This is a genomic window from Nostoc sp. DSM 114160 (assembly GCF_053470305.1).
In genome coordinates this window covers 519,045-980,417 of the sequence record NZ_JBPFGO010000003.1, presented here as the reverse complement: position 1 = coordinate 980,417, position 461,373 = coordinate 519,045, and the positions used below count along the sequence as shown (strand labels likewise).

Genomic DNA, 461,373 nt, shown 5'->3' with positions numbered 1-461,373 from the left:
GACCAAATTGAAAATAATGATAATTGCCTAAGTATTGCCAGTGTTTGAGAAATGGTAATCAAACACAGTATTGGCATCAGCTTTAATTTAAATTTTTCTGAGTTTGTCAAACAACAAATAATTATGAAATAGCTTATTCTTACTCATGATTCCTAAGTTTTGCGTTGGTTTACCCAGCGTGCCGCCTCAATAGCAGATGTGAACCGCATAGACACTCTAAAAACCTGCACTTCTCCCGTATTTGGATTTATTACTTTAAGGAACTGCTTAGGCTGGACATTAATTCCTTCAACGACACGTAACAACTTGTATTCTTCCCAAGAGTCAATTTCGACTGCCTTCATTTTTTCAAATATCTTTGTCCAGGCGAGATCGTCGAGTTGACGCTTGCGTTGTAGGGTTATTTTACCGTGATGTGCATTCAGGCTATACCCATCTGTAAAGGCTACGGCAGATGTATTTTCACCGTGGAGATGGTTGTTGCTATCAATATTAATTGTGGTGCAATGGTTGGAAATAATCGCGATATTTTGAAAGAAGAAAGTCCAGCCGCAATTTTTAACAAAATCTTCTAAAATGAATAGTTGGTTTTCAAATTGCTGGTAGTTGAAACTCTGAATACAAAAGTCAAAATAACTGCATCCTGCAATTAAAATTTCCGGTTTCCGACAAGAAGAGAATATATTTTTAATCAACTGGCTATTGCGTTTACCAAAATGTTCCTCTAAAACATCTCCCCATTGTATTTCTAACTGTTCTTGGAGTAATTTGGCATATTCTTTTGCTAGATGATTGTCAAACAAAGAATGTAAATTTGTTTGTAAATCAACGGGTAATCGCGTGAGCAAATATGATTGCAACTTACTGTAGATTTTACTCCAGTGGTAACTATCTATAGCATCACCCAGAATTGTCTGAGATTCGACTTTGAGCAAATTCCAGATGTACTCGAACCCAGCGTTAGGGCTATCAACGATAATTATTTCAGGTTCAGTGAGTTCGAGTGCAGTATATATTGCTCGAACTGCATCCGTAGCCTGTTGTTGGTTGATGGGTTCGGTAGATAGTCCAATGTGTTGCCATTTTTCTCGACATCGGGATATGAATGCACGTTGTTCTGGTGTCAGGTAGTCGGCGGACATAGCAGGTATGCGAAATAGTGGCTATCTTGTATTAAAGCAGATTATTTGATTTGGTTAATGAATCGAAAAGTGCTGTATGTATACAATCCCTTAGACTGCCTACCTTCATCGGCGGAATTACCAGACGTTCTAGTTACGTTTTCTGGGAAGAAGAAGGGATTGTGCCCATTTTAGCTTTAGAGGTGGTTTCTCAAACCTACAATAGCGAATATGAACAAAAGAAAATAGATTATGCCCAATTAGGCATTTTATATTACGTCATTTATGCACCAACGCGGCTACGTCGTAAGCGTCAACGTTTAGAAGTTTATCGCTTAGTTGAAGGTAAGTATACTTTACAACTCGGCGATCGAATTTGGATGCCAGAAATTGGTTTAGGGATTGGACGAGAACAGGGTACTTATCAAGGAAGAACACGAGAATGGCTATTTTGGTATGACCAAGATGGTAATAGATACCAAACTCCAGAAGAGATAAACGCACAACAGCAACAACAGCTAGAACAAACTCAGCAGCAGTTTCAAGAACTTTTAACCAAATTACAACAACAAGGAATTGACCCAAATTTACTATAGACCCTCTTGCAAAAATATATTTTTGCACTCTCAGGGTAAAGGGAAAAGGGTAAAGGGAAAGGATTTTGAGTTTCTTTACCCTTTTCCCCTTCACCTTTACCCCGACAAATGCCAAGAAGTCTTATGAAATATCCTTGGCTTAAACTTTCCCACAGCCAGAGGTAGTTAATTATTTGAGGTGTATTTGCAAACAATTAACTACGATTATCTATCTGAGCGCGTTGCAAACTTCCAGAGAAGTCAACATAAACACTTTTCCACTCTGTGAAAACATCCATTGCAGTAGTTCCAGCTTCGCGGTGTCCGTTACCGGTTTGTTTCACACCACCAAAAGGTAAGTGTACCTCTGCACCAATAGTCGGGCCGTTAATATAGGTGATACCTGCTTCAATGTCGCGCATGGCAGTAAAAGCCCGATTGATATCGCGCGTATAAACTGAAGAAGAAAGACCATAATTGCTATCGTTGAGAATTGCGATCGCATCCTCAAAGGAGCTAACCTCAATTAATGCCACCACTGGCCCAAATATCTCTTCACGAGCAACTCGCATATCAGGAGTTACATCATCCAAAATAGTTGGTTGAAAGAAGTAACCGTTTTTTAATGAGCCTTCACTAGCGATTTCCCCACCAATTAAAACCTTTGCTCCTTCCTCACGAGCGATATCCAAATACTTCCTCACCTGTTTGAGTTGCTTTTCATTGACTATCGGGCCAATATCTGTATCAGAGTCAGTGCCAGCACCCAAGCGTAACTTACTGGTACGCTCATAAAGCATAGCGGTAAATTTTTCCTTGATATCACGATGCAAAATCAGCCGACTAGTAGCCGTACACCGTTGCCCAGTTGTGCCAAACGCTCCCCACACTGCCCCATCGAGAGCAAGTTCTAAATCGGCATCTTCCATCACCACTTGAGCATTTTTACCACCCATTTCCAAACAGACACGCTTGTGAGTGCGTCCGCAAGTCGCGCCGACAAAAGCACCCGTTTCTGAAGAACCAGTAAAGGATACTAAATCAACATTGGGATGCTCAACTAAAGCTTTCCCCGCCTCTTCTCCCACACCATGCACCAAGTTAATTACTCCTGGTGGTAAACCTGCTTGTTGAAAAATCTCAATCAATTTAGTTGCACAGGCGGAGGTATCTTCGGCAGGTTTGAGAATAACTGTATTGCCACATACCAAGGCTGGCATAGCTTTCCAGCAAGGAATTGCCACCGGGAAATTCCAGGGAGTAATTAAGGCACAGACTCCGATGGGCATCCGTACAGTCATGGCAAATTTATTGGACATTTCCGAAGGTGTGGTTTGCCCAAATAGTCGCCGTCCTTCGCCAGCACTGTAAAAGGCGCAGTCAATACCTTCTTGGACATCTCCCCTAGCTTCCGTCAAGGGTTTACCCATTTCCCGACTGATTAATTGGGCAAGTTCTTCTTTATGCTGGAGTAATATTTCCCCAACGCGAAAAATGTATTCTGCCCTCGCTGGGGCCGGAACTTTGCGCCAACTGCGGTAGGCTTGACGGGCGGCGGCTACCGCTGTATCTACATCCTGAACTTGAGAACGGGGAAATGTGGCTACGACTTCGGTTTTGTCAGCAGGGTTGCGACTTTCTAGGGTTGCTTCTCCTACAGCACTCAACCATTGACCGTCTATATAATTACGGCAAGATAGCGGAGTTGTCATTTGGAAAATCTCCGATGATCCACTGAAACTTGTGTATTAAGTTTGCTTGCTTTCTAGGTTATCCTCAAGTTTAGGAAATTGGCGCGATCGGTAAATATCGATATAAAAATTAAGGCACGAACGCCAACACCCCGACAGGAGAACCAGAACCACCACGTAATCTTAGAGGTGCGATCGCTAGAGTAGTACCTTTCGGTGGCAGTTGATCCAAATTTGTTAGATTCTCCAACACAATGCGCGGTTGTTCTAAAACTAGGCGGTTAATCGCAAAACTGTTATCCTGTCCGGGGTCTACACCATGAGTATCAATTCCTACCCCAACTATTTGCCGTTCATCAAGCAAAAATTGAGTGGCATCGCTGCCAAATCCCGGAAAGTGGGGAATCCCTTGAGCATCATGATTGAGGAATGCACTTTTATCCGACCACTTTTTTTGCCAACCAGTATTCAATATAACTACACAACCAGGAGAAATTTCACCGTATTCTTTTTCCCAAGCTAAAACATCAGCAATAGTCAAAGCATAATCAGGATTAACTGCTGTGGCTTGGCAAACGTTTATAACTACCGCAGGTACAACTAAAGACTGGGCTGGATATTGGTCAATTCCCACAGCAGAACTATGAAAACTATTAGGGGCGTTGATATGGGTAGCGCTATGTTCCCCCAAGGAGAAACGCCGCAAGTAATAACCATCATTATTGAGTTCAGCCACAGTTTCAAATTCTACTGTGGGATCTCCAGACCATTGGGGAATATCTATGTCAATTACATGACTTAGGTGGATAACGCGTGTATAGGTGATACTATTTTGACTTTGGGGTTGTATCATCCCAGCCTTCTATTTTATTTGTACTCAGAGATTTTTCTGTTCGGTGCGTAGTGGCGTGGCAAGGCTAAAATAGTGCATAAAATTTAGCTCTTGTGGGGTGGGCATCTTGCCCGCCCGGACGGGTAAGGACACCCGTCCCACAAGAAAATTTATTGCAACATTTAAGGCTTGCCACGCCAGTAGGTGCAGTTCATTATGTACATTAGACCTCTTGCAAAAATATGTTTTTGCACTCTTAGGGAAAAGGTTTTGGTTAAAGGGAAAGGATTTTGAGTTTCTTTACCCTTTTACGCTTGCCCTTTACCCCGACAAATGCCAAGAAGTCTATTGTCTGGATTGGCTATGCCTACGCAAAGATAGTACTACCATTACAACGTTTTTCAAACCTAATTTCCTATATTAGAATAAATAATCCCCTCAATTCCTGTAAATTTTAGGTTATTGAGGGGGTTAAAATGTTGCAGCAAAAAGTGAGTTGATCTTAGTTAACAACTATTAGGTTAAGCTTTGATTAAGTTTAGATTAAGATTACACATATCGAGAAATTAAATATGCGTTATCCAGAACCCTTCTAGAGACGTAACAGTGCTACATCTCTACATTTTTTCACTTTTATCTCTATTGCGTGATATCTAGGTTGAGGGTTCTTGCTTTAGTGGAATCATTACAACAAACTCGGCTCCTTCTCCTGGTGCTGAAATACAATGGATCTTTCCACCGTGTTTTTGGACTACAATTTGGTAGCTAATTGATAATCCCATACCTGTACCTTTACCCACAGGTTTTGTCGTGAAGAAGGGATCAAATAGGCGTTTGCGTACTTCCTCACTCATCCCAGGGCCATTGTCAGCAATGCTAATGATTACATAGTCTTTTTGGATGAGGCTGCGAATATGAATTTGTGGCAAAGTCATTTGTTCAGTGTTGTTTGCTAATGACATAGGCGCAACTCTTGGAGACGCTACACAAACGCCTTTTTGCGGGGTATGACTATTGATATAGGCGCTTCGCCTTCCCACAGAGTATGACTCTTCTAAAGCATCGATCGCATTTGTCAACACATTCATAAACACCTGATTCATCTGTCCGGCGTGACAGACTACTGGTGGTAGATTGCCGTAGTCTCGAATTACTTGGATTTCGGGATGTCCTGGTTTGGCTTTGAGGCGATTTTGCAATAGCAGTAAAGTGCTATCCATCCCTTCATGAATATCCACTGCTTTTGTACCATCTTCATCAAGGCGAGAAAAATTGCGTAAAGATAGGACAATCTGCCGAATGCGTTCGGCTCCCATCTTCATCGACTCCAGAATTTTGGGTAAATCTTGCTTGAGAAATTCCAAATCAATGGTATTAATTTGTCGATCGATCTCTGGTGTTGGTGGGCAGTAGCTTTGTTGATAAAGTTCTACTAAGTGCAGCAAATCCTTAGTATATTCACTGGCGTGGCTAATATTGCCGTAGATGAAATTGACGGGATTATTGATTTCGTGGGCAATACCTGCAACCAATTGTCCTAAACTGGACATTTTTTCAGTTTGAATTAGTTGCGTTTGAGTTTGTTGAAGTTCTAGCAGTGCTGCTTCTAGTTGCTGGGCTTTGTCTTGGGCAGTTTGGGCGGTAATGCGACTTTGGTTGTAAAGTTTAGCTTGGTCAATGGCGATCGCTAGTTGAACTGTAACTGCTTGTAGTAATTCTACTTCGTTGTTCAGCCAAGGACGAAAGCCACTACAATAACCACAGCTAAATGCACCAATTTCACCAGATTGGGTGTGTACAGGCAGCGCCATAAAAGCAGTAAAACCAAAATCCTGCAAAAATTGCTCTGCTATGGAATCGCCCACAGTCTCAGTATCATCAACGCGGATGATTTCTCCGTTCAAGGTTTTGGCTGCAATTAGTTTGATTTCGGCATGAGTTGCTTCTTGTTGGTTAAGTAGACACGGTAAAAAGGAACTTTTCGCCTCATAGACTCTTTCCCAGTATGGTACATCAGCGTCTTGCCGATACCAAAAGAAGACGCAGCGATCGATCTGGAATAAGTTGCGAATCTCCTGCACTGCGGTTTCCACAATGTAATTGAGATCCAAAGAAGCTCGAATTTGGCTAGAAAGACGATTGAGGAGTGCTTCTCGTTGGGCGCTTTCTCTGAGTGCAATTTCTGCTTCTTTACGGTCAGTGGTGTCATAGCAAATACCAACGAAGTACAAAATATTGCCATTAGCGTCTTTAATAGCAGATGAGTTGCTTGTATGCCATCGCCAATTACCATTTTTGTGTTGGACTCGATATTCGATTGGTTTTTGTTTTTCGCTTGTTGTCAAAATTCTTTGAAAATAATCGACACAAATATGCACATCGTCAGGATGTATAAAAGGAATAAAAGATTTGCCTTCAACCTCTGCAATTTCATGCCCAAAGATTTCAGTCCAATTAGGAGAAACGTAGGAAAATATCCCTTCAAGTGTCAGCGCAAAAATAACGTTGTTGGCATTTTCTACAATGCTGCGGAACTTGGCATCACTTTCTATTAAAGCTGCTTGGATGTTGTCGCTGGTGTCGCGAACAAGAACTATAATTTGCTGGTCTGGTAATGGTAATAACCTAGCTGCAAAATTCTTGTTTTCTCCTGGTTGCGGTAAGGTATATTCAAAACTGACTTCATATTGAGTTTCAAGTACTTGATTTATTGCTTGATGGAAGCGATCGCCTACAGCAGTCGGTAAGCATTCGTGCAAACTCTTGCCCTGACAATCTTCTGGTGAAATATACAGACTCTCCATCAACCCTTGCTTGTAATCCAGAATACTTCCAGCAGCATCAATGCGAAAGTAGGAATCAGGAAGTACTTGCAAAATCGCGGCAAATTCTGAGGTTTTTTGGCGTAACTCTGCTTCAATTGCTTGGCGTTTGCTAATTTCGGCTTGCAGTTGCTCTAATGCTTTTGCTAATTCTGTTGCTCGTTCTTCTTCAGTAATTTTACGTAGGTAACGAGAGGAATTTGTCGATAGCGAGCAGCTTTCTGTTAGGGAAGGTTGACCGATCCCGATCGGCACTTCTGTTAGATCGATACAATAACCGATGTAACCGACAAAGCTACCATCTGCCGCAAATCGTGGCGCGGCTGTATCTAAAATCCAGCGATATTCACCATCAGCTCGACGCAGGCGATATTGCCTCTGGAAGGAATCATACGTCACAAATGCTCTCAGGTATATATCTTCACATCGCTGTCTATCTTCTGGATGGACGCTGCCAGTCCAAATATTGCCTATTTCCTCTGCTCGCGCAGATGCAGACGCGGCTTTTGTGAGATGTGTTCCAGTAAATTTCAGCCAATTAGAATTGAAGTAACAGTAAAGTGCATTACATCGAGACATCCAAATCATCAGAGGAGCAATATCCGCCTGCTGGCAGAATCCTTTTTCATCCTGTTGTATCTCTTCCTCTTCAACTATGATTTGCTTAACGTAGCTCTGCACCTTTTTAGAAAACACTTTTGCCTGCCTGCTCTGCCTAAATTATTAAGGTAATGTGCTGAAAATACAATTTCTTAATACATGGATATAATCTTGTTTATGCCAACCTGCTAACGATCTTAATACTTTATTTATTTTTCTATATGCAGTAATTCCTCTTTTAGTGTAAATAAATTGAAAAAATGCTGAAGTTATCATTAAGATTAACTTCAGCATTTTGTGTGAAATTTAAACTATATATATCAGAGAGCTTGTTTTACTTTGTTTCTTTTTTGAAGTACTGAGAAATTCATCTTAGCTATGTAATTGCATTGCTGAAAAACCTGATTTAGCTTCACTAAAACTATATGATTCTCTGCAAGGCATTTACGCTTCTAAATCAAGTTTGATTTTAGAGATACCAAGCAGTTCTGGGGATTAGAAAACTTTATGAACCTCAGTCAAACTGCGGTGACTAATGCTGCTAAAACACGCATTTTTTATGACCAGCTTATCCCATCATCAACTCTTAGATTTTCGTCAACACAATCCCGACTCCGGCATTATCGATCTTAAGGCTTTCTATGGTGGTTTTCGATATGTCCGTGAAATTTCAAAAATGCTTCCTGAAATGCCCGATCCTATTTTATTAACCCAGATTTTGCCAAAATTACTTCTTTAGGACGTATTCATTCCGTTTCTACGGGCGTTGAATTCTTGTAAATTGGCTAAGGTATTGTATCTAATAACAGCATTTTGGCTGAAAGGATCGCCCACACAAAAGTTATAAAAACTTTTTTAACTAATTGACACAGACAAAAAGCTATGGGATAGTTCTACTAAACTACGGTAAACCGACCAAGATTTAGTAGTAAATAATCATAAATCTGATTAAAGACTTTCAAAAACTGAAGGGTTAATTGTCCGAAGTGTAAAAAAGTCTGATAATTCGCTTTTTGCAGAAGCGGGGGTGAGGTTGCACAAATTTGAGACTGTGCGACTAATTTGTTCTGTCTAGTAACCTATCTGATTCACTCAGGTAAGTTTTTTGGTGTCTATCAAGGTGAAAATACAAATGACAAATATCTTTGCAAAGACAATAGCGATCGCAACAAGTGCTGCTTTTATATCAGTGGCTTCCCTAATACTAACAGTACCTGCTCATGCTCAGACAGCACCATTCACCCAATTTTCGTTTAAAACTAATGTCACAGCTACTCCGACTAACGACCCCTACATCTAGTTTACTCAACGATCCCACAAGGGATATCCGGTTGGATTCAGTAGAATTTAGTGGAAGAACGATTAGTAGCTTTGAAGTTGTCACCAAAGCAAAGATTCTCCGAAATGATACATACATTCTTCCAGATGGAAATGTATTCGGTGTACTGAATTCAGGAAGAGGCCCTAATACTCCTGATGACACCCTGCTTTTTGAAGGCCCCTCAAAACCAAATCCAACTGCTCAAGACATTGTTGACAGTTTGGGAAACTTAAATCTAAATAGCATTCTGGTGACGCGAGAAAATGCAGATACAGACAGCATTGAAGTCTCCTTCGCCAATCCCGTGAATACCTTCCTCTTTTGGGAGCGTGGTGGAACAGCAGGTGGTTCAGTTGCAGGCGATAGCGATTTATTGGTGGAAGCTTTGGGTGAAAATAATGAAGTTATAGCGACTTACAAAATTTTGAGGCAAAACTACAGCAAAGCCGACTATAACATCAGTACTCAGGTCTTCCCCATCCTTAACAATGGGCCTTTCAATATTGGCTCTATAGGCATTAGTTTAAATGGAATCACTACTCAAACACTGCGATTAACTAGCTCTAACAATAATGGGCTTATTCCTGGTATTCCTAACGACAATGGGCCAGATTTCAAAGTTATAGCCGCAACGGTTAAAGTTGTTCCCGAATCCTCTACTATTATGGGCGCACTGTTAATGGGTGGTTTAGGGATCATCTTCAAGCGTAAGAGAACAGTTATGAGCTGATATAACAAGCAGTTTTTAAACTGTTAGCCAAAATAACATAACTCCAAAGACCTCTATCACTTAGTACAACTAAGGAGAGGTCTTATTATTTGGTAAAAATCTATACCTGTTAGTCTCCCAATGAGTAGACCTCTTGGCACTTGTGCTTTTTGCACTCTTGGGGAAAAGGTTTTGGTGAAAGGGGAAGGGGACTTTTGCAGAACCTTTTCCCCCTTCCCCTTTTCCCGACAAATGCCAAGAAGTCTAGTGTTTGCTAGACATTAGTTTTGGATTTGAGCAAGAGTCAGAATAACCACTTGATTGAATCCCCAGATTATTTTATTTTTGCCAAATTGGGATGCTCCCAAGTCCTGGCGACTAGAAATCGCGGCTACACGAAACTTTACCCACCTCCATTGGTTTAAAAATTTTTGCTTAGGCGGATTTGGCTTGTGTAGTAGTGAATTATATTCTAATACCCTTGGGTTAGCACCAAAAACCTTGTATAGGACTCCTATTTGATTGCGTGAAAAAAACTCAGTACACATTTATTCCTTCTTCCCTATTCCCTGTTCCCTCTTCCCTATTCCCTGCCTACGCAAATAATTTCTTTGAATCAAAGCGGATTCCTATATATAAAGGACTTACGTAAAAATTGTCTAAAACTCTTATGCCTTAAATCATGTGTATAAAAGGGTTGAATACCCACATATTTACTAAGCGGTCTTCAATAATTTAGTGGTATAAAAGCCAACTTCACTCATTCGCGAACCTTGATTTTGAAGAATGTATTCTTTTTTATTTTTCCTAACAAAATCCAATGTTTCAAAATTGTCTTGACTATGCAAAATGCTTCATCCCAAAATCACAAATTAAATGAGAGAAATGCTAAATGTGATATCAACTGGTTGTAACAATGCCTGGTAATCGCATTTTATATGTTATAAAGCTCACAGAAATTAATGTTAGGCGGAAACTACTTTATGGAACCAGATAAACTGGGCCGTTTTAAGGAGTACGGCGAATTCATTCTCCGAAAGATAGATTCTGTGCCCCAGTACCCTTCTAAACAAGAAGATTGGGTTCCAGCTAGTCTTGATGACTGTCTTCTGCGTTTGCGATCGGCTGCCCAGAAAACTGTAGGCCTGGCAACTTCGCCTGTCAAAATTGGTGTGATGGGAGAATTTAGTAGTGGAAAAACCTTACTTTTAGGCAGTCTAATTGGATATGCAGATGCTTTACCAGTCAGTGAAAACCCCACTACAGGTAATGTTACCGCCATACATATTATTCCGCAAGACGATTTTACAACGACGCAATTAAGCAACTTTACGGTAGAGTATCTTTCCCATGAGGGAGTACACGAGTGTCTCCGCTTCATGCTAGGGGAAGCCAATAAACGAACCACAGCAGCAGGGCTTCCTCCGATACCAGTATCGAAACTCAACTCTGGCACAGATATTATTGGCTGGTGTGAAGAAGCATGGAATAGCAGTAACAATTTAGAGTTGCGTTATTTACTCCGGGAGTTGGTATTATTCCTGCGGGCTTATCAAGCTTATGGGGAAGTTATGTGTGGTGGGCACTACCAAATTGATGCGGTGACTGCCCGCGAGGGGCTACAGCTAGTCGAGCAGCCAATGGCAATCCAAACTCTGAAATTCGAGGATCTACCCCCAGCGCACATCAGATTACCGAGTCCACCCCAGAGGCTACCAACAAAGTTATTGCAAAACAGTTTCCCACTGATCCGCCGCGTCGATATTGATGTGAAAATCTCACGGGAAATTTGGGATTTTGCAGATGCAGCTAAATTTATTCTCATCGACTTTCCGGGATTGGGGGCTGCTAATTCTGGGGCTAGGGATACCTTTTTGTCATTGCGGGAATTGGCAGAAGTACAGACAATTTTGGTATTGCTAAATGGTAAATCTCCCGGAAGCGATCGCGCCAATAAAATCTTCACCATGATGCAGCAGCAGCGACCGGGACAAGACCTGAAAGATTTAATTCTCGTTGGTGTGGGTCGTTTCGATCAACTCCCTCTAGATAGCGAGGGTGGCGAAAGAGAACTTGACCATCTGATTGAAGATAGCCATTTAGAAGAGGAAACGGTTCTCCAAAAACTCAAAGTTCTGCAAACTACCATTGACGGTGCAGCAGCATTTACAACCCAAAAAGACCGCATCGTTTTACTGTCGCCACTATTGGGATTAGCTGAATTGGCAAAACGTTCTAGTAAAGTCAAAGCTGGTTCGCCAGACTTTTTAGCTAACTTGGACTATCCTGATTACCTAGACAGGTCTAAACGGCTACAAGAGAAATGGGAGCTATTAAGTAAAAATTTGATAGAATCTAACACTCGTAGCTATTTGGGCAGACAATTGGGTTACTTTAGTCAAGATGGCGGACTTAGTAAGCTGCGGGAATTGATTCAAACTCACGTAGCTACTCATGGTCTGAAGCAACTGTATGAAGATACCAAAAGAGCTGCTGATGTGGTAAGTCAGCAACAAGATCGCTTGAAAGACATCATAGATGAAATTCACGAGCAAGGTATCCCCACAGGCGATAGTCCCGCTTTTATCGAATTGCGTTTTTTGATCGAAAGCTTAGATAAAATCTACAGAAATTTTCAAAAAGATATCGGGAAAGAACCACTCAAAGATCGGCGCGGTGTTGTTGTCAGCGATGTAGTGAAAGACGAACTCACCTTTAGAATCCTCAATTGGAACCAGTGGACTTTACTCTTCAACAAAGCCAATAATGGAGCGATCGCTCTGGCAGAATCTAAAGGTGCAGCTGGGAAATTATTCGATCGGGGAAACCGCGTAAATACTTCCCTTCCGACTAAGAGCGATGATTTTTATCCAGTATTTGAGAAAACCGTTAAAGAAGTAGAAGATTTTGCCCGCGATCGCATCCAGCAAGCCGTGGTAGATTTGTTGAACCAATTATCAAATTATATAGCCCCAGAACGCGAACAATTACAGGCATTTTTCCACCCAGAAATGGAACAAGAAATTGAAGAAAAATTTGGTTTTGAAGATGCCGATCTCTTTTACAAATTATTACTAGGATGCGATCCTAACGAATGGAAAGAAGCAATCGTCTCGGAAATCAGTAGTAAAGATAAAACTGTTGCGCCCGAAATTATCTTTCCCTTAGCACGTCAAGACGATAAACACAATGTTGGTCAAATCTTTGATTGGGCACCAGAGAAAAGCCAAGGTTTACCCAGATCGAGCAATCACCAACTTTTAGTACTGCGACTGCGAGATGAAATTACAGCTAGCGCCAGCCTCCATCTTGTGCAGTATGTTAGCGAAGTTAATCAGCAAATTAATGCCGAACTAGAAGGTATTTTGGATCAAATTATTCCTAGTTTGCAAAACCTTTCCAAAAAAGAAAATTTGCTAAGATATTTGGCGGCTGGAGAATTACCATCTGAAATCCAAATTCCGACTTGGTTGCAGATTATTTCCGAACTTGCTGCTGTTTCTTATTTAGATGATTTGAGATGACGCGCTCGCGTCAAGATATGAGGATGTATTTATGAGGCGTGATGCGATTTTTTATACAATTTTCAAGCGTGTCCCAGGATTGTTTTTCGAGTTAGTAGAACAGCCACCGCCTGAAGCTGCTAGCTATCGCTTTGAATCAGTTGAAGTTAAAGAACCAACATTTCGGATTGATGGGGTATTTTTACCTCCACCGGATGCAACATCTCAGATAATCTTTTTTGCTGAGGTACAATTCCAAAAGGATGAGTTACTGTACCATCGCTTTTTCTCAGAATCCATGCTGTATATGTATCGTAACGCGTCACTTTACGATGACTGGTACGGGGTAATTATTTTACAGTCTCGCAGCTTGGAACCAGAAAAAACCACTATTCACAGATCGTTACTGAACAGTTCTCAAGTACAACGGATTTATTTAGATGAGTTAGGTAATCCTGATGAGTACAAAGTAGGTATTAGTTTGATGCAGTTGACTATTGCCTCAGAGACTCAAATGGTTCAGGATGCGAAACGTTTAATTGAGCGGGTGCAACAAGAGCAGATAACTGTCTTGGCTAAGAAGGAGATAATAGATGTAATCACAACGATTGCAGTTTATAAATTCGCAAACTTAAGTCGTGAAGAGGTAGAGGCAATGTTAGGAGTTAAGTTAGAAGAAACTAGAGTTTATCAAGAAGCTAAACAAGAGGGGATAGAACTAGGATTAGAACTAGGACGAGAACAAGGAATACAACTAGGACGAGAGCAAGGAATACAACAAGGATTACAGCAAGCAAGACTTGAACTTGTACCTCAGTTCTTAGCTCGTGGTATGTCGATAGAAGAGGTTGCCCAATTACTTAATTTAACCATTGAACAAGTAAGACTTGCATCTGAGTAATCACAACGATCGCAGTTTATAAATTCGCAAACTTAAGTCGTGAAGAGGTAGAGGCAATGTTAGGAGTTAAGTTAGAAGAAACTAGAGTTTATCAAGAAGCTAAACAAGAGGGGATAGAACTAGGAGTACAACGAGGACGAGAACAAGTAAAACTTGAACTTGTACCTCAGTTCTTAGCTCGTGGTATATCAATGGAAGAGGTTGCCCAATTACTTAATTTAACTATCGAACAAGTAAGACTTGCAAGTGAGCAAGAATCTTCAACATAAACTTAGTAAATGATGGAATTTTCATAGCGATGCCTACGCTTTTATATGAAAAGGTGTAGGCATCGCCCTAGATAAAAAAGCGATCGTTCAACAGAATTATTTGATACTATAATGAACCCTTTTAAACTGAATAACTATACCGATCGCGAACCAAGCGAGAAACAACAAAAAAGATTTCCGGGATGGTTTGCTTTAGATTTTGGTACATCGAATTCGACAGTCACACTTTTCGATCCTATTGAAGTACCGATCGCAGAAATTTTACCTAAAGAGCAAGAAATGCGGTTGCGCGATCGCTTATCACAATGGCTGAGTTCTCCCGCCTCAGTAGCTTTACCGGATGTTAGCACTGATGATTGGGCAAAGTTTATCATAGAAATTAGCAAAAATTTAGAGATAGAACCCAGCCGATTGAGCGAAGTATTTGAAAGTGATAATAAAGAGCGATTTTTGGAAGCAATTCGCCAAATTGAACTTTCTTTAGGAAACAGCGAGAGATTCCGCCGTGCTGTCAGCAAAAAACTTTACCAAATCTATCATGAGGTGTTCCGCGTCCCTACCTTAGAGTCGCAAAATCTGATCCCAGTTGTGCTGGATATCGATCGCCGCGATACGGAAATTCCCAGCGAGGCGGAAATTTCACACTTAGAGGATTTAAAACTGCGGATGGGTAGGGAAGCTAGAGATAACAGAAAAAAAGCGATCGCTCAAGGTACAAGCGGTTCTTTAAAGGAAATTATCAGCAGATTTCACCATTCACCCAAACGCTATTTTGGCCAAGAGCGATCGTTTTCAGTTATTTTGGATGGCGAAGAAGAAACAATTACCGCCAACCAGTTAATCCAATCTGCTTGGGCGCATTTAATCGAGTTAACTGAAGATTATCGCCAACACGCACGACGCAGATTTTCGGAAGGAGATTTTTTAACAGCAGTTGTCACCTACCCAACAGTCGCCCCACCAGTTGTTCGTAAAGAAGTTAGAGAATTAGTTGAGCAGTTGGGAATCGATGATGTGCAAACTGCTTATGATGAAGCCGTTTCTGTGGCAATATTCTTTTTATGGCGAGAATTTGGCGGTAATCTCAACATTGGGATCGAGTCATTCAAAACCCGTTGTCGCCAAGTAGGAAATAAATGGTCACAAAATGTCCTCGTCTTGGATATTGGTGGGGGAACCACAGACTTAGCTTTAATTGAACTGACTCTAGAAGATAAAACCCCAGCCTTTGCCGATTATGAAGACCGGGGTTTAGGAGGACGTTACTATAAACTTACTCCCAAACTATTAGGTTCATCCGGTCATTTACAATTAGGCGGGGAGTTAATTACACTGCGAATTTTCAGATTATTAAAAGTTGCGATCGCCGATTTTTTGTTAACAGCAGTCACAATAGGCGAGCTTGAAAACGAAAAGCTAGAAGATTTAATTAACTCCGAGTTAAACGAGCGCTTCTTAGAACAAGGCAAATTTAAAACTGGCAGTCTTTTAAAATGTCTAGATAAAGAGAATCCAGAAGGCGATATTGCTTACAAAGATGCCTTAGATACAGCCGAGAAAGTCTTGCCGACTCGTTGGCAACAAGCACCTCAACGTCTGCAATCCTTTTATATTCTCTGGGATTATGCAGAAGCCGCAAAACTGAAACTTGGACAAAAGCCACCAACAGAGAATTCTCTATTAACCTTCACACTTTCTGAGCAGCAAATTTCCGAATTGCTTACCCAAAGCGCTGTTAAATTACAAGTCAAAGATCCCAATAACATCTGCGTCACCTTAGATAACCAGCAATTTGAACGAGCTGCCGCTTCGGGAATTAAAGAAGCGATCGGAATTGCCAAAGGATTGATGGAAAGTCGTTTGCGTGCCGACAATCTTACCAAAGATTCTTGGAATTCCCAAAAAGTTGATTGGTTAATTTTGTCTGGGAAAACTTGTAATTTAGACGTAGTGCAGCGTCAAATCTACCAAGAATTTAGTAAATCTCCATATTTTGTTTGGAATCCAGAACGGATTACTTTTGTGTTGGAATTTACCAAGCTAGCCACCTCCGCTGGTGCTTGCTATGCCGAAAAGTTACGAAGATTGAGATTCGACCCTGAAGAGTCTAAAAGCTTGTTGCGTAAGGGAGCCAACCAGCTAGAAATTGATGTCAAAAATCTATTTTATTATTTACCCTGCAACTTCAAACGCAAAACCCAAAGCAACGATTTACTAACTATATTCAAAGCTGGACAAGAACTCTATCAACTCGCACCTTGGGAAACTGTTGCTAAAGTTCGTACTCATTGGCAAGGCATACAATTAACTAATATTATCTACCGTCAAGATTACGAAGAGGGAGATTTACGACTATGGGGAAGCTTTGACGGCAAAAACCTGATGAATCAACTGGAAATGCCAGAAGTAGAATTTCTGAAAAAAATCAAAGTCCAGTTTGAGATTGACCAAACCCTCGAATTTAACGTATTGCTTTGTCAAGGAAATCCCCATTATTTGATTGACATTTCTGGTATTGATTTAGAATCAGTAGTTTCAGAAACTTCAGCGCTATTTGCTGATGGTAAATTGAATTGGAATATTGCTGTAGAACGCTTCAATAAAGATTTAAATGATGGCGATATTGCCGTCAATGTGATTGAGTCAGCAACTGTCGATCAACCAGATGCCTATCATCTTGTATTTGAAGTCGGAAATGATGGTAGTAAAACGTTTCACAAATTTCATTATTTGCGCGATGGGGTGACGCAACCAGGAATTGGGTTAATTAGTAATCCCTTACCTCCATTCCCACAAACTGGCCAGCACACCTTCTATGTTTATCAAACAGATGCCGAAACCAACAGCAAAAAATGGATAAGAATTGGCGCACTCAGCAAACCAGATGTAACCACAGATTACCCTTGCCAATATCGTGTAACTCTCGACGATCGAGGTATTCTAAGGATGCACGCTGGTGAAGTGCCTTACTGGACATCATCAAATCAAGAATGCTTGAAAGAAGAAGGATGTGTTTATCGTGCTGAATTAGAATTGCAACCTAATGAAGTTGATAAAGAACGCGATCCCTTTTGCGGCATACATTAACTCTTGCATTAAACCTTTGCGTTCCTCTGCGTTAACCTTTGCGTTCCTCTGCGTTGAAAAAAATTAATATTTTTAAATGCAAAGGGGCGCAGAGGTTTGCCAAGTTTTATTCGCTACGAAAATATTTGGAGGTGAGATTCATGCAGCACTTGCGTCAATTATTAGAGATAGAAAACTCGGAGTTAGCCCGGTTACTGCGGTTTAGTTTGTATGGACTAGAGGCTAGTTTAAATCAGGCTCGCGCAGAATTACCACTAGATCCAGGAGCTAAAATATGTGATGATGTGCTGCAAGAACTTCATAACCTTTTACAACCTGAACCACCACAGCAAAATACTGGTTGGGAAGATGCGCCAGATGAGTTAAAACTAAGTCATCTTCGAGAAGCTTTCGATTCCGACTCAGAACTTAGTTATTATCTGGGTAATTCCCAACTGCAAAGTCAAACAGACTCAGACTTGTGGAATGAGATTCAACGCAAACTGCTGCGAATACCAGAGGATTTAGCTGCAACTTGGCAACAGCGCACCTTAGATTTAGCTCAAGAAGTTGGTGCGATCGCAGATAATTCTAATCTTTTTCAACTTCCCTTTATCCGCGACGAAATTATCTACCCCGGTCTTAGTGGAACTGTTCAAACTCAAGGATTAAGTTTGTATCAACAACCACTTTCAAATCATCTAGTTACTCAAGGTAATGCATCTGATTTACCAGCAGCATTCCTATTTTTATATATGAATTTTATCGAAATAGACCCAGATTTACATCACGCTTTAAAGAGCGTTTTTAGCTTCGATGTCGTTTCCTTACACTCTAAACCCGAACAGCGCGATCGATATATTGATGCTTTAAGCGATCGCTTCCAACGCACCCAAAAAGCTGAGAAAAATACCGATCCCCTGTCAATTCTCCGTGCTTGGATTGACATGGACGAAGCGATACATTCCCTAGTATTCGTACCACCGGCTGAACGCTATTCTTGGTGGGGAAAGCTACAACATGAATCACGACGCATCCTGAAGAAAGTCGCTGATGAAGCTATTAATGCAGGTAATGAAGTGCGAATTCGCCAATTATCGGGGCTTTATGCAGATATCTGTGCTTTATCCAAGGATGACTTACAACTAGACTGTGGTGGTATTCCTGGCGAAGTCTTAACTTCTCTTCGAGTGTATGCGCGAATTAATCAAGAAGAATCTCCAGGGCGTGTAATATTTCGCTCATCACGGTAGTTGCTGGTGAGTTTTCTAATTCTTGAGATTACGAGGCAAGGCAGACAATTTTACTAATCCCCGTCTTGCCTCATAATCTAATGAAGCTAAAAACGTTTAAATTTAGAGAATACCCCAGAAGTGTAAAATCCCTTGACCAGAAAACACTTCAAGTGCAACAGCAGATAAAAAGCCAATCATTGCAAAACGACCGTTCCAGTTTTCGCTCTGAGGAGTGAAGCCCCAGCGCAAAGCATTAGGATCTTCTGAAACCGAAGGCGTAGTCTTCTTAACGTCTGCCATAAATAATACTCCGAGCTTTTATGTTGTAACAGTTATAACTGCCTGTAAAGTAATGTAACAGGTTTTTACAAAATTGCAACATAAATTCTAGATAAAATTCATGAGCAAATATTACGGGTACGTAATTTTATCTTGGACGTGAATATCTCCAATTTGAGGAAATGATATCCCGCCAAATCGGCGATCGTATGTGTTGTAAACTAGAAACCCGGTAATAATTGCTGCGATAACTAAAATTCCACTTAAGCCGTGAAGAATTCGCAACAATAAAGGTTGATAAGGTGCAGAACGGGTCATAACAATAATCCTAAGTAGCTTATTTCAGAAAATTGTAAGCATTCAGGAGTAAATTAACTCTTGCTTGGTTATTTCTATGCTTTAATAGCCAATACTGAACTATGGCAAAGACAAATATTAATAAAAATTTGAATGTATGGCAGAAGTTCTCCATTTTACAGGATTTATCAAAGGAGTGACCTATAAAACTTACTTGGATGATAATTTAAGTAGGATTAATTTAGATGTATTTGATGTCAATCAAGAAAGGGGTTATGGATTAATAAAGTCACCTACAACTGAAATTGCTTATTCAAAATGGGTATCACCTAAGAGAACCAGAAGTTATCCATTTGCCAGAATTTATAATACATATAATTCCTCAAAAGTTATAACTATTATTCCGGTGATTAAAGATGAGGGCAAAGATGGAGATATAGATAAAATTCAATACTCTACAATTTCTTGGATGAATTTGCTTAACATCTATATAGTACTTGCTTATTACGAAACAGCAAAAAAAAGTACTAAAAAAGGGCAAGTTAATAAGAACAAATTGAGTAATCAAAAATTTGCTAATGATTTTGTTAAATTTCAAATTAATGAAATATTAGTATATCGACAAAGCGCACTACATTGGAACAAGAATCTATTTGAAGAAAGATTTACACAAACTTTTGAAAAAGCTCTAGATTCTTATGATTCTATTTTTCATCAAACTGGAGTAATAATTCACTCACGAGAAGGATCAGAGAAATATTTACATAAAATCAGAGAAGAGTTTGAGGAATTTAAGAATATTTCTCTTAAAGGTTCTCAGAGTGCTAGTAAGAGAGAAGCGCTGACTTCTCATAAGCTAGAATATTTAGTGGATGGATTAAAAGCAACTTTTAGTATTGAAAACTATCTTGGCGGAATTTACTATTTGACTCCTGATGAGATAATATTCGAGAACAACATATATATTATACAAGAGTCAAAAAATACTTCAACAGCATCTTTGCCAAAGCTCCCTGATATTCAAGATGGTTTATTCAAGCTAATTTTATTTTCTAATTTAGATTCTTTAATATTGAATGATCGGGAAGTATTCTTTGTTACAAAGCTCAAGCTTACAGGTAACAATGTTATCGGTTCTATTGTCTTTCCAGATGCATCACTAGAAGAACTAGAATATTTTCTAGAAGTTAATATTAAGATTTTTAATACCAATCAAAAACTAATTATCAAAAAATTGGCTTTAGAAGCTCAAAATAATCAGAGACTTAAAATAGAAGTATCCAGTAATTTTTCAACATTATAATTCTTGGTTATGATTAAAAGTCCTTTACGATATCCTGGTGGAAAGTCAAAAGCAATAAATCAGATAGCTGAATACTTACCAGAGAGCTTTTCGGAATTTCGAGAGCCTTTTGTAGGTGGTGGTTCTGTATTTATTTATCTAAGACAAAAGTTTCCTCATATTAAAATTTGGATTAATGATTTAAACCGTGAGCTTTTCTTATTCTGGAAGTTGGCCCAATCTGATATAGTTCAGTTAGTTAAAGAAGTTCGGCATATTAAAGTTAAATATAGAGATGGTAAATTACTGTTTACAGAATTAGCTAGTGTAGATGTCAATAGTTTATCTGATTTAGAAAGAGCAGTTCGGTTTTTCGTACTCAATAGAATTACTTTTTCAGGAACTGTAGAATCAGGCGGTTTTTCCCAAGAAGCTTTCCATAAAAGATTTACTGATTCTTCAATAGAACGATTAGAAAAGTTAGAAGGTATTTTATCAGAAAATGTCCAAATTACTAATTTGGATTACAGCCACCTATTAAAGCCAGAAGGAGAAGATGTATTTTTATTTTTAGATCCACCATATTTTAGCGCTAAAAAATCAAAGCTATATGGTAAAGATGGTGACTTGCACACCTCTTTTGAAGATCGGAGATTTGCTGAATTTTTGCAACAATGTCATCATCGCTGGCTAATTACCTATGACGACTCATCGCAAATTAGAGAAAATTTTCAATGGGCTAATATCTCAGCATGGGAATTGCAGTATGGCATGAATAACTATAAGCAGAGTGGTGCAGCGAAAGGAAAAGAGTTATTCATTACTAACTACAAAGTTAAACTTGATTTGGAAAAAAAATCACAAGTTCAGAATCTTGCTAATCCAGGTTTGCAATTAAGCCTTGAGATTTAAACCTAACTTTGATAGCTTCCAATTTTCCGGTAGGATAACCCCATAGCTCTCAATATAGCTACAACATACAAATCTTAGCTATGATAACTCCCCCAATCCCTGCTCAAGAATCCTCTGCTAGCTGGTATGTGCTGCTGCAACAATTAATAGATGGACAATCTTTATCGCGTACTCAATCTGCTGAATTGATGCAAGGTTGGCTCAGTGAAGCGGTTCCCCCAGAGTTATCAGGAGCAATTTTAACAGCGCTGAACTTTAGAGGCATTTCTGCTGACGAGTTGACTGGAATGGCTGAAGTATTACAATCTCAATGTTCGCCACTCAGCACTCAGCACTCACCACTCGCTACTGTAATAGATACCTGTGGCACTGGTGGAGATGGTTCATCAACCTTTAATATTTCTACAGCAGTTGCATTTGTCGCCGCTGCATCTGGCGTATCAGTCGCTAAACACGGCAATCGTTCAGCATCAAGTCTCACGGGAAGTGCAGATGTATTGGAAGCCTTGGGTGTAAACTTAAGTGCCTCTGGTGAAAAAGTACAAGCCGCACTACAAGAAGTCGGGATCACCTTCTTGTTTGCTCCTGGTTGGCATCCAGCACTCAAGGCGGTTGCGTCATTACGGCGGACTTTGAAAGTGCGAACAATTTTTAATTTGCTCGGGCCGTTAGTAAATCCCTTGCGTCCAACTGGGCAAGTGGTGGGTTTATTTACTCCCAAACTTTTGGCAACTGTTGCCGAAGCTTTACAGAATTTGGGCAAAGAAAAGGCGATTGTGCTGCACGGGCGAGAAAAACTTGATGAGGCGGGGTTAGGAGATGAAACTGACTTGGCGGTTTTATCCAACGGCGAAGTACAGTTAACTACTATTAATCCCCTAGATTTGGATTTAACGCCTGCTCCCATAGGTATGCTTCGGGGTGGAGATGTCCAAGAAAATGCGGAGATTCTCAAGGCTGTACTCCAAGGTAAGGGAACTCAGGCGCAACAAGATGCAGTAGCTTTAAATGCATCGTTGGCGCTGCAAGTAGCGGGTACGATCGCCTTTCTCGATCACGCCGAGGGTATTAAAATCGCTAAGGATATCCTACAAAGTGGGGCTGCTTGGACGAAGTTGGAGGAGTTAGTGAAGTTTCTGGGGAATTGATTTGCGATCGCAATTGCGGGCGAAACTCTATCACATTACGCTTAATGGTGACATCGTAGTTACCAAAAAAGTCATGTCCTAGAAGTCCAGTTTCTAGTTCCGCACCTGCGATCGCTACTGGTATTTTATTCACTATTACCCCGCCAACTGCCATCGAATTAACATAGCCCACGGGAAATTCTACAGCTCTGGAACTTGCGGTGTTTGCCTTAGCTTTTCCCACTGTGACGATTCCCAAAGCATTAGCCATCTCTTGGGTGATGACAGTGCCACTTGCTCCCGTATCCACAATCATCTCAAATTGTTGCTGGCCGTTAAAGGTAACTTCTACAATTGGCGTACCACCAATTCGTCTTTTTATCGGCGCTGTAAATACTGCTTCATCGGGAATCACCACTGCTGATGAAGGCAAAGCTGGCTCTGGTGATAACGGTTTTGTTTCTCGTGGAGGTAAAGTGAACTTTGGTGTGGTTTCTCTTTGAGGAACAACGACGACTATTTTATGAGGTTCTCTAACTGCAACAGGGCGAGGATTAGCTTGCTGCTGGGCATATTTAACTTGGCGGCGATATTCTGTAATTTTGGTTTGAGCGATCGCAAATTCTGGGCTTTGTCGTCGTATTTTTTTCATCAGCGCGATCGCATCCTGATACTGACTCGCCACCAATTTCCAATCATCTGGAGATTGAGCCGATTGGCTGATACTCCAAGCGCCAACAGCTTTGTCTCGTCCCATCTCAAAAAGACTTGGTTCACTTTCAAACGGATCTAGCGGCTGCGCTTTTGGGGTAGCTGCTGGTCTTACTGGTTCAACGCTAGGCTGGACTGGTGCTAGATCCCCAATTGGCGTAGGTTGCTCGTCGCCACCAGTAGCGGTGTTCAGTTTGTCTTCACTACAGGCAACGCACAAAACCGCTAGAGTGCTTGATACAAAAATTAGGGTTGCACGGGATAAAAAAGACTGAAGCATAATTAATTTTAACTGCCCAAGCTTTGCCAAATCCACTCCCGCTACTTTAATTCCCTTTTAATTTTAATTAACTATCTTAAAAACTCCCAATTGCTCAACTCATGGGATAATTAACAATCGCAGTATTAAGGAATAGAAAATAGGGAGCAGGGAACAAGGAGAAGAGTTTTCCCCTCTGCCCCCCGCACCCCGCCCCTGTGCCTCTTTTCAATGCCCAATCCCCAATCCTATCACCTATGCCCCTGACTGACTCAATACCAGCTTTACTTGTCCTAGCAGATGGAACCACTTATCGCGGTTGGTCTTTCGGTGCGACGGGAACCGCGATCGGAGAAGTGGTGTTCAACACTGGCATGACCGGCTATCAAGAAGTCCTGACCGATCCTAGTTACCGCGGTCAGATAGTGATTTTTACCTATCCTGAACTGGGGAATACTGGCGTCAATCTGGAAGATGAAGAATCAGATGGGCCCCAAGTGCGGGGTGCGATCGCGCGGAATATTTGTCACCGTCCGAGTAACTGGCGATCGACACAATCTTTACCTGACTACCTCAAACAAAACCAAATACCAGGGATATACGGCATTGATACCCGCGCTCTCACCCGCAAAATTCGGATGTTCGGAGCGATGAACGGTGGTATTTCTACTACTATTCTTGATGAAGCGGAATTGCTAGAGCAGGTACTAGCAGCCCCCAACATGGCAGGATTAAATCTGGTTGCTGAAGTCACCACCTCAACGGCTTATGAATGGTCCGATCCCACAATTCCAACTTGGGAATTTAACTCTGAAACTGCGGAAAATCTTGGGGAAGCCTTTACCGTTGTTGCCCTTGACTTTGGCGTTAAGCGCAATATTTTACGTCGCTTAGTCAGTTATGGTTGCCGGGTAATTGTTGTACCTGCTGATACACCACCAGAAGAAATTCTCAAATACAATCCAGATGGTGTGTTTCTTTCTAATGGGCCTGGCGACCCTGCTACCGTCACTGAAGGGATTGCAACTGCCAAAGCACTCCTGTTAAGTGAAAAACCCATCTTTGGTATTTGTATGGGACACCAAATTTTAGGTCATGCACTAGGGGCAGAAACCTATAAACTCAAATTTGGTCATCGTGGTTTGAATCAACCTGCCGGTTTACAACAACGAGTAGAAATTACTAGTCAAAACCATAGTTTTGCTATTGATCCAGATTCTTTACCTACGACAGTTGTAGAAATCAGCCACCTAAACTTAAATGATCGCACCATTGCCGGGGTACGGCACAAATCTCTACCTGTGTTCTCCGTACAGTATCATCCAGAAGCTAGTCCTGGCCCCCACGATGCTGATTACTTGTTTGAGCAATTTGTTCAAGCCATGCGAACAGCACGTCAAGCCGTGGCAGAGGTGAGGTAAAAATAGGGAATGGGGAATGGGAAATGGAGAACTTGTACTGAGCGCAGTCGAAGTATGGGGCATAGGAAATAGGGAGCAGGGAGAAGAGTTTTCCCCTCTGCCCCCCGCACCCCGCCCCTCTGCCTCTTTTCAATGCCCAATCCCCTATTCCAGCAGATTGTAGACAACTTGCTCAAAAACCATCTATACTTGAGCGTTCACTTTAACTCATGAGGAGGGAATTATTGCTGAGCCACTGAATCTAACCGTTAGCCTGAGAGGCACTCGTGAAGTCCGGGATAACTGTCAGCTATTCCGCCTCACAGGTTTGTTAGATGCTTTTTCCGAGCCGACATTTCGCAAGACACTTGGCAGCAAGATAGACGAGGGTCCTAAGCACATTATTTTGGATCTCTCGCAAATTGACTTTGTTGATAGCTCTGGCTTGGGTGCTCTGGTGCAGCTAGCCAAGCAGGCTCAAACTGCTGATGGCACTTTGCAAATTGTCACGAATGCCCGCGTAACTCAAACGGTCAAGCTTGTTCGCCTAGAGAAGTTTCTCTCCCTGCAAAAATCAGTTGAAGACGCTCTAGAAAACGTCAAGTAGTCTTGATTGCTCGATCTGAGAGTTAAATTTAGCTATCTAGATTCAAAATCGGATAGCTTAATTTTTAAAACTTCTGGCAGAAAACCTCTCTCCTTGTGGGAGAGGCATAAAGCCAGTTGAGCTATTATGTTTAAAGTTGAGTAATAACTAAAGATATAAAGACCCAATTTATTAGGTGTGTATTGGGTATGTAATCGTTGGCTAGAATATTGGATAAATAATCAAGTCTGAGATATTTGTTGTAAGAAATACAAAGCCAGCAGATTTGTTTATAGATAGACTTGACTTGATGCTGTATAGTTAAAAGTTGTCGTTTACTCAGTAAGTATGGCAGATGCTACCAAGTAGAAGGGTGAATTTGATGTTAAAATTTTACCCTATCTGAGGCGCGAACCACAACAAGTAGGCGAAATTTGGTTTATAGATGTTGACATCAGGGTGATTTTAAATGCCAACTCTCAATCAAAAAGATGAAATTAGGAAGTAATTTTGATAGTATTGATGATGCTAAGTATACTATCACGGCATACTTCAGAAAAATCAGTCTTTGCAAAGAATGCCTGCCAAATGTAGCCCGTCAAGGAATGATTTATTTGTGAAGTCACAGGAGGAAGAGCTATTAGATGGACAAGATGAAACTCCCAAACAGAGCTTGTCTTGGACTGAAGCACTCTTGGCAACCACAGGGCCATTCCAACAGATTTCCCTCTCACAAGTGCAACAAATTTCTCCTAGTGCTTTAGCATATTTGGGGGATGCAATTTATGAGTTGTATGTTAGAATGTTCTATCTGCTGCCATTGCAGCGGTCAGGAATTTACCATCGTCTGGTAGTGGAGCAGGTAAGAGCAGAAACACAAGCGCTACATTTGCGATCGCTGATTCCTCATCTCAGGGATACCGAATTAGAAATTGTCCGACGGGGTAGAAACGCCGCAACAGGACGCCCTAAGCGGCTTAATCCCGAAATTTATCAACAGGCAACTAGTCTAGAAACTTTAATAGGCTACTTATATATCACCGATTACCAACGTCTAACCGAACTGTTGCAAATACTTCATCTAGAAAAAGAGTAAAAACTCAATTTCGCAGTAGCCACAGCACTAGATTAGATTCAAAAAATTGAGGTAATCGGAACAATCAACCATACACTATATCCATAATTCAAATGCAGGATAAACCCAAAAAAATCTTGACTTCTAGCGAACCAAATCGGGGACAACCCGTAAAAATTAAAGGTAAACGTGTTGTTACTAATCCGGTTCGCAATCCCAGGAAAATAGATAACAACCCAATCTCTGGTGCGAATCCGACTCGCAATCCCAAGAAAATAGATAGCAATCCAATCTCTGGTGCGAATCCGACTCGCAAGCCCAGGAAAATAGATAGCAACCCAATCTCTGGTGCGAATCCAACTCACAATCCCAGAAAAGTAGATGGCAACACCATCTCTGTTGTTAATCCGAATCGCAATCCCAGGAAAATAGATACCAACCCCAGTTATAGCAACTCCCGACAAAGAAATAGCAACTTTTCCCAGCCGTCTGTATCTACACCGACAGAAGAAGATAACGATCTCATCTACGGTCGTCATCCAGTATTGAGTGCATTGCAAAATCAGCGCAATCTCAACCGTCTATGGATTACTACCCGTCTGCGGTACGATCCCAGCTTTCACCATTTTCTCTTGCAAGCAAAGGAAAATGGCACAGTTATTGATGAGGTTGAACCCAAACGTTTAGACTATCTTACCAACGGGGCTAATCACCAAGGTGTGGCAGCACAAGTTGCTCCCTACGCTTACATCGAATTGCCCGATCTAATTGAGCAGTGCAAATCTGTAACCGATGCTGTAATTGTCGTAGCTGACGGAATTACCGATCCCCACAACTTAGGAGCAATAATTCGTACTGCCGAAGCAATAGGCGCTCAAGGATTAGTAATTCCCCAAAGAAGGGCATCTGGGATCACTTCCACGGTCATGAAAGTGGCAGCAGGCGCTTTAGAGAATTTTGCTGTAGCTAGAGTTGTCAACCTCAGCCGTTCCTTAGAAGAATTAAAAGAAGCTGGCTTTTGGATTTACGGCACAGCTGCAAGTGGCAGCGAACCTTTGCATACAGTCAATTTTACTGGACCAATCGTTTTGGTAATCGGCTCAGAAGGTGAAGGTTTGGGTATGTTGACTCAACGCTCCTGTGATTTTTTAGTATCGATTCCTCTACAGGGTAAGACTCCCAGCCTGAATGCTTCTGTAGCCGCAGGTATGGCGCTTTATGAGATTTATCGCCAGCGATCGCTAAATACGCTGCACTTAGATAAATTGCAAAAAATCTCTTTGAAAAAATAACAGTAACAGAGTATAAAGAAATGTAAAAGATAATAAAGCAGCATATCGTTTAACACCCTGTAGACGTTTATAAATCGGCTAAAACCATGAAAACCATTTGGCATAACCTTAAGGAAGTGTTAATTAACACGTTCGACTACATCGGCTTGGCTTGGTGGGTAGAGATTGTGACGCACAATCCCCGTTGCACGTATTACTTCGGGCCATTTCTAAGTTCTTCTGATGCAAGATTAGCAAGCAAAGGATACATAGAAGATTTGGAGCTTGAAGGAGCGCAGGGAATTGTTGTGAATGTCAAGCGCTGTAAACCTAGTAACTTAACAATTGCTGACGACTTGGGGGAAAGATTTGACCGCAAAGTACAGCCTGCCTTTGGCGGTCAAATTTAAGTTAGGCCAGAGAATGAAAAGGATGCTCTGATGCGGGGACGCAAAGATATGGAGACACAGAAAATCCTTTTACCGGGGGTTATTGCGTCTTTTTCGCTCATCGCGTCACCACATCTTCTCTCTCCATTTCTTCTTCGTTGTCAATAGTCAAAATTTTTTAAATATTTGGACTATTGACTACCAACTACCTGCGGATGTTCTTTCAGCCAATGGTCAATATCATTTAGTACCTGCTGAGGAACTTCCCACGGAAAAAGATGAGCGGTGTTGGGATAGCACTGCCACTGAGAATTTTGGAGATGTCGAGCAGTTTCTAAGCTGGAATCAGATGTGATGTGGCGGTCTTTTTCACCAGCAAGTACTAGACTAGGACATTGTATTTGTTCTAAATCTAGAAGCCGATTGTATCCTGATTGAATTGCACTATAAAGGGCGCGAGTAGCAGCTGGAGAAGTTTGCAAATAAGCTGGTACTGCTTCCTTGGCGATGTAATTGTAACTGGTAGATGTATGTTGTTGGATTAGGTAGCGGAAAAGCGATCGCTTACCAAAAGTTTCAATATTCCATTGCCAACTCGGTTTTATATAGTTCAATAGGGCAGCAATGCCAGTATATAAATTATCCTGCCAAGTAATAGGAGGATGACTGCCACGGGGTTTTGCAGCTGTCGCCACCAAAATCAGCCCAGTAACGCGCTCTGGCAAACGTAATGCCATCTCCATTGCCAAAATGCCCCCAAGTGACCATCCCAATACCAGGCACTTTTCAATCTGCAAACGGTCTAGCAGCGCTTCTAAATCAGTCAAATGGTCATTCATGTCAAAATTGCCGTTGTAGCGACTTTTGCCGTATCCGCGTAAATCAGGGGCAAAAGTTTTGTAGCGTTTTGATAAATGATTGGTAAAGACAGAAAGACTACGACCAGTACCAGGATGACCATGTAAGCCCAGAATGGGGAATCCTTGACCTTGGGTGTAAACATTGAGACGTGCAGCAGTTGGGGTGTGGCGATCGCTCATTACTCGCCCTTCTCCTGTCTACAGAACAAATCTTCTAAAATGCGTTGACTTTCAGTTTTCAAGCCTTTAATCTCAGTCACAACTTATTTCCGTTCAAAATCGCTTCAAAGTTACGTACCTATTCAGTTTAGGTTGTGAACCTACAAGCTAGACAATGTTTTAGTCTTGTATTTGAAGGGTGATTAGTCTTTCTCTTACAAGCCCTGTCTGTTCAGAGCAGGGTTTGTGACAGTAGTTCTATCTTATTCTTCTAATTGTGTCATAGGCTTGAAATCCTTCTGCCCAGCCAGCAACTACCCAGAATGACAAATTATGTTTACCTGTAGCGATCGCACAAGCTGAAGTTCTACTGGCTCAACGTTGAGATGGGTTGCGACCAGTGTAAGAAGTATTTCGAGATTCAGGGCTTGTAACCGCAAATCCATCTTCTGATTCATATCGTCTACTATCTCCTCATGCTACGGTCGGACAAACAGGAGAGTGTGATGGCTGCGTTTCGACCTACGCGACGACACTTTATTCAAGTATTTGGCGGGGCAAGTGTCCTAACTCTCTTTGGCTGCAATCGAGGGGAGCAAGAAATGGTGACACTATATACCTTTGGCGACTCAATTTTAGATTGCGGACGATATAACGAGTTTGGGGTTCATCCAGGGCAACTCCTCGTCCAGAATGACGATCGCCTGTTTCCCGAATTTCAAGGTCAGGATCTAACATCACGCGGGCCTGCTCAACTGCAACATCGTGCGCGTGATGGTGCAACGGTTGATGGGTTGTCTTCTCAGGCTCACCAATTGCGGGTGCAAGGAAAGGCGATTGCACTAATCACTATCGGTGGTAACGATCTCCTGGGGGGATTAATTCAAGATACTGGTGCAGGAATTGCAACTTTTGCTAATACTTTGGACACATTTGTACAGCAGTTGCCAATTCGCCCCGTTGTCCTTGGTAATGTGTACGATCCTACCTTTGGAGATGACAGACGCAACTTTGTAGGGGTTGAGTCGGCGATCGCCCGCAAGAACCTCCAGCGCATGAACACTGCAATTCAAGAAATCGCTAATCGCTATGGGCAATTTGTCGATCTCCACGCCCATTTCCTAAAGGGCGATCCATCCTGGTTCACAGCGACGATCGAGCCAAGCCTGTTGGGTGCATCCGAAGTGCGACGGGCTTTTCTCCCCTATGTTGTCGGTAAATAAAGATATTTTTTCTTGTGGCAATATAGAGTTGAGCGTTACCAACCCAATCCTTAATCACAAACTACTAGTGCCGACTGCATCGATCGCAGCTTCCAGGGCGATCGCCACATGAGTCCAATGAGTCCCACCCTGGCAATAAACCACATACGGCTCACGCATTGGCCCATCTGCTGATAATTCCAAAGTACTCCCTTCAATAAATGTCCCCCCAGCCATGACCACCTGGCTCTCATACCCCGGCATATCATCTGGAACGGGGTCTAAGTAGGAACCGATGGGAGAATGCTGTTGTATAGCTTTACAGAAAGCAATTAGCTTTTCGGCAGAACCGAGTTTAATTGCTTGAATTACATCTCCACGGGGAGCCAAGGGAGCCGGATTGACTGGATAACCGAGTCGATCAAATACATAACCAGTAAGATAAGTCCCTTTTATTGCCTCTCCGACTATTTGCGGCGCTAGAAATAAACCTTGGAACAGCAAGCGATTTTGGTCAAAAGTAGCACCGCCATAACTACCGATACCGGGAGCCGTGAGGCGACAGGCGGATGCTTCCACTAAATCAGCGCGACCTGCGACATAACCGCCAGCACTGACAATAGTGCCACCAGGATTTTTAATCAATGACCCCGCCATTAAATCAGCACCTACATCTGTGGGTTCCTTGGTTTCAATGAATTCGCCATAGCAGTTATCCACAAAGCAAACGGTATTCGGGTTTTGCTGTTTGACTAAGTGAACGATTTTTTCAATATCGGCAATTGATAAACTAGGACGCCAAGAATAGCCACAAGAGCGCTGAATTAAGACTAAACGAGTGTTTTCAGCCACACTAGTAGTTAAAGCTTGCCAATCTATAGTTCCTTCTGGGGTTAGCTCCAATTGGCGGTAATTTATGCCAAACTCGATCAGGGAACCTTGACCTTGACCCCGTAAACCAATGACTTCTTCAAGCGTATCGTAGGGAGAACCGACCACTGCTAACATTTCATCTCCAGGACGGAGAACACCAAACAAAGCACAGGCGATCGCATGAGTTCCCGAAACGAACTGAACCCGCACAGCCGCAGCTTCAGCACCCATAACTTCGGCAAAAACTTTATCTAAAGTTTCTCGTCCTAAATCATCATGACCATAACCACTTACACCAGCAAAGTGGTGTGCGCCTACACGGTGATTACGAAAAGCATCCAGCACTCGTTTTAGATTATGCTTGACCTGAGCGTCAATTCCAGAAAAAATTTCTAATAGTGCATGTTCTGCTTGCCGCAGCTGTTCTAAGCTGTTCATCAGTTCCTCTTTCAAAAAAAATTAATTTATAGATATGCGGATTTTAAGATCGCGCAGACTAGGCTGGAAAATTCAAATTCAGGTTACTGCATGACAATTGCTACTTCAACCAAACCTCAAGTTAACTGGGTCAATACCCTGTTTTTCATTGGACTGCACATCGGCGCTTTATTTGCCTTTGTTCCTGGTAACTTTAGCTGGACAGCAGTTGGTGTGGGTTTCTTGCTGTACTGGATAACAGGTGGTTTAGGAGTTACTCTCGGATTTCACCGCCTTGTTACTCATCGCAGTTTTCAAACTCCCAAGTGGCTAGAGTATCTTCTGGTTTTCTTTGGGACACTCTCGTGTCAAGGAGGCCCAATTGAATGGGTCGGGACACATCGCATTCATCATTTAAACTCTGATACTGATGCCGATCCCCATGATTCTAATAAAGGCTTCTGGTGGAGCCACATGGATTGGCTGATTCACTATTGTCCCGCTCACGCTGATGTTCCTCGTTTCACCAAAGACATTGCCGAAGACCCAGTTTATCAGTTTTTAGAAAAATATTTCATCTCGATCCAGGTTGCTCTAGGTGTATTGCTTTTGCTTCTAGGTGGCTGGTCGTTTGTTGTCTGGGGAATTTTTGTGCGCATTGTCTGGGTTTACCACTGCACTTGGTTGGTGAACAGCGCTACTCATAAATTTGGCTATCAAAGCTATGATTCTGGTGATAAATCGACTAATTGCTGGTGGGTAGCCGTACTAGTTTTCGGTGAAGGCTGGCATAATAACCATCATGCTTTTCAATACTCAGCTCGTCATGGGCTGAAATGGTGGGAAGTCGATTTAACTTGGATGACAGTTCAATTGCTGCAAGCAGTTGGTCTGGCGACTAATGTGAAATTGGCCCCAACAAAAGTTAGTTAGGAGAGACGCGATTAATCGCGTCTGTACAGGAGTTAGGAGAGACGCGATTAATCGCGTCTGTACAGGACTTAGGAGTTACGTGATGCCATCAATTTTTCTCAAACCATAATTTTGGAAACTACAAATCTTTATGGGACAAGGAGCGTTTATAATTCACATCTGGTGTGAGTTAAAAATCTAAACTCCTAACTCATCACTTCTAACTCCTCACTTTTTACTCCTAACTTTTTAAAAAGCTATTTACTGGTGCGCTTGTGTCGGTTAGGTTGCTATAATCCGAAGCGCTAATGTGAAGAATTTTTGCGGCAAGTTACTTTTTAGTGACTTGGTGGAGGAGTTTGTTGTTTTTTAGGTGTCCATGACTACATCAATAATTAATAGCCAGAAACTAAGTGACGAGCCTAGTAATTCCGACTTTCGGCTCAAAGATATTGTCAAAACCCTGCCACGGGAATGTTTTCAGCAGAACCGTCGCAAAGCTTGGACACAAGTAATACTCAGTGTCTTGGCGGTCGCCTTGGGCTATTACAGCCTGGCGATCGCTCCTTGGTTTCTCTTGCCCCTTGCTTGGATTTTTACGGGCACTGCTTTAACAGGTTTTTTTGTAATTGGCCATGATTGCGGTCACAGGGTCTTTTGCCAAACGTCGTTGGGTGAATGATTTGGTAGGGCATTTCTTCATGATGCCGTTAATTTACCCCTTTCATAGTTGGCGCATTAAGCATAATTACCACCATACTCATACTAATAAGCTGGATGAGGACAATGCTTGGCATCCAATCAGACCAGAAGTGTTTGAAGATTGGGATAAAACCCGACAGTCTGCTTTTGAACTGTTCATGCGTAAACGCTTCTGGTGGGTAGGTTCCATTGGACATTGGGCTGTAGTGCATTTTGATTGGCGGAACTTCAAAACGAAAGACCAATCGAGTATCAAGCTGTCTGTGGCTGTAGTAGTTGTGTTTGCTGCGATCGCTTTCCCGCTTTTGGTCGCCACAACTGGTATCTGGGGCTTTGTCAAGTTTTGGCTAGTGCCCTGGATGATTTACCATTTTTGGATGAGTACTTTTACTATTGTTCACCACACTGCCGCAGATGTTCCTTTTACGACAGCGAACAAGTGGAACGAAGCTCTAGCACAGCTATTTGGCACTATTCATTGTGATTATCCGCGTTGGGTAGAAATCCTGTGCCACGATATCAATGTTCATGTCCCTCATCATATTTCCACTGCGATTCCTTCTTATAATTTGCGGTTAGCTTACAGCAGCATCAAAGAAAATTGGCAGCCTTATCTACATGATGAGTGTCAGTTTTCTTGGTCTTTAATGAAACAGATTACAGACCAGTGTCAACTATACACAACTGATGTTGGCTATAAAACTTTCAACGAATATTATACAGAGCAATAAATAGCGCTGTGATTTAGACTTACGCTCTTGAACTCAACGAGAGCGTCTATCATGCTGTGTTTAAATAGAATTTGGCAACTTTTTACTAACTAAAAGTTGTTAGCTAAATTGCCAAAATTTATCTTTTTTGATGTTAGCGATCGCTAGTTTTGTGGGCATCCTAAAGGTGAGATTATCTTGTCTCAAATCAAGTTCCGATTTATATCCAACAAAAGAATCCAGTGCTATCAAATCTCGTCACGTTCAATAATCCTACTGGCTACGAAACGTCTGAGGATTCCACCAAATTACCTTTCACTCTTCAAGATTTAAAAGCTGCAATCCCTGCTGAATGCTTTCAGCCCAATGTAACAAAATCACTTTTTTACTTTTTTCGTGACATCCTAATTATCGGTCTGCTTTATGCCGTAGCTAATTACCTGGATTCTTGGCTTTTCTTTCCGATTTTCTGGCTAATGCAAGGAACGATGTTTTGGGCTTTGTTTGTAGTCGGGCATGACTGCGGACACCAATCTTTTTCTAAGCATAAATGGCTCAATGATTTGATTGGACATCTTTCTCACACACCAATACTTGTTCCTTATCATGGTTGGCGGATCAGCCACCGAACCCATCACAAAAATACTGGCAATCTCGATAATGATGAAAGCTGGTATCCTGTGACGGAATCAGAATACAAAGAGATGCCTTTAGCCCAAAAGATAGTCCGATATTATATTTTTCTCTTGGCTTATCCTGTGTATCTGTTTAAGCGTTCTCCTAATAAAGAAGGCTCTCACTTTTTGCCCAGCAGTCCGCTTTTCAAAGCATCAGAAAAATGGGATGTCATCACTAGTACTGTACTTTTGATTGGCATGGTAGGTTTGCTCGGTTTCCTCACATACCAATGGGGTTGGATGTGGTTGCTGAAATATTATGCTGTGCCCTACCTTGTATTCATAATTTGGCTAGATTTGGTGACATTTTTGCACCACACTGAGCCAGAGCTTCCCTGGTATCGGGGAGAAGATTGGACTTTCCTCAAAGGCGCAATTTCTAGTATTGACCGTGATTATGGTTTGGTTAATCATATCCATCACGATATTGGTACTCATGTTGCTCACCATATATTCCTTAACATCCCTCACTACAATTTGCTGAAGGCAACTGAGGCAATAAAACCAGTCATGGGTGAGTATTTCCACAAATCGGAAGAACCTATTTGGAAGTCATTATGGCGTTCATGTGTCAGCTGCCATTTTGTACCTGATAGTGGTAGTAAGGTTTACTACACATCCAACCAGAAGTTAGCTAAAGACTAGAGCTAATTTCAAAATCCCTCTCCCAAGCTTGGGAGAGGGGCGTTGCATAATTGCGGGATGATTTTACTAGTTTTGTGGGATGGGCCGAAAAGCCCGTCCCTTGTATTTCCGGGCGGGCTTTTCGGCCCACCCCACAAGAATCATCCCTTGATTCAGCAACGCCGGGAGAGGGATTTAGGGTGAAAGCTCATTGATTTATGCAAGAAGTTTAATAAACATAAGCCGCCTTGTTTTTGATGTTGTTCACCATGATGGTTACAGCCACCCTAATGATTAACGTGAGTTCGACAAGCCCTTTTGTGACCTCTCCCCCAACCCCTCTCCGACACGGAGAGGGGAGCCAAAACCCGTGGGAGAGGGAGGTTGGGAGGAAGAGGTTCATCGAACTCACGTTAATGATTATGGTGATGATGACCATGACCGTGGGAGCAGTTTTGCAAATCTTGCTTCATCAACTTGTCGCTGATTTCTTGCAAGGATTCATCCACAGCTTGTAAGCCAATCCAAGTATCAATCTTTTGGACATCAAATCCTACCTCACGGCGTTCGCCTACTTCTAACAAAGGACGGCGAATTAAAAGTGGCTCTTTCAGCATCAACGTCAAGGCGGTTTGGGCATCGATTTTTTCAGGAACCACCTCACCAGATTTTACCTTAGGGGCGGAAGGATTAAACCATTCGGCTACGGGGCGATCGCCAAAAAAAGAACGCAACCGCTCAACTGTCCAAGGTTCTGTTAGCAAATTCTGTGGTATCACTTCATGACCGGCAGCTGTGAGCAAAACTTTTTGCTTAATACCACCTTTACAGCCTGGTTTGCTATAGAAAATTACTCTTGCCATTTAACTACCTCTTAGTAGAATACGATTCGTTTGTGTCTCGTTCCCAGTTTCCGACTGAGAATGCTGTCCTAAAGGCGGAGCCTCTGTTGCTGGCGGCAGCAGCCCAATTGAAGTGCATTTCCCAGAGGCTGGAAACGAGATATGAAAAGGCTTTCAGCTTAATTTGACACCAATGATGGCTGTGTGTGCCTACTGCGTGATGCTAAAAGTTTTTAGCACTATACTTAATCGGATCAAACTCAAATCTCTCATTGGGATCGGTTTCACCGTAGATATTAAAAGTCACAGTTGGTTCATCACCCACTGCTTCTACACAGTGAATTGCATCGGGAGTAAAGCTAATAATATCTCCTGGAAATAGAGTTAGCTCTCCCGTGGGTTCAATTTTGTCCTGAAATTCTGGGCTATGACTGCGTTGCCAAAAAGTATTTTTTTCCTGACCTTTTAACACCGCCACGATTCCCCATGTCCCATGATTATGAATGTTCGATCGGGTTCCCGGTGCAAATGTTACTGTTTGCACAGTTAAGGGAAAACCTAATTCATCGTATAGGAGTAAAACAGAGGTTCCTGTTTTGGGTGAAGGCTCTAAAGTTTGACTTCGTACCCAGTAGGAATTTACTATCAAGCGCCTTACGAGCATCCGAATTTCTGGCAGAAAACTGACTCGATCGTCTCCATTATTGAGAACATCTTCCACCTCAGTTAAAAACCGGTAAAGGCGGTAATTTTCTCTCAATAAATCCCAGGCTCTTACAGATTTACAAGCTTGATGCTGACCATCTCCCGTTAGTAACCAATCCTTACCTTTCATAACTTTTAAATTGATAACGGAGAAGATTGGATGATAATGATCGGAGAGACGTTAGGAATATTGTTTGCAGGAATTTTAGTCGGTATGGTAATTGCAGGAATAATAGAGTTACTATTACTAGCTGCTCCCAAAATAGAGTAAGAGGAATATGATGTAGATAACCAGTTGTTCATGATTGTTCACCAAAAGGGCATTGGGCATTGGGAATGGGGCATTGGGCATTGGGAATGGGGCAGAGGGGAAAGAGGTAATACCATTTCACGAAATGCTTGATACAAATGATTTGTCTCTAACTCTTTCCTCCTGTCCCCTGCCCCTTGTACCCCTGCTTCTTCATCATTCCCCACTCTTTCACACATCGTTTTGTAGAGAAGCACATTGACTAATTAATCATCTTCTTCTGCTGGACGTGTCAAAATATCCAGAAGAATTCCGGCACCAAAATCATGCTTTTCATCTATCTCTTTGACTTTGGTGCTGATTTCTTTTGCTTCTTCAATTTCTCCTAACTTTGCTAGTACTAATCCAGAAGCAGCATAAGCATTTAAGTACAATCGAATTTGTGGTTCTTCTTTGCGACTGACTAATATCGGCTTAAGTTGCTCCCAGTCATCAGGAAAGTTTTCTATTTCTTTAATTTTATCTAATAATTTGATTGTTGTTTGTAGTGCCAGAGAATAATTATTTTTATAATAGAAAAATCTATATGCTGCTACCAATACATCTGTATTTTCACCAGTTTTTGCTAAAGCTTGTTGAATATATTTTTCTGATTGTGATGTATTCTCCCAGTTTTGTGCAGCTAAAACTAATAAGTTTTTAATGTCTTCTGGAACCTGGAACCATGAGAATTGGTTTGTATTAGCTTGCATAATAAATTTCTGGAGAGTTAGGAGTTAGGAGTTAGGAGTTATACCATTTTAGATTTTAGATTTTAGATTTTAGATTTTGGATTGTGAAACATCCATTGGATAAGTGTCTCAGTTTTCCATCTGTCTAATCATTTCTCAAATTGGTATTAGAAGTTGTGAATTACGAGTTAGAAGTTATAAATTCTTAACTCTTGACTTCTGGCTCCTCACTCCTAACTTTTGTTAAAACAAAGTGAGAATGTACACTAAGGTGAATAATACAATCCAAATAATGTCTACGAAGTGCCAGTAAATTTCTGTCATTTCGATGAAAGTATGATTGGTTGCAGAATATTCACCGGGAAGACGCGATCGCCACAATGCACGTAATATCAATAACAGTCCTGCAAAAACGTGCAAACCGTGGAACCCAGTCATGATATAAAAGCAGTTGGCGAAGACGTTGGTAGTCAGTCCGTATCCTAATGTTGAATACTCATAAACCTGACCACCTAAGAAAATTGCTCCCATGATTGCAGTAATTGCATACCACAATTGCATTCCCTTGACGTTATTCTTTTTAATCGCCGTATCACCGAAGTGAATCACGAAACTACTAGACACCAGAATAATGGTGTTAATTGTCGGCACAAGTAGTTCTACTTCGCTTCCTTCTGGAGGCCAAACGGCTGTACTGCTCCGAAAAAACAAATAAGTGGCAAAAAATCCCCCAAACATCAGGGATTCAGAGGCGAGGAACGTCAAAAGTCCCCAAACTCTTAAATCTGGATGTTCTTCGTGTCCTGCACTGTGTTCTTCGCTTGTGGTTGTAGCTATAGTCATAGATTTTTTGACAATACCGATCTACTCTGTCTGTTGTGGAAGCTTGAATAAAGAATGAAGTCTGAAGTGGCAAAATTTCCATTCTTTATCCAAAATTCTTGTTTAACGTGAGTTCGACAGACCCTCTCCCGGACAGCCTCCCTCTCCCACGGAGAAAGGGAGGAGCAACGAGGAGAATTAGGGTTTTGGCTCCCCTCTCCGTGTCGGAGAGGGGCTGGGGGAGAAATCAAAATAGCACTCGTTGAACTCATGTTTGTTTAACGTGAGTTCGATGAACCTCTCCCGGACAGCCTCCCTCTCCCACGGAGAAAGGGAGGAGCAACGAGGAGAATTAGGGTTTTGGCTCCCCTCTCCGTGTCGGAGAGGGGCTGGGGGAGAGGTCAAAATAGCACTCGTCGAACTCACGCTTGTTTAGCCAAACTCTTGACTTGTTCAGGAATTTTGAAAATTCCGAGTTTCGTGTTCTGAATTCGGGCGGCCGTTTATTGAATTCGGGCGGCCGTTTCTTGAATTCGGGCGGCCGTTTATTGAATTCGGGCGGCCGTTTCTTGAATTCGGGCGGCCGTTTCTTGAATTCGGGCGGCCGTTTGTTGAATTCGGGCGGCCGTTTATTGAATTCGGGCGTCCGTTTGTTGAATTCGGGCGATCGTTTATTGAATTCGGGCGTCCGTTTTCTGAATTCGGGCGTTCGTTTAGGGACTTCCAGAAAATAAATTATCCAATTTACTCAGATCGTATTTTTCTTTCTCCCCCTGCCCCCTGCTCCCGTTCGGCTACGCTCACGGCAAGCCTGCCCCCCTGCCTACACCAAGATCGGATATTTTATTTAGTTGGAAGTCCCTTATTGAATTCGGGCGTTCGTGTTCCAAGCTTGGAGTTTCGAGTTTTTAAATCTAATGACTAGAAGTTTTAGTGGCTTTGAGTGCGATCGCATCACTCACTCTACGAACTAAGCACTAGCTTCTGGCGTTGCTGATGACTGTAATTCAGTTCTATGCTCTTGACCGTAGTCATAAGGGCCATGAGTGACAACCGGCAACACTTCCCAGTTTTCAATTGCAGGTGGTGAGCTTGTTGTCCATTCTAAGGTCAAACCTTGCCAAGGATTATCACCAGCCAAAGGCCCTTTCAGCCAACTGTAGATTATGTTGATGGTGAAAGGAATTACCGATATCGCCAAAACAAATGAACCAAAGGTACAAATTTGATTGAGGTCGATAAATTGGGGGTCATACATTGCCACTCTTCGCGGCATTCCCTTTAAGCCCAACTCGTGCATGGGTAAAAAGGTCAGATTAGTACCGATGAAAGTCAGGGCAAAGTGAATGCGTGCCAAGTTTTCATTCAGCATTCGTCCGGTCATTTTGGGGAACCAGTGATAAATGCCGGCGTAGATGCCAAACACGGAACCGCCAAACAGAACGTAATGGAAATGTCCGACTACATAATATGTGTCGTGGACGTGAACATCAAAGGGGGCTGTTCCCATCGTCACACCACTTAAGCCGCCCATGACAAACATGGACAACAAGCCAATGGCGAAAAGCATCGCACCTGTGAAGCGGATTTTACCACCCCAAAGGGTAGCAACCCAGGCAAAAATCTTCACGCCAGTGGGAACTGCAACGATAAGAGTGGAGATGGTAAAGAACATCCGCATCCAACCGGGTGTGCCACTGGTAAACATGTGGTGTACCCAGACGAACAAACCGACAACGCAGATGGCTACACTAGAGTAAGCGATCGCTTTATAACCAAAGATTGGTTTGCGGGAGTGAACTGGAATTACCTCGGACATAATGCCGAAGATGGGCAGAATCATTAAATATACTGCCGGGTGAGAATAAAACCAGAACAAGTGTTGATAAATTACAACGTTACCACCTGCATCTGGTTTAAAGAAGGATGTGCCAAAGTTGAGGTCAAACAACAGCAGCACTAAACCGGCTGCTAATACAGGTGTGGAGAGAAGCGCCAGCAGAGAGGTTGCCAAGATTGCCCAGCAAAATAGGGGTACTTGATCCCATTTCATGCTAGGAACCTTCATCATCAAAATGGTGATTACAAAGTTCAGCGAACCCAAAATTGAAGAAGTTCCCACCAAAACGATCGCAAGTATCCACATACTTTGAGCAATTGGTGCTGTCACTAAGCTCAAAGGTGGGTAAGCTGTCCAACCAGATTGGGAACCGCCGAAAATGAAACTACCTAAAATGAGCGCACCTGCTGGGGGATTTAACCAAAAGGCGATCGCGTTTAGCTTCGGGAAAGCCATATCCCTGGCACCAACCATCAATGGCACCAAATAGTTACCAAATCCCCCAATGGCGCTAGGAACAATCCACAGGAAGATCATAATCGTCCCGTGATTGGTCATGAAAGCGTTATACAGATTGGGGTCGAGTACGTCTGCATCTGGTGTTGCTAATTCGACACGGAGAGCAACAGCCATCAGTCCGCCGATGAGATAAAACACAAACGCCGTCACCAGGTATTGGATACCAATAACCTTGTGGTCAACATTAAATGTAAAATAGTCCTGCCATTTCCACGCCTTCGGATGCGAAGTGTGGCCAGTCACCATTTCCGGTTTCTTTTCGTCTGGTGGAGTATTCCGGGGAAATTCTACCTGTGTCATATTTTTGTCCTTTGTCCTACCCTGCGGGAAGCCGCAGAAGCGTCTATGTCATTTGTCCTTTGTCCGTTGTCATTTGTCACTTGTACTGAGCGAAGCCGTTGGCGTGGTCACTGAGCGAAGTCGAAGTGCAGCCTCTCGTAGAGAAGTATTTGTCATTTGTCCGTTGTCATTTGTCCGTTACCAATAACTAATGACCAATGACTAATAACTAATGACCAATGACCAATGACTAATGACCAATGACCAATGACTCTAGAGTTGCTGCACTAATTCCCATCTCATGGGTGTGGGGTGCGAGAAACTCTGATGTTGATAAGTCGGCTGGATTAACAGCAACGACTTGATTTAGGTTTTGTCGTTGAGCAAGCTGATTTTCTGTCCGCCAGCTATCATATTCTTCTGGCGTGTGGACAATTACCTGTGTCCGCATTGAACCGTGATAACCACCGCACAACTCAGCACAAACTACGGGATATGTACCTGGTTTGGTGGCGACAAATCGCAGTTCGGTAGGGATACCGGGAAGTGCATCTTGTTTCAAGCGGAAGTTTGGCACCCAGAATGAGTGAATTACATCTTGTGCTGAAAGGTTGAGTTGCACATCAGCACCAACGGGTATGTGTAATTCCCCAGAGGTAATGCCACTATCAGGGTAGCTAAATAACCAGGCATACTGTATGCCTTTGACATCAACAACTAAATCGGCTGGTTTGTTTAAGGTTTTAGGAGACGCGCCAATACCAATTGTTGGGGCTATTGCTGGGGCAGTTGTTGCTTCAGAAGCATCGCTGAGTGTAGCAGCGATTGCAGTTCCCGACTTATGAGCAACATGAGCAGCTGAATGAGGATGACCAGCAGGCTCAAAACCGCCCATTCGGTTAAAAACATCTACGCTGTAGATGCCCAAACCGAGGACAATTACTGTAGGAATTGCTGTCCAAAAGATTTCTAAGGGAACGTTGCCTTCGATTGGCAAACCATCGGTATCATCACCGCGACGGCGACGAAACTTGACCAAAAAAACTATAATTGTTCCTTCTACCACCAAGAAGAGTGCGATCGCAATGGTAAACATGACGTTGAAAAAACCGTCTACCAAAGGCGCTTGTAACGATGCCTGCACCGGCATGAGTGTGTGGTTGTGACCGATCCAAATACTGATTGCTGTAACTACTATCCCAGCAACCAGAGTCCATAGTGAAACAGGAACTTGTTGCATACATGCTACCTGTGTAAACAGTCTTTTGAGGTGTTATTTTCTGAGTTTAGGTTTTAGGGGAGAGGTTATAGGTTACAGGTTATAGGAATTCATCTATTCCCTGTAACCTGCACCCTATTCCCTTGTTCTTTCCCCATTCTCTATTTCCTTTTCACTTATTAACTTTCTAACGTGTAGCCATAAAAAATGGGGGAAACTTCCAGATTTTTTCCATATCTTTCCCCCAAAAAATGACAAATTATAGTTGAACTCATACCACAAAGTTAGCGCCCTGCTTTCACAAAAGCTAGTTGTTCTAAGAGGGCACTGTTAGACCTAATATTGATTAGGCTATATTAGCAGCAAGTTTAAATTTGTTAATAGCTAACATTTTGCGATTTACGGATTTGTTTACTATGAACTTTTTATTAGTTCCAGTAAATATTTAGTATTCCCCTCAAGTTACCTTGCCTAGCGCATTTGCGCTTTATTCAAACAGTGCCTCCTGTGACGAACAACAATTTTGACTAACTCCAAAAACCTTAATTATTTAAAGCAACGTGGGTGTAGCAGTTCTTTGGACAAATCCGCGAACAAGCTTCACAACCAATACAGTTGTCTGGAGAAGTAACTGCCATTACTTTCCGTTCAATTTCATCATCATCTTCATCTTCCACAAATTCACCTTCTTCATTGAGTGCCTTCAAACCAAGCACATTGTATCCGCATACCTTAATGCATCTGCCACAGCCGATACATTTGTCCTTGTCGATTTCCTGAGCAAATTTTGGTGTCCATGCCTTACCGCCAAATGTCAAACCTGTTAGTTGTGCCATGAATAAATCCTCAGCAATTTTGCTTGTCAATCTGTTTGTGCATTAATCATCATATTATCCTAGTCTTTTATTGTTTTATATTCAAAATTTACTTTTATCACATTAACTTTCGATGACTTTGAACACAATGCTCAATTTTTTTTTATGTCAATTTATAGATAAAATTTATTGCAAATGATTCTTATGAATATTTAGTATTCTTCGTTTATATGCTCTACATGGAAATGCATTGAATTTCTGACTCAATGTCTGACTAGAGGCAGTAATCAGCCAACGATCGGCAATTTTCATACAGAGGATAAGTAAAAAGTCGAGGATTTGAAACCTATACGAGTAAAGCCTCATGTATATGTGGTTTATACCTGCCGATTTAACTATTATTTACAGCAAATGCAACTATATCTCTAAGAGTAATGATATTTTTTTTTCAAATATTTATAGACTTGGGCAAACAAATTTATATAAACAGTATATAAATATACCAAAATAAATGTTCGCTATTGACATTTTGATATATGCAATATGTATTTTAGAAAGCAACAATTTTCCAGTTATTTTGATTTAAATATTTAAATAAATGATGACAAAGGAATATTTTGATTTCATCTGAATACACAAAATTAATTTATAAAGGAACTGTAAAGTTGATGGCAGAATACGATCGTGCCTTAAATATTAAAATTATTAACAAATCAGAGTAAGCTCAAGTATAGGAGGCTCGAAGATTGACGAAAAACATTTTGTGTAAGATTTTATCGTCAAAACTAAAATGTTCATCAAGTACTAAATTAAATAAACGTAAAGATTTTTTCTAGGCTCAATCCGAACAAATTAATTATTTTGCTCATGAAATGTATAGTTAATCAGAAGTTTTATTAGGCTATTTTTTAAACTTTAAATAGCTTGCAGTTAGATGCGAATTTAACAAGTGGATGTGGAAATGGAATGTGGTGAGAAAAAATTATTCTCACTAGAAATATTGTGTGGTAGCGAGTCATGAATAAACAGGACTCATCCAGGGGAGACCTGAGCCAGACATCTCAACGATTAGAGTGGGAAAAGAGCCAAATGCCTTATACAATTCCTAACAACAGTTGCGTTGGATGTGACAACTGCCGCCCCCAATGTCCTACGGGTGCAATCAGAATAGAAGACAATGAATACTGGGTCGATCCTGGTCTTTGTAATAATTGTGAGGGCTATTATTCACAACCGCAATGTGTAATAGCTTGTCCAACTAATTCTCCGATTCCTTGGCAGGCGAAAAAGGGAAGATGCAAAGTTGAACCGAGAGATGCTAGCAGCTTAGACTTATTTTCTAATGGCAAGAATAATCCATTTGCTTCAGCGATCGCAATTTGGGAAGCTTGTAATGTATTAGCGCAGCGCACATCCTTACCCTGGGAAACCGATGAAGAAGGGTACATCAGTTATAGCCGACAAGTTAATCAAGGGCGAGGTGCGATCGCTTTTCATATCCAAGATCCCTTGAAAGTGAACGACAAGGCTACAGACATAGCAGCAATTGAGGGGCTTGACATCAGAGCCGCTTGCATACATCTAATTTTTGCAGCTTATGCTACAGCTTTAGAGCAACCTTGGGAGCAAGAATTTGCGATCGATGAGCGACAAATCGAGAAATATTTGGGGATGGAGAAACGCAAAGACTTGAGCAAAGCTGCCAAGCTAGCTTTAATGAAAAATATCGTTCAGCAAGCTTGCTCCCTGATTATCTCCATTGACTGGCCCCAACAAGGTCGAATTAACGGATTCTCTCTTGTCGGCAGCCGCTTATGGCACTTAGTAGATATTCAGCACCACTTCCAGGAAGATAATCTCGGATGCAAATATCTGATCGGGCTAACTTTTAAAGTCAAAGCAGGCTTATGGGCGCAATATTTCTTAAACAAACAAGCATGTAAAGAGCGAACCGCATTCTATCAATACGGCAGTCTCCCCAAAACACTGCTAACCACAGTCATGAGTATTTGGCAGCAACATGAAGGCGCAGTTCGACTAATGCTGTGGTTGCTGTTTAAAACCAAAATGGGTAAAGAACAACGCATCACCATTCCTACCCTGCTGCGTATTGCTTACGGTGAAGAAAAAGTCGCCCTTGCATCCAGACAACGGGAAGAACGCAAACGTCTGCTGCGAACCTTTGAAAGCGATTTAGAAATTCTCAATCACTATGGAATGAAACCGCTTTTCGATCCAGTTACTTACCCACCAGAAATTCAACCTTTGTGGGCGAAATTAATCGATCTTCCCGAAGATCCAGATGAAGCATTAGAATTTTGGACTAATGACGGTGGTGCTGAAACTCGCCTCACAGACACAGGCCCCCGTGGTAAATGGAATCTGCTCATGAATGCGCGGATTTTGGCTTTTGAACTCCCGCCAGAATGGGAACAGCAAATCTCAGAATCGGAAAAAAAGAAAACAAGAACTGCTAAAGCCAAAAAGAAACCCAAAGCTACAAACGATTTGCTAGGCGAACAGATTTTGCAAGCGCGAAAAAATTTGAATCTTTCCCAAAGAGAATTGGCAAAACTCACAGGTAAAAGCCAAAGCTGGATTCGAGATATCGAGAATGGTCGTTTAAAAGCCAAATTAGAAGACCAAATACTGTTACGAAAAGTCTTAAATATGGCTTCATCTTAATTGAGAATTTAAACGCAAATAGGCGCAGAGGAACACAGAGATTTTATTAAGAATTTGTGCAGCGTTATAGTAAATACAGCAATACTTTGCGTACCTCTGCGCTTCCCTTAGCGCCCCTCTGCGTTTAAAAACTCTCTCTCTACTTCTGTGTACTATAACTCATCACCTTACTAGAAGTAATCCAAAAACTACCGACAGCATATTTAGTAACTACCAACTCTCGTGTCGCATTGCATGAACTTTTCAGTTGTTGAGTCTTCGTTTCATCTTTCACAAGTTTAGCCTGGTAAGTATAAAGAGAACCACAAGGTTGTTCAAAACTAATTTCAGCTAAAATAGTATTATTGTCTAAACTTTGCTCTAAAATTTTGCCTGCAACTTTGTAATTAAACCAATCCCATCCTTTATAGAGAATTAGCTCTCTTTCCAAAACTTGAAGTGCAGCAGGCAGAATTCCCCAGCCTCGATAGACTTGATGTAAACATTGAATATCACCAGTACGAGTCAAAATCGATCTAAAAGAATCTCGATCGAGACGACCGTAGTATCTTCCTTCTGGCAAGTCTATAACTGTTGGTGCAAACCGATGTCCACCAAAGTGCGATGATTTCCAAATTCGCACATTCTCTAAGCGCAAATCAGCATTACTCGCTGTTATTTGGAAATAAAAAGGAGCGCCATATCTCGCACAACACTTATCATGGCTGCCGTGGGTACAAACTAAAATATCTCTAGTTTTACTAGTTTCTACTTCCAAATTAGAATCGATACCCCATATCCATTTTTGGACAACTCCTGCTACTTGCTCAATATTTGCTAGCTGAAACTCCTGCTTATGGTATCCATTACTTAGCCCCTCTTCTTTTTGATAAATCAAAAGCGTAGTGTGATTTACCTTGTGTGATAAATCATTAGCAATTAGGAGGAATCTAATCGGCAGTTTCGCACGCTTCACTTCTTCTATCAAAATCCTCAAATTCTGAGGCACCCACTTGGAGTTAAAGGCTTCTGATGTCCAAGGTAAAGGACACTCAACTAAAATATAAGTTTGATAATTGGTGGCACTACCAATAACATCTTCTCCTACTTGCCGCGAATCATCAGAACAAAAAAAAGTATTCATCTCGCTGTACTCATTAGCATATTTTATGGACAAAAGGTATTACAAAATACAATTGTGTTCTTAGCTACAATATCCTTGGTTCAAGGAGATAAAAAAGAACAATATTCATTTCCCAGTTAAAACTAGGTAGCCACTTTATAACATCATTATCGATTGAGGTCTTCCCGGTTAATAAATTCTCCACAATAAAGATAAATAGTGTCAAGAGATATTTTTCCGTATGAGTGGCGTTAATTTTGTATCTAGTTTTATTGTTATTTGGTATTTAATAAATTTTCATTAGCGGAAACTCAGTTTTTCTGAACTTGGTCTCTTTGGCAAAATCAAATATATTAAACCTAGTACATAGACGCAAAGCGACTGGGAGAGTTACCGACGATTAACTTGCTTACAATCTTGATGTAGCTGATACTACAATCAAAAATGTTCCTAGTAGCAATCTAGTTGTTTAAAGTTTTGCTGAAATTATCTACATAGCTAATTACATATCCTGTTTTTACATATAAAGATATAATTCTGTATCGATTATCTGACAAATATATTCCTAAAGGGAGATGCGGAAACATTTAATAAACAGCGCTCGCTTTGGTAAGCCAATACTGTTTTCAGACTTCTTCCCCACTATCTGCTTTCAATTTATCTATCGAATTATCCATATTGCAAATAATTCTCAATAGCTTGAGAAAATAAAAAAAGTCAAACTAGGGGTAAATGCTTTACTTCCCCTTACTCCACCTGCGATAAGTTAATAATTAAAAGTAGTGACTAATTATTAGCACTGTCACTGACATTAACATTAACAAATTTGGTATTTAGCGTTTTACCTAATCTAACTTCCCGAAGTTTGTGTCAGGGTTTGATGATAGGCATCTGCTTTGACTGTAACTGAAGTCAATAAGAAATGCAAGTTTTTAAGATTCTTTATGACTTCTTTACAGTTTGTTGCCTCTAGGACATTGCTTAAATCAAGGTGAACAGGCATTTCATAGTAAGATAACCTACTACAACAAGCATTGATAGTTTCAATATAATAGATAAAGTTTTGCAATTGTGACAAATTGTTGCTAGTAAAGGCGCACTTACTAGTCCAAATATCTGTAGCTATGGCGATCGCATATTTCTACTTTCACGCAGAATTGAATCATTTTTTACCACGGCATCACAAACAGGTAAGAATCTCTCATGTGTTTGAGGAAAAAGCCTCTATTAAGGACATGATTGAGTCGTTGGGTGTCCCTCATCCAGAGGTAGATTCGATAAATGTTAATGGTGAATATGTAAATTTTTCTTACATAGTTTCTGATGGAGACACTATCAATGTTTATCCAATTTCAGCTAGGAATGTTATTATACCAAGCGTTTCTCTTCTGCCAAAACCACTCAGTATTGTCCGTTTTGTTGTAGATATTCATTTAGGGAAGCTGGCGACATCTTTACGACTTTTAGGTTTTGATACTTTATACCGCAATGACTACGAGGACGATAAATTAGCCCAAATATCGTACACTCAAGCGCGGATTCTCTTGACTCGTGATAAAGGTCTATTGATGCGTAGTTTGGTAACGTATGGGTATTACGTTAGAAACACTAACCCCGAACAACAAATCCTAGAAGTACTGCAACGCTTCGACTTGTTTGAATTAATCTCACCATTTAAACGGTGTTTGCGTTGCAATGGATTATTAGAACCTGTAGATAAGCAATCCATTATTGAACAAGTGCCAGAAAAGGTGCGATCGCAGATTGATGAATTCCAGCGTTGCCAAGACTGCGATCGCATTTATTGGAAAGGTTCGCATTATGAACGATTACAACAGTTTATTGATGGAGTACTCAACTCACAAAAACGTGAGTAACTATTTACCCAGCTGAAATATTCCCACTGATTATTTGACTACCCCCGATTCTGGGATCTTCATCTTCGCGATTCAAATCATCAGGAGTGGGATTTTGCTTACTCTCTCCACTCACTTCTTCTGGTTCAATGGGATCTGCCTCTTGAGTATCAATATCAAGAGAGTCAGGAGGTTCTTTGGCATGAGAGAAATCGATAAGTGGATTGGGTTGCTCAGTAGTCATAAGTTGCTAAATAATAGTGTAGTTTTTTCTAGTGTTAAATGTATCTTGAGTGCAAACATCTTTCTGAAGAAAGAAACTACTAGTACGCCAAGGTAACGCAAGCGGGGTAAAGGGGAAGGGAGAAAGGGGAAAGAAAGGTTTTTTATCCCTTACCCTTTTCCCTTTAACCTTTACCCAACCTCCACCTAACAATTTTGGGTTGACAGACTACTACGTTGTGTGATGGTGTAATAAAAGGTGAGTGAATGACATTAATTTTAGCTCTCGATTTTGGCGGAACCAAGCTGGCAGCAGCAACAGCTAATATCGGTTCGAGAAAGTGGTTGCGTTATGAACGTCGTCTCTCGCCAGTAGGTGCAGATGCTAGCACTGACTTGGAAATGATGCGATCGCTCATTTACTCTTTGCTGCAAGACACAAAACCTGCTGCGATCGGTATTAGCTTTGGCGGCCCGGTTGATGCTTCTACGGGGACGGTGCGATTATCTCATCATGTGGCTGGATGGGAAAATGTTCCTCTCAAAGCCTTATTGGAAGAAGAGTTTGGCGTTTCTGTTTGTGTAGACAACGATGCCAATATTGCGGCTTTGGGCGAACACCGTTTTGGTGCGGGACAGGGATACGATAGCCTATTTTACATCACTGTCAGCACTGGCGTGGGTGGCGGTTGGATACTTAACGGCCAGCCTTGGCGGGGTGCTGGTGGGATGGCTGGCGAAATTGGACATATCGTTGTCGATCCGGCTGGGCCACTTTGTTTGTGTGGGAAGCGAGGATGTGTAGAACGTTTGGCTTCGGGGCCTTATATGGCGCAAAATGCTAAGGAAATTTTGGAAAAGGAACCGCAGAGGCGCAAAGTACTTAGAGATGGAGAGATTTTGAGGAGTTTGGTGGGGGGTAATTTAACGTTGCTGACGGGACAGTTGGTAAGTGAGGCGGCGGCGGCTGGTGATGGTTTGGCGAAGGAAGTTTTACACAAGGCTGCTTGGGCGATGGGTGTGGGTATTGGCAATGTAGCAAATTTGATGAATCCGCAGCGCTTTGTGTTGGGGGGCGGTGTGACGAAAGCGGGGGAGGATTTTTGGCGGGTGGTGCGTCAGGTGGCGCGGGAGACGGCTTTGCCGGAAGTTGATTTTGAAATTGTGCCGGCGGTGCTGGGAGATGATGCGCCTTTATGGGGGGCGGTAGCGATCGCTTCTATGATAATCCCGAATTTGTAAGTGATATCATGTCCGCCTAATTAGTTATAATTCGCGTATCTGTGCAAAAACCAGGAAATCCTCTTTCCCCCTGCTCCCTTGCGGTCTTAATGATAAGTCTTTAACCAGACATGATATGAGTGAGGCGTGGGGCGCGTGCAAACAGAATTAGTTATTTTTGATTGTGATGGAGTGTTGGTAGACAGCGAAGAATTAGGCAATCGTGTTCTTGTGAAATTTGTCGCTGAGTTTGGACTTGCAATCAAACTTGAAGAAGCTATTTTGTTATTTAAGGGTTGCAAAATGGCTGATTGTGTTACTGTCATTGAGCATAGACTTGGAAAAAAGCTGCCGCAAGATTTTGTAACTCAGCTTCGTACCCGTACTGCTGAGACATTTGAGCGTGAACTACGTCCTGTAGAAGGAATAGAAGCAGCTTTAGACAAGATTAATCTACCTATTTGCGTTGCTTCCAGTGGCCCACCGGAAAAAATTAGGTTAGCTTTGCGTGTAACTAACCTACTGCCTCGATTTGAAGGACGTATCTTTAGCTCATATCAAATTGGAAGTTGGAAACCAGCACCTGACTTATTCTTATATGCGGCTAAAAATATGGGAATTCAAGCTGCATCTTGCACTGTTGTAGAAGATAGCGTTTTGGGTGTACGTGCGGGTGTTGCTGCCGGAATGAGAGTTTTAGGTTACACCGAGCAAAGTGAGGCTCATCTACTTGAGGCATCTGGAGCGCGTGTTTTTTATTCCATGCACCAACTGCCTTCTTTGTTGTCACATCATTAAACTTAATAATTATGAGTCTAATGTAAAAATTAACATTCTGAGCTATATAAAATATTTTCTCTCATTTAAATCTGCTATTACTGTTGAATGCCTTGACGAAACTCTCTAATAGCTTCCAAGGGGGACGATAACAAAGCACAACGATTAAGTAGGGATAAATCTAATTCTGCTAAAAACTCACTTTTAACAACTTTCTCATATTCTTGCTCTCGTAAGTAGTAAACTTCAATTGTGCCATCTTCCCAACACCAAACTTCCGGGACTTGCATTAATTTGTACTTCTGTAACTTTATGGGACTACCACTAGTAATCACTACTTCAATGCACAAGTCTGGTACAGGTTTGTTCGTTCCAAAGCAATAAGATAAATCTGCTTGATATTCAACTATCTTGGGAATAATCTGACTAAAACTACCACTGGGAAAAAATTCAATGCCTTTGACTTCAAAATAAATAATCAGCAGTGCAGCAATTAAACACTTAATCGCCTCATGAGGCTTACCAAGAGTCACTATTTCTAAGACTCCATCACAATAAAATAAGCGCACTCCTGAGACATTTTCAAAGCTAGCTTGAATTGCTTTAAACTGTTCCCAACTTAAACAATGTCGAAAGAAGTGTTGTTCTTCTGGTAAGTTAACAGCATTTTCTAACGTTTGAGTCATAATATTTTTACTCTCTCAGTTAGTAATCACAAAATTTATCTTATTTCCATTTTAAGTCAAAACCAAATTATCCCGATGAATCACGGTTTCTGCACCGGCATAGCCTAAAATTGCGGAAATTTCCCGCGAATGACGCCCAGAAATCTTTTGCAATTCATCGCTGTTATAATTCACAAGTCCTCTAGCAATTTCGTTACCATTCGTGTCACATAATTGCACAGCATCTTGTGTGCGAAACTCTCCTTCTACCGCCTTAATTCCAGCTGCTAATAACGATCTTCCTGCTAGAGAAATTGCCGCGATCGCACCTTCATCTAAATACAATTTACCCGCAGGTACAAGTCCGTAAGCTATCCAACGTTTACGCGCCGAAGTTGGTTCGGGTTGCGGTTCAAAATGCGTCCCAATCAGTTCGCCTTGGATAATTTTTTCGATATTCCGAGGAAATCGCCCTTGGGTAATTACGGTACGGACTCCCGCTGCGATCGCAATTCTCGCAGCCGAAATCTTTGTCACCATACCGCCAGTACCCCACTGAGAACCTTGGGAACCTGTTTGTATTTGTAATTGAGTTAATTCTTTAATGCTACTCACTAAAGCGATCGGCCGCGCATCTGGTACGGAACGCGGATCGGCTGAGTATAGCCGATCGACATCGGTGAGCAAAAATAGCCAATCTGCTTCTACTAAGCTGGCAACCAATGCCGAAAGGGTGTCATTATCACCAAATTTTAGTTCGTCTATGACTACGGTATCATTTTCATTAACTACAGGGATAACTCCCAGTCCTAATAGTTCTTGAAAAGTATTGTAGGCGTTGAGATAGCGGCTGCGCTGTACCAAGTCACTGCGAGTCAGTAATACTTGAGCGATCGCCTGTTGCAAGGTAGTAAATAAATCATCATATATCCGAATTAACCTACCTTGTCCAACTGCTGCTACAGCCTGTTTGAGTGCGATCGCTTTCGGACGTTCAGTTAAACCCAATCGCGCACAACCCACGCCGACAGCGCCAGAAGAAACCAAAATCACCCGATGTCCTTGGCGTCTTAAATGGCAAAGTGTTTCCGCCAAAGTAGCAATGGTAGAAAGTGCTAATTGTCCCGTTTCTGGTTGAGTTAAGCTGGAAGTACCGATTTTGATAACAATTGTTTTAGCCATTGGTCATTAGTCATTAATCATTGGTTATTAGTCATTGGTCATTAGTCATTGGTCATTAGTAACTGACGAATGACAAAGGACAAATGACAAAGGACAAATGACTAAAACAATTGTAAAGCGCCAATCCCTCTATAGTGAAGGTTGACGCTTTACGGAAGTATATTTACTTATTATGAGTTAGGATCTTTTTTGGCTGACCCCATGTTATTAATACTTATGATCCCCGATTTTTTGCTTCCAGTATGATTCCTTAACCATTTCTTTAGATTTACTTTCCTGACGATTTCTCAAGTTTTGTGAATCTTGGTTTTCTTGAGGGTAATAGAGGCTCCCAAAATTTCAGATATCCAAACTTCAAAGTTGCGGACGGGATGAGAGCGCAGAGCCGTGTCGGCATGAACAATTGGTTCGACTAAAATGGTAAACATTCCCAGGCGATTACCTGCGATGACATCGGTAAACAAGCGATCGCCTACCATCCCCACTTGATGCACCGGTAGATCCATTCCCCTCAGTGCGGCTCTAATTTTGCGTCGGGAAGGCTTGGCTGCACCCAAGTAGTAAGGTAAGTTGAGCGATCGCGCAATTCCACCAATTCGCGCTTCACTCAGGTTGTTACTCACTAAGCACAGTGCAGTACAGGTACGGATTTGCTCTACCCACTCTCGTAGTTCTGGGGAAGCTATTCCGACTGCAAAGGGTACTAAAGTTTCATCTACATCCAATACTAGCCCTTTAAGCCCGTATTTTTGGATAATATCTGGTGTTAGGTTCAACACTGAACCCTCTAAAATCAAATCAGGCTGTAAAAGATTGTTCCAGACCATAGTCAACAGTCAAATGTAGATAGCTAAGACAAATGAGCATAACCCAATATAGTTTAGTTAGTCGAACTCCATCCTGGAATGTCTCCCTGAACATTTTGAGATAAAATCCTTAAAATCTTATCTATTTTTTTGATGTAATAATTACTCAAATCAATAAATATATTTAGGAATCCGATTTGATTAATGAACATATTTGCGTGGGGAGGGAACTCTTAACAGGGAACAGGGAACAGGGAAAAGGGATTTAGAGATGTACTGAGTTTTTTCATAAATCAAATATGAGTCCTATTGTTTTCTTCTAACTTCAAAAACTTCCAAATATCGCCTTTTGTTAACGCACCATCAATTTTTCTAATTTCATTTCCTTCTTGTTGATTAAACAGAAGTGCTGCCAACATTGCGGCTGCACATCGACCTAATCCACCTTTAATATTTTCATTTTTGGCTTCAATAATAATCACCACTGGCACATTAATTGTTAGCTGCTCTTTAGAACGAGTCACGATCGAGTCACAGTATCCATTCACACCTTTTTCTGCATCTACATTAAAATATGTTCCCGAAAATAAGCTAATTGGATAACTCGCTCTGCGTCTTATCTCCAACAATATCGGAGTGATAATCATTTCTGAACGAACTTTTTCAGTATTAATTGCTAAAGCTAGTTCTGTAGTTTCTTCTAAAAAATTTTTGAGTTTCTCACTTGCCTGTAAAGGTTGTATGTCAGCACATAAATCAGTTTATTCATCAATGCGGATGCTGAATGACTTTTTAAATTTACTTAATGTAAAATCGCTATAAGTCATTTTCAGCACCTCATACCACTTTTAGATTTAGATAATGGAATTGAAAATCACGACCAAAATGCTTGTTCCATAATTTTAAACAATACTAATTGTCCCAATTTAGTGTCAATGTTTCATCGCTTCCACATTTTATAGGACATGGTAAAAGGTTTAGGTAGATTTTGATTACAATGAAAATTCCCAATTAAAAATTCAAAATGAAAATATTGCATTTTGAATTTTTAATCTTATTCCACTTCATTAAAAAGATGCTCTTCTAACAGAGGTTGCACTTTCCGAAACTCCTCTGGAGAAAGTAATTCTGGCTCACCTGTTTTTGTTATCCGTGCAAAAAACAACAGAGGATCTAGGGGTGTATAAATTGCATACTCCTGATCTTCTTCATAAAAGCTAGCAAGTAGCTGTAATTGTTCAGGCTCTAAATCTGCCTCTTCGTCTTCGATTTCTAAGGTGAAGAGTTCTGATTCTTCAACTGGTGGTAAATCACCTGCAACTGTCAAAGCATAAGCTGTGTTCTTCAGTACCAAGTTCTGCTCAGATAGTACAGCTTGGGCATTAGCAAAAATTTGCTCAATGATCGTGTCATCTTCTACCAGAACCGCTTCTTCTTCCTCACCATCACCTTCCCAAGAAAAAATTTCTACAGGTGAGTCTACAGGAAGAAGCAAAACGTATTCTTGTCCATCTACCTCTAGGGAATGCTCTATATAACAGTCGAGCGATCGCCCTTTGTCATCGGTTAAAGTGATGGAACCCGCATGAGCGTTATCATTTTCTTCAGGAAATGGAGAGGAAAACATAGCCGAAATGTAGAAATTTAATAAATACCAGCAAGTTTGAAAATCGCTTAACTATAGTGAATGACATATTATGATGTCAAACAAATAGCTTTATACGTAGATACAACTGCTGGCTAATCGTTTTCAGAATATCATGTTAAAAGGTATCAATATTCAATAGCCGCAATTGAGCTGCGAGAGTTGGCACGTTTAAGATCCAGCCATTGTTGCAAAATTAAAGCGGCTGCCTTGCGGTCAATTAAACCTTTATGGCGTGATGGGGAGCGGTTTTCAGCTATCAGCAGTTGCTCTGCTTGAAATGAAGTTAATCGCTCATCCATATATTCCACAGGCAAGTTTAGTGCTTTAGCAAGTCTTTTAGTAAATTTCTGAACTTGACGAGCCTGAAATCCTAGTGAGCCATCCATTGAATAAGGTAAGCCCATAACTAGAATTTGCACCTCACGTTCATTAACGATTTGTCGGATTTGCTCGATATCCCGTTCAAAAGATGTGCGTTCAATTGTAGCGATCCCCGTGGCAATTAAACCCGTGCGATCGCATCCAGCCACACCAATCCGCTTGCGACCAAAATCTAGTCCCAACGCTGAAATAAAAGGTTTTGGTTGCTCTTGGGATATCACACTAATTCTCCTGCTGTCCATCTGCTGATTCAGTAATCGGCGATGTTTCTATGCTAGGGTTTTTTACCGGAAAGTTAATCGGTTCTGGCTTGATTGGCAGTGGTTTATCTGAGGATGGCAGTTTCCCTGGTTGTATCCATGACATCCCACCTGGTATAGGTTTACGAGTTGGTTGTAAACCTTGCAGCATATCAGTCCATTGGATTCCTTCTAAGGAGACGAATTTTGACTCTCGTAGCTTGTGCCACACAGAGCGAGACATCACTAATGTATGTTCTATGCGTTTTGCTCCAATTCGCTCCAAATATTCTTCTCGCTCTGCCTGATAGTCTGAGGAGGCTAGTTGTAACCCTTGCTGAGGAAAATCTTGGGCAATACGAGCCAGTTGAGATAGTAATTCTGGATAAAGCCAGGTGTAAGCAGGATGAACTGTCAGCGTTGCAGCATGGGGAACTTCACCTTTGCGATCGAGTTGCACCTGAAAATAGCCGATCGCAGCTTTGCGTTGCGGTTCAAATACGTAACCACTGACTACTTCTGTTTTGGTCAGCCATTGCTTTACTGCATCAGTTAAAGCGCCAAACAAACTGGTTTTAAAGTCGCGGGTATTGCGGTCAAAAACCTGACGTACCAAAGGTGGCATCGATGCCGTATCCAGTTGATATAGCAACTGGGCATCAGCATTACTTATAGGTAAGAGGTTGGGCAAGTCTGGCTCTGCTTGTGCCAATTCAGCCAGTAATTCTGACCCAATTTCCCAGTATGTCATTTCTGCTAGACGCTGGAATCCATTTTGTCGATATAATGCCAGCGCCTCTATGTCATTGATATTAACTTCCAGTAACCAAGTCCGAGCTTCCAGAATCGATTCAAAGCAATGACGCAAAAGTGGCGAACCAATTCCTTGTTTATCAACACCACGCTCTAGCAACACTCGATCGATCCGCCAAGTGCTACGTGTGCGGTTAAAGGGTGACACTTGAATCATTCCTAAAAGTGTCCGCCCTTGCTCTGCAACAAAAGCACAAAGGCGATACTGTAGCGGGTTAGGAAACCAACTTAAAAATTTGAGTAATCCATACCAACGACGCAGCCTTTGCATCTGGCTGATGGCAAAACCTGCTCCCTTCGGAGTAAGGGCTGCTAATGACTCTTGAGTTATGCGCTCAATTCCGTCCAGATCCCGATATTGGACTGGTCGGATAATAACGCTGAGGTTTCTGGGAAGTAATGAAGTCATTTTTATTCGAGCCGCCATTTAGCCTTAACTAACTGCTCTTCAAAGGAAGGAACTGCTGCAATAATCTTAACTAGTTTCTGCTCTCTACTATTGTGCCAAAAGGGTGATTTTAGTAACTTAATACTTAAAAAGCAGAAAAAGCAGACCTTGTGAGAACACCATTGGCATTGACCCAACAACATCTGCCCTTATTTTATTTGAATTTTGATTAAAATTTGTATATATTTTATAACCCTTGCCGAGAAACTAGCTTTTCAAAGTTGGCTTGGGTTTGATGGAGTAATTGGTGGCGACTATCTACCAGTGTTTGCTTCAGCGTTGGAACAAGATTACGAGCTTGCAGAGTCATGTGAAGTTGCAAGTTGGCAACATATTCACTGAAATCTTGATTCATTTCATCTGCGCCCGCATCCGTTAATAAATTTGATTCCATTGCCACTGTGTTCTCCTGTGTTAATCCTGTGCTGTCTCTCTTCATGACCAAAAACTATCACGTTGTTTGGACTAACTTCTTAATTTGCAATGAAGTTTAACGCTTCTTAGGGATAACATGTCCCTTAAAATCTTAAACCAACGCCACCTTGTACGGAAATAGCTGTACCACTGCTATCTCGGTAGGCATCAAAAGCAATAATAGCATTGCCAAAAAGGACAGTATTGCTATTTGGGATCATATAATCAATACCCGGTTGTAAGGCAAAACTAATTTTGTCACCTACAGGAGAAGAATCACCACCACCAGCTAAAACTAATCCCGCACCCAAGTAGGCATCAGCTTGCCAGTTGAGGGGTAAATCGTAAGAAACCGTTGGTACAACAGCCGTATTACTACCAATTAACACTTGAGCGCGGAGTGAAATTGGTGCTTCCAAAAGCTTGTAGCGCCCCGCTATCACTCCCCCCAATTGGATACCATCGGTAAAACCAACAGTGGGGCCGATACCAATATAACTGCCATAAGCTACTTGAGCTTGTGCTGGTTTCGTACTCGCCAGACTCAAGATCAAACCAGCCCCTAAAACTGAAACCAAAGATGGAATATATTTCATAACCAACTCCTCACACCAATTTGTCATTAGTCATTTGTCACTTGTACTGAGTTTCGACTGCGCTCAACTACCGCGAAGTCGTTGGCGCAGCCTCTCGTAGAGAAGTATTTGTCATTGGGCATGGGGCATGGGGCATTGGCATAGGTTATTCTCCTTGTCCCCTTGTTTTTTTGTCCTTGATTTCCCTCATCTTCCCCTGCTCCCTGCTCCCTGCCCCTCTGCTCCTCTGCCTCCCTCTCATTCTACGGGCAACGGGGATGAATGCCTCCTTGAGTACAAATGTATGCTAATTGCTTGGCATCTAAATTTTTGGCTTGAGAAAAATCAACCCCTTGGACTACGGCAGATACTGAGCCTAAATCTGGGGTTTGGACAAATTGATCTGCTGGATCTTGTTTGCTAGGAGCGAGAATTGCTCCTTTAAAATCTGCTCCAGCAACGTTTGCCCCTCGTAAATCTGCAAGACTCAGGTCAGCATTTTGCAAGTTAACGTTTTCCATTTGGGCAGAACGTAAAACAGCACCAGTTAAACGAGTAGCGCTGAAGTTAGCATTGCTGAGATTAGCACGATCCAAATAAGCTCCTGATAAATCTGCCCCTTGCCAATCAGTGTTAATTAAGTTGGCAAAAGATAATTGCGTGCCGATCGCAGTGGCGCGACCTAAACGCGCTGCATACAGATTGGCTTCGTTCAATTTGGCATCGCCTAAATCAGCTCCAGTCAAGCTAGCTTTTTCTAAAACTGCGTTTCGCAGATCGGCTCCTACTAGTTGAGTGCTGTTGAGTTTAGCATCATATAGACGCGCATTGGATAAGTTGGCTCTGTTAAGAGTGGCACGACTCAAATCGATGCGGTTCATCAAGACGCGACTGAGGTTAGCATCAGTAAGATTAGCTTGCTGCAACTGAGCTTGGCTTAAATCAGCCATTACATCGTCGTAGGTATCCCAGCGTCCATCTTCACCTACACTCCGAAAGCGGGTACCCTTAAAGCTGGCTTGGTTAAGATTTGCAGATTTAAACTTAACTCCTGATAAATCAAGATTGTCCAGTACCAAGTTGAAGAAAGAACCTCCGGAAGTACCGCTTTGACCTAATTGGGTTCTACTAAGGTCAACACCGTCGATTTTTTTACCGCTATAAACAGAGAGAATCTTGTTGATTGTTCGTTGGTTTCTTTGTAACCGACCCTTGGCGTAATTCCCGCTCTTTGGTTGCAGTGCTACCTACAGATTCCAGTTCGCTCACCAAAAACTGATTCTTATTTTTGAGTTCTGGGATGGCTTGGGGCCCGACAGTTGTTAAAGCTTGTTGAATTGTATCCAGAAGGCTGGGGTCAGTTTCGCTAACTAATAAATCCGCCAGAAATTTAATGGATTGTGGGTCATTAAGACCACCCATAGCCAGAATTGCACTTTGGCGTTGCTCATTAGTTGCCCCAGAGTTGGGAGTCAATTGTTTGACAAGTTCGAGGAATTGTTGGCTGTTGATTTGCTTGGTTGCTCGTTGGGATTGTTGAATTTGGATATAAACTTGAGTACCGATTAAAGTTGCCAGCACAGCAGTCATACTCGTTAGCCCTACCCCAAACAAAGTCAGATTGGGATTTTGCTGTATTCGCCGCCACAAATTATGCGATTGGCTGGTTCGATCTGCCGCTAATTCTTCTCCCTCTTGCCATTCTGCTGCTTCTTCATTACCGTCAGCAGACTGAGCTTGTTTGTTGCTAGCTAAAACTGCATCAATTGTATAAGTACCTGCGAGTCGATCGTGGAGTGCGCGACGCCCCCGACGCGACGGTAAGCCAATCCCTTCACCCACAATCATTAATAAAGACAAAAATGTGAATAATCCTAAATTGGGAAAAGCAAAGCTGTAGCGCCACAGCAGATAGGCAATGGAAATGGGTACAGTCCAACGCCCAACTCCTTCTCTGATCGCAACTGCCCCCAATCCGGGCGGCTTCCCTTGCTCGTTGACAACCCGCACTTTTAACCAACGTTTAGGAATTGTGCTACCAGTCTTAGCTAATAAATACAATTGCCACCACGAGAGAGTTACAGGCGCTAACAAGGCGATTGTCCACAAAATATTAGTCGGCCATGCTACGTTACGGATGCCATAGCTCACAGGTAGAGCTAGGGGTCTGGCGATCGCTCTTTCTGTGACTACCAGCACGGGGTTAAGCGGTACTCGGTTCAGATCGCTTCTAGAATTGGCATAGACACCAAGGCCGAAGGGAATCAACCCACTAGTCACCACTAGTGTAATTTCAGCCGCCCAAGCAGCAAAACGCCTACTTCCTAGTAGCAGCGAATTGGCTCTTTCCGATTTTTTTGACTGACCAGATTGATTACTAGTTCTTCTGACAATTGGTGACGTCATCGTATAATTTCCTTTGATATTATTTCTACGCCGCGATCGGCACAATTAAAATAGACTAAGCTCGTCAGCAAAAAGAAAAGCATATTGAAATAGGATTTAGGAGTTATGCAGCAGAATTCAGGAGTCTGAATAAGCTGCGCTAACAGAAATCAAATAGGCTTTATACCTAGTTTTGACACTTAGCTTGTGTACTTCAACTTCCTGGAAATCCTCTGTAAGTCAGAAGCCGTTTTTATTTCGGCTCCTGACTTTCATAACTTTGGGCAGAGTGCAAAGTAAATGCATATCAACTTATTGCTTACGTTGAAAGCTACCAGACACAAAAAATTTGTATCCAACATACACTAACACTGCCAAAAGTGCCAGACTGATTATAGATGCAACTAGTTTAAAAACTGCTTGCAGCATCGCCAAGCCTACTAGCACCGTCACACCTGAAACTACCAGCTTTTTTGCCCCAGATAAGCTGTTGAACCAAATCTGAAATCGCTCTAGTTGCAAGTTGAAGCTGGCAAAAATAGACTGAGGCGTTTGTTTTTGTTCTTGTGAAACCACCCCAGGCGGGGAATTAATCTCTGCCTCTAGCTGATTGAGACGACGCTGTAAGTCTTCTTCTGGTTGAGGATTCATCAATCTTTCCTAACTCATTAGCATACTTATTCAACAATAGACTAACCAAATTCTATTTTTGGTGGTTGTCTTTGTGATTTTAGCTAATGTCTGTGGATGCAAGACCTTTCAGGCATCAATTGTAGAGACGTTGCAATGCAACCTCTCTACATACACCTATCAAATCTTCACAAATAATCCTTAACTGACTAGTATTACTTTATACGGCAGCTTTTGGAACCAAGAGGAATTGCTGTCGTCTATATAAATCGGACTGTATAACAATATTGCTCTAAAAAAAATCTGGAGCATTCATTAAAATGAAGACTCTGAGGCTACTTGCAATTATTCCCACAGCTTTGGCGATGAGTTTGGCTTTCACTGAGGCTAATTTGGCACAGACACCAACAATTCAAATTGGTCGGAATTTCCAACCAGATCCACTGGTTTTGAAGGGAAAGTCTGGGGGAACTGTCAAAAGTAATTGTGGCAATATTACCACTGAACCTAGTCAAGTTATCCAAGTTACAGAGTCACTACCTTATTTACGATTAACAGTAGAGAGTCAAGGAAAGCCAACACTCCTGATCGACGGGCCTGGAGGGCGCTTTTGTGTATTAGCAGATAGTTACTCTGGAGGTAAGTCAGAACTTTCTGGTTATTGGCAGGCAGGAAAATACTCGCTGTATGTGGGCGAACTATCCCAGCAACAGTATACTTACAACCTCTCAATCTCACAAAAAAATAAATAGTCATTAGTCATTTATACTTTGCTAATGACTAACGATCCTTGACTATTCTTCCAGTGATTTAGCGGGAACTTCGACAGCAGTGACATCAATTGTGCCTTCTGGTGTGAAGCGCTGAAAATGACTATTTTGCACTAACAGTAATTCCTTACAATTAGGACATTGCAACTGAGTGTTATTTAAACCTGTAAATTCATATCCACAAACGGGACATCGATCGGCAACCAAGTTGCGTTGCAGCCACCAACGAAAGCCAAAAAAAGCCACAATAGGTGCTAACAACAGTAACCCGAAAATAATTAGCAGTGAATTAACTAACCAACCCAAGCCCACTGATGCCAGCAGCCAAAAAACTGCCAGCAGGGTGAGCCAAGGGCGGAGATTTAAAAGATTCAATTGAAATGACTTAAAGCTCATTTTTAATAAATTTCGTCCTGCTCTCCTTCTAGGATAGCGATTTTAGTCATTAGTTATGAGTTATCGATCGTTTGTCATTTGGACTCAAATGGACTTTATTACTGAGGATAGCAGCATTTTGTGTAAGTGCTGTTGAAAGGCATTGATGCCAAACAGAGCGATCGCCTGTTCTCTTAGCCACTCTCCATCACATCGCTGGTCATTCCCTTGAAGCATTTCTATACAAGCTGCTGCTACAGCATCAGGATTGCGGTGTGGAACTCGCCATCCCAGTTTACCATCTTGCAAGGGGTCAGCGGAGCCATCATCGTCACCAGATAACACCGGCACTCCACAAGCCATTGCTTCTAGATAAACTATGCCAAAGCCTTCTTGCGACGGCATAATATAGGCGTCAGCAAGCCGATAATGTTCCATTAATTCTTCTGTGGCAACGAAACCAGCAAACACGACGCGATCGCTCACACCTAAATATGCAGCAAGTTTAGCCAATCGCGGTTGGTCATCGCCGCGACCAATTACCAAATATTTCACTTCTGGGAAAACTTCAGCGATTTGTGGTAATGCCCGAATGGTGACATCTACACCCTTGTAAATATCTCCTGACCATAACCGCGCTACTGTCATTAACACTTTCGCGCCAGTTAAGCCATACTTCTGGATTAATTCTGGTTGTTTGGAGCCAGGAGTAAATTTATCCGCATCAATTGCACAAGGCAGCATCTGTACCATGTTTGGGTTTAGACTATTGGCAACACAAGCGCGATCGCGGCTGTAGCGACTAATTGTCCAAATTCTCTCTGCTGATACCAGGGCACGACGTTCCTGATTTTTCAACGGTTCCCAGACTTCTTTGCCGTAAGTTAGCACGGTGTAAGGAATCCCCAAGGGCTGGCAAAGTGTTTGGATTAATACTGCTAAGTTAATGTGACCGCAGAAAACCTGCTGCGGACGGCTCTGCAACAGACATTTCAGTAAAGCTGCTGCCATTTGCAATCTCCCCAAATAGGGAGACTGATTTTTAAAGTAATGAAATTTTAAGTTCTCGTCTTCAAACGGATTTAAGCTATCAGCGCTATCTCGCAGCAAAAATACTTCTGCTTTGTAGTCTTGACCCAATCCCAAATAGGCGCGAAAAATATCTTTTATATACGATTGAATACCACCTTCGTGAGCAAAAATTTCTAAAAACACGAAGACATGGTTAGTTTGTTTATTAACTTTATTACCTAAATTCAGGTTTTTTGTCACTGTAGTGATGTGCATTTTAAATTATTTATACTCGCGGTAAGGGCGCGATGGCACCGCTTTGTAACCGCTCTAAATCTGTTTTTACCATTTTTTCTAAAAGTTCCTCAAAGCTTACTTGGGGTTCCCAGCCGAGGTTTCTTTTAGCTTTACTGGGGTTAGCTACTAGTTGAAAATGCTCATCTTGTCGCAAAAAGTTAGTATTTAAAACTACATACTGCTTCCAATCCAAGCCGACAGACTCAAAGGCTGTGGCAACTAAATCTCTCACACTGTGTAGTTTACCAGTGCCAATCACATATTCTTCTGGCCGATCAATTTGCAACATTAGCCACATTGCCTCTACATAATCACCTGCAAAGCCCCAATCACGTTTGGCATCCAGATTACCCATTTCTAAGGTGTTAGTTAAACCCAATTTAATTGATGCAGCTGCCAAAGAAACTTTGCGTGTGACAAACTGAGGTGCGCGTAGAGGAGACTCGTGATTATATAAAATTCCGCTACAGGCAAATAGTCCATAGCGCTGTCTATGATGCACCATCGTCCAGTGAGCGTGCATTTTAGCCGCAGCATAAGGATTTTTGGGACGAAAAGCGGTTTCCTCATCTTGAGGCGAGAGGAATACATCGCCAAACATTTCTGAACTGCTGGCTTGATAAAATCTCGTAGACAAACCAACTTTTCGTACTGCTTCCAAGAGCCTAGTAGCTGTACCAGTTATTAAATCCAAAGTTCCCAATGGGGGTCGTTCCAAGAGTCGGGTACAAAACTGGGAGCCGCCAAATTGTAAATTTCTTGGGGACGCAGTTGTTCAACTGCGGTCAACAGTGCTGCACTATCCCTCAAGTCAACTGTAAAAATTTCTACTTGATTTGCCAGTATTCCCAGTTTTGTCAAATTAGGTTGTCGATGTGGGGATACTAATCCGACAACTCGATAACCACGGTTGAGGAGCAAATGGCTGAGATAGTAGCCATCTTGACCAGTAATTCCTGTAATTAGGGCTGTCTTAGTCATAATATTTTGTTCCCCTATTGTGTCTATCTCTTTAATCACGAAATGGCACTTGTTGGAGAACAAACATTAATACTCTCAACACTGCTGACAAATCTTAACAAAGCAGCTAGTGTAGCTCGAATGCTATTTTTACTATATTCACTAGTTCTTTTTATACAAAAGCTTTACTGAAAACTTTACAAAAAAATCATAATAACGATCGGTAATTTCACGTAAAAAATATATTTCTCCAATTTAAATAACATTGAAAAAGAAGTATACTTTTATCAATCAAATAACAATGTATTTTAACAAAAACCGCTTCTGTTTGAAAGTTTGTAGCTCAAATTGAGGCAAAGTCTTCATTAGCTTGATGACGGCTATATGGAAGTTTTATTTGTTTGCCTCCTATTACAAGAGAGTATTGTAGAGAAGAAAAACCCTCGTTTTTTGTCGAGACTCCTTCCCTACGCCCCACTTTGCTCACAAGCCAAAATTGACATCAGAATTATTCTTTCTTTTAGCCTTGACTTCACTGTTACTTTTGTGCTTCTACAGAGTACTTGACAATGAGTAGGCAATTTCTACCATCCGCACCACGTTCGTATACAACCTTGTCAGCCAACCGCCGGAGGAGAAACCATCCATACCCACCTACTTGCAGAGTACCTGGGGCTGGCTCTGCGATCGCATCAGGATTGAAAGGTTTTCCATAATCCCAAATTCTAATCTCTAGTCGGTCAATCCACAGATAAACGTTAATCTCAATGGTTGTTTCTGGCGGTAAAGCATGATGAGCATGACGAACAGCATTGGTAAAGCCTTCTGCTAATGCTAAATTGAGGCGATCGAGTTGGGTTTTTGACCAGCCAAGTTGAGACAAGTGTTGCAGACAAAATTGCTCAAACCATTCTTGCACTTGGTTTAAGAGCCTGAGTTCGCTCTTAACCGTCAGATGGTCTTGCTGCACTATACTAAGCATTAACTGTGAGTTGAATATAAGTAAACCCAAGTTGCTAGTTATTAAATTCTGCGCTGTTCGCAAAATTTCTCTGACATAAAAAAATCTAAATTGATATATTCTATGTACCAAAATACAAAACATGAATGATTTTGGCATTGACGAGGGTTGTAACTAGCAACTTACGTTAAGTAAGTCAGAAATGTTTGTATTTGTTGACTTTTGATGATTTGAGATTTGGGAATAGCTTTTCTATCCAAAACTGCAAATCCCAGAAGCAATCTGAACGATTGAAGAAGAATACAGAATAAAGAATTCAGAATGGGCTAAACCTTAGCTATCCGCTAACAGAAGGAAATCAGTGAGGGATACACTGCGGGATTTGGCTACAAATCCAACACTATCTTGTTGAGCACTAAAAAAAGCATATTTTAGTGGGGAACTTAAACCCATTTATGCAGACACTATCTATAAGACGCTATGCATAACTTGCTTTCCTGTAAGATACACGGATTCACTTTGGGTGGCGTTATCCGCTTTTTCGTTCACGTTTTAATTCTGTTAGCTCTCTTCGGGGCGTTTAGCCCATTCTGGCTTCTGAATTCTGAATTCTTTACTGTTAAAATTGACGCCTGTTGATTGTTTTCAAAAGCACATCTGCATCTGCTCTTGAAACTCACAGGCGTCAAAGAACTTTGTGGTGACTAATTTAGAATAGTCCCAAGGTCAAAGATTTATCCAATGGCAAAGCAGCACCAATACCCAGCCACAAGGTGACAAGGGTACCAAAGAGGAATACTGTGGTTGCGACTGGACGACGGAAGGGGTTTTGGAACTTATTCACGTTCTCAATAAAGGGAACGAGGATTAGACCTACTGGTACAGAACCCATTGCTAACACTCCTAAAAGTTTGTTAGGAAGCGATCGCAAAATTTGGAAGACTGGATACAAGTACCACTCTGGCAAAATTTCCAATGGTGTGGCAAAAGGATTTGCTGGTTCACCTGTCATTGCGGGATCTAGCACGGCTAGAGCCACAATCGCAGCGAAGGAACCCATGATCACAATTGGAAAGACGTAAAGTAAGTCATTTGGCCAAGCGGGTTCACCATAGTAGTTGTGACCCCATGCCTTTAGCGAGTTTGGCTCTTAACTGAGGATCGCTCAGGTCAGGTTTTTTTTGTGTTGACATTTTGAAATGTGCTCTCCTGCTTAAGTTAAATTAAAGCATTTGTGAAAGCTATCAGCTACTAGGCAACCAAAAGGCAGGAAACAGCGTTTCTATATCTACAGTCATCCGCCTGAAGTTTTCTATAGCTTTACGCTCCAGATACAAGTATTGGTTTTTTGGAACTTATGTGCAATTAATTTCTTGTGTTTCATAAGTTTAAAACAAACAACTCGATCTGAAAACTGACAAATGTTGCCTTTCACTAATAGCTGAGATTACAAAGGCCCGGAAATGCCTTGCTTGCGGATCATTAAGAAGTGAAACAGCATGAATACTGCAATCAACCAAGGCAGTACAAATGTGTGTGCGCTGTAGTAACGAGTTAGTGTTGCTTGACCAACACTGGAACCACCGCGCAATAGGTCGGAAATCAGAACTCCAACCACAGGAATTGCTTCTGGTACGCCGCTAACGATTTTCACAGCCCAGTAGCCAACTTGATCCCAAGGTAGAGAATAGCCGGTAACTCCGAAGGAAACGGTAATCACAGCAAGGATCACACCACTTACCCAGGTCAATTCGCGGGGCTTTTTGAAACCACCAGTGAGATAAACCCGGAAGACGTGCAAAATCATCATCAACACCATCATGCTGGCAGACCAGCGATGGATGGAGCGAATTAGCCAACCGAAGTTTACGTCAGTCATGATGTACTGGACTGAGGAAAAAGCTTCAGTAACTGTTGGTCTGTAGTAGAACGTCATGGCAAATCCAGTAGCAAACTGGATGAGAAAACAAACCAAGGTAATTCCACCCAGGCAGTAAAAGATGTTGACGTGGGGAGGGACGTACTTGCTAGTAACGTCTTCGGCGAGTGCCTGAATTTCCAGGCGTTCCTCAAACCAGTCGTAAACGTTAGCCATACAATCTCAAGTTCCTAAAAGTCGGTTGCGGTTGATAAATCCCGAAGTTCTGAATCGGCAGAAGCCTTCGCTCAGACTTCTCTCCCAATTAACAATTTTGGGATTTTAGTAAAGAGGAGTTTTTTTTCTTTGCTTTTTAGCTTTCAGTGTGCTAAGAGACTTCAGAAACTTTACACTCTGTAAAGATGGAATATATTGCGATCTCTTTACGCCCCTACACACAAAATGGTGGACACAAAGTAGATTTTATCCTTTGGTGAGTGGATACGATGCATCAGTTGACTGAACAACTTGATGAGAAAAATGCACCACTTCTATAAAAAAAGTAACATAATCGAGAGATAGATTTCATCAACAACAGAGGAAGTGGGCATTATCTAGGCAATTTGGGTTGAGGTGGAATTGATAATGGGGTTCATGAATAAACAAGTCTTTCGGGTTGGATTTTCATTGTTAATGGCGGTTTGCTTGGCGTTGGGTACGCTCACTCAGCCATCGCTGGCTTTGACTGGAGAACAAAAGCTGGTTTCGGAAGTTTGGCGAATTGTTAATCGTACTTATCTAGATGAGACATTTAATCATCAAAACTGGGCGGCTGTGCGGCAAAAGGTTCTGGAAAAACCACTGCCAGATTCAAATGCCAGTTATGAGGCAATTGGGAAGATGCTCAAGAGCCTCGACGATCCTTTTACCCGCTTTTTAGATCCAGAACAGTACCGCAGCTTGCAGGTCAATACTTCTGGGGAGCTGACTGGGGTAGGATTGCAAATTGCCTTGAATTCTGAGAATGGGAAGTTAGAAGTAGTGGCTCCCATCGCCGGTTCACCGGCAGATAAAGCGGGGATTCGACCACGCGATCGCATTCTCAAAATTGAAGGTGTTTCCACAGAAAATCTCACCCTTGATGAAGCTGCTACCAGAATGCGCGGGCCCAGTGGCAGCCTTGTGACTCTCGTAATCGAACGGGACGGAGAAGCAGAAACGGAAATTAGACTGACACGCGATCGCATTGCCCTTAACCCTGTGGTTTCAGATTTGCGTGTTTCTGCTGAGGGTACACCCATTGGCTACCTACGTCTTACACAATTTAATGCCAACGCTTCAACAGAGTTGGCACACGCTATTTCTAGTCTAGAAAAAAAAGGCGCTGCTGCCTACATTCTAGATTTACGAAATAATCCTGGGGGATTATTGCAATCAGGAATTGAAATTGCCCGTCTCTGGTTAGATTCTGGCACTATTGTTTACACTGTTAACCGACAAGGTATTCAAGGTAGTTTTGAAGCCTTTGGGCCAGCCCTGACGAAAGATCCTCTGGTGATTTTGGTAAATCAAGGAACTGCCAGTGCCAGTGAGATTCTTGCTGGCGCACTCCAAGATAACGGTCGTGCCCAGTTGGTAGGCGAAACTACCTTTGGCAAGGGATTAATTCAATCCTTGTTTGAATTATCAGATGGTTCGGGTTTAGCAGTCACAATTGCTAAGTATGAAACTCCTGAACACCGGGATATTAACAAACTAGGTATTAAGCCAGATAAAGTTATTTCCCAACCAGCCATTAACCGCGAAGAAATTGGTACTGAAGCGGATCTGCAATATCAAGCCGCTGTGGAACTTTTGAAGAAAAACTCTGTGGTAGCTGCTGGAAAAGCGTAAAAAGTTTGGAGTTAGGAATTTGCCTTCCTGGGGTCGCAATCCAATACTTTTCGGGTAAAGCATTTTTAACTCGGAATCGGGTTTGGGGAAAAGGGTACTGGGTTTGGGTTAAAGGTTTTTTCTTTCCCTTTTCCCTCGCCCCTTATCCCCTTCTTGGGGCCCCACCTTCCCCTTTTCCCCAAAACCTGAGAAGTATTGGGGTCGCAATCTTGTCAGTCCTTTTTCGTTTATGCCAACAATGGTAGCTGAATCACAAATTCAGTTCCTTCGCCAAGTTTAGAATTCACTTGGATCGCTTTGCCATGTTTTTCTAGAATAATTTGACTAAAAATTATACTGGAATTTCAATGATAAATTCTGTTCCCTGACCCAGAACTGAGTTAAAATGCAATTTTCCGTTGTGGGTTTCTTCGACGATTTGTCGAGCGATCGCAAGTCCTAATCCTGTGCCTTTACCGACAGCTTTTGTCGTAAATAAATGGTCAAACATTTTTTGTTTTACTTCTTCCTCTATACCCTTACCATTATCAGCAATTGTAATTTTAACTAAATTATTTTCTACTGTAGTGGTAATTGTAATGCTGTTTGGATTTGCTTTAATTTCGTCAAAGCTTCGACCAATATTCGATTCCTCCAAGGCATCAATAGCATTTGCTAATAGATTCATAAATACTTGATTTAGTTGTCCAGGGAAACACTCAATTTGAGGTAAAGTGGCGTATTCAGTTATCACTTCAATTGCTGGACGTTGCTCGTTAGCCTTGAGACGATGTTTCAAAATTAAAATCGTGCTATCGATGCCTTGGTGAATATTAAATGGTACTTTATAATCTTTATCGGCACGCGAGAAAGTTCGTAAACTGGTGCTGATATTTTTCAGGCGATCGCACGCCATCGACATGGCATCAATCATCTTAGGCAAGTCTTCTAAGCTATAATCCAAGTCGATTTCTTCGGCATGGTCTTTGATTTCATCACTTGCATTGAGTAAGCTTGATTGATAAAGTTTTAAGTGTTCAATTACATCAGTAAGGGTAGGTTTAGCTTGTTTGAGACTGGCAGCAATAAAACCGAGAGGATTATTCATTTCGTGAGCGACACCAGCAACTAAATTCCCTAGTGCAGACATTTTCTCACTTTGCACCATTTGTAATTGGGTGTTTTGCAAATCGGTTAGCGCTTGTTCTAAGTCAAATGATTTTTGCTGCAAGGCAAGTTCAGCAAGTTTGCGTTCGGCTTCAAGCCGCGCCCTTTCGCTAATATCTCGCATCACAACTACTGCACCGAGTTTGTTACCTGAAGCATCGAAGATTGCTTGTCCGCTAGCTAACAAAATTCTGCTAGAACCATGCTTCGGCGCAATTACCATTTCCGCATTTTCGACGATTTCTCCTTGCAAGGCGCGAAATAAAGGAATTTCCGTGGTTGATAGAGGTGTTTGACCATCAGGTTGATAGAGATCGAAGTGTTCTGCCCATTGTTCTGCTGGTAATGATTCTACTGGTACACCATGAAATTCACGAGTTGCTTTGTTAAATAGAGTCAATTTGCCACTTGCATCGCAAACAACAATTCCATCGGTAATATTGTGAATGATGGCATTCAAAAACTCTCGTTCTTTGGCTAGAGATAGTTCAGCCTCTTTGCCATTGCTAATATCAATTACTACCCCATCCCAAATGATTGCCCCATCGGCTTGTCGCTCTGGCCGAGAAGCAGATTGAATCCATTTTACGGTTCCTGAAGGCAAGATAATCCGCCATTCTTCCTCAAATGGTGTAAGATTTTCAGCTGAGTAGGCGAGCGCTTGGGCAAGAGCCGGGCGATCGTCAGGATGATTCATAGCGTAAAGGCTATGCGTCCCTGCCATTACCAACTCTGGCTCTAACTCATATAAGTCGAGACAGCCAGAACTAACGTAGGGTGTTGAAGTTGAACCATCCACCTCCAGACGAAATTGGTACACCATGCCAGGAATATTATTTGCCAAATTTTGGAAGCGGATTTCACTAGCCTGCAATTTTGCTAGAGATTGTGCCAACTGTTGCGCATAGTTCTGAGAGTTTTGGTAAATTCGGGCATTTTCCAGAGAAATTGCGGCTTGGGCACAAAGTAAGTTCAGCAGTTCGACGCGATCGCTTGTAAAGGCTCCGGTTGCCAAATTATTTTCCAGGTACAATATGCCCAACAACTTACCCTGATTCAAAATTGGGCTACACAAGATACTCTTGGGTTGCTGTTGTTGAATATACGGGTCATTGATTAATTGCGGATGCACCGTAGCATCAGTAATTACTGCTGGTTGTAAATTGCGTTTGACGTTATTAATTAAGCCAACTGGTACATCAACTGAGTCTTCAACAGGCTGTGGGTTGAATAACATCGGGTAAAAATCCACTTTGGCAGCTTGGTTCTGTAGACTGCTCAAGGAAAGTTGTGCTAAAGCCTGAACTAGCAACCGCTCTGATTGCAAAAGCATGAATACACATTTATCGGCTCCAGCATTTTCAATGACGATATGCAGCAAAGCTGAAAGCAGTTTTTCGAGTTCGATTTCCCGAGAAAGAGTTTGGGAAGCTTTGAGAATGGTAGCTAAATCTAAAGCAACAGAGACGCTGCTACTATTGGAAGTGGCGGAACTGGTGGAGGTGAGACTCTCCAAGGTGAAGATAGTTTCGTTAGTTGAGAGGGGAGAACGGGTTTGCTCTAAGATGGGGGCGAGGAGTTGGGGATAGCGTCGTTCCAAGTCAGCGACTTTGGCTTTAGCGCCCCAACGAGCATAGCCATAGTAGGCTTGGGTCATATATGACTGAGCAATGCGCTCTTTGTGCCAATTGAGGTAGAATTTAGCTGCCAGTTCATTGGCTAGTGCTTCTTCTTGGGTATAGCCGTGTTCTTTAGCTAGAGTTATGGCGCGATCGTACAAATCTATTGCCTCTGATTTCTGCCCTAAGACTCGGTATCGGTCGGCTTCAACTAAATAAAATTTGTGCAGGTAATTTTCTGGAGCATGGGTCAGCCCACTTTTGCATTTTTTCCTGATTTTTAGCCACCCGTTGCAGAATGTTTTGCTGTTGTGCCTCACAAACCTGAGAATAGATTGCCAGATGGGCTAGAGAATCATAGGTGTAGCAGAGCGGAACTATGAATAAGCCTGTAGCACCACCCGTATAGTTTTCGGCGGCGATCGCCGCTGACACCGCCAACTCAAACTTGCCAAACATGTAACACAGACCAAGTTGGTTGGCATAGAAATAATACAGCGCAGTTTGATCGCCCGAACGCTCGAGAGCTGGCACAATTTCCTCTCGATTAAAGGCATTTCCAGTCAGCTGCCAAGGTTCAGCAGAATCGCCAAGCATATTCAAAATTGGTTGCTGAAAAACGGTCAGATGGCTGGTAAGACCTTCTTGGTTGAGCTGCCCAAGCTGATCTCGGAAGGCAGCGCTCTCTCGGTTGAGATCGCTTAATTCTCTGCCTATAAACCAACAATATGAGATGTAAATGAATCCGCAAATAGCAGCCGATTCTAAATCTCCCGTTTCTAATCCAACTTCATAGCCTTCCCGGAGAAACGGTAAGGAGTTCTTGAGCGGCTCTTTCCAATGCCACACGCAACAGTAAATTCCGACATAGACTCTGGATTTCAGTTCTTTGGCATTGAAATGTTCCAGCAACAAGTGTGCTAATTGTGCAAACTCATACCCAAAGTCAATCTCTCCCGTCATCCCACAAAGTATCATTCCATAGTAGCCATAGCCAATTGCCGAAAATGAGCTATTGCCATATTGAACGGATAAATTCACCTGTTCGACGACAATAAACGGTAACAGCGCTGGAGTGACAACAAAAGCAGCAGAAGTAACAGCGGCGAGAATCCGTACAACTGCTAACTTGTTAGGGTCTGACATTTGGGGCAAATTGATTAAATCCAGCGGTTGCCTTCCAGCCAAAATCGATTTAGTCGTCTCGAATGCTTTAGCAATATCTGATTGACTGGGTTGTTTGGGAAAACTCGTTCCTAGACGCTCTACAATCTTCAGAGCAATCTCCACTGCCTCTATAAATTGATGTTGGGCTTGAGCAGCTTGAATTTGAACTTCATAGACCTTGACCGTATCCAACAGATTTCTAGAGTGTTCTATTATGACTGCGGCCAATTGTGTCATCTGTTCAAAGTTGCCGCTCAGGTAAGCGGCTTCAGTGGCAGCTTCATAGAGGGCTAAGGTTAACTCATACTGCGTTTGCCACATATCTTCAGCTAACAAAGCGATGCCTGTAGTGCAATACTCAGATGCGGCTGTATAGGCAGTTGTGGCTCTGGCTTTTTGTCCAGCTTTCAGATTGAGGTGGGCGAGTTCTATTTGCTTAGATAGCTCGACAATTAGGGATTTGCCGATATTAAGTTGGTTAACGATTTCAAATAATTTTTCGTCTTGTTTGCTAACAGGTGTATGAGTCAGTAATAGTTGCCCAATTGTGAGGTGAGCGATCTGTTTTTGTTCGTCTGGAATCAGGAAATAAGCAGCTTGCTGGACGCGATCGTGCAAGAATTTGTAAACCGTCATTTGTCCTTTGTCACTTGTCATTTGCAAATGACCGATCGCCAATGAGGAATTCTGATAAAATTTGTAAATTTCATTGGTAGGAATGATAAATCCTTCTTGCAATGCTTTCCACAAGTCTGAAGCGGTTTCTGCTTGCGACTTTTCATAAACGATCGCTAACGTCGCCAAATCGAACTGATTGCCGATACAGGCTGCCAGTTTCAGAACATCTTGAGTGATGTTGGGCAATTTTTGAAGTTGTTGTGCCATAAATTCCACCACATCATCAGTTAGAGCAAGCGATCGCACTTGTGCTACATCACACTGCCAAAAACCTGCCTCCCAATTAAAGCTAATCAGCCCATCCTCATGTAGCGCTTTCAAAAACTGAGTTGTGAAAAAGGGATTGCCTTTGGCTTTTTGATAAACCAACTCTGTCAATGGCAGTGCCTGTTTTGTTGCACAACTAAGCGAGTCGGCGATCAAATGGTTCACATCTGCTTGACTCAAGGGAGCTAGGTTCAAGGTTTTGATGCTAGAAGAAGTTTTTTCAATTTCATCTAGCGTCAACATCAGTGGATGAGCCGCAAACACCTCGTTATTGCGGTATGCGCCAATAATGAATAGATGGCTGCAATCGCTTTGAGCCATCAACAACTTCAGCAAATTCAGCGATGCCGAATCTGCCCACTGCAAGTCATCCAGAAATATTACCAACGGATGCTCTCTGGTCGCGAACACCTGAATGAACTTTTGGAACAGCAGATTGAAACGGTGTTGTGCCGCACCGCCTGATAGTTCAGCGATCTCCGGCTGTTTGCCGATCAGCTGCTCCAGTTCAGGAATCACCTCGATCAGGATTTGCCCGTTCTCTCCAACTGCCGCTAAAATCTTGCTCTGCCATTGCTCCAGTTGAGTATCGCTTTCTTTAAGCAACTGTCCCATCAAATCGCGAAAGGCTTGTACAAAAGCAGACAGAGGAATGTTGCGGTTGAACTGGTCGTATTTGCCCTTGATGAAGTAGCCGTTCCAGCGCACAATCGGTTTATGCACTTCATTGACGACTGCGGTTTTGCCAATACCAGAAAAACCTGCCACTAGCATCAGTTGAGAGCCACCATTGGCCACATCACCAAATGCTTCTAATAAGGTCTTTACCTCCGATTCCCGCCCGTAGAGTTTTTCGGGTATGAGAAAGCGATCGCTAATATCTCGCTGTCCTAAATCAAACCAGGTGTGTTTGCCTGTTTCTCGCCACTGTTCTAAGCAGGTAACAACGTCATGTTTAAGTCCTAGCGCGCTTTGATAGCGGTCTTCAGCGTTCTTCGCCATCAGTTTGCGGACAATTTCGCCCAGCATCAAGGGCAATTTGGGGTTGAAATCGCACAGGGAGGGTGGAAGTTTCGCAATGTGGTAATGCACCAACTCCATCGGTTCATAGGACTCAAAGGGCAATTTTCCACTCAGTAATTCAAAGAAAGTCACGCCTAAAGAATAGAAGTCACTGCGGTAGTCAATGCCTCTGTTCATCCGTCCGGTTTGCTCTGGCGACAGATAGGCTAGCGTTCCCTCTAGTCCATTGAGGCTCTGAAGTTCCTGGGTTTCTCGTGGTAAGAGCGAGGCAATACTAAAGTCAATCAGCTTGATTTGGTTCGTGTCAGGGTGAATCAAGATGTTGGCTGGCTTGATGTCTTTGTGAATGACGCGCTGTTGATGTAACTGGTGTAAAGTGTCTAGTAGTTGCAAAGCAATGGGTAAGAATTGCTCTAATGTCAGTGTTTTTCCTTGAGTATATTGCCGCAGCGAAACACCACCAAAGTCTTCCATGACTAGGGCATAGCCATTATGATGGGCTTCTAGGCTGTAGGGTTTAATAATGCCAGGAATATCTAGGTTTTTAGCGATCGCATATTGGTTGCGAAACTGGACTAATTCGCTAAAAGTTGGGTATTTTCGTTTTAAGAGTTTGATGACAACTGGTAGGCGATCGCATTCTCGAATTGCCCGATACACTTGAGTACGAGAACCTGAATAAAGTTGCTCAATGATTTGGCAGCCAGCAGTCCTTAAAGTTCCATCAACTTTTGCGCTCATAAATTTTTACGAAAATCTCTTTATACTAGTGTTATAATTCCCGCTACCATAAATTGGGTAACAACCATTAGAAAAGTTACATTGGTATAGGGCACTGGAGCCAAGAGTAGGAATGCAAACACCTTTATGTAGGTGTGGGGAACGCATTTTGATGATTTCCCAAAGTAGTATCAAAACTCCGTTAAAGAGTTTTTGACCTGACAAAGAAAGGCATGAGGCAACATTAAAAAAGTATTAAGAAACTTCCAAATAAAAATATCTCAAAACTGACGCCAAACTTCTTTCTATTTCTTCTCTTTTTGTGTTCTCTGCGCTTGGAGTGGTAGCCTGCGGCTTCGCCTTTGGCGTTCTCGTAGAGTAGCCGCTTTTCTACGAACGCGAACGGCGTGTCGCAGACAGACGCTTTGCATAGCTTGCTTCTTTGTAAGAGTATGCGTCTACGTTTATTTGGATAATTTAGAGCTAATTTGTAAACTCAAGTAAAGTACTTGTCTTGCAAGGATTTCAGGAATTTGAGTCAAAAAAATACTTATTCGCTGAAACTCAGACCTAGTAACGAGTTGAGTATCCTTCAGATTTTCTTTACGAATCAGCTCTTATTTTTTGGAAATTCCTAATTTAGTTGGTAAGTGGAAATATCTAACGCGCGCGATCGCATTTTTCAGTAACTATGTGCTACTCCCATAAATCATATTGACTGCGCTATTTTAGTTTGGTTTAAGCTCAAAGATTTAGCTTATAAAACTGGTCAAACAATTTATCAAATTATTTATCTTTGCAATTAAAAGGCAAGACGTTATCATTATCGCCTAGTTGTTTGGTGCGCAGCACAACATAGCCGCGCCATTGCTTGTGACACTTGCGTAAGTCCTGTTAAAAATCAAATAGTTTTCCTAATTTTTACTATTTGAATTTAGATTTAATTTGGTGGTAATTCTAAACTCATTTCACCCAACAATCCCTTACGAAAATCTGTTAAAAGTTGCCTTGCTGTTCGCTCTACATCACCTTTGTAACGATGCTCTGCCAAGGCGTGTAAATAGGTATCTCCGGTGTCTGATGTGGAATCGAGTTGGTAACGAGATTGTAATGGTTTTTTTGGTAATAAATCTCCTGCTACAGCTTCTAAATAGTTGAGTAAATCCACTAAGGCTGCTGCTACTAGCTGGTTATCGTAAGATGCTTCACCGATATCATCACAAATAGCTAATTTCAAGGCTGCGTCTTGGTCTTCTAATCTTAAAGGGATGACACCAGGAGCATCTAGCAATTCTAATTGTTCGGAAATTCGCACCCAGCGTAGTTGACGAGTTACCCCAGGACGAGCTGCACTTTCCACAACTCGCTTTCCCAATAAGCGGTTAATTAAAGCTGATTTACCGACATTGGGAAAACCAATCACCACAGCCCGCACTGGACGGGGTAACATCCCGCGATCGCTTCTTCTTTGATTGAGTTCTACCCCAGCAGCTTGCGCTGCCCGCGCTACTTCTGCTATACCTTTACCATGTTGAGCGTTGGTAAAATAAGGGACTTCTCCTTGACGTTTAAACCAATCGATCCACAGCGATCGCATTTGTGGTGTAATCATATCTACTCGGTTAAGTATCAATACCCGTTTTTTACCTTCTACCCACTCACCTATTTGGGGATGGTGAGTTGCTAAGGGAATCCGAGCATCTCGTACCTCAAACACCACATCTACACGCTTTAGCTGTTCTTTGAGCTTCTTTTCAGCTTTCGCAATGTGACCTGGATACCATTGAATCAGGTTTAATTTATAGTTTTGAGTTATAGCCATTTGTTATTTGTCCTTTGTTATTTGTTCTTTGTCATTTGTCCCTACCCTGCGGGAAGCCGCTGGCGCGTCTATGTCCTTTGCAAATGACCAATGACAAATGACTAATGACTCCTTTTAGCAGCTTGATGTAAAATCAGACGATTGCCATCAGGGTCATAGGCATATATTTCTCTGCCGTGGGAAGCAATGGAAATGTCTCCTGGTGGAGGATAGCCCAAAGCAGTTAGGTGAGCGATCGCATCTTCTAAGTTACTCACCTCTAAACACAAACTTATCTTACTTTTGGCGCTCGCTTCAAATTCCGATTCGTTTGTGTTCTTTGGTTTAAAAATACCTAAACGCATACTAACTAAATTAAACTCAGCATAAACATTGGGAATCAAAATAACTGGCTTTTGCTCCAGCAATTTGGTATAGAAATTCACTAACTTCTCAAAATTAACCGATGCTATAGTGACAAATGCGTTAGTGTACTGAAAAACCATATTGGTTTTAAGTTAGTTGATTTTTTTGCTGAAGAAGTGCGATCGCCAATCAAAAAAGATTTTCACTTTTCTAAAGTTCTTACACTCAGCACTTGCGGCGGTGTCGAATCTGGTTTGAGCTTTCAAGGAAGCGTCGATGGTTTCAGCGAATTTGAGTAGAAATAAAATCAAGATAATCAGTTATCTATGCAAAAATCTGCTGTAAATTTAAAACAAAACCAGGGATAACATCTTCACCCGATAAACTTGTAGGAGATTGTAAAACTTCCGGTACAAGATTTGGGCGATAAATTATTACTTGTTTCTCTTTAGGATTAATTAACCAACCCAGTTGTAAGCCATTTGCTAAATATTCTGTCATTTTGGCTTTAGTATCTTCTACATCATCAGTTTCAGAGACTAATTCCACTGCAAAATCAGGACACAAAGGGAGAAATTTCTTTCTTTGTTCTGGGGTAAGAGCATCCCATCTTTCTATCCTTATCCAAGAAGCATCAGGTGAACGAGTTGCCCCATTTGGCAATTTAAACCCAGTAGAAGAATCAAAAGCTTTTCCGAGTTTATTCTGTCTGTTCCAAACTCCTAAATCAAGATACAGTTCAAAATTACGGTTTCCCGTTTCTCCCCCAGTAGGTGACATGATAATTAATTCCCCTTCCGCAGTTAACTCTAGTCGTAATTCTTTATTCACAGCGACAATCTGTGCAAATTCCTCATCAGTAAATTGCAGATTAGCAGGTAATTGTAAGGTTAAAGCAGTCATAATTAATTGCGCTCCACAAAAATCCTAGTTGCATCATACCCATTTGCTGCTAATAGGAAAGATTTAGCATCTACTTCTACTTTAGGAATTCGCCCAACAAATGCGACGGTGTTTGATTTTTTAAAAAGTTCGGGGTAGAGATAGGGGTGAGAGACTGAATCAGTTAAGAAAAATTGTAACAAAGCACAACCCAACAAAGCCCCGGAAATGTTGGGTTAGCCTTCCCTTCGGGACGCTACGCGTAGCTTGCTTCCACGAAGTGGTATGGGCAGCAAGCTACGTTCCTTAATCCAACCTACACAGTTTAAAGTTTTTGGCTAATTTTTTTATTCCAGACTATCCATTCCCATTCTGTCTCATATGGTAAATTAGGTTTATCCCATGAGAGAAAATGACCTCTCGATTTTCTGGTTAGTCTGTAAAGGTAACGAGCGCGGAGGGATTTGAACCCCCGACCCACAGAACCGGAATCTGTTGCTCTATCCACTGAGCCACGCGCCCTCATTCTTCAATATTATAGCACGTCTGCGATCGAATTCGCAGCTTTAAAGATAATTAGCTGGGTCTACGGGTGTACCATTGCGACGAACTTCAAAGTGGAGGTGGGGGCCAGTTGAGAAACCTGTGGAACCGACAGCTGCGATCGCTTGTCCGCGTTCAACTGCTTGTCCCTCAGAAACATATAACTCGCTAGTATGCCCGTAGAGTGTAGTTATGCCATTGCCGTGGTCGATAATTACCGCTCTGCCATAACCACCATACCAGCCAGCAAAAATTACTCTTCCTGAATCGGCTGCTCGAATTTTACTGCCATAGCTAGCGGCAAAATCTAAGCCGGCATGAAAGCGACGATAGCCAAGAATTGGGTGTATCCGCCAGCCGAAAGGACTGCTAGTAGAAGCATCGCTAGGATATGCCATTATACCAGTTCCTCGAATGATGATACCTGTTCGGCTGTTGGTTTTTCCTTGGGCTTCTGCTACCTTTTGTTGAATCAAAACTTCCAGATTTTTGGATTCTCTTTCTAGCTGATTTTGCGCAGCTTCTAAGGCGAGGCGATCGCTATTTAGGCGTTGAATCAATTCTGATTGTGATTGCGCCTGGGTTTGATAATCGGCTTTTTGTGCCAAGAGTTGCTCGCGAATTAAGCCAATTTCGTTTTTTTGCTGTTCTACTTCCGTTTTTTGTTTATCAATCGAGTTTGCTTGGGTGTTGAGTTTTAGCAAAATTTTCTGGTCTGCTTGAAACACTAACTTCAACTGATGACGACGGCTGAAAAAGTCGCTGATATTTTCACTTTCGAGCAAAACTGCCCATCCCGCAAAAGCAGGCGATCGCTGGAGATAACGCAATCGTGCTACTGTTGCGATTTGCCGCTCCTGATATGAACGTTCTGCCACATCTAAATCAGCTTCTAACTGCTGGAGGCGTTGGCTAGCAAGTTGTAATCGTGATTCGCTCTCTTGAAGATAGCTATCTGTAGTTTGCAGATTTTGGTTTAAACCAGTGAGGTGTTTTTGGGCCTCTTGTTGGAGATTAGTTAAGCGATCGCGCTCTCCAACTACACCCTGACGCTGCTGGTTCATTTGTTGCTGCTGTTGTCGCAGAGTATCAATAGACTCTGTAGACGTTGCATCGGCTGGAATTAATGCCAAACAAATCCACAAAATACAGCAAAATGCAATAGATAAACAGCAATAAATCTGCTTTTTTTCTAGAAATCGCCCTCTCATAGTGCGAACCTAACTAAAACGATGCTTTCAAACACTATGAGGATTATTCCCAAAATCTGATTCACTCACTCCAACGCATTATTAAATTGGCCTGCCAAGTTGTAACACAAGGATTCTAAGTATGTCAGCATTGAGCAGGTTTATTAGCGGGTGAGATGTATGAACGCACGTATAGCAATTCTCTTAATTACCTTGGTTTTTCCAGGTTTGGCAGTGGTGGGAGTATCGTTGTATTGGTTTAATCTCGATTATGCAGCACTGATTAAAGCCGAAAAGTATGTGGAAAACCTGGTAGAGGTCGGAAAAGTAAATGATAGACAGTTAGAGTATGCCTATCATCGCACCTACATTCATCGCATCAACGTATTTGCCGATGGTACTTGGGGATTGCTAGGAGGTGTAATTACAGCGCTAGGTATACATGGATTAGTCACTATTAAAAAATAGATCGGGGAGACAAGGGAAATAATCAATGCTCCATGCCCCATGCCCAATGCCCATTAATTACGATTAGCTTTCCAATTTGCCAAATCAGCTAAAGAGCGATCGCGGTAACGTCCATAACGCTCTGGTTTACTTTTGATTTTCATTCCTAAATCGGGAAAAATCCCAAAGTTAGGCGGCATTGGTTGGAAATGTTTGGGCGAAGCGGAACTAATAAATTCTAATAATGCACCGATCATGGTTGTTGGTGGTAAAACCAAAGCTTCTTTACCCAAGGCTAACCGCGCGGCATTAATTCCCGCCAAGCAACCACCCGCAGCCGCCGCAGTGTAACCTTCAGTACCAATCAATTGCCCAGCGGCTAACAATGTCGGACGCTCTTTAAATTGCAAGGTAGGATGCATTAACTGGGGAGCATTAATAAAAGTGTTGCGGTGCATCACTCCCAACCTGACAAACTCTGCTTTTTCTAAACTGGGAATTAATTGAAAGATTCGCTTTTGTTCGCCCCAACGCAGATTTGTTTGAAATCCTACCATGTTCCATAGTTGACCGGCTTTATCTTCTTGTCGTAACTGCACCACAGCATAAGGGCGTTCTCCTGTGCGAGTATCTGACAATCCCACTGGCTTTAAGGGGCCGTAGCGCATGGTATCTTCCCCGCGCTGGGCTAGTTCTTCTATGGGCAAACAGGCTTCAAAAAATTTCGCCGTTTCTCGTTCAAAACCCTTGAGTTCTGTTTGTTCAGCTTTACAGAGTTCTTCCCGAAAGTGCAAGTACTGCTCTTTATTCATTGGGCAGTTAAGATAAGCGGCTTCACCTTTGTCATAACGTGATGCCATAAAAGCAATGTCACGATTAATCGATTCTCCGACGATAATCGGACTGGCTGCATCAAAAAAGCTGAGGTATTCCATCCCGGTAAAGCGGCGCAAATCTTCTGCTAAATCGGGACTAGTTAAAGGCCCGGTTGCCAAAACCACAATTCCTTCAGGAATTGCAGACACTTCACCCCGACGGAATTCAACTAAAGGATGACTCGCTAAAGTTTCAGTTAAATCTTGGCCAAATTGTCCCCTGTCTACAGCTAGCGCCCCACCAGCAGGTACGGCGTGTTCATCAGCTTTTGAGATCACAATCGAACCGAGTTGGCGTAACTCTTCATGCAATAATCCCGCCGCGCGATCGCTTGCCATTGCCCCAAAGGAATTACTACACACTAATTCTGCTAAATGTTCTGTATGATGAGCCGGACTAAATCGCTTTGGACGCATTTCATGCAGAATTACTGGCACTCCAGCTTGCGCTATTTGCCAAGCTGCTTCTGTCCCAGCTAGTCCACCTCCAATTACTTCTATCGGTTGTGTTTCCATAGTTAAATTTTAATTCCTATATTATAAGTATCCTTCAGCATTACAGAAGTAAAATTAAATCAAAAATGATGTTAAACCACAACAAGTGCAAATAAAGTATTGGGCCAATTGTAACGTTGAGACTACACTTTCAAGGTTTTTTACAATCGTTTTTGCCATAATATGAAAAGCCACCGCCAGCGTTGGGCTAAACATTTTTCAACTGGCACACTGCTAAAAAGTGCGTTAGCGTAGCTTACCGTAGGTATCGCGTCCTCAGCCCTTGCCTAATTGGATTAATCAAAAAAATAGCAAAATTAGTCATAAAACTAGGATATTTTGGATAAAACCTTGATTTATCCTTTTTTTAGATGATACATTAAGTACATATTCAATGATTAGTTAAAATGGCGTAATTAAGACGTGGTTTATGACTAAAAACAAAATCAAAGATAACGTCGTTTTCAATCTAGCTCCAGTTATGTTTATTGAAGAAGTAATAGATGATGAGGAATTGAAAAGTGTATACGGTGGCGCAACGCCTCCTGTTTCGCGACTAACTCCTGAAATTCTTGCTGCTCTTGCAAAGCGCGGTATTATATTGCCTAACGATCCTAATAACCCAGATTTATTAACAGAAGAGGCGTTGTCTGCTTTAAAAGAAATTTTGCCTAATGAGACGTAGTAGATACAATTTCCCTTACCCTTTAACCTTTCTCCAATAGATATCTTTCAAAATTTACTTTTGCAAGATGTCGGGGAAAGGTTAAAGGTTAAAGGTTAAAGGGTAAGTGGAAATTAATTCTATCCCTTTCCCCTTGACCCCTTCCCCTTTCCCCTACAATGCTAAGAAGTTCAATATCTTAGCATTTGTTACTTTTGCGAGATGTCTAATCAACCCAACAGATGAACAAACACAAGCTTGTCTGAAAGAAAAGCGATCGCTATCCCCAAAAAAAATTAACATTAACCTTAGAAGTGTTAATTTTTCATCACATAAACTCATGGGTTACTACATCGCTCCCCGCTTTTTGGACAAACTTGCTGTCCACATTACCAAAAACTTCCTGAAGCTTCCTGGCGTGCGAGTTCCCGTGATACTGGGTATTCATGGACGCAAAGGAGAAGGCAAAACATTTCAATGTCAATTAGTCTTCGAGAAAATGGGTATCGAAGTTACTAACATATCTGGTGGCGAATTGGAAAGTCCAGATGCGGGAGATCCAGCGCGGTTGATTCGGTTGCGCTATCGGGAAACAGCAGAACTGATCAAAGTACGCGGCAAAATGTGCGTACTGATGATTAACGATTTAGATGCCGGTGCAGGACGTTTTGATGAAGGGACTCAATATACTGTAAACACGCAGTTGGTGAATGCCACACTGATGAATATTGCTGATAATCCCACAGATGTGCAGTTGCCAGGAAGCTATGATTCCACACCTTTACATCGTGTGCCGATTATTGTCACAGGTAATGATTTTTCTACCCTCTATGCACCGTTAATTCGGGATGGACGGATGGAGAAATTCTACTGGGAACCAAATAGGGACGATAAAGTGGGAATTGTCAAGGGGATTTTTGAACAGGATGGACTGTCACAGAAGGAAGTTGAACAGCTAGTTGATACTTTTGTCAATCAGTCCATTGACTTTTTTAGCGCTTTGCGATCGCGCATTTATGACGAACAAATCCGCAACTACATCCACAAAGTAGGTTTTGAGCAGATATCCTTGAGTGTGGTTAACAGCGCTAAAGGGCCGCCAGAATTTCAAAAGCCAGATTTCAGGCTGTCTCACTTAATCGAGTCTGGTAACTTCCTGGTTGGCGAACAAAAACGGGTGGAAAATTCCCATTTGGTTGATGATTACAATCGTCTCAATCGAGGTAGAAATTCTCAATCAGCACCACCTACTGTTGTAACACCAATTAAACCAATTACTCAGCCAGCAAATGGCCCAACCCAAGAAGTAAAAACTAATGGATTTCAGAAACAGGAAGCATCAAATTCACATTTGACCCTAGACACACAAGCTCAAATTAGACAATTATTATCTCAAGGTTACAAAATTAGTATTGAACACGTAGATGAGCGCCGCTTCCGCACAGGTTCTTGGCAAACTTGTGTTCATAGCCACATTGATGCTGAGACTGATGCAATCTCAAATTTGGAGGCAACTCTGGCAGAATATAGCGGTGAGTATGTGCGCTTAGTAGGTATCGATCCTAAAGCCAAGCGGCGGGTGGTAGAGACAATTATTCAGCGTCCCAATGGGAACAATTAGGGGCAGATACAGCAAAATCTGGGTGTTTAACGACCAAACGTCACCGGACGCAGACAACCTTGGCAACTCAACCGACCAACTTGTGGCGTTCCGGTGCAGCAACTTGTTAGGCGACGCTTTGATAGCGCACCTAGCGAGAACATCGTCGGGCATTTTTACACAGCCGCACGCTGCGCGTACAAAAAGCATCCAGCAATCATTTCTAGTAAGGACTCGAGGCAGGTTCTCCCGCGCCGTTAGTCCAAATGTCGTCTGGCAGCGATCGGGTCACGGTGACAAACCCGATCGTGGTCAGGATACGTGATTGTGTCTACTTCCGCTCGAGTGCCGACTATCAGGCATTGCGTTGCCTTGGAGCTACGATTCTCAAGAAAGTGGCCTATCGGCACTCCTGCTTGAAAAGTTGCGGCGTCGCCAGGACGTAGTACAGTCTTTGCGTCTCCTTCGATGAGCACGATCTCGCCTTCGAGGACATAGACCATTTCATCCTCAGCACTATGCCAATGTTTGATCGACGAACGAGAGCCAGGCTGCAAGACTTCGATGAACGCGCCGAACTGGGTAAGTCCTCCTGCTTCGCTGATCCAGAGCATACGATTTGGTTTATGCGCGGTGTGAGAGGGACTTTCCTCCACGATGAGACTATCAGGAGTGATAACAGTCATATCGGTACCTCTGGTAATTCTGGAGCAATAGGCTTCTTGGCATTTGTCGGGAAAAGGGGAAAGGGGAAAAAGGTTCTGCAAAAGTCCCTTTCCCCTTTAACCTTTACCCTTTTCCCCCTCTTGCAAAAAGCACTTTTGCAAGAGGTCTAATAGGTATTCCATTGTGTCTAGGGCACGAATCGACGCAAAACTTCGTTCGTGTCCCTAAATGAAGCGTTACTTTCAATTCGGTTAAGGCAAGAGACGCGATGAATCGCTGTTTCTACAAAGTCAATTTTAAATCATTTGCGAACAACAAGAAAACCTTAAATCCATAAGAAGTTGGGGATTTAAGGTTGTAAATTCGATTCGCCAGGGTTGTTGTCAATTCTTAAACAACTGGAAACAATATGTTTCCTTAATTTGAAAGCTAAATTTTTCCCTTTTACCAACAAGTATTGGCTGAAGCTGAGGTCATCGTTCTTAAATCGCTTGTAAATGCGGCTGTGTATTGATAAGGTGATGAACCAGAGCAATTCATGGAATTTGTATTAGTGCCACGAGGAGTCCACCATGACTGAGCTTTCACAGTTAAATTTGTGCCATTCCATGATAGAGAATTGACAAGTAAAGAATTAGTTTGTCCATTGTCTGGCTTTTTAGAAGATAAAAATGTGGCATAATCAACCTGGCCATTAGCTGGATTAATCCGGGCTATCACTGCGGCTTTTGGCCCGCCTCCATTACCATAGCTAGACAACCACCGACCACTGGCAAAACGGCTAAAATTGTTACCTGTCTGACTGCCTGTAGAAGAGTAAATGCCATATAAAACATCACTTCCATTCCAATACAATCCGTAACCTGTACCATCATCACCTGTGGTTTCGTAATCATCACGACACCATGCTTTTATCCCATTATTAAAGCGGATAGTTATAGGGTTTTTGTTATTTGAGAATTGCTGATAACCAATGTAAATTCTTGCTGTTCCATTAGCTACTTTGGGGCCATTTTTAGCTGCAATTGTCGCTTCACTATCATTGCAACTGAATGTCACAGGTTCACCGACCGATGTATTTATGGTTTCAGCTAAAACTGGAGCAGTTTTTTGTGTGAGAACTAAGTCACCTACTAAAATTACAGACAAAGAAATGCCCGCAAAATACTTGTGTAATTTGCCAGAATAAATCATGTTATGAATCTGCCGAGACAAGGAACGGAAAACACCGTATCACTATAAACTCTAATCAGTATTTAGACAAGCAAAATGCTTGAAAACACTATGCAGCAGGAGTCTCAGTATTCTAAAATATTAAATATAACTACAAAATGCCCGATCTAATATGCATGATGATGCATGATAGTAGCTGTATATAATTATTATTTATCAAAGACCGTTAGTAAATATAAAAAATTGCAATATGTTATGCTTTACCATAAACAATTGCAATAATTGAGAAAATAATTTTAATCAGCCAAGTGCCTTTGTTCTTTCCGTAGATCCCTTGTAAGAACATTGCTTTTCCTGCTGTTTCATGCTTTTATCTGGGCTGTATTAGGTAGTTTTAGTATTTTTATCTGATGCTTCTCCACCAGCAGCTTTCAAGCGGCTCAATCTGCTTTTGCGAATCCGTTCACTATCGCGAACCCCACCCGCCATTTCATATTCGCTGCTATCTTTGCCATATTTAAAAGCAACTCCTCTGACCATCTTATCTGTAAGATTACTTAGGGTTTTCTCCATCGCATCAATTTTAGTTTTAGAAGAATCAATTACAGTTAAGGCAGTGTTATAAGCATCAAGCATGGTTCTTAGCTGTTCAATTGCTTGATTCAAGTTTTGCAAATCGCAATCATCACCAAAACTCATATTTGAATCAATTGCTTTTAGTCCAGCGGATCTCAACTCAGCTTTTTCGAGAACACGGGATGTACGTTTTTTACGAGACATCAATATATTCCTTAGAGAGGTTTCTAAAGCTACTTTGGCTTACTAAAGCTGTTTTTTGGTTCAGTAAAATTAGTGATAATTATATTTGTTAAAAAAATTCCAACCAATTTGGGTAATTCCTCTATATTTCCAGTTTTTACCTGTTTTTCTTGGTAATTGCTTTAATATTGATGAGGAAGATTGCAATGTTAATGAGGAAAGTTGCAATGTTGATGAGGAAGATTGCAATGTTGATGAGGAACATTGCAATATTTATGAAGAACGTTGCAATGTTGATGAGGAACATTGCAATATTTATGATTAAGATTGTAATCTTGATGAAGAATATTGCAATTTTGATGCGAATACAACCGATAGAATCTAGAAGTACAAAGTGCAAAATTCAGATACAACGTTTGCAGTCAGTACAAGGGACTTCCAAATAAAAAAATAGACCTCTTGCAAAAATCCTTGAATCACCCCTCCCCAAACCTCCCCGTATGTGTTGGGGAGGGGGCAAGATTTTAATACCAATTTGAAAAAATAATGCGACAAATAGACCATTTGTAGAGACGCGATTTATCGCGTCTTTACCCAAGGATGTGTTGCAATCATTAATTGAATTGGTATAAGTTTCCCTCCTTTATAAGGGCTACCGTGTATACACAAGTAAAATTACCCCCCTTAATCCCCCCGATATATTGGGGGGAAACTAGAAAATTCAGTTCCCTCCCCAATATATCGGGGAGGGTTAGGGTGGGGTAAAACCAGGTGAGTAAACTATTTCAGACTTGTGTATATACCGTAGCTTTATAAGGGGGAGGGAAGAGTAACGAGTAAGGAGGGTTTTTGCTCCCCTCTCCTGGTAGGAGAGGGGCTGGGGGAGAGGTCAAAATAGCACTCGTCAAACTTACGTTAATTTAATTCTTGGATGTCCCCAAGCAAAGTGCCGCTAGTAGAAATAGTTAATCAACAAGTTTGGGCTAGAGATATAGAAGATTTAGGAATAACGCGGTGTGCAACTTTATCTCAAACCTAACCCCCAGCCCCTTCCCTAAGAGGGAAGGGGAGTAAGATTCAAAGCCTCTATGCGCTTGCCTAACGGCAGGCTAACGCCAACGGGGAGAGGAATGGAAGTGGGGTTCTAAAAATAAGTCGCATATCGGCGTGGAATAGCAAAAAAACGCCGTCAACGACAAATATAATATAGCGATCGCATTCTGATATCAAAAACAATTTCAGTATTTTCTAAATTTTCCTGAAATTTAATTTTTTAAGTAAGCTTTTGCACTTTGCGGATTAAGCTTGCAATATGGGCAAAACCCAAAAAAAAGGGATAAGCCCAAAAGCTTATCCCTCAAAAAATCAACTAATCAATGTATCAAGTTCCACTTGTCCAAGAATTGATGTACTCAATTTGATCGGGTGTGAGGCTATCAATGGTGATACCAATAGCCTGCAACTTTAACCGAGCAATTTCTTGATCGACTTCAACCGGAATTGAGTGCAAACCAGGTTGCAACTTACCTTTATTCTTCACCAGGTATTCACAAGCCAAAGCTTGGTTTGCAAAACTCATATCCATTACCGCGCTGGGGTGTCCTTCAGCCGCAGCTAGGTTAATCAAGCGTCCTTGTCCGAGAACGACAACTGATTTACCATTTTTCAATTTATACTCTTCGGTGAAAGGACGAACTTCTTTGATTTCTTTAGCTTGTGCAGCCAAGTATTTTAAATCAAGTTCCAAGTCAAAGTGACCGGAGTTACAAACGATCGCACCATCTTTCATGACATCGAAGTGTTCGCCACGAACGACGTGCTTGTTACCTGTGACAGTGATAAATATATCACCTTGAGGTGCAGCTTCAGCCATTGGCAGGACGCGGAAGCCATCCATTACGGCTTCAATTGCCTTGATGGGGTCGATTTCGGTGACGATGACGTTAGCACCCATCCCGCGGGCGCGGAGGGCTGTACCTTTACCACACCAGCCATAACCGACAACAACAACATTCTTCCCAGCCAACAAAATATTGGTGGCGCGGATAATGCCATCTAGGGTTGATTGCCCAGTACCATAGCGATTATCAAAGAAGTGCTTGGTGTCCGCGTCGTTAACGTTAACTGCGGGGAAGGTGAGAACGCCTTCTCTAAACATGGCACGTAACCGGACAATACCAGTGGTGGTTTCTTCGGTGCTACCAATCAAATCAGCAATTTGGTGTTGGCGTTCTTGTACCAAAGTTGCAACTACATCGCTACCGTCATCAACAATAATGTTAGGGCGATGATCTAAAGCTATTTGGACGTGGCGGTTATAAGTTGCGTTATCTTCGCCTTTTTGAGCAAAGACGGGAATTTCATGATCGACGACGAGGCTAGCTGCTACGTCATCTTGGGTTGATAGGGGATTGCTAGCAATTAAAAGCGCATCTGCACCACCGGCTTTCAAAGCGATCGCCAAATGTGCTGTTTCGGTTGTAATGTGGGCACAAGCTACAAGGCGTAAACCAGCGAAGGGCTTTTCGTTCGCAAAGCGATCGCGGATTTGCTTCAAAACTGGCATTTCGCGTCCAGCCCATTCAATGCGCTGTCTTCCCAAGGCAGCTAGGCCGAGGTCTTTAACCTCGTGCTTTAATCGGGGAGAAGTTGCGGTCATCAAAAGTTACCTCAAAAAATTAAAAAAGCTACGTAAGTTTTACGCACTCTACTAGGTTATTCTACTACTGGCGATTTTTGCTTGGATGAAAGCAAATTACTAGTCAAGAATCCTCAAAACTAGCTTGACGTTTGATCGCCGGAATGTCAACTTCCTCTTCAGCTTCTTCCTTTTTGTTTTATCTTTGGTAAGAGTAAGACTCTTTTAGGTCTGACATACTGATTTTTGTCATCTGTCTAAAGATAGAAGGCAAAGAAAAAACATCAAATTTTCATCAACTCAAGGGAAAACTTCAACTTTAGATAGGTACATCTACCCAAAGGAATTAAGCAGGATAGTTAAAGTAGTAATTGATAGATTTTACTCAAGGAGGTGTTTGAGTGCGCTTTAAATTTTTGGCGTTGGCTTTGCCCGCCGTAGGCATCGCCAGTTCAATGGCCATAGGCGTTGTATCTGTGCCAAAAGCCACAGCCCAGATACCTTTGTTACCGCAACTGCAAGCTCCCAGCAGTATTAGTAATGATTCAGATAACAGAGTTGTTTCCGGCTGGATTTATTTAGATGGTCGTCGGTTATTTCAAATAGCGGCAACAAGAACCAACTTTCCTGAGCGTTCAGAAGATATTCAAAAGAAGTTGGAGAAAATTGGTCAAAATTACTTTCAATCACCAGCAAACACACCAGTTAAGGTAGATGTTCGCAAAGTAAACGAATTACCAGTAATTTATGTCAACGGTCAATATCTGATGACCGTTACTTCTGAAGATGCGGGACTGCGACAGGTAGATGTATCGACATCGGCAAATCAAGTCGCCGAATCATTACAAGAAGACTTGCAACAAGCCAAGCAAGAAAGGCAAATTCAATCTTTAATCGACCAGGGTAAAATTGCTGGTGGTATCGGACTAGCAATGATTGTCATGAGTTGGGGGGTATATAGCTGGCAGCGGCGTTCCCAAAAGAATTTAGAAAACTCCATTGCCTCCCAACCCCAAAGGGAACTCTTCAACTACTCAAAACCAGCAGATCAAGCAATTACAACACAACTAAATCAACGACAACAGCAACATCTCCAAGAAGCCAAAAGACGATTATTTCAGCTCAGTCAAGCCGGAATTTGGGCAGGTGGAAGCTTCTTTATTTTGGGTCTATTTCCCTATACACGAGGTTTTCAAGTAGCAATTCTCACAGCCGCCCAATTTCCTGTGCGATTAGGTGTTGTATGCTTGGCAACCTATGTAGCAATTCGTTTGACCTACGCCCTGATTGACCGCTTCGCCTCCACACTGATTAGTAGTAGTGCTTTCCTCACCCCAGAAAGTTCTGCACGGTTGCAACTGCGTGTTTCCACATTTTCTGGTGTAACTAAAAGTATCACTACTGTTATCTGGGTAGGAGTAGGTTTCTTGATCGCGCTGGTATCCTTGGGGATAGATATCGTTCCCTTACTAGCAGGTGCGAGTTTAGTTGGTGTTGCATTGTCTTTGGCATCGCAAAACTTAATTAAAGATGCGATTAACGGTTTTTTGATCATTTTAGAAGACCAGTATGCTTTAGGCGATGTGATTAATGTGGGAAGCGTGGGAGGCTTAGTAGAAAATCTGAATCTGCGGATGACCCAAGTGCGGGATTCTGAAGGGCGCTTGATTACAATTCCCAATGGTGAAATTAAAGTTGTTGCCAATCTTTCTAGTCGTTGGTCGCGAGCCGATTTAACAATTCCCATCGCCTACCAAGCGGATACAGAAGAGGCTTTGAACTTGATTGCAACTATTGCTGATAAAATGAATCAAGAAATGCAATGGCAGAGTCAAATATTGGAACCGCCGCAAGTTTTGGGAATAGATCAATTTGGCGATCGCGGTTTGATTATTCGTGTCTGGATTAAAACACTGCCCCTCAAACAATGGGATGTGGCACGAGAATTTCGCCGCCGCCTCAAAGTTGCCCTAGACGAAGCGGGAATTTCCATCTCTGTACCTCAACAAGCAATTTGGGTCAATGACGAGCAATCGTTAAATTTTTCGAGTAATGGCAAAGATAATTAGAAATTTAGATTCATTACCGCATTTTTCTGTTGATGAGACTAAATTCTAACTCTCTTGCGATCGAGCTAGATTAAACCTGTCTTGAAAATAAGGCAGGGGGCAGGGGGCAGGGAGCAGAGAGCAGGGCTACGGTGTACACACAAGTCGAATTACCCCCCTTAATCCCCCCTTATTAAGGGGGGAAATAAGAAATCTTGTTCCCTCCCCTTTACAAGCGATGCCCTGAGCTTGTCGAAGGGGGGAGGGTTAGGGTGGGGTAAAACTGACGCTAAAACCTTAGTTAATCGCTCTGCCTCTAATGATACATTGAGTCATCAGCATAAATGTATGCATTCCTATACTGACTATAGGAAAAAGAAAATATCTAACATTAAGCCTTAATAAATCCTTATATTAATAAAAAGCTACTACGTTCCTAACCAGTCTGAAACAATTCCATTATTGCTTGATTTATGTTTGTCAATACCTTCATCAGGCGACCAGTGCTGACGACGGTCTGCACGTTCATTATCTTGCTGCTGGGAAGCATCTGTATACCGATTCTTCCCATTTCTCAGCTACCAGACCTTGCCCCAGTGCAAATCAACGTTAGCTCCAACAATATTGGTGCAGATGCTCAAACAACAGAAAATACTGTCACCAACATTATTGAGCGACAAATTAATGGTGTTAAAGATGTATCTTATATATCTTCTAATACGGGTAATGATGGTTCTAGCAATATAACCGTCTCGTTTCCAACTAATGTCAATAGCGATATTGCTCAAGTAAACGTTCAAAATAAAGAAGCACTGGCTTCACCTCAATTACCTGATACCGTCGCACGAACAGGTGTAACTGTTGAAACAGCATCGAGCAGTTTGCTGCTGGGTCTATGGGTTTTACTCAGAAAATAATGAGTATGACAACATTTTCATCAGTAACTATGTCGATTTGTATATTTTCGATCAGATCAAACGGCTTCCTGGTGTGGGAAGTGCCAGGGTATTTGGAGAACGCAAATATGCTATGCGTCTCTGGCTCGATCCCAACAAGCTTGCCCAACATCAACTAACCCCTCAAGATGTAACAACTGCCCTGCAACAACAAAATATTCAAGTGGGTGCAGGGGCGATTGGTAAGGAACCAGCACCAGATAATCAAAGCTTTGAATTTGCTTTACGGGCAACCAGTCGATTTAAAGATGCGGCTGAATTTGAAGATATGGTGCTGAAGGTGACTCCAGCTGGCACTAATAGCACCAGTAATAGCACTAGTAATAGCGCTACTAATAGCACCAATAGCATTTTAGTTAAAGTCAGAGATGTTGGTCGAGTCGAACTAGGAGCAGAGAACTATCTGGCTGATGCCAAATTCACTATTCCAGGAAATGCTCCCAAAGCAGCCGTGGGTTTGGGGATATATCAACTTCCCGGTAGTAATGCTCTGAACGTTGCTCATGCTGTTGAAGAACAGATCAAAATATTAGAGAAAAGTTTTCCACCAGGACTCAAAGCCGAGTTGGCATTTGATACCACTCCGTTTGTAGAAATTTCTTTAGAAGAAGTTCTACACACTCTGGTTGAGGCAATTGTCCTAGTGGTCTTGGTAATTTTTGTCTTTTTACAAGACTGGCGTACCACGATCATTCCGACTGTGGCGATCCCCGTTTCCTTGATTGGGACGTGTGCGGCTCTGTTGGTTTTAGGATTTCAAATTAATACACTCACCTTATTTGGTTTTGTTCTCGCGATCGGGATCGTCGTGGATGATGCCATTATTGTGGTGGAGGCAGTTGCAGTCAAACTAGAACAGGGTATGAGACCCTTTCAGGCGGCTGTCGAAGCCATGAAGGAGTTAACTGGGGCAATCATTGCCACTTCACTTGTACTCATGGCGGTATTTATTCCAGTTGCTTTCATTCCAGGCACTACTGGGATTGTTTACAAACAATTTGCCTTAACCGTTGCTTGCTCCATTGGCATTTCCACCTTCAATGCCTTAACCTTCTCTCCGAGTATGGCAGCCATTCTCATGCGCCCTGCTCAGACTCCACGCGGCCCTTTGGGGTGGTTTTTTACCCGATTTAATCGAGGATTTAGCTGGTTCACGCGGCGATATGTCAGGTTTGTTAGCTACCTTACCCATATCAAGCCGATTGTAATTGGCGTTTTTCTCACTGGTTTATTAGCAACAGTTTTGATGTACAGAGCAGTACCTACCGGATTTATTCCAGAGGAAGATCAAGGTTACTTCTTTGTCATTGTCCAGGGGCCTGACGGGGTTTCTTTGAAATATACCGAATCTGTGATGAACAAGGTAGTCAAAGAAGTGACATCGGCTCCCGAAGTTAAAGCTAGTTTTATGATCAGTGGCTTTGGTTTCGATGGTAATGCTTCTAATTTAGGTATTGCCTTTGCTAACCTGAAACCCTGGAAAGAGAGAGCTGAACAATCTCAATCTGTTTATGGCATACTTCAAAGACTGAACGCAAAGCTATCTGCAATTACAGAAGCCAGAGCGATCGCAGTCAATGCTCCTCCAGTGAGAGGATTAAGTACTACGGGTGGTTTTGAGTTTATCGTTCAAGACAAAACTGGCAGTGCGCCGATTGAAAACCTAATTGATGCTGCTCAAAAATTGATTGGGGCAGCACGTAAAAGCCCTGTTATCCAAGGAGTCTTCACTCAGTTCACCGCAGATACTCCCCAATTTGACATTCAGGTAAACCGCAACCAAGCCAAAGCTCTCAATGTTGAAATTAACGACATCTTTGGAGCATTGCAAACTTATCTGGGGTCGCAATATGTGAATAACTTTGTGCAGGGACAGCGACAGTATCGGGTATATGTCCAAGCAGATGGAGTATTCCGTTCTAATCCAGAGGATATTGGCAAGCTGTATGTTCGCTCTGCTGGTGGGGCGATGATTCCGTTGAGCAGTTTGGTGAAAATTACTCCCTTTGTGGGGCCGAAAACCATCGCCCATTACAACTTGTACAGGTCAATCAAAGTACAGGGCGCTCCGGCTCCCGGTGCTAGTTCTGGGCAGGCGATTAAAGCAATGGAGCAACTAGCAGCAGAAAATTTACCTCAAGGATTTGGTTATGAGTGGACAGGCACTTATCTCCAAGAAAAGACATCTGGGGGAGCTACGGGCTTGATTTTTGCCTTAGCGATCGTTATTGTCTTTCTGGTGCTGGCAGCTCAATATGAAAGCTACGTTGACCCGATTATCATTTTGCTGACAGTTCCTTTGGCAGTTTTGGGAGCAATGACAGCGATTTGGCTGCGTTCCAATATTTTCATGGTAGGTAGCCTCTTCCCAAAAGTGGTCGATGATATCTATTGCCAGGTAGGTTTGGTAACTTTGATTGGTCTAGCTGCGAAAAACGCAATTCTAGTTGTGGAATTTGCCAATCAACTGCACGAGCAGGGCATGAGCTACACAAGGGCGGCGGTGAAAGCGGGACAAGAACGTTTGCGACCGATCTTAATGACATCCTTTGCCGCACTGTTAGGATTTTTGCCTCTAGTGATTTCTCAAGGGGCTGGAGCCAGCAGCCGTTGGTCTTTAGGAACAGCGCTGTTTGGCGGGCTGATGCTTTCGACATTCTTGAGTTTGTTCTTAGTGCCAATTCTCTATATTTTGGTTAAGAGCTTGGCTCAGGCTATATTACCTCGGAAGCGAGGAGGTTCAAATCCTCCAGATTCACCAAATGGAGCTTCCGGAACTAGACATGAAGTTCTACCTGCTGGCTCAAGTCAGCCAGAGACGCAACTTAGGTCTCAGGAGGATGGGATAAGCTCTTAAGTCTGCTAAGAGGCAGGGGGCAGGGAGCAGGGAGCAGGGGGCAGGGAGCAGGGGGGCTGGGGGGAAAAGACCTTTTACTGTTGCCGTGAATCAGAGCGGAACATAGGTTTGAGTACATCCACTTCTTATAAGTTATAAGTGGTTCTCGTACTTTACGGGAAGCTAGTGCAACAGGTGGGGTTAATCCCTTTTCTGTTTTGTCTTGTCTCCCCTGCTCCCCTGCCCCCTGCCCCAGAAAGGGGCAGGTTTTTTTGATTAGACAAATTTTTGGGATTTTAAAACCAAAACCATTGTCTGAGAACTTAAAACTACGTTCAATAATTGAGAACATTCTCAACTATTTATCGAAAGCCTAAAAGCCTGCCCTTGAAAGGCCCCCTGCCCCCCGCCCCCTGCCTCCTGCCCCCTTGCTTCTTCTCAACTATGCAGTTTAAAAGCGTATCAGCTTATCCACAACATCCTCTAACTCTGATACCATTTTCTGTAATTTCCTGCTTGCTAAAAAATTAGCCGAATAGAATTAAGTACTTAGATAAGGAAGAGTGAAATGGGACTTAGCGAGGGACTTTTGAACCCGACCAAAAAGGCTATGGTCGTAGATGATTGTTGCAACATGATTGAAAGACAGCTTGCATCCAAGTCAGGCATGAGCGGCATCGCTTTGAAAACTGCCTTTGCTGCTTTGAAAGGGATTAAGCCAGGGTATATTCCCTATGTCGTTGAGCAAATATTACCGCAATGCTTTACAGCTCTCGATCCCATCTGGAGTAGAGGCGTAGAGAAAGGCGATCCAGTTGAATATCTGAGTACGAATCGCTCTGATACAGCAGACGCGCTACTGAGTGTTACCGATGCGAGAGTCAAGAACTCAACCCGCCAAATTGTGCGAGGAACCTATGAAAAACTTCGCGGTTCAGCCAAAAAGCACGTAGAAGAAGCAGTGCCAGATTTAGCTAATATAATCAATAATTACACTAAGGTCTGAGCCAAAGGTTAGAGACGCGATTAATCGCGTCTTCTAGAAAAGTGGGAAGCGCAGATGCAAAGTAGCTTTTCACCAGATATCGCCTCAAAACTTCACCAACTCCAAATCAAGTCGCGCCCGTAGGATGGCTCTAAGGCTTTTTGACTAGTATAATATTGCACAGCTTTGTTAATGAATCGAGTGCGATCGCCTACCCTTTTAGTACCCTTTTAGTATTTAAGCATTTGCACCCAGAATAGAAGAGTCATACTGCTGGAGTAAATCTTCTGGATCGTTGTAAATTGCGATCGCTCCCGACAGTTGTTCATCGCTAAAGCCACCGCAACGCAAAGCAATTACACTTACCCCTGCTTTGGCGGCAGACTCAATATCATAGGGCGAATCTCCTAGCATCACGACTTTTTCTGGTGTTATTTGCCCTTTGTTCAAGGCAGCTTCTACAATGTCAGGAGCAGGTTTAGATGCTTCTGCATCATCGGATGTAGTTACTTCCGTTAGCAAATCATCTACTTGGGCAATTTTCAGCATGATCTCAAGTTCTTCAGAACTGGCTGAACTAGCGACAACCAGATGCAATCCCGATTTTTGCATCTTTAATATTAAGTTTCTGCTACCAGCAGCAGCAGTGATTTGCGGTATATATTTGTCAAATAATAGTTTTTTGCGTAGTTGAGCGATCGCTTTGCCAGTTCCTTCTTCACCATTTAATTCTGGCACTACTTTAGGAATTAGTTGATCTCCACCCATACCCATAAGTGGTCTAACTTTTTCAAATGGCACTTCCAAGTCATAAGCTGCAAATGCCTCTATCCAGGAATTTGCATGAACATCATTACTGATAACCAGCGTGCCATCAATATCTAAAATTACCCCTTCTAATGCCATGAAAAACCTCAACTGACATTTTGTTTTATTGCTGATGATGGCATAGTAAATCAGTTGACTTCATCATCCCAACAGAAGAGAAAGGGGTAAGAGTTGAGATGGCGATCGCTTATAATTACAGCAGATTGCAAGTAAGTGAAGTACAAGCAGGACTGATTCATCAAACATAAAGAGCTTCCTTCTAACTCCTGCCCCCTGCCTCTTCCCTCCTGCCCCCTGCCCCCTGCCCCCTGCCCCCTACCCCCTGCCTCCTGCCTCCTAAACGAATCCTTGAGGTCAAGATGGTACAAACACCCGCCACTCCAGAAACCGAAACCCTATTGATTGAGTTGCCTAAGTCCATTGGGCTGTATGTTACTCAAGAACAGTTTGCTGCTTTAGCCGCAGCCAACCGAGACTTGAGACTGGAAAGAACCGCACAAGGAGAATTAATAGTGAACCCACCAACAGGCTGGGAAACTGGAGAGCGAAATTGCAGTATTTCTGGCGAATTGTATTTGTGGTGGCGTAATGCAGGCGAACCCGGTAAGGTCTTTGACTCTTCTACAGGCTTCATTTTAACCAATGGTGCAACTCGCTCCCCCGATGCCTCCTGGGTGAGTGGAAAACGATGGCAGGCGCTGACTTCGGCACAAAAAGGAACGTTTGCTAATATCTGCCCCGATTTTGTAGTTGAGTTATAGCAATCGTCAGGTTGGTTAGGACACTAAACTCAGAACATGCTCCATCGCCGCTCGCAAGGTAGGGAAGTACTCGAGTTGCTTGCGGATACGACTTTTTAGCCAAGACCAGCACCGCTCAATTTTATTTAAATCAGGAGAGTAAGGTGGCAAGTACCAGACTTCACAACCAGCAGCCTGCACCAATTGGTCAATGCGTCCACCTTTGTGAAAGGTAGCGTTGTCAATCACCAACTTCTGCCCTGGTTTTATAGCAATCGCCATTACGGTTAGGACGCTAGATGTAACGTGAGTTCGACGGTTGGAAAACGCCGAAAAGCTTGCTAGATATGAAACATGAGAAACTGAGCAGGGATTGCGAACGCTAAGATTAATTGAACGTGAGTTCGACAAGACCTTTTTTGACCTCTCCCCCAACCCCTCTTGGACACGGAGAGGGGAGCCAAAACCGTAATTTCTCGTTGCTCCTCCCTTGCTTGACCCGTGGGAGAGGGAGGTTGTCCGGGAGAGGTTCATCGAACTCATGTCGAATCACTACCAGTCCTCGAATTACCCCACCCTAACCCTCCCCGTATGTATTGGGGAGGGAACAAGATTCCTGTTTCGCCCCAATACATCGCGGGGATTAAGGGGGGTAATTTGACTTATGTATACACCGTAGGCAAGCGAGGAGGACAGTAAAAACGTAGCTTTGGCTCTTTGCTTTAAAATCAATGACAAGTGTCTATTCTACAAAAAATGTCTACAATTTTAACTTCTCACCGCGAATCGAATAATCTAACAACTCCATCGGGTGAATAACTGACATCTTTTTACCTTGCAACTGCAAATGTTTCGTAATTTGCAAAGTACACCCCGGATTAGCAGAAGCAATTAACTCAGCACCAGTATTCAATAAATTCTCTACTTTTTGCCGACCCAATTCTTCAGAAACTTCTGGTTGCAGCATATTATAAACTCCGGCACTGCCACAACATAAAGCTGCATCTATTGGTTCTCTCAACTTCACCCCTGGAATTTGTCGCAACACCTGACGCGGTTGGACGCTAATCTTTTGTCCGTGCAATAAATGACAAGCATCTTGATAAACTAAATTCAATGGTTTATCAGTCAACGGTGAAAGTTTCGCTGTTAACCCAACAGTTGCCAAAAATTCTTGAGCATCTCTAACTTTAGCGGCAAAATCCTTTGCCTTTTCCCGATATTCTGGGTCATCTTCTAAAATATGACCGTACTCTTTTAAAGTATGACCGCAACCAGCAGCATTGATAATTACGAAATCTACATCTGTTTTGGCAAAACTATCAATCATCTGTCTTGCTAAAGCTTTCGCTTGTTCTGTTTGTCCTTGGTGTTCGGGAAGCGCCGCACAACAACCTTGAGATTTGGGAATCACAACTTCACAACCATTCGCTGTTAAAACGCGCACTGTCGCTTCATTCACAGGTGAGAAAAACAGCCGTTGAACGCAACCCAAAATTACCCCGACTCGATACCGCTTTTCACCTTTAGCAGGAATCACAGTAGGCAAATTATCTTGAAAAGATTTGAGAGTAATTTCTGGCAGAATTGATTCCATTGCTGCTAAACGGGGCGATATTTTATTCAGTAAACCCGTAGCCCGAAATAACTTAGCAAATCCTAATTTTTGATAAGCTAACAACGGAACTAATAAAACCCGTAAAAGATTGGGATAGGGAAACAGAGAAAATATCAATTGGCGAAAAAATCGATCTGGTAAACTGCGGGGATAATTTCGTTCAACTTGATGACGAGTTGCAGCAATTAACTTGTCATACTGCACACCAGAAGGACAAGTGCTCACACAAGCAAGACACCCCAAACAAGAATCAAAATGTTCTACTGTTGCGGTATTGAGAGCAATTTCACCCTCATTAATTGCATCCATTAAATAGACGCGTCCTCTAGGAGAATCCATCTCCTTACCCAGCACCCGATAACTAGGACAAGTCGAAAGACAAAATCCACAATGTACACAACTATCAATTAACTTCGGATCGGGTGGATGACTCTCATCAAAGCCCTTCAAATTCTTTAAACTAGCCGTATTATTAACAGAATTTTTTGAAACTTGCATATATTCTCTTTTTCCCCTCTCTATCTCAGCGTTCTCTGTGTCTTAGCGGTTCTTTTCTTAAATTCCACCCACAAACCGACCAGGACTTAAAATATGCTTACTATCAAACTGTTCCTTAATACGGCGCATTAACGGTAAAGCATTACCCGTATAACCCCAAACATCTATTTGTTCTTTAACCGCAACTGGTGCTGACAGAATTGTTAAAAAACCACTACTCGCTTGAGTGGGATTGCTTCTAGCAAAGCCTAAGCGATCGCGGATTTTCAAAACTTGATTTTTACTCTCTAATTGTAACAAACCTAAACCACTACTAATATGAATTAAACCCAACTCCACTTGAGTCAAAATCCCCACAGCAGCAGTAGGTAATACTCCTATTTTGCAGCTAATTACCGATTCTGTAGCAGTAGTATGTATTCGTTCTTGCAATCTCTGCCATAGATTAGCTTCATCACTATCGGTAAAAATTGCCCCATTTAACCCTAACTTTTGTCCAACTTCCAAAACTCGGTTTGATTGTTCCTTAACACTCTCACTAATACTTTGAAACCGAGCAATTAATCCCAGTCCTTCACCCAATCCTAAACTAGACACCAATTTAGTTGATAGCAAATCAGCCTGAACTGGTGTTAACGCCGAACCTCGAAGGATATCAGCCGCTTGAGATACAGCCTCAGCTTTCCCAGTTAGTACCACCGTCCCCGATGCCTCGGCTAGCGGATACAGGCGAAAAGTTAATTGACTAATAAAGCCTAATGTGCCATAAGACCCGGTAAGCAACTTCATCAAGTCATATCCGGCAACATTTTTAACTACTCTTCCCCCAGCTTTGGCGATTTCTCCATCAGCACGGACAAATGTAATACCTAGTAACTGGTCGCGTACACTGCCATAACGTTGCCGCAGAGAACCTGTATCACCTGTGGCAACAATACCGCCAATGGTTGCTGACTCTGGTGCTGTGGGGTCAAGAGCAAGAAATTGCCGCGATTTTGCCAAAAGTGCTTGCAAATCGGAGAACTTCATCCCAGCTTCGACTGTGACAGTCAAATCACCAACAGCGTGTTCAATCAGTTGGTTGATGCGTTCTGTACTAACTACAACATCAATGCTTTTTGCTAAACCACTCCAGCTAAGTTTACTGCCACTACCACAGGGAAGCACGCGCCAGTTATTGGCGTGAGCCGCGGTCATGACTGCGGCTAGCTGTTCTTGGCTGCGGGGATAGACAATACAACTGGGTGAATTTCCAGAAGCTATAGCTTGTTGGATACGTTTTTGCTGACTGAATTCGATATTTTCCCAAAGGCAAATAGCATTTTCTTCACCGACGATAGATGCAAGTTCAGAAGCGCAGACGCCTTGCGGCTTGTCGTTAGACATCGCTTTCATTGAGTTTATTTTTTTACGCCCTACTTCTAATTTACTGGCTAACCTGACCAAAAAAGTGCTGCCCATCCCCGCCCGAAAATAAATTTTCCGGCTTTTAGGTTAAGTCTACTGAAGTAGACTGGAGATTTTTGGTCGATATTTAGTCATCTTCAGATGACTTGAGCTATGAGGCGGGAATTTCAATTCCCGACGGACAAGGGGTTTGGCGTTAAGTTGACACTAATGAGCAATGCTGTGTCCTGACGACAAATGTGGTTCAAATACATGAAAACTGCTGTAAATAGAGAAAGTAGTAGATGAGTAAATTTCACTCATCTACTATAGGTAGAGTTAGGAGACAATTTGCATATATACAATATATTTTATAGAAAAGATAATAAATTATAGCGGTGTTAGTTTAATAGACTATAAAAGTTGGCAGATAAGTATGAGCGCGATCTATAAATAATTTGAAGATTGCAATAAAAGTGTCATTTATGAAATTCTGAAAGTAAAGTTATGTGGCTCTGATTAACTTTAAAAAAAAGTAACAGATGGGTAAAATTTACCCTTCTGCTACAAGCAAACGGAGGTATAAACTTAATTATTTAATTGGCATGAACCAATTCTTGAGGCGCTGCGGCATCATATTCTACAGCTTTCACAAATTCCTTAAGAACGTCTTTGAGTCTTTGGTCAATTTCCTCATCTAACAAGACGCTGTTATCGGGTTGGCGTTGAATTTGTTTGTCTACTGCATAAACTGTAGCGAGGATATGCCGCGCTCCTAATTCAGATAACACAGGTTTTAGAGCATATTCAATTGCTAATAAATGAGCGATGGTTCCACCCAAAGCAATTGGTAACACGGGTTTACCTGTTAATGATTTTTGTGGCAGCAAATCTAGAAATGTTTTTAGCACTCCTGTGTAAGCAGCTTTGTAGATTGGGGTGGCAATAATCACACCATCTGCCTTTGCTAATAAAGCTTTTGGCTGTTCTAAAGCAGGGCTGTCGTATCGTCCAAAAACTAAATCTTCAGCAGGTAAATCTCGAACTGAAATAATATCTACATGCAAGCCTTCTTGTTGTAAAAGCTGGGCAGTATATTCGACAACACCATAGGTTCTAGATGGATGTGTTGGACTACCTGCGATCGCTAAAATATTTGTCATTCAATTAAACTCCTATGCATTAATCGGAATGGGGAATGGGAAATAACCAATGCCCAATACCCTAAACTTTACTAGGATATGGATGTGGCTTTCTCCTGATGTTGCTGCTTAGGGAAATCTTCATTTGCCACAATCTCGCCGAATGGACTTAAGACGTGTTGCTTCTCCACTGCGGGTAAATTATCTAATGGCAAATGGGGAAATAGAAGTTCTGCAACTCGATAAGCTTCTTCTAGGTGGGGATAGCCAGAGAGGATAAAGGACTCAATACCTAAATCAGCATATTCTAATATCCTGGCAGCTACGGTTTGAGGATCGCCGACTAAGGCTGTTCCCGCACCACCCCGCACCAAACCGACTCCCGCCCACAGGTTCGGGCTAATCTCTAAGGCCTCACGATTACCGTAGTGTAATTGAGTCATTCGCTGTTGTCCAACTGAATCCATTCGGGCATAAGCTTTTTGGGCTTTGGCGATCGCCTCATCATCCACATACTTAATCAATTGATTCGCTGCATCCCAAGCTTCACTCTCAGTTTCGCGCACAATCACATGTAGGCGAATTCCAAACCGCAAAGTCCGGCCTTGTATTTCTGCAAGTCTGCGAACTACTGCAATCTTCTCGGCTACTTGCGCTGGTGGTTCGCCCCAAGTTAGATAGACATCTATGTGCTTGGCAGCAATTTTTTGAGCAACAGGAGAGGAACCGCCAAACCACAAGGGCGGATATGGCTTTTGAATAGGTGGAAACAGCAGTTTCCCATCCTGAATGTTAAGATAGTCGCCTTGGAGATTGGCTTGTTCGCCACTAGCGATCGCTCGCCATACTGTCAAAAATTCATCTGTTAATTCATAGCGGCGATCGTGATCCAAATGCAAGCCATCTCCCGCTAACTCCACGGGATCGCCACCGGTCACGACATTAATCAGCAAGCGTCCCCCAGAGAGGCGATCGAAAGTCGCCGCCATCCGCGCCGCTACTCCAGGTGATACCAAGCCGGGACGAATCGCTACTAAAAAACGCATCTGTCGCGTCAGTGATACCAAGGTTGACGCTACAATCCAAGCATCTTCGCAAGAGCGGCCTGTAGGCAGCAATGCCCCTGTATAACCAAGGTCATCCACCGCTTGGGCAATCTGCCGCAGATAAGGAAAGCTTACTGCCCTTCCACCTGTAGCAGTTGCAAGGTAACGTCCGTCGCCGTGGGTTGGGATGAACCATAGTAGCTGCATGAGTCTTGTCCTTTTAAACTACGGTAATTCGATAGAACTACCGTGCTTTGTTTATAGTTTTTAGAGTATCACATATTCCATTTAAGTAAGCAAGAAGTTTTCATAAAACTCCGGTATTCCTATCAAAACAATGTATATTAAGCAATGTCCAAAAAACTAGCGTTGGGTATTGGCATTAGGCAGAGAGGCAGAGGGGCAGAAGTTCTAAAATGCTTGAATTTTGAATTTTGAATACTTCGAAAGGAATTTGCTCAAGCACTAAATATAGTTACTGTAGTCAAAACAAATCTTAAAACTAATGCTCGTAGTCATGTAATTCTATTTTCTAGTGACCTAAAGTTTTCATATGAGAAGATAATCGACTACTACAAACTCCGTTTCCACTCTCGTGTTTAATTTTCGTGATGCCAAGCAGTTCTGGGGATTGGAAGATTTTATGAACCTGGGACAAACTGCTGTGACTAATGCTGCTAAAACACGCATTCTTCATGGTTAATTTATCCCACCATCTTCTCGCTGATTTTCGTCACCACAATCCCGGTTCCAGCATTATTGACCTTAAGGTTCACTACCGTGGTTTTCGATATGTTAATGAAATCTTAAAAATGCTTCCGGAAATGCCTGAGCCTATTTTATTAAATCAGATTTTTGCCAAGCTTACTTCTTTGGGACGTATTCATGCCGTTTCTACGGGCTTTAAAGCCTCGTAAATTGGCAATGGTATTGAAATTGAACTGAATTTATAGCAGTGATATGGCGCGAATTTTATACTATGCACAGCGTTCACCTTACGCTCGGAAAGTGAGAATTGTCCTGGCAGAGAAACAGCTACCTTACGAACCTAAAGAAATAGACATTAACAATAAATCAAGAGAATTTCTGAGTTTATCTCCCATTGGGAAAGTTCCAGTATTGGTAGATGAAAATGGTCTCGTTTTTTGGGATTCAACGCTGATTGTGGAGTATCTAGACGAAACTTATCCTGAGCCGAGTTTCTATCCAGGTTCGCGCGTCGAGCGTTTGTGCTGTCGTCAGGGGGAAGAGTTAGCAGATAATTTGATAGATAATGTTGTGGGATTGTGGTACGAAACCCGTAAAGGAAATCAAGCCGATTTTGCCACCCAAGCTAAATATCAGTCCAGCATTAATCGCCTTTTAGGTGTTTTTGAGCAAAAGTTGACTAACTCAGCCTACCTATTCAATGAAACTATGAGTGCTGTTGATGTTGCAGCTATATCAGGGTTGGGTTACTACAGCCTCAGATTTGGCCATAATTGGCAGCAAGACTATCCTAAATTGAGCCAATGGTTTGAGCTATTACATCAACGTAAGTCGATTGACTCTACCATGCCAAAAGCATAAGGCAATTTAGCTGACTTTAATCACTTGAGTTTTTACAAGACATTGTAGCTATTATATTCACCTATTCAATAGAAAGGGTAACTAATGATGACCGAACGAGAATTTCCGAACTGGGAAACGCTCTATCAAGAACAGGCCGTTGAAACCATGCCTTGGTTCAACCCTAGCTTAGATCCAGATGTCGAAGAAGCGCTCCTTACCCTTGAGGTGAGCAATGGTTCAGTGCTGGATTTGGGAACAGGGCCCGGAACTCAGGCGCTTGCCCTAGCCGAACGAGGATTTCAGACGATGGGAACAGATTTGTCAGAGGGGGCCATTCGTCAGGCGGCAGCAAAGGCAAACCAAAAGGGATTAGAAATTTCGTTTCAACAAGATGATATTCTCAACAGTCGTTTGCAACAATCTTTCGATTTGATTCTCGACAGAGGATGCTTCCATGTTCTGCCACCCCAAAGCTATGGTACTTACGTCCAAACAGTCGCAAGCTTATTAAAGCCTAAGTGCTACCTGTTACTGAAATGCTTCTCTCAAGAGGAAACAAGAGAACAAGGGCCTTACCGCTTTAGCCCAGAGGAGATTGGGCAGATATTCAAAGAACGATTTCATCTGCGTTTGGCTAAACAAACGGTCTATCATGGGATAATCGATCCCCTTCCCAAAGCACTCTTTTGCATCTTAGAAAAGTATTGATTTTTTTGCACAAATTTATCAGCTTCACTGAGAACGAGCAGCGATCGCCTTACTCGACTATTTAAAATTTTAGGCAGACACAAAACTCTACCCTTGCATCCCAAACCGCTGGATCGTCTCGGTCAACGCCACCGCTTCACTTAAAGCGCGTGTACACAATCTCACCAGACATTGCAATCACAATTCGCTGTTTCTTCGCCCACTCAAACCAAGCAATCGCAGTAGATTTGGCCTGTTGTGCTTCCGCTTTCTTCCCCTCCTTACAAGCAGCCACAAACACAGCTTCCGGTGATTTTATCCCAATCCTCGTTCGCAACGCCTCCTTCAAAATCAGCGATCGCACTCTGGTACTGCAATGAAGGGCAATTGCGTTGCTCATCCCACTTCACCCAATACTAATCGGGTTTTGGGGAAAATGGCAAAGAAAAAACTTTCAACCTAGACCCAGTAACCTTTTTCCCAAACCCAATTCCGAGTTAAAAATGCACAAAGCGAGCAGCATTGCCATAGCAATTCATGAGTGTCCATCTGTAATCTCTACAAAAATTTTTCAACAATGATTTCGTCTATATATCTGCTGTTAATTTTGGCTTGTCTTTTCGCTGTACCAATAATTCCAAAACCAAGCTTTTGGTAAGTAGCTAATGCCGCCATATTATCTGCACGAATATAAGTAAGCAGTTTTTCGTACCCACGCTGACGCGCAAGCTCAAACGTAGCATTAAATAAACTTGTACCTACTTTTTGGCGTCGATATGACAGATCAACATAAGTTCCTAGCACTCCCACACGATCAAAGGCATGGGTGTAGTTAGCAAATGCTTCCATACTTTGAAATCCTACAACCTTTTGCTCGTGATAACACAGAGCTACATGGAATACTCCACGTATTGGAAAGTGTAAAATATAATCACGTTCAGCCTCGACAGTCAAGGGTGTATCAAACGCTGTGTATACTCCAGCCTCAATAATTGGATTCAAAATGCTGACAATAGCTTCAGCATCGTTAAGTTCAACTTCTCTAACCAATAAATCCACGTTCAATTACCTTTTAGCATTAACTCTTAAAGTTAATCAATACTCCGTCTGCAATTGCAATTCCCCCCTGGGGAAATTTAGCTAGCAGTTTCTTGATCGTTATCACAAGTGCCGGATCATAATCTCTGCATTTCCGCAAGAAGTCAAAGCCCGGATTCTGCCCCGAATTCGCCGCAACCTTGAGTTTCTGCATACGCCCCGGTCGCAGATTTGACCTCGCTACAATCGCCTCATGCGAACATTTTTCAGAATTTGGTACAGATACGGCGAAATAAATACCTTCATGAACTGTTTTGACTTCTACACCCGAAACTGAATTTTCAGTTATCAACTCAGCAGAGGGGCGACTCGGTTCTATTTTCTGAGCTGCGCTCGTTTCCTTGGAAGAAAATAAGTAACTGCCGCGTTAACAGAAGAAGTTTGTATGCTGAACAGCTTACAAGTACTATATAAGAACAATATCTCAAAATCCCTAATATTCTTCAAAGATTATAATCGAGCATCTATGAAAAGCACGCTCACTGTTAAACTCTGGTTTGGGATATCACGTAATACAGCATTATTATTTATTTGCTGGATGCTGATCGCAGCTTGTAGTAAAAGTAGCAACGTTAGATTAACTCCAGCAAATAATTCCGCAGTAGTAACAAGTGCAGCTAATACTGTTCCTATTGGGATCGCTTTTGCTCAAACCAGTAATGTAGCACTACTAGGTCAAGAGGGAACTGATGGAGTTAAAATTGCCCAGAAGTATTTTAATAACAAAGATGGGATTAATGGTAAACCAATCGAGTTAATATTTCAAGATACTGGTGGCGATGAGGTTGGAGCAATTAATGCCTTTGGCAGTTTAATTAATCAAAATAAGGTTGTTGGTATTATTGGCCCTACTCTGTCACAACAGGCATTTAGTGCTGACCCGATAGCAGAACGCAATCAGGTTCCAGTGATTGGTGCATCAAATACTGCTAAAGGCATTCCTGAGATTGGTGATTATATCGCTCGTGTTTCTTCATCTGTTGCAGTCGTCGCTCCTTACGCAGTCAAAGCAGCGCTTAAACAAAATCCTCAAATCAAAAGGGTGGCTGTGTTCTATGCACAAAATGATGCCTTTAATAAATCGGAAACCGAAATTTTTCAAAAAACAGTGAAAGATTTAGGATTAAATTTAGTCACAGTCCAAAAGTTTCAAACTACAGATACCGACTTTCAAGCGCAAGCCAGTAGTGCTATTAATTTAAAACCAGATTTAATAATTATATCTGGATTAGCTGTGGATGGAGGTAATTTAGTCAAACAAGTACGGGAACTTGGTTATCGAGGCTTAATTATTGGCGGAAATGGATTTAATACTTCTCATATATTTTCAGTTTGCAGGATGCTTTGTGATGGTGTAATTATTGCTCAAGCTTATAGTCCTGAATACAAAAATGAAATTAACACTGCTTTTCGTAAAGCTTATGTTGAGCAATATCATCGAGAGCCACCCCAAGTTAGCGCACAAGCTTTTGCTGCTTTACAAGTATATGTAGAAGCATTGCAATCTTTAGACAAAAAAAGTAGAATTAAGAATTTAACTTTACCTGAGTTGCGTCAAGAGTTGAACAAGGAATTACTGAGATTAACTTATCAAACTCCTTTAGGTGAAATTGCTTTTACACCAGAAGGTGATGTAGTTCAAAAACAGTTTTATGTCGCCCAATTAAAGATGGAAGCAAACGGTATTAATGGTAAATTTGCTTTTTTAAATATAAAGTAATTGACTGTGATTGCTCAAGCGCAGAAATTCACTACAGCCGTAATAGCTCCTGATTGTTTACGATGAAGTTTTACTGTCAATTTTTAAGCTTTGTTTGAGCCTTGCTACTTCCTCTTGCAACGCCTTAATAATTTCTACCAACTGTTCCTTTGACAATTGGTTTAGTTCTTCTTCTGGAATGGCTTTTACTGTCTTTTGGCTCATGACAGTGATGCTCTCGCACTCTTGTCTCCTTTGTCAACTAGGTTCCACCTGAATCCTTACCAAGAATATTCAACACACTATTCGCTACACAGAACTATCGAGCGATCGCTTCCAAAATTTCTGGCTCGACTGAACCTAAAATCAATGCTTTCAACCTGGTTTCTTTACAAAACTTTACAACGTGTCCCATTTTGCACGGTATCCGTATCTCGGCGGCCACCCTCAAGGACAAACTTATCAAATTGCGGAACGTTTACATCAGGGCGCTCGCTTATTTGAAGAATCGTGACTGCAAATTAGATGTGTTTGCTTTGTGTTCTAGTGGAGTCAACGCAAATCTACATATTGACCTAAATCTTTATCCCTGAGAACTTGTCCCATTTTCTGATACTCCCGACGCAGCGCTCGAATTAAATGTACCATCTCAATTACTCCCCCATCATCTGCTGCTAAAAAAGCTGCTGTCAGCGCAATATAGCGAATATTAGCCCCTGTAATCTCAAAATTTTGTGCCAATAATTCTAAATCAAGATTGGGGCTACAGGGAGCATTTTTTGGGAAAATTTTCTGCCAAATTAGGTGACGATTTTTTGTATCTGGTAAGAGAAACTCAATAATAAATCGGAGTCGCCGCTCAAAAGCTTCGTCTATATTGCTACGGAGATTTGTAGTTAAAATTGCAATACCTTCATACTCTTCCATTTTTTGCAACAGATAACCTACTTCGATATTTGCGTAGCGATCGCGGGCATCTTGCACCTCAGAACGTTTGCCAAACAAGGCATCAGCTTCATCAAAAAAAAGGATGGCATTAGAATTGGTTGCAGCAGTAAAAATGCGATTGATATTTTTCTCCGTCTCGCCGATGTATTTACTAACTATTTGAGATAAATCAATTTTGTAAAGGTCTAATTGCAGTTGATGGGCAATCACCTCTGCTGCCATAGTTTTACCTGTACCGGAAGATCCAGAAAACAGAACATTTAGACCTTTTCCTAAAGATAATTTATCTGCAAAACCCCATTTTTGATGTACTAAATTGCGGTATTCTGCTTCTTTGCAAATATCTTGTAGTTGTGTTATTTGGTTGGAGTGCAATACAATATCATCCCAGGTATATTTCGGTTCGATTTTACGGGCGAGAGTTGCTAAATCGTGACCCGATTGAGCGCGAGCTGCACTACATAAGTTTAAAAATGACGGTAATGGTTTTTCTTTAATTGAGTCAATTTGTTGCCAACGGGCAGTATTATAGGCAGTGGCGACAGCATCGGCAATTTGGTCTGGGGTCAGAAGAAAGCGATCGCACAACACATCTAACTCTCTATCTTCAAGAGTTATATGGGCTGCTTTTAGGTGAATTTGCCAACATTCTCGGCGTTGACTAGATTCGGGAATTGTAAAAGGAACTGTAATTAATCCGATTGCACCCGTCGCTGTGGGTATCCAATTTTGCACTCCTGAGAGAATAGTAATACCTATATTTTTTTCTAATTGTCTGAGAAAGGATTGATAAAGAATTTGATGCTCTTGAAGGTAGAGAATATCGAAGTTATCGATATACAGCAAACGATTAAAAAACCAGGCTTCTCGCCATAAAAGTTGCAGTTTTTCCTCAAAGTTGGCTTTATCTTCTACCATCTTTGCTATATCGGCAACTAACAAGGGAACTTCCAAAGCTTTAGCAAGAATTTGGGCGGTGCGGTGTTTACCTGTGCGTAGGCGCAGCCCGCCGCAGGCATCATTTCCTTGAAAATAGAGTAGTTGGGGTTGTTGTTTCTGCCAGTCTTCTCTCAACAAAGCTTCTAGTGCTGTCTGTACATCTGCCTTGAGATATAAAGTATCGAAATATATGCTTGGTTCTAGTAGTTGACAACAGGAAATGAGTCGGGAATCTAACCCCGGTTGATGTAATAGCAACCTCACCACTTGGGAATCGAGTATTAGACGATGAGAAAGAAGTGTAGATTGCTGCTGATGAGGTTCTGGACAGAGATGGAGCAGACGATGGTAAATTAGGGGTGAGTTAGTAGTAAAATGCTTACGTCGTGATAGCTTTTCAGGAACGCTAGAACAGAGCAAGTTTAAGACCATATCTACTGTAGGTCTTTTGTTGCTCATATCATCTTGGAGATAAGCATAAACCTTTTCATAGTGACGATCTAATTCTGGTGCAAGAGCGATCGCTAGTATATCCAAGTCAAAAGCAGATAAGCTAAAAGTTTTTTGCAACCATGCTAAGAGCGAATCAGACCGAATTGTAATTGATGCTTGCTCTGATAATATTTCGGTTTTTTGTAACCATGAAACCTCTAATTCTCCTCCGGGTTTTTGGTTTGATTGCACAGTAGAAATAGCTGTTTGAATCAGCCAATCTAATCGCAGTAGTAGAGGTTGCAACCCATTTAAATCGGGAGTAATTTCTGTTTCTGGAAACATGGGTCTAGTAAATGTTTTTTCTCCTGCTGCTATCGAATTCACGGCTGATAATTGGAATGACATAGAGAAGTGGAACAGACTTAACTAGTGATGGCTAGGGTATGCGTAACTGTTAGACTGCATTGCGATATGTTGGGTTAGTGTCATATCTGTTAGCACACCCTACAAAAGGGGCGATCGCACTACTAGTTAGTTCTCTTTTGGAGTATATTTGCCATTCTTTGCTCGTTCCTGTTCTTTGACGATCGCTTCCTTCGCCTTTTTTACAAGTTCTTGTTGTATAGCTACTTCTTCGTCCGTCAGTCCTAAAGGATTTTCTACAAAATTATCAACTTCATAATAGAATGATGAGTCATCTGGGTTGTCTGTATTTTCCTGTTGGTTGTTTTCCTTTTTATGATAATCATGCCAACGTGTTATTTTGGCATAACCGATAATATCTTGAATAGCGATGTCTCCTGTGGCGATTTCAGGGAATGGATTATCTTGTTTGGTAAATGTCGCATATCCGTCTTTAACAATAACTGCATAAACATATGCTGTCATCTTGAATGATTCATGTTGGACACGATTATTTTCTTTTGTATGTGTTCTATTTTTATTTGCTAAAGGGAACTTGACACAAGCATGCAAGCTAGTTGCTACACTCACAGTCGATAAAAGTTCATTATCCTTAATACCCTTTCGGAAAGCTGGGCCTTTATCACTTAACCATTGGTTTAAAGGATTCCACTGTTGATCTAATGCATATCGTTTTTGGAAGAATGGGGCAGTGATGGGACGCGTAATTCCTCCCCAACCTCCTTGATTTCTACTCTGAAGAACTTTGGACGAATCGCCATCCGTAGTGTGGAATCCCACTCCTAAAGTTTGTGATTTTAACCAAGGTCTACTACTAAAAAGAACATCTCCTTGAGAGTCCAGCATGTTCTGATCTATTTGGTGTATAGCCATAGAAGAAGCAGGTTTTTGATTTTTCACTTCTAACTGCATGATATTTTCAATAGGTTGCTTCTGCCAGCTTGTATCTAAGCCTTTCTCGATCATGCGGTTTAATAGTTCCTTCTTCGTCTGGTCAGGAATCTCCTCTTGTGCTGGTACAAGTTTTGGTTCATCTTGGCTATCATCTACTTTCCATACATCAGACCAAATTTTTTGAGCAGTTTCGGAATCTGCTTTACAAACTTCTGCAAAAAGATAATTTGCTACATATTCAAATGTACCTTCCTTAGCACCTCCAGATTCTTCGTTAAATAGTTCTGGTTTTGGTTTTGTAAGTTCTGCTATCTTACTTTTCTTTTTGGATTTTGCAACTTCCTCTGGATCTAGTTCTACGGGTTTTGGTGCTGGCCTACGCCAATATAGCTTCTTTCCCTGGTCTGATAGTTCGTCGTCGAATTCGTAAGTGTATTCTTCATTGTCTTGTGGTTCAGCTTCGTTATCTTCCAGCTCGAATAAAACTCCAAGAAACCTATCTTTCTTAACTTGTTTCATTCTTTGAACTAAGTTTCCAGCGCATTGGTTGATCGATTCGTCACCTTGCTGTTTCACATGGGTCAATTCATGAGCAATCAACTCCTGTCCCCCTTGACTCTCTGGCTGATATTCCCCTTGCCGAAAGAATACATCTTGACCTGTGGTAAACGCCTTCGCCTGAATCGATTGATTCAACTGGTCTGCCTGAGCATCTGTATGCACGCGCACGCCACTAAAATCTGCCCCCATCGCCTGTCCCATCGACTGTTGCAGACTGTCATCTAAAGTTTGTCCACTTCCCCTTGCACTATTAATGGCTGATTCCAAATCTGTTGATGCTTCACCCCCAGAAATAGCTTCTTGACGCTGCACCATTTCTGGTAACTGTTTCCGTTGCAATTTTTCTTGTACCAGTGTTGAATCTGCCTTTGGTAGTGCATTCGTTTGTGGTGTGTTAATCTGCTGCACCACATCCTTGGCTACTCGATCCGCTTCTTGTTCATACTTATCCCCCGCTTCCCCTATTGTCAGCTTCGCCTGTATTGGTACTCCAACTTGACCAGAATTACCCCAAAGCTGGGCAGAAATCCCTTGGAATTCAGGTATCCACGGCGTTTGCTTTCCCGCCAAAATCTCTCGTGTTGACCCTTGTACCGATCGCACTCTCTAACTCCTGTCTCTCATCCCCACTCACGCTATTTGGATCTTGTTGCACTCTCTGTACAACTGAAGACAACGATCCAGATCCATAACTGTGACTAGGGGCAATCTCTTTACTTATTGGCGTTGACGGCAGCGAGGGTGAAGCTTTTTGAGATATTTGTTTTCGGTACATAGTTTATCTCCGGTATTCGGTTAGGGATTGCTATAAAAAATAATGATTAGACATACTTAAGTATTTATGCGAATCATAAAATATGTGTATTTATTATGTATAGTAGTAGTAGTAGAATAAATTATTACATTAGTATTATAAAACACGGAGCAAAGCTCAACCCAGTATTGAGCGCCACAGCAAGATTCTGCAACGTTAAGTTCCTTATTCTAAATTTAATCAATCGATTTTAGCAGACTTTTCCTAAATTGCAATTTTTGCAAATATTACTAATAGTTACAAGAATATTGACAATAACTCATGTATATTTTATTCATAAAGCTAGTAACTGGTTGTATTATTTTCAACTATCAGTTATTTTCTTTCATCAGCTTTCAAAATGAACAGTGTCATAAAACGAACATTGTTTAGATTATGTTAGATGGTCTAGACACTACCTTAGAATTGCTACTGAAGCGAGAACTTCCACCTGATGTTCCTTCAGGAGACACAGAGGTATTTATCAGTTTTGTTACGCCTTACCAAGGAGCAATTAAACAAAAACCAGCGATTAATTTATTTCTTTATGATGTGCAGGAAAATCTAGAGTTACGCAGCAGTGCTTGGTCAGTGGAACGCCAAACTAATGGCAGAGCAATTAGAAAACGTCCCCCAGCTAGGGTAGATTGTTCATATCTAATTACTGCTTGGCCACAAAATGAAGAGGATATCCAGACAGAACATCAGCTTTTAGGAGCAGTGATGAAGGTATTGCTGCGACATCGAAAACTCCCCGAAACCTTGATTGCAGATAACTTAGAAGCACAAGAACTTCCTTTAAGACTAATTAGTTTACGTCCCAGTAACTTACAAAGTTTTGGTGAATTTTGGCAAGCAATGGGGGGAAAAGAAGGAACTAGACCCAAGGTTGTCTTGCATTGTACTGTCACCATCTCCGTTCCTGTGGATGAAGCAGGTGAAGAAGCGGGACTGGTGGGAGTTCATCAACCAAACTCTTAGTTTCAGGAGTAGCGATGCTCGAACTATCTATAGTTAACCAACAAATAGCGATCGCAGGTAAAGTTTTGCAAGGAGAAACCCAAAAGAATATTTCTGGTGCAATAGTTGCAATTATTGAGATGCCAGAAAAATTCCGAGCTATTTTATCTCTAAAAGCACTGCAATACGGTTCAAAATGGGAAAAAATGCCTGAGCGACCTGACCGCAAAATTACCAGCAATGATGGTTATTTTTACTTTACTAATTTACCCTCTGGAGAATATCTTTTAGAAGCATCGTTACCTACCAGCTTAACTCGATACAACGAAGTTAGAACAAAAGTTCAAGTATCTTCCCCTATCAATGGCAAAATTTCCACAACGATGGCGGATATTGTGCTTTTACCTACGGGAATTAAAGGAAAAATTACTGATGCAAATGACCCAAAAAAGTTGATTACAAATGCCAAAGTACAGATTCAAGATAGCGAAGATGCTACCATTAGCGACCGACAAGGTAATTATCGATTAATCGGATTAGAATCACCGAAATTAGGTCAGCGTAACATCACCGTGATTGTCTCTGCAACAGGTTATCAACAAGTTTACCAGTCACTCAATATTCAGCGCGGTCAAGTAATTGCAGAGCAGAATTTTGCTCTAAAATCCAAATAAATACTAACTATTTTTAAGATAAGTAAATAGGCACAATAATCAACTATATTATGACGAAAAACAAACTAAACTAAAACCCTATTACCTCTTGCCTCTTGCCTATTTGCCTATTACCTCTTGCCTATTTGCCTTATCCCAGCAATTTACTCCGACTTCTTTATATCAAGGAGCTAAAGAAATGCCAACTTATCTTTCCCCAGGTGTTTATGTCGAAGAAATAGCTTCCGGTTCTGCTCCAATTGTCGGAGTTGGAACCAGTATTGCTGCTTTTATTGGCACGATTAAAGCCAATGCTTGGTCATCAACTAATATTAACAACACCTCAATTAAGTCTGTAGGTAGCCCTACAAATCCAGTTGAAATTGGTGAAGGTCAAGGTGGAAACCAAAAAAATTATTCCTTATTATCAGGAGATTATCCACTAGTAACCACAGTAGGGACTTATGCCTTCTTCGTTGGTGGCAGTCCTGTTAATTTAGATGATACAAACCCTATTATCAATAACGATGCCGAAAAATCTGCAACTGTAAAATTTAAAGATGCGATTACTTCAGGGGAGAAAATTACCGGATATTACCAAGTTCAACTACCTGTAATAGTAATTCCCAGCGATGCTAACATCGCTCAAGAAGGGGAAATTAAATTAATCACAAACTTTAGTGAATTTAAGAAATTATTTGGTGATTTTTTACCACCTACAGGCGATACCCAAGGGCAAAACACCTTAGCTCATGCAGTTTATGGTTTTTTCAGAAATGGTGGAACTCGTTGTTATGTCACCTGGATATCTGAAGAAAATAAACTTGCTGGTGTTTTAGATGCGTTTGAAGCTATTGATGAAATCACTATTATTGCTGCACCAGGAAATTTAGCCTTTAGAGATGATATTAAAGATCATGCGGAAAAACTAGGCGATCGCATTGCGATTCTCGATAGTTTAGATACCATTGACTTGAGCAGCACAGGAGTTGTAAATACCCTTAAACCCTTCAACTCTGCCTATGCAGCCTTGTATTTCCCGTGGATTCAAGTTTTCGATCCTGCAAGTAATAGCAATATTTATATTCCCCCAAGCGGTCATATTGCAGGAGTTTATGCAAGGGTTGATGGACAAAGGGGAGTACACAAAGCCCCTGCCAATGAAACTATTTTGGGAGCCTTAGATTTAAAATATAATCTCAGCAAAGCCAAACAAGATGGGCTTAATCCCGATGGAATTAACGTTATTCGCAAATTAAACGGGAATATCCGCGTTTGGGGTGCGCGTACCTTGGGCGGAGATGCAAATACAGAGTTCAAATACGTCAATATTCGTCGGCACTTTAGTTACCTGCGAGATTCCATTGATAAAGGGACTCAATGGACAGTTTTTGAACCCAATACCCCTGAACTCTGGGCAAAAATCCGCCGCAATATTAGTGCTTTTTTATTGATAGAGTGGCGCAAAGGTGCATTATTTGGCACAACTCCCCAAGAAGCTTTTTATGTGAAATGTGATGCCGAAACCAACCCCCCAGAAGTGCGTGATTTGGGTCAAGTTGTCACAGAAATTGGCCTAGCAGTGGTGAAGCCGGCAGAATTCGTGATTTTCCGTCTGAGTCAGTGGACTGAGACGGGAACGTAGGGGATGGGGGATAGGGGATAGGCAATAGGCAAATAGGCAAATAGGGAATAGGTAGGAGGTAATCTCAAGGAAACAAGTTTCATAGGCAAGCCAAGTATGAAAGTGGTTTTTTCCCCACTCCCCACTGAATTACGAATTACGAACTATAGGACTTCATACAACTTAAAAAGCCTCCTTCCCTATTGCCTATTGCCTATTGCCTATTGCCTCCCCACCCAAGTAAGTTCAAAAATCAAAGCGGACTGCCATATACTCAAATGCCGACTTTAGAGCCAAAAATACCAGGTATCTCTTTAAACTATGTCGTTCCTACTCCAGAACCTGAGTTACTGACAGGTGTTCCGGTATTCTTTGGCCTGGTTACAGAGGAAGTGAAAGAACCAAAAAAGCTAACCTTAGCGACGCATTTTCAGCAGTATTTTGGTCAAGCCAAAGGGTATTTAGCAGATGCAATCAAAGGATTTTTTGAAAATGGAGGTCGTCTTTGTTATGTTATAGCCTTATCTGACAATACTATTGAGGCTCTCCAAGAAGGTTTAGAGACAAGCGAAGTCTTAGAAAATGTTGATTTGATTTGTGTTCCCGACATCATGCTTGGTTCAGATGGGGAAGTTATGCAGATGCAGCAAGCTATTTTAAAACATTGCGAACAGATGGGCGATCGCTTTGCCATTCTTGATGCTTTGAATGATGTAGGAAAACTAAATGAGCAACGCAAACGAATTTCTAGCCAAAACGGAGCATTATATGCACCTTGGCTAAAAGTAGAATTTCGCGTCGATCCTATTCCTCCCTGTGGTCATATTGCGGGAATCTATGCAAGTTGCGATCGCACAGTCGGGGTACATAGCGCACCTGCTAATATTCCACTTTCAGGGGTATTGGATCTTAGTTTTTCCCTAACTCCCACAGATCAAGAACAGCTGAATCCAAAAAATGAAGCGGGAGTCAATTGTATTCGTAGCTTCCAAGGACGAGGTATGCGAGTGTGGGGAGTACGTACCCTCAGTCCAATCGCTGAATGGCAATATGTCAATGTACGTCGTTTATTTCTCACCTTTGGACGCTGGGTATATCGCAATTTAGCAGATACAGTGTTTGAACCAAATGCTTTTCCTTTATGGGTGCGACTGCAAAGGGAATTAAGCATTTATTGTGAATCTTTATGGCGACAAGGCGCTATCCAAGGTGCTTTGCCCCAAGAGGCATTCTATGTCAAATGTGATGCTGAAACGAATCCCCCTGAAAATCGAGAAATGGGACAAGTAATAGCAGAAATAGGTTTAGCTCCCACTATTCCGGGGGAATTTATTCAACTTTTAGTTGTTCAAAGTAGTAATGGAATTTCGCTGATATGAAGGCAATAGGCAATAGGCAATAGGCAACAGAAAAAATTGGAAAAAGGAGGTAGATATGTGTTGAGTGTTTCAAAAATTTAATGGGAATTATATAGGACTCATATTTGATTGTGTGAAAAAACCCCATACAACTCAAAAAGACTTCTTGCCTATTGCCCGTTGCCTATTGCCTATTGCCTATTGCCTATTGCCTATTACCCATTGCCTTCCTACCCAAGTAAGTTCAAAAATCAAAGCAGATTCCTATATAACTGATAACTCTTAATTCAAATTTATTGCAGGAGGTTCTATTATGCCCACGATTTCTAATTCCCACGACCCATACAGTGGTTATAATTTCTGGGTGGAATGGGATGGTATTGTTCATGCTGGGTTTCGTGAATGTAGCGGTTTGACAGCGACTCGTAAAGCAGGAACTTATCGAGAAGGAACAGATAAAGCATTAAGCCAACGTCAAATTCCCGGTCTTAATACTTATGGTAACATTACCCTAAAGCGAGGAGTTAGTGACAATAAAGAACTGTGGGAATGGCACAAAAAGTTACAGAATGGCGAGACAGATCGACGCAATCTTTCTATTATTTTGGCTAACGATCAAGGAGAAGAAAAGATTCGTTGGAATTTAGAAAATAGCTGGCCTACTATCTGGAATGCTCCAAGTTTTAATGCTACCTCAGACGAAGTAGCGATAGAAACTCTCGAACTAGTTCATGAAGGTATTACCATTGGTTAATATTTACTTTCAGTAAAATCATGCAGCAAACCGAATTTCCTTTTATCTTGCCTCAAGGATATCTCGACTCGGAAGGTAACACTCACCGCGAAGGCATTATGCGCCTTTCAACTGCCTATGATGAAATTGCCCCCATCCGAGATCCAAGGGTGCAGAAAAATCCTGGTTATTTGGTGATTATTCTCTTAGCAAGGACGATAGTCCAACTAGGAACATTAGACCAAATTAATACCAAAATAATTGAGGGTTTATTCTCAGGAGATTTAGTTTATTTACAGGATTTTTATCAAAGGATTAACCAAAACGGTCATAGTCGTCTGCGGGTAGCTTGTCCCCACTGTGATGGAGAGTTTGAAGTAGAAACTATTCCCGTGGGGGAGTAGTTTGCTACCCCACAGAACGACTGCTGGAGGAGGTAGCTTACCTTGCCTACAATTTTCATTGGTCTTACGAACAGATTATGGCAATGGAACACCGAGAACGTCAGCAATGGGTGGCGCAGGTAGTACAAATTAATCAGCGACTTAGCGATTGAACAGAAAATAAATGAATCCCAAACTTATCGCATTAAATGCAGCTTTAGCCGCAGGTTCAACAGCCAGTTTATTGGGACACGATCCCTACATGGCTTATAACTTTGCTGTGGAAATTGGAGGAGTTGTTGTTGGTGGTTTTAGCGAAGTTAGCGGTTTAAGTAGTGAAATTGAGTTGGAATCTTATCAGGAAGGAGGCTTAAACGATTTTGTTCATAAATTTCCCAAACATACTACTTATCCCAATTTAGTTTTGAGTCGAGGATTAGTAAATATTGATTTGTTTTATATTTGGTATAAAGCAACTAGCCAAGGGTGGATTGAGCAGTTAAACGGTACGATTCTCTTACTTAACGATCGGCAAATTACGGTGATGTGGTGGACGTTTAAAAAAGCGTATCCCGTCAAGTGGCAAGGGCCAACTTTTAACGCTAGTAGCGACGAAATTGCTGTAGAAAAAATTGAATTAGTGCATCAAGGAATTTCTAAGTTATAGCATCATGGCAAATTTATCCAATTGGCAAGATTCAATCGATGAGAGGTTGGTAAATCGCCTGCATTGTCCTTTACGTCAACCGGGAATGATGAAAATGGCGATGAGTCAGCGCATTATTAATCGTTGCGATCGTTTTTTAAATCGTTTACCTCTTTTGACTCAACAAATGCAACGTTGGGGTAATACTAATAGCCTATCATCTGAGTCAATACCCATTGTTTATGCACAGCCTGTTTCATTAGCACAAGACCAAAAAGTAGAGAATAGAGTACATAATTTGCCAACTGTATCCCAAGTTGAACCTTCTGCTAATATAATTCAAAGAAAATTAGATCCTTCTCAATCTCTAGCAGCTAAAACAGTTAATAATACTATCCCTTTCCAAAATATCACAGAATTCTCAAACTCGGATGTTGCGGATGAAACAGCCAAATCTTTAACTTTAGAAACACAAAGTAATAAAACCTCTATATCTTCATCTGAAGTTCCGGTAGTTTCGGCAAAACCAATTGCTGAACAATTACCAAAAATAGCAGAAATGACGTTAGGAAATTCGACAGACTCGCAAACATCTCCACCTAATAGCGCTGAATCAAATCCTAATCACCCATCTCAACCGATTGTAGATGTCGATTCTATCTTTTCACCAAAAATTCCCGTAGTTTTGTCACAATCTATAACCGAACAATTGCCAAAAACAGCAGAAATGACGTTAGCAGATTTGACAGACTTGCAAGCATCTTCGCCTAATAGCGCTGAATCAAATCTCAATCACCCATCTCAACCGATTATAGATGTTGCCTCTATCATTTCATCAGAAATTTCCGTAGTTTTGCCACAACCCATTGCTGAACAATCGCCAAATACTGGAGAAATAGAGTCATCACAAGAATTTACCAGCTTTACTGATACAACCCTACCTATTATTCAAGCAAAACTCCAGAATTATTCCAGATCGCGGTCATCTCTTCCTATTGTTAATGATTTAAATAATTTAGCTGACCAACAACAAACGCAAGCAGATAATTACGCAGGCAATTTAAGCTCAATTAAGCACCAATCAAAACAACTTCCCATTGTCACTGCTCAAGCTAATTTGACTCAACAAGAAATATCATTTGCTATCAATTCGGTAAGTTATCAAAATCAACCTGCAACGTTAGTCAACACACAACCTGTTACTGTTTCTACCTCACAAAATAATCAAACTAATCACAAGCAAAATATATCTTCTCTTCCCCTTGTCTCTGTAACTTCTGCAAGTAACCCATCCTTAAAAGCTCAATCTCTGCTTTTACCCGGAGCTAAAAATACCTCATCATCAAAAAGTAATAGTCAACAATCAAACCGCAATTCGATATCAAATACTGATTCTTTATCACCTCCTATAACTTTTGCTAGTCCTGTATCACCAATAGCAACTCAATCCAATATTGACGTTGATGCTATAGCGAGTCAAGTTGAACGCAAACTAATGCGACGGCTAGTCGTTGAAAGTGAACGCAGAGGAAAAAATCAATGGCACTAGAGAAATTAACTATCAAAGCCGAAAAAAATAATCCAGGAGACTTTGCTGATAAATTTAAAGTTCTTTTTAACCCTAATCAAGTGGAAGTTGTTAAAACAGGCTGGTCGATGGGAGACTATGGCCCAGTTGCATCTAAAGAATTAACTCAACTCAGTCTTGATTTGTTCTTTGACACCACGTTGATGGGATTTCCCCCAGAAAATGTCCAAAACTATACCCGCAAAATTTTTAGTTTGACTCAGCCTCGTATTGGCAAAAACCCTAAACGTCCCCCTCGTTGTCAATTGATTTGGGGAACTATATCAGGTAAAGATAGCTTGTTATTACCTGATGGTTTTTTAGAAAGTGTCACCAAAAAACTTACTCATTTTCTCGAAGATGGTACGCCTGTCAGAGCAACTTTAAGCTGTAAATTTAAGGAGTGGAAAGAACCGAAAAAAAAGGCAAAGATTGCTAATCCCATTGATGATCCTGTGAGAATCGTTAAACGAGGAGAAACTTTAAGTAGTATTGCTACTGAAGAATATGGCGATCCTGCTTTATGGCGTGTAATTGCGGTAGAAAATCGCTTAAACAATCCTCGGATGTTAAATCCTGGAACTGTGCTGACGATTCCTCCTTTGCGAATTACTAGCCTGACTCAGAGGAGTTAAATCATGCCAAATGATGCTTCCTTATTAAATCCTAATGTCAAAATTTTGGTTCAAGACGAACCCTTAGCCGCAGAAATAGAAGCTGATTTAGTATCAGTTTTGGTATCTGAGGATTTGGAAGCTCCTAGTATGTTTGAACTGCGATTGATTACTTGGGACTTATTAAAACAAGAAATGACATGGGTAGATAACAAAGTATTTGATGTTGGTAATAAAGTAGAAATTCAGATGGGATATGAACAAGAAATAAAAACTCTCATGGTGGGAGAAATTACAGGATTAGAACCAGAATATAGCCAGGATGTAGCACCTATATTAGTGGTGCGTGGTCATGATTTACGCCATCGTTTGTTGCGAGGAAGCCACACAAAATCCTTCCTAAAAATTAAGGATAGTGAAATTGTCAGTCAAATTGCTAGAACTAGGGGAATTACAGCAAAAGTTACTGATAGTAAAGTGAAGTTAGAATATATCTTGCAGCACAATCAAACAGATTGGGAGTTTTTAAAAGAGAGAGCTAAACGCATTGGTTATGAAATTGCAGTAGAGCAAAAAACTCTCTATTTTCGTCCCCATCAGAATGCTAAAGGTAAAGCTTTGACTCTAACTTATGGAGAAGATTTACAAGAATTTTTACCACGCTTAAGTACTATGAATCAGGTACAACAGTTAGAGGTAAAAGGTTGGATTTATCAAGAAAAAGAGAAAAAAGAAGTATCAGGTAAAGCAGGAGTAGGAAAAGAAGGTGGCACAATGGGAGGTTCAACTTCTGGAACGAAAGCAGTCAAAAAAGCCTTTGGTGAATCGAGCTATACGATAGTAAATCAACCTGTATTAAGTAAAGAAGAAGCTGATAGTATGGCATTGGGGCAGTTTCAAGATATGGCGATCGCTTACATTACTGGTGAAGGAACTTGTCAAGGTAATCCCAATTTACGCGCCGGAAAAGTGGTTGAAATTCTTGGGCTTGGTCAAAGGTTTAGTGGACTTTATTATATTAAAACTGCCGAACATAGTTATTTAGTAAACCAAGGTTATAAAACTTCATTTACGGTAGGGAGAAATGCTACATGAACGGACTAGATGTTTTATTATCAAACAACCAAAATCATCATTTTTACGGCGTAACTGTTGGTGTAGTCACTAATAACAAAGATCCAAATAAATTAGGAAGAGTCAAAGTAAAATTTCCTTGGCTATCTTCAGAAGAAGAAAGTTACTGGGCTAGAGTGGTAACTCTCATGGCAGGAAATGACCGTGGTATTTATTTTTTGCCTGAAGTTAATGATGAAGTATTGGTTGCTTTTGAACAAGGTGATATGAATTTTCCTTACATTCTTGGTGCTGTATGGAATGGAAAAGATAAACCACCAATAACAAATGAAGATGGGAAAAATAATCAACGAGTCATTAAATCTCGAAGCGGTCATATGATTGTTTTAGATGATACTAAAGAGCAAGAAAAAATTATTATTCAAGACAAGACTGGTAAAAATAAAATTGTGATTAATTCTAAAGATAACAAGATGAATATTCAAGTTGAAAAAGATTTAACTATTGAGACCAAAGGAAAAGTTATCTTAAAAAGTAGCGATGATGATATCTCGATTGAATGTAAAAACTTGCAAATAAAAACTCAACAAAATTATCAATTAGAAGTAGGTGCAAATTGTACAATCAAAGCTAAATCTAAATATAAATTGGAAGCGCAATCTGGCTTAGGAATCAAATGTGCAGCCGGAGTGAAAATAAATGATGGTTCATTGGAAGTGATGTAATGGAGATTGATTTTTTAGGTGTGGGATGGGCTTTACCTGTCCAACTTGATAAAAATGCTCAAATTGAGGTGGCGCGCTATGAAGATGTTGTGCGTCAATCAATTTGGATGATTCTCAGTACTGCCAAAGGAGAACGGATAATGCGTCCTGATTTTGGCTGTGATATTCACGAAAAAGTATTTTCTCCTAATAGTTTGGGAACAGTTGGACAAATTGTTAGTGATGTGAAAGATGCTTTAATTGAATGGGAACCTCGCATTGATGTTTTAGATGTGGATACAATTCCCGATCCTCACCAACCAAATGTAATTTTAATTCAAATAAATTATCAAATTCGGACAACAAATAATATTTTTAATTTAGTTTATCCTTTTTATTTGCAGTAATTGTATATGCCTTCTTTACCTCCCAAAATTGACCAGCGTACCTATGAAGAAATTGTTGAGCAAACCGAGAAGTTAGTAGAACAATCTACCGGCTGGAAAGCTGCATCTGGAAATAAAACTGATGCGGGTGGGGCATTAATTCGCATCTTTGGGCGGATGGTAAAATTAGTCAGCGATCGCATCAACCAAGTTCCAGAGAAAAATTTTCTGGCTTTCCTTGATTTAATTGGGGGAGAACTCAAACCTCCTCAACCTGCTAAAGTCCCTTTAACCTTTTATTTGGCACAAGGAAGCCTTACAGATGGGTTAGTTCCCGCTCATACTCAAGTTTCAGCGCCACCAGCAGAGGGTACAGACGCAGAAATCGTGTTTGAAACGGATCGAGAATTGGTTGTCACAACAACGCAATTACAAGCAGTATTCCTGCGCGAACCCAATCAAGATAAGTATAGCGATCTCTCTGAGATCCTTTCCGAGGAGCGCACTTTGGCAGGAACAGGACAACAAGATGCAGCTTTTTTAGCTTTGGAAGGCGATCGCTCTATTACCCATTCTCTTTACATAACTTGTCCCGAAATTTTTACTTTACCAGACTTAAAGGATCTGCAACTAATTATTACTACCAATAATACGATTGAAAGTGTTAATCAATTACAAATACCGCTTAACTGGTCTTATTGGGATAGCTCTCAATGGCAAACCATTGAAACTCCTAGCCAAAGTCAGAACAATAATCAATCTACTATTACTTTTACTTTTGCAAATTTACCTATTCCGGCTCCTTATGAGCTTCAAGGAAAAACAGCAAGATGGTTACAAGCCAATTTAAATAATATATTTTCTTTAATCGAAAATTTACCTCAAGTTACTAATATTCAAGGTGTTATCAATATAAAGCAAGCTAACTTAATTCCTGAAATTTGCTTATTTAACACTACTCCTTTAGACCTTACCAAAGATTTTTATCCCTTTGGCGAACAGCCGGAACTTAATGATACATTTTATATAGCTTTAAACGATACATTTGTGAAGCCAAATGTAACTATTATTATTGATATAATTTTAACTCATCAGCCTGTAAATATAAATAATTTAAAAATTGTCTGGGAAATTGGTAACGGTCAAATATGGCAAGAAATAGCAGATAAAAATAACCAACTAAAATGGATAGAAAAATCATCAGCAATTCAGTTTACTGAAAAAGATACTATCCAGGCGAAGTTACAATTTCCCAATGCAGAAAATATACCTTCTCCTAGCACTGTAAATGGAGAAACTCGTTATTGGGTTCGCGCTCGGATTACTCAAGGTCATTATGGTAAAGCCGCAGATGAGCGCCTGTATCCTGTTTATGATGACTTAGCAGTTCTGCGAAAGGAATTCAAACAAGGAGCCAACGAAATTGAAGTTGATACTTTAGATTTATTTAACACTGGCGATACAATTCGTGTTCTTCCTTATACTGAGGGATTTCCAGAAGAAAATAAAATTACACAAATCATTAAAGATAATAATAGGCTGAAGCTAGAAACCGGAGTTTTAAACACTACTTTAGGGGTTGGGACGCGAATCATGCGTAAGTTAATTATCACGGAGACGATTCCTCCGACTTACGATCCACCTCTGATTAAGTCATTAAAATTAACCTACGAATTTACCCTTACAGAAAAAGTTATTTATTTTGCTGAAAATGATTTTACATATTCTCATCCAGAAAATTCGAGTACACAATCTTTTCAACCTTTTACACCTACCATAGATCGAGAACCTACCCTCTATTTCGGATTTGATAAATCATTTGATAATAAAACAGTTACTCTTTATGCACAGTTTGATACCCCATTACCTAATGAATTATCAGCTGACATTACAGCAAATACCGTCCTTGCATTAACAGTAAATACTGGAGAGAAAACGCTGCAAATAGCCGATGTAACTGGTTGGCAAACAGGCGATCGCCTACAAATTCAGAACCCACTCAACGCCAAACAATACGATAATTATACTATTAGTAATATTAGTAAAAATTTAGTTACCACTAATCAACCTCTACAACAAGATTATCCTCAGAATACCCCAGTGATTCGTTCGCAGCAACCCCAATTAGTTTGGGAATATTCTAGTACTCTGGGTTGGCAACCATTAGGAGTAGAGGACGAAACTCAAGCATTTTCTCAACCAGGTTTAATTAGATTTATTGCTCCCGCAGACTTTAGCCCAGGAGAAAACTTTGGCAAAGAACTATATTGGTTGCGAGTGCGTTGGGTATCAGGTAATTTTCGGGTTAAACCTCGTCTACGTCGCTTGTTAACTAATACTACATGGGCAGTTCAGGCAATTAGTCTCCAAGAAGAAGTATTAGGTTCAAGTAACTACGATCCAAATCAGGTTTTCATTGCCAATAATATTCCCATTTTGATGGGACAGCAGTTAGAAATTCAAGAAGCACAAATTCCCCTAAACATAGAATCTGATCGCATCAAGGTAATTAAAGATAATTTGGGAGAAATTGATGAAGTTTGGGTACTTTGGCAAGAAGTAGCAGATTTTTACGATTCTAGTGCCAGCGATCGCCATTACACTTTAGATCGGCAAACAGGCGAAATTCGCTTTGGAAACGGACAAGCCGGGATGATCCCCCCCAGAGGACGCAATAATATTCGCCTATCTTTTTATCGCACTGGAGGAGGTAAACAGGGAAACGTCACTGCACAAACCATTAGCCAACTGAAAACTACCATTCCCTACATCGATCGGGTAATTAACCTGGAAGCAGCAGCAGGTGGGGCGCAACAGGAAACTTTGGATCGTCTGAAAGAACGAGTACCAAAGCAACTACGTCACCGCGATCGCGCTGTCACTCTTGAGGATATAGCAGATTTAGCTTACGAAGCTTCTACAGATGTAGCTAGAGTCAAAGTAGTTACACCAGATTTGCTGACGGCTGATTTTAGCCCTTTGAATGAAAAACTTTGGCTCGATCCGACTAAACCAAATGTGCTATTTGAAGATAGCCTCCGAGAAAAGTTGCAGACAATTAATGCTACCGAAGCAGAAAACTTTGAAAAAATGATGCGGGAAATTAACCGCCGTGCAGGGCAAGTTAAGCTAATAATTCTGCCCTACAGTAGCGATCGCCAACCAACCCCTAGTTTAGCTTTACTAGAGCAAGTCGAAACCTACATTCGTTCCCGTTGTGCGGGGACAGTAGATTTAGTGGTTACAGCCCCAAAATGGCGAGAAGTAACTGTGACTGCAACTATCACTCCTGTGTTGCTCGAAGACGCAGACATGGTGAGAAACAGCGTTAGACAACACTTAGAAGCCTTTCTCCATCCCTTAACTGGAGGAACAGGGGAGGGGTGGCAATTTGGACGCTACCCGCAAAAATCGGATTTTTACGCCATTATTCAATCCATTACGGGAGTAGATCATGTTAATTCCCTAGAGGTGGAGCTACCTGCAACAGAAAGCAAGTTATTACTAAGTGCTGATTCTTTAATTTATTCTGGCAATCATAACGTCAAGGTAGAAGGGAATAGGGGATAGGGAAGAGGCAATAGGCAATAGGCAATAGGGAATGGGTAATAGGCAATAGGCAATAGGCAATAGGCAATAGGGAATGGGTAATAGGGAATGGGTAATAGGCAATAGGTTAGGTTGGTGAATATAAGGAGTAAAAAATGTCAGGGATTCGGGATTTTAAAGACTTAATAATTTGGCAAAAAGGTATGGAAATTGCTGAAAAATGTTATTTATTAACGAAAAATTTTCCTAGAGATGAACTTTTCGGAATGATTCAACAAATAAGAAGAGCATCTGTTTCTATTCCAGCCAATATTGCGGAAGGCTATGGCAGAAGATCGCCTGGTGATTATGCGAGATTTTTAAACATCAGTCAAGGCTCAATTAATGAATTACAAACTCATCTTATTCTCTCTTCCAGAGTAGGGTTATGCACTGTAAAAGATATAGAATTGATTCTCCAACATCTTCAAGAAGAAACTAAAATGATTATTTCCCTTCTCAAAAATTTAAAAAATTAAAAACTATTCTTTACCCCTATTCTTTTTATTACCTATTACCTATTACCTATTACCTATTACCTATTTGCCTATTGCCTATTGCCTATTGCCCATTGCCTATTCCCTATTTCCCCATCCCCCATTCCTCTAATCATGACTCTACCCTTACCCAATCTCGACGATCGCAGCTATGCCAACTTACTAGAAGAGGCAATTTCTCAGATTCCGCTTGAATACCCAGAATGGACAGATCATAATCCTACAGATACAGGAATTATCCTGATTGAATTATTCGCATGGTTAACAGAAATGGTTCTCTACCGAGTTAATCAAATTCCTGATGAGAATTATGCTAGTTTTTTGAGTTTACTTAAAGGAGAAGAATGGAACTTACCCATTAATATTTCTACCCAGGAACGACAAAACATTTTACAATCAGAAATTCAAAAGACTTTATTAGAAGTACGCAAAATTTATCGTGCCGTTACTCCAGAAGATTTTGAAAAATTGGTACTTATCGATTGGAATAAATCACAAGATGCTGATAATTTAAAAATTGCTAGGGTTAAATGTTTAACACAATGTAATTTAGAGTCAACATCTGATAATTTTGCTAAAGGACATATTAGTTTAGTAGTTGTTCCTGAAGATAACGAAATAACTCAAGTAAATAAATATGAACCTTTATTTAGATTTCTTGAAGATCGCAGACTATTAACTACCCGCCTGCATATCTTAGAACCTGAGTATGTATCCATATCTATAGAAGCAGAATTAGTGCTTCAGGATGGCGCACAAGCAGAAGCAGTTAAAACACAGGCAGAAGAGGAAGTCAAAATGTTTTTTGAACCTCTGCGATCGCAAAAATATTGGCAGGGAAAAGGATGGCCTTTTGGTCGGAGTGTTTATCTATCGGAATTATATAAATTATTAGATGACTTAGAAGGTGTAGATTATGTTGAAAACCTGCAAATTAAAGATAAGAATAATAACTCTAAATCTGAAATTAATTTAGCAGATAATCAGTTAGTTAAAATCAATCTCACAGACAGTAAATTTACAATATTGGTAGAAGTTGGTAATGAACGTAAAAAAATCTGAATCTATTAGTACATATCATCAATATTTACCAGCAATTCTCCAAAAAGATGTTTTTATTGCTCAGTTGTTGCTGTCATTTGAAAAAATTCTCAGTGGATTAAGTGAAACTCCGAATCAAGAGCAAATTATTACAGCCAAGACTCAAAATATACCAGGATTAGAAGAAATTATTGATAATATTCATGTTTATTTCAATCCTCAACATACTCCAAAGGAATTTTTACCTTGGTTAGCGGGTTGGGTAGCCTTGAGTTTACGAGACGATTGGGAAGTAGAGGTCAAAAAAGCATTTATTCAACAAATTGTTCACCTATACGGTTTACGAGGAACAAAAGCAGGATTAATCGAAATTTTGAGTGTTTATTTAAAAAATTCAGGATTTGGAGAAAAGGTTGAAGTCTTCGATCAATTTGATAATTTACCGAATTATTTTCAAGTTCAACTAACTCTCAAAGACCGCGATCCTGATAAGTATTGGCGACAAGCTAAAATTGCTAAAGCAATTATCGATAGAGAAAAGCCTGCACAGACATTTTATTCCTTAAAAATCCTTGTCCCAACGATGCAGCTAACTCAGCGATCGCACGTTGCTTATCCTTTCAAATTGTTTGCATCTCCAAATAATCAAACCTTTGCCATAGAAGTCACAATTACTCCTAACAACATTAATAGTATTCCCATTAATCAATTAGCGAACCAGTTAGCTATTCAGATTCAAGGAAACTCGGAATTAATTACCCCTTACTCACCAGAAATAATTATCAATAATCAATCATTTTCAATTAAACAAAATTTAAATTATCAGCATTTACAAGAAAATTTAGCAGGTTTCAATGTTATATTATCAAACCGAACCGATAAACAGTTCGTGGGCAATTTAACTATTAAGCTATATTTTTTAATTAATGAAGTTGAATATAACAATACACTCCTAGAACAACCTGTAAATCTATCACCAGTCCTAAAAATTTGTCATCAAAATGATAAAAGAGAAATTATTGCAGGAAATACAATTTTTTACCAAAATAGTCAGCCGCAACAATCGGGAATGAAGCTGACAGAATCTATATGGACTAAACCCTATAGTTTTCTACTGTTTGATCCACCGAAAGTTCAAGAGTTACAACCTAATATAACTGCAATTATTGAAAAATTAGACTTTGAAGCAATTGTAGAAATTACCCAACCAAATACAATCAACTCAGATTTACTAAATCAAATCACAGTTCGCCTTCAAGATGATGTTTCAGGATTTTATTTATTAACACCAGAAACTCTTAGAGAAAATAATACAATTAGAATTCAGCGTACCCTCTACTACCAAGAGTTTATGCAAACTATAGATAAATTTACAGTGACAATGAAAAATCTCAATAATCTTGATATTGCTGGTAAAGTCACTGTTCAAGCTTCCTTAAATATTAATCAGCGTTTATCTACTTATAAAATACTAGAGCAAACCTTTAACCTCACAGCCGTCTCTCCCTATAATATTTTACAAATTTGCCGTAAAAACGAGGAAGGTAAAATTGTTTTTGGTAACACCATTCTAGGAACAAATAGTCAATCATTGAACTAAATTCAGGATCAAACATGGCTAAAATTACTGATTTCACTAACTTTGGTAATGAACGTCCTAACTATTTTGCAGGGCAATACCTGCTAGAAGATGACTTTGAAATTCAACATAAATATCTTAGCGATCGCCAACGCTATCATAATCAAAGTCTTCATATTTCAGGAATTATTGAAGGGTTAGAAGTTGCAGTTATTCAGGATACAAAATCTGTTCAAATAAAATCGGGTTCGGCTATCAATAGTAGCGGCGATTTAATTATTTTAAAAGAAAATATTACATTTTCCGACTTCAAAAATCTTACTGACGGTGTACTCTACATCCAATATGCTCAAGGTAAACAAGTTCAACAGCAAAAAGATGTACCAGATAGCTATACTCGTTGGATTGAAAAACCTATTTTGGGATTTTCAACTACAATTCCTGAAAATAGCGTCAATCTGGGAAAACTAACAATAGCTCAAAATACCATTACTCTTGATGCTAACGTTCGGGAATATTCTGGTTTATCCTTACCAAATTCTAATAGTAAAGCTTTAACTCTTCGCTCTGGAGGAAATGCCACTCCAAACTTAGCAGTTTTGACAGGTAGCTTAAAAATTGATGGGGATTTAACAGTAACTGGGACAATCTCAGGAACAATAGATACAAAAAATATTACTTCTGGAATATTAAATGTTGACAGAATTGCTAATTTATCGACTGATAAAATCACTTCTGGAACATTAAATGTTGACAGAATCCCTAATTTATCGACTGATAAAATCACTTCTGGAACATTAAATGTTGACAGAATCCCTAATTTATCGACTGATAAAATCACTTCTGGAACATTAAATGTTGAGAGAATTCCTAATTTATCAACTGATAAAATCACTTCTGGAACATTAAATGTTGACAGAATTCCTAATTTATCAGCAAATAAAATCACCTCTGGAACAATTGTTGGCGATTTAACTGTTAATGGTAATATTACAGGTAAAAACTTATCCATTTCAGCAGACGGTAGTAAGCGTGGTGCATTATTTCTGGCTTCAATAGGAGACTATAACCACGTACTGTATAATAACCTGTCTAACATAGATAATGAAGGAGTGTGGGATGGAGCCAAGTGGAATGTCTTTAACGGATTAAATATCCGAGTAGGAAGTGGTAGCTCTAAAAGTACAGCTTTGTATATAAATAATACTGGCAATGTTGCCATTGGCATCAATAATCCAGGTGACTACAAATTAAATGTGCAAGGTAATCAGTTGCTTCAAGGTAGTCTGACTATTCAGGAAGGTAAAGTTAGTCTTGATGGCAGTCAACAAATTATTTTTTCAGATAATGGAACTACAAACCAACTGAAATTACAACTTTGGAGCGGATATGGTCTCGGTATTAATGGTTCTACTTTATTCTATACAGCTAACGGCAATCATTCTTGGCGAGATAATCAAAATACTGAAAGAATGTTGTTAAGCACTGCTGTAGATGGTGGGTTAACAGTCAAAGGAACAGGAAGTTCTTCTTTTGCTGGAAATTTAACTGTAACTGGTTCTTTATCGGTGGGTGTATCTGTTAACAGTACAACGAATATTGACCTATCGGGTCATGTCCAACTCAAGGAATATGGACTAAAGAATATTGCTTTTCTTCAAGCAAGAGACGACTCATCCAATCGAGATATTGGCTTGAGAATTAGAACACAAACACAAGGTAGTACACAAAGAAATCTTGTAGATGCAGTAACCATTACTCCTAGTGGAGAAATACAGGGAAAGATTTGGTATTCTGACGAATATGTATGGAAGAATGGTCAAACTGATGTCAAAATGGGACACAGTAGTAAATGCGTCGCATTCTTAACATATACGCAAGGAAAATTTGCTGGTAGTGGCGAACAAGTTTTCACTTATATAGGAAGTGACGGATATTGGTATCTTGGTGGAAAACAGGGAAGTGGAGGTGCTGATATAGTCGCGAAAGCAAGATGTATTGGTTCTCCTAGTTAGTGCGATCGCCAAGCTTATAAAATATATTTGCAATTCAATATGACTCTATGGCTGACTTCATTCTCATCACTGGCGATCGAGCCATGTTTAACAAAACTTTTGGCCAAGCCATTGTCACCGTCCGTCCAGGCGATCTAATTGGCACAGGTAAGGATAAAATTAACCAGAAACTAGTCTGTGTAGATGGCGACGAAAAAAAAGTTATCGTTCCTGGTTGTCCTTATATGACTTCCCAATATACTATCCCTGGAGTTGGGATACTGTCCATTGAATCCCTTGCTGGCAACCAAAAAGCCAAAAAGACAAAATCTGGTGGGAAACCAGTACTGCTCAAAGGTGCTTCATTTAAAGCCAAATTTCAAGTCACAGTTCCCGCACAAAAACCCTCTGCACCTAGTCCCATACCCGACGCTACCCCCCAATATTCCGGTACTGGCACATTTATTTCCCTAAATAGCAAAGTCAAAGGAACTTAATTAAATAATGAAAGAACAATTAGAAAAACGTCTCACTGAACTCAAAGCCGAATTGGTATCAGGACAAAAAGTCATGGCAGATTTAGAGGCGAAACAAGCAAATCTGCGCGATACCTTACTGCGGATTAGTGGTGCAATTCAAATTTTGGAAGAACTCACATCTTCTACTAAGCAAGATGATTATCAAAATAATAATTACGTACAAGAGGAATCAAACGTTCAATATCAATTAAAAGATTGACATTCTTCTTGATTAAAACATAGGGTCTTATGTGCTTTTACCCATAATTTAGCCAAAATTGTGAACCAAGATCGGCGATCGCACGGCGGTAAATAGAGTTTTATGACATCTTGAGATGCAAAGATGTAAATAACGTAAGGATTCAGCTGATGGCCTTGTACCAGACACTATAATTAATCTCTTCAAGGGGCGACAATTAAGCTAAAGTGCTTGCTGTATAAGCATCATAGCCTTTAAACCTCGTCGATAATATGCCTGCTTATTGCGAATGAAACCGACCAGTTCCTCGACCCATACTTGACACTCATGCAAAGCTGTTGTGGCAGTTGTTCCCATACCTGAATTATTATTTTGTGTAATGGCATCTGGAGAGATGGCGCTAACAACGCCTTTGAGAGTACCGTAATCGGGATAGGGACATACTCTTTTTTTGGCTAAGGTATTGTTGTTTCTTAGCCAATTTTAATCAGTTTATTAGGGCTAATTCAGAGCGTAGATGCGTTCGCGTAGCGTCTCGTAGAGAAGCGGCTTGTCGCCAGACATCGCTGATTATAGTCATTCATGTAGGGAATCCCGTACTGGAATTGATTGGCCAGTGAACCGGAAAATAGAAAATAATAGATATATGGACAAACGCTATTTTTTACAGGCTAGTGCAGTCATAGTCGGCACAGCATTGTTATCAAGGTATATCAAATGGGAGCCAGAAGCGATGACAACTTCTAAGAGTGGATTTGAAGTTACCAAACCAGAGTCAGAGTGGCGCACGATTTTAACGCCAGAACAGTTTAATGTATTGCGTAAACATGGGACTGAACGCCCTTATACCAGTCCATTAGATAAGGAATACGACAAGGGTACTTATTATTGTGCTGCGTGTGAACAACCACTGTTTACATCTGATACCAAATTCAACAGTGGTACTGGCTGGCCTAGCTTCTTTAATCCAATTGAAGGTGCGATCGCCACAACTGTAGACAAGTCGTTGTTTATGACCAGAACTGAAGTGCATTGTAGTCGCTGTGGTGGTCATCTGGGCCATGTTTTTGATGATGGGCCTGCGCCCACTGGGAAGCGCTACTGCATGAACGGTGTTTCGCTGAAATTTGAGCCTGCTTGATAAGTTGCGTCACCGATAGCGTAGCATTAGCGAGTCAATACCTTCCTGTGTCGTTAACGCTGCACTATCGAGCGTCACAGCCGTCCTCACATCGCACACACAACTTAAATCATCAGATTTTCATAGTTGACCAAGAGTGAATAAATTTTTGACAATAACTTCTTCTATTCAGTGCTATTGAAAAAGTATTGTCAGGGTAGCATAGCTAGCTGTGCTACCCTAATTATTTACAATGTCGCTACAAGCTCCTTTAAGCGATCGCGTCCATCCCGAAAGACGGGCCAACCATCCCCCACCAGCACTGCTTCTACCCGACTCAGTTGAGCCAACCTGCGAATAGAAGCAACAGCCTCCTCTCGATTCAGCAGCTTGTCATCTGGTAAAATTGTCAAGCTACCTGCTTTGCGTGCCCGGACTAAATCCCCTGTAATTAAAGTTGTCTCTTCTAGTAACAGAGCCAACTCACCGGGAGTTTTAGAACCATTGAGTTCAATCACTTCCAGTCCTGGGACAAATTCTTCACCATCAGATAGCCAGCGATCGCAAGGTATAGGAAAAGTGTCTTTTTCTGCAATCGGGCCAGCAATCTTAGCATAGGTTTGATCGGCAATTTCTTTACTTGCCCTGACATGCTCAGAATTCGTCAGCACAATCCAAACCACACCACCGAGGGATTTTAGATGATTCCAATCATGGTTTGATAAGGCTACTGGGTCAATCAAGATGTTGCCATCTGGGCGAATCCAGGCAATCCCATTGAAATCAATATTTCTTGCCGGATTGAAATTAGACCAGCTATACAGATCGGGACGGTGCAAAGATTTCATGATGATTCTGGATCGATACTTCAATAATTGACTATTAATCTCAATAATTAAGTATATAGATAATAAGGGCATTGGGCATTGGGCATAAGAGGCAGAGGTGCAGAGGGGGAGAGGGGCAGAGGGGCAGAGGGGAAAGACTTACTGCAACTTCTCCTCCGCTCCCCTGCTCCCCTGCTCCTCGGTCACTGAGCGTAGTCGAAGTGCTGCTCCCCTGCTTCTTCCTCTAGCTCAGAAATTTGAGTATACTACGATAAATCTATCAATCTTATGGATTTAGTCTGGATTACAGAAATTCACAGGATTTCGGCAATAACGATCGACGGAGGTATAGGGGTGAGTGAGATTAAGCGCCAAAAAATATCAGCGAAGGCAGAACAGTTTACAGAGTCTGTGATTCGAGAAATGACCAGGGTGGCACTGCAACACGATGCAGTAAATCTGGCGCAGGGCTTCCCTGATTTTCCTTGTCCTTTGGAGTTGAAACAGGCAGCATATCAGGCGATAGAGGCAGATGTTAATCAGTATGCCATTACTTGGGGCGATCGCCCATTTCGTCATGCGATCGCTAACAAAGTCCGTTGGTATCTCGGCTTAGATATCGATCCCGAAACCCAAATCACCGTTACTTGCGGTTCCACAGAAGCAATGGCATCTGTAATGCTAGCAACAGTCGATCCCGGTGACGAAGTAATTGTATTTGAGCCATATTATGAAAACTACGGCCCCGATGCGATTTTAGCTGGTGCTATACCCCGCTACGTGACACTGCATCCTCCCCATTGGACATTTGATGAAGCACAGTTGCGTCAAGCTTTCAATGCCAATACCAAAGCAATTATTATCAACACACCCCATAATCCCACAGGTAAAGTCTTCAGCCGTGAAGAACTCACCTTAATTGCTGAACTTTGTCAAAAATGGGATGTGTTAGCGTTCACAGACGAAATCTATGAACATATTCTCTATGACGGCACTCAACATATTGCCCTAGCGACTCTTCCCGGTATGGAAGAACGCACCGTTACGATTAACGGTTTGTCCAAAACTTATAGCGTCACTGGATGGCGAGTCGGCTATATTCTAGCAAACCCCGAATTGACAGGGGCGATTCGCAAAGTCCATGATTTTCTCACCGTTGGCGCACCTGCACCATTGCAACGAGCCGGAGTTGCCGCTATGCAACTACCACCATCCTATTATGAAGAATTAGCCAAACTTTATCACCAGAAGCGAGACAGCATTTTACAAATTCTAGACCAAGTTGGGATTCCCTATTTCGTTCCTCAAGGAGCCTATTACGTTCTTGCAGACATTTCCAAATTTGGCTATAAAACAGATGTTGAATTCACTTACCATCTAATTAAAGATATCGGTGTTGCTGTAGTTCCCGGTTCCAGTTTTTTCAGTCAACCAGAAAAAGGACATTCATTGATTAGATTTTGCTTTAGCAAAAGACCTGAGACATTACAAGCAGCGAGCGATCGCTTACTCAAATTGCAATCAAATCTATAACCGATATCATATCTTATGTAAGCTGTGAAAATTACTTTTTTATGAGGAAATTTTATTTTAAGTGCAGTTGAAATTTCATTATGAATTAAGAATTTTTCAGGATATATATCTTCAAGTTAATATAATTTAATCAAACGCAAATTAATATAAATTTATAAATGCTTAGTTTAGGCATTCATTTGTTAAAAACAATAACACTATTTTCGAGTTAAATTTAACTCTAACTTTTGATCCCCAAGTAAACTTTACTTGGCACATGAAACCCCACTCTGAAACGAGCGTTTCTAAGCTTTAATGTATAACAGTTTCCAACAAAACAACACCAAACTAGTGTAGAATTAGTTCAGATTCCCGGTAATTATATCGGGATAGTAGGCTTAAAAATTCTCTCTAAAAACCCCATTGACTCTTTAAAAGGATAAGACTAATGTGATGAATAGTCCTTCGAGGACACTATTTTATGCATCAAAAAATCAGGAGGTATTTCCGATGATGATGATGATGATGACTGAAACCATGACTCCAGAAATGCAAACTTGCATGGATGTTTGTATGGACTGTCATAAAATGTGCATGGAAACCATGACTCATTGCATGAGCAAAGGTGGTCAGCACATGGATAAGAACATGATGAGCATGATGAGCATGATGCGCGATTGCTCTGAAATGTGCATGATGTGCATGAATATGATGATGAGCGGTTCTGAGTTCATGGAACGCACTTGTATGCTTTGCGCGGAAATGTGCGATCGCACTGCAATGGCGTGTGAGATGATGAGCGATGACGCGAAAATGATGGAATGTGCTGCCGCTTGCCGTAAGTGTGCAGAGTCTTGCAGAAGTATGCACATGATGCCCGCATAATTCCACGACAATTTAGCAGAAGTTTCTCTGCAACCTAATATTCAAGCGCTCAGACTCTTTAGGGGTCTGGGCGCTTGAAGTAAGGACTTTTAAAATTATCAGTTTATGCAAGTCTAAACTAATACTTGAAAAATAATTAATATTACTTAAAATAGTGTTGTGATTAGAAGCGATGTCTGCGACAAGACGAAGCTTGTACGCACTAAAAGTAGTCTTATCTCGTACAATTTTGTCATACCAATTCACAATTCGCAATTAAAAAACTTAGATGCAGCAAAGCTTTCAGAGGTTACATCTGTATCAGATTTTTTATGAAATGGTATTACCTTGAGAACTGTTAAAGTCACTAATGGTATCTAGAGCAATAGCAGAGCCATTAAAAACAGCTAAGAAATCTGTCAGCCGTCGCACCCCTGTGAATACGTTAGTCATTACCTGCCTAGTTTCTCGCGTTTCATATTTAGCAAGCTTTTTGCCTTTTTTTAAGCATTGAATTCATCTTAATTTAATATTCTTTAATTCAATGTAAGTGATTTTACTGAGGATATGCCTAAAGATAGATGTTAGATTTGCGGCATACACCAGTACCTCACCATTTGACTTTCAGACCATATTTCATACTCGAACGCCCATCCCTATAAGGGATTGAAGGCATTAATTTTGCTGCAACTGGATATACTACTACGTCAGAGTTATGTCAAATTGTCAATCAGTGGTTGCATTGATTACGTCTTGCCTGCGGAATAACTTGGAAGATGAAGATTTAGTAAAAAGGTTTTGGCAACAATGGCAGGAATATCGAGATTATCTCTATCGTTGCTGTCTTAAGTGGATGGGTGGGAATCAGACGGATGCTGAAGATGCGCTTAGTCAGGCGATGCTTAAGGCTTGGGAAAAGGTGCAAAAGTATGCGGAGGAAATTACTAATTTTAAGGCGTGGCTGACAAGACTGACTCATAATCTCTGCGTCGATATTCATCGAGAACGCGATCGCAGTGCGAATAGAGTTGAGAATATAGAAGCATACGCATCTTTTGAGGATCAAGGACTGGTTTCCTTTGACGATACGCCAGCAATTGCAATGGAGACTAGTGAGAAAACGATTGTGATCCGTCGTGCTATTGATAACTTACCGCGTCGGATGCGCGAGACATTTATCCTGCACTTTTATCAGGAACTGTCTTATCCAAAAATTGCTCAACAGCAAGATATTTCCTACCAAAATGTCTGCAAGCGCATCTCCCAGGCGCGAGCAATTTTGCGAGAGGAGTTGAAGGGATATTTTATCGGGGAGGATGGGACTGATAGGGATTTATCGGTTATGCGAACATTGGCTGCAACTGAACCTGCAATAGGGGAAATGTCCGAGGAGAAGTTGGGAGTTGAAGCAATTGGCGAGACGGTGACGTTATCCGTTGCGGTGGAGGAAGTGGAGAGTGTTGTTGGTGAGGAATCGATTGAGGTAGTGCGATCAATGCAGCACTCGGAGTCGGCTCCTGTTGTGGCGATCTCTGCTGACAAGTTAGAAGTAAACAGAGATGGTTGTCGGTGCGTTGAGGTAGTGCTGTGTGAAAGGCAGCCTGTACCCATTTTGGCGTTGACACAATTTGATGAAGAAACTGGAAGGAAGTTGCGGGAATTCCTGTCTGGTGGTGCAGAGGATGCAACAACAGCCAAAGATCAGGAAAGGATGGGGAGAATTTGTGCGATCGTCCCACTCTCCTTCTTGGTATCGTCTTTCCTATTTATTGGGACTTCTAAGCTCAAATATAACCAGACTTGTCTCTGTGAGCGGCAAATACGTCGATATGCGTATTTAAACAACGAACAAAGTGAAATTCTGCTGCGGTACGAAATGCTTCTAAGGTTTCTGCAAAGGTTTAGTAGCCCATTCTCGCCTGAATCCACCCGTCAATTGATGCCAAAAAATGAAGATGTAGGCACAAAAGACCAAAATTTAGTCTAGTTGATTGGATCGCAAAAACTAGGAGTTAACTCTAAAAATTCAGAAATAGATAAAAGGAAACGTCTATAAAATGAGGCTAAACAATTTTGTTATACGCTCCCATGCCAGTATTTCTCAGCTAACTAGAAACCTCATGTTGGCTTGCAAGGAACTCTAAAAATATTGGCTTGGTTTAGCAATCAATATTTCCAGCCTCGTTTTCGTTAACTTCATTAACTAACAGGAGAAATCATTTATGTCCAATATTACTGGTGGACAACAGTTTTATTCTGCTTTACAAGCAAAAGCTATGGCGGCGCTTAAAGATATCCTTAAATCCCCACTTTATCCGATTCAGTTTCCCTCTCAAGGTGACTTTTTCTGGTATTACCAAAACCCAAACCAAGTCTTCAATCAGAGCACCTTTGATTACATCAGCGCGAACATATCACCAGGCGATGTGGCAGGGACTGCTAAACTTTCTGCCGCAGGAGGTTTCCCAAATGCTTACACCCAAGTAGTCTCCAGTATTGCGTTTACACTAAGCAAAAATGACCAAGCAGCATTAAACAAAGCTCAAAGCGATGCTCAAACCCAAGGTTCAACAATCGTCGCAGATTTTCAAACGTCTTATGGTCAAATTACAGACGCTCAATTGCAAGATGCAGCAACGAAATACGGGCAGTATCTTGTTGGCAATAAGATTGACTACATTATCTCTGTGGTTTTGGGGGCGCAGTGGAGTGGTAATCAGGCAGCAAATAAGCCTCCTTTGTCTTACCAGCAGATGGTAAATGCGCGAAATCTTCAAGATCTACTCCCCTACTCACCTCCAGGCGCCGATCAGGTTATCTCGGATATCTCGATTTACCTGAATATCATGAAACCGGCCATCGGGCTTAAGACTCAAATACAGCAGGGATCTTGGATTATTGCCCAGTTGCAAAAGAACACTGAAGCTCCTTCTGACTCTAATGGCGGTATCAAGACCCTCAATGCAAATACTGGGGCAGTGTCGCCTAACTTACAAGTAGGCTACAGCATTTCCAAATCCCAAGCAGCTATCCAGAACGATCTAGACAGCAACAACACTATCAGCTTTGAGATGACAACCTCGCAGGCATCTGGAGAAAGTGTCAGTGTCAGCATCGAAGGGCAAGCTGGTTTCTCAGTTGGCTCTTGGCTCACATTTGCGACAACAGTTGGTGGCAGTTACGATATGTCCAAGTCGCAAGGAACAAGTACAGATGCCTCAATCAAGCTAACGTGGAAAGGCTACTCTGTAGTGCCGATGGCTCCAACAGCTTGGCAACAAGCTACCAATGTTGGCTGGTACTACACAGATCCAATTGCACAGGCAGTCAACAATGGTACTCAAGACGTTACTGGTTTCAAATTCCTAAACAAACCAGCCTACGATCTACAGCCTTTTGCTAAGGGAGGGAACTTCGGGTTGCTGAACAACTTGGTAATTTCCAACTATCCAACGATCGAGATCACTTACAAAAACGCCAATTTCTCTAGTTTTAAACAGTCCTGGAATCAAAGTGTCAGTGGAAATCTCAAGCTCTTCGGCTTTATCGAACTCGGAAGCTTCAGCCAGGGAGCGTATGGTAGTAGTTATCAGCAGGGAGCCGATAACAGCACTTTTACAGTAACATTCTCAGCGTCGAAGGAAGTTCTATCGGTACCTCAATTACAGAAGACTGCATACGTCATCGGTGGTGCTGTTACCAACCCTGGAGTGACCTCTTCTCAACAGGTTGAACAGCTTGTTTCTGTCTAGCTAACTGGTTGAAGTTCGTGTTGCGAAGATCGAACATTAGCCTAAGTTAGGCAATCAGATCAGTTTAATTACTCGTGCTCTGCAAGGTCAAGTCAACTGCTTATCTTTGCAGAGCAAAAACTTGTAAATCTATAGCTGTTTTCAGGTATCTAATGCATTTATTCAAAAGGGTATGAGGAGAAAAAACTGGTCAGTTATTTTTGTCGTGATGCTTTGTACAATTTACATCAAATGCTTGTTTATCAGTGAAAAATCTTACTCTCAAATACCATACAGGTTAACAACAGATAAAACCTTAATATCTGTTCAAGCTAGAAACAGTTTTGGACAAAAAGATACCCTAATAACCCTGCCATCTAAGACAGCTAGCGAACAAAAGTTTTACTCCGATCTCGAAGTTACTATTAACAAAGCAATTGCTGGTATTTACCATACTAAGATTACACCGATTGCGTTTCCCTCTCAGGGTGACTTCATGTGGTATTACCAGAATATAAACCAAGTATTTAACGAAGGTACTTTCAACTACATCAGTGCCCGAGTATCACCGGGGAGTCTACCGGGAACAGCCCAAATTTCATCTGCTGGAGGGTTCCCCAATGCTTATATCCAACTTATATCCAGCATTAAATATACATTAAGTCAAGCCGATCAAACTAAGCTCCATGATACATTGAGCCATACAAATACTCAGGCTCAATCAATTGTTAACAAGTACCAAGAAATTTTTGGCGAGATTACTGTTGAGGATCTAAAAAAAGCTCAGAACAGGCTAGGGGATCAAGCTGTTTTGGCCAAGATAGATTATGTAATTAGCTACGTTCTTGGCTCCCAATGGAGCGGGTCGGCAAGAGGAAGAAAAGCTACCACTGACATATAAGGAGATGGCAAATGCTCAGAATCTCAAGGATTTACTCCCGAAAATGCCTGTATCAGGAGAGCCAGTTGTAACGGAATTATCAATTTACCTAGCTCTTATGCAATCTGTAAACCTTCTCCAGTCCGAGATCCAAATGGGAAATTGGCTTGTCCGCCAGATGGTAAATAATACCTCTCATCCGACTAGGGAAAATGGTGGTATGCAAACTGTTAACCCCAACACAGGGGCGGTTTCTCAAACCTTTCAAGTGGGTTACAGTATCTCTCGCTCCTTGGCTTCTATCCAAAATGACCTGAACAACAAACAACAAATCATTAAGGTTGATATCAGGACTTCAGAAAAGTCTAGTACAGAAGTGATCGCTAGCATCGCAGATCTACCTAGCTTCTTTTTTGGCTCGGTACTCCGGTTTTCCCAAGAGAATAGTTTTGATGACAATATGCAAATGGTTCAGGGGAGTAGTAAGGATAGCTTGATCGAGATTAAGTACCCAGGATACACTATGGTGCCGATAGAGCCACTAGCTTGGCAGCAAGCTACTAATATTGGCTGGTACTATGAAGAGCCAATTGCTGAGGCTTATAAGAACGGCACACAGGACGTTACAGGATTTAAATTCGTGTTACCACCTAATTATAATTTGAATTCTTTAGCTGATAGGGGGGACTTTGGTCAACTCACAAGCCTACTAATCAGTAACTATCCAACAGTTACAATCCTTTACCAAAATGCAGATTTCAAAAAGTTCAAACAATCTTGGGATCAAAACCGCAAGGGAAACCTTACACTTTTTGGATTTAATAAGATTGGAAGCTTTAGTAAAGGGATATACTCTAGCCAAGTTCATCCGGGTTCTTCAAATAGTGAATTTTCAGTCATTTTTTCACCGTCTCCGGAAGTTGTATCGATACCTGAGCTACAAAAAATGGCATACGTTATTGGTGGCACTTTCAATTTTCCAGCGATAAATACTTCAAAAGTATCACTAGTCAGAAGAATAATTGCCAAACTGTAAATATTTTTTCTAGAGGAATGTCTGAAAAATTATGATCGCTGAGGATATCCGGCACCGATGTCAAAGCCCGGCAGCTAAGTTGCGTAAAGCGGAGCTATCCCGTAGGGAAACACCGCTCTATCGGCATCGCTCTATTCCCAATCTGCTTCTTCAAACTTTTCAGAACAAAATACTGGCGATACAATTCACAAGCTATAGTACATCGATTACCATTTAGTTTTACTTTTGATGCAACACTCAAATATGCAATGCCCTCTATCCTGTATATCTCTGCGTTCACTCCATCAAAATTAAGCGCAGAGGATCTAAACGCACATACCAAGGAAAAGGTTGGTCTTTCATCGTCGCCCATTTTTCTTTGAAGACTTCAGCTTGCAGATGGTAATCTTGAGAATTCTTTCCAGTCGAATGTAATTTGAGAAACAACGTCATTCGATGGGGCGTTTCACTTGTTCGCACTAACCAGCAAGGAAAGGTATTTTCCTGTGATGAGTCGTTGGTAAAAATAAACTGATGGGCACGAATGCCGACGTGAGATAATTCGCTCTTAACTGGTTCAATTACTTGCAAAGTACAACCCCAATCAATCGCTTCTACCTGTTGTAATGACTGGAGAACAGCACGGGAGAAATTTTTGCATCCAGTGAGTTGGGCGACACTAACGGTAGCAGGATGCTGGAAAATATCATATTTGCTACCATAATGAACAGCTCTACCATGCTCCAATACCAATAGATTTGGGCAAATCCGATAAGCTTCTTCCATATTATGGGTGACAAATAAAGTCACACCTTGGTAGTCAGCAAGAGTTTCTGTCATTTGCTGTTCTAATTGGCTACGTAGATGGGTATCAAGTGCGGAAAACGGCTCATCTAAAAGTAATGCCTCCGGTTGACTTGCCAATGCTCTTGCCAAAGCTACCCGTTGTTGTTGTCCCCCAGAAAGTTGGTGCGGATAGCGATCGCCTAATCCCTGCAACTGCATCGCTATTAGTTGCTCCTCTACCTGCACCCGAATACTCCCAGCCGATAGGTTTTTAGGCAAGCCAAAAGCGATGTTTTGCGCCACATTCATGTGGGGAAATAGGGCATAATTCTGCACTAAAAAACCGATGCGGCGATCGCGACTGGGTAAATTAATTCCTTGTTCTGAGTCAAACAAAACTCTGTCATTTAAAACTATGCGCCCGGTTGTGGGTGTTTCTATTCCCGCAAGACAGCGCAAAATCATGCTCTTACCCGCTCCAGAACCTCCTAACAATCCCAAGGGTTGCTCATCAGTATTGAAAGCAACTTTTAAATCAAAACTAGGAAGTATTTTTTCAATGTTGACAAACAATCCCCCAGATTCAAAGCTAGTGTACGCAGTATAAAGATTTTCTCCCCCTGCCCCCTGCCCGACTTCGACTACGCTCAGTGACCCTCCTGCCCCCTGCCTCCTGCTCCCGTTCGACTACGCTCACGGCAAGCCTGCTCCCCGCTCCCCTCTTCTTTTCTCTCAATTCTTGCCAGAAGTTGACTGCAATAATTCCAAAAAGAGAAATCGCCATAATTGCGATCGCCCAAAACCAAGCCTCATTCATTGCTCCCGCTTCCACTGCAAAATAAATCGCCATTGGAATTGTCTGCGTTTGTCCTGGAATGTTACCAGCCAGCATCAAGGTTGCGCCGAATTCTCCTAAAGCACGGGCAAAAGCTAACATTGTGGCGGCGACAATGCCGGGTAATGCTAAGGGTAAACTGATGCGCCAAAAGATTGTGGTTTCATTTGCACCAAGGGTTCTAGCTACTCGCAGCAAATTAGCATCTATTTGTTCAAAGGCTCCCAGTGCAGTTTTATACATTAAAGGGAAAGAAACTACCGTGGCTGCGATCGCTGCACCATACCAAGTAAAAACGATGCTGAAGTCAAAAGCCCCCATGAATTTCCCTACAGGGCCATTTTTGCCAAAAAATAGCAGCAACAAGAACCCGACAACTGTAGGCGGTAAAATTAGGGGCGCAATAAAGATACCCTCAATCAACGATTTACCTTTGCCACCATATCCCAGCATCCAGTAGGCAGCAGCGATACCCAAAAAGAAGGTGATAAATGTGGCAAGTAATGAAGTTTTGAGTGATATCCAAAGAGGCGATAAATCCAATGGCATAGTTGCGTAGGGAAGAATTAGCTCAACTAATCCCTAATTTACCAACTTTGGCTTTAATATGTTGGAAAAAGTTGGTAAATTACATCACAATCAATCAAGGAAATCCCAAAAATATCCAAGCTTTAAATCAGATTCGCCTTCAGTTAGGTATCAAATATCAGAATTCGATACGGTTTATTATCATTTGATACTCATCTTAAAACCAACTGCTAAAATTGTTGGAAATTACCGAAGTGTAAAAACCTTAGCAAACACATCCTGTTAGCAGTATCGAATGCTACCGTCAACAGAAAGTGCATCCTCCTCCTACCAGCAATCAAAAAAAACCCCAAGACCTTTTCTTAGTATGTGGACTCAAAAGTTTAGGGCAACATTGCGTGGCAATCCTCAAAGAATACGATGTTAAAGTCAGTGCCATTGAGGATGTGCAGCCCGAACATTGGGAAGTCCCAGAAGTACCTAACTTACTAGAAAAGTTAATTGTAGGAGACTGCCGCCAGCCAAGTGTTTTAGAGCAAGCAGGTATATGTCAGTGTCGTGCAATACTTTTAGTAACCAGAAATGAGCGGATAAATATAGAAGCTGCCTTTGCAGCACGGCGTCTTAATCCGCACGTTCGCTTGATTGTACGTTCTGACAAACAAAATTTCAACAAACTCTTGTGGGAAAATCTTGGTAATTTTGTTGCCTTTGAACCTACTCATCTTTCAGCTCATGCCTTCGCTCTCACAGCCCTTGGTTCTGAAGCTATTGGATATTTCACCTTAGAAGGGCAACTGTTGCAAGTCATAAAGCACCAAGTACAAGCAAAGGATAGCTGGTGTAATGGCAAGCCAGTACATAGACTCAATCTGACAACTCGCCGCATCTTGAGTCATACACCTGTTTCATCTAAGCCACTCAAAGAATTGTTTGGCTGGAATCCAGAGGCAGAAGTACAGGTAGGAGATACGCTAGTTTACATTGATGTGGCATACGATTTAGCTTTCTCTGAACAACGTCGGCAATCTCATAAGCAAAAGTGGCATTGGCAACAGTTTATCCAAGGTATCACAGCGATAAATCTCAAGGATAAAATAGTGCAATTTTGGCAATCTTACTACCAAAGCCAAAATCAAATCCGGCGAATTGCAACAATCTATGCGATTACTGTACTCATCTTGTGGTTTGTTGGGATAGTTCTTTACCGCTTATATTATCCTGATATCAGCATCCAAGAAGCTTTCTATGCGACAGCAATTTTGCTCTTGGGAGGATACGGAGATTTATTTGGTGGTGTTGAGTTTGCAGCGCAATCAAAGCCCTCAGACGCTATCCCTTGGTGGTTGCGGTTGTTTAGCTTGGGACTAACGTTGACAGGTCAAGCTTTCGTGGGAGTATTATATGCACTGCTGACTGATGCTCTTGTCACTTCAAGATTCCATTTTTTCAATTCCCGCCCTCCTATACCACAACGCAACCATCTAATAATTATTGGCTTAAATCGCTTGGGACAAAAAGTAGCTGCTCTTTTGCAAGAACTCAACCAGCCGTTAGTAGGAATTCATCCTACCACTCTCGACCAAGAAACTTTACCCGATATGCCCCTTGTCGTTGGTAATGCTACCGAAGCACTTACTAAAGCGAATATCTCCCATGCTAAAAGCATCATTTTAGTTGGAGACGACAATATGGAAAATCTGGAAATTGGTTTGATGGCTCATGCAATGAATCCCGCCACTACCTTGATTATCCGCTCTCAAGACCGCCAATTTAGTGATAATGTCGCCCCTCTGTTCCCTTATGCTCAAGTTATATGTGGTGCGGCTTTGTCGGCAGAAGTTTTTGCTTGTGCTGCTTTTGGAGAAAATGTTCTCAGCTTGTTTCACTTGAACGAGCAAATAGTCATGGTGACGGAATACAAAATTGAAAATGGCGATACCTTGAATGGATTGCTTTTATCTGAAATAGCTTCTGGCTACAGTGTTGTACCGATTCTCTACCAGAAATATCAGCAAGACAATTATTCTTTAATGCCCTGGTATGATGTTAAACTTGATGCTGGCGATCGCTTAATTGTCTTAGCCACAAGCAGTAGTTTGCAGCAAATTGAATGGGGTGAAATGCTGCCTCGCCAATGGAGCGTGCAGATTGAAAAAGCTCTGACTACAAATGCCATTATGTATGGTGCCCAAGAGATAGTTTTGATTACGGGCTGTAGTTCCACCACCGCTAGACAATGGATGAATAATTTGCCTAGAGTATTGCCAATACCACTTTATAAACATCAAGCTCAACGTCTCGTGCGCGAGTTAACAAAAGTACAAGTTTTGGCAAATCTAATCTTCATTGGGCAGCCTTGAATCTTCCGTAACTATAAGTCATATCATGTCCGGTTAAACACTTATAATATCTGTAGGTTGGGTTGAGGAACGAAACCCAACATTTGCTCCATGTTCATGTTGGGTTTCACTGCCGTTCAACCCAACCTACGATTGATAGATTTTATTATAAGTCATATTATTTGTTGATAATGATTGGAGTTTATAGGCATTTATTGCAAAAATAAAAGCACAACAATGTTGTGCTCATGTAGATTATTTATATTCCGTTTATTGTGACAACCAGAGAGTTTCTTAATCAGTCCAGTTTCGTACTGTACGCACTAAAACCGTAAGCCAAAGTTTCTTTTAAATTATCTGATGGCTTGAGACTTCTGTTGATAGCATTAGCAAACGGCACGGGAATCCCTTTGATGGTTTCCGGCAAAATTGCATATTCTGCTGTTGGTTCGACAATGTATTCTGGACACTTCATTTTCATCCCAGCAGTAGCTAACATTTCTTCTATTTCAGCAGCTGAATATTGTTTGAGATAAACTGGATTTCTCACAAATGGGTTCAGCCTTCTGATGAAATTATGGATAATATGAGAAGGACAAGACTTATTGTGAAATGAATGATTAAAAACAAAAATTCCACCAGGTTTTAGCACACGAGAAATATCAGCCAATAAATTTCTTAGTTGGGCATCTGGAATATGCATAAAAACGCAATTAGAAATTACCAAATCTATAGAATTATCTTCTAAAGGCAATGTCTCAGCAGAAGTGCAAATCAAGTTAAATTCAGCTTCAGGGAAAAAATTGTATTCTTGTTTAACTTTGATTAGCCGCCGCAATAAAGGTTCAGAAATATCAATGCCGTAATATTTCTCGCATTTGAGATTTTTCGCTTTCGAGAGATGTAAAGGTGCGCGACCATAACCAGAACCAATTTCTAGAATAGAACCAACAGATTTATTCAACGGAAATTTGTTCCAAGTACCTCCAGGCGTACCAGTTAGCAGAGTGTAATCTTGTTTAATGGGCGATGTTGCTGCAACTTTTTCAATTTTTTGGGAGCCATAATATGTTTTACCAATTGCATCCCATGTTTTTTTATGTTGAGTATTAGTTAATTGTTCATAGTCGCTGGGAAAATAAATTCCATCTCGTAATTCAAAGTCATTTAGACTGGATTTTACATTTGCTAATTGAGACATTATGATTATCCTCATCAATAGTGAATTCTGTTTTCTGTTATACTCTTAACTCAGCATTAACCGCAAGTGATTTTTCCTGAACGGCTAACTCTCAAGCCTTTTTTAAAGTCTATAACTATTTTAAATTCGATGGAATGTGCTAGCAAAGAGCCTATTGCATCCAAGTGAAAACCGCTATAATGACAACCCTTGCTCGATCGCAACACAAGTTCGTATACATTAGTTGATGGACTGCAACAATTGGAGGCGGCGATGGTAGGAGGGTTACAACAAAAACGGGTGGTAGTTGTGGGTGCGGGTTGGGCTGGTTTAGGAGCAACCTACCATTTGGCAAAACAAGGTTATGATGTGACACTTCTGGAAGCAGGCCCCTATCCTGGTGGATTGGTGGCAGGTTGGCAAACATCTGCTGGAAAGTCTGTTGAAGCTGGCATTCATGGGTTCTGGTATCCTTACAGAAATATTTTTTCTTTAATCAATGAATTAGAAATTAATCCTTTTACTACTTGGACTCGTTCTTCGCAATATTCGCCAGCCGGTTTGGAAGTTGAATCACCAATTTTTCAAGATTTACCGCGACTCCCCTCGCCACTAGGAACTTTTCTCTACACTCAGTTTAAGCGGCTGCCACTAATTGACCGTCTCAGCGCCCTGCCTTTACTTTATGCTGTCGTTGATTTTGATAATTCCGATGCAGCTTGGCGGCGCTATGATTTTGTAACTGCCCGTGAATTGTTCAAAGACTTTAACGTTTCTTTCCGACTTTACCGCGATGCTTTTGAACCGATGTTATTAGTGGGCTTATTTGCCCCTGGCGAACAGTGTTCAGCCGCCGCAACTTTAGGAATGCTTTACTTTTTTATTCTGGCTCATCAACCGGATTTTGATGTGGTTTGGTGTCGGGGAACTGTCGGAGAAAAGATATTTCGTCCTTGGGTAAAACGTATCGAAAAAGCTGGGGCGAGAGTATTGCCAAAGCGTCGGGTTACAGACTTAATTGTTGATAGTAATCAAGTCAAGGGTGTGGTTTGCGGTGATGAAGTTTTTGAAGCAGATGCGGTGATTTTTGCGGTTGGAATCACGGGGATGAAGAAAATTGTCTCAACTAGCCCTAGTTTACAAAGCCGTGAAGAATTTCGTAATTTGAGCAATTTAGGAGCAATTGATGTTTTAGCCACGCGACTATGGTTTGACCGTAAAATTGATATTCCTCGTCCTTCTAATGCTTGTTTTGGATTCGATGCAAGTACGGGTTGGACGTTTTTTGATTTGAATGCTCTACATGATGAATATCGAGATGAGCCGGGAACAGTGATTGAAGCTGATTTCTATCACGCAAATCAGTTTCTTGGTTTGAACGATGAGGAAATTTTAGCAATCGTTCAGGGTTATTTAGCAACTTGTGTGCCAGCATTTCGGGAGGCAAAGATAATTGATAGCAGTGTAATTCGGCTACCTCAAGCAGTTACTCACTTTGCACCTGGTAGCTATCGTTATATGTTGCCCGCGAAGACAAGTTTTGAGAATGTGTTTATGAGTGGGGATTGGATTGTGAACCGTCATGGTTCCTGGGTCGCAGGAAAAAGCTTATGTTACTGGTTTGGAGGCAGCGAATTTGGTAGTGTCTTATTTGGGAAAAGGTCAGCCATCTGAGATTTTAGCTGTAGAAGAGGATGAAGTGCATATCCAAATGGCGCGATCGCTCAACCAAACTTTGCGTAAATTGAGCAAATCTATCCTACCTGACTTTTGGCTGCCATAAACTGTAGGGTAGCACAGCAGTGCATCCCTACTGCATGTATATTTCTCGCAAATCTAGTTAATCATCAATTGTAATTTAAATTCGATAAGCTAAAGAAAGCGATCGCGATACTATCCTTATAATGTAAATCAAATCACATAAGCTTATGGAGCCAGACTCTTTACCAACTGAGGTGATTCTGACGCACCCGCGTGAGTCCCTCGGTAGAGTGCAACTTGATTGGACACCCCAACCCGGAAACTATCTTGATTTTGAAGGTAAAACCTACGCGGTTTTAGAGCGCCGTCATAGATACAAACTTCAAGCTGGGCGCTACCGCTTGCATAATATTGCCATTTATGTACAGTCTGCTAAACGACCATCTGAGAAAAGTTTGGTAGCGGGACGTTGGGTAGTCGGCGATGCCACCTGCTGCTACAATGCTCATTCAGAACTTATTCGCTGTGCAGTCAACCCCGATGGCCCTTGCGAATCTTGCCGCTTTTATGAAAAGTCTTCGGAGAGACGCGATTAACCGCGTCTGTACAAAATGAGGAGTTAAAAGTTATTCTCCTTCATCTCTTGCATCCCTGTCAGCTTCCCGTACCAAAAACTTCTCCCACAGTTAAGCGGGTACCATTAACAAAATCCCATCCAGACTGGGGACGTTTACCTGCTAACTGAATCTCTCGCAACAGCAATAAACCTTCCCCAGTCTGGACAATCGCACCAATTCCTTTAGCAATGCTGACTACAACTCCTGGTCGATCTGATGTATTTGACAAATCAGGCAATTTATGTACTAATTCTTGTAATTCTGGTGGGAGATCGCAATCGCTTACAGAACCAAGAGGAGCAGAAGCAGTGATTTTCAGCAGGTTGTTACGAAAGGTAGCGGTGCAGTTAGGGTAAAAGCCTCTGATTTGATTGTGTAATTGGATCGCGCTTTTTGACCAATCTAAAGCATAATCTTGTTTTTGAATCAGAGGCGCGTAAGTAGCTGCTAAATTATCTTGGGGTATTGGTTGAATTTCTTTACGTTCCAACTTCAACAGAGTTTCTACCAACAAATCCCCACCGATTTCTGCTAGTCTGTCGGCTAAATCTTGGGCATTATCCAGTAATCCAATCGGTGTAGTGGCTATTTGGAGCATTGCGCCGGTATCCATCCCCACATCCATCAACATGGTGGTGATCCCTGTTTCCTTCTCTCCGTTATACAAACACCACTGAATCGGCGCTGCACCGCGATATTTGGGTAAAATCGAGCCATGCACATTAATGCAAGCTAATTTCGGCATATTCAAGATTTTTGCCGATAAAATCTGTCCATAAGCGACAACAACAAACACATCTGCATCTAATTGTTTGAGTTTAGTTAAAGTCTCGGTGTCTTTTTTCACCCGTTCGGGTTGCCATACTGGTAAATTGTGAGCAGTGGCGATCGCTTTTACTGGTGTTGGCGTCAGTTGATTTCCGCGTTCCCGGCGTTTATCTGGTTGGGTGACAACAGCCAGCACCTCAAATTCTGAATGATTCAATAATTTTTCCAAGGTGGGTACAGCAAATTGAGGTGTACCAAAAAATACAATTTTCATTAATAATTAATAGTTTTTAGTCGTGAGTCATTAGTTAATCGTAAGTGCGCCCCTGATAACTGACAACATTTAAGTTTCATGTTGAAACAGAATTAACTAAGCTGCATCTAGCAGTTCGCCAAGGAAACTTGGCAAGAGAAAGGGGAAAGGGCAATGGGTAAAGGTGTTTTATCCTTTCCCCTTTAACCTTTAACCTTTAACCTTTACCCAATCCTCACAAGCGCATTTTTGGGTTGGCTGACTACTAGCAGGTTTCTGTATTCGAGACGCAGTTGCAAAATACAGTTGTTAGCTGTAAATAATATTGGCTGTTTGGTGGTACAATATTTTCGTATTCATGAAACCAAAGGCTGCTTGATTAACTTACCGGGTTAAGTTGACAAGCGTAACAGCTAGTATCAGCCGCATTTGCCTCTAGTGAAACTAATCACTTAGTGGTTTTTCTTTGCGAGTCGCTAGAGCATCTACCGAGTGAATTTTGTTGTGTTCCCGTTCGTCTGCCCGAAATTAACTTTAAATGTAGTTACATTTCCGAAAAACTATTGCATCTAACTACTTCTGTAGTTTAGATAGCAATTTATAACTTTGGGTTGCTGATAGCAATATATTCTGAGTATGATGTATTATGCGTCCGGTTTCCCAGGTTTTTAATTAACGCCTCACGTTTACTATCATGAGGGTTTGCGCTGTTATATTTAGTGTGTAACCTAGCTTATTTGCTGTGTACTAGCGATCGCTAGTACGATCCCCGATAGCTGAGTTATCTAACTCTTGTTCGCCAGCCTCATTCCTCAAACTATATCCTAAATATTCCTTAACCAAGACTTATTTTTGGTGTGTTTGGGTATAGGGACATTATATATCGTGTAGTAATTACTGAGTTCTCAGCATATTTACTATACTCGCATATTTTTGCGAAAAAATATTCCGTATCTAGGTAAGAAAAGGTGTAGACAATGATACTTAATTTTTGTAAAGCTCTGCAAACTTTGAAGATATTATTTCGTCATTAGTTTTAGTTTCTTGTTATACATATAACTACCACCTGCTCATTGCTGTTGATGTATTGCTTCTCACATAGCAATTGCCCCCTCTAGAGAGTCTACAAATGCTTAAACCCCTTTTGCTGTCAGGATGGTTCCGCACCCAACCATTTCTCAATTATGTTGTCGTTGCGATCCTAATTGCGCCATTATTAGGAGCATCGGCTCACTCGATCCCAGTAAAATCCGAAGTACATAAACTAACTTCGATAACTGAAGAATCTGACTCTGGATCAAAGGAAATAGCTGTAGTTGGGGAACCTGAGATAGCTGAAACATTAAAAACAGATCAAATCGAATCGATAACAGAAGAATTTGACTCTGTGCCAACACAAAGTACTGCTGTTCAGGAACCGCAAGTATTACCAGCAAATAAAATTGAGTCTCCAACTGAAGTAGATAATTATCTCTCAAGCAGCGATTTAGATGTAAGTGATGTAACTGTTCCCGATTCTTTGGCAGCAGTTGAACTCGCACCATCAACAGATGTTCCTGTTAGTCAACTTAATTTAATACGCAAACTTAAAGCTGCTAATGTCAAGTCTTTAAGAGGACAAGAAAATTATCTCTCTAGAGAAAAGTCTTTGACTGAATCATTGACAGCAACTCAAGTAGCACCAGCGATTAAAGAATCTCAATCAACCACAACGACGGAAATACCTGTTGTGGAACCAGTTGATGAGTCCCAAGCAGAACAAATAGACCCAATAGGTAGTCCTCATCCGATTCCTTGGAAATGGATTACAGCAACTCAAGAAGCTGTTGCTGCTAATGGTGGTTCTGGAGTGCGTCACTATCGCAGCGTACCCGTGATTTCTCCAGATGGTAAATATGCTGTTTATAGCCGGGTGCAACTGGAGGTAAAACCCCAAATGTACAACAGCCGTGTCACCAGCGTGCTGTTTGTCCAAGATATGCACACTAAGAAATTGTGGGTGATGGCTTCAACGACTCCAGTTAGCGATCCTTTATTAAAGGTAAAGGCTGCAAAAGCGGAGTCTTCAGAAGAAACTGATACGAGCGGTAAGATTGGAGTATTAGTTCCAGTTAGCTGGTCAGAAAAAGGCGATCGCTTCTTAGCACGCAAGTTTGATGGTATATTTAACACGGGTGATTCTACAGATAGTGCTGTGATTTGGGATCGGCAAAAAAATCACGCTAACACAGTTGCTCCTCTTAGTGACGAAGAACATGAAAAAGTTGCTGTATTGTTAGGGTGGAGTAAAAGCCAACCAGATCGCGTGTTATTCCGTGCGGGAGAATTGGGCGAGGAAAACTGGCCATTAATACAAGTTGCTAATGATGGTAAGGCTATTACTACAACCGACAGCGATCGGCCGATTACTTTTGGTAAAAAGGTGACAGAAATTTGGGCAGGCCCCCAAGTTGCCTACCGATAGATTATAAAAAACCCTACATACTCCCGTTGTCGTCACTGCTGATAACGGGATTTTTTTATCTGTGTTTTCGGAGAGTGACAGAGGTTGAATATCTTCAATAGACCTCTTGCAAAAGTGCTTTTGCAAGAGGGAGAAAAGGGTAAAGGTTAAAGGGGAAGGGGACAATACAGAGCCTTTTCCCCTTTTCCCGACAAATGCCAAGAAGTCTAATTTTTACTGTTTTGGTGAGATAAATTCATATTTTCAATCAGCAATATAATATCTGCCAAACCATTTATAAAAAGTAGTTTGTAGTGGGGACTTTAGTCCTCAAAGCCAGGAATAAAGTCCTGACTAGGAACCAACAATTTAACTAGATCGTAAATAAAAATACTTAAAATTAAAGCTAGAGAGGCTTATCACCTCTTTCCCATTCAGGTATAGCACCCTTCACCCGGCGGATGGGTAAATTGGCAATTAAAGCTGTGGTTCGTTGGTTGCTTTCTAAGGAGAACTCCAAGCCCTCTGTCTCAATTTCTACATAGCGACAGACAACATCTAGGATTTCTTTGCGCATTTTTTCCAACGTTTGAGGATCTATATCAGCGCGATCGTGAGCAATCACCAATTGCAGGCGACGTTTAACTTGAGTTCGACTGCTATCAGGGCCGCGAAAAAAAAGTTTTTCTAGAAGTTCAATCATTACGAATAGGTCTGGGGCGGAGACTGGAAAGGTAAGTTAAACAATCTTTGTCCACAACAACCTTCGTAGGCGGGCGAAGATGCTGTCTTGGGACGAGTCGATCTCCAGAAATTCGACACTTTCCCCTTCTAATCTACGAGCAATGTTCTCAAAGGCTGTGGCAGCTAAAGAGGGATTTTCTGCTAACACTAAGGGTTCGCCGCGATTGGTAGATACAATAACACGCTCGTCGTCAGGGATTACCCCGATGAGGGGAATGGCGAGAAGTTCCTGAACATCTTGCACTGACATCATATCATTTGCCTGCACCATTGCGGGTCTGATACGGTTAATTATTAAATGAACACGCTTGATACCTTGTGCTTCTAGTAACCCTACTACCCGATCGGCATCACGAACTGAGGAAATTTCTGGTGTGCTGACAACTAGCGCTTCTTTGGCCGGGCCGATCGCATTTTTAAACCCATTTTCAATACCGGCAGGGCTATCAATAATCACGTACTGATATTTTTGCGCTAGTGCATTCACCAATAACTTCATCTGTTCGGGTGTGACTGCATCTTTAGAGCGATTTTGGGCTGCCGGCAAAAGTACGAGATTCGGTTGGCGCTTATCTTTCACCAAGGCTTGTTCTAATCGGCACTCTCTGGCTAAAACTTCTACCGCAGTATAAACGATGCGGTTTTCTAGCCCTAAGAGCAAATCCAAATTTCTCAAACCAAAATCCGCATCAACCAAAGCAACTTGACGCCCCATTTTGGCTAAAGCCATACCCAAATTTGCTGAAACTGTGGTTTTACCCACTCCTCCTTTACCGGAGGTAATCACAATAATGCGAGTCATGATAGAAATGCGGTCAATGAGGGTTCAGGAAATATAAAACAGTAAATTGCAGTATAAAGTATGAAGTATCGTATCAAGTATGAAGAAATATCTGTTCTCCCTGATGAGGGCGAGGCATAAATATTTGTTTTATTTCATCTTTACTTATATACTTCATTCTTTAAGTAAATATTTATGGTTCTTGATTGCTCTTGGTGAATTGGTTTCTGGAAAAATCAGTCGCCCTAGCGATCCGAATTCCTTGGGGCGTAATATGTGCCACCTCTGGATAAAACTGCACTGGCGGTTTTTCTGGTGCTCTAGCGACAGCATCTGCGATCCGCAGTTGGGTTGGTTCCATTTGCAAGGCCATAATCAGACACTCACTATTGCCTCCAGCCCCAGCATGAGCGATTCCACGCAGACGACCCCAGATAATAATATCTCCATCTGCAATTACAATACCACCTGGATTTACATCTCCCAAGATAATTACTGTCCCAGGATGACGAATTTCTACTCCAGAGCGGACTGTGATTTCTAAATAAAGGGCATCTTCTTGGGGGATCGCTGTAGTTGTTGGCTCAGAACTCAGGGAAGTTACGGGCTGTAATTGTTCTACTGAATACCCAGATGTCACAGCAGCGATCGCAGTTTGCCGCCGACTTGTCGAGACAGATATCAGTCGGAGTTGGACTTCACTCAAAGCCTCGGCGAGTTCTTGGAGTTGTCTGGTATCTACCAAACGGTCTTGTGCCATTAAATGCACAGGTGTATTAGATACCCGGAAGCGATCGCCTGCACTCAGACGTTGTCTGATTTGCTGCCAAATATCAGACCAAGTAAGTTCTGAAGCAGATACTTGAGATTCTGAGGGCAAAATTAATAACAATCGTCCCTCCTTACTTTTTAACTGGACTTGAGTATTATCATTTACGCGATGCGCTGGTAATGCTAACTCATTGGGATTTAAATCAGTCAGGATAAAATCCGATCCGGCATCAGTATTAGTTGACTTTACATCTGGGGTCAGCAGGATTTGACTCTACATCTCCAAGAACAGTATTTGATTTTAAATAAAGCAGGACAGATTTTAACTCAGCATCAGGGAGGATAGAATCTGACTCTACATCAGAAACAGTAGAATTTACCTCTATCTCAGAAAGGATAGAGTTTGATTCTGCATTAGGAAGTGCAGAATTTGACTTTAGATTGGGAATCGCAGAATCAGAAGTCATGGAGTACTAGCCAAAAGACAAAGGATACACAGATTTTGGATTTTAAATTTGGGATTTTGGATTTGTATTACCGACAAGGAGTGATGCGTAGCAAAATGTTAGTCTGGCATGAACCAAAATATTATTTAATCTCAAGTCTCAAATCTCAAATTGGCAAGGTCAACCTTTGATAAACTGTCCCCAAGGCATCAGCATCGCCGACATTACCTGGAAACAGCACCACAGGCAAATCAGGAAACTGGGGATGATCGGATGACGTTAACACCATTGAACAACCAGCTAAAATTTGACCGAGTAAACGGGCTGAAGTTAAAGCTAGTCCAGTACTCAAGACATCGTTTGAAGTAATGCCACCCTTGCTGATTAAGAATCCTATATCAGATGGTAAACCGCGCACAATATCCATCAATAAACTTGAAACTTTTTCCCCAAACTCCAATCTTGTCTTGGCATCTTGAAAATTTAGTTCCTGACGGCTAGTATAAACCACTGGTGTTTTGCCAGCTTCGTGTGCCGTCCGTGTACTTTCTTGGATTTCAGTTAGTAATGTCGCAGATTGATTTGCATCATCAAGTAATCGCTCTACATTTACTTCGATGCCGACAGTTCCTTCTAGTTGCAACAGCGCCTCTAATTGCTGGGTAGTCTTTTTCACATGGGAACCAACAATCACCGCACCTGGTTTGCCTTGGCGCACGTACTGAGCCATGTTTTCGGCAGCAATGGGTTGGGGAGGTAAAGCAGCTAAAGCCGTTAAAATGCTTGCTGCACTGCGAAATAGAAAGCGTTTGCCTTGACTTGCGGCTGCTAATATATCCACTGCAAAGCGGTTGAGATCGGCTTGAGTTTCACCATCGACGACAGCGCACTGATTACCATGAAGTTGTAACAATCGTTCCAAACTGCCAGCGCGAATATCGGCCAAGAGAAACCTTTCTACAGCTTCGGCATTAATTCGTCCTTGAGTCTTTTCTTCGACGTACTTGGGTAAGTAACTGTGATGGTAGCTGAAGACGGAATCACGGGCAAATTCGGTTTCATGGACTGGGGTGGGTACACCGCCAATCATCAAGTAATGCACGCTGTCACGGGTGATGCGTCCCCCCTCAAAAAATGCTGGTACGAGAAAATGAGCATCAAAGGGGCCGAGTTCTTGGGCGATCGCATCTGTTTCAATGGGATAATGTCCCCGCAAAGTAGAATCAGAACGGCTGACAACTAGAAAATCTTCAATTCCTTCAGCCTTCAAAGCGATTTTCAGGTTATGGCAAACTTCTTTGGTGACAGATGCAGCTGACTCTGGCGTTAGCGCTCTAGTATTAGTCAGCACAAAGAAAATCGGCGAATCATCCTGTAACCCACTGCGTAGAGTGTCTACATCCCAGTGCATTAGCAGCAGGCAGCTGTGGACTGTTTGAGAACCTGTAGGGTCATCATCCAGGACAATTATTTTGGGTTTGTTGCTCATTTAAGTCAACGGGGCGATTGTTTTCTGAAAAAATATTGGGTGACTAGAAGTCACTACTACATGAGTAAAGTCCACCTCCCGTGAACTAATCCAAAATCAAGGGTTTTCTAACCTGTGGAGGCAGGTAAATTCTCGTGTAACCACTTTTACAAACATTCTCTTAGCCTTTTTGCAATTTTCTGATTTCTGCTTGCACATCGATCGCAATTTGCAATGATTGATTTAGCAGTTGAGCATATTCGCCTGCTTGACTACTAACTTGTAAAGCTCGCAGACTGGCTAAATTATTCACAAATAACTCTTGGTTATTAGCAAGCAATTTTTTATTATCTCGCAAAATTCGTTCCGTTTTCAGAGCGCGAACTAAATCTTCTCTAATTAGTTGCAAGGCAGCAGTGACTTTATCTCGGTCATGGATACTGCTTTCTACGTTTCCTGATGCTGCTAATTGGTCATTAATATCTATAGCAGCAACCAGGTCATGATATTTATCAACTTCATCTAAAAGTATTGTCAGTCCTTCGGGACAGGTTAATTGTCGCCATAGCCATCGCCCCACTAATATCGGCATTGGCACTAAAATTAGTAAAAGAATTCCTAGTCGAACTGAAGAACCAATAGTTGGTAGAATAATAAACGCGTAAACAAAGCCTACAATTATTGGCGTTAGCGCCAGCGTCACCAGCATTTCACTGATAAAAAACCCTAATCGCTTTTTGCCATCTCGCAAAACCGAGGGTCGAAAAACGTCTTCTGGATCGAACCCAGTCAAACGTCTCAGTTCCCCCTTACTAATTTCTAAGCCTATTAAGTCCGGCTGCACGTCTGCATACTCCTATGGAAACCCAAGTTGCGTATTCATTTTAATCGGGTTTACCGTGATGATTGTGGTTATATTCAGGAAACCAGTTTTCATCTAAGATTTGTTCTAAAGAGCCAATGGGTATAGAGGGGAATATGTCAATGGTAAGTTGAGAGCGATCGCTTGCTTCTTTCCTTGCATCTTGATAACATTGATCAAATATTTCTAAAATGTAAGGTTTTAAGCTAGGACTATCTTTGAGTTCATCCTTAATATCTCTACGGAATGTCCTGATTTCACCTTTCCAATGCCCTTCATTTCGCTCCCGTTCCATATCCCAGTATGTAAGCTTAAGTAGATGTTCAAAAAGTCGAATTAACAAACTTTTCACCGTTCGCTTGTGGTTCCTCCCCATATCTTCCAACTCTTCAATTAAGTTATCTAAATCTACAGATGAAAACTGACCAGCGCGAAGTTGGTTGATGGTTGTCCTCAGCCAAAGGTAATAATCTTGGTCGTATAAAGTCTGAGTTGTTGGTTCTATTTGTATCACCATACACTTGTTAAACTCCTATTATTCCTATTAGACACTGGTGTTTTATACACCAATTATGCTTAAGATTTTGAATTCCCTGATGACACCATCATAATAAAGAAAGTTGAGTCACTGGTTTATTGACTATATAAGCCACTGGTCTATTAATTTTTCTCACCTTACCTTCATTTACAGCCCTGTTTAACCAATCCTGCATTTGAGATAATCTGATATCCAAAGATTCCGCCAGAGATTTTGCATCTTTCGGTTGCTGTAAATGATTAAGAATAAATGGTAAAACAGCTTGATAAATATCTTGTGGATGAATATCCAAGACAGTCTTTTGAGTTGTTGTTTCTACCTCAACCTGTACTGATTCAACCAAAGAAGCCGCTTTTGCCAAAAGTTCTCTCAATGAATTATTCCAGGGTTCAGCCGGAAAAGCTTTTGCGCCTTGATTGTGGAGTTGCTGATTACCTTCTGACACAGACCCATCCAACCGGGCAAAAACTGGGATATCTTGAAGTTTGGAAAGCGCTTCTACTGCACCCGCCCAAGTACCGCCTTTACCAAAAGAAGAACTGACTACAAGAGCATAATCTGCTAAAGCATAAATATATTTGTTTCGCCCCATCGCATTACCAGTATTAAAACCAGCTTCAGGGTCATAACTAGAAACTAAAGTAAGCCTACCCTCTTGAATACTAGAGCGATATTTGCTGTTCACTGCCGATTTCGTCAAACTATCCGCTAAGACACCAACAGATGTTCCTCCTGCGTCCAACACGGCTAGCATTGCTGCTTGGGTCTACCCCACGCGCCCCACCAGAAATCACTTGCATTTCTTGTACAGCGCTGTTTTGTGCAACTCTTCGCGTGTAACCAAGTATTTCGTCATCGACATCACGAGAACCGAGAATTGCTAATCCTCCTAGAGATAGCAGTTCGATATTGCCAACACCATAGAGAATTGCTGGTGCTGAATGTCTCAGCTTTTGCTTGAGACGTTTAGGATAGTTTGCGTCACTTCTTCCCAACACCCACAATCCCTGATTAGTCCACTTCTCAACAGCTAAACTTAGCATCATACCCCGTTCTAATAAAGCTGAAAGCCTTTCAGGGTTAAGCTTATTAACAGTAATTTTTTCTAACTGTTCTTTGCCTGTAGATTCTAGTAAATCTGCCGGACGCATCTGGTTTTCCCGCAACCACTCTGTTAGAGAATTATATTCACTCAGGGTTAGGGGTTGTGGCTCAATTTGGCGATTTTGCCCAAAGCTGGTACACAACAGCAAAATTGCTTGAGTATCTGGTTGCAGGACATGATTTAACATGATTTTCTAATCCCCTTGACCGAATGAATTGAGTGCTAATGCCACAGGAAAAACTACCCCACTGTTAGCACGACGCAAAAGTGCTGCAATTACAGTAAAAGTCCAACGGGAATCAACTATATCATCAACCAAGAAAACAGAACCACTCATTCCTTGCCAAGAGTCAACAGCAAAAGCTCCGTCCAAATTATGAGCTTGTTGGTAACTGTTGCTCATCTTTTTCTGCAATTCAGTTTGATGAACTTTCTGCACAATTGGCATAAAAGGTAAGCTTAATTTATCTGCCAGTTTTTGAGCAAAGCTTGGTACGAGTTCTGGACGATTCAATGAGGGAACACAAGTTATCCAAGTCGGAAAGGGTTGTGGTTGCCAACGTTGAATCATGTCAAAAATACCCTGAACTAGTGCATCATCAAAATGATTATCTTGATATTTACCTTGCTTGACTAATTCTCCCCAACCTGCATCGCCCCATAAAGATAATGCCCTTCCTTCTTCTGCTTGAAAATTATTTTTAATATTGCCTGAAAAGCCATAATTAGGCAATGCTTGTGGTGGCCATTTTTTACGTGGTTCAATGATTTGGTCGCTGCGACTTAAATATTGAATTGCTTTATTTACAAGCTCAATTGAGAAAGCTTCTGGTAATAACGGTCTATTCAAACACACAGCACATTTACCGCAAGCTATGGGATGAGGATCGTCTAATTCTGTTGCGAGAAAACTCATCAAGCATTCTTGACTTTGCATATATTGTAACATTCTAGCTTGTTCTTGGCGACGAATGTGTGTAAGCTTTTCAATCTTTTCAGTGTCAGGTTGAAAAGAGACTGGGGTCAGATACCAGTTGGAATTTTGCTTAGTTACAGGTGCAGTAAATTCCAATGAAAGCAGTTTTAAAACTTTCTCAATTTGTCCTCGTGATAGATTCAGTTGCTGCTCCAATTGGGGAATAGAAAAACCATCTAAAGCTGCATTAAGTGCATTTAAAATTTGTTGCGTATGCACCTCTGGAGGAAAAGCTGTATTGATGAAATAGTTAGTGATATCATCATCCTCATCACCACTGAGAAGAATTCCATAAGCTTTTTCTACCGCTCTCCCTGCTCGTCCTACCTGCTGATAATAATGGACAACTGAGCCAGGACGCTGGTAATGAATGACAAACCCTAAATCTGGTTTGTCAAAACCCATTCCTAATGCTGGTGTTGCTACTAATACTTTAATTTCATTGTTCAAAAGTTCATCTTCTAATACTATACGAACTTTATCGTCTAAATTACTATGATATGCCTTAGCATGAATATTTTGAGTTTTTAACCAATTGGCAACTCTTTCAGCATCTCTCACAGTTAAGGTATAAATAATCCCACTTCCTGGTAAATTAGGAAGCTGTTGAGCTAACCATGCGATTCGTGCTGCTGGGCTGGGGATAGAAATATTTTGCAGATGTAAACTTTGTCTGGTTAAATTTCCTCTGGAAACACGCAGATTTGATCCTAATTGAGCAACTAAATCGTTTACAACTCGATTGTTAGCTGTAGCCGTTGTTGCTAAGACTGGGATATTTTGGGGAAGTGCCTGTAAAATTCTCACAATCCGGCGATAATCAGGGCGAAAATCATGTCCCCAATCGGAAATACAATGAGCTTCGTCAACAACAAATAAACCTATGCGTTGAGATACTGGTAAAAGAATTTTTTCCCGAAATTCTTCGTTAGCTAGTCTTTCGGGAGAAATTAGCAGAATATCTACTTCTCCTGCTAGCAACTGTGTTCCTACTAATTGCCATTCATCTGTATTGCTGGAGTTAATTGTTTTGGCTTTTACACCAATGCGTTGGGCTGCTGCAATTTGGTTTCGCATCAAAGCCAGTAGTGGCGAAATCAAAAGAGTAGAACCAGCGCCTCGATCGCGTAGTAGGCGAGTTGCTAAAAAATAAACTAGACTTTTACCCCAACCGGTACGTTGAACAACTAGTAGACGCGATCGCTGCTGGAGTAATTCTTCAATCGCTTCCCATTGTCCCAGGGCGAAAATTGGCTGTGGAATTATCAAGCGCTTGACGCAGAAGCAATAATCCCTGTTTTTGGAGGTCGGTTGTCATATATACTAAGTAGCTTTTGTCATTTCTGTTGTAACATCAAAGACAAACAAAACTTAGTTGTGTTTAAGACTTACACCGCTTCTTTGTAAGGCTGTACCAAATGTGTGGGAATCTTCAACAGGTGTTCGAGGTTTGGGTTGTAGCTTTGACCTGCTAACGCTACATACTCAGCATCCATCATGCTGAGGTTATGAATTTCAGTTAAGGTGCAATACCGAAAATATTCCTTAAGTCTAAATTAAAGCTTACTCAAAGAATGAGGTTTTCATTTCCCAAGTCATTGAGAATATACGAGTTCCCATTCATTAACCTCCAAATATCAGTCTGATAAATCGATTATTACTGAGGCAAAAATGGCTAAAACTAAAGCTAAATCAACAGACATTCTTTCATTAATTGAAGCAGAGCATCGGCAAATTGAGAAACTTTTTGCAGAAGCAGAAAAAGCTAAAGGTGCAAAGTTGGTTGAGCAATTCAATCAAATCTATATAGAAGCGATCTTACATGCCAGAACTGAAGAATTAGTCTTCTACCCAGCTTTGCGAGAATATGAAGAAACTGAAGAATATGTTGAAGAAGCTGAAGAAGAACATGAAGAAATTTCAGTTATTTTAGAAGAAATTAAGGCGCTTAAGCCTAATAACCCTGAATTTAAAGAAAAAATGAGTGAATTGAAGGAAACACTTGAGCATCATGTAAAAGAAGAAGAAAGCGAGATTTTTAATGCTGTGCGCGAATGTATGAGCGAGCAAGAGCTAACTGAATTAGGACAAGAGTTTGAAGAAACTAAAGCTAAGTTGGTGTCAAATGTAGAAGCTGCATTAGCAATGTAGTAATGCGCTTTGTTCTAGATGTTTGCATAAATATGTTAGCCATAATTTACACGTAATTAGGGCATTAAAATTACCAAAATATTCCTTCATTAAAGAGTAGAAAAATGACTGCTACAAATGCTAAGAACAAAATTCGTTACGCCGTTGTTGGTTTAGGTTGGTTTGCCCAAGAAGCTGCCTTACCTTCGTTTGCCAACACCGAAAACTCAGAATTAGTGGCACTAGTTTCAGATGACCCCACTAAAAACGAAGAACTGAGCAAAAAGTATGGTATTGAGCATACTTACTCCTACGAAGAGTATGAGGACTGTTTGGCAAGCGGCGAGGTTGATGCAGTTTATATTGCGCTACCTAATCACTTGCATTGTGACTACACTGTGCGGGCTGCTAATCAGGCAATTCATGTGTTATGTGAAAAGCCAATGGCAGTTACAGAAAAAGAGTGTGAAACAATGATTCAAGCTGCTAATGATAACAATGTGAAGCTGATGATTGCCTATCGCTTACATTTAGAAGCAGCCAATTTACAAGCAGTTGAAATTTTGCGCTCAAAGCAAATTGGTGAACCACGGATTTTCAATTCGGTTTTTACTCAGCAAGTAGAAGAGGGCAATATTCGTTTACGAGATGTTACCGGTGGTGGCACGCTCTACGATATTGGCATCTACTGCATTAATGCTGCACGTTATCTATTTCAAGATGAACCAATTGAAGTATTTGCCGTAGCTGCCAATAACGGAGAACAACGCTTCAGCGAAGTGGAAGAAATGGCTAGCGTCATCTTGCGTTTTCCGAATGAGCGATTGGCAACATTTACCTGTAGTTTTGGAGGGGCAAGTGTTTCAACTTATCAGATTGTAGGTACTCAAGGCGATTTACGAGTAGACCCCGCATATCCTTGGCAGGGAGAAATCAAGCATTACCTGACAATTAATGGTGAAACTCAAGAGCGTACCTTTGAAGATCGCGATCAACTAGCGGCTGAATTTACCTACTTCTCTGATTGTATTCTCGAAGATAAAGACCCAGAACCATCTGGGACGGAAGGGTTGATTGATGTTTCGATTATTCAAGCACTTTACGAGTCAATTGAGACAGGTAAACCTGTACAGATCCAAACTCGCAATCGCCATCAACGTCCCACATCGGCTCAAACTATTGAGCGTCCTCCTAATGACGAGAAGCCAGACTTAATTCATGCTGCTGCACCTTCTAGCGAGTCGTAAGGTTGGTTTCCGAATGGGAATGCATTTATGTAGGCTGCTGCCTGCAATTATAAATTGAGTCAGCAGCCTCTAATCAAACCACTAGTTATGTTGTAGCGATCGCTTAACAGAAACATCGGCTATTCATAACATAATAAGGACACAATATTATAGTTGTGCCCTTATATGTTATTTATTCAATTAAAAACTGCTGTCTATGCCCAAATATTAAGGATAAAGACCTCTGTCAGTCAACGCTTGAGCCACTCTACCTACCCCCAGTGTATAAGCTGCTAGCCTTAAAGAAATTTGCCGTACCTCCGACTGATGAATCACCTTGCGATAGGCTTGCACCATCAAATGTTCCATTTCGCGGTTGACGCGCTCCTCATCCCAAAATACGTAAGAAAGACCTTGCACCCACTCTAAATAACTGACTACTACACCGCCAGCATTCGCCAAAATATCTGGTAACACTGTCACACCCCGCGCCTCTAAGGCCAAGTTAGCCTCAAGAGTAACCGGGCCGTTAGCTGCTTCTGCGACAATTTGCGCCTGCACCTGATTCACATTTTCTTCAGTGATTTGGTTCTCCAAAGCTGCTGGTATTAAGACATCACAGGGTAGAGTTAATAAATCTGCATTGCTAATTGGTACAGATTGCGGGAAACCGACAATACTCTTGCGATTTTCAGCCGCGTAGACTTTTAATTTGGGAATATCAAGACCAGCTTCGGAGAATATTCCGCCTGCACCAGTTGAAACGGCGATAATTTTCGCGCCTGCTTCATGTAGTAATTCTGCTGCGGCACAGCCAACGTTACCGAAACCCTGAATGGCTACTCGCACTCCTACCAAAGATTTACCTCGATCTGCTAGCGCCTCACGGACAATAATCATTGTGCCACGTCCGGTTGCCATTTCTCGTCCCAGAGAACCACCAATCGAAAGGGGTTTCCCAGTTACAACTCCTGGTACAGCATGACCAACATTCACAGAGTAAGTATCCATCATCCAAGCCATTTCACGGGCAGAAGTACCCATATCTGGCGCAGGAATATCTACAGAAGGCCCAATATCTTTAATCAACTCGCTGATATAACGGCGACTGATTCGCTCTAATTCGCCAACACTGTAGCGTTTGGGATCTATAGCAATGCCACCTTTCCCACCACCGTAAGGAATACCTAATAAGGCACATTTCCAGGTCATCAGCATTGCTAAAGCAGATACTTCGCGCAATGTCACAGCCGGATGGTAACGAATTCCGCCCTTGTATGGGCCTAAGACATCAGAGTGCTGCACTCGGTGTCCAGCGAGAACTTGTATTTCCCCATCATCTAGTTTCACGGGAATGGAAACCGTGACAACCTTACGCGGGTGGCTGAGAATTTCTAGCAAACCCTGATTTAAATTTAATTCTTTAGCTGCCGCTTCTAAGTAACTACACGCTTGGTCAAAGGGGCATATATGCGCTGGCGAAGCAGGTTCTGACAGCAACGAGGATCTTGAAATCATAAATTTTCTCCTAATCACGGTATCTTTGCGAACCGGATCTCATCTGTACTTAAGCTTATCCTTTTTTTTTGAAAAAGAATAAATTTTGTAGTTTTTGTTACAGTTTTTTATTGTATAGTCTGCACTTTGTGCAAAGCAGTACATGGACTAATACGGTAAAGGTGAAGGGGAAAAGGGTAAATAAACTCAAAATCCTTCCCCTTTAACCAAAACCTTTTCCTTAAAAGTGGAAAAATATATTTTTGCAAGAGGGTCTATTCACTTTAGGCATTGCTTCGCGGCGTTGATTGCCTCTTTCTCTAAAGTTGCTCTCAAAGGCTTTGCCTGCGATCGGAATTGGTTTGTTAGCTGCCGATGATGTAGGCTTTGACAAAATCTATAAAAAAGGCGATCGCATCAGAGTGCGATCGCTTTTTGATCTAGTTTGAACGAAAAATCATCGTTTCAGGCACTTGAAATAATCGAATGTACAAAAAGCCTTGCAATATTGTAACCAGACGAATTTCTTCATCCACTATGAATAATGCGATCGAGTTGGAGTTCAAGATAGATAGTTTTAAATCCGCTTTTGTTTGGGGATTCACCAATTTGGTAAAAACCGCGTTTGAGATAAAGCATCCGGGCTACATAAGAAGAAGGATGTTCCCAAGTATACAAACGTAAGTACCTTTTTGCTTTTGCTTGTGCTAAGTCGATGGTAAAGTCTAATAGCTCTTTTCCAATTCCTTTTCCTCGAAATCGTGATGCTACACAAAACCAGCCTAACCAGTCAGCTTCTTGTTCGTCTTCGCTTTTGCAATATAACCCAGTTAGCCCAATTACTTGGAAAGATTGCTCATCGATCGCAACCCAGTAATTGAGTTGGGTAATTCCACTGTTTGAAAACCATTGAGCATATTCATCTAGATATAAACTTGCCACCAGCGATGGACTATCACTACTATTACTCACGCCTGGGAAAACTTCTTCTCTTAGGTGAATTGCTTGCTCCAAGGTTGCTATCGATAATGATTCAATGTACATAGCACTAGTCACTCAAGCTTAAAGTAGCTATACCTATATCGAAGCTACTATCTCAATTAATCTGTAAATTTTTCGGTGAGCAGGCATTAAGTGGGAACCATTATTGCTGCCATTCTCTCTCTTCATCCTGAAGAACTAATTTTACCCTAGCTTTCATACCTAATTTGCTTTTCCTCTTTGAGTTTGTTTTTTTTCCTAGTTGAGCATGGCACCAAATCTAAACGAAATACGAGCATGTCCTGAATCTGAATGCTGTTTTCGTAACTTGGCTGAGGTAAATACCAAAAGTAGTCATGGCGCACACGATCCATCCGAAATCCGCACTTTTGATAAAAAGCAATGTTGCCAAGACTTGAATTAGACGTGCCAACGAGCATCTGTTTCTTGCCGCGTTGCTTCGCCTCTTGAATCAACCAAGCAACGAACTCCTTACCTAAACCCTGCCTTTGAAACTCAGGGGCTATACCAAGTTCCATAATTTCGCAGGGGTCGCTGCGCCATTTCATCGTTGCTGCACCAACCAAGTGTTCGTTGTCGTCCATACGATATACAGCATCAACGAGGTTAGCAAGCCCCCATCGCAGTGCACGCTCCGATTCTTCTGCCAACAGTAGTATCGGAATCAGCGCTTCAAGTTCGTCGTCACGAGCTTGTCGAATAGCAATCGCCATTCATATTCCCTTTTAATCACAATTTATTTTTCAAAACTATAGTAACAAGTAGATGCAATACTACTCGCTTTGTGCATTTTGAACTCAGAATTTGGTTTGGGGAAAATGGTTACTGGGGTTGGGTTAAAGGTTTTTTCTTTCCCTTTTCCCCCGCCCCTTATCCCCTTCTTGGGGCCCCACCTTCCCCTTTTCCCTAAAACCCGACAAGTATTGCAAGTAGATGTTGAACGTTTTAGGTTTTTGACTTGAGGAGGCGACAAGGGAGCTAAAGAGCTGCTAACGCGATCGCGGCATTCTGTCCCCCAAAGCCAAAACTCAAACATAATACCTGTCGAATTTTACTTATACGTGCAGATGTCACGATATCTAAATCAAACTCTGGCTGCTGCAATCCTAAACAAGGCGGTAATATTTGATGCTTTAGCGCCATGAGAGAAAAAGCTACACCTATAGCTCCAGATGCCCCTAGTGTATGACCTGTGCTTCCCTTGGTGGAACTAACCGCCACGCCTTGGGGAAACAAACGCTGAATTACCATACTCTCCATCTGGTCATTTAGTTGGGTAGCTGTACCATGAGCATGAATGTAATCAATATCGCCTGGTAATAGACAACTACGTTCTAGACATTGTTTGATAGCAGCGATCGCACTTTTCCCTTCTGGTTCTGGTGAATTACTATGATATGCGTCGTTGGTTAAGCCAAAACCGAGAATTTCACCATAAACTTTTGCCTGACGCTGCTTTGCCAATTCTGCTGATTCTAAGACAAATACAGCCGCACCTTCACCCAAGACTAAGCCTTCTCTGTGCAAATCAAAGGGATAAGCCCCAGTTTTCGCCAAAGCACCCATCTGCTGAAATCCAGCTAAAGTTAAGGGTGTAATCGGTGCTTCTACTGCACCTGCGATCGCTTGTTGACATTGCCCAGTTTGTATAAGCATAGCTGCTTGGGCAATAGACCAAATTCCAGTAGCACAAGCTGTCATTGGTGCTAAAACTATACCTGATGCACCGATTTGTCTTGCGGCTGCGATCGCATTTATATGAGGTAATGTATCTAGCCAATTTCCCAAAGAGGACACAGGAAAATTTTCCGCGTTATACATTTGCCGCGCCAATTTTTCCCAAGACGCTTGATAAGAGCGACTCGATCCAATGACTACAGCACAATCAGCTAAAGGTGCAACTAACCCAGAATCTTGTAAAGCAGAAGCAACAACCATCTGAGTTAACCTTGTCAACTCAGATGGTTGTTCGCCAATCAAACCTAGAGGAAGTGGTGTAAGTTCTGGAAACGGTTGATGTAACCGAATTCCAGATTTACCTGCGATTAAATTTCGCCAGCTATCCTCGAAGCTTCCACCCAAGGCGGAAACTAAACCAATACCAGTAACAACAATTTTGACCAATTTAGGAGTTAGGAGTTAAAAGTAGAGACGCGATTAATCGCGTCTGTACAAGAGTTAAGAGTTTTTCCTTTGCCCCCCTGCTCCCACTTCGGCTCATTTCGGCTACGCTCAATGACCAACGCTCAGTGACCCACCTGCTCCCCTGCCTCTTTCCCTACTTTCCTGGTGTTTTCAGGTTTTCAGCACCTTGAGTGACTTTAGCAGAGTCAATGCGATCGCCTTGCTGAATTTTGTTTACGACATCAAAGCCTTGAGTGACATTGCCAAACACGGCGTAGTTACCATCCAAAAATGCTAGATCCGCTAAAGCAAAGTAAAACTGGGCAGAAGCTGAATCTGGTGATTGCGATCGCGCCATTGCTACTGCACCCTGTTTATGGGGCAATACGACGGGTTGAGCAGTAGCATCAAATGGTTTATTGTAAATCGGAGTATCTGAACCTTTGGGCTTAACTTCTAAAGGTATATAACGAGCATTTCCTGTTTTTGGGTCAATATAGCTACCTGTTCCCAGTCTGTCTGCTGGAACTTTCGGGTCTTTGCTTTGAGGATCGCCCCCTTGAACTACAAACGGTTGGGGTTCGCGCACAACTCGATGGAAAGCTAAACCATCGTAAACCCCCTTTTGCACTAAATCTACGAAGTTGCCAGCTGTAATGGGGGCATCAGTACCGTCTACTTCGATAGTAATCGGCGAACCTTTAACCGTGATTACCACAGTAGCCTTGCCTTCGAGGCGCGGTAAATCTGCCAGTCCAGGAATGCTCTCACTACTAGTTTGAGATACAGAAGTTGCTTCAGTAGTTGTCTTGGTACTCGCCTCGGTTGTGGTCGAGGTAGCTGTCGAGTTTGGAGAAGAGCTATTAGAAGCGACTTGCTGTGTTGAACATCCTCCCAAGATCAAAGCACTGATAATCACAAGAGAAAGCAAAAATTGAGAAATTTTTAACCGCATTGCCTGTTACCGATTTAACCAGAGTATCTTATCGTTTTGAGGAGCATTGGGCACAAGAGCCAGAGGGGCAGGGAGCTGGGAGCAGAGGGGAAAGAAGGAATTTTTCTTTTCCCCCTTGCCCCCTGCCCCCTGCTCCCCCTCTTCTTCCCTCACTCCCTTACAATCCTTCTAACGATACTCCCAAAAAGCGGGCTAACTTTGCGCCTTCTGTTTCCAACTCTGTTAAAGATACTGGTTGTCCAACCCGTGTTAATGGTATATCTCGCCGTCCTTTAATGCGTAGATAGAGGGCGCGACGGGGGTTAAGACCTTCTTTTATGTCTATTAATACAGATTGGACATCTTCTATGCGGCTATCAATCTGAATTCGGCGGTTTTTACCAGGAAACCCCCAACGGAAGATTTTGATTGCGCCAGTTTCCCGATCGAATTCGTTGTAACCGCCTCCAACATCCAATAAAATCACTAACCACAGGTATGTAGCTAATAGCAAGCCAGCAGTACCATATAACCCCATTACTAATCCTTGGGGGACAAATACCAGTTGAGTGGGATCGGAAACTATGAGTAAATTAACTTTTAAATAACTGGATATTCCAGCCAATAGAAAGCCGCTTGCTCCCAAGGTAACGATAGTTGCCCACCAGTAGTTACTGAACCGACGAGAACCGAGAACATTTTGGTGCAGGAGGCGATCGCCTTTGTTAATCGTTGTTGATGTCGTCATTGAACTACCATTGCCCGTGAGATACTCGCTGTCACATACTCGTACACTAAATGCTTTTGCATAGAGTGGTGGGTTTCTCTGCCAATCCGGCTATTGCTTAGGAGGCACAAAGAGCTATGTTTTAAGTCCACGGGAACCCTGCCGCAGACTAGAAATTTTTCACTTTGTACCCTACAAATTTTCCTGTTTCGGATAATGCTGGCTTTCTTGTACTACGGGACAAACCACTTAGGCTATTTGTATTAGTCAAGATATGCCAACTTCCTTTCTCCTTGTCTAACGTTTCACATAGGTTTTCCAGAGGTGTATCACCGACGTGGCCGCAAAGTCATTATCCAGATTATTTTACCAAATATCGTTGACAAAAACTCAACTGCGCCGTTCCATGTTCCTGCTACCGATATAATTTTTTCAGGTAATGTTGTACTATTTTTTTACTCAATGGCCGATCAAAATTCTTTACTCCCTCACTCTCTGCCCCTCTTAATTCCCTGCTTTCCTGTCCCTGCCTCTTTTTGACCTCTTGAAATGAGTTATTCTACCTACCTCCATCTGCATTAAATTTTTTTAGATTTCTGAGAAAAGTTGTGTCAAATTGTAAAATTTCTGATATTCATATTATTTATAAGGTTCGTGTTTCATAGCTCATTTCCTTTTGCGTATCAGGCAAAAACCCTGAGTAGTGTGATAAGTTAAGAATCATTAAGTTACCACAAGCTAAATTACTAGCCGATGGTACGTGTAATGTCATAACCCTGAGAAATAATGACTTAACTAGTCAGTAAGCTCTCAGAATCTCAGTTACTTAAAAGCAGTTGAGATTGTCAAAAAAACGTTAATTCCTCACGGCAGTCGGTTACATTGGCTTTCCGTAATGCCTTAGAAACGTTGCAATTTTAGTAAGAAAAGAGGATTTAAGTCCGATGACCATCGCAGTTGGACGTGCCCCCAGTAGAGGGTGGTTTGACGTTCTAGACGACTGGCTCAAGCGCGATCGCTTCGTATTCGTAGGTTGGTCAGGGATACTATTATTCCCCTGCGCCTTCCTAGCACTAGGCGGTTGGCTGACCGGCACCACCTTCGTCACCTCTTGGTACACCCACGGATTAGCCTCCTCCTACTTAGAAGGCTGTAACTTCCTAACAGTGGCAGTATCCACCCCCGCCGACAGCATGGGACATTCCCTATTGCTGTTGTGGGGACCAGAAGCTCAAGGCGACCTCACCCGTTGGTTCCAATTGGGTGGGTTGTGGCCATTCGTTGCCCTACACGGCGCCTTCGGTTTGATTGGCTTCATGTTGCGGCAATTTGAAATTGCTCGTCTAGTAGGTATCCGCCCTTACAACGCTCTGGCATTCTCTGCTCCCATTGCGGTATTCGTCAGCGTATTTCTGATGTACCCCTTGGGACAATCCTCGTGGTTCTTTGCACCCAGCTTTGGCGTAGCCGCAATTTTCCGATTCCTGCTATTCTTGCAAGGGTTCCACAACTGGACACTCAACCCCTTCCACATGATGGGTGTTGCGGGTGTATTGGGTGGTGCGCTACTGTGCGCGATTCACGGTGCCACAGTGGAAAATACCTTGTTTGAAGACGGTGATGGTGCTAACACCTTCCGCGCCTTCAATCCCACCCAATCGGAAGAAACTTATTCAATGGTGACAGCAAACCGTTTCTGGTCACAGATTTTCGGGATTGCTTTCTCTAACAAGCGCTGGTTGCACTTCTTTATGTTGTTCGTGCCAGTCACCGGCTTGTGGATGAGTGCCGTCGGCATCGTCGGTTTAGCACTCAACCTGCGGGCTTATGATTTCGTCTCCCAAGAATTACGGGCGGCGGAAGACCCGGAGTTTGAAACCTTCTATACCAAAAACATTTTGCTCAACGAGGGTATCCGCGCTTGGATGGCTCCTCAAGATCAACCCCACGAACAATTTGTATTCCCTGAGGAGGTATTACCACGTGGTAACGCTCTCTAATAGACCAAATATCTTAGGCGGCGCTGGACGCGACCAAGAATCCACCGGGTTTGCCTGGTGGTCTGGTAACGCCCGTTTAATCAACTTATCTGGCAAACTACTGGGTGCTCACGTTGCCCACTCTGGTTTGATTGTATTCTGGGCTGGAGCGATGACTTTGTTTGAAGTCGCTCACTTCATTCCTGAAAAGCCCATGTACGAACAGGGCTTGATTTTGTTACCTCACCTTGCCACTCAGGGTTGGGGTGTTGGTGCTGGTGGTGAAGTTATCGATACTTTCCCCTACTTTGTTATCGGTGTACTCCACCTAATTTCCTCAGCCGTCCTTGGCTTTGGCGGTATCTATCACGCCGTTCGCGGTCCAGAAACCTTAGAAGAATATTCTTCTTTCTTTGGTTACGACTGGAAAGACAAGAACAAGATGACCAACATCATCGGGTTCCACCTGATTATTTTGGGATTCGGTGCATTGCTATTAGTGTTAAAGGCAATGTTCTTTGGTGGGTTGTATGACACTTGGGCACCAGGTGGTGGTGATGTTCGGATTATTACCAATCCGACATTGAACCCAGCAGTTATCTTTGGCTATGTAATCAAGTCTCCCTTTGGCGGCGAAGGCTGGATTATCAGCGTCAATAACTTAGAAGATGTGGTCGGTGGTCACATCTGGGTCGCCTTTATCTTAATTTCTGGTGGTATTTTCCACATTCTTACCAAGCCTTTTGCTTGGTCACGTCGTGCATCCATCTGGTCTGGTGAGGCTTATCTCTCCTACAGCTTGGGCGCTCTTTCTCTTATGGGCTTCATTGCCTCAATCTTTGTTTGGTTTAACAACACCGTTTATCCAAGTGAGTTCTTTGGTCCTACTGGACCAGAAGCTTCTCAAGCTCAGGCTTTGACCTTCTTGATTCGTGACCAACGCTTGGGTGCTAACGTCGGTTCTGCCCAAGGCCCTACTGGTCTAGGTAAATACCTGATGCGCTCTCCAACTGGTGAAATCATCTTTGGTGGTGAAACCATGCGCTTCTGGGATTTCCGCGGCCCTTGGTTGGAGCCTCTACGTGGTCCGAATGGTCTTGACTTGGAAAAAATCAAGAATGATATTCAGCCTTGGCAAGCTCGTCGCGCTGCTGAATACATGACCCACGCTCCTCTGGGTTCTTTGAACTCCGTAGGTGGTGTGGCTACCGAAATTAACTCCTTCAACTACGTATCTCCTCGCGCTTGGTTGGCGACTTCTCACTTCGTACTAGCATTCTTCTTCCTAGTTGGTCACTTGTGGCACGCTGGTCGCGCACGGGCTGCGGCTGGTGGTTTTGAGAAAGGAATTAACCGTGATACTGAGCCGGTGATGTTCATGGACGACCTAGATTAGGTTGTAAAGTTTATTTCATCACTGACTATTAATTTAAAAGCTCTTGCATAAAAGCAAGGGCTTTTTTTATACGAAAATTAGTAATCTATTAATTAAACGTGAGTTCGACAGACCTCTCCCGGACAGCCTCCCTCTCCTAAAAGGCGAACGCGAGTGCGTCTCCCCTTGGGAGAGGGAGGAGTAACGAGTAAGGAGGGTTTTTGCTCCCCTCTCCTAGTAGGCTACGGTGTACACATATCTTGGTAATGAAGCTTAAACCCTGAATTTACCCCCCCTTAATCCCCCTTTCTGGGGCAGGTTTTTTTGATTAGACAAATTTTTGGGATTTTAAAACCAAAACCATTGTCTGAAAACTTAAAACTACGTTCAATAATTGAGAACATTCTCAACTATTTATCGAAAGCCTAAAAGCCTGCCCTTGAAAGCCTTAATCCCCCCGATGTTTTGGGGGGAAATATCCGGTTCTTCCCTTTACCAAGGGGGAGTTAGAGGGGGTCAGAAGGACTTGTGTGTACACTGTAGCTCCTGGTAGGAGAGGGGCTGGGGGAGAGGTCAAAATAGCACTCGTCGAACTCACGTTAATTAAAGTAAGCGACTTGCCAAGGTAACTAATTTATGAACGATTCCAATTTTATTGATACTTTGCGATGGACATCTGAAGCTAAAGAAAAGTTACAAAATATTCCCTTTTTTGTCCGCTCTCAAGCTAAAGCCAGAATTGAACAGCTGGCTCGTGAAGCAGGCCAAGATGTTGTGACTGGTGATTTGGTAGAACAGGCTAGGCTTGAGTTTGGACAATAAATCAGGAGTTAGAATACAGAATTGGTAAACACTCTACCCATAAAGAGATAGAGTTTTAAGGCGAGAATATTCTAGTCAATTTAATTCATAATTACGAATTATGAATTACGTAGCTTGCTTCTCGCATGAAGGCGAGTATTACGAATTATTATCAACTTCCTTCTACATTCATTGCTGCTAAAACAGCCTTCTGACTTACATCTCTGTAAACGGTATTTAAATATTTCATTACCACATCACTCGAAGTTGAATTTACTGCGTTTTCCTCTTCCTTTGCTAAGGGAATCGCTCCCAATACATCTAATATCGTCTCGCTGCTAGACGGTACAATCACTACCAAGGATGACTCTAGTGGCTCATTGTATTGCCAGAAAGAGTCAATTTTTACTGAGTATTTGTTATTAGTAATTGACTGTTGAACATCAACCGTTTCTGTAGTATTAGGTTCAATCTTGGCACTACGTAATTTACGCAAGTCGCTAATAATTTGCTCTTTAGAACGTCCGCGCAATTGAAATAGTACAAAGGGGTCTTCACTGAAGCGATCGCCTAACTGATAGTATATCGCACCAATGTGTTTACAAGGATTTGCTTTATCGGGACAAGAGCATTTACTGTGGACATCACCAAGGGTAAATGGAAATATCGAAAGACCATTAGCCGTGAAGACTTCTTCTATATTTTGTGGCATTTCTCCTGCTAGTAATTTGGCAGCAAAAATTGCCTTTTGGGACATGCTTTCAATTACATAACCCCACTGTTCATCGGTAAATGGTTCAAGGGAAAGAGAAACTTTATAAGGTTCTACTTCACTACCTTGCACCCTAGCCAATACTTTTGCACCTTTAAATTCAATGCTCAAAACATTTCCTTGACGAGCATAATTTCTGGCACGTTCTAAACGCTTTTTAAAGCGATAGGAATCTAGCAAATCTAGCCATTGTTGCGACCACCATTCTCGACTTGCTTGAAGAGTATAATTGGTCATGGTTGCTTCACTCAAAGTAAAAAGAACTGGAGATTGAGGACTAGTTAAAAAATCCGTAGGCGCAAGCCGCCGTAGGCATTGCACTTCTTAGACGAATAAAATAATTATAACTTTACCCTGCTTTTGTTCTTTACTAAGAAGTATTAGCCTTTAATCTCAACCACAGCCATCAGATCCATTAGCAATGTCTCAAGCATTTGAGAATTTTTGAGAACAGAGGTCATTTGATTGCTTTGCGCTTTAGAGCCGGAAGCACTAATCTCTGCGTTCGCAGGTTTCTTGGTTACAAACGTTATATCAGTCCGTAATAGCCTTCGGCAAGATTGACTATCAAAAGATTAATACTACATAAACAAGGTATTTTTACATAAATTTATCAGCAAATAATGTGAAGAATATACAAAGATGTATCTTTAAGCAAAGATATCTAAGTAAAAATGGTAGTATATGGTCAGTGTTGGGTTCTTTAGATGTTCTCTATTTTCAAGCTAGATATCTATGCAAAGAAGCCTACAAGGAGGGTATAAAAATATCTTTTCCGAACAACACTTGACTATTTTTTCTTCTACTAGAACTTAGACGCTCGCAAGAAACCAAATATCGAGTGTGAATTTTGGGCGTTGCTAATTCCATGTATGAAAATGATTTTGCATAATACCAGAATCCTTGTAGAGACGTAGCAGTGCTACGTCTCTACATCCAGATTCATACTTCAATTCAACAACGCCGAATTTTAGGTATTCAATTGTCAAATTTTTTAACCAAGCTGGAGATTTAATTCCCCTGTCTCTACAGGCAAGAACCTACTCTCTGGGGGTGATGGCAATGATACTCTTTCTGCTTATGAGGCATTAGGCAATAACACTCTTTATGGTGGTAATGGCAATGATATCCTCACAGGTGGAAAAGGTAATGACACCCTCTATGGAAATGATGGTACTGATACCTTTGCTTTCAATAGTTACAATTAAGGTGTTGATAATCTTTATGACTTCAACGCCACTAATGAACTGATTCGGGTATCGGCTGCTGGTTTTGGTGGCGGGTTGTCAACGCCTTCACTTAAGACAAGTCAGTTTACCATCGGAACATCTGCAACCACTAGCACTTAGCGATTTATCTACAACAGCGCCACAGGTGGACTGTTCTTTGACCTTGATGGTAGTACATCTGGGTTTACTCAGGTAAAATTTGCACAACTAAGTGCTGGATTGTCACTCACCGAAGACAATTTTGTGATTGTTTAATCTTTATTAGCACTCTGCCATCACCAAGCAGTACGGGGTTTGGGAGGGGCGTTGCATATTTTTTGCGGGATGATTTTGCTAGTTTTGTGGGATGGGCATAGCAACGCCTTGTGATATCATGTCCGGTTAAAGACTTATCATTAAGACCGCAGGGGGCAGGGAGCAGGGGGCAGGGGGAAAGAGGTTTTCCTGGTTTTTGCACAGATTCAGGAATCATAACTAATTAGGCGGACATGATATGAGGTGCTATTTTTAGCATCTCGCATTCGATTACTCAATTCAATGCAAGTCGTTTTGGTAAGCGATCGCATCGCAATATCTCAATCACTTGCAACACAAAATAGTCTTTCTAGTTTTTACATGATTAAGAACTTATTCTGCATCATCGTCAATTACTGCACTGCGATCGAGTATTAGTAAGTTCCGAAGTTGGTCTGTATCCAGTTCAGTCAACCATTCTTCCCCAGCACCCACAACTTGTTCAGCCAATTGTTTTTTACTTTCAATCATGTCATGAATTTTTTCTTCTAAAGTGCCAGTGCAAACAAATTTATGTACTTGCACATTCCGGGTTTGACCAATGCGAAATACTCTATCTGTAGCTTGATTTTCTACGGCTGGATTCCACCATCTATCAAAGTGGAATACATGATTGGCTCGTGTTAAATTCAGTCCTACTCCACCCGCTTTCAAAGAAAGAATCATAATTGGTGGCCCTTGAGGATCGTGTTGGAAACGGTCAATCATTTCCTCACGTTGTTTTTTGCTAGTGCTGCCATATAAAAAGAATATTTCTCGTCCTAACTGTTTTTCTAAATAGGGTTTAAGTAATTTACCCCACTCAGCAAATTGTGTGAAAATCAAAGCTCTATCGCTTTCTGCTAAAACTTCTTCTAACATTTCTTCTAGGCGCAGAAGTTTGGCTGAATTATGTTGCTCTAATGTCGCTTCTTTCAAATATTGGGCTGGGTGATTGCAGATTTGTTTGAGTTTGATTAACAAAGCCAAAATCATCCCCCGGCGTTGCAATCCTTCAGCAGATTCTATCTCTACTAAAGATTGTTCTACAATTTGTTGATAAAGTGCAGCTTGTTCGCTAGTCAGACCGCAAAATACGGTCATTTCTTGCTTATCTGGTAAATCTTGAATGATGTCGCGATCGCTTTTCAATCGCCGCAGTATAAATGGTTGCACTAATGAACGTAACTGAGTCAAAGAAGCCGTATCACCATACTTTTCAATTGGCATGGCAAACCGCCTCTGGAAAAATTGCTTATTCCCTAAATACCCAGGATTGAGAAAATCTAAAATAGACCATAGTTCTTGCAGTCTATTTTCTACTGGTGTCCCCGTTAATGCAATGCGGAATGTCGCTTCTAATTCTCGCACCGCTTTTGACTGCTTCGCCTCTGGATTTTTCACATTCTGGGCTTCGTCTAAAACTATTATCTGCCAAGAGACACTTTGCAATGACTTGATATCTCGATGAAGCAATGAGTAACTGGTAACGATTAAATCGTGTTTTTTTACAGCTTCTAAAAATGCTTTTCCTTTTGGGCGTTTGTCACCGTGATATTGCAAAACTTTCAGGCTTGGTGCAAATTTATTGACTTCCCTTTCCCAGTTGCCTAAAACCGAAGTTGGACAAACTAATAGTGTTGGATTTTCTAGTGCATCTTGTTCTTTCAAGTGCAGCAGAAAAGCAATGAATTGGACAGTGTTATGGCAAATAATATTGTTAGCGACAAAATTATGATGTTCGCTAACTTCAAAATCATAAACCCATCCCTCATAATCTATCTCCTCTATAGATTCAATCCGACAATAAAATACCTCTCGATCGAGAAGACATTGCAAATACTGTCTTGTTAAGCTCAACTGTTCTACATCTAGGTTGCTATATGCTGACAAAGTTTGAGTTGTCCATTTAGAAGGTTTTAGTAGCTGATATTGTTTTTGGGCTTCTCCACTAATCATCTGGTTCATCCCAGCTATTACTTGCTGTAAACTATCTCTAGAAAATTGCTGTGAGCCATTAATGTAAACAGTGTTGTGCATCCCAAAATGCCGCAACGGTAGCCTCGTTCCCCTGACTGCTTGAGCAACAATATCAGAGGCAAGAATTCCTTCAATATTTGTGTTATTGACCAGCTGACAAATTTGCTCTAATTTACTTCGTTTTTCTGAGTTATTAAAACCAATTTTTTGGAAGAATCTGCGGGCAGAATTTCCACCAATTACACCAATATAGTAGGTGCGTAAAGTACGAGTTCCATTAGTAGCACACTTTAGTTTGGGCGATATTCTTAACCAAATACCGAAGCGTCGCAACAGTGCAGAAAGTTGCTGAATTAGTAAAGTTGAAGCTGTAGAAATCTCAATACTCCGCATCCTAAAAAGAACAGCAGACTCAGCATCGAAATAGTTTTGTAAAAATATCCGCACGCTATCCAAATCTGCCTGCATAATGAAGGGCGGAATAGATTTTTCTGCCGATAGTTTACCCCAAACATAACCTTGAGCTTCTAAGAATCGTCGATAGGCTTGACTGTTAACTCGAAGACAAGGAACTTTATTAGTGAAGGTAGAGATATTAGGGCTGTTAATTTTGAGGTTATAACGGTTTTGAATGCGTTGGCAAGTTTGGAGTAGATCCTCTAGTACTCTGATGTCTTTTTGGGATATTGTGACTCTTCCCACATCAGGTAGTTCATGCCCTTCAGCAATCTGCCAAGCAATAAATTTGACTAAATCAGGGTCTTGTGATTGCCCATTCCAGAGAGTTTTACCTGGTACACAAACGTAATCACCCACCTGTAAGTTATTTGTCCAACCTTTACTTGTTAGCAGTTTGTGACGATGAGTGATTGTGATATTGCTACCGTCTTCTAACGTTATTTTTCGCAATTTTTCGCAGACTTGTTGCCGATACAATCGCCTGACATTAGCTTGGACAATTTTGCCAGTTTTTTCATTTATGGAATTAACTAGTAATTGCTCAGTGGGGTTAGACCAAAATCCTTCGCCGTCAAACTCTGTTTCTTTGGCGTGAGTTGTCCAGATTGTCTCAGCTGTGCGTAACAGCCCATTTATATTTATTAGAGTATCATTGGCTACGCATTTACCGAGTCCCATATCGTCGGCGAGACACGCGCCTAAGCCCCAGCGTTCCAAGAATGACAACCAAGCAGCACCACGTTCTTGATAAGGGCGCAACTGTCCTTTAAAGTCTGTTGGTGTTGGCAAAGGTGCGATCGCTTGATTATTTGTTAATGCCCCAATCAACTCTTGCAATGCCCCAGATGCATCAAAGCTGACCACTGGTAACTTTTCAATTGCTTGAGTATCTCCTGTACTCAAACGCAAAGCATCTTCCAGGGAAAGCGCCATTTGGTCTTTGCGAGTGGTAAAAAATGTTTGGGCTGTCTTGATATCTTGGGGTCGCAATTCTACCCACTCACCGTTAATTTCCACTAGCGGACTATTTAAAGCCACAAGTTTATCAAACTCGGCTTTGGAAATAGTCTGTCCACCAATTGCCAATTGCCATTGGAAATTTAGTAAACTCTGCAAGCCTAAACGTCCCCTGCTTTTTCTTTGGGGTTTCGGCTGTAATTTTTAAACCTAAACGGTTCGCCCATCCTTCGCGGTTCGCCAAGCTGGGAGGCAAAATTACTCCTAAACCACTGTCTTCCAATCTCCAAGCTACAGCTTTGATAAACTCATAAGCTTGGATGGGGGTGAGACGAGAAGATTGGGGATATTCGGTTTCTAAGCTGGGTGCGTAGGCGCTTTGCGTCTTGTCGCCAGACATCGCTGGATATAATCGGGAAGCTACCCCTAAACCTCGCAAAAATGTTTCTTGTGGTTGCTCAATTGTCCGATTTTGATAAACCAATCTTTCAACTGGATTGTTCCAAATAGTTGCTGCATCCACTAAAAACTCAGGATCGTCAGCCGCTTGCAAAAAATACGCCAATGTCCAATCTGTTTCGCCAGACTCTGGAGAACGCAGTTGAAAACAGGTACGAAATTGACTTTTAAGAGTTAATTGGTATTGTAGCGGCATAGTCCAAGCTTTCAATGCCGCTTCCAGTCGTTCCACTTCAAGTGCATCTGCATTGATACCAGATCCACTAGTTAAGGCTTGCAACCACTGTCGCACCCCAGATGGTAAAGATGCAATCGCCTTAGCTTCTATTGGAGGTTGAGAACCCATCATTTCTCTCACTTGGGCATCTATCGTACTGTTGAGAAATCCCAAAAGTAATTCTTGAGGTTCTGTGGGAAAGTCTATATAAAGTAGGGATTGGGAAAACTCCTCCCCAGTCTCCAATCCCTCCTGATAAGTACGACAAACCAACGGTATATTCGCAGAAAATCTTTCTAGGCGGGTTCCATCTAATGCACTGTCTAGAAGTACTCGCCATTTGGCAGCAAATGTACCATCTGATTGTCGGTCAATTGTTGGTAAAAACTTACACCGGGAGATTAAATCTAAACTCCATCGGGCAACCTGCGACCAAAAGCGTAAATCTCCACCCAAAAAAGCATCTTCCCCTTTAGCAGCATTCAGGGGAATCGCGGCGAGAAATTTTATTGCTTGGCTGGAGTTAAGACAAAAACCCTCAACTCGCCACGGTTGCAAATATTGTGGTGAGTCTGTATTTTCGCCCAAGCTAGCAGAATGTACAGGGAAAATTGCTGCTGTTCCTTCACTACTACCTTCTGGGATATAAGTTGGTAGAGCGATGATTTGGGAGTGCGTTGGCAAACTGATTTCAGTGGCACTGGCGGCTTTGCGCGTTCGCCCAGTAGTAGCGATCGCTTTGCTTGCCGCAGGCATCGCAACTTGAGGTTGCTGAATGAAGTTCGTAATTGCCATGTTCTGAGAACGCAACCACTCACTCAACTCCACTGATGTCATTGCCAATGGATGTACTGGGATATTTCCAGATCCATTCAACTCCAAATTCACTCGTGGCGATCGCCAAGTTTCCCCCCAAATAAATAAACTACCATTTTGATTTTTTAGTAACCAATTACAGTGTAAAATCGCCATTTGCTAACTACTCAGATTTTCCCAAAACTCTAGAATTAAAATCACAATTATTCGATTTTTTGCATCTTATCAACAAAATTTATTGCCCAAGTTTCTCATAATATAATAAATATTTCAGTAATTATTTCATATAAACATTGTTAATCATGAATTTTCCCCTAATTAAAGTCTTAAAAACCGGGATGTTAGTGGAACTGGATTATATGCATCCTCAAGAACAAGAGGTTGTCAGATCGTTACTCAATGTTGTAATTGTTGAAGGTAAAACTTATCCCCAAAAGCAACCTCTATCTCCTACAGAATTTTCAGCTTACTGGTTAAGCAAGGATGCCTTTGTTGTCAGGACATCTGTTGTAGATCCTACACACAAGTCAAAAGAAATATTAGGGGCGTTTTATTTAAAGCCAAACTTTCCCGGTCGGTGTAGCCATATTTGCAACGCTGGTTTTATTGTACAACCTGGATTACGCGGTCGGGGTTTAGGACGGTTCATGGGAGAGGCTATGCTTTCGATCGCAGCAAACCTGGGCTACGAAGCAGTAATGTTTAATTTGGTCTTTGAGACTAATATACCTTCAATTACACTTTGGCAGTCGTTAGGATTTGAAATTATTGGGCGAATTCCGGGTGCGGCAAAGCTCGAGAATGGGCAGGTAGTAGACGCTCTAATCTTGTATCACACTTTGCGTTAAACGACTTGTCTATCTTTGTATGTACTAGAAGTCAGCCATAGGGCATAAATGTTAGGATTGCCACAGAAAGAGAATAGCGAAAGAGAAGGAAAAAAAACTGAATGGCAGAAGTTGATAAGTCAATATCCTTCGATGGAAGGGATATTCGACTGAAAGTAGGCCTACTAGCTCCCCAGGCAGGTGGGTCAGTTTTGATAGAATCAGGGGATACATCCGTTTTAGTGACGGCTACGCGATCGCAAGCCAGAGAAGGCATTGATTTTCTTCCCCTGACTGTAGATTATGAAGAAAGGCTATATGCCGCTGGTAGGATTCCTGGCGGGATCATGCGGCGCGAAGGTCGCCCACCAGAAAAAACAATTCTCACCAGCCGTCTTATAGATCGTCCCCTGCGTCCTTTGTTTCCTTCATGGCTAAGGGATGACCTGCAAATTATTGCCTTAACACTGTCGATGGACGAGTTAGTGCCACCCGATGTGTTAGCAGTTACAGGTGCTTCAATTGCTACCCTGATTGCCCAGATTCCTTTTAATGGGCCAATGGCAGCAGTGCGGGTTGGTTTAGTGGGAGATGATTTCATTATTAACCCCACTTATGCAGAAATTGAAGCCGGAGACTTGGATCTGGTAGTAGCAGGTTCACCAGATGGTGTGATCATGGTGGAAGCAGGAGCCAATCAGTTGCCAGAGCGAGATATTCTTGAGGCGATTGACTTTGGTTATGAAGCAGTGCGGGACTTAATCAAAGCGCAGCAAGATTTAATCGCCGAACTGGGTCTAGTAATAGTGCAAGAAGCACCACCAGAAGTAGACCAAACCCTAGAAAATTATATCCGCGATCGCGCTAGTGGCGAGATTAAGAAAATCCTGTCTCAATTTAGTTTGAGCAAACCCGAACGCGATGCAGCTTTAGATGTCGTCAAGGATGAAATTGCCGCGACGATTACCGAACTGCCAGAAGAAGACCCAATTCGAGTTGCCGCAACTACAAATAAAAAAGCACTTGGTAACACTTTTAAAGATATTACCAAACACTTTATGCGGCGACAAATCATCGAAGATAACGTCCGCGTTGATGGTCGTAAACTCGATCAAGTGCGTCAGGTTTCTTGTTTAGTTGATGTCTTACCAAAGCGAGTCCACGGCAGCGGTTTATTTAACCGGGAACTAACTCAGGTATTATCCACTTGTACTCTGGGTACACCTGGGGATGCTCAAAACCTCAACGATGACATGCAGCTAGATCAGCACAAGCGTTACCTGCATCATTACAACTTCCCGCCGTTCTCAGTCGGGGAAACCAAGCCAATGCGGGCCCCAGGAAGGCGGGAAATTGGTCACGGGGCATTGGCAGAACGAGCGCTAATACCTGTGATACCGTCAAAAGAACAATTTCCCTACGTGATTCGCATCGTATCGGAAGTACTTTCTTCCAACGGTTCCACCTCAATGGGTTCAGTCTGCGGTTCCACCCTCGCCCTGATGGATGCTGGTGTACCAATTCTCAAACCCGTCAGTGGCGCGGCAATGGGTCTGATTAAGGAAGGGGACGAAGTACGAGTTCTGACCGACATCCAAGGCATTGAAGACTTTTTGGGCGATATGGACTTCAAAGTTGCCGGCACGGATACTGGGATTACCGCCTTGCAGATGGATATGAAAATCTCCGGTTTGTCTTTGGAGGTTATTGCCCAAGCCGTCCACCAAGCCAAAGCAGCCCGGTTGCACATTCTGGAGAAAATGCTCGCCTGCATTGATACACCACGAACTGAAACCTCACCTTATGCTCCACGTCTGTTAACAATCAAGATTGATTCAGACATGATTGGTTTGGTCATCGGGCCTGGAGGCAAGACTATTAAGGGAATCACAGAGGAAACTGGTGCAAAAATTGACATCGAAGATGATGGCACCGTGACAATTTCCGCTGTGGATGAGAACAAGGCCAAGAGAGCCAGAAATATCATCCAAGGCATGACCCGTAAGTTGCACGAAGGGGATGTCTATGCAGGACGCATTACTCGGATTATACCGATAGGTGCATTTGTGGAATTCTTGCCTGGAAAAGAAGGCATGATTCACATATCTCAACTAGCTGACTACCGCGTTGGCAAAGTTGAGGATGAAGTGGCAGTAGGCGATGAAGTGATTATCAAAGTGCGCGAAATTGATAACAAAGGTCGGATTAATCTCACCCGCTTGGGTATTCACCCAGATCAAGCAGCAGCAGCAAGAGAAGCAGCGGCGGTGAATCGGTAACTCGATTTGGGATTTTAGATTAGATTAAATCTAAAATCCGCGATGCCTACTGTGAAGGCATCGCCGTATGCTTCTCTAATTTGACAAATTAAGAATTACCAACTTGTACTGAGGTCTTGCCCTGAGCGAAGCCGAAGGGAGCCGAAGTATTACGAATTATTTCAACGACTTTTCTAGTGTTTTTGGTTCTGGTAGAGGTTGACCGTCAGCTAAAGATGATTCAATCAGCATTTCTAAAACTTCTTGAGCATTTTTGAAAGCTTCTTCGTAAGTATCTCCGTGAGTATGACAAAATTCTCCCCATTCAGGAAGACTGACAATAAAACACTCATCTTCATCAGACCACTGAATAATTATTGTGTAGTGAGAATTCATTCTTGTTCTTCCTGTTGAGCCTTTTTAATTTCTTCTAACCTTTGAAGTGCATTATTAACATCTTTCTCTTGGTAAGCTTTAGCATCATTCCCGTCTTTACCTGATATAGTGACTCTCCCAGATAGTAGGGGATGATACCAATTAGTGTGACTACCTTTCCCAGGACGGTATGTAAACCCTGCTTATAGCAACAAGCTTTTCAATTCTCTGATTTTCTTGGGCATATACTCAGCTTACATTTACTTTCCCCAATGCTTTAACTTTTGTTGAGCAAACTTTCGCACTTGCTCATCGGGGTCATTCTCTGCTTTGTCGCGCAACAGTAGTAAAGTCTGGGGATGTTGAGGAAATTGCTTGATAATTATCTCTAGTGCAATCCGTCGAGGGTTGGGGTGGTACCAGGGATCATGGCTACCCTCAAAGGAGTCATTCACAGCGCAGTTGTAGTAAATTTCAAACAACTCAGGCTGATTTCGGAAGTGTTTCGCTAATGCTTGAATGGCTGCACATCGCACATCCCTTTCATTATCAGCAGTGGCACAGTCTTTGAAAATCGAGCGGGTGTCCGGGTCATCTGGAAAATTGCTAGCTGCTAATGCTTGAATGGCTGCACATCGCACATCTCTTTCATTATCAGCAGTGGCACGATCTTTGAGAATCGAGCAGGTGTCCGGGTCATCTGGGAAAGTGCTGGTTAATGCTTTGATAGCTATATATCGCACATACTCTTGATTATCAGCAATGGCGCGGTCTTTGAGAATCAAGCGGGTGTCCGAGTCATCTGGAAAATTGCTGGCTAATGCTTTGATAGCTGTATATCGATCCACTGTATTATCAGCATTGGCGCGAGCTTTGAGAATCGACAGGGTGTCCGGGTCATCTGGGAAATTACTGGCTAATGCTTCGATGGCTGCAACTCTCACATTCCATTCATCATCAGCAGTGGCACGTTCTTTGAGAATCGACCGGATGTCCGGATCATCTTTGAAATTACTGGCTAATGCTTGGATGGCTACACCTTGCACATACGCTTCATTATCAGCAGTGGCGCGGTCTTTAACAAACAATCGGGTGTGCGGGGTCATCTGAGAAATTGCTAGCTAATGCTTTGATGGCTGTACCTCGCACATCCCATTCATCAGCAGTGGCGCGGTCTTTTAGAATCGAGCAGGTGTCTGGGTCATCTTTGAAATTACTGGCTAATGCTTCGATGGCTGCACGTCGCACATACTCATGATTATCACCAGTGGCGCGGTTTTTGAGAATCGTGCAGGTGTCCGGGTCATCTTTGAAATTGCTGGCTAATGCTTCGATGGCTGCACGTCGCACATCCTTATGATTATCAGTAGTGGCGAGGTCTTTGAGAAACAAGCGGGTGTCCGGATCATCTGGGAAATTACTGACTAATACTTTGATGGCTGGAACTCGCACACTCCATGCATTATCAGCAGTGGCGCGGTTTTTAAGAATCAAGCGCGTGTCCAGGTCATCTTTGAAATTGCTGGCTAATGCTTCGATGGCTGCACGTCGCACATAATCTTGATTATCGGCAGTGGCGCGGTCTTTGAGAATCGAACGGGTGTCCGGGTCATCTGGGAAATTGCTGACTAATGCTTTGATGGCTGCACGTCGCATATACCCTTCATTATCAGCAGTGGCAAGGTCTTTGAGAAACGAGCGGGTGTCCGGATCATCTTTGAAATTGCTGGCTAATACTTTGATGGCTACACCTCGCACATACTCATCATCATCATCAGCAGTAGCGCGGTCTTTAAGGCAGTGTAAGGTATGAGGGTTATCTTTCCAATTTGCGGCGATTGTTGCAATTGCTTGAGTGCGAACTTTCTGAATTAGCTTAGTTTCTTCTGCATTTTGATAGAGTCTGTAATAGTACCAGGGTTCATATTTAGTTAAGTCTATTAGCTTGTTAAGTAATTTATTAGCCACTGACGCAATTACCGACCGATTTCTCACTTCTGCAAGACACTTAGCCGCTAAAAACAAGTTGATAAATTTTTCCTCTTCACCATCTTGCACCATCAAGTAATCAAGAATTTCACCAACAAATTTCGCATCAATCATTCCCGCAATTAGCTGCAATACCTCATGCCAAGTTTCATCTTGCCAGTGTTTGCCAAAAACTTCAGTTTTGAGATCCTCAATTGAAATACTGCCTTCCTTCTCAAACTGCCAGACAAACTCCCAAGCACAGAAATATTCTAAAAATTTCCGATGCAGAAAGGCATTGCTTGCTATCCAGCCAATAAACCATTCCAGCATAATATTCACGCCTGCTAAGTGCTTGACTACGAGTATATACACCAGTCTGAGAAATCTTTCTAGATTTCTGGGTTTTTAGGCAGTGCGAATCTATTCATCCAAAACTTAAGATTATCCAAATTTATATGCTGCGATCGCACAGATGTGTACCCTGAAGATTTGTTAAAAATAACTAATATACTGTGCATGGATATTAGGAGTAATTTTATGGTTCTACAAGTTAACCCCATCCAAAAAGAACCAATAGTTACTTGGGAAGCACTTCCAGCCGACTTCATTTTACCAGACGATCCAGTGGAAAATATTCAACAACCTGCGATCGCTGCTGCGCTTACCGATGCTTTGAGAAGCACAGGACGCATCCAACCTCAAATGCTGATAGGCTCTAACTTTGGACTTGTAGCCACAGTCAACAGAAAAATGCCCAACAAGAACGTCAACGCGCTGAACAGGAACGCCAGCGTGCTGAACAAGAACGCCAACGAGCTGAACAAGAACGCCAGCGTGCTGATATATTAGCAGCTAAGTTACGTGAGCTAGGTATTGACCCTGATTCGACTTTGAATAGCCCGTTGTAGACATCGCATAACTAACAAATGCTGGGAATAATAATTTTGGTACATCAGCACCAAAATTCATTCCATGAAACAGCAAAAAAATCAGTTCAGCCATCTTACTGCGATTGAAAGAAGTTATTTATCATTTCCGGCACAGTTTTTATTAAATCAAAATCTTCTCCAAGGTAAAATACTAGACTTTGGTTGTGGCTTTGGTAATGATGTTAGAATATTGCGCCAAAAAGGTTGTGATATTACAGGCTATGACCCTTATTATTTTCCAGAATATCCTGATAATAAATTTGATACCATAATTTGCTTTTATGTTTTAAATGTTTTATTTACCGAAGAACAAACTAATGTATTAATGGAAGTATCACATTTATTAAAACCAGGAGGCAAAGCTTATTATGCTGTAAGAAGGGATATCAAAAGAGAAGGATTTCGAGAACATTATGTTCACAAAAAGCCTACTTATCAGTGCATTGCAAAACTTCCCTTTACTTCAATTTGCTTAGATGAATATCGAGAAATATATGAGTACGTTCACTATAATCATCAGCGAAATTCATCTAACTATTGCATATTCTGTAATCCTCCTAAAAATCTAAAATTAGTAACTGAATCAGCAACAGCTTATGCTATTTTTGATGGCTATCCAATAAGTAAAGGTCATGTTTTAGTTATTCCCAAACTTCATGTTAACAATTATTTTGAACTTCCATTAAAAGAGCAATCTGCTTGCTGGTTTATGGCGAACAAAGTCCAAGAAATTATCAAAAGTGAATTTGAGCCTGATGGCTTTAATGTAGGAATGAATATCAATCGCTCTGCTGGTCAAAATATTATGCACGCCAGTATTCATATCATCCCTCGCTACAAAGGTGATACTGTCTCTGCTAAAAGTGGAATCAGGAACGTTATTCCTAAAAAACAATAGTTTTTCTGTAATAATTCAGTATTCAAAATTCTGCTGTAATTTAACCGCTTTCAAGTGATTATAAAAATTCCTAAAACATCATGACTTGCTCAAACTTATCTCATCAGGTTGAGATCATCTCTTAAATCCTTTGTCACATACTTTTTCAGTACAACCTCTACTTTGTTATTCTGAGCATTACTGTAATCATCTCAATTTTTAGGTTTTGTTGAAAATATTGCAAAATATTTCAGTTAGGCCAGATTATCTGGATCTATTCCCAACGCTCTTAATTGTTCCGCCAACTGTCGAACCCGTTGTTCTGCAATATCAGCGCGTTGCGCTTCTTGTTGAGCGCGGTGCATTGCATTAAGCCCAAAATTATTTATGTATTTGAGCTTGAGCAGTTGCCCTAAAATATGTCTATTTCTGCGATCGCAATCTCTATCCCAGGAAAAAATGTATGTGATGTAGAAATTTTATTGCGATCGCACAAATCAGTCGTTAGCGCATATTTTTGTTCTACCTAACTTGCTCGCACACGATAAATAACCATCTTGACCTGATTATTTTATGGCCAAAGTCACAAGATCGATTTGGATTCAAGTTGCGATCGCCCATTACCATGATGTACTAAGGCCGCCGTTCCATGTTCTGAAGCACGTAACTCTTTGTCAGAGATTTGTGGCTCCTTGGTATAGACCGAACTTAGTAAGATATTCAAAACTCCACTTGTTTCAGCTTGACTGACGGCGCGATGTGTAATCAATTCACCTACATTCAATATCACGTTGTCTTCTGGGTCAAGAATGACACGGGTAACTGGACGACCCCAGTGCTTGTTCAATCCGTTGATTTTTCATTGCCCGTCTGCTGCGTCTTTGTAACTTTTCTGCCTTCGCTTTCAAAGCTTGCCAGAAAGTGTTGAGATTCTCTTGAGCGATGCTTACTCGATCGTCCAGTTGAACTTTGTTTTCTAACCATCTGTCACTCGCAGTAGAACGGACTGCGGTTGCCAGATTCAGACCGACAGCGTTCAGCAATTCTGCTTCTTTACCGTAAATCTGAGCGCGATCGAGAAGGGATTCTGTCACAATCTGCCCAGATGCCGCAATAATTAAGCCATCGTCAGTACGCACTGTTCGCAGGACTCTGCGCCCTCTTGCCTGCTGCATCGCTACATTTGCTGCCAAGGAATCAACTGAGTGACGCAGACTAGCGGCGCTGCTCTGAGTTACGCTGCCAATTCGATTGCTAACAGATTCTGTTGCTGCTTGCAAATTGCGGCTGATGTTGGCAGTCAGACTGCCACCTGTGGCTCGATAGAGTTCATCAAGGATACCCAGGCGATCGGCCGCTTCTGCATCAATTAGGGTGACTTCTTGACCCTTTAGTAGCAGTACATTTCCATCTGGAGTCAGCACATCCCGCTCGAGACGCTTGCCAACCACATATATCTTTTGTTCGGCAGGATCGACCAAATTGTTTGTCAGGGAGGCAATTGCATCTCGATTGAAGTCTTGTAGTTTGCTGCTAGTAGCATCAGTTGCGGCAAGGAATTGCTCACCTGCATTCTGGCTTGCTGACTGTAGCTCTCGGTTCACTTTCTCTACCGAGCTTTGTAGTTGCTCATTCATGGTTTGAGCTGCTGTTTGCAGTCTGCGGTTAGTACTCTGGGCCGAGTCTTGCAATTTATCTCCAGTTGCCTGAACGGCTCCTCGGATACCACCAACCTGTTCTTCCATCAATTGAGCAATTTCTGGAGGTACAAAAGCAACATCATCACCAATTTTCAGTGTTTCGCTAGCAGGAACGAACGATCGCCCCGAATAAGCATCGGCAAATACACCGCCAGAAACTTCGTATCCTTCCACCAGTCCACTATGCTCATCAAAGAACAAATCGACCAATCCACCGAGGTCGAGTCCCTCTGTAGTTAGAATTCTCTTTTTTCTCAACACGATATTCTGGTGCAGAATCTCTTTAATTACAGGGACACGATGTGCCTTCACAACAGATTCTTTCGAGTTAACTACGATCGCATTTGACCCGATGGCTTGTACCTCTTCTAAAGGAATCACTTTTGCGTCTCGAAACAGTCCCTTCTCTGCAACTAGAAAACCCAAAAGTTGATTGCGTTCCCGATCGACAATTAAATCGATGATTCGGACAATTTTCTTACCTGTGTCGTAGGTGACGACTACTTTATCGAGAATATCACTACCTTTAAGCATTATATATCCCTGGTCTTTTTATTGATTTGGTTGTTGAATTATTTGTTCGTTAGTCGCCCGAAACTTCAGTTGAAAATATCGTCCTTCTCGTCCAAAGCCGGGAACTATATCAATTACACCAAAGTATTCGGAAAGTACCCCAAATATGGCGAGCAGAATGATTAAGCTAGTGATATTTGCTCCAGTATTAGAGCGTTGTCCTACTAATCTAGGCATTTTTTCTTTTATTTATTGTTGTTTTCTAGGGCTAACCTTACTGAAAAAATAATACAAAACTATTGATATATTTTTATCTACAATTTGCATTGATTAAATTTAATCTATAGGAATAAAAAAATAAAAATTACTAGTTCTAAAGATAGCTACAATCCTGTTTGCCTTCAATCTTTTGGAAGTAACTATTTTTAGTTCATTGAGCTTTATTCATTTTCAATAGAACATCAAACTACTCAGAAAGCTTTCACGACTTCCTTAGAGTATTGCACAAATATTTTATGGTAAGATGGAGGTTTTACCAGAAAGCTAATGGTAATATGCGATACCAACAAATCAAAAGCCGATCGGTTGGTGAATTTAAACGCCTGTTTGGGATAAAAGTTGCAATATTTTGCTTTGACTAAGGGATACCACTTGTGGTATCTAGAAATAGCCAAGATTTGATAGATATAATAGTTACTCGCTCGTTTGGTGGTTGTCAATAGCATTGCCCGATCTAAAATTGCAGCCCAGTCAAGAATACAGGCATTTTTACCCCACTCAGAAAGTTGCTTCAGCCGATAAAATTTTGGTAACTCTTAACTATTAATAAATATATCGGTGCTTAGTGCTATTCATGCTTTATATTTAGCGACAGGATGATGCAAATAGCCACTCACCTTCAAATACTTAGGAGGCAGTATCCACCAAAAGCAACTCATGCTTTGATACCACCACCAGATAGTGTAAGTTAAGGTTAAGTCGATATTCAAACGAATAATTTTTGCTCAATTGCGACAGATAAAGACTAAACTAAAAAGTCTTGTGCAGCAAAACCTGTAGCTTTAAATGAAGTAATCATGTCTAAGGTTCTTGTCTCTGATTCGATTGACCAAGCTGGAATTGACATTCTTTCGCAAGTTGCAACTGTTGATGTCAAACTAGGTCTAAAACCAGCGGAACTGATCGCAATTATTGGTGAGTATGATGCGCTGATGATTCGGTCTGGTACGCGCGTTACTCAAGAAATCATTGAAGCCGGCACTCAGCTAAAAATCATCGGTCGTGCTGGTGTGGGTGTGGATAATGTGGATGTTCCTGCTGCCACCCGCCGGGGAATTGTGGTAGTCAATTCTCCAGAGGGAAATACAATTGCTGCCGCCGAACACGCACTAGCAATGATTTTGGCTTTGTCTCGCCATATCCCCGATGCTAATGCTTCGGTAAAACGCGGTGCGTGGGATCGCAATAGTTTTGTTGGTGCGGAAGTCTACAAAAAAACTCTCGGCGTTGTCGGTTTGGGTAAAATTGGCTCCCATGTTGCGGCGGTAGCTAAGACAATGGGAATGAAACTCCTAGCTTATGACCCTTTTATTTCTACAGAACGAGCCGAACAGCTTGGCTGTCAGTTGGTGGAACTAGATTTACTCTTCCAGCAAGCAGACTATATCACCCTCCACATTCCGAAAACCCCAGAAACTACCCACTTAATCAATGCCACAACTCTGGCAAAAATGAAACCCACAGTTCGGATTATCAACTGCGCTCGTGGTGGGATCATTGATGAAGTAGCTTTAGCAGCAGCTTTGAAAGCGGGTAAAATCGGCGGTGCAGCCTTGGATGTGTTCGAGTCAGAACCACTGGGTGAATCGGAATTGCGATCGCTAGGTAAAGAAATCATCCTCACTCCCCACTTGGGAGCCTCTACCACAGAAGCTCAAGTGAATGTGGCCATTGATGTTGCCGAACAAATTCGCGATGTTCTTTTAGGACTACCAGCACGTTCAGCCGTCAACATCCCCGGACTCGGCCCCGATGTGTTGGAAGAACTCAAACCCTATATGCAACTAGCAGAAACTCTCGGTAATCTAGTAGGACAACTAGCTGGTGGAAGGGTAGAAGTACTGAATATTCGACTACAAGGGGAACTCGCGACCAATAAAAGTCAGCCTTTAATCGTCGCTGCCCTCAAAGGACTACTTTACCAAGCTTTGCGGGAACGAGTAAATTACGTAAATGCCAGCATAGAAGCCAAAGAACGCGGAATTCGGGTAATTGAAACCCGCGATGCTTCCATTAGAGACTATGCTGGTACACTGCATCTAGAAGCCACAGGTACTTTAGGTACTCATTCTGTCACAGGTGCTTTGTTGGGTGAGCGGGAAATCCACCTCACCGACGTTGACGGTTTCCCGATTAACGTCCCACCTAGCAAATATATGTTGTTTACCCTGCACCGCGATATGCCAGGGATTATCGGCAAACTTGGTTCCCTACTCGGCAGTTTTAATGTGAATATTGCCAGTATGCAAGTAGGTCGTAAAATCGTCCGTGGTGATGCGGTAATGGCTCTGAGTATAGATGACCCTTTACCAGAAGGCATTTTGAATGAGATTATAAAAGTCCCTGGTATTCGGGACGCGTATACAGTAACACTTTAATTTTGGATTGCGGATTTTGGATTTTGGATTGGTAATGGCTAATTGCTCATTGTTTTTCGCATTGGTCATTAACCGTTACCTAGTCCCTAATCTAAAATCTAAAATCTAAAATTTAAAATTATATGGCAAACACCTGGTGGGAACTAAATATTTTATGTGAACCAGACCTAGAAGATACGATCTTTTGGCGACTGGAAGATTTTGGCTGTCGTGGTACGGCTAGTGAAAACAAAGGAAATTCATCTTTAGTCAGGGCTTATCTGCCGACAATTCAAACACAGCTTTTAGATTTAGCAGCGCTGTCGCTATGGCTGCGTCAAGATGCGCTCTGTGTAGGAGTTTCATCTCCTTCTTTGCAATGGCAGTTAATTGATGAGGAAGATTGGGCGACTAGCTGGAAACAATATTGGCATCCGCAGGAAATAGGCGATCGCTTCCTAATTAACCCAGCTTGGCTACCATTACCAGAAACAATCGAACGATTAGTAATTCGCCTCGATCCTGGTGTAGCATTTGGTACAGGTAATCATGCGACCACCCAGCTATGTTTGGAATCCCTGGAAATGCGGCTGAGTGGAGTTCCGCAGTCCTTTGTGGGTAATAGTGGCAAACACGAACATTTGGTAATTGCGGATATTGGCTGTGGTTCTGGTATCCTTTCCATTGGGGCGCTGTTATTGGGTGCTGAGAAAGTTTATGCAGTGGATACTGACCCTTTAGCGGTGCAATCAACTATCAGTAATGGTACGCTGAATCATATTAGCCCAGAACGTTTACTGCCTGCACAGGGAAGTGTAGACGTTTTGAAAAAATTAATTGAAAGCCCAGTGGATGGTATTGTCTGCAATATTTTGGCTCATGTGATTATTGAATTGATTCCAGAAATGAGTGCGATCGCTAAACCTGAAACTTGGGCAATTTTCAGTGGTATTTTATTAGAACAATCTAAAGCTGTTGCTGACGCTTTAGAAGAAAATGGCTGGGTTGTCGCTACCCTGTGGAAACGCAAAGAATGGTGTTGCTTGAATGTACGGCGTTCTTAACCCAGTAGAAATTATCGCAATCCGCAGATCCCCGACTTATTTAAGAAGTCGGGGATCTTTAAGTAAGTGACATAATATATAGATTACCCACTATTGACTTTTAAAACTAGCGATGAAAGAACGGCTACAAATCCACAAAAAAGCTGACTCATCCGCTTATTCGTCAGAGCAAAGTCAGTTGCAATCGCATTTATTAACTACCCACTCTCAACTTGGCTCCAACAAGCCTATAGTACAGGCAAAGGTAGAAAATCAGAAATTTCAACAATATCAGTTTGAGGCAAGGAAACTCCAAATACAAGCCAAGCATGGCACTATCGCGCCAGAAGGGCAAGAGCGACTCACTGTGTTGCAAACAAAGATGAATGAATCTTTGCAGCAAGGAAAGGAACATTCTTCGCAGTTTGGTCATAACTTGAGCAAAATGGCGATAAAACGTGCTGATAGCCTGTCAATAGGAGAAATACAGCCAAAACTGACTATTGGTCAATCAGGAGATCGATATGAACAAGAGGCGGATAGTGTCGCTACTTCTGTAGTCAACCAAATTAATCGATCTCCTCTGCAAAACCAGGACGCACAGCAGACAATACCAGCTAATCAGAACGAACAAGCAAAGTCTGAAGAAATATTAGCAGCAAATAACTCAGCAGATAAAAAACAAAAATTTTTACAAGAATATTCGCTAGCTAAAACACTAGTCAATGGTATAGATGACACATTGCCACAAGATAAAATATTAGAACAACTTTTTAAAAACTTTGTAAATATCCAATTTCAATACACAATGGTGAGCAAGAGTCCAGAAACTCTATTAAAAGGATCTCCAGAAGGAGATTGTCAGACATTAGCTCGTGCTTTTAAAAAAGTTGCAGAAGAATATTTTGGCATTGAAAAAATCACAATTGAAAGTATCGCTAAACCTTTTTTGAGTGAAGCTGGGGCTACCCCATATCAAGGTAAAAAGCCTAATTGTGATGACGGTAAACGATGGTTTTGGAAAAACCATTATTGGGCTAGTTGGAATGGAAAAATTTATGATGTTTTATTCCTCAGCAATAAACGAACCGAAGCTGATATGGCAAAACAGGTGCAACCACTCACATCAATGTTGATGCCTGAACAAGAATACTATCAAACAGAAAAAGGAAAAATTGTATATCCAATTGTTAATAAGTATTCTACTGTAGAGATGACAATTTTTGAGAAACTGAAAAACTTTGTTAATAATCTCGGTCGGTTTTTCTCCAACAGTATGAGTACGATAATTAATAAAATTCGGTCTTTATTTGCCCAAAGTGGAAACAATACCAGTGGTTTTGATTCTCTAATGAGAGAACTCGAACACGACAAAAATAATAGTGCGATCGCAAATAACCAGACTCAATAATTCCAACTTTATATTGTAGGTGGAAATTGCTTAAAAATGTTGGCATCTATTTCAATACGATCAAAGCAATGTCCAAACAACTAACTGTCACTGCTTCCTTTGGATAATGAAGTGTGTAGGTTTACACTTCGACCCAACTCTTGGAGACAGTACGCGTAGCTTGCTTCCCCGTAGCGGTACGACAAAGCTCAGGGCAACGCAAGCTCTGTTACCACCGCAGGCATCGCTATCTTTGGTTTCAGAAATAATGGTGGGAAATGATGCAGAATCAAGATATCCACAATCAATCTTCCAGTGCCCCCATGACCCCCTATTAAGGAACAACTCATTGCTGCGATCGAAACCGCTCCAGAATCGATTCTAGAGGAAACTCTCGACTATCTCGAATATCTCAAAACCAGAAAAAATAGCTCTGGTATTAAACCAGCAAGTGCCATTATCCAAGATGGGGAACCAATACTGCGTGGCTCCAAAGCTAAAGATTTGCTGAAATTTGCTGGTACCTGGCAAGGTGAGGACTTTGAAAAATGTCTCCAGTCTGTTTATGACACCCGCTCGCAGGCTGAATTCTGATGTATCTGCTTGACACTAATCACTGTAGTCGCATCATCTTCGGTGAACCCAATCTCATCCAACAGCAGTCTCAACGGACAATGATTTCCAACGTATTCACCAGATTCACCCTTTCGCTTTAGAGTCTTGGGTTTGAACAGCAATATCCAGCTTACTAACTTGCCTTTCACCACTGCCCTGAATTATCTTCCTGTTGCAATCCAATTAACTGTCGCCGCTTCCAAGCATAGTGAAGAATATTAATCCCTAATTCCTGAGCTGTCCGAATGGTCAATCTGGGTAAACTCAAATCTCTATCCAGCCCCCAAGCAGTTGCTAAATCTCCAATGGCTAAAATAATTCCTCCACCAATTAAAAGTTTAATTTGTTGTTGATTAACCATTGGTAAAGCAGCAAATAAGAAAGGTTTTGTCCTTAAAGGATGACTCCGTTGCAATTCTTCTAAAGGTCTTAAAGGACTCTCTAATTGTTGTGCCAAAGCTTGAGTACTCTCAATTAGAGGATTAGCATTTGTTGGCGCATCAACAAAAAGTACACCACCTAAATTTAAATAATTTTTGAGGGATTCAAATTCGAGACTATTTAAAGAGATAGCCTGTCCACCTGTGAGATAAAGGATGTCATAGTCTTGGATGTTTTCTGCTAAAGAAACCTGACCTGGTTCATCAGCCCCCCGCAAACTTGGGTACAGCGGTTCTACTGCTTGTAATAAATATGAAAGGCTGAAAAAATTACGCGCACATTCAGGATCGCTATGAGTCGCCTGCGCCATACATACAAGTGCTTGAGGACGCATTTGTGCCTGACGACGATAACGCAAATCAATATTATTATATCCAGGGAAAAAAGCATCCGCAGGTTGGGTAATGTCAGTATGTCCTGGTTGTAAGAGTATTCGACATATTTCTATTTCTGAACTGGCTGGTGTAGAGTTTATTTGGTCAATTCGATAAGTTTCTTGAACAATATCTCTTTGTTGTCCGCGCCGCAATTCATCAGGATCTACATAGCTAACTACTAAGTAAATCATGAGCGGTTCAGAACTTACTACTTCTAAATCAATCGGAAAATCATAAGAAGTCGGTACAACAATTAGATTACCTGCTAAATCAATTGCAATACCAGGTTGAATTTGCACCCAACGTCCATCTCGATATCTAGCTTCAACTTGGCTTGGGGCGGTCACATCTCGCACGCCTAAACCGCAGACAATTCCAGGTTGATTTAAACTTTGATATTGAGCATTTTGCCGATTACGGTGATATTCATGGGCTGTGCGCCAGCGTTCCGCATTGATTAGTAAGCCGTCTGCTGCTTGCAGGCGTTCCAAGGATTTAATTGGTGGTGGTGGGAAAGGATGGGACATGGCAATTTTGGATTTTGGATTTTAGATTTTGGATTTTAGATTTTGGATTTTAGATTTTGGATTTTGGATTTTAGATTTTAGATTTTAGATTTTAGATTTTGGATTAAAAGTCTGTTTAATTTTACTAAATTACGAATTATTTAATTAGTGGGATTTTCGATAGATAATTCATAGGTGCAAAAAGCAGGTTTTTCTTGTTCGATTATTCTTTGAATAAGTTCTTCGTTGATGATGCCACTAGAAATATTTGAACGCAAACGCACTATAAAATGATATGGTTGTCCACCTGCTAAAACTGCATTTCCTAATTGTGCATCTCCGATAATGAAACTTGGGCCAAAAGGTTCTGTAATACTAATATGTTTATCAGCTTCATTTGGTAAATGTTCATCTAGCGGTAAACCAGTATAAAGATGCAAGTAGAGACGCAATCCTTTACGAGTTCCTCGCCAGCGATAAAGTTCTACGGCTCGGCGAATTAAACGCCGTTGTTGCTGGAGATCCCAAACAGAATCTACTTGCCAAGCAACCCAATGAGCCATAAAGGGCAATAATGCTTGCGGTGCTGTCAAGGGATCGAGGTTTGCCCACATGACGTTATAACTATCAACTATTGGTTGAAAAGCTTGCTCAAATATTTTCATGAAGCGACCAATAAAGTCCACTTCCCGATACAAAATTGGCAAGAATTCCATGTAGGCAGTGTAGGGACGGATATATAAATCGAAATACTCGCTTCTCTCGATTTGTTCGTTGTCTGTGCCTGGATCTATATGTAGGGTAATTAGGCTGCGAAAATTGAGTGTTAGTTTGTCTTTTTTTCCAGGGGAAATTGCTTCTTGGTCTTCAAAAAATGTGTCGGGAATTGAGAAGTGGAGAACAGCATCCATCTGTCCACGAGGCGGTATTTCACTGCCTTCTGTACCAATTTGACACCACTGGGATGGAAAGTTTCCTTCAACGCTTAAGCTTACCCGCAAAGGACGTTGTTCTAAGTTTTGCACCTGCACAATCATCTCGCTAGGATGTCCAGGATGTAAGAGCAAACTACGTCCAGCTACATCGATGTTTTCTGCATTTGCAAATGCTAAACCTGCCGCAGGTAAAGCTTCAGGAATTTGCATTGGCGTTAATTGAATGCTTACAGCTGGACTAGAGCGACTTTGAACCATAGGATTGAGGGTTGGGGGTAAGAAGAGGCAGGGGGCAGGGGGGCAGCCCTTCGACTTCGCTCAGGGCAAGGAAGCAGGGGGGCAGAGGAGCAGAAGAGGATAGATAATTAATGACAAATGACAAATACTTCTCTACGAGAGGCTGCGCCAACGGCTTTGCTCAGTACAAGTGACAAATGACAAATCAACGATTAATGATTTGGATGTCGTGATTGGAACGCAGATTTGTATCAGCCCAAGAACATATCAAACCTTCCGATCCCGGATCGATCAATTGTTCTGGTGATGGTTGTCGTCGCCAATTTTCTCCTTGCTTGCGGATGGGAAATAGCAAGACAGGGCCTAAATGACGCACGCCTGGGGTTTGTTGCAGTAATGCCACAATATCTGATGTATAAACTGGTCGCCCAAATGGCCAACCTTTGCCGTCGATTCCTCCAGTTAAGGGATTTAAATATTTATACAACGATCGCCTTAAATTCCGGCGAATTTCTTCGCTGGCAAAAGGATTATTGTATGCTGGCTCTAGAGCAATTTCTGTCTGTACCGAAACACCTACGTAATTCGGCTCTTGTAACTCTACTTGTACCCCTAATAAGCGTCTTTCATCTAAGTAAGTCAAAATTTGCTCTTGCAGGGCATTACTGAGGGCAAAATCTTCTGGTGTCATCCCATTGCCTTGGGCGATCGCATCTGTGTTTGCATAAGGCACTACCAGTAAACTAACTATACCAGCTTGCCTCCGAGAATTCGCTGGCAAACACCGGACGCGAGCGATCGCACCAGCACCCGCCTGTTGAGTTAAAACTTCAAAATCTTCGGCAGTGACGGCGCGATCGCGCGTGCGGAGGATGCGGGGAGCCTTCATTACAGCTTGTTCCAGTGACTCAGCATCCGCCCCATTGATTGCTGGTACGCGATTGACCACACTAGTAATATATGGATATGCAGACTTCAAAAACTGGATTGCCCCAGTTTGAACATTGCCTTCTCTTCCACCGCCTGTACGATAACTAACCATCCTAATTTCTGCACCACGGGGAGGAATCGCCCCATATTGATGTTCCGACTGGTTATTTTCCAGAACTTGTACAGATGTGTCATCTAGTTGTGGTTGCTGAATTCTCGATCTTACTTGTGTTTGTTGTTTAAGTTGGCTCGGTTCCCGAATCAGCGGCCCGAATTGGACTGTACCAGTGATTGAATCGATGGTGTAATGGAAGTTATGCGGCCCAGAATCAGCAAAATCTCTCACCTCAGTCCACTTTTGCGGCAAACCACCAGCCGGAGTAACTAAAATATACTCATTTTCTCGACGTTCTAAAATTGGTGCTGTTTGTAACTGGAAAGACTGACCGGGTGTACCATCACTAATTCCCAATCGCTCGTCTTCAATCAGCGTACTATGGCTAGCCCTAACAGTACCGCCAATTGACCGCACTGCTAAACCAATAATTCGTGGTGGACGATTGTAACCAGATTCATTCGCTTCTGTAGAAATAAAGCTACAGCGTAACCAGCGACCTCGGTAAGAGGTGAAATTAGCCACAGGCCAAATTTGAGGTAAATGCAGACGTACTTCTGCACCTTGAGAGGGGTTTTCACCTTCTTGGGCGATTTCATAAAAACTGAAACCGCGAGTCTTATCATCTAATTCTTGCAATAAAACTGATTGCCAATTTTCCCCATCCCAAGCTTCCCACTTCCGGGGTGGTTGATTGGGGTTAATCCCAGCAGGAGTAGCCGCAGCCCCTTGGAAAATAATTTCTAAAACATTAGCGTCTAAAGGATCGTCAGAATTAATTGCTAAATAAAAGCAGTTACCAGGCTGGGGTTCCTCTTCAAAAATCGGTTGTTCGTTACCTGTCCAGTAACCGTTAGATTGACGAGTCCAGGAAGTTGTAACTCTTTCGCGCAGAGATTGGGGAATATCTTCGGTAGTTTGGGCAGTTAAGAAATGTTGGATGCGGGGTTTGCCGATAATTAGAGGAGAATCTGTGCTGAAGGTAATTGCTTCTGTAGTTTCAGTGCGGATAGTTGAAGCTTCTAATCCTGCGGGAATCGTGTAGGCTTCAGGTAGTGCAGCACTTAAATAAAAAGTTAATTCCGTGCGGGCTGGGGCGGGAGGCTGGAGACGAATACCTAGTAATTCTAAAAAAGCAACATAATTTTTTCGAGGTACTTGATTGAATCTGAGCAACATTTGGTCAGTTAACCAAGCAAATAACTCAATTAGCGTAATTCCTGGGTCGCTGAGGTTATGGTCAGTCCATTCTGGACAGTAACGAGGAATACGCATAATACATTCTTCCACCAAATCATCAAAGGCGCGATCGTCTAAGTTGGAAGAAGGTAATTTGGGTAAAAAGTCAAAGTTCATACCAATTTAAAAAAAAATGTGACAGATACAAGCCTAGAAACCCAGATGAAATTTAGCTTTTTTAATTTTTAATTTTCAATTTTTAATTGGTATTACGATTCCTCCCCGGCTGAAACCAAATAATAAGGATAAACAAAACTATAAATATCGGGGCCGTCTTTGAGTCGATAATTGATGATGATGTCCACTCTGCCACGCACTGGATCGGGATCGGTGATAACTTCATCGATAGTAATGCGTGGTTCCCAAACTTCTAAAGCTTCTAAAACATAAAGACGGATTCGCAGTAGGGTATCACTATTTAAAGGTGCAAACGCCAGTTCCGACAAGCGCGAACCAAAGGTAGGTCGATAAACCCGCTCACCTACTCCCGTGCGGAGGATAATCCAAATAGATTCTTTAACTTTTTGATCTTCACGGCTAAGTTGTATCCCACCTTGCACGTTTAAATGCAGTGGATAAGCCCAACCTGTTCCCAAATAGGCTCGTTCACGACCATAAACCATATCTGGCACTTAGACAGCTGTTACATGGATATCTTCAAAGATATCGGCACAGAGGGTTTAAGCCTATTCGCCAAAGGTCGAGGATGAAGGGGCAGGGGGCAGGGGGGCAGCTTTCTGGGGCAGGTTTTTTTGATTAGACAAATTTTTGGGATTTTAAAACCAAAACCATTGTCTGAGAACTGAAAACTACGTTCAATAATTGAGAACATTCTCAACTATTTATCGAAAGCCTAAAAGCCTGCCCTTGAAAGCAGGGGGGCAGAGGGGCAGAGGAGCAGGGGGGCAGAGGAGCAGAGGGGCAGGGGGCGAAGGGAGAATGATTTGTAACTGTAATTTGGTATAAATTAAGATTCATAGACGAGTCTTTAATACTCGCGGACGAGTCTTTGATACTCGCGGACGAGTCTTTGATACTCGCGGACGAGTCTTTAATACTCGTGGATGAGTCTTTAATACTCGTGGACGAGTCTTTGATACTCGCGGATGAGTCTTTAATACTCGTGGACGAGTCTTTAATACTCGTGGACGAGTCTTTAATACTCGTGGACGAGTCTTTAATACTCGTGGACGAGTCTTTGATACTCGCGGACGAGTCTTTGATACTCGCGGACAAGTCTTTAATACTCGTAGGCGCAGTATTCCCCTGCTCCCGTTCGACTACGCTCACGGCAAGCCTGCTCCCTGCTCCCTGCTCCCTGCTCCCTGCCCCCTGCCCCCTGCCTCTCCAATCAACCGCCAATCAAAACAGTGGGATTACCTTTGATAATTTTATTCGGCGGCCCTAATGCTTCTAAAACGGTGTCGCCCATGCGAGAAGCAGGCAAATTGTTAATCAGCACTGTCTGACTACCGTCAATCACAACTCCAGGGCCGTGAGGAGGGACGGGTAAAGGTGTGGCGCAATTATGAATATCAGCACCAGCAGCAGCAGCACTAATTGCACTACCCATAGTAGCTGCTGATGTTGCCTTTGTAGTTTGTTCGGCAGCTAAGGCAGCAGGTGCCCCTGGTGTACCAGCCGCCGCTAAAGTAGCAGCCTCAGCGGCTTGGATAGCTGCATCAGAAGCGGTTTTGGCAGACTGTAAACCTGGTACTGCGGCGGCAAGCACACCCCGCCACGCAGGTAAAGACCCAATCAACACATTGGGACTACCCGGCCCTCCTGTCAAGACTGGGGGTAAGGGGTGCGCTACATTGTCAGTAATTCTTGCTGCTGGTCTACCCACGATAACCTCCTATTGTGTTAATTACGAATTAATTAAGTCGAATCAACGCACCTTTGACTGTAATCGTACCCGTGGCTGAAATGTCTATATTTCCACGAGCATCTAATGACATATTACCTGTTGATTTCACTGAAACAGATTTAGCCATATCGTCCATTTTGATTCTATGACCGCCTTTAGTTTCAATTTCTATGCACCTTTGACTATCATTGAGATATATTTTATGACCGTCTTTAGTTTCTACGCGAATCCCTGTTTTACTAGTTCCTTTATCCTCTTCAACAAACTGTAAAACATGACCAACGCGAGTTTTAATAGTGCGTAATCTTACACCACTTGTAACTGAATCGCTTACCTTTTCCGGTGGTGCATCCTTCCCGTTCCATACCCCGCCAATGACGTAGGGACGGTGGATATCGCCATGTTCAAAACCTACCAAAACTTCATCGTTTACCTCTGGTAAACAGTCAAAACCTCTATTTTGACCTGCTCCCACAGCTACAACTCTCGCCCAGTCACTTGTATGTTCTTCTGTGAGCGTGGGAAACTTCACCTTCACCCTACCCCATGCCTCTGGGTCTTTGTTATCAGTGACAATTCCCACTAATAAAGTCTCAGATGGCTGGAGACGTTTTTCTGGAGATAGAGTTGTGAATAAGCTACCAGAACGTAGTCCCCGCACGCTGAAATAAGTTTCATAAACGCGTTGACCAAAGAAATGGCGGGTTTCTGTAACATAATACTTACCACTATAGCGATCGCCCATACCCTGAAGATTAATAACCCGTCCCGGACGAATCTCAGGATTCCCTTCTGCTTTGGCATCTGCATAAACAAATTCTCCTCCCAGTTCATCACACAAAGCCTGAGCCATCGTATCTGCTTGTTTTTTACTGGCAACAGGTTTATCTACAACAATCATTTTGGGAGATTTAAGATTAGAAAATGCATTACTAGTACTACTTCCTAGCCGATTACCTGTCTCGGTTACTTGCTTCTCTTTCTTGGCTGTTCCACTAATCAATTGTTTCTGGGTATAGTCCCAGGCGCGTACTTCTACAGAACTTATCTGTTCAGCACTAGTAACACGGGTACTAAATTTATTAATATCAACTAACCATTTGAGTGATAAGGCTCCCTGAGTTTTTGGTTTGCAAAAATTTAGTTTTTCTTCTGTAATAAATAATTCAAAACCAATGCGGGCAGCCCTTTCTCGCAAAAACTCCATATTGGTCTGATTTTCTTGAAATACATACTTATGAACTTCACCAGTTGCCTCTATATTGCCAAGCTTTATGCCTACTTCTTTAACTATTTGCTTGACTATATCGCTATCAGTTTTATTTAAAAAAGAACGATTATAACGACCTCTGTGCAGACGATGAGAAATATCATAACCGCGAACAATGATATCAGCTTCAGATTTTTCATTAAAGTGAACTTCCATCGCTGTAATTTCGCCTTCAATGAGGAATTCTCCTACCTCTTCTTGGAAGTTATTATCTAGAGTCGTACTAGAAGTAAAACCCAATTTCACTTTTTTCCCAATTTTAAACAAAGGCTCATGTCGCCAAGCTTTGTTTTCTGGTCGGTCAGATGCGGGAATATAGCTGTTATGGATTACTAGCGTAAACATTGCTGGTAAATGAAGGCTTTCTTCGATTGTGATTTGCAACAAATCCTTCATTAATTCAGGAGAAGCCTGTTTTCCGTCTATTTGTATTTTAGGTTCGCTTAAATAAAGGCTTTTTTTTGCAGGCATAATTATTATTTTCTAAATTATGAAATGTTCAGAGCAGCTTTTAATGAGAAAGTCAATACTAATTTGTCACTTTATACCTATTTAATTAATGATTGCAACACATCCTTGGCTAAAGACGCGATGAATCGCGTCTCTACAACGGGGAGGCAGCGCGGTCTTGGGGGTTCCCCCCATGAGCGACTGCCGTGGGAACCCTCGCAACGCGCTGGCTCATGAATCGCGTCTCTACAAATGGTCTATTTGTCGCATTCTTTTTTCAAATTGGTATTACTTATTCTGTCTTACTCAGTGTTTGTCCTTTTTGATCTCCCGCACGAGCATCTGCTGTAGAAGTAGATTCACGTCCTCCAGGAAGGTTATTCTTATCTACTTCTTGCAAGGCTATATCTACCAGTGCCCTTACTGGTGTACCATCACTCAAAAACATATTTAAAGTGTAAGTTAAACTCGTGATGACACAATAAAAATACTCGTTTCCCCATGTAAATATATAAACAGGTGGTCGTTTATCAGTTGCTTTACTGATAGTTTCTACACCTTTCTTAATTTTATCTATATATTTTTTCATCACCGACTCTTTTGTTTCATAAGTATCATAAAGTAACTGTTTGAGCGTGAATTTGTAAGGTTCTACGCCAGAAAAGTTTACTTTCGGAAGTAGAGTCGTTCCTCTATTACCATCTTTGCTTTCCCACTTAACAGTCCGAGAGAAACTAATATCTGTCGGATTAAACATTAATTCAATATCTGGTGCTTCACCGTTATAAGCTACAAGTTTGGCTTTCTCAAGTTGCGGTTGACGTTTTTGAATAACAATAATTGCTGGACTTGCCATTTGAGTATTTCTCCAAAAATTAATTCTTAAATACAAATTTACCAAGGTAATCTACCAGAGGAACCGCCATGTCGTTCTCGCTCAATTTCTATTCGTTGTCGTAATCTGCTATAAACTTCACGAGCTAGAGCTTCAAGATCGGCTGTATCATCTTTATCATCTTCTTGAGAAAATGAAGATGCGCTCTCTATCGTCTCAGTTACTGGTGCTATTTCTCTAGATATGTCGGGTGGAGTAACTTCTCCACCATCAGCAAAGCCTCTATATGAAGGAAGATGTTTAGCAAAAATTTGTGGTGATTCTGAAACATGAGAAGATTCATAATTTTGGCTATTAAATTCTCCATCATTAAAATTAAAGCTGGTGAATTCATCATCATTTCCATTTAGTAAATCTTCTACACTTGACCATTGAGAAGGTGTATTTGACCATTGGGAAGATGTCTTAGTGGGAGAATTTGCTTTGCGGAAAATCAGGGGAGGTGATGAGTATTGGGGTGAGGATTCACCTACATCAATTGTTTCATTGTGAAGGGTATGAATCTCTGGAGAATTGAGAATAGAAAGTTTCTGTTTACTAATATTCAACCCCAAGTTAGAAATACTTAAAGAATTGGATATCTCAGGTGAATCAGTCTCAGCACTTTTTAGCTGTAATGAAGTGTCTGAAAAAGAATCGACTTTAGTCGGAGTCTCTGAAGAAATTGTTTCTTCTGGTTCTGTGGAATTGGGTGTCTGTAAACTTGGAAGGATAATATCTTGGGGTGTTTCCACCCGTGTTGATGTGATGTAGTAGGGGTAGATTCTTCTGTGCATCTCTAGTATTAATCACAAACTCCCCAGGTGTAAGCATTGCAGGTACTGTATCCGAGGCTGCTATCTGCTGGCGATTTTCAACGCGGGAATCTGTTACGTGGCCACCAGTAGCATAACCTTTAGGTGCTGGCAAATTTTCTGCGATCGCATTTTGCTCAATTTGAGGTAGTGTGTTTACCTCATTTTGTGGGGAGGTGGGATTATCTGAGGTATCAACAAAGGTTAATATTTCAGGATTTTCTTCATTTGTTACCGCAAAGGTAAATTCTGATTCTACTATTTGTTCATTGTCAATAATTTCCCTGAAAATACTCGCAGTTTCACCAATCTCAGGTGATATGGCGCTAATTGCTGGTATTTCAGAAATCTCAGGCGATGTGGCGGTAATTATTGGTGCTTCAACAATCTCAGATGATGTGGCGCTAATTGGTGCGATCGCAGTTTCACTTATCTCAGGCGATGTAGGAGTAATTATTGGTATTTCAGAAATCTCTAGCGATGTCGCAGAAAGCGGTGCGATCGCAGTTTTACCTATCTCAGGCGATATGGCGCTAATTGCTGGTATTTCAGAAATCTCTGGCGATGTCGCACTAATTGGTGCGATCGCAGTTTCATCAATCTCAGGCGATATGGCGCTAATTGGTGCTTCAACAATCTCAGGTGATGTGGCGCTAATTGCTGGTATTTGAGAAATCTCTGGCGTCGCGGTAAGTGGTGCGATCGCAGTTTCACCAATCTCAGATGATATGGCGCTAATTGCTGGTATTTGAGAAATCTCTGGCGTCGCGGTAAGTGGTGCGATCGCAGTTTTACCTATCTCAGGCGATGTCGGAGTAATTATTGGTATTTCAGAAATCTCTGACGATGTGGTAAGTGGTGCGATCGCAGTTTCACCTATCTCAGGCGATGTCGGAGTAATTATTGGTATTTGAGAAATCTCTGGCGTCGCGGTAAGTGGTGCGATCGCAGTTTTACCTATCTCAGGCGATGTCGGAGTAATTATTGGTATTTGAGAAATCTCTGGCGATGTGGTAAGTGGTGCGATCGCAGTTTCACCAATCTCAGACGATATGGCGCTAATTGCTGGTATTTCAGAAATCTCTGGCGTCGCGGTAAGTGGTGCGATCGCAGTTTCACCTATCTCAGGCGATGTCGGAGTAATTATTGGTATTTGAGAAATCTCTGGCGTCGCGGTAAGTGGTGCGATCGCAGTTTCACCTATCTCAGGCGATGTCGGAGTAATTATTGGTATTTGAGAAATCTCTGGCGTCGCGGTAAGTGGTGCGATCGCAGTTTTACCTATCTCAGGCGATGTCGGAGTAATTATTGGTATTTCAGAAATCTCTGGCGATGTGGTAAGTGGTGCGATCGCAGTTTCACCTATCTTAGGTGATGTCGGAGTAATTATTGGTGTTTCAACAATCTCTGGCGATGTAGCGGAAAGTGGTGCGATCGCAGTTTCACCTATCTTAGGTGATGTCGGAGTAATTATTGGTGTTTCAACAATCTCTGGCGATGTAGCGGAAAGTGGTGCGATCGCAGTTTCACCTATCTCAGGCGATGTCGGAGTAATTATTGGTATTTGAGAAATCTCTGGCGATGTGGTAAGTGGTGCGATCGCAGTTTCACCTATCTCAGGCGATGTCGGAGTAATTATTGGTATTTGAGAAATCTCTGGCGATGTGGTAAGTGGCGCGATCGCAGTTTTACCTATCTCAGGCGATATGGCGCTAATTGCTGGTGTTTCAACAATCTCTGGCGTCGCGGTAAGTGGTGCGATCGCAGTTTCACCTATCTTAGGTGATGTCGGAGTAATTATTGGTATTTCAACAATCTCAGGTGGGACTAAAATGGGCTGACTTTCTGTAAACTCGGTATTAGTACTTTCAAGATAGCTGTCACGTTGCAGTAAAGTCAGATTTGCTGAAGCATCTAAGACATTAAGCACCATAGCAGATTGTGACTCTGAAATTACTAACGGTTCATGATTATCAGAGTTTCTGAATAAATGAGGTGTGTCTTCAATCTCGGCTGAGGTAGGTGTTAGCTGAACAGGTATACTCGCTAGAGACTCACTTGAAACACTGGAATCAATTTCTTGTTGGATTGCAATAGTTTTTTTTGCAACTGAAGACTCAGAAGTAGGTACAACAATATGCTCTACTACAATATTTTCATCATTCGCCAAAGGATGAGTTAAAGTAGTTGCATCATCAAGATCGGGTGAGGTAAGTGCTGACGGCAAAGCTAGAGAATTTTCAACGACAGCATTATCTAGTCGCAATGTGGGTATTTCCAAATTAGCCCCAACAGACAGAGGCTCATTTAATGTTAATAAGCTATCTTCATTACCATTAATAGTAACATTGCTTTGAACAAGATTCTTAGCTACAGATGATTTGACTGCTTTTTTAGATTTTGGTTTTGATTTTTTCTTAAGTGGCTTTTGAGATTTATTTATTTTTTGTGATTTAGATTTACTTTTACTTTTAAGACTTAGTTGTTGCGAGGTATCATCAATTGTTTTTTTATCAATCCGATTTGGCAGGATTTCTGGAATACTGTCTTTTACTATTTCACTAGGATTAACATGACTATTTTCTGGTAGAGCTATTGAATCAAAAAAATCAGATTCCAGTAATGGCAAATCACTATTTATATCTTGATTATCCCAACTATCCCAACCTATTAATGGTTGTATCGATGGTTCATGTTCGCGAGATAAGAAAAATTTCGAGGATGTAACTAATGGTAGTTTAGTTTGTATGGGACTAAGAAAATTACTTCGTGAATGCAGAGAATGAGACTGTTTTCTCAATACCATTCTCTCAGGATTTGATAAAGATGATATTACCCCAAGGGGCTGAATATTGTTTCCTAGTGGAGATTGAATAATTTGCATAGTTATCGTTGAGAAATAGCCAATTAGCTAGAAACGAAATATCCACTTTTTTGATTTCGTTGTACAGAAGTGCCTCCCCCTGTAGACCTTGCAACTTGTAAACCCTCATACGCTAAAGTTAATTCTTCAATGGCAACTGCCTTACCATCTGCTTGGAGTGCAGGTGTTTTCCAGGTTATTGGAATAGCACCAATCAAAGTCCAACTCATCATCGTTTCACCGGCTTGATTGAAAATCAAAATATTGACATTGCGTCGAGATGTTTTCTTCTGTTCATCAAAAACTGCATTCATCCAGTTCCAAAAACCTGGATGATCGGTAACTCCACGTTTAAGAGTGATGTCTGCAAATTCTGTATGACCTAAATAAATTCTTTGCTGATCGTTAACGCCACCTTCTTGAAAGACATTTTTCTTAATTTGAATACTTAATCCTGAACATTCCGCGAAAGATGCAGCAATAGAACTGTCTATTTCTACATAGAAACGATTAGTAGTGACATAATTTAATTCGTGAGTAATGTTGCCATTATTAGCGCCTGTAGCCATCACAACCACCTTTGGGAATTATAATTACCTAGCCTTTCCCGCTGCGATCGCAAATCTTCTAGCAAAAGTTTATATACGTGTTCTGTAAGCTGGTTCATCAGCAGTGAGTCGTTGAGATATTTACTTGCCGTTTTAGCCGCCTTGGTAGCATCAGATGCCGCCGAAACCCCAGCATAGCCAGCAGTCCCGCCAACATCTCCATCGAAGGTGAAAAAATTTTGTTGCTGTTTTGAGTCCATAAATAAAAAAACTCTCCCTAAATCCAGGCTAAAGGTAGTGCATCAGAATCAAAAGTAGCCAAAAGTCGAACTTAGTTTTTGCCTGGATTTCGACTTTGGGTGAATTGTGTTACAAGTGCGATCGCAGTACTCTAGATGTTAGTAACAGCAAAATATTCACCTAGCTACTACTTGGGCATCTGGAGAAGAAAATGAGAGAACAGGTCAGCCGAGGGAAAAAAACTACTACAGGCTTCTCAATTCCATCCCTGAAACACCCAACACGTGGCTTTGGTTTGGAGTCGTCGGCAATTTCACGCCAAGCGGTTCCTGAAATACAACCACTCCATCAACCAGTTACTCACGATATCAGTCGCATACCTCTGCGTAGTCCCCAAGCAAAACTCTCAATTAGCCAGCCGGGAGACATTTACGAACAGGAAGCTGATAGTGTCGCACAGCAGGTAATGCAAAGAATGGCGCAGCCTGTAAATCGTCAGCATATCCAACGAGAAACATTGCCAGAAGATGAAGAAGAATTGCAGATGAAACCTCTGGCAAATTCCATCACGCCTTTGGTGCAACGAGAAGCATTGCCAGAGGATGAGGAAGAAGAATTGCAAATGAAACCTCTGGACAATAGCACACTGCAACGAGAAGCATTGCCAGAGGATGAGGAAGAAGAATTGCAGATGAAGCCGATGGTGCAGCGTCAAGGTGAAGTTGGGATGGATGCTGCGCCAGACTTGGAAGCGTCCATCAACCAAGCACGGGGGGGTGGAGGAGTGGCGATCGCAGACAACATCCGCGAACCGATGGAAGTGGCATTTGGCGCAGATTTTAGTAGGGTGAAGGTTCACACCGATGGTCAATCTGACCAGTTGAATCGGTCAATTCAGGCGCGGGCTTTCACGACGGGACAAGATGTGTTCTTTCGCCAAGGGGAATATAATCCTGGGAGTCGGGGTGGACAGGAGTTGTTAGCGCATGAGTTGACTCATGTAGTACAGCAAAATGGGGGGGCGGTAATGCGATCGGATTCCTCAGATAGCACCTCTAGCCTTCCTGAAGTAAATTTTGCCGCATTAAACATCCCAGGTGCAATAAACCATGTTAGTCGAAGAGACACCACCGTGCCTAGAAAGAGGGGTATCGGAGGGTGTCACGATCGATCTCAATGGGATAAATTGCGAAGCGTGCCTACAGGCACACCTATACCTTCTGGATTAGAAGTTACCGATGATCGTGTCCCTGAAGTTTTAATAGTTGATATTGCCAATCATCCTTCTGCCCCATCAGTACATCTTATCAACTACAATATTCCGGGTCTTGGTCGCGCCCAACTCACCGATGGTTCCGAAAAAAATATTAGAGACCCCAAGACTACTTATGATCCAACAGTTTGGACTATTCCTGTTCTAACCCAATCATTGCAAGAAGCTCTACAAGACGCATCAGATAGTAATGGAGGTACATTGCCGACTCAATGGACTGGAAGAGATAGAAACGGGGTAGCGTTAATGGGCTTTATTAGAGGTGGACAGTTAGCAACATTCTTTTTTGCATAGAAAATGAAAAACAATAAAAAGATGCATTATAAAATTATAAACAATCCGACATATACAAATACAATGAAAATAGGATTAGAGGTACAACCAGAAAACGAACCTCTTCAATTCTTTTTCACTAGCATGCGATTACACAAGTATCCTGAATTTATAAATGACATTTTAAATGACAGAGGTTATTTGGGAGACCCCCAGGGAGTGTTATTTTACAACGACCTAGATGACGAAGACTTTGCAACAGACAATGTATTTAACAAAGAGGAAGTGAAAGTATATCACCATGTCTTTGGTGAAAGCATTGTGTCTAAAAAAACATTCATACAAATGGTCTATGATTTTAGCTGCAAACTGTTAGATGTTTATGGTAACGATGGAAATATACCAGAAAATTGGAAACTTCAAATGGAAAATAGTTTAAAGGAATTAAGCCTAAAAATAGAACATTAACCTTCAATGCGATCGCCCGATCTTATAGGGTGCGTTAGCGACAGCGTAACGCACCAAATCATCGGTTCGGTGCGTTACGCTGTCGCTAACGCACCCTACTGGACATGATTGAAATTCACAAAGCCGGAAATACATATTATCCCAAATTGAATTAAACTGCGTAGGCGCAGCCCGCCGCAGGCATCGCCAATCTTGTAGAGGAGCAAGGATATCTTTGCAGGGTAAGAGAAAGTCTTTTTGATTCGGTGAAATTGGATGATTTATTTTTTGGAATTCCCTTACTTGAAGACAAAAGTTACTTCAGGGAAGGCAGAAGTTGCTACAGAGTGCGCGAAACACTGAAACGTCTTGGCAGAAGTTAATTCCGAGAAGGCAGAAGTTGATACAGAGTGCGCGAAACACTGAAACGTCTTGGCAGAAGTTAATTCCGAGAAGGCAGAAGTTGAGAGCTGATTCGTAAAGAAAATCTTAAGGATACCCAATTTATTGCTGGGCATGACTTTCAGAGAATTAACCCTTAATTGACTCAAATTCCTGAAACCCTTACCAGACAAATACTTTACTCTAGTTTACAAATTAGCTCTGATACAGAGTGCGCAAAACACCGAAACGTCTTGGCAAAAGTTAATTCCAAGAAGGCAAGCCCGCACTTCGACACCTTTCGGCTTTGCTCAAGGCAAGAAGCTCAGTGACCACCGCAAGCATCGCCCGATACCATAGAATCAACTTCCCAAACCCAAAAACTTAGACTTTCGATAAATTGTGTTACAAGTGCGATCGCAGTACTCTAGATATTATTAACAGTAAAATATTCATCTAGCTACTGCTTGGGCAATCTGGAGAAGAAAATGAGAGAACATGTCAGTCGGCAGAAAAAAACTACTACAGGCTTCTCGATTCCATCCCTGAAACAACCGATACGTGGCTTTGGTTTGGAGTCGTCGGCAATTTCACGCCAAGCAATTCCTAAAATACAACCACTCCATAAACCAGTCACTCACGATATCAGTCGCATATCACTGCGTTCTCAAGCAAAACTCTCAATTAGCCAACCTGGAGACAAATACGAACAGGAAGCTGATAGCGTCGCACAGCAAGTAATGCAAAGAATAACGCAACCTGTAAATCAGCAGTCTATCCATCGAGAAACATTGCCAGATTCAGAAGAATTGCAAATGAAACCTCTAGCAAATTCCATCACTCCTTTGGTGCAACGAGAAGCATTGCCAGAGGATGAGGAAGAATTGCAAATGAAATCTCTGGACAATCGCACACTGCAACGAGAAGCATTGCCAGAAGATGAGGAAGAATTGCAAATGAAATCTCTGGACAATCGCACACTGCAACGAGAAGCATTGCCAGAGGATGAGGAAGAATTGCAAATGAAATCTCTGGACAATCGCACACTGCAACGAGAAGCATTGCCAGAGGATGAGGAAGAATTGCAAATGAAATCTCTGGACAATCGCACACTGCAACGAGAAGCATTGCCAGAGGATGAGGAAGAATTGCAAATGAAATCTCTGGACAATCGCACACTGCAACGAGAAGCATTGCCAGAAGATGAAGAAGAATTGCAGATGAAGCCGATGGTGCAACGTCAGGCTAATGCTGGGATGGCTGCTACACCAGACCTGGAAGCGTCCATTAACCAAGCTAGGGGTGGCGGACAGTCGATGGCAGACAATATCCGCGAACCGATGGAGGTGGCATTTGGCGCAGATTTTAGTGGGGTAAAGGTTCACACGGATGGTCAGTCTGACCACTTGAATCGGTCAATTCAGGCGCGTGCTTTCACAACGGGACAGGATGTGTTCTTTCGTTCGGGAGAATATAATCCTGGGAGTCGGAGCGGACAGGAGTTGTTAGCGCATGAGTTGACCCCATGTAGTGCAGCAGAATGGGGGGGCAGTGATGCGATCGCCTTTACTACCACAGCAGTTACTGCAACACCCTGCCACCGAAACTCAATTTCCATCTTGTGGCGATCGCGTGAGCCAAGGGAGCGTCGCAGCACGTACAATTCAGTTGAAGTGGATTTGGGACGGTAACAAATGGAATTCAGACGCAGAAGATGCGGAGGAAACAAGGCCCAACTTCAAAGGGAAGAAAAAAGGTGACGTGTTCAACCCAACACCGACAGTAGACAATCCCGATATCAAAGGTCTGGCGGAACAGGAGAAGGAGAAGAAGATCCAGCCATATCTCGATCTGCTGGATCACCTTGGCGGCGAAATTAAGGACAAAAGTAATGTTAGCGGTGGGCATCTGCTCACCGCCATGCAGAATAAATGGAAATCAGAAAAATTCCAGATAATCAAAGGCGAACCGAACGACAACGCTGTGTGGGAGTGCCAATGGACCATAGGCAGCAGACAGCCCAAGAGTAGCACGATGTTTCCTAGTAAATGGGACAAGAGTACATTGCAAGAAGAGTTAATGAAATCAACCAGCGTAGGGCATAGGATAATTTTAAAGTCAGGAATCGAAATTCAAAAGAAGGGGAATACTTTCTATCCCCTGAAATGAGTGAGTGCGATCGCCCGATCTTCTAGAGTGAGTTAACGAAGTGCGATCGCCTGATTTTGTAGGTACGTTAGTGCGATCGCGATGTTGCCGTTAAAAAACTCCATAGCCAGTATATTCCCGCATTTCAGGAGATTGAAATCCTAGAACAATATCATCTTTTGGAACCCCTCGCTCTACAAGTTCTTGAGCCACTCTCATTTCCGTCATATTTTGCTCAATCGAAATTTTTCCCTGTTTAATATCCAAATGTAAGACACAACCATAGACTCGCCGATGACCATCCCATCCCACATTGATAACCATGTAATGGTCTTGTTTTGTATCAAAAACAGTGTAACAATCAATCTGACCATTGGCTATTGGGATAGCAGCATAAGCCGTCAACAAGGACTGAATGATATGGCGATTAGACTCTAGGGTATCCATTGTACAATTACCTCTTGAATTGGGTCATAAATAATTTGTTTAATCTGATATCTCTCTACAGATATTTGGGCAAATTCCCGCTTGAAAAAAGCTTCATAAACACCTATAGGCACTGCCAAATAGAGAATGCGAGTTGGATCGCTGATTTCTAAGGCAAGCCGATAATTCAAAAACTGTCCTAACGCAGCATGATAATCTGTTAGTGGTGAATCACTCAGAAACGTTTTAATCTCAACTGCAATTTTTTCTTCACCTCGCTCTGCCGCTAACAGTTGCTCTGCACCTAAATCTATTTCAAACTTAGTTCCGCCAACTTCCAGTCGCAGAGGATCGTCGGTTATCTTCCACTGCTATTTTTCTAAAGCAATTCTAACCACAGCATGAAATTTATCTTTAGCTGCCATCGTTAACTTTTTCTGATTTACTTAAAATTTTAGTGCGATCGCCAATCTTATCGGTTGAGTTGAGTGCGATCGCCCGATACCATAGAATCAGGTTCCCGAAAATTTATACTTTCGATAAATTGTGTTACGAGGGCGATCGCAGCAAAATCTGTAAACGCGAATATTTATGTATACATATCCAATTAACACTTAGCCTTAACTGAAGTGTATTGCCTCTAATTCTTCCCTTACAGATAAAGGCTGATACCCCAATGCAAAAGCTTTGGAACTATCCAAAGAAACATCAGTTGGTCTAGGTGCTGCCATTTTCACATCTTGTTGCCGACAAGATTTAAGTCTAGTGGCAGGAAGTTGCAATACTTCTACTAATATCTGTCCAAAATCATAACGTGAAATCCGCTCTTTGCCACCTAAATGAATGATGCCATTAACTTTTTCTAATGCTAATAAAAGTCCTTTGGCGGCAGTTGTTCCACTTACTGGGGTGCGAAATTCATCAATAAATAAATTTAGTTCTTTTTCGGCTTGTAAAGTTTGAATAAATGGCTGAATAAAGCTTTTCGCTGTGGGTGTTGCTGCACCAAACATCAACGGCATTCGACACACTGCGGTCATGGGATACCTTTCTAGCATATCTGCTTCTGCGATCGCCTTTTGCTCGCCGTAAAGATTGACAGGACACACGGCATCTGTTTCTCGATATGGAGCATTTAAACCATCAAAAACTAAGTCGGTCGAGGTAAAAGCACAAGGAATAGAATTATCCGCGCAAAGTCCGGCAATATTGCAAGATGCTATCACATTAATTGCGTGCGATTCTTTGGGGTTGGTTTGACAAAAATTTGGTTGCGAATGTGCAGCAGTATGAATAACTGCTTCTGGTTTGACATCATTAAAGATACGTTTCAATTCCTGAAAATTTGTTAAATCCGCTTGTAAAATTTTCATACCAGTAATCTCTAAAGGATGGGATAAATAAGTGCCATAAATCTCCCATTCTTGTTTGGCAAGCTGGCAAAGATGCCATCCTAAAAAACCACTTGCCCCAGTGATTAACAATTTTTTCATGTCTAATCGTAAACCGCTCAAGAAAAAATCCTTGTTACAGCAGGCTTATATTTTACACTGAGTAGTGGCAATAAAATACTATTGCAGCAATTCCTGAAACTGCTTTTTACTACGCACTTTGCTAAAGTCAGGGTCAGTTTTTGCTAATTTCTTGTATTTATCAGGAACAAGCTTGATTGCTTTGTCTAGGTTCTCAATTGCTAATTCTAGATTGCTTTGTAAAGCATAAGAGCAAGCTTTGTTGTAATACGCTTGGTGCAAATCTTGCTTGATGGCGATCGCTCTATTATAAGATGCGATCGCGTCTTGGTAGCGATGCAGCTTTGTTAGAGCTATGCCTCGGTTAATTAAGGCTTCATATTTGTCGGGTTTGATGGCGATCGCTTTGTTGTAAGATGCAAGAGCATCTTTGTAGCGTTGCAACGATGTTAAGGCAATGCCACGATTATACCAAGCTTCATATTTATCGGGTTTGATAGCGATCGCTCGATCGTAAGATGCAAGAGCGTCTTGGTAGCGTTGCAGCGATGTTAAGGCAATGCCACGGTTAATCCAAGCTTCAGGACTCTCAACTTTGATGGCGATCGCTTTATCATAAGCTTTTATGGCATCTTCATAATTATGTCTATCTAATAAATTGTTACCTTGATGAAAGTAATCTTCTGCTTTTTGGGTAGCCTTCGCTTCTATGAAAAGTTGGGTTACATTGCTTTCTTGGACAACCTGTGTAGTATTTTCTGCCGATGAGTTTTCCCCACCACTACAGCCAAATGTCAAGAAAGCTATCAAGCCAGATGCAACGAAGCAGTTCCGAAAAACCATGCTGTACCTACAAAAATTTTTAGATGATGTTCAAATTTGTTAGTTTTTTGAGTATTATCAAAATACACTAGTTTTTACCCATTAATTTACTTATATTTATTTTCCCAAAAAGTTTTGTTGACGATGCATAAAACTTTATCAAAATCAAGCGTATGTAATAATATCATATTAAATACACATAAAGCAATCGCTTAGAACCTGCTTTACTCAAAAAACAATTTATTTGTGTTGCTATATATAGGACTCGTATTTGATTGCGTGAAAAAAACTTAGTAGACTTTTATTCCTTGTTCCCTGTTCCCTGTTCCCTGTTCCCTGTTCTCTGTTCCCTCCCTACGCAAATAATTTCTCCGAATCAAAGCGGATTTCTATATATTGCGTAGCTGTGACTCGTCGTAAACATCGCACTCGTATAGTAATTCACCCTGATGAAAAGCTTCTTCAATTTGTCAATGCCGACGGTATAAATCAACCAGGATCGCAGAGGTGAAGACAGAAGTAATATCAGAATAGTTAGTTTTTCCAACCTCCATCTCTATTAATTACTTTTATTTTTTGCTTCCAAATAAAACTCAAACTAAGCTCTAGATATTGATAAATCGGAGAAATAATTTATATTAAATATATGGCAATTTCAAGTTTTAATTTTACTTAAAAAATTAGTAACAGGAAAAAATCTCATAAAAATTGCTAGTGCACTCATAATGCCATGAGATAATTTTTGGCATTAAAATTGTCTATTTTGTATTCATCATTTTTTATTTAGGATATAAAACTATGTCTCTTTTCTCCCCTGATGGTCGGACAAAAGTTAGCAACACGACAACTTCTCCATTTAGTGCTATAGGAAAGATGAGAATACATTGGAAAGGCCCAGATGGGGTTATTGATACTGCTGATGATATTATCATCAACGGTTCTGGTGCCATGATTGATTCCTACCACTTTTTAACAGCAGGACACTGTGTATATGATACGAGATATGGAGGTTGGGCAGATAAAATTGAGGTGATGCTTGGTTCTAAAGGAAATATCATTGCTGGTACAAACCGCGCTGATTATGAATATTATAGTGAAGCTAAATCTGTTTATACACGTTCTTTTGATGGATGGACTCAAGGAGATCAAACTAAAAGCGAAACTTTTCAATACGATATAGGATTGGTTACTCTTGACCGCAATATTGGAAACTTTACTGGCTGGTTTAACTATGGATATGACGATAATCTCAGCAGTGGAACTTTAGTGAATGTCACTGGATACCCATCTGATAAATTTGATTCCAATAGCGATGGGAAATTTGACAACTATGATATGTGGACTCAAAGTGGAAAAATCACAAGTACAACTGACTCGATCTTGCGTAGTAATGAGCTAGATATCCTACCTGGAAATAGTGGAGGCCCTCTCTGGCTTAATAATTCCAACACAAATAAACCAACTATTTATGGAGTAGCTTCAAATGAGACAACCAGCAACAAAACTCCGCTTTACAACGAATTCGCCCGAATTACAAGCACTCGATATAATGAGATTCAAAACTGGATCGACCAAGACAATAGCGCGCGCCAACCCACTGACAAAGCTGATTTAGTAGATTCTGATGTGTGGTTTAACACCACTCTTGGAAGTTTTAATAATAAAACTATCAAATATGGGGAAAATTTCAGCATCACGGTCTATCCTCGCAACAATGGTACAGCCGCGACAGGCACTTTCTCGGTTTCTTTTTATGCTTCCACTGATGCCAATATCACTGATAATATTGGTTCTCATTACTTAATTGGTAATACAACTATTTCTTCGATTAATCCATTCAATTCGGGAACAGCGACTTGGAGTGGTGCGTTTCCGAATATCCCAATTGGAAATTACTATGTTATTTCATTTCTAGATCCAACTAATTCAATCCCAGAGTTTGATGAAAGTCTAACCAGCAACCAAAAGGTATTTAGAACTTTACTCACTGTTGCCAATAATACGCCTACTTCGCCAGATATGACCGTTTCATCAACCGTTAGCTCCCCTTTATCAGCCAATGAAGAAAATCTCACTTTCACAGATGCAGATGATATTAATGGGACTGGTAATACTAGTAATAACAATCTAAATGGTGGAAATGGCAATGATATCCTTATAGGGGGAAGTGGTAATGATACTTTCGTTGGAGGTTTAGGTAACGATACCCTAACCGGAGGAACTGGATCTGATGTTTTTACTATTAATACCGCTTCTGAGGGTATTGATAACATTACAGATTTTTCGCCCTTAGATGACACAATTCATGTTTCTCAAATCGGGTTTGGAGGTGGACTTAGTGAGGGTATACTTCAAGCCACGCAATTTTTTATCGGTTCAGTAGCAGAAGATAGTAGCGATCGCTTTATCTACAACAATAATACAGGGGGTTTATTCTTTGATGCTGATGGTACAGGCTCATCTAGTCAAATCCAAGTTGCTCAACTAGCAATAGGTCTAGCTATGACTAATACAAATATTTTCGTGATTGCCTAAATAATCTAGAACTTATACCAGTTCAATTAATGATTGCAACACATCCTTGGGTAAAGACGCGATGAATCGCGTCTCTACAAATGGTCTATTTGCCGCATTATTTTTTAAATTGCTATAACCCCTTAAAAACATAGCTTTTAAGGAGTTTAGATGATACTTATGCGTAAGTCCTAACTTTATCTGTGCAAGGCTTAGGGACTGACAAATAAAAAAATATACAACTTTTCTTGTGGGGTGGGCGTCTCGCCCGCCCTATGGACTGGGCGGGCAGGATGCCCACCCCACAATATTGGATAATTGATTTCTTGGAATTCCCTTAACTAATGCCAAACATTGACTCGACAGTTGACTTAATCGAATCCCGCGCATCTTTCAAACTTTGGCTAATGGGATGTTTTGCCTGCAAAAATGCGCGCGCACAATTGCGTCCCGGCATTCCGGAAATTGAACCACCTGGATGAGTCCCTGCACCAGTCAAAAATAGATTATCAATTGGCGTTTTGTAGTTCGCTATTTCTGGCAAGGGACGGAAAAATACCATCTGATCTAGGGTCATGTCAACATGGTAATAATTCCCTTTGTACGCACCTAATCTTTCTCCTAGTTCGGCTGGACTTTCTACCCGACGGGCAATAGTTGCATTCTTGACATTAGGTGCATAGTCTGCCAATTTATCAATCACCCGATCTGCAACTTTGTTTTTCAATTCATCCGTCCAACCAGTACCTTTTAAACCAGTGCCTTCTGCACCAGCAATTTGATAAGGAGCAAAGTACTCAATCCATAGAGTGTGCTTACCTGCTGGTGCTAATGTGGGATCTAAATAACTAGGCATCACCACATACATTGATGGGTTAGCATCAGGAATCTCTCCCAAGGTACATTTACTATGAGCCTCTTCTACATGAGCCACAGAATCAGCAATCAAAATAGAACCGACAAGATATTCATCTTTGTGGGCGTGGTGGGGAAAATGGAGTGGTTCGTCTAAAGCCAAATCTATTTTGAGGATGGTTTCGTTGTTGTTAACGATGCGGCGTTCCAATCTTTCCCATAAATTTGGGTCGGCTCCATCAACATCGCTTTTATCTGTCATTTGTAAGAACAACCGCTTGGCATCAATATTAGAAATAACCCCGTATTTAGCGCGATATTCTTTTCCACCAGCAACCCGCACACCTACAGCTTTGCCATCATCAATTAAAACTTTTTCAACGTGCTGATCTGTGAGAATAACGCCACCTTTACTTGTGACTAAATTCACCAAAGCTTGCACAAGTGCGCCAGTTCCACCGCGAGGTCTGGCCATCCCCGGATTATGACGCATTGCCATCATAATTGCACCAATGGCAAGGGTTTTTTGTGATGGCGGCGCACCAAGTTCTGATGCTAGTCTGGCTAGTGGCGCTTTCAGAAATTCTTCATCAAACCATTCGTTAAGTAAATCCTCAGCGCTGGTCAACATCGTGCGAATAAAGTCCAGCGTTTTGTTTGGAGAACCAATAACAGAAAATAAATCTTTCAGTTTGGTAACGTCGTAGTTACCAAGAATGTCTATAACTGATTTTGGCGGTGCATTAAACATAGGAATCATTGCACCTAGCGATCGCTGCCAAAAGTCTACAAATTCTGCGTATTTTTTGGCATCACGTTGGTTGTAACGGGCGATTTCTGCACAAGTCTTTTCCACTGACTTATGTCCTAAAAAATACTTCCCATCAGGATGAGGACAGAAAACAACTGGATCGCACTGCAAATAATGCAAGCCATATTTTTCTAGTTCTAATTCTTCAACAACTGGCCCTAAATGAATAAATTCATGGTCAATCGCACACAAATTGAATTTAAATCCAGGAGCTTCTTGCGGTAAGCATTCTTCAGTTGTTGCTGCGCCACCTGGTACAGAACGCTTTTCTAGTAACAGAACGCTATAACCAGCTTTTAGCAAATAAGCTGCGCAAACTAGTCCATTATGTCCAGCACCGATCAGCACAACATCATACTCTTGCATAGTTGGAAATTAGAAATAAGTAGCTTTCTAAAATATTAGAAAATTTTTATTACATTGACATCATCCCTCAGTAACAAAAATTATTTTTAACTCGTGTCAATCCTACTAAGGAGATATTAAACTTGACGATGGGGGTATTTGCTTTACTTGAACTTCTAACATAAGTATTAAAGTACCTTTTTGTATTTCTACATTTTTGATAGAAAAAGCTATCTCTTCCCATTTAAAGGATGGTATATTCATCAGTTCTTTAGCTTTCTGCATCAATGCTGTAGTTAATTCTATTGAAATCCCCTCTCCCTCAGTGCAGTTAAAGGCCTCCAGCATAGCGGGTTGTGAATGAGTTCGTGGGCGAGCGATCGCAGTGTAAGCTAAAGGGCGAGTATTTCCCATTTCCTTTAACTGCACCTTTCCTTTAAATTCTAGTTTGCCATCACCAGGTAAAAATATCTGAATTTCTTCTGGCTCAAAACTGACAATTTCTCCATCTACATTCAACTCAAAGTTTTGCATCTGGCTACGAACAAACTCTGAGGTCAAGGCGCGGTTAATATCTACTTGTGTGAGTATAACCCTAGCAATAGTATTGATTGGCTCATTGAGTTCTATTTGACCAAAAAGAGCGCTAAAGGGATTGATAGCAATACTATCTGTTTGCAGTTTTATTTCCTGTACGCGAATGTCTTCTTTAATAACTAATCCTTGACCTGCAACTGCAACTCCATCCGCCTGTCCTTGAAGGATTTTTAACAGATCGGTTTTTACATCTATTGCTATTTCTTCTACTTCATCTAGCTGATTGGATACTTGTTTTTCAGCTTCTTGGGATAGAAATTCTTCTTCTAACCGATGCTCATTAGGCATGAATTACTAATTCTCATAAATAATGTCCTCTTCCTATTTACTGTAAAGGCTAGATCCTAACAAGCGGCTCTATATTACGATATATGCAAATGGGAAGATTGAGTAATTAAGTAGAAAGTATTGTTTGTTTTTTGAGTTTTGCTTTTTTAGTAACAACCATTTTTACACCGCCGCTAGGGACAATTGTAATGCCACGACGGACGGGATGCACAGGACGTTTATCAGTAAGGCTTAATTCAAAACGGGATAATATTATGGCTGTTACTAATTTTAGTTCGTACATGGAAAAGGCTGCACCAATACAACCGCGATAACCTCCACCAAAGGGTAAATATTCGTAAGGTGAAAATTTTTGATTGAGGAATCTTTCTGGCCGAAACTGTTCTGATTCTGGGTAAGTCTCGGCTCGGCGATGTGCTAAATAAATACAGGGAACTAAAACTGTTTCTGATGTAAATTTATGCCCCATAATTTCCACTCTATCTTTTACCATTCGCGGCGTGCAAATTAAAGCAATAGGGTGAATTCGCAGTGTTTCTTGACAGACGGCGGTGAGATAAGGTAATTGGGCAATTGTTTCAGGATTTGTGAGATTGTTTAAGGTATTTAGTTCTTGCATTAGCCGATGTTTAACCTTTGGGTGAGAGTGAATTAAATAAAATATCCAGGCTAATACACCAGATGTAGTTTCGTAACCCAATAGCAATAATGAAACTAGTTGATCGCGTAATTCCTCATCTGTCATTTGTTGCCCATTTACGTCATACGCTGACATCAGCAGACTGAGAATATCTGTACGCGCAGGATCATTTTGCCAACGTCTTTCAGAAATTTCGGCATAGATGAGTTTGTCAATTTGCTCTCGTCTTTTTAAGAAAATTCCCCAAGGACTCCATGCGCCTAAATCTTTTTGCAGCGAAGGAAAGAAAAACAAGCTGGAATACCAAGGTTTAGTTACGTCTTCTAATAAAGAACTCAATTGTTCTTTTAATTGTTGGTAACGCGCACCATGAGTAATCCCAAATACCACTTGTAAGATAATTTCTAAAGTGATATTTGACATTAATTTGTGTATACAAATATTTGTACCTGATGTCCAATTTTGTGTAATCTCTTCAGTTATTTGACAAATTGCTTGTCCATAAGATTTTAAATTATCGCCATGAAATGCTGGGAGTAATAGCTGCCGTTGTTGTTGGTGCGATCGCGCCTCTTGAAATACAATAGAATTCTCACCAAACAAGGGTTTAAATACATGGGTTGCTTTTTGAAAATCTAATTTTTGTGCAGGTATGGCAAAACAATCGCTAATTGCTTGCGGATGGCTAAAAAATACTATCGGTGGCGACTTTAAACCCATTACCTTTACTGTAAAAATATCACCATACTTAGCAGCATTATTTTCTAAAAACTTTGTTGGTTCAGCAATTAATTGCAGAGTTTGTAGCAACGCTGGTGTGCTGAGATTCTCAAATAGTTTCATTGTTTATTGAATACTTTTAGGATTTAACAAGGCGCAAATAATTCAATCCGCTTAGGTTAAGGTTTAATTCTACCTAACACTCCTTAAAAAAGATGCAATTAGAGCCAGCTTTTTTAATATTTTCAGGGGATAGTCGGGAGTTAGTTACCACTAAGTGAACCGTAGTGTTAATTAATCACCATTAGTTTGACAAAATTAATAATAATATTTTTTATGATTTTTTAAATGCATTTACAAAAAAAACTTACTCAATTATTTTGGGATACACATATTAAATTTACGTCTTTTGATGATATTAAAATGCCTTATCTTGGTGTATTGTCTCACTATTAAAATTCATTCTTTTTACAGTTGTAATATATTAAAATCCCTTATAGTCCTCTTTTAAAGAGGACTATAGGGGATTGTTTAAAAGCATTGAAAATCTATCTAAATGTATAGATGATTGAAAGTTTGCTGAACGCAACCATTAAACCTCGCAGCATCAAACAGAGGTTGTCTGGAGGATGGAAGACTTCACCTGACGTTGACTCGTGACAACCATCTCAATGGGACGATCTGGCCCTGTCACTAAACCACGGCGTTTAGGTCGCACTTCACCATTATTAACTAGTTCTAATTCCTTACTAGAAAGGATTTGAGCAAGTGCTAGCTTCATTTCCAACTGGGCGAATGCTAGCCCAATACAGCGCCTAGCACCACTGCCAAAGGGCAAGTATTCATAAGCAGAAAATTGTCGTTCTAAAAAGCGTTCTGGCTTAAACTGCTTAGGTTCTGGATAAATATCTTCCCGTTGGTGGGTCAAATAAATAGAACCAAGTAAGACTGTACCCGGTTCTAGTTCGTAACCGCCTAGCGATATCGATGTTCTGACTACCCTTGGCAAAGTTAGTATCGCTACTGGATAAATCCGCAATGTCTCGGAACAGACAGCGTTGAGATAAGGTAACTTGAAAACGGTGCCAGGATCTGGGTTATCGCCCAAGCTATCTAATTCTTGCAGTAGCTTTTGGCGCACTGATGGTAGTTTGTGAATCCAGTATAATGCCCATGCCAAAGCTGTCGCTGTGGTTTCGTGACCAGCGACTAACAGAGTCATCAATTCATCGCGCAACTCTTCATCGGTCATGGGTTGACCGGCTTCATCTCTAGCAGCCATGAGTAAGCTAAGAATATCCGTGCGTGATGAATCTGGTTGTTCTCGACGTTCCCGAATTTCCTCGTAGATGAGTTTGTCAGCTTCTTGCTGAAGGCGCATCTGATTTCCCCAGAAGTTAATCGGGCCAAAATCTCTTTGTAAAGCTGGAAAATAAAGCAAAGCTATACTTAAGCGAGAACTGGCCTTTTCTAAAAGATCGCCCAAAAAATGCTGTAGTTTTTCGGCGCGAGGCCCTTCATACAGACCAAATACAGCTTGCATAATCACCCGCAGGGTAATAGCTTGAGTTGCAGACCGGATATTAAAGGGTTTACCTATTTGGTATTGGTTAATAACTTGCTTGGTGACATCGGTAATCACCTGGCTATAGTTCCGCATTCTTTCGCCATGAAATGGAGGCATTAACAACTGACGTTGGCGCTGGTGTTCTGCGCCGCTGATGGTAATTACAGAATGCTTGCCCAGCAACGGTTCAAACAGCTGATTCACATCGCCAGGTGCTTCCAATTCTTTGGTATCAGTTGTCAAAATTTGCTGTTGCGCTTGGGGGTTGCTGACCATCACCAAAGGAGGCAGATTTTTGTCTAATCGGAGAGTAAATATCTCGCCATAGGTTTTGGCACAATCCTCCATAAATGACATCGGATTAACAACCCAGCGCAGCACCTGTACAACTGCTGGAGTTTGCGGGCCATTTGGGAATTTCATAAATTTTTTTCCGATTAAATATTTTTTGCTACTTCAACTAATTGAAATTTTGATTGCCTGACCATTTAAAGTATTTATTCTAACGTTGCAAAAAAGCAATAAACTGTTACAACCTCGAAGATGTAAAATTTTGGTTAAATTCAACGAGCATCTACAGTTTCACTTCATCGTCAAAAGGTACTCAGCATGACTGCAATCTCCCCAAAGGCATCTTCAGCGCTTCCCAATTTTTCGGAAGGGATTCAATATTTTGGTGAAGCCTTACCAGATTTTGAAACTTATGGTGCAACTCCTGCTATTGAGTCGGGCAAAATCGCGATCGCATCGACTACAGATAAAGCAGCCGTATATCAAACTTTACTAGCTGCCGATGCCCTGCGCTACCTAACTTTACAAGTTACCGGTAGTAAGGCTTCTGGGCATCCCGGCGGATTCGCTAGCCAAGCAGAAGCTTACGCATCTCTTGTCATGCTGGGATACAAGAATATTATTACCGAAGTCGGACACCACGCCCCCGGATTTTATAGTGCCATGTTCTTGGATCGTTCGCTAGAGGACATGGGAATTTTTACAGTCCAACAATTGCGCGATCGCTTTCGAGAAAAGCACGGACTTTTAGGACACCTTTCCGGTTTCATTCCCGGTATTCTCGCACCGGCTGGGCCATTAGGACAAGGGCAACACTTTGCAATGGCGGCTGCACTCCTGCACAAAGATAAGTTGTTCCCTTTTACAGTTGGGGATGGGGGATTGGGTGAGCCTTATATTGTTAGTGCGATCGCGCATTTTCATACAGCTTATCCTACTGTCACCAACTTCTTGCCGATATTAGTGTGGAACGGTTACAGCCAAGAACATCACAGCATGGTTTCCCTGAAAACCAACCCAGAGATGCAAGCATATTGGCAAGGTAACGGTTTTGATGAAGTCATATTAGTTGATGCCAAAGATTTTGACGATCGAGATCAACCAGGGGATTACGTTGATAGTACTGCCTTTTCCTTTGAGAAGCGCCTAGAATTTACTCAAGCAGTACTTTCTGGTGTAGATAAAGCAGCGCGTTCTGCACTGGGCGGCAAACTTACCGTTTTTATTATTAAACAACTCAAAGGTGCAGGAGTCCACGCGCGGGGTGCGAAATCTCACAACTTATATCCTAAAGATACGCTGGATGCGCCGCATATTGTTAATGCATTGCAAACCCGTGCTTTGTCAGCCCAAGCTTGGCAATTAGTCAGAACAAATGCCGAACGCGCCGGTGGTGGGCCAGCAGCAAAAACTGTGGTGACAGAATTTGAATTTCCATTGCCAGAATTAGGCGAATTACCTTTAGAAGAATATGCAGTCGGTGGCGAACCAAAAGTTTCCACAACTGCAATGGGACGATTGGTAGGAATAGTGGGAAATAAAGATCGGAATTTCCTTGTCACCAACGCCGATGGTAATGAAGCATCAGGAATTGCTAACATCAACCAAGCATTAAAGATTATCCATCCCACAACCGACGACTTATATAACCAAGCACCAAATGGACAAGTTTATGAACCATTGAGTGAAGATGCTTGTGCTGGTTTAGCTGCGGGTTTAGCATTAATGGGTGCGAGAAGTTTGTGGTGTTCTTACGAATCTTTTGCCATCAACGGATTACCAATTTGGCAAACTGTGACTCAAGCAATGGCAGAATTACGCCGTCCTACACCCTCGACTATTACTTTATTCACAGCAGGCGCATTAGAGCAAGGACGCAACGGTTGGACTCACCAACGTCCAGAAATTGAAGCTTACTTTGCTTCGTTGATGCGAAATGGAAATGTTTTCCCATTATTTCCGCCTGATGCTAATAGTATTCAAGTCTGTTATGACTGGGCATTGAAAACTAAGAATAAGGGAATTGTAATTACAGCCAGTAAATCGCCGTTGCAAATTCGTACAACTTTAGAACAAACTCGTCAAGGGTTGCGCGATGGTGCAGTGTCATTACATGAAATTGCTGGCGATAAACAAGTTGTATTTGCTGTAATTGGCGATATGACATTAATGCCAGTATTTGAAGCTGCTGCTTTTTTGGAAACTGAAGGTATTGGTGCGAAGATTGTTTCTGTTATTAACCCCAGACGTTTGTATCGTCCCCACGATACCGCATGGGATATCTGTTCCGAACCTGATGGCGATTTCTTAGATGATGCGAAATTTGCCGAATTATTTGATGGCGATGCCTTAATTGCGGTTACTGGTGGTGCTGCGTCGATGCTAGAACCGATTCTATTGCGGAGTACAGCCAAGCGCGACACCTTCGCTTGGAAGCGTGGCGAGACTACAGCTAGTGCTGGCGAGTTGATGGCGTTTAATGGATTGACTGCTGAAGCGTTGACGAAACGTGCGATCGCTTTAGTGCATTAAATGATGTTGCATAAATGCAGGATAATTTTATTGAATTTTCCTTTGCGTTTCATCCCTAGATTCAGCAACGCCCATTAAATAAAGCTGGAATTGCTTCTACTTTTATCGCATTTATACGTATATAAACGCTGAAATTGCGTCGGAATGCGTATATTTGCGTTTTTTTATTGAAAAGAACTTAGCAGATAGGAAAAATGGGAGTAGATTTGCTGAAATTCTTTAACAAAAGCTGGTTTTGGAGTCGCAAAAGCTAGTTTTGAAGTCACAAAAGCTGGTTTTGGAGTCACAAAAGTTAGTTTTGAAGTCGCAAAAGCTGGTTTTGAAGTCGCAAAAGCTAGTTTTGAAGTCGCAAAAGCTAGTTTTGAAGTCACAAAAGTTAGTTTACGAGTCAGAAACTTAGTTTACAAGTCGCAAAACTTGATTTTTGAGCTAGGACGAAAGGTGATATTTTTATCTGGAAGCGTGGGGAATGTCGAGACTTGAGGAAAAGTGCGATCGAGTTAGCTCATTAAGCTGGATTTTGTAAGTAGAAAAGTCTGAACTTTAACCCAAAATACACGCAGATAGATGCCATAGATTAGCATTTTAAGACGTATATCTACGGTTATTTTTATCATTTTAATTTATTAGTATATATAAAAATTAATTAACAATAAATTATATGCTTAATGAAACAGCTAAAAAGCTCGTGGATGAAATTACAAAAAATTTGGCAGCAAGCAAAGAATGTATATCTTCTTCTTTTGGAGAATTGTTAAGTTTATTAATTGATAAATTACAGCTATCTCAAGACAAAAAATTCGTATTTGTTTTACTAGGCAAAACAGGTGTTGGTAAATCTAGTACTGTTAATTCATTACTGAATCAGGAAATTGCTCCTGTAGGCAAATATGATGCTACAACAATGGAAGTTCAGGAATACGAGCATGAAATAAATGGTGTTAAATGTTCAATAATTGATACACCTGGATTGTGTGATGATATCCCAGAAAAAGGAAATAACCAAAAGTATATAGAATTAATTCAAAATCAAGTCAAGCAAATAGATTTACTTTGGTTTGTAACTCGTCTTGATGACGCAAGAGTTGGTGAAGATGAAAAAAAAGGTATACAAATTATTTCAGAAGCATTTACACCAAAAGTTTGGGAACATTCTGTAATTATTTTTACACGTGCTAATAAAGCTGACGACTATTTAGATGAATTACGGGAAAGAACTAAGCGTATTAGAGATGAAATTGCAAAACATACAGGTAATGAAATTGCAAATAAAATCCCCTCAGTTGCTGTAGATAATAAAAGCCAAACAACACCAGATGGCAAAAGATGGTTAGAAGAATTGTATACGCAAGTATTTATAACAATGTCTGAAAGAGGTGCTATACCTTTTTTGATGGCAACCGCTCCTAGAATAAATAAAACACAATCTAATAAAACTAATACAGATCCCAACTGGACTTTTTATAATCAATCCAAATTTACAAATGAAGACAAAGAAGATAAGAATAATGAATTTAATGCTAATGATTTTATATTTAATGGCATACAAAAAGAATTAATTAAGAAAAAACTTATAGAGGTTATTCCAGCTTTAGCAGCTGCGGGTGCAAGTGCTGGAGCAGTAGTTGGTGGGCCAATCGGTGCTGCAATTGGTGGTATAGTAGGCGCTGCTGTAGGAAGTATTTTTTATTTTTTTAGCTAAAACTAAATAACAAGATAAAGCTATCTTTATATTTAGTAATACACATTGCCTCATGACGAGCTAATATTCTTACCTTGTGTATAATAATTTTCTTAATACTGATTTTCTCTAGCCTCTGGTATCAAGTAATATATTTTAAAATTTAAAATATTATTTGGCTGTATGCCATTCTAAATTAGATTATCAGACGCGATTGCTTGAAAAGCAGTCTATAATAAGGTCATACTGAAAACTTTCCTCAATCTTAGAAGTTAATTATGCTTATAAAATTTGAAGAAATATATAGAGATATTGATACTTTACCAGAAGAAGCTCAAATCTTACTACTTGATTTTATTCAGTTACTCAAAAAGCGTTATCCTCAATCAGAATCAGAAAATCATAGTCAGGAAAAAAGTCTCTATGAAAAGTTTGATGAAATTGGATCAATTGGTTGTTGTTCTGTTGACGAAAATTTATCAACAAACTATAAAGAAGTTTTATCTAGTACATTAGATAATAAATACGATCGTCGTTGATACAGGATTTTGGTTAGCTCTTATTGATTGATAAAAAAGACACCTACCACGAAAGAGCAAAACAAGCCTTAAAACAATATAATGAACCTTTAATTACAACATGGTGTGTTGTCACATAAACCTGTTATCTTTTGCTAACTCGCAAGGGAATTGACGCTGAAATTATATTTATAAATAGTCTACAAGAAGAATTATTTACGATTTTTAATTTAGAACTTCACCATAGTGCTCGAATTATTGAATTAATGAAAAAATATGCTGATCTTCCAATGGATTTGGCTGATGCTTCCCTGGTAATTTTAGCAGAACATTTAGGGCATGGACGCATTTTTTCAGTAGATCAGCGTGACTTTAATACCTATCGCTGGAAGCAAAGTTATCCTTTTGAAAGTCTCCTATTTTGAAGTAATTATAAATTTATCAGCCGCGATCGCACAATTTCTTTTCTCCCAATGGGATGAAATTGTAGTTGTAGTTGTAGTTGTAGGTTGGGTTGAGGAACGAAACCCAACATTCCCGTCTCTGTTGGGTTTCACTAAAATTCAACCCAACCTACAGTTAATATTTCCGTACTACGCTTTAAAACCTGCAAAGGAGGAAAAACTGTTTAACAACATTCTACGGGTTTAAGTCCCTGGCTTCCTCTCATCCGCAAGTTTTGTGATGGGGTTTAAATCCCCATTACAAAACTGTACTTCCGACTTCCGATTTCTTTAAGCAGTTTCACTCAGTAATCGCAGAATAAATTGAAGTGGAATTTCTATCCGATCGGAGCGATTATTTAGTTCCTCGCCTAGTGCATCAATCGCTTGCTCTAGAAGATAGGCAAAAAGCAGCACATCTAGTTCTTCTGTTGTCTTTGGCAGAAAAGATTCTTGATTAGCTGTTTCTAAATAAGAATTGAGAAAGCTAGAACTAACCCAGGTATACCAAAACTGTCCCCATTGTTCTATAAGGGGTAAATTTTCAGCCCGGATCATTCCAGATTCTTTTTGATAGCCCAGAGCTTCGTTAACTGCGTAGTTGAAAGAGAGCAACATTCCTGCTACATCTTGTAAAGGCGATCGCTTGATGCGTCGTTCGCTAAAACTACGATCTGCTTTGCCTTCAAAATCAGGAATAATAAACTCTTTTCCTGTGTAAAATACTTGCGATAAATGGTAGTTTCCATGATGACGAGTACGCAATGCAGTAATTTTTTGCCCGACAACTAACTGAAAGCGTTCTAAGATTTTCTCTTGGCTATTCAGAACTTCTAATGCTAATGGTTGAGTATCGGTTGGCAAGGATTTTACTCGTTCTTTTAACAACCTAAATACTTGTCCAGTTAAGTTACGTGCATTTTGATATATTGAACGTTGATAAAGTGATGAAAAAGATTCTGGAGCAAAGTCTGAGCTATCTATATTTGCAGCTAACGCTATATGGAATTCAGCTGTGGATTTACCCAATAGCTCAACACTTTGCAAGTAAGAAGTGATAGTTGCAATTGCCAATTCTGGAATCTCAATTCTCTGTAAATCCAACAAAGAACCTGATGGCAGAGGCACTTCGGTAATAGTGGCGTGTTCTGTGGTAACAAAATCAAAGTACTTTTGCAAACTATCAAGGGTGTAATCCCAACCACTGCGGATATCTGAAATAAACTCTTGTAATATGCCTATAGTCGTGGCTTGGGCAGTTTTACTGGCTGTTTTATTTCCCCGGCGGTACTCTAAAGCACCAGCTAGAAAAACTGAGTTTTGCAAGTGTTTTTTCTGGTATAGGAAACGCCGGATTTCTAAATCTGGGTGCAAACCCTCTTCGACTTTGCGGAAGAGTTTCAACAACAAGCGATCGCCATAAATTATATAAGTATTGGTTTCTTCTTCTTTATTCAGAACAGTCGGCTCATGATTGGTTAACCCTTGACGCAATTCGGAGAATGAATCAGTAGTACTACTAAATAATTCTCCGGTTGTCCCTTTATAAGAGTGATGATTAGCGATCGCATCATCTAGCAGTGAGGTGAGAAAGCTTTTGTCTGCTAAAGCATCAAATAAAATCCCAACTTCTTGAGTATTGGGTGGAGGAGTGTCTATTTTGCCTTGCACCTCAAGCCGTGCAATTATAGCTTGCGGCATTTCTGCTAAAAGATGTGTTGCAAGATCGCCTTCTGCATAGGCGAGAAATAACAGATAAGTTTCGTGGTTTCCCTGGCTATAATCTACCTGCAACCAAACAATTTGAGCTATCTGCTGGTTATAGGGTAAAGAAATCGCTTCAATGATTTGTACTGATTGTACAGTCTGAGTTTTGCCGCCAAACCAGCTACAGGTATAGAGATAATCCCGCAGTGTTGATTCTAGAACGCTTTTTGACTCTCGTTGTTGAATCACATTCTGCCATGAACCATTTACCAGCAGAGTTACTAAATCTGCTTGGGGTTTAGGCTCTTGATTTGAGCTAAGTTTACGTTGTAAGGTGAACCAGTAAAATCCGTAAGGACTTAAGCTGAGGAAATAGGGCGATTCTGTAATCGGTGGAAACTCAGTGGAACCAAAAATTTCTACTGGTAGTAGCCCATTGAAAGTTGATAAATCTAACGTCACCGTTTGCACGTAACGAGATAAATTTGCTACTATCAAAACATTTTCTTCAGAGGTAATCCGACTGAAGGCAAAAACTTTGCGATTATTAGACTGTAGCAATTCAAAACGCCCTTCACCCAATGCCGCAAACCGTTTGCGAGTAGCGAGTAAACGTTTCATCCAATACCAAAGAGAATTGCTATTAGTCCGTTGTGCCTCGACGTTGAGTGCTTCGTAGTGATATTCTGAGTCAACGATGACGGGTAGATACAAGCGTTGCGGGTTGGCGCGACTAAAACCAGCGTTGCGGTCAGAACTCCACTGCATAGGTGTGCGAACACCATTGCGATCGCCTAAATAAACGTTATCTCCCATGCCAATTTCATCACCGTAGTAAAGTACGGGGGTTCCTGGCAAAGATAATAGTAAACTATTGAGTAGCTCAATTTGGCGGCGATCGTTACCCAAAAGCGGCGCTAATCGGCGACGGATGCCTAAATTTACCCGCATCATCGGGTCTTGTGCGTAGGCCCCATACATAAAATCGCGGTCTTCATCTGTCACCATTTCTAGAGTCAGTTCGTCATGGTTGCGGAGGAACAATGCCCACTGACAGTTATCAGGAATCGATGGAGTTTGCTGGAGAATATCTACAATCGGGAAATTATCTTCCATCCGCACTGCCATAAACAAACGCGGCATTAGGGGAAAATGAAAGTTCATGTGACACTCATCCCCTGCACCGTAATACTCGGCTGCATCTTCAGGCCATTGGTTCGCCTCAGCTAGTAACATCCGGTTAGGAAATTTCGCGTCGATGTGCGATCGCAACTCTTTCAAAAACGCATGGGTTTCGGGTAAGTTTTCGCAGTTCGTTCCTTGCCGTTCGTAGAGATAAGGCACAGCATCCATGCGTAGTCCATCTACACCCATCTCCAACCAAAAATCTAGAACATCAAATACTGCCTCGCGCACCAAGGGATTGTCATAATTCAAATCTGGCTGATGGGAATAGAAACGATGCCAGCAATAAGCTTTGGCAACTGAATCCCAAGCCCAGTTAGATGTCTCAAAATCTTGGAAGATAATTCGCGCTTCTTGGTATTTTTCAGGAGTATCACTCCAAACATAAAAATCTCGCTCCTGACTTCCTTTTGGGGCGCGGCGCGCTCTTTGAAACCAAGGATGTTGGTCAGAGGTATGGTTAATAATTAACTCAATAATTACCCGAATACCGCGCTGATGAGCAGCGCTCAAAAACGCTTTAAAGTCTTCTAGCGTGCCATAGATAGGATTGATACTAGTGTAATCGGCAATATCATAACCATCATCTCTGAGTGGTGAAGGAAAAAAAGGTAACAACCAAATGGCAGTAATACCTAAATCTTGTAAATAGTCTAGTTTTTCTGTCAGCCCTGGAAAATCACCAATACCATCACCATTACTGTCAGAAAATGTGCGAACACCTAATTCGTAGATAATTGCATTTTTGAACCATAATGAGTCATCTTTCAAGCTGGAGTTTGGCATTCTTTTAAAAAGATATGCGATCGCATATCCAATAGAACTATATTTTTACTTGATACAATCGCTGAGATTATCAGCTTATTGATCTTACACGAGTAATGTTTACGCTTTCTTACTTAAGTAATGAAACTACCAAAGGAGCTATATTTAGTCATAAATTATCATACCAACTGCGTATATACATATAGCAGTTTTCATTTGCATGAAGTACAAAGTTACGGGTTTTGAGGCAGGTGGTCACTGAGCGTAGTCGAAGTGAGGCAGAAGCTTTTTATATCTAATACTCCCGTACTGCATTTTTAATTTCACTTAAAAACCAACCTGCTGTATAATTTTTATTTACGGGTGGAAAAATGTAACAAAACTTATTGTAAACTATAGCAATCCTAAATGAGGAGCAAATTTATATTTGCAGCATCACTGTTGCTGAGTTATATTTTGGTGCTTATAATTCTCAACGAGTAGTGGAAAATTGAACTCGTGCAGAAGAATTTATTCTATTCAAAACTTACCCGTTGTACCTTTAACCAATCCTGCTCTGAGAAAGTGTGGTGAATTAAAAACAGTACTTCGTAGAATAGGACAAACTATTACTGAATTTGATTTACTAATTGCTAGTGTTGCAATTGCAGAAAATTACACTTTAGTAACAAACAATACTCGTCACTACAGCCGCATTTCTAATTTACAATTGGAAAACTGGATTTCACCTTAAAAATATTAAGTATTCTTACACTTTTGACTTAACTGCTTGCTGTGATGCTTGTATCTGAGGCAAACTCCAGTCGGGACGCAAACTAGCGGCGTTGCGTAAATAAATATGATGAATTGAGGCAGAGGTTGGCAGATAAGCGTGAATTAAGAAGCGAATACAGCGCTGTAAGCTGCCTTCGACGTGCATTTGCTGCACATCCAACATAGCCACATTATCCCAACCAAGACGCGCTCTAGCGATCGCAGCTGGAAAAACCGCATCCAAATCGCGTGTCACTGAAAAAGTCACACTAATGATATCTGTTGGCTGGAATTGATTCCGGTTTTCCAGTTCATCTAGTAGTTCTGTAACCACTTCTCGGATTGTCTCAACAGTATTTTCTGAAGCGGTTGTTGCTCCGCGAATAGCCCGCATTTGCCAGTCCACGCCAAAATCCTCCTTAATTAGTCATTGGTCATTGGTCATTGGTCATTGGTCATTGGTCATTGGTCATTGGTCATTGGTCATTGGTCATTGGTCATTGGTCATTTGACTGTGAGCAAAAGACAAAAGACAAAGGACTAATGACTAATGACAAACAAATATTTAGGGTCGATATAACCACAGAGGTAAACCACTAGTAGACATTTCAAATTCGAGCCAATCAATACCAGCCCCAATTCCTGATGAAAACTGACGACTTCCTGGTATAAAGCGACTCAATAAGGGTTTCCGTTCTTCTAGGGTATAGCAGAGAGTTTTTTCTGGATCGAGACCAACCAGTTCTGCTGTCCAACGACGGGCATCTTCTTCTGTGCCCAAGCGGTCTACAACACCCAAAGCTAGGGCTTGCTGTCCAGTAAAAATCCGACCATCGGCGAAACTTTTTACAGCTTCCACCGTTAATGAACGGCCATCAGCTACCGTTTGGACAAACTGCTGATAACTTGTGTCAATCAACTCTTGCAGGATGCTTTCTTCTGGTTCGGTCAGTTGCCGATCGAAAGCCAAAATGTCTTTGTAAGGGCCAGATTTAATTACTTGGAAGGAAACACCAATTTTTTCTAGCAAGCGTTCCAAGTTATTCCCACGCAGAATCACACCAATGCTACCCGTAATTGTACCTGGGTTGGCAACGATGTGTTCGGCTCCCATACCGATGTATACTCCTCCAGAAGCCGAAATATTGCCAAAGCTAGCGACGATTTTGATTTTCTCGCGTAAACGCTTGAGGGCACTGTAGATTTCTTGAGAATCTCCGACTGTGCCGCCAGGGCTATCGATACGTAGCAATAATGCCGGAAACTTTTTTTCTTCTACAGTTTTCAGGGCTTCTAGGACGCGTTTGCGAGTAGCACTGGCGATCGCACCAGTAATTTCAATCCGCGCAATTTGTTTTCTAAACTTGGGCTTAAACGGCCAAACCATGAGCTGTCAACATACCTCGTAATAAATTCAATATAAGATGCCCAACGGTCAGACGACCTGCTTTTCTCTGTTAAGAAACATGAGCAGGCATTGTGCTTGTCAGAATTTTAAGGAAATTTTTATATTTTTCAGTGAGTTTTATTTGATATTCTCGATTAATACTAATCAAATCCTCAAAGATTGCAGCTAGCATAAAATGCCAAACTCTAGTTTAGCGTTAACCTGATGATTTAGAAAGGCTATTTTAGCTATTTTGCAAAATTAAAAGCTCTCAATCCCTTGTGATTCTGGCTTTTTGAATGTTTGAGGACTGTTTTTACTCGCGATCGCGCACGCTTACTAGTTGTCAGTAATTAATCACTAATAACTAATGAATATATAAATATTTAATCAATTACTTCGACACTCAATTTAATTAATAAAAATTGATTCAGTAACACTAATCTCTATTTAGGTTATAGACTAGTAGTACTTTCGCTCTTGGAAATATCACTTTTTCCTGTCTTCTACAGCCCAATAATCTCCTGATGAAGCGATTTCACTACTTAAGAATCTATCCGTAAAATTTGATACCGATAATAGACAAACATATCAAACAGTGCGCCAACGAAACTACAGGTTAAGCTAATTACAAATAATCCGCGTAGGGGAGTTCCACTGCCGAAGGTAGCGAGAAAATGGATAATCTCAGTTGCGATCGCCTCAGTGAAGTCTTGTAAGCAGGGGAAGTGACCAATGAGGGATAGAACGAGGAATCCGCCGCCAACGAAAAATATGGGAAGCACAAAACTAAAAATGATTGTGAGTAGTAGGGAGCGGAGAAAGTTAGTAAAAATAGTCATTTAAGACAAACTCCGTGAGTAGAGATGACAAAAGCAAGATAGTGGTTTGTCATTTTCTACAATACGGGCGATCGCTCCAAAGCAGCCAATCTGTCAAAAATCTTAAGTTTTCATTAAAATAAACGGGTAGCAGTTACAGCCCATGCTGTGGCTAAAAAAAGCGACTTAAATCTACAAAAGCCTTGTACAATGAAGGTTATAGCGAAGGGTAATACTTATGTATTGCTTTGCAGCACGTTTAAGAACAGCTTCATTTTCTGAGAACATCTTTAATCTAAGTTAATATTCAGCCTTCTTGGGAGAGCAGGGAGAGTAGGGGGAGATGTGGTTCGACTGCGCTCACCAACCGGGACATGAGGGAGATAGGGGGACAAGAGGGTAAACAAAACTCCTAACTCCTAACTCTTAACTCTTAACTCCTAACTCAACACTCTTAATACCCAATGCCCAATGCCCATTCCCCATTCCCCATTCCCATGACTTCCGCTATTCTTAAGGCAGTTACCGAGTTAGCTACAGAACATTGAACCAGACTACATCCAAATCCAGTTTAGGGGAATGGAGTCAGCGGCTGCTGGCGGCGATTTTTCTGGGTGGGCAAGTACTAGTTCACCTATTAAGAGGCAAAATCCATCGGCGCAACACCTTAGAACAAATGGCAGCAGTTGGGCCAGATTCCTTATTTATTGCTTTATTGACGGCTATTTTCGTTGGCGCAGTGTTTACCATTCAAGTGGCGCGAGAATTCATTAACTTTGGTGCCGGAAACATTATCGGCGGAGTCCTTTCTGTAGCGTTGACACGAGAACTCACTCCTGTGTTAACAGCAGTGATTTTGGCCGGACGAGTCGGTTCTGCTTTTGCAGCAGAAATCGGTACCATGCGAGTCTCAGAGCAAATCGATGCCATGTTGATGTTGAGAACAGATCCAATTGATTACTTGGTTATCCCCCGCGTTCTTGCTTGCTGTTTCATGCTACCAATTTTAACCCTTCTGTCTTTAGTGACAGGGATGTTCGGAGGATTCATCATTGCGACCAGTATCTACAACCTGTCTGATACGGTATTTCTAGACTCAGCCCGTAACTTTCTTGGTCTCTGGGATATTTTTAGCGCCATGATTAAAGCCTGTTGTTTTGGCATTTTAATCGCTGTAATTGGTTGCAGTTGGGGGTTGACGACAACCGGAGGTGCCAAAGGTGTAGGACAGTCAACTACAACAGCTGTTGTGACTGCCCTGCTGATTATATTTGTTAGCAACTTCTTTCTTTCTTGGTTAATGTTTCAGGGGACTGGCAGTGCATTCATAGGGCTATAGAAGTCGGAAGTGAGGAGTTATGAGTGAGGAGTTTTAACTCATAACTCCTAACTCTTAACTTCTAACTCCTTACCCTGACTCCTAAAATAGGAGAGATGCGTACTAAACAAAGCAGGATTTAAAACTGTGACCAGTTCATTTGTTTCTAACTCCACATCAACTGTGGAACTCAAGCCTAGTTACAATATACCCATAGTGTTGGTGATTGCCGCGATTCCACTATTATTGGTACAACCTTGGGTAGGCTCCGTTTTCACGCTGTTTGGTTTGTTTCTCATGTTTCAAGCGTTAACGCTGCGTTTGCAATTTACCGCTACCGACTTAGATATTTACAGAGGCGAAAAATTGATTCGACGCTTTCCCTACCAAGAATGGCAAAACTGGCGGATCTTTTGGAATAGAGTCCCCATTTTGTTTTACTTTAAAGAAATTAAAAGTATTCACTTTTTGCCAATTTTATTTGACCCCAACACCTTGAAAACTTGTTTAGAACAACGTTGTCCGCGTATTTAGTGCTGATTGCCACCTGTTCTGAGTCGTTTTGATATAGACTCAGAACTCAGCACTCATGCTCAGGACTTTTATAGCAGGTCAATTGTAATATTTCTGAAAGCTATTTATTCGCGTCATAGGAATTACACTATTGTTTATGAACCCAGAGGCATCTCAAACCCCAGAACCAATTGATGAACGGTTGGCAGAAAAACCAGAAGAGAACAATGCAGTTGAACATCCAGTCAATCCATCAGTTGAGTCAGTGGTAGACACAAAAGCCATTAGCTCATCAGAGGACTACACAACTTTTGAGCCACTCATTGCCAATGCAGAAGTGGTAGATTCTACAGTAGAGCTAACAGAAAATTCAAATGGCGAGTTTGTAGCGCAGTTAGAAGTAGAAAATGTCGCTCTGGGGTCTGAAATAGGATCGGGAAATAATTTATTATATGCAGAAGCAGAGCAGCGGATAGCAGAGTTGCAGAGTGCTGAAGTAGCTCTCAAGTCAGAAATAGCCAAGCTGCAAGCTTCTTACGAAAACCTTCAGACACAGGTGAGTGAAACTCAAACCTCACTAGGGCGACTCGTGCAAGAGTCGCTGGTGCAGTTAGAACAACGCAAACAAACGCTGCAAATTTCTGTAGAACAATTAGAACGCCGTCAAGAACGTATCCGCAATGAGATGCGAACCACTTTTGCTGGTGCATCCCAAGACTTGGCAATTCGCGTGCAGGGTTTTAAAGACTATCTCACGGGTAGTTTACAGGATTTGGCCTCTGCCGCCGAGCAGTTGCAACTAACGCCAAGTGTGGTGGAACGAGAAAAACCATCTGTAAAAGAGGCTAAACCAGCTGAACCCCAACCTGGAATACCCCAATTTGCCCAACAGCAGTTTCAAGATACGACAAAGCAAATTCGCCGCCTCATTGACCAATACCGTAATAAACCAGATTACTACGGCCCACCGTGGCAACTACGCCGTACCTTTGAACCAATCCACGCTGAACGAATCTCCAACTGGTTTTTTACCCAAGGAGGAAGAGGTGGTTTGCGGACAATGGGTAGCCGCTTACAAAATATTCTGATTGCCTCAGCTGCAATTTCGATATTACACAAGCTCTATGGCGATCGCGTCCGTACTTTAGTTTTAGCTAATACACCAGAGCGATTAGGTGAATGGCGGCGCGGCTTGCAAGATTGTCTAGGAATCGGTCGCCCAGATTTCGGCCCAGACCGGGGTGTGGTATTATTTGAGGCATCTGACGCGCTCGCTCAAAAAGCAGACCGATTGACGAAAGCCAATCAATTGCCTTTAATTATCATTGACGATTCCGAAGAACAAATCAGTTTGTCACTGCTGCAATTTCCCCTGTGGTTAGCCTTTGCTCCTGACCCCAAAATGATGAGAAACTATGATGATGACTTTTAAATGAGTCATTGGGCATTGGGCATTGGGCATTGGTCAAGAGGTATTACTCTTGACTTTTTTAAATTTTGAATACTTCGGCTACGCTCAGTACAAGTTTTGAATTTTATTATGGCTATTTGGCTAACTCTGTGTGGGGCAATTGTAGTTATAGCTTACCTGTTGGGTTCTTTTCCCACTGGCTATATTGCTGTGAAGCAATTAAAAGGTATTGATATTCGGGAAGTTGGTTCGGGTTCCACTGGCGCAACTAATGTACTAAGAACCTTGGGGAAAGGGCCAGGAGCATTGGTTTTGGTACTTGATTCCTTAAAGGGAGTATTAGCGATCGCTCTAGTTTATTGGTTGTTCAACTTTGAACCAGTTCAAAATTATATCCCTCAAACAGTAGATGCACAACTTTGGCAGCCGTGGTTAGTAACAATATCTGGGTTAGCTGCCATTCTGGGTCATAGTAAATCAATTTTTTTAGGCTTTACTGGTGGTAAATCCGTTGCTATCAGCTTGGGGATTTTGTTGGCAATGAGTTGGCAGGTAGGTTTAGCAACAGCGGGTGTGTTTGCCCTCGTTGTGGCAATATCGCGGATTGTTTCTTTAAGCTCAATTGCAGGTGCGATCGCGGTTTCCATTTTCATGGTACTTTTGCATCAACCTTTACCCTATATTCTGTTTGGGATTGCCGGTGGGTTGTATGTGATTTTGCGCCATCGTACTAATATCGAACGACTGTTTGCGGGAACGGAGCCGAAAATTGGGCAACCTGTAGCGACAGAACCCGAACAAAGTGCATCATAAGTAAACGAGAGCCAAACTCAAAACTCATTTCTCAGAAGGAGAGAGCTTCTTCCAGAATTACTGTAATGATATTTTATGCTTACGAACGAACACTGCCTTTAATCAAACGGTGGAAAAGGCGGCAAGGCCACAAAAAAGCTCCACAAACACTGACTGAGGCGATAGCGGCCACAACTCGCCAACTTGAACTAGACCCGGTGTCAGACTTTGAAGGATGAGCTTGTGTGTTTTTAGCTAATTCTGGCATTGAATGAGATAGCTGACTGGCTGTACTCACCCCTTCAATCGCTGCTCCAATTAGATAAGCTACTAGGGCAATTACTAGCCAGTTATTCATAATATTCCACTGTTTGAACTCTGAGCGTATGCTTGGCAGCGAGCAATAATTTGATTTTTCGGACTAATGATTGTCGCCTTGCCCTCAAGATAATCTACCTTCAGCTGTATCCCGAATTAGGGGCAGTTTAGATTTTATATAAGTATTGAGAGTGCTATCTGACTGAGCATCAAGCCCCTGCTTCGCTTTTAACTGCTGAAGAAGCAATTGTACTAAAGCAGCATCGTCAAACTGGAGCAGGGTGTTGACCTGAGTAGACTCGATTACAGCCCAAAGCTGTTGCATCATTTTCGCTGTCACCATGAGTCTGTAACCTCTTAAGCTTTTCTTTATATTTACACGATTTTGGAATTTGTGGTTAGTTTTTGTCTGAAGATTTATAAAGATGAGGCTAAAAATGCCTGAGTCAGTTAAATCTGTTAAGTTATAGCGTTTATTCAATTGATTGAACTACAGGACTAACCCACACGTTATTTTAAGCGTGCTACGTAAAGAAATAAAACTGCCCAAAGACTTAAATCTCCCCAACCCTTTTTTCTCAGCAAGGAATTCTAACAGGGCTTTCGATCGACCACAATGCAGACATACGTAGGCATCAACGCTTTTTGTCGAGGCGAAACTTCTGTGGCTTGAGGGTAATTTTGTTAGAACTTTATTGTAAAACTCTCGAACAAGCTCCTTCTTGACCAGAAGGATCGGGAAAAATTGCTAAGGTGTGATATTCAGGATTATCTGTTTTATATATCACTTTAAAAGTATACAACTTGTTTTTACCTTGCGCTTCGGTAACAACTGTTAAAAGTGTATTGCTAGTGGGAGGAAGTCCAGGTATGTCCAGTTTTTGAATTCGTCTGAGTTGAATTACATTTGCTGCGGAGTTTTTACAATCTCCTGAATTATTATTAGCTTCTTGACCGAACTGCATACATACTGGCCCATCAAAATCCATAGTTACCTGTGATGGGTCATTTAACCAAACTTTTTTAATTACTTCTCCCGCCGGAATAAAACTTAAGTTTGTTCCTTGTTGATACCAGACATCAACCGTAGGTACAAGTCCCCCTAAACCTTGTGCTTGACAGGAAAAGATGGAACGCAGAACGGCGTTATTCGCTACAGCGCGACCTACCAACCAGAACATAGAAACGGAGAAAATTAAGGAAGCTATAGGTAGGAAATAAGAACGTTTTGGGTTATCTCCTGACAATTTAATATTCTTTTTCATGGTTGCAAATATCTAAAATTGCTATAAATATTACCCCTTAAAACTGAGTTGCTTGATTAACGTATATTTCAATATTTGTGCCTGCTGGCAAAAACCAAACACCACCTTGTTGAGACATTTGGGCGATCGCCTGTTGATTGCGTTGGGCAATTTGGGGTACTACAGAGTTCATACCACCTTCCAAAACCGCAGCTCCAAGATTGCGTCTGTTGTCAGTCTCACTAACAAGACCAGTGGAGGTGCTACTGGTGGTATCGTTCGGGTTTTCGGTGTTAGTGTTGGGAGATGTTGATGTTATCGAATATGGCACGAGTTTTGTATCAGGGCGATTTATTAACTCTGCTGCTTTACCAATTCCTCCCAAAACGAATAGTCCTGCATCCATCGAGGCTATAGACGAACTTTGACCGGGATATTTATTTGCGATTAAAGGTTTGCCTTCGGTACCGCGAAGAATAATTGCATTGTTGGGTAAGCTTCGTTCTGTACGATTGCCATTATTTTGCGAGATAACTTTAACTACGTTCATCTGCAAAAGACCTTGTTCGGAAAGCGAACCAATTTCAGCTAGAAATTCGGTGTTTGCAGGTAAAGCAACTGCACCATCGGTAGATTTTAGTGGTTCTTTCAATCGGATCACAAATACGTTTTTCGCTTCATCTGCATCACCACCACCACCTGATTTATTAGTAGTTTCTCCAAATATTGCGGTCGCTAACACAGCTTTAGCACTACTTCCAACTGCTACAGATTTCTCTCCCTGCGGTTGAGCTTGACTTACCGCAGAATTGTCCTGTTGTGGGGTGTTTTGTTCGGGATTGGAATTTGTTGCTTCTTGCTGCGGCTGCGCATTGGTTGCAGGTTCCAAAGTAGCTATATTACTAGTAGGTTGATTGCTAGGATTGACTTGACCGTAGCTACCTAACTTTGCTAACCTTGCCCACTCTGCAAATGGGCTTGGTGGAGATGGTGGAATTACTGGAGTTACATTAACGACCGTTTGAGGATTTGGCTTCACAACTGGTAGCTGGGGCGATCGCGAAGGTTGAGAAGCAGGTACTCTAATGATGCGCTCAACTGTCACTGTCCGAGGTACGTAAGCTGTTGGTGGGGGTGTTGGGATCGCTTTTTGTCTAACTGACGGTTGTTGTAAAGCTACTGTCGGCGTTGATTTGGCAATTCTCAGCTGTTGTTGGGCATCTTTCACCATCTGTGCTTGTTCAGTCAGGGCTAATTTCGTTTTGAGAGTATCTACTTGGGCTTCCATCTGTTGAGATATGGATTCATCAGTAGGCTGCTCTTGCACTGGTGGAGAAACAATAGTTTTTGGCTTTTGATTGCTACCACTCATCAACTGAGACAAAAACACACCACCCACCAAAACGATCGCTAAGGTAGCAGATCCTACCAAGCCTAACTTGGCAAAGGGATTAGATGAGAGTGCTTGCTTAGTCTGAACTTCTTGTGGAAGAGATAGGGACTCTGGCGGCGTTGCCGAGTCTTCCGATTTTTCGGTGTCACTAGAAGATTCTTCTTCAAAACCGACCAACCTTGACATCCGCGATTCCCAATCTCCAGATTCTACTTCTGGTTGGCGATCGTCGGTAGTTAGAGTAAATCCATTTTGGGGAGGCGTTTCGGCAGGAATTGAGTATCGAGTCATGGTAGAGCCTTGTTTGGATTTCCAGAACAATTATTATCTTTAATTTCACATATATTATAAATTTCTAATCTGGCTTCTCCAAGGCGGTAAGCTGCAAACTGCGACGGTAGTGCTGCATTTGGTAGTGAAGTTACAGGTCGATCTATTGCTCTAACTAAAATTTGTTTATTAAAGGAAACTGATTTCCCTAATTTATCATAACTGTTAAAAATTAATTGATTTGCAAGTATGTCTACTTTCCACTTTCCATTACTTATTTCTTGAGGTTGAGAAACTTTTTGGATTACTAAGACATTCTCTGCACCTCTATTAACATTTTCAAATTGGCTATCTGGATTTAAATTAGTAATTTCTGACTTAAGTTTTTCTTTAAAATCATCAGCTACCAGTTGTGAGCTAATTTCCCAGACTTGTGTTGGCGGCTGTTGTTGTGACCAGGTAAGCATTAAACTCATAGTTTCACCCACAAAGCGCCGAATCGTCTCTGGTTGCCGCTCTAAATTGGGTTGAGGGTCTACCGTTATCGCATGACCATCAACAAGTTGCACTAAACTTTGAGGTGTGAGTTGTCGGCCTAACTGTTGTAACATAGACCAGTGAAATATTAGTAACAGCAAGGTAAATAGATGTAAACCAAATGTTCCTACTGCCAACAGGGGTAAAGGGCTATTTTTTTTATTATTTTCTGGTTTGAGTAATTGCATTAAGAATCGTTCGTAGAATTATAATACTGAATTATTTTCACGTCAAAAATTGATTATCTGATAAAACTATCAGATGTTTGTCCAGTTATGCATTGTTGTGATTGATTTTTGTTCGGATTGTAGTTATCTAGCAAACATAAATTCCGAATTTCATAAATTTCTAGTCTATCAGCACGGACACTATAAATTGCTTTTTGCAAGTCGGTGCTATTGTCAGCTTGGGGATTAGCAAAATAATCTGCTGCACGTACAAGGAAATCTTTATTAAAAGGAGTTATAAGTTTTGCACCACCAACTCGATTTTTTTGAACTAAGTCGGCTACCATACCCACTTGCCATTTCCCTGGTGCAATTTGTTTTGGCGGATAAACTCTCTTAATTACTAGTTGTGAAGTCATCGCTTGGTCGGGGTTTTCCGAGAAAACTTCTGGCGGTGTCATTTCTGCAACTGTGCTTAAGAAACCTTTACGAAAGTCTTCTGATAAGGCAAAACTAGCTACCCAACTGCTGGTACTAATTTTTTGGCTACCACCTTGAGGTGTGTTAATCAGTATTCCTAAATCTGGTTTGGGGTTTGCGACTTCTTCAATATTTTGTGGTGGTAAGGTTCCAGACCAGCTAAACATTGAGATCATCGTTTTGCTGATAAATTGGCGAATTGCTTCTGGTTCTCTTGCTAAATCATCAATATTAGCTACTGGTTTGCCATTGATTAATTGCACAAAGTTAGGAGGTTTTCTCAAACTGAGTTGGCGAATATTTAGCCCTTGTAATAAGAATAAAAATAAAACTAATATATGTAAACTGAAGGTTGCGATCGCAAAAAACGTCAAAACACTTGCCGTTCTTTGTCTTTTTTCTAGTAAACGCACCATTTCCTCACCTCCTACTGCAAAAACTTCAGCTATTATATATGATGTTTTGCATATACTTAATAATTACGATACTTACAACAATTTTATTCATTTTTAATTTTTTTATATCCTCTCCTTTACTAAAGAAGCCGTACTGTTAATTGCGCTGAAGACTGCAAAACCACCAGCAGCAGCCACAATTAAAGATAAAATTGGTGCTAAAATTCCCAGAAAAATTATGAACCACATTAAATCTGGATCGACACTAGCATTTTGACCTGGGCCATTGACAATCACTGCGGCAGTCAGCACAGCAATAATATTGAAGGAAATTTTGGCGATTCCAATAGATAAAAATCCAGTCAGCCATGCAAAAATTGGTTTACCAGCTACAGGTAGCAAAGATCCACCTACTGCTATTGGCCCTAAAACTGCTATTAACAACATAGTAGCTTCTATCAAATTCTGAAAAGCATATTGTAAGGAAACTAAAAAGTTTTTGATGCTCGTTTGGGCTGTAGAACCTAACAGAGAATTAAAAGAGGTTTCTGATACAATGCCAGTGCCATATCTGATATTATCTACCTTTGTTTGTAGTCTGCTTATCCAGCTTTTATTTCCATAAGTATCTCTATATTTCTGCCAGAGAACGTTAACTTTTTCGGCAGCTTTAACAAAACATTGGCTTTGTTGTTCGCCAGTAAGAGATTGACAAGGACGTAGTAAAGAACCAGCTACTTCTTCAGCAACACTCATATTCAGTGCTTGCTGATATATATTATCTGCATCTGCTGAAACCACTACTTGCTGATTCACACCGTTTAAAAAATCCCGCACTCCCAGTGTCAGAGTAGAAAGTATACTTCCTTTCCCTGAATTACTTAAGAGGACTACCACAATAAAAGGCCAAATTAAAGCTGATATGGGACGGGTGTATTCGTAGGATATTAAGTCTTTGAGGAATTGTATCATAAAAAATAACAACGTTCCTACAGCAAAAAAAATACCCAGATTTGTCAGCGCTCCATACAAGTTATCAGCGGTGTTATTTTGTAATAAATCCAACCATTGTTTGTCCCAACCTTCGGCAATACTTTGGGAAGTTGCAGCACCATTATCGATAACCTGATCGATGCCTACTTGGGCAAAAATTAGTTTAATTGCAAGTTGCATTTTGAGTTTCTGGGCTATTTTATGAAATTTTGCCAGGTGTGTTAGTAAAATAACCCACCCTTCTAAACTGTTTTTGAGATTTACTATTGGTTTATCAAAATTTCAAGTATTTTAAAAATAGTCTAAAAGATTAGAGTTTTTTTCTCTTCAAATCCAAATGATTAACTTTTCTGCCAAACAAATCTAGTTGAGAAGTCGCTCGTAAAAGTCGCGCTGCTTCTGTAGATGTTTCTACTCTCCGAGCGCGATTCGCCTCTTCCGCCTGCTGAGAAATGTTTGCTAAATTTAAGTTAGAGTATTGCAAAGCCTGATTATTTTGTAATGTCTGACCAAATGTTTCAGCGACAATTTTTATTTGTTCCTGTTGAATTTTCATCATTTGCACTTGACTCAAACCCAGCAATTGTGCCAATCCAGAAATAGCATTTGCTGCTGGATCGGCTGTCTTAGCTGCATTAATACCGCTTTGAATTTGATCGAGAAATGTTCTATTAGTACCCTCTGTTTCCTGAGCTAATCCATCAATCTCTTCCAGAGATTTCTCAGTATTTTCTAACTTTACTTTTGTCCGAGTTTGTCCATTTTTACCGAGAACACCTACCGCTATTCCACGGGTAATTATACGATTAAGTTCATTACTAACTAAATTTCCCCGTACTGCTGCATTATTCTCAAAGCGACTTGATTTAGCATCTGAATTATAAGAGTAGTTAATTGAATCATCACGAATTTTTTGTCCCGCAGCAACGGGGTTAGGTATCTTCAAATCTCCTTTGGCACTGTCAATCGCAATTTGACTCTGGGCTTGTTCTAAAGGATTTAAGGTATTTTTCAAATTATTATGTTGAAAGTAATCTTGCATATCTTGGGAATATGATTGAAAGTCAGTCCAAACCTGGCCTAATCCGCCCGTCTGAACTTGTGCAACTGCTGGTAGTATTGCCAGAGATAGCAAGGTAAAAGTAAAAATGGTAGTTTTTCGCATACATCTGTGCCTTAAAAAGTAGACTACATTATATAATGAGATAACAATTTAGCTTTTGAACCGTGCTGATTTGGGATTTTGGATAATAGAATTAGTTTTTCGGTTCAATCTCCGACGCTATTCTAAAATTTAAAATTCTTAAGTTACAACCCAAAAATGGGTGCAGTCAATCATAATCGAATTATTACCCCCCTTAATCCCCCCTTATAAAGGGGGGAAACTGGAAAAGTCAGTCCCCTCCCCTTTGCAAGGGGAGGGTTAGGGTGGGGTAAAAAAACATTTGATACATCAATCATGACTTTTCAAACATCCTCTAAAAGACGCTCGTAACTCGTTAATGCTACACTATCAGAAATCTAAAATCCAAACTTGTTTGATTCACCATTAACTACTACGTAGAGTAGCCACTAATTGACGTGCAAAGGCAGAAATTGCTTCATATTTATCACTGTGAAGTTGCATCATTTGGCTACGTGCAGTTTGTTCATAAGGGTTATTAGCAACTGCTGCCAATTGCTCGTAACCTGGATAGTAACGACAGAATGTATAAGTACCGTTATCATCTAATAGCCATTGACTATAAACGCCTTCTTTACGGGGAAAAAAGCTTTCTGAAGCATTACGAGAAATAACTTGGCGAGGATATTTTAAGATGTCTGCAAAACTATCTACTGCAACTGGCTGAATGCGTCCAATCAACCGTGTTGTCAGGTTTTGCAATATTTTCGATGCAGCTTTAGATTTAGCAATGGTGTCAGGATCTTGTCCTGATAAGATGACTCTGATACCAGCTTTAGCGCCGTTCGCACAAATTCTACCAACTAAATCGGAAATTTGCTCAAACTCAAATAAAATTGGTGCTTCATCGATAAAGAATATGGAAGCTGGACTACTTAATGCGCGTCGGAGTGCGGCTGAATAAGCACTCAAGGATAGTACGGCTGCATCTTCACTATCTGATAGGTTTCTGAGAGCAAAAACTAAAAGTTGTGCATCGGTAGGAAAGCTGGATGGTGCAGAAATGGCTTGTCCGACGCGGCTAGAAAGCCAAAAGCGTAAGCGCAACTGAATTTGACTCAGAGCATCTTCTACTCTGCCAGTTAAAGAACTTAGCTGCAAATGTTCTGGCGAGCAGAAAAAGAGAAAATCTTTTAAAGTAGGAGTTTTCTGCCAAGCAAGAGTGCCAAATCCTCCCTCCATCGCCTGTCGATATCGCTCTTTGATCCCCTCATCTCTAAAGAAGGCTTCTAAAGCCAAGTTGAGCAGCGATCGCACGGTTTGCGATAAAATTTGACTTTCAGTGGACGATCCTAAAACCATTGTCATTAACGCTGATTCCAGGAAGGCGGTATAATCGTTAAAGCGATCGCGCTGTTGTTCTACTTCTAGCGATCGTAAGTCTGGCTGCTCAAATAAGTTATTCGATTGTTTGGAAATATCAAAATAGGCTCCATTCCCCTCCATAAACTCTGTGTAATCAGTGAAAGTAGATGTCCCATCAGGTTTAGGGAAATCTAACGCCACAACCGGAATCCCATGCGCTAAAGCCTGAGTTAAAATCCCTGATACCAACACCGACTTCCCAGCACGAGTTGTGGCAAACAAAGCTAAATTTTTGTGCTGATTAAACAAATCTAAATGTATGGGTGTTCCGCCTTCTTCAGCAATCAACTCAAAGCCTTGTTTGTCACCTTTTTTACTTAAAACTAGTGGCATTAATCCCGGAACTTCACTGGTTAAATATAACTGGCGACGGTTGAAGGGTGTTGCTAATAAACCCTCCCAAACTATTGGTAGAGTTTGCAGCCAAATTTTCCAAGCATATTCAGTTTCCCTAATTACTCTGGCTGGACGTTGAAAACAGTTTTCAATATATCTTGTCGCCTCATCTAATTTTTCTAAAGTTGGACGATGTACTAAAATGGCAATACTCGTATAAATCGGGACTGCACCTTCAAATAACTGTTCTTGTGCTGCTACCGATTTCTTCAATTTTAATTGAGCATTGACATCAATAGTTTTACTTTTTTCTTGAGCCAGAATCGTTGTCATATTTGACTGCTTCAGCACTCGTTGCAAAGTAGTTTTTACCAATGCTGGATTTGCAGCAGTCAACTCACAAAAAATTTCTGTATCTATTACTGTTTCTCTGGCCAACAGTTCCCATAAATAGCGCAGTTGAGCCGATTTATTGGGCCAGCCGCCGGGTTTTTCCAGAAATGACAATGCGCCAATATAACGATTGTTAACATTAACCCAACGGCGATCGGCACAAGGTACGCTAGATTCCATCAGCAAAGTTGTGCCGTGAATATTGTCTAGAAGTAATTTAGTACTAGCTAAATCGGAATTAACTTGTTCGTGTAAACCTTGTTCATCTAAAGTCATTAACTGGGGAATATCTATTGGCTGCGTATCATTAAACCTTTTCCAGATTTCACCCCAGAGTTCATTAGCAGTCAAAGGTTTGACATCTAATCCCATCTTGTTAGATAATATTTGTTCCCAGCGGAGAAACCCCTGGTTGTAAGCATTTGTAATCAGGGTTTCAATACGTTGATTTTCTACTTCTAAAAGATCGCCTTTAAATTTCAACCACCAGGATTCAGCTTTGACTAAAAGCTTTTCTATCCAATCATCTGCGTGTTGCGAGTTAGATTCAATGGTGTAAGTTACATAAATCCGCAAAAATTTAGGTTTACGAATCCCAGAATTAGTCAGTTCTTTAATTCTGGCTCTTTCCGCCATCAACAAATATTTGATGTCTCGCGATGATGCATTTCTGATTAATGTTGCTAACTCTTTTTGGCGTTCTTTATCTGAACTAAAAGAACCCAAGTGTAGTGTCATTCTTTCACCGCTAGGAATGTCTTTTAATCCAGCTTCAATATTATTAAAAAGTGTATCAATTTGTTCAGGTCTTAAGGTGGTATGAATTCCCTTACAATCAAAACCAAAAACAAAGCAGAACCGATCTTTTTGAGTACCTTTTGTCAACAGGTAAGCGCCAATATCACGTCCATTCATTGCGACACGCAGCATTGTCGCCAAGTGCAAGGCATCTTCAAATGGTGTTAATCTACTTTCATTTCCGGCGACGCTGACGCTTTGTTTTCCGATTTTTTGCTTCATGGTTAACTTCCAATAAGCTTTGATAACGAGCAAAGCCTCTTGTCCCCAAGTGGGAACCCCGATAAATTTACTTAAAAAACTCCAACTCTTACCACCAGTTAAAATCCACCAAGTTCCGATTCCCCAACCAGTCATTAGTACTGTCCACAACCATTTTTGAAACTCTTCTTGGAAAAAACCCCCAAAAATTCCATTGATAATAAAATAGGAAGCTAAGGCAATTACTGTCCAAGGAAGAATTTGATCGGCAGGAATTGGCCCTAGTGAAGGTTGGCTTCCCAGAACCTGATTGACTGGACGAAATTCTTGTTCCTGCTCTTGAGGCATTTGAAATATCTGAATTATTTATTAGGGCCAGCGCCAATTACAAAGCCTGTAAGTACATCAGCAACGGTAACAGCAACAACCACTAATAGAGGAGTTCTAGCGATGCTTTGCCAATCTTCATCTTTACGCACTGCGTTAATCACACCAACTAAGGAAATTGCAATATAGAGTAAGTAAATCGCCCGCAAAACATTAAATATCAAACTTATTGCTGTGTTACTATCACCACCATTGGTTGCTGAACCACTGAAGCTGTTTTTGAAAAAGGTTTCAGCTTTCCCAAAAAATTGAGCTTGTGCAGGGGCTGCAAACCAGTCTAACCAATACAAACTCAGAACGATCGCTGCTGCTAAAATTTGTAATAATATTAGCGATCGCCTTGGTAAATTCACTTGCTGACCAATTTGCTGGATGATGACTGCAATTAAACTACCAACCAGTAAACAAAACAGCAAGATAGGACTTTTGAGGCTGATAACGCTAACCAATACAGCACAAGCAATCAAAAAAGGTACAGATTCAATCAGAATAGTCAGACAGGATTTAAATGCCCGTCTTAACTTGTGAGATTCTTTCGCCGCACTACCAGTTAAAGCTTTGAAAAAGTTTCTCTCGTGAGAACTTTGTCTAAACATTTGCTAATTTTCCTATGGTGTACTATGATTTATCCTTGTTTGTATCAAATTTTACAACTACTACAATTCAACATACTTTAACATCATTTCATTATTAATCAAATTATAAACCTGTAGTAAAGTTCTATATTCTACATCAGTATTCTGAAGTTAAGTTAACATGATATTAAGATTTATCTAAAAAGAAATTTCTCTGATTTGAGAAGCTGGATTGCAAATATTGAGATTAAACTGGTAGATTCCTCTCGACTTTGAGAATTTTTTCAATCTTCTCATACAGATAGCCTCGATTAACCAACTTCCAAGCCTTGACTTTCTCCACCTCATAGGTATCTGAGCGAACTGCTATAAATGTTTTAGACTTGTATGTACACCATAGGCTTGCTCTTAGGGCAGACCAAGCGTAGCTTTGGTTCTTTAGGGTTCTTCGGAGCGAACATGATATGAAACAATATTGAGTCACCAAAATTCAAATATCTGTCTTGAAAAGTTTAGATCGATTGTAGAAAAATGGTAAACGTTCTAATCTACGTTTTACCATTTTCTACACGCCGATTAGATTTGGAACTAAATTACAAACTTAAACACAGTTCCTAGATTAGAACTACCGCCAAAAGAGGCAGTACCGTAAAAGGCACCATTTGAGAGTTGAATTAGCGTGGACTCTGGTGTTGCCCCATTAGTGCCATTGAAACTAATTAAGCCGGTGATGGTTGCTCCAGTTAGCTGATAGATAACTCCTTTGTTGCTTGCCCCACCAGCAGAAGCTGTGCCATAGAAGTTACCATTGCTTGCTTTTATGAGTGCAGCCGTTGGGTTGGCTCCATTGGTGCCATTAAAACTGGCAACTAAAACGGGTGTACCGCCACCGATGGGAACCTTGAATACAGCTCCTTTATTGTTGGCTCCACCTAGTTTAGAAGTCCCATAGAGGAATCCACTAACTTCAATTAATCCAGACTGCGGATTTGCTCCATTGGCGCCATTAAAGCTATATGAAGTCAGTATTCCTGCGGGAGTTAACTTGAATACAACTCCTTTAGCACTTGCTCCACCGGCAGAGGCGCTGCCATAGTAGTTTCCATCGGTAGCCAGTTGCAATCTTGCTAATGGAGTTGCTCCATCAGTACCGCTGAAGCTTCTGATGGTGGTGAGTGCCCCGGTAGTTGGCGAAACCTTGAATATAGTTCCTTTATTATTAGCCCCACCTGTAGAGCTTGTCCCCCACAAATTGCCATCAGTACCTGTAATCAGTCGGCCTGCTGGGTTAGCCCCATTAGTGCCTGTGAAATTTGTCAGAGTTGTCAGGGTTGTAAAAGCTGTTTTCGCCAACTTAAACACACTGCCGAGGGTCACTTGTACCACCTGTAAAGGTTGCCCCATATAAATTGCCATCGGCTGCTTGGAATAATCTAGCAACTGGATTAGTCCCTTTGTTGATTCCAGAGGTTCCGGTGAAGTTGATTAGTGTAGTTAGAGTAGTGTAAGCAGTAGGAGTTAACTTGAATGCAGTTCCTTTGCCAGAAGTGCCACCAGCAGAAGTAGTTCCATAAAGATTGTCATCAGTACCGTTGCCTTTAAGTACACCAGCTCTTGGTGTAGCTCCGTTGGTGCCGTTGAAATTTACAACAGTAGTCAATGTTGCAGCAAAGGCTTGTTGAATGGGTAGTACTAATGAAGAAGCCAAAACTGTCAAAGAAGTAAAAATCAATACCTGATTTTTGGCCTGGTGTTGTTTGTGCAGATTAATCTTGTTCATTGAATACCTCAAAAAGTTTAGTAGAGACGGAATCGTAGCTAGTTCTGACGGATTTTGCGTAGGCGTAGCCCGCCTTCGGCATCGCTGCTATTCTTGACTAATACCAATTTGAAAAATGATTGCTACAAAGTAGGTTAGGAAGCCACTGCTGTCGAAGGGTTTCCCAGCTTTTCTGCGTTTAAAGCACGAAACCCAACGCCCCAACATCTTGTATATGTTGAGTTTTACCCCGTAATCTACGAGATATTGCTACGACTCAATCTACGTATTGAGCGCATTTTTATCTAAAATTGGTATAATTTGTCAGCTTAGGCATTAATGAGAAAATGCCTTAAATGTTGGTATAGCCCTATTTGAAAAGGACTCAACAAGCCTGTTTTACCTACATCACAAAAACCGTACTAGCACTGAGTCAATAATGTGAATAGCACAATTAATGATTTCGTTCGGTAGCATAGATCGTTATTTGTGTTTTTGATGTCGTGAAAAACACAAAAAACAGTGAAAAATCCACGATTTTGACAAAATATAGTCACAAAACTCGAATCAAAAAGTTCCATATAGTGGTTTTTTTGTCAAGCAATTAGTAAGCTCTATTAAATACTGATTAAAACCTCTAAAAAATCTTAATAAGCAAAATCACATATTACACATATTAAGTGAAAGGTCTTGATTTTCCTCTGAAGAAAGTAATAAAAATGCTATAAAAACCACTTTTGAAACACCTCTAAATTCCCAAAATATATTTAAGCTTTTTAATCATTTCATAATGTAATCATGACTTCAGCTTTACCTTCACATTATACTGTTGATTCCGTTGGCAAAATTTAACAGCTATTACCTATAGCAGTTATCAAAAAATCGTGGAATCCTAAATTTCTTTACTTCGCACTTAGCGGTAGTTTGTAATAAACTGCTGTAATTTATATTGAAGAAATTGATTTCCATAATTCAAATAAAATTGCCATCCTAAATAAGTAAGTGGGTAAAATTAAACATGGCTTTTAAAAGGAAATAAGAGACTGAAAATGGTAATTGAAGCCTGATTCATAGTACTAATAACTACTCTCTTATATTAAAGCCACTGAATATTTATACAAACTTACTTTAAGAATGTAGAGTTTTTAACTAGCAAATAATCATTTGTTAGGGTGGATTAGCAATAGAGCCATACTCTCTATATAAAGTCTTGCTTTAGTTTTGCTCTACATTTTTCAGCGTTTTGTGTCAATGTCTAATTTATTAATAACCTTGATAATGCTAATTATTTATGCAGATATAAGGTTGTTTTTAATCGCCAATTTGACACTTGATTTTGATTTTATAGGCGTTGAGCCGGAAATTAATTTGAAGGAGCTTGACATGACTTTTTATCCTAATCGTCAATTGACCTATTTAGCAAGTTCAATTTCTGTACTTGCCATAGCAACTGGTTTAGTAGTAGGTCAATCTGCTACTCATAAATCTCTAGCTCAGACCTCTACTACTCCTCCCCCAACTGGAGTAACTTCCATAAATGGTGCAGGTGCAAGCAGTATAACTACTTTGTTTATAGGTACAGGAACTACCTCTCCTTTTAATCCGAAAGGTTCATGGTTTAACACTTACGGTGTTGGAAATCCTTCAAGCCTCAATCCTCCCGGCCCGGTAAATGCGGCTGTCACATTTAGATATGCTTCGGTTGGTAGTGGTAAGGGTTTAACAGCTTTTTTCACTCAAACCGTACCAGCTGGTAGTCCTACTATCAATCGCCCTGTCTCTTTTGCAGCTAGTGACGACCCCGTAGTAGGAACAGAAAAAGTTAGTGGCAGTCCCAATAACGCTGGCACACCCGCAAATGCATACGTCCAAGTACCTGCAATCACCGTTGGAATCGCCTTAGCTTATAACCCCACTGGTCTAAACGTGCCAGCTGGTGGAATTAAGCTTTCACGAGCTACTTACCTTGGTATTCTTCAAGGCAACATCATAAATTGGAATGATGCCAAAATCAAAGCAGATAACGGTGGCGTAACAATAGCAAATAAGCCTATCGTTCTCGTATATCGTAGTGACGACAGCGGTACTACTTTTGCTTTAAGCAGTCATCTCAAGGCGGCATTTCCGACATGGAACAGAGGAACTGGTAAAAAAAGTATTGTTGGCTCTGTACCCTCAACAATACCAGCCGATACAGTTATTTGGCCAGTTGGTTCCAAAGGTGCTACAGGAGGTGGAGGTGTAGCCACCACCATCGCTACCACTCCTGGTGCAATTGGTTATGTGGATAGTGCTACGCAGTTAGCTAACAATCTGAAAGCTGCTCTCTTGCAGAACAAGGCAGGTACTTACAATGCCATTTCACCAACTACAATTTCAAATGCTTTTGTCGGTGCGAGTGACCAAGATGCAAATGCTCAACGGATTAAACTCGTAGTTACAGATCCAACAGCTGCAAATGCTTATCCCATTGTTACCGCAACTTACGTGCTATTTTATGATAAATACGCAGACGCTAAAGTAGCAGCTGGTATTAAAGGATTGATCGGTTGGGCTTTCGGAGCAGCCGGGGACACGATCGCTAAAAATCGCGGATATGCTCCTCTTCCCCCTGCGATTAAAACTCTGTCTCAAAATGTTGTGAATACTTACGTCAAACCATAATTGGGTGAATACTGTTTTTGGTATTATCCTCCCTTGTATCCTTTAGATTTTTACATATCTTGACAAAGATATGAAAGTTATACCCCAGGATTATATTTATAATCTTGGGGATTTATTAAGGCGATGATTCGATCTCAATAACTAAATATTCAGATAGTTCGCGATCGCTTTTAGGCATTCACCGATGCTGTCAGGTGATGCGATCGCATCACCTGACATCAACTATGTTATGATTTTATCTGTTGAGAAATATTTTCGGTCATGTGACTGACTATATAGACTCCTCTTTGAATCTAAATCTCTACACCCTTTGATTCTAAAGGTGTTTAATGTCATAAGTATTCCAAAAATTGAAATTTTACTTAGCCGCAATGTATTGTAATACCTCGCGTGACACTGACACTGATACACCTAACTGTCAAAGAAAATGTGCTAATAAGAACGGACAAGTCTAGTGTGTCATACACGCAGACAACATACGGATACTACTGGAACTTATGCCCACGGATATAATTACTCGTCCTGAGTCCCTCACAGAAGATTGCTTTTTTACTTACGCTCTTGGGACTGATTTGCACGATCCTAATTCAACAGCCAAATATTTACGCCGAATCAGAAAAGAAGATAAACCATATATTGACATAGCTGTTTCTCCCAGACCTGGCTATCGGTTTGAGGTTTGTCTTATCCCTGTTGAAGGGTTCGCTCAAGAAAGAATATTGACAAAAGACGGGTTCGCCAAAGCTTTAGCAATTATTTGTGCTGTCTCTAATAAAGCTAGGAAACGATTCCCTTCAGGAAATGGACAAGAGATAGTCCGGTGTCAATTTAGTAAGTTAGCTGATGCAGTCGCTGTAGCGAATAGACTGTCTGCATTACCCTCTGATATGTATGAAACTCTCGTCAAGCTACCAAATGCTTTGTAATATATATTGCATCAGCTGAAATATTTATTATTAAAACGGACACCGGGACATTTTAATGGTAAGTAGTTAAATGGACTTGAGACAAAACTTCAATGGGTCATATTTTGTCTGTTGAGAAAAGACTTGTTATGCAAGACTTTTAAGCTTAATGTACAATTTTGACGTTTTTGTAAGCTAACCTGTAAATTCAAAGTGAGTTTTTTTTATGCCTATAAGTCCTTTGCGTGAAGAACCTCGTAACCAGCGAGCGCCTGTAATTCGTACAAGTAATGAATTTATACTCTTGGAATGGCTGAAGTCAACTGGTCGTCTAATCGAACGCGAACATCAAGAATCTGAGTATCTAACTGAAGTAGAAGAAATTTCCGAAATGATAGACCTTGACGATATCCCTTACGATCATGACGATGATGATAGTGACATGGATTTAGACGCCTAGTAGCATAATTCGTAATTACTATATCGCAAGCGTTCCATTGATTTGGAATCGGTGTTTCATTTACGCCAAAAGGCTAAAATTCCTGACTTACACCGATTTTCAGTTGAGTAGACTACAAGAAAGACCTAACCCCCTACCCCCTTCCCTATAAGGGAAGGGGGAAATTCAAAGCCTCTCTCCTTCAAGGAGAGAGGAATGGAAGTGAGGTCTGTACGTGGTCTATTCATTTGAAAACTGCTGTATCTAAAAAAGTCGGGAATTTTAGTATTAAAATGCGAGTGTGTTTAATTTTTGGACTTAAGTAAGAGATAAAATAATTGTCCATTGCTGACTGTAACACCAGCGCGATCGCCTGCGATTTTCCCAGTACCTAAAAAATAATCCACTCTACCTGCACCTTTAATTGCACCTCCGGTATCTTGATCGAGAACATAGCGGCTGATAATGCGCTCTTGCATTTTTCCGGTAGGATTAACAAAGGGTATGGAAGCGCGAATCAACGCTAAAGCCCCAGGAGGCATAAGAGATTTATCTGTAGCAATAGAACGCTCTGCTGTTAATGGTACGTTAATAGAGCCTTGGGCTGGCTCACCGTGATTTTCTTGAAAAAAAACAAAGCTGCGATCGCGCGGAATATAAATATTTAATTCTTGGGGATGCTTTTGAAAATAGTCGAGAATAATTGGCAGAGTGATACCTTCTAGCGGTAATTTGCCATCATTTACTAATTCTCGCCCAATACTTTTGTAATTATAAGCGGTATGACCTGCATAGCCGATTGTTGTTTGAGTACCATCGGGAAGTTGAAGCCTCGCCGAACCTTCAATTTGAGCTAGATATGGCTCAAGGCGATCGCGAAACCAAAACAACTCTAATCCTCGCAATTTCCCTTTTGCAGCTTGCAAACCATCTGCTCCTTCCAATTCCTCGCGTGTCGGATGAGGCTTAGTCCCAAGAGTTGAGATCGGGAGGTAAGCGATAAACCGGATAGCGATATTCTGCTGTGGGGACGCGACTGGCTGCGTAAAGTGGCTCATAATAGGCGGTGAATAAAACGGAACCTTGGTTATCTTTACCGACTGACTGGTAAAGAACAAATTCCCGCTCAATGGCTTGATGCAATTCTGTGGCAGAATTGGTTTTTAATAAAAGTTCGCGGAATCTTTGCAAGCTTTTGATGACGCGATCGCGCGTAATTCCAGCCACCGGATAGTTTTGATAAGCAGCCGCAGCATCGGCTGTTTGCAGATATTGGAGACTGCGAGCGATCGCACCAATCAGCGCCTTTTTCTCTGGTATTTTGCCATAAATAACTTCATCCAGACAAGAGGTATCATTTTGACAACAAGTAATTGGTAGTCTCTGGATTAATGGTAATTTTTGTTTTTGCAAAAATGCATCTTGATTTTCAGCAGTCAAGGACACTGGTAGATCCCACTTTTTCACCTGACATTCTGGCGAAATGAGTTCCTGATGCGTGAAAGATTGCATCCGCACCAGTAAAATCGACAAAATCACAGGTAGGCTGATAGCGATAGTTTTGTGAAACTTTCCTAACCCAATAAGTGTCTTTTTCATGAAAATTCAAAATTTTTAAGATTCTCCCACCTCGCTCAAATTCCAAAATCAAAAACCAAAAATTTTTTCCAATTCCCAATACTTCTCTACGAGAGGCTGCGCCAACGACTACGCGGTAGTTGAGCGCAGTCGAAACTCAGTACAAGTGCCCAATGCCCTATTCCCTATTCCCTATCCCCTATTCCCTATTCATTCATATTACGGTAAGTCGCAACAGCAGAGGGCGATATCCGATTCAAATATCGGAAGATCCAATACTTAAAGATAGTATCTAAAATCACTGGAAATGTAGCGATAAATAAGAAGATAAAATCTCTATTTGCTGGTAATCCCCAATGGCGTGATACTCCTTCTAGCAAGACTTCCCAGCCATGAGGAGAGTGGAATCCGACAAAGATATCAGTAAACAAAATAATGATAAATGCCTTGGCGCTATCGCTAAGTCCATAGACAATATTATCAAAGAAATCTTTGACCACAGCAATAGAAGACTTACTGACTAGCAAAAGCCAGATAACAGCAACCACCGAGAACATATCTGCAAAAACATTTTTGATAGCACCAGAGCTTTCGTGACGAAATTCTTCAGCAAGCTCTTTCGCCTTCTTTTTCATTTCAGTCTCCATCTGCTCAGGTAAAAGTGGAGGCGCTTTGACAATGAAATTTTCAAACTTGAGCTTTTCTTCAAATCTTTCTAATTCTAAAAGGGCTTCCTCTTCCATTTCCGAATTGAGAAATATCTGCATTTCCTCACTGCTTCTAAATCTCTCAACAATTGGCCCAACTACAAAAGCTTTTGCTATCTGATGCGTTAAAAGTGGTACAATAATTAATAGTAAAATAAACCTGATAGATATTATTGTTCTTTTTTGAGTTTGACGAAAACTCTGAATTACTTCTTGTTCCGAATTAGGGTCTAATTCAACTTGCAGACGACTGATAGTACTTAAAATAGAGCGAGGTAAAACACCTGTTGTATCGGTTTTGCTCTTGGCTTTTGGTTTATTGTTTAAGTCTCGATTTGGTATTTTGGGTGGTAATGTTGGAGTGTTGACGAGCAGCGATTTGTCGTCAGATGTTACATTAACTGGTACATTTGGAGGTTGTACTACTAAAGCGTTAGAAGTTGTTTTATCGGAATTTGTTGTGTACTTAGATGTAACTTGGTCGATATAGTTTAGCTTTTCCAAAACTAAAGAAGGAGTTAGATACTCTATACCTGCTTTTTGGGCAGCTTTTTGATTCTCTTCATTTAGAAACCAACGGCTTCCTCTAAACTCCGTCAGCCGCATTCTGACAACTTTTAATAGTTTTTTGAGGTCTGACTCAAAATAATCCATCACACTGTTACTGTACATGGCCGAGTCGATGTCTATTTTATTACCATTGAAATGCTTCTCTTCTATCTCCTGAATTTTTAATGCTGCATTGTAAGCTTCATCTAAAGAACGTTCAGGAGTCTGTAAGTACCATCGAAAAGCAGCAAGCAAGAAAGAATAGATTTTTTGACTAAAAACAGAATTTTTCATTGCAGACAATCATTCAGCATTGTTTGATGACTATTAACCTTAAGTTAACGCACGAGGTATACTAACAAATCTACAAGGAGAAAGTTTGTGGTTTCTCATTCGGTTTGGATTGTTGGCACTAGCCGTAGTGGTAAGACGGCTCGCTTAGTAGAACAATTTTGTAATTGGGTAAAATCAGAAAAACAATATACTGAATCATTTTATACAAAAAAACCAGGGCGTAAAAAAACAGGCGATGTACCTGAATTTTTATATCTTAAACAAACAGAGCCAGGAGTTTTAGTTTTAGCTGCCAATGATGATAATCGTCGAGAGTTAGGAGATATAATTGTTACCTCAACTTTGGGTAAATATCCGGTTCGTGCCAAAACGCCACTAGGTTTTTTTCAGGATGAAGTTATTTTATTTTGGCCGTTGCTGATTAACTCGTTGAACCTGAAAGCACAGTTTCCGGTAAGATTGCGACCGGAAACCGAACAAGAGTTAGCAACCAAACTTTGGCGTTCGCAATTAGACGAAGAAATTTTACGTCTTGCGGGAGTGAATGAATCTCGCTTGGTGCGTCGCATCTTGGACTTATTACAATTAGCAGCTTACAGTGGTATACCTTGCGAAAATATTGCTCAGATTTTGTCCAAGGGTTTTGGGGAAAATACCACAATAGAGCCGGAATTTTTGGCATCTTTGCTGCTAGATTGGCGTAATTGGTGTTTAGAGAGGGGGTTACTGACTTATGGGATTATTACCGAACTTTATAGTCAGCATTTGTTAAGCGATCGCAACTACCAACAGCACCTAACTAAACGCTACCAGGCAGTACTGGCAGATGATGTCGATGACTATCCTAGCGTAGCGCGTCTTTTGTTTGAGTTGCTATTAGATCGAGGTGCAGTTGGCGCATTTAGCTACAATCCTGATGGTGCGGTGCGATTGGGATTGGGAGCAGATCCCAACTATTTAGAAGGGTTAGCAGAGCGTTGTCGGGTAGAAATATTGAATGGGCCGCCTCCAGAGTCTCTGAGCGAGCAACTGACTAAACAGATGGTGGAATTAGTCACTTCCCCGATGGTAATGTTGAGTTTACCAAAAACAGTGCATTCAATTCAAACCACCTCCCGCGCCCAATTATTGCGGCAAACAGCAGAGATAATTGCTAATGCTATCCAATCAAAGCAAGTGCAACCAGAAGAAGTAGCAATTATTGCACCAGGTTTAGATGCGATCGCTCGTTATACTCTAGTAGAAATCCTCGTCAAGCAAAATATCCCAGTAGAATCGCTCAATGACCAACGTCCCCTAATTAGTTCGCCCGTGATTCGCGCCTTACTCACCATACTGGCACTAGTTTATCCCGGCTTGGGACGACTTGTAGATCGGGATGCGGTGGCGGAAATGCTGGTTGTGTTGAGCAGGAAACAATCGCCTGAAAACTCTACAGACGCGATGAATCGGGTATCTATTACAGACGCGATGAATCGGGTATCTACTACAGACGCGATGAATCGCGTCTCTACAAATATTGACCCGGTACGTGCTGGTTTGATTGCAGATTACTGCTTTGTACCCCATCCCGATCGCCCCAACTTGCTACCAGTGTCAGCCTTTGAGCGCTGGGATCGAATCGGCTATGCAGCTACTACAGCCTATAGTGAGATATTACAGTGGTTAGAACAGCAGCGATCGCAACAAGAATTGCGGTTAATTCCTAGTCCTATTTCTCTGTTAGACAGAGCAATTCAACGTTTTTTGTGGAATGGAAGTAATCTCCCCTACGAACAACTAGCAGCATTGCGGGAATTATTAGAAACCGCCCAACATTACTGGGAAATTGACACCAGATTACGACAAATTACCCCAGTGGAGACAACGCCTCAGACAACTATTATTGAATTCATTCAATTACTGCGGCGTGGTACAATTACTGCTAACCCTTACCCGGTGCGCCCCATTGGTGGAGCGAGAAAGGCTGTCACACTAGCAACTATATTTCAATATCGATCTAGTAGGCGATCGCACCAGTGGCATTTTTGGCTAGATGCTGGTTCACCCCTGTGGGCGAAAGGTGGTGCAGCAACTTTGTTCGGTGCGCCGTTTTTCTTGCGAGATAGATTAGGCGAACCTTGGACAGCAGAAGATGAGAAATTGGCAGAAGAACAAAGACTGCAAAGAATTTTGACAGATTTACTGTCTCGTGTATCTGAGAGAGTTTATTTGTGCCACAGCGATTTAGCAGTGAATGGACAAGAGCAATTAGGGCCGCTGTTACCCTTAGTGAATGCTTGTGTAACGGTTATTTCTGAATCTACTGTTAATTGAGTGTTTTTATAGCGGTTCTCGACAAGCGTGAAGTACAATTTTGACCTCTCTCCAAACCTCTCTCGTTTTAGGAGAGAGGCTTTGAATCTTTTACTAAATCAACCTAGCACTTACTGAAATATCCGAGTAAATTAAAAATGATATTGCTGAAATAGTAAAAGAAAGTTGTTAAGTTAATGTCACTCGATTCGCTTAAGCAAGAAGCAAAAAATCATAACACTTCACCACAAAGATTACGAGAGCTAGCTGCAATTAATGATGAACTAACGAGATTAGTTGCTGCAAATCCTCTCGCCGATAGTAGTTTATTAGCAGAACTTGCGATACAAGCCAGAACTAACAAAGATTCGGAAATGCAAAGAGCGATCGCAAGCAATCCCAATACACCAACACAATGGTTAATCGGACTAGCGCATCTATTTCCTGAAGAATTCTTTAGCAATCCGGCTTATGATTTATCAATTCTGCAAAATATCAACAGCAATCCGGCTTATGATTTATCAACTCTGCAAAATGTCAACTTTAACTTACTATTAAAGTCTCACTTACTATTAAAGCTTGTTTGTGCATCTAATGTACCAACATCTTTTCTAGAATTTGCTGCTGGCATTTGTGAGACTAATATTAAGCGTGTTCGGAATAAGGAATATTTTAGACATTTCTCTCTGGAGCAGCAATATGGCATTAAATATCTTCGGATGAATATAGGGTATTTGAGTACATTCTCTTTTGAAAAATTTTGGAAATGGAGAGAGATTTTAATTGTTATAGCTAGTCATCAAAATACTTCTAGAAAAAAACTATTGGAGTTATCAACATCTGAGGAGGATATTGTTGCAGAAGTTGCTCAGTTACGTCTTGATTGTCCCAATGATGACATTACTTTCTGGGATAAGGTGGCTTTAAATAAGAAACCAAACCTTATTCTTTTTATTCCACGTAGGCTGATGTTTAAATTGGTGCAATTGCCAGAAATATCCACAAATTTTTTAAAAGCAGCATCTCAGCTTGAGACATTTACAGGAATTCTCAATATTATTGCTAATCATCCGAAAACACCCAAAGAATTACTCGATAAGCTAGCGAAAAATAGCCTTCCTTTTATTGCTGAAGCAGCAAAGCTACATATTAATTATGCTGGAGAGTTGGAAACTGGATGGCGCGATCTAGCGGAAAGCAAAATTGATAGAGCGCAACTGCCTATTTTAAATAATGATGAAGAAGCAATTGAAGTACGATTGTGGTACGCAGGAGCAATTGATGAAAGCACTTTACCTTATTTAAATCAAAAGTCAGTACACGAATATACAAGTACTTTATTAAAGATTGTTTCTTCTACTGACACACCTCGTTCGATTTTAAATAATCTGGAAAACCACCCCAGAGTTTCTCAATTAATCGCTGAATGTATTACTTATTTAAAACAGCGAGAATCAATAGCTTTCGATTTACTTTCGGGAATACTGCCAATAGGGCATACTAAACTACCAAATCATTCTACCAATCAAACCAACCCTGTAATTACCGATTTAGACACTTTGTTTACGAAGTTAAAAGATAGATATTGGAGCAAAAAAGTAAGAAGCATTCCCATCCCCATAAATAACCCAACAATTAATCTATGTTTACTTGCCTTGATACAAAACAATAGGGGTTCGAGACGCAGAAGATCCTACCGAGAAAATATGCTTAAGGATTTTGACAGAGGTAGATATAAAGACCATAGTCCAATATTTATTAAATTTTCTAATTTAGAATACTATGGCGTAATTCTAGCAAGCGCTCCTAGCACTTCACCGCAAATCCTATCAAAATTAGTGGAGCATCCAATCCAGGGAGTGAGAGTTTTGGTAGCTAGTCATCACAATATTACTCAAAACTCTTTAGACAAGTTAATTGACGATCGCAATCCAGAAGTTAGAGCAGCTGCTTTGGCTAATCCCAAACTTGATTCGATGCTTAGAGAACAATTAGCAAGCTTGGAAAATCCAAATTTATCTCTATTAGATTTACGAGAACTAGCAAATAGTGAGTACACTGCTGTCAAAACTAAAGTTGTTCGACATCCTAACGTTGATAGTTCAATTCTGGCAAAACTAGCTGACGATAAGTTAATTGTCAAATTAGCTGTAGCTAAACATCCGAAAACTCCAGCCAAGATTCTAACTAAATTTATAGAGCATCCAGATCGAAGATTACCTTTAGCAGTCGCTCAAAATCCTGGTGCGCCGAAAGATTTACTAATTCAGTTAGCTACTCAACCCGCAGTACGTGGGGGATTTCACTTTAATCCACTCAATTTAGCTGCTGTTAAAAGTTTACTGACCCAAGAACCAGAAGCGGCGATTCCTTTCTTGGATCGGTGTCTAAAATTTCCCGATCGCCCATCATTTTCTCGCTTTTTGGTTCTGATGAATCCTCATATACCGAGTTCATTTCTGGCAAGATACTATAAATCTTGGTTTTGGCCAGAAAGATATGCGATCGCTCAAAATCCAAATACTGACCGCGATATTTGCCAACAACTAACCCAAGACCCCAATCGTATTGTTCGTGCTGCTGCACGGGATAATTTAAAGTAGTAAGCTAATCAGCATTAAAGTTGCATAATCAGGGCGGGCAAGATGCCATTAGTGTCAAGTTAAGATGAAATCACTGGGGTAAAATAGTATAGCTAGGGACTGGGGACTGGGGACTGGATGAAAAGTCTTTTTGTGTTTAGGTTTTATCCTCCTCAAATTAAAATTGAACAAAAATAATAAACAGCTGCCCGAATTCGATGAACGACTGCCCGAATTCGATGAACGACACCCCGAATTCAATAAACGACTGCCCGAATTCAATAAACGACTGCCCGAATTCAATAAACGACTGCCCGAATTCAATAAACGACTGCCCGAATTCAATAAACGGCTGCCCGAATTCAATAAACGACTGCCCGAATTCAATAAACGGCTGCCCGAATTCGATGAACGACTGCCCGAATTTGACGAACATACCTTTGACATTTGGGCTTCTGCCTTAACTTAACACCAATGGCAAGATGCCTACCCCACAAGACATTGAGAAAATTTTAATATGCAAATTAAATGTGTTTTAGCTTATTCTCTTTTAGATGTTGGATTATAGCAGAAGTAAGTTAACCTATTACGAATGAGCGTTTACTTAAAATAGGTTTATTAAACGCCGCGATCGCAGAAACAATGCTAAAGATGATTTCAGAGATTAGCTTCAATAGATAAGGCAAAATTCAGGTTGCTAAACCGTTACTATCGTCAAAATAGCCTGTATTAATACTTCTAGCTCAATTGGTTTAGAAATATGGTGTTGAAATCCGGCGGCTATTGCTTGTTGTCGATCGATTTCTCCGGCATAAGCAGTCAAAGCGATCGCTGGAATTTCTCCACCTTGTTCGGGCGGCTGCTTTCTAATTTGACGAATTAAGGTGTAGCCATCCATATCGGGCATACCAATATCACTAATTAATAAATCAAATTTTGCTTGCATCAAATTGTTTAGAGCATCATATCCTGAGTCCGCCTCAGTCACTTGTGCCCCGTACTGTTCTAGCACGAAGGCAATGAACTCCCGCGAATCTTTGTCATCATCTACAAGCAGCGTTTGCAATCCATTGAGATTGAAGTCTGAGCGATCGCGATCGGCAGTATTAACTTGATTTAATTTTGAAGCAGCGATCAGTGGAAGTTTAACTTGAAATACTGCTCCTTGCCCTTCTCCAGGACTGGCTGCTTGAACGGTTCCGCCGTGCAATTCAACCAAATGACGCACGATCGCTAGCCCTAACCCCAACCCGCCAAATTTTCGCGTCGTTGTCCCATCGGCTTGGCGGAAGTAGTCAAAGACGTAGGGCAGAAAGTCACTAGAGATCCCCCTACCAGTGTCGCTGACAGTAATTTGAGTGTATTTTGCAAGATGAGTATCTACTTCATCCTTGATTGTTTCTAACCGCACCTCTACTCGACCACCCTCTGAGGTAAATTTAATCGCGTTAGAAAGTAGATTCCAAACAATTTGTTGCAAGCGACCAGAATCACCCAACACTTGTCCAACGTTCGGTTCAAATATTGTTTGAATCTGAATAGATTTAGCTTCAGCAGCAAGGCGCACGGTTTCAAGGGCAGCTTTGATAGTAAAAGTAAGACCGACTGGAACTGTGTCTAAAGCCAACTTACCTTGGAGAATACGCGACACATCGAGCAAATCTTCGATTAATTGTGCTTGCAGTTTCGCATTGCGCTCGATGGTTTCTAGGGCGTACTGAGTTTTGGCTGCATCTTGGTGACTCTTTTGCAGAATTCTTGCCCAACCCAGAATTGGATTCAAGGGCGATCGCAATTCATGAGATAGCACTGCCAAAAACTCATCTTTGATGCGGTTGGCTTGTTGCGCTTGTTCGGTCTGTTGCTGCAAGGAAATCATCAGTTGATTGAGGCGATCGTTTTGATCTTGCAGCAAGGCTTCTGCTCGTTTACGTTCGGTGATATCGGAGAGGATGAAAACGGCACCAGTGAGAGTCCCATCCCCATTAAATACTGGGTCGATGGTTTTGGCAAACCACTGTCCTTTCGACTGAAATTCGAGAACTTGCCGTTGGTGAGTTTCTTTCGCACGCCGAAAACAAGTGCCATCGCCGATTCCCAATTCTGCGCTCATCAACTCATGGTGAGCATAACCTAAAATTTCGTGGTAGGGCTTGCCAAAAAGCTGCATCATCGCTCGATTACAACGCAGAATTATCCCTTCTCGATCTACCAGAGATACGCCGTCTTTCATGGAGTCAAAGGTAGTTTGCCACTCCCGCGCTGAGGACAAAGCAGCTTCCTCCGCCCGACGAATTCGCAGCAGCGATCGCACGGTGGCAAGCAGTTCAATCGGTTCAACAGGTTGTACTAGATAAGCATCAGCACCGCTATCCAAGCCTTCTGCTTTATCCTGGCTTTGGATAAAACTTGCAGAAAGGTGTAGTACGGGAATAAAAGTCGTTTCAGGGTTTGCCTTAATTTGGCGACAAACTTCAAAACCGGTGATATCTGGTAGTTGGACATCTAAAATTACTAAGTCAGGCTGAAAGTTAGCAATAGCTTCTAACCCTGTCGTTCCAGTTGCCGCTTCCAGGACACTAAAGCCTGCATTTTGCAAAATACGGGTAACAACGTAACGATTGGCTTCGTTATCATCAACATGCAGGATCGTAACCCGTGGCTCAGACATGACTTTTCCCTTAAACCTCTAGAACAAGTCCGGCTTTGACGAGCGCATCTTGAAGTTGAGCGTAGATGCGTAGCGGCTTGTCGTCAGACATCGCCGTCGTTTGAGAGCCTGTTTCTTTGGAAACAATGGCTATGCTTTGTTGCGCTAATCGGCTATGTGCTTCTGCATCCAGTTGGGCAGATGAGTAGACGATCGCCGGAATCGACTGAGTGACGGAGTTGTTCTTAAGCTGCTTGAGTACCTCAAATCCACTCATCTCTGGCATCTCCAAGTCCAAGACGATCGCGTTTGGCTGTTCCTGTTGTGCCAAATATAATCCTTCCTGTCCATTCGCGGCTTCTAAAATACTCAACGGTGTATTTATTAACAACTGTTTTACAAGATACCGATAAGCGGGGTCATCATCAATCAACAAGATTGTTTGAGGCTTGTTCTCAGTAATTAGCCTATTAAGTTTGTTTAACAGGGGCAATCTGTCTACCGGCTTAATTAGAAAACCGTCTGCTCCTAGCGCCAGTGCTTGCTTTTCGTTATCAATGATGGTAATCACGAGTACAGGGATCGTGCGAGTTGTTTCATCTCCTTTGATTTCCCGCAAGAACGTCCAGCCATTTTGCCCCTCCAGCAGAATATCTAGCATAATCGCCGACGGTCGAAATTGTTGTAAGGCTAGCCTTGCCTGAGCTAAGGTGCGGGTAGCAATCAATTGATAGATTGAGTCTTGAAGGTGCTTTTCGTAAATAAATAGGGTTTCTGGATGATCTTCAACCACCAGAATCGGCAAACGAGTTGTCTCAACTGATACAATTGGTTGCAGTCCGGTGGTCAATTCGGTGGCATCTGGGTAGACGATGGGAATTAATGCTGTAAAGGTAGAGCCTTTCCCCGGCTGACTTTTCACCGAAATGCTGCCGCCGATTAACTCCGCTAACTTACGCGATAACGGCAATCCTAAACCAGTTCCCTTCACCTGCTTTTGCAGAGAGGACTCAATTTGCATAAAATCCTCAAAAATCCGCTCTCGATCGGCGGGAGCAATACCGATGCCCGTATCAGATACGGAAAAGCTGACGGTGTGACCCGTTTGCACAGCGGTGAGGCGCACCTCTCCCTGCTCGGTAAATTTGAGCGCATTCGAGACAAAGTTTCTCAGAATTTGAGCGACTTTCCCCTCATCGGTAAAGAGGGGCGCAATACCTTCAGGTTCCTCGACAATCAGCGCTACAGAGGAGCCTTGAACTAATAAGGGGCGCAGCATCCCCCGCAGCGTGGCAAACAATTCACTAACTTCAAAGGAACTGGGATGCACTTCAATTTTTCCAGCTTCCACCTTTGCCAAATCCAGCAAGTCGTTGACCAGTTCTGATAATCCGCTTGCCGCCTTTTGGATGAATGTCACCTGCTTTTCTTGCTCCACAGTTAAATCGCCATCCATCCGGGCTAGCAGCATTCGAGAGAGGGACAAAATCGAGTTGAGCGGCGTGCGAAACTCGTGGCTCATGTTCGAGAGAAAGCGGGTTTTTAGCTCATTTACCTGTTGCAGGGAGCTAGCTTTTTCATCGAGTTCTGCATAGAGAGCAACTACACCGCGATTGGTATCTTCCAATTCCTGATTCAGTTGGCTTAGTTCTTCCTCACGCTTGCGTAGTTCTGCCATCGCCCGGAGTAATTCCTGATTTTGCTGCTGGATTTCTTGATAGGGATTTTCGGGCGATCGCCCAATTACGGTTTCTCGAATCTGCTGCAATTGCGAATCGGTGAAAGTAGGTGTGCGCTTCGACAACCTTTTGCCGATTGTTACCGTTGTTCCCTGCTTTGGCAGCGATTCAATCTCGAAGAAATCCATCAATCTCCGAGTACCCACGATGCCTAGCCCCGCTCCCGTATCAGAGGTGTAGCGTCCGGCCAAAACCTCTGCTAAATCAGGAATGCCCTCACCCCGATCTTGAATCTGAATCAGAAACGTCTGCGGCTCTCCCGCCACAGAAAATTCAACTGTTCCGCTTTGGGCATATTGAAACGCATTGCGGGCAATTTCGGAAACTGCCGTTGCCAATCGCGCCCGATCTTGAGCATCAAAGCCCAACTGCTCGGCGATCTCACGAGTTCGTTGCCGAGCTTGTACAACATCCTGTTCGTACTGGATAGCGATCGCCAAAAGGATTGTCAAGTTGCTTCGCTCCAATTCAAAATTGCACATTCTTCAAGGTTTGTACCTTTAATTACGAATTACGTTAGCGTAGCGGGGCGTAGCCCATTACGAATTACGAATTACGAATTACGAATTATTTAGTCATCTCCCCATTCCTTTCGCGACTAACACTGTCACATCATCCCGGTCTCGGTTAAAGTCTCGGTATAGCACGCCTGCAATCAGGCTGGGATGTTTTTGCATCAAGCCTGGATAGCGATCGATCTGCCACTTAGAGCTTAATCCGTCAGAATGCATAATTAAAATTCCGTTGGCATACCAGGGATAGCTAAACTCTTGAATTTTGCGGATTTCATGTCCCACCGTGCCATTGTGAGATAGCAGATGGCGGTGCTCAGTAAAGGAGAAAATGCTGGCAGCGATGTTGCCAATGCCAGCAAAGCGGACAGACTGTTGCTCAAAGTCGATTTCGGCAATGGCGAGTGCTGCGCCTCGCGTACTTCGCAAGGCGGCGTGGGCAGCTTCGACGATCGCCCCCGGAGAACGATGAATGTGTTCTTGAAACATTCTTACGGCTGCGGAAGCAGCAGAAGCCGCCGCAGGGTCCATGCCCTAAACCATCAGCTACTAGCAACAGGTTACGGCAACTATCGACTTCTGATGCCCAGGTATCTCCTGAAACATCTTCTCCTCTTTTGGGCAAACAGATCGCTCCAATTTCTAAAAACTTTTCAGGTTGATGGGGTGCTGGGTTTAGCCAGAGGTGAGCCAAGAGCGCTGTTCCTTGGTTGGGAATGGAGTAAATTTCCAAGAAACCAGAAAGGCGACGAATTGCACCCATACCATTACCCAAGGTTCCGGCTGTGGAAAAGCCATCTTGCAAACACTCATCCACATCGACCATTCCCCGCCCTTTATCTAGCGCTAAGATTTCAATGCCAATTTTGGAATTTTCCTTGAGCGATCGCAGCAGTACAACTCCGCCGTGGGCGTGCTGCACCAAATTGTTCGCAATTTCTGTCGCCACAATCCCAACCTTGCCCCGTTCTATTTCCTGAAAACCGAGCCGAGTTGCTAAAGCCATCGCTACCCGTCTGGCTTCTCCAGTCTGGCTAGATTCAGTAATTGTGACGGTGACAGATTCTCTCATTTTATTTCCATCGTACAATGATTATCCGTGTTCCTTCTCCCACCGCAGACTGAATCTCAAACTCGTTGGCAAGTCGTTTCGCACCACCCAGCCCCATACCTAACCCGTTGCCTGTGGTGAATCCATCCTTGAGCGCCAGTTCGATATCGGAAATTCCCGGCCCCCGATCTTCAAAGGTCAGTCGGAGTCCTCGTCGTCGCCCTTCCTGAAGCGTTTCTAGTTTGACTGTGCCGCCCCCTCCGTAGTCTAGGGTATTGCGGGCTAACTCACTGGCGGCGGTAACAATTTTAGTTTGGTCTACTAAGCCAAAGCCTATTTCCACGGCCATCTGGCGCACAGACTGCCGAACTAAAACTACATCTGTAGAAGATTGAATCTCGATGGTTTCAGTCTTCTGCATCATCATCTGCACGCCATTTAGTGGCAGTGATTTGATTTGTGGTTCCATTGAGTGACGATCGCAACAATGCCATCCCCTTTTCGATGTTTAAAGCAGTGCGAATCCCCGTCAGCGACAACCCCAATTCCACTAAGGTAATTGCCACAGCAGGCTGCATCCCGACGACAACTGTCTCAGCATCCAGCACCCGTGACATTCTGGCAATGTTGGCTAAAACCCTACCAATGAAGGAATCAACAATCTCTAATCCGGAAATATCGATCAGGACACCGCGAGCGTGGGTTTGAGTGATGCGGTTAGTCAAGTCTTCCTGTAGCATGATGGCGAGGCGATCGTGCATATCTACCTGGATTGTCACAAGTAGAAAATTGCCCATTTTAAGTATAGGAATGCTTTCCATTGCTTTCTTCCAGTTATTTGGATTGAGAGCGGGTAATGGTCGTTCCCAACCGTTTTAGCGCCGTGAGGAAGGCATCGGCTAAGGTTGCTTTTGTGACTACATTTGTCAAATCAATGCCGAGATAAACGATTGTTTGGGCAATTTGAGGGCGAATGCCACTAATCATACAATCGGCTCCCATGAGACGGGCGGCGGTAACTGTCTTGAGCAGATGTTGAGCAGTCAGGGTATCGACGGTGGGAACCCCGGTAATATCAATGATGGCAACTTCTGACTCTGTTTCGACAATCTTCTGCAATAACGATTCCATCATCATTTGAGTCCGGGCACTATCTAGAGTGCCGATAATCGGCAATGCCAAAATTCCCTCCCAAAGTTTCACCACTGGCGTAGACAGTTCCATTAACTCTTCCTGCTGCCGCAAAATCACCTCTTCCCGTGTCTTTTGATACATTTCAATTGTCAGCAATCCTAGCCGATCCAGTAAGTTTGTAGCTAGCCATATTTGTTCACCCAACTCAATGGGGTCTTTCAATTGCTGACGCATTCGCTTGAAGAGGGGTTGCTTGAACGAAAAGACGAATGTAGCCGTTTCTGAGGGTGTGAAACCATTTTGCGATCGCGATCGAGAAATGCTGTTGAGCATCTCCCGCATTTCCTGCCACTGCGCTGCCTGAATATTGGTAAAGTTGCCCCGCCCAACGGCAATCCGAAACAAACTCAGGAATTCTCGGCACTCTTCCTTTAGCTGTGCTTCTTTAATCAAGCCTCTGCGAATATTCACAGTGGCTAGTTCCTGAGTCCACTCCGACAGCAAGTCTGCCTCGAAGGTTTCTAATATCTCTGATATCTTACTTTCGCTCATCGTTTCTTTGAGGGCAACCGCTTTCATTAGTTCAAAATCAGTGTATGACGATTCAGCCCAAGGTGAAAGCGATGATTACAAAAAGCCTAAAAGCCTAAAAGCTTGCTAGATATGAAGTGCAATAAATTGAGCAGACATAGAGCGATGCCTGGGTTGGGCTACGCCTACGCTAATATTGATCGAGGATCGGCAAAAAAGTTACAAAAAAATGCGATCGTTTAAAAAAAAGTGTATTTTGACTCCTAAATTCTGACCGTGGCAATTTTAGATTCCAGATTTTCATTTAATCCAAAATCTAAAATCTAATACCAATTTAATGTGAAGTTCCATATATCTTGATCCCCCTAAATCCCCCTTAAAAAGGGGGACTTTGATAGATGTTTTTCCGGTTCCCCCCTTAAAAAGGGGGACTTTGATAGATGTTTTTCCGGTTCCCCCCTTATTAAGGGGGGCTAGGGGGGATCGAATTATATGCAGCTTCATAAAAAATTGGTATAAAATCTAAAATTGGTTGACTCCTGCTGTATTTAATGCAAATTTCGAGACTGTGGTTGAATGGGAAGCGGAGAACGAGAAGGTACTTTATCCCGCCATAGGAGCAAAGGAATACAGAAAAATCCCAAAAGAATTACAACTCCAGCCATTATCCAAACCATTAACCTATTTGGTCTATAGTTCCCTGTTTCAATTTGCCAGAAAACTTGGTTGTATCGCCACGCAGCTAAGGCAATAGTCGAAATTCCAAAAATTACCAAAGCAATACCCAAATTTTCCGAGCTAGATAATGGACTTACCGGAGGTTCTTGTTGAGTAATAGTAATATTCAACTGGCGCAGAAATATACCAAATCGCGCGATCGCAAAACCAAAGCCAATCAATGCAATAGAAGTGCGTAACCAAGCCAGAAATGTCCGTTCGTTGGCTTGATGTTCCCTTTGACGGTCAATTTTCGGTATTTTATCCATAATGTAGCTGTCTGACGCCAAGTTCCTCTTTAAAAGTATTCGTAATATTGATGAAGTTTCGTAAAAGTCTAATCTAAAAGTGTCCTTAGATTTTGGGAAAACTCATTCTATATCTATAAAAATCTTTACTATGCTTGATGACAACGATTTTGCATTAGCTTCGGCTGTTGAAACTTCGGTTGTGGTGCTTGAGGAGCTATCTTTGCATCCTCAGCCAGAAGTTCGTGAGGCTGTAGCTAAAAATCCGAATACGCCTACTGAAGTGTTGCTGAAATTAGGTAAGGAGTTTCCAGACGCAATTACGGCGAACCCGATTTTCAATCTTTTGCTGCTGGAAAATCCTGAGAGTCATTTCGTTAGACTCTCTTTAGCGCGTAGCACAACAACTAGTGAAAGTGCGATCGCTCAGTTATCCAAAATCGAGGATAAGGAAATTCTTTGTGCTGTGGCTGGAAATCCAAAGACACCTCTTCACATCCTGGAACGACTTGTAGTAGAAGGCCCGCCTCTTTTCTGCGATCACGAAAATGCTGATGAATCTGATTTTGATGGACTCTTTACCGCGATCGCTCAAAATTTGAATACTTCTGAATCGTTATTGCTTCAACTAGCCGAGGATGGAAGCTGGAATATCAAAATAGCGATCGCTGAGAACCCCAAAACACCCTTATCTCTGCTAAATAAGTTTGCAGATTGGAGAGATTCTTCGATGCATCAAGCAATTGCTCGAAATCCTCAAGCACCAAGCGCAATATTGGAAAAACTACTGGGAGAAAATACCCAAGAAATTCGCGATCTGGTCAAGAGCCATCCAAATGTATCAGAAACTGCGATCGCCATCATCAATTTTATCGAGGGAAAACCTGGAACATCCATCGACTTGCTAGAGCGGTTAGCTAGCGATCGACGAGCCTCTGTCCGGCTATTGGTTGCAGCTCATTCCTTAACCCCTGCAAAGGTTTTAGAAAAACTCGCGCAGGATACAGATGAAGATGTACCCTTCAAAGCCGCAAGCCATCCCAATGCAACCTCTACCGTTCTAGAGTTTTTTGCAGAGTTCTTGGTTAAGCAACGTCAGCGAGTCTCGCCAATTAATGGAGCCAAAATTCGACAGTATAAAGAAAGTGCGCTTGAATTGCTAAAACGTTCTGACATCACGCCAAAAGTGTTAGAAAATCTGTTGCAGATGAATGAATATATTGTAGTGGATGCGATCGCATTGTCTTTGAAAACACCACCCACTATGTTGCTTGCACTTATAGACTATCAAGCTAAATTTGTAAGCACTGATTTTTTCAGAAATCTCGCTAAAAACCCCAATACACCCTCAGATGGGCTGGAGAAGCTTTATCTAAAAATAAACCAAACGCAACATGCAAATACGATTGATGGTCTAGGCGCTATCGCTGCTCATCCCAATACCCCCGTCTATTTGCTAGAACAATTAGCAATTCATGCCGACTACAGTATTCGGGCAAATGTAGCCACAAATATCAATACACCGATTTCAATTTTGGAGCGGTTAAGCAATGATTCGCAAGGCAGGGTTAGTAGGTTTGCAAAACAGGCGCTGAAGGCAAGAGCTTGATTTCAGCACTGTTTTTGTAAAGATCAACACAGTCCAAGGCTGGCTCTGAGAAAATCCCAAGCGATGCCAGAATCTTTACAATACAGGACTTACGCACTGAAAACTTGAAAGCTTGATCCCCCCTAGCCTTTCTGGGGCAGGTTTTTTTGATTAGACAAATTTTTGGGATTTTAAAACCAAAACCATTGTCTGAGAACTTAAAACTACGTTCAATAATTGAGAACATTCTCAACTATTTATCGAAAGCCTAAAAGCCTGCCCTTGAAAGTCCCCCCTAGCCCCCCTTAAAAAGGGGGGAATCTTAAAAGCCCCCTTTTTAAGGGGGTTGGGGGATCTCTTCTGCGTAAGTCCTACAATAGTAAATAAGGTAAAGATATATATCAGAGTCAAAATCAATGGCACTATTCGGATTTGGCAAAAAGTCAGTTATGCCCACACCTGAAGAAGCTTTGTCAGGAAGGGCACAATCTATGTCAGTACCCGCCGCTCATTATGTCAATAAGAATCCCTTACAACCTCCTTTTCCCGATGGATTAGAGAAGGCAATTTTTGGCTTGGGCTGTTTTTGGGGTGCAGAACGCAAATTCTGGCAACTTAAAGGAGTTTACACCACCGCAGTCGGTTATGCTGCTGGGTTAACACCCAACCCCACTTATGAAGAGGTATGTAGTGGGCGAACCGGTCACAATGAAGTGGTGTTGGTTGTGTTCGATCCCAAAGTGATTAGTTATGCCGAACTGCTGAAAGTCTTTTGGGAAAGCCACAATCCCACCCAAGGGATGCGCCAAGGTAATGATGTTGGCACTCAATACCGTTCGGGAATTTATGTATATTCCGAAAATCAAAAGCAGCTAGCAGAAGCATCGCGGGAAGCTTATCAGCAAGCCCTCAACAGCGCAGGTTATGGCAAGATTACTACAGAAATCTTGGATGCGCCTGAATTCTACTACGCCGAAGCTTACCATCAGCAATACCTGGCTAAAAATCCCAACGGGTATTGTGGTTTAGGCGGGACAAACGTATCTTGTCCCGTGGGTGTAGTTGAATCGCAAGTTAGCGGTTAGAAATGGAATTGGTGGGGTAGTCAACTTAAGGTGAGTTCGACGAACCTCTCCCTGCCTTGAACTAAAGTTCAAGTCTGTCCCTCTCCGACTCGGAGAGGGACAGGTTTTGTGTCGTTAAGAATATTTGTAGTTGGATGGAGCAAAGCGCAACCCAACATATATATCAGGATGTTGGGTTACGTAAAGCCTCCAACGCCACTTACCTCGTTCCCAGTCTCCGACTGGGAATGCTTGTCTTTGAGGCTCCGCCTCTCAAACTCGCGGCAGAGCCGCTTTTGAGTTGCATTTCCAGCCTCCGCCTGGAAACGAGGTTTTAAAGGAGTTTTTGCTTAAGTTGACACCAATAAACGCAGTGGCTCCCCAACCTACAATTTTTTTGCAACATTTTAGCCTTGACACGCCACTACAAAATTACGAATTACGAATTAAATGAGCTAGGTGCTTTAACACTTTGACAACAGTATGTAGGTCATCCCCACGATTTAGTGACAGTGTGTAAGATAATGCATATCTCGGTGTATCCTGTTTAGTCATCTTAATAAATTGAAATTCCCGACCATTGATTACAAAACCATAAATAGGTTTATCATTACCAGCATTAGCCAACATATAAGCTAATGCTTGAGGAATTCCTACTTCCAAAGAATAATCTACTCGTTTTGCCTCAATAACCAAAACCCAAAATGGAGGATGGAACACCAATATGTCAATACGTCCTCTGATAATTGTGCCTTCGTCTTCTGAAGAGATTTTTACCTCTTGTTCTGAGGCAATGTAGAAAGGCGGTTGATAAAAACCTGCTAGACGCAATAGTGGAGATAGCACCACCATTTTGACTACAGGTTCTAAAATAGGATATTTCGATAGATGCAAATATTCTGCCTTGACTTCGTTGAGAGATTGCTTTTCTAAGTCACTCAACTCAGGTAAATCATGCCGCCATTCTGAAAAAAAATCTTCGTTGTCTGCAAGTTGTAAGCCAAATTCATCAATTAGTTGGGCTAGGGTGATATCTTTTCCTTGAATAATTTGAACCATTTGCTGAACCCTTATACATAATCTGCCTAAGAAATCTTCGCTTGATATTTACGCAAAAGACTGCCTTAAAATACAGATTTCAGCAAAGCGATCGCTCGCACCCATAACATAATACTAATGGGCGCTCCAAGTAGAATACCAGCGATCGCCCACCCTCTTTGATGGGCTTTGAATTGTTCAATACTGCGCCACTGCCTACTTTTCCAAGCCCATTCATTGCCTTTTGCACCAAGTGCGATCGCCATTATCCACCAGGCATTAGGTACAAAACAGAATAAACCATACCACACTTGATTCGGCCACATCCACAACCAAGGCATCAGAAAAGCACCCCAATTCCAACCAAGAATTTCCTCTGGAACTGTTTCATTCTGATTATTGATCCCACACCCAGAATTGTTGATTATTTCTTTTAGCGGCAAAAGCTGATTCTTATTTGGAGATTTGACAGTCAGTCCCGATTTGAGGGCATTCAGCGCAACGCTAGCACTAGTAAATCTTTGTTCGGGAGCGGGTTCTATCAACTTTTGTAGCCAACTGACAAAACTGGGACTGAGGTTAACTCGGTCTGTAAATTGTAGTCGCAAATCCTGCTGGGGTAAATCAGAGGGAGAAGTCCCAGTGAGCAAATGAATCAAAGTCGCTCCCAGTGCATATAAGTCTGAAGCCGCAACCGCCCGACCACCAAATTGTTCCATTGGGGCATAACCATAAGTACCGACAACGGTAAAAGTAGCGCCTTCTCTTGCCGCTTTATCTTGAACTGCGCCAAAATCAACTAAATAAATCTGATTATCTTCGCCCCAGATTAAATTGCTTGGTTTAATATCTCTATGCAACACTCCAGGATTCAATTCATGTAGATAGATAAGAATATTTAAAACCTCAACAGCAATTTTTCTGGCTCGCTTTTCACTAAACCTTTTGCCAACAGCAAGTTTATCCTTAAGCGACTCACCAGGGATATATTCTTGGATTAAGCCAAACCAAAGTGTGCGATCGTCGATACAAAAATAATCTATATATCGAGGGATGCGGGGATGATTTATTGTTTTAAGGATTTGTGCTTCCCTCTCAAAAAGTTTTAGGTCATCCCACTGTACAGTACCGCCAAAGGCCAAAAGTTTGACCACAACGGTCGAATTTTCGCCATCAGAGGCTTGTAAATCCAATGCTTGCCAAGTTTGACGAATTCCATTGTTGCCGAGTTGGCGCTGGATTTGATAACGATCTTGTAATATTTGTTCTGGTTGCAGCATCTGACACCTGCTGGCAATTTACGTTGATCTGATTCCCTTATATTCAAGGATAGTCATTATCTACAAAAACTGGGAGAGCCAGATAATTTATTGAAAGCAGTTGAAGATTCCAACTTTGAGGTTCTCTAGAACATTAGTGCGAATTATTGTTCGCATATACTATAAACATCATAGTAGAAAAGTCATGAAACAACGAAGTAGCAAGAGTTTCAGACTAGACTTTATTCTCAATAACTTAATATTAGTGACAATAAATCATGAGAGAATAGGGCTTTGGGCTAGGGGTATAGTAAGCGATCGCTCAATCAAGGAGATAACGGGAAAAGTCAGATTGAAGAATTTGCTCAAAATCAAAATAGACATCCAGGCATAATTATTGGTCGCTTACATTATGACAAATTAGTTCCCCATAAAAATTTGAGACAGTTACTCGTTAAAATTAGCCCCGTTTTAGGTGATTCTACAGATAATTTTTGCGATAGTAAGCTTGATATTCTTCAGACAGCAGAGGTTCCCACCAATCACGATGATTGAGATACCATTCAACTGTTAAACGTAAACCCTCAGCAATTGTTACTGAAGGCGTCCAACCAAGCTGAGTTTTAATTTTGTTCGCGTTAATTGCATATCTCCTGTCGTGTCCCTGTCTATCTTTGACAAAAGTAATCAACTGCTTGGCTGGATATACTGGTAAATCAGGTGCTAATTCATCCATCATTTGACATAAAAGTTGGACGAGGTTAATATTTTCCACCTCATTATTGCCACCAATATTGTATGTTTCTCCTGGTTGACCATGATTGATTACCACATCTAAAGCACGGCAATGATCGCCTACATAAAGCCAATCTCGGACATTTTTACCATCACCATAAACAGGTAATGGTTTCCCGATCAAAGTGTTGATACACATCAAGGGAATAAGCTTTTCGGGAAACTGATAAGGGCCGTAATTATTAGAGCAATTTGTGATAATAGTTGGAAGTTGATAAGTATGAAAATAAGCACGGACTAAATGATCGCTACCAGCTTTGGAAGCTGAATAGGGACTATTGGGAGCATAGGGTGTGGTTTCACAAAAAGCTGGGTCATCTGCACCCAGGCTACCGTAAACTTCATCAGTAGAAACGTGCAGGAAACGATAATCAGATGGTTGTGCTTTCGCTTCCCAATGTTGTCGAAAAGCTTCCAGCAGAGTGAAAGTTCCCACCACATTAGTTTGTACAAAAGCAGCTGGCCCAAGAATCGAACGATCAACATGAGATTCAGCGGCAAAATGGGCGATGGTATCAATATTTTCCGTTGATAATAGATTGTCTATGGTGGTGCGATCGCAAATATCCCCCTGCACAAACCGAAAATTCTCTTTTCCCTCAAAGGGCGCCAAATTCAGACGATTTCCCGCGTAGGTAAGCGCATCCAACACCACCACGCGATCGCCTGGATAAACCTGACACCAATGATGGACAAAATTTGCCCCAATAAACCCCGCACCCCCAGTAACTAATAACCGCCGATTCATTCAATTTCCTCTCTTCTCTCTGTGTTTTCAGTGTCTCAGCGGTAGCCTGCGACAAGCCTCTACACGTCTACGTTTCCATTACTTAAAATATTTCTTCTTCAACTTTCCGTATATCTTCTGAGCAAGTAATTTCGCCATCCGTGTTTTCGTCAAACTCTTAATATTAGATGGCTGCTGAATCTTGTGATCGAAAAAATCATTTAACTCATCCACAATAATTTGGAAACGCTTAATAATATTTTCAGTCCGATGCTCAACCAAAAAATCTTCAGATAAGTTAAAAACTACTGAAGATTCAATCACCTTCATAATCCGTTGGACATCATACTCTTGGGAATATCCAGCGATTTTATAACAATTAAATCCAGGATCTAAGTAATCAGCTAGTCCACCGTTGACACTAGAAAATACTTGACAGCCACAAGCGAGAGCTTCCATTGGTTGTAGACCAAATCCTTCACTAACGCGCTGTTGTGCCCAGTACTCAGCAGAATCATAGAGGTAAACCTTAGCTCGGTTGAATAGTCCAGGTAGATCCTCTATGTATGAGTCAACAACCAATACTTTACAACGTTTTTGCAACGCTGGAATCAATTCTTTAATTAAATATTCTGAAGACTTCCGAGCTTGAACTAAAACATCAATATCCCGTTCCAACCCTAAATTTTGAAACTCATCAGAGATTTGATTGGGCAAATAATAAATCAGAGAATTGGGTGATTTTTCTCCCCAATATCCCATTGTATAGCGGCTAACAGTTATGATTGGAATACTTGCAGGTAGCCTAAATGAATAACCTGGACTATGTGCATGGTAAACGATATTGTATTGCTTAAGTTTCGCCACGAGTTGAGGTATATCAAATCCCCAACTGATCGCAAAAATTACATCATTTAAATTTTTCTCTTTTAGCAAATCATCAATAAAAAGCTTATCTTTTTCCCTTTGACGGTAAGTTACAACATCAGCACTACAGAAATTCTGAGCTAGATTAAGTGCTTTTAACTCAGCCCAAAGACCACCACAGGCAAATTTGCTATCTGTACCGGGAAGTAAGAAGTAAAGTTTTCTCATAATTTTTTTAGGGCATTGGGTATTGGGCATTGGGAATTGGGAAAGAGGAGGCAGGGGTCAGAAGTTCTAAAATGTTTGAATACTTCGACTACGCTCAGTACAAGTTTTGAATTTTGAATTTTGAATTTTGAATTTTGAATTGATTTCTCCTCTACCCCTCTGCCCTTTTCATTCTTGCCAGCCTACTTTAACAAAATGTGCCTCACGCCCCCAAACATCGCGTGTACGAGTAATATTTTCAATTGCTAGGTTAAAAGGAATGGCAGTTGTTAGGTAACGCTGTGCCATAGAACCTAAATCAGGTGCGATTTCCGCGGCTGTCGTCGCTGCTAATCCTAAACCTATAAGTTGCTCAATTGGTCGAAATGGTAGCAACAGATGCACACCTACAGCTAGTCCAGCTGTTAAGAGCATTGCTACTGACAAATTTGTGCCACAACGGGGATGTACAGCCAAATCCCATTCTCCACTGGTGATGCGATGTCGAGCAAGTGCGATCGCACGCCGCAAATCACTAATATTTACTTCACCGTAGAGGTAAAATCCCCGATCGGTAGATAAACCGCCTAATAGTTCATTATCTAGTTGAACGTTAGTGGCTTGTCCTGTAGCAGGATAGGCGTTTTTTGATTCGCTAAGAACCCAAACCGTAGCATGTTCTAAAGCATGAACCTGCCGCAGCATCAAAATTTCTTTCAACCCTGGAATAAACGATAACTGTCTGAGTAAGTCGGCATCTTGTGTAGGTTGCGGAAAGTCTGAAAATCGATCTTCAAGACTCGGAACTTTCTCAGATACAGGTATCGTAAAACCAAAGTTAAAAAATTCAAAGGGAGACGAGCTACCCTGAAAAGAAGCGGAAGTATTCATTGGAACACTACTCCCAATGCCGATGGGGCAACATAGATTTCTTTCAAATGTAACGCTTGCACTACTGAATTGTTGCTAATTTTTGTAGATGATTGTTTTGTTAGGGTATGGGGCATGGGGCATGGGGCATGGGGCATTAGACCTCTTGGCATTTGTGCTTTTTGCACTCTTAGGGAAAAGGGTAAAGGTTAAAGGGGAAAGGGACTTTTGCAGTACCTTTTCCCCCGCCCCTTATCCCCAGAGGGGGCCCCACCTTCCCCCTGCCCCTTATCCCGACAAATGCCAAGAAGTCTATTGTAGATGCTTCTCCCTAATCCCCAGTCCTATATCTGTTCTGCTGAATTTGAGAAGGAATTCCGATCTTTTTAGTTTCCGAGTCCGAGGGGTCAGCTGGCTCCACTTACATAAACTCCGGCTGAGTGAAGGACTCGGAACTTTTGGTAGAGTGTTCACACTGAAAACTTAGGCGTAAGGAGGGGAACAATCAGTAAAACTCAAAATTGGCTTGTAATTTACTAGACTAAAGCAATTAAGCTTCTACTAGTAAATTAGTTTATTCAATCTGGTTAGGCAGAGTACAGCAATTGACATCATTCAAACAGACTTTGCCCCACTGTAAAGCCCAGCGGACAAGGGCTACTCGATTATCTGTCTCAGTCTTGGTGAGAATATTACTGATATGGTTATCAACTGTACGCTTGCTAATCTCCAGTTTTGCTGCAATCTCTTGGTTAGTTAAGCCAGCGGCTACTAAGTCGATAATTTGCAGTTCTCTGTCTGACAGACTAACGGGGGTCTCAGACTTGCCACCAGCCATGACTATTTCTATCCTCCCTTGGTATATGTACTTAATCGCTCTTTCTAATTCTAGAAGATTCTTTTCTTGGTAGGGGTTTCAAGTGTTAGCAGTAATATGATTGTCAATATTTTCTTTGGATTTCAAGTTGCTAAAAATCTAAACCACGCTAAATCTCATGTAATAAATATAGCTTATTTTGACAAATATATTGTCTAAGCACTGAGATAAAAAAGCGAGAATTAGAAGCATATACACGCTATATAAGTAGTAAAAATTGCTATTTAATTCTATGAAGGACTGGCGACAGATTAGCAAAAACTATTGTAGATTTTATACTGTAAATTCCTAATCCCAAATCGAAATCTAAAATTGAAAATGAGATGAGCAATCCTCGTGTTTTGTGCCTTGGTGAAATTTTGTTTGATTGTTTAGCCGATCAATTAGGGCTAAAGCTGGAAGAAGTGAAATCTTGGACTCCTTACCCAGGAGGGGCACCAGCTAATGTAGCCTGTGCTTTAGTCAAGCTGGGAATGTCAGCGGGATTTATCGGAGCTGTTGGCGAAGATGAACCAGGAAATGCACTGGTCAAGCTATTACAAGATGTAGGTGTAGAGACTACGGGAGTACAACGTCATCCCACAGCACCAACGCGGCAAGTTTATGTTACACGGGATCTGGCTGGCGATCGCACCTTTGCCGGATTTGGTCAGTACGATACCGCAGAATTTGCCGATACTCGCTTGCAAGCTAAACAATTGTCAGATTCGCTGTTTCAAGAAGCAGATTTTCTGGTTTTGGGTACTTTGGAATTAGCCTATCCTGAAAGTGAAGCGGCAATTCACCGCGCTTTAGAGTTAGCAGAACATTACGACTTAAAAATTGTGCTGGATGTCAACTGGCGTCCTGTATTTTGGAAAGAGCCAAACATCGCCCATCAAAAAATTCCAGAATTATTTAAGCGAGTTGATTTCCTCAAACTCTCCAAAGAAGAAGCTGAATGGCTATTTGAAACCGCAGATCCCGGAGCCATTACTTATCGTCTAGCTTCGATTGAGGGGGTACTGGTGACAGATGGGGAAAACGGCTGCACTTATTGTCTGGGTGAGAACGAAGGCAAATTACCCTCGTTTTCTATCCCTGTAGTTGATACAACTGGTGCGGGAGATAGCTTTTTAGCAGGATTCATCCATCAACTGAGTAAGTATGGTATCCACAGCTTGCGGGATGCAGAAACAGCAAAACGCATTGTCACTTATGCCAGCGCTGTTGGGGCACTGACTACTATTAAACCAGGTGCGATCGCTTCTCAACCTACTGCTGATGAAGTCGAAGCTTTTCTCGCCACACATCAACTCTAGGAACTAGCATCAGCCACTGGGATATCAGCCTTTAGTAGCTGATACTCCAGACTAGAAAATGTAAAAAAATCTTCATACCATTCTGCGATCGTATTAAGCAATAAACGCAGTTGAAGAATTTTTAGTATTAGGTTAATGCACTCAATTTTTCCTTTTAGAAGTTTTGAATTATCCTCAGTAGACTTCTTGCAGAAGTGGGTTAAAAGGGAAAGGATGGAATTTTCTCTTACCCTTTAACCTTTCACATGCACCCCAACGTCAAGACAAAAGTTACTTTTGCAAAATATCTAGTGCATCAGAGAAATACACTTAGGTCAGATAGATTTTAAAATTCGTTATACCAATTTGAAAAATGATTGCAACAGATGGATTCACACCAAGCCAGACGCACGAAGGCAATTCCAAATCCAAAATCGTTCGACTGAACTTGTCCTGAGTTTCGACACTTCGACTGCGCTCAGTGCATCGCTGTGCGGTAATCGAGCGAAGTCGAGATTCAACTACCGCGTAGCCGTTGGCGTGGTCACTGAGCGTAGTCGAAGTGCAGCCTCTCGTAGAGAAGGGCGCAGCCGAAGTTTAAAATCCAAAATCTAAAATGGTATTAGCTAAATACAGCAGAATTCAGGAGTAAAACACGCTTTCTATCTGCGTAACAGACGAATCGTTGTGTACCTCACTTTATTTGAAATCTGCTGTATAACAGTTCACCCATTTGTAATTGATTAATCCGTTCAATTGTACAAATAGGAAGGTGTCGCAGTCTATGCACAAAAAATATGAAATCTTTACACTTTTATTATCTGCATAAATAGTAATACTGATATCTATAAGTGAATAGAAAGTGTAAGTGAATAGAAAGCATAGATTAGCTTAAGGAATTGGTGAAGCATTATGAAAAACATCACAAAATGGCTTTTGGGCTTGGCGATTGTTCCTGCAAGTTTGGTATTGGCATCTAGTCATGTTAAAGCCAGTCAAATTGCTGGTGAGTGGTTCTTTGGTCTTTGGGATTGTAATATTGACGGTAGACCAGCAAAAATGCAGTGGAAAGTAGTTGATGACCCACAAACTAGTTGTAATGGTAATGTTTGCTCTACTACTTCTGGTGTCCGTCTCGTCGGACGGTTTAGTGATAATGGTAGTGCGTGGGTTCCTCTAGGAAAACGTTTTTCCAGCAGACAAAAACAGGATTTAGGTATTCGTTATTTAGGTACAGAGCAAGATAACTGGTATCTCAAATACAACAGTCGTACTAAAATAGCAGATGGTTGGACGACATGGCGGGGTAAGCGCTATCCGCTACAATGTCGTAATCGCAGATAAACATTTGCTATGCAAAATATGTAAATAAGCGATCGCTAAGTTTGAGTACTAAACACGCCAGCGCTACATTTTTATCAGCTAGTACTTTAGTTTGTCTTAGCTTGCTGCCACAGAGTATCAACAGTTACAAACTTATAACCTTGTTGTAGCAGTTGCGGAATGAGAATTTGAATTGTGGCAGCAACATCTTCTCCACCGCAAGCACCATCGTGCAAAACAATTATTGAACCATTTTTGACCTGCTCCATAATTCGCTGTACCACAGTGGTGACACCTGGTCGCACCCAGTCTTCAGGTACAACGCTCCACATAACTGGGCGGTAATTCCACTGAGAAAACAATTTTAAAGTAGCAGGTGTAAATAAACCATTGGGGGGACGGACATCTCGCACTTGTTGAGGTTGCAGGTTGCAGGCTTTATAAATGGCAGCTTGGGTTTTTTCTAAACTGTCCTTCAAGTCATTTGGGGAAAGCATGGGAAAAGAGCGATGATCGTAGCCATGCAATCCGATCCAGTGTCCGCGATCGCTAACGGCTTTAGCAATAGCTGGTGAACGGTTGACGCAAACACCCAACCAAAAAAAACTCGCTGTAATCTTGTAACGATCTAACACTGCCAAGACTTCGGGTGTGTATTGCGGATGTGGCCCATCATCAAATGTGAGTGCGATCGTTTTAGAACCGGGATTTCCAGCCCAAAGGCAGTTGGGAAAACTCGGCTGGAGAATGCGGTAGAAAATTGGGAAGAGGGGAGCTAGCTGCATAAAGTTTTTTCTTTTTTCCGTAATCTTGCCTAACTAAACTGATTACTTAATATGTGGCTGTTAAGCGTGATTCGCACACTTAACAGTCTTATATCTAGAACTTACACGCTGTATAAATAGACAATTATATGAATTAGCCCTCCTTCTAATATTAAGAAGTTTTCCCTTGTTCCTATTTGCAAGTTGGAAATATAGTTTCCACTCACGATCTATTCCTGCCTAGTAGTTCGCTTTCCCCAAAATTGCGCTTGTGGAGGTCGGCGCTTGTGCAGGGGAGCAGAGGAGAGATTTGTACAAGTTCTTTCCCCCCTGCCCCTTTGCACCTCTGCCCAAGAGCTTGCCACCACGCAAAGTTTGTGTGGCGAAGCACTAGCTGACTCAACTTATTTTTTTAGTTATCAGATCGACAGGAAATATCGCAGTCATAAAAGTAGGTGGAAAAGAAAATTACAGCCTTATTCACATAATTGTCTTTTTGGCAAATTGTAAGTCCTGATATTAACAATTACTCTTTATTCAGGATAAACTCTCATGGCAATTAATTTTTCCGGAACTAATGGCAATGATGTTATCTTCGGCAGTAGTGACAACGATACCCTCAGAGGCTTGGATGGTGATGACAAACTATTTGGTGGTAATGGCGATGACTTCATTGATGGTGGCTTTGGTTTTGACACCATTGATGGTGGTGCTGGAACTGATACGACATCTTATGCTTTCTTCTCTGGTCCAATTGATGCCAATCTCTCCACTGGTGTAGTTAGGTTTCCGGGAAATTCTCCTCTCACCGATACCTTAGTCAGCATTGAGAATTTAATCGGTACAGCTGGCAACGATACGATTGTTGGTAATGATGCCAATAATGTTCTCAGTGGTGGAGCGGGTAATGACTTCATCGATGGTGGCTTTGGTTTTGACACCATTGATGGTGGTGCTGGAACTGATACCACATCTTACGCTTTCTTCTCTGGTCCAATTGATGCCAATCTCTCCACTGGTGTAGTTAGGTTTCCAGGAAATTCTCCTCTCACCGATACCTTAGTCGGCATTGAGAATTTAATCGGTACAGCTGGCAACGATACGATTGTTGGTAATGATGCCAATAATGTTCTCAGTGGTGGAGCGGGTAATGACTTCATTGATGGTGGCTTTGGTTTTGACACCATTGATGGTGGTGCTGGAACTGATACGACATCTTACGCTTTCTTCTCTGGTCCAATTGATGCCAATCTCTCCACTGGTGTAGTTAGGTTTCCAGGAAATTCTCCTCTCACCGATACCTTAGTCAGCATTGAGAATTTAATCGGTACAGCTGGCAACGATACGATTGTTGGTAATGATGCCAATAATGTTCTCAGTGGTGGAGCGGGTAATGACTTCATTGATGGTGGCTTTGGTTTTGACACCATTGATGGTGGTGCTGGAACTGATACGACATCTTATGCTTTCTTCTCTGGTCCAATTGATGCCAATCTCTCCACTGGTGTAGTTAGGTTTCCGGGAAATTCTCCTCTCACCGATACCTTAGTCAGCATTGAGAATTTAATCGGTACAGCTGGCAACGATACGATTGTTGGTAATGATGCCAATAATGTTCTCAGTGGTGGAGCGGGTAATGACTTCATCGATGGTGGCTTTGGTTTTGACACCATTGATGGTGGTGCTGGAACTGATACCACATCTTACGCTTTCTTCTCTGGTCCAATTGATGCCAATCTCTCCACTGGTGTAGTTAGGTTTCCGGGAAATTCTCCTCTCACCGATACCTTAGTCAGCATTGAGAATTTAATCGGTACAGCTGGCAACGATACGATTGTTGGTAATGATGCCAATAATGTTCTCAGTGGTGGAGCGGGTAATGACTTCATCGTTGGTGGTTATGGCAGTGACGTACTCACAGGTGGTGCTGGTGCAGATAAGTTTGTCTTCAATAGCAAATTCGAGGGTATCGATATCATCAAAGACTTCGAGTGGAGAGAGGGTGACAAAATCCAGATTTCCAAGTCTGCATTTGGTGCTAGCTCTAACAGCCAGTTCAGCTACAACAGCACTAATGGTAGCTTATTCTTCGCAGGGGATCAATTCGCCACCATTGAGAACAAACCTTCTGGCTTCTCAGTTAATCTAGATGTTGTGCTGGTATAAATCTTTTCCTTTTATTCCATATCTTTATACTTCGGCTAATTAACTTGAAAAAGGTAGGGATACGATCGCATCCCTACCTTTTTTGGTTATCTTTAAGTTCAAACATCAGAGCGATCGCTTTGGTCTGTCAATGCTTTATTTTGTAACAAAATCTGTAACAGCAATGCTATTTTACCTAGTACTCGTCTAAATTGATGAGAAATCTACGGGGAATCCCTGAATAAAAGGGTAATGTTGCTCAAAGATATACGAGATTATCAAATACTATTTCTCGGCTTGTTCCTAGTCTTGGGAATCAGTACACGAGATTGGACGCTGCGACCAGAATTGATTGGGGTAGCGATCGCCACTTGTTTTACAACTCAATGGATATTGTCATTAGTCACTTGTACTGAGCGACTCGTACCGAGCGGAGCCGAGGTAAGTCGAAGTATTGGTCATTGGTCATTAGCAAATGACATAGACGCGCTAGCGGCTTCCCGCAGGGTAGGACAAATGACAAATGACAAAAAACAAATGCCGAATCTTCGCAGTGCTTTAATTACCTCACTGGGACTAAGTTTACTGTTACGGGCTGACCACTGGACAACAATGGCAATAGCCGCAGCAATTGCGATCGCTAGCAAATTTATCTTCCGAGTCGGCGATAAGCATTTCTTCAATCCTGCCAATTTTGGCATTATATCTGCCTTGATTCTCACCCCCGATGCTTGGGTTTCACCAGGACAATGGGGTGAAGAATGGTGGTATGGGCTATTATTTCTGGGTACTGGCGGCATGATTTTGCAGCGCATCGGTCGCTGGGACACCACAGCAGCTTTTTTAGGTTCCTACTCTTTGCTAGAAGCCATTCGCAATTTCTGGCTGGGTTGGACTTGGGATGTTTACTGGCATCGATTGATGAGTGGATCTTTGCTGCTGTTCGCCCTATTTATGATTACCGATCCGCGATCGATTCCCAATTCCCGAATTGGGCGTGTAGTTTGGGCAATTTGCATCGCTGGATTAACTTTTATCCTGCGAAATTATTTCTTTGTTTCCACAGCAGTTTTCTGGGCGCTATTTGCCCTTGCACCGTTGAGCATCCTCCTAGATGGTTTCTGGTTAGCCCCAAGGTTTACTTGGCAAGAGAAAGATGAGGAAGTAGGAGTAGAACTCCTAACTCCTAACTCTTGTACAGACGCGATTAATCGCGTCTCTACTCTTAACTCAGCACTAAAAAAGTAGAGGTATAAAATAATGAAATTTTTTCGGCTTTTAACACCATTATTATTAGCAATTGTAGCTGTTTTATGCTTTGCACCCGCAGCTTGGGCATTTTGTGGATTTTATGTAGCCAAAGCTGATACAAAACTGTATAACAAAGCTTCTCAGGTGGTTATAGCACGGGATGGCGATCGCACTGTTATGACAATGGCAAACGATTTTCAAGGCGAAGTCAAAGATTTTGCAATGGTAGTACCAGTGCCAACGGTGCTGCAAAAAGAGCAAGTTCGTGTCACCGAACCGAAGATTATCGAGCGGCTAGATGCTTTTAGTGCGCCGCGATTGGTTGAATATTTCGACCCAGATCCTTGTGCCCCAGTGTACGATAGAGAGTTATCAGCAGCACCAGCGCCAGCAGCACCGAGAAGTGAGGCGGGGAATGCAAGGGGCGATGCTAGTTTGGGTGTGACGGTTGAAGCACGTTTTAACGTTGGCGAATACGACATTTTGATCCTCAGTGCGAAAGAATCTGGTGGACTGGAAACTTGGCTTAAACGCAATAGCTACAAAATCCCCAGAGGTGCGAAACAGTTACTTCAGCCTTATATTCGCTCCTCAATGAAATTCTTTGTTGCCAAAGTCAACTTAGATAAATTCGAGCAATCTGGCTACCAGTTTCTCCGTCCGCTACAAATTTCTTATCAATCACCTAAATTCATGCTGCCAATTCGTTTGGGCATGATCAATGCTACGACAGAGCAGGATTTAATTGTCTACATTCTCTCGCCCCAAGGACAAGCAGAAATCACTAACTATCGGACGGTCAAAATTCCCTCCGACGCGAACATTCCTTTATTTGTCAAAGATGAATTTGGTGAATTCTACAAATCCATGTTTCAAACTGTCTACACCAAAGAAGACAGAAAAGTTGGTTTTTTAGAATACGCTTGGGATATGGGTAGTTGCGATCCTTGTTCTGCTGAACCCCTGACTCCAGAAGAACTCAAGCAAGCAGGTGTATTTTGGCTAGATGATCATTCTACAAGCAATGTGCCAGTACCACCTAGTTTTCGTCGTCCCTCTCCTAGTAGTAACGTCTTTATCTCTCGATTGCATGTTCGCTATACCCGCGACAAATTCCCTGAAGATTTGATATTTCAACAAACTGCCAACAGTGAATCTTTTCAAGGACGCTATGTTTTGCAACATCCGTTCCAAGGGGAACTCAAATGTCAGGCTGGTAGAGAATATAAGCAGTCTTTACCGAAACGTTTTGAACAAGAGGCGCAAACTCTAGCTAAACTAACCAACTGGAAAATCCAAGACATTCGCAACAAAATGAAGTTGAGTGTAGGTAATCTGCGATATTCTTGGTGGGAAAATGTCCTATCCTGGCTGGGATTATATTAAGGAGAGTGGAGAGTGGGGATTCAGAAGGCAGAAGGCAGGAGGCAGAAGGCAGAAGGCAGAAGGCAACCCACCCTTAAAAGAGTGGGATTGAAACAAGGACGTTTTATACCTCGCTGCAAGCAGTCTCGGTATAATTATCAGTTTTAACTGAGCTTTATACCCTGCAACTTTAGTTTTAATTGATACTCCTGAACTTCAGCATAGCTGCCCTCTGCCCTCTGCCTTTCTAGTAAGGTTAATTCAAAAAATACTCCTCACATTGGCTATCTATGATTACCTAGACAGGTTTTATAAAATCGGGCAAGTCGTTTCGTAGAGAGCGTCCGCAGGAGACAGGAAGAAAGAGGATTTTAGCCTACTTTACTTTTATTAACATAGTTTGATTTTTTCCACTCCTTCTACTTATCTTGACGAAAGGTAATTCTTCAGGTGTTGTTATACGCAATACTAAGATATTCTTGCTTTCTTCGCCAAGATTGTCATGGTTCAATTCGATGAACAGCTACGCCGCTTAGTTACAGAAGCCTGTGGACACCAACCTGGAAGCCCTCAGCGTCAGAAGCTGCTCACGCAAATTATTCGCTTGACAGCAAATAGACTCTGGAGGGAAACTACTCCCTACTATCAAGACGCACTACAACAAACTTGGTTGTATTTTTGTCGCAATGTTTGTGAAGGTTTGACAGGTCAAATCTACGATCCAAATTATGGCAGTGTGATCACCTGGCTGAATGCTTACCTAAAACGGAGACTACAAGACTTTTACCTTAAGCAGAACCGAGAACAAGCCACAACAGTCCCTTTGAGAATTCGTCAGTCTACATCCGGTGGAACAAGTGAAACTATCGATCCTGTAGATAACCTACAAGCTACCCCCCAAGCACCTCCGATTTTGGAAGAGTTGGAGATATGGGCGAAGACAGATTCGGATGGGGAACTGCGCGGTACTTACATTAAAGGGCGTCCAGATGTGAATTGTCAGGTGTTAATTCTCAAACGCTTACCCCCAGAAGTTAGCTGGAAAGATTTATCTGAGGAATTTAGGTTGTCAATTCCGACATTAAGCAGTTTTTATCAACGCCAATGTTTACCGCGTTTGCGTAAGTTTGCAGAATTGGAGGGATTATTATGATCGGTGCTGTTAGCAAATAGCTAGGGTTGAGCTAGTGCTGAGTCAGAAGTAGTACTGATGAATCTTCCCATTTTCAGCCGAGGTATTCATCTAACATCTTGAGGACTTACGCAACTGGCACAGTGCGATCGCAATTTTATAGTACATAAGTACTGCGAAGAGGGCGTTTAGGTGGTTGGTTGTTGCTGGAATTAAATTGACACCAATGCACTGCCTCCTGCCCTACCTCCTTCAAGAAACTTGTATATCTTGTAGCTTTGCTACCATTTCTGCACGCGCCGAAACCTTCAACTTCCGAAACATCCTCTTTAAAGCTTGTTTGACAGAATTTTGCGTAATCCAAAGTTTTTCTCCAATTTCTGCATTCGTTAACCCCTGTGCCACTAACTCGGCAATTTCTAACTCACGCGCTGTCAAAGGACTAACTAAAAGGGAATTGGATATTTTGGGTTTTGTGCGTAGGGTTGCCATTTTTGCTGACAAATGAATGCATAAAGCGCTCAAGTCAGCTAAATCGTTACCATTAAAAGCAGGATTTCCCTTGTCACGTGCCAAGTTAAGGGTTCCGACAAGACGACCATCGCAAACAATTGGCCCGGTCATCACGTGTTCGTGGTCGGAACGCGAACAAAAATGCTTCCAGTCTCCTGGCGATAATAATAACTGTTCGTGGGCGGGAGCATGACGCTCAACCACATAGCGTCCCACTGGATTGCTCTCTAAGCATACTGCTGGAATGCCTGAAAGATTAATCTCAGTGGTTGGCTGCTCATCAAGAAGATAAATACCCCAATTTTGCACGCCAAAATGCTCGCTAATTTTATCCGTGAGAGCGAGTCTTAACTCTTGCTCATTCTGGACATTAGCGATCGCATGAAATACAGCGTGTAGAGAATTAGCCATAAGTGTACCCAGTTGGGGACTATCCAAGCCTCAACAATTACTTCTATGCTAATACCAAGGAAACTAAAACGCTAATTACAGTAGCGACTAGGAGAAGCACATGACAGTTACACAACTCTCTGCTCAGGAACTTTTCCGGGCTGCTTATGAAAACCGCTATACTTGGGACAAAAATTTCCCTGGTTATACTGCAAATATTACCTATAAGCATGATGATAAAGTGTTTACAGGCAAAGTTATCATCAGTGCCAATCTCAAAGCCGAAGTTTTGGATGTAGATGATGAGTCAGCCCAGAAAGCAATTCATGGTCAAGCCTGGGAGATAGCAATTCACCGCGTCCGCCGCAGCTTTGAAGACACTCACAGCGCCAATACGTTTAGTTATGGTAAAACTGACGAAACAGGTGCAGTTGAGCTTTTAATGGGTGGTAAGGCTGAGGGCGATAAATACAAAGTCCGCAATAATGAAGTCTGCCATGTTCACCGTCTAATCCACGGGACTTACGTTACCATTGACACCTTCAGCAGTCACGACACTGGCGAAGGCTACTTGTCTCACCGCTATGACTCTGTGTACCACGACCCCAAAACTGGGGAACAAAAAGGCGGTAGAAGCGAATTTGTTGATGAGTATGAAAAAGTTGGCGACTATTTCATCCTAAATCGTCGGGAGATTCGCACCGAGACAGCAGGACAATTTTCTACTCAGGAATTTATTTTCTCTGACATTAAATTGTTGGAACCTGTTGCTGCTTAAGCTGTATTCTGTAATCCAAAAATTAGCGATCGCTCTTGAGTTAAAGGGAGCGATCGCTTTTATTTTTTGTGGATTCCATGCGTAGCTGTAGCCCATCCTAGACATCGCTCAATCACGTTAAGATACTTAATTAGGTGTTCCTAATAAGCGTGGTAATTTACTTATGAGTCAACTTGAAAATATTCAAGCTGAGTACGAAAAGTTTCCTGAAGCATTTGAGAGTGTAATTATTAGCACTGTGAGCGCACAGGCAATACCCAATGCTAGTTATGCTCCCTTCGTAATGGATGATTCTAAAAATATCTACATTTACGTCAGTGGTCTTTCGATTCATACCAAAAATCTCTATGCCAATCCTCATGTTAGTGTCTTGTTTATCGAGGATGAAGCTAAAAGTAATCTAATTTTTGCCCGTCGTCGTTTGAGTTTTGATTGTACGGCAACTTTGATAGAGCGTGAAACTGATAAGTGGAATCAAATTGTTGAGCAATTTCAAGGGCGGTTTGGTGAAATTATCGAGGTTTTGCGTGGCTTGTCTGACTTTCGGATTTTCCGGCTAACCCCAAGTGAAGGTCGTTTTGTAGTTGGTTTTGGGGGAGCATATCATATTAGTGGTGATAACCTTCATCAACTTGTTCAAATCACAGGAGATGCCGAGAAAAAACAAGGGTAAATTATGAATGGGGCGTAGTCCATTCTGACTCCTGTTAGCGGATAGCTAAGGTTTAGCCCATTCTGACTTCTGAATTTTGCTATATATTGATTCATCAAATCTTCTCCTAATTCTTTAGCTATTCAGACTGATGTATTTTGACTCCTGAATTAGTTTGACTGTAGGCAAATTCAAATAAACTAAACTTTTTAATTTTATGCTTCAGTTTCAACCTCCTGGCTTTGGGCATAAAGTCATCCATACATTCTTGGGAGCAATGGTTTACTATACCCAAACGAATGCACCTTGGACGATTGCTGACACTGAAGATTTACCTCCACTACTATTTCTCCATAACTTTGGTGGGGGAGCGTCTGCCTATGAATGGTCTAAAGTTTACCCGGCTTTTGCCTCTAATTACCACATTTTAGCCCCCGATTTAATCGGCTGGGGAGAGTCGGCCCATCCAGTGCGGGATTATAAAATTAGGGATTATCTCAGCACGATCGCAGAGTTTATCATCCAAACTTGTCGCCAGCCGGTGACGGTTGTAGCCTCATCTCTCACAGCTGCTTTTGCTATTCGCCTAGCTATTGTCCAACCCAATTTATTCAAAACACTGTTTTTGGTTTCCCCCTCTGGATTTGATGATTTTGGGCAGGGTGCTGGACGCAGACTTCCGCTTTCGGTAATCAATGCGCCTCTGTTGGACAATTTTATTTACATGCTTGGTGCTGAAAATGAAATTGCAGTCCGAAATTTTTTACAAAGTTTTCTCTTTGCTAAGTCACAACGAGTATCTCAAGAGATGGTGGAGGCTTATTTAACCTCGGCACAACAACCTAATGCCAAGTTTGCTGCTTTAGCATTTTTGCGAGGCGATCTTTACTTCGATCTGAGTTTATATATCCAACAACTGACAGTTCCCACCGTCATTTTTTGGGGAGAAAAAGCACAATTTACCGACATCAAATTAGGACAACGCTTGGCAAATTTAAATCCAAGAGCAATTCGAGATTTTTATGCGATCGCAGATACCGGAATATTACCTCATTTGGAAATACCAGAAGTTTTCATTGGTTTATTGCAGCGGTATCTTGGGTAAGTGGAGAGATGGGGAGCGGGGTGGCAGGGAAGCAGGGGGGCAGGGGGCAGGGGGGCAGGGGAGCAGAGGAGAGAATAAGAATTTCTGACAAATGACAAATGACAAATGACAAATGACAAATAACCAATGACAAATGACTATTTAGAAAGTAATTGTGCGTTTAATGCTTTAGTGATGCGATCGCTAGAAGCTTCTAAGTGAGCTAAGGTGTAAACATCAAGGCTTTCGCCAAGTTGTTTGAGTTTGACATCAATGGCTTTTTGGAGTTGGCGCAATTTATACCAAGCCAATGTCCGACCATCTTCAGGTGTATTAGTAGTACCCAAGATCATCTGTAACAAAATATTTAGATGCTCCCGTTGTAATGAACGCCGGATGCTAGAAATTGGCTTTGGTTCTCCGGGGGCGAAAATTTCTGTCCAGATGCCTGTTTGCAGGGTGTCGAACAGTTCTGGTATGGAAAGCGCTTCTCCAGGCAGAGTTTTTAATTCTATATCTTGTAACCGATTCAGGCGATCGCTGTCTAATAGCGATCGCAATATCATACTTTGAAAACCCAAAATGCGATCGTGAATTGGATAATCAAGGCGGTTATTAGGTGCAGAACTACCCCAGTGTTCCCAACGCGATGGTGCTAGTTGATTGAGCAATTGTGGTGAAAAGCTGAAAGCATCATCTGCAAATACATATTCTTGCAACTTTGTCAATGCTTGGCGTTGTTTTAAAAGTGAAACTGGTACAAATGCCCAAGCAGCATCATTACTGGTATGGAGACGCCGAAACGATTGTCCACCAATGTATTTAGAAAGCAAAGTGGCATTCCGAAAATAATATTTAAGTACTTTATTAAACTTAAGGCGTAGGTTACTATAGCTTTTGCCTTTCAATAGATAACCTTTATCAAGACGCTGCCACATAAAACGAGCATTATCCATTTGCCACTGCGAATACAGTAGTACATCACTACTCATATCCCAGACATTTGCTAAAGGATTGATGTCCCAGATATCTTCATCGCTTGCATAAGATAATTCTGGTTGAGGCGATGCTAGGGCTATCTGGTCTAAAAAACTTTTTTCTGATTCTGGAATAGTTACCTCAAGGGCTGTTGATGGAAATTTTTTATAACCATACTCAATTGCCCATTCGTCATAAGGCCCAATAACTCTTGGAAAATAGTCACCTTGCTGTACTCCCTGTGGTGCTATGTTCACAGGTACATAGTCCATCACCGAACCCACTAAACCTTTGGTGCGAGTGATTTCAGTATTATTTAATTCTTCTGGCGCTAACATGGTGCTGCCGTAAAAGTTGTGGCGCAAACCCAGAGTGTGCCCGACTTCGTGAGCGATGAGAGAACGCAAATATTGATGCACATACTCCTTCATCGTTTCACTACTAGATGTAGTGTTTGGCAACATTGACAACGCCAGCGCCCCCATAGATGCTTGATTTGAAGATTCCATACCATAGCAAGACTCTGAGGAGAAAAAGCGAGCAGAGGAAGATGACGCAAATTTATCCAGGAATTTCCCCGCGTCTTTACGTCCCTTCTGTTTTTTCTTGACATGAGTTTGTATTCGGTGACGAATTTGCCTCCATCAGTGCGTGATATTCTTGCTGAACTAAGCGCACCATATTGGCATCTACAATGATATCTGCATCCAATATTTCTCCGGTGAATGGGTTGACGCGCATCGGCCCTTTGGCAAAACCTGCATCTAAAGAATTGAACCAGCGAATAGTGTTGTAATGTACATCTGCTGGTTGCCAATCAGCATCATCTGGCATTTGCTGCACTTCAATGGCATTTTGAAATCCAGCTTTTTCAAATGCTTTGTTCCACATCAAAACACCTTCACGAATCGCATCGCGGTATTCTAGTGGTACAGCATTTTCAATCCAATACACAATTGGTTTTTTGGGTGGAGATAAGGGAGCATCAGGATTGGATGGTTCTAGATGCCAGCGATTAATATAACGTACAAATGATTCGCGAGCATTATTATTAGATAAATCTTGAAAAGCAGTAGTAAAATATCCAACTCTGTCATCAGCAAGTCTGGGAATATAACCATTGTTTTCTCTGAGTTGAGAAAAGCTGTAGTGTACCTTTAGAGTCAGTGCCCTGCTATCGGGTACAGTGATTAAATTTGAGCCTTCTAGTGATGAAAAACCGTAAATCGAATCAATCTCTACGTTTTCTGGGAAGCTGTTAACATCACCAAAATATGATTTGCGTATATCTAAGCGGTAATCAGCTTGTAAAGAATATTTTAATATAGGAGTTAATCCAGGTAAATCCTGCATTAGCAGTCCATTCAGGTCGATCAGAATATTTTTACTTTTTGGATCGATAGTAGCTATTTCGAGTGAATAAAGAACGGAATCGCTAAATGAGCGAGCAAGCGATCGCTGTTCTGGTATACTATCTGTACGGAATTTTAAATTACGCACAACAAAATGCAATTTATTATTTACTTTTTGGAAATAAAATATAAAATCAGAAAGAGGTAATCCACTATAAATCCCACTTTCCCCAACCCCTGATTCCAATGTCACTATAGCTAAGTAATCTTTATTTAGCTGCTCTGGTTTCAGTTCTAAAAAAACTTTTCCCGAATCCTCGTTGCAATAAAGTGTAAAGAATCCCTCTAGTTTATCTATTCGATTAACAATCCCATTAAATCGGCAAAAATCCTCCTCTTTTATTTCAGCAATATTCTTGTCAGCACTTGCTACATTTTCAACTACTGGCAGTGCATTTAATTGCTGCACATCAATATTAGAAGTGTTTAAAAGTTGGGTTGCTTCTGCTCCTGCATAATCATTTGATAGCAACAAGCTATACAGTATTACTATACAGACTGCTAATTTCCTTATCCAGTATTTCATCCTTTGGCTTTCCACCTGAAGCAGTTCTCGTTTGGAGAAAAAATTTTGAGTAGTTTTTCGTCTGTAAACCCTTCAAATATCGAGGAATTACGGTATAAATCCACTCAGTTAGACAAAACTTTGCCTCTAGCCTAAAAATTGTCTGACTAATGATTGTTATTAGTAGCTCTTTAGGAATAATCTATTAAGCATCTATGTCTTAAGATAGGTAGTTTATCTAACTATAGATATATGTTTTTTATCTTTATCTGTATTAAAAACCAAATGTAGCATTAAAAATGTATTTAGTGCTACATTTGGGAGTCGAAGAAAACTCAAGCATGATTTATGAACAAAGAGTGAAACTTCTAAAAAAACTGTTATTTAGCAATAAAATGCTTTTTTTAGATGAATTAGGTAAATTTATACTCATCCCAAAGGTTTCCTCATTGCGTAGGGAGGGAATAGGGAATAGGGAATAGGGAATAGGGAATAGGGAATAGGGAATAGGGAAGAAGGAATAAATGTGTACTGAGTTTTTTTCACGCAATCAAATACGAGTCCTATAGTAAATTGGTTCTTCACAACAATCTTCAAAGCGGTAGCCCAAGATAAAATCAGCTTTTTTACCTAGTTTTCACCCTTTTGCTAGGTTGGCGAAAATTGCTTTGGTTTGTTGGAAAGCCAAGATGGGATAGAGCAATCTAGCCAACCACAAACCGATTTGAAGTGATTTACTGTAGTTTTGTGTAGCAGCAACAAGTACACCAATTTATCCTGCGTAGGTGGTATCAAAATCAAGCAATACATGAAAAATATCGTGAGTGACTAAATATCGCAGAGCAAATAGATTGCGTTTGGCTATGTCTTCTAGTTCTGGGCTGATATTTAATGGTTTTAGTTGATTTATCCGCATCTGATTGGCATATTTTCGTCCAAAGCAGCCTTGAGGATATTGACTTAATTGCTTCAAATCAATTACGGGATAATATCCCGCTACTGTTGTAATTTAAAAAGTATTTCTTTTTTATAATTAAAATATGCCTTTTGTTAGAAGGATAATTATATTTTTATAGTTAGTCTTTACTTGTACTTAAGAAAGAAGCTAATTCGCATGATAAACTTGATTTACAGAACCATGAGTGAGATCGGTTCTTTACTTAAAGGACTTCAAGTAAAACGCTTTTTCGCTGTTGTGCTAGTTGGTTTTCTAGTACTGACAACGAATGTTGCTCCTGAGAACAATAACACAGGCTTAAAGGAAAGAGTTCGCGAACAGGTAGAGCAAAATGATGCTCAAAGACCGAAAACAATAGGGCAGTGGAATAAAGAAGCTCGTGAAACGAAAAATTCTCCTGGTGAAAGACTTCAGAAGATTGCAGGAGAGTCAGCAGAAGCCTTTAAAGAATTTGGTTCAGGTTACGTAGAAGGTGCTCAAGAAACTGCTAATGATGTAGGTGATAGTGCTGCACGAACAGGCAAAAATATCCTTAACTAAGTTTGACACTGAAGCGTTACAATTTTGACTTTGCAGTAAGTACTAATAACTTTTCGCCAATAAACGAGTAATATTAAGAAGGCTGGTATCTAACCAAGCAACTCTTCTAATATTTAGTTAAGGCGTTCACCCTTGCTGCTGATAGATTGTAGCGTTTCGTCAATTGCATTAAATATAGGTTTTTAGTAGGGGCGTACAACTAGGTGTATGCCCCTACTGCGCGTTATATCGTCTCCACCTTGTTGGCTGTGTCTCAATACTGCTGGCTTTGTGCATTAGACCCTCTTGGCATTTGTGCTTTTTGCACTCTTGGGGAAAAGGGAAAAGGTTAAAGGGGAAAGGGACTTTTGCAGTACCTTTTCCCCTTCCCCTTTCCCCTTTTCCCGACTTATGCAAGAAGTCTATTTTTAACTAGGAATTGGGTTTTGGGAAAAGGTTACTGGGTTTAGGTTAAAGGTTTTTTCTTTCCCCTTTCCCCTTTCCCCTTTCCCCTTTCCCCTTTCCCCTTTCCCCTTTCCCCTTTCCCCTTCCCCTTTTCCTCAAAACCCGACAAGTATTGGGCTGTGTCTGCACTGCAAAATTTAGATTAATACCAGGGAAAAAATATTTTTCCGTAACACTGAGTAAATTGGTAGAAATAAAGTCAACTATTCAGTTTGTCATTTGTTGTAGTCAAAAAGACTTGATGCAGAAGCGTCAGCGTCTTTCTGTAGAACAGAAAAATGACAATCAATATAGTTGTGTTTATTTATACCCATCTATTTAACTATTATAAATAGTCGATGTATATTTTTTTACTATTTTGATAGTATTAATAGAACGGGTAAGTAACTGTTAGATAACTGTTCAAAAACATGAAACAATGAGGAAATAGCTAAGATTAATAATTAGTGATATGAAGCAATCTAAAAGCACGCGAAAGCGGGGACTTGTCCTAACGATCGCTGGGCTAAAGCGTTTACAAGGGGCAATTCTGGCTATGGAAAAGGTAGAAAACAATGGACATCGCTTCACTCTAGAAGATTTAGGCGATCGCATGAAGGTATCTACCAAAACTCTAAACCGATTATGGTCATTGAATACAGGCGTGGATCAAAAAACCTTGAAATTGTGCTTTAGCGCCTTTAACCTAGAATTACGCAGCGAAGACTATGGAATCTTGAGTGAGCCGGATCGTAGTGAAGGTTCTCAAACTCTCTCAATGAGTTTAGATACAAGAGAACAAAAATTATTTCCGTCTTTATCCTTAGATTCTCTTACGACTCAAGACCATAACCCGCTCGAAAATCTTTGGTCATACCCAGATGGGCCAGTACCTATAGATTCCCCCTTCTATGTCGATCGTCCCCCCATAGAAGAACTTGTTTATCGAGAAGTTATTCAACCAGGCTGTGTGATCCGGATTCGAGCACCAAGAGAAATGGGAAAAAGTTCTCTTGTGCTGCGGCTGTTAGCCTTTGCCAAGATGCAAAGTTATCGCTCGGTGAATGTGAATTGCAACCAAATCGATTCCAGCTGTCTGACAGACCTAAATAAACTTTTGCGTTCTCTTTGTTGGCAAATTGCAACAGAATTAGGCATTGACCCAAAGCTAGATGAAAAATGGGATGGGGAAATAGGTTGTAAGTTGAGTTGCAGTTTATATTTGCAATCTTATTTGCTCAAGCAGTGCAAAAATCCAGTAGTTTTAGTGTTAAATGAGGTTGACCGCTTTTTTGAATATCCAGAAATTGCTCCAGAGTTCTTTGGTTTGTTGCGCTCTTGGTATGAAGAAGCACGACAAGATCCCAACTTACAGAAACTCAGACTAGTGGTAGTTTACTCCACAGAAGTATATGTCTCGCTGGATATCAACCGTTCTCCATTTAATATTGGGCTACCGATCCGTCTGCCAGAATTTACTGCCCACCAAGTAAAATACTTAGCTCTACGACATGGTTTAGATTGGACTTATGATAACGAAGTTAAGCAACTGATGTCTCTTGTAGGGGGACATCCAGCACTGATTCGGATTGCTTTATATTATCTATGCTGTCAAAGAATGACCTTAGAAGAGCTGATAGAAGATGCGATCGCTAACGGCGGTATTTATCGCTATCATCTATGGCGACACTGGACAATTTTACAAGAAAATCCTAGTTTAGTAAAGGCGTATGTTGAAGTTGTAGCCACAAAGCAAAGCATTTCTCTCAATCCCATTGACGCTCATAAACTCGAAAGCTTGGGTTTGATCGCTTATGAAAGCGATCGCATCCTACCGCGTTGTGAACTCTACCGTGCTTACTTTAAAAAACAACTAGGTGTTGCTGAATTGGAATATAAATCATTGCAAAAACGTGCTTAAGAAAAAACTATCACAGACTCTTTTTTTGAAATTTACCGTAATGGCTCCTTTTAATCCCCTATTTAGCGCTCCTCTAGGGATTAGAAACAAGGTTTTCAATGAAAAATAATTAATTGTTTGACCAATAAAGCTGATAATCATCGATATAAAATTTTCCATTATTGGAAGACATTTTGAAAAAGAAGTAATAATCTTCTGGCTCCCAAATACTAAATTCTTGCTCTTGTTCTTGAAAACTAGCTGTCGAACCACTATTAGGGATAGTCATGCTAGCAGTTAGTGTTCCATTTTGTGTTCTCATTAGAAAAATTTCTAGCAGACAGAAACCCTGTAGTTCAGCAGAATAACGAATTTTGAAACGGATTTTTCCACCATTGCGTAGGGTCTTTTGAATAGAAAAATTTTCAGTTTGAACGGGATTGCCAGACAGATAAATGCCTTGACCTTGTGTTAGTATGTAACTTTGTCTTTCGTTAAATGAATTCACAATTTTTTCTTCTCCAAAATAATATAATTGATTGATATAATTGCATTATTAGCAAGCAAATAACTGTTTTTAAAGATGGGTTCTTTCTGTGCTTCTGAATATCACGTTTGTATTTTCCAGCTATCTTCAAAAAAATGCAATGACAGTTAAGACAGTTAAGAAGACAGTTAAGAAAATAATGAAAAACTGAATGATCGAGAGCGATGCCTGCGGCGGGCTACGCCAACGCAATCCGCAAAAGTAGAGATTAACGATTCTTGATTTGTAATTACTAATAATGTTCGCAAACTCGCTATCACTGGGTTTGCACAATTATAATTAAAATAACATCTATCCAGGGAAATAGCTTTTAAAAATCATTCAATTTGGTAACAGACTTTTAATTGCTAACTCTTTCATTTGGCACTTGTCAAGCATTATTGTGGCTTTTAACGATCTTCTTTATGATTTGAAGACATCTGTCTTCAGTAGGGTAAAACTCCAACTGTACATTTGGTAACATTACTTAAGAATAAATAAGTAATTGCAATTGAAGTTAATCATGACATATACACAAACCAACGATCCAACTATTCGCGAACACGTTCAAGCTTGGCAAAACTTAAATGTAGATCAACAACTTGCTTTGTTTTGGTTTATCTATAAAGAAATGGGGAGTTCAATTACTCCAGCTGCTCCTGGAGCCAGTACTGTTTCTCCAGAAATAGCCGAAGGTTTATTTAATCAAGTTAAAGAATTATCTCACGAACAACAATTACAAGTTCAGCGTGATTTGATTAATAAAGTGGATACCCAAATTTCTCGTGAGTATGGCTCTTTGGGTGATACCACAAAACTCCTGTTTTGGTATCGATTATCTCAAGGGATGGATAATGGCACTATCATTCCTGTACCTGATGATTATCAACTTCCTTCCGAAGCTAAAGCTTTGTTTGGCAAAATTCAAGGATTAGACTTTGAGCAGCAGATTACTCTTTTCCGTGATTATGTTGCGCCAATGGGTGCTGAAGCAAAATCAGGTGCTGAAATTTAGAATTTTTGAGGATGCTTAAGGGTATCTATTAACCTAAATTGCGGATTATCAAGTATAAACTTACTATTGAATGCGATCGCCATCAAATTGCAAAAGCTAAGATTACTATGCTTTACCTTGGTGCGATCGCATTCAAATTCGCTTGCGACTGGAATTGCTTCGTTGTTCCTCTTCTCTACAAGACGCTGGGCGATCGCAATGACATATTATTTTAGAAAAGTGGATTGCTTAGCTTGACTAAGGTGCGATCGCAATAACAATTTAGCTCGTTGCAAGACTTCCCAATCCTTTATAGGTACAGTAGGCTCAAAGGGATCTTCATAGTGAATAACTCCCGTAAAGGATAAAGTGAAGTCAAGTGGTGCGTTACACCAAGTACTAACGCACCCTATCAAAACACTAAAGAAGTAGAAATTAATCAGGAGTTAGGAATAAATAACTCCTAACTCTTGTACAGATGCGATTAATCGCGTCTCTAATTTTTACAACGCACAAGTCAACTCGCCGGCTTTTTGACTGAAGCGGTGATTCTCCCGATAATCTACGGGACAATCTATCACGGCGGGTACATCTTGAGCGAGGGCTTCTTTCAAAGTGGGAATCAAATCTAAAGCCGATTCAACTCGATAGCCTTTTAAACCCATGCTTTCGGCTAATTTGACAAAATCAGGATTACTAAAATGTACAAAAGATGAGTTTCCTTTGCCAAATTGATTTTCTTGCTTCCACTCAATTAACCCATAGCCACCATCATTGAAAATTATCGTGACAAAGGGCGTACCGACACGCAAGGCTGTTTCTAATTCTTGAGAATTCATCATAAAGCCGCCATCACCTGTGACAGCAACGACTTTGCGCTTAGGATGAACCAGTTTTGCTGCTAAAGCGCCAGGAATTGCAATACCCATAGCTGCGAAGCCATTGGAAATTATGCAAGTATTGGGGGGGGACTATGGCAATGATAATGACGAGCCATCCACATTTTATGTGCGCCAACATCAGAGATGACGATATCATCAGGCCCCATCACTTGGCGTAAGTCATAAATTAACTTTTGCGGCTTGATCGGAAATCCGTCATCATGGGCATACTGTTCGTAATCAGCCCGAATCTCTGGCCTTAAACTAATAGCAAAGGGATCGGGTTTCCCTTGTCTATCTGCTAATTTTAAAATTTCATAGAGGGAATCGGAAATATCTCCCACAACTTCGGCATTGGGAATATAACTACTATCAATTTCTGCCGGATTTACCCCAATATGCACAATCGGAATTTCACCATTACGATTCCATTTCTTCGGGGAAAATTCAATCAAATCATAGCCGATCGCAATTACTAAATCTGTGTTATCAAAGGCACAGGTAATGAAGTCTCTTTGCTGTAATCCCACTGACCACAAAGCTAGTTGATGTGTGTAGGGAATCACACCTTTACCCATGAAAGTATTGGCAACAGGTATATTCAACAAAGTAGCAAATTGCGTTACGGCATCACTGGCATGAGCGCGAATTGCTCCATTTCCGACTAAGATTAATGGGTTAACTGCTTGGCAAATTGCGGCAGCTGCTGCCCGAATGCTAGCAAAAGATGCATAAGTTTTTTCGCTATTATCCTTACGCAAAGGTTTGCCTTCGACGGGCATAGCAGCAATATTTTCTGGCAAATCAATGTGAACTGCACCAGGTTTTTCAGATTGCGATCGCTTAAATGCTTTCCGGACTACTTCTGGTGTAATACTCGGTCGTACAATCTGCTTATTCCACTTGGTAACAGGTGCAAACATTGCCACCAAATCTAAATATTGATGGGATTCAATATGCATTCTATCTGTTCCCACTTGACCGGTAATCGCCACTAAGGGCGCACCATCAAGATTAGCATCCGCTACCCCAGTCATTAAATTGGTTGCCCCAGGGCCAAGAGTAGAAAGACACACTCCAGCTTTTCCAGTTAAGCGTCCATAGACATCAGCCATGAATGCTGCACCCTGTTCGTGACGAGTCGTAATAAATTTAATGGAAGAATGTTTTAGCGCTTCCAAAACGTGAAGATTTTCTTCACCAGGAAGTCCAAAAATGTATTCCACTCCTTCATTTTCTAGGCACTGCACCAATAATTCTGCTGTATTCATTTTATTTTCCGACAACTCTATTAACGAATAAGACTTTTGTTCTTTGTCATTAGTCATTTGTCCTTTGTCATTTGTCTTTTGTCATTTGTCATTTGTTCTTTGACTAATCCTTAAAGACCAATGACCAATACTTCTCTACGAGAGGCTGCGCCAACGGCTTCGCTCAGTACAAGTAACCAATGACCAATGACCAATGACCAATGACTAATCATTTAATCCACACGGTTTTAACATTGACAAACTCATGTATACCTTGGATACTCAATTCTCTGCCATATCCAGAACGCTTGATGCCACCAAAGGGCAACCGAGGATCGGATTTGACCATACTGTTGATAAACACGCTACCTGCTTCGATTTCTTCAACTAAGCGATCGCTTTCTTGTTTATTGGTTGTCCAAGCACTTGCACCTAAGCCAAAGGGTGAGTCATTAGCGAGTTTAATGGCTGCATCAATATCTGGAACCCGGAATAACAAGGCTACCGGGCCAAAGAATTCTTCTTTGGCAATTGGTGTGTCGGTGGGGATATCTATGATAATCGTTGGCGGATAAAAGTTTCCAGGACGATCTGATAAAGGATGTCCACCGGTGAGGACTTTACCACCACTGCTAATAGCACGTTGCACTTGTTGGTCTAAATCCTGGAGAATACCAGGAGTTGCCAATGGGCCTAAATCGGTATCTGGTTGCATAGGATCGCCTACTTTCAGCGCCTCAAATTTTTCTAAAAGTAATTTTTCAAATTTGTCTGCGATCGCATCTGCGACAATAAAACGTTTCGCTGCAATACATGATTGCCCGTTATTTAACATTCGCGCTGTAGTAGCTGTGACAACTGCTGTCTCTAAGTCAGCACTTTCTAACACAATAAATGGGTCACTTCCTCCTAATTCCAAAACTGTTTTTTTAATTTGTTTGCCGGCAGCGACGGCGAGGGATGCGCCTGCTGGTTCGCTTCCGGTCAAAGTAGCAGCTTTTACGCGGTCATCAGCCATCAAATCGGCAACTTTGGCAGCGCCTATTAATAGAGTTTGAAACGCACCTTCAGGAAAATCTGCCCGTCGGATAATATCTTCAATTGCCAAGGCGCACTGCGGCACATTAGAAGCGTGTTTGAGTAAGCCGACATTCCCCGCCATGAGTGCCGGTGCAGCAAAGCGGAACACTTGCCAGAAGGGGAAATTCCACGGCATCACCGCGAGAATTGCACCTATTGGTTGATAACGTACAAAACTCTGACTAGCATCAGTTTTTACACTGACATCAGCCAAGAAATCAGGGGCGTGTTCGGCATAGTAACGACAGACAAGGGCGCATTTTTCGGCTTCTGCGATCGCTGCTTTAAATGGTTTACCCATTTCTAGAGTCATTAACTTAGCAAATTCTGCTTTGTCTTGCTCTAAAATATCAGCAGCTTTTTCTAGCCATTGCGATCGTTGAGAGAAACTAGTCTGACGATACTGTTCAAAAGTCTGATTAGCTAAATCGAGTTTAGCGGCAATTTCTGCATCATTGAGCGCCTCAAAGATTTGAAAAGTCTCCCCAGTGGCGGGATTAATGGTGGCGATCGCCATTACCTGACCCTCCCGTTAAAAAATAGCTTCGGTAGGCTTCCTAGTGTTACACAGATCAATTCTGGAAGCTACCACCCAAATTCTAGTCTTATAACCCAGAATTAGTTGCTGAATATTACAATTTTGCAATTATTTTTGAAATAAAATATACCAAACAATAAGTATTAATATTGATGAATTCAATCGAAGTAAAGTTGCTATAATTTGCACAATTGAGGAATCAAGCCATGACTCAAGTCTTACGCAAAGTAGTTACATTCGATGAATTCGTTGCTAAATATCCAGATAACACAGGGAAACGTTACGAACTATATGATGGAATAGTAGTAGAAATGCCACCACCAACAGGCGACCATGAAGAGGTGATTGGATTTTTAGCCACAAAAATCACTTTAGAATATAGTCGCTTAAATCTTCGTTATTTTCTCCCCAAAACAGTATTCGTCAAACCAGTTGAGAACGAATCTGCTTATTGCCCAGATATCCTGATACTAAATCAGCCTAATTTAGTTAATGAACCTCGGTGGAAAAAAGAATCAACTGTTACTCAAGCAGCATCAATTCCTTTAGTCATTGAGGTAGTAAGTACCAATTGGCGTGATGATTATCTGAAAAAATACGCCGATTATGAAGAAATGGGAATTCCTGAATACTGGATTGTCGATTATGCTGCATTGGGTGGTAGAGAATTTATTGGCAAGCCCAAACAACCTACTGTTTTAGTTTGCTGTTTAGAAGAAGGTGAGTATCGCGTTAGTAAGTTTCGAGGAGATGACCGCATCGAATCATCAATTTTTCCCGAGTTGAATTTGACCGCAGAGCAAATTTTTCGCGCTGGCATAGTCAGCGAAATTTAGCATCAGGCTATTCAACCTTTCGTAAGAGAGAGGCTGTCACAGCTATGCATAGCAATTCAAAATTCAAAACTTGTACTGAGCGTAGTCGAAGTATTCAAAATTAAGAAAGCTAGATAGAACAAATTTAAAGTTGGTATTAGATATTTTTTATTTGGAAGCCCCTAACATAATTCATAATTAGTGATTTTTTCCTATTCCGATTATGCCCAATCCCTAAAGATTCATGATTGGAGTAATGATTGTTGGCACTGGTTGCAATTTTGTCTGATAAACCTTAACTAATCGCTCAATACCTTTGAAACGATAATCTCCCATTTCTTGGAAGTCTGAGGATTGTGAAAGCATTTTATGGGTGGCTTCACTAATCACGCATTCACTAGGCGGACAAACTGCTTCCATCCGAGCAGCAAGATTAATTGTTGCGCCTAATGCCGTATAATCTACCCTTTGGGAACTACCGACATCTCCCACCACTGCTTTACCGCTATTAATCGCAATCCGTAATTGCAGGGGTTCGAGCCAAAAACCATTGGCATTCAGATGTTCGAGACGATTGAGCATTCCCTTGGCAGCAGTAACAGCGCGATCGGCATGATCTGCTTGCGGTTCTGGAGCGCCAAAAAATGCCATAATACAATCGCCAATATATTTATCTAAAGTGCCGCCGCAACTAAACACTTCTTTTAGCATTTCTTCAAATAAATTATTTAATAGTTGAGCGATCGCTGTTGGTGTTAATCTTTCAGAAATTGCCGTAAAGCCAACTAAATCAGCAAACAAAATGCTGATTTCGCTCTCGGCGGGAGCTAAACGACCACCCGGTAATCCGCCTACAGAGATCAACTGCTGTACAACTGCTGGAGAATGATAGCGTTCTAGTCGGTGACGAATCATCTCTTCAGTTTTGAGTTTTTCTACTAATAACCAACGCTGTACGCTAGAAGCTACAAGATTTGCTAAAGCTGAGAAAAAACTCAATTCTTCTTCACCTTCATTTGCCCAATGGTAAGAAGAAAAATTGGCATCGGCATACAGTACGCCCACAACTTTATTTTCATCCCATAAAGGCACTGCCATCGCGCTACGAATGCCTTTGACTAAAATACTCTGTTCGCTAGCAAACCGTTCATCCTGATGAGTATCACCAGTTTGAATGACGACTTTTTCTTCAAATACCTTTTGACAGATACTACGACTAATCCAACTACCATCAGAAGGAAGATTTTTCTGTTGGGAAACATTTCTAGTGGCAGCATTCATTAATTCCAAATGACCGCCACCATTGACATCAATTAATAATGCCAAGCGATCGATACTATCAAGATAACGAAAAACTACTTGCTGCACCTGAGAAAAAATCTCTTCTATAGATGCGGCTGCACAAAGATTTTTCGCTATGTCGACTAAATCTTTGAGACGGGCAATGGTTTTGTCCTTATTATTGATGTTGCCATCTTTGCTATCAGCTGCAATCCATTGCTGTTGTAATTGTTCGACATTATGAAGGATTGTTCTTTGCTCATTAATGTCCGAAATTCCGGAATACTCAGGTGTAGGTTGAGAAACAGGGGTTGTGAGCAGCACTACCAGACTAACATTGCCCAGCCAAACGATATCACCGTGATGTAACTCTTGGGGATAGTTAACCAGATATTTATTGACTTGCGTCCCGTTTTTGCTGCCCAAATCCTCAATAGTCCACACACCGTCAGCCGTTTTTACCAGGCGAGCATGGTTGCGGGATACTCCACCAAAAGGTAAGTACAAGTTACATTCCGGCAAACGACCAATTGTAAATACATCTTGGTCAACTGCGATCGTGGTTTCGGTATCTCCCTCTTGTAGGCGTAGCGTCAGTTCAGTCATGAGTGTGATAGATCCATCGAAGCTAGAGGTCAAGCAACTCTAAGGTAAGTTATACCCTACAGATTAACCTTCACCTTTTGTTTATGACACTGTTAACTGCATTCCGACAACTGTATATGACAGAGATTACATTGAATCTTTTCCAGAATCCGTGAAAAATCAATCTATTGAACAGCTAATGAATGTTAGCGATCGCGTTTAGTAGAACGGCGCATCTGGATTAGTGTGGGTTCCGTGTACCCTTGTTCGGTAACAGCACGGATAATTTCATTGGACAAGCCAAGATCGGAAATAAGACATAAGACTCCAAAAATAACATCGGCCTGGCGCCAATGATGGCGTCAGTCTTAGGCGGACGGATAAAAATCATTGAAAAGCTGTATGGGCAGTAGCGCAAAGACTCAGAGCCAGTGCCGCAGTCCCTCATTCTATCAGATTGCCGTCTATTGTGTTGTTTAAAGTTGCTCTGATTCAGTGTTGTGTTAAATTGGCATTACCTGCTTGTAAAGCAAAGTATTGAACTAATGGGAGAAATTCATTATCGCAATCCAAAAGCAACTGATTAATTCACAAATCAAATCACCTAGCGTCTTCTTGATTGACCATGAGAATAACAATCGTGGTCTGATCGACACCAATGAGGCGTTACAGCTAGCTGAAAGCTTAGAGCTTGACTTAGTTGTAGTCTCCCAAGGTAAAGACGCTCCAATCGCCAAGATTCTCAACTATGGCAAGCTTCAGTATCAAAAGAAAAAACGTCAGAGCCAAAGTGCTAGACCCACAGTAAAAGAAGTTCGATTCGGTCTAAACGTGGGTGTGGCTGATTATAATTTACGCATCGAACAAGCAAGTCAGTGGTTGAGTAAAGGCGATTCTGTCAAATTTGCCATTCGTTTACGAGGCCGAGAACATCAATATCGTGACAAAGCAGGAGAGATGCTAGACCGAATTGCAAACGATCTTAGTAAAGTAGGTAAAATCCAGTCGCTGGATAAACGTGCCCTAGTTATTCAAGTCATTCCTGCCTAGTTATCTGGCGATCGCTAGAGGATGTATTTGTGGCAGCTTGTAAGGGACGAAAAAAGCCTAACATAGTACTGTAGCTTCTATGGAAAAAACAGTCAATTACTCAAGGTGAATTTGAATTTCCGACCAAACAAGCGCCACGCGCCAGGATATAACCCAATCAATCGGCGCATTTAGTGATTAGGTGTGTCAAAGCATCAATCAGGCGATCGCTTTCCATTGGTATAATATCCTGTCCATGCATCACATTTTGAGTAATATGAAAATGCACTAATGCTCCTAAGAGAATTCTCGCTGTCGCCTCTGGGTCAGGTATCTTTAATTCTGGAGCCGCCAAGTAGTGAGTGAGAGTTTCGGCTACTGGCTTAATCATCACCCGAATACAAATTTGAGCTAACTCAGGAAAACGCCCAGATTCCCCGATTAAGACTCGCATAAATGCACTATGTTCTTTGTCGTTAAGCATCTGATCTAATGCTTTGGTTGCTACCTGGTGCAGTATGACAGCTGGTTCTCCCTCAATCGGTTCTGTGCCAAAAATAGAGCTGTTCTTTTTGCTTGTAAGTTGCTCTAACAGTACTTTAAAAAGTCCTTCTTTATCTTGGAAGTGGCTGTAGACTGTCGCTTTAGAAACACCAGCTGCTACCGCTACCCGATCCATGCTCGTACCAGCATAGCCATGTTGAAGGAATTCTTGCATTGCCCCTTGCAGAATTTGCTCTACTTTATCAACGGAATTATCTCGATCTACTTCGTCAGTTTTGATGCGTACCATTTATTAACTATCCTCTCTTATCAACAATATTAATAGATGCAGTAAAATGCCCCAGTACAAAATGGCGAAAATAAATATACCCTTCGTTGAAGGGGGCAGGGGGTAGGGAGCAGGGGGCAGGGGGTAGGAATAGCATTTCGCTGCATAATGCCTTTGCAGATTGATTGACAAGTTTAGTTATATCCTATTGACTAAACTAGTCCGTTTAGTTTAGCATAAATTGAACTGGACAGTTTAGTACAAGTTGCTACTGGTGGTAAGGGGGGAATAGCATGAGGGAAAACAGGAATGCAGAGAGTTTAGGGTCTTCTCAGAATCTTGTGCGATCGCCTGTTCTACTTGCAATAATTGCATCTCTAGCAATAGGTGGAATCAGTGTTTATGCGGTGATGAAGCTTCAGGCTACAGCTAATGAAAAGCAAAAAGCCCCAGTAGCAGTTCAGCCCGTGGTAAAAACAGTCACAGCATTAGGGCGGTTAGAACCCAAGGGAGAGGTAATAAAACTGTCAGCGCCTTCTTCAACTGGTGAAGGAAATCGGGTAGAGCAACTATTGGTGAAAGAAGGCGATGGCGTCAAAGCTGGGCAGGTAGTTGCGATTATGGACAACCGCGATCGCCTGCAAGCTACTTTGGGTGAAGCACAAAAACAAGTTCAAGTTGCCAAAACCCGCCTTAACCAGGTAAAAGCTGGAGCCAAACAGGGAGAAATTGGAGCGCGCCAAGCTACGGTAAATCGCGTGCAAGTAGAACTACAAGGAAATATTAAAACTCAGCAAGCCACAATTAATCGTCTAGAAGCAGAACTCCTTGGGCAACAACGCAGCTTGCAAGCAACAGTGGCTCGCGTAGCAGCCGAGAAACGTAATGCTCAAGCTGACGTGCAGCGCTACGAAACTTTATACAAAGCAGGAGCAATTTCTAGCCAGGAAGTTGATAGCAGACGCTTAAACGCCGAAACTTCCACTCAAGCGTTAATTGAAAGCCAAGCCACCCAGACAAGAACTGTCGCAACTCTACAACAGCAACTTAACGAAGCCAAAGCCAACCAGCAACAAACCCTCGCCAGCTTGCAACAGCAGATTAACGAAGCAAAAGCTAACTTGAATCAAACTGCTGAAGTCCGTCCCACAGATATAGCAAATGCACAAGCAGAGGTAGACAGCGCTCAAGCCACCGTGGAGAAAATTAGAGCAGAACTAGCACAGGCATACGTTGTGGCTCCTAAAGCCGGTCGAATTTTGGAGATTAATACACGAGCCGGAGAGACTGTTGGTAATGAAGGAATTGTGGCTCTAGGCCAAACCGACCAGATGTATGCAGTAGTAGAAGTCTACCAAAGTGATATCAAAAAAGTTCGTCCAGGACAGGATGTGCGGGTAAGTAGTGATTCCCTCCGCAATGAATTAGAGGGAAGAGTCGATTGGATTGGTATGCAAGTAAAGCGGCAAAATCTGATCAACGCCGATCCCTCAAGCAATATTGATGCCAGAGTCGTGGAAGTCCACGTACAACTGAATAAACTATCTAGCCAAAATGCTTCTAGCTTCACTAATTTGCAAGTCAAGGCGGTAATTGAATTGTGAAATTTGTCATTTGTCATTTGTACTGAGCGTAGTCGAAGTATTTGTCACTTGTACTGAGTTTCGACTGCGCTCAACTACCGCGAAGCCGTTGGCGCAGCCTCTCCAAGAGTTGTATTTGTCATTTGTCAGTAGTTATTCTCCTCTGCTCCCCCGGTTACTGAGCGCAGTCGAAGTATGCTCCCTCATCTCCCCACTCCCTATTATGAAATTAATCGAACAACTGCGGCGGCGAACGCCTTTAGGATGGCTGCAACTGAGTCATGAAAAAGGTCGTCTTTTGGTGGCATTGTCAGGTATTGCCTTTGCCGATGTTCTAATGTTCATGCAGCTAGGGTTTCAGAATGCCCTGTTTGAAAGTAACACAATGCTGCATCGGAGTATGCAGGCTGATATGTTTGTCATCAGCCCCCAAGCACGTAACCTAGCATATATGTCTAGCTTTACGCGGCGGCGATTGTATCAAGTAATGGATGTACCAGGTGTAAAGTCGGCAGAAGGAATGTATGTCAACATTGTTGATTGGAAAAATCCCCAAACACATCAGAAGACGACAATATTAGTTATGGGGTTCAATCCCGATCGGCAAATGTTGAACTTAGCAGATGTGAATCGCCAGATAGATGCTATTAAGCTACCAGATACCGTTCTGTTCGATCGCGCCTCTAGAGGAGATTATAATGAAGCGATCGCCAAAATTGAACAAGGTAAAACTGTCACAACTGAAATAGAAAGGCGGACAATTACCGTTAGCGGCTTATTTTCAGTCGGGGCTTCCTTCATAGCCGATGGTACTTTAATTACCAGCGATCAGAACTTTCTGCGACTATTTCCCAGACAAGAAGCAAGCAGTGTCAGTCTCGGTTTAGTGCAGCTGCAACCAGGCTATGACCCAAAACAGATGAAAGCAGCTTTAGAATCTCATTTAGATAAGGATGTTAAAGTTTTAACCAAAGCAGAATTTCTTGAATTTGAAATAAATTACTGGAAAACAAATACAGCGATCGGGTTTATATTCAGCCTGGGTGTAGCAATGGGGTTTTTGGTGGGCGTGATTATCGTCTATCAAGTTCTTTCTACAGATGTGAATTCCCATATCAAAGAATACGCCACTTTCAAAGCAATGGGATATAACAATCTCTACTTATTAAGTGTGGTGTTTGAAGAGGCGATAATTTTGGCAGTTTTGGGCTTTATTCCTGGAGCGATCGCACCTTTAGGACTTTATCATTTAACTCGTAATGCCACCAATTTGCCAGTTTACATGACTGTAGCACGGGCCTTGACGGTATTAACGCTGACGATGATTATGTGTGTAATTTCTGGTGCGATCGCCACCCGTAAATTACAGTCTGCTGACCCCGCAGATATGTTTTGAAATTAGTCCTTTGTCATTTGTCATTTGTCATTTGTTACTCAAAAGGATAAATGACAATCATCACGAGTAATCAAGCTATTTATGACTAGCAAACCCGTCATCTCTGTTAAAAATCTCGACCACTATTTTGGTCATGGTCAACTTCGCAAGCAAGTTCTCTTTGATATCAACCTAGATATTAATGCCGGCGAAATTATTATTATGACTGGGCCTTCTGGTTCTGGGAAAACCACACTTCTCACTTTAGTCGGCGGCTTGCGTTCTGCCCAATCTGGTAGTTTGCAGATATTAGAACAAGAACTGTGTGGCGCGAACAAAGCCCAACTTACCCAAGCGCGACGTAGTAACGGTTATATTTTCCAAGCGCACAACTTGCATGGTAGCCTAACAGCACTCCAGAACGTCAGAATGGGCTTGGAAGTGCATAAGAATATTTCGTTAGCAGAAATGAAAACTCGGTCAGCCCTAATGTTAGAGGAGGTAGGATTAGGAGAGCGCCTGAATTATTATCCTGATGATTTATCTGGGGGACAAAAACAAAGAGTTGCGATCGCTCGTGCGTTGGTCGGTCGTCCTAAAATAGTCTTAGCAGATGAACCCACCGCCGCCCTTGACAGTAAATCGGGACGAGATGTGGTCAACCTCATGCAAAAACTAGCTAAAGAACAGGACTGTACTATTCTCTTGGTAACTCATGACAACCGCATTCTAGATATTGCCGATCGCATCGTCTACATGGAAGATGGCAAGTTAGTAAATGACCGTGCTGTTGTTGCAGCATCTTAAGCAGATTCTTTTTGAGCAATTCTCACAAATCAAATTTGTGAAGTAAAGAGATTTTGGAACTGCGAATCAGACTTTTTAGACATTAGGTTTTTGCTACTCTTTCTAAGGATTGTAGTCAAATTCGCTTTGCGATCGCACCCCTAGCCAATCTCCTGCTGGAGTTTGTCCGACTTCGTAGGTATAGCCAACATCCCAAAAACTGATACTGTAGTCGGTGCGGTTATGCAAGCACTGGTTCATAAACTGGTTGAGTTTACGGCTATTTTAGGCATCATGAACATCTTCTTAGGGATTATAAACAAATTCACTTTCTAGATAAAGCCCTACCCAATCTCCACCTAAAACTTTACCGATTACGTATATATTTTCCTGAGTCCAAAAGCTGAATCTATACATCATTACTTCTGGAAAACAATAAGCTAAAAATTTATTTATTTGCTGATATTTTAAGTACTTGGTTTCTGAGCCACTCATCTCATCTTGAAAATATTGTTTATCAGGGTAAAATTTATGGAATTTACTTATTTCCAGCATTCCCGAAGCCTGTAAAGCCATTTCAATAGCCCCCTCTTTAGTCTCAGCAGCAGCATAGACAATTTGGTGTTTATAGCTATAGTAATAACCACCACCAAAATCGCCTTCTAAATGAATTGTTCCTAATTCTGAAGTAATTGCTTTGATTTCTGAAACTAAAGTTAATGTATTTTCACTCAATGGTTTAGCGCTAATTGATTGAAGCTGCTTAGAGCGAAAAATTTGCTGTTGAGAAATTTCTGTTTCTTTATAAATGGTAGGACAGACACAAATCCAATCATTATCTATTGTTTTACCAACAATAATACCGATTGAAGTATTGGGTAGGAGGTAACAGGAAACTTTTAAATCGAAAGATTTTAATTCTTGCAATTTTTCACTCAGTATTTTAAATAACGCTTTGATTTTATTTGACCTATTATTCTCCTCATCTTTTTTAAAACAAAAATTATTAAAAATTCTCAAATACTCCATTGATTGCCAGCCTAAAATTGTTTTTTCAACATCTGTCAATTGTAACCAGTCTTTAATAAGACTCAATTTTAGTATATCAAATTCCCCATATTCAGAGACTTCCCAAACAAATGGAGAAATATATCCACCGTCTTCATGTCCGGGTAAATTAAAGTTTGAATGAGGCTCAATAATAACTTCTAATGTTCCTAGAATTTGCTCTGTTTCTGGCTGCATAGTTAAATAGGTATAATTTAATTTTTTATTGACGGATATGTTAATATTTGCAATTAGTCTCTATGTTAAGAGAATGACTAATTTAGGAAAATGGTTGTAGTAAAGCAGTTTGAAATGGTTGTAACAGAATACCAAGAATTTTGTCAACATCATTAATGTAGTATTCAACTATGTCAATGTATGCTGTTAGTCCTTCCAACATTAAAAATCGCCAGTTAGTTCCACTAGTGACAACTCCATAGATTGTCTTAACTTCTTGTTGAATATTTTGATTGAATAATTGGGCAGCTATCATAGTGGCAATACATTGTCCTAAACCACCTTTGATATTTTCGTTTTTCGCCTCAATAATTGTAATTACAGGCGCTTTAATGTAAAACTGTTCTTCAGAACCACAGAGAATGAAATCACAAAATCCATTCAATCCTTTACTACTATCTACATCGAAATCTGTACCGGAAAACAGAGAAATTTGATAATTTAACTGCCGTCTAACTTCCGTAAGAACTGGCATAATTAGTAATTCTGAACGGGCTTTTTCTGTGTTGATGGCAGTTGCTAGTTGAGTATATTCTTCTAAGAGCGTTGTTAAGGTGGCTGAAGGTTGAATAGGCGACACATCTTTGAATAGATTGCGCTTTTCATCAATTACAAGCTGAAAAGTCTCTCGAACTTTGGCGAGTGTGAAATCACTGTATGCCATCTGCAACATCCTCCATTATTCACAAGTTATACCAATTCTCTAAAATCCAGCAACAAATTCAAACTCTAAAACCCCCACTAAGTCTGACAAATATTAATTACGAATTACGAACTTGTACTGAGCGACTTGCCCTGAGCGTAGTCGAAGGGAGTCGAAGTATACGAATTACGAATTAGTATTAACTCTAGCGGCTGCGCGGACAATCCGGTTGCTATCTTCAGCAAGTTGCTGGCGTAAAACGCTTGGAGTTCCAGAATTATCAGCAACGGCGTAGCGTTCCAGCCAGGATGCAGACTGCGCTGCTTGAGTCAGTACTTCATGGGGAGTTAGCGGATGGAGGAGTGTGACAAACCGCACAAAGGCATTTTCTGAACTTGCGTATTCTGCAAGTATGCTGACTAAATCATCAGTGCTGGGGTTGTAGAGGCGGTTGAGTCCCGCGCAAGGTGGGACTAGTTTGGTGGGTGGTGGGTTGGACAATCAAATCGCGGAGGCTTTCGCGGATGGGTGCAGGGGTGTTGGGATTTTGAGCAACTGCGCGGCGGACTTCGACTTTTTCATCGTTTGCCAGTTGTGTCAGTATTGTTTCAGGTAGGTTAGAATTGCTAGCCGCAGCAGTGCGGACACTAGAGTTTTCGTCACCTGCGAGAAGTTGTAAAACAGTAATTGGTGTATTGGGATTAGTCGCTACTTTGATTCGCACCTCTACTTGTTCATCTCGCGCCAGTAATTCCAAAACACTTACAGGTGCATTGATTGTAGCCGCAACAGCTTCACGCACGGATATTTCCGTATCTTCTGCTAACTGTAACCACAACGCCTCTGTCAAATTGGGATGGCGAACTAAACAAACACGCACTTCTACACAAGGATCTTGGACAAGAATACCCAGCAATTGCGGTGTTAAGCTGGGATTGTACGCAAGCGATCGCACTATACTATCATCAGTTGTAGGTGGAATAAACGAGCGAGGATCGGGTGTTGCACCAATAAATTCTCTTCTTGCTAAAATCTCCAGTGCCTCAATAGGTGTGCGAGGATTACCAGCTATTGAATGCAGCACATCATTATGATCGCCCGGAAATACACTTTTGAGCATATCCACTGTTTGATTTGGCGTATTTCCTGAATTTTGGGTACTCAGAACAATTTGAGCAAGTGCGCGAGGCGGTGTGTTGGGATTGCGAACAACTTCCAAACGAGTTGTAAAATCTGGGTTACTAGCTAGCATTTCTAAAGTTTCAGGAAATGTATTAGCATTACTGGCGACAGCACGAACTGTAGCTACATAAGAGTCTCTAGCTAACTGTCTTAAAACGGTGGCTGGTGTATTAGGGTGAGATGCGACTCGATAACGCACTGAACTATCAGTGTGACTTGCTAACTGTGACAAAGTTTCCACAGGCATTTGTGAACCTTTGACAGGATGTTTAATAAAATCAGCAAGATTTTTGCTACTCATGCTTTTAACGGCCTGAGCAAGTACAATTCCTGGGGTATTAGGGTTACGTTGATTTACGAGATTTTCTTCTAAGCCTAAGCGAGTGAGAATTGTGACAGGAGTATTGGGGTTAGCAGTTAGTTTTGCTTTTACTTCACGGCTGGTATCGTTGGCTAACCGCGTCAAAATTTCAACATTTGAATCGGGATGTTCTGCAACTTTGGCTCTGACTTGCTCAGATTCATCTTGCGCCAATATTTCTAATAGTTGGATAGGGGTTGATGTTTTATTATGAGATGATTTATGGAGAAGCCATAAACGCACATTCAAGCTTTTATCTCGCGCCAGTTCTAGCAAACTTTGGAGTGGTAAATTGGCATTTTGTAAAACAACTTGACGCACGGTTTCATCTGCATCTTTTGCCAGTTGTTCCAAGACTTGAATCGGAGTTTTATTACTACGTGCTGCGGTCAATTTAGCTTTTTGATCTCCCTTTTGCACAACCTGCGTTAAAGCATGATGACTATCGGGACGACGTGCTATTAGTTCATTTGCTTTTGCAGTTTCTTCTGCTTCTGATTGAGCTAGAAGCAAACGGTAATATCCCAAAATCATTTGTTTGTATTCTTTTGCTATCAGCATTTGTTGATGTTCATCTAAGTAAGGTAAGTTGATATTTATCAACGCGCATCTCCGTACTTGTATGTCACTATCTTTCACTAGCTCAATTAAAACTTCCGCGGGGATTGAGGGATTTTTCGCTACATAACAACGGATGATGCTATCTGATGATTTTGCCAGTTCTGCCAAGGTGTTAGGTGATGTTTTTGGATCTTGGCTTTGTTGCTCTAAGCTTTGCTGTTTATCTTGTGGTCTAGATCCTGATGAAATATGATAAACATGGTCAGTTGACTTTGTTGCTAATACACGCTTTTTGATAGCTTTCGGTGTTTTCGGATTGCTGAGAACTGCTTCCCGTACTTGAAAGCTTGAATCTTGAGCCAATTGTTTGAGTGTAGTTCCTAATACTTGTGGATGTTTAGCAATATTAATTCGCATTGACTCTAATGAATCATTTGCTAAAAGTTCGAGAATTTCTCCTGATATGTTTGGCTGATTGATTACCGAATTAACGTAATAGTAAAAATTTTTTTCACTGCGATCGCGTACCAGTTGCTCTATAATACTTAGGGGTAAATTTTTCCTTTGAGTAATAATTGTACGTTTGTGTTTGGGATATAGTTTTAATAATGCTTGCTCTGAAGTCTTCGGATGTTTTGCTAGAGCCGTTTGAATTTCGTTATCAGTATGGTTTGCAAGCAAATTGAGTGCTTCTGTTGGAGTGAAAGGATTCTTCGCTACCGCTAACTGAATTGCATATACTGCATTTCCAGCCAACTGCATCAGTGTCTCTGTCGGTGTTTCTGGATTCTTCGCCACCGCTAACTGAATTTTGTACACCGCATCCCCAGCCAACTGCATCAGCGTCTCTGCTGGCGCTGAGGGATTTTGCGCCACAGCTAACCGCACCCATGCCCAGCGACTCTGCCCCAGCATCGCTAATTGTTCGCTATCAGTATTCCAATCAGATGCAACGGCATACTGTCCTTCCACCAGTTCAATTAATGGTGGTGGACAACTGGGATTAAATTTCACCGCCAACCGGACTGGTAATTCTAAATCACCCGCTAACTGTTCCAACACTGCTGACGGCGTTTCTGGCGACTCTGCTACCTGTAACCTTGGTTCTAGGCTTGGTTCCTGTGATAGTCTTTGTAATAATTGCAACCGATAACGCAAGGGCATTTGGGGATTTCGCAACCCTTGAATTAGTCGCTCAGATGGAACCCATTTGCTGAGAAAGCAAGGAGGTACAGGCCCGATTTTGAGTAATTCTACCGCCAATCGGTCGTTTTGCCCTAGCTGACGCTGTTGCAGGATTTCATCAACTGCTTGCTGCCAGCCGTCTGTTATTTCTCCTGCCAAATTTACGTGTAAACTTGCTGCTTCTGCTACCTGCTCATCAGGACTATTAACTAGAATCTCTAAAAGACTACGCGGTGTTTGATGGAAACTAGCAACGGCTAATTGCAACGCTACTGACTGTTGCAATAACTCCTCTGGTGCTGACAAAAATCTTTGCAAATCCGATCCGCTAACTGGTTGAAGAGGTTGCATGGCTGTACAACTAAAGTTGTTAGTACATTTATACTATATCAAGGAATACGTCAAAACTATTGTGATTTTGTATCCCTATCTTTATAATTCCCAATAGCAAACAGACTTAATACAGTAATCCTATTTGATTTGTGACAATTGCAAGCTACAGGTGTCTCAATGCGGTTTGGTTAATGTTTCGTTTTAACCTTTGAATGGAATTATAGGGATTCTTGTCCCTTATGAGGTACAAAAATCCCAGCCTGCAAGTGAAGAGGAGAATATGATGTACCTAATACAATTAGTAAACGCTATTATCATCAAAATTTGATATAAATTTCCACCGCTCTTAATCACACCAAATACTTTTTTATTTACTTAATTTGATTATGATTGTTGGCGCTGTTACAACCCGTAAATTTAAAACCGTTTACTATACCTGAGTACTTTCATAAAATAAAAGTAGTTTGCTAAAAACATAAACCTCTAATTTGCTAGAGATAATCGTTGTTATCCTAGCCAGATAAATCACTTTATCTAAGTAAAATCTCACCAATTTCCAAATTATTTTATGGACTTGGAAGTGATAAATCAACAATCACTGACTCAAGAAGTAGAAATTAGCAAACAAGTACGGAGAAAAGCCTAATCTATTCTTTTTTCTGCGCCACTAGTTAAGAGGTAATCTATGGTGCGAAACTCAAAGCTAGGGTACAGAACGTTCCCTAAGTCTATTCTGCGTCCATCCGTTGCTATAGGTATAACTATATCTTTATTGGTTGGCGGCATAAGTTTTTATATAGTAAAACGTGGGCAAAATTATGCCAATCAAGAGGCACAAGTGCCAGCAACACAATTGCCACAGTTAAAAACGGTAACAGCTTTAGGGCGACTCGAACCACAGGGAAAGGTAATTAAACTCTCGGCTGCGGTGTCTGCGGAAGGAAGTCGGGTAGAAAAGTTGTTGGTAAAGGAAGGGGATAGGGTAAAAGCAGGACAAGCGATCGCAATTTTAAACAGTCGCGATCGCCTCCAAGCAGCATTCAAAGAGGCGCAAGAACAAGTAAAAGTAGCCCAGGCAAACCTAAACCGCACCCAAGCAGGTGCTAAACGCGGTGAAATTGTTGCCCAAAAAGCTGCGATCGCTCGTCTAGAAGCCGAACGCCAAGGTGATATTAATGCCCAAGCCGCAACAATTGAGCGATTCCAAGCCCAAGTGCGTAACGCCCAAGCAGAAGACGAACGCTATCAGCAACTATATCAACAAGGCGCAATTTCCGCCTCTCAAAGAGATAGTAAGCGTTTAAACTTGGAAACCGCCCAAAAAAGCTTGCAAGAAGCCCAAGCACAATTAAATCGTACCCAATCAACTAGTCAGCAACAAGTTAAACAAGCTACAGCAACACTTGATGAAATTGCCGAAGTGCGCGGAGTGGATGTAGAATCAGCCCAAGCAGAAGTCAATCGTGCCATAGCAGCCATGAATCTAGCAAAAGTTAATCTTGAACAGGCTGTAGTGCGATCGCCCCAAAATGGACAGGTATTTGAGATCCATACCCATCCTGGAGAATTAGTATCAAATGATGGCATTGCAGATATTGGACAAACCAGCCAGATGTATGTCATCGCCGAAGTCTACGAAAGCGATATCGGCAAAGTACATTCAGGGCAGCAAGTACAAATCTTTGGTGATAACCTCCCGATTGAATTGCAGGGAATCGTAGATCGCAAAGGCTTGCAAGTGCGACGACAGAATGTCATTAACACAGATCCCGTCAGCAATATCGACAACAGAGTAGTAGAAGTCCACATCCGACTAGATGAAACTTCCAGCCAAAAAGCCGCCACCTTAACCAATATGCAAGTTAAGGCAGTAATTGAATTGTGAAATTAGTCATTAGTCATTAGTCATTAGTCACTTGTACTGAGTTTCGACTGCGCGGTAATCGAGCGAAGTCGAGATTCAACTACCGCGAAGCCGTTGGCGCAGCCTCTCCAAGAGTTGTATTTGTCATTTGTCAGTAGTTATTCTTCTCTGCTCCTCGGTCACTGAGCGTTGGTCATTGAGCGTAGCCGAAATGAGTCTAAGTGCTGCTCCCCTGCTCCCCCGGTTACTGAGCGCAGTCGAAGTATGCTCCCCTGCCTCCCCTGCTCCCCTGCCCCCTACTCCCTACTTCTTATGATGGGATTGCTCAAACAACTGCGACGGCGAACCCCTCTAGGATGGCTGCAACTGAATCATGAAAAAAGCCGTCTTTTCGTAGCATTATCAGGCATTGCCTTTGCGGATCTTCTCATGTTCATGCAGCTAGGTTTTCAAACTGCGCTGTATGACAGTAACACAAGACTACATCGCAGTTTGCAAGCAGACATTGTTTTAACCAGTCCCCAAGCCCGTAACTTAGCAAGCTTGTCTATATTTTCTCGGCGGCGACTTTACCAAGCAATGGATATACCAGGGGTGAAGTCGGCAGAACCGATGTATTTCAACAATACAATCTGGAAGAATCCCCAAACACACCGTGAGACTGGAGTGTTAGTTATCGGCTTTAACCCAGACAAGCCAGCTTTTGACTTACCCGATGTTAACCAGCAATTACAAGCGATCAAAATGCCGGATACCGTCTTGTTCGATCGCGGTGCAAGAGGAGATTATCAAAAAGCGATCGCTCAAATTGATCGAGGTAAAACCCTGACTACTGAAATAGAACGGCGCACAATTACCATTAGTGGCTTATTCCAAGTCGGGGCTTCCTTTGGCTTTGATGGCAACCTGATTACCAGCGATCAAAACTTTTTGCGGCTATTTTCTGGGCGACAGTCCAGCAGTGTCAGTCTAGGTTTGATTCTTCTAAAACCAGGCTATGACCCGAACAAAGTAGCAGCAATGCTCAAAGCCTACCTCAGAGATGATGTCAGAGTATTAACCCACGCCGAATTTATTGAATTTGAAAATGACTTTTGGAGAACAAATTCCCCAATTGGGTTTATTTTCAGTCTAGGTGTCTCAATGGGATTTGTGGTAGGCACGATCATCGTCTATCAAGTCCTCTCTAACGATGTTAATGCCCACGTTCGAGAATACGCCACCTTTAAAGCAATGGGATATCGCAATTACTACCTACTAGGTGTGGTGCTTGAAGAATCGTTGATCTTAGCAGCATTGGGCTTCTTTCCCGGATTAGGAGTGTCCTTAGTGCTTTATCAACTGACTCGCAGTGCGACAAATTTGCCCATGTACATGACCGCGATTCGGACATTACAGGTATTAGTGCTGACTATCATTATGTGTACCATTTCCGGTGCGATCGCCACCCGTAAACTCCAAGCCACCGACCCCCGCTGATATGTTTTAAATTTTTCATTGGTCATTGGTCATTGGTCATTGGTCATTTGTTACTCAAAAGGACTAATGAATAAGGATAAATGACAATCATCATGAGTAATCGAGCTATTTATGACTAGCAAACCCGTCATCTCTATTAAAAATCTTGACCACCACTTTGGTCACAGCTCACTCCGCAAGCAAGTTTTATGTAATATCAACTTAGAGATTAATGCTGGTGAAATTATTATCATGACTGGGCCCTCTGGTTCTGGAAAGACTACCTTACTGACCTTAGTGGGTGGGTTGCGTTCTGCTCAATCTGGTAGTTTGCAGGTGTTGGGACGAGAACTTTGTGGTGCTAGTGCTGAAGAACTAGTGCAAGCACGACGCCATAACGGTTATATTTTCCAAGGACATAACTTGCATGGTAGTTTAACGGCACTCCAAAACGTCAAAATGGCTTTAGAATTACACAAACATCTTGGGTTAAAAAAAATGCGAGTTAGGTCAGCGCTAATGTTACAGCAAGTAGGATTGGGAAATCATTTGCATTACTATCCCGATCGACTGTCTGGGGGACAAAAACAACGAGTAGCGATCGCTCGTGCTTTAGTCAGTCATCCTCAAATAATCCTCGCGGATGAACCCACCGCCGCCCTTGACAGTCAATCAGGACGAGATGTAGTCAATCTCATGCAAAAACTGGCAAAAGAACAAGGCTGTAGCATCTTGATGGTTACTCATGACAATCGCATCCTAGACATTGCCGATCGCATAGTTCAGATGGAAGATGGCAGACTCAAGTCAAAAGTAATACTATCAGCCTAAAGTTAATTCGCCTATTCCATCATTTAGAGTTGATTTATAAAGTAAATCTGAAGTGTGGCGTGGCAGACTCACATTTTTGCCTTAATATCATAGTCTTTTGGCAACTAAAGCGCTATTTTCAGTAAGTTTTAAAATAATATTTCCGAATGGTATGTATATAGTTTAATTTATCTTCACTGACTTACTCGCCTAGTTTAAGTAATTTCCCCATACCAATTTCAACCTAAGAATGTGATATTAGTGTCCAGTTGAAAAAGTGTCCAGTTGATTCCGAGATTTCCTTCAAGTATTATTTATGTAATCACAGTTAAATTTTATGCTCATTGCCAATGTCATACACCTTGGTTATTAGAGTCAAGACCAATTTCCTAAAATTACAGATAAAATGATTCGCCCTTGCAATCCATAAATACCTAGAGAATTTCCGAAAATTTATGGTTGTCAACAACATCGGCTTCAAACAGGAAACACTAGCGATAATAAGCTAATCTATTTTCCAATACAAGCAAGGGTTTTTGTAGTTCTATGATTATTGAGAATAGCGCTAGTAGTTCAAACAAAAATTTGCTCGGTTTTGATGTCAAAACTTTGACAGCCAATTGCCGTGCAATAAATATGTTACAGGGAATATTTGCTGTTCTCCCCCTCGCCTTGGCATTACCTGTAGATGCTTTGCAAGTAAAGGTGATTCCAACTAATCCTAAATTAGGGGATACACTCTCGGTGCAGATTAATCTAGATAATCCAGAGAATGGTACAAAACCAACCGTAGCTAGTGGAAAGAATACATACCCAGCCTTTGAAATTGCGCCCAATCAGTATCGGGCTTTTGTTCCCACAACTCCATTAGAAAAAGCTGGAACTAGAACACTTCGGGTTGCGGGGGATGGGCAAGTGCAAAACTTAGCAGTGAATGTGCTTAATCGCAAATTCCCCGTACAACGTATTACTTTGCCACCTGGTAAAGCTGGAGTGGATGCCACAGAGTATGAACTTAAGCGTGTGGCAGCTTTGAAAGCGCTACAAACACCAGAAAAGTATTGGAATGGAGTATTCCTGAAGCCAAATGCAGGGCGGATGAGTACAAACTATGGTGTACGTCGCTACTATAATGGTACATTTGCAAAAGACTACTATCATCGTGGTCTTGACTACGCTGGTGCTGCCGGTTCACCGGTAATTGCCCCAGCCGCTGGGCGAGTTGCTTTGGTAGGTAGGGTATCCCAAGGGTTTCGGATACACGGTAACGTAGTTGGCATTGACCACGGTCAAGGAGTAACCAGTATTTTCATGCACCTGAGTCGTATTAACGTTAAAGAAGGTGATTTTGTGAAAGCTGGTCAACTAATTGGTGCAGTAGGTTCAACAGGTGCAGCCACGGGACCACATTTACACTGGGGTCTGTATGTCAACGGACAATCTGTCGATCCAACACCTTGGCGAACTAAGGTCGTTAACTAGTAGAGGCAGAATCGATCGTGTCTTTGCATAATTTGTGTATTTTTTGCTGAGAATTAGGCAAAATAAATTGGATTGATACCGTCCCTACCAAGCTTTGCCAACATAAATGATGATAAGCGTTATGAGTATCGAAAAAATTGTAGAACAAGCTCTCCAGGATGGTTATTTGACACCAGCAATGGAAGCAGAAGTCGGTAGAATCTGTGATAACGCCTCAGAACTCTCAATTGAAGAGTATATGGCGTTGGATCGGCTGATGGGTGCGCTATTGACTGGTGAGGTAGTGGCGGTACCTCGCAAACAATTTATTAACGTTATGGAAGAATTGGTGCTGACGGAAGCGATCGCCCGAGTCGCAGAAATTGAAGCTACCAGCGAAAGTTCTTTAGATGTCGGGGATATTGCTGCCTACGCTCTCAATCGGCTACCACCTTTGTATGCTACTACAGAAGAGGGTGCTAACTTCCAGCGCCAAACGGCTCAGGCACAACTGCAAGACTTAATTTCTCAACAAATAAGTGAGGCAATTAACCGTTACCTCGATCGACCCAATTTCTTCCCAGAACGTCAAGCTTTGGGTAAAAATACTGGCAATGAGGTTGTACGCCAAGTTAGTGCTTTACTCCAAACTTATGCACCTAACTTTGAGCAAAAATTATAATTTTAAGAGTCATTAGTCATTAGTCATTGGTCATTAGTCATTAGTCATTGGTCATTTGTTTTAGACAAAGGACAAAGGACAAAGGACTAATGACTTTTAACTAATTAATCACGTACTAACACTTTTGTCCCTATACTCACTTGTTCATATAACAATCGGACATCAGAATTTCGCATTCTTAAGCAGCCGTGGGATACAGCCGTTCCTACCAGGTCAACATCCGGCGTGCCATGAAAGCCAATTTCATTGCGTCCATCTGACCAAAAACCAATCCATCTATCTCCCAAAGGACTATCCGTACCAGCCTGAAATACTTTGCCAGTAATCGGGTGACGCCAGATTGGATAGTGTCGCATGTGGATCACCTGGAAAGAACCTGTGGGCGTTTCCCAACCTTTCTTACCAACAGCAATGGGATAGCTGGCGATCACCTCGTCTCCTGCATATACATAAGTGCGGCGATCGCTTAAATCAACCACCACTTGCGTCTTGACATTTGCCAGCCTACTAGATGGTACTTGTTGGGCTGAAGCCTGAGACCCACAGACCTTTTGGCCAACTATCTGCAATTGGATTTTGTCTTTCTACTTTCGCCACCACCTGCGTCTGAGTTGGTAGGTCACTTGCTTTAGCTACATTATTCTTAATAATTTGGGGCTTAGTTTGTGGCTGAATGGTAGCAGGCTTGAGTTTAGAAGCCTTAGGAATAGTTGCTTTCGCTAGATTCTTCTTAATTATTTGCGACTTATTAATAGTAGAAGCCCTACGAGTAGTTGTTTTAGTTAGATTCTTCTTAATTATTTTTGATTTAGTTTTAGGTTTAATAGCAGAGGACTTTGGTGTAAACGTCCTCTGGGCAGTCGAGCCTTGGGTAACTTTATCAGGTGGCACAGATCCACCCAGCGCAATTTCCCCCAAACTCACTTGGGAAAGATTCTTGTAGACTCCCTCTGTCCGGCTTCCCTTAAGATTGGTTCGGGTAGAATCTTGCCGCATCGAAGTAGATGCAGACTTCTCATATTGCCGTTCCGCCGTACTAATGCGCCAATGGACAGCTAAGGATAAAAATGCTGTGCCAAAACAAAGCAGCATTACCATACGCCCTACAGATTCGTTTCTTACCATTGCCATCGCCTATTGTTTATCCCTGACATATCCAGCCGAGCAATTGAATGAGTTCATCATCCGATTATCAAAAATTTATCAATACTTATCATTTCCGCTGTAAATCTGCCAACACCTCTGGGCAAACTAAGACTATATAAATTGTCCCAGTGGCAAAATTCCAAGTGAGCAACCTCATTCCTCAAAAGTTTTGAGGGTCGTAAGCCTCTTTTCGGACTTTTTGGTGGAACTCTTGAAATGTAGCAATCAATCATTAATGGTGTAGGTGGATGAAAAATCATGTTTGAAAAACTATTGCTAGCGGTAACAATTACATTTTCCCTGAATTTATTTTTTCAAGTTCGCGTACCAGAGCCACATAGCTCTAGTACTGCTTTCGGTTCACAACCAGAACAATCAGCTACTATTCTGGTAACGAAATCAAAAAATTAAATCACCATCTTAGCAACCACAGCAACCTAACTTCCAGAAATTATTACCCGAATTTTAAAGGTATGAAGAAGTTAGAATTACAAAATTTTATCTTCATTTTTATAGCTAAATTTAATTATCTCGATCAAGCGTATATACCCAGTTGCTAAAAGTACTAAAATGTGTATCACACGCGCCTTTGTTCGTCAGATCGCTCTTAGGTAACTATGGGAGCAGTATAAGGAAAAGTGGCTCTGCTTATTGCTATAAATATATCCAAAATTGTCTGCTTCAGTGTTCCAGTCATAAATCCGTCACCTAAGCATGGAACTTCTGTACCATTAGCAGGTCTAATGGATAGGGATGATTTAGAGCCAGTACGATCTATGAGTCAATCGATTACTGTATCCTGGTCAACGGTTGATGCAAAGTATCCAGAAGCATCAGTGCAAGTTGACAAACTCCCTAACCACGATTTAATTTTGCGCTGTCAAGCCGGACTGCGACCAGATCGTGCTGCTTTTGCGGAACTATTACGCCGCTATCAAAGTCAAGTCGATCGAGTTCTATACCATTTAGCTCCAGATTGGCCTGACAGAGCCGATTTGGCTCAAGAAGTTTGGATTCGAGTGTATCGGAACATTAACCGATTACAAGAGCCTGCTAAATTTCGGGGCTGGTTAAGCCGTATTGCCACCAACTTGTTTTACGACGAGTTACGGAAACGCAAACGGGTGATGAGTCCTTTGTCACTGGATGCTCCCCGTTCTTTAGAGGACGGCGAGATGGATTGGGAAATCGCTGGCGATACCCCAGGCCCTGAGGAAGAACTAACAACGAGAGAATTTTACGAGCAATTGCGGGAAGCGATCGCGGATTTACCAGAAGTCTTCCGTACTACCATTGTCCTCAGAGAAATCGAAGGCATGGCTTATGAAGAAATTGCCGAAATCACTGGAGTTTCTCTAGGAACTGTGAAATCAAGAATAGCCAGAGCTAGATCGAGGCTGCAAGCCCACTTGCAGAATTATCTAGACTCCTAATTTTCTTAATTTACAGTATCTTGCCTCTGCCCAATGGCAGAATTTAAGCATAGATTAAAAATTACTAGAAAGACGTAGATTGTTTCTGCCTTCAGGGGGAAAATTGGCTAATTTTCCCAAAATTCCCGCCAAGTTTACCCGTGTATGAATTGGTAATAATGTTAAGATGACTACTGATTCTCAGTTTTACGACCGTTCTCCTTTGCAACTTCCTCAAGATTTGTCAGATGGGATGGCCAAGCATACCAATGAATCAACGGGGTCTTATGGATATGGTGAAGCGCGATCGCTTCGAGTTATTGAGTGCTTACCTGGATGGTGAAGTCACAGCCACCGAACGCAGGCAAGTAGAAGAATGGCTGGCAAATGATGCCTCAGTTCAATGTTTGTATGCCCGACTGTTAAAGCTGCGCCAAGGTTTGCGGACGCTCCCAGTGCCAGCAGCCCAACAGTCGCCAGAAGAAACAGTTCAGCAAGTATTGACACGTTTGCGCCGCCGCTCCCGTTTAAACTGGATAGCGGCAGGTGCAGCTGTTGCTGCTTGTGCGATCGGTGCAGTATCTAGCTTAGTAGGTGGTGGTTCGATGGTGCCGCAACTGGCGCAACGACCACAAAGAGAACCGATACAAACGTCCTCAGCGTCTATAGTCCCCCCTTCCCCGTTGATGGTGGGACTAAATAACCCGGTAATTGAAATTCCGAAAGCAGCAGTAGCCTCTCCAGAAAATTCAATTTATCAGGTACAGCCGCAACGACACGACCCCAAACAGGACATAAACTAATCGCATTAACAGTTTACAGTTCAAAACTGTACTCTAGGGTTAAACCACAGCCGCTCCACCAGCCGTCAGGTTGGAGGAAGCCTCCTAATTGCTTAACTCGTTCTAGAGTCATTAAATAAACCCAAGCCCAACTATAAGAGAGCGACTGTGGCTCATAAACCTCGATAATTTGTCGATTATAGAGGTTTTCTGGTGTTTGTCTATTGGGCTGGTAATCTTCCAGCACATCTAGCTCATTTAAAATTTTTGGGTTGGAAAAAGAAAGTAAATATCCATACACTTGGCTATTCCCTAGCGTCATCGCTGGGTAGCCCATTGGCAGAGCAAATAATTTGCCTTGTACAAACGCTGTTTTGACATCAACTACTTTGTCAGCACAGTATCTTGTATAGTTAGCTTCACCTGGTTTGAGCGTGCCGTAGACAAAAACCCGCACCAAATCAGTAAATTTTAGATTTGATTCAACCATCGCTTATTTTAACCATCTGAATTTCTTTTCTTACCAGAAAACTAAGTATTCTAAGCGCCTGGTGTGAGCATAGCGAAAAAGTGAGTTTCATTACAGAAACACAAAAAGAATGTAGAGAGGAATATCGGAAGTTTCACCAATAATCCCTCCTCATATCATGTCCGGTTAAAGACTTATCATTAAGACCGCAGGGGGCAGGGAGCAGGGGGCAGGGAGAAAGAGGTTTTCCTGGTTTTTGCACAGATGCTGGAATCATAACTAATTAGGCGGACATGATATCACACTATACATAGAAAAACTAAGTATAATAAATTGCTAGGCTACATTAGTTATTTGGGCAACTTAAGAGAGTAGTTAGATCCACTCTTAAGGCTTTTTATGATCGTTTCTAGCCCACAGGAAGCACAGATATAGTTTAGATTTTTTGATGATATTTATAAACCAAAAATAGAAAAACTTCCACTTCTTTGTGATGTAGATATAGATCGTGGTAGGAAAGTACTCAATACAGAAGCGGAATGTGATAATTGCTACTTTCCTTTTTTCTCATCCAGTGCTTTTTGAATCGCTTCTCTACAGAATTCAGCAGGGGTCATCTTGTGCTTTCACCTCTTGCTTCATTTTTTCGGTAGCACGGAAACTAATAGTAGTCGTTAATGGTTCTTCTCTGTCTGTAGTGAAATTTTTTAAATTTTCTGGACTACCCTTAGGATTAGGCATTGTTGAGAGATGTAAATATAGCTTGAACTGCGTGCAAACGAGCAATTAGAGTTTTAAATCGGTGGTGTTCTCACCTGACAAATGGTTCACCACCGATACCACTTTTGAGAAATGGTAATTCTATGTTTACACGTTCAGAACTCGAAATAAAGACTGTTCCTGAATTACAGGATTTATGCCGTCGATACGGTATTCGCCCTACAGGGAGTGCAGCGTACAAAGCAAGCTATATCACTTCTTTAATGGCATTCCCGATTTTAGCGATTCAACAGATGGAAGTAGGGAGAGGGTTAAAGTCACCTTCCCTTGCTTCTATCCAGGTTTTTAGTTCAGCGATAGATGAGATGGGTACACCTACTAATGAGCAAATAGCGCTGATTAGAATCACACTGGAAGGTAGGCGAATGAGTTACCCAGATAGATTTGAGCAAGAAAGGTTGCTGAACTTACATCTGGCTAAGATGAGGCTTGAACAGGCGATCGCACTGGTGAGTCAGTAGTCCATACTTACAGCATTCTTAACGCACTCCTCAGCAATGGGGAGTTTTTTATAAAACTTCCCGATAGGCAAATAAAGACTGTCCCTGATAGCCTAAGAATTTTAGCGATATAAGTATAGATAGGAATAGAAAATACAGGAGATTTATAAATTTATTTTATAATTTAATTTTCAAAATTACTAGACATAAAAATCATTTAGTAGTTTATATGTACTAAAAACAGCTAAATTCTTAGGATTAGTAGAAATAAAGCGTAATAGGCATGAAACCATTGGAAATACCAAATTCAGTTGATTCTCGATACAATCCCGCAGCAATTGAAGAAAAATGGCAAAAAACATGGGTAGAACTTGGCTTAGATAAGACACCGACAGTTAGCAACAAGCCAAAATTCTATGCTCTTTCCATGTTCCCTTATCCATCGGGCAGCCTACACATGGGTCACGTCCGTAATTATACGATTACCGATGTGATTGCCCGCCTCAAGCGAATGCAAGGGTATCGGGTAATACACCCAATGGGTTGGGATGCCTTTGGCTTGCCAGCAGAAAACGCTGCCATTGACCGTGGTGTACCACCAGCAAAGTGGACCTATCAGAATATGGCTCAGATGCGGCAACAATTGCAGCGTCTTGGTTTATCCATTGATTGGGAATGCGAACTTGCTACCTGTTCACCAGATTATTACAAGTGGACACAATGGATTTTCTTGCAGTTTTTGCAAGCGGGATTAGCTTATCAAAAAGAAGCAGCGGTAAACTGGGACCCTATCGATCAAACTGTACTAGCAAATGAGCAAGTTGATAACGAAGGACGTTCTTGGCGCAGTGGGGCAATAGTTGAGCGCAAATTATTACGCCAGTGGTTTTTCAAGATTACCGACTACGCCGAAGAATTACTCAATGACTTGCATCAATTGACAGGTTGGCCGGAACGCGTCAAGTCTATGCAGGCAAACTGGATTGGCAAATCTACAGGCGCTTACTTAGAATTTCCCATCATTGGGATAGATGAGAAAATCGGAGTGTACACCACACGCCCAGATACAGTTTATGGTGTTAGCTACCTAGTGTTAGCACCAGAACATCCCTTAACAAAGCGCGTCACTACAAAACAACAACAAGCAGCGGTAGAAGCCTTTATTAAAGAGGTTTCCCATCAAAGTGAGTTGGAACGTACTGCTGAAGACAAACCTAAGCGGGGTATACCCACAGGTGGTAAGGCAATTAACCCATTTTCAGGGGAAGAAGTGCCGATTTGGATTGCTGACTATGTACTGTATGAGTATGGTACCGGAGCAGTTATGGGTGTGCCGGCACACGATGTCCGGGATTTTAAGTTTGCCAAAAATTATGATTTGCCAGTTGATTTTGTCATCGCTTCCCCAGATGATGTTGCAGGTTTTGACTTAACTCCAACATCAGAGAATGATGAAGTCACTCAACTCATCCAAATTGAATATAATCAGGCATACACTGAACCAGGAATTTTAATTAATTCTGGGGCTTTTACTGGTATTTCTTCCACAGAGGCTAAACAAGCAATAATTGAATACGCCGAACAACAAGGTTTTGGTAAAGTACGGGTGCAATATCGCTTGCGGGATTGGTTGATTTCGCGGCAGCGTTACTGGGGCGCACCGATACCTGTAATTCACTGTCCTAATTGTGGGATAGTACCAGTTCCCGATCAAGATTTGCCAGTACAGTTACCAGAAGAAGTAGAATTTACTGGACGTGGCGGTTCACCTTTGGCTCAGTTGTCAAGTTGGGTAAATGTACCTTGTCCAACTTGTGGCACTCCGGCGAAGCGGGAAACTGACACGATGGATACTTTTATTGATTCCTCGTGGTATTTCTTGCGTTTCCCTGATGCTAAGAATGAGCAACAGGTTTTCGATTCTAATAAAGTTAACGACTGGATGCCAGTTGACCAGTATGTAGGTGGAATTGAACACGCGATTTTACATTTGTTGTATTCGCGGTTCTTTACTAAGGTTCTGCGGGATAGAGGCTTGTTAAACTTTGATGAACCCTTCCAACGCCTCTTAACTCAAGGTATGGTGCAGGGTTTAACTTATCTAAATCCTAATAAGGGTGGGAAAGATAAATGGATTCCTTCTAATCTGGTAAATTCGGCCGACCCCGCGCGACCCCCAGACAGGTGAACCGTTGCAAGGTCTCTATGCCACCATGTCTAAATCAAAGGGTAACGGTGTAGCGCCAGAAGATGTAATTTCCAAATATGGTGTAGATACAGCGCGGATGTTCATTTTGTTCAAAGCACCACCAGAAAAAGATTTGGAATGGGATGAAGCCGATGTGGAAGGACAATTCCGCTTTTTAAATCGGGTTTGGCGTTTGGTGACAGATTATATTGCTGCTGGGGTATCCCATAAAAAAGCCCAATCTGATTTAACTAAGCCAGAAAAGGAATTGCGGCGGGCGATTCACACGGCGATTCAAGCGGTGACAGAAGACGTGGAAGACGAATATCAATTCAACACCGCTATTTCAGAATTGATGAAGTTGAGTAATGCCTTAACTGATGCTGACGGCAAAAATTCACCAATTTACGCAGAAGGGATTCGTACTTTGGTGGTTTTACTAGCACCATTTGCACCACATATTGCTGATGAATTGTGGCATTTATTGGGTGAAAGTGATTCAGTTCATACTCAAACTTGGCCATCATTTGACCCAGCGGCTTTAGTCGCTGATGAAATCACTTTAGTTATTCAAGTTATGGGTAAAACTCGCGGCGCAATTCAAGTACCAGCACAAGCAGATAAAGTAGCGTTGGAAAAATATGCTCGTGAATCAGAAATTGCCCAACGTTACATCGAAGGTAAAGAGATTAAAAAGGTAATTGTGGTGCCTGGAAAGTTGGTGAATTTTGTAGTTAACTAAGTACAGTTTTGCATAAAATCGTGGCAAATTGAGAGTTGAAATTTAAACGCAGATGCGCTTCTCTACGAGACGCTACGCGTAGCTTGCTTCCCGAAGGGTACGCCTTACCGTAGGGAATTCGCTACGAATTAATGAAATCTTGTACTTAGCAATTGATAAAATTGTAAATTTAGCCTGACAAAACATCAGAGGATTTACATCCGTGACACTCAAAGAGTTAGAACAACTTCTTGCCCTCAGTCCTGGTGAAAAATTGCAGGCTATACAGTTACTTGCTCAAAGTCTCGGCAACAATTGGCAAGGAATTGAAAAAACTCCTAGAGTTTGTGGTGGAGAGGCTCGCATCGCTAAAACTCGTATTCCCGTTTGGGTACTTGTGGAAGCTCGCGGTCTTGGATATAGTGATGCTGACCTTTTGACGAGCTATCCAACTATTACAGCTACAGATTTAGCTAATGCTTGGGTATATGCAGAAGCTCATCCTGATAAAATCGAATTGGCAATTGAGCGTAATAAAGTAGCCTAATCGATGGCACGGTTTTACGCAGATGAGCAGTTTCCCTTTCCAGTTGTGGAATTAGGGACTTCCAACTAAAAAAATATCCTATCTTGGTGTAGGCAGGGGGGCAGGGAGCAGGGGGCAGGGGGAGAAAGAAAAATACGATCTGAGTAAATTGGATAATTTATTTTCTGGAAGTCCCTTATTACGCGATTTTGGGCATGATGTTTTAACAGTTCAAGAAGCAGAAAATGCAGACCAAGGTATACCTGATGAGGAAGTGCTAGCATTTGCCATAAGTCAAGAACGCTCAGAGCTGATTCGTAAAGAAAATCTGAAGGATACTCAACTCGTTACTAGGTCTGAGTTTCAGCGAATAAGTATTTTTTTGACTCAAATTCCTGAAATCCTTGCAAGACAAGTACTTTACTTGAGTTTACAAATTAGCTCTCAATATTAACTATCAACAGAGTTGATTTTATCCGTTTGCATCGTCGTGATTCTAACCACTTCGGTATTTTTGTTTGCACGAATAATCGTAGTTGGGAACAATTTGCAGCACGGATAGATGAGGCTGTGGCAAAAGAAGAACCTTTGCAAGGAAAACTAATTCGTGTGGTACGTCCAGTAACTTAAAAAGGTTTTGATGGTACGCACAAATCTAGAGTCATCAGGTATATGTTGCAACAATTTTTATAACAGTAGGTTCCTTCTCTGGTATATGTGTATTTAAAGACATTTTTAATTATTGTCCAGAGAGTTCAACTGTTTTATTTATACACAAAAAAACGCTTGAGAGTTTTGCTCACTCAAGCGCTTTTTCGTAAAAGCTTATACCAACTCACTCGTTTGATGCAACATTTGAAATCTGCAACACTCCCTGAGGAGGGAGTATTACTGAGATAACTTGTGACAAACATGTGGTGAAATGGTATCACTCCTTGCACTAACTAAGAATATCTCTTTTGTAAGAATACCAGGGATCTAGTGAGTGACAGTTTATGAACTGAACACTAGTTAAAAACGACTCACCGTGAATAGTAACTAAGGAGACTAAGCACGATTGTAGCAATTTTGTAAGTATAGTATAAAAACTTATAGTTTATTACTACCAGCCGCCGACATTGTTTACTACTAAGTGCAGTATCAAAAAATGCAGCAATTAGTAGCATAGATATCTCAACTTCTGCGTCAAATTAGTCGCTATCAAATAACCTAGAAAAGGCTTGGATATTGATATCAAAGCGATTTTGACTCAAATAAATCATAAACGAAGGTATTGTTTAGAGAATGGCAACCCAAGAACAAATCTTTGACCCAAATAGATTGAAAAGTTTGAGTTGGGTATCTTTTATCTCTTAGCAAACGGTAACATCCAAGTCTTCTGTATAGTGTAGGGAGTTACTTCTTTCATGGAAGCAAAACACAACTTTTTCAGCGACAATTACCGCGATGTTCAAAAAGATTTCGCGTTTTTCTATAAAAACAACTGAGGTGGATTATGGGTAGATTTTAAGAATTTATCGTACCTATGCCTCATCAAGATAGATGTTTCATCCTTGGCTAAAATAGCCGTTCGCCTACGAGCAGACACCTTAACCTGGCGTCTAGGTGTGTGGTAAGATTGCCTGGAACAAAGGTTTTATCTGAGTTGGAGTCTGGTATAAATTGCAAAGGTCAAGCTGACCGATCGTTAACTCCCACAATACTTTTCCTATAAATTTGGAAAATATACAACAATGCTGGTGACAATCTGAGTGGAATTTGTAGATGAATATCTAGGATTTGCTATCAGACTTAACCAACTTCCCACAATTTTGACTTTTATTTGACTTTTAGGATAGAAACATGAACGATAAGCTGATGCTGATGATTCCAGGCCCTACACCGGTGCCAGAAGCTGCCTTACTGGCATTAGCCAAGCATCCGATTGGGCATCGTACTAGTGAATTTAGCAACATATTGGCAGAGGTGACAGAAAACCTCAAGTGGCTGCACCAAACTCAAAGTGATGTGCTGATGCTGAATGTCAGTGGTACGGGTGCTGTCGAAGCGGGAATAATTAATTTTCTCTCTCCAGGCGATCGCATTTTAGTTGGCTCTAATGGTAAATTTGGCGAACGCTGGGTAGAAGTTGGTCAAGCCTACGGTTTGAATGTAGAAGAAGTTAAGGTGGAATGGGGAAAACCCTTAGACCCCCCGCAGTATTTGCCGAAAAACTCCAAGCAGATAGCCAAAAGCAAATCAAAGCTGTAATTATTACCCACAGTGAAACCTCAACCGGTGTGTTGAATGACCTAGAAACCATCAACCGCCACGTTAAAGAACACGGTGAAGCTTTAATTATCGTTGATGCCGTCACGAGCTTGGGTGCATTCAATTTACCCGTGGATGCTTGGGGTTTGGATATCGTCGCTTCCGGTTCCCAAAAAGGTTATATGATTCCGCCAGGGTTGGGTTTTGTTTCAGTCAGTCCCAAAGCTTGGGAAGCTTACAAAACTGCGAAGCTACCGAAATATTATTTGGACTTAGGCAAATATCGCAAAGCTACAGCCAAAAATACAACTCCATTTACTCCGCCTGTGAACTTGATCGTAGCGTTACACACCACGTTACGAATCATGAAAGAAGAAGGCTTAGAATCAATATTTGCTCGACACGAACGGCTGAAAAATGCTACTCGCGCCGCCATTAAAGGGTTGAATTTGCCTTTGCTTGCAGCAGATAGTTCCGCTAGTCCGGCGATTACAGCTGTAGCGCCACAGGGAATTGAACCGGATAAGATTCGGTCATTGATGAAAAAACGCTTTGATATTGCTCTAGCAGGCGGTCAAGACCATTTGAGCAATAAAATTTTCCGTATTGGTCACTTGGGTTTTGTGAGCGATCGCGATATCCTTAGCTGTATAGCATCCTTAGAAGTTACCCTCACAGAACTTGGCTACGAAGATTTCACCCCTGGTTCTGGTATAGCAGCAGCAGTTAAAGTCTTTAGTCAGTCCTGAGTACTAAATCAAAAGAGCGAGTTAAATTATCAACTCGCTCTTTTAATTTGTATATAGAGTAAAAACCGTCAGAGTCAAGAGAGCTATATATCAACTTTCACATAAGGTAGAGTTGATGTGGCATACCTCAATTCTCCTAAATGACACCAAGTTGCCCTAGATAGTATTATTTGCTTTGAAGAAAGTCGGACTGTATCTTTGACACCAAACAAGACTAACTTTGGCAACTTAGTATCATCCAAAATTGGTATAAATAGTATTGTTTGAGATTCTGCTAATAGGCATTTGGTAGAAACTTTTAAGCCAAAGTCTAAAATTTCCAATCTAAAATTGGTATAACCTACGCCGTCTCCAGCCAATCGTAAATTTGTTCTAATTGCTCTAAAGTAATCAAACCATATTGCCAAAGAATCATTGCCAAAGGGCCTGGGGTCTTGCTCCCGATGCCGAAGCGCCACTGCTAGTGATGCTGTAGAAATTGCTAAATCTTCTTGCAAAAAATGAATCAGTCGGGAATATTTTGATGGTGACATTTGTATCTCACCTCCTTGTGCAGAATGTATTGTCATATATCAGTTCACCATTACTCGGTAGACAGTAGCCAGTATTTTATCTGTCACTGTGCCGTTTTCGGCTATACACCCCAGCACAGTTTTTGTTAATCTGCCTTCAACAGAGGCTTCTTATAGATGGTCTGAGAAATAAAAATTCTCATACAAATCTTTTGCTAGCTTATTAAGCAGTATTTTTACTTAATTAAATTGGCTTCATCTTATTTACCTTTGTGTTTTATTTAATTACACAAGTAGTAATAAAGATTCCATAGCCTATACTCTCTTATTGGCGACTATTTACACTTACGCCCAAGGGAATATTTTTGAGACTAAACCTGAAAACTGCGATTTCAGGTTTGAGACAGTAGAATTTTACATTATTACCACAGTTTTTAAATAGTAGCGTTACAAGTGCTGTTTGACCACATACAGTGACATTTTTTACAAAAAAAACATATATTTCCACCGTATAGGCTCTCAACCGAGTAATTACCCAAGTTTTTATCCAGGCAAAACACCAGGGTTTCAAAACTCAATTTTGAGAATATCGCCCACTTTCAACTTCAATTCGGCAGCTCTTCCAGAACGAAGTTCAATCACTTTATCAATTGGTGTATTGGGACCATAGGTAGGACAAGGCTCACTCGCACAAGGAGGTGCAGCAACCTGAATATATTTAACAACACCTTTATGTAGAAATACCATGTCTAGGGGTACCGGTACATTCTTCATCCAGAAACTGACTGGTTGTGCTGAAGGGAATCCAAACAGCATTCCCCGGTCATCTGGTAAAGCTGGTCGATACATCAATCCCATCGCTTGCTGTTTTGGCGTCTGCGCTACCTCTAATTGAATCGTTGTACCATTAGGCACAATAGCTTTAGCAGAAATTGGTAGTTTTTGACCTAAACTTTCTGGTGCTGGAGTTTTAGAACCAGAGGTGGAGCTAGGAGATTTAGCAGTTGTTGGCACAGAACAACCCATCAGAAAAATACTCAGCATTATCGAGAGCAAACTTAGCCGACGAGTCATATAGCTTTTCAATTTTGTTATTTAGACTTCAATTTTACAGTGTTGTAGGCAGAAAAACCCTTTAGGTGGGAGGTAGCAACACCCAAAGGAAGCATTCCCAATGTGAAACTGGGAACGAGGTAAGGAAATAAGCAAACTCCCGCTACAGTATACTAGGATTCTCTTAAAACGTACCCTACGCCTCGCACTGTTTGAATCAGGCGCTTTTGACCTTCATCTTCGATTTTTAACCGTAAGTAACGGATGTACACTTCAATTACATTTGACTCACCGAGAAAGTCGTAACCCCAAACATTTTCTAGAATTTGTTCGCGGGTTAACACTTCACGGGGATGTTCCATTAAGAATTTTAATAGTTCAAATTCCTTCATTGTCAAGTCAATTGGTCGCCCGTTGTGTATGGCACGGCGAGTTGCTATGTCTAAAATTAAATCCCCAAAGCGTAATTGCTCCGTGGTATCTACATCAGGTTTTAAGTAGAGGCGAATCAACTTCAAAAAGTCTTCTGAGCGGTAAGGTTTGAGGATGTAATCATCCGCTCCAGCTTCTAGACAAGCTACACGATCGTCAACTGTATCCCTTGCCATTAAAATCAATACAGGCGATCGCATACCAGTGCTTCTCATATTTTTGCACAATGAGAGTCCTGATTCTCCTGCTAACATCCGGTCTAAAACAATTAAAGCAGGTTGGCGATCGCGACAGTGTTGTAAACCACTCGTTGCATCATGAGCCAAAATTGATTCATAACCAGCTTCTTGCAAATCGCAAGAAAGCTGATTTGCAAGGCTCTCATCGGTTTCAATCACCAAAACACAAGGACTTTGAGCAACTGTCATAACAATTTGGGATATGGGATTTGGGATTGTAAAGATATTCCAGAGAAAATCTTTACATCAGTTATAAAGTGCAATTACGAGCTTTTAGTGATGTAGCAATTCTGATTTGACGCGCTGCTAAGGATGTTTTAGCACGTTCAGGTGTCAGCTATCGAATTCTCGGATGCAATCTTAATAACTAACTCCAAATTCCATCTCCATACCAGTAATTCTGGAAGGAAATCAGTAAGTTAGGGAGTAGGGAGTAGAGAGTGGGAAGATGAGGGAGAAATCAATTCAAATTCAAAAACTTCTGCCTCCTGCCTCACTTCGACTACGCTCAGTGACCTTCTGCCTGGTTGTTGAGCGTAGTCGAAACACTGCCTCTTGCCCAATGCTTACGGCAATTCTACCGAAGTTGGTTTAGCGATATGTGGTAAACCCCACCCTAATTTTTCTCTCAAAATTCGGAAAAACTCAGGCGGTTGCAGGCGAATAAATCGGGCACTATATTGCGATCGCTCCATATATACTCGATCTTCTGGTAAGATATAGCACCCTCCATTACCATCTACTACCATTACCAGCCGAGGGATATTGACTGGGTAGATATTGACCGATTCAGTATCTGGAAATACCAATGCTCTAGAAGCTAGGGAATGGGGACAAATGGGTACTAGCTGTAAAACAGGTACGCCAGGAGTCACCACTGGACCCACCAGCACTCAATGAGTAAGCTGTAGAACCAGTAGGCGTAGAAACAATCACACCATCTGCGGCAATATCTACTGGCGCATGACGCCCTATGGCAATTTCAAAATGGCACATAGAGGTCAAAGGTTCGCGGTGTAGCACCATTTCATTCAGGCATAGAGCTTCCCATAGCACTGAATCATCCCGAAACACTTTGACATTGAGCATTGCTCGTTCTTCAATTTCATACTCACCTGCCATTGCCTGTTCTAGTGCTTGGGGCAATTGATTCAGGAAAGTTTCCGTCAAAAATCCCATGTGGCCGGTATTCACTGTTAGCAGTGGAATACCACAAGGGGCTACTTGACGAGACGCTGCCAGAACAGTGCCGTCTCCCCCTAATACCACTGCAAACTCCATATCTGAATCAAAACCAGGGGGTGTCAGACCATCAATGGGGGTGTGGCACACAGGACTCTCCGGGTTAGGGTAGCCCAATATCCCACCGATACTCGATGTGATACATACATTCCAACCGGCTGCGGTTAGCTTGTCTTTCAACTCGATAGCGACACGGCCCGCTATCGGTTTAACGTCATTGTAGATAATGCCTGCTTTCGGCACACTCAAATATCCAAGTTTAGGCGATGCTCTGTATTATGTAATCCTTACACATTTTGCGTCATGTAGTCATTAATCTAGAGTCAAATATCCAGAGTCTAGAGTTTAACGACTAATATCTGTTTTGTAATGACTATTGACTATTGGCTTTTGAAGATTGTTTAAAAGGAGTTTTTTTAGGTTTCTGCTTTTTATTTTTATTTTTCTGGTAGTCTACTTCTTTGAGTTTCTTCATTATTCGGCTGAAGTACTCTTGGAGATAACTTTCTAGGGTTGTGGTTTGTTGCGGATCTAAACCAAACACTGTGTATACTTCATCCATTGAAGCATTTAACTGTTTACCACTAGCCAATACTTCTGTAAACGCCAGCCTGTCTGCTACGTTCCATCCCCACTGAAAGAATCGCATTATGCCGCGCACAGCACGCAGTAAGTTTATTGGCATCCGCGTTACTCTGGCATCTTTTCCAGATAAGCGCTCGCACAGGTTGATAATTTCTTCTGCACTCCATGCACGAGTACCGACTACAGGAAAAGCTTGGTTTTCCGTTTCTGGTACACTCAATGCCCGGATTGCAAATTTAGCAATGTCCTGAGTGTCCATATAAGCAATGGGAGAAGAATTACCTGTTACCCAAACTGGCTGTCCTTCCAAAATAGGAATCCCATACTGGCCAATTAACCCTTGCATAAACCCAGCTAGTCGCAAAATGGTATAATTCAAGCCTGACTCAGCCAAGAATAGTTCTGTACACCGCTTAATTTCCATGAGCGGGACTTCTGGGTATTTATCAGCATCTAAAATCGAAAAGAAAATAAAACGCTCTACACCAGCTGCTTTTGCTGCTTGAATCAATGCTACTTTGCCTTCCCAGTCCACTTGTTTGATACTTAGTGAATCTGTAGGGCGAGATGTTGACGCATCAATAACTTGGGTTACACCAACTAAAGCTTCCGCTAGGGTATCGGGGTAACGTAAATTTCCAGGGATAAGTTCTGCACCCCATTCTTTAAGAAAAGCTGCTTTTTTACTGCTGCGGACAAGACAGCGTACTTTATATCCCTCATCGATAGCACGACGAGCCACTTGTCTTCCTAAGGTGCCAGTGGCACCGACGATTAATAATGTCATGAGGGTTGTAATAAATTTTAATGTTTTATGAAAAGAATGTTATCAGAATAACCTATGCAAACAAAAGTTTACATCTTTTCTCAGAAAATCAATCTATTTGGATGGACTTATGAGAAAATAGCTGTCCGATGAACGGACAAGCTTTTTTCTCATTTCGGTGAAAAAGAGAGTAGGGAGTAGGGAATGGGGAGAATAATAACTCTTGTACAGACGCGATGAATCGCGTCTCCACTACTCCTAACTCAGCACTCAATTATTCTTCTGTGCCTTGAATTTTCAGTAACAAAGCGCCTAAACCCCAGCCTACGAAGATTAAACCGAAAGACAGTAGAGCTGCATTCAAAATTTCGCCGCCCATTAGCGTGATTCTCCTTATGTGCAAATTGGTGTGTAAACTAGGTCTACCAAAAGCTTTTCAACAGTTGCTAGGATTAGACCTGTGTAAACAATTTTAAACTAGTTTAGCAGCTAATCCCTACTGGTTTGGGGGGTAATCCCCATTCTTGGTAGAAGGGAAGATGGGTAAATTGGAACATTTTGATAATAATAATTATGAAGAATTTTTATGTATCAAAATAATCAAGGTGGTTTAATAAATTTTGTGAAAAAGAATCGTCCGCGTTTGGCGCTGACGCTGGGAGATCCGGCGGGAATTGGGCCGGAGGTGATTTTGAAAGCTTTAGCCGATCCAGAAATTCGTCAAAAATATGACGTTACAGTAGTAGGTAACAGAGATTTGCTGGCACAGATTTATTACAAACTGAATTTAACTGAGAATTTAGTAGCTTTGGCAAATCCAGATGATTTGTCAGTCAGCGATGTGCAGTTGGATGGAAAAATTAAAGACCGAATTATTTCAGGAATAGGTAATGCAGCCAGTGGTGCGGCTAGTTTTGCGTATATGGAATATGCGATCGCTCAAACACTGGCTGGTAAATTCGATGGTATTGTCACAGGGCCGATCGCTAAATCTGCTTGGAAGGCCGCAGGCTATAATTATCCAGGGCAAACAGAACTTTTGGCAGAAAAATCAGGTGTTGACCGTTTTGGGATGTTATTTGTGGCGCGATCGCCTCATACTAATTGGACACTCCGCGCAATACTAGCAACCACACATATTCCCCTACGTCAAGTAGCCGATGTGTTGACACCGCATTTGTTGACACAAAAACTGGATTTGTTAGTGGAGTGTTTAGAGAAAGATTTTGGTATATATAGAGGAAGAATTGCGATCGCCGGTTTAAATCCCCACAGTGGCGAACAGGGACAACTTGGAAACGAAGAACAAGATTGGTTAATTCCCTGGTTAGAGCAAGAGCGGCAAAACCGACCACAATTGCAGTTAGATGGGCCGATACCGCCAGATACGATGTGGGTTAAACCTGGTCAAGCTTGGTATGGAAATTCTTTAGTACAAAATCCAGCTGATGGCTACTTGGCACTTTACCACGACCAAGGCTTAATTCCTGTAAAGCTAATGGCGTTCGATCGGGCAGTTAATACTTCTATAGGTCTTCCTTTCGTTCGCACTTCACCCGATCATGGCACAGCGTTCGATATTGCAGGTAAAGGAATCGCTGATGCTACGAGTATAAAAGCAGCAATACATTTAGCCGCTGAGTTAGTTAGTCAAAGATTGGCTAAGAAAAATAATGAATAATCTTTAAGTGCAGCTTTGCTTAAAATCTTCAAGACACGACCAAATTAGTTCTGAATATGGTTCAAAGCATTTCTTTTTTCTTTTAGTGTTGTTTGCACTTCTGTAGTAGCCATAAAAACTAGTATTCTAGTCGGGCGCTTCAAACTTATAACCATAGCCTCGCACAGTTTTGATAAACTCCGGTATGCTGGGGTCGACTTCCATCTTTTTGCGAAGTTGACCAATATGCACATCAACTACCCGACCATCTCCTACGTAGTCGCAACCCCAGATTTTTTGGATTAGCTGTGGGCGACTCCAAGCCTGATTAGGATGACTTGCCAAAAAATGCAAGATATTAAATTCTAGTGCTGTTAAGGGAAGAGTTTTATCGTTAAGTGTTACCTCGCGAGCCTCTGGATTAATTACTAGCTGCTTGAAAACGATACGTTGTGTTGAGGAAGGATTGATGTAGCGTATCCGCCTCAAAAGAGCTTCTACTCTAACTTCAACTTCTGCAAGACTAAATGGTTTAGTCATGAAATCATCAGCACCTGCGCTTAAGATTTTAATTTTATCAGCCTCGTCAGTCCTACTAGTCAGTATTAGCACTAAAACATTAGTACGACTCTGCATTTCTTGGCAAAGGCTATAACCAGTAACATCCGGCAAATTCCAATCCAGAATTACTAAAGCTGGGTTGAATTGCTCAAACAACGATAAAGCAGTCCTACCATCTGCTGCCGACTCTATTTGATATTTCCGACTTAAAAAACGATAGACAAGATTTCGGACGCCGAAGTCGTCATCAACGATCAGAATTTTGGGAGTAGTAGTAGCAGTAACCATAACCATAATGCTATCTATTGTAGATTGGGCGATTTGCTGTTGTTCCAGCTTTACTTTACGTGTTTCTGTTGAGTACCACCGCTACTGTAGTACTTGTGTACATTTAATTTTCCATGAAGCCGATCGCAACCTCAGCCACGATAGGGCCAATAAAACTTATAATTATGGCATTATTTTTGCATAATTTTAAATTTGTATTGTATAATGTTAAAATTTTACGTTTGAAATAAGTGTAATTAAAAACCATCTCCGTAACCGCAAATAGTCAAAAGACACATCCAGAAGCGACGGTAATTGCTACAAATTTACAAGAGTAAGGCACTCCCTGGTTAATTAGGTCTCTACAAAGGCTGAGAAACTAACTTATCAGCCAATCTAGATTCTCAACTCCTACTTACTCGACTGTACTAGAACCAACAGGTATGTTCTCTTGAAGAAGGTCTACGAAAATCTACCCTGGTGCATTTACATATAGCTGCCCTCTTAAGCATATACTATACTACAAGTTTCAGTCTGAAGTATGACAAAAAGACTGAAAGCATCGCCAGAAGGTATATAGGGCGTCAAAACCAGCTTTAACAGACAAAAGCAATAACAACAAGAATTGCTCTATAGGAATCCGCTTTGATTCGGAGAAATTATTTGCGTGGTGCGCGTTCGCAAAGCGTCTCGCAAAGAAGCGCAGCGCAAGCGCGATAGGGAGGGAATAGGGAATAGGGAATAGGGAACAGGAAATAGGAAAGAAGGAATAAATGTGTACTGAGTTTTATTTCACGCAATCAAATACGAGTTCTATAGCAATATTATGATGTCAATAACTTGCTGGGAGCTTGTTTCAATAGTACTGCTGACAGCATAATTAAGAAGTAAAACACCTTTTGTATTTGGGTAAATATCTAAGCATAAATAAATTTCAAGTTTGTAGTAAGGACTTTAGTCCCGATCGTCCTTGCTCTGAGCGATAAATTGCTCACTACAAACTAGAAGTTTATTTGATATTTAATTATGTCTACCTACTTAACAGATTTAACTTATGTACCTCACAAACTTCTAATCTGCTGTATATAACTCTACAAGTTTGGCAGAAAATGAGGAGACATTATTAGCGATCGCTGTTATTAAAAAGGTATTATTTACTATTTTATTGCTAACTATTTTTTATTTAAAACTAATATTTTATCGATTGATGAGGAATTCAGTAAAATCTAAAATATCTAAATAACTAAAATATCAAAAAAATATAAACTTAAAATATATTGGATTAGATTTAAAGAAAATATTGTCTCTTCATACTCTCAAAGTGCATTATTTACAATTGATTAATTGGTTGATTTTCTGGAAAATACTCGTCTATCTGAGGAGAGAGTTTGAAAATATTCATACCAGAGAAAGATCAATTGAATATCTTCAGTTCGCTAAATTACTATTAACATCGTCAGCAAGGAAAGAAAAATTATGGTTAATAACTTAGTCGGCGGCATCATTCCTCCACAACCACCAATAGAAGCACAAACTGATGCTCATACCCTAAAGAGTCGTCTGGAATGGGGTGAACCAGCTTTTACAATCCTGGATGTGCGCGATCGCGCAACCTTCAACGAAGGGTCACATTATGGGAGCAATGCCAATGCCAGCAGATGAGTTGGTAGAGCGTGCAGTAGCTTCTTTAGATAAGAGCCGTGACATTTACCTTTACGGTGATAATGAACAAGACACTGCCCAAGCCGCACAACAACTGCGTTCTAATGGATTTGAGCATGTCTCCCAACTTAAAGGTGGTCTTGGCGCATGGAAGGCGATCGGCGGCCCAACAGAAGGTATTGTTGAATCAAAAACTCCCGCAGGTGCAGATGACTACAATGTTGTAGATCGGCTAAAAAACCACCAAGAAAATCTGCAAAAGGGCGGTACTAGCTTCACCGAATCCATTAAACAGGGAGCAAGTAACCTCAAAGAAGGAGCAAGTAACCTTAAGGAAGGTATTCAAGAGCAAGCAAGTAACCTCAAGGAAAGCGCTCAAGAGCAAGCAAGTAACCTCAAAGAAGGCGCTCAAGAGCAAGCAAGTAACCTCAAAGAAGGCATTCAAGAGCAAGCAAGTAACCTCAAAGAAGGCGCTAGTGAATCTACTTCTAGAGACACCAATGATTCCAATGTTGGCTCTTAGATAAAAAATACAGCAGAATTCAGAATTCGGGAGCAAAGCCAAAGACGCTCCACCGAGGCGTCAGAATCCAAAAGTAAAAGAGGCTTTATATATACCTGGATTTGAGACGAACTTTTGTGTATTTCACTTTCCTTGAAATCTGCTGTAATTTAGCACGAAGGTTTGTAGTAAGCACTTTAGTGGTTGGGAAATAACAACTTTAGTACTTACTACGAACCCGTTTATCTATCAATTTCAACTTGACATATAACTAGTAGGAATTGACGAGCAATAAAAATTTATTGTCACTATTCCTTATTCGATTAATGTTCAAATAGATCCTTGAATTGCAATAAATCTAAAGAAACTATAGTTGGTAGAAACTCAAAACATTCTTGAGCAATTTGCCAACGTTCTTCTCGTTTCAGCATTTGTATTAACTTCTGCTGCACGCTAAGTAAATAGCGTACATCGTTGGCAGCATAACTTAGTTGAGCTTCAGATAAGCTAACGGCGTTACCCCAATCAGAACTTTGAGAGCTTTTATCTAATTCCACTTGTTCTAACTCTTGTACCACGTCTTTGAGTCCGTGGCGATTTGTGTAAGTACGGGCTAATTTACTGGCAATTTTGGTGCAAAAAATTGGCCGTACCTGAATACCCAGATTGGCTCGCAAAGTGGCCAAGTCAAATCTAGCAAAGTGAAACACTTTCACGACATTGGCTGCTTCCAAGAGTTTTTTTAAGTTGGGGGCGTCAGCTTGCCCTTTGGCTATGCGGATTGCAGTTACTTTCCCTTCAAGATTGCACAGCTGGACGAGACACAAGCGATCGCGCAGCGGCAATAATCCCATCGTTTCTGTATCAACTGCGATCGCTGTAGATTCTAAATACTGGCTAAGGGTTGCGTCACTGAGGGTCGCGATCGCTCACCTGAAAATCTGGTAATGTCATCAATTGTTCAAAAATAATAGCAGTGTCTAGCAGAAAAAAGTCTTGTCAGACACTACATTATTATTGTGCAAAAAAATCAGAAATTAAATCTACCTGGTGCGAAAAAACATCTGTGTCAGGTAGACTTCGCCTTGATTATTAGTAGCAACGCCAATTCCAGTCAGGTTGTAATTTCCTTTAAGATTCTTTAGGTGTCCGGGACTTTTGATCCAACCGGTAACAGCTTCCTCTACGGGGTTGCTATATCCTCGGTTAAAAGCAACATTTTCTGCTGCACTGTTGTAGCGAATCGGGATAGCTTTGACTCGCCCTTCAAATCCCTGATGGCTAAATGGGGTTTTACCTTTAGCCATATTTTGACTATGAATTCTTGCCTGTCGAGTTAAATTTGCATTTAAAGTCAACTTTGGCAGCCCTTTAGAAACCCGATATCGATTAATTTGGTCAAATACTGATTTTTCTAGCTCAGTAGTTTTAAAAGTAGGAGTCGATATTGCAACCTGACTAGAAAAAAGCGACAACAGCTTATTACGGGTGGATGTATTCGTAGAAGTATGATTTGGTATCGGAGCAGTCGTTAATCCACTAGCAAGGACAAGCGCACTTAAAGCGATGCCAAAAGCAGTTTGTCGGAACATGGAGAATTGCGTATGTGTAGAGATATAAGACTTCTACTCTACCCTATTGTTCCAAGGATATATACCACAATACTATTAAGTAATGATGAATTTCGGCAATTTGGCTACATCCTTTACAAGTAACACAAACAATAATTTCCAATTGTCAGTACTTCAATAGGTCAGCTTCATGAAAATCATGGTTAATTTGGCTAATAATTTCAGATTTTCATGAATTATCTAGCAAAAGCTTTACTAACAGGTTAAAGTCTGGGGAATTTACGAAAAAACCTAAATACCAAATCTAACGCTATGTGCAATTTTTACTCAAACCTAATCTCTTTGCCTAACAATAAGGAATAGGTAGAATTCAAAGCCTCTCTCTTTTTGCAGGCTATCCATTAGTCACATCTTTCTTTACAATCTTGACACGCTTGTTTTGTAAGGCATCTTAAACACGCTCAGTGTGTGGCATACTTGACAAGTTAGCGCTTAATCTTCTCGCTAAAAGTAGGTTTTTATTGAGAATTAACGACGAACGAATCAGGGTTATAAAAAACGCGAGTGAATACTCTCGCAAATTTGGAAAAAGATCCGGGTAATGGATAGCTCTTTGCAGGAAAGAGGAATGGAAGTTAGATCAGAATATTAAGTTGCACATCGCGTCAAACTTATGAGCGAATGAACATTTGTGTGAAGTAGATTGCGCCCTGACTGTTTTTAGCAACACCAATCCCCGTCAGATTGTAATTACCTCTGATATTAGCAAGATGCCCTGGACTTTTGAGCCAGCCTTGAACAGCTATTGTGGCAGGATCGCCATATCCCTGGTTGTAAGCGACATTTTCAGCAGCCGATCTGTAAGAAACACCGGTTGCATTAAGACGTTCTGAAAATCCATTATGTCCAAAGGGAACAGTACCATTAGCCATGTTCTTACTGTGAAGCCTAACTTGATTATCCATAGCAGAATTACGAGTCAGCGCTGGTAGCCCTTGGGAAGCTCTGTAGTTATTGATTTGGTTAAAAATCGACTGTTCTAGAGCAGCAATGTCCGTACTAGATGCTGCAATTTGATTAGTATTATTTGATACGTTTAAAGGCACAGGCGTACAAGTTGGATTTGTTACAGAAGTAGCGATCGCTCCACTACTGAGAGCAATAGTGCCTAAAGCAACGCTGAAAACTATTTGTTTGATCATTTGTCGGCAGTAAAGTTTTAGACAATGTAACCAACGAATATCAATGTGACAACTTGCTTATAGGTCTAAATTGCTCTATTTGTGAGCTTTTTTGCTCAATAACTACTAGCAAACGTTTAAATGCACGATTTAACGCAAAATTAGTACTATTTGCTCAATAATTGACTTCTAGCATTAGTCTGATTATTTTTATCCCACATTCCATACTTAGGTTATTACATAGTGTAATTACTGAATTTATTCTGGATTTCTTAGTTCCAGATTATGCTTATTCATCTTTTAAATTCAGTTATCTTACTGCTTTTAAGTATATTCCACAAGCGTTATTACGTATAAAAAGCAGTAAAAACCGATTGTAAAAGTGAAAAATACGGAATGTAGGATATAAATAGGCTGGATTTATTCAGCAAAACCTCTGCGTGATTTCAACTAGCTTTATTTCAAGGTTTCTACCTCTTCCTGTATCACACGCAACACCCGTGCAATATATTCTGCACGCCACTGTTCCCGTTCTTTAGCTACTTGGACATCCGGCTCGTAAGCTTCAATTTCACTAGTCGATAAAATACCTTTCACCTCTAGCAACCGTTCGATGGTGTCTAGTCGCTCATGCAGCACGGACACCTCACCAGTCAAGGCCATGACGATCGCTAACAATTTATCAGTTTGCGAATTTTCTAAGTAAACAGGTCGTTTACCCTTGGCTATTTTTGTCATCCTAATACCAATTCTCCAAAAATATGACTAGACATACAAAATGAGGAAAGCCAGATAAAATCTGACTTTCTCAATTACGAATCACGTTAGCGTAGCAGGCCATAGCCCATTACGAACTTGTACTGAGCGACTTGCCCTGAGCGTAGTCGTAAAGCCTGCGGCATAGCTACGCTTCGGGCGCAGCCTCTCGTAGAGAAGGGAGCCGAAGTATTACAAAATTTTCTTTGCTTACTTAGTTGCAGCAACCATAAACCAACTGCCTTGGGTGGCTGAGTTACCATTTTTAACCAGGCCATTAGTTTCTTTTGCTTTCCATGCCCCATTCGGGATAAATTTCTCGAATGTCTTATCTGCTGCAAAACCAGCCTCAGTAACTAGTGGCACCAAATCTAAATCGCGTACAGCACTCCAGAAAGGTTCGTTGTTGTTAGCGGTTTCCCAATCATAAATAAACTGTGTATAAACATCCATGTGACGATAAAGGGGTGCTTCTAGATGAATCATCATGCCACCAGGAGCCAGTAGACGATAAGACTCTTGCATAACTTTACGCACAGATGACGGGGGGATTTCATGCAGCAAAATGTGAGAAACCACTAAATCAAATGATTCATCAGGAAAGTTAGTATGTTCGGCATTTTGCTGAGAGAAGTGTACCCGTTTTCCCAAGGCTTCGGCTCTTGCATGAGCATAACGCAGTATAGATGCGCCTATATCTATAGCATGGACTTCTGCATCTGGGAAACCATCGACATAAGGTAATGTGCTATTGCCAATAGAACATCCCATATCGAGGATTTTTCTCGGTCGAAAGTTGGGAAACTCTGCTAAAAGGTAGTTTTGGACTATAGATAGCCCCATATCATCGTTGAGCGGTCCCAACCAACCTAGTCCATAAACGTAAGCGCCGCGATCGTAGGTTGCACCGGCCGCGACATCATCAGCAGTGAATTCACCGTGATATCCTCCGGGCATACAGTGAATGTCTACAGCCTTTTGATAAGCAGGTATTTGAAAATTTGGGTCGAGGGTTAAAGTACCCAGTTCACCACCTTTATCTTTGGCACGCTCGATCAACTCTGGCAGTTGTCTGTCAACGTTGGCATTTACAGCATCCCATAACATTTCCTGGTTGATGCGCTTCAGGGCACTAGTCCAGCGATAGTAGGGTTCGTGCTGCATTACTTCCCGAATTTCATAACGATTCTGGGGAGGGCGCTGATGTTCTTGTTCAAACTTCGGCTTGGCTAATTTTTCATAAATTTCTTTATTACCAGGAGTGACATTCTTGAAAATGTGCATTTTCATAGTTTGCACAAAGTTTTGGCGTGCCAACTCGTCGTGAGTGGGCTGCGGTAACATTGGGTGTTGGAATTGTCGATTCATGATTGCTTCCTCCCAAAAATTTGAGCTATATTTACGCTGGATATAATAATTTGGCTACCGTTTGTACATCTTTGTCACCACGTCCAGAGCAGTTAATTACAATCCGAGGACTGCCGGTTAATTGAGGACAGAGGGTTTCGAGATAAGCGATCGCATGGGCTGTTTCCAATGCCGGGATAATCCCTTCCAATTTCGCTAATCGCTGGAATGCCTCCAAAGCCTCTGCATCCGTCACACTATAGTATTCAGCGCGACCAATATCTTTCAAATAACTATGTTCTGGGCCGACACCAGGATAATCTAACCCCGCACTAATTGAGTGTGCCTCAATGATTTGCCCATCTTCATCTTGCAGTAGGTAGCTCATTGCTCCGTGCAATACACCAACTCGTCCTTTTGTCAAGGTTGCTGCGTGTTTTTCGGTATTGACACCTTCGCCGGCTGCCTCAACCCCAATTAAGCGTATAGAAGATTCATTAATAAACTCATAAAATAGTCCCATCGCGTTGGAACCACCACCCACACAAGCCAAGAGAATATCAGGCAATCCACCCCACTTTTCGATTGCTTGGGCGCGAGTTTCTTCGCCGATTATTGCATGGAAATCACGTACCATCATCGGGTAAGGATGAGGCCCTGCTACCGAACCCAGGATGTAGTGAGTTGTTTCTACATTTGTCACCCAATCGCGGATTGCTTCCGAAGTAGCATCCTTCAAAGTTCCGGTTCCCGCCTCCACCGGACGCACTTCTGCCCCCATCAGCCGCATTCTAAACACATTTAATGCTTGGCGTTCCATGTCATGAACGCCCATGTAAATTATGCATTCCAGCCCAAAACGAGCGCAAACTGTAGCTGTAGCCACTCCATGTTGTCCAGCACCCGTTTCGGCAATAATCCGTTGCTTACCCATACGTTTCGCCAACAATACTTGACCAACAGCATTATTGATTTTGTGAGCGCCAGTATGATTTAAATCTTCACGTTTCAAGTAAATTTGTGGCCCGGTGCGATCTGGCCTAGCATAATGAGCAGTCAAGCGTTCAGCAAAATACAATGGTGTCGCACGTCCTACATAGTCTCGTAACAACTGCTGTAGTTCTGCTTGAAAACCCTTGTCATTGCGGTATTGCTGATAAGCTGTTTCTAGTTCAGCTAAGGCAGGCATGAGCGTTTCAGGTACATACTTACCGCCAAACTGTCCGAAGCGGCCTAACGTATCTGGAACCTGAGCAGTTGAACTTGGAGATAGGGGAGTGGTAGTCACAGGCTGTTTTTGATGACGGGAATCACTTAATTATAGAAAAGTCTGAGGCATATCTGGAGAATGGGGATTGGGGATTGGGGATTGGGCATTGGGGATTGGGCATTGGGCATTGGGCATTGGGCATTGGAACTTCTTCCCCATACCCCAAGCGACGGGGCGACTATCCCTCTCCACGTCACTTGCGGGATGGAGTTTTCCGTCGCTTTCGATGAATTGCCCCTGAGTGCGTGTGCCTAAGTTCTATAGAAAATGGAGCTTGGAGATTAGGTTTCGCGTTAGCAGCTTATTAACCTAATGCGGACTTTAAATCACTTTCCGCTTGTGCCAATGCATCTGGTAATTTACTTGCATCGCGTCCGCCGGCTTGGGCTAGGTTTGGTCTTCCACCACCGCCGCCGCCGCAAATTTTAGCGATCGCACCCACAAATTTACCAGCTTGCAAACCTTTTTTGTTCACTTCTGGACTAAAAGCTGCAACTATACTTACTTTCCCCTCTTCGGGAACAGAACCCAGCACCACTGCACCGTTACCGATTTTTTGCAACAAGCGTTCGGCTGCGGTTTTCAATGATTCTGGATCGACATCTTCTAATTGGGCGACAATAATTTTATGGCCGCCTACGCTTTGGGCTGTTTGTAGCAAGCTGTCAGATTTAGCGATCGCTAGCTGTACCTTCAAGGTTTCTAATTCCTTCTGGCTATTTCTCAGTTCGCTTTGCAGACTTGTGATTCTGTCTGGTAATTCTTCGGGTTTAACTTTAAAGCGATCGCTCAAATCTTTAACTACTTTATCCCGCAGATTCAAATAATCTAGGATTGCTGGCCCCGAAACGGCTTCAATCCGCCGCACCCCAGAAGCCACGCCAGCTTCCGAGATAATCTTGAAGACGCCAATTTCAGCAGTATTACTTACGTGAGTTCCACCGCATAGTTCCATTGATACGCTGGGGAAGTCAATGACGCGGACTTCATCTCCGTATTTTTCGCCGAACATGGCAACAGCACCCCTAGCTTTCGCCTCGGCTATTGGTAATACTTCCACCTTTGCAGCATGAGCCTCAGCAATCCAAGTGTTCACCTGTTCTTCAACTTGTTGAACTTCTTCTGCTGTCAATGCGCGGGGACAGTTGAAATCGAAGCGCAACCTATCAAAGGAAACCAGGGAACCTGCTTGAGATATGCCTTCATCAACAATTTTTTTTAATGCCGCTTGCAATAGGTGCGTTGCGGTATGGTTAGCTTGGGCGCGACGCCGACAAGCTGGATCGATTTGGGCGGTGACGCGATCGCCTACGCGCAGTGTACCGCGTTCGATGCGTCCGAAGTGAACAAAGAAATCAGATTCTTTCTTCACGTCTTCTACCCGAACTACGATACCATCACCGGAGATATAACCGCGATCGCCGATTTGTCCCCCAGATTCACCATAAAATGGCGTTTTGTCAAGGACAATTTGCACCTGTGTCCCCGCTTCTGCTTCTTCTTGGGAAACACCTTCTACCAAAATTGCTTCGACTTTTGCCGTCGCCGTCGATTGGGTATAGCCTAAAAACTCGGTGACTTGAACGTGTTCTGCTAATTTGTCGAGGGAACCTTGGACAGTTAAATCGATGGTTTCATGTGCGCCTCTACCTCCTTGTTGTTGGATTTCCATTGCTTTCTGGAATCCATCAACATCAACTGTCAGATTATTTTCCTCAGCAATTTCTTGAGTAAGTTCAAAGGGAAAACCGTGGGTATCGTAAAGAGTAAATGCACTGTCACCGCTAATTTGAGTTTCCCCTCGCTGTTTCACCTCTTGAATGATTTCTTCTAGCAGTTTTTCGCCTCTATCCAGAGTTCTGAGGAAATTGGATTCTTCCCGTTGCAACTCAGCTTTAATTGCTGCTTCTCGTTGGCGCACATTAGGGTAAGCTGATTCCGAAAGAGCGATCGCAGTTTCAGCAACTTGGGTAGTAAATTCGCCAGAAATCCCAATTAATCGCCCATGACGCACCACCCGCCGAATTAATCGCCGCAGTACATAACCGCGTCCGACATTGGAAGCGCGAATTTCATCAGCAATCATGTGGATAACAGCCCGAATATGATCGCCAATGACTTTTAGGGAAGTTTTGGTTTTTTCATCACTGTTGTGGTAATCAACACCAGCAATTTGCCCTGCTGTTTGGATAATTGGAAAAATCAGGTCAGTTTCGTAGTTATTCGGCACTTTTTGGAGAATTTGCGCCATTCTATCCAAACCCATACCGGTGTCAATATTCTTGTTTTGCAGTGGCGTTAAATTCCCGGAAGCATCCCGGTTATATTGCATGAACACGAGGTTGTAAAACTCGATGAACCGAGAATCGTCTTCTAAATCTATATTTTCGTCACCGCGTTCTGGGTGGAAGTCATAATAAATTTCGGAACAAGGACCACAAGGCCCAGTCGGCCCGGATACCCAAAAGTTATCATCTTCGCCCAAACGTTTAATTCTCGCTATCGGCACACCGATTCGATCGCGCCAAATTCCAAAGGCTTCATCATCATCTTCAAAAACGCTGACGACGAGATTTTCAGGGGAAAAGCCAAAGACTTGTGTGGAGATTTCCCAACCCCAAGCGATCGCTTGTTCTTTAAAATAATCACCAAAGCTAAAATTACCCAGCATCTCAAAAAAGGTGTGATGCCGTTTGGTGCGTCCAACATTCTCAATGTCGTTGGTGCGGATACACTTTTGCGAAGTCGTAGCCCGTTTAAATTCTGGTGTGCGCTGCCCCAAAAATATTGGCTTAAATGGTAACATCCCCGCGATCGTCAGCAGTACAGTTGGATCTTCTGGCACGAGGGAGGCACTTGGGAGAATTTGGTGTTCCCGTTGAGCAAAGAAGTCGAGAAATATGTTGCGAATTTCGTTACCGCTTAGGTACTGGGGATTTGAAGACATAGGTGTTTTTAACTTTAGACTTTAGACTTTCGACTTAGGCGTAGCGGCACTAGGTAGGTGTATTTTCATAAATAGCTTTATATATTCTTGCATTTTGTTTTATATTACTGCCAGCTAATTCTGCCATTGGGTGAAATATATGCAGTTACTAGGATGCTATTAAGCTACTATCTGACTTTGACAGGATGTGCATAGGCGTAGCCCGTAGTAAGCATCGCATTTCGATGCTTAAAATTAATCATTAAGAAATAGTTTAAAATTCCCATACTGAGGTAGCAAATGGCACTACAACTGAAAGTATCAAATATTGCTTTTGAGGGATGTGCAAAAATAATTACTACGTTATATAACCTGAGATCAAAGTGAATGTTGAGATTAACGCAAAAACTGTCACGGTGGAGTCCGAAGCTTCTGAGGAGTCAATCAAACAGGTAATTGTTGCTGCTGGTGGTTACGCTGGAGAAGGTTATCGATCGGATTTCAGCTTTTCACAGAAGAAGTTTAGACTTTAATATCTCAAGCGACGCTAACAAAATTTTTTGATATTTTCTGCCTGTAGAAAGGCAAAATAGAAATAACTCCCCAAATGAGTGGCAGATTTTGACAGAATTTTTTATTTAGCTGTATTTTCTAAATTTATGATGTTACAGCAAATACAAAAGACGTGAATTAAGTAAATAGGCAAATCTAGATAAAATGTCGGCAGAAATATTTTATTTCTTCTGATAACGCATTGTTTATTTGGGTTAAAATTTACTTAAATTATAAATTTTTACCCAACAATTTCTGTCTTTATTTAGATGAGAGGTAAGCCCCAAAAAGTTGCTGTACATAGCAAGAGGTAGTTTTGCTGTGTATATTTTATATATTTTAAACACTTTCTTAATATGCGATCTAAGCCTAGCTTATAAATAAGAAGGCTAAAAGTTTTATGGAAAATAATATTTTGAATTGCATAAGAAAATTTCGGATTTGATAACTCAATTTAAAAAACTTTGTATTTTATTTTTCTACTGAGGAATAAATTTCTTTACCTAACGCAATGGTTATTAAAAAAGTATTAACTTCGGTAGTTTCATCATGTGAATAGTACTTAAAAAACGACAAAAGTAGTTTTTATACATTTAAATAATATTCAGTGTTTTCACTGTTTTAAAAATAAACTGTAAAGAAGACATTAGTTATTACAAATGAATATTTCCGAAACGGTAGTAGTAAACATAAAATCTTAAAATCAGATTAAGCTTGGAAGTTTACTATCTAATCTATGCTCAAAAAACAAGATGCAACAAATATAATTGAGCCTAGAACATAATATTTAGTATTAGACGACAAAAGCAGTAGTTAACCAAGTGAATTTATTTAATTTAAAATTTAAATAGGATAAAAAATAAAGCAATGAATATTTCTATTCTGATCTTTGGAAAAAATAATTTTATCGCCACACTTCCAGATCAGATCCGTTATGCGACTGCTTTTAGTGTAGAAGTTATAGACAATTTGGATCGAGCAGTGTCGCAGATTAAAACAACACCCCCCGATATAATTCTGGTGCAGGCTAGTCTGGATAGTAGTATGGAACTCTGCGGTTGGTTGAAAGATCAAACAAAACTATCGTGGATATATTGTATTCTCTTCGAGGATCGTTCCCAGCAGCTTACCGATCGAAATAAAGGTTGGCATAGGGAATTGGAAATGAGTGCTGCGGCACTAAAGCAAGGAGCCGATGCATATATTTGGCATCTTATTGAAGAAAAAACAGACTATAGCTTGGCAGAGTTGACTGCCAATCATGGACTAATACTTGCCCAATTGACAGTTGGTTTGCGGAAAGCACAAAAATACCGAGATTTGATTCGGACAAATGATATGTTATCTGCGATCGCCTTAGCCGATTCGTTGACAGAATTAAATAATCGTCGTGCTTTAGAATGGGACTTACCAAGGCAAATTCAAAGAGCCAGGACTCAAAAAACTTCTCTGAGTTTGATTATTCTGGATGTAGATCATTTTAAGAAAGTTAACGATACTCATGGGCATTTAATAGGCGATCGCATCTTGCAAATATTATGTCAGCGTTTGCGCCACAATTTGCGCTGCCAAGATACAGCATTCCGCTATGGTGGCGAAGAATTTGTAATTCTTCTAGCTAACACTACCGATGACGAAGCACTATTAGTAGCCCGTCGTCTCAATCGCGTAGTCAGCGACGAACCATTTGCACTCAACAATAAACTGACAATTAATGTCACCATTAGTTTGGGTACAGCCTCTCTGCAAGCTGAGGATGATGAAAAAGGAGAGAGTCTGCTGCATCGTGCCGATCAATGTTTGTTACAGGCTAAAACTTCTGGGCGTAATCGGGTGATTAACTCCAGCTACCTATCTCATCATGGCTCACATTTGAAAGTTGTTTCTTCGTGAAATTGGATGAGGCGGACAATTTATGATCTCTGGGAAGGTGGTTTAAAATTGGCACATACCACTTGATTAAATCGTATGTTTTCTGTATGATAGGTAAATCATTCATCCAGACAAAATTTTCTCAAAAAAATGATCGCGCAGAGCGCGAGACATTAAGAAGGGTAAAGAAATAAAGAGCAGAGTGCTAAAGGGCTACTAATTCCTGCCCCCAACCACCACAACCCGAAAACCCGCGTAGCCGTGCCTCTCGTCACGTGCGCGATAGAAGCGAAGCGCCGAGCGGCAATAACTGGGGGGGAGTTGACCCACGAACCACCACGCAGCAGATGATTTTGATTATCATTATCACCTAACCAAGCGCTTCCATCTTTTGGCGCGAGTTTGAATACCTGGAGAAGGAGAAGATGATTCCCTTTCTCGTTCTTTTTTTAACTCTGCCTGCCGTCTTTGATTTTCGGCTGTTTCTTGTTCTTGCTGACGCTCATATTCTGCTTGTAGTTTTTGATACTCTATTTCTTGTTCTTGTTTTAGGCGAACTACATCTTCATCTTTAAGCAGATAATATTTTTGAAATTTTTCTAATTCAGCTTCAGCTTTTTCAGCCAATGGATATCCTTGTTCATTTACAAAACTCGTCAAGTATTGCTTGTATTTGTCTAGATTTTTCTTATATATACCGTAAGGTTCTAATACTTTTTCTCGAACTGCACTCGCTTCTTGATCTGTTAATTTTAATTTTTCTTGTAAGTCTTTTAATATATCAGATTCCACAAGAGAAATCTCGCCATCAGACGCAAATTCTTTAGCCTTTTGGCGATACTCAACTATTGCGGCTTCCCTGGTTAACCGTTGTTGTTGACGTTCCTTAATTAATTGTTCAGCCGCAAACTTAATTCCCTGAGCTACATTTGCGAATGCATCATCTTGATTACTCCAAGACTTAATAGGTTGGGTATTTTTGGGCAGAGCTTGTAGTTTAGCAAATGGTGCATCTTGCCAAGAAACGTTTCGCAGAATAATTGGAATGACACAAGCCTCTCCAGCTTCGTGGCGTTGTATCGCTTTGGTAACTTCAACATCCCAGCAGTATTTAGAATATATAAAGTCTGAACTGACTAATAATAAAATGATATCGGCTATATTTAAATTTTCATTAATCTCCTCATCCCATTCTCTTCCCGGTGGTATCTTGCGATCGTGCCAAGTTGAAATAATACCTTGCCGTTCCAACATGGTCAGGTGTTTAGCCAGTTCATCCTTTAGAGGTTCGTCGTTGTGAGAGTAGGAACAAAACACCTTGAGTGGTTCTAACGAAACATCTGCCATTTTGCGTCTTTAGGAGTAGTATAAATTACGCTTCTTACAAATTATAGTATTTTTGCGTGATTTCCTTGATAAACTAACCCCGATCGCTAATGCAATTCATCGTCTTAACCCAAAAATATGAAATTGCGATCGCTATTCCATTCTGATGCTACTGCGATCGCTGCATAAAATCGACAGGGTAACTTTTATTGCAATCAAAACACGTCAAGCTTGACTCCAATCTTGCAACTCTAGTGCTTCAATTCTCTTTTAAAACTATGCTTTAGAATTTATCTAAATTCATTAAAGCCTTAACTTATGCTTCTTACCGAACTCATACCGCTAGTTAAAGAATTATCCCACACTGATAAACTCTTACTAATGCATTTCCTGGCAGCCGAATTGTTGAAGGAATCAAGTTTAGTTCCATTGCATACTGAGGACAAAGTAGCTAGTCTTGGCTTATATAATTCTTTTGAAGCTGCTGCTGTTTTAGCGAAGGCATTAGCAGAAGAAAAAGCGGCAACATATGGTTGATAAAGTTAGATTTGCATTTTTGAAATTAGCCCCAAAATAGTCTGATGGAAATAGTGAAACCCAACATTATATTAGGTTAACGTTGGGTTTCACAGCATTCAACTAGCTTGATTAGGCGGTATTTGCTCAGGTGGCGTTTCTGCTGGGGGAGCGAGTACCGCATCTGGAGCAATTTCTTCTACAGGAATCGGTTGCTTATCCTCAATTTCAAAATCTGGTTGCGCTGCTTCCACCAATTCAGGAGATGGGGGATGTGGGGGAATCGCTTCCGGTACACTCTCGGTTTTTGCTTCGGTGTCGGTAGTAACTGTCTCCTCTGCTGGTGGTTCTGGTATGACAATAGTTTTGTCGATAATCTCAATAGCAGGTTTCTCTAACAATACAGAGGTAATATCTTCAGGTTTGGGGGTTGTGGGTGTTTTTTTACTCACAGTCTGTTGCACCTTGTCTTTCGCGCCACTGAAGGTACTACCCAGACCTTTTTGCAACTGTCCCAGCCGTTCCTGAAGAGACAACTTATTCACCTGTTCTTGAATGCCAGTTTTTACTGTCTCAGCACTGGGTACTTGGGTTTGTTGTGCCTGTGGAGTCAATTGCCGACGTAATGATAGAGTTTGCCAGCCAAACCAGACCAAAAGAGCCACACTAGCCACATGACCGAGCAACAAACCTCCAGTAATGCGTGGTGCAAACACCCATAATACTAAAGCGTAGAACAGCCCTACACCACTCCAGATAAAGTCATTCTTGCGGTGGATTTCTGGGAAAAAGAAAGCTGCTATGTAAATGGCTAAACTACCAAGACCCACTACCAAAGCTAGGACAAATGCCAGCATTATTTGGTTACTCCTTACTGCGTCTTTTGATTATTTCAATTTTGCAAATTTTGCCAGTCAATTGTTGATTTAGATACAATTTAAAATTAATTATCCATGTTAGTTGTGGATTTTTGTGGTTTATATGAAGTCTTAAGGTCTTCTTTAGGGGAGAAGGGAAAATATCGGACTACCCTTAAAGTAAAAGGATCTGCAAGAGTTAGCCAGAAATTTTTTATGACACTACAAAGCTTTGGTGTGATTGGATTAGCCGTTATGGGTGAGAACATCGCTCTAAACGTAGAGCGCAATGGCTTCCCAATTGCAGTTTACAACCGCTCCCGCGAAAAAACGGATGCGTTTATGGCGCAGCGTGCTACAGGACGGAACGTCAAAGCCGCCTTTACTCTAGAAGAATTCGTTGCCTTATTGGAACGTCCCCGCAAAATTCTAGTAATGGTGCAAGCTGGTAAGCCAGTAGATGCGGTGATTGCTCAACTCAAACCCTTGTTAGAGGAAGGCGATATCATTATCGACGGTGGTAACTCTTGGTTTGAAGATACGGAACGCCGCACTCAGGAATTAGAACCCGCTGGGCTTCGGTATCTTGGTATGGGTGTCAGTGGCGGTGAAGAAGGAGCGCTAAATGGGCCTTCACTGATGCCTGGAGGTACAACAAGCTCTTACGAGTATCTATCGCCAATTTTCAACAAAATTGCTGCCCAAGTCGATGATGGCCCCTGTGTAACCTATATTGGCCCTGGTGGTTCTGGCCACTATGTTAAAATGGTACACAACGGCATTGAGTATGGCGATATGCAGTTAATTGCTGAAGCCTACGATTTGCTGAAAAATGTCGCTGGATTAGACCATAATCAGCTACATGAGGTGTTTGCTGAATGGAACACCACCGATGAACTCGATTCATTTTTGATTGAGATTACGAAGAATATCTTCCCATATATTGACCCAGAAACAAAAAAACCCCTGGTGGATTTGATTGTTGATGCAGCAGGTCAAAAGGGAACTGGACGCTGGGACTGTGCAAACTGCATTGGAATTGGGAGTTGCTATTCCCACAATTACAGCAGCAGTTAATGCCCGGATTATATCTTCGATTAAAGAAGAGCGGGTTGCAGCATCTAAAGTCCTTACAGGCCCTAGTGGCAAGTATGACGGGCAAACCAAGGACTTTATCAATAAAGTACGCGATGCTCTCTATTGCTCAAAAATCTGTTCTTATGCTCAAGGGATGGCGTTGCTATCCACAGCTTCAAAAACATATAACTGGAATTTGGACTTGGGCGAAATGGCGCGGATTTGGAAAGGTGGTTGTATTATTCGCGCTCGCTTTTTGAATAAGATTAAAAAGGCTTTTAGCGAAAATCCAGCTTTACCTAACTTGCTGTTAGCTCCCGAATTTAAGCAGACAATTCTCGACAGACAGACTGCTTGGCGGGAAGTGATTGCGACAGCTGCAACACTGGGAATTCCAGTACCGGCATTTAGCGCATCCTTGGATTATTTTGATAGCTATCGCCGCGATCGCTTGCCCCAAAATCTAACTCAAGCACAACGCGACTACTTCGGCGCACATACCTATCTGCGTCTTGATAAGCCTGGAACTTTCCACACTGAATGGGTACCTATTGCTGAAGCTAAGAAGTAAGGTTTTGTACCTCTAAAGTCTCAATTTATTTTATTTGCAGGTGACTCTAGATATTAGAGTCACTTTTTTGTGAAAACTATCAAAGACATTTAGTAGTCTATTTGAACTATAAGAGGTGAATAAAAATGGAGATTAGAAAGTCTCTATAAAAGTTAAAAACCTTATGAAATATAGGTTTTATGAAATTCGAGTGGATGTCAAAAATGAGCCGACGGACAGTAATTAGGCGATTAAGACAATGTGCGAATCAAGAGCGATTTAGCAAGTAAGCATTAGTTAAATATTTGGAATCAATTTGGTGTTCCCGTGGAAGATAAATCGCAACCGGAATTCCTATATTATGCAAATATCGACACATTAGTGGCCCTACTTCAGACCAATTTAAATTGCCTAAACCACAACCCAAAGCTGGCATTGCCAAAGACTGAATACCAATTTCATGACAATTGTTTCTAACCCATTCTAAGCCACCTTCAATATCTTCTAAACGAGAGTTTTCTCGCCATTGTCTTTTCGTAGCAAACAACAAGAACCACTTTACAGCATTGGAGGACACAAGCGGAAGACTAAGATCGGCTAGTTCTTGGTCTAAAGAAGCTTCCCGTTTATAAAGATAGGGTTTTGTGGCAGTCAGCTGTTGATTTCGGCAAGCATCTTGATAAACTACATATACGTCAGGAAACTGATATTTTGCTCGTGACGCTAATCCTTTGCCCATTATGCCTTGAAGGTTAACACTAATCGTCAAGGTTTGCATATTTGAAAAAAACATATCCCCATCAATCAAGGAAATATTAGTCCCGATACGGGCAGCAGATATAGGTTGGAAAAACATATTTGGTTCAGGAACAATAGGTATTCTAGCTGAACCTATAATTGTTTCGACTCGCTCTTTAGCCTTATAGTCTGCTACAAAAACTGAATGAACAAGTTCTGGGCTGATTTGCTCAGGAACCAGGTACTCAGCCATTATCTTTCGTTTGGAACCATCTAGCTCATTCCACCACTCATTTTGAATAATTTTCCATTGTTTCTGAAGTATTTCTATTCCTTCCTTAATAGCAAAAAATTGAGTTGGATCATTGGCAGCATTTCCATCTGTAATTAGTCCTCCTGCTGCTCCAAATACATCCGGTTTGACTCCAACAACAGCAATATCTCTTTTGTCCTTTTCATGAACCACTCGATACATCATTGGGTTACGTGGCTGAAAGTATAAGTTAGCGTACTCCCACAAACTACTCCTTCCAGGTGTAGACTTATCTTTACGCTTGCTAACAATCCCACTATCATAGATTGGTGTATATGAAACACCTAACTCCTCAACTGCTTTGTGGGATAAAATACCTCTTTGAAGTATTGAGGGCAAATTTTCAATATGTGTGATGTAATAGAGACTTTTGATATTTGGTTTTATCATTGATTTGGCGTATTATTCTTTCCAAGATATTTAGCTTTTAATTCTTCTAATTCTTCATCTATTTTACTTTTACTAGTAGGCTGAGATGTAGGATTTTGTGGCTGTATTTTATTTGGTTGAGGTTTATTACCACCCATAAATTGGGTTTTCATTTCCTCTAATTCTTTCTCAATTTGACTAGGAGATTTCGATACAAAAGCAGGTGAAGAATTTGGTGGTGATTGAGAAATCGGTTTTGGTGGAATCGCTGGCTTGGATGCTGCTGGCGAGTATTGATTTAAATCTTTGAGAACTTCATCTACTGTTTGATAACGCCGAATTGGAATACTTTCTAACATTTTGTTGAGAATGCGACTCAACTGATTACTAACAGGAGTTTTTAAGTATTGCTGCCATACCCAAGTATCGTTGTTAGTATCATAAGAATCGAAGGGCGATCGCGCAGTTAATAAATTAATACAAGTCGCACCCAAACTATAAATATCGCTGGCGAAAATAGCTTTACCTCTCATTTGTTCAGGAGCAACATATTCTGGACTACCAATAGTAGTACCAGTTTTATTTAAAGCAGCGCCAGTGGCAGATTTTGCAGCACCAAAATCTACTAAAACTAGTTTGCGTTGGGCTTCGCCCTTGCCGTAGGCATCGCTCTCGCGTAAAATAATATTTTCTGGCTTAATATCTCGGTGAATTACGTGTCTAGCGTGACAGAATTGCAATACTGGTAATAAATCATTTAGTAATTGCCAGATTTCTATTTCACTAAAAGCACCTCTATGTGCTAATTCTTGGGCTAAGTTTTGCCCGTCGATAAATTCTTGTACAAGATACTGCCGAGCTTCTTGGGTAAAATATGCCAGTAGTTCGGGAATTTGGGGATGTTTACCCAATTCATCTAACTGCACCGCTTCATGATTAAATAACTCTACGGCTTTGGCAAGAGTGTTAGTACCTTGGGATTGGGGATAAAATTGCTTAATTACGCAGCGTGGTTTTGAGGGTTTATCTTCATCCACAGCTAAGAAAGTTTTGCCAAAACCACCTTGTCCCGATTGGTTTGATAGCACGATAACGTTCTTTGAGGAGTAACTTGGAACCGCAAGTCACGCAAAAATTGACATGATTGGGATTTTCAGGCTTAGGACAATGAGGGTTAAGGCAGTAGCTCATATAGGCGATCGCTCTTATATCTCTTTATTTTACTGGCGTTAAGGGTGGAGACTTTTGCGAATCCGTTAAAATATGAGCGATCTCTACGACGGGCTATTTGGTGTCGCACTACTAACTAGTACAATAAGCTCGTTTTGAGGGTTTGTACTAAGCACAAAGCGTGCTTAGAAGATAAGGATAAGGAAAGGATAAGCACTAAATTCCTTACTATGAACTTTTTAGCAGAAATAAAAAGGTACAGAGAAAGTAAATTTATTTATAGGGTTTCCCCCTGCTCCCAGCAAGAACTGCCCCTTTTCCTCTTTCTGACTTTTGCCTTGCGGTACTACCCCATACCTTCCATAACTGGATGAAAGTAGAAGGCGAACCCCAACACTGTATAAGCAGCTAATAACAAAGTGCCTTCGAGCCAATTGGACTTACCATCGGAACTAATACTGTTGGCAATCAACACTGACACAACTACAGCGACTAATTCAAAGGGTTTGAAATCCAAATCCATTGGTTGCCCCAATACCCGCCCTGCTATAACTAACACGGGTGCAACAAATAAGGCAATCTGCATACTCGATCCCACAGCTACCGAAAGGGAAAGATCCATCTTATCTTTCATCGCCACGGTGACTGCTGTGGCGTGTTCAGCTGCGTTACCGACGATGGGAACCAATATCACCCCTGTAAACAGCGCCGTCAAACCTATCTGAGATGTGGCCACTTCCAGAGAATCTACTAGCATTTCTGACTCAATTGCCACTAGCAAGGTACATACTAGCAACACGCCAACCCACAAAATCATATTTGGTTTCGCGTGAGGGGTTTTTTCTTCTTCTGTCTCCGCTACACCCACATCATACAAATAGGAGTGGGTTTTCATCGAAAATAGCAGCGTTAGGGCGTAAACCAAGATTAATACTAGGGCAACAGCAATAGAAAGATTTTGCAATGTTTGTTCGTTAATTCCTTGAGAGGTATAGTTCATTGCTGTTGGCATCAAAATGGCAATCACTGCCAAATTCATCGAGGCAGCATTTACCCGCGCCACAATTGGCTGAAATGTCTGTTCTTTGTAGCGCAGTCCTCCCAAAAGCATGGAAAAACCCATCACTAGTAGTAAGTTGCTAATAATCGATCCCGTGATACTAGCTTTGACTACATCTACTAACCCAGCGTTTAACGCTACTAGGGCAATGATTAATTCTGTAGCGTTGCCAAAGGTGGCGTTTAACAAGCCCCCCAATGATGGCCCAACTACGACAGCAATTTCTTCTGTAGCTGTACCCATCCAAGCTGCTAAGGGCAGAATGGCTAATCCAGCTGTAATGAAAACTATTAATTCTCCCCACTCCAGAAAGTGGGCTGCTACAGAAACCGGGATGAACAGTAGTAAAGCGAAAAGAATAATGTTTTTGGTTGACATTTGTTGTCTTAAGTTGAGGGTATCATTCACAGCGAGCAATCCTAAGTTTTAAATTTGGAGTGTTGAATTAACAATTACTTTCACTCAGCACTCCCATAGGATACTCTCAACCGCCTGTAGAACAATTCAGAGATTGTACTGTTTTCCGTTCACCGCTGTGGATGTTGTGTAAAGCAAAATTGCGATATAATGAGTTTTCGTAATCTTTTGTTGCAAAAGTATGAATTTGAGCCAAAGTATTACATCAAAAATGGGGTTTAATATATTAAAAGACAATTAAATTTTTGATTGGCGCTGAAAAAGAGAAAACCCCTAACTGAGGCTTTGTTCAATGGCTAATTATTTTAAGCCTTCAGGAAAGGGCTGTGCGATAACGCAGATTTCCCACTACAATGAAACCGCTTTGTCAAAAATTTAGTTGGATTTCATAGTTGTTGTTTATACCGGATTTTGTGTTCAAACTATTGGAGAAAAGTTTATGCACAATGTTTTCGGTGCAAATGCAAGTTTTTTGTTTTGGATAAATATACATGACTTCTGCTGCTGAAATGCCAGCTAGCTCTGGCTCAACGTTAACATTACATTCAGATCCCAATAACACCAAAGAAACCGATCCCCTGAGAAAAGCTAATGGTGTTTATGTGACGGTGCATGGTCATTTTTACCAGCCACCAAGGGAAAACCCTTATCTGGACGCAATTGAACGCCAACCGAGCGCTGCACCTTTCCATGATTGGAATGAGCGGATTCATTGGGAATGCTATCGTCCAAACGCCTTTGCCAGAGTCTTAAATGAGCAAGGTGAAGTGGTGGGGATCGTCAATAATTACGAGTATTTCAGTTTTAATATTGGCCCAACGCTGATGTCGTGGCTAGAACGCTACGATGTGGAAGTTTATCAGCGGATTTTAGAGGCGGATGCCAAGAGTAGCCAACGCTTGCATGGTCACGGTAATGCGATCGCGCAAGTATACAATCACATCATCATGCCTCTGGCGAACGAGCGTGACAAATATACCCAAATTCGCTGGGGTAAAGAAGACTTCCGCTCCCGCTTTGGCCGCGATCCCGAAGGGATGTGGCTAGCAGAAACTGCTGTAGACTACGCCACCCTAGAAGCTCTTGTGGCTGAGGGTATTCGCTTCATTGTCCTGGCACCATCTCAAGCACTGCGTTGCCGTCCCCTGCCGACTCCAGATCGTCCCCATCCTGAATGGATCGAAGTCGGCGGTAGTCAGATTGATTCCACCCGTCCCTATCGTTGTTATTTGAAGCCCACATTAGACACTTCATCTTCACCTTTAAGTGCGCTCGCTACTAGCCCCAACGATAGTAGTACAGAAGAATTACCCTACATTGATATCTTCTTCTACGATGGGCCGATATCGCGGGATATGGGTTTTAGTGATGTAGTTTATAATTCCAGTCACTTTACCGGACGTATCGGTTCGGCAGTGCGTGGGGATCATCGTCTGGCACAGCTAATTTCTGTGGCGACAGATGGGGAAACTTTCGGACATCACAAAAAGGGAACAGAGAAAACTTTAGCCTACGCCTTTACCAAAGAGTTTCCTCAACAAAATTGGACGGTGACGAACTTCGCCCACTACCTGAGCTTAAATTCTCCCAGTTGGGAAGTGGAATTAAAGTCAGTCACAGCCTGGAGTTGCGCCCACGGTGTCGGCAGATGGGAGGATGACTGTGGTTGCGGTGGGGAAGGCTCAGTTTGGCATCAGAAATGGCGTCGTCCACTGCGGGATGCCCTAAATTGGCTGCGGGATCGGCTAACTGAAGTGTATACAGAACATGGTAGACAGTTATTTCGCGATCCCTGGCTAGCGCGAGATGAATATATCCAAGTAATACGCGATCGCTCTGCTACCAATGTCAACCGTTTTCTCGCCCGTCATCAAACCCACAAACTAACCGCAGCCGAACAAGTAGACGCTTTGCGCTTGTTAGAAATGCAGCGTCACGCTTTGTTGATGTTCACTAGTTGCGGCTGGTTTTTTGAAGAAATTTCCCGTCCAGAAGGGACACAAATTCTGCGCTATGCCGCCCGTGCTTTGGAATTGGCAGGGGAAGTGGCCGGCGTGCAGCTGGAAAAAGGCTTCGTCAAACATCTAGGTTTAGCCCCCAGTAATGTGGATCAGTTCAAACACGGTGCAGAAATTTATCGGCAATTAGTGTTAACTGCCCAACTTGGCTTTAAGCAAGTTGCAGCCCATTACGCCATTACTTCCCTGTTTACCAATCAGAAACCAGCAGAAACGCACAATTCTCTACCGAGAAAAGATGCTGCTGACAAACAGTCTCAGCGTTACCAAAAGCGGGTTTATTGCTATGCTGCCAATGAGCTAGATTACCAACTGCAACGTATGGGATCGCTAACTCTGGCTGTGGGAAATTTAAAGCTGGTATCAGAGATTACTTGGGAAAGTGAGCATTTGGTATTTGCAGTCTTACATTTGGGAGGCTGGGATTTCCACTGTGGCATTCAACAATTTACTGGGCGGCGTGACTACAGCAAATTAAAAGAAAAGCTGTTTGGGGCGCTAAAACAAGCTAGTGCGGCTCATACGATCTTGGCGATGACACAGCTATTTGGGAAAGAAGCTTTTAACTTGCAAAATCTATTTGCTGAAGAACGCCACCGGATTATGGGGCTGTTGAGTCAGGAAACACTGGCACGTTTAGGACAGTTATATACTCAAGCCTACCGTGATAATTACGGTGTGCTGATGGCGTTTCATCGTGATGAAATTGCAGTACCGCAAGAATTGCAGGTGGCGGCAGATATTGCTTTAGGACATCGCTGTCTGATGACATTGCGATCGCTTGAGCAAGAGATTGCCGATCCCCAAAAGAGTTGCAATCACATCTTAGAATTGGAGGCGATCGCTACTGAAGCAAAACATTTGCGTTGTCGGCTGAATATTCCCGACGGTAAGCAAATGTTAGAACAGTTAATTGCGCGATCGCTCTGGCAACTGTTGCACGATGCCAATGATACCTTTAATGCAGATATCCAACTGTTGGAACGATTGATTGATGTCGGGGATCAACTAAATATTCATATTTCCCTACAGCGATCGCAGGAACTCTATTTTAGTTGTCTGCAAAGTCATATAGCACCGATGTGTATTACTAGCCTTGGTAATGAACCAGATAATCAGTGTCTTCAGTTGCTCAAGTTGGGTAAAAAATTGGCCGTTGATGTTAGCTCGATCTCAAATCAGTTGAAATAGATGTAGGGACACTACAGTGGTGCATTAGTCTCAATTTAAGCTAAAGTGCTTGTCCCACATACGTTTTACCCCCCTTAATCCCCCCTTATAAAGGGGGGAAATAAGAAATAAATCTAGTTCCCTCACGCCACATGCTTCAAGTCGGCGAAGCCGCCCAACGCAGTGGCTCCCCTTTATAAGGCAATACAGTTCAGTTAGCGCCAAAAAACTTAAGTTGTGTAGGTTGAGTTGAGGAACGAAACCCAACATTTTCATAGCTTTGTTGGGTTGCGCTTTGCTTCACCCAACCTACAATTTTTCTTAACTGAACTGTATTGCTTTATAAGGGGAGGGTTAGGGTGGGGTAAAATCTTGGGTTTTTCAGGTAATAAAGTCTGTTTTATAGCGGTCGCCAGGTAGGTTAGGAGATAAACTGAATATAGAACCTAGACACCAAGAGACTTTCAACCCTGTCCTCTGTCACCTGTTCCCTGTCTCCTGCTATACTTCAGAATTCCGTTGTAACTTCCTTTACCTAATGCGAGAGCGATCGCAATGGTAAGGATAAAGCCACTCACACTTGAAGAGTCCGCGTGTATGTTTCTCAAAAAATGTTCCTGCATGGCGTCCAGGTGATATATCGATCCCAGCTTTCGTTTTAATCTCATATAACCAGGGAAAGGCTACTACAAAAATAGCTATGATAATGAAGAAGTAAAAAAGGGTAGTTCTAATATTGAGAAATATTAGGGAATTGCTATTTTTATTTTGAGGCATAGAAATGAGGAGAAACTAATAGCTCATACCATCGTAACCTAAAGCTGAAAATATCGCCGGAAGCGGAGATCGATATTGTCTGTTTTGTGCTGATTACAGGTTAAACAGAGGGTTTGTAAATTGCTGATATCATTTTGACCTCTACGAGCGAGGGGAATGATATGGTCGATGCTGAGGTGAGTTTCTATAGTAGTTTTACCGCAGCTTTGACACTGGTATTTGTCGCGTTGTAAAACGTATTTTTTTACTTCCGGTGGGATACGAATGCGGGGAGTTTTGCTCATTTGTTTTCTAGTTACTCAGAAATCTTTCCAAGCTTGGAACATCTACCCAACTTGATTTTTGATGCGATTCATGAGATAAATCCATCAACAGCTGAGAATAAATTCCTTCGCGTAGTGATGGTGTAATTTCCTGATTGCGGTCAATTCCTTGCACCCATTGGTCTACTACGCGGATAAATGCTGAAATGCGGCCATCAGCATAATTTTTGGGAAAAATCAACCGATTCGGTATTTCTATTTCTGTTAGAGATTTACCTGGCTGGGAACCCCAAACACGAAAACCATGTATATAATCTTTTTGATTTTCACTGCCTACGATTAATGTACCGCGATCGCCATATACTTCTATCCAATGCGTTCTTGCTGCATGAACAACCGCACTGATAGAAAGTTGGCAAGGTGTACCATTGGCTAATTCCAGCGTTAATATACAATTGTCATCTGTATTCACAGCTTTAGATTCACCGCTAATCGGGTCAACTCGTGTAGGAATAGCAGTAGTTAAATGAGCGTTTAATCTACGCACTGACCCAAATAACCAGTGAATATAATCGAAGGCGTGAGAACCCAAAGATCCCAATGCACCGCCTCCTTTCTCTTTCTCAGAATACCAATTCCAGGGGCGTGAAACATCAGCACGAGAAGAACCTAACCAATCAATTTTAATTAGGCGTAACTCACCCACATAGTTTTCTGACAATAATTCTGCAAACAATTGCCATGCTGGTACAAAGCGAAATTCAAAGTCTACAGTTGCAATAACGCTTTTGGCTTTAGCTAACTGATAAAGTTCTTTCGCTTCAAATGCATTTAAAGTTGTCGGTTTTTCTAGTAATAAATGTTTGCCAGCTTGCAGTACAGTTTTTGCCATTTCATAGTGCAAAAAAGGCGGTGTCGAAATGCTGACAGCTTGCACTTCTGGTAATGCCACAATATCTGCAAGTGAGTCGGAAGCGTGACGAATATTATGGGATTCTGCTATGGCTTTGGCTTTATTTATATCACGGTGATAAACAGCAACTATCTCAGTGCGAGAATGTGCTTGAAATCCAGGTATATGGACTTTTTGACCAAATCCCGTGCCGGCGATCGCAACTCCAATCATCTAATTTTTATCCTCATATTTATGCAACTTATTGTTTACTTATAATTTACATCTAATATGTAGTTACATCAAATATCGGCAATATTTTCCTCATGTTTGGCGATTGCTATTGAGTTGATAACATCTAGCGATCGCTCTTTTGAATCTAGTATACTATCATCTAGGCTTATCGTAAAACTCTAATTGTCAAGGGGTAACGATAATGCTCACCATTGTAAGCTTTAACAGCAGCAAAAGTCACTACAAAAGATTGTAGTAACAGTTTGAATAAAATTAATGATATAAGTATAATTAATAAATTATCTAAAGTATTTTTTATTTGATTAATTGAACCATTAGTAGTCACTGCTAGACTCAAGCTAGTTACTACTAAAATTAATGATATTGCGATTGTAATAAAAGTATAAAAAGTTAAAGAGATTTGAAAATTTAATGATTCCTTACCTTGTAAATCAATCCAAGGATATTGAGATTTTTTCAAGTGCCAAATTATGAATGGAGGCAAAACATTTAAAGGTAAATATAAAGGAATGCCAAGAAATACCAAAAAACACAATAATATCCACCCTAGCAAAGCCGAGAGATGACACAACATCGCCCATATACGCATTTGTTTAGGTTTTTCTTTCATGGCTTTTTATTTGTAAATGGATTTAGCTGATAATTCCCCACTATAATTATCTATAAAAAAGCCACCAGAGTTAAAATCTGAGTATTTCTCGCTCATAATTGACAAAAAGAGGTTTTATTTGCCAGGTTATGTTTTCTCCTGGTAATAGTGCAACTTCTAGACAAAGTTACTCTATGCCAGTTATAAACCCCGTCCATTTTGAAACTTGAAGTCTTTTAAGGAGAGTGTATTATTCGGTTGTGGCTTGGGTTGTGAACTTTACCCTAATTCCAAAAAACTATGGTTTTTAAGGTAGACGCAGTAAAATGTAGTATCATAAACAATTTTTATATACCTGCGTAGGCGTAGCTAGTTGATCCCATGTCCGCTTAAAAACTTATCATTAAGATCGCAGAGATGCAAATGAAGGAGGTTTTTGGACTTTTTGCTTCCCCCTTTTGGCATAAAGTTTCGCAGATAGCGGTGCTAAAGATGGCCTTGGCGTAGCTTTTTAAGGTAAAACCTTTGAGAATTTTATCAAGGCGATCGCAATCTGAAAATAGTCTGAAAGTTTACATTCAGTACTGGCGAAAATAGCAACTGTCTTTTGGGATACCTAATAGCAAGGTTTTTCTAAATAGGGGATGAATCCAACAAATCTGTTTGCGATCCCATTCAGAAGCATGTATGACTTAACGTATAAGTTATATCAGATGAGTTTGCTTGAATTTGTATATCTATCCTACTTTTCCTACTTTTCCTACCTTTCCTACTTTTAATTAAATTGTTTTAAATCGGATTTAAAATCACGAATCATCAAAACATTTTTTTTTCCAAATAAAGGTAAAATATAAGCCATAAGAGGGAAGAAGCCCCGAAAAAAATTAGTTAGTTTTAAAACTCAGTAATTAAACCGATCGTATTAATAAATATCAGTAAAACTACATTGATTACGTTAGTTACAATTTTACTTATTTAGATATATCAAAAAAAATTGATAAAATTTAAACATGAAAGTGACATAATTATGAATCAATAATTAATTAATTGATTAAATATTTCCTTAAGTTAATAACTGGAGATTAAAAAACTGCTTTATGGCACGACGTTCGTTGAAAGCATCTACTGTAGGTATTGAGAAAGCAAAAAAGGCTTTTAAAATTAGAGAATGGACGCAAGAGTATTTAGCTAGCGAGATAGGACTTGAGACTCGGCAACCAATCTGGAAATTTTTTACAGGCAAGCCGATTGAGCGTCAGAACTTTATGGAAATATGCTTTCGACTCGGTTTAGATTGGCAAGATATTGCTGAACTACCCAATCAGCAGGAATGGGAAAGAGAAAACTGCCAAGATATCGAAAGCTTAGTGCAAATGTTGCGATCGCGTCTAAGTGATAAGATTAAATGCCAATGTGGCACTACGAGGTTGTTAGATATCGATCGACCAATTCAACTAGAAGAAATTTATGTCAACACCAATATTCTGAATCATATTACAAGTCGAAGATGGGTAGATATTCTCGACCTACAAAACTTCATTCCCGAAGAGTTCGACTGTTTTGCTTTTAATCAACTTTATCAAGAACGAGTTTCTGCAATCCAAGCAGTTATCACCTATCCCAAACTCATGGTACTAGGTAAACCAGGATCTGGTAAAACTACGTTTTTACAGTATATTGCTATGCAATGCAATCAAGGCAAATTACTATCAGACCGGATACCAATTTTTATTCGCTTGAAAAACTTTGCTGAGAATGCTAGAGAAAGCGGAAATTATAGTTTATTGAACTATATTAGTCAAGAGCTTGCCAATTGCGGTGCTTCAGATCGAGAAATTCAAACATTACTAGTTAGTGGCAAAATATTAATTTTACTGGATGGCTTAGATGAAATTTCAGAAGATGATAACGCCAAAATCATCACTAAAATTCGCAGTTTTGCTGCAAACTATTACCAAAATAAGTTGATTCTAACATGTCGTATCGGTTATCAACAGTATCAGTTCGAGGAATTTAGTGATGTTGAAATTGCTGATTTTGATTGTTCTCAAATTGAGGCTTTTGTGCAAAATTGGTTTGTCAATGTTAGTAAGAATTCCATCGACAAAGGAAAAGCTTTAGCTTGTCGATTTGTGCAAAAATTACAGTTATTAGAGAATCAACAAATTCGAGAACTAGCTGTCAGACCACTTTTGCTTAATTTGGCTTGTTGTGTGTTTCAAGCTTGCTCGGACTTTCCAATTAGAAAGGTCGAATTTTACAAGCAAGGATTGGACACTTTGCTCAATCGCTGGGATAAAGTGAGGAACATTAAACGAGATGAAATTTATCTTCATTTTTCTTTAGCTCAAAAGCTGGAACTGCTGAGTCAAATTGCTGCTATTACCTTTAAACAAGGTCATTACTTTTTCACACAAAGTATTATCGAGCAATACATTACGGACTACCTCTGTAACTTACCCATAACCCAAACTGAGCCTGATATACTGCAACTCAACAGTGAAGCAGTGCTGAAACTGCTTGAGACACATGGATTACTAATAGAGCAGGCGCAGGGAATTTACTCGTTTTCACATATAGCTTTTCAGGAGTATTTAACAGCTAAAAATCTTGTTACTAGCCCTAACCCTCAAATATTAGAAAAAAAATTAATCGATCTGGTTAGCCATTTAACTGAACCACGTTGGCGCAAAATCTTTTTACTAACCGCTGGAATGTTGGATAATCCGACTTATCTGTTGCAATTAATCAAGCAACATATCGATCGGCTTGCCGCCTTCGATTGGCAATTACAAAATTTCTTCAACTGGCTTAATCAGAAGTCTCTTTCAGTTCAGTCTACTCATAAAAGAGTAGCTATTCGTGCCTTTTATCTAACCCTAGAACTTCTCGACGATCTGAGCTTTACTAATGACTTGGCTTTTTCCCTTGGCATCGATCTCAGACTTACTAGTAATCTTACCCCTGATTTGGATCTAGATATAACTCTTCACTGTGCCCTTCACTTAAGCGTTGCTCTCTCTAACGAGCCGACTTTAGATCGAGTTTTGGCTTTAAGCTTTGCTCTTTCTAATGACCGAATTATTGTCTGTCACCCTGAGTTACAGCATTCTTTGCAAAAACTCAAAGAACAATTACCAACCCCAGTTCAAGGTAGAGAAAAGTTAAAAGAATGGTGGAATGCTAACGGTAAAACTTGGGCTAATAATTTGAGGTTGGCGATAGTTCAGTGTCGCAACATTGGTCATCAATGGCAGTTCAGCGAGGAGCAGAAAGAAATACTTAAACAGTACTATACTGCTAGCCAGTTATTGGTAGATTGCCTCAATAGTGCTTGTAAAGTAACTCCCACCATACCAGAGAGTATTTTGGCAACGTTATTGTTACCTACCGCTAAAGCAGAGAGCAAGTTTATAAACCATAGTAGTAAGAAGTTTTAAAACTACTCATTTCCAGTTGGGTATATGTAGTATCAAATTTTTGGCAACATTTTCTCCATTGGCTGAAATGAAACCCTATATTTATATGACTCATATTTGATTTCTGAAAAAACTCAGTACACCTTATAAAGCTTTATTTTCTGTTCCCTGTTCCCTATTTCCTGTTCCCTGCCCACGCAAGTAAATTCTCCGAATCCAACCGATTCCTATATATATTCAACTGTAAATTTTGAACTGACTCAGCAATTGGTGTTGCTGAGTTTAATTGACCAACTGGATACAAAACTAGACTGAAAATATACGTTAATTCATACATTTTCGTAAACGCGATCGCAAACCCACTTCTGACACACTCTTAAGTATTACAAGGTTGTTAATTAATGGCGATTGTGGTGGTATTAACGCCAAATATGCTGCCAATGCATTGAACGAAGTATATGTGTGTTTCTTTTTTTGAGCCAACTGACGTAGTGTTTCAGCAACAAGGAAATAAATTTGCAGGGAATTGTCGGGGGTAATTTGCGAAACTTGACTTCAACACCTTCTGGCTTCTGTGCTGAACCACTTGCACAAGGCGAGGCAGTCACAGTAAAAGGTAAGTTTTTCTTTATTAAGGATAAAAAGTTTTATCTTAAAGGAGTTAGTTACGGCCCTTTCTCCATTGGTAGCCACGGTGAATCCTTTCCAGAAAAATCAGTTGTGGAAAAAGATTTCGCTATGATGGCAGAAATGGGAGCTAACTGTGTGCGTACCTATACTGTTCCACCTGATTGGCTGTTGGATCTAGCTGCAATCTCTGGTCTGAGACTGTTAATTGGTATACCTTGGTCTCAGCATATTGCCTTCCTTAACTCTTCTGCTGTCAAAGCAGAAATCCGTAACTGCATTGTTCAAGGAGTTAAAGTTTGCCGGAATCATCCCGCTACTTTTGCCTATTTGGTGGGCAATGAAATTCCTCCAGATATTGTCCGATGGCATGGAGCAAAACCAGTTCGGGCTTTTATTAAAGAGTTAATGGCGGTAGCAAAAGACAGCGATCCCGAAGGTTTGGTGAGCTATGCCAATTACCCCTCTACAGAGTATTTAAATATTGACTTTACTGATTTTTCATGCTTTAACGTTTACCTGCATCGGGAAACAGATTTTCGTCGCTACCTCTCACGACTCCATAATCTAGCTGAGGATAAACCTCTAGTACTGAGTGAGTTTGGCGTTGACTCGATGCGTGAAGGAACCCAAGCCCAAGCCGAAATTCTCTCTCAAAAACTGTCATCTAGTTTTGAGATGGGAGCAGCCGGGACAATCATATTTTCTTGGACGGATGAATGGTTTACCGGCGGATATGCCATACAAGATTGGGCTTTTGGTCTAGTTGACGCCGAACGGCTCAAAAAGCCAGCTTTCCAGACAGTTCAGCAGTATTACACAGCGCCTCTGCCGCCAGCGCTACCTGAATATCCTAAAGTCTCAGTGATTGTCTGCGCTTACAATGCTGAACGCACGATGGATAGTTGTCTAGCTTCTCTCAAAGAACTCAACTATCCCAACTATGAAGTCATTGTAGTTAATGATGGATCGAGCGATCGCACTCTCCAAATTACTCAGCGTTACGATTATGTACGCCTAATTAACCAAGAAAATAAGGGATTAAGCGTCGCCCGCAACGTTGGGATGACCGCCGCAACTGGCGAGATTGTTGCCTATACCGATTCTGATTGTATGGCAGATCCAGACTGGCTCACCTATCTGGTCGCCAAGTTTCTCTCCTCTGGTCTAGCTGCCGTAGGCGGGCCAAACTTATCTCCCCCGGAAGACTCTCTTGTTCCCGCCTGCGTTGCTGTCTCACCTGGCGTACCTACCCACATACTTTTGAGTGATGAAGTAGCGGAACATATTGCTGGCTGTAACATGGCTTTTCGTCGGCAGGTTCTACAAGAAATTAACGGCTTCAACCCGATATTTCGTACTGCCGGGGATGATGTTGATATCTGCTGGCGACTGCAAGATCGAGGTTACACCATTGGTTTTAGCCCAGCGGCAATCGTATGGCATTTTCGCCGTAATACAGTAGCAGCCTATCTCAAACAGCAGCAAGGTTATGGCAAGGCAGAAGCGCTCGTTTATTTTCAGCATCCCTACCGCTTTAACCTTCTGGGACAGCCTTCTTGGTTGGGGAGAATCTACGGAGATTTATCTGCATTTCTTCGTATTGGTCAACCAATTATCTACTCTGGGGTGTTTGGTCGCGGTCTGTTTCAAACCTTGTACGAGCCTTCCTCGTCTCTGATTTCTTACCTTCCCCTGACACTGGAGTGGAATATCGCAGCTTTGATCCTATTTGTGTCTGCGCTTTTATCTGGCGATCGCCCGTGGTTGGGTGCAGCAATGTTCCTTATCTCTTTTAGCTGGTGTGTAGCTGGTGCTATACAAGCGCGGATTGACTCTCGTTTTCTCAAAAGAAGGGCACGGTTACTGGTGGCGCTATTAATTTACCTGGGGCCGATTGTACGTAGTATAGAGCGCTATAAATGGCGAATTAAAGAACTTAAGAAAGCCGAGCCGATAAAGTTTGATGAACTGTAAATAAAAATAGAAGCATTAAAAAAATGACCGAAAACGACTCATGATACAAGCCTCTAAATTTATTTATGGGGATCATTAATTTTGAATTTTGAATTTTGAATTCGGAGCGAAGCGACGTGACTCAAACATTAACTCAAGCAGATTTAATTCAATTTGATTTGCCAGCGCACAAAGTAAATATTTCCTGGCGCGATCGCGCCTATGAGTTGTCCTATTGGACAGAAGCAGGAATCGAAAAGGAGAACCTGCTGCAAAAGGTAATGGATTTACTCGTGTCTTGCAAGTATTTCATTGCGATGGATCGAGGCTGGAGCGACTGGGATTTAGAGATTTATCAGGGGATTTGGTCAAAAGTTCAACTGAAAGTATGTGCTGAAAATCATGGAGGTAACAAAAGAGTTTTGCGGGTGCGGTGTGCTTTGAGAATGTCACAGTTAGCCATTATGGCGATGGTTGGCTATTGTCTGTTCGCAATTGTGGCGATCGTTCTGGGAATGCCAGAAGTAGCAACACTCACAATTGCACTAGGTACGCTGAACGCCAGTGTCATCTTATATCAGAACTTCCAGTTGGGACGTATTCTTTACCAAGTACTGGAGATTGTTGCCAAAAGAGTTTACTTGCTGCCAATACAAACCACCAACAACCAGTCTGTCGCAGAAAGTGTAATATTACAGCCATGACAAACGTCTTGGTACTCCAGTAAGCAAATGGCCAGACGAGAGGTAAATCTGCAAGTGAGGCAAGAGATCAAATTAATCATGCATCGATACGGGCAGATGCTCCGATATCCGCTGCGCCAGTGGCGTACCTTAATCGCAATCATCGGTCTCACGGCTGGCACTTGTGCCACCGCCACACTTCAACCTTGGCCAATGAAAATCTTGGTAGATTATGCTCTCGGTCAGGCAGTCATCCCCCCGTTGGTTCGCTCATTCCTGGGGACTTTTAACTTGGCGCTCACACCAGCGTTGCTGGTTGTTGTCGCCGCAGTTTGTAGCCTTGGACTTTATACTTTAAACGCTACCCTAGAAACTAGCCTTAGCTGGGCCTGGAGCGCTGCCGGACAAGGTATGGTCTACGAACTGGCCCAAAGACTGTTCTATCGTTTGCAACGCCTTTCACTGCTGTTCCATAACCAACGGACTGTGGGTGATTCCCTCAGCCGTCTAGCCGGAGATACCTATTGCGTTTATACCTTAAGCGGTGCTTTGCTGATTTCACCTGTGCAATACTTGCTGACGCTAGCAACTATTAGCCTCGTCGCCTGGAATCTAAGTCCTTTACTAACACTACTTTCGCTTTTCGTGGCTCCAATAATGGGCGGTTCAGCCCTTGTTTTTGGTTCCCGACTCAAACGCCGGACAAAACTTAACCGTGAAGCCCAATCCCGCCTCACTAGTTTTGTCCACCAAACGGTAACAGCAATCCCGATGATTCAGGCATTTGGTAGAGAGAGTTACAATACCCGGCAGTTTGAGCATTTAGCGGCAGACGCAGTTGTTCTCTCACAACGCGAAACTCTGCTCAAAAGTGTTTACGGTGTAGCCAATGGTACTGTGACAACGATTGGTACTGCGATCGTTCTGTATGTGGGCGGGCAGCAGGTATTATTGGGGGCTATGAGTATCGGTAGCTTGCTTGTCTTTTTAGCATACCTACAATCTATACAAGGAGCATTTAAGGGTCTATTTGGCATCTACGGGAGCCTGAAGTCTGTAGATGCCAATATAGATAGAGTTTTAGAAGTTTTGGATGCTCAAGATGGGGTGCAGGATGCTCCTAATGCCAGACCATTGCCAGTTCGTCCACTTAGAGAACGCGGGCACGTATGTTTAGAGAAAGTCACCTTTGGTTATGAACCTAACTACCCCGTCCTCAAAGAAATTACCCTAGAAGCGCGACCGGGAGAAACGATCGCCCTCGTCGGCGCGACAGGTGCTGGTAAGAGTACACTGGTTTCCCTGATTCCCCGCTTTTTTGACCCTTGGCAGGGACGAGTCCTCTTTGATGGGGTGGATGTCCGAGATGTACAACTGAAAAGCTTGCGCGAGCAAATTGCTCTGATGCTGCAAGAGCCGTTTTTACTGCCGCTCTCGGTGGCAGAGAACATTGCCTACGGGTGTCCAGAAGCAAGTTTAGCAAAGATTGTCGCAGCAGCCAAAGCGGCTAAGGCGGACGACTTCATCCAACAGTTGCCCCAAGCGTATGATACCCCGATCGGTGAAAGAGGGGCACTCCTCTCTGGAGGACAAAGACAGCGAATAGCGATCGCCCGCGCCCTGCTCAAGGATGCACCTGTACTGATTCTCGATGAACCCACTTCTGCCCTGGATGCCCAGACTGAAAATTTACTCCTAGAAGCTTTAGATCGCCTGATTGAAGGCCGGACTACGTTTATCATTGCCCATCGACTTTCCACGATTCAACGAGCAGATCGGATTGTAGTTCTGGAACAGGGAAAGGTTGTGGAGATGGGAACGCACCAGGAGTTGCTGGCTATCAATGGTTTCTATCATCGTTTGCACTCCTTGCAGTTTCCCAAACCGCCGCAGGAGGTCGTTCTATGAAACTGTGGTGGCTGCGATTGGCACGTTACGCCCTGGTTCGTTGGCGCGGACTCATTTTTGTCATGCTGCTAATGCTGATTAATGTGGGGCTAAATGTACTCAAGCCCTGGCCTTTGAAGTTGATCGTTGATTGCGTCTTGAACAACCAATCGCTACCAAATAGCGTTCTTTGGTTCAAAACCTTGTCTGGTAGTCAATCCGATATGCAGTTACTCGCTTGGTTAGCAGCTGCCACAATCGTTTTATTTTTATCCAGTGAGGGAGTTCGACTGATACAGGAATATGTTGGAGCTGGTGTTGGCAGCCAGATGGTTTATGACTTGGGAGCAGCACTATTCGATCGCTTACAGCATCTTTCTTTGAGATTCCACAATCAACAGCGCGCTGGCGATCTGGTCAGGCGGGTGATGACCGACAGCATCTGTATTCAGAATTTGGCAATGGGGGTTTTTCTGCCCGTGCTTACTTCTCTGGTGAATTTGGTCGCAATGTTCGGCGTGATGTGGCAAATTAATCAACTGCTTTCACTGCTCTCGCTGATAATTGCTCCTTTAATAATCTTACTAATTTGGGTCTTTAACCAGCCCATGACTGAACGAACCTATCAGTATCAACAATTTGAAGGTGAGATCGTTGCACTCAGCGAGCAAACCTTGACAGCAATACCGATTATTCAAGCATTCGGACGTGAAGCACACGAAGATGAGCGCTTTCGCTACCTGTCTCAAAAAGCCCTGCAAGCTTATGTACGCTCTATCCTTGCCCAAATGCAATTCAAAGTTGGGGTGGGAGGTGTAACCGCAGTTGGAACAGCAGCAATCATGGCTTACGGTGGCTTCCAGGTTTTAGATGGGTCACTCTCAATTGGTTCTTTACTAGTCTTCCTCTCTTATCTCGCCTCCTTGTACGTGCCGATGGCGACTCTGGCTTATATGTCCTCTAGTTTTGCTAGTGCAGCTGCTAGTGCTAGGAGAGTGTTAGAGGTTTTGGATACTCAAGATGGGGTGCAGGATGCTCCTGATGTTAGACCATTGCCAGTTCGTCCAGTAGGAGGACGCGGACACGTATGTTTAGAGAAAGTCACCTTCGGTTACGAACCGAACTATCCCGTCCTTCAAGAAATTACCCTAGAAGCGCAACCGGGAGAAACGATCGCCCTCGTAGGCGCAACGGGTGCTGGCAAAACTACCCTAGTCTCCCTGATTCTCCGGTTTTTCGATCCTTGGCAGGGACGAGTCCTCTTTGATGGAGTGGATGTCCAAAGCGTACAACTGAAAAGCCTGCGCGAGCAGATTGCCCTGGTACTGCAAGAGCCGTTTTTACTGCCGATAACTATTGCTGAGAACATTGCCTATGGCTGCTTTAATGCTAGCCGCGAAGCGATCGTCAAAGCCGCTCAAGTTGCCAATGCTGACAGCTTTATTCAACGATTACCTCAAGGTTATGACACAGTAATTGGCGAGCGCGGAGCCACACTTTCAGGAGGCGAGAAGCAACGATTAGCGATCGCCCGTGCCCTACTCAAGGATGCTCCAGTGCTAATTCTGGATGAACCCACCTCTGCCCTAGATGCTCAAACCGAGTTTCTGCTGCTAGAAGCTTTAGAGCGACTGATGGTAGGACGGACTACGTTTATCATTGCCCATCGCCTCTCGACAATTCAACGAGCCGACCGAATCGTAGTTTTGGATCGGGGGAAAGTAGTAGAGATGGGAACTCACGAGGAGTTACTAGCGGTAAGTGGCTATTACAAGAAGCTGTATAAATTACACTTCGGCTCAACTCAACCATGCGATCTGCGATCGTGAATTCGCAAACAGGCGGTTAAAAACTAGCAAGATTTTTGTTTAAAGAGTTCGATCCATGAAGTATTGCATTGTTAATGGAGATGATTTTGGTGCTAGTCAAGGAATTAACAGTGGCATTGTTGAAGCCCACTGTAACGGAGTCCTAACTAGCACGAGCTTAATGGTGAATATGCCAGCGAGTGAGGAAGCAGCTATCTTAAGCCGTAAACTACCCGAACTGAGCGTTGGTTTGCATGTAAATATCACAACCGAGGATGGAGAATTAGCACTCGATCTCACGACTTTGGATCGATGCCGTGCTGAACTAAATCGCCAATTGAAACGCTTTCAAGAGCTAATAGGGCATCTACCGACTCATCTTGACTCGCATCATAACATCCACCGCTCTCCTCAATTACTGCCCCACTTCCTTAATTTGGCGCAGCAATATCGATTGCCACTAAGAGAACACTCTCCGGTTCGTTATTTCCCCAGCTTTTATGGGCAATGGGATGGAGAGACGCACCTGGAGCAGATTAGCGTCGAAAATTTAGTCCAAATGCTAGAAACCGAAGTTCAGGAAGGGTTTACGGAATTGAGCTGCCATCCAGGTTACGTCGATCCAGAGTTTTCATCAACCTATGCGATCGAGCGAGAAACGGAATTACAAACGCTTTGCAGCCCAATCATCAGAAGCAAGCTCACAGAACTCCAGATCCAACTTATAGGCTTTCGAGAACTCGCCAATTTGCTAGCAAACCTATCAGCTTAGTTGGGAGGGAAGTATTATGTCTGTCGTTGTCATTTCCCCTTCAAACGTCGTGACCTTTCCAGAAGGAGGGGGTCATTTCTGGGTTTATATGCAATATGTACAGGGGCTGCGCCAGTTGGGATGTGAGGTGTATTGGCTAGAGCGTTTCCACAGTAGCGGCGATCGAGAGCAGGATAAACTTATGCTTTCTACGTTTTATCAACGTATGGAACGCTATGGACTTAGTGGAAAGGTCATCCTTTATTCAGACCAGAACGCGATATCCGATCGTGGCAGCGAGTATGAATACATCGGAGTTTGGTCATCAAAGGCACAGGCAATCTTTCGGCAAGCAGACCTTTTACTAAATTTTTACTACGGTATTCATCCAGCTTTGCTTTCATGTTTTCGACGGACTGCTTTAATAGATATCGATCCAGGTTTATTACAATTTTGGATAACAGTTGGACAGCTCGTTGTACCCCCACACGATTATTACTTTAGTACTGGTGAAACTGTCGGCACACCTAGCGCTAAGTTTTCGGATTGTGGTTTGACTTGGATGCGAATTCGACCACCAGTATGTCTGGAATTGTGGCCATACGTATACAATCCCAACAGCGAAGCATTTACGACTGTCTCCGGTTGGTGGGGCAATGGTGGCAAAGGGGAATGGATTACAGACGGGCAGGATATCTGCTACGAGAACAACAAGCGAGTTTCCTTCATGCAATTTGTGGAACTGCCGCGCTTAACCGACCAAGTGCTTGAGCTGGCGCTGTGCCTGGGTGAGGGAGACGTGGAAGACGATCGAAGCAGAAAAGAGCAAAGCTGGCAAGCCAACAATACCGTACCGCATGATGTTACTGATTATAAAGGAGACGCAGAGGATCGAGAAGTGCTGGAGAGCTATGGTTGGCGGGTGCGTCATGCCTACAAAATGGCTAGCAGTCCAGATAGGTATCAATCTTACATCCAAATGTCGCGAGGAGAGTTTAGTTGCGCGAAACCTTCATGTATGAAGTTTCAAAATGCCTGGATTAGCGATCGCACGCTCTGCTATTTAGCAAGCGGGAAACCTGTTGTTGTTCAAGACACTGGGCCGAGTTCCTTCCTACCTAATGGCGAGGGGATGTTCCGGTTCTCGACGCTTAGTGAAGCAGCTGATGCCTTAGAGACAATAAATACTAATTATGAAAAGCACTGTCGAGCAGCAAGGGAAATTGCTGAAACATATTTTCAAGCTAAACAAACTTTGAATGGCATCCTCAACTATGCTCTTAAATTTCAATGATGGATGGAGTAAACTAAATGATCCTTTCTTTTGACTATCCGCCTGCTACTCGGGGAATAGTCGTCGTCTGGGGGATGCTAGCATCCTTCCCATTTGGGGGCATGACTTGGCAAGTGCTCCACTATCTAGCAGGCTTGCGGCGATTAGGTTTCGATGTATGGTACGTCGAGGATACTGACAGCGAACTATTAGATCCGATTACCTTCTGCTGGCATACATCAGAATATTCAGCAAATGTGCGCTATCTTGCCCAATACATGGATAGTATCGGTTTGGGCGATCGCTGGATTTTCCGTCCTCCAGGAGTGCGAGATGCAACCCTGGGAGCACGTGACTTAATGGGATTGGCAAAATTATACAAGGAAGCGGATGCAGTCATCAATCTATGTGGATACCATCCTATACGTAGTGAACACGACGATATCGCCTGTCTTATATATTTACAAACCGATCCGATGGTCGATCAGATAAAAGTAGCCGAGAATGACGCTCAAAAGATTGAGCAACTTGATGCTTACAATTACTTATTCACCTATGGCGAGAATCTGGGAGCGCCCGACTGTCTTGTACCCATCGAGCGATACCAGTGGCATCCGACGCGACCGCCAGTTTGCCTCGATTGGTGGTTTACCGATAGTCCACCAATTTTGGACTCGGCTCTCACAACTATCTCAAACTGGGAGCATTGGGACAATGATATCGTTTGGCAGGGGGAGAAGTATTACTGGCGCAAAGACCGAGAATTCCGGTGTTTCATAGACCTTCCAGCAAAATCTTTGCTACCGCTTGAGCTTGCTCTTGAAGGTATTAATCCTCAAGAGCAAGCTGAAATGATTAATCGCGGTTGGCGGATTGTTTATGCTAGGGCATTATCCGATCCGATCGCCTATCGTAACTATATTTGTGCCTCTCTAGGCGAGTTTACTGTGACAAAGGATCAGTATGTTCGTCCTCGCACTGGCTGGTTCAGCGATCGCTCTGTCTGCTATCTGGCAGCAGGCCGTCCTGCGATCGCCCAAGAAACAGGGTTTAGCAAGTTCTTACCCACGGGGAAAGGATTATTTGCATTCAACACTATGGAAGATATTCTCGCGGCAGTGGAGGCGATCGAAAGCGACTACGAAGGCAATTGTCGGGCAGCTCGTGAAATTGCTTCGGAGTACTTTGCCGCAGAGAAAGTGATTGGCAGTCTCATGGAACGAGCGGGGTTATAAGTATGGCACGCATTGTTGTTTGCGGATATATGATTCGACATCCTGTTGCTGGCAATCTCTTAGCCTACTTTCATTATGTTTTAGGGTTACATCATTTGGGACATGAAGTCTTATACCTGGAGGAAAGTGGTTGGTCTGGGTCTTGCTATAACCCTATTGCCCACAATTACACTGATGACCCAAGCTTTGGACTTCACGCAGTCCAAACGCTCATATACAGTTATGGCGTGAATGCCACACTCTGCTATGTAAATCGGGATACAGGAGATGTCTACGGTGCAGATTGGCAAGAAATAAAGCAGATGCTCAAGACGGCGGATCTGCTATTAAATATCGGTGGAGTTTGCTGGTTATCTGAATTTCTTTTATGCAAACATCGAGTATTAATCGACATGGACCCATTCTTTACCCAGATTGGGACGTTCGCCGCTGAGGGTCGTAACGATTATCACGCTTACTTTAGTTATGGCGTTAATATTGGACAACCAAATTGCGGCGTACCAAGTGATGGAATTAAATGGCTCCCCACTGTACCGCCTGTTGTACCAGAGATATGGAATTCGATACTTATTCCCGAAGATAGTGGCGAAAAACGCGCAGATTTCCCATTCACGACAATTGCCAATTGGAATGCTTATGGAGGCGTGACTTATAAAGGTGAGGATTATGGGCAGAAAGATCGGGAATTCATGCGCTTGCTGGAACTCCCTAGCCACTGTTGGCAGAAACTCGAACTCGCTCTTGCTGGCAAGGATGCAGAAATAGCAGAGGTTATGAAATCTTTAAAGGCAGCAGGTTGGTTAGTTCGAGATGGTAAGGAAATTAGCGCTAGTCTGTCAACCTACATAACTTACCTGACTAGCTCCCGTGGAGAATTTAGCGTTGCCAAACAAGCTTATGTAAAAACTCGTAGCGGTTGGTTTAGCGATCGCAGCGTCTGCTATCTCGCTGCTGGTCGTCCCGTCATTTTACAAGATACCGGATTTAGCGATTGGCTGCCTACAGGGCAAGGTGTGCTGGTATTTTCATGCTTGCAGGAAGCTGTAGGCTGTATCGAGCGCGTCAATACAAATTATCAGGCTCACTGTCAGGCAGCAAAAGAATTAGCCGAGCAATTCTTTAGTTACAAAGTGGTGCTACCTCGACTACTGGAGACAGTTTTAAGCACGCATCTATCTCAATTTCAAGTCTGACTGCCTATGAAGGAATAAATCATCAGCTAATACATCTAATCAAAACATATAACAAATTTCAAATAAGATGATTATTATTTTTGCTAGTGCTATTGGTCGGTTTCCCATAGGAGGCAACGCTTGGTCTGACCTGCAATACCTCCTGGGTCTACGTGCCCTTGGACATGATATTTTCTACTTGGAAGAATGTGGGTCAGAGTCGTGGGTTTACAATTGGGAAACCGAGCAAATCACGACGGAGTTAGACTATCCAACAAATTATATTAAAAACTGCCTAGAACCGCTTGGTTTTAAGAACAAGTGGATTTACCGAACTGATGAGCATTCAGTTGGGATGGAGATTGACGAGTTTAAAGACATCTGCTCTCAGGCTGATTTAATGATTGTTCGTGGCTCTCCACTTTCTGTTTGGAGAGATGAGTATGGATGGCCGCAGCGCCGCATCTATATTGATGCCGATCCCGGTTTTACGCAGATTAATATTGCTAACGGTAATTCGGAATTAGTAGAGACAATTGAACGTTGCGATCGCCTCTTCACGATTGGGCAACGCATTGGTGCTGAAGACTGTCTTATCCCCACAAACGGTAGGCATTGGCAAAAGACATTACCTCCAGTAGCACTGCCTTACTGGCCAGTAACTGAAGACAATCATACCACCCACTTCAGTTCGATTATGCAGTGGCACAGTTATCGAGAGGTGGTCTACGAAGGAGTCACCTACGGCAATAAGGATAAAGAGTTCTTAAAATTTATAGATATACCGCAACTCACCAAACAGCAATTTCGGATTGCCTTAAGCGGTGGCTTTCCCGATGAACTATCACAGTATGGCTGGGAGGTGATTCCCGGATGGATTGCCTCCTTTACCCCAGAGTCTTACCAGAAATTTGTCCAAGCATCCCGCGCTGAGTTTGGAGTCGCAAAACAGGGTTATGTTGCTACCAAAGGTGGCTGGTTTAGCGATCGCAGCGTTTGTTATCTGGCTTCCGGTAAGCCAATTCTAGTACAAGATACAGGTTTGAGCGATTGGCTACCCATCAAAGAAGGGATTTTAACTTTTTGCGACCAACAGGAGGTAGTCAAAGGTGTAGAAGCCATCAACGCTGACTATGAGCGACACAAGTATGCAGCACGCAGGTTAGCAGAGGAATATTTTGACTCAGATAAAGTTCTTTCGTCTCTGCTAGAGGCGGCAATGAATTAACTGTCATTGAGTATAGGAGATATATTATGTCAACAGTAACTATCGGATTCTTTCCTCGCGAACAATTCACCTTAGCAGTTGAATCTTTACAGCGAATTTTCAACTACACCCACATCCCGTTTAACCTGATCGTAGTAGACTGCAATACTCCGAAAGTGTATTGGCAGCAGATGGAACAGGTATTAGAAGGTCGCAGTAATGTCAAAGTCATTTACAAAGATTGTTATTTGCAGCCCAACCAGTTAAGAAACTTAGTAATTCAGGAAGCTAAGGATGATTTTTTGTGCTTCGTTGAGAATGATGTTCTTGTTGAGGAAGGTTGGTTATCCCATCTGATCGCCGCCTGCGAAGAACAACCAGCTGATGTAGCTGTGCCCCGAATTATTGAGGGGCCTTTAGGAGCGACAAACGTTCATTGGGACCCAAACCAGGGTGAGGTTCGGTCAGTACCAACAGCTAACGGCGTTAAATGGGAAGTCCTGCCAGCCACGAGCGAGCAGCAACTCGATCGCGGAACTCATCGCCGGATGATACAGTTAGCTGGAGAAGCTCACTGTCGGCTCTACCGTCGAAGTGTTTTTGATCGAGTTTCTCCTTTCGATGAAGATGTTATTTTTCTAGATCATTTCGATTCTAGTTTGGCTTTATATAATGCCAAAATTCCAGTTGTCTTTGAGCCGAAATCTGTTGTTCATTTCTGGCACCCTTATCCTCCTCATCCAGAAGACCTCGATTATTTTTTCATGAGATGGGATCTTGAACAATCCGCCAAGAGCCTCGAGCGTATTCAAGAAAAATGGAACTTGGTTTCACTGTACGGAGACTTAAGTTTTGCCATAGAGCGGAATCACATTGGTCATCTGTACGAGGTAAGAGAGGAACTCAAAACTCTGATATCGCCACAGGAATCTTTTATCTTGGTCGATGAAGACCGCCTGAACGGTAACGAAATCATTAAAGGTTTTCAAACAATCCCCTTTACTGAACGCGATGGGTGGTATTGGGGGCGTCCAGTAGATGACGACACAGCTATTCGAGAATTCGATCGCCTATACCAAACTGGTGCTAGTGCGATCGTTTTCTTGTGGCACACTTTTTGGTGGCTGGAATACTACACCGGATTTCATGAATATTTACGGCAAAAGTTTCCCTGTGTATTACAAAATGACCATCTGATTGTATTTGACCTACGCTCATGAACAAGCCTCTAGCCAGTATTATCATCACCAACTACAACTATGAACGTTTTCTGAAGGAGGCAATTGATAGCGCTCTCAATCAAAACTATCAGCCTTTAGAAGTGATTGTGGTTGATGATGGTTCAACAGACGACTCACAGCAAATCATTGCCAATTATGGGGAAGAGATTATCCCTCTGCTAAAAGAAAATGGCGGACAGGGTTCTGCATTCAACGTTGGTTTTGCCGCAAGCCGTGGTGAGGTTGTCTGTTTTTTAGATGCAGATGATGTTTTGCTGCCTGATGCGATCGCCAGAGCCGTTGAACTGCTGCGCTATCCGAATATAGTACAGGTACACTGGCCTTTATCCGCTATAGATGCTGATGGTAAACTGTTGGGAAAATTAATTCCCGATCAACCTCTACCAGAAGGAGATTTGCGCGATGTGCTTCTTCAAGGTAGCATTGAAAGCTATGTTTTCTCACCCACGAGCGGCAATGCCTGGTCACGCAGTTATTTAGAGAAAATTTTTCCCCTACCCGATATTTACTACTCTCTTAACGCTGATGCGTACTTAACTTTTTTGTCTCCTTTTTTCGGTAGCATCAAGCGCATTGCTGAGTACCAAGCCCTGTATCGGATTCATGGTCATAATGGCAGTAGCAAGCTTACTTATAGTTGGCAACTTAGCCAATATCACGATCATATAAAAGCCTTGCGCGAGTCTTTGCACAAGCACGACATTCAAATCGAAGATGCTTTTGAGCGCTGGAAAGGTTCTGAGTATGAGTTTATCCAACGTCTGGGCAGGTTGGAGCAGGAACTAACTCCCTTAATTCCAATGGGGCAAGGGTACATTTTAGTTGACATGAACGAATGGGGATCTGGTCAGCTTCTGGACAAGTGCCAATCAATTCCCTTTCTGGAAAAAGATGGGATGTATTGGGGATCACCAAAAGATGATGCCATTGCTATTAAGGAATTTGAACGACTGCACCGTGAAGGAGCAAGTTTCATAGTGTTTGGATGGCCAGCTTTCTGGTGGTTTGACCATTATGCTGAGTTCGCTTGCTATTTGCGTACTAAGTTTCGCTGTGTTTTAGATAATGAGCGCTTGGTTGTCTTTGATTTACGTATGTCTGTTTAATTTTATTTAAACATTTTTAGTTGAAAAGGCGGTAATTTTAAACACATGGCACTTAAAACTAAAGTTAGCATTGTAATTCCAACTTACAATCGCTCGGAGTTATTAAAAACTAGCTTGCAGAGCGCATTGGCACAAGACTATCCAGATTTTCAAGTTCTTGTCTTAGATAATGCTTCTAGCGATGATACAGAGGCAGTTGTATGTTCATTTGCGGATTCGCGCATCACTTATATACGCAACGAAACGAATATTGGAATGTTTCGCAATTGGCAGCGAGCTATTGAGGTAAATTCTAGTCCCTATGTAGCTATCTTGTCGGACGATGACATTCTGCTGCCCAATTTCATCCATGAATCTGTTTTAGCATTAGACAACCATCCAGATGCTGGTTTTTCGGTTGCGCAAGCTGAAATTATCGACACTAATGGTGTTCCAGTGCATGTGACAGGCAAAGAGCTTTCAGATAACTTTCCAGAAGGGTCAATTGATGGTCTAGAGTTCATCCACCAAATTGCTGATGGGCGGAAATGGATTTTGCTATGTTCAGCGATCGTGTTTCGCGCTAATGCCCTGGCAATGGTTGGGGGCATCGACGCACCGCACTCCAAGTATATGCTTGATTTGAACTTATACTTACGTATGGCGGCGCAATTCGATCTCTTCTTTATTGCTAAACAATTAGCCCAAGTCCGATATCATCTTGAACAAGATTCCCAAATTAATTTCAGTCTTGGAGGAACAGGCCCACTTGGTGTGATGGCAGAACGTACTGATGCGATCGCTTATTTGTTAAAGTCGCCGCGTGCAGAGGATGCATCTTATCGTCAGTGGCTAGCAGAGCGCCTGTTGCATATAAGTATGCGCCGCAGTCAGTTCACATCTGAATTGATACCTGAACTTAATTTGAGTTGGTCAGAACGCCTACAAATTGCAATGCAGGAAATTGCATCTGTGATTCCCATTGGCAAGCGTTTGATTTTGGTCGATGAAAATCAATGGGGCTGCGAGATTCTGCCGCAATACGATGCTCTGCCCTTTTTAGAACAGGACGGTCAATACTGGGGAGCGCCACTGAATGATGAAATCGCCATCCGAGAACTGGAACGAATGCGTCAAGCAGGAGCAAGTTTCATAGTCATCGCCTGGCCCGCTTTCTGGTGGCTTGATTATTACTCTGGTTTGCGAAATTATCTCAGTTCAAATTTCCGCCGCGTTTTGGACAACAGTCGCCTCGTCGTGTTTGATCTCTGGTCGTAGACATTGCTTGTAATTAACTGCAAACTCACTGGTTCGAGTTGTCATGAACTGGAAATATGAAAAAGATAAATTTAATATCCCAAGTCGATGGCTAGCTTGGTCAGGAGTTTTAGCTTTAGCCGGTGCTGGCGGTTGGCTAACCTACTTCTTCGCTCTAAATCAACCTCCTGAACCAGTAGCAGTACGCTTGTTAACCGTGGAGCGAGGTAATGTTGAAACCACAATCAATGAGAGCGGTACTGTTGAGTTACGAGAACAGCGAATCTTGAAGTCCCCAAAAGAAGGTGCAATCGAACGAGTCATGGTAAAACCTGGTGAGAGGGTAAAACTTGGTCAAGTGCTGCTGACCCTGCGCTACCCTGAGCGAAAAATTGCTCTTACCAATCAACAATTACAAATTCAACAAGAGCAACTCAACTTAGCACGTAGTCGCGAGAAAATTATTGAAGCCCAAGAACGACTAACAGCCGAAGAAAAACAACTCCAGAGGCTTGCTCCCTTGGTGCGAGAGGGAGCTATTGCCCAAGAACAAGCCAAAACGCAGGAAGATACTGTACGCGTTGCTCGCGCTAGCCTGCGAGATAATCAAGCAGAGGCACGTACAACCGCTCTTAAAATTCAGACTTTGCAATTGGAGCGCCAACTTATTCAGCAGCAACTCCAGGATAATATTGTAACTGCACCATTGAATGGCGTAGTTTTGGGTGTGAATGTAGAAAACGGTGATGGGGTCGAGTTGCGTACCAATCTGCTCACTTTGGGCGACCCCAGAAAAGTTTTAGTGAAACTCCAGCTTTCTACCCTCAACGCTGCTCAAGTTCGCGTCAACCAACTTGCCCGTATTAATGCGATTGGGCCGAACGCAAAGAGATTCTCTGGACGCGTAAAAAGCTTGTATCCTCAAGCACTTAGCCCTGAAGCCCAAAAACAAGACGGTAGCAGTTCAAAACAATCAGAGCAACCAACAGTACCCGCAACGGTTGAGCTTGATAGCCCGACTCGCACACTGCTCCCTGGTAGCAGGGTAAATGTCGAGGTTGTGTTGCAGCGACGGCAGAACGTAGTAGTTTTGAAGACAGAGGCAATTGTGCGATCGCAACCACGCCCGTTTGTATGGGTTCTGGATAGCCAAAATCATGCTCAAAAACGCACCATTAATCTGGGATTGGAGGGGTTAATGAATGTAGAAGTAACCTCTGGTTTGCATCCCGGCGAACAAGTTATACTGCCACCCGTTGAGTCGGAACTCAAGCCAGGGCTGCCAGTTAAGGCAGGGGAGCAGGGGAGCAAGGGAGCAGGGGAGTAGGGGAGCAGGGGAGAAGTTATACCATTTTGGATTTTAGATACTTCGACTACTTCGACTTCGCTCAGTACAAGTTCGCTCAGTACAAGTTTTAGATTTTGGATTGTGAAACATCCATTGGATAAATGTTTCAGTTTTCCATCTGTCGCAATCATTTTTCACGCTTGGTATTACAGTAAATTTTTCTCCTCTGCCCCTCTGCACCTCTGCACCTCTGCCCCTCTGCACCTCTGCCCCTCCGCTTCTTATCCCCAATCCCCAAGCTAGAGTAAAGCGACTATTATGGCTCTTTCAGCTTTTGACTTATTAAATATTACCTTTCACTCTTTAGGTAGAAACCCCTTGCGTTCTGCTTTGACTACTCTGGGGGTATTTATGGGTGTGGCTGCTGTCAGCGCTACACTTCAGGTTGGTAATATTAGCCGAGATGCGATCGCTCTACAATTAGCAAAACGAGGCGCGCCTCAAGTTTCAGTTTATCCAAATTGGGATTCTAGTGGTCAAGCTACCCAACTCAAGTTGGAAGATATGGAATTCTTACGACAGCGAATGGTGGGCTTGCAAGCAATCAGTTCTTTTAATTGGGCTGGTTCTACACCAACTATATTTCGCGACAAGGAATTTACTCCAACCTTGTCACCTGTTTCCCAAGATTTTTTGTTGACTTCAGGGATATCTTTAGTATCAGGACGGTTTTTCACGTCTGAAGATTTTGCCAACTACCGCCCGGTAATCGTAATCGATCAATTGCTGGCAGAACAACTTTTTCAAAAGCAAGAACCTGTAGGACAGCTGATTTATGCTGGGGACAGACCCTATATCGTTATCGGGGTAGTAGCAACTATTCTAAGTGAAGATGCACCTCCGGCGGGTCAACTGTATGTGCCGATGTCTATTTACAACGCTTCGACTGGTAGCCGCGACATTGGGAGCATCCAAATGCGCCCTTATGCACTTGCAGATGTGGAAGAGTTAAGCCACCAAGCAGAGGAGTTACTGTTACAAAGATTTCCAGGTTACAAATTTAAATTTTGGAATAATGTATCAGATATTATACAGCAGCAGAAAACTCTAGAGATGGCTTCTCAAGGTCTAACAGCAGTAGGAGCGATCGCGCTGTTAGTTGGCGGTGTTGGAATTGCGAATATTATGATTGCCTCTGTAAATGAACGAACTGCTGAAATAGGTTTGAGACGGGCTATAGGTGCAACCCAACGCGAAATCTTGCTGCAATTTATTTTAGAGGCGATGCTTTTAAGTCTAATAGGAGGAACAGCGGCTCTAGGAGTAGTGCATGGATTGACTGTTGTAATTACCGATACCTTTAGCTTGCCCTATAAGTTTGATAGCAGAATTGCAGTGCTAGCAGTGGGTTCAGCGCTACTGGTGGGGGTGGGAGCTAGTTTGCTTCCCGCCCTGCGTGCTAGCCAGATCGATCCAGTAAAAGCCTTGCGCTCATAAGTTTTTTTCTACATTTTGAGGCAGGAAGTATATTGAGTAGAGTGTAGCCAGATACAATTCTTCTTAGGGACTTCCAAAAAATAAAACATCCCATTTAAGATAATAATAATCATTATTATAGAGGAGAAAGCGGCAGCCATCGGCTGCCACTTTCTCCCCTCCTTTTGGTAGTAAATTCAGTAATAATGATTGAATTTTCTGCCAAAAGATTAGTTTTTTGGAACAATTTATTCTTTGGAAGTCCCTTATTCATCAACTCGCGTAGACGGCGAATATTATCCGCTTTTACAGTTAGTAGAGTCGGATTTAAGTAAGTCAGCGTAAATAAATATTGTTGGCATAAAACAAAAGCAGAGAGCTTTTAGCAGGGGGAGAAAGAGTTTGAGCGTTATTTACTTTTATTTACACAGTTTGGTTTTATTGTACCGACTTACTTATTTGCACTGTTTTCTAATAGTTATTTCAAATAATCCTCGGCCTTCTTTTTGGCGATAATCACTGGTTTAAATACGTTTTTTTCAACACTAAAAACAAAACCTGGTGCTACATTCCGTAGCACATCATGTCTATTAAAATTTGTTTAAATATGGAGTTGTAGCATGATTCATGCAAGTATAAATCTTATGAGTTTATACCTTAAAAAACACTCAAACCATCTATTTAATATTTGGAAAAACTTATGCTGTTGAGTAAAGCTTTATTACTAGGCTGTATAGCGTGTTCTATAGGTTTTACTACTCCGGTCTTCGCTGTGAGTATTAACAAATCTTTAGATGTACAACAAGGTTACAATTTCCAGCCAAATACCTATAAACCTCTTGGGTTTATTAAGACATTAAGCATTGGTGATTTAGCTCTAGTCGCAGATCAATACGTAATCGATCCCACCAGTCGCCCAAGTCCTGGCGGAACCGGGATATATAATTACCCTGTTGTAGCAGTGCTTAGTAATGTTCAATGGGATGGTTCGCCAGTGGGAGATATATTCCTTACAGGGCGTATTTCGACCCCAAATAAGGCGCAGTTAGCTTTGTTGATGGGAGTAATCGGTAAAAAGGTGGTAGCAATTTCCTTTGCTACTTATGAATACAGTACTACCACTAAAACTTACTATCCTAGTTTTGCTTCTTATCAAGGCAGTCGTCCAAGCTATATTAATCCTCCTACTACAACTAATGTAATATATGGCTTGGCAAAAACGTTTACTGTAAATACCCTCCCTAGCACTGATGTTCTCGGCGCCCCAAACTATGTATTTAATATAACTTTATCTCCGACAGTAAGTTCAAGCCCGCAAGTATTCAAAATCCAAACTTCTCCCACTTTGACACAGTTTCAACCGTGGGGATTACCCCAAGCTTCTATCCAACCAACTGAGCTTTATGCGGGAGAATTAGACCTAAGTAAAATTTTTAGTATGACATTCTAAATGACGTTTTTAATGATCGCTATGGGGATTTTTTCACAAAGAGATATGTAACTTTTGTGGGCTGATGCGAGAAAATTGGGTTGTCTTTGCACTCAAAATTATTCATTAATTTGCGATCGCTAATCTCGGTTAAATAATTCCGATTAATCTGTGTTAAATCGTTGTAAGCTGTGGATCGCAGGGTCTACAGTCTAGCGATGAAAATAAACCGTCATGGTCGCGCCAAGGTTCTAACACAGCAAGAGATACAGCTAATTTTTAGCGATGGCTTAGACAACGGGCGCGGCGGGCTACGCCTACGCGCTTTGTTCGGTGTCTGCCTGTTTAGTCCTGTAGAATCCGTGAATGCTGTAGGCGACAAACTCAAGATATCTACACACCCAAGGGTAACGTTAGACCGCAGTTTGTCATCAGAAAGTCAAACACTAACCCTCGGAATGATTATCATTCTTATAACCTGTATATTTTATTTTCTGGAAGTTCCTTACTTTCATCTCATGCTTTTAAAGGTGGCTGACTCCTGCCTTCTGACTCCTGCCCCAGCAAGAACTGCCTGCTACCCTCTGTTATAAAGACTCTAACTGATGGTAATCTAAGATTGTAGAACCAAATCCAATAAAAACTTTTGTTTTTGACAGTTTTCTTTTCTGGACAACAGTAATATAAGTCGTGGATAAAGTCTTTAACAATTAAGACTTGGTGATGATTTAAGTAAGTTCTAGAGAACTTAGTTAGTTTTTTAACAGGAGAAGTAGGGTGCTTAACAACCTTCATCAGTTATTATCTCCCCGAAAGTGGGGAATTCCCCTCGCGGGCTTAGGCTTACTTCTCGGTTTGGGCTTTTTAGCCAAGCAAACTCAAGTAACATCATTTACAGATTCTCGATTATCATCGGCTCGGATTCATAAAACCTCCGAAAACTCTCTTTTGTCGCAGCTAAGAAAAGTTCGAGATCAAAGAAGTCAACTGAATGCGGCTTCTGGAGGTGGAAACACAGTACCCACAATCACAGCGCTGGTTCCAGGCGATGGGGGAACTACAAAAAGCGCAAGAGTTTTACCAAAAGGAAGTTTTCCTGTAAAAGATGGGATTTACCTTTATGGTCAATCCCCAAAGCCAAACCAGCTTGGTCAAGGTTATATCATATTTCAAAAGCAGCAAGACAAGGTAAAGGGTGCGCTGTATATGCCCCAATCAGAGTTGAATTGTTTTCAGGGTACAATCAACCCATCAGGAGAGTTGGCAATGACGGTTAATACTTCGTCAAATGAAGCCAATTCTGAACAATCGAATCAGGTAGCTACGAGCAATAGACTACCGCAGGTTGGTGAGGATGAGTCAAATTCTTATGCTTACTCCCTGGCTTTGCAAGACTTTTATCGGTTAAATTCGATCGCAGCTAGCGATCGCCGCACGTTACAAATGTGCAATTAATCTTCAATATCTTGATTATGTCCTTTTGGACTAGACACACTCAAGACCCTGAGTGTGTTATTAAGCAATCCTCAGTAGTTTTCTAGAACTTTTTTGCCACTCGTTAAAATCGCTGACCCTGTTGTAACTTCAAATCTAAGTTCTCCTCGATCGCTAATTCCTAAATCACCTCGAATCAGTCCAAAGGATGACTTGACGCGCAATCCTAAGCCATAACCAAAGCCACTTCCGGGTTTATCTCGTAGCACTCCTGGTTCTCCTAGCACGGTATCGCTAGACCCAAAATCTGAGGCGAAGTCAGTAAAAACAACTCCTCCGACTGAGTAAGAAATTGGGAAACGATATTCCACAGAAGCTAAACCATAACTCCGACCACTAGCGACTTTTCCATAACCATAACCCCTGACAGAATTTAGTCCACCAATATTAAAAGCATCAGCTGGCGGAAAGTCTCCCAGAATCGTACCAATTTGGAAATTAATCGCCAACATTTCTGGATTGTCAGTTTGTCTACCATTACCGATCCAACTGACTGGTAAATACTGAATATAATCTCCCCGTAGGCGGTTGCTATAAATATTACCCAATCCAATCGGAATTGCTTGTTCTGTGCTGAGAGTGAGAATCGATCCTTGAGTCGGATTTTCTCGGCGATCGCGTTGATCTCTGGAGACAGAAAATAATACTGTATATAAGTCATCAATACCAGTACCGCTAAGAGATAAAGGACTCCCTAATCTATCTACCTGTGCGACATTATATTCGCGATCGCGTAAGCTAATTCTGGTATAGTTCAAACTTATAGCTGCATCCCACCGATCGAAAGATTTTAAAACTCCCACAGAACCGCCAAACCTTCCCTCGCGTACTTTGTCACCGTTAGACAATCTGATATCGTCGTTGAAAGTTCCCGATGTATTACGAGTACGAAAAGCTCTGATGCTGTAGCCTAAGCGGTTTGGTTCTTGAGGACGATAACGACTAGTGAACTGACCATTAAATTGGACATCTTTACCGCTGATTTGCACAATTGTATCTAATTTATCGTTAAGACCGCTGATATTTTCATCTTTATAACCCACTCGACCGTATAATCCAACATCGTCGTTGTTACCGCCTCCTAATATTAGAGAAGGGAAGTTACGCTCTTTGATTTCATAAATGAGATTAACGCTATTGGCATCTTCTTGTCGATAAACATTGACTTCATTAAATGATTCTAATCTCCGCAATCGTTGCAAGTCTGCTGCTAGTAAATCTTCACGAAATACCTCACCAGGTTTGAGTTTCAGCAGACCAATGATAAAATCTTTTTGAGTACGTCCTTTGATCGGCCGACCTTTTTCATCGAGTAATTGATCTTTGTTGTTAACAAAACGAATCTGGATATCTTTGACAATTCTTTGAGAAATTTGGGAAAACTCGGCAGACTGGTTATCTACTGGAGTTAATCCGATATAGTCACCATATTTTGCATACCCTCCCTCTATCTCTAATGTCGATGTTGCCACAATACTATTAGGACTATCTTCAGTAGAAGATTGCGAGTCTGCAACGGCCTCTAGATTTTCTCCAGCTATTAAGATGAATGCGATCGCAACTACAGCTATTTGAATATACATAAATAAAGCTTTGTCATTACCCACATTTTGGCAACAGTTAAATATTTGATAAGTAATCAAGCGAAGATGATATCAAAGCTTCCTTTCTTCAGTGACTAATGTCAAGCTAACCCATTCGCCTTTCTCGTTGTAGCTGCGAATCATCCGTTGGCGCAGATTTGGCTGAATTAACCACCCCACTTCCAGAAAAAATGGTTGGCGTAACTGCACCTTGACAGGTGAAGTTGCAGAAGCGCCATTTGGTAAAAATAATACTTGCACCTGCTTTTGGGGGTTTTGGTCAAAGAGAACAATGGAGTCTTTGATGGTAGCAGTTGAGGTAATAGTGCGTTCTGCAAAAGAGGTACTTTGAATTAATCGCCCAGCATCATCAAGTTGTAATTTGAAGATTGTAGAGTAAGTATCAGGCGAGCGCAAATCTGGATATATTGTTACTGCTTGGCCTTGCCATTCTCCCAACAAATCATTTATCTGTAAAGTTGAACGTTCATCTGCTGGGGTTCTGGCTAGATGTTCTCGAATTAAGATTAATTCCTTTAGCTCACCAGTATTATCAAACAGTTGCACCAGACGCAAGCGGCGATTTTCATGAACCAAAGCCAGTTCTCCACCAAATTCGGAAAATGGCCCTAGCTGAATTACACCTTCAGAGAAGGAACCATTTTCAAAAAATAGCAAACTCCGTCCCAGAGAACTATATTCTTTAACTAAATCATCTCGTCCAGAACGGCATAGAGTTAAACGCACTGTCTGGTTATTGTTCAAACCTTCTAGAGAAAGACGGCTAGGAGTATCGTTCAAAAGCGTTCCTTGGGGAGAAAAATTAGTAAATGAACCTTCCCAAACACCGAGATTCTGCAAAAAACATTCCCATTGTGATTTCATAGTGATTTTGTCATTTGTCAATGACTATCCTTTAGCAAAACGTCGGACAGCAAATAAGCTCCCCATTAATCCTACACCTGCACCGAAACTCAAAAGAATCAGAGGCAATAATAAAATTTCTGCTGGAGTGAGTTGCACTCTGTTGGTGATGACTTGGATAAACTCAGGTTGATTGACTAGCAACTTACCGAGAAACTGTTGAATCACAGAAATGAAACTCCAAGCGATCGCACCACCAACCAAACCAAAGGCGATTCCTTGTAAAATAAATGGGAGGTAAATCCAAACAGAAGTTGCTCCCACTAGCTGCATAATTTCAATTTCCTGGCGACGCGCCATGACAATCAGCCTAATTGTGGTGGTAGTGACTGCGATCGCTGTTAAAGTCAGAATCATTGTAATTGTTAAAGTAATCCAGTTCAGACCCCGGTGCAACTGGGCAATGCGTTTGACTGCTTCATCCACATACTGCACCGTCTCAACTCCTCGTAATTTAGCCAACTGTGTTGCTAAAGTTGGTACAACTTGAGAATTACGCGCTTTCACCTTCATCTCATCAACCAGAGGATTCTCACCCAGTTGCTGGGTAGCACCCTCAATATCAGAAATTCTCATTTCCTTAACTAATTTAGTCCAAGCTTCTTGTTTGGTAATGGTTTTTATCGCCGCCACCTCTGGCATTTTAGCGATTAGTGGCTCAATATTTTCGATTTGTGTATCCGGTTCGAGATAAACTGAGACTTCTAGCTGGCTACCAAACTGATAAAGAAGTTTTTCGACTTGCCAAGAGGTTTGCAGACTCAAGCCGAATAAAAACAGTAACACCGTTACAGTACTGACAGCGGCCCAATTCATCCAACCTCCCCGCAATAAACCGAGGAAAGTTTCTTTTAGCAGATAATCAAGTTTCGTGAAAGATTTAAACACACATCACCTCAAAATTTGAACTTAACGCCAAAGCACTAAGTTCAGCTTTTGCGTTTTTGCGTAAATAACACCACTATTTATAGTCAATAGTGCAAAGTTTGCCAATATATCAGCTTTTATCTCTTGCTACTTCCTTCTTCTGTCATCCTGCTATCTTGACCATTTACTCGATATTCATACTATTTGCCACAGATATACTCACTATTGCCTCTAACAGTTATTGATAATAATTGGCTAGCTGTTCTGGTTTCTCAGCAATTTTACTGTTATTTAAACTTGACCTCTAGGAAGAGGGAAAATAGTTTGGTATTTATACTATGTTTTTCTCGGAATATCGGAGTAATTTATAGGAGAAACAGATTGATTCAAGGAAAGTTAAACCATGAAATTCTTAAACAAAGCCAATTTGGACAATATTTTATTAAACCAGATCCGCTCTCAGCTTGAGTCCGTAGAAATACATAATTATAATCTGGCCAAACTATTGTGCAAAATAATTCCTTCCAATTGCCCTTTTGAAAGAACTCTTAAACTTTTCGGTCGGACTTTGCTTCACATTCCACCTTTATGTAAATTGAACCCTCTCTATGAGCAAATAGTTGGTCTTCGTTTTAAGTGTTTATTATATTTAGTCAATGAATGTGGTGAAGATGCCAGAAAATATTGCTAAACATAGATTTTCATCAATAAAAAATTGATTGGAAAAATCTTTTTACTAATAAAAATTGTCTAGGAATCCTAGTTGCAATCAGATCGTCAGAAATAGGCTGGTAAACAACTGACAATCGATTTCACATTTAAAAGTACTGTTTAATGATGTCAGCCTCGATAAAAGGATCGCTCCAAGTATGGTGCAACGTGACTTCACAATAATTATTTTGGAGATTGGTACTACGTCTAAGGGGATATTTAAAAAGTATTATTGCTAACAATACAACCTCGGAGACCTAACCCCCTAGCAAACCTTACTGACGATAAAATAAGGGTTTCACAGCCTCTGATTCGTGGCATCAGCCTGCCGCAAGGCAAGCAAAAAGACGGAATGGTAACTGGGTTTTTGGTATACTCCAGGACTTTTTAAACATCCTCTAACTGAGATTGATAGAATGAAAATAGTAGGAATTTTCACCATCTAGCCATCGAGACTCATGCCCTCTGAAATTGCTGTCGAGAAAAAAAAGTTAAAAAATCCACCTTTGGAGCTTCATTATTTAGGCGATCGCGTGCTGCGTCAAGCTGCAAAGCGGATTTCTAAAGTTGATGACGAACTTCGCCAAATAGTGCGCGAAATGCTGCAAACTATGTACAGCAAAGATGGCATTGGTTTGGCTGCACCCCAAGTGGGAATTCACAAACAACTAGTTGTCATCGACCTGGAACCAGAGAACGCAGCTAATCAGCCTTTGGTGTTGATTAACCCCACCATTAAACAAGTCAGCCGCGACCTCTCTGTTGCCCAAGAAGGATGCTTGAGTATTCCCAACGTATATTTAGACGTAAAGCGCCCCGAAGTCGTAGAAATTGCTTATAAAGACGAATACGGTCGTCCTCGAACATTAAAGGCTAATGACCTCCTGGGACGCTGCATTCAGCACGAGATGGATCACCTTAACGGCGTGGTATTTGTAGACCGTGTAGAAAACTCCTTGACTTTAGCCCAGGAGCTATCTAAGAATGGCTTCTCGTATCAAGCGGTGAAACCAATAGCATAGGGGGGCAATAGTGTATTTAACTCCAAAAAGCAGTTTATTTCTGGGTGGTTCTTGTGTAAGTGCGATCGCCGCCGTCGGTTCGATTTTTGAACTCGGTTACGGACAGCCAGATTTTGGTTTTACAGCCACGGCAATTATCCTGGTATTAAGCATTCCACTTACAGGATTATTTTTCTTTGCCGCAGTGAAGGACGCAAGGGCTAACATGAAATAAGCATCAGGTACATAAAAAAGGTAAGAGGATGAAGGAAAAAGGCAAAATTCATTCTTTTACCTTTTATCTTTGCTCTGGATTTTCCACTGCCCCTAAAGCTTTGAGCGTCACTAACTGCGCTGCGGTTAGCCCTGTCACCCCGGTGATATTCATTCCTTCGTAAGGTCGTGGCGATCGCAGTGTTCTTACACACTCACCCGTCGATACATCCCAAAGCTTGATTGTTTCATCTTGGCTACCACAAATCAGGGTTTGCCCATCGGGACTAAAGGCAACTGACTTTACCCAATTAGCTCCCTGCAAAGTTTTCAGGCACTTGCCGTTATAGACATCCCATAATTTGATCGTTTGGTCTTCACTGGCACTAGCTAAAATTTGACCATCAGGACTAAAGGCAACTGACCAGATTCGATTAGTATGTTCTTGCAAAGTTGTCAAGCACTTGCCCATGAAAACATCCCATAACTTCACTGTTTGGTCATCACTGCCACTAGCTAAAGTCTGACCATCTGGGCTGAAAGTAAGCGATCTGATCCGATTGCTATGCCCCTCCAAAATATGGAGACATTCGCCTGTATAAATATCCCATAACCTGACTCTTTGGTTTTCACTGCCACTAGCTAAAGTTTGACCATCAGGACTAAAGGCAACCGATCTTACCCAACTGGTATGCCCTTTCAAGGTCTGGAGACATTTTCCGGTGTAGATATCCCATAATTTCACCGTTTGGTCGTCACTGCCGCTAGCTAAAATTTCACCATTGGGACTAAAAGCAACCGATCTAATTCGATTGGTATGTTCCTGCAATTTTTTCAGGCATTGTCCCGTCTGAACATCCCATAATTTAATTGTGTGCTTTTCACTGCCGCTAGCTAAAATTTCACCATCAGGACTGAAGGCAATCGACCGTACCCAACTGTTATGCCCCTCCAAAATTTTGAGAAACTTATCGTTACGGACATCCCATAATTTCACTGTTTGCTTTTCACTGCCACTAGCTAAAATTTGACCATCGGGACTGAAGGCAACTGACCTGACGCGATTGCTATGCCCCTGCAAGGTTGTCAATGACTTACCATCCTGGACATTCCATAACTTCACTGTTTGGTTTTCGCTACCACTAGCTAAAGTTTGACCATCGGGACTAAAAGCAACTGACCCTGACCCGATTGGTATGCCCCTGGAAGGTTTTCAGGCATTTACCATCACGAATATCCCATAACTTTACTGTTGGGTCGTCGCCACCGCTAGCTAAAGTTTGACCATCGGGACTGAAAGCAACCGACCAGACGCGATTGGTATGTCCCTGCAAGGTTTTCAGGCATTTACCATCACGAACATCCCATAATTTCACCGTTTGGTCGTCACTACCAGTAGCTAAAGTTTGACCATCGGGACTGAAAGCAACCGATCTTACCCAACTGCTATGTCCCTGGAAGGTTTTCAGGCATTTACCATCACGAACATCCCATAACTTCACTGTTTGCTTTTCACTGCAACTAGCTAAAGTTTGACCATCAGGACTGAAGGCAACTGACATAATTCGATTGGTATTCCCCTGCAAAGTTCTCAGACATTTGCCGATGTGGACATTCCATAACTTCACTGTTTGGTCTTCACTACCACTAGCTAAAGTTTGACCATCGGGACTAAAGGCAACCGATCTTACCCAATTGCTATGTCCGTGCAAGGTTTTCAGGCATTTACCATCACGAACATCCCATAATTTCACTGTTTGGTCATCACTGCCACTAGCCAAAGTTTGACCATCGGGACTGAAAGCAACTGATTTTACCCAACTGCTATGTCCAATACAGGTAAACAGTAGCTTTCCATCGTCAACTTGCCACAAATAAGTCTTGCCATCAGCATCACCCGTAGCCAAAAGTTTTCCATTGGGGCTAAATGCGACTGAGGAAACACTAACTAATGTTTCGGCAAAAACGCATTTAGCTAAATCGCTATTGGCAAAATTTACCCGATGCAAATTCACACCTTGTAAATATGCTTGCCAAATGGTCAGATTTGAAAAGTCATAGCCGCTAAAATCAGTTTGTAATTGACAAAGAATATTTAACAGATTTCCACCTGCATATCCTGCTGTTTGGGGAATTTGTCGCAGAGACAATAAAATTTGATATAGATGATGTTCAATATTTTTAGCATATCTAAAAATAGTTGATAACCTATCTATAATTGGTTTAATAATTAGGGTAATTTGAGTATTTCTAATATAATCTTTGGTCGTCGCTTCCATTAAAGCATGGCTGATAAATAATCTAATATTACGAGTGGTAATTTCGTCACAAACCTGTTCAATCAGTTGGTCGGTGATATATTCCATAACCACAGATTGAAGGGTGAAAAGTGCTGTTCTTTGTTCAATTAGCGATCGCCTCCGTAGAGATTCTAGCGCTTCCATCACTTCTCTTTTGGTCAAGGGACGCACAATATCATTGAGCAATTCGTCGAGAGAAACTAACTCGCGCTTGATTGCTAGCCAATAAATTATTTCTTTTTCGATCTCTGACAACCGCTCAAATTGCTGGTTTAGTAAATTTCGAGTGTCGCCAAAAATGATCTCTCCTTCAGCTAGAAAAGCAGCGAGATCACCACCAAATAGCTCCCGAATTGGCTCAGAAACTAGCTTTAACGCCAAAGGATTACCTGAATACTTTTCAACAAGTTTGGCCCATTCCTGTGGTGAGCCAAATAACTTTTTATCTTGGAGAATTTCTTGCCCTTCTGTTTCTCCTAAGCCAATTAACGATAATGTTCTAACTGGTGATGCTTCTCCCTCTAAAGGAGCAAATTCTTTTGGTTTTTCGCGAGATGTCAGCAGCAAACAGCTTTGATGTGGTTCTTCCCCTACCCGCCTAAGTAGTTGACCATAATCTTCGTATTCTTGTTTATATTGTCCGGCGCGATCGCCTGATTGTAAAATTGTCTCTGTGTTATCAAATACCACAAGACAACGATGCTCTCGTAAATAATTAATCAGCAGCGTTACTCTACCATCTACGCTTTCTGGCAAATTTGTTTCCCTCTCATCAGATAAAAACCCGATCAGGCTCGCCAACATCTCTGCAACGGGTGGCGCATTGCAAAGACTCCGCCAAATCAAATACTCAAAATTATCCTGAACTTCCTTTGCCAGTTTCACAGATAAAGCAGTTTTGCCGATTCCACCCATTCCCAATATTGCCACTAGTTGGCAGTTATCCTGAATGAGCCACTGTGTTAACTGAGACAATTCTGCGATGCGTCCGCGAAAAAAGCAGACACCAGGCGCTTCACCCCAATCTTGACGGTTTTGGGTAATGGATTTCTCAGCCTGTGAAGATGCTTGATATTCAGATTCTATAACTTGCTGTAACTTAGTGAGCTTACCCGGGCCGCTACCAGTAACATTAAATTTCTTATAAACTTCACTTAATCTTTTGCGTACTGCTTCGGCACTGATTGCCAATTTTTTCGCGATCGCATTTGGCGATTGTCCCTCAACAGCATATAAAAACACTTCGATCTCGCTGTTAGACAAGCACCGTTTTTCGGCTAAAGCCAAAAGAACGTTTTCGGAAATGACACTCATACTCACACAAAGACAGATTACAAACCAATGTTATCTCACATAGTGAGATAACATTACTGCTAATACAGCATCTTCTCAACATTTCGGGGTAAACATTTGCTGTGGGAATGCTTTCTTAGGCTTTGGCGTTTTTCTCTGACAAAGTGCGCGATCGCACGGATGAGTTTAGTGTACCTCACCTAAACAGTGCTGAGTGCTGAGTAACGAGTGCTGAGTTTAGGAGTTAGGAGTTAGGAGTTAAAAATTTATTATTCTCCCCCTGCCCCCTGCCCCCTGCCCCCAAATTTACGCCCACCTACTTAGTTTGTGCAACTGGCTGCACGCGCAAACCCTCTGTCTCATCAACCGTAGGAGTGGCAATCAGCGATTCATTTCCTGTCAGACCTGATGTAATTTCTACTTCAGTACCATAATCTCGCCCAACGGCAACTTTTTGATAATGCACTGTGTGGTCTTTGGTTACAGTTGCTACCTGCGTACCTCCGGCATTAACAACTAAGGCACTATCTGGCACGATAAAAGGAGGATTAGTGCGGTTAATGGCAAATTTGACATTGGCATACATCCCAGGCCGCAGCGTCGCGTCTGAATTGTGTACTTCTAATTGTGTCAGCAAAGTGCGAGTAGCTGGATCTATAGCGTTGCTAGTACGTACTACTTTACCCGTAAACACTCGTTGGGGTAACTCTCTGACTGTAATTTGTGCTGTTTGTCCAGTTTGAAGTGACTGTGATAAACTTTGTGGAACACTCACATTTACCTTTAGATTGTCATAAGCGGCAATAGTATAAAGGCTGCTATTGCTAGTGTTAGTGTTGCTGGTACTGTTACTGGTGTTGCCATTACCTGCTGAAATTAAAACACCTGTATTGACGTTACGTGCAGTAATCACTCCGGCAAAAGGAGCAGTGACTTTCTTATAAGACTGCAATACGGTATTACGCTGGAAGTTTGCTTGACTTGCGTAGGCGTTAGCTTGTGCTGCTTTGATGTTGGCAGAGTCAGAATTAACTGTGTTTTGTGCAGCCTCAACGCTGGCAAGATTAGCTTGATATGTAGCATATTTTGTATCTGCATCTTGTTGAGGTACTGCACCTTCTTTGACAAGAACTTGCCAGCGCTGCCAGCTTTGACGTGCGATCAATAAATTAGCGCGGGCTTGCTTCAAATCAGAAACACTTTTAGCTAAATTAGCACGAGTTTGAGATACATTGGCTTGTGCTTGCACTACCTCTGCCTTCGCTTGCAGAACTTGCTGATCGGTGTCTGGTGAATCAATCTCCGCCAACAACTGACCGGCTCGGACGCGATCGCCAATATCTGCGTACCACCGCCGTAAATACCCAGTACTGCGAGCGTAGATGGTCGTTTGATTCAGGGCTACAACACTGCCAGGTAATTCCAATTTGGTAGCACCAGTAGCGCGACGGGGAACGATCGTGTTCACTGAGGGTATAGTACTTGCTTCCTTGACTGCTGCTTGTAATTCTGACTTTTGGCTTAATCGGGGTAGAATACCTATCGCCAGTAAGCTAGCAAAAAAAACAGCACCAATTACAGCCCAACCAATACCACCGATGCCGCGTCTGTGTTTTTTAGAAGTCGTTTGTTGTTCAGAATCAGGAGATGGACGATGCTGAGAATCCATAGGTAAACTGTCCTATATTATCTTAATTTGCAGAAATTTAGCAGCTAGAGTCATTACCATTATTAGACTTCTTACAGAAGTGCCATTCGGGTAAAGGGGTAAAGGGGAAAGCAGCTTAGAGGATGTTTTAAAAGTGGTTGGCTGTAATTTTAGGCACTTGTTGATCCCCCCAACCCACCTTAAAAAGGGGGGCAAACTTTCTCAAAGTCCCCCTTTTTAAGGGGGATTTAGGGGGATCTAAAACGTTTTTATACCGACCAGAGGACGTTTAAAACATCTTCTTAGAAAAAACTCTTTTCCTTTAACCTTTTTCTTTTCTCCTACGGTGTACACACAAGTTTTTGACCTGCACCTTAATTGCATTGACTTGCACCTTAATTGCATTGACTTGCACCTTAATTGCATCGACTTGCACTTTAATTGCATCGACTTGCACCTTTGTTGCATTGACTTGCACCTTTGTTGCATCGACTTGCAAAAATTAATCTACCCTACGTTACGTAGTAACTTTCAAAGATTTATGTGTACACCGTAGCTCCTAAAATATGTCTATGACTTGCCTTGAGATGATGACAACGAATATGCTGTCTTTGAATCGGAGAAATTTAAATCGTCATCATCTTCATCGATAGGACGAGGTGGTTTACGCCGCATAATGCTGTATACAACAGGTACAAAGATCAGAGTCGCCACTGTTGCAGCTGACAAACCACCAATTACGGCGCGACCCAAGGGTGCATTCTGTTCGCCACCTTCACCAAGACCTAGAGACATTGGCACCATCCCGATCAGCATGGCTAAGGCAGTCATCAACACCGGACGCAACCTTGTATAACCTGCTGCTAGGGCTGCTTTATAAGCATTTTCTCCTTCTACACGTTGCTCATTCGCAAAAGTAATCATCAGAATACTGTTCGATGTCGCTACACCTATACTCATAATTGCACCCATTAACGAAGGGACGCTCAGGGTGGTACGGGTGACAAACAACATCCAAACGATCCCTGCTAAAGCACTTGGCAGCGCCATCATAATAATCAGGGGATCGAGCCAAGATTGAAAGTTCACTACCATTAAGCAGTAAACCAGTACAATTGCAAACACAAGTCCTAAACCAAGTCCCAGAAAGGAAGAGTTCATCGTTTGCACTTGCCCTCGGACATTAATCTGACTTCCCTTAGGCAATTTTTTCTGATAATCAGCGATGATTCGATTTACATCATTGGCAACCCCCCCCAGGTCGCGACCAGAGGCGTTAGCGTAGATATCAAAAACTGGCTGAATGTTGTAGTGATTCACTACTTGCATCACTGTGTCGCGTTTGACACTAGCCAAATTACCTAAAAGTTGGGGTGCAGTTTGACCGTTGCCAACTGGCGTATTTTTTAGGCTGTCAATAGAGTCAATTTTATACTGGGGAACTTGTACAGCCAGGGTGTAACTCACGCCTTTTTTGGGATCGAGCCATTGGTTGATTGCAGCTTGACCGCTTGAACTTAAGGAAGTGAGGACGCTATTAGCAACATCACGCTGGGTCATACCCAATTGTTGAGCCTCGGTGCGATCGACATCAAGACGTAATTTGGGAGCATCGACAACTTGCTGGAGATGTACATCTACAGCCCCAGGAATGCGCGTCATTCGAGCGGCGATTTGTTGGGCAATTTCAAAGTTGGCTTTTGAGTTTTTCAGAGGCCCAGATATTTGCACGTCAACAGCAGCAGGCAAACCGAAATTGAGAATTTGAGTCACAATATCAGCCGGCTCAAAAAAGAAGGTGTAGCTGGGAAATGTCGCTTTCAATTTCTGGCGGAGTTCCTTGATGTAAGAAAAAGTTTCACCAGATTCTTTTAGGGAAACAAGAATATCAGCATCAGCCTGCCCAATTGTCGCGCCGTTGTAGCCATAAGTAAGGTTAATGCCACTGGTGGGTAAGCCGATGTTATCCAGAATCAGAGCGAGATTATCCTTCGGTACAGTTTGGCGGATAACGCCTTCAACTCGGCTAACAATTTTTTCTGTCTCTTCTAAACGAGTACCAGGTAAGGCTCGAACATGGAGGCTAAATTGACCGCCATCGACTTCCGGGAAAAAGTCTTGACCGACAAACGGCAATAAAACTCCGGCACTGACGATAAATGCACCAAACAACACAAAAACTATGCGGCGGTGATTTAATGCTGAGGTCAGGACACCAAAGTACCAACTGCGAAATTTATCAAATTGTCGGTTAAATTTTTCGTGTAACCGCCATATCCAATCTTTCTTCACAGATTTGGCAGTTGTCGTTGCTGCTTCTTCTGTTTGCTGGTGGTTATCATGACCATTATTGTTTTGGACTGGCGAATGGGTGTGGCGATCGCGACGATCGTGGATTTCGACTAGCGAATGGCTGTGGCGATCGCCGTGACCATTATTATTTTGAATTGGCGAATGAGTATGGCGATCGCCGTGACCATTATTATTTTGAACTGGCGAATTTTGATGATGGTTGTCGCTATGACCATTATGATCCTCGCTTTCTCTATGCCAGTCTACTTCGGCTGGTAAAAGATAGCTTGCCATTGTCGGTACTACAGTCCGAGATAGCACATAGGAAGCAAGCATCCCAAATACTACCGCCATCGCTAGGGGGACAAATAAGTACTTTGCTACTCCACTGAGAAACACGACCGGCACAAAGACAATACAAATACATAATGTTGCTACAAGCGCTGGAGTAGCGATTTGCTGCGCCCCATCTAAAATTGCTCGCTTGATGGGTTTACCTTGTCCGAGATTTCGGTGGATATTTTCAATTTCGACTGTGGCATCATCTACCAAAATACCAACAGCTAAGGACAATCCACCTAAAGTCATGATGTTGAAAGTTTGTCCCAAACGACTCATCACAATAATTGAAACTAGCATCGAGAGGGGAATCGATACGGCTACAATTACCGTGCTGCGCCAACTTCCCAGGAAAATCAAAATCATCAGCGCAGTGAGACAGGCTGCAATCAATCCTTCTTTAAGAACGCCTTGAATAGAAGCTTTCACAAATATAGATTGATCGAACAAAAATGATAAATTCAGTTCTGGAGGCAAGGTGGATTGGATGCGAGGCAAAGTTTTTTTGACTCGCTCGATCACATCAATCGTCGAAGCATTGCCACTCTTGAGGATACTAAGTAAGCTCGATCGCCTGCCATTCTGACGTACAATGTTCGATTGCACGCCAAAGCCATCTCTTACCTGGGCGACATCACGAATGGAAATGACAGTACCATTAACTTGCTTAATTGGCAAGTCGTTGAGGGCTGCCACCACATCTGGACTATTGTTGATTTGTACGGCGAAGTCGCGATCGCCTATTTTCATATCCCCTGCCGGCAAAACCAGGTTTTGGGCACTGACAGCATTAGTCACGTCTTGGGCAGAAATGCCATTAGCCAACATCGCTTGGGGATCGATATCAACCATAATTTGCCGAGGTTTACCACCATAAGGTAGGGGTACACTCGCGCCTTGCACTGTGGCTAATTGGGTGCGGACGAAGTTGGTAGCATAGTCGAAAAGTGCTTCTTCCGGCAAGGTTTTGCTACTGACACTCATCTGAATAATCGGCACCGAAGAAGCGTTGTATTGAATGATGAATGGCGGTGTAATCCCAGGTGGCAAAGGGCGGAGAATTGTTTGGCTGACAGAGGTAATTTGAGCGACTGCTGAGGCGATATTAGCGTTGGGTTGGAAAAAAACCTTGACGACGCTAACACCACTTAAAGATTGAGACTCAATGTGTTCGATGTCACCAACGGTTGTGGTCATAGCGCGTTCGCTAATGGTGACGATTCGCTGTGCCATTTCCTCAGATGTAGTTCCCGTGTAAGTCCAAACTACGCTGACAACCGGAATGTTAATTGCGGGAAAAATGTCAACTGGTGTACTAAATATCGTCACTGCACCCAGGATCGCAATCATCAAAGCGGCGATCGCGAATGTATACGGAAGACGTAAAGCAATTTTGACGATCCACATAGTTAGTTAGGATACTTCAAAAGTTTTTTGTGTTAAAGCTGTTTTACTCATCACTCATCACTCATTACTCAGCACTCTTGATTGAGGTTGGCGTTTGAGCTAATTGCAGTTGTTCTATTTTGAGTTGCTCAACTAGCCACTCAATTTCTGATTTGATGACTTCAACCGCACGCCTTCGTACTTTCCTTTGATATAAATCATCAGTAACTTCTAGTGCTTTTTTCTCTGCAAGGCGTAACTGACATGACATCAATCGATGTTCGATTAACTGGACTCGTTCTTCGGGTAATAAATAGCTAAAGAAAAAAAATTTGATTAGAAATCGCGATCGCGCATTTACCCAGCTTTCATGAGGATATGCCAACATCTCTTCATACCAAGTGTTTTTGCCGAGGGGTGTAATCTCATATACCTTTGCACAATGTCCACCTTCTTCTCCTTGTTCTGCACATAAAATCACTTCACCTTGTTCTTCCATGCGCTTCAAAAGAGGATAAATCGCGCCATAGTTGACACAAATACTGCAACTCATAAACATCTCTAGTTGCTGTTTGAGCCGATAACCGTTTAATGGTTCTCGCTGTAATAAACCTAATACTGCCAACTTCAGCATTTTGATATATCAATTTGATATGTCGATCAACAATATCAAATTGAGCTTTTTTAGCCAAGTACCCAAGGTTCAATTGTCAGGATTCTCTGTGATCCCGTAAAGGCCAAGCCGCATAAGTTACCTGTGGGCTAGTTACAAGCGAGTGAGATGCCCACCTCACAATAGGTAGTTGAGTATTTTTTTATTTGAAAGTCCCTTAGTGCTAAAAGTGAGGATTCATTTGGAGACTACAGCCGGATTTGTAGTATCTTATGCTATTTAAATAATTTTCTCTACAGTTTATCTTGACTCTAGTAACTAAGTTACTAAAGTTTAATAACTTAGTAACTTTGTTACTTGACCTAACAACTAAACTAAGTTACTTTATAGTTAGCAGTAGAAACCACGGTAACTTAATAAGGTTAAGGGTGAATTAAAAGAAACTTAGTGAGTCGAAGAGAAAGGCAAAGGCTGGAACTGCAAATTCTGAAAAAGGCAATTTGTATACAAATTACCTGGAGGAATTTCAAGGGTTCAATGTGCGTAGTACACCTTCTATGCAACTACGCGCATTGAGCGCCTAATTTTTGATATCCAGATTGCCCTGAAAATTCATCAAAGAGCTTAATTTTTCATAATCTGCAAATATCAAGACCACCTTTATTGGTATTCCCACTCCACTCAGGAGTAGGACTTTTGTGTACCTCAACTTGGTGGGAGCAAAACTGTGGAAATTCACTGTTTCTTTAGTGTGGTCGGGGGAGCGCGAACTGCTACCTAGATTCAACTTTCAAAACAGGAAAAAAACTATGAAACCCAGTCTCAAAGATAACGATAATCTGTTGTTCAGGTGGTTCTGTATAGGACTGAAATATTTTCTGCTGGGGCTGCTGGGGCTGGGAATAGCCTTTGTTGTGTCTCACACTTTTGGGGCAAATGCGATAGTTGGGATGCTTTTATCTGCAAGTCTACGGTCATGGGTTGCCAAGATAGCGATTTTTCTAGTCTGTCTATTTGCGATCGCCATGATCTTCGAGTCTTGGGGTTAAGGCTCATACTGACCATAAATAGCCTTTAGCTGAGTGAAGATCGGCCAAAGGCTTCGTAATCTTTTCACTTGGAGATTATATCATGCCTAATAACAACGGCTCTGGAGTAGAAACACTTTCGCCACTTTTAATTATTTTAGTGGCAGGGTCAATTTCTTTGGCGATCGTTAACAAAGCTAATCACCCAGCATATTTTGACATAGTTAAAATAGCTATAGCCTACAGCTTTGGCTCAATCAAGTCCCAAGGAAAAAGTAAACATTCCGATGCTCCCCACGATGAGGTAAATCGAGACGAGTTGAAATAGCAGATGTAAAGGCAGTAAAAAATACCTGTTTTTTACAGATAGTCTGCCAAAGGTGAGTTGCGGATTATAATTTACTTTTAAAATAGAAGAATGCTGTCAACTCCCACTCAACTATTGCGACTCTCTCAAGGACAACTTAACTTACTAGAAGCTTGTCCGCGTAAATTTCAACATACCTATCTCGAAAAACTTAATTCTCCCTCAAATCCAGAACAAGAAGAACGGCAAACTTTGGGTAGTCGTTTTCACTTGCTAATGCAGCAGCGAGAAATGGGTTTGCCAATTAATAGTTTCCTGGAAGCAGATGCTCAACTGCAAAGCTGGATGCTAGGTTTTGCTGATGCAGCACCAGAAATTTTAACGGCTGCATCTGATAATCAAACTTTCCGTGAAAGCGAACACTACCGGACTCTGCAAGTTCAGGATTATTTGCTCACAGTTATCTATGATTTATTGATTGCAGATAACCAACAAGCGCAAATTCTCGACTGGAAAACTTATCCTAAACCACCCAATAAACGCAAGTTAGAATCCAACTGGCAAACACGGCTTTATATGTATGTCTTGGCAGAAACTAGCGACTATTTGCCAGAAAAGATTTCTATGACTTATTGGTTTGTCCAATCTGAGGGCAAACCGCAAAATATTAAATTTAATTACAGTACTGCTCAACACGCACAAATAGGAAAGAAACTTAATCAACTATTAAGTCAGTTAACTCATTGGCTGGAAAATTATCAAAATAACCAGCAGTTTCCCCAAGTGGTGGAGGGTAGCAAAAACTGTGATTATTGTCAGTTTGCCAAACGTTGCGATCGCAAACAAGTAACTGAAGAAGCAATAAAAGACTCATTGCCAAATTTTGACAGTATTCAAGAAGTCTCACTTTGATTTGATCCGCAAGATTTTGTTGTTGCTAAAACAGATTCCTTATATCTGTAGAGTCTTGTGGAAAATCAAAAAGTAATGTAAAGCCCTTTTTTTGACTCTAAAGCATTTGAAAGCATTTTTATTAAAAGAGCTAGATTCGGTAAATGCTCTTTTTTTTCATTCAATAACCAATTAAGCAATTCAAAGTTATTCTTCACTTGCTCAAGAGATTGAAAATACGATCCTATTTGGCCAGGGTTAAAATAGTTTCCAGGAATGCCGAAATTTTTACCTAATAAGGGAGACGTATCTTTATCCAGTTCATTGAGTAGCATATCATAGAGAGGCAACCAATCATAGCCAAGTCCTATATCACATTGAGGATTATAATACTTGGTAATTGCAAAATCACCATACTGGCTTATATCTTCTGTATCGAGCATTTCTTTCCATGAATAATCTAAAGGTTCGCCTTCATCAGGATTTTTAAGGTATGAAAAGTTATTTTCAATAAAAGTGATTAATTCGTTTCTTTGGTTAATAACAAGTGCATTTTCTAAAATCTCAGCTAATTCTTGAATAAACGCATCGTAATCAAAGACAAATGCTTTATGCTCCATTGACATTTTTTAAAATTCCTTGTCGCCAAAATTTAACATAGTGGTGTTAGCTCACAAAATAAATCTTTTGAAATAGTTGAGAACGCTAAAATTCCGCAATCATCTATGAAAATAAATCACAACTTCTAAATTTATGTCAACTTTTGATGAAACTGAAGCAATTTATGTACGTGAATTAGGAATTGATGACATTGCTCCCGTTTATCACTTGGGAGAAGGGTTATTTACCAGCGATTTATATCCTTATTTATACCGCACCTGGGATGAATGGGAAGTGATTGGACTTTATAACACCGATCCAGAATACTGTCTTGTGGCTGAAACAGACGGGGAACTAGCAGGATTCGTTTTGGGAACTATCATCACCAAAGCATCCTGGACTTATGGATATATTTTATGGCTGGGAGTTAGTCCGAAGTATCAGCGTCGGGGAGTTGCAGACAAGTTGGTTGATAAAGTTGTTGCCCGGATGATTGAAGATGGGGCGCGGTTTATGCTGGTAGATACTGACCCCACCAATACTTCAGCATTAAAGTTTTTTAACCGCAAAGGTTTTGGTAATATCCGCCAGCATATTTTCTTGTCGATGAATTTAAGCAAGCATGAATATTATGGCAGATTGATTGATTACGAACACCAAAAAGCTGAAAGAGCAGGTTATAGGCGATCTCGTCCAGCAATTCGTGCCCGTAAAGCTGATAGTGTAGCGAATGAAGTCGTCCTCAATCCTCTAGTAAATGAATCTTCAATAACTGAGGATCAATCCCCAATCTAATAAAACTTAGGAGTAGCCTTTTAATTTGGGTAAAATTTTTGGACAATAATTCCTCTTTTTTCCGTGTTCTCTGCGCCTCTGTAATTCAATAAATGACTTTTAAACCGTAGACGCATAGAAAACGCAGAGAGAAAAGCATGATGGCGATTGTGAATTTTGAATTTAGAGCAAAATGGTGTGACTTATGTGTATAGAATTTGGGCGGGAAATTTGCGGTAATCTTGACATTGCAGAATCGCGGGAATGGTTAGTTACTAACGGTATTGGTGGTTACGCCTCTGGGACTGTGGCTGGTTTATTGACTCGCCGCTATCACGGACTATTGGTAGCAGCATTGAAACCACCTCTGGGTCGCACTTTAATGCTGACAAAACTAGATGAAACTGTATTGTATGATAACCGCTCATATTCTCTACACACCAATCGTTGGGCAGATGGTATTGTCAGTCCGCACGGTTATCAGCATATTGAACGTTTTTCTCTGGAAGGTACAATTACTGTATGGCGTTTTGCGATAGCCGATGCCTTATTAGAAAAACGGGTGTGGATGCAACAAGGCCAGAACACAACTTATGTCCAGTATACTTTGCGTCGTGCCACTCAACCTCTAAAGTTGACGCTCAAAGCAATAGTTAACTACCGCGATTATCACAGCGACACTCAAAGTAATGGTTGGCAGATGTCTGTTGAGGAGGTGGAACAGGGGATTTGTGTAACTGCTTATCCGGGTGCTGTACCACTATATCTACTGAGTGATTCACCTAAAGGCGATGCCTACGGCGGCAAGCTACGCAGCATTTCACGTGTTAGTACATCTGTTGTTCATAATTGGTATCATGGCTTTGACTTAGCAGTTGAACGCTATCGGGGATTGAGAGATCGAGAAGACCACCTCCACGCCGCCACTTTTGAAGTTACACTCAATCCTGGGGAAGCGATGGCATTTGTAGCCAGCACAGAAAAACAACCAAATCTCAATGGTGAAGCGGCACTAAAGTTACGTCGCGCTCAAGAGCAGAAGTTAACAGGATTTTGGAAAACTAATCGACCCCTCAAAACTAAGGAATCACCTAGTTGGATCGACCACCTAGTATTAGCTGCTGACCAATTTATTGTCGATCGCTCATTGCCAGAAGACCCCCTACGGCAAAACCATCATCGCTGGTTATCACTGGTTTAGCGACTGGGGACGCGACACCATGATTAGTCTACCTGGTTTGACAATTTCCACTGGTCGTCCGGAGGTAGCACGCTCAATTCTTCGCACCTTTGCTAGATACGTAGACCAGGGAATGTTACCTAATCGCTTTCCCGATGCGGGCGAGCAACCAGAATATAATACAGTCGATGCCACTCTTTGGTACTTTGAAGCAGTCCGCGCTTACTACAGCGCTACGGACGATGATACTTTGCTTGGTGAACTTTTTCCTATACTTGCAGACATCATTGATTGGCACTGTCGCGGTACACGCTACAATATTCATCTCGATGCCGCCGATGGCTTACTTTATGCAGGCGTTGCAGGCGTACAACTGACCTGGATGGATGCCAAAGTTGACGATTGGGTAGTTACGCCCCGAATTGGCAAACCGATTGAAGTTAATGCCCTTTGGTATAATGCTCTACGGACAATGGCAAAGTTTGCCCGTCAGCTTGGTAAACCACACCAAGAATATGAAGCAATGGCAGAGCGGGCAAAGTATAGATTTTCTCGCTTCTGGAATGAAGAGACGAGTTATTGCTATGACGTTTTAGACAGTCCTGATGGTGATGATGGGTTGTTACGTCCTAACCAAATATTTGCTGTGTCATTACCAGAAAGTGCGCTCACACCTACCCAGCAGAAGGGTGTGGTCGAAGCTTGCGGGCGATCGCTGCTGACTTCTTATGGGTTGCGATCGCTTTCCCCCGATCGTCCTCAATTTCAGGGTAAATACGGTGGCAATCAGTATCAACGTGATGGAGCTTACCATCAGGGAACCGTCTGGGGTTGGTTGTTGGGGCCATTCGTCTTAGCACACTTGCGCGTCTACAAAAATCCTGAGCAGGCTCGTCAATTTTTGGAACCAATGGCTAATCATCTCACTGCACACGGTGTTGGCAGTCTCAGCGAAATTTTTGATGGTGATGCTCCGATGACTCCACGGGGATGTATTGCCCAAGCATGGACAGTAGCAGAGGTTTTGCGTGCTTGGTTGGCGACAATGAGTTGATAGGCCGAACTGTGGTGTCTCTACAAAGTCGATTTTGTCAAGAATTTTTAAGAAATTAACATCCTTCAGAAAAGGAAAGACGTAATGCTGAAGTAATCCTCAAAAGTTTATAGACACGCCTTAGTGTCAGGAGGAAATTATGGCCTCAGGAATGATGATCGAAGGCAAATGGATAACCGATAGGAATAAATCAGATCCTAGCGGTAAGTTCAATGAAACGCCGACAACGTTTCGCGATCGCGTCACCGCCGATGGTTCTAGTGGGTTTAAGGCAGAAGCAGGACGCTATCACCTCTACATTTCCTTAGCCTGTCCGTGGGCACATCGCACTTTAATTATGCGAGAAATCAAAGGTTTGAATGATGCCATCTCAGTCTCTATCGTCGATCCGATTATGAGCGATAAGGGATGGATGTTTTCTGAAGCACCGGGAGTTATTCCTGACTGGGTAAATCACACTCAATATTTGCAAGAGATTTATCTGAAAGCCGATCCCAAATACACAGGACGAGTTACTGTTCCAGTATTGTGGGATAAGCAAACTCAAACAATCGTCAATAACGAATCTCGCGAAATCATGCGGATGTTTGATGTAGAGTTTGGGGAATTGGCAACACAAAAAATAAACTTATACCCACGCGACCTACAGCATCAGATTGATGAAACGATCGATGCAATTTATCTGCCAATTAATGTTGGTGTATATCGCGCTGGTTTTGCAACTTCCCAAGCAGCTTACGAAGATGCGGTAACTGAACTCTTCGAGAGTTTAGATCGATGGGAAGCCATTCTCAGCGAGCAACGATATTTATGTGGCAATCAACTTACCGAAGCCGATATTTGTATGTTTGTTACTCTGTATCGCTTCGACTCAGTGTATTACGGTCACTTTAAATGCAATTTGCGGCGAATTATCGATTATCCAAATCTCTGGAATTATCTACTAGACCTATATCAGCGTCCGGAGTTCAAAGCGACTTGCAATCTAGACTATACCAAGCGCAGCTATTACATGAGTATGACTGATATTAATCCAAATCGAATTGTGCCGAAGGGGCCGATCGTTGATTTTGACCAACAGCACGATCGCGACCCGCTTCACTAAGGCGTCTCGTAGAGAAGTTATCGCTCCCTATTCATAGAAAATAAATTGCACAATCCAACTGGAGTAACACCATGAGCCTTGTATCAGGTATCCACCATGTTGCAGTGGTGACAGCAGATATCGACCGCTTTATCGACTTTTATACTGATGTATTCGAGATGCCAGTAATTTTTCAAGAGACGACCCCAGCCTTTCGTCACGCACTTCTCCTAGCTGGATCGCAGAGCGTACTTCACGCAGCAGAGATGCCTAATAATATTCATAGTTCTGGATTACCGGATATGTTTGGACGAGGACACATCGACCACTTAGCTTTGAATGCCCCAACAGAATCAGCATTCCAGATTATCCGCCGCAAACTGATAGATCGAGGTGTGAGTGATGGCGCGATCGCCGACCTTGGCCCAGTACTTAACTTGTCATTTTCCGATCCTGATGGTATGCACATCGAAGTTTGCTTAATCGTCGATGCTTCACTTCAGGGTTTTCACCAACCGCGACCATATCTAGAGACTATCAACCAATAGGTTGAAGTTAGCGTTAGTCCCCTTTGCTGTTTGTAGTTAATAAATAGTGCCGCTCTCGTCTGCTTATTTTCAACTTGCGATCGGACGAGCGCAAATTTTATTAGTATACCAGTTTTACTATCAATTATTAATTATAACTTCAGCTCTACCTTAGGTAGAAAAAGTATAGCAAGCGAATTAAAGGTTAGGACATCTTGAAAGCGTGGATGTTAGGAATAGTAATATTTTACCTCCTGCCTTCAGTATAGCTGCCTTCTGCCTTCTGCTATATACTCCAGATAGCAAATTAACTGGACTAAAATACAGATATGCATAGGGTGATATTATGACAATTTTAACCCAAGAAGAAATTAGATTAGCAGAAGCCCTAACTCACAAAGCTCATTGGCGCAGATGGGGGCCATATTTAAGCGATCGCCAATGGGGAACGGTGCGCGAAGATTACAGTCACAACGGTACAGCCTGGAACTATTTTACCCACGATCAGGCTCGTTCTCGCGCCTACCGTTGGGGTGAAGATGGCATTGCTGGCATTTCTGATAATCATCAACGACTTTGTTTTGCGATCGCACTTTGGAATGGCGAAGATTCTATTCTCAAAGAAAGATTTTTTGGTCTAACTGGTAGCGAAGGAAATCATGGAGAAGATGTTAAAGAATATTATTTTTATCTAGACAATACTCCTACCCATTCTTATATGAAAGCGCTTTACAAATATCCCCATAAAGCCTTTCCTTACTCCCAATTGGTTGCAGAAAATCAACGCAGAAATCGCCAAGAGCCAGAATTTGAATTACTAGATACAGGTATATTTGATGAAAATCGTTACTTTGATGTCTTTATCGAATATGCCAAAAATGATGCTGAAGATATTCTCATCCAAATAAAAGTAATCAACCGAGGCTCGGAAGCAAAAACACTACACCTATTACCTACTCTCTGGTTTCGTAACACTTGGTGTTGGAATGGGGATATCAGCAAACCTACTTTAAAAGAGGTCGAATCTGGTAATAGCTTTAATTTAATTGAGGCGTCTCATCCAACTTTAGGTAAAAGGTGGCTGTATTGTCAAGAAGCAAACGAAATTCTTTTTACAGAAAACGAAACAAATTATCAGCGATTGTTTGGCTATCCTAATTCGTCTGCTTATGTCAAAGATGGCATTAATGATTACATTGTTCGGGGTAAAAAAGAGGCAATAAATCCAAATAAAGTTGGCAATAAAGCATCTGCCGATTATTTTTTGACAGTTGGTGCAGGTGAAACTAAAATCGTTAAATTGCGATTGAGTGACGTACCTAATTTAGTTGAGCCATTTGACAAAGAATTCGATATCATCTTTTGGGAACGACAACAGGAAGCAAATAAATTTTATCAGCGCGTTACACCATTTCCTCTCAGTGAAGATATGCGAAATGTGCAACGACAAGCATTTGCTGGAATGCTATGGAGTAAACAATATTATCACTATGTTGTCGAGGATTGGTTGAAAGGCGATCGCAATACACCAGCACCACCTCCAGAACGCCAACAAGGGAGAAATCGGGAATGGTTTCATCTCTACAATAAAGATATTCTTTCTATGCCCGATAAGTGGGAATATCCTTGGTTTGCAGCTTGGGATTTGGCATTTCATACTATTCCTTTGGCAATGATCGATCCTGATTTTGCTAAGTATCAATTGGATGTTTTAACACGGGAATGGTATATGCATCCCAATGGGCAAATTCCTGCTTATGAATGGGCTTTTGGTGATGTTAATCCGCCTGTTCATGCCTGGGCAACTTGGCGCATTTACAAGATTGAGCAGAAGATTTACGGACGAACAGATAGACAGTTTTTAGAAAGGGTATTTCAAAAGCTAATGCTGAATTTTACCTGGTGGGTAAATCGCAAAGATACTCAGGGTAATAACGTCTTTCAAGGGGGATTTCTCGGTTTAGATAATATTGGCGTATTTGACCGTAGCGCAGCTTTACCTACTGGCGGACATATTGACCAATCTGATGGTACTAGTTGGATGGGAATGTATTGTTTAAATATGTTAGCGATCGCTTTAGAATTAGCTAAGACTAATCCTGTTTACGAAGACATTGCTACCAAGTTCTTTGAGCATTTTCTTTACATTGCTGATGCTATGAATAACATCGGCGAAATAGAAGCCAGTTTGTGGAATGATTCCGATGGATTTTACTACGATGTCCTGCATTTACCTGAACGACAAATTACCTTAAAAGTTAGGTCAATGGTAGGTTTAATTCCTCTATTTGCCATTGAAACTATAGAACCAGAAACTTTAAAATTGCTTCCTGGTTTTAAAAAGCGATTGGAATGGTTCATCCAAAACCGTCCTGATTTGCGGCAAAATGTGGCTTGTATGGAAACAAAAGGAGTGGGTGCGAGGAGATTACTGGCGATCGTTTCCAGAGATAAGCTCAGAAGTATTCTGCAAAAAATGCTGGATGAAAGCGAGTTTTTTGGCTCTTATGGCATTCGAGCACTTTCTCGATTTCATGCTGAAAATCCTTATATTTTTGATGTTAATGGTTCGCAATTTCGAGTTGATTATGAACCGGCTGAATCTACTAGTGGTTTATTTGGTGGTAACTCTAACTGGCGCGGCCCCGTTTGGTTTCCGGTGAATTTCATCCTAATTGAATCTCTGCAAAAGTTTCATTATTATCTAGGAGACGATTTCAAAGTGGAATGTCCGACAGGTTCAGGTCAAATGATGACACTTTGGGAAATTGCATCAGAATTATCTCAACGATTAACCAGAATTTTCTTGCAAAATTCCTCTGGTAAACGTCCTGTTTATGGTGGAATGCAAAAGTTTCAAAACGATCCACACTGGCAAAATCTGATTTTATTCTATGAGTATTTTCATGGTGATAATGGAGCCGGAATCGGTGCTAGTCATCAAACTGGCTGGACAGGTTTAGTTGCGAAATTAATCCAGCAATTTGGTGAATATGAAGCACAGCATCAAGAACCAGAAATAGAGAAGGATAAAGATGCGATCACTTTAACATAATAACATCCAAAAAGGTTTGTTGTTACCATCTTACCGAGACTCCTCACCAGATTTAGCAATTCTGGATTGGATGCTTCCAGGGTTGACGGGTTTGGAAATTTATCGGCGTTTGCGAACAATAGATAGTACAGTACCAGTGATTTTGTTGACAGCAAAAGATGAAGTGAGCGATGCCTACGGCAAGCCGATGAAGCGTCTACGCGTCGCCGGATTAGATGCAAGAGCCGATGATTATGTAGTTAAGCCCTTCAGCATTGAGGAACTATTAGCTAGAATTCGCGCTCATCTGCGGCGCACGCAAGAAACAGACGAGGATTTGTTGCAATTTGAAGATTTAAGCTTAAATAAGCGCACTCGTGAAGTATTTCGGTAAAAACGAAGCATTCAGTTAACAGCAAAAAAATTTGACTTATTAAAATATCTCCTTTCACATCTTCGTCAAGTATTTACTAGAGATCAAATGTTAAAGAAAGTTTGGGGTTACGATTTCATGGCTGATTCTAATATTATTGAAGTATATATTCGTTATTTGCGACTCAAGTTAGAAGAAAATAATGAAAGACGTTTGATTCATACAGTCCGTGGTGTAGGCTATGCCCTACGGGAGTAATCGTAATGACTTGGTAATTTCAAGAAAAGTAACATATTCAAGATAAAAGAGAATTATGAAGAAAAAATGGGCTGTTAAACGACTGACAGTAAATCTCACAACCGAGGAAATGAAGAAACTTGAACAATACTGTACTCTCACAGGAAGACCAGCAACAGATGTAATTCGAGAGTTGCTCCGAAGTCTTGAGGTTGACAATGCTGAAAACTCTGAGATGGGAACAGCAGACTCAAAAATCACTGTTGGCAGTTCGTCAAAATCACACTAACTATCGACTCGAACATAGCGTTTCCTAATCAGAATCAGCTACAGCTTAACCTCACCCCCAACCTCTTGATAAAAAGAGGGGTTGGGGGTGAGGTTTTGATATGTACTTTATGCACCTGTGAACTTCTATATCCCGCCAAATTAAGGCTTTTACGCCTTTTATCTTTCCTATGTTTTAACAAGCATCGATTATGGGCATCATAATCCCAGTCCGAATACATCAGCTAGCAGCCAGAAAACTATTTGGCAGCAAGTTTTGCATTTATACATATAGTATCAACCGATGGTATCTAGTTTTAGACCTTATCTCTTTGTTTCTCGATATAGTTTGTACGCTGTATTTCTTTTGGGATGCCTACAGATTCAATTGGGAGTAATCTGTAGCTTAGGTATTTGGATATTATCAGAAGCTAAATTACAAGCAGCCCAAGCACATCAGACCTGGAAATCACCTTTAGGATTGACTGAGCAAGTCACCACAGCAAATCCTGAGTCAGCACAATACTCAAAACCACTCCCCTACCGATTAAAACCAACACCTATTTTGCTCGCAGCACCGGAAAACTTCAATCCTGATTTGCGATTACCCCCATCGCAACCCGAACCACCGCCACCCGAACCACCGCAGCAGAATTCTAGTCCGCCACCGCTACCCGAACCACCGCAGCAGAATTCTAGTCCGCCGACAACTTCCACCAAACCAAAAACGCCGGATGCAGTTTTGGAAAGTATTGATACGGACTATTACTATGAGACAGACAACTTTGGTCAAACTAATTTTTTCCTAGAACCAACAGTTCAGTTTCGATTGAGAAATGGCAATAAAATATTTTTCAAGACAGGTTTTAACTTCTTTGAGCAACGCGGTATTGAATCAATTACCAATTTTCCCTTGCAAGTTGGATGGCAAGGAAAAATTGGACAAGTGACTCTACAAACAGCAGCTGGAGTCGATTTGTTCAATCGTTTACCTACAGCTATCAATCTCAATGTTAAGGTGGATGCTCCCATTTCGCCGCCGCGAGTTTCGTCATCAGGTCGATTGCTATCGGCAGTAATAATATCAGGTAATTTAGAACAAGGGCCTTATAAATCTAATGCTCGAACTTTAGAAAATCAAATTACTGCTTGGCGATTTGGGCCTGATTTATACTGGCAGATTGACCGTAATACCAGCTTATTTTCGTCATTGCGTTTGGGTAGTTACAACGATGGTAATTCCGATGTGCAGTCCTTTAGTAGGTTAGAGCGCAAGTTCGGACAATTTTCTTTGGCAGCTAACTTATTCACTTGGAGTTACGATCGCGATTTAGAACGCACTAGCGGTTATTTTTCTCCACCAGATTTTCTAGTTTACAACGGTGAGGTAGCTTGGGAGGGAGATATTGCAAAATTCTTACGCTGTCGCCTCGCTGCCAATTTAGGACGGCAGCGACTTAAAGGAGAATTTGACAACGCCAATACCTATCAAACGCGCTGTACGGTAAAACTGTCGCCCAGTATAGAAGCAGACTTGGGCTATAGCTTTAGTAATGTCCGCAATCAAGAAACCGGTGGAAGCGCCTACGGTGGTAATTCCTTCACAGGACAGTTGCGGGTCAAGTTTTAACAAAAAAGAATTCAGGAGTCAGAATTCAGGAGTCAGAATTCAGAATGAATATAGAATCAAGCTCTATATATTTTTGATTTTTTGATTTTTTGAAAGTTACAAACTTTGAATATTAAAGTATTTTTAATTTTAACTTATAACTTCTAATTTCTAATTTCTAACTTCTAACTCCTACATTCTAAATTCACCATTCTGAATTCTGTTTTTTAAATCCAAAATGGTATAAGGCTGGAGAATGAAAGCACCATTACCTGATAACGAAACACAGAGAATCGAATCTCTTTTGCAGTATAAAATACTCGACACTCCTTCGGAAGCAGCCTTTGACGACCTCACCCGTTTAGCCTCATATATTTGTGGAACTCCCATTGCCTTAATCAGCTTAATTGATACTAATCGTCAGTGGTTCAAGTCAAAAGTTGGTTTGGATGCGCTACAAACACCCCGTGATTTGGCATTCTGCGCCCATGCTATTTTGCAACCTGAAGTTTTTGTTGTATCTGATGCAACAGTTGACGAAAGGTTTGCGACAAACCCCCTAGTCACCTCAGATCCGAATATTCGGTTTTATGCTGGAGTACCGCTAACTAACCCTGAAGGATATGCACTAGGAACACTTTGTGTAATCGATCGTGTACCAAGAAACCTCTCTCTAGAACAAGTTGAAGCATTACGAATTATTGGTCGCCAGGTAATTAAGCAACTAGAAATGCGCCGCAATTTAGCAAATTTGGTATTGGCAAGTGATACACGCAAACAGTCCCAGAAGACACGCAAACAATTTTTTCAAAGGATAGCTGGAGGGTTTGGGTTAGCATCGGCAGTTTTAGTTTTGATTGGCGTGATTTCTTATCAAAACACATGTATATTGATTGATACGAATAAGCAAGTACTAATAACCCAAGAGAAAATCAATCAACTAGAAGAATTACTGTCTGAGATGAAAGATGCTGAGACTGGACAACGTGGTTACATCCTCACTGGACAAGAAAGTTATCTAGAACCTTATCAAGCAGTAGTTGGAAACATCGATCGCAAAATTGTAAAACTGAAAAATTTAATCGCAGATCAACCTAACCAACAAAAGCAGTTCGCAACCCTTGAATCTCTGATAGCTGCAAAACTTGCCATACTCAAGCAGACTATATACCTGCGTCAAAATCAAGGATTCGAGGCGGCGTTGCAGGTAATCCAGACAAATCAAGGAAAACATCTCATGGATGATATCCGCAAGATCGTCCATGAGATAGAAAATCAGGATAGAAGGTTGCTTCAACGGCAGTCACAAGCTGCAAAAGCCAGTGCTAACAACACGGTTTTGACACTGGCGATCGCGATTTGTCTAAGTTTTTTGATTCTGGCTATAGTCTACTACTTTATTTACCGTGAAGGAAAAGAGCGGAAATTAACAGAGGAAACACTCAATCAAGAACGCAACTTTATCTCAACAGTCCTGAATACAACCAGCGCTTTGGTAATAGTTCTTGACACGGAAGGGCAAATCGTTCGCTTCAATCAAGCTTGCGAACAAATTACTGGTTACTCATTTGATGAGGTGAAAGGAAGGCATTTCTGGAACCTATTTCTACTTCCTGAACAGGTAGAGCCGGTTAAAGCAATTTTTGAGCAGTTGCGATCTGGTGAAGCGCCCAAAGAATACGAAAACTATTGGGTAACTAAGGATGGCAGCCGGCGACTTATTTCTTGGACTAACACTACCTTGAAAGACTATGAGGGGCAGGTTGAATACATTGTTGCTACAGGTATTGACATCAGCGATGTCTTTGAGGAACTTCGCTTACGCCAACGAACTGAACAGCATCTCAAAGCAGAGTATGTTACAACCCGGATCTTAGCAGAGTCAACCACAATCAACGAAGCCATGCCCCAAATCTTGCAAGGAATTTGCGAAAGTTTGGGATGGGATTTTAGTGAATTTTGGATGGTAGATGGGCGAGCAAATCTACTGTCTTTGCTAAATTCATGGTATAAAATCTCCTTTGAGATGCAAGAGTTTGACATCCTCAGTCGGCAGATTACATTTGCACCAGGAATTGGACTGCCTGGGCGTGTCTGGGCTAGTCTTGAACCTGTTTGGATTGCTGATGTCGTTAAAGATCGGAGTTTTATCCGCTCTCAAATTGCTGCCGAAGCACAACTGCACGGAGCTTTTGGTTTTCCGATCTGTAGTGGTAAAAGAATCATCGGTGTGATTACCTGCTTTAGCCATAAAATCCAGCAAGCTGACCCAGATTTGGCAAAAGTCATGAATTTGATTGGCGAGCAAGTAGGGCAGTTTATTGAGCGCAAGCAGGCAGAAGAACAACTCCAACGCCAAAACTTGCGATCGCAACTATTTACTGAAATCACCCTCAAAATTCGTCAGTCTTTGCAAATCAAAGAAATTCTCCAAATCACTGTCACCGAGGTGCAAAAAATTCTCCATAGCGATCGAGTTTTGATTTATCAGCCTTTGGCTGATGGCTCTGGAGCTACCGTGGTTGAGGCAGTAATTTCTGGCTGGCTAGCAATTAAAGAGAAAGAGCTAGTCAATGCTTACTTTCAAGCCGAATACATCCAACAATACTATCTACAACAGTACCGTCAAAAACCGAATCTGGGGCTTGCTGACTTGGATATAGCTGAAGTCCAAAAAAACCATCTCGAATTACTGCAACAATTTGGAGTCCAGTGTAATTTAGTCATACCCATTCTTGTCAAAGAAGAACTCTGCGGTTTGCTGATTGTCCATCAGTGCGGCAGTTCCCGCCAATGGTCTAGCTTTGAAACTCATCTTTTACGGCAAATAGCCGATCAAGTAGGTATTGCCTTAGCCCAAGCCCAAATGTTAGATGCAGAAACTCAACAACGACGAGAACTCGAAATTGCTCGTCACCAAGCTGAATTAGCTTCTCAAACCAAAAGTGCCTTTTTGGCCAACATGAGCCATGAAATTCGGACTCCGATGAATGCTGTGCTAGGAATGACAAGCTTAATGTTAGATACTCCCCTAAATTCCGAGCAGCGGGATTTTATGGAAACAATTCGCATTAGTGGCGATGCTCTTTTAAGCCTGATCAACGAAATTTTGGATCTGTCCAAACTAGAGGCTGGGGAAATGGCACTAGAAACTCTAGATTTTGACTTATCTACCTGTGTAGAAGAAGTATTGGAGTTATTGGCTCCCTCAGCCCATCATAAGGGATTAGAAATTGCAGGATTAATTTACAGCAACGTCCCCACCCACCTCCAAGGCGATGCCGGCCGCTTGCGACAAATTCTTATGAACCTGATTAGCAATGCAATCAAGTTCACCAGCAAAGGTGAGGTCGTATTACGAGCAGAATTGCGATCGCTTTCCTTGACTACAGCCACCATCTATTTTGCGATCGTAGATACCGGTCTTGGCATTACCCCTGAAGATCAATCCAAACTCTTTAAGCCATTTACCCAAGTAGATGCTTCCACTACCCGGAAATATGGCGGCACAGGTTTGGGATTAGCCATCTGCAAGCAACTGGTAAGCTTGATGGGAGGAGAAATGGGTGTAGAAAGTCGCTTGGGGAAAGGATCTAAGTTTTGGTTTGAAGTAACTCTTGCCATGCAACTTGACTCTATTTCTTTAGAAGGCGAACGCGAACTTTTGCTCAATCGCCGCTTGTTAGTGGTGGATGATAATGCTACTAATCGCAAAATCATCTACCATCAAGCTACTCGTTGGGGAATGCTGGTGGATCAAGCGGCTTCGGCTACTACTGCCCTCAAAGCTATTCAGGAAGCTGCCAAGCAAAAAAATTTATATGACATAGCTGTGATTGATATGCAGATGCCAAAAATAGATGGCATGACTTTAGGAGAACAAATTAAAGCAAATTCAGCGATCGCTGGGCTACCTTTAATTATGCTTACCTCTACTAATCAACGCGATGAAATCCAACGAGCGCTAAAAATAGGATTTGCGGCTTATTTAGTCAAACCTATTAAGCCGTCCCGACTCCTCGATACGATCGTGACTATTTTAGGAACGCAGCCAGAAGAAGAGTCAGAAGTCAGAATTCAGGACTTAAAACTGAAAAATTCTGAAAAAAACCGCAACTATTATTGTGACTCCTCTAAACTTAGAATTCTCTTGGCTGAAGATAATTTGGTGAATCAGAAAGTTGCCCTGAAGCAACTCCAAAGTCTGGGTTATAGCGCTGATGTTGCTGGTAATGGGAAAGAAGTTTTGCAGCTATTAGAAAAAATTCCCTACGATTTAATTCTGATGGATTGCCAAATGCCAGTTCTTGATGGTTTAGAAACCACAAAAGAAATTCATCGTTGGCAAGAAAGTGACTTTGCTAGTGGTTATCGTCCGGTGGTAATTGCAATGACAGCTAATGCCATGAAAGAAGACCAACAAATGTGTCTAGATGCCGGAATGGATGACTATTTGAGCAAGCCAGTAATAAAAGAAAAATTGGCGTTGACATTAGAGCGTTGGGGAAATGCGATCTTCGAGGCAAAAGAAACAACTGCCACAGAGCAAACAGTTTATACAACAAATGTCGGTGCAGTTAACCTCCCAATTGATTGGGAACGCTTACACCAATTATCGGAAAACAACCCAGAATTTGAATTGGAACTACTGCAAATATTTGTTGAGGATATTCAATCTCGTCTAGAGTTAATTAAAATAGCGATCGCAGCTCATGACTTTGAGCAAATAATACTCCAAGGTCATCAAATTAAAGGTTCTAGTGCCAATATGGGAATTACAACCATGCATCTGGCAGCCGAAAAACTAGAACAACTAGCTTATAAGCAAGAGCGTCGAGGTTCTAGTAACTTAATCGTAGAGTTAGATGACTTTATTAAACGCATCCAAGATTTTTTGAATTGTCAAGATAGTAACGCCACAACCTGAAATAATATTGCTTAATAAATTCACTGGATAAACACTTATTTTATATTTCTCATTATTAATTTTCTATTTTTCAGATAGAAATTGTCACCGATTGGGAATAATAACAAAGTATATTCGGTGAGTTGGCTGCATCATCAGCTAAGAATTTTTAGCCTAAATGTCAGTTAAATACATCATCTATTATTCCCAATTGATTACCCAAAAGTGAGGTTTTCCTAATGAGTCAGATGAGTAGAGACGATGTACGAGAAAGACTTGGTAATATCGATCAGATTCGCGATATTATTCTTGGAACCCAGCTAAGAGAGTACGAAAATCGATTTAGCAAGCTGGAGTCAGATGTATCTCTCCTGCAACAACAGACACGATTGCATGTCGAGCAACTCAAGTCCAACTTTTCCGCCGAACTAAAAGCAGGATTTGAGTCGCTGGATAAAAAGCTGAAATCACTGAACCTCGCAACTCAAGAAGAAACTCTTGACTTACGGCAACAGGTTGATAGACTTAATAAAAAGTTTTCTAGCAGCGTTCAGTCGCTTGATGAAACCTTAGATAGCCAAACTACCTTGATTCGAGATGAAATCTTTCAAACTAAAGTCCAATTACAAGATGATGTTACGGCATTACGGGATCTGATTTTAGAAGAAATAGATCGGCGCTTCTCACAGCTGACAGACACGAAAGTTTCTAAAGACGATATGGCTGAAACTTTGTTTGCCTTGGGAATGCGTCTGAAAGAAACTGAATTTATTCCTAAATTGCGAGAAGCAGCCAATGAACGCAGCGATGAATATACTGCTGTACCGCTTTTAGAAACTACAAAGTTATCAAAAGTAAGTGTTAACTCACTCTAACAGTACAGCAGAATTAAATTCATAATCAAGTCAGAAAGTAAAGAGATATGAAGGAGATAATGACTCCCAATTCATAACCTCTAACTCATAACCTCTAACTCAGCACTCTAAAAAGGATAACTCAGGTGGAAAATTCGATTTCTCAATCTGTTGAGTTGAAGTCAGAAACAGCTGTGCAGCTTGACAATTTGCTGCATTTGCTTATCGATCTCAAAATTATCGAATCCCCTGAGCAATCTCCTTTATTACCATCAGAAAGTGATAATAGTAATGAGTATATTCCAGAAGAAATTGAATTACTGCAACTTCTTCCAGTGACATTAGAAGTATGTGAAGCTTATTTAGAATCGGATTTTAATTTTCATCAAGATATATCTAATTACTCACAAACCACTCAAGAAGAATTAGAAGAATCTATTGCAATATTTACAGAATTTGAGGAAAAATTAGATAACTCAGAAGATGCATTACAAAAATTACGGGATATATTAGTCGGATATGAGCTAACAGAAATAAACAATATTACAGATAAGTTAGAACAAAAATTAACAAAAATAGAGCATCAAATTTATGACCCTAAAGAGTTAATAAATCTACTATTACCGTGGATTTCTGAACTTTTAAGGCTGAAGATTACAGAATCAAGAGAGGAAATTGTCCAAATAATCGCTCCGATAATTGATGAGACTATCCGCAGTCGCACTGAACAAAATAAAGTTAGTATGAGTACAGCGATCGCACCTGTAATTCCTCTAGCTATTTCCCAGCAAATTATTATAGCTCCAGAAGAAGTTTCAGATGCGATCGCTCCGGCAATGGGACGAGCCATAAAAAAGCAAATTGAAATTGAGCAGAATATTGTGGTAGATGCACTCTACCCAGTTATTGGTAGTACCATAGCCAAATATATGGCAGAGACAATCCGTGCGATTAACCGACAAGTTGAAGAAACCCTCAGTGTTGAAGGCATTAAACGTAAAATTCGTGCCAAGCTACAGGGAGTTTCAGAAGCAGAATTAATTCTTAAAGAAGCTCTGCCATTTACAATTCAAGCCATTTTCTTGATTCATAAAACATCTGGTTTAGTTATCTCAGATATTCAGCACTCTCATGTAGAGCAGCTAGAGGCTGAAATGGTAGCAGGAATGCTGACAGCAATTCGTAGCTTTGCCAATGATTGTATCAATCAATCTGGAAGCATAACAGAATTAGATGCAATTGAATATGGAACATCCAAAATAATTCTAGAAGTTGCCGGATACTGTTATTTAGCGATTGTTGTGCGAGGAGAACCAAGCAAAAACTTTATTTGGAAAATGCGGCAAACATTCAGCAGAATTATTAAAAAATATGGTAATATAATTGAAAAATTTGATGGCGAACCAGATTTAATTCCTATTGAAATTCATACACTTCTAGAAAAACTAAAAGATTCAGATATTCAGGATAAAAAGAAAGCCAAAATCTCGCCAATACAGATATTAGTCTTAACATTTATCAGTACCATTTTAATTCCTTGGGGTATTTGGCAATACCGTAGTGGAGTTATACATTCCATTGAAAATCAAACTTCGTTGGCTCTAACTTCTGTTCCAGAACTAGCCGTATATCGGCTCACTGTACAAGTAGAACACAACAAAATAAAACTAACAGGACGATTACCTAATCAACTTCTTCGCCAGAAAGCCGAGCAAACTGTCAAAATCACTTCTCCTAATTGGTTGATTGACAATCAAATTTTATTAGTAGAAGTACCAGCAGATCCCGTATTAGCTGCTGCTGAAGTCAAACGAGTTACAGCAGTTTTAAATCAGACTAACGATATAGCAATTTCCACTCAATATATCGCTGGTAAAGTAGCTGTTGAAGGAACTGTCAACCAAATTGCAGATGCTCAGATTATTGCGAATGCATTTGCGCAAATTCCCAGCGTAAAATCTGTGTCTAGTGCGGTGCAAGTAGAACCCCCACAGATTGAAGTTCGATTTTACTTTCAACCCGACTCAGCGAGTTTAATGAAAGCAGATACAGCATACAAGATTCAACAGGTTAAACTTTTCCTTAATCAGCACCCAAATAAGCATTTAAAAATCATTGGTTATAGTGACCGTACTGGTGCGAACAAATCTCAAAAATTGGCACTGGCGCGAGCAAAGGCTGTACAACAAGCACTGATTAAATTAGGCATCGCGCCATATCGCCTACAAGTCATTGCTAGGACAAGTTTACCACCAGGAATTGATGAAACTCAACCCTTGTGGTTAAGCCGCTGTGTCGCTCTAGAAGCGATAAAGGAATTTTAAGTTTATAGTAGTTATGATTTTAATCTAACATTCTCTACTTTCCTTCAACTATGTCTACAATCTCTAAAAAAATATGCTTATTTGGTGATTTTGGTGTTGGGAAAACTAGTCTGATTCGCCAATTTGTAGAGTGTCAGTTTAGCGATCAATACCTTTCAACTGTAGGAGTAAAAATTTCTCGTAAATTGGTTGTTATTTCAAAAGAAGAGCTACTTGTTGAACAAAAATTACAGTTAATTATTTGGGATATTGAAGGTAGTAATAAGTTTAAAGCAGTTGCTAAAAATTATTTTCAAGGTTCTAAAGGTGCTGTGATAGTCGGTGATGTAACACAAGCAGAAACCCTCAATCATATCCAAGAGCATATTCAAACTTTTTTAGCTGTTAATCCTAACAGCTATATTGTTGTTGCACTGAACAAATCAGATATGATTGCAGCCGAATATTTAGAAAAAATTCGGCAAATGCATCAATTTACTAATCAAGCTAATATATTAGACACTTATGTAACCTCAGCTAAAACTGGTAATAATGTTGATCAAATATTTCAAGCTTTAGCCACTCGTTTAATGTAATTAAGATGAATTCATTTTTTACAAACCTATTAGCTGTATGTGGAATTGAATATTTGATAATTGATGAAAATTTCAAAATTTTAGAGATATCTTTGGGATTAAATCATTTTGCCGAGCTTCCTAATGAAGTAAAGCTAGGTCAGGATGTTCGGATTGTGTTTCCAGAATTAGAGGGACTAGAAGATGTTTGTGATGCAATTCTCCAGGGAGAACAAGATAATTTTGAATTAAAAGGAATTATGCGATCGCCAGATACATCTTCTCCTTTATATATTGATATTCATATTACTAATAATCTCCAAGAAGACCATTTTAGGAATCGACTAACCATTGTTGTCGAAGATGTGACAGAACGGATGGTACTTGAGCAATCTTTATTTCAAGGTGCAAATGAAGCAAATCTTTTATTACGCAACTTAAAGGCTTCTAAACAATACATTGATCAAATTGTGACATCAATGGCGGATGCCTTGTTAGTGACAACGCTATCAGGCGAGATCAAAAAAATGAATTATGCCGCACAAATCTTATTGCAATACAACGAAATAGAACTCATCGGTCAACCGATCGCAAAAGTTATTGGAGAAGCTAATAAATATCCATTGATAATTGATGATATTGATATATCCCACAGTCAAGACATAACTTTTTTAGTAAAAGAAGTAGAAACCGTTTGTTATACCAAAAGTGGTAAAACAATTCCCGTAGCTTTTTCATCCTCAATTGTCAAGACAGAAATTGAACATTTTCAAGGTTATGTTTACATTTTACGAGACATGACTGAACGAAAGCAGGCAGAACTTGCTAAACAGGAATTCTTAGCGATGATTAGCCATGAACTTCGGACTCCCATCGCATCGGTAATTGGTATGGCCGGTTTGTTGCAATATACTGAATTGACTGCTGAACAGCAAGATTTTGTTGAAACCATTTACACCAGTGGAAATTCCTTACTCAAAATTATTAACGATTTCCTTGACTTCTCCAAAATCCAATCGGGTAACTTAGAACTCGAAGAGGAGCCTTTTGCTTTACGAAATTGCATTCATGAGACTCTTTATCTACTTGCACCTACAGCTAGAGAAAAAGGTTTAAAACTCACATTTTTAGATAGTCCTCAACTTCCTACTACGATTGTGGGAGATATCACCAGACTGCGCCAAGTCTTGATTAATTTAATCAGTAATGCGATTAAATTTACCGAAACTGGAAGTATAGAAGTCTCAGTTATAACCCGCAAGAATAGCGATATTAATCATTCTGCTGCAAATACTAACGAAATTCAGTTTAGTATTAAAGATACAGGCATTGGAATTCCACGCGATCGCCGAGAGCGTTTATTTAAAGCTTTTAGTCAAGTTAACTCCTCCATTACTCGACAGTATGGCGGTACTGGCTTAGGTCTTGCTATCTGTAAGCAACTGTGCGAGTTAATGGGTGGCAGAATTTGGGTTGAAAGTGAGCTGAATGCAGGTAGTACATTTTACTTTACGATTGCCGCTTCTGTTATTCCAGAGGAGTCAGCAGGAGCCAGTGTGGTCTTCTCCCAACAGGAGATACCAAAAGCGATCGAGTCTTCACAAGTGGAGCAACTGGCGTTCAGAAGTCAAGAGTTATTAAGCGTCCCCGCGTCTTCTTCCCCGTCTCGTGACCTATATAATTTAAGAATTCTTTTAACTGAAGATAATCTGATAAATCAGAAAATAGCCTTGAAGCAACTCAAAAGTCTCGGCTACAGTGCTGATATTGCTAATAATGGAAAAGAAGCGTTGCAACTATTAGAAAAAATTCCTTATGATTTAATTCTGATGGATTGTCAAATGCCGATTCTTGACGGTTTAGAAACCACAAAACGAATTCATCGTTGGCAAGAAAGCAGCTTTGCTAGTGGTCGTCGTCCTGTAGTAATTGCAATGACAGCTAATGCAATGAAACAAGACAAACAAATGTGTTTAAATGCTGGAATGGACGACTATTTGAGCAAACCGGTGATGAAAGAAAATTTAGCCGCGACGTTAGAGTATTGGGGAAATGTAATATTCAAGGCAAAAGAAACAACTGCCACAAAGCAGACAGTTTCGACAACAAATGTTGGCTCAGTTGACCTCCCAATTGATTGGGAACGCTTGCATCAACTTTCAGAAAATAACCGAGAATTTGAATTAGAACTACTACAAATATTTGTTGAAGATATTCAACCTCGTCTAGAGGTCATTAAAATAGCGATCGCAGCTTGTGACTTTGAGCAAATAGCGCTTCAAGTCCATCAAATTAAAGGTTCTAGTGCCAATATGGGAGTTACAACTATGTATCTGGCAGCAGAAAAACTAGAACAATTAGCGATCGACCAAGAGCGTCAAGGTACTATTAACTTAATTGTAGAGTTAGAAGATTTTATTAAACGCATCCAAGATTTTTTAATCATCAGTCAGTAGTCACGATCTCCCTACTGCAATCATAGGCATTTTTTGTAAGATTTACTAATAAATAAACAGTAACGATTATCTACTGTCGGCTCATAACTTAATTTGTCGGCAATGGCGGACATAATTTTTAAACCCCGGCCGCGCTCTCGATTGTTATCCTCAAATTCAGATGTTTGGCGCAATTGCTGTTCTAAGTCAAATGGTTCACCTTGAGACCAGATGCGAATTTCTATGTATTCATCTAACCGCACAGCTTCCATCTCAATTGGAGTTTCAATAGGTAAGTTTTTGTGAGCATGTTCGACAATGTTAGTAAAGCCTTCCATCATCAGTGTTTGACATTGCCACCAAATTTGTTTATCGGGAATAGGTGGTTGATTCATCTGCTCGAACCAAGACAAAACTTGAGGTGAAACTGTCAAATCTGTGTTGACTTTGAGATAAATTTTATTATTCACTTCTTAACTAAGAAAATATCGTGAAATTATCATATTCGTTAATTAGTTTATTTAATTTGAGTATTTTTACTATACATTAAAAACTAAATTGCATATAACTTAAATTAAAGCAACTATTTATCAATCATTTTACTTAGTAAATTGTAATTTATGTTTAAAATTCTAGTTATTGATGATGACCCGACAGTGCGAGCAGTACTGAAAAGCACACTCCAAAGGCAGGGTTATGAGACTACTGTAGCTAGCAATGGTGAAGAAGGAATTATCCAAGCACAACTGCTACATCCTGCCCTGATTATCTGTGATTGGATGATGTCACAGGTAGATGGGTTAGAAGTGTGTCGTCGAATTAGAACAGATCCAGAATTGGCAACTACTTTTTTTATTCTATTGACAGCTAGGGGAGCAGCTCGAGGAGAGGAGGAAGATAGAGTTAGAGGACTTGATGCAGGAGCGGATGAGTTTATCTCCAAACCAATAGAGATGAATGAATTGAAAGCACGGGTAAGAGCAGGACTAAGGTTACACCAGCTAAATCAGGATTTGCAAAGTCAAAAGCAAGCTTTGGAGACACTCAATCAGGACTTGCAAACTCAAAAGCAAATTTTGGAAGCCGAATTGGCTGAGGCTGCTGATTATGTGCGATCGCTTTTACCCTCACCCCTTGTAGGAGCAGTAACTACAGAAAATCTGTTTATTCCCTCAGCACAGCTAGGGGGTGATTGCTTCGACCATTATTGGATTGACGAGGATCATTTGGCAATTTATTTGTTAGATGTATCTGGTCATGGGGTGGGTTCAGCCCTCCTATCGGTATCCGTACAGAATGTTTTGCGATCGCAATCTCTACCAAACACTAACTTTTGTCAACCAAGTGAAGTCCTAAAAGCTCTCAATCATGCCTTCCAAATGAGTAAGCACGGTGATAAATACTTTACAATCTGGTATGGAGTTTATCACCGCCTTAAACGTCAACTCATTTATGCCAACGCCGGACATCCACCAGCTTTACTGTTATCTAATACCTCCACAAACAACATCGAAGTTAAACAGCTAACTTCTTTAGATTTACCAATTGGCTTTTTACCTGAAGTTAAATTTGAGGATGCTGTTTTTCAGGTTGAAGAAAACAGCACTTTATACATTTTTAGTGATGGTGTTTATGAAATTAATCAGTCAGATGGTAAAATTTGGGGGATTGATGCATTCATTGACTTACTAACCAAATATAGTCAGAATACCTGTAACCTCAATCAACTATTAGCAAAAATTCTCACCTTAAAAACTCAAGATAATCTTGATGATGACTTATCTTTAGTCAAAGTTAACTTTGGTTAGAATAGTCAGTTATACATACTTACATTTGAATTGCTTAATAGCTTATTGTGTTGCTAATACTTGACGATAAAAGTCATCTTTGTCAGCAAATGTTTGAAAAATTCTATCCATTTTGGTTAGTTCAAACAACATTCTAACTTGATCGCTTATTGAACAAACAAACAGTTTAGCTTTAGCAGTTCGGACCATTTGCATTGCTGATACTAAAGCACCTAAACCAGAGCTATCAATAAACTTTACTTCTTTCATATCGATTAACAAAATATCAGCGCCATTTGCCAGCATACTACTAACTTCACGACGTAATTCATTACCTCTAATACCATCTAAAATTCCAGATATCTCTAGTACTTTTACGCTCAAATTCATGGTTTTATTTTCCTATTCTGTAGTTATATTTTGGCATTGAATTAAGGTAAACCGCAATAGAGAAACTCTGTAATTAGCTTGGTTTTACTACTTGCTGATGACTGTTATTTGCGATTGCCATAAAAAAGCTAGCATCAACCCATTGCCGAGAAATTTCAAAAGCTTCAAAATAGCCGTCTTTTTGACCTAACTCACGTGCCCAGAAACGAGACAGAACAAGTATGGCATCAAGTTGCATAAATGCTTTATTTAACTCTGATTCATAACAACCAATCGCTGCAACTTTTTCCTCAATTACAGAAGTTATATCTACAAAAAAGTTGGGTTCAAAACCACGCAAAAAAACAGGTGGTGCTGAATACCACAAGGGTATATTTTTGCGGGTAGCAACATTAGAAACTGCGATCGCACACACTTCATGATCTCTATGCCCATATTTTTCAGGTTGTGGTGCGTGAGTAATAATCAGATCCGGTTGCCAACGCCCAAGAGCTTCTTCAGTAACTTTAATCACTGCTTGTGTGGAGAAATTGCACTCTTCAAGTGTATGAAACTCATAAGTTGCACCGATGATTTTACCAGCCGCATCCGCTTCTTGATGACGTGTACCCTTAACAGGCGAACTAGAAAGACCACCATCAGTCAAAATTAAGCAACGAACATTCCATCCTGCCTTAGACATCAGACTGAGAGTACCAGCAGCAGGTAGAACTTCATCATCAGCATGAGCATAAATTGTTAAGACAGTTCGCTGACCAAAGTTTTTTGAGTCTGAATGAGTGTTCATAGCTGTTTTTTTCTAGGCTGAATTTATAAGTCAGTAGTCATCTTCCTTCTGCTCACTCCTCTTACTTACTTTTTAAACCTCTTTTGGAGGCTGCCAAACAGATGCGCGGATGATCGCCCACAAAAGTAATAAATTATAGATAGCCCATGCACCATTAAGCAGGTGAACATCAGGATTATTTAAATGGCCAATAGCGAATTGGTAAAGGCTCCATAACATCCCCAAGATGGTAAGGATAAAAACAACCAATTGCGGCCAAACAAGCCGGAGATAAATCCCGGATTGCCGCTGCTTAGGTGTGACTTGGAAATTGAGTTTTTGTCCTGTAAACACACTCCATACAGCTTGAATTAATAAGGGAAATAAAGCGATCGCATATTGTTCAGAACGCCATACTTCTCTAGCTGGAATGCCCCAAGTAGCTGTAAGGAAAGTCAGACGGTTAATAATAAAAGCTGGGAAAAAGTGTATGGCAAAGTCAGACCCGTAGCTTCTAACTGGAACAATGTCCGTAAAAAAATAAATAATTGGACAAGAAATAAAAACCAGAGTTGCAAAACCAGAGAAATAACTATACATCGTCTTGAAATATTGCAACCTTTGCCAAAACGTTAGCCCTGATTTTGTCAGTGGATTTTCCCTCACTAGCACTTGGATAGTTCCTTGTGCCCAGCGTAACCGCTGTTTTAGAGTAGAACTGAGATCGTCTGGTGCTAAACCTTCTGCCAAAAGTTCATTGTGGTAAATAGATTTCCAGCCAGCACTATGCAGACGCATGGCTGTATTCATATCTTCCGTAATACTATTACTGGATACCCCACCAACTAAATCAAATTCATCTAAACGTTTTTCATCTTTGGCAAATTCATCAGCAAAGTTTTGCAGTCCTACACTAACTAATGCTTCACGTCTGAGAATCGCATTTGTGCCCGTATAAAACGCAGCATTCATGCCATCTTTACCTTGTTGAAGTGGCCCATAAAATAAATTTGCTCGATGTCCAAAAGGATCGCCTGGAGGAATATTGTAAAAATCTTGGCGGGTCTGTACAAAAGCAATTTGGTTCTGTTCGTATTTTCCGATTAAAAGATTATAGGTGTAAAAATAAGGCAGAACTCGCTTGAGAAAATTTCGTTTAGGAATGTGGTCAGCATCTAGAGTAACAATAAAATTTCCTGACGTTTCTCCAGAAAAAATTGCATAATTGATGTTGCCTGCTTTGGCATGATGTGCAACACCAGGCGTCTTCGGACGAGCAATGTAACGAAAACGAGCGAGTTCAACTAGTTCTAGTTCTTTTTTGTAAATAGCTTCTTCTAAAGCTTTCCGTTCAATAATTAAGCGATCGCGTAGCGTCTTTACAGGAAAGTCGCTAATACTTTGATGAATCGGAGGTAGCCAAAGAATCAGCGATCGCAAACTTTGCACAAATCCAACCGCAGGCTGGTTTCCCACTGATTCTGATGATGTTTGCAGCCATTGTTCGGCGGCTTGAGTATTAGGTGTCAGATTTTCCAGTTGCTTCAAACGCTCCAACAATCCAGCATGTTCTGCATCAATCCGTTCCGCTTCTAGCTGTAATTGTGGTGACTGCAAATCTTGAATACACAATTTTTCTGTCATCGCTCGTATATCAGCCGAATTGCCATCATCCAGCACATAAACGCGTAACTTGATGGGCGGATAATCCATTGCTAAGGCAGCTTTGGCAGTTTCTTCGACAATTTCCGGCGGCTCATTGTAGCAGGTGACAAATACATCCACTGTTGGCCAGTCGGCTTTGGGTATAGGTGGGGTCATCTGGTCGAGAGACTTAATTTGTCTGACTAAAGGTCGCCACAACCCAATTACAAACATAACGCCACCGAAATAACTGTAAATCTCGGCTATCAGCAAAGGAATAGAAATCCAGAGGGCATCAAAATTGATCGAATGAGTGACGCGCCATTGCAAATACCAGATACCAAAAATTAAATTGATTTCTGCTAGATAACGAAATAACAGCGTTCTTTTTTTGAGTAATGAGCGGCTGTTACCAGGAAAGTTTGTTAGAGAAACTGAAGCCATCTTAGTACCAATAGTTAATGTATCTGCATCCTCATCAAAATAAGTATTCCCTAGTTAAATTTGCGACTAACAAATTTTCTCGAGCGAGCCAAAATTGGCGTTGCTGAATTCAGCTACAAATCTAGATGTAGAGACGTAGCATTGCTACGTATCACAAGGATTTTGGATTACTAGGACTTATACAAAACTACACACTCTAGGGGCAATTTTATGAATTGCCCCTACCTGAAAATCAGGGTTTTGGTTATGTTATTTTGTGCCAGTTACTAGGTGAGTTTTTTCACTATCTGAAACCCAGTAACTTCCAGAACTATCAGAAGTTAACTTGGTTTGTTGTGTGGCGCTGTTTGGTAGACCTCGCCCAGAATTTCCCTTAGCAACTGTCTGCCACCAAAGGGAGTTCGTAGTAGTAATCGGACGAATTAAGGGTTGTCGATTTGTCACATTGTATAGTAGGGATTGCAAAATCATACTGTTGGTGCTGCTGGTGAAACCAACTGCTGTTTTGCCGGTGGTTTCGTAGAAGCCCTCATAAAATCCAATTAATGGATTATATAAGTCACTCGTTCCTTCTTGTAACTGTTGACTATACTTATTGTCTGGAAGCAGAGCATTATAGGCAAAAGCTACTGCTGTACTTACCAATCGCCCCTTTGGTACTGGTTGACCATCATCTCCTAAAGCTACCCAAGCCTCCCCTTGTCCAGTAATTGTACTGTGGACAGTGTAAGGTTTACGGTCGATTAAGGTGGTGGCTGAGGCTGTGAGCGTGCCGGTGCGGCGGTAACGTTCAGCTTGTGCTTGAAAAATTGGTTCAAACAGCGATCGCATTTTTGGATCTAATCCAAACTCCAATCCATAGAGTACAAAAGGATTGCTAACTGTATATTGGTTAACTTTAGAATTAGTATCTGTGCGATGGCGTTGAATTGGGACTTTCAATCCCTCCACTGAGGCAGTTTGATATTCACCCCCAACAGCAGAACGATCGAGATTAAACCCCCATAATTGAAAAGCACGAGCGGCATATTCCTCATAACCCAAGCGGATTTCTGGGTTAACGCGGGTAAGATATCGTCCATCTTCCTCTTTGGTAACGGTGGCACTGGAGAGAATACCTTCACGCACCACACGCAAGTATGACCAATCCAGGACAATTTTATCTACCGCAGTCGTGTATTCTGGATGACAGCTTTTTAAATTGTAAAGCGCTGCCAGCATTCTACCCAAATCTAAAGCTGACCAACCGTTGCCTTCGGGAACTGGATTACCACCATAATCGATTGGTTGGAGCGATCGCGTATCATAACTCCGACTTGGCAATTCTCCAGCAAATAACGGTAACTTTGTCAAAGCTCCTAAGAGATGGCGGGTGCGCTGGTCAAATTCTTTAGGGGTAATTGTATCGAGCGATCGCGCTGCATGGAGTGCTGCAAGATAATCTCCCAATCCCCAGAGGGTTGCACCTTTGAAATCACTGCGATCGTCTATCAGCCCACTCTTAGCGTGATAATTCGCTTGGAAGTATCGCCAAGCCGCCTCTGCATAGCGCCGTTCAATAGGCGTTAGCGATCGCTCTAGTTTCAGCTTAGATGATGACTGGGGACTATCCACTGGTGGAATAGGTGCAACAGCTACTTCTGTAGGTTTAGAAGTTGCGATCGGAGTCGTAGCAGTAGAATTCGGTTGATTTACAGGTGTTGCAGAAGAAGCATTTTCACTAGGCTTGCCAGGAGAATTCGGTTGATTTGAGGGTGTTGCTGAAGAAGCATTCTCACTAGGCTTGCTAGTAGACACACTCACAGAAGTGGAAGCAATTAAAGGGTGATTTCCCCTAGCTTTGTAGTATAAAATCTCCAAAATTAACCCATTCGTATTACCTGTTAAAGCTTTGTTGGGTTGTTTTGATTCTTCATAGATGCCAGCATAGTAACCGCTATCATCAGGACTGCGAAGATCCTTGACTGCATCAAAAACTTTTTGGGCATAAGCATTATCTGGAAATAGATAGCGCCAGCCAAAAGCAGCTTTTGTACTGAGGCTGCGAAACTGTGGGTAAGGTTGATTGGTATCGGTAATAGTTGCCCAATTTGTACCGTTGGCGTAAACGGTGTTGTAGAGAAAATAAGGTGCTTGGTCGATATTATCTTCTGTTACCGCAGTTAACTGACCTGTGGTATCAAAACGCCGTTTTTGTACATCTAAAACCCTAGCAGCAAAATCAGCTAATTCACCTTGCAAGCCAAATTCAATCCCATCAAGGATATAAGACTCACTCACAACGTAATTATTAGCGTTGGTGCTTTGAAAGTCACGCGTATCAACAGGGATTTGCACACCATTAATTTCGACCAATTTAAATGGTTCTAAAGCAATAGCCTTGGGTGCAGAGAAACCCCAAAGTTGATAACCCCTAGCGCCATATTCTTCGTAGCCGAGTCGTCCTTCTTGCACCAGTAAGGTTTTGTTGTCAGGGAGAACAGTCGCGCCATAAAGTTGTCCATCTTTGAGCGATCGCGCCACCTGCCACTTCGCTATAATTCCTTTGAGCCAGTCATTATATTGAGGATGACAGGTACGGATGACATCAAACGCAGCCAGTATTCGCCCAACATCCAAAGCAGACCAACCAATACCCCGCTCTAGTGGATTGTTGCCATAATCAACCATCTGTGCAGTGGCTGCATTATAGACTTTATTTGGCAAGGCATCTTCAAATAACTTCAGACTGCTAAGAGTCGTCAAAAACTTATTGAGGCGGGAATCAAAGTCTGCTTGATCGGTAAGATTCAACCATCGTGCAGTATTCAATGCCATCAGATAGTTACCCATATCCCAGAGTGTACCTGAAGGATAACCCCCAGTAGAATTGGTAAATCCCGTTGCTGGCTGATAATTTTTGACAAAATACTGCCAAGCCCCACGAGCATAAGTTTGTTCTTCAGATGTGAGCGGGGTTGTAATATTGCTACAGCTATTGGAATTTTGAGATAAGACTGGTGTCGGGATGTAAAACAAAAATTGCAGAAATGTTCCAATTAGGAACAATGCAATCCATCTCAACAGCTTTTGTTGAGGGAGTTTGTATAGCATAATTCAAAAAAGAAGTTAAAAGAGCGTCATAGCCCGTCTGTACAGTTATAATTCATAAATCAAGTTTTATCAGGTATAAAAAATAGACTTGGCGATCGCTTTGGTCAATGGCGGTCAACTATTTCCACCGCAGAGATGCCACTTCTGTTAACTGTAGGCTAGTTCTGTAGAAAATCAAAATAGGGAAAATGGAAGTTGGAGCGATCGCAGCTAAGATACTCAAAATTAATTTTTAGACTAAACCGTTTAGTTTTAAAATAGTGATTAGTAAATTTTTGACTTCCTAATGACTAATAATTTCTTGAGAAGTTACGATGAAATCACAATCGAATTTTAGTAGAGACGTTTCCTTCCCAGGCAAATAAAAGCATCAAACAGCAATGCCTCTTGGATCGAATTTTACCAATTTATAGTAAATCTCACTTAGCAAATCCCATGCCACATCGTCATTATCCTCCCGCTTACTTACGCTATCTCAAAGCCAGGTTATGGAATTTAGGGCGGCCTGGTTTTTGGGGAACTGCGATTTTTTTATCTGTAGTTGGGCTAGCAACCTGGGAATACTGGTCAAATCCAGATATTTTCGTTTATAAGCAAAAAAAACCAGTCGTTTTACAAAAGTCTGCTGATTCTTCCCTGTCAGAAGAAAACAAAGCTATTGCAGCAGATATTGATAACCTGCCAGCTTTATTTAATGACTTTGAGCAAGGAACCTCATCAACGGCAAATGCGCCTGAACAACAGACTGAGGCAAAAAAGAGCAAGGGCTTATTAGATGATGTAGTTAACAAACAAAAGTCTGCTAATAATACCAAATCAAATCCTAGTTTAGGTGTTAACAGCGACACCTCCCCAGTCGTGAAAAATCCCTTTGTCCAACAAACAGACAATTTATTGCGTACTGGAACAGTTGATAGTAATAACCCTTTTCTAGGTCTTAAAACCTTAAATACGGCATCTGAACCAACAGGGGGAGACCAAACATCTTCTAGCCTGGGTGTTGGATTCACTAATCAAGCCAATAAGAATCAAAATTCTCTCTCTATCAACCCTCTGCAAGCAGCGCTTAATCAATCGACAAATCAGAAATTGTCTAGCTTCAGTAGTAACACCGCAACTCAGACAAATGCTGTAGGGCAAGTCTCCGCTCCAGGAACAACCTTAACGCCACCCATCAATAGCTTAACCAGTCAGAATTCTCTACCAAACACTGGCTTAACTACTGGGACAGGTAACACATCAACGGATACGAACTTACCACAAAATCCCTACAATACCTACAGTAATTTAAATAACAGTCAAGTAGTGCCCAATAATGGATTAACTACGGGTACGAACTTACCGCAAAATCCCTACAATACCTACACTAATTTAAATAACGGTCAAGTAGTCCCTAATGTAGCACCAAGTAATACTGTACCTTACTCTAGCCAAAGTCCGAGTCAAAGTGTTGTCCCACCCACAAACCCTGTAGGGTATGGGAATTATGGCTTGCAGCAGCCGACCCAAATCCCACAAACTAATTATGGGAATTATGGCTTGCAGCAACCGACGCAACTACCACAATCTAATTATGGGAATTATGGCTTGCAGCAATCGACGCAACTACCACAAACTAATTATGGGAATAATGTGTTGCAGCAACCAACACAGTCTAATTCCGTATATCTTCTTCGCCAACTTCGAGACAAGTATAAAAATCCTGGTCAAAACTGATTTGAAGTACGTCGCTTAGAAAAAGTCTAGCTAAGGTGATTGTGGGCTATTTGGAATCATCGGAACTTCCGGTGTTTCGGGTTGTTGCTGTTGTCGTTGCAAATATTTACTCAATACATAAGCCATATCTCCACGGGTTACGGGTTTTAATGGGGAAATATTGCCTTGAGCATCTGTATTCAGAAATCCCTCAGTAGCGACTGTAGCGATCGCTTTTCTAGCCCAAGTTGGGATAGACTTTTCATCTGGATGTGAAGCCAGAATCTCATTGACAGCAGCATCAGGAAATTGAAATACACCATAAGCCTGGGCGAAAATAGCCAGAGCTTCTGCCCTTGTCACCTTTTGATTAGGAAAGAATTCATTACCTCGATAGCCTTTCATGATGTCAGTTTTTAGAACTGTCTGTATATCATTAAATGCCCAATAAGAACGAGGAACATCTGGAATAGTTAAATTTTCTTTGGTGACAGCTTCTCTTTTATCTAGGCGAAATGCTTTTACCATAATCGAGGCTAATTCTGCCCGACTCACTAACCTTTCGGGATAAAATTTGCCATCGGGAAAATTTGTCATCCATTTGACAGCAGTTACCTGTTGAATGGAATCAGCTGGTATTTCAGAAGTAGATTCTGGTACTTGAGCAATTGCTGGCAAGCTTTGTAGGAGTGCCATTAAAGAGAGAGTAATTGAAAGCTGACGGATCATGATAACCACTTGTAGCTGCTAACGGGAATTGAAAAAACTACGTTACTGAGGTGAACGCAAAATTTAATCTCAGTTAATGACGAATTTCGGCTAGGCAATGTTGCTCCCATTACGTAGTGCATTAGCTGGTTTCGATCGTCAAGGGAGTGAAAATCAGCAGAAACTTGTTTTTTACCTTTGATGTTTTGGCGTTATCCGCCCACTACTATGGACTATAGTCAGTTTTTCAGGAGTTTTGGGAATGACAACAACAGATCCCGTCAAGTTAATGAAGCAAGAAGTTGGCAAAGCCGCTGCCGCCCTAGTCAAATCGGGTTCCATTGTTGGGTTGGGTACGGGGTCAACTACAGCATATACGATTCAGTTTTTAGGCGATCGCCTCAAGTCGGGCGAACTCAAAGATATCATTGGTATACCTACCTCGTTTCAGTCAGAAGTGCTAGCGAAGCAGTACGGTGTCCCTCTCGCCACCTTGGATGCTATTGACCGCATCGATATTGCCATTGATGGTGCAGATGAAGTCGATCCGCAGAAGAATTTGATTAAAGGCGGTGGTGCAGCACATACCCGCGAAAAAGTCGTAGACTACCTAGCAGAACAGTTCATCGTCGTGGTAGACAGTGGCAAGTTAGTAGACCGCTTAGGTTCTAGTTTTGCTGTGCCCGTAGAAGTGATTCCAATGGCAATTACTCCTGTAACCAATGCCATCAAAAAACTCGGTGGTAAACCAGAACTCCGCATGGGTGTAAAAAAAGCTGGGCCAGTAATCACTGACCAAGGGAACTTTGTTTTAGATGTCAGATTTGACTCCATCGAAGATCCAGCCGGACTAGAAAAAACATTGAATAACATTCCCGGCGTTCTGGAAAATGGTATCTTCGTTAACTGTGTAGATTTAGTTTTAATTGGCGAAGTCAAAGATGGTCAGCCATTAGTGCGGCAACTGTAAGAATTTTGGATTTTAGATTTTGGATTTTAGATTTCAGAGACATCTAAAATCCAAAATTAAGCAAGATTCTAGTAAGTTTAAACAGAAACTTCACAAAATTCGCCAGTTGTAGATCGTTCATTCTGAATTCTGACTCCTGAATTCTGTTTTGACACTAAACTTTCGCCTAATTTTCTATAAAACTTCAAAAATAGCCCGTCTTCTCGTCTTCCGCTTTAAGCTTGCCGCACTCCCGCGCTATCATCTGAGAAAGATAAAACTGTTGCGATCGTGGGGAGGTCTTTCTCACTTTAGGAATTCCAACAACTACATCCCGTAAAATAGACAGGCAAGAACCCTGTCCGAAAAAAATATGGGAAAATTTTTGGGAAATCCCTCAAAACTCAGGACTCGGTACTTATCTGCTCACTCAGGACTCAGGACTCTTTATGTTAGCAGGCACAATTTTGCAGGATGGAAAATATACCCTAATTCAAGAAATAGGGCGGGGTGGCTTTGGCATTACATTTAAAGCTACGCATCACTACTTGGGTCAGGAGGTGGTGATGAAAACCATCAATGAACGGCTGCGACAACATCCTGATTTTGCCAAATTCGAGCGCCAATTTCAAGATGAAGCCAGACGATTAGCTACGTGTATTCACCCAAATATAGTCCGAGTTAGTGACTTTTTTGTGGAGGCGGGACTGCCTTATATGGTGATGGAATACATTCCTGGTGAAACCTTGGGAGACGCATTTGTTTTACCAGGGATAACTCTGCCAGAAGCCACAGCAATTCATTACATCCGGCAAATTGGGGCAGCGTTGCAGGTAGTACATAACAACGGTTTGTTACACCGCGATGTCAAACCAGATAATATTATTCTTCGTCAAGGAACACAGGAAGTAATACTAATTGATTTTGGCATTGCCAGGGAATTTAATGGTGGTGTCAGACAGACTCACACAGGTCTGGTTTCTGAAGGTTATTCTCCGATTGAGCAGTATATGACGCAAGCGGCGCGCACACCCGCTACGGATGTTTATGGTTTAGCAGCAACCTTGTATGCATTGTTGACAGCCCAAGTTCCTATGCCAGCATTATTGCGCGATCGCGAACAAATGCCTTCCCCCCGCGAACTGCAACCACATTTGAGTGCTGCTGTCAACCAAGCGGTAATGCGCGGTATGGCGGTAGAGTCTCGTTTTCGGCCAGCGACAGTTGCTGAGTGGCTGCAATTGCTACCTGGAAATGGGGTGAATGGAACACCGCAAGTTTTACCCACTTACGCAGTGCCAACTGTCAATTTATCTGCGCAGCAAGCAGCAACTTTAATTGGGAAAAGTGCCCAAAATTCTATTCATAGACCCATCTGTGCTGGCGCAACCCAACCCAGGTATGGCTAAGGGAACTCTACTGGCTAAAAAGCTGAGATCATCTCAGGTACTTATTGGTATAGGTGTAGGCTTAGTTGCTGCTACAGCAGGTTTTGGGATCGCCAGCATATTACCCAAATCTCAGCAGCAGCCGACTGCCAAGCCACTTGTTGAAAAGCCAACTCAAGAATCAGGTGCGAAAGCACCTAATTTTGATAGTACATCTTCACCCAAAAGTGAAGAGACTAATACCACTTCAAGAAGCGAAAAAGCACCCGTCTCTAATTCCAAGCAGCGTCGCCGCAATCGTCGTTCTTCCCAAGAAGAATCCACCAGCAGCCCTACAAGAGAATCGCAACGCGGTGATTCCGAACAATCCACACCTTCACCTAGCGTTTCCTCCACACCCTCTTTAGTGGAGAAACTACGAGCAATCCGCTCATCTCGAAAAGCTTCCCCCTCCCCCGCACCATTGCCATTCCCACAAAATAACTTACCTGCTTCTAGTCAAAATCCTGCTTCCCCTCAACCCGTAAGTCCATCAAAACCTCTATTGATACCACCAGCACCAGCACCACCAACAGAATCAAAACAACCAGATCCTTCTGCTGTGGTAGTACCAACACTAGAAAAGCAAAATTCACCGACTAATAGTCAACCCCAGAATATTCAGAAGTTCGAGGAAAAGCCACAAGATGACAATAACTAGTCAATTTTGGATTTTGGGTAAAGCAGCACAGTGAGTCCAGCACAGCGCTGACTCCTATTAACTAATTACAAATTACGAATTACGTTAGCGTAGCGGTAGCGTTAGCGAAGCGGTAGCGAGTACTCGAGCGTCCGCAGGAGCGTCATTACGAATTATTTTAGGAAGGATCAAGCCTATTCTGTAAAACAACTTCCCCCTTCTGATTAATCTTCACCGGATTCTTGGGAAAAGCTTGATTATTCAAATAACGCATAAGTTTTACAGTTTGAAAACTCCGATCGATATGAGGAATTCCTTGCCGATCCATCCGAACGGGAATAATTTTACTTGATACCAAATTTCCTGCTGAGTTGAGTTTGACTTCTAAAATCATTGAGTCACCTGTTTGGGCATTTGTAGATAAAGTCCGATATCCCAAAAAGTTTCCTAAAGAATAGGCAATGATTTTTCCCTGATAAATTTCCATCGCTCTGGGAACGTGAGGGCCATGTCCTAGTACTAAGTCTGCTCCGGCATCAATCATGTTTCGAGCAAACGCGATCGCATTACCTCGGTTTTCTCCATAAAAAAACTCTGTTTGATTCTTAACGTGTAGTGCCCCCGTTCCTTCCGCTCCAGCGTGCATCGATACTACTACAATATTGGCTTTATTTTTGGCTTCTGCCACGAGTGCTTTAGCTGCTCCTAAATTATGGATGGAGTTATACATTTCATAAGGAGAAAATCCGATCATTGCCACAGGGATATTGTTAGCTTCTAAATAAAGAATTTGATTTTTATGGCCTAATGTTGCAATGCCTACAGCCTGAAGATTTTTCATTGTATCTTTGAATCCTACCGGGCCGAAGTCCATTGCATGGTTATTTGCCATATTGAACACATTAAAACCAGCTTCAGCAAAAAGTTGGGCGTATGCAGGTGGAGAGCGAAAAGCAAAGACTTGTCCTCGACTAATATCTTTGGCAGTATAAGGATAATTAGTTAGACTACTTTCAAAATTCCCAAACAAGATATCAGCTCCTCGCAAGTGAGTTCTCACTGACTTTGGTAATAATTGATCTCGAAAACGAGGTAATCTATAGTTAGGGAAATTAGTGCCGGGAATAATATCTCCAACGGCTTTGATAGTAATAGTATTTGGAAAGGTTTGTTGTTGTGTTTTTGATGGGGTAACAGGAATAGCTAATGGAAACTGCATAGTCTTATTCGGCATAGTAGCAGCGTTTAATCGCTGTGAGTGACCAAGCCGGATAATGACTCCTATACTAATACCCAGATATAAAGAAATACTAATCAGACTAAATGAGAATACTCGCCCCAAGCTGCGATCTACCATCGTTCACTCCTCACACAATGGCATTAGTTTATCCCAAAAATATGTATTAGCAGTGTATATTTTAGTGTTTTTGGCAAAGATTTGACTACGTAAATATTGAGCGATAATCCTATCTAACTTCCAAATAAACAGACAAGTTGCTCAAGATCCTTGCTAAAGGTAGGCAAATTTCAGCCACATTAGACCTCTTGGCATTTGTGCTTTTTGCACTCTTGGGGAAAAGGGAAAAGGTTAAAGGGGAAAGGGACTTTTGCAGTACCTTTTCCCCTTCCCCTTTCCTCTTTTCCCGACTTATGCAAGAAGTCTATTATAGTGAATTTTCAATCTTTTGAACGGAGAGGGGGGGATTCGAACCCCCGTTGGGTTTCCCCAAAACGCATTTCGAGTGCGTCACCATGAACCGCTCGGACACCTCTCCAACTATTTATTCAGGCATTTGAGTATCTATTTTACATTCAAATGCTGTAAATTTAGGGAAATCTTGCTGGATTCCCTATCCTACTATAGCATTATCGCTTTTTTTGCGTAATGCAATTCTCTAGGAATGCCAATACTACCAAAGCCCACGACATTTTCCATCATGACGGTTGGTGAAATTACTTGACGAGTCAATGAGACGCAGAAATTTATATAAAGCTGTGAAAAAACGTTTCTTATGCTAGGACTAGGGGTGCAAGAAAGCGTCAGGAGTACGAACTTGTTTGAATTGGGATAGTTTGGGTGCCTAATTTCGATTAAGTAATGCAGAAATACCCAATTTACTTTACTTGGTAGGCATAGAGACTTCCCAAATTCCTTGATTTCCGCCATATTCCAAAACATAAATCTTATTGCTAATAATCTCAGCATCAATGGGATTACTAAAACCTATGACAAGGCGCGTAGCGTTAAGTTTATAGCTGGTATTTCCTACTTTAGTTAAATTTAAATGTAGTAGGTCTTGGCTGGCATCTTTAAAAGGGCCTATCAGTTTTTCGCCAGTGGGATCGCCTGCTGTCCAACTCAACATAAATCCATCTCTATTGAATTCTGGACTCATTACCCCTTGCGTATCAAAAACTAACCCTAAAGGAGAACGGTGTGTTGTAAAAGTGCTCAAAGGTTGCCCAAGAACACTGGCATCTTTGATTTTTCCATCTACAGGATCGCGGTAATTATCTGCGTCCGGACCAAGATTAGGAATTGGTTCAATCAAATTTCCAGTAGGCCGAATAGGAAAGGTTGGATCGTTACGATAGTAGCCTTTTTGGATGGCATTAAATTGAGGGCTTAACAATCGATCAGTGGCAGGATTATAATTTGGAAATTGTTGTGGATTATCTGTCCCACCAATACGCCAAGGAAAGCCGTAATTACCACCTAAACGTAGCCAATTTAATTCTTCTGACATGTCGCGATCTGGGCCATTTTCTGTGCCAAATAAATCCCCATTGGATGCAAAAGCCATATCGAAAGTATTACGCGTTCCTTCTGCAAAAATATAGCCAGCTGTCTTTAAAGTTGCTCGATTGTTTGCCAGAAAGAGATTGTTACCATTACTAGGAAGACGGAGTATACAGGCGGTTAATCCGACTTCGCGAGTATTGGGATATAGGCCCTCAACAGACTGAACCTCACCATGATCGGTACGAGAACCGCTATTCACATAGATAAAGTTACCATCTAGGCTAACAACTACGCCGTTGAAGCGATGGTCATAAGCTGTTTTGCTTTTGGGATAAGCTTCACTCTTAGCTAAGATAGACCAGATACGCTGTTTTGTACTCGAATTAATTACACCTTTAACAATAATAGCTTGAGTTTGGTTATTCACTAGGTCTGCATTGCCAACTAAATAAATTGTGCCGTTAGGGCCAATGGCCAAACCTTGAGTTTCACTTAAATTATGATTACTAGAGTTGTATACAAGAGTTCTAGTAGAGGAGGCTAAATTGACTTGATAAATCTCACCATTTCGTTTGAGGTAATAAAGAGTATTGTTTCGTGGATCTTTTACAATCCGCACAGAAGGAGAGACTGATAATGTGTTAATAATATTGCGAACTTTGATATCAGAACGCAGGCTTTGAGGGACAGCATTTACTCCAATAGTGCTATGATTTAATAAACCTATTGTAAATAATAGTATTATTGTAAATAACAGTGTTTTTACAGCAGTTTTCTTGAAAAATCTGCGTTTAAATTGATTAAATGATTTAATGTTATTCATGATTCTTTCGATAAAATAGTTAGTTAATTTTGTTGTTCAATCTTTCTTGATGAGGGAAACATTTTGCAATTTTAACTTGGTCTTTAGGAGACCATAGTGCTGAAAATTTTCAACCTTTATAGGACATTTTTTGCAGTTGGCAGTGCTATTTTTATGTGACGGATGGAAAGTTTACCTCAGTTTTATTAACCCAGAAGATCGTATCGTCAGTAAAACATATATGACCAGAGTAGAAGGTGAAAATGCACATTTACGTCACGATCTTACACACCTACAGACGCTCCTAACGTCGCTACCGCTTCGCTATCGAAAAAACTATGCTATTCCAAACCAGTAGATATGCTTAAATATTCAATTCGATTCTTACTTGATTATTTTAGGTATAAAAAAACACCCGTATTTAGCTAATTCATCCTGCATTTAGGCAACGCCTATTAGTGTAATCATACTACGCTCCCATCTTTGAAAAGCGAAAAGCAATCGGCATTTGGAAAAA

355 protein-coding genes, 2 tRNA genes and 44 pseudogenes are annotated in these 461,373 nt (G+C 41.5%); 192 read left to right on the top strand and 209 right to left on the bottom strand.

Going from position 1 to position 461,373, the window contains the following annotated elements:
- Positions 1-152: 152 nt before the first annotated feature.
- Positions 153-1,142, bottom strand: a complete 990-nt coding sequence (locus NSTCB13_RS29455) for a DUF6745 domain-containing protein (protein ID WP_448274693.1) — start codon at positions 1,140-1,142, stop codon at positions 153-155.
- Positions 1,143-1,261: 119 nt separating this feature from the next.
- Here NSTCB13_RS29455 and NSTCB13_RS29450 point away from each other — a divergent pair.
- Positions 1,262-1,717: pseudogene (locus tag NSTCB13_RS29450) on the top strand (Uma2 family endonuclease); the annotation flags it as partial.
- Between the two features lie 194 nt (positions 1,718-1,911).
- Here the strand turns inward: NSTCB13_RS29450 and NSTCB13_RS29445 are convergent.
- From NSTCB13_RS29445 to NSTCB13_RS29435, 3 genes are all read right to left on the bottom strand, one after another.
- Positions 1,912-3,408, bottom strand: a complete 1,497-nt coding sequence (locus NSTCB13_RS29445) for an aldehyde dehydrogenase family protein (protein WP_448274692.1) — start codon at positions 3,406-3,408, stop codon at positions 1,912-1,914.
- A 109-nt stretch (positions 3,409-3,517) separates the two neighbouring features.
- The gene (locus tag NSTCB13_RS29440; protein ID WP_448274691.1) at positions 3,518-4,240 is read right to left on the bottom strand and encodes a cyclase family protein; all 723 of its coding nucleotides are present in this window, start codon (positions 4,238-4,240) and stop codon (positions 3,518-3,520) included.
- Between the two features lie 632 nt (positions 4,241-4,872).
- A complete protein-coding gene (locus tag NSTCB13_RS29435) occupies positions 4,873-7,737 on the bottom strand; it encodes a PAS domain S-box protein (protein WP_448274690.1) in 2,865 nt (954 codons plus the stop codon).
- Positions 7,738-8,097: 360 nt separating this feature from the next.
- On the opposite strand from NSTCB13_RS29435, the pseudogene NSTCB13_RS29430 reads away from it, so the two are divergent.
- The 8 genes and pseudogenes from NSTCB13_RS29430 to NSTCB13_RS29395 all read left to right on the top strand — a co-directional run.
- Positions 8,098-8,421: pseudogene (locus NSTCB13_RS29430) on the top strand (IS4 family transposase); the annotation flags it as partial.
- 352 nt (positions 8,422-8,773) lie between these two features.
- Positions 8,774-8,941 (top strand): hypothetical protein, encoded by a 168-nt coding sequence (locus tag NSTCB13_RS29425; protein ID WP_448274689.1) that lies wholly within the window; start codon positions 8,774-8,776, stop codon positions 8,939-8,941.
- A complete protein-coding gene (locus NSTCB13_RS29420; protein WP_448274688.1) occupies positions 8,904-9,692 on the top strand; it encodes an exosortase-dependent surface protein XDP2 in 789 nt (262 codons plus the stop codon). The genes NSTCB13_RS29425 and NSTCB13_RS29420 overlap by 38 nt, the downstream gene beginning before the upstream one ends.
- Before the next feature lie 962 nt (positions 9,693-10,654).
- On the top strand, positions 10,655-13,195 hold the full coding sequence (locus NSTCB13_RS29415; protein WP_448266232.1) for a proteasome protein: 2,541 nt from the start codon (positions 10,655-10,657) through the stop codon (positions 13,193-13,195).
- Between the two features lie 31 nt (positions 13,196-13,226).
- Complete coding sequence (locus tag NSTCB13_RS29410; RefSeq protein ID WP_448274687.1) at positions 13,227-14,075, top strand: Rpn family recombination-promoting nuclease/putative transposase; 849 nt, start codon at positions 13,227-13,229, stop codon at positions 14,073-14,075.
- 56 nt (positions 14,076-14,131) lie between these two features.
- Positions 14,132-14,344 (top strand): aspartate aminotransferase, encoded by a 213-nt coding sequence (locus NSTCB13_RS29405; protein WP_445626879.1) that lies wholly within the window; start codon positions 14,132-14,134, stop codon positions 14,342-14,344.
- A 111-nt stretch (positions 14,345-14,455) separates the two neighbouring features.
- Positions 14,456-17,431 (top strand): molecular chaperone, encoded by a 2,976-nt coding sequence (locus NSTCB13_RS29400; protein ID WP_448274686.1) that lies wholly within the window; start codon positions 14,456-14,458, stop codon positions 17,429-17,431.
- A gap of 140 nt (positions 17,432-17,571) precedes the next feature.
- Positions 17,572-18,663 (top strand): hypothetical protein, encoded by a 1,092-nt coding sequence (locus tag NSTCB13_RS29395; RefSeq protein ID WP_448274685.1) that lies wholly within the window; start codon positions 17,572-17,574, stop codon positions 18,661-18,663.
- Between the two features lie 102 nt (positions 18,664-18,765).
- On the opposite strand, the gene NSTCB13_RS29390 is transcribed toward NSTCB13_RS29395, so the two are convergent.
- Positions 18,766-18,945, bottom strand: coding sequence for a high light inducible protein (locus NSTCB13_RS29390; RefSeq protein WP_069071239.1), 180 nt, complete (start codon positions 18,943-18,945; stop codon positions 18,766-18,768).
- A gap of 138 nt (positions 18,946-19,083) precedes the next feature.
- Positions 19,084-19,242, bottom strand: a pseudogene (locus tag NSTCB13_RS29385) (cytochrome b/b6 domain-containing protein); the annotation flags it as partial.
- A 136-nt stretch (positions 19,243-19,378) separates the two neighbouring features.
- Here NSTCB13_RS29385 and NSTCB13_RS29380 point away from each other — a divergent pair.
- The 3 genes from NSTCB13_RS29380 (at position 19,379) to trpD (ending at position 22,563) form a co-directional block, all read left to right on the top strand.
- The gene (locus NSTCB13_RS29380; RefSeq protein ID WP_448274684.1) at positions 19,379-20,524 is read left to right on the top strand and encodes a hypothetical protein; all 1,146 of its coding nucleotides are present in this window, start codon (positions 19,379-19,381) and stop codon (positions 20,522-20,524) included.
- Positions 20,525-20,533: 9 nt separating this feature from the next.
- A complete protein-coding gene (locus NSTCB13_RS29375; RefSeq protein WP_448274683.1) occupies positions 20,534-21,415 on the top strand; it encodes a DNA adenine methylase in 882 nt (293 codons plus the stop codon).
- A gap of 80 nt (positions 21,416-21,495) precedes the next feature.
- Entirely contained in the window at positions 21,496-22,563 is a 1,068-nt protein-coding gene (gene trpD / locus NSTCB13_RS29370) for an anthranilate phosphoribosyltransferase (protein WP_448274682.1), read from the top strand.
- On the opposite strand, the gene NSTCB13_RS29365 is transcribed toward trpD, so the two are convergent.
- The gene (locus tag NSTCB13_RS29365) at positions 22,493-23,533 is read right to left on the bottom strand and encodes a retropepsin-like aspartic protease family protein (protein WP_448274681.1); all 1,041 of its coding nucleotides are present in this window, start codon (positions 23,531-23,533) and stop codon (positions 22,493-22,495) included. The two genes, trpD and NSTCB13_RS29365, sit on opposite strands and share 71 nt — an antisense overlap.
- Before the next feature lie 236 nt (positions 23,534-23,769).
- Here NSTCB13_RS29365 and carA point away from each other — a divergent pair, with 236 nt between their 5' ends.
- The 5 genes from carA (at position 23,770) to NSTCB13_RS29340 (ending at position 28,254) form a co-directional block, all read left to right on the top strand.
- On the top strand, positions 23,770-24,933 hold the full coding sequence (carA, locus tag NSTCB13_RS29360; RefSeq protein WP_448274680.1) for a glutamine-hydrolyzing carbamoyl-phosphate synthase small subunit: 1,164 nt from the start codon (positions 23,770-23,772) through the stop codon (positions 24,931-24,933).
- 220 nt (positions 24,934-25,153) lie between these two features.
- Positions 25,154-25,519: an STAS domain-containing protein gene (locus NSTCB13_RS29355; protein WP_084227153.1), complete on the top strand. Its 366-nt coding sequence runs from the start codon at positions 25,154-25,156 to the stop codon at positions 25,517-25,519.
- Positions 25,520-26,114: 595 nt separating this feature from the next.
- The gene (locus NSTCB13_RS29350) at positions 26,115-26,594 is read left to right on the top strand and encodes a Mini-ribonuclease 3 (RefSeq protein ID WP_194044898.1); all 480 of its coding nucleotides are present in this window, start codon (positions 26,115-26,117) and stop codon (positions 26,592-26,594) included.
- A gap of 92 nt (positions 26,595-26,686) precedes the next feature.
- Positions 26,687-27,865 carry a 23S rRNA (guanosine(2251)-2'-O)-methyltransferase RlmB gene (rlmB, locus tag NSTCB13_RS29345; protein WP_448274679.1) on the top strand — a complete coding sequence of 393 codons (1,179 nt, stop codon included), beginning with the start codon at positions 26,687-26,689 and terminating at the stop codon, positions 27,863-27,865.
- 86 nt (positions 27,866-27,951) lie between these two features.
- On the top strand, positions 27,952-28,254 hold the full coding sequence (locus NSTCB13_RS29340) for a DUF1816 domain-containing protein (RefSeq protein WP_448274678.1): 303 nt from the start codon (positions 27,952-27,954) through the stop codon (positions 28,252-28,254).
- Between the two features lie 170 nt (positions 28,255-28,424).
- Here NSTCB13_RS29340 and NSTCB13_RS29335 read toward each other — a convergent pair whose 3' ends face one another.
- Positions 28,425-29,273, bottom strand: a complete 849-nt coding sequence (locus NSTCB13_RS29335; protein ID WP_445626892.1) for an alpha/beta fold hydrolase — start codon at positions 29,271-29,273, stop codon at positions 28,425-28,427.
- Between the two features lie 293 nt (positions 29,274-29,566).
- A complete protein-coding gene (locus NSTCB13_RS29330) occupies positions 29,567-29,710 on the bottom strand; it encodes a hypothetical protein (RefSeq protein ID WP_448274677.1) in 144 nt (47 codons plus the stop codon).
- Between the two features lie 48 nt (positions 29,711-29,758).
- On the opposite strand from NSTCB13_RS29330, the gene NSTCB13_RS29325 reads away from it, so the two are divergent.
- Complete coding sequence (locus NSTCB13_RS29325) at positions 29,759-30,475, top strand: SGNH/GDSL hydrolase family protein (RefSeq protein ID WP_448274676.1); 717 nt, start codon at positions 29,759-29,761, stop codon at positions 30,473-30,475.
- Between the two features lie 54 nt (positions 30,476-30,529).
- Here the strand turns inward: NSTCB13_RS29325 and NSTCB13_RS29320 are convergent, their stop codons facing one another.
- Positions 30,530-31,765 carry a methionine gamma-lyase family protein gene (locus NSTCB13_RS29320; RefSeq protein ID WP_448274675.1) on the bottom strand — a complete coding sequence of 412 codons (1,236 nt, stop codon included), beginning with the start codon at positions 31,763-31,765 and terminating at the stop codon, positions 30,530-30,532.
- 90 nt (positions 31,766-31,855) lie between these two features.
- Here NSTCB13_RS29320 and NSTCB13_RS29315 point away from each other — a divergent pair, with 90 nt between their 5' ends.
- From NSTCB13_RS29315 to NSTCB13_RS29305, 3 genes and pseudogenes are all read left to right on the top strand, one after another.
- Positions 31,856-32,677: an acyl-CoA desaturase gene (locus NSTCB13_RS29315; protein ID WP_448266215.1), complete on the top strand. Its 822-nt coding sequence runs from the start codon at positions 31,856-31,858 to the stop codon at positions 32,675-32,677.
- Positions 32,678-33,035: 358 nt separating this feature from the next.
- A pseudogene (locus NSTCB13_RS29310) lies at positions 33,036-34,089 on the top strand (fatty acid desaturase).
- Positions 34,090-34,310: 221 nt separating this feature from the next.
- A complete protein-coding gene (locus NSTCB13_RS29305) occupies positions 34,311-35,390 on the top strand; it encodes a fatty acid desaturase (protein WP_448274674.1) in 1,080 nt (359 codons plus the stop codon).
- Between the two features lie 392 nt (positions 35,391-35,782).
- Here NSTCB13_RS29305 and NSTCB13_RS29300 read toward each other — a convergent pair whose 3' ends face one another.
- From NSTCB13_RS29300 to fdxB, 7 genes are all read right to left on the bottom strand, one after another.
- Positions 35,783-36,232 (bottom strand): ArsC/Spx/MgsR family protein, encoded by a 450-nt coding sequence (locus NSTCB13_RS29300; RefSeq protein ID WP_445626899.1) that lies wholly within the window; start codon positions 36,230-36,232, stop codon positions 35,783-35,785.
- A 202-nt stretch (positions 36,233-36,434) separates the two neighbouring features.
- The gene (locus tag NSTCB13_RS29295) at positions 36,435-37,046 is read right to left on the bottom strand and encodes a cysteine dioxygenase family protein (RefSeq protein ID WP_445626900.1); all 612 of its coding nucleotides are present in this window, start codon (positions 37,044-37,046) and stop codon (positions 36,435-36,437) included.
- Positions 37,047-37,432: 386 nt separating this feature from the next.
- Positions 37,433-37,918 (bottom strand): hypothetical protein, encoded by a 486-nt coding sequence (locus NSTCB13_RS29290; RefSeq protein WP_448274673.1) that lies wholly within the window; start codon positions 37,916-37,918, stop codon positions 37,433-37,435.
- A 222-nt stretch (positions 37,919-38,140) separates the two neighbouring features.
- Complete coding sequence (locus NSTCB13_RS29285; RefSeq protein ID WP_445626902.1) at positions 38,141-38,740, bottom strand: cytochrome c oxidase subunit 3; 600 nt, start codon at positions 38,738-38,740, stop codon at positions 38,141-38,143.
- 949 nt (positions 38,741-39,689) lie between these two features.
- The gene (gene ctaD / locus NSTCB13_RS29280) at positions 39,690-41,378 is read right to left on the bottom strand and encodes a cytochrome c oxidase subunit I (RefSeq protein ID WP_448274672.1); all 1,689 of its coding nucleotides are present in this window, start codon (positions 41,376-41,378) and stop codon (positions 39,690-39,692) included.
- A gap of 229 nt (positions 41,379-41,607) precedes the next feature.
- Positions 41,608-42,597, bottom strand: a complete 990-nt coding sequence (locus NSTCB13_RS29275) for a cytochrome c oxidase subunit II (protein ID WP_448274671.1) — start codon at positions 42,595-42,597, stop codon at positions 41,608-41,610.
- A 521-nt stretch (positions 42,598-43,118) separates the two neighbouring features.
- Positions 43,119-43,412 (bottom strand): ferredoxin III, nif-specific, encoded by a 294-nt coding sequence (fdxB, locus tag NSTCB13_RS29270; RefSeq protein ID WP_445626905.1) that lies wholly within the window; start codon positions 43,410-43,412, stop codon positions 43,119-43,121.
- A 1,068-nt stretch (positions 43,413-44,480) separates the two neighbouring features.
- Here fdxB and NSTCB13_RS29265 point away from each other — a divergent pair.
- Complete coding sequence (locus NSTCB13_RS29265; RefSeq protein WP_448274670.1) at positions 44,481-46,076, top strand: helix-turn-helix domain-containing protein; 1,596 nt, start codon at positions 44,481-44,483, stop codon at positions 46,074-46,076.
- 139 nt (positions 46,077-46,215) lie between these two features.
- On the opposite strand, the gene NSTCB13_RS29260 is transcribed toward NSTCB13_RS29265, so the two are convergent.
- Positions 46,216-47,199, bottom strand: coding sequence for a sucrase ferredoxin (locus NSTCB13_RS29260; protein WP_448274669.1), 984 nt, complete (start codon positions 47,197-47,199; stop codon positions 46,216-46,218).
- A 1,103-nt stretch (positions 47,200-48,302) separates the two neighbouring features.
- Here NSTCB13_RS29260 and NSTCB13_RS29255 point away from each other — a divergent pair.
- Positions 48,303-49,055, top strand: a complete 753-nt coding sequence (locus NSTCB13_RS29255; RefSeq protein WP_445632147.1) for a Mut7-C RNAse domain-containing protein — start codon at positions 48,303-48,305, stop codon at positions 49,053-49,055.
- A 4-nt stretch (positions 49,056-49,059) separates the two neighbouring features.
- On the opposite strand, the gene NSTCB13_RS29250 is transcribed toward NSTCB13_RS29255, so the two are convergent.
- Positions 49,060-49,278, bottom strand: a complete 219-nt coding sequence (locus tag NSTCB13_RS29250; protein ID WP_445626908.1) for a hypothetical protein — start codon at positions 49,276-49,278, stop codon at positions 49,060-49,062.
- Between the two features lie 245 nt (positions 49,279-49,523).
- On the opposite strand from NSTCB13_RS29250, the gene NSTCB13_RS29245 reads away from it, so the two are divergent.
- Together NSTCB13_RS29245 and NSTCB13_RS29240 are read left to right on the top strand one after the other, a co-directional pair.
- The gene (locus NSTCB13_RS29245) at positions 49,524-50,498 is read left to right on the top strand and encodes an ROK family protein (protein ID WP_448274668.1); all 975 of its coding nucleotides are present in this window, start codon (positions 49,524-49,526) and stop codon (positions 50,496-50,498) included.
- 135 nt (positions 50,499-50,633) lie between these two features.
- Positions 50,634-51,275 (top strand): HAD family hydrolase, encoded by a 642-nt coding sequence (locus NSTCB13_RS29240; protein ID WP_448274667.1) that lies wholly within the window; start codon positions 50,634-50,636, stop codon positions 51,273-51,275.
- Positions 51,276-51,352: 77 nt separating this feature from the next.
- Here NSTCB13_RS29240 and NSTCB13_RS29235 read toward each other — a convergent pair whose 3' ends face one another.
- From NSTCB13_RS29235 to NSTCB13_RS29185, 11 genes and pseudogenes are all read right to left on the bottom strand, one after another.
- Positions 51,353-51,940: a Uma2 family endonuclease gene (locus NSTCB13_RS29235; protein WP_448274666.1), complete on the bottom strand. Its 588-nt coding sequence runs from the start codon at positions 51,938-51,940 to the stop codon at positions 51,353-51,355.
- A 51-nt stretch (positions 51,941-51,991) separates the two neighbouring features.
- Positions 51,992-53,101 (bottom strand): glutamate 5-kinase, encoded by a 1,110-nt coding sequence (gene proB / locus NSTCB13_RS29230; RefSeq protein WP_448274665.1) that lies wholly within the window; start codon positions 53,099-53,101, stop codon positions 51,992-51,994.
- 287 nt (positions 53,102-53,388) lie between these two features.
- On the bottom strand, positions 53,389-53,928 hold the full coding sequence (locus NSTCB13_RS29225; protein WP_448275034.1) for a YqeG family HAD IIIA-type phosphatase: 540 nt from the start codon (positions 53,926-53,928) through the stop codon (positions 53,389-53,391).
- 272 nt (positions 53,929-54,200) lie between these two features.
- Complete coding sequence (locus NSTCB13_RS29220) at positions 54,201-54,554, bottom strand: hypothetical protein (protein WP_448274664.1); 354 nt, start codon at positions 54,552-54,554, stop codon at positions 54,201-54,203.
- 407 nt (positions 54,555-54,961) lie between these two features.
- Positions 54,962-55,534 (bottom strand): DUF3727 domain-containing protein, encoded by a 573-nt coding sequence (locus NSTCB13_RS29215; protein ID WP_322682818.1) that lies wholly within the window; start codon positions 55,532-55,534, stop codon positions 54,962-54,964.
- A 146-nt stretch (positions 55,535-55,680) separates the two neighbouring features.
- Positions 55,681-56,178 (bottom strand): Holliday junction resolvase RuvX, encoded by a 498-nt coding sequence (ruvX, locus tag NSTCB13_RS29210; RefSeq protein ID WP_448274663.1) that lies wholly within the window; start codon positions 56,176-56,178, stop codon positions 55,681-55,683.
- Positions 56,159-57,415, bottom strand: coding sequence for a GNAT family N-acetyltransferase (locus NSTCB13_RS29205; protein WP_445626914.1), 1,257 nt, complete (start codon positions 57,413-57,415; stop codon positions 56,159-56,161). Before NSTCB13_RS29205 ends, ruvX begins: the two co-directional genes overlap by 20 nt.
- 208 nt (positions 57,416-57,623) lie before the next feature.
- Positions 57,624-57,830 carry a hypothetical protein gene (locus tag NSTCB13_RS29200; RefSeq protein ID WP_322690484.1) on the bottom strand — a complete coding sequence of 69 codons (207 nt, stop codon included), beginning with the start codon at positions 57,828-57,830 and terminating at the stop codon, positions 57,624-57,626.
- Positions 57,831-57,954: 124 nt separating this feature from the next.
- Positions 57,955-58,446, bottom strand: coding sequence for a hypothetical protein (locus tag NSTCB13_RS29195; protein WP_445626915.1), 492 nt, complete (start codon positions 58,444-58,446; stop codon positions 57,955-57,957).
- A 242-nt stretch (positions 58,447-58,688) separates the two neighbouring features.
- A pseudogene (locus NSTCB13_RS29190) lies at positions 58,689-60,831 on the bottom strand (pentapeptide repeat-containing protein).
- Between the two features lie 291 nt (positions 60,832-61,122).
- On the bottom strand, positions 61,123-61,461 hold the full coding sequence (locus NSTCB13_RS29185) for a hypothetical protein (protein ID WP_445626917.1): 339 nt from the start codon (positions 61,459-61,461) through the stop codon (positions 61,123-61,125).
- Between the two features lie 299 nt (positions 61,462-61,760).
- Between NSTCB13_RS29185 and NSTCB13_RS29180 the strand changes: the two genes are divergently transcribed.
- Positions 61,761-62,192 (top strand): hypothetical protein, encoded by a 432-nt coding sequence (locus NSTCB13_RS29180; RefSeq protein ID WP_322694729.1) that lies wholly within the window; start codon positions 61,761-61,763, stop codon positions 62,190-62,192.
- 42 nt (positions 62,193-62,234) lie between these two features.
- Here the strand turns inward: NSTCB13_RS29180 and NSTCB13_RS29175 are convergent, their stop codons facing one another.
- The 6 genes and pseudogenes from NSTCB13_RS29175 to petB form a co-directional block, all read right to left on the bottom strand.
- On the bottom strand, positions 62,235-62,606 hold the full coding sequence (locus NSTCB13_RS29175; RefSeq protein WP_445626918.1) for a hypothetical protein: 372 nt from the start codon (positions 62,604-62,606) through the stop codon (positions 62,235-62,237).
- 84 nt (positions 62,607-62,690) lie between these two features.
- On the bottom strand, positions 62,691-63,872 hold the full coding sequence (locus tag NSTCB13_RS29170; RefSeq protein ID WP_448274662.1) for a glycosyltransferase: 1,182 nt from the start codon (positions 63,870-63,872) through the stop codon (positions 62,691-62,693).
- 10 nt (positions 63,873-63,882) lie between these two features.
- A pseudogene (locus NSTCB13_RS29165) lies at positions 63,883-64,874 on the bottom strand (GDP-mannose 4,6-dehydratase).
- Between the two features lie 517 nt (positions 64,875-65,391).
- Positions 65,392-65,835: an ATP-binding protein gene (locus tag NSTCB13_RS29160; RefSeq protein WP_334720184.1), complete on the bottom strand. Its 444-nt coding sequence runs from the start codon at positions 65,833-65,835 to the stop codon at positions 65,392-65,394.
- 688 nt (positions 65,836-66,523) lie between these two features.
- A pseudogene (petD, locus tag NSTCB13_RS29155) lies at positions 66,524-67,007 on the bottom strand (cytochrome b6-f complex subunit IV).
- Between the two features lie 254 nt (positions 67,008-67,261).
- Positions 67,262-67,909 carry a cytochrome b6 gene (gene petB, locus NSTCB13_RS29150; protein WP_322675438.1) on the bottom strand — a complete coding sequence of 216 codons (648 nt, stop codon included), beginning with the start codon at positions 67,907-67,909 and terminating at the stop codon, positions 67,262-67,264.
- Between the two features lie 408 nt (positions 67,910-68,317).
- Here petB and ctpA point away from each other — a divergent pair, with 408 nt between their 5' ends.
- Complete coding sequence (ctpA, locus tag NSTCB13_RS29145; RefSeq protein WP_445626921.1) at positions 68,318-69,565, top strand: carboxyl-terminal processing protease CtpA; 1,248 nt, start codon at positions 68,318-68,320, stop codon at positions 69,563-69,565.
- Positions 69,566-69,896: 331 nt separating this feature from the next.
- On the opposite strand, the gene NSTCB13_RS29140 is transcribed toward ctpA, so the two are convergent.
- From NSTCB13_RS29140 to NSTCB13_RS29110, 7 genes are all read right to left on the bottom strand, one after another.
- Complete coding sequence (locus NSTCB13_RS29140) at positions 69,897-72,368, bottom strand: ATP-binding protein (protein WP_448275032.1); 2,472 nt, start codon at positions 72,366-72,368, stop codon at positions 69,897-69,899.
- Positions 72,369-72,537: 169 nt separating this feature from the next.
- Complete coding sequence (locus NSTCB13_RS29135; RefSeq protein WP_448274661.1) at positions 72,538-76,206, bottom strand: ATP-binding protein; 3,669 nt, start codon at positions 76,204-76,206, stop codon at positions 72,538-72,540.
- A gap of 919 nt (positions 76,207-77,125) precedes the next feature.
- The gene (ylqF, locus tag NSTCB13_RS29130; protein WP_445626923.1) at positions 77,126-78,007 is read right to left on the bottom strand and encodes a ribosome biogenesis GTPase YlqF; all 882 of its coding nucleotides are present in this window, start codon (positions 78,005-78,007) and stop codon (positions 77,126-77,128) included.
- Positions 78,008-78,108: 101 nt separating this feature from the next.
- Positions 78,109-78,492, bottom strand: a complete 384-nt coding sequence (locus tag NSTCB13_RS29125; protein WP_445626924.1) for a VOC family protein — start codon at positions 78,490-78,492, stop codon at positions 78,109-78,111.
- A 184-nt stretch (positions 78,493-78,676) separates the two neighbouring features.
- The gene (locus tag NSTCB13_RS29120) at positions 78,677-79,255 is read right to left on the bottom strand and encodes a Uma2 family endonuclease (protein WP_445626925.1); all 579 of its coding nucleotides are present in this window, start codon (positions 79,253-79,255) and stop codon (positions 78,677-78,679) included.
- Between the two features lie 428 nt (positions 79,256-79,683).
- Positions 79,684-79,756, bottom strand: a tRNA-Arg gene (locus NSTCB13_RS29115).
- 44 nt (positions 79,757-79,800) lie between these two features.
- Entirely contained in the window at positions 79,801-80,988 is a 1,188-nt protein-coding gene (locus NSTCB13_RS29110) for a murein hydrolase activator EnvC family protein (RefSeq protein WP_448266182.1), read from the bottom strand.
- 159 nt (positions 80,989-81,147) lie between these two features.
- On the opposite strand from NSTCB13_RS29110, the gene NSTCB13_RS29105 reads away from it, so the two are divergent.
- Positions 81,148-81,435 (top strand): hypothetical protein, encoded by a 288-nt coding sequence (locus tag NSTCB13_RS29105; protein WP_322694718.1) that lies wholly within the window; start codon positions 81,148-81,150, stop codon positions 81,433-81,435.
- 53 nt (positions 81,436-81,488) lie between these two features.
- On the opposite strand, the gene trmFO is transcribed toward NSTCB13_RS29105, so the two are convergent.
- Positions 81,489-82,805 (bottom strand): FADH(2)-oxidizing methylenetetrahydrofolate--tRNA-(uracil(54)-C(5))-methyltransferase TrmFO, encoded by a 1,317-nt coding sequence (gene trmFO / locus NSTCB13_RS29100; protein ID WP_448274660.1) that lies wholly within the window; start codon positions 82,803-82,805, stop codon positions 81,489-81,491.
- A 409-nt stretch (positions 82,806-83,214) separates the two neighbouring features.
- Between trmFO and NSTCB13_RS29095 the strand changes: the two genes are divergently transcribed.
- On the top strand, positions 83,215-83,469 hold the full coding sequence (locus NSTCB13_RS29095; protein ID WP_448274659.1) for a hypothetical protein: 255 nt from the start codon (positions 83,215-83,217) through the stop codon (positions 83,467-83,469).
- Positions 83,470-83,788: 319 nt separating this feature from the next.
- On the top strand, positions 83,789-85,069 hold the full coding sequence (locus tag NSTCB13_RS29090; RefSeq protein WP_445632148.1) for a ribulose bisphosphate carboxylase small subunit: 1,281 nt from the start codon (positions 83,789-83,791) through the stop codon (positions 85,067-85,069).
- A 236-nt stretch (positions 85,070-85,305) separates the two neighbouring features.
- Here the strand turns inward: NSTCB13_RS29090 and NSTCB13_RS29085 are convergent, their stop codons facing one another.
- The 3 genes from NSTCB13_RS29085 to NSTCB13_RS29075 all read right to left on the bottom strand — a co-directional run bounded on the left by NSTCB13_RS29085 (position 85,306) and on the right by NSTCB13_RS29075 (position 87,667).
- Entirely contained in the window at positions 85,306-85,734 is a 429-nt protein-coding gene (locus NSTCB13_RS29085) for a cupin domain-containing protein (protein WP_448274658.1), read from the bottom strand.
- A 424-nt stretch (positions 85,735-86,158) separates the two neighbouring features.
- Entirely contained in the window at positions 86,159-86,908 is a 750-nt protein-coding gene (locus NSTCB13_RS29080; RefSeq protein ID WP_448266177.1) for a hypothetical protein, read from the bottom strand.
- Positions 86,909-87,271: 363 nt separating this feature from the next.
- On the bottom strand, positions 87,272-87,667 hold the full coding sequence (locus NSTCB13_RS29075; protein WP_448274657.1) for a hypothetical protein: 396 nt from the start codon (positions 87,665-87,667) through the stop codon (positions 87,272-87,274).
- 85 nt (positions 87,668-87,752) lie between these two features.
- Between NSTCB13_RS29075 and NSTCB13_RS29070 the strand changes: the two genes are divergently transcribed.
- A complete protein-coding gene (locus NSTCB13_RS29070) occupies positions 87,753-87,971 on the top strand; it encodes a hypothetical protein (protein WP_448274656.1) in 219 nt (72 codons plus the stop codon).
- A gap of 1,056 nt (positions 87,972-89,027) precedes the next feature.
- On the opposite strand, the gene ahcY is transcribed toward NSTCB13_RS29070, so the two are convergent.
- The gene (ahcY, locus tag NSTCB13_RS29065) at positions 89,028-90,305 is read right to left on the bottom strand and encodes an adenosylhomocysteinase (RefSeq protein WP_445626933.1); all 1,278 of its coding nucleotides are present in this window, start codon (positions 90,303-90,305) and stop codon (positions 89,028-89,030) included.
- 434 nt (positions 90,306-90,739) lie between these two features.
- Here ahcY and NSTCB13_RS29060 point away from each other — a divergent pair, with 434 nt between their 5' ends.
- The 3 genes and pseudogenes from NSTCB13_RS29060 (at position 90,740) to NSTCB13_RS29050 (ending at position 97,130) form a co-directional block, all read left to right on the top strand.
- Positions 90,740-92,353 (top strand): mechanosensitive ion channel family protein, encoded by a 1,614-nt coding sequence (locus NSTCB13_RS29060; protein WP_448275030.1) that lies wholly within the window; start codon positions 90,740-90,742, stop codon positions 92,351-92,353.
- 452 nt (positions 92,354-92,805) lie between these two features.
- Positions 92,806-96,145, top strand: a pseudogene (locus NSTCB13_RS29055) (efflux RND transporter permease subunit).
- A gap of 547 nt (positions 96,146-96,692) precedes the next feature.
- The gene (locus NSTCB13_RS29050; protein WP_448266170.1) at positions 96,693-97,130 is read left to right on the top strand and encodes a DUF6918 family protein; all 438 of its coding nucleotides are present in this window, start codon (positions 96,693-96,695) and stop codon (positions 97,128-97,130) included.
- A gap of 216 nt (positions 97,131-97,346) precedes the next feature.
- Here NSTCB13_RS29050 and NSTCB13_RS29045 read toward each other — a convergent pair whose 3' ends face one another.
- Positions 97,347-98,015 carry an HAD family hydrolase gene (locus tag NSTCB13_RS29045; protein WP_448274655.1) on the bottom strand — a complete coding sequence of 223 codons (669 nt, stop codon included), beginning with the start codon at positions 98,013-98,015 and terminating at the stop codon, positions 97,347-97,349.
- A 281-nt stretch (positions 98,016-98,296) separates the two neighbouring features.
- Here NSTCB13_RS29045 and NSTCB13_RS29040 point away from each other — a divergent pair.
- A pseudogene (locus NSTCB13_RS29040) lies at positions 98,297-98,695 on the top strand (Uma2 family endonuclease); the annotation flags it as partial.
- Positions 98,696-98,713: 18 nt separating this feature from the next.
- Here NSTCB13_RS29040 and NSTCB13_RS29035 read toward each other — a convergent pair.
- From NSTCB13_RS29035 to ssuD, 5 genes and pseudogenes are all read right to left on the bottom strand, one after another.
- A pseudogene (locus tag NSTCB13_RS29035) lies at positions 98,714-98,947 on the bottom strand (transposase); the annotation flags it as partial.
- Positions 98,948-99,437: 490 nt separating this feature from the next.
- Positions 99,438-100,793 (bottom strand): (Fe-S)-binding protein, encoded by a 1,356-nt coding sequence (locus NSTCB13_RS29030; RefSeq protein WP_448274654.1) that lies wholly within the window; start codon positions 100,791-100,793, stop codon positions 99,438-99,440.
- Between the two features lie 57 nt (positions 100,794-100,850).
- Positions 100,851-102,188, bottom strand: a complete 1,338-nt coding sequence (locus NSTCB13_RS29025; protein WP_448274653.1) for an FAD-binding oxidoreductase — start codon at positions 102,186-102,188, stop codon at positions 100,851-100,853.
- 587 nt (positions 102,189-102,775) lie between these two features.
- Complete coding sequence (ssuE, locus tag NSTCB13_RS29020; protein ID WP_448266164.1) at positions 102,776-103,342, bottom strand: NADPH-dependent FMN reductase; 567 nt, start codon at positions 103,340-103,342, stop codon at positions 102,776-102,778.
- Positions 103,343-103,413: 71 nt separating this feature from the next.
- A complete protein-coding gene (ssuD, locus tag NSTCB13_RS29015; RefSeq protein WP_448274652.1) occupies positions 103,414-104,574 on the bottom strand; it encodes an FMNH2-dependent alkanesulfonate monooxygenase in 1,161 nt (386 codons plus the stop codon).
- A 231-nt stretch (positions 104,575-104,805) separates the two neighbouring features.
- On the opposite strand from ssuD, the pseudogene NSTCB13_RS29010 reads away from it, so the two are divergent.
- From NSTCB13_RS29010 to NSTCB13_RS29000, 3 genes and pseudogenes are all read left to right on the top strand, one after another.
- Positions 104,806-105,284: pseudogene (locus tag NSTCB13_RS29010) on the top strand (IS4 family transposase); the annotation flags it as partial.
- A gap of 43 nt (positions 105,285-105,327) precedes the next feature.
- Positions 105,328-105,936 carry a glutathione S-transferase family protein gene (locus tag NSTCB13_RS29005; RefSeq protein WP_448274651.1) on the top strand — a complete coding sequence of 203 codons (609 nt, stop codon included), beginning with the start codon at positions 105,328-105,330 and terminating at the stop codon, positions 105,934-105,936.
- Positions 105,937-106,020: 84 nt separating this feature from the next.
- Positions 106,021-106,626 (top strand): class I SAM-dependent methyltransferase, encoded by a 606-nt coding sequence (locus tag NSTCB13_RS29000; protein ID WP_445626946.1) that lies wholly within the window; start codon positions 106,021-106,023, stop codon positions 106,624-106,626.
- 136 nt (positions 106,627-106,762) lie between these two features.
- Here NSTCB13_RS29000 and NSTCB13_RS28995 read toward each other — a convergent pair whose 3' ends face one another.
- The 3 genes from NSTCB13_RS28995 to NSTCB13_RS28985 form a co-directional block, all read right to left on the bottom strand.
- Complete coding sequence (locus tag NSTCB13_RS28995) at positions 106,763-107,005, bottom strand: hypothetical protein (RefSeq protein ID WP_445626947.1); 243 nt, start codon at positions 107,003-107,005, stop codon at positions 106,763-106,765.
- Between the two features lie 158 nt (positions 107,006-107,163).
- Entirely contained in the window at positions 107,164-107,664 is a 501-nt protein-coding gene (locus NSTCB13_RS28990; protein WP_445626948.1) for a GNAT family N-acetyltransferase, read from the bottom strand.
- Positions 107,665-107,683: 19 nt separating this feature from the next.
- Positions 107,684-107,995 carry a hypothetical protein gene (locus NSTCB13_RS28985; RefSeq protein ID WP_448274650.1) on the bottom strand — a complete coding sequence of 104 codons (312 nt, stop codon included), beginning with the start codon at positions 107,993-107,995 and terminating at the stop codon, positions 107,684-107,686.
- A gap of 174 nt (positions 107,996-108,169) precedes the next feature.
- Between NSTCB13_RS28985 and NSTCB13_RS28980 the strand changes: the two genes are divergently transcribed.
- A complete protein-coding gene (locus tag NSTCB13_RS28980; protein ID WP_448266160.1) occupies positions 108,170-109,423 on the top strand; it encodes an ABC transporter substrate-binding protein in 1,254 nt (417 codons plus the stop codon).
- 60 nt (positions 109,424-109,483) lie between these two features.
- Here the strand turns inward: NSTCB13_RS28980 and NSTCB13_RS28975 are convergent.
- The 4 genes and pseudogenes from NSTCB13_RS28975 to NSTCB13_RS28960 form a co-directional block, all read right to left on the bottom strand.
- Positions 109,484-109,627, bottom strand: a pseudogene (locus tag NSTCB13_RS28975) (DUF1192 family protein); the annotation flags it as partial.
- Positions 109,628-109,954: 327 nt separating this feature from the next.
- Positions 109,955-112,066 (bottom strand): ATP-binding protein, encoded by a 2,112-nt coding sequence (locus tag NSTCB13_RS28970; RefSeq protein ID WP_445632150.1) that lies wholly within the window; start codon positions 112,064-112,066, stop codon positions 109,955-109,957.
- A gap of 189 nt (positions 112,067-112,255) precedes the next feature.
- Entirely contained in the window at positions 112,256-114,205 is a 1,950-nt protein-coding gene (locus NSTCB13_RS28965; RefSeq protein ID WP_448274649.1) for an eCIS core domain-containing protein, read from the bottom strand.
- On the bottom strand, positions 114,141-114,377 hold the full coding sequence (locus NSTCB13_RS28960) for a hypothetical protein (protein ID WP_448274648.1): 237 nt from the start codon (positions 114,375-114,377) through the stop codon (positions 114,141-114,143). The genes NSTCB13_RS28965 and NSTCB13_RS28960 overlap by 65 nt, the downstream gene beginning before the upstream one ends.
- A gap of 414 nt (positions 114,378-114,791) precedes the next feature.
- Here NSTCB13_RS28960 and NSTCB13_RS28955 point away from each other — a divergent pair, with 414 nt between their 5' ends.
- The 21 genes and pseudogenes from NSTCB13_RS28955 (at position 114,792) to msrB (ending at position 135,654) form a co-directional block, all read left to right on the top strand.
- The gene (locus tag NSTCB13_RS28955; protein WP_445626951.1) at positions 114,792-115,376 is read left to right on the top strand and encodes a DUF4255 domain-containing protein; all 585 of its coding nucleotides are present in this window, start codon (positions 114,792-114,794) and stop codon (positions 115,374-115,376) included.
- A gap of 14 nt (positions 115,377-115,390) precedes the next feature.
- Positions 115,391-116,029: a carboxypeptidase regulatory-like domain-containing protein gene (locus NSTCB13_RS28950; protein WP_448274647.1), complete on the top strand. Its 639-nt coding sequence runs from the start codon at positions 115,391-115,393 to the stop codon at positions 116,027-116,029.
- A gap of 178 nt (positions 116,030-116,207) precedes the next feature.
- Positions 116,208-117,653 carry a phage tail sheath family protein gene (locus NSTCB13_RS28945; protein WP_448274646.1) on the top strand — a complete coding sequence of 482 codons (1,446 nt, stop codon included), beginning with the start codon at positions 116,208-116,210 and terminating at the stop codon, positions 117,651-117,653.
- 257 nt (positions 117,654-117,910) lie between these two features.
- Entirely contained in the window at positions 117,911-119,011 is a 1,101-nt protein-coding gene (locus NSTCB13_RS28940; RefSeq protein WP_448274645.1) for a phage tail sheath family protein, read from the top strand.
- Positions 119,012-119,303: 292 nt separating this feature from the next.
- A complete protein-coding gene (locus tag NSTCB13_RS28935; protein ID WP_448274644.1) occupies positions 119,304-119,744 on the top strand; it encodes a phage tail protein in 441 nt (146 codons plus the stop codon).
- 20 nt (positions 119,745-119,764) lie between these two features.
- The gene (locus tag NSTCB13_RS28930; protein ID WP_012408133.1) at positions 119,765-120,127 is read left to right on the top strand and encodes a hypothetical protein; all 363 of its coding nucleotides are present in this window, start codon (positions 119,765-119,767) and stop codon (positions 120,125-120,127) included.
- A 17-nt stretch (positions 120,128-120,144) separates the two neighbouring features.
- Positions 120,145-120,279 (top strand): annotated as a pseudogene (locus tag NSTCB13_RS28925) (DUF6760 family protein); the annotation flags it as partial.
- Between the two features lie 11 nt (positions 120,280-120,290).
- Positions 120,291-120,773 carry a phage tail protein gene (locus tag NSTCB13_RS28920; protein ID WP_448274643.1) on the top strand — a complete coding sequence of 161 codons (483 nt, stop codon included), beginning with the start codon at positions 120,291-120,293 and terminating at the stop codon, positions 120,771-120,773.
- 4 nt (positions 120,774-120,777) lie between these two features.
- Entirely contained in the window at positions 120,778-122,301 is a 1,524-nt protein-coding gene (locus tag NSTCB13_RS28915; RefSeq protein WP_448274642.1) for a hypothetical protein, read from the top strand.
- Positions 122,292-122,954, top strand: coding sequence for a CIS tube protein (locus NSTCB13_RS28910; protein WP_448266152.1), 663 nt, complete (start codon positions 122,292-122,294; stop codon positions 122,952-122,954). Before NSTCB13_RS28915 ends, NSTCB13_RS28910 begins: the two co-directional genes overlap by 10 nt.
- Before the next feature lie 3 nt (positions 122,955-122,957).
- Positions 122,958-124,028: a phage late control D family protein gene (locus NSTCB13_RS28905; protein ID WP_448274641.1), complete on the top strand. Its 1,071-nt coding sequence runs from the start codon at positions 122,958-122,960 to the stop codon at positions 124,026-124,028.
- Complete coding sequence (locus NSTCB13_RS28900; protein WP_445626961.1) at positions 124,025-124,732, top strand: phage baseplate assembly protein V; 708 nt, start codon at positions 124,025-124,027, stop codon at positions 124,730-124,732. Before NSTCB13_RS28905 ends, NSTCB13_RS28900 begins: the two co-directional genes overlap by 4 nt.
- Complete coding sequence (locus tag NSTCB13_RS28895) at positions 124,732-125,118, top strand: GPW/gp25 family protein (protein WP_445626962.1); 387 nt, start codon at positions 124,732-124,734, stop codon at positions 125,116-125,118. The genes NSTCB13_RS28900 and NSTCB13_RS28895 overlap by 1 nt, the downstream gene beginning before the upstream one ends.
- A 6-nt stretch (positions 125,119-125,124) precedes the next feature.
- Positions 125,125-128,667: a baseplate J/gp47 family protein gene (locus tag NSTCB13_RS28890; protein WP_448266150.1), complete on the top strand. Its 3,543-nt coding sequence runs from the start codon at positions 125,125-125,127 to the stop codon at positions 128,665-128,667.
- 134 nt (positions 128,668-128,801) lie between these two features.
- Positions 128,802-129,164: a four helix bundle protein gene (locus tag NSTCB13_RS28885; RefSeq protein WP_445626964.1), complete on the top strand. Its 363-nt coding sequence runs from the start codon at positions 128,802-128,804 to the stop codon at positions 129,162-129,164.
- A gap of 132 nt (positions 129,165-129,296) precedes the next feature.
- Entirely contained in the window at positions 129,297-130,244 is a 948-nt protein-coding gene (locus tag NSTCB13_RS28880) for a baseplate J/gp47 family protein (RefSeq protein WP_445626965.1), read from the top strand.
- Positions 130,225-131,823 (top strand): phage tail protein, encoded by a 1,599-nt coding sequence (locus tag NSTCB13_RS28875; RefSeq protein WP_448266149.1) that lies wholly within the window; start codon positions 130,225-130,227, stop codon positions 131,821-131,823. Before NSTCB13_RS28880 ends, NSTCB13_RS28875 begins: the two co-directional genes overlap by 20 nt.
- A gap of 14 nt (positions 131,824-131,837) precedes the next feature.
- Positions 131,838-133,817, top strand: coding sequence for a hypothetical protein (locus NSTCB13_RS28870; protein ID WP_448266148.1), 1,980 nt, complete (start codon positions 131,838-131,840; stop codon positions 133,815-133,817).
- A gap of 47 nt (positions 133,818-133,864) precedes the next feature.
- Positions 133,865-134,293 (top strand): hypothetical protein, encoded by a 429-nt coding sequence (locus tag NSTCB13_RS28865; RefSeq protein ID WP_448266147.1) that lies wholly within the window; start codon positions 133,865-133,867, stop codon positions 134,291-134,293.
- A gap of 7 nt (positions 134,294-134,300) precedes the next feature.
- On the top strand, positions 134,301-134,534 hold the full coding sequence (locus tag NSTCB13_RS28860; RefSeq protein ID WP_012408145.1) for a hypothetical protein: 234 nt from the start codon (positions 134,301-134,303) through the stop codon (positions 134,532-134,534).
- A 625-nt stretch (positions 134,535-135,159) separates the two neighbouring features.
- On the top strand, positions 135,160-135,654 hold the full coding sequence (gene msrB / locus NSTCB13_RS28855) for a peptide-methionine (R)-S-oxide reductase MsrB (RefSeq protein WP_448270132.1): 495 nt from the start codon (positions 135,160-135,162) through the stop codon (positions 135,652-135,654).
- A gap of 227 nt (positions 135,655-135,881) precedes the next feature.
- Here the strand turns inward: msrB and NSTCB13_RS28850 are convergent, their stop codons facing one another.
- The gene (locus NSTCB13_RS28850; protein WP_322694109.1) at positions 135,882-136,481 is read right to left on the bottom strand and encodes an MBL fold metallo-hydrolase; all 600 of its coding nucleotides are present in this window, start codon (positions 136,479-136,481) and stop codon (positions 135,882-135,884) included.
- Positions 136,482-136,748: 267 nt separating this feature from the next.
- Between NSTCB13_RS28850 and NSTCB13_RS28845 the strand changes: the two genes are divergently transcribed.
- Both NSTCB13_RS28845 and NSTCB13_RS28840 read left to right on the top strand, forming a co-directional pair.
- Complete coding sequence (locus NSTCB13_RS28845) at positions 136,749-137,993, top strand: pyridoxal phosphate-dependent aminotransferase (RefSeq protein WP_448274640.1); 1,245 nt, start codon at positions 136,749-136,751, stop codon at positions 137,991-137,993.
- A 492-nt stretch (positions 137,994-138,485) separates the two neighbouring features.
- Positions 138,486-138,857 (top strand): four-helix bundle copper-binding protein, encoded by a 372-nt coding sequence (locus tag NSTCB13_RS28840; RefSeq protein WP_094351003.1) that lies wholly within the window; start codon positions 138,486-138,488, stop codon positions 138,855-138,857.
- Between the two features lie 309 nt (positions 138,858-139,166).
- On the opposite strand, the gene NSTCB13_RS28835 is transcribed toward NSTCB13_RS28840, so the two are convergent.
- Positions 139,167-139,289 (bottom strand): hypothetical protein, encoded by a 123-nt coding sequence (locus NSTCB13_RS28835; protein WP_448274639.1) that lies wholly within the window; start codon positions 139,287-139,289, stop codon positions 139,167-139,169.
- A gap of 262 nt (positions 139,290-139,551) precedes the next feature.
- On the opposite strand from NSTCB13_RS28835, the gene NSTCB13_RS28830 reads away from it, so the two are divergent.
- The 4 genes from NSTCB13_RS28830 (at position 139,552) to NSTCB13_RS28815 (ending at position 144,483) form a co-directional block, all read left to right on the top strand.
- Complete coding sequence (locus tag NSTCB13_RS28830; protein WP_448274638.1) at positions 139,552-140,823, top strand: RNA polymerase sigma factor; 1,272 nt, start codon at positions 139,552-139,554, stop codon at positions 140,821-140,823.
- Positions 140,824-141,058: 235 nt separating this feature from the next.
- Positions 141,059-142,588, top strand: coding sequence for a hypothetical protein (locus NSTCB13_RS28825; protein ID WP_448274637.1), 1,530 nt, complete (start codon positions 141,059-141,061; stop codon positions 142,586-142,588).
- Positions 142,589-142,823: 235 nt separating this feature from the next.
- Entirely contained in the window at positions 142,824-143,468 is a 645-nt protein-coding gene (locus NSTCB13_RS28820) for a hypothetical protein (protein ID WP_448274636.1), read from the top strand.
- Positions 143,469-143,667: 199 nt separating this feature from the next.
- On the top strand, positions 143,668-144,483 hold the full coding sequence (locus tag NSTCB13_RS28815; RefSeq protein WP_448274635.1) for a hypothetical protein: 816 nt from the start codon (positions 143,668-143,670) through the stop codon (positions 144,481-144,483).
- Positions 144,484-144,759: 276 nt separating this feature from the next.
- Here the strand turns inward: NSTCB13_RS28815 and modB are convergent.
- Positions 144,760-146,632 (bottom strand): annotated as a pseudogene (modB, locus tag NSTCB13_RS28810) (molybdate ABC transporter permease subunit).
- Between the two features lie 293 nt (positions 146,633-146,925).
- On the opposite strand from modB, the gene NSTCB13_RS28805 reads away from it, so the two are divergent.
- A complete protein-coding gene (locus NSTCB13_RS28805; RefSeq protein WP_448266142.1) occupies positions 146,926-148,974 on the top strand; it encodes a potassium channel family protein in 2,049 nt (682 codons plus the stop codon).
- A 277-nt stretch (positions 148,975-149,251) separates the two neighbouring features.
- Here the strand turns inward: NSTCB13_RS28805 and NSTCB13_RS28800 are convergent, their stop codons facing one another.
- The gene (locus NSTCB13_RS28800) at positions 149,252-150,154 is read right to left on the bottom strand and encodes a class I SAM-dependent methyltransferase (protein WP_448274634.1); all 903 of its coding nucleotides are present in this window, start codon (positions 150,152-150,154) and stop codon (positions 149,252-149,254) included.
- A gap of 252 nt (positions 150,155-150,406) precedes the next feature.
- Here NSTCB13_RS28800 and NSTCB13_RS28795 point away from each other — a divergent pair.
- Together NSTCB13_RS28795 and NSTCB13_RS28790 are read left to right on the top strand one after the other, a co-directional pair.
- Positions 150,407-151,916 (top strand): annotated as a pseudogene (locus tag NSTCB13_RS28795) (hydroxysqualene dehydroxylase).
- Positions 151,917-152,061: 145 nt separating this feature from the next.
- Positions 152,062-152,430 (top strand): DUF6464 family protein, encoded by a 369-nt coding sequence (locus tag NSTCB13_RS28790; RefSeq protein ID WP_322674884.1) that lies wholly within the window; start codon positions 152,062-152,064, stop codon positions 152,428-152,430.
- Positions 152,431-152,488: 58 nt separating this feature from the next.
- On the opposite strand, the gene fmt is transcribed toward NSTCB13_RS28790, so the two are convergent.
- Positions 152,489-153,493: a methionyl-tRNA formyltransferase gene (gene fmt, locus NSTCB13_RS28785; RefSeq protein ID WP_448266140.1), complete on the bottom strand. Its 1,005-nt coding sequence runs from the start codon at positions 153,491-153,493 to the stop codon at positions 152,489-152,491.
- A gap of 1,108 nt (positions 153,494-154,601) precedes the next feature.
- Here fmt and NSTCB13_RS28780 point away from each other — a divergent pair.
- Positions 154,602-155,936, top strand: a complete 1,335-nt coding sequence (locus NSTCB13_RS28780; protein ID WP_448266139.1) for a hypothetical protein — start codon at positions 154,602-154,604, stop codon at positions 155,934-155,936.
- Between the two features lie 385 nt (positions 155,937-156,321).
- Here the strand turns inward: NSTCB13_RS28780 and minE are convergent, their stop codons facing one another.
- From minE to NSTCB13_RS28735, 9 genes and pseudogenes are all read right to left on the bottom strand, one after another.
- Positions 156,322-156,618 (bottom strand): cell division topological specificity factor MinE, encoded by a 297-nt coding sequence (gene minE, locus NSTCB13_RS28775; RefSeq protein ID WP_292776638.1) that lies wholly within the window; start codon positions 156,616-156,618, stop codon positions 156,322-156,324.
- Positions 156,619-156,654: 36 nt separating this feature from the next.
- On the bottom strand, positions 156,655-157,461 hold the full coding sequence (gene minD, locus NSTCB13_RS28770; protein ID WP_012410009.1) for a septum site-determining protein MinD: 807 nt from the start codon (positions 157,459-157,461) through the stop codon (positions 156,655-156,657).
- 172 nt (positions 157,462-157,633) lie between these two features.
- Positions 157,634-158,678: pseudogene (gene minC, locus NSTCB13_RS28765) on the bottom strand (septum site-determining protein MinC).
- 145 nt (positions 158,679-158,823) lie between these two features.
- A complete protein-coding gene (locus NSTCB13_RS28760; protein WP_445626978.1) occupies positions 158,824-160,146 on the bottom strand; it encodes a four-carbon acid sugar kinase family protein in 1,323 nt (440 codons plus the stop codon).
- A 160-nt stretch (positions 160,147-160,306) separates the two neighbouring features.
- Complete coding sequence (locus tag NSTCB13_RS28755; RefSeq protein WP_322711332.1) at positions 160,307-160,969, bottom strand: hypothetical protein; 663 nt, start codon at positions 160,967-160,969, stop codon at positions 160,307-160,309.
- A 40-nt stretch (positions 160,970-161,009) separates the two neighbouring features.
- On the bottom strand, positions 161,010-161,504 hold the full coding sequence (locus NSTCB13_RS28750; protein ID WP_445626979.1) for a DUF29 domain-containing protein: 495 nt from the start codon (positions 161,502-161,504) through the stop codon (positions 161,010-161,012).
- A gap of 88 nt (positions 161,505-161,592) precedes the next feature.
- Positions 161,593-162,279, bottom strand: coding sequence for a DNA-processing protein DprA (locus NSTCB13_RS28745; protein ID WP_448274633.1), 687 nt, complete (start codon positions 162,277-162,279; stop codon positions 161,593-161,595).
- Positions 162,227-162,817: a DNA-processing protein DprA gene (locus NSTCB13_RS28740; RefSeq protein WP_448274632.1), complete on the bottom strand. Its 591-nt coding sequence runs from the start codon at positions 162,815-162,817 to the stop codon at positions 162,227-162,229. Before NSTCB13_RS28740 ends, NSTCB13_RS28745 begins: the two co-directional genes overlap by 53 nt.
- A gap of 6 nt (positions 162,818-162,823) precedes the next feature.
- Complete coding sequence (locus NSTCB13_RS28735) at positions 162,824-164,875, bottom strand: RecQ family ATP-dependent DNA helicase (protein WP_448274631.1); 2,052 nt, start codon at positions 164,873-164,875, stop codon at positions 162,824-162,826.
- Positions 164,876-165,277: 402 nt separating this feature from the next.
- Between NSTCB13_RS28735 and NSTCB13_RS28730 the strand changes: the two genes are divergently transcribed.
- Both NSTCB13_RS28730 and NSTCB13_RS28725 read left to right on the top strand, forming a co-directional pair.
- Entirely contained in the window at positions 165,278-165,757 is a 480-nt protein-coding gene (locus NSTCB13_RS28730) for a hemerythrin domain-containing protein (protein WP_448274630.1), read from the top strand.
- A 104-nt stretch (positions 165,758-165,861) separates the two neighbouring features.
- Positions 165,862-166,983 carry a Gfo/Idh/MocA family oxidoreductase gene (locus tag NSTCB13_RS28725; protein ID WP_445626984.1) on the top strand — a complete coding sequence of 374 codons (1,122 nt, stop codon included), beginning with the start codon at positions 165,862-165,864 and terminating at the stop codon, positions 166,981-166,983.
- Positions 166,984-167,190: 207 nt separating this feature from the next.
- On the opposite strand, the gene NSTCB13_RS28720 is transcribed toward NSTCB13_RS28725, so the two are convergent.
- Entirely contained in the window at positions 167,191-168,480 is a 1,290-nt protein-coding gene (locus NSTCB13_RS28720) for a Glu/Leu/Phe/Val family dehydrogenase (protein WP_445626985.1), read from the bottom strand.
- Between the two features lie 287 nt (positions 168,481-168,767).
- On the opposite strand from NSTCB13_RS28720, the gene NSTCB13_RS28715 reads away from it, so the two are divergent.
- Positions 168,768-168,908: a hypothetical protein gene (locus NSTCB13_RS28715; RefSeq protein WP_448274629.1), complete on the top strand. Its 141-nt coding sequence runs from the start codon at positions 168,768-168,770 to the stop codon at positions 168,906-168,908.
- 79 nt (positions 168,909-168,987) lie between these two features.
- Here the strand turns inward: NSTCB13_RS28715 and NSTCB13_RS28710 are convergent, their stop codons facing one another.
- From NSTCB13_RS28710 to NSTCB13_RS28690, 5 genes are all read right to left on the bottom strand, one after another.
- Positions 168,988-169,503 (bottom strand): GNAT family N-acetyltransferase, encoded by a 516-nt coding sequence (locus NSTCB13_RS28710; RefSeq protein WP_448274628.1) that lies wholly within the window; start codon positions 169,501-169,503, stop codon positions 168,988-168,990.
- A gap of 146 nt (positions 169,504-169,649) precedes the next feature.
- Positions 169,650-170,174, bottom strand: coding sequence for a GNAT family N-acetyltransferase (locus NSTCB13_RS28705; protein WP_445626988.1), 525 nt, complete (start codon positions 170,172-170,174; stop codon positions 169,650-169,652).
- 265 nt (positions 170,175-170,439) lie between these two features.
- Entirely contained in the window at positions 170,440-171,585 is a 1,146-nt protein-coding gene (locus NSTCB13_RS28700; RefSeq protein WP_448266128.1) for a beta-ketoacyl-ACP synthase, read from the bottom strand.
- A gap of 154 nt (positions 171,586-171,739) precedes the next feature.
- Positions 171,740-172,540, bottom strand: coding sequence for a peptidylprolyl isomerase (locus NSTCB13_RS28695; RefSeq protein ID WP_445626990.1), 801 nt, complete (start codon positions 172,538-172,540; stop codon positions 171,740-171,742).
- A gap of 157 nt (positions 172,541-172,697) precedes the next feature.
- Positions 172,698-173,267: a photosystem I assembly protein Ycf4 gene (locus tag NSTCB13_RS28690; protein WP_322667183.1), complete on the bottom strand. Its 570-nt coding sequence runs from the start codon at positions 173,265-173,267 to the stop codon at positions 172,698-172,700.
- A gap of 923 nt (positions 173,268-174,190) precedes the next feature.
- Here NSTCB13_RS28690 and psbD point away from each other — a divergent pair.
- The 3 genes from psbD to NSTCB13_RS28675 all read left to right on the top strand — a co-directional run bounded on the left by psbD (position 174,191) and on the right by NSTCB13_RS28675 (position 177,422).
- Positions 174,191-175,246, top strand: a complete 1,056-nt coding sequence (gene psbD / locus NSTCB13_RS28685) for a photosystem II D2 protein (photosystem q(a) protein) (protein ID WP_322694081.1) — start codon at positions 174,191-174,193, stop codon at positions 175,244-175,246.
- Positions 175,230-176,621 (top strand): photosystem II reaction center protein CP43, encoded by a 1,392-nt coding sequence (psbC, locus tag NSTCB13_RS28680; protein WP_445626991.1) that lies wholly within the window; start codon positions 175,230-175,232, stop codon positions 176,619-176,621. Before psbD ends, psbC begins: the two co-directional genes overlap by 17 nt.
- A 615-nt stretch (positions 176,622-177,236) precedes the next feature.
- Positions 177,237-177,422, top strand: a complete 186-nt coding sequence (locus NSTCB13_RS28675) for a PCP reductase family protein (RefSeq protein WP_448266126.1) — start codon at positions 177,237-177,239, stop codon at positions 177,420-177,422.
- 151 nt (positions 177,423-177,573) lie between these two features.
- Here the strand turns inward: NSTCB13_RS28675 and NSTCB13_RS28670 are convergent, their stop codons facing one another.
- On the bottom strand, positions 177,574-178,410 hold the full coding sequence (locus NSTCB13_RS28670; protein WP_445626992.1) for an SWIM zinc finger family protein: 837 nt from the start codon (positions 178,408-178,410) through the stop codon (positions 177,574-177,576).
- A gap of 803 nt (positions 178,411-179,213) precedes the next feature.
- Here NSTCB13_RS28670 and NSTCB13_RS28665 point away from each other — a divergent pair.
- Positions 179,214-179,381 (top strand): annotated as a pseudogene (locus NSTCB13_RS28665) (hypothetical protein); the annotation flags it as partial.
- A 648-nt stretch (positions 179,382-180,029) separates the two neighbouring features.
- On the opposite strand, the gene NSTCB13_RS28660 reads toward NSTCB13_RS28665, so the two are convergent.
- Both NSTCB13_RS28660 and NSTCB13_RS28655 read right to left on the bottom strand, forming a co-directional pair.
- Positions 180,030-183,230, bottom strand: a complete 3,201-nt coding sequence (locus NSTCB13_RS28660; protein WP_448274627.1) for an SNF2-related protein — start codon at positions 183,228-183,230, stop codon at positions 180,030-180,032.
- Positions 183,160-184,719, bottom strand: coding sequence for an SNF2 helicase-associated domain-containing protein (locus tag NSTCB13_RS28655; protein ID WP_448274626.1), 1,560 nt, complete (start codon positions 184,717-184,719; stop codon positions 183,160-183,162). The genes NSTCB13_RS28660 and NSTCB13_RS28655 overlap by 71 nt, the downstream gene beginning before the upstream one ends.
- 146 nt (positions 184,720-184,865) lie before the next feature.
- Between NSTCB13_RS28655 and NSTCB13_RS28650 the strand changes: the two genes are divergently transcribed.
- Positions 184,866-185,411 carry a GNAT family N-acetyltransferase gene (locus NSTCB13_RS28650; protein ID WP_445626994.1) on the top strand — a complete coding sequence of 182 codons (546 nt, stop codon included), beginning with the start codon at positions 184,866-184,868 and terminating at the stop codon, positions 185,409-185,411.
- Between the two features lie 101 nt (positions 185,412-185,512).
- Positions 185,513-187,669 (top strand): polyribonucleotide nucleotidyltransferase, encoded by a 2,157-nt coding sequence (locus tag NSTCB13_RS28645; protein WP_448266123.1) that lies wholly within the window; start codon positions 185,513-185,515, stop codon positions 187,667-187,669.
- Between the two features lie 156 nt (positions 187,670-187,825).
- Here NSTCB13_RS28645 and NSTCB13_RS28640 read toward each other — a convergent pair whose 3' ends face one another.
- The 4 genes and pseudogenes from NSTCB13_RS28640 to NSTCB13_RS28625 form a co-directional block, all read right to left on the bottom strand.
- Complete coding sequence (locus tag NSTCB13_RS28640; protein WP_448274625.1) at positions 187,826-188,044, bottom strand: type II toxin-antitoxin system HicB family antitoxin; 219 nt, start codon at positions 188,042-188,044, stop codon at positions 187,826-187,828.
- Positions 188,041-188,268, bottom strand: a pseudogene (locus NSTCB13_RS28635) (type II toxin-antitoxin system HicA family toxin). The gene NSTCB13_RS28640 and the pseudogene NSTCB13_RS28635 overlap by 4 nt, the downstream one beginning before the upstream one ends.
- Positions 188,269-188,283: 15 nt before the next feature.
- The gene (locus NSTCB13_RS28630) at positions 188,284-189,129 is read right to left on the bottom strand and encodes a HEAT repeat domain-containing protein (RefSeq protein ID WP_448274624.1); all 846 of its coding nucleotides are present in this window, start codon (positions 189,127-189,129) and stop codon (positions 188,284-188,286) included.
- Positions 189,101-190,366, bottom strand: a complete 1,266-nt coding sequence (locus NSTCB13_RS28625) for a HEAT repeat domain-containing protein (RefSeq protein WP_448274623.1) — start codon at positions 190,364-190,366, stop codon at positions 189,101-189,103. Before NSTCB13_RS28625 ends, NSTCB13_RS28630 begins: the two co-directional genes overlap by 29 nt.
- Before the next feature lie 165 nt (positions 190,367-190,531).
- Here NSTCB13_RS28625 and NSTCB13_RS28620 point away from each other — a divergent pair.
- Positions 190,532-190,744: pseudogene (locus NSTCB13_RS28620) on the top strand (hypothetical protein); the annotation flags it as partial.
- Positions 190,745-190,966: 222 nt separating this feature from the next.
- Entirely contained in the window at positions 190,967-191,821 is an 855-nt protein-coding gene (locus NSTCB13_RS28615) for a bifunctional class I SAM-dependent methyltransferase/HIT family protein (protein ID WP_448274622.1), read from the top strand.
- A gap of 562 nt (positions 191,822-192,383) precedes the next feature.
- Here the strand turns inward: NSTCB13_RS28615 and NSTCB13_RS28610 are convergent.
- The 4 genes from NSTCB13_RS28610 to NSTCB13_RS28595 all read right to left on the bottom strand — a co-directional run bounded on the left by NSTCB13_RS28610 (position 192,384) and on the right by NSTCB13_RS28595 (position 194,738).
- Positions 192,384-192,647 (bottom strand): hypothetical protein, encoded by a 264-nt coding sequence (locus NSTCB13_RS28610; protein WP_448274621.1) that lies wholly within the window; start codon positions 192,645-192,647, stop codon positions 192,384-192,386.
- Positions 192,604-194,034, bottom strand: a complete 1,431-nt coding sequence (locus tag NSTCB13_RS28605) for a PRC-barrel domain-containing protein (protein ID WP_448274620.1) — start codon at positions 194,032-194,034, stop codon at positions 192,604-192,606. Before NSTCB13_RS28605 ends, NSTCB13_RS28610 begins: the two co-directional genes overlap by 44 nt.
- A gap of 18 nt (positions 194,035-194,052) precedes the next feature.
- Positions 194,053-194,250, bottom strand: coding sequence for a hypothetical protein (locus NSTCB13_RS28600; RefSeq protein WP_322694068.1), 198 nt, complete (start codon positions 194,248-194,250; stop codon positions 194,053-194,055).
- Positions 194,251-194,483: 233 nt separating this feature from the next.
- A complete protein-coding gene (locus NSTCB13_RS28595) occupies positions 194,484-194,738 on the bottom strand; it encodes a hypothetical protein (protein ID WP_448274619.1) in 255 nt (84 codons plus the stop codon).
- A 351-nt stretch (positions 194,739-195,089) separates the two neighbouring features.
- Here NSTCB13_RS28595 and serA point away from each other — a divergent pair, with 351 nt between their 5' ends.
- The 4 genes from serA (at position 195,090) to NSTCB13_RS28575 (ending at position 199,676) form a co-directional block, all read left to right on the top strand.
- On the top strand, positions 195,090-196,670 hold the full coding sequence (gene serA / locus NSTCB13_RS28590) for a phosphoglycerate dehydrogenase (RefSeq protein ID WP_448274618.1): 1,581 nt from the start codon (positions 195,090-195,092) through the stop codon (positions 196,668-196,670).
- A 122-nt stretch (positions 196,671-196,792) separates the two neighbouring features.
- Positions 196,793-197,713: a 50S ribosomal protein L11 methyltransferase gene (gene prmA / locus NSTCB13_RS28585; protein WP_445627001.1), complete on the top strand. Its 921-nt coding sequence runs from the start codon at positions 196,793-196,795 to the stop codon at positions 197,711-197,713.
- A 112-nt stretch (positions 197,714-197,825) separates the two neighbouring features.
- Positions 197,826-199,103 (top strand): hypothetical protein, encoded by a 1,278-nt coding sequence (locus tag NSTCB13_RS28580; RefSeq protein ID WP_448274617.1) that lies wholly within the window; start codon positions 197,826-197,828, stop codon positions 199,101-199,103.
- 312 nt (positions 199,104-199,415) lie between these two features.
- Positions 199,416-199,676: a hypothetical protein gene (locus tag NSTCB13_RS28575; protein ID WP_448275028.1), complete on the top strand. Its 261-nt coding sequence runs from the start codon at positions 199,416-199,418 to the stop codon at positions 199,674-199,676.
- Here NSTCB13_RS28575 and NSTCB13_RS28570 read toward each other — a convergent pair.
- From NSTCB13_RS28570 to NSTCB13_RS28540, 7 genes are all read right to left on the bottom strand, one after another.
- Positions 199,646-199,846, bottom strand: coding sequence for a hypothetical protein (locus NSTCB13_RS28570; RefSeq protein ID WP_448274616.1), 201 nt, complete (start codon positions 199,844-199,846; stop codon positions 199,646-199,648). The genes NSTCB13_RS28575 and NSTCB13_RS28570 overlap by 31 nt on opposite strands.
- Positions 199,843-201,042: a DUF4159 domain-containing protein gene (locus NSTCB13_RS28565; RefSeq protein ID WP_445627003.1), complete on the bottom strand. Its 1,200-nt coding sequence runs from the start codon at positions 201,040-201,042 to the stop codon at positions 199,843-199,845. The genes NSTCB13_RS28570 and NSTCB13_RS28565 overlap by 4 nt, the downstream gene beginning before the upstream one ends.
- Positions 201,043-201,182: 140 nt before the next feature.
- A complete protein-coding gene (locus NSTCB13_RS28560; protein WP_448266112.1) occupies positions 201,183-202,214 on the bottom strand; it encodes a phage tail protein in 1,032 nt (343 codons plus the stop codon).
- Positions 202,215-202,398: 184 nt separating this feature from the next.
- The gene (locus tag NSTCB13_RS28555) at positions 202,399-204,594 is read right to left on the bottom strand and encodes a putative baseplate assembly protein (RefSeq protein ID WP_448274615.1); all 2,196 of its coding nucleotides are present in this window, start codon (positions 204,592-204,594) and stop codon (positions 202,399-202,401) included.
- Positions 204,595-204,686: 92 nt separating this feature from the next.
- Positions 204,687-205,100: a GPW/gp25 family protein gene (locus tag NSTCB13_RS28550; RefSeq protein WP_445627006.1), complete on the bottom strand. Its 414-nt coding sequence runs from the start codon at positions 205,098-205,100 to the stop codon at positions 204,687-204,689.
- Positions 205,101-205,828: 728 nt separating this feature from the next.
- On the bottom strand, positions 205,829-206,326 hold the full coding sequence (locus NSTCB13_RS28545) for a PAAR domain-containing protein (protein ID WP_445627008.1): 498 nt from the start codon (positions 206,324-206,326) through the stop codon (positions 205,829-205,831).
- Positions 206,327-206,354: 28 nt separating this feature from the next.
- Complete coding sequence (locus NSTCB13_RS28540; protein WP_448274614.1) at positions 206,355-208,088, bottom strand: VgrG-related protein; 1,734 nt, start codon at positions 208,086-208,088, stop codon at positions 206,355-206,357.
- A 24-nt stretch (positions 208,089-208,112) separates the two neighbouring features.
- On the opposite strand from NSTCB13_RS28540, the gene NSTCB13_RS28535 reads away from it, so the two are divergent.
- Positions 208,113-208,304 (top strand): hypothetical protein, encoded by a 192-nt coding sequence (locus NSTCB13_RS28535; RefSeq protein ID WP_448274613.1) that lies wholly within the window; start codon positions 208,113-208,115, stop codon positions 208,302-208,304.
- Positions 208,305-208,359: 55 nt separating this feature from the next.
- Here the strand turns inward: NSTCB13_RS28535 and NSTCB13_RS28530 are convergent, their stop codons facing one another.
- The 5 genes from NSTCB13_RS28530 to NSTCB13_RS28510 are packed head-to-tail and all read right to left on the bottom strand — an operon-like array spanning position 208,360 to position 213,427.
- Positions 208,360-208,923: a CIS tube protein gene (locus NSTCB13_RS28530; RefSeq protein WP_448274612.1), complete on the bottom strand. Its 564-nt coding sequence runs from the start codon at positions 208,921-208,923 to the stop codon at positions 208,360-208,362.
- Positions 208,924-208,961: 38 nt separating this feature from the next.
- On the bottom strand, positions 208,962-209,696 hold the full coding sequence (locus tag NSTCB13_RS28525; protein WP_448274611.1) for a hypothetical protein: 735 nt from the start codon (positions 209,694-209,696) through the stop codon (positions 208,962-208,964).
- On the bottom strand, positions 209,605-212,640 hold the full coding sequence (locus NSTCB13_RS28520; protein WP_448274610.1) for a hypothetical protein: 3,036 nt from the start codon (positions 212,638-212,640) through the stop codon (positions 209,605-209,607). Before NSTCB13_RS28520 ends, NSTCB13_RS28525 begins: the two co-directional genes overlap by 92 nt.
- A 23-nt stretch (positions 212,641-212,663) precedes the next feature.
- Entirely contained in the window at positions 212,664-213,188 is a 525-nt protein-coding gene (locus NSTCB13_RS28515) for a phage tail protein (RefSeq protein WP_292725611.1), read from the bottom strand.
- Positions 213,188-213,427, bottom strand: a complete 240-nt coding sequence (locus NSTCB13_RS28510) for a hypothetical protein (RefSeq protein WP_445627012.1) — start codon at positions 213,425-213,427, stop codon at positions 213,188-213,190. The genes NSTCB13_RS28515 and NSTCB13_RS28510 overlap by 1 nt, the downstream gene beginning before the upstream one ends.
- 191 nt (positions 213,428-213,618) lie before the next feature.
- Here NSTCB13_RS28510 and NSTCB13_RS28505 point away from each other — a divergent pair, with 191 nt between their 5' ends.
- The 4 genes from NSTCB13_RS28505 (at position 213,619) to NSTCB13_RS28490 (ending at position 217,950) form a co-directional block, all read left to right on the top strand.
- Positions 213,619-214,974 carry an eCIS core domain-containing protein gene (locus tag NSTCB13_RS28505; RefSeq protein WP_448274609.1) on the top strand — a complete coding sequence of 452 codons (1,356 nt, stop codon included), beginning with the start codon at positions 213,619-213,621 and terminating at the stop codon, positions 214,972-214,974.
- A gap of 3 nt (positions 214,975-214,977) precedes the next feature.
- Positions 214,978-215,421 carry a hypothetical protein gene (locus tag NSTCB13_RS28500; protein ID WP_448274608.1) on the top strand — a complete coding sequence of 148 codons (444 nt, stop codon included), beginning with the start codon at positions 214,978-214,980 and terminating at the stop codon, positions 215,419-215,421.
- A gap of 848 nt (positions 215,422-216,269) precedes the next feature.
- Positions 216,270-217,472 (top strand): eCIS core domain-containing protein, encoded by a 1,203-nt coding sequence (locus NSTCB13_RS28495; protein WP_448274607.1) that lies wholly within the window; start codon positions 216,270-216,272, stop codon positions 217,470-217,472.
- A complete protein-coding gene (locus tag NSTCB13_RS28490; RefSeq protein ID WP_448274606.1) occupies positions 217,450-217,950 on the top strand; it encodes an EndoU domain-containing protein in 501 nt (166 codons plus the stop codon). Before NSTCB13_RS28495 ends, NSTCB13_RS28490 begins: the two co-directional genes overlap by 23 nt.
- A 90-nt stretch (positions 217,951-218,040) precedes the next feature.
- Here the strand turns inward: NSTCB13_RS28490 and NSTCB13_RS28485 are convergent, their stop codons facing one another.
- From NSTCB13_RS28485 to NSTCB13_RS28470, 4 genes and pseudogenes are all read right to left on the bottom strand, one after another.
- Positions 218,041-218,376, bottom strand: a complete 336-nt coding sequence (locus NSTCB13_RS28485; RefSeq protein ID WP_448274605.1) for an element excision factor XisI family protein — start codon at positions 218,374-218,376, stop codon at positions 218,041-218,043.
- Positions 218,364-218,780, bottom strand: a pseudogene (locus NSTCB13_RS28480) (XisH family protein). The gene NSTCB13_RS28485 and the pseudogene NSTCB13_RS28480 overlap by 13 nt, the downstream one beginning before the upstream one ends.
- 195 nt (positions 218,781-218,975) lie before the next feature.
- Positions 218,976-219,848, bottom strand: a complete 873-nt coding sequence (locus tag NSTCB13_RS28475; RefSeq protein WP_445627019.1) for an SDR family oxidoreductase — start codon at positions 219,846-219,848, stop codon at positions 218,976-218,978.
- A gap of 78 nt (positions 219,849-219,926) precedes the next feature.
- Entirely contained in the window at positions 219,927-220,670 is a 744-nt protein-coding gene (locus tag NSTCB13_RS28470; protein WP_448274604.1) for a tetratricopeptide repeat protein, read from the bottom strand.
- Between the two features lie 777 nt (positions 220,671-221,447).
- Between NSTCB13_RS28470 and NSTCB13_RS28465 the strand changes: the two genes are divergently transcribed.
- Positions 221,448-223,184, top strand: a complete 1,737-nt coding sequence (locus NSTCB13_RS28465) for a trypsin-like serine protease (RefSeq protein ID WP_448274603.1) — start codon at positions 221,448-221,450, stop codon at positions 223,182-223,184.
- A 316-nt stretch (positions 223,185-223,500) separates the two neighbouring features.
- Here the strand turns inward: NSTCB13_RS28465 and crtO are convergent, their stop codons facing one another.
- The 4 genes from crtO to NSTCB13_RS28445 form a co-directional block, all read right to left on the bottom strand.
- Positions 223,501-225,195 carry a beta-carotene ketolase CrtO gene (gene crtO, locus NSTCB13_RS28460; RefSeq protein ID WP_448274602.1) on the bottom strand — a complete coding sequence of 565 codons (1,695 nt, stop codon included), beginning with the start codon at positions 225,193-225,195 and terminating at the stop codon, positions 223,501-223,503.
- A 105-nt stretch (positions 225,196-225,300) separates the two neighbouring features.
- Complete coding sequence (locus NSTCB13_RS28455) at positions 225,301-226,059, bottom strand: LmeA family phospholipid-binding protein (RefSeq protein WP_448274601.1); 759 nt, start codon at positions 226,057-226,059, stop codon at positions 225,301-225,303.
- Positions 226,060-226,165: 106 nt separating this feature from the next.
- Entirely contained in the window at positions 226,166-227,542 is a 1,377-nt protein-coding gene (locus tag NSTCB13_RS28450; protein ID WP_448274600.1) for a cytochrome P450, read from the bottom strand.
- 484 nt (positions 227,543-228,026) lie between these two features.
- Complete coding sequence (locus tag NSTCB13_RS28445) at positions 228,027-229,409, bottom strand: cytochrome P450 (RefSeq protein ID WP_448274599.1); 1,383 nt, start codon at positions 229,407-229,409, stop codon at positions 228,027-228,029.
- Positions 229,410-229,595: 186 nt separating this feature from the next.
- On the opposite strand from NSTCB13_RS28445, the gene NSTCB13_RS28440 reads away from it, so the two are divergent.
- Positions 229,596-231,809 carry a phosphoketolase family protein gene (locus NSTCB13_RS28440; RefSeq protein ID WP_448274598.1) on the top strand — a complete coding sequence of 738 codons (2,214 nt, stop codon included), beginning with the start codon at positions 229,596-229,598 and terminating at the stop codon, positions 231,807-231,809.
- A gap of 164 nt (positions 231,810-231,973) precedes the next feature.
- On the opposite strand, the gene NSTCB13_RS28435 is transcribed toward NSTCB13_RS28440, so the two are convergent.
- Complete coding sequence (locus NSTCB13_RS28435; RefSeq protein WP_448274597.1) at positions 231,974-232,180, bottom strand: hypothetical protein; 207 nt, start codon at positions 232,178-232,180, stop codon at positions 231,974-231,976.
- 290 nt (positions 232,181-232,470) lie between these two features.
- Between NSTCB13_RS28435 and NSTCB13_RS28430 the strand changes: the two genes are divergently transcribed.
- The 4 genes from NSTCB13_RS28430 (at position 232,471) to NSTCB13_RS28415 (ending at position 234,659) form a co-directional block, all read left to right on the top strand.
- Positions 232,471-233,511, top strand: coding sequence for a GTPase (locus NSTCB13_RS28430; RefSeq protein ID WP_448274596.1), 1,041 nt, complete (start codon positions 232,471-232,473; stop codon positions 233,509-233,511).
- Between the two features lie 257 nt (positions 233,512-233,768).
- Positions 233,769-234,029, top strand: coding sequence for a DUF2281 domain-containing protein (locus tag NSTCB13_RS28425; protein ID WP_448274595.1), 261 nt, complete (start codon positions 233,769-233,771; stop codon positions 234,027-234,029).
- 131 nt (positions 234,030-234,160) lie between these two features.
- On the top strand, positions 234,161-234,433 hold the full coding sequence (locus NSTCB13_RS28420; protein WP_448274594.1) for a type II toxin-antitoxin system VapC family toxin: 273 nt from the start codon (positions 234,161-234,163) through the stop codon (positions 234,431-234,433).
- Entirely contained in the window at positions 234,414-234,659 is a 246-nt protein-coding gene (locus NSTCB13_RS28415) for a hypothetical protein (protein ID WP_448274593.1), read from the top strand. The genes NSTCB13_RS28420 and NSTCB13_RS28415 overlap by 20 nt, the downstream gene beginning before the upstream one ends.
- 83 nt (positions 234,660-234,742) lie before the next feature.
- On the opposite strand, the gene treS is transcribed toward NSTCB13_RS28415, so the two are convergent.
- Complete coding sequence (gene treS, locus NSTCB13_RS28410; RefSeq protein WP_448274592.1) at positions 234,743-238,129, bottom strand: maltose alpha-D-glucosyltransferase; 3,387 nt, start codon at positions 238,127-238,129, stop codon at positions 234,743-234,745.
- 469 nt (positions 238,130-238,598) lie between these two features.
- On the opposite strand from treS, the gene NSTCB13_RS28405 reads away from it, so the two are divergent.
- Complete coding sequence (locus tag NSTCB13_RS28405; RefSeq protein WP_448274591.1) at positions 238,599-238,841, top strand: PIN domain-containing protein; 243 nt, start codon at positions 238,599-238,601, stop codon at positions 238,839-238,841.
- A 15-nt stretch (positions 238,842-238,856) separates the two neighbouring features.
- Here the strand turns inward: NSTCB13_RS28405 and aroH are convergent, their stop codons facing one another.
- The 3 genes from aroH to NSTCB13_RS28390 all read right to left on the bottom strand — a co-directional run bounded on the left by aroH (position 238,857) and on the right by NSTCB13_RS28390 (position 241,090).
- A complete protein-coding gene (aroH, locus tag NSTCB13_RS28400; RefSeq protein WP_448274590.1) occupies positions 238,857-239,267 on the bottom strand; it encodes a chorismate mutase in 411 nt (136 codons plus the stop codon).
- A gap of 159 nt (positions 239,268-239,426) precedes the next feature.
- Positions 239,427-240,248 (bottom strand): signal peptide peptidase SppA, encoded by an 822-nt coding sequence (gene sppA, locus NSTCB13_RS28395; RefSeq protein ID WP_322694031.1) that lies wholly within the window; start codon positions 240,246-240,248, stop codon positions 239,427-239,429.
- A 545-nt stretch (positions 240,249-240,793) separates the two neighbouring features.
- Positions 240,794-241,090, bottom strand: coding sequence for a hypothetical protein (locus tag NSTCB13_RS28390; protein ID WP_322694030.1), 297 nt, complete (start codon positions 241,088-241,090; stop codon positions 240,794-240,796).
- Between the two features lie 523 nt (positions 241,091-241,613).
- On the opposite strand from NSTCB13_RS28390, the gene NSTCB13_RS28385 reads away from it, so the two are divergent.
- The 4 genes from NSTCB13_RS28385 (at position 241,614) to plsY (ending at position 245,124) form a co-directional block, all read left to right on the top strand.
- Positions 241,614-242,408: an MlaE family lipid ABC transporter permease subunit gene (locus NSTCB13_RS28385; RefSeq protein ID WP_335007964.1), complete on the top strand. Its 795-nt coding sequence runs from the start codon at positions 241,614-241,616 to the stop codon at positions 242,406-242,408.
- 126 nt (positions 242,409-242,534) lie between these two features.
- Positions 242,535-242,921 (top strand): DUF3119 family protein, encoded by a 387-nt coding sequence (locus tag NSTCB13_RS28380; protein ID WP_194043054.1) that lies wholly within the window; start codon positions 242,535-242,537, stop codon positions 242,919-242,921.
- A gap of 136 nt (positions 242,922-243,057) precedes the next feature.
- Complete coding sequence (locus NSTCB13_RS28375; protein WP_448274589.1) at positions 243,058-244,332, top strand: DUF3086 domain-containing protein; 1,275 nt, start codon at positions 243,058-243,060, stop codon at positions 244,330-244,332.
- Between the two features lie 108 nt (positions 244,333-244,440).
- A complete protein-coding gene (plsY, locus tag NSTCB13_RS28370) occupies positions 244,441-245,124 on the top strand; it encodes a glycerol-3-phosphate 1-O-acyltransferase PlsY (RefSeq protein ID WP_448274588.1) in 684 nt (227 codons plus the stop codon).
- Between the two features lie 79 nt (positions 245,125-245,203).
- Here plsY and NSTCB13_RS28365 read toward each other — a convergent pair whose 3' ends face one another.
- The 13 genes and pseudogenes from NSTCB13_RS28365 to NSTCB13_RS28305 form a co-directional block, all read right to left on the bottom strand.
- Entirely contained in the window at positions 245,204-245,461 is a 258-nt protein-coding gene (locus tag NSTCB13_RS28365; protein ID WP_445627037.1) for a hypothetical protein, read from the bottom strand.
- An 84-nt stretch (positions 245,462-245,545) separates the two neighbouring features.
- Entirely contained in the window at positions 245,546-245,764 is a 219-nt protein-coding gene (locus NSTCB13_RS28360; protein ID WP_094350677.1) for a hypothetical protein, read from the bottom strand.
- A gap of 349 nt (positions 245,765-246,113) precedes the next feature.
- The gene (locus tag NSTCB13_RS28355) at positions 246,114-246,686 is read right to left on the bottom strand and encodes a hypothetical protein (RefSeq protein ID WP_445627038.1); all 573 of its coding nucleotides are present in this window, start codon (positions 246,684-246,686) and stop codon (positions 246,114-246,116) included.
- A 37-nt stretch (positions 246,687-246,723) separates the two neighbouring features.
- Positions 246,724-248,349: a TrbI/VirB10 family protein gene (locus NSTCB13_RS28350; RefSeq protein ID WP_448274587.1), complete on the bottom strand. Its 1,626-nt coding sequence runs from the start codon at positions 248,347-248,349 to the stop codon at positions 246,724-246,726.
- Positions 248,346-249,053 carry a hypothetical protein gene (locus tag NSTCB13_RS28345; RefSeq protein ID WP_448274586.1) on the bottom strand — a complete coding sequence of 236 codons (708 nt, stop codon included), beginning with the start codon at positions 249,051-249,053 and terminating at the stop codon, positions 248,346-248,348. Before NSTCB13_RS28345 ends, NSTCB13_RS28350 begins: the two co-directional genes overlap by 4 nt.
- A gap of 53 nt (positions 249,054-249,106) precedes the next feature.
- Positions 249,107-249,928 carry a hypothetical protein gene (locus tag NSTCB13_RS28340; RefSeq protein ID WP_448274585.1) on the bottom strand — a complete coding sequence of 274 codons (822 nt, stop codon included), beginning with the start codon at positions 249,926-249,928 and terminating at the stop codon, positions 249,107-249,109.
- 102 nt (positions 249,929-250,030) lie between these two features.
- Positions 250,031-251,080 carry a hypothetical protein gene (locus NSTCB13_RS28335; RefSeq protein ID WP_448274584.1) on the bottom strand — a complete coding sequence of 350 codons (1,050 nt, stop codon included), beginning with the start codon at positions 251,078-251,080 and terminating at the stop codon, positions 250,031-250,033.
- Between the two features lie 130 nt (positions 251,081-251,210).
- Positions 251,211-252,065 (bottom strand): hypothetical protein, encoded by an 855-nt coding sequence (locus NSTCB13_RS28330; protein WP_448274583.1) that lies wholly within the window; start codon positions 252,063-252,065, stop codon positions 251,211-251,213.
- 384 nt (positions 252,066-252,449) lie between these two features.
- Entirely contained in the window at positions 252,450-255,197 is a 2,748-nt protein-coding gene (locus tag NSTCB13_RS28325) for a hypothetical protein (RefSeq protein WP_448274582.1), read from the bottom strand.
- A pseudogene (locus NSTCB13_RS28320) lies at positions 255,151-255,524 on the bottom strand (hypothetical protein). Before NSTCB13_RS28320 ends, NSTCB13_RS28325 begins: the two are co-directional and overlap by 47 nt.
- Before the next feature lie 14 nt (positions 255,525-255,538).
- A complete protein-coding gene (locus NSTCB13_RS28315) occupies positions 255,539-256,159 on the bottom strand; it encodes a hypothetical protein (protein ID WP_448266073.1) in 621 nt (206 codons plus the stop codon).
- 567 nt (positions 256,160-256,726) lie between these two features.
- On the bottom strand, positions 256,727-257,554 hold the full coding sequence (locus NSTCB13_RS28310; protein ID WP_448274581.1) for a choice-of-anchor tandem repeat GloVer-containing protein: 828 nt from the start codon (positions 257,552-257,554) through the stop codon (positions 256,727-256,729).
- Positions 257,493-257,918, bottom strand: coding sequence for a choice-of-anchor tandem repeat GloVer-containing protein (locus NSTCB13_RS28305; protein ID WP_448274580.1), 426 nt, complete (start codon positions 257,916-257,918; stop codon positions 257,493-257,495). Before NSTCB13_RS28305 ends, NSTCB13_RS28310 begins: the two co-directional genes overlap by 62 nt.
- A gap of 1,257 nt (positions 257,919-259,175) precedes the next feature.
- Here NSTCB13_RS28305 and NSTCB13_RS28300 point away from each other — a divergent pair.
- The 3 genes from NSTCB13_RS28300 (at position 259,176) to NSTCB13_RS28290 (ending at position 261,926) form a co-directional block, all read left to right on the top strand.
- Positions 259,176-260,561, top strand: coding sequence for a substrate-binding domain-containing protein (locus NSTCB13_RS28300; protein WP_448274579.1), 1,386 nt, complete (start codon positions 259,176-259,178; stop codon positions 260,559-260,561).
- Positions 260,562-261,058: 497 nt separating this feature from the next.
- A complete protein-coding gene (locus NSTCB13_RS28295; protein ID WP_445627048.1) occupies positions 261,059-261,487 on the top strand; it encodes a hypothetical protein in 429 nt (142 codons plus the stop codon).
- Positions 261,488-261,692: 205 nt separating this feature from the next.
- Positions 261,693-261,926, top strand: a complete 234-nt coding sequence (locus NSTCB13_RS28290) for a DUF3134 domain-containing protein (protein WP_445627049.1) — start codon at positions 261,693-261,695, stop codon at positions 261,924-261,926.
- A gap of 284 nt (positions 261,927-262,210) precedes the next feature.
- Here the strand turns inward: NSTCB13_RS28290 and mltA are convergent.
- A pseudogene (gene mltA, locus NSTCB13_RS28285) lies at positions 262,211-263,504 on the bottom strand (murein transglycosylase A).
- A 185-nt stretch (positions 263,505-263,689) separates the two neighbouring features.
- Complete coding sequence (locus tag NSTCB13_RS28280; protein WP_448274578.1) at positions 263,690-265,033, bottom strand: proton extrusion protein PcxA; 1,344 nt, start codon at positions 265,031-265,033, stop codon at positions 263,690-263,692.
- 87 nt (positions 265,034-265,120) lie between these two features.
- Between NSTCB13_RS28280 and NSTCB13_RS28275 the strand changes: the two genes are divergently transcribed.
- Both NSTCB13_RS28275 and NSTCB13_RS28270 read left to right on the top strand, forming a co-directional pair.
- Positions 265,121-267,349 carry a recombinase family protein gene (locus NSTCB13_RS28275; RefSeq protein ID WP_448274577.1) on the top strand — a complete coding sequence of 743 codons (2,229 nt, stop codon included), beginning with the start codon at positions 265,121-265,123 and terminating at the stop codon, positions 267,347-267,349.
- Positions 267,350-267,525: 176 nt separating this feature from the next.
- On the top strand, positions 267,526-269,931 hold the full coding sequence (locus tag NSTCB13_RS28270) for a hypothetical protein (protein ID WP_448274576.1): 2,406 nt from the start codon (positions 267,526-267,528) through the stop codon (positions 269,929-269,931).
- Between the two features lie 157 nt (positions 269,932-270,088).
- Here the strand turns inward: NSTCB13_RS28270 and NSTCB13_RS28265 are convergent, their stop codons facing one another.
- From NSTCB13_RS28265 to NSTCB13_RS28225, 9 genes are all read right to left on the bottom strand, one after another.
- The gene (locus NSTCB13_RS28265; protein ID WP_448274575.1) at positions 270,089-270,346 is read right to left on the bottom strand and encodes a hypothetical protein; all 258 of its coding nucleotides are present in this window, start codon (positions 270,344-270,346) and stop codon (positions 270,089-270,091) included.
- 261 nt (positions 270,347-270,607) lie between these two features.
- On the bottom strand, positions 270,608-272,581 hold the full coding sequence (locus tag NSTCB13_RS28260; protein WP_448274574.1) for a hybrid sensor histidine kinase/response regulator: 1,974 nt from the start codon (positions 272,579-272,581) through the stop codon (positions 270,608-270,610).
- Between the two features lie 10 nt (positions 272,582-272,591).
- Complete coding sequence (locus NSTCB13_RS28255) at positions 272,592-274,751, bottom strand: ATP-binding protein (RefSeq protein WP_448274573.1); 2,160 nt, start codon at positions 274,749-274,751, stop codon at positions 272,592-272,594.
- 123 nt (positions 274,752-274,874) lie between these two features.
- Positions 274,875-275,300, bottom strand: a complete 426-nt coding sequence (locus NSTCB13_RS28250) for a SpoIIE family protein phosphatase (RefSeq protein WP_448274572.1) — start codon at positions 275,298-275,300, stop codon at positions 274,875-274,877.
- Complete coding sequence (locus NSTCB13_RS28245; RefSeq protein WP_448274571.1) at positions 275,191-275,883, bottom strand: anti-sigma regulatory factor; 693 nt, start codon at positions 275,881-275,883, stop codon at positions 275,191-275,193. Before NSTCB13_RS28245 ends, NSTCB13_RS28250 begins: the two co-directional genes overlap by 110 nt.
- A 1-nt stretch (position 275,884) precedes the next feature.
- Positions 275,885-276,331 (bottom strand): anti-sigma regulatory factor, encoded by a 447-nt coding sequence (locus NSTCB13_RS28240; RefSeq protein WP_445627058.1) that lies wholly within the window; start codon positions 276,329-276,331, stop codon positions 275,885-275,887.
- Positions 276,270-276,683 (bottom strand): STAS domain-containing protein, encoded by a 414-nt coding sequence (locus NSTCB13_RS28235; protein WP_445627059.1) that lies wholly within the window; start codon positions 276,681-276,683, stop codon positions 276,270-276,272. Before NSTCB13_RS28235 ends, NSTCB13_RS28240 begins: the two co-directional genes overlap by 62 nt.
- A gap of 13 nt (positions 276,684-276,696) precedes the next feature.
- A complete protein-coding gene (locus NSTCB13_RS28230) occupies positions 276,697-277,575 on the bottom strand; it encodes an STAS domain-containing protein (protein WP_445627060.1) in 879 nt (292 codons plus the stop codon).
- 500 nt (positions 277,576-278,075) lie between these two features.
- A complete protein-coding gene (locus tag NSTCB13_RS28225; protein WP_448274570.1) occupies positions 278,076-278,513 on the bottom strand; it encodes a YidH family protein in 438 nt (145 codons plus the stop codon).
- Between the two features lie 130 nt (positions 278,514-278,643).
- Here NSTCB13_RS28225 and NSTCB13_RS28220 point away from each other — a divergent pair, with 130 nt between their 5' ends.
- The gene (locus NSTCB13_RS28220; RefSeq protein ID WP_448274569.1) at positions 278,644-280,101 is read left to right on the top strand and encodes a hypothetical protein; all 1,458 of its coding nucleotides are present in this window, start codon (positions 278,644-278,646) and stop codon (positions 280,099-280,101) included.
- 395 nt (positions 280,102-280,496) lie between these two features.
- Complete coding sequence (gene msrA, locus NSTCB13_RS28215; protein ID WP_448274568.1) at positions 280,497-281,165, top strand: peptide-methionine (S)-S-oxide reductase MsrA; 669 nt, start codon at positions 280,497-280,499, stop codon at positions 281,163-281,165.
- A 411-nt stretch (positions 281,166-281,576) separates the two neighbouring features.
- Here the strand turns inward: msrA and NSTCB13_RS28210 are convergent, their stop codons facing one another.
- From NSTCB13_RS28210 to pedR, 6 genes are all read right to left on the bottom strand, one after another.
- Complete coding sequence (locus tag NSTCB13_RS28210; protein ID WP_448274567.1) at positions 281,577-282,203, bottom strand: type I restriction endonuclease; 627 nt, start codon at positions 282,201-282,203, stop codon at positions 281,577-281,579.
- Positions 282,204-282,268: 65 nt separating this feature from the next.
- Positions 282,269-283,462, bottom strand: coding sequence for a serine/threonine protein kinase (locus NSTCB13_RS28205; RefSeq protein WP_448274566.1), 1,194 nt, complete (start codon positions 283,460-283,462; stop codon positions 282,269-282,271).
- A 460-nt stretch (positions 283,463-283,922) separates the two neighbouring features.
- Entirely contained in the window at positions 283,923-284,984 is a 1,062-nt protein-coding gene (rfbB, locus tag NSTCB13_RS28200) for a dTDP-glucose 4,6-dehydratase (RefSeq protein ID WP_448274565.1), read from the bottom strand.
- A gap of 78 nt (positions 284,985-285,062) precedes the next feature.
- A complete protein-coding gene (locus tag NSTCB13_RS28195; RefSeq protein WP_448274564.1) occupies positions 285,063-286,058 on the bottom strand; it encodes a glycosyltransferase in 996 nt (331 codons plus the stop codon).
- A 168-nt stretch (positions 286,059-286,226) separates the two neighbouring features.
- Complete coding sequence (locus NSTCB13_RS28190) at positions 286,227-286,928, bottom strand: DUF6391 domain-containing protein (protein ID WP_445627067.1); 702 nt, start codon at positions 286,926-286,928, stop codon at positions 286,227-286,229.
- Positions 286,929-287,481: 553 nt separating this feature from the next.
- Positions 287,482-287,745 (bottom strand): photosynthetic electron transport-dependent transcriptional regulator PedR, encoded by a 264-nt coding sequence (gene pedR, locus NSTCB13_RS28185; protein WP_292870113.1) that lies wholly within the window; start codon positions 287,743-287,745, stop codon positions 287,482-287,484.
- A gap of 362 nt (positions 287,746-288,107) precedes the next feature.
- Between pedR and NSTCB13_RS28180 the strand changes: the two genes are divergently transcribed.
- On the top strand, positions 288,108-289,085 hold the full coding sequence (locus tag NSTCB13_RS28180) for a carbohydrate kinase family protein (protein WP_448274563.1): 978 nt from the start codon (positions 288,108-288,110) through the stop codon (positions 289,083-289,085).
- Positions 289,086-289,976: 891 nt separating this feature from the next.
- Complete coding sequence (locus NSTCB13_RS28175; RefSeq protein WP_448266056.1) at positions 289,977-290,408, top strand: DUF6006 family protein; 432 nt, start codon at positions 289,977-289,979, stop codon at positions 290,406-290,408.
- A gap of 86 nt (positions 290,409-290,494) precedes the next feature.
- On the opposite strand, the gene NSTCB13_RS28170 is transcribed toward NSTCB13_RS28175, so the two are convergent.
- Complete coding sequence (locus NSTCB13_RS28170) at positions 290,495-291,172, bottom strand: polysaccharide deacetylase family protein (protein WP_448266055.1); 678 nt, start codon at positions 291,170-291,172, stop codon at positions 290,495-290,497.
- Between the two features lie 531 nt (positions 291,173-291,703).
- Between NSTCB13_RS28170 and NSTCB13_RS28165 the strand changes: the two genes are divergently transcribed.
- The 4 genes from NSTCB13_RS28165 to NSTCB13_RS28150 all read left to right on the top strand — a co-directional run bounded on the left by NSTCB13_RS28165 (position 291,704) and on the right by NSTCB13_RS28150 (position 297,065).
- The gene (locus NSTCB13_RS28165; RefSeq protein WP_448274562.1) at positions 291,704-293,317 is read left to right on the top strand and encodes a calcium-binding protein; all 1,614 of its coding nucleotides are present in this window, start codon (positions 291,704-291,706) and stop codon (positions 293,315-293,317) included.
- A 231-nt stretch (positions 293,318-293,548) separates the two neighbouring features.
- Positions 293,549-294,544: an RnfABCDGE type electron transport complex subunit D gene (locus NSTCB13_RS28160; protein WP_448266053.1), complete on the top strand. Its 996-nt coding sequence runs from the start codon at positions 293,549-293,551 to the stop codon at positions 294,542-294,544.
- A 12-nt stretch (positions 294,545-294,556) separates the two neighbouring features.
- Positions 294,557-295,933: a DUF2330 domain-containing protein gene (locus NSTCB13_RS28155; RefSeq protein WP_448274561.1), complete on the top strand. Its 1,377-nt coding sequence runs from the start codon at positions 294,557-294,559 to the stop codon at positions 295,931-295,933.
- A 481-nt stretch (positions 295,934-296,414) separates the two neighbouring features.
- Entirely contained in the window at positions 296,415-297,065 is a 651-nt protein-coding gene (locus NSTCB13_RS28150) for a sigma-70 family RNA polymerase sigma factor (protein ID WP_322688123.1), read from the top strand.
- A gap of 231 nt (positions 297,066-297,296) precedes the next feature.
- Here NSTCB13_RS28150 and NSTCB13_RS28145 read toward each other — a convergent pair whose 3' ends face one another.
- Positions 297,297-297,968, bottom strand: a complete 672-nt coding sequence (locus tag NSTCB13_RS28145; protein ID WP_322694953.1) for a LuxR C-terminal-related transcriptional regulator — start codon at positions 297,966-297,968, stop codon at positions 297,297-297,299.
- Between the two features lie 100 nt (positions 297,969-298,068).
- On the opposite strand from NSTCB13_RS28145, the gene NSTCB13_RS28140 reads away from it, so the two are divergent.
- The 3 genes from NSTCB13_RS28140 (at position 298,069) to NSTCB13_RS28130 (ending at position 300,482) form a co-directional block, all read left to right on the top strand.
- Positions 298,069-298,725: a DUF3386 domain-containing protein gene (locus NSTCB13_RS28140; protein ID WP_448266051.1), complete on the top strand. Its 657-nt coding sequence runs from the start codon at positions 298,069-298,071 to the stop codon at positions 298,723-298,725.
- Between the two features lie 163 nt (positions 298,726-298,888).
- Entirely contained in the window at positions 298,889-299,398 is a 510-nt protein-coding gene (locus tag NSTCB13_RS28135; RefSeq protein ID WP_445627075.1) for a HugZ family pyridoxamine 5'-phosphate oxidase, read from the top strand.
- Between the two features lie 196 nt (positions 299,399-299,594).
- Entirely contained in the window at positions 299,595-300,482 is an 888-nt protein-coding gene (locus tag NSTCB13_RS28130) for an alpha/beta fold hydrolase (protein ID WP_445627076.1), read from the top strand.
- A gap of 137 nt (positions 300,483-300,619) precedes the next feature.
- Here NSTCB13_RS28130 and NSTCB13_RS28125 read toward each other — a convergent pair.
- Together NSTCB13_RS28125 and NSTCB13_RS28120 are read right to left on the bottom strand one after the other, a co-directional pair.
- Positions 300,620-303,377 (bottom strand): annotated as a pseudogene (locus NSTCB13_RS28125) (zinc-dependent metalloprotease).
- 751 nt (positions 303,378-304,128) lie between these two features.
- Positions 304,129-304,329 (bottom strand): Coq4 family protein, encoded by a 201-nt coding sequence (locus tag NSTCB13_RS28120; protein ID WP_448274560.1) that lies wholly within the window; start codon positions 304,327-304,329, stop codon positions 304,129-304,131.
- Between the two features lie 141 nt (positions 304,330-304,470).
- On the opposite strand from NSTCB13_RS28120, the gene NSTCB13_RS28115 reads away from it, so the two are divergent.
- Complete coding sequence (locus NSTCB13_RS28115) at positions 304,471-304,854, top strand: hypothetical protein (protein WP_445627080.1); 384 nt, start codon at positions 304,471-304,473, stop codon at positions 304,852-304,854.
- An 895-nt stretch (positions 304,855-305,749) separates the two neighbouring features.
- A complete protein-coding gene (locus tag NSTCB13_RS28110; RefSeq protein WP_448274559.1) occupies positions 305,750-307,198 on the top strand; it encodes an AAA-like domain-containing protein in 1,449 nt (482 codons plus the stop codon).
- 109 nt (positions 307,199-307,307) lie between these two features.
- Here NSTCB13_RS28110 and NSTCB13_RS28105 read toward each other — a convergent pair whose 3' ends face one another.
- The gene (locus NSTCB13_RS28105; protein ID WP_445627082.1) at positions 307,308-307,685 is read right to left on the bottom strand and encodes a hypothetical protein; all 378 of its coding nucleotides are present in this window, start codon (positions 307,683-307,685) and stop codon (positions 307,308-307,310) included.
- A gap of 541 nt (positions 307,686-308,226) precedes the next feature.
- Here NSTCB13_RS28105 and NSTCB13_RS28100 point away from each other — a divergent pair.
- Together NSTCB13_RS28100 and NSTCB13_RS28095 are read left to right on the top strand one after the other, a co-directional pair.
- Positions 308,227-308,718 (top strand): orange carotenoid protein N-terminal domain-containing protein, encoded by a 492-nt coding sequence (locus NSTCB13_RS28100; protein WP_448266042.1) that lies wholly within the window; start codon positions 308,227-308,229, stop codon positions 308,716-308,718.
- A 38-nt stretch (positions 308,719-308,756) separates the two neighbouring features.
- Positions 308,757-308,933, top strand: coding sequence for a hypothetical protein (locus NSTCB13_RS28095; RefSeq protein ID WP_448274558.1), 177 nt, complete (start codon positions 308,757-308,759; stop codon positions 308,931-308,933).
- Positions 308,934-309,200: 267 nt separating this feature from the next.
- On the opposite strand, the pseudogene NSTCB13_RS28090 reads toward NSTCB13_RS28095, so the two are convergent.
- Both NSTCB13_RS28090 and NSTCB13_RS28085 read right to left on the bottom strand, forming a co-directional pair.
- Positions 309,201-310,849: pseudogene (locus NSTCB13_RS28090) on the bottom strand (acetolactate synthase large subunit).
- A gap of 208 nt (positions 310,850-311,057) precedes the next feature.
- Positions 311,058-312,425 carry an NAD-dependent succinate-semialdehyde dehydrogenase gene (locus NSTCB13_RS28085; RefSeq protein ID WP_448274557.1) on the bottom strand — a complete coding sequence of 456 codons (1,368 nt, stop codon included), beginning with the start codon at positions 312,423-312,425 and terminating at the stop codon, positions 311,058-311,060.
- A gap of 227 nt (positions 312,426-312,652) precedes the next feature.
- Here NSTCB13_RS28085 and NSTCB13_RS28080 point away from each other — a divergent pair, with 227 nt between their 5' ends.
- Entirely contained in the window at positions 312,653-313,282 is a 630-nt protein-coding gene (locus tag NSTCB13_RS28080) for a Uma2 family endonuclease (protein ID WP_448274556.1), read from the top strand.
- 213 nt (positions 313,283-313,495) lie between these two features.
- On the opposite strand, the gene NSTCB13_RS28075 is transcribed toward NSTCB13_RS28080, so the two are convergent.
- The gene (locus NSTCB13_RS28075) at positions 313,496-315,148 is read right to left on the bottom strand and encodes an adenylate/guanylate cyclase domain-containing protein (protein WP_448274555.1); all 1,653 of its coding nucleotides are present in this window, start codon (positions 315,146-315,148) and stop codon (positions 313,496-313,498) included.
- A gap of 537 nt (positions 315,149-315,685) precedes the next feature.
- Here NSTCB13_RS28075 and infC point away from each other — a divergent pair.
- A complete protein-coding gene (gene infC, locus NSTCB13_RS28070) occupies positions 315,686-316,177 on the top strand; it encodes a translation initiation factor IF-3 (protein ID WP_448270124.1) in 492 nt (163 codons plus the stop codon).
- 157 nt (positions 316,178-316,334) lie between these two features.
- Here infC and NSTCB13_RS28065 read toward each other — a convergent pair whose 3' ends face one another.
- A complete protein-coding gene (locus tag NSTCB13_RS28065; protein ID WP_445627087.1) occupies positions 316,335-316,949 on the bottom strand; it encodes a TetR/AcrR family transcriptional regulator in 615 nt (204 codons plus the stop codon).
- Positions 316,950-317,221: 272 nt separating this feature from the next.
- On the opposite strand from NSTCB13_RS28065, the gene NSTCB13_RS28060 reads away from it, so the two are divergent.
- The 3 genes from NSTCB13_RS28060 to NSTCB13_RS28050 all read left to right on the top strand — a co-directional run bounded on the left by NSTCB13_RS28060 (position 317,222) and on the right by NSTCB13_RS28050 (position 320,693).
- Positions 317,222-318,532, top strand: a complete 1,311-nt coding sequence (locus NSTCB13_RS28060) for an HlyD family efflux transporter periplasmic adaptor subunit (protein WP_445627088.1) — start codon at positions 317,222-317,224, stop codon at positions 318,530-318,532.
- Between the two features lie 202 nt (positions 318,533-318,734).
- On the top strand, positions 318,735-319,907 hold the full coding sequence (gene devC / locus NSTCB13_RS28055; protein WP_448266031.1) for an ABC transporter permease DevC: 1,173 nt from the start codon (positions 318,735-318,737) through the stop codon (positions 319,905-319,907).
- 81 nt (positions 319,908-319,988) lie between these two features.
- On the top strand, positions 319,989-320,693 hold the full coding sequence (locus NSTCB13_RS28050; RefSeq protein WP_448274554.1) for a DevA family ABC transporter ATP-binding protein: 705 nt from the start codon (positions 319,989-319,991) through the stop codon (positions 320,691-320,693).
- 102 nt (positions 320,694-320,795) lie between these two features.
- Here NSTCB13_RS28050 and NSTCB13_RS28045 read toward each other — a convergent pair whose 3' ends face one another.
- From NSTCB13_RS28045 to NSTCB13_RS28020, 6 genes are all read right to left on the bottom strand, one after another.
- Entirely contained in the window at positions 320,796-320,933 is a 138-nt protein-coding gene (locus tag NSTCB13_RS28045; RefSeq protein ID WP_448274553.1) for a hypothetical protein, read from the bottom strand.
- Between the two features lie 45 nt (positions 320,934-320,978).
- Complete coding sequence (locus tag NSTCB13_RS28040) at positions 320,979-321,917, bottom strand: hypothetical protein (RefSeq protein WP_448274552.1); 939 nt, start codon at positions 321,915-321,917, stop codon at positions 320,979-320,981.
- An 82-nt stretch (positions 321,918-321,999) separates the two neighbouring features.
- Entirely contained in the window at positions 322,000-322,620 is a 621-nt protein-coding gene (locus tag NSTCB13_RS28035; RefSeq protein WP_448274551.1) for a hypothetical protein, read from the bottom strand.
- 165 nt (positions 322,621-322,785) lie between these two features.
- Positions 322,786-322,977, bottom strand: a complete 192-nt coding sequence (locus NSTCB13_RS28030; RefSeq protein ID WP_448274550.1) for a hypothetical protein — start codon at positions 322,975-322,977, stop codon at positions 322,786-322,788.
- A 49-nt stretch (positions 322,978-323,026) separates the two neighbouring features.
- On the bottom strand, positions 323,027-326,239 hold the full coding sequence (locus tag NSTCB13_RS28025) for a hypothetical protein (RefSeq protein ID WP_448274549.1): 3,213 nt from the start codon (positions 326,237-326,239) through the stop codon (positions 323,027-323,029).
- A 624-nt stretch (positions 326,240-326,863) separates the two neighbouring features.
- Positions 326,864-327,007 carry a hypothetical protein gene (locus tag NSTCB13_RS28020; RefSeq protein ID WP_448266023.1) on the bottom strand — a complete coding sequence of 48 codons (144 nt, stop codon included), beginning with the start codon at positions 327,005-327,007 and terminating at the stop codon, positions 326,864-326,866.
- A 52-nt stretch (positions 327,008-327,059) separates the two neighbouring features.
- Between NSTCB13_RS28020 and NSTCB13_RS28015 the strand changes: the two genes are divergently transcribed.
- The 5 genes and pseudogenes from NSTCB13_RS28015 (at position 327,060) to NSTCB13_RS27995 (ending at position 332,496) form a co-directional block, all read left to right on the top strand.
- Positions 327,060-328,106: an ABC exporter membrane fusion protein gene (locus NSTCB13_RS28015; protein ID WP_448274548.1), complete on the top strand. Its 1,047-nt coding sequence runs from the start codon at positions 327,060-327,062 to the stop codon at positions 328,104-328,106.
- A 294-nt stretch (positions 328,107-328,400) separates the two neighbouring features.
- Positions 328,401-329,574: pseudogene (devC, locus tag NSTCB13_RS28010) on the top strand (ABC transporter permease DevC).
- 101 nt (positions 329,575-329,675) lie between these two features.
- Positions 329,676-330,374 carry a DevA family ABC transporter ATP-binding protein gene (locus NSTCB13_RS28005; protein ID WP_448274547.1) on the top strand — a complete coding sequence of 233 codons (699 nt, stop codon included), beginning with the start codon at positions 329,676-329,678 and terminating at the stop codon, positions 330,372-330,374.
- Positions 330,375-330,899: 525 nt separating this feature from the next.
- Positions 330,900-331,835: a M23 family metallopeptidase gene (locus tag NSTCB13_RS28000; RefSeq protein ID WP_448274546.1), complete on the top strand. Its 936-nt coding sequence runs from the start codon at positions 330,900-330,902 to the stop codon at positions 331,833-331,835.
- A gap of 121 nt (positions 331,836-331,956) precedes the next feature.
- The gene (locus NSTCB13_RS27995; protein WP_190909652.1) at positions 331,957-332,496 is read left to right on the top strand and encodes a late competence development ComFB family protein; all 540 of its coding nucleotides are present in this window, start codon (positions 331,957-331,959) and stop codon (positions 332,494-332,496) included.
- A gap of 104 nt (positions 332,497-332,600) precedes the next feature.
- Here NSTCB13_RS27995 and NSTCB13_RS27990 read toward each other — a convergent pair.
- Positions 332,601-332,984 (bottom strand): annotated as a pseudogene (locus tag NSTCB13_RS27990) (L,D-transpeptidase); the annotation flags it as partial.
- A 19-nt stretch (positions 332,985-333,003) separates the two neighbouring features.
- The gene (locus NSTCB13_RS27985; protein ID WP_448274545.1) at positions 333,004-333,621 is read right to left on the bottom strand and encodes a hypothetical protein; all 618 of its coding nucleotides are present in this window, start codon (positions 333,619-333,621) and stop codon (positions 333,004-333,006) included.
- Positions 333,622-333,900: 279 nt separating this feature from the next.
- Here NSTCB13_RS27985 and NSTCB13_RS27980 point away from each other — a divergent pair, with 279 nt between their 5' ends.
- The 3 genes and pseudogenes from NSTCB13_RS27980 to NSTCB13_RS27970 all read left to right on the top strand — a co-directional run bounded on the left by NSTCB13_RS27980 (position 333,901) and on the right by NSTCB13_RS27970 (position 335,857).
- Positions 333,901-334,053, top strand: a complete 153-nt coding sequence (locus NSTCB13_RS27980) for a hypothetical protein (protein WP_445627099.1) — start codon at positions 333,901-333,903, stop codon at positions 334,051-334,053.
- 365 nt (positions 334,054-334,418) lie between these two features.
- Positions 334,419-335,075 carry a sigma-70 family RNA polymerase sigma factor gene (locus tag NSTCB13_RS27975; protein WP_094352725.1) on the top strand — a complete coding sequence of 219 codons (657 nt, stop codon included), beginning with the start codon at positions 334,419-334,421 and terminating at the stop codon, positions 335,073-335,075.
- Positions 335,076-335,241: 166 nt separating this feature from the next.
- Positions 335,242-335,857, top strand: a pseudogene (locus NSTCB13_RS27970) (anti-sigma factor family protein).
- 13 nt (positions 335,858-335,870) lie between these two features.
- Here the strand turns inward: NSTCB13_RS27970 and NSTCB13_RS27965 are convergent.
- Both NSTCB13_RS27965 and NSTCB13_RS27960 read right to left on the bottom strand, forming a co-directional pair.
- Positions 335,871-336,326, bottom strand: a complete 456-nt coding sequence (locus NSTCB13_RS27965) for a gamma-glutamylcyclotransferase family protein (RefSeq protein WP_448274544.1) — start codon at positions 336,324-336,326, stop codon at positions 335,871-335,873.
- A gap of 582 nt (positions 336,327-336,908) precedes the next feature.
- Positions 336,909-337,046, bottom strand: a complete 138-nt coding sequence (locus tag NSTCB13_RS27960) for a hypothetical protein (RefSeq protein WP_448274543.1) — start codon at positions 337,044-337,046, stop codon at positions 336,909-336,911.
- Positions 337,047-337,168: 122 nt separating this feature from the next.
- On the opposite strand from NSTCB13_RS27960, the gene NSTCB13_RS27955 reads away from it, so the two are divergent.
- From NSTCB13_RS27955 to NSTCB13_RS27930, 6 genes and pseudogenes are all read left to right on the top strand, one after another.
- A complete protein-coding gene (locus NSTCB13_RS27955) occupies positions 337,169-337,546 on the top strand; it encodes a hypothetical protein (RefSeq protein WP_448274542.1) in 378 nt (125 codons plus the stop codon).
- Positions 337,547-337,808: 262 nt separating this feature from the next.
- Positions 337,809-340,455 (top strand): annotated as a pseudogene (gene leuS / locus NSTCB13_RS27950) (leucine--tRNA ligase).
- A 202-nt stretch (positions 340,456-340,657) separates the two neighbouring features.
- The gene (locus tag NSTCB13_RS27945; RefSeq protein ID WP_448274541.1) at positions 340,658-340,981 is read left to right on the top strand and encodes a DUF433 domain-containing protein; all 324 of its coding nucleotides are present in this window, start codon (positions 340,658-340,660) and stop codon (positions 340,979-340,981) included.
- 148 nt (positions 340,982-341,129) lie between these two features.
- A complete protein-coding gene (locus tag NSTCB13_RS27940) occupies positions 341,130-341,414 on the top strand; it encodes a hypothetical protein (RefSeq protein ID WP_448274540.1) in 285 nt (94 codons plus the stop codon).
- Positions 341,415-341,440: 26 nt separating this feature from the next.
- Positions 341,441-341,590 (top strand): hypothetical protein, encoded by a 150-nt coding sequence (locus tag NSTCB13_RS27935; RefSeq protein ID WP_448274539.1) that lies wholly within the window; start codon positions 341,441-341,443, stop codon positions 341,588-341,590.
- Positions 341,591-342,802: 1,212 nt separating this feature from the next.
- Positions 342,803-343,959 (top strand): annotated as a pseudogene (locus NSTCB13_RS27930) (pyridoxal-phosphate-dependent aminotransferase family protein).
- A gap of 83 nt (positions 343,960-344,042) precedes the next feature.
- On the opposite strand, the gene NSTCB13_RS27925 reads toward NSTCB13_RS27930, so the two are convergent.
- From NSTCB13_RS27925 to petM, 7 genes and pseudogenes are all read right to left on the bottom strand, one after another.
- Positions 344,043-344,318, bottom strand: a complete 276-nt coding sequence (locus tag NSTCB13_RS27925) for a hypothetical protein (RefSeq protein ID WP_448274538.1) — start codon at positions 344,316-344,318, stop codon at positions 344,043-344,045.
- Positions 344,300-344,528: pseudogene (locus NSTCB13_RS27920) on the bottom strand (DUF2949 domain-containing protein). The gene NSTCB13_RS27925 and the pseudogene NSTCB13_RS27920 overlap by 19 nt, the downstream one beginning before the upstream one ends.
- A 510-nt stretch (positions 344,529-345,038) precedes the next feature.
- Positions 345,039-345,545: a DUF192 domain-containing protein gene (locus NSTCB13_RS27915; RefSeq protein ID WP_448274537.1), complete on the bottom strand. Its 507-nt coding sequence runs from the start codon at positions 345,543-345,545 to the stop codon at positions 345,039-345,041.
- A 152-nt stretch (positions 345,546-345,697) separates the two neighbouring features.
- Entirely contained in the window at positions 345,698-346,384 is a 687-nt protein-coding gene (gene nblR / locus NSTCB13_RS27910; protein ID WP_099103317.1) for a response regulator transcription factor NblR, read from the bottom strand.
- 377 nt (positions 346,385-346,761) lie between these two features.
- Positions 346,762-347,680 (bottom strand): annotated as a pseudogene (locus NSTCB13_RS27905) (NAD(+) kinase).
- Positions 347,681-347,810: 130 nt separating this feature from the next.
- Positions 347,811-348,809, bottom strand: a complete 999-nt coding sequence (locus NSTCB13_RS27900; protein WP_448274536.1) for an SDR family oxidoreductase — start codon at positions 348,807-348,809, stop codon at positions 347,811-347,813.
- A 253-nt stretch (positions 348,810-349,062) separates the two neighbouring features.
- On the bottom strand, positions 349,063-349,167 hold the full coding sequence (gene petM / locus NSTCB13_RS27895; protein WP_094344256.1) for a cytochrome b6-f complex subunit PetM: 105 nt from the start codon (positions 349,165-349,167) through the stop codon (positions 349,063-349,065).
- Positions 349,168-349,374: 207 nt separating this feature from the next.
- On the opposite strand from petM, the gene pdxA reads away from it, so the two are divergent.
- A complete protein-coding gene (gene pdxA, locus NSTCB13_RS27890) occupies positions 349,375-350,469 on the top strand; it encodes a 4-hydroxythreonine-4-phosphate dehydrogenase PdxA (protein WP_448274535.1) in 1,095 nt (364 codons plus the stop codon).
- 126 nt (positions 350,470-350,595) lie between these two features.
- Here the strand turns inward: pdxA and NSTCB13_RS27885 are convergent, their stop codons facing one another.
- Positions 350,596-351,303, bottom strand: a complete 708-nt coding sequence (locus NSTCB13_RS27885; protein ID WP_445627110.1) for a response regulator transcription factor — start codon at positions 351,301-351,303, stop codon at positions 350,596-350,598.
- A gap of 1 nt (position 351,304) precedes the next feature.
- Here NSTCB13_RS27885 and NSTCB13_RS27880 point away from each other — a divergent pair, with 1 nt between their 5' ends.
- Both NSTCB13_RS27880 and NSTCB13_RS27875 read left to right on the top strand, forming a co-directional pair.
- The gene (locus tag NSTCB13_RS27880; RefSeq protein ID WP_448266011.1) at positions 351,305-351,481 is read left to right on the top strand and encodes a hypothetical protein; all 177 of its coding nucleotides are present in this window, start codon (positions 351,305-351,307) and stop codon (positions 351,479-351,481) included.
- A 1,271-nt stretch (positions 351,482-352,752) separates the two neighbouring features.
- Positions 352,753-353,200 (top strand): annotated as a pseudogene (locus NSTCB13_RS27875) (rhodanese-like domain-containing protein); the annotation flags it as partial.
- 563 nt (positions 353,201-353,763) lie between these two features.
- On the opposite strand, the pseudogene NSTCB13_RS27870 reads toward NSTCB13_RS27875, so the two are convergent.
- From NSTCB13_RS27870 to trpB, 6 genes and pseudogenes are all read right to left on the bottom strand, one after another.
- Positions 353,764-354,394: pseudogene (locus NSTCB13_RS27870) on the bottom strand (ribonuclease H-like domain-containing protein).
- 89 nt (positions 354,395-354,483) lie between these two features.
- The gene (locus NSTCB13_RS27865) at positions 354,484-355,032 is read right to left on the bottom strand and encodes a CAP domain-containing protein (protein WP_292783269.1); all 549 of its coding nucleotides are present in this window, start codon (positions 355,030-355,032) and stop codon (positions 354,484-354,486) included.
- A 650-nt stretch (positions 355,033-355,682) separates the two neighbouring features.
- Complete coding sequence (locus NSTCB13_RS27860; RefSeq protein ID WP_448266010.1) at positions 355,683-356,213, bottom strand: CAP domain-containing protein; 531 nt, start codon at positions 356,211-356,213, stop codon at positions 355,683-355,685.
- Between the two features lie 435 nt (positions 356,214-356,648).
- Complete coding sequence (locus NSTCB13_RS27855) at positions 356,649-356,930, bottom strand: hypothetical protein (RefSeq protein ID WP_445627113.1); 282 nt, start codon at positions 356,928-356,930, stop codon at positions 356,649-356,651.
- A 228-nt stretch (positions 356,931-357,158) separates the two neighbouring features.
- Positions 357,159-358,316: a class I SAM-dependent methyltransferase gene (locus tag NSTCB13_RS27850; RefSeq protein ID WP_448274534.1), complete on the bottom strand. Its 1,158-nt coding sequence runs from the start codon at positions 358,314-358,316 to the stop codon at positions 357,159-357,161.
- 31 nt (positions 358,317-358,347) lie between these two features.
- The gene (gene trpB, locus NSTCB13_RS27845) at positions 358,348-359,583 is read right to left on the bottom strand and encodes a tryptophan synthase subunit beta (protein WP_448274533.1); all 1,236 of its coding nucleotides are present in this window, start codon (positions 359,581-359,583) and stop codon (positions 358,348-358,350) included.
- A 60-nt stretch (positions 359,584-359,643) separates the two neighbouring features.
- On the opposite strand from trpB, the gene NSTCB13_RS27840 reads away from it, so the two are divergent.
- Positions 359,644-359,820, top strand: a complete 177-nt coding sequence (locus NSTCB13_RS27840) for a hypothetical protein (RefSeq protein WP_448274532.1) — start codon at positions 359,644-359,646, stop codon at positions 359,818-359,820.
- A 49-nt stretch (positions 359,821-359,869) separates the two neighbouring features.
- Here the strand turns inward: NSTCB13_RS27840 and alaS are convergent, their stop codons facing one another.
- On the bottom strand, positions 359,870-362,512 hold the full coding sequence (alaS, locus tag NSTCB13_RS27835) for an alanine--tRNA ligase (RefSeq protein WP_448274531.1): 2,643 nt from the start codon (positions 362,510-362,512) through the stop codon (positions 359,870-359,872).
- Between the two features lie 279 nt (positions 362,513-362,791).
- Here alaS and NSTCB13_RS27830 point away from each other — a divergent pair.
- A pseudogene (locus NSTCB13_RS27830) lies at positions 362,792-363,024 on the top strand (copper chaperone).
- A gap of 886 nt (positions 363,025-363,910) precedes the next feature.
- Positions 363,911-364,936, top strand: a complete 1,026-nt coding sequence (locus tag NSTCB13_RS27825) for a GGDEF domain-containing protein (protein WP_448274530.1) — start codon at positions 363,911-363,913, stop codon at positions 364,934-364,936.
- A 13-nt stretch (positions 364,937-364,949) separates the two neighbouring features.
- Here NSTCB13_RS27825 and NSTCB13_RS27820 read toward each other — a convergent pair.
- Both NSTCB13_RS27820 and NSTCB13_RS27815 read right to left on the bottom strand, forming a co-directional pair.
- Positions 364,950-365,042 (bottom strand): annotated as a pseudogene (locus tag NSTCB13_RS27820) (diversity-generating retroelement protein Avd); the annotation flags it as partial.
- 239 nt (positions 365,043-365,281) lie between these two features.
- Entirely contained in the window at positions 365,282-366,262 is a 981-nt protein-coding gene (locus tag NSTCB13_RS27815; protein ID WP_445627118.1) for a TIR domain-containing protein, read from the bottom strand.
- A 297-nt stretch (positions 366,263-366,559) separates the two neighbouring features.
- Between NSTCB13_RS27815 and NSTCB13_RS27810 the strand changes: the two genes are divergently transcribed.
- The gene (locus NSTCB13_RS27810; protein WP_448274529.1) at positions 366,560-366,778 is read left to right on the top strand and encodes a hypothetical protein; all 219 of its coding nucleotides are present in this window, start codon (positions 366,560-366,562) and stop codon (positions 366,776-366,778) included.
- A 98-nt stretch (positions 366,779-366,876) separates the two neighbouring features.
- Here the strand turns inward: NSTCB13_RS27810 and NSTCB13_RS27805 are convergent, their stop codons facing one another.
- Entirely contained in the window at positions 366,877-367,614 is a 738-nt protein-coding gene (locus NSTCB13_RS27805; RefSeq protein ID WP_448274528.1) for a Ycf66 family protein, read from the bottom strand.
- Positions 367,615-367,830: 216 nt separating this feature from the next.
- On the opposite strand from NSTCB13_RS27805, the pseudogene gndA reads away from it, so the two are divergent.
- A pseudogene (gene gndA, locus NSTCB13_RS27800) lies at positions 367,831-369,262 on the top strand (NADP-dependent phosphogluconate dehydrogenase).
- Positions 369,263-369,509: 247 nt separating this feature from the next.
- Here gndA and NSTCB13_RS27795 read toward each other — a convergent pair.
- The 3 genes and pseudogenes from NSTCB13_RS27795 to cax form a co-directional block, all read right to left on the bottom strand.
- Positions 369,510-370,682, bottom strand: a complete 1,173-nt coding sequence (locus NSTCB13_RS27795; RefSeq protein ID WP_445627123.1) for a DarT ssDNA thymidine ADP-ribosyltransferase family protein — start codon at positions 370,680-370,682, stop codon at positions 369,510-369,512.
- A pseudogene (locus tag NSTCB13_RS27790) lies at positions 370,679-371,852 on the bottom strand (protein kinase domain-containing protein). The gene NSTCB13_RS27795 and the pseudogene NSTCB13_RS27790 overlap by 4 nt, the downstream one beginning before the upstream one ends.
- A gap of 325 nt (positions 371,853-372,177) precedes the next feature.
- The gene (gene cax, locus NSTCB13_RS27785; RefSeq protein ID WP_445627125.1) at positions 372,178-373,269 is read right to left on the bottom strand and encodes a calcium/proton exchanger; all 1,092 of its coding nucleotides are present in this window, start codon (positions 373,267-373,269) and stop codon (positions 372,178-372,180) included.
- Between the two features lie 530 nt (positions 373,270-373,799).
- Here cax and NSTCB13_RS27780 point away from each other — a divergent pair.
- Positions 373,800-376,517 carry a DUF3536 domain-containing protein gene (locus NSTCB13_RS27780; protein WP_448274527.1) on the top strand — a complete coding sequence of 906 codons (2,718 nt, stop codon included), beginning with the start codon at positions 373,800-373,802 and terminating at the stop codon, positions 376,515-376,517.
- A gap of 510 nt (positions 376,518-377,027) precedes the next feature.
- On the opposite strand, the gene NSTCB13_RS27775 is transcribed toward NSTCB13_RS27780, so the two are convergent.
- From NSTCB13_RS27775 to NSTCB13_RS27760, 4 genes are all read right to left on the bottom strand, one after another.
- On the bottom strand, positions 377,028-377,273 hold the full coding sequence (locus NSTCB13_RS27775) for a hypothetical protein (protein WP_448274526.1): 246 nt from the start codon (positions 377,271-377,273) through the stop codon (positions 377,028-377,030).
- 38 nt (positions 377,274-377,311) lie between these two features.
- Entirely contained in the window at positions 377,312-377,557 is a 246-nt protein-coding gene (locus tag NSTCB13_RS27770) for an HNH endonuclease (protein ID WP_448274525.1), read from the bottom strand.
- A gap of 7 nt (positions 377,558-377,564) precedes the next feature.
- Complete coding sequence (locus NSTCB13_RS27765) at positions 377,565-378,662, bottom strand: Gfo/Idh/MocA family protein (RefSeq protein WP_448274524.1); 1,098 nt, start codon at positions 378,660-378,662, stop codon at positions 377,565-377,567.
- A 166-nt stretch (positions 378,663-378,828) separates the two neighbouring features.
- Complete coding sequence (locus NSTCB13_RS27760) at positions 378,829-379,293, bottom strand: DUF4870 domain-containing protein (protein ID WP_445627130.1); 465 nt, start codon at positions 379,291-379,293, stop codon at positions 378,829-378,831.
- Positions 379,294-380,369: 1,076 nt separating this feature from the next.
- Between NSTCB13_RS27760 and NSTCB13_RS27755 the strand changes: the two genes are divergently transcribed.
- From NSTCB13_RS27755 to NSTCB13_RS27670, 18 genes are all read left to right on the top strand, one after another.
- Positions 380,370-382,712, top strand: coding sequence for an NACHT domain-containing protein (locus NSTCB13_RS27755; RefSeq protein ID WP_445627131.1), 2,343 nt, complete (start codon positions 380,370-380,372; stop codon positions 382,710-382,712).
- A 528-nt stretch (positions 382,713-383,240) separates the two neighbouring features.
- A complete protein-coding gene (locus NSTCB13_RS27750; RefSeq protein ID WP_448274523.1) occupies positions 383,241-385,295 on the top strand; it encodes a glycosyltransferase in 2,055 nt (684 codons plus the stop codon).
- Between the two features lie 116 nt (positions 385,296-385,411).
- Positions 385,412-385,978, top strand: coding sequence for a hypothetical protein (locus NSTCB13_RS27745; RefSeq protein WP_445627133.1), 567 nt, complete (start codon positions 385,412-385,414; stop codon positions 385,976-385,978).
- 78 nt (positions 385,979-386,056) lie between these two features.
- Positions 386,057-387,865 (top strand): ABC transporter ATP-binding protein, encoded by a 1,809-nt coding sequence (locus tag NSTCB13_RS27740; protein ID WP_448274522.1) that lies wholly within the window; start codon positions 386,057-386,059, stop codon positions 387,863-387,865.
- Positions 387,862-389,673: an ABC transporter ATP-binding protein gene (locus NSTCB13_RS27735; protein WP_448274521.1), complete on the top strand. Its 1,812-nt coding sequence runs from the start codon at positions 387,862-387,864 to the stop codon at positions 389,671-389,673. The genes NSTCB13_RS27740 and NSTCB13_RS27735 overlap by 4 nt, the downstream gene beginning before the upstream one ends.
- A 55-nt stretch (positions 389,674-389,728) precedes the next feature.
- Positions 389,729-390,424, top strand: a complete 696-nt coding sequence (locus NSTCB13_RS27730) for a carbohydrate deacetylase (protein ID WP_445627136.1) — start codon at positions 389,729-389,731, stop codon at positions 390,422-390,424.
- A gap of 16 nt (positions 390,425-390,440) precedes the next feature.
- Complete coding sequence (locus tag NSTCB13_RS27725) at positions 390,441-391,697, top strand: hypothetical protein (protein ID WP_448274520.1); 1,257 nt, start codon at positions 390,441-390,443, stop codon at positions 391,695-391,697.
- Between the two features lie 17 nt (positions 391,698-391,714).
- The gene (locus tag NSTCB13_RS27720; RefSeq protein ID WP_448274519.1) at positions 391,715-392,911 is read left to right on the top strand and encodes a hypothetical protein; all 1,197 of its coding nucleotides are present in this window, start codon (positions 391,715-391,717) and stop codon (positions 392,909-392,911) included.
- A 2-nt stretch (positions 392,912-392,913) separates the two neighbouring features.
- On the top strand, positions 392,914-394,104 hold the full coding sequence (locus NSTCB13_RS27715) for a hypothetical protein (RefSeq protein ID WP_448274518.1): 1,191 nt from the start codon (positions 392,914-392,916) through the stop codon (positions 394,102-394,104).
- Positions 394,105-394,171: 67 nt separating this feature from the next.
- A complete protein-coding gene (locus NSTCB13_RS27710; protein ID WP_448274517.1) occupies positions 394,172-395,311 on the top strand; it encodes a glycosyltransferase family protein in 1,140 nt (379 codons plus the stop codon).
- A gap of 26 nt (positions 395,312-395,337) precedes the next feature.
- Positions 395,338-396,510, top strand: a complete 1,173-nt coding sequence (locus tag NSTCB13_RS27705; protein ID WP_448274516.1) for a glycosyltransferase family 2 protein — start codon at positions 395,338-395,340, stop codon at positions 396,508-396,510.
- Complete coding sequence (locus NSTCB13_RS27700; RefSeq protein WP_448274515.1) at positions 396,507-397,637, top strand: glycosyltransferase family 2 protein; 1,131 nt, start codon at positions 396,507-396,509, stop codon at positions 397,635-397,637. Before NSTCB13_RS27705 ends, NSTCB13_RS27700 begins: the two co-directional genes overlap by 4 nt.
- A gap of 45 nt (positions 397,638-397,682) precedes the next feature.
- The gene (locus tag NSTCB13_RS27695) at positions 397,683-398,894 is read left to right on the top strand and encodes a glycosyltransferase family 2 protein (RefSeq protein WP_448274514.1); all 1,212 of its coding nucleotides are present in this window, start codon (positions 397,683-397,685) and stop codon (positions 398,892-398,894) included.
- 43 nt (positions 398,895-398,937) lie between these two features.
- A complete protein-coding gene (locus tag NSTCB13_RS27690; protein ID WP_448274513.1) occupies positions 398,938-400,200 on the top strand; it encodes an efflux RND transporter periplasmic adaptor subunit in 1,263 nt (420 codons plus the stop codon).
- 279 nt (positions 400,201-400,479) lie between these two features.
- Positions 400,480-401,658, top strand: coding sequence for an ABC transporter permease (locus tag NSTCB13_RS27685; protein WP_445627145.1), 1,179 nt, complete (start codon positions 400,480-400,482; stop codon positions 401,656-401,658).
- 679 nt (positions 401,659-402,337) lie between these two features.
- Complete coding sequence (locus NSTCB13_RS27680) at positions 402,338-403,087, top strand: hypothetical protein (RefSeq protein ID WP_445627146.1); 750 nt, start codon at positions 402,338-402,340, stop codon at positions 403,085-403,087.
- A 197-nt stretch (positions 403,088-403,284) separates the two neighbouring features.
- Complete coding sequence (locus NSTCB13_RS27675; protein WP_445627147.1) at positions 403,285-403,659, top strand: hypothetical protein; 375 nt, start codon at positions 403,285-403,287, stop codon at positions 403,657-403,659.
- 184 nt (positions 403,660-403,843) lie between these two features.
- A complete protein-coding gene (locus NSTCB13_RS27670; protein WP_445627148.1) occupies positions 403,844-404,521 on the top strand; it encodes a hypothetical protein in 678 nt (225 codons plus the stop codon).
- A gap of 71 nt (positions 404,522-404,592) precedes the next feature.
- On the opposite strand, the gene NSTCB13_RS27665 is transcribed toward NSTCB13_RS27670, so the two are convergent.
- The 3 genes from NSTCB13_RS27665 to NSTCB13_RS27655 all read right to left on the bottom strand — a co-directional run bounded on the left by NSTCB13_RS27665 (position 404,593) and on the right by NSTCB13_RS27655 (position 407,955).
- Positions 404,593-406,143 carry a BamA/TamA family outer membrane protein gene (locus NSTCB13_RS27665; protein WP_448274512.1) on the bottom strand — a complete coding sequence of 517 codons (1,551 nt, stop codon included), beginning with the start codon at positions 406,141-406,143 and terminating at the stop codon, positions 404,593-404,595.
- A 72-nt stretch (positions 406,144-406,215) separates the two neighbouring features.
- Positions 406,216-407,028 (bottom strand): DUF3598 family protein, encoded by an 813-nt coding sequence (locus tag NSTCB13_RS27660; protein ID WP_448265972.1) that lies wholly within the window; start codon positions 407,026-407,028, stop codon positions 406,216-406,218.
- Between the two features lie 24 nt (positions 407,029-407,052).
- On the bottom strand, positions 407,053-407,955 hold the full coding sequence (locus tag NSTCB13_RS27655) for a cell division protein FtsX (RefSeq protein ID WP_445627150.1): 903 nt from the start codon (positions 407,953-407,955) through the stop codon (positions 407,053-407,055).
- A 382-nt stretch (positions 407,956-408,337) separates the two neighbouring features.
- Here NSTCB13_RS27655 and NSTCB13_RS27650 point away from each other — a divergent pair, with 382 nt between their 5' ends.
- The 3 genes from NSTCB13_RS27650 to NSTCB13_RS27640 all read left to right on the top strand — a co-directional run bounded on the left by NSTCB13_RS27650 (position 408,338) and on the right by NSTCB13_RS27640 (position 409,881).
- Entirely contained in the window at positions 408,338-408,625 is a 288-nt protein-coding gene (locus NSTCB13_RS27650) for a Mo-dependent nitrogenase C-terminal domain-containing protein (RefSeq protein ID WP_445627151.1), read from the top strand.
- Positions 408,626-409,103: 478 nt separating this feature from the next.
- Positions 409,104-409,667, top strand: a complete 564-nt coding sequence (gene def / locus NSTCB13_RS27645) for a peptide deformylase (protein ID WP_322668450.1) — start codon at positions 409,104-409,106, stop codon at positions 409,665-409,667.
- Between the two features lie 10 nt (positions 409,668-409,677).
- A complete protein-coding gene (locus NSTCB13_RS27640; protein WP_094351396.1) occupies positions 409,678-409,881 on the top strand; it encodes a hypothetical protein in 204 nt (67 codons plus the stop codon).
- 63 nt (positions 409,882-409,944) lie between these two features.
- Here NSTCB13_RS27640 and NSTCB13_RS27635 read toward each other — a convergent pair.
- From NSTCB13_RS27635 to NSTCB13_RS27615, 5 genes and pseudogenes are all read right to left on the bottom strand, one after another.
- Positions 409,945-413,473 (bottom strand): annotated as a pseudogene (locus NSTCB13_RS27635) (WD40 domain-containing protein).
- 295 nt (positions 413,474-413,768) lie between these two features.
- Positions 413,769-415,121, bottom strand: a complete 1,353-nt coding sequence (locus tag NSTCB13_RS27630) for an efflux RND transporter periplasmic adaptor subunit (RefSeq protein WP_448274511.1) — start codon at positions 415,119-415,121, stop codon at positions 413,769-413,771.
- Positions 415,122-415,422: 301 nt separating this feature from the next.
- The gene (locus tag NSTCB13_RS27625; RefSeq protein ID WP_448274510.1) at positions 415,423-415,599 is read right to left on the bottom strand and encodes a hypothetical protein; all 177 of its coding nucleotides are present in this window, start codon (positions 415,597-415,599) and stop codon (positions 415,423-415,425) included.
- A 71-nt stretch (positions 415,600-415,670) separates the two neighbouring features.
- A complete protein-coding gene (locus NSTCB13_RS27620) occupies positions 415,671-419,138 on the bottom strand; it encodes an efflux RND transporter permease subunit (RefSeq protein ID WP_448274509.1) in 3,468 nt (1,155 codons plus the stop codon).
- A 64-nt stretch (positions 419,139-419,202) separates the two neighbouring features.
- On the bottom strand, positions 419,203-419,751 hold the full coding sequence (locus NSTCB13_RS27615; RefSeq protein ID WP_445627156.1) for a PadR family transcriptional regulator: 549 nt from the start codon (positions 419,749-419,751) through the stop codon (positions 419,203-419,205).
- Between the two features lie 788 nt (positions 419,752-420,539).
- Here NSTCB13_RS27615 and NSTCB13_RS27610 point away from each other — a divergent pair.
- The 3 genes from NSTCB13_RS27610 (at position 420,540) to NSTCB13_RS27600 (ending at position 421,977) form a co-directional block, all read left to right on the top strand.
- The gene (locus NSTCB13_RS27610) at positions 420,540-420,779 is read left to right on the top strand and encodes a hypothetical protein (protein WP_322693998.1); all 240 of its coding nucleotides are present in this window, start codon (positions 420,540-420,542) and stop codon (positions 420,777-420,779) included.
- An 82-nt stretch (positions 420,780-420,861) separates the two neighbouring features.
- Positions 420,862-421,086 carry a hypothetical protein gene (locus tag NSTCB13_RS27605; RefSeq protein WP_445627157.1) on the top strand — a complete coding sequence of 75 codons (225 nt, stop codon included), beginning with the start codon at positions 420,862-420,864 and terminating at the stop codon, positions 421,084-421,086.
- A 90-nt stretch (positions 421,087-421,176) separates the two neighbouring features.
- A complete protein-coding gene (locus NSTCB13_RS27600; RefSeq protein ID WP_448274508.1) occupies positions 421,177-421,977 on the top strand; it encodes a PD-(D/E)XK nuclease family protein in 801 nt (266 codons plus the stop codon).
- Between the two features lie 65 nt (positions 421,978-422,042).
- On the opposite strand, the gene NSTCB13_RS27595 is transcribed toward NSTCB13_RS27600, so the two are convergent.
- Complete coding sequence (locus NSTCB13_RS27595; RefSeq protein WP_448265965.1) at positions 422,043-422,582, bottom strand: hypothetical protein; 540 nt, start codon at positions 422,580-422,582, stop codon at positions 422,043-422,045.
- A 127-nt stretch (positions 422,583-422,709) separates the two neighbouring features.
- On the opposite strand from NSTCB13_RS27595, the gene NSTCB13_RS27590 reads away from it, so the two are divergent.
- From NSTCB13_RS27590 to NSTCB13_RS27525, 14 genes and pseudogenes are all read left to right on the top strand, one after another.
- Positions 422,710-423,351 (top strand): GNAT family N-acetyltransferase, encoded by a 642-nt coding sequence (locus NSTCB13_RS27590; RefSeq protein ID WP_445627160.1) that lies wholly within the window; start codon positions 422,710-422,712, stop codon positions 423,349-423,351.
- A gap of 184 nt (positions 423,352-423,535) precedes the next feature.
- Positions 423,536-425,564 (top strand): annotated as a pseudogene (locus NSTCB13_RS27585) (amylo-alpha-1,6-glucosidase).
- Between the two features lie 139 nt (positions 425,565-425,703).
- Positions 425,704-426,669 (top strand): glutathione S-transferase family protein, encoded by a 966-nt coding sequence (locus tag NSTCB13_RS27580; protein ID WP_448274507.1) that lies wholly within the window; start codon positions 425,704-425,706, stop codon positions 426,667-426,669.
- 71 nt (positions 426,670-426,740) lie between these two features.
- Positions 426,741-427,196: a VOC family protein gene (locus tag NSTCB13_RS27575; RefSeq protein WP_335003645.1), complete on the top strand. Its 456-nt coding sequence runs from the start codon at positions 426,741-426,743 to the stop codon at positions 427,194-427,196.
- A 325-nt stretch (positions 427,197-427,521) separates the two neighbouring features.
- The gene (locus NSTCB13_RS27570) at positions 427,522-430,230 is read left to right on the top strand and encodes an MGH1-like glycoside hydrolase domain-containing protein (protein WP_448274506.1); all 2,709 of its coding nucleotides are present in this window, start codon (positions 427,522-427,524) and stop codon (positions 430,228-430,230) included.
- Positions 430,231-430,264: 34 nt separating this feature from the next.
- A pseudogene (locus tag NSTCB13_RS27565) lies at positions 430,265-430,840 on the top strand (winged helix-turn-helix domain-containing protein); the annotation flags it as partial.
- 55 nt (positions 430,841-430,895) lie between these two features.
- Positions 430,896-431,108: a CopG family transcriptional regulator gene (locus NSTCB13_RS27560; RefSeq protein WP_094351406.1), complete on the top strand. Its 213-nt coding sequence runs from the start codon at positions 430,896-430,898 to the stop codon at positions 431,106-431,108.
- A gap of 282 nt (positions 431,109-431,390) precedes the next feature.
- The gene (locus NSTCB13_RS27555; protein ID WP_448274505.1) at positions 431,391-432,716 is read left to right on the top strand and encodes a hypothetical protein; all 1,326 of its coding nucleotides are present in this window, start codon (positions 431,391-431,393) and stop codon (positions 432,714-432,716) included.
- Positions 432,717-432,951: 235 nt separating this feature from the next.
- Positions 432,952-437,622 (top strand): response regulator, encoded by a 4,671-nt coding sequence (locus NSTCB13_RS27550; RefSeq protein WP_448274504.1) that lies wholly within the window; start codon positions 432,952-432,954, stop codon positions 437,620-437,622.
- A 218-nt stretch (positions 437,623-437,840) separates the two neighbouring features.
- On the top strand, positions 437,841-438,476 hold the full coding sequence (locus tag NSTCB13_RS27545) for a hypothetical protein (RefSeq protein ID WP_445627167.1): 636 nt from the start codon (positions 437,841-437,843) through the stop codon (positions 438,474-438,476).
- A gap of 125 nt (positions 438,477-438,601) precedes the next feature.
- Entirely contained in the window at positions 438,602-440,779 is a 2,178-nt protein-coding gene (locus tag NSTCB13_RS27540; protein ID WP_448274503.1) for an OmpA family protein, read from the top strand.
- 50 nt (positions 440,780-440,829) lie between these two features.
- Positions 440,830-441,354 carry a Rab family GTPase gene (locus NSTCB13_RS27535; protein WP_448274502.1) on the top strand — a complete coding sequence of 175 codons (525 nt, stop codon included), beginning with the start codon at positions 440,830-440,832 and terminating at the stop codon, positions 441,352-441,354.
- Positions 441,355-441,359: 5 nt separating this feature from the next.
- Positions 441,360-442,127, top strand: a pseudogene (locus tag NSTCB13_RS27530) (PAS domain-containing protein); the annotation flags it as partial.
- Positions 442,128-442,139: 12 nt separating this feature from the next.
- Positions 442,140-443,789, top strand: a pseudogene (locus tag NSTCB13_RS27525) (ATP-binding protein); the annotation flags it as partial.
- Positions 443,790-443,809: 20 nt separating this feature from the next.
- Here NSTCB13_RS27525 and NSTCB13_RS27520 read toward each other — a convergent pair.
- Positions 443,810-444,238, bottom strand: coding sequence for an ATP-binding protein (locus NSTCB13_RS27520; RefSeq protein ID WP_445627171.1), 429 nt, complete (start codon positions 444,236-444,238; stop codon positions 443,810-443,812).
- A gap of 150 nt (positions 444,239-444,388) precedes the next feature.
- Between NSTCB13_RS27520 and NSTCB13_RS27515 the strand changes: the two genes are divergently transcribed.
- Positions 444,389-445,576 (top strand): SpoIIE family protein phosphatase, encoded by a 1,188-nt coding sequence (locus tag NSTCB13_RS27515; protein WP_445627172.1) that lies wholly within the window; start codon positions 444,389-444,391, stop codon positions 445,574-445,576.
- A gap of 42 nt (positions 445,577-445,618) precedes the next feature.
- On the opposite strand, the gene NSTCB13_RS27510 is transcribed toward NSTCB13_RS27515, so the two are convergent.
- The 4 genes from NSTCB13_RS27510 to NSTCB13_RS27495 form a co-directional block, all read right to left on the bottom strand.
- Positions 445,619-445,945, bottom strand: coding sequence for an STAS domain-containing protein (locus NSTCB13_RS27510; protein WP_322704042.1), 327 nt, complete (start codon positions 445,943-445,945; stop codon positions 445,619-445,621).
- 73 nt (positions 445,946-446,018) lie between these two features.
- Positions 446,019-446,732 (bottom strand): PIG-L deacetylase family protein, encoded by a 714-nt coding sequence (locus NSTCB13_RS27505; RefSeq protein ID WP_445627174.1) that lies wholly within the window; start codon positions 446,730-446,732, stop codon positions 446,019-446,021.
- Between the two features lie 72 nt (positions 446,733-446,804).
- Entirely contained in the window at positions 446,805-448,799 is a 1,995-nt protein-coding gene (locus tag NSTCB13_RS27500) for a glycosyltransferase (protein WP_448274501.1), read from the bottom strand.
- 249 nt (positions 448,800-449,048) lie between these two features.
- Positions 449,049-451,892: a DUF3131 domain-containing protein gene (locus NSTCB13_RS27495; RefSeq protein ID WP_448274500.1), complete on the bottom strand. Its 2,844-nt coding sequence runs from the start codon at positions 451,890-451,892 to the stop codon at positions 449,049-449,051.
- A 387-nt stretch (positions 451,893-452,279) separates the two neighbouring features.
- Here NSTCB13_RS27495 and NSTCB13_RS27490 point away from each other — a divergent pair, with 387 nt between their 5' ends.
- Positions 452,280-453,608, top strand: a complete 1,329-nt coding sequence (locus NSTCB13_RS27490) for a hypothetical protein (RefSeq protein ID WP_448274499.1) — start codon at positions 452,280-452,282, stop codon at positions 453,606-453,608.
- 30 nt (positions 453,609-453,638) lie between these two features.
- On the opposite strand, the gene NSTCB13_RS27485 is transcribed toward NSTCB13_RS27490, so the two are convergent.
- A complete protein-coding gene (locus NSTCB13_RS27485; RefSeq protein ID WP_322672417.1) occupies positions 453,639-454,316 on the bottom strand; it encodes an S-layer homology domain-containing protein in 678 nt (225 codons plus the stop codon).
- 241 nt (positions 454,317-454,557) lie between these two features.
- On the opposite strand from NSTCB13_RS27485, the gene rpiA reads away from it, so the two are divergent.
- Together rpiA and NSTCB13_RS27475 are read left to right on the top strand one after the other, a co-directional pair.
- Complete coding sequence (gene rpiA / locus NSTCB13_RS27480) at positions 454,558-455,265, top strand: ribose-5-phosphate isomerase RpiA (RefSeq protein ID WP_322712185.1); 708 nt, start codon at positions 454,558-454,560, stop codon at positions 455,263-455,265.
- Between the two features lie 428 nt (positions 455,266-455,693).
- A pseudogene (locus NSTCB13_RS27475) lies at positions 455,694-457,332 on the top strand (serine/threonine protein kinase).
- A 157-nt stretch (positions 457,333-457,489) separates the two neighbouring features.
- Here NSTCB13_RS27475 and NSTCB13_RS27470 read toward each other — a convergent pair.
- The 3 genes from NSTCB13_RS27470 to NSTCB13_RS27460 form a co-directional block, all read right to left on the bottom strand.
- Entirely contained in the window at positions 457,490-458,668 is a 1,179-nt protein-coding gene (locus tag NSTCB13_RS27470) for a CapA family protein (RefSeq protein ID WP_448274498.1), read from the bottom strand.
- 333 nt (positions 458,669-459,001) lie between these two features.
- Positions 459,002-459,086 (bottom strand) — tRNA-Ser (locus tag NSTCB13_RS27465).
- 345 nt (positions 459,087-459,431) lie between these two features.
- Entirely contained in the window at positions 459,432-460,877 is a 1,446-nt protein-coding gene (locus tag NSTCB13_RS27460) for a PQQ-dependent sugar dehydrogenase (protein ID WP_448274497.1), read from the bottom strand.
- Positions 460,878-460,936: 59 nt separating this feature from the next.
- Here NSTCB13_RS27460 and NSTCB13_RS27455 point away from each other — a divergent pair.
- A pseudogene (locus NSTCB13_RS27455) lies at positions 460,937-461,285 on the top strand (IS1 family transposase); the annotation flags it as partial.
- Between the last annotated feature and the right edge of the window lie 88 nt (positions 461,286-461,373).

Coding starts and splice junctions, on each gene's coding strand:
- NSTCB13_RS29455 (WP_448274693.1), bottom strand. CDS start 1,142: ATGTCCGCCGACTACCTGACACCAGAACAACGTGCATTCATATCCCGA.
- NSTCB13_RS29445 (WP_448274692.1), bottom strand. CDS start 3,408: ATGACAACTCCGCTATCTTGCCGTAATTATATAGACGGTCAATGGTTG.
- NSTCB13_RS29440 (WP_448274691.1), bottom strand. CDS start 4,240: ATGATACAACCCCAAAGTCAAAATAGTATCACCTATACACGCGTTATC.
- NSTCB13_RS29425 (WP_448274689.1), top strand. CDS start 8,774: ATGACAAATATCTTTGCAAAGACAATAGCGATCGCAACAAGTGCTGCT.
- NSTCB13_RS29420 (WP_448274688.1), top strand. CDS start 8,904: ATGTCACAGCTACTCCGACTAACGACCCCTACATCTAGTTTACTCAAC.
- NSTCB13_RS29415 (WP_448266232.1), top strand. CDS start 10,655: ATGGAACCAGATAAACTGGGCCGTTTTAAGGAGTACGGCGAATTCATT.
- NSTCB13_RS29410 (WP_448274687.1), top strand. CDS start 13,227: ATGAGGCGTGATGCGATTTTTTATACAATTTTCAAGCGTGTCCCAGGA.
- NSTCB13_RS29405 (WP_445626879.1), top strand. CDS start 14,132: ATGTTAGGAGTTAAGTTAGAAGAAACTAGAGTTTATCAAGAAGCTAAA.
- NSTCB13_RS29400 (WP_448274686.1), top strand. CDS start 14,456: ATGAACCCTTTTAAACTGAATAACTATACCGATCGCGAACCAAGCGAG.
- NSTCB13_RS29395 (WP_448274685.1), top strand. CDS start 17,572: ATGCAGCACTTGCGTCAATTATTAGAGATAGAAAACTCGGAGTTAGCC.
- NSTCB13_RS29390 (WP_069071239.1), bottom strand. CDS start 18,945: ATGGCAGACGTTAAGAAGACTACGCCTTCGGTTTCAGAAGATCCTAAT.
- NSTCB13_RS29380 (WP_448274684.1), top strand. CDS start 19,379: ATGGCAGAAGTTCTCCATTTTACAGGATTTATCAAAGGAGTGACCTAT.
- NSTCB13_RS29375 (WP_448274683.1), top strand. CDS start 20,534: ATGATTAAAAGTCCTTTACGATATCCTGGTGGAAAGTCAAAAGCAATA.
- trpD (WP_448274682.1), top strand. CDS start 21,496: ATGATAACTCCCCCAATCCCTGCTCAAGAATCCTCTGCTAGCTGGTAT.
- NSTCB13_RS29365 (WP_448274681.1), bottom strand. CDS start 23,533: ATGCTTCAGTCTTTTTTATCCCGTGCAACCCTAATTTTTGTATCAAGC.
- carA (WP_448274680.1), top strand. CDS start 23,770: ATGCCCCTGACTGACTCAATACCAGCTTTACTTGTCCTAGCAGATGGA.
- rlmB (WP_448274679.1), top strand. CDS start 26,687: ATGCAGGATAAACCCAAAAAAATCTTGACTTCTAGCGAACCAAATCGG.
- NSTCB13_RS29340 (WP_448274678.1), top strand. CDS start 27,952: ATGAAAACCATTTGGCATAACCTTAAGGAAGTGTTAATTAACACGTTC.
- NSTCB13_RS29335 (WP_445626892.1), bottom strand. CDS start 29,273: ATGAGCGATCGCCACACCCCAACTGCTGCACGTCTCAATGTTTACACC.
- NSTCB13_RS29330 (WP_448274677.1), bottom strand. CDS start 29,710: ATGAATCAGAAGATGGATTTGCGGTTACAAGCCCTGAATCTCGAAATA.
- NSTCB13_RS29325 (WP_448274676.1), top strand. CDS start 29,759: ATGGCTGCGTTTCGACCTACGCGACGACACTTTATTCAAGTATTTGGC.
- NSTCB13_RS29320 (WP_448274675.1), bottom strand. CDS start 31,765: ATGAACAGCTTAGAACAGCTGCGGCAAGCAGAACATGCACTATTAGAA.
- NSTCB13_RS29315 (WP_448266215.1), top strand. CDS start 31,856: ATGACAATTGCTACTTCAACCAAACCTCAAGTTAACTGGGTCAATACC.
- NSTCB13_RS29300 (WP_445626899.1), bottom strand. CDS start 36,232: ATGGCAAGAGTAATTTTCTATAGCAAACCAGGCTGTAAAGGTGGTATT.
- NSTCB13_RS29295 (WP_445626900.1), bottom strand. CDS start 37,046: ATGAAAGGTAAGGATTGGTTACTAACGGGAGATGGTCAGCATCAAGCT.
- NSTCB13_RS29290 (WP_448274673.1), bottom strand. CDS start 37,918: ATGCAAGCTAATACAAACCAATTCTCATGGTTCCAGGTTCCAGAAGAC.
- NSTCB13_RS29285 (WP_445626902.1), bottom strand. CDS start 38,740: ATGACTATAGCTACAACCACAAGCGAAGAACACAGTGCAGGACACGAA.
- ctaD (WP_448274672.1), bottom strand. CDS start 41,378: ATGACACAGGTAGAATTTCCCCGGAATACTCCACCAGACGAAAAGAAA.
- NSTCB13_RS29275 (WP_448274671.1), bottom strand. CDS start 42,597: ATGCAACAAGTTCCTGTTTCACTATGGACTCTGGTTGCTGGGATAGTA.
- fdxB (WP_445626905.1), bottom strand. CDS start 43,412: ATGGCACAACTAACAGGTTTGACATTTGGCGGTAAGGCATGGACACCA.
- NSTCB13_RS29265 (WP_448274670.1), top strand. CDS start 44,481: ATGCCTTATACAATTCCTAACAACAGTTGCGTTGGATGTGACAACTGC.
- NSTCB13_RS29260 (WP_448274669.1), bottom strand. CDS start 47,199: ATGAATACTTTTTTTTGTTCTGATGATTCGCGGCAAGTAGGAGAAGAT.
- NSTCB13_RS29255 (WP_445632147.1), top strand. CDS start 48,303: ATGGCGATCGCATATTTCTACTTTCACGCAGAATTGAATCATTTTTTA.
- NSTCB13_RS29250 (WP_445626908.1), bottom strand. CDS start 49,278: ATGACTACTGAGCAACCCAATCCACTTATCGATTTCTCTCATGCCAAA.
- NSTCB13_RS29245 (WP_448274668.1), top strand. CDS start 49,524: ATGACATTAATTTTAGCTCTCGATTTTGGCGGAACCAAGCTGGCAGCA.
- NSTCB13_RS29235 (WP_448274666.1), bottom strand. CDS start 51,940: ATGACTCAAACGTTAGAAAATGCTGTTAACTTACCAGAAGAACAACAC.
- proB (WP_448274665.1), bottom strand. CDS start 53,101: ATGGCTAAAACAATTGTTATCAAAATCGGTACTTCCAGCTTAACTCAA.
- NSTCB13_RS29225 (WP_448275034.1), bottom strand. CDS start 53,928: ATGGTCTGGAACAATCTTTTACAGCCTGATTTGATTTTAGAGGGTTCA.
- NSTCB13_RS29220 (WP_448274664.1), bottom strand. CDS start 54,554: ATGATTATCACTCCGATATTGTTGGAGATAAGACGCAGAGCGAGTTAT.
- NSTCB13_RS29215 (WP_322682818.1), bottom strand. CDS start 55,534: ATGTTTTCCTCTCCATTTCCTGAAGAAAATGATAACGCTCATGCGGGT.
- ruvX (WP_448274663.1), bottom strand. CDS start 56,178: ATGGACAGCAGGAGAATTAGTGTGATATCCCAAGAGCAACCAAAACCT.
- NSTCB13_RS29205 (WP_445626914.1), bottom strand. CDS start 57,415: ATGGCGGCTCGAATAAAAATGACTTCATTACTTCCCAGAAACCTCAGC.
- NSTCB13_RS29200 (WP_322690484.1), bottom strand. CDS start 57,830: ATGGAATCAAATTTATTAACGGATGCGGGCGCAGATGAAATGAATCAA.
- NSTCB13_RS29195 (WP_445626915.1), bottom strand. CDS start 58,446: ATGAAATATATTCCATCTTTGGTTTCAGTTTTAGGGGCTGGTTTGATC.
- NSTCB13_RS29185 (WP_445626917.1), bottom strand. CDS start 61,461: ATGAATCCTCAACCAGAAGAAGACTTACAGCGTCGTCTCAATCAGCTA.
- NSTCB13_RS29180 (WP_322694729.1), top strand. CDS start 61,761: ATGAAGACTCTGAGGCTACTTGCAATTATTCCCACAGCTTTGGCGATG.
- NSTCB13_RS29175 (WP_445626918.1), bottom strand. CDS start 62,606: ATGAGCTTTAAGTCATTTCAATTGAATCTTTTAAATCTCCGCCCTTGG.
- NSTCB13_RS29170 (WP_448274662.1), bottom strand. CDS start 63,872: ATGCACATCACTACAGTGACAAAAAACCTGAATTTAGGTAATAAAGTT.
- NSTCB13_RS29160 (WP_334720184.1), bottom strand. CDS start 65,835: ATGCTTAGTATAGTGCAGCAAGACCATCTGACGGTTAAGAGCGAACTC.
- petB (WP_322675438.1), bottom strand. CDS start 67,909: ATGGCTAACGTTTACGACTGGTTTGAGGAACGCCTGGAAATTCAGGCA.
- ctpA (WP_445626921.1), top strand. CDS start 68,318: ATGGGGTTCATGAATAAACAAGTCTTTCGGGTTGGATTTTCATTGTTA.
- NSTCB13_RS29140 (WP_448275032.1), bottom strand. CDS start 72,368: ATGACCCAAGCCTACTATGGCTATGCTCGTTGGGGCGCTAAAGCCAAA.
- NSTCB13_RS29135 (WP_448274661.1), bottom strand. CDS start 76,206: ATGAGCGCAAAAGTTGATGGAACTTTAAGGACTGCTGGCTGCCAAATC.
- ylqF (WP_445626923.1), bottom strand. CDS start 78,007: ATGGCTATAACTCAAAACTATAAATTAAACCTGATTCAATGGTATCCA.
- NSTCB13_RS29125 (WP_445626924.1), bottom strand. CDS start 78,492: ATGGTTTTTCAGTACACTAACGCATTTGTCACTATAGCATCGGTTAAT.
- NSTCB13_RS29120 (WP_445626925.1), bottom strand. CDS start 79,255: ATGACTGCTTTAACCTTACAATTACCTGCTAATCTGCAATTTACTGAT.
- NSTCB13_RS29110 (WP_448266182.1), bottom strand. CDS start 80,988: ATGAGAGGGCGATTTCTAGAAAAAAAGCAGATTTATTGCTGTTTATCT.
- NSTCB13_RS29105 (WP_322694718.1), top strand. CDS start 81,148: ATGAACGCACGTATAGCAATTCTCTTAATTACCTTGGTTTTTCCAGGT.
- trmFO (WP_448274660.1), bottom strand. CDS start 82,805: ATGGAAACACAACCGATAGAAGTAATTGGAGGTGGACTAGCTGGGACA.
- NSTCB13_RS29095 (WP_448274659.1), top strand. CDS start 83,215: ATGACTAAAAACAAAATCAAAGATAACGTCGTTTTCAATCTAGCTCCA.
- NSTCB13_RS29090 (WP_445632148.1), top strand. CDS start 83,789: ATGGGTTACTACATCGCTCCCCGCTTTTTGGACAAACTTGCTGTCCAC.
- NSTCB13_RS29085 (WP_448274658.1), bottom strand. CDS start 85,734: ATGACTGTTATCACTCCTGATAGTCTCATCGTGGAGGAAAGTCCCTCT.
- NSTCB13_RS29080 (WP_448266177.1), bottom strand. CDS start 86,908: ATGATTTATTCTGGCAAATTACACAAGTATTTTGCGGGCATTTCTTTG.
- NSTCB13_RS29075 (WP_448274657.1), bottom strand. CDS start 87,667: ATGTCTCGTAAAAAACGTACATCCCGTGTTCTCGAAAAAGCTGAGTTG.
- ahcY (WP_445626933.1), bottom strand. CDS start 90,305: ATGACCGCAACTTCTCCCCGATTAAAGCACGAGGTTAAAGACCTCGGC.
- NSTCB13_RS29060 (WP_448275030.1), top strand. CDS start 90,740: ATGGCCATAGGCGTTGTATCTGTGCCAAAAGCCACAGCCCAGATACCT.
- NSTCB13_RS29050 (WP_448266170.1), top strand. CDS start 96,693: ATGGGACTTAGCGAGGGACTTTTGAACCCGACCAAAAAGGCTATGGTC.
- NSTCB13_RS29045 (WP_448274655.1), bottom strand. CDS start 98,015: ATGGCATTAGAAGGGGTAATTTTAGATATTGATGGCACGCTGGTTATC.
- NSTCB13_RS29030 (WP_448274654.1), bottom strand. CDS start 100,793: ATGCAAGTTTCAAAAAATTCTGTTAATAATACGGCTAGTTTAAAGAAT.
- NSTCB13_RS29025 (WP_448274653.1), bottom strand. CDS start 102,188: ATGAAAGCGATGTCTAACGACAAGCCGCAAGGCGTCTGCGCTTCTGAA.
- ssuE (WP_448266164.1), bottom strand. CDS start 103,342: ATGACAAATATTTTAGCGATCGCAGGTAGTCCAACACATCCATCTAGA.
- ssuD (WP_448274652.1), bottom strand. CDS start 104,574: ATGCAGCTACTATGGTTCATCCCAACCCACGGCGACGGACGTTACCTT.
- NSTCB13_RS29005 (WP_448274651.1), top strand. CDS start 105,328: ATGGCGCGAATTTTATACTATGCACAGCGTTCACCTTACGCTCGGAAA.
- NSTCB13_RS29000 (WP_445626946.1), top strand. CDS start 106,021: ATGATGACCGAACGAGAATTTCCGAACTGGGAAACGCTCTATCAAGAA.
- NSTCB13_RS28995 (WP_445626947.1), bottom strand. CDS start 107,005: ATGAGCAACGCAATTGCCCTTCATTGCAGTACCAGAGTGCGATCGCTG.
- NSTCB13_RS28980 (WP_448266160.1), top strand. CDS start 108,170: ATGAAAAGCACGCTCACTGTTAAACTCTGGTTTGGGATATCACGTAAT.
- NSTCB13_RS28970 (WP_445632150.1), bottom strand. CDS start 112,066: ATGTTTCCAGAAACAGAAATTACTCCCGATTTAAATGGGTTGCAACCT.
- NSTCB13_RS28960 (WP_448274648.1), bottom strand. CDS start 114,377: ATGTACCGAAAACAAATATCTCAAAAAGCTTCACCCTCGCTGCCGTCA.
- NSTCB13_RS28955 (WP_445626951.1), top strand. CDS start 114,792: ATGTTAGATGGTCTAGACACTACCTTAGAATTGCTACTGAAGCGAGAA.
- NSTCB13_RS28950 (WP_448274647.1), top strand. CDS start 115,391: ATGCTCGAACTATCTATAGTTAACCAACAAATAGCGATCGCAGGTAAA.
- NSTCB13_RS28945 (WP_448274646.1), top strand. CDS start 116,208: ATGCCAACTTATCTTTCCCCAGGTGTTTATGTCGAAGAAATAGCTTCC.
- NSTCB13_RS28940 (WP_448274645.1), top strand. CDS start 117,911: ATGCCGACTTTAGAGCCAAAAATACCAGGTATCTCTTTAAACTATGTC.
- NSTCB13_RS28935 (WP_448274644.1), top strand. CDS start 119,304: ATGCCCACGATTTCTAATTCCCACGACCCATACAGTGGTTATAATTTC.
- NSTCB13_RS28930 (WP_012408133.1), top strand. CDS start 119,765: ATGCAGCAAACCGAATTTCCTTTTATCTTGCCTCAAGGATATCTCGAC.
- NSTCB13_RS28920 (WP_448274643.1), top strand. CDS start 120,291: ATGAATCCCAAACTTATCGCATTAAATGCAGCTTTAGCCGCAGGTTCA.
- NSTCB13_RS28915 (WP_448274642.1), top strand. CDS start 120,778: ATGGCAAATTTATCCAATTGGCAAGATTCAATCGATGAGAGGTTGGTA.
- NSTCB13_RS28910 (WP_448266152.1), top strand. CDS start 122,292: ATGGCACTAGAGAAATTAACTATCAAAGCCGAAAAAAATAATCCAGGA.
- NSTCB13_RS28905 (WP_448274641.1), top strand. CDS start 122,958: ATGCCAAATGATGCTTCCTTATTAAATCCTAATGTCAAAATTTTGGTT.
- NSTCB13_RS28900 (WP_445626961.1), top strand. CDS start 124,025: ATGAACGGACTAGATGTTTTATTATCAAACAACCAAAATCATCATTTT.
- NSTCB13_RS28895 (WP_445626962.1), top strand. CDS start 124,732: ATGGAGATTGATTTTTTAGGTGTGGGATGGGCTTTACCTGTCCAACTT.
- NSTCB13_RS28890 (WP_448266150.1), top strand. CDS start 125,125: ATGCCTTCTTTACCTCCCAAAATTGACCAGCGTACCTATGAAGAAATT.
- NSTCB13_RS28885 (WP_445626964.1), top strand. CDS start 128,802: ATGTCAGGGATTCGGGATTTTAAAGACTTAATAATTTGGCAAAAAGGT.
- NSTCB13_RS28880 (WP_445626965.1), top strand. CDS start 129,297: ATGACTCTACCCTTACCCAATCTCGACGATCGCAGCTATGCCAACTTA.
- NSTCB13_RS28875 (WP_448266149.1), top strand. CDS start 130,225: ATGAACGTAAAAAAATCTGAATCTATTAGTACATATCATCAATATTTA.
- NSTCB13_RS28870 (WP_448266148.1), top strand. CDS start 131,838: ATGGCTAAAATTACTGATTTCACTAACTTTGGTAATGAACGTCCTAAC.
- NSTCB13_RS28865 (WP_448266147.1), top strand. CDS start 133,865: ATGGCTGACTTCATTCTCATCACTGGCGATCGAGCCATGTTTAACAAA.
- NSTCB13_RS28860 (WP_012408145.1), top strand. CDS start 134,301: ATGAAAGAACAATTAGAAAAACGTCTCACTGAACTCAAAGCCGAATTG.
- msrB (WP_448270132.1), top strand. CDS start 135,160: ATGGACAAACGCTATTTTTTACAGGCTAGTGCAGTCATAGTCGGCACA.
- NSTCB13_RS28850 (WP_322694109.1), bottom strand. CDS start 136,481: ATGAAATCTTTGCACCGTCCCGATCTGTATAGCTGGTCTAATTTCAAT.
- NSTCB13_RS28845 (WP_448274640.1), top strand. CDS start 136,749: ATGGATTTAGTCTGGATTACAGAAATTCACAGGATTTCGGCAATAACG.
- NSTCB13_RS28840 (WP_094351003.1), top strand. CDS start 138,486: ATGATGATGATGATGACTGAAACCATGACTCCAGAAATGCAAACTTGC.
- NSTCB13_RS28835 (WP_448274639.1), bottom strand. CDS start 139,289: ATGACTAACGTATTCACAGGGGTGCGACGGCTGACAGATTTCTTAGCT.
- NSTCB13_RS28830 (WP_448274638.1), top strand. CDS start 139,552: ATGTCAAATTGTCAATCAGTGGTTGCATTGATTACGTCTTGCCTGCGG.
- NSTCB13_RS28825 (WP_448274637.1), top strand. CDS start 141,059: ATGTCCAATATTACTGGTGGACAACAGTTTTATTCTGCTTTACAAGCA.
- NSTCB13_RS28815 (WP_448274635.1), top strand. CDS start 143,668: ATGCAAACTGTTAACCCCAACACAGGGGCGGTTTCTCAAACCTTTCAA.
- NSTCB13_RS28800 (WP_448274634.1), bottom strand. CDS start 150,154: ATGTCTCAATTAGCAAATGTAAAATCCAGTCTAAATGACTTTGAATTA.
- NSTCB13_RS28790 (WP_322674884.1), top strand. CDS start 152,062: ATGGAGCCAGACTCTTTACCAACTGAGGTGATTCTGACGCACCCGCGT.
- fmt (WP_448266140.1), bottom strand. CDS start 153,493: ATGAAAATTGTATTTTTTGGTACACCTCAATTTGCTGTACCCACCTTG.
- NSTCB13_RS28780 (WP_448266139.1), top strand. CDS start 154,602: ATGCTTAAACCCCTTTTGCTGTCAGGATGGTTCCGCACCCAACCATTT.
- minE (WP_292776638.1), bottom strand. CDS start 156,618: ATGATTGAACTTCTAGAAAAACTTTTTTTTCGCGGCCCTGATAGCAGT.
- minD (WP_012410009.1), bottom strand. CDS start 157,461: ATGACTCGCATTATTGTGATTACCTCCGGTAAAGGAGGAGTGGGTAAA.
- NSTCB13_RS28760 (WP_445626978.1), bottom strand. CDS start 160,146: ATGAGCAACAAACCCAAAATAATTGTCCTGGATGATGACCCTACAGGT.
- NSTCB13_RS28750 (WP_445626979.1), bottom strand. CDS start 161,504: ATGGTGATACAAATAGAACCAACAACTCAGACTTTATACGACCAAGAT.
- NSTCB13_RS28745 (WP_448274633.1), bottom strand. CDS start 162,279: ATGCTAGCCGTGTTGGACGCAGGAGGAACATCTGTTGGTGTCTTAGCG.
- NSTCB13_RS28740 (WP_448274632.1), bottom strand. CDS start 162,817: ATGTTAAATCATGTCCTGCAACCAGATACTCAAGCAATTTTGCTGTTG.
- NSTCB13_RS28730 (WP_448274630.1), top strand. CDS start 165,278: ATGGCTAAAACTAAAGCTAAATCAACAGACATTCTTTCATTAATTGAA.
- NSTCB13_RS28725 (WP_445626984.1), top strand. CDS start 165,862: ATGACTGCTACAAATGCTAAGAACAAAATTCGTTACGCCGTTGTTGGT.
- NSTCB13_RS28720 (WP_445626985.1), bottom strand. CDS start 168,480: ATGATTTCAAGATCCTCGTTGCTGTCAGAACCTGCTTCGCCAGCGCAT.
- NSTCB13_RS28710 (WP_448274628.1), bottom strand. CDS start 169,503: ATGTACATTGAATCATTATCGATAGCAACCTTGGAGCAAGCAATTCAC.
- NSTCB13_RS28705 (WP_445626988.1), bottom strand. CDS start 170,174: ATGGCGATTGCTATTCGACAAGCTCGTGACGACGAACTTGAAGCGCTG.
- NSTCB13_RS28695 (WP_445626990.1), bottom strand. CDS start 172,540: ATGCGGTTAAAAATTTCTCAATTTTTGCTTTCTCTTGTGATTATCAGT.
- NSTCB13_RS28690 (WP_322667183.1), bottom strand. CDS start 173,267: ATGACGACATCAACAACGATTAACAAAGGCGATCGCCTCCTGCACCAA.
- psbD (WP_322694081.1), top strand. CDS start 174,191: ATGACCATCGCAGTTGGACGTGCCCCCAGTAGAGGGTGGTTTGACGTT.
- NSTCB13_RS28675 (WP_448266126.1), top strand. CDS start 177,237: ATGAACGATTCCAATTTTATTGATACTTTGCGATGGACATCTGAAGCT.
- NSTCB13_RS28670 (WP_445626992.1), bottom strand. CDS start 178,410: ATGACCAATTATACTCTTCAAGCAAGTCGAGAATGGTGGTCGCAACAA.
- NSTCB13_RS28655 (WP_448274626.1), bottom strand. CDS start 184,719: ATGGCGATTTTACACTGTAATTGGTTACTAAAAAATCAAAATGGTAGT.
- NSTCB13_RS28650 (WP_445626994.1), top strand. CDS start 184,866: ATGAATTTTCCCCTAATTAAAGTCTTAAAAACCGGGATGTTAGTGGAA.
- NSTCB13_RS28645 (WP_448266123.1), top strand. CDS start 185,513: ATGGCAGAAGTTGATAAGTCAATATCCTTCGATGGAAGGGATATTCGA.
- NSTCB13_RS28640 (WP_448274625.1), bottom strand. CDS start 188,044: ATGAATTCTCACTACACAATAATTATTCAGTGGTCTGATGAAGATGAG.
- NSTCB13_RS28630 (WP_448274624.1), bottom strand. CDS start 189,129: ATGACCCCGCACACCCGATTGTTTGTTAAAGACCGCGCCACTGCTGAT.
- NSTCB13_RS28615 (WP_448274622.1), top strand. CDS start 190,967: ATGAAACAGCAAAAAAATCAGTTCAGCCATCTTACTGCGATTGAAAGA.
- NSTCB13_RS28605 (WP_448274620.1), bottom strand. CDS start 194,034: ATGCTTAAAGGTAGTGATATTCTCGATAAAGTAGTCGTCACCTACGAC.
- NSTCB13_RS28600 (WP_322694068.1), bottom strand. CDS start 194,250: ATGCCTAGATTAGTAGGACAACGCTCTAATACTGGAGCAAATATCACT.
- NSTCB13_RS28595 (WP_448274619.1), bottom strand. CDS start 194,738: ATGCTATTGACAACCACCAAACGAGCGAGTAACTATTATATCTATCAA.
- serA (WP_448274618.1), top strand. CDS start 195,090: ATGTCTAAGGTTCTTGTCTCTGATTCGATTGACCAAGCTGGAATTGAC.
- prmA (WP_445627001.1), top strand. CDS start 196,793: ATGGCAAACACCTGGTGGGAACTAAATATTTTATGTGAACCAGACCTA.
- NSTCB13_RS28580 (WP_448274617.1), top strand. CDS start 197,826: ATGAAAGAACGGCTACAAATCCACAAAAAAGCTGACTCATCCGCTTAT.
- NSTCB13_RS28565 (WP_445627003.1), bottom strand. CDS start 201,042: ATGTCCCATCCTTTCCCACCACCACCAATTAAATCCTTGGAACGCCTG.
- NSTCB13_RS28560 (WP_448266112.1), bottom strand. CDS start 202,214: ATGGTTCAAAGTCGCTCTAGTCCAGCTGTAAGCATTCAATTAACGCCA.
- NSTCB13_RS28555 (WP_448274615.1), bottom strand. CDS start 204,594: ATGAACTTTGACTTTTTACCCAAATTACCTTCTTCCAACTTAGACGAT.
- NSTCB13_RS28550 (WP_445627006.1), bottom strand. CDS start 205,100: ATGGTTTATGGTCGTGAACGAGCCTATTTGGGAACAGGTTGGGCTTAT.
- NSTCB13_RS28540 (WP_448274614.1), bottom strand. CDS start 208,088: ATGCCTGCAAAAAAAAGCCTTTATTTAAGCGAACCTAAAATACAAATA.
- NSTCB13_RS28535 (WP_448274613.1), top strand. CDS start 208,113: ATGTTCAGAGCAGCTTTTAATGAGAAAGTCAATACTAATTTGTCACTT.
- NSTCB13_RS28530 (WP_448274612.1), bottom strand. CDS start 208,923: ATGGCAAGTCCAGCAATTATTGTTATTCAAAAACGTCAACCGCAACTT.
- NSTCB13_RS28520 (WP_448274610.1), bottom strand. CDS start 212,640: ATGCAAATTATTCAATCTCCACTAGGAAACAATATTCAGCCCCTTGGG.
- NSTCB13_RS28515 (WP_292725611.1), bottom strand. CDS start 213,188: ATGGCTACAGGCGCTAATAATGGCAACATTACTCACGAATTAAATTAT.
- NSTCB13_RS28510 (WP_445627012.1), bottom strand. CDS start 213,427: ATGGACTCAAAACAGCAACAAAATTTTTTCACCTTCGATGGAGATGTT.
- NSTCB13_RS28505 (WP_448274609.1), top strand. CDS start 213,619: ATGAGAGAACAGGTCAGCCGAGGGAAAAAAACTACTACAGGCTTCTCA.
- NSTCB13_RS28500 (WP_448274608.1), top strand. CDS start 214,978: ATGAAAAACAATAAAAAGATGCATTATAAAATTATAAACAATCCGACA.
- NSTCB13_RS28495 (WP_448274607.1), top strand. CDS start 216,270: ATGAGAGAACATGTCAGTCGGCAGAAAAAAACTACTACAGGCTTCTCG.
- NSTCB13_RS28485 (WP_448274605.1), bottom strand. CDS start 218,376: ATGGATACCCTAGAGTCTAATCGCCATATCATTCAGTCCTTGTTGACG.
- NSTCB13_RS28475 (WP_445627019.1), bottom strand. CDS start 219,848: ATGAAAAAATTGTTAATCACTGGGGCAAGTGGTTTTTTAGGATGGCAT.
- NSTCB13_RS28470 (WP_448274604.1), bottom strand. CDS start 220,670: ATGGTTTTTCGGAACTGCTTCGTTGCATCTGGCTTGATAGCTTTCTTG.
- NSTCB13_RS28465 (WP_448274603.1), top strand. CDS start 221,448: ATGTCTCTTTTCTCCCCTGATGGTCGGACAAAAGTTAGCAACACGACA.
- crtO (WP_448274602.1), bottom strand. CDS start 225,195: ATGCAAGAGTATGATGTTGTGCTGATCGGTGCTGGACATAATGGACTA.
- NSTCB13_RS28455 (WP_448274601.1), bottom strand. CDS start 226,059: ATGCCTAATGAGCATCGGTTAGAAGAAGAATTTCTATCCCAAGAAGCT.
- NSTCB13_RS28450 (WP_448274600.1), bottom strand. CDS start 227,542: ATGAAACTATTTGAGAATCTCAGCACACCAGCGTTGCTACAAACTCTG.
- NSTCB13_RS28445 (WP_448274599.1), bottom strand. CDS start 229,409: ATGAAATTCCCAAATGGCCCGCAAACTCCAGCAGTTGTACAGGTGCTG.
- NSTCB13_RS28440 (WP_448274598.1), top strand. CDS start 229,596: ATGACTGCAATCTCCCCAAAGGCATCTTCAGCGCTTCCCAATTTTTCG.
- NSTCB13_RS28430 (WP_448274596.1), top strand. CDS start 232,471: ATGCTTAATGAAACAGCTAAAAAGCTCGTGGATGAAATTACAAAAAAT.
- NSTCB13_RS28425 (WP_448274595.1), top strand. CDS start 233,769: ATGCTTATAAAATTTGAAGAAATATATAGAGATATTGATACTTTACCA.
- treS (WP_448274592.1), bottom strand. CDS start 238,129: ATGCCAAACTCCAGCTTGAAAGATGACTCATTATGGTTCAAAAATGCA.
- sppA (WP_322694031.1), bottom strand. CDS start 240,248: ATGGTTTGGCCGTTTAAGCCCAAGTTTAGAAAACAAATTGCGCGGATT.
- NSTCB13_RS28390 (WP_322694030.1), bottom strand. CDS start 241,090: ATGACTATTTTTACTAACTTTCTCCGCTCCCTACTACTCACAATCATT.
- NSTCB13_RS28375 (WP_448274589.1), top strand. CDS start 243,058: ATGAACCCAGAGGCATCTCAAACCCCAGAACCAATTGATGAACGGTTG.
- plsY (WP_448274588.1), top strand. CDS start 244,441: ATGGCTATTTGGCTAACTCTGTGTGGGGCAATTGTAGTTATAGCTTAC.
- NSTCB13_RS28365 (WP_445627037.1), bottom strand. CDS start 245,461: ATGAATAACTGGCTAGTAATTGCCCTAGTAGCTTATCTAATTGGAGCA.
- NSTCB13_RS28360 (WP_094350677.1), bottom strand. CDS start 245,764: ATGGTGACAGCGAAAATGATGCAACAGCTTTGGGCTGTAATCGAGTCT.
- NSTCB13_RS28355 (WP_445627038.1), bottom strand. CDS start 246,686: ATGAAAAAGAATATTAAATTGTCAGGAGATAACCCAAAACGTTCTTAT.
- NSTCB13_RS28350 (WP_448274587.1), bottom strand. CDS start 248,349: ATGACTCGATACTCAATTCCTGCCGAAACGCCTCCCCAAAATGGATTT.
- NSTCB13_RS28345 (WP_448274586.1), bottom strand. CDS start 249,053: ATGCAATTACTCAAACCAGAAAATAATAAAAAAAATAGCCCTTTACCC.
- NSTCB13_RS28340 (WP_448274585.1), bottom strand. CDS start 249,928: ATGGTGCGTTTACTAGAAAAAAGACAAAGAACGGCAAGTGTTTTGACG.
- NSTCB13_RS28335 (WP_448274584.1), bottom strand. CDS start 251,080: ATGCAACTTGCAATTAAACTAATTTTTGCCCAAGTAGGCATCGATCAG.
- NSTCB13_RS28330 (WP_448274583.1), bottom strand. CDS start 252,065: ATGCGAAAAACTACCATTTTTACTTTTACCTTGCTATCTCTGGCAATA.
- NSTCB13_RS28325 (WP_448274582.1), bottom strand. CDS start 255,197: ATGAAGCAAAAAATCGGAAAACAAAGCGTCAGCGTCGCCGGAAATGAA.
- NSTCB13_RS28315 (WP_448266073.1), bottom strand. CDS start 256,159: ATGTTTAGACAAAGTTCTCACGAGAGAAACTTTTTCAAAGCTTTAACT.
- NSTCB13_RS28310 (WP_448274581.1), bottom strand. CDS start 257,554: ATGGCAATTTATATGGGGCAACCTTTACAGGTGGTACAAGTGACCCTC.
- NSTCB13_RS28305 (WP_448274580.1), bottom strand. CDS start 257,918: ATGAACAAGATTAATCTGCACAAACAACACCAGGCCAAAAATCAGGTA.
- NSTCB13_RS28300 (WP_448274579.1), top strand. CDS start 259,176: ATGCTAATTATTTATGCAGATATAAGGTTGTTTTTAATCGCCAATTTG.
- NSTCB13_RS28295 (WP_445627048.1), top strand. CDS start 261,059: ATGCCCACGGATATAATTACTCGTCCTGAGTCCCTCACAGAAGATTGC.
- NSTCB13_RS28290 (WP_445627049.1), top strand. CDS start 261,693: ATGCCTATAAGTCCTTTGCGTGAAGAACCTCGTAACCAGCGAGCGCCT.
- NSTCB13_RS28280 (WP_448274578.1), bottom strand. CDS start 265,033: ATGAAAAATTCTGTTTTTAGTCAAAAAATCTATTCTTTCTTGCTTGCT.
- NSTCB13_RS28270 (WP_448274576.1), top strand. CDS start 267,526: ATGTCACTCGATTCGCTTAAGCAAGAAGCAAAAAATCATAACACTTCA.
- NSTCB13_RS28265 (WP_448274575.1), bottom strand. CDS start 270,346: ATGTTCGTCAAATTCGGGCAGTCGTTCATCGAATTCGGGCAGCCGTTT.
- NSTCB13_RS28260 (WP_448274574.1), bottom strand. CDS start 272,581: ATGTCTGAGCCACGGGTTACGATCCTGCATGTTGATGATAACGAAGCC.
- NSTCB13_RS28250 (WP_448274572.1), bottom strand. CDS start 275,300: ATGTTTCAAGAACACATTCATCGTTCTCCGGGGGCGATCGTCGAAGCT.
- NSTCB13_RS28245 (WP_448274571.1), bottom strand. CDS start 275,883: ATGAGAGAATCTGTCACCGTCACAATTACTGAATCTAGCCAGACTGGA.
- NSTCB13_RS28240 (WP_445627058.1), bottom strand. CDS start 276,331: ATGGAACCACAAATCAAATCACTGCCACTAAATGGCGTGCAGATGATG.
- NSTCB13_RS28235 (WP_445627059.1), bottom strand. CDS start 276,683: ATGGAAAGCATTCCTATACTTAAAATGGGCAATTTTCTACTTGTGACA.
- NSTCB13_RS28230 (WP_445627060.1), bottom strand. CDS start 277,575: ATGAAAGCGGTTGCCCTCAAAGAAACGATGAGCGAAAGTAAGATATCA.
- NSTCB13_RS28225 (WP_448274570.1), bottom strand. CDS start 278,513: ATGGATAAAATACCGAAAATTGACCGTCAAAGGGAACATCAAGCCAAC.
- NSTCB13_RS28220 (WP_448274569.1), top strand. CDS start 278,644: ATGCTTGATGACAACGATTTTGCATTAGCTTCGGCTGTTGAAACTTCG.
- msrA (WP_448274568.1), top strand. CDS start 280,497: ATGGCACTATTCGGATTTGGCAAAAAGTCAGTTATGCCCACACCTGAA.
- NSTCB13_RS28210 (WP_448274567.1), bottom strand. CDS start 282,203: ATGGTTCAAATTATTCAAGGAAAAGATATCACCCTAGCCCAACTAATT.
- NSTCB13_RS28205 (WP_448274566.1), bottom strand. CDS start 283,462: ATGCTGCAACCAGAACAAATATTACAAGATCGTTATCAAATCCAGCGC.
- rfbB (WP_448274565.1), bottom strand. CDS start 284,984: ATGAATCGGCGGTTATTAGTTACTGGGGGTGCGGGGTTTATTGGGGCA.
- NSTCB13_RS28195 (WP_448274564.1), bottom strand. CDS start 286,058: ATGAGAAAACTTTACTTCTTACTTCCCGGTACAGATAGCAAATTTGCC.
- NSTCB13_RS28190 (WP_445627067.1), bottom strand. CDS start 286,928: ATGAATACTTCCGCTTCTTTTCAGGGTAGCTCGTCTCCCTTTGAATTT.
- pedR (WP_292870113.1), bottom strand. CDS start 287,745: ATGGCTGGTGGCAAGTCTGAGACCCCCGTTAGTCTGTCAGACAGAGAA.
- NSTCB13_RS28180 (WP_448274563.1), top strand. CDS start 288,108: ATGAGCAATCCTCGTGTTTTGTGCCTTGGTGAAATTTTGTTTGATTGT.
- NSTCB13_RS28175 (WP_448266056.1), top strand. CDS start 289,977: ATGAAAAACATCACAAAATGGCTTTTGGGCTTGGCGATTGTTCCTGCA.
- NSTCB13_RS28170 (WP_448266055.1), bottom strand. CDS start 291,172: ATGCAGCTAGCTCCCCTCTTCCCAATTTTCTACCGCATTCTCCAGCCG.
- NSTCB13_RS28165 (WP_448274562.1), top strand. CDS start 291,704: ATGGCAATTAATTTTTCCGGAACTAATGGCAATGATGTTATCTTCGGC.
- NSTCB13_RS28160 (WP_448266053.1), top strand. CDS start 293,549: ATGTTGCTCAAAGATATACGAGATTATCAAATACTATTTCTCGGCTTG.
- NSTCB13_RS28155 (WP_448274561.1), top strand. CDS start 294,557: ATGAAATTTTTTCGGCTTTTAACACCATTATTATTAGCAATTGTAGCT.
- NSTCB13_RS28150 (WP_322688123.1), top strand. CDS start 296,415: ATGGTTCAATTCGATGAACAGCTACGCCGCTTAGTTACAGAAGCCTGT.
- NSTCB13_RS28145 (WP_322694953.1), bottom strand. CDS start 297,968: ATGGCTAATTCTCTACACGCTGTATTTCATGCGATCGCTAATGTCCAG.
- NSTCB13_RS28140 (WP_448266051.1), top strand. CDS start 298,069: ATGACAGTTACACAACTCTCTGCTCAGGAACTTTTCCGGGCTGCTTAT.
- NSTCB13_RS28135 (WP_445627075.1), top strand. CDS start 298,889: ATGAGTCAACTTGAAAATATTCAAGCTGAGTACGAAAAGTTTCCTGAA.
- NSTCB13_RS28130 (WP_445627076.1), top strand. CDS start 299,595: ATGCTTCAGTTTCAACCTCCTGGCTTTGGGCATAAAGTCATCCATACA.
- NSTCB13_RS28115 (WP_445627080.1), top strand. CDS start 304,471: ATGATAAACTTGATTTACAGAACCATGAGTGAGATCGGTTCTTTACTT.
- NSTCB13_RS28110 (WP_448274559.1), top strand. CDS start 305,750: ATGAAGCAATCTAAAAGCACGCGAAAGCGGGGACTTGTCCTAACGATC.
- NSTCB13_RS28100 (WP_448266042.1), top strand. CDS start 308,227: ATGACATATACACAAACCAACGATCCAACTATTCGCGAACACGTTCAA.
- NSTCB13_RS28085 (WP_448274557.1), bottom strand. CDS start 312,425: ATGGCGATCGCCACCATTAATCCCGCCACTGGGGAGACTTTTCAAATC.
- NSTCB13_RS28080 (WP_448274556.1), top strand. CDS start 312,653: ATGACTCAAGTCTTACGCAAAGTAGTTACATTCGATGAATTCGTTGCT.
- NSTCB13_RS28075 (WP_448274555.1), bottom strand. CDS start 315,148: ATGACTGAACTGACGCTACGCCTACAAGAGGGAGATACCGAAACCACG.
- NSTCB13_RS28065 (WP_445627087.1), bottom strand. CDS start 316,949: ATGGTACGCATCAAAACTGACGAAGTAGATCGAGATAATTCCGTTGAT.
- NSTCB13_RS28060 (WP_445627088.1), top strand. CDS start 317,222: ATGAGGGAAAACAGGAATGCAGAGAGTTTAGGGTCTTCTCAGAATCTT.
- devC (WP_448266031.1), top strand. CDS start 318,735: ATGAAATTAATCGAACAACTGCGGCGGCGAACGCCTTTAGGATGGCTG.
- NSTCB13_RS28050 (WP_448274554.1), top strand. CDS start 319,989: ATGACTAGCAAACCCGTCATCTCTGTTAAAAATCTCGACCACTATTTT.
- NSTCB13_RS28045 (WP_448274553.1), bottom strand. CDS start 320,933: ATGAACCAGTGCTTGCATAACCGCACCGACTACAGTATCAGTTTTTGG.
- NSTCB13_RS28040 (WP_448274552.1), bottom strand. CDS start 321,917: ATGCAGCCAGAAACAGAGCAAATTCTAGGAACATTAGAAGTTATTATT.
- NSTCB13_RS28035 (WP_448274551.1), bottom strand. CDS start 322,620: ATGGCATACAGTGATTTCACACTCGCCAAAGTTCGAGAGACTTTTCAG.
- NSTCB13_RS28025 (WP_448274549.1), bottom strand. CDS start 326,239: ATGCAACCTCTTCAACCAGTTAGCGGATCGGATTTGCAAAGATTTTTG.
- NSTCB13_RS28020 (WP_448266023.1), bottom strand. CDS start 327,007: ATGCCGCCAACCAATAAAGATATAGTTATACCTATAGCAACGGATGGA.
- NSTCB13_RS28005 (WP_448274547.1), top strand. CDS start 329,676: ATGACTAGCAAACCCGTCATCTCTATTAAAAATCTTGACCACCACTTT.
- NSTCB13_RS28000 (WP_448274546.1), top strand. CDS start 330,900: ATGATTATTGAGAATAGCGCTAGTAGTTCAAACAAAAATTTGCTCGGT.
- NSTCB13_RS27995 (WP_190909652.1), top strand. CDS start 331,957: ATGAGTATCGAAAAAATTGTAGAACAAGCTCTCCAGGATGGTTATTTG.
- NSTCB13_RS27985 (WP_448274545.1), bottom strand. CDS start 333,621: ATGGTAAGAAACGAATCTGTAGGGCGTATGGTAATGCTGCTTTGTTTT.
- NSTCB13_RS27980 (WP_445627099.1), top strand. CDS start 333,901: ATGTTTGAAAAACTATTGCTAGCGGTAACAATTACATTTTCCCTGAAT.
- NSTCB13_RS27975 (WP_094352725.1), top strand. CDS start 334,419: ATGAGTCAATCGATTACTGTATCCTGGTCAACGGTTGATGCAAAGTAT.
- NSTCB13_RS27965 (WP_448274544.1), bottom strand. CDS start 336,326: ATGGTTGAATCAAATCTAAAATTTACTGATTTGGTGCGGGTTTTTGTC.
- NSTCB13_RS27960 (WP_448274543.1), bottom strand. CDS start 337,046: ATGCCTAATCCTAAGGGTAGTCCAGAAAATTTAAAAAATTTCACTACA.
- NSTCB13_RS27955 (WP_448274542.1), top strand. CDS start 337,169: ATGTTTACACGTTCAGAACTCGAAATAAAGACTGTTCCTGAATTACAG.
- NSTCB13_RS27915 (WP_448274537.1), bottom strand. CDS start 345,545: ATGACTCGTCGGCTAAGTTTGCTCTCGATAATGCTGAGTATTTTTCTG.
- nblR (WP_099103317.1), bottom strand. CDS start 346,384: ATGACAGTTGCTCAAAGTCCTTGTGTTTTGGTGATTGAAACCGATGAG.
- NSTCB13_RS27900 (WP_448274536.1), bottom strand. CDS start 348,809: ATGACATTATTAATCGTCGGTGCCACTGGCACCTTAGGAAGACAAGTG.
- petM (WP_094344256.1), bottom strand. CDS start 349,167: ATGGGCGGCGAAATTTTGAATGCAGCTCTACTGTCTTTCGGTTTAATC.
- pdxA (WP_448274535.1), top strand. CDS start 349,375: ATGTATCAAAATAATCAAGGTGGTTTAATAAATTTTGTGAAAAAGAAT.
- NSTCB13_RS27885 (WP_445627110.1), bottom strand. CDS start 351,303: ATGGTTATGGTTACTGCTACTACTACTCCCAAAATTCTGATCGTTGAT.
- NSTCB13_RS27880 (WP_448266011.1), top strand. CDS start 351,305: ATGCTATCTATTGTAGATTGGGCGATTTGCTGTTGTTCCAGCTTTACT.
- NSTCB13_RS27865 (WP_292783269.1), bottom strand. CDS start 355,032: ATGTTCCGACAAACTGCTTTTGGCATCGCTTTAAGTGCGCTTGTCCTT.
- NSTCB13_RS27860 (WP_448266010.1), bottom strand. CDS start 356,213: ATGATCAAACAAATAGTTTTCAGCGTTGCTTTAGGCACTATTGCTCTC.
- NSTCB13_RS27855 (WP_445627113.1), bottom strand. CDS start 356,930: ATGACAAAAATAGCCAAGGGTAAACGACCTGTTTACTTAGAAAATTCG.
- NSTCB13_RS27850 (WP_448274534.1), bottom strand. CDS start 358,316: ATGAATCGACAATTCCAACACCCAATGTTACCGCAGCCCACTCACGAC.
- NSTCB13_RS27840 (WP_448274532.1), top strand. CDS start 359,644: ATGGGGATTGGGGATTGGGGATTGGGCATTGGGGATTGGGCATTGGGC.
- alaS (WP_448274531.1), bottom strand. CDS start 362,512: ATGTCTTCAAATCCCCAGTACCTAAGCGGTAACGAAATTCGCAACATA.
- NSTCB13_RS27825 (WP_448274530.1), top strand. CDS start 363,911: ATGAATATTTCTATTCTGATCTTTGGAAAAAATAATTTTATCGCCACA.
- NSTCB13_RS27815 (WP_445627118.1), bottom strand. CDS start 366,262: ATGGCAGATGTTTCGTTAGAACCACTCAAGGTGTTTTGTTCCTACTCT.
- NSTCB13_RS27810 (WP_448274529.1), top strand. CDS start 366,560: ATGCTTCTTACCGAACTCATACCGCTAGTTAAAGAATTATCCCACACT.
- NSTCB13_RS27805 (WP_448274528.1), bottom strand. CDS start 367,614: ATGCTGGCATTTGTCCTAGCTTTGGTAGTGGGTCTTGGTAGTTTAGCC.
- NSTCB13_RS27795 (WP_445627123.1), bottom strand. CDS start 370,682: ATGATAAAACCAAATATCAAAAGTCTCTATTACATCACACATATTGAA.
- cax (WP_445627125.1), bottom strand. CDS start 373,269: ATGTCAACCAAAAACATTATTCTTTTCGCTTTACTACTGTTCATCCCG.
- NSTCB13_RS27780 (WP_448274527.1), top strand. CDS start 373,800: ATGACTTCTGCTGCTGAAATGCCAGCTAGCTCTGGCTCAACGTTAACA.
- NSTCB13_RS27775 (WP_448274526.1), bottom strand. CDS start 377,273: ATGCCTCAAAATAAAAATAGCAATTCCCTAATATTTCTCAATATTAGA.
- NSTCB13_RS27770 (WP_448274525.1), bottom strand. CDS start 377,557: ATGAGCAAAACTCCCCGCATTCGTATCCCACCGGAAGTAAAAAAATAC.
- NSTCB13_RS27765 (WP_448274524.1), bottom strand. CDS start 378,662: ATGATTGGAGTTGCGATCGCCGGCACGGGATTTGGTCAAAAAGTCCAT.
- NSTCB13_RS27760 (WP_445627130.1), bottom strand. CDS start 379,293: ATGAAAGAAAAACCTAAACAAATGCGTATATGGGCGATGTTGTGTCAT.
- NSTCB13_RS27755 (WP_445627131.1), top strand. CDS start 380,370: ATGGCACGACGTTCGTTGAAAGCATCTACTGTAGGTATTGAGAAAGCA.
- NSTCB13_RS27740 (WP_448274522.1), top strand. CDS start 386,057: ATGCATCGATACGGGCAGATGCTCCGATATCCGCTGCGCCAGTGGCGT.
- NSTCB13_RS27735 (WP_448274521.1), top strand. CDS start 387,862: ATGAAACTGTGGTGGCTGCGATTGGCACGTTACGCCCTGGTTCGTTGG.
- NSTCB13_RS27730 (WP_445627136.1), top strand. CDS start 389,729: ATGAAGTATTGCATTGTTAATGGAGATGATTTTGGTGCTAGTCAAGGA.
- NSTCB13_RS27725 (WP_448274520.1), top strand. CDS start 390,441: ATGTCTGTCGTTGTCATTTCCCCTTCAAACGTCGTGACCTTTCCAGAA.
- NSTCB13_RS27720 (WP_448274519.1), top strand. CDS start 391,715: ATGATCCTTTCTTTTGACTATCCGCCTGCTACTCGGGGAATAGTCGTC.
- NSTCB13_RS27715 (WP_448274518.1), top strand. CDS start 392,914: ATGGCACGCATTGTTGTTTGCGGATATATGATTCGACATCCTGTTGCT.
- NSTCB13_RS27710 (WP_448274517.1), top strand. CDS start 394,172: ATGATTATTATTTTTGCTAGTGCTATTGGTCGGTTTCCCATAGGAGGC.
- NSTCB13_RS27705 (WP_448274516.1), top strand. CDS start 395,338: ATGTCAACAGTAACTATCGGATTCTTTCCTCGCGAACAATTCACCTTA.
- NSTCB13_RS27700 (WP_448274515.1), top strand. CDS start 396,507: ATGAACAAGCCTCTAGCCAGTATTATCATCACCAACTACAACTATGAA.
- NSTCB13_RS27695 (WP_448274514.1), top strand. CDS start 397,683: ATGGCACTTAAAACTAAAGTTAGCATTGTAATTCCAACTTACAATCGC.
- NSTCB13_RS27690 (WP_448274513.1), top strand. CDS start 398,938: ATGAACTGGAAATATGAAAAAGATAAATTTAATATCCCAAGTCGATGG.
- NSTCB13_RS27685 (WP_445627145.1), top strand. CDS start 400,480: ATGGCTCTTTCAGCTTTTGACTTATTAAATATTACCTTTCACTCTTTA.
- NSTCB13_RS27680 (WP_445627146.1), top strand. CDS start 402,338: ATGCTGTTGAGTAAAGCTTTATTACTAGGCTGTATAGCGTGTTCTATA.
- NSTCB13_RS27675 (WP_445627147.1), top strand. CDS start 403,285: ATGAAAATAAACCGTCATGGTCGCGCCAAGGTTCTAACACAGCAAGAG.
- NSTCB13_RS27665 (WP_448274512.1), bottom strand. CDS start 406,143: ATGTATATTCAAATAGCTGTAGTTGCGATCGCATTCATCTTAATAGCT.
- NSTCB13_RS27660 (WP_448265972.1), bottom strand. CDS start 407,028: ATGAAATCACAATGGGAATGTTTTTTGCAGAATCTCGGTGTTTGGGAA.
- NSTCB13_RS27650 (WP_445627151.1), top strand. CDS start 408,338: ATGAAATTCTTAAACAAAGCCAATTTGGACAATATTTTATTAAACCAG.
- def (WP_322668450.1), top strand. CDS start 409,104: ATGCCCTCTGAAATTGCTGTCGAGAAAAAAAAGTTAAAAAATCCACCT.
- NSTCB13_RS27630 (WP_448274511.1), bottom strand. CDS start 415,121: ATGGATTCTCAGCATCGTCCATCTCCTGATTCTGAACAACAAACGACT.
- NSTCB13_RS27620 (WP_448274509.1), bottom strand. CDS start 419,138: ATGTGGATCGTCAAAATTGCTTTACGTCTTCCGTATACATTCGCGATC.
- NSTCB13_RS27615 (WP_445627156.1), bottom strand. CDS start 419,751: ATGCTGAAGTTGGCAGTATTAGGTTTATTACAGCGAGAACCATTAAAC.
- NSTCB13_RS27610 (WP_322693998.1), top strand. CDS start 420,540: ATGAAACCCAGTCTCAAAGATAACGATAATCTGTTGTTCAGGTGGTTC.
- NSTCB13_RS27605 (WP_445627157.1), top strand. CDS start 420,862: ATGCCTAATAACAACGGCTCTGGAGTAGAAACACTTTCGCCACTTTTA.
- NSTCB13_RS27600 (WP_448274508.1), top strand. CDS start 421,177: ATGCTGTCAACTCCCACTCAACTATTGCGACTCTCTCAAGGACAACTT.
- NSTCB13_RS27595 (WP_448265965.1), bottom strand. CDS start 422,582: ATGTCAATGGAGCATAAAGCATTTGTCTTTGATTACGATGCGTTTATT.
- NSTCB13_RS27590 (WP_445627160.1), top strand. CDS start 422,710: ATGTCAACTTTTGATGAAACTGAAGCAATTTATGTACGTGAATTAGGA.
- NSTCB13_RS27580 (WP_448274507.1), top strand. CDS start 425,704: ATGGCCTCAGGAATGATGATCGAAGGCAAATGGATAACCGATAGGAAT.
- NSTCB13_RS27575 (WP_335003645.1), top strand. CDS start 426,741: ATGAGCCTTGTATCAGGTATCCACCATGTTGCAGTGGTGACAGCAGAT.
- NSTCB13_RS27570 (WP_448274506.1), top strand. CDS start 427,522: ATGACAATTTTAACCCAAGAAGAAATTAGATTAGCAGAAGCCCTAACT.
- NSTCB13_RS27560 (WP_094351406.1), top strand. CDS start 430,896: ATGAAGAAAAAATGGGCTGTTAAACGACTGACAGTAAATCTCACAACC.
- NSTCB13_RS27555 (WP_448274505.1), top strand. CDS start 431,391: ATGGTATCTAGTTTTAGACCTTATCTCTTTGTTTCTCGATATAGTTTG.
- NSTCB13_RS27550 (WP_448274504.1), top strand. CDS start 432,952: ATGAAAGCACCATTACCTGATAACGAAACACAGAGAATCGAATCTCTT.
- NSTCB13_RS27545 (WP_445627167.1), top strand. CDS start 437,841: ATGAGTCAGATGAGTAGAGACGATGTACGAGAAAGACTTGGTAATATC.
- NSTCB13_RS27535 (WP_448274502.1), top strand. CDS start 440,830: ATGTCTACAATCTCTAAAAAAATATGCTTATTTGGTGATTTTGGTGTT.
- NSTCB13_RS27515 (WP_445627172.1), top strand. CDS start 444,389: ATGTTTAAAATTCTAGTTATTGATGATGACCCGACAGTGCGAGCAGTA.
- NSTCB13_RS27510 (WP_322704042.1), bottom strand. CDS start 445,945: ATGAATTTGAGCGTAAAAGTACTAGAGATATCTGGAATTTTAGATGGT.
- NSTCB13_RS27505 (WP_445627174.1), bottom strand. CDS start 446,732: ATGAACACTCATTCAGACTCAAAAAACTTTGGTCAGCGAACTGTCTTA.
- NSTCB13_RS27500 (WP_448274501.1), bottom strand. CDS start 448,799: ATGGCTTCAGTTTCTCTAACAAACTTTCCTGGTAACAGCCGCTCATTA.
- NSTCB13_RS27495 (WP_448274500.1), bottom strand. CDS start 451,892: ATGCTATACAAACTCCCTCAACAAAAGCTGTTGAGATGGATTGCATTG.
- NSTCB13_RS27485 (WP_322672417.1), bottom strand. CDS start 454,316: ATGATCCGTCAGCTTTCAATTACTCTCTCTTTAATGGCACTCCTACAA.
- rpiA (WP_322712185.1), top strand. CDS start 454,558: ATGACAACAACAGATCCCGTCAAGTTAATGAAGCAAGAAGTTGGCAAA.
- NSTCB13_RS27470 (WP_448274498.1), bottom strand. CDS start 458,668: ATGGTAGATCGCAGCTTGGGGCGAGTATTCTCATTTAGTCTGATTAGT.
- NSTCB13_RS27460 (WP_448274497.1), bottom strand. CDS start 460,877: ATGAATAACATTAAATCATTTAATCAATTTAAACGCAGATTTTTCAAG.